This window comes from Paludibacterium flexuosum (assembly GCF_037076605.1).
Classification (GTDB): domain Bacteria; phylum Pseudomonadota; class Gammaproteobacteria; order Burkholderiales; family Chromobacteriaceae; genus Paludibacterium.
Genome location: NZ_AP029060.1, coordinates 1,138,755 through 1,594,150, shown reverse-complemented (window position 1 = coordinate 1,594,150; position 455,396 = coordinate 1,138,755). Strand labels below are relative to the sequence as shown.

The 455,396-nt window shown below is 61.7% G+C and carries 421 protein-coding genes, 7 tRNA genes, 1 pseudogene and 4 riboswitches (2 of these 433 cut by a window edge); of the genes and pseudogenes, 246 read left to right on the top strand and 183 right to left on the bottom strand.

The window, feature by feature from the left end:
* From glyS to mpl, 7 genes are all read left to right on the top strand, one after another.
* A protein-coding gene (glyS, locus tag AACH39_RS07525) for a glycine--tRNA ligase subunit beta (protein WP_338621215.1) crosses the window boundary here: on the top strand, positions 1-735 show its end. The gene continues 1,326 nt to the left of window position 1, outside the view; 735 of the gene's 2,061 nt are visible here — the last part of the coding sequence; its start codon lies off the left edge, out of view; it ends in the stop codon at positions 733-735.
* A 62-nt stretch (positions 736-797) separates the two neighbouring features.
* Entirely contained in the window at positions 798-1,346 is a 549-nt protein-coding gene (gene gmhB / locus AACH39_RS07520; RefSeq protein WP_338621214.1) for a D-glycero-beta-D-manno-heptose 1,7-bisphosphate 7-phosphatase, read from the top strand.
* Positions 1,347-1,361: 15 nt separating this feature from the next.
* The gene (locus tag AACH39_RS07515; RefSeq protein WP_215781377.1) at positions 1,362-2,126 is read left to right on the top strand and encodes a lysophospholipid acyltransferase family protein; all 765 of its coding nucleotides are present in this window, start codon (positions 1,362-1,364) and stop codon (positions 2,124-2,126) included.
* The gene (locus AACH39_RS07510) at positions 2,104-2,790 is read left to right on the top strand and encodes a SprT family zinc-dependent metalloprotease (protein WP_338621213.1); all 687 of its coding nucleotides are present in this window, start codon (positions 2,104-2,106) and stop codon (positions 2,788-2,790) included. The genes AACH39_RS07515 and AACH39_RS07510 overlap by 23 nt, the downstream gene beginning before the upstream one ends.
* Positions 2,791-2,849: 59 nt before the next feature.
* Positions 2,850-3,239 (top strand): lactoylglutathione lyase, encoded by a 390-nt coding sequence (gloA, locus tag AACH39_RS07505; RefSeq protein WP_215781381.1) that lies wholly within the window; start codon positions 2,850-2,852, stop codon positions 3,237-3,239.
* 71 nt (positions 3,240-3,310) lie between these two features.
* Positions 3,311-4,702 (top strand): sodium:proton antiporter, encoded by a 1,392-nt coding sequence (locus tag AACH39_RS07500; protein ID WP_338621212.1) that lies wholly within the window; start codon positions 3,311-3,313, stop codon positions 4,700-4,702.
* Between the two features lie 115 nt (positions 4,703-4,817).
* A complete protein-coding gene (gene mpl, locus AACH39_RS07495; RefSeq protein WP_215781386.1) occupies positions 4,818-6,203 on the top strand; it encodes a UDP-N-acetylmuramate:L-alanyl-gamma-D-glutamyl-meso-diaminopimelate ligase in 1,386 nt (461 codons plus the stop codon).
* Between the two features lie 66 nt (positions 6,204-6,269).
* Here mpl and AACH39_RS07490 read toward each other — a convergent pair whose 3' ends face one another.
* The 7 genes from AACH39_RS07490 to queC all read right to left on the bottom strand — a co-directional run bounded on the left by AACH39_RS07490 (position 6,270) and on the right by queC (position 13,756).
* Positions 6,270-7,526 carry an amino acid permease gene (locus AACH39_RS07490; protein ID WP_215781388.1) on the bottom strand — a complete coding sequence of 419 codons (1,257 nt, stop codon included), beginning with the start codon at positions 7,524-7,526 and terminating at the stop codon, positions 6,270-6,272.
* Positions 7,527-7,585: 59 nt separating this feature from the next.
* Positions 7,586-9,841, bottom strand: coding sequence for a formate C-acetyltransferase (gene pflB / locus AACH39_RS07485; protein ID WP_215781390.1), 2,256 nt, complete (start codon positions 9,839-9,841; stop codon positions 7,586-7,588).
* A gap of 46 nt (positions 9,842-9,887) precedes the next feature.
* Positions 9,888-10,400 carry a hypothetical protein gene (locus AACH39_RS07480; RefSeq protein WP_252346172.1) on the bottom strand — a complete coding sequence of 171 codons (513 nt, stop codon included), beginning with the start codon at positions 10,398-10,400 and terminating at the stop codon, positions 9,888-9,890.
* 69 nt (positions 10,401-10,469) lie between these two features.
* Positions 10,470-11,324 carry a phosphoserine phosphatase SerB gene (gene serB, locus AACH39_RS07475; RefSeq protein WP_215781392.1) on the bottom strand — a complete coding sequence of 285 codons (855 nt, stop codon included), beginning with the start codon at positions 11,322-11,324 and terminating at the stop codon, positions 10,470-10,472.
* 74 nt (positions 11,325-11,398) lie between these two features.
* Positions 11,399-12,028, bottom strand: a complete 630-nt coding sequence (gene queE, locus AACH39_RS07470) for a 7-carboxy-7-deazaguanine synthase (RefSeq protein WP_252346173.1) — start codon at positions 12,026-12,028, stop codon at positions 11,399-11,401.
* An 11-nt stretch (positions 12,029-12,039) separates the two neighbouring features.
* The gene (locus AACH39_RS07465; RefSeq protein WP_215781397.1) at positions 12,040-13,062 is read right to left on the bottom strand and encodes a 6-carboxytetrahydropterin synthase; all 1,023 of its coding nucleotides are present in this window, start codon (positions 13,060-13,062) and stop codon (positions 12,040-12,042) included.
* 1 nt (position 13,063) lies between these two features.
* A complete protein-coding gene (gene queC, locus AACH39_RS07460; RefSeq protein ID WP_215781399.1) occupies positions 13,064-13,756 on the bottom strand; it encodes a 7-cyano-7-deazaguanine synthase QueC in 693 nt (230 codons plus the stop codon).
* 237 nt (positions 13,757-13,993) lie between these two features.
* Here queC and AACH39_RS07455 point away from each other — a divergent pair, with 237 nt between their 5' ends.
* A complete protein-coding gene (locus tag AACH39_RS07455; RefSeq protein WP_338621211.1) occupies positions 13,994-14,920 on the top strand; it encodes a diacylglycerol kinase family protein in 927 nt (308 codons plus the stop codon).
* Here AACH39_RS07455 and AACH39_RS07450 read toward each other — a convergent pair whose 3' ends face one another.
* The 4 genes from AACH39_RS07450 to AACH39_RS07435 form a co-directional block, all read right to left on the bottom strand.
* A complete protein-coding gene (locus AACH39_RS07450) occupies positions 14,921-15,688 on the bottom strand; it encodes an ABC transporter substrate-binding protein (protein ID WP_215781404.1) in 768 nt (255 codons plus the stop codon).
* 78 nt (positions 15,689-15,766) lie between these two features.
* Positions 15,767-16,774, bottom strand: coding sequence for an alkene reductase (locus tag AACH39_RS07445; protein WP_215781406.1), 1,008 nt, complete (start codon positions 16,772-16,774; stop codon positions 15,767-15,769).
* A 161-nt stretch (positions 16,775-16,935) separates the two neighbouring features.
* Positions 16,936-18,030, bottom strand: a complete 1,095-nt coding sequence (gene nemA, locus AACH39_RS07440) for an N-ethylmaleimide reductase (protein WP_215781408.1) — start codon at positions 18,028-18,030, stop codon at positions 16,936-16,938.
* Positions 18,031-18,046: 16 nt separating this feature from the next.
* Positions 18,047-18,787, bottom strand: coding sequence for an NADPH-dependent oxidoreductase (locus AACH39_RS07435; protein ID WP_215781410.1), 741 nt, complete (start codon positions 18,785-18,787; stop codon positions 18,047-18,049).
* A 253-nt stretch (positions 18,788-19,040) separates the two neighbouring features.
* Between AACH39_RS07435 and AACH39_RS07430 the strand changes: the two genes are divergently transcribed.
* The 4 genes from AACH39_RS07430 to AACH39_RS07415 all read left to right on the top strand — a co-directional run bounded on the left by AACH39_RS07430 (position 19,041) and on the right by AACH39_RS07415 (position 22,816).
* Complete coding sequence (locus AACH39_RS07430; RefSeq protein ID WP_338621210.1) at positions 19,041-20,675, top strand: methyl-accepting chemotaxis protein; 1,635 nt, start codon at positions 19,041-19,043, stop codon at positions 20,673-20,675.
* 49 nt (positions 20,676-20,724) lie between these two features.
* Positions 20,725-21,120: a DUF4440 domain-containing protein gene (locus AACH39_RS07425; RefSeq protein ID WP_338621209.1), complete on the top strand. Its 396-nt coding sequence runs from the start codon at positions 20,725-20,727 to the stop codon at positions 21,118-21,120.
* 7 nt (positions 21,121-21,127) lie between these two features.
* Positions 21,128-21,652 carry a GNAT family protein gene (locus tag AACH39_RS07420; RefSeq protein ID WP_338621208.1) on the top strand — a complete coding sequence of 175 codons (525 nt, stop codon included), beginning with the start codon at positions 21,128-21,130 and terminating at the stop codon, positions 21,650-21,652.
* Positions 21,653-21,883: 231 nt separating this feature from the next.
* Positions 21,884-22,816, top strand: a complete 933-nt coding sequence (locus tag AACH39_RS07415; protein ID WP_338621207.1) for an NAD-dependent epimerase/dehydratase family protein — start codon at positions 21,884-21,886, stop codon at positions 22,814-22,816.
* Between the two features lie 18 nt (positions 22,817-22,834).
* Here AACH39_RS07415 and AACH39_RS07410 read toward each other — a convergent pair whose 3' ends face one another.
* From AACH39_RS07410 to hutU, 5 genes are read right to left on the bottom strand one after another with little or no spacing between them, the layout of a single operon-like run.
* Positions 22,835-23,425 carry a HutD family protein gene (locus AACH39_RS07410; RefSeq protein WP_338621206.1) on the bottom strand — a complete coding sequence of 197 codons (591 nt, stop codon included), beginning with the start codon at positions 23,423-23,425 and terminating at the stop codon, positions 22,835-22,837.
* Complete coding sequence (gene hutI / locus AACH39_RS07405) at positions 23,422-24,636, bottom strand: imidazolonepropionase (protein WP_215781424.1); 1,215 nt, start codon at positions 24,634-24,636, stop codon at positions 23,422-23,424. The genes AACH39_RS07410 and hutI overlap by 4 nt, the downstream gene beginning before the upstream one ends.
* Positions 24,626-25,606: a formimidoylglutamase gene (gene hutG / locus AACH39_RS07400; RefSeq protein ID WP_215781426.1), complete on the bottom strand. Its 981-nt coding sequence runs from the start codon at positions 25,604-25,606 to the stop codon at positions 24,626-24,628. The genes hutI and hutG overlap by 11 nt, the downstream gene beginning before the upstream one ends.
* A 9-nt stretch (positions 25,607-25,615) precedes the next feature.
* Positions 25,616-27,154 carry a histidine ammonia-lyase gene (gene hutH, locus AACH39_RS07395; protein ID WP_215781428.1) on the bottom strand — a complete coding sequence of 513 codons (1,539 nt, stop codon included), beginning with the start codon at positions 27,152-27,154 and terminating at the stop codon, positions 25,616-25,618.
* Positions 27,154-28,863 carry a urocanate hydratase gene (hutU, locus tag AACH39_RS07390; protein ID WP_338621205.1) on the bottom strand — a complete coding sequence of 570 codons (1,710 nt, stop codon included), beginning with the start codon at positions 28,861-28,863 and terminating at the stop codon, positions 27,154-27,156. Before hutU ends, hutH begins: the two co-directional genes overlap by 1 nt.
* 90 nt (positions 28,864-28,953) lie before the next feature.
* Here hutU and hutC point away from each other — a divergent pair, with 90 nt between their 5' ends.
* Positions 28,954-29,667, top strand: coding sequence for a histidine utilization repressor (hutC, locus tag AACH39_RS07385; RefSeq protein ID WP_215781433.1), 714 nt, complete (start codon positions 28,954-28,956; stop codon positions 29,665-29,667).
* Here hutC and AACH39_RS07380 read toward each other — a convergent pair.
* The 4 genes from AACH39_RS07380 to AACH39_RS07365 all read right to left on the bottom strand — a co-directional run bounded on the left by AACH39_RS07380 (position 29,646) and on the right by AACH39_RS07365 (position 35,596).
* Positions 29,646-31,766 (bottom strand): peptidase domain-containing ABC transporter, encoded by a 2,121-nt coding sequence (locus AACH39_RS07380; RefSeq protein WP_215781435.1) that lies wholly within the window; start codon positions 31,764-31,766, stop codon positions 29,646-29,648. The genes hutC and AACH39_RS07380 overlap by 22 nt on opposite strands.
* Positions 31,760-33,013: an HlyD family efflux transporter periplasmic adaptor subunit gene (locus AACH39_RS07375; protein WP_215781446.1), complete on the bottom strand. Its 1,254-nt coding sequence runs from the start codon at positions 33,011-33,013 to the stop codon at positions 31,760-31,762. The genes AACH39_RS07380 and AACH39_RS07375 overlap by 7 nt, the downstream gene beginning before the upstream one ends.
* 169 nt (positions 33,014-33,182) lie before the next feature.
* On the bottom strand, positions 33,183-33,791 hold the full coding sequence (locus AACH39_RS07370; RefSeq protein ID WP_215781448.1) for a 3'-5' exonuclease: 609 nt from the start codon (positions 33,789-33,791) through the stop codon (positions 33,183-33,185).
* Positions 33,791-35,596, bottom strand: a complete 1,806-nt coding sequence (locus AACH39_RS07365; protein ID WP_338621204.1) for a putative nucleotidyltransferase substrate binding domain-containing protein — start codon at positions 35,594-35,596, stop codon at positions 33,791-33,793. Before AACH39_RS07365 ends, AACH39_RS07370 begins: the two co-directional genes overlap by 1 nt.
* A gap of 235 nt (positions 35,597-35,831) precedes the next feature.
* Here AACH39_RS07365 and AACH39_RS07360 point away from each other — a divergent pair, with 235 nt between their 5' ends.
* Together AACH39_RS07360 and AACH39_RS07355 are read left to right on the top strand one after the other, a co-directional pair.
* Positions 35,832-37,358: a fumarate hydratase gene (locus AACH39_RS07360; RefSeq protein ID WP_338621203.1), complete on the top strand. Its 1,527-nt coding sequence runs from the start codon at positions 35,832-35,834 to the stop codon at positions 37,356-37,358.
* 65 nt (positions 37,359-37,423) lie between these two features.
* Positions 37,424-37,954 (top strand): cytochrome b, encoded by a 531-nt coding sequence (locus tag AACH39_RS07355; protein WP_215781463.1) that lies wholly within the window; start codon positions 37,424-37,426, stop codon positions 37,952-37,954.
* Positions 37,955-37,982: 28 nt separating this feature from the next.
* Here AACH39_RS07355 and AACH39_RS07350 read toward each other — a convergent pair whose 3' ends face one another.
* Together AACH39_RS07350 and tadA are read right to left on the bottom strand one after the other, a co-directional pair.
* The gene (locus tag AACH39_RS07350) at positions 37,983-38,603 is read right to left on the bottom strand and encodes a L,D-transpeptidase (RefSeq protein ID WP_338621202.1); all 621 of its coding nucleotides are present in this window, start codon (positions 38,601-38,603) and stop codon (positions 37,983-37,985) included.
* A complete protein-coding gene (gene tadA, locus AACH39_RS07345; RefSeq protein ID WP_338621201.1) occupies positions 38,600-39,328 on the bottom strand; it encodes a tRNA adenosine(34) deaminase TadA in 729 nt (242 codons plus the stop codon). The genes AACH39_RS07350 and tadA overlap by 4 nt, the downstream gene beginning before the upstream one ends.
* Before the next feature lie 344 nt (positions 39,329-39,672).
* Here tadA and AACH39_RS07340 point away from each other — a divergent pair, with 344 nt between their 5' ends.
* The 11 genes from AACH39_RS07340 to AACH39_RS07290 all read left to right on the top strand — a co-directional run bounded on the left by AACH39_RS07340 (position 39,673) and on the right by AACH39_RS07290 (position 55,346).
* Entirely contained in the window at positions 39,673-42,567 is a 2,895-nt protein-coding gene (locus AACH39_RS07340) for a bifunctional glycoside hydrolase 114/ polysaccharide deacetylase family protein (protein WP_215781469.1), read from the top strand.
* Positions 42,542-46,252 carry a tetratricopeptide repeat protein gene (locus tag AACH39_RS07335; protein WP_338621200.1) on the top strand — a complete coding sequence of 1,237 codons (3,711 nt, stop codon included), beginning with the start codon at positions 42,542-42,544 and terminating at the stop codon, positions 46,250-46,252. The genes AACH39_RS07340 and AACH39_RS07335 overlap by 26 nt, the downstream gene beginning before the upstream one ends.
* A gap of 23 nt (positions 46,253-46,275) precedes the next feature.
* Positions 46,276-46,815 carry a hypothetical protein gene (locus AACH39_RS07330; protein WP_215781474.1) on the top strand — a complete coding sequence of 180 codons (540 nt, stop codon included), beginning with the start codon at positions 46,276-46,278 and terminating at the stop codon, positions 46,813-46,815.
* Between the two features lie 16 nt (positions 46,816-46,831).
* Positions 46,832-48,256 carry a PelD GGDEF domain-containing protein gene (locus tag AACH39_RS07325; RefSeq protein WP_215781476.1) on the top strand — a complete coding sequence of 475 codons (1,425 nt, stop codon included), beginning with the start codon at positions 46,832-46,834 and terminating at the stop codon, positions 48,254-48,256.
* Entirely contained in the window at positions 48,249-49,283 is a 1,035-nt protein-coding gene (locus tag AACH39_RS07320; RefSeq protein WP_215781478.1) for a hypothetical protein, read from the top strand. Before AACH39_RS07325 ends, AACH39_RS07320 begins: the two co-directional genes overlap by 8 nt.
* Complete coding sequence (gene pelF, locus AACH39_RS07315; protein WP_215781481.1) at positions 49,280-50,836, top strand: GT4 family glycosyltransferase PelF; 1,557 nt, start codon at positions 49,280-49,282, stop codon at positions 50,834-50,836. The genes AACH39_RS07320 and pelF overlap by 4 nt, the downstream gene beginning before the upstream one ends.
* Positions 50,836-52,206 carry an exopolysaccharide Pel transporter PelG gene (pelG, locus tag AACH39_RS07310; RefSeq protein ID WP_215781484.1) on the top strand — a complete coding sequence of 457 codons (1,371 nt, stop codon included), beginning with the start codon at positions 50,836-50,838 and terminating at the stop codon, positions 52,204-52,206. The genes pelF and pelG overlap by 1 nt, the downstream gene beginning before the upstream one ends.
* Positions 52,207-52,312: 106 nt before the next feature.
* Positions 52,313-52,526, top strand: a riboswitch (cobalamin riboswitch).
* A gap of 131 nt (positions 52,527-52,657) precedes the next feature.
* On the top strand, positions 52,658-53,323 hold the full coding sequence (locus AACH39_RS07305) for an energy-coupling factor ABC transporter permease (protein WP_215781486.1): 666 nt from the start codon (positions 52,658-52,660) through the stop codon (positions 53,321-53,323).
* Position 53,324: 1 nt separating this feature from the next.
* Positions 53,325-53,663 carry a hypothetical protein gene (locus tag AACH39_RS07300; RefSeq protein ID WP_215781488.1) on the top strand — a complete coding sequence of 113 codons (339 nt, stop codon included), beginning with the start codon at positions 53,325-53,327 and terminating at the stop codon, positions 53,661-53,663.
* Complete coding sequence (gene cbiQ, locus AACH39_RS07295; protein WP_215781490.1) at positions 53,664-54,443, top strand: cobalt ECF transporter T component CbiQ; 780 nt, start codon at positions 53,664-53,666, stop codon at positions 54,441-54,443.
* Between the two features lie 6 nt (positions 54,444-54,449).
* A complete protein-coding gene (locus AACH39_RS07290; protein WP_338621199.1) occupies positions 54,450-55,346 on the top strand; it encodes an ATP-binding cassette domain-containing protein in 897 nt (298 codons plus the stop codon).
* 42 nt (positions 55,347-55,388) lie between these two features.
* Here the strand turns inward: AACH39_RS07290 and AACH39_RS07285 are convergent, their stop codons facing one another.
* Genes AACH39_RS07285 through AACH39_RS07265 form a run of 5 tightly spaced genes read right to left on the bottom strand, consistent with a single transcriptional unit; the run spans position 55,389 to position 61,323 of the window.
* Positions 55,389-56,153, bottom strand: a complete 765-nt coding sequence (locus AACH39_RS07285; protein ID WP_215781495.1) for an ATP-binding cassette domain-containing protein — start codon at positions 56,151-56,153, stop codon at positions 55,389-55,391.
* A 1-nt stretch (position 56,154) separates the two neighbouring features.
* Positions 56,155-57,159 (bottom strand): iron ABC transporter permease, encoded by a 1,005-nt coding sequence (locus AACH39_RS07280; protein ID WP_215781498.1) that lies wholly within the window; start codon positions 57,157-57,159, stop codon positions 56,155-56,157.
* Positions 57,156-58,043: an ABC transporter substrate-binding protein gene (locus AACH39_RS07275; protein WP_215781500.1), complete on the bottom strand. Its 888-nt coding sequence runs from the start codon at positions 58,041-58,043 to the stop codon at positions 57,156-57,158. Before AACH39_RS07275 ends, AACH39_RS07280 begins: the two co-directional genes overlap by 4 nt.
* Positions 58,031-59,095: a ChuX/HutX family heme-like substrate-binding protein gene (locus AACH39_RS07270; RefSeq protein ID WP_338621198.1), complete on the bottom strand. Its 1,065-nt coding sequence runs from the start codon at positions 59,093-59,095 to the stop codon at positions 58,031-58,033. Before AACH39_RS07270 ends, AACH39_RS07275 begins: the two co-directional genes overlap by 13 nt.
* Before the next feature lie 8 nt (positions 59,096-59,103).
* Complete coding sequence (locus AACH39_RS07265) at positions 59,104-61,323, bottom strand: TonB-dependent hemoglobin/transferrin/lactoferrin family receptor (protein ID WP_215781504.1); 2,220 nt, start codon at positions 61,321-61,323, stop codon at positions 59,104-59,106.
* Between the two features lie 143 nt (positions 61,324-61,466).
* On the opposite strand from AACH39_RS07265, the gene AACH39_RS07260 reads away from it, so the two are divergent.
* A complete protein-coding gene (locus AACH39_RS07260) occupies positions 61,467-61,733 on the top strand; it encodes a VF530 family protein (protein ID WP_215781507.1) in 267 nt (88 codons plus the stop codon).
* Between the two features lie 34 nt (positions 61,734-61,767).
* Here the strand turns inward: AACH39_RS07260 and AACH39_RS07255 are convergent, their stop codons facing one another.
* Positions 61,768-62,442, bottom strand: coding sequence for an RNA pseudouridine synthase (locus AACH39_RS07255; protein ID WP_338621197.1), 675 nt, complete (start codon positions 62,440-62,442; stop codon positions 61,768-61,770).
* A gap of 165 nt (positions 62,443-62,607) precedes the next feature.
* Here AACH39_RS07255 and AACH39_RS07250 point away from each other — a divergent pair, with 165 nt between their 5' ends.
* The 3 genes from AACH39_RS07250 to AACH39_RS07240 all read left to right on the top strand — a co-directional run bounded on the left by AACH39_RS07250 (position 62,608) and on the right by AACH39_RS07240 (position 65,167).
* The gene (locus tag AACH39_RS07250; protein WP_215781514.1) at positions 62,608-62,952 is read left to right on the top strand and encodes a PadR family transcriptional regulator; all 345 of its coding nucleotides are present in this window, start codon (positions 62,608-62,610) and stop codon (positions 62,950-62,952) included.
* On the top strand, positions 62,942-63,733 hold the full coding sequence (locus AACH39_RS07245; protein ID WP_215781516.1) for a DUF1700 domain-containing protein: 792 nt from the start codon (positions 62,942-62,944) through the stop codon (positions 63,731-63,733). Before AACH39_RS07250 ends, AACH39_RS07245 begins: the two co-directional genes overlap by 11 nt.
* 153 nt (positions 63,734-63,886) lie before the next feature.
* Positions 63,887-65,167 (top strand): cytosine permease, encoded by a 1,281-nt coding sequence (locus tag AACH39_RS07240; RefSeq protein ID WP_338621196.1) that lies wholly within the window; start codon positions 63,887-63,889, stop codon positions 65,165-65,167.
* A 60-nt stretch (positions 65,168-65,227) separates the two neighbouring features.
* Here AACH39_RS07240 and AACH39_RS07235 read toward each other — a convergent pair whose 3' ends face one another.
* On the bottom strand, positions 65,228-66,103 hold the full coding sequence (locus AACH39_RS07235; RefSeq protein WP_338621195.1) for a LysR family transcriptional regulator: 876 nt from the start codon (positions 66,101-66,103) through the stop codon (positions 65,228-65,230).
* A 92-nt stretch (positions 66,104-66,195) separates the two neighbouring features.
* Here AACH39_RS07235 and AACH39_RS07230 point away from each other — a divergent pair, with 92 nt between their 5' ends.
* On the top strand, positions 66,196-66,621 hold the full coding sequence (locus tag AACH39_RS07230) for a PACE efflux transporter (RefSeq protein WP_215781524.1): 426 nt from the start codon (positions 66,196-66,198) through the stop codon (positions 66,619-66,621).
* Between the two features lie 47 nt (positions 66,622-66,668).
* On the opposite strand, the gene adh is transcribed toward AACH39_RS07230, so the two are convergent.
* Positions 66,669-68,174, bottom strand: coding sequence for an aldehyde dehydrogenase (gene adh, locus AACH39_RS07225; protein WP_215781526.1), 1,506 nt, complete (start codon positions 68,172-68,174; stop codon positions 66,669-66,671).
* Between the two features lie 277 nt (positions 68,175-68,451).
* Here adh and AACH39_RS07220 point away from each other — a divergent pair, with 277 nt between their 5' ends.
* Complete coding sequence (locus tag AACH39_RS07220; protein WP_338621194.1) at positions 68,452-70,323, top strand: sigma-54-dependent Fis family transcriptional regulator; 1,872 nt, start codon at positions 68,452-68,454, stop codon at positions 70,321-70,323.
* A gap of 21 nt (positions 70,324-70,344) precedes the next feature.
* On the opposite strand, the gene AACH39_RS07215 is transcribed toward AACH39_RS07220, so the two are convergent.
* Positions 70,345-70,983 (bottom strand): YitT family protein, encoded by a 639-nt coding sequence (locus AACH39_RS07215; RefSeq protein WP_252346175.1) that lies wholly within the window; start codon positions 70,981-70,983, stop codon positions 70,345-70,347.
* Between the two features lie 276 nt (positions 70,984-71,259).
* The gene (locus tag AACH39_RS07210) at positions 71,260-71,856 is read right to left on the bottom strand and encodes a cyclase family protein (RefSeq protein ID WP_338621193.1); all 597 of its coding nucleotides are present in this window, start codon (positions 71,854-71,856) and stop codon (positions 71,260-71,262) included.
* A gap of 107 nt (positions 71,857-71,963) precedes the next feature.
* Between AACH39_RS07210 and AACH39_RS07205 the strand changes: the two genes are divergently transcribed.
* On the top strand, positions 71,964-72,740 hold the full coding sequence (locus AACH39_RS07205; protein ID WP_338621192.1) for a helix-turn-helix transcriptional regulator: 777 nt from the start codon (positions 71,964-71,966) through the stop codon (positions 72,738-72,740).
* A gap of 97 nt (positions 72,741-72,837) precedes the next feature.
* On the opposite strand, the gene guaA is transcribed toward AACH39_RS07205, so the two are convergent.
* Positions 72,838-74,409, bottom strand: coding sequence for a glutamine-hydrolyzing GMP synthase (guaA, locus tag AACH39_RS07200; RefSeq protein WP_215781533.1), 1,572 nt, complete (start codon positions 74,407-74,409; stop codon positions 72,838-72,840).
* Positions 74,410-74,475: 66 nt separating this feature from the next.
* Positions 74,476-74,922, bottom strand: coding sequence for an SsrA-binding protein SmpB (gene smpB / locus AACH39_RS07195; protein WP_215781535.1), 447 nt, complete (start codon positions 74,920-74,922; stop codon positions 74,476-74,478).
* 161 nt (positions 74,923-75,083) lie between these two features.
* On the opposite strand from smpB, the gene AACH39_RS07190 reads away from it, so the two are divergent.
* A complete protein-coding gene (locus AACH39_RS07190) occupies positions 75,084-75,521 on the top strand; it encodes a type II toxin-antitoxin system RatA family toxin (RefSeq protein WP_215781538.1) in 438 nt (145 codons plus the stop codon).
* A complete protein-coding gene (locus AACH39_RS07185) occupies positions 75,514-75,798 on the top strand; it encodes an RnfH family protein (protein ID WP_215781541.1) in 285 nt (94 codons plus the stop codon). The genes AACH39_RS07190 and AACH39_RS07185 overlap by 8 nt, the downstream gene beginning before the upstream one ends.
* A gap of 65 nt (positions 75,799-75,863) precedes the next feature.
* Here AACH39_RS07185 and AACH39_RS07180 read toward each other — a convergent pair whose 3' ends face one another.
* The 4 genes from AACH39_RS07180 to AACH39_RS07165 form a co-directional block, all read right to left on the bottom strand.
* Complete coding sequence (locus tag AACH39_RS07180) at positions 75,864-77,696, bottom strand: GGDEF domain-containing protein (protein ID WP_252346176.1); 1,833 nt, start codon at positions 77,694-77,696, stop codon at positions 75,864-75,866.
* Between the two features lie 42 nt (positions 77,697-77,738).
* On the bottom strand, positions 77,739-78,029 hold the full coding sequence (gene ftsB, locus AACH39_RS07175) for a cell division protein FtsB (protein ID WP_215781543.1): 291 nt from the start codon (positions 78,027-78,029) through the stop codon (positions 77,739-77,741).
* A gap of 12 nt (positions 78,030-78,041) precedes the next feature.
* Positions 78,042-79,325 (bottom strand): phosphopyruvate hydratase, encoded by a 1,284-nt coding sequence (eno, locus tag AACH39_RS07170; RefSeq protein ID WP_338621191.1) that lies wholly within the window; start codon positions 79,323-79,325, stop codon positions 78,042-78,044.
* Between the two features lie 170 nt (positions 79,326-79,495).
* The gene (locus AACH39_RS07165) at positions 79,496-81,142 is read right to left on the bottom strand and encodes a CTP synthase (RefSeq protein WP_215781549.1); all 1,647 of its coding nucleotides are present in this window, start codon (positions 81,140-81,142) and stop codon (positions 79,496-79,498) included.
* 296 nt (positions 81,143-81,438) lie between these two features.
* Here AACH39_RS07165 and rpmB point away from each other — a divergent pair, with 296 nt between their 5' ends.
* Positions 81,439-81,672 (top strand): 50S ribosomal protein L28, encoded by a 234-nt coding sequence (rpmB, locus tag AACH39_RS07160; protein ID WP_215781551.1) that lies wholly within the window; start codon positions 81,439-81,441, stop codon positions 81,670-81,672.
* A gap of 35 nt (positions 81,673-81,707) precedes the next feature.
* Entirely contained in the window at positions 81,708-81,863 is a 156-nt protein-coding gene (gene rpmG / locus AACH39_RS07155; protein ID WP_133684015.1) for a 50S ribosomal protein L33, read from the top strand.
* Positions 81,864-82,000: 137 nt separating this feature from the next.
* Here rpmG and AACH39_RS07150 read toward each other — a convergent pair whose 3' ends face one another.
* Genes AACH39_RS07150 through AACH39_RS07110 form a run of 9 tightly spaced genes read right to left on the bottom strand, consistent with a single transcriptional unit; the run spans position 82,001 to position 90,287 of the window.
* Positions 82,001-82,819: a uracil-DNA glycosylase gene (locus AACH39_RS07150; RefSeq protein ID WP_215781553.1), complete on the bottom strand. Its 819-nt coding sequence runs from the start codon at positions 82,817-82,819 to the stop codon at positions 82,001-82,003.
* The gene (gene rimI, locus AACH39_RS07145) at positions 82,816-83,256 is read right to left on the bottom strand and encodes a ribosomal protein S18-alanine N-acetyltransferase (RefSeq protein WP_338621190.1); all 441 of its coding nucleotides are present in this window, start codon (positions 83,254-83,256) and stop codon (positions 82,816-82,818) included. The genes AACH39_RS07150 and rimI overlap by 4 nt, the downstream gene beginning before the upstream one ends.
* Entirely contained in the window at positions 83,253-83,927 is a 675-nt protein-coding gene (tsaB, locus tag AACH39_RS07140) for a tRNA (adenosine(37)-N6)-threonylcarbamoyltransferase complex dimerization subunit type 1 TsaB (RefSeq protein WP_215781557.1), read from the bottom strand. Before tsaB ends, rimI begins: the two co-directional genes overlap by 4 nt.
* 31 nt (positions 83,928-83,958) lie before the next feature.
* Positions 83,959-85,143: an EAL domain-containing protein gene (locus AACH39_RS07135; RefSeq protein WP_252346177.1), complete on the bottom strand. Its 1,185-nt coding sequence runs from the start codon at positions 85,141-85,143 to the stop codon at positions 83,959-83,961.
* A gap of 45 nt (positions 85,144-85,188) precedes the next feature.
* Positions 85,189-87,084 carry a chemotaxis protein CheA gene (locus tag AACH39_RS07130; protein WP_338621189.1) on the bottom strand — a complete coding sequence of 632 codons (1,896 nt, stop codon included), beginning with the start codon at positions 87,082-87,084 and terminating at the stop codon, positions 85,189-85,191.
* A 37-nt stretch (positions 87,085-87,121) separates the two neighbouring features.
* Positions 87,122-87,889, bottom strand: a complete 768-nt coding sequence (gene cheZ / locus AACH39_RS07125) for a protein phosphatase CheZ (RefSeq protein WP_338621188.1) — start codon at positions 87,887-87,889, stop codon at positions 87,122-87,124.
* A gap of 33 nt (positions 87,890-87,922) precedes the next feature.
* Positions 87,923-88,312, bottom strand: a complete 390-nt coding sequence (cheY, locus tag AACH39_RS07120) for a chemotaxis response regulator CheY (RefSeq protein WP_215781566.1) — start codon at positions 88,310-88,312, stop codon at positions 87,923-87,925.
* A gap of 52 nt (positions 88,313-88,364) precedes the next feature.
* Entirely contained in the window at positions 88,365-89,309 is a 945-nt protein-coding gene (locus AACH39_RS07115; protein ID WP_215781568.1) for a chemotaxis protein, read from the bottom strand.
* A gap of 30 nt (positions 89,310-89,339) precedes the next feature.
* A complete protein-coding gene (locus tag AACH39_RS07110; protein ID WP_215781570.1) occupies positions 89,340-90,287 on the bottom strand; it encodes a chemotaxis protein in 948 nt (315 codons plus the stop codon).
* Positions 90,288-90,459: 172 nt separating this feature from the next.
* Between AACH39_RS07110 and AACH39_RS07105 the strand changes: the two genes are divergently transcribed.
* From AACH39_RS07105 to cheD, 10 genes are all read left to right on the top strand, one after another.
* On the top strand, positions 90,460-91,617 hold the full coding sequence (locus AACH39_RS07105; RefSeq protein WP_215781572.1) for a HAMP domain-containing sensor histidine kinase: 1,158 nt from the start codon (positions 90,460-90,462) through the stop codon (positions 91,615-91,617).
* Positions 91,618-91,641: 24 nt separating this feature from the next.
* Complete coding sequence (locus tag AACH39_RS07100) at positions 91,642-91,947, top strand: STAS domain-containing protein (RefSeq protein ID WP_215781574.1); 306 nt, start codon at positions 91,642-91,644, stop codon at positions 91,945-91,947.
* Between the two features lie 519 nt (positions 91,948-92,466).
* Entirely contained in the window at positions 92,467-93,618 is a 1,152-nt protein-coding gene (locus tag AACH39_RS07095; protein WP_338621187.1) for a methyl-accepting chemotaxis protein, read from the top strand.
* 11 nt (positions 93,619-93,629) lie between these two features.
* A complete protein-coding gene (locus AACH39_RS07090) occupies positions 93,630-93,995 on the top strand; it encodes a response regulator (protein WP_215781579.1) in 366 nt (121 codons plus the stop codon).
* An 82-nt stretch (positions 93,996-94,077) separates the two neighbouring features.
* A complete protein-coding gene (locus AACH39_RS07085; protein WP_252346179.1) occupies positions 94,078-96,204 on the top strand; it encodes a chemotaxis protein CheW in 2,127 nt (708 codons plus the stop codon).
* A 24-nt stretch (positions 96,205-96,228) separates the two neighbouring features.
* Positions 96,229-96,756, top strand: a complete 528-nt coding sequence (locus AACH39_RS07080; protein ID WP_252346180.1) for a chemotaxis protein CheW — start codon at positions 96,229-96,231, stop codon at positions 96,754-96,756.
* Position 96,757: 1 nt separating this feature from the next.
* Positions 96,758-99,556 carry a methyl-accepting chemotaxis protein gene (locus AACH39_RS07075; protein ID WP_338621186.1) on the top strand — a complete coding sequence of 933 codons (2,799 nt, stop codon included), beginning with the start codon at positions 96,758-96,760 and terminating at the stop codon, positions 99,554-99,556.
* A gap of 78 nt (positions 99,557-99,634) precedes the next feature.
* Positions 99,635-100,462, top strand: a complete 828-nt coding sequence (locus AACH39_RS07070; RefSeq protein WP_215781586.1) for a CheR family methyltransferase — start codon at positions 99,635-99,637, stop codon at positions 100,460-100,462.
* A gap of 6 nt (positions 100,463-100,468) precedes the next feature.
* A complete protein-coding gene (locus AACH39_RS07065) occupies positions 100,469-101,524 on the top strand; it encodes a chemotaxis response regulator protein-glutamate methylesterase (RefSeq protein ID WP_252346181.1) in 1,056 nt (351 codons plus the stop codon).
* Between the two features lie 5 nt (positions 101,525-101,529).
* Complete coding sequence (gene cheD / locus AACH39_RS07060; protein WP_215781590.1) at positions 101,530-102,129, top strand: chemoreceptor glutamine deamidase CheD; 600 nt, start codon at positions 101,530-101,532, stop codon at positions 102,127-102,129.
* 74 nt (positions 102,130-102,203) lie between these two features.
* Here the strand turns inward: cheD and fdxA are convergent, their stop codons facing one another.
* Positions 102,204-102,527 carry a ferredoxin FdxA gene (gene fdxA, locus AACH39_RS07055; RefSeq protein ID WP_215781592.1) on the bottom strand — a complete coding sequence of 108 codons (324 nt, stop codon included), beginning with the start codon at positions 102,525-102,527 and terminating at the stop codon, positions 102,204-102,206.
* 46 nt (positions 102,528-102,573) lie between these two features.
* Between fdxA and gluQRS the strand changes: the two genes are divergently transcribed.
* From gluQRS to arcC, 4 genes are all read left to right on the top strand, one after another.
* A complete protein-coding gene (gene gluQRS, locus AACH39_RS07050; protein ID WP_338621185.1) occupies positions 102,574-103,494 on the top strand; it encodes a tRNA glutamyl-Q(34) synthetase GluQRS in 921 nt (306 codons plus the stop codon).
* Positions 103,495-103,925: 431 nt separating this feature from the next.
* A complete protein-coding gene (locus AACH39_RS07045; RefSeq protein WP_215781597.1) occupies positions 103,926-105,158 on the top strand; it encodes an arginine deiminase in 1,233 nt (410 codons plus the stop codon).
* A 98-nt stretch (positions 105,159-105,256) separates the two neighbouring features.
* Positions 105,257-106,261, top strand: coding sequence for an ornithine carbamoyltransferase (locus AACH39_RS07040; protein ID WP_215778195.1), 1,005 nt, complete (start codon positions 105,257-105,259; stop codon positions 106,259-106,261).
* Between the two features lie 85 nt (positions 106,262-106,346).
* Positions 106,347-107,294 (top strand): carbamate kinase, encoded by a 948-nt coding sequence (arcC, locus tag AACH39_RS07035; protein ID WP_215781599.1) that lies wholly within the window; start codon positions 106,347-106,349, stop codon positions 107,292-107,294.
* A gap of 86 nt (positions 107,295-107,380) precedes the next feature.
* On the opposite strand, the gene AACH39_RS07030 is transcribed toward arcC, so the two are convergent.
* Both AACH39_RS07030 and AACH39_RS07025 read right to left on the bottom strand, forming a co-directional pair.
* Positions 107,381-110,251: an HD domain-containing phosphohydrolase gene (locus tag AACH39_RS07030; protein ID WP_338621184.1), complete on the bottom strand. Its 2,871-nt coding sequence runs from the start codon at positions 110,249-110,251 to the stop codon at positions 107,381-107,383.
* Between the two features lie 143 nt (positions 110,252-110,394).
* A complete protein-coding gene (locus tag AACH39_RS07025; protein WP_215781604.1) occupies positions 110,395-111,843 on the bottom strand; it encodes a glycoside hydrolase family 1 protein in 1,449 nt (482 codons plus the stop codon).
* A gap of 127 nt (positions 111,844-111,970) precedes the next feature.
* Here AACH39_RS07025 and AACH39_RS07020 point away from each other — a divergent pair, with 127 nt between their 5' ends.
* The 4 genes from AACH39_RS07020 (at position 111,971) to gcvP (ending at position 117,782) form a co-directional block, all read left to right on the top strand.
* Positions 111,971-112,984: a LacI family DNA-binding transcriptional regulator gene (locus tag AACH39_RS07020; RefSeq protein WP_338621183.1), complete on the top strand. Its 1,014-nt coding sequence runs from the start codon at positions 111,971-111,973 to the stop codon at positions 112,982-112,984.
* 105 nt (positions 112,985-113,089) lie between these two features.
* Positions 113,090-113,179, top strand: a riboswitch (glycine riboswitch).
* Between the two features lie 9 nt (positions 113,180-113,188).
* Positions 113,189-113,283: riboswitch (glycine riboswitch) on the top strand.
* Positions 113,284-113,323: 40 nt separating this feature from the next.
* Complete coding sequence (gene gcvT / locus AACH39_RS07015; RefSeq protein WP_215781608.1) at positions 113,324-114,412, top strand: glycine cleavage system aminomethyltransferase GcvT; 1,089 nt, start codon at positions 113,324-113,326, stop codon at positions 114,410-114,412.
* Between the two features lie 31 nt (positions 114,413-114,443).
* The gene (gcvH, locus tag AACH39_RS07010; RefSeq protein WP_215781616.1) at positions 114,444-114,830 is read left to right on the top strand and encodes a glycine cleavage system protein GcvH; all 387 of its coding nucleotides are present in this window, start codon (positions 114,444-114,446) and stop codon (positions 114,828-114,830) included.
* Between the two features lie 93 nt (positions 114,831-114,923).
* On the top strand, positions 114,924-117,782 hold the full coding sequence (gene gcvP / locus AACH39_RS07005; RefSeq protein WP_338621182.1) for an aminomethyl-transferring glycine dehydrogenase: 2,859 nt from the start codon (positions 114,924-114,926) through the stop codon (positions 117,780-117,782).
* 349 nt (positions 117,783-118,131) lie between these two features.
* On the opposite strand, the gene AACH39_RS07000 is transcribed toward gcvP, so the two are convergent.
* On the bottom strand, positions 118,132-119,226 hold the full coding sequence (locus tag AACH39_RS07000; protein WP_215781619.1) for a succinylglutamate desuccinylase/aspartoacylase family protein: 1,095 nt from the start codon (positions 119,224-119,226) through the stop codon (positions 118,132-118,134).
* 409 nt (positions 119,227-119,635) lie between these two features.
* On the opposite strand from AACH39_RS07000, the gene AACH39_RS06995 reads away from it, so the two are divergent.
* Complete coding sequence (locus tag AACH39_RS06995; protein ID WP_215781620.1) at positions 119,636-120,517, top strand: MurR/RpiR family transcriptional regulator; 882 nt, start codon at positions 119,636-119,638, stop codon at positions 120,515-120,517.
* 483 nt (positions 120,518-121,000) lie between these two features.
* Here AACH39_RS06995 and AACH39_RS06990 read toward each other — a convergent pair whose 3' ends face one another.
* Both AACH39_RS06990 and AACH39_RS06985 read right to left on the bottom strand, forming a co-directional pair.
* Positions 121,001-121,438, bottom strand: coding sequence for a CesT family type III secretion system chaperone (locus tag AACH39_RS06990; protein WP_338621181.1), 438 nt, complete (start codon positions 121,436-121,438; stop codon positions 121,001-121,003).
* Positions 121,435-122,412, bottom strand: coding sequence for a hypothetical protein (locus AACH39_RS06985; RefSeq protein WP_338621180.1), 978 nt, complete (start codon positions 122,410-122,412; stop codon positions 121,435-121,437). The genes AACH39_RS06990 and AACH39_RS06985 overlap by 4 nt, the downstream gene beginning before the upstream one ends.
* Positions 122,413-122,593: 181 nt before the next feature.
* Here AACH39_RS06985 and AACH39_RS06980 point away from each other — a divergent pair, with 181 nt between their 5' ends.
* Positions 122,594-123,868, top strand: coding sequence for an aminotransferase class I/II-fold pyridoxal phosphate-dependent enzyme (locus AACH39_RS06980; RefSeq protein ID WP_215781627.1), 1,275 nt, complete (start codon positions 122,594-122,596; stop codon positions 123,866-123,868).
* Between the two features lie 66 nt (positions 123,869-123,934).
* On the opposite strand, the gene AACH39_RS06975 is transcribed toward AACH39_RS06980, so the two are convergent.
* A complete protein-coding gene (locus AACH39_RS06975; protein WP_215781630.1) occupies positions 123,935-125,524 on the bottom strand; it encodes an ABC transporter substrate-binding protein in 1,590 nt (529 codons plus the stop codon).
* A gap of 172 nt (positions 125,525-125,696) precedes the next feature.
* On the opposite strand from AACH39_RS06975, the gene AACH39_RS06970 reads away from it, so the two are divergent.
* Together AACH39_RS06970 and AACH39_RS06965 are read left to right on the top strand one after the other, a co-directional pair.
* The gene (locus AACH39_RS06970; protein WP_215781632.1) at positions 125,697-126,077 is read left to right on the top strand and encodes a sulfite exporter TauE/SafE family protein; all 381 of its coding nucleotides are present in this window, start codon (positions 125,697-125,699) and stop codon (positions 126,075-126,077) included.
* 161 nt (positions 126,078-126,238) lie between these two features.
* Positions 126,239-126,739 carry a transposase gene (locus tag AACH39_RS06965; protein WP_215781634.1) on the top strand — a complete coding sequence of 167 codons (501 nt, stop codon included), beginning with the start codon at positions 126,239-126,241 and terminating at the stop codon, positions 126,737-126,739.
* Positions 126,740-127,078: 339 nt separating this feature from the next.
* Here the strand turns inward: AACH39_RS06965 and AACH39_RS06960 are convergent, their stop codons facing one another.
* From AACH39_RS06960 to AACH39_RS06940, 5 genes are all read right to left on the bottom strand, one after another.
* The gene (locus tag AACH39_RS06960) at positions 127,079-128,362 is read right to left on the bottom strand and encodes an HD-GYP domain-containing protein (RefSeq protein WP_338621179.1); all 1,284 of its coding nucleotides are present in this window, start codon (positions 128,360-128,362) and stop codon (positions 127,079-127,081) included.
* A 149-nt stretch (positions 128,363-128,511) separates the two neighbouring features.
* Positions 128,512-128,976 (bottom strand): plastocyanin/azurin family copper-binding protein, encoded by a 465-nt coding sequence (locus tag AACH39_RS06955; RefSeq protein WP_215781638.1) that lies wholly within the window; start codon positions 128,974-128,976, stop codon positions 128,512-128,514.
* A gap of 76 nt (positions 128,977-129,052) precedes the next feature.
* Complete coding sequence (locus AACH39_RS06950) at positions 129,053-129,526, bottom strand: BLUF domain-containing protein (protein ID WP_215781641.1); 474 nt, start codon at positions 129,524-129,526, stop codon at positions 129,053-129,055.
* 113 nt (positions 129,527-129,639) lie between these two features.
* Positions 129,640-129,840: a hypothetical protein gene (locus AACH39_RS06945; RefSeq protein WP_338621178.1), complete on the bottom strand. Its 201-nt coding sequence runs from the start codon at positions 129,838-129,840 to the stop codon at positions 129,640-129,642.
* 77 nt (positions 129,841-129,917) lie between these two features.
* The gene (locus tag AACH39_RS06940) at positions 129,918-130,397 is read right to left on the bottom strand and encodes a BLUF domain-containing protein (RefSeq protein WP_215781646.1); all 480 of its coding nucleotides are present in this window, start codon (positions 130,395-130,397) and stop codon (positions 129,918-129,920) included.
* A gap of 122 nt (positions 130,398-130,519) precedes the next feature.
* Here AACH39_RS06940 and AACH39_RS06935 point away from each other — a divergent pair, with 122 nt between their 5' ends.
* The 10 genes from AACH39_RS06935 to AACH39_RS06890 all read left to right on the top strand — a co-directional run bounded on the left by AACH39_RS06935 (position 130,520) and on the right by AACH39_RS06890 (position 141,612).
* Complete coding sequence (locus AACH39_RS06935; RefSeq protein WP_338621177.1) at positions 130,520-131,371, top strand: DUF2520 domain-containing protein; 852 nt, start codon at positions 130,520-130,522, stop codon at positions 131,369-131,371.
* A gap of 1,661 nt (positions 131,372-133,032) precedes the next feature.
* On the top strand, positions 133,033-133,284 hold the full coding sequence (locus tag AACH39_RS06930; RefSeq protein ID WP_215781650.1) for a hypothetical protein: 252 nt from the start codon (positions 133,033-133,035) through the stop codon (positions 133,282-133,284).
* A 503-nt stretch (positions 133,285-133,787) separates the two neighbouring features.
* Complete coding sequence (locus AACH39_RS06925) at positions 133,788-134,501, top strand: response regulator transcription factor (RefSeq protein WP_338621176.1); 714 nt, start codon at positions 133,788-133,790, stop codon at positions 134,499-134,501.
* Positions 134,502-134,614: 113 nt separating this feature from the next.
* On the top strand, positions 134,615-135,271 hold the full coding sequence (locus tag AACH39_RS06920; RefSeq protein WP_215781655.1) for a hypothetical protein: 657 nt from the start codon (positions 134,615-134,617) through the stop codon (positions 135,269-135,271).
* A gap of 22 nt (positions 135,272-135,293) precedes the next feature.
* Entirely contained in the window at positions 135,294-135,956 is a 663-nt protein-coding gene (locus tag AACH39_RS06915) for a DUF1120 domain-containing protein (protein WP_215781657.1), read from the top strand.
* Positions 135,957-135,977: 21 nt separating this feature from the next.
* The gene (locus AACH39_RS06910) at positions 135,978-136,634 is read left to right on the top strand and encodes a DUF1120 domain-containing protein (RefSeq protein WP_215781659.1); all 657 of its coding nucleotides are present in this window, start codon (positions 135,978-135,980) and stop codon (positions 136,632-136,634) included.
* Positions 136,635-136,691: 57 nt separating this feature from the next.
* Entirely contained in the window at positions 136,692-137,348 is a 657-nt protein-coding gene (locus tag AACH39_RS06905; protein ID WP_215781671.1) for a DUF1120 domain-containing protein, read from the top strand.
* Between the two features lie 362 nt (positions 137,349-137,710).
* Complete coding sequence (locus tag AACH39_RS06900; protein WP_338621175.1) at positions 137,711-138,463, top strand: fimbria/pilus chaperone family protein; 753 nt, start codon at positions 137,711-137,713, stop codon at positions 138,461-138,463.
* A gap of 41 nt (positions 138,464-138,504) precedes the next feature.
* On the top strand, positions 138,505-139,092 hold the full coding sequence (locus AACH39_RS06895) for a hypothetical protein (RefSeq protein ID WP_215781675.1): 588 nt from the start codon (positions 138,505-138,507) through the stop codon (positions 139,090-139,092).
* Positions 139,093-139,146: 54 nt separating this feature from the next.
* Entirely contained in the window at positions 139,147-141,612 is a 2,466-nt protein-coding gene (locus AACH39_RS06890) for a fimbria/pilus outer membrane usher protein (RefSeq protein ID WP_338621174.1), read from the top strand.
* Between the two features lie 75 nt (positions 141,613-141,687).
* Here AACH39_RS06890 and AACH39_RS06885 read toward each other — a convergent pair whose 3' ends face one another.
* Both AACH39_RS06885 and AACH39_RS06880 read right to left on the bottom strand, forming a co-directional pair.
* Positions 141,688-142,392 (bottom strand): SAM-dependent methyltransferase, encoded by a 705-nt coding sequence (locus AACH39_RS06885; protein ID WP_338621173.1) that lies wholly within the window; start codon positions 142,390-142,392, stop codon positions 141,688-141,690.
* A gap of 33 nt (positions 142,393-142,425) precedes the next feature.
* Positions 142,426-143,007 (bottom strand): nucleoside triphosphate pyrophosphatase, encoded by a 582-nt coding sequence (locus tag AACH39_RS06880; protein ID WP_215781682.1) that lies wholly within the window; start codon positions 143,005-143,007, stop codon positions 142,426-142,428.
* A gap of 218 nt (positions 143,008-143,225) precedes the next feature.
* Between AACH39_RS06880 and AACH39_RS06875 the strand changes: the two genes are divergently transcribed.
* The 8 genes from AACH39_RS06875 (at position 143,226) to fabF (ending at position 149,533) form a co-directional block, all read left to right on the top strand.
* Positions 143,226-143,729 carry a YceD family protein gene (locus AACH39_RS06875; protein WP_215781684.1) on the top strand — a complete coding sequence of 168 codons (504 nt, stop codon included), beginning with the start codon at positions 143,226-143,228 and terminating at the stop codon, positions 143,727-143,729.
* A gap of 30 nt (positions 143,730-143,759) precedes the next feature.
* Entirely contained in the window at positions 143,760-143,939 is a 180-nt protein-coding gene (gene rpmF, locus AACH39_RS06870) for a 50S ribosomal protein L32 (RefSeq protein ID WP_215781686.1), read from the top strand.
* Positions 143,940-144,016: 77 nt separating this feature from the next.
* Positions 144,017-145,057, top strand: coding sequence for a phosphate acyltransferase PlsX (plsX, locus tag AACH39_RS06865; protein ID WP_215781689.1), 1,041 nt, complete (start codon positions 144,017-144,019; stop codon positions 145,055-145,057).
* Positions 145,058-145,064: 7 nt separating this feature from the next.
* A complete protein-coding gene (locus AACH39_RS06860; RefSeq protein ID WP_215781690.1) occupies positions 145,065-146,024 on the top strand; it encodes a beta-ketoacyl-ACP synthase III in 960 nt (319 codons plus the stop codon).
* A gap of 47 nt (positions 146,025-146,071) precedes the next feature.
* Positions 146,072-147,001, top strand: a complete 930-nt coding sequence (fabD, locus tag AACH39_RS06855; protein ID WP_215781691.1) for an ACP S-malonyltransferase — start codon at positions 146,072-146,074, stop codon at positions 146,999-147,001.
* Positions 147,002-147,013: 12 nt separating this feature from the next.
* Positions 147,014-147,751 (top strand): 3-oxoacyl-ACP reductase FabG, encoded by a 738-nt coding sequence (gene fabG, locus AACH39_RS06850; RefSeq protein WP_215781692.1) that lies wholly within the window; start codon positions 147,014-147,016, stop codon positions 147,749-147,751.
* 105 nt (positions 147,752-147,856) lie between these two features.
* Entirely contained in the window at positions 147,857-148,096 is a 240-nt protein-coding gene (gene acpP / locus AACH39_RS06845; RefSeq protein WP_215781697.1) for an acyl carrier protein, read from the top strand.
* Between the two features lie 195 nt (positions 148,097-148,291).
* Entirely contained in the window at positions 148,292-149,533 is a 1,242-nt protein-coding gene (gene fabF / locus AACH39_RS06840; protein ID WP_215781700.1) for a beta-ketoacyl-ACP synthase II, read from the top strand.
* 86 nt (positions 149,534-149,619) lie between these two features.
* Here fabF and AACH39_RS06835 read toward each other — a convergent pair whose 3' ends face one another.
* Positions 149,620-151,656: a phospholipase C, phosphocholine-specific gene (locus AACH39_RS06835; protein WP_338621171.1), complete on the bottom strand. Its 2,037-nt coding sequence runs from the start codon at positions 151,654-151,656 to the stop codon at positions 149,620-149,622.
* Positions 151,657-151,733: 77 nt separating this feature from the next.
* Positions 151,734-152,396 carry a hypothetical protein gene (locus AACH39_RS06830; RefSeq protein ID WP_338621170.1) on the bottom strand — a complete coding sequence of 221 codons (663 nt, stop codon included), beginning with the start codon at positions 152,394-152,396 and terminating at the stop codon, positions 151,734-151,736.
* Between the two features lie 134 nt (positions 152,397-152,530).
* Between AACH39_RS06830 and AACH39_RS06825 the strand changes: the two genes are divergently transcribed.
* From AACH39_RS06825 to AACH39_RS06810, 4 genes are all read left to right on the top strand, one after another.
* The gene (locus AACH39_RS06825; protein ID WP_215781704.1) at positions 152,531-153,145 is read left to right on the top strand and encodes a CBS domain-containing protein; all 615 of its coding nucleotides are present in this window, start codon (positions 152,531-152,533) and stop codon (positions 153,143-153,145) included.
* Positions 153,146-153,273: 128 nt separating this feature from the next.
* Positions 153,274-154,575: an aminodeoxychorismate synthase component I gene (locus AACH39_RS06820; protein WP_215781706.1), complete on the top strand. Its 1,302-nt coding sequence runs from the start codon at positions 153,274-153,276 to the stop codon at positions 154,573-154,575.
* The gene (gene pabC / locus AACH39_RS06815) at positions 154,572-155,378 is read left to right on the top strand and encodes an aminodeoxychorismate lyase (protein WP_215781708.1); all 807 of its coding nucleotides are present in this window, start codon (positions 154,572-154,574) and stop codon (positions 155,376-155,378) included. The genes AACH39_RS06820 and pabC overlap by 4 nt, the downstream gene beginning before the upstream one ends.
* Positions 155,379-155,458: 80 nt before the next feature.
* On the top strand, positions 155,459-156,340 hold the full coding sequence (locus AACH39_RS06810) for a prephenate dehydrogenase/arogenate dehydrogenase family protein (RefSeq protein ID WP_338621169.1): 882 nt from the start codon (positions 155,459-155,461) through the stop codon (positions 156,338-156,340).
* A 15-nt stretch (positions 156,341-156,355) separates the two neighbouring features.
* Here AACH39_RS06810 and AACH39_RS06805 read toward each other — a convergent pair whose 3' ends face one another.
* From AACH39_RS06805 to AACH39_RS06790, 4 genes are all read right to left on the bottom strand, one after another.
* A complete protein-coding gene (locus AACH39_RS06805; protein WP_215781712.1) occupies positions 156,356-156,745 on the bottom strand; it encodes a carboxymuconolactone decarboxylase family protein in 390 nt (129 codons plus the stop codon).
* A complete protein-coding gene (gene hisC, locus AACH39_RS06800; RefSeq protein WP_252346183.1) occupies positions 156,742-158,259 on the bottom strand; it encodes a histidinol-phosphate transaminase in 1,518 nt (505 codons plus the stop codon). Before hisC ends, AACH39_RS06805 begins: the two co-directional genes overlap by 4 nt.
* Positions 158,256-159,551 (bottom strand): 3-phosphoshikimate 1-carboxyvinyltransferase, encoded by a 1,296-nt coding sequence (aroA, locus tag AACH39_RS06795; protein ID WP_215781714.1) that lies wholly within the window; start codon positions 159,549-159,551, stop codon positions 158,256-158,258. The genes hisC and aroA overlap by 4 nt, the downstream gene beginning before the upstream one ends.
* 74 nt (positions 159,552-159,625) lie before the next feature.
* Complete coding sequence (locus AACH39_RS06790; protein ID WP_215781717.1) at positions 159,626-160,399, bottom strand: hypothetical protein; 774 nt, start codon at positions 160,397-160,399, stop codon at positions 159,626-159,628.
* Between the two features lie 172 nt (positions 160,400-160,571).
* Here AACH39_RS06790 and cmk point away from each other — a divergent pair, with 172 nt between their 5' ends.
* The 12 genes from cmk to zapE all read left to right on the top strand — a co-directional run bounded on the left by cmk (position 160,572) and on the right by zapE (position 171,710).
* Entirely contained in the window at positions 160,572-161,237 is a 666-nt protein-coding gene (gene cmk, locus AACH39_RS06785; protein WP_215781719.1) for a (d)CMP kinase, read from the top strand.
* A gap of 107 nt (positions 161,238-161,344) precedes the next feature.
* The gene (rpsA, locus tag AACH39_RS06780) at positions 161,345-163,027 is read left to right on the top strand and encodes a 30S ribosomal protein S1 (protein ID WP_215782656.1); all 1,683 of its coding nucleotides are present in this window, start codon (positions 161,345-161,347) and stop codon (positions 163,025-163,027) included.
* An 8-nt stretch (positions 163,028-163,035) separates the two neighbouring features.
* Positions 163,036-163,362, top strand: coding sequence for an integration host factor subunit beta (locus AACH39_RS06775; RefSeq protein WP_215781722.1), 327 nt, complete (start codon positions 163,036-163,038; stop codon positions 163,360-163,362).
* A 197-nt stretch (positions 163,363-163,559) separates the two neighbouring features.
* Complete coding sequence (locus AACH39_RS06770) at positions 163,560-163,886, top strand: hypothetical protein (protein ID WP_338621168.1); 327 nt, start codon at positions 163,560-163,562, stop codon at positions 163,884-163,886.
* Between the two features lie 158 nt (positions 163,887-164,044).
* Positions 164,045-164,335: a LapA family protein gene (locus tag AACH39_RS06765; RefSeq protein ID WP_215781726.1), complete on the top strand. Its 291-nt coding sequence runs from the start codon at positions 164,045-164,047 to the stop codon at positions 164,333-164,335.
* 46 nt (positions 164,336-164,381) lie between these two features.
* Entirely contained in the window at positions 164,382-165,545 is a 1,164-nt protein-coding gene (gene lapB / locus AACH39_RS06760) for a lipopolysaccharide assembly protein LapB (protein ID WP_215781729.1), read from the top strand.
* Between the two features lie 16 nt (positions 165,546-165,561).
* Entirely contained in the window at positions 165,562-166,308 is a 747-nt protein-coding gene (gene pyrF, locus AACH39_RS06755) for an orotidine-5'-phosphate decarboxylase (protein WP_338621167.1), read from the top strand.
* A complete protein-coding gene (locus tag AACH39_RS06750; RefSeq protein ID WP_338621166.1) occupies positions 166,305-167,624 on the top strand; it encodes a UDP-glucose/GDP-mannose dehydrogenase family protein in 1,320 nt (439 codons plus the stop codon). Before pyrF ends, AACH39_RS06750 begins: the two co-directional genes overlap by 4 nt.
* A gap of 8 nt (positions 167,625-167,632) precedes the next feature.
* Positions 167,633-168,601: a D-glycero-beta-D-manno-heptose-7-phosphate kinase gene (gene rfaE1 / locus AACH39_RS06745; protein WP_215781736.1), complete on the top strand. Its 969-nt coding sequence runs from the start codon at positions 167,633-167,635 to the stop codon at positions 168,599-168,601.
* 9 nt (positions 168,602-168,610) lie between these two features.
* Positions 168,611-169,609, top strand: coding sequence for an ADP-glyceromanno-heptose 6-epimerase (rfaD, locus tag AACH39_RS06740; RefSeq protein ID WP_215781738.1), 999 nt, complete (start codon positions 168,611-168,613; stop codon positions 169,607-169,609).
* A gap of 12 nt (positions 169,610-169,621) precedes the next feature.
* The gene (gene cysM, locus AACH39_RS06735; RefSeq protein WP_338621165.1) at positions 169,622-170,542 is read left to right on the top strand and encodes a cysteine synthase CysM; all 921 of its coding nucleotides are present in this window, start codon (positions 169,622-169,624) and stop codon (positions 170,540-170,542) included.
* A gap of 10 nt (positions 170,543-170,552) precedes the next feature.
* Complete coding sequence (gene zapE / locus AACH39_RS06730; protein ID WP_215781740.1) at positions 170,553-171,710, top strand: cell division protein ZapE; 1,158 nt, start codon at positions 170,553-170,555, stop codon at positions 171,708-171,710.
* 74 nt (positions 171,711-171,784) lie between these two features.
* Here the strand turns inward: zapE and AACH39_RS06725 are convergent, their stop codons facing one another.
* From AACH39_RS06725 to AACH39_RS06705, 5 genes are read right to left on the bottom strand one after another with little or no spacing between them, the layout of a single operon-like run.
* Positions 171,785-172,504 carry a transporter substrate-binding domain-containing protein gene (locus AACH39_RS06725; protein WP_215781742.1) on the bottom strand — a complete coding sequence of 240 codons (720 nt, stop codon included), beginning with the start codon at positions 172,502-172,504 and terminating at the stop codon, positions 171,785-171,787.
* Between the two features lie 50 nt (positions 172,505-172,554).
* Positions 172,555-172,992, bottom strand: coding sequence for a biopolymer transporter ExbD (locus tag AACH39_RS06720; RefSeq protein WP_338621164.1), 438 nt, complete (start codon positions 172,990-172,992; stop codon positions 172,555-172,557).
* Between the two features lie 3 nt (positions 172,993-172,995).
* Entirely contained in the window at positions 172,996-173,700 is a 705-nt protein-coding gene (locus tag AACH39_RS06715) for a MotA/TolQ/ExbB proton channel family protein (protein ID WP_252346184.1), read from the bottom strand.
* 12 nt (positions 173,701-173,712) lie between these two features.
* Positions 173,713-174,405: an energy transducer TonB gene (locus AACH39_RS06710; protein ID WP_338621163.1), complete on the bottom strand. Its 693-nt coding sequence runs from the start codon at positions 174,403-174,405 to the stop codon at positions 173,713-173,715.
* Positions 174,406-174,408: 3 nt separating this feature from the next.
* The gene (locus tag AACH39_RS06705) at positions 174,409-176,553 is read right to left on the bottom strand and encodes a TonB-dependent siderophore receptor (protein ID WP_215781749.1); all 2,145 of its coding nucleotides are present in this window, start codon (positions 176,551-176,553) and stop codon (positions 174,409-174,411) included.
* Positions 176,554-176,790: 237 nt separating this feature from the next.
* Between AACH39_RS06705 and AACH39_RS06700 the strand changes: the two genes are divergently transcribed.
* The 7 genes from AACH39_RS06700 to AACH39_RS06670 are packed head-to-tail and all read left to right on the top strand — an operon-like array spanning position 176,791 to position 184,792.
* The gene (locus AACH39_RS06700; protein ID WP_338621162.1) at positions 176,791-178,104 is read left to right on the top strand and encodes a SidA/IucD/PvdA family monooxygenase; all 1,314 of its coding nucleotides are present in this window, start codon (positions 176,791-176,793) and stop codon (positions 178,102-178,104) included.
* A 9-nt stretch (positions 178,105-178,113) separates the two neighbouring features.
* The gene (locus AACH39_RS06695) at positions 178,114-178,704 is read left to right on the top strand and encodes a GNAT family N-acetyltransferase (RefSeq protein ID WP_338621161.1); all 591 of its coding nucleotides are present in this window, start codon (positions 178,114-178,116) and stop codon (positions 178,702-178,704) included.
* Positions 178,704-180,500, top strand: a complete 1,797-nt coding sequence (locus AACH39_RS06690; protein ID WP_338621160.1) for an IucA/IucC family siderophore biosynthesis protein — start codon at positions 178,704-178,706, stop codon at positions 180,498-180,500. Before AACH39_RS06695 ends, AACH39_RS06690 begins: the two co-directional genes overlap by 1 nt.
* Complete coding sequence (locus tag AACH39_RS06685; protein WP_215781758.1) at positions 180,497-181,234, top strand: siderophore ferric iron reductase; 738 nt, start codon at positions 180,497-180,499, stop codon at positions 181,232-181,234. The genes AACH39_RS06690 and AACH39_RS06685 overlap by 4 nt, the downstream gene beginning before the upstream one ends.
* A complete protein-coding gene (locus AACH39_RS06680) occupies positions 181,228-182,001 on the top strand; it encodes an ABC transporter ATP-binding protein (protein WP_215781760.1) in 774 nt (257 codons plus the stop codon). The genes AACH39_RS06685 and AACH39_RS06680 overlap by 7 nt, the downstream gene beginning before the upstream one ends.
* On the top strand, positions 181,998-183,941 hold the full coding sequence (fhuB, locus tag AACH39_RS06675; RefSeq protein WP_215781762.1) for a Fe(3+)-hydroxamate ABC transporter permease FhuB: 1,944 nt from the start codon (positions 181,998-182,000) through the stop codon (positions 183,939-183,941). The genes AACH39_RS06680 and fhuB overlap by 4 nt, the downstream gene beginning before the upstream one ends.
* Complete coding sequence (locus tag AACH39_RS06670) at positions 183,938-184,792, top strand: ABC transporter substrate-binding protein (RefSeq protein WP_338621159.1); 855 nt, start codon at positions 183,938-183,940, stop codon at positions 184,790-184,792. The genes fhuB and AACH39_RS06670 overlap by 4 nt, the downstream gene beginning before the upstream one ends.
* 43 nt (positions 184,793-184,835) lie before the next feature.
* Here AACH39_RS06670 and AACH39_RS06665 read toward each other — a convergent pair whose 3' ends face one another.
* The 4 genes from AACH39_RS06665 to efp all read right to left on the bottom strand — a co-directional run bounded on the left by AACH39_RS06665 (position 184,836) and on the right by efp (position 189,562).
* On the bottom strand, positions 184,836-186,323 hold the full coding sequence (locus AACH39_RS06665; RefSeq protein ID WP_215781767.1) for a carboxypeptidase M32: 1,488 nt from the start codon (positions 186,321-186,323) through the stop codon (positions 184,836-184,838).
* An 85-nt stretch (positions 186,324-186,408) separates the two neighbouring features.
* On the bottom strand, positions 186,409-186,873 hold the full coding sequence (locus tag AACH39_RS06660; RefSeq protein ID WP_215781769.1) for a GNAT family N-acetyltransferase: 465 nt from the start codon (positions 186,871-186,873) through the stop codon (positions 186,409-186,411).
* Between the two features lie 130 nt (positions 186,874-187,003).
* Positions 187,004-188,815, bottom strand: a complete 1,812-nt coding sequence (locus tag AACH39_RS06655; protein WP_338621158.1) for a DUF885 domain-containing protein — start codon at positions 188,813-188,815, stop codon at positions 187,004-187,006.
* A gap of 180 nt (positions 188,816-188,995) precedes the next feature.
* Positions 188,996-189,562, bottom strand: coding sequence for an elongation factor P (gene efp / locus AACH39_RS06650; protein ID WP_215781773.1), 567 nt, complete (start codon positions 189,560-189,562; stop codon positions 188,996-188,998).
* A gap of 370 nt (positions 189,563-189,932) precedes the next feature.
* On the opposite strand from efp, the gene AACH39_RS06645 reads away from it, so the two are divergent.
* The 6 genes from AACH39_RS06645 to AACH39_RS06620 all read left to right on the top strand — a co-directional run bounded on the left by AACH39_RS06645 (position 189,933) and on the right by AACH39_RS06620 (position 196,534).
* Positions 189,933-190,742, top strand: coding sequence for an outer membrane protein OmpK (locus AACH39_RS06645; protein WP_215781775.1), 810 nt, complete (start codon positions 189,933-189,935; stop codon positions 190,740-190,742).
* A gap of 720 nt (positions 190,743-191,462) precedes the next feature.
* Positions 191,463-193,469: a TonB-dependent siderophore receptor gene (locus AACH39_RS06640; protein ID WP_338621157.1), complete on the top strand. Its 2,007-nt coding sequence runs from the start codon at positions 191,463-191,465 to the stop codon at positions 193,467-193,469.
* Between the two features lie 3 nt (positions 193,470-193,472).
* Positions 193,473-194,375: an alpha/beta hydrolase-fold protein gene (locus tag AACH39_RS06635; RefSeq protein ID WP_338621156.1), complete on the top strand. Its 903-nt coding sequence runs from the start codon at positions 193,473-193,475 to the stop codon at positions 194,373-194,375.
* 28 nt (positions 194,376-194,403) lie between these two features.
* Entirely contained in the window at positions 194,404-194,676 is a 273-nt protein-coding gene (locus AACH39_RS06630; RefSeq protein ID WP_338621155.1) for a hypothetical protein, read from the top strand.
* Positions 194,673-194,963 carry a hypothetical protein gene (locus AACH39_RS06625; protein ID WP_338621154.1) on the top strand — a complete coding sequence of 97 codons (291 nt, stop codon included), beginning with the start codon at positions 194,673-194,675 and terminating at the stop codon, positions 194,961-194,963. Before AACH39_RS06630 ends, AACH39_RS06625 begins: the two co-directional genes overlap by 4 nt.
* Positions 194,960-196,534, top strand: a complete 1,575-nt coding sequence (locus AACH39_RS06620) for a PepSY-associated TM helix domain-containing protein (RefSeq protein WP_215781781.1) — start codon at positions 194,960-194,962, stop codon at positions 196,532-196,534. The genes AACH39_RS06625 and AACH39_RS06620 overlap by 4 nt, the downstream gene beginning before the upstream one ends.
* An 83-nt stretch (positions 196,535-196,617) precedes the next feature.
* Here AACH39_RS06620 and earP read toward each other — a convergent pair whose 3' ends face one another.
* Positions 196,618-197,808, bottom strand: a complete 1,191-nt coding sequence (gene earP, locus AACH39_RS06615; protein WP_215781782.1) for an elongation factor P maturation arginine rhamnosyltransferase EarP — start codon at positions 197,806-197,808, stop codon at positions 196,618-196,620.
* Between the two features lie 98 nt (positions 197,809-197,906).
* Entirely contained in the window at positions 197,907-199,247 is a 1,341-nt protein-coding gene (locus tag AACH39_RS06610; RefSeq protein WP_215781783.1) for a glutamine synthetase family protein, read from the bottom strand.
* A gap of 225 nt (positions 199,248-199,472) precedes the next feature.
* Between AACH39_RS06610 and AACH39_RS06605 the strand changes: the two genes are divergently transcribed.
* The 4 genes from AACH39_RS06605 (at position 199,473) to AACH39_RS06590 (ending at position 206,726) form a co-directional block, all read left to right on the top strand.
* Entirely contained in the window at positions 199,473-202,733 is a 3,261-nt protein-coding gene (locus tag AACH39_RS06605; RefSeq protein ID WP_338621153.1) for a DUF748 domain-containing protein, read from the top strand.
* Positions 202,734-202,888: 155 nt separating this feature from the next.
* Complete coding sequence (locus AACH39_RS06600; RefSeq protein WP_338621152.1) at positions 202,889-205,738, top strand: adenosylcobalamin-dependent ribonucleoside-diphosphate reductase; 2,850 nt, start codon at positions 202,889-202,891, stop codon at positions 205,736-205,738.
* A 73-nt stretch (positions 205,739-205,811) separates the two neighbouring features.
* Positions 205,812-205,988, top strand: a complete 177-nt coding sequence (locus AACH39_RS06595) for a hypothetical protein (RefSeq protein WP_215781788.1) — start codon at positions 205,812-205,814, stop codon at positions 205,986-205,988.
* A 153-nt stretch (positions 205,989-206,141) separates the two neighbouring features.
* Entirely contained in the window at positions 206,142-206,726 is a 585-nt protein-coding gene (locus AACH39_RS06590) for a hypothetical protein (RefSeq protein WP_215781791.1), read from the top strand.
* A gap of 60 nt (positions 206,727-206,786) precedes the next feature.
* On the opposite strand, the gene AACH39_RS06585 is transcribed toward AACH39_RS06590, so the two are convergent.
* The 4 genes from AACH39_RS06585 to AACH39_RS06570 all read right to left on the bottom strand — a co-directional run bounded on the left by AACH39_RS06585 (position 206,787) and on the right by AACH39_RS06570 (position 210,384).
* On the bottom strand, positions 206,787-206,990 hold the full coding sequence (locus AACH39_RS06585; protein ID WP_215781793.1) for a FeoB-associated Cys-rich membrane protein: 204 nt from the start codon (positions 206,988-206,990) through the stop codon (positions 206,787-206,789).
* On the bottom strand, positions 206,987-208,822 hold the full coding sequence (locus tag AACH39_RS06580; RefSeq protein WP_215781796.1) for a ferrous iron transporter B: 1,836 nt from the start codon (positions 208,820-208,822) through the stop codon (positions 206,987-206,989). Before AACH39_RS06580 ends, AACH39_RS06585 begins: the two co-directional genes overlap by 4 nt.
* The gene (locus AACH39_RS06575) at positions 208,815-209,063 is read right to left on the bottom strand and encodes a FeoA family protein (protein WP_215781798.1); all 249 of its coding nucleotides are present in this window, start codon (positions 209,061-209,063) and stop codon (positions 208,815-208,817) included. Before AACH39_RS06575 ends, AACH39_RS06580 begins: the two co-directional genes overlap by 8 nt.
* 190 nt (positions 209,064-209,253) lie before the next feature.
* Positions 209,254-210,384, bottom strand: a complete 1,131-nt coding sequence (locus AACH39_RS06570) for an alpha/beta hydrolase (protein ID WP_338621151.1) — start codon at positions 210,382-210,384, stop codon at positions 209,254-209,256.
* A 385-nt stretch (positions 210,385-210,769) separates the two neighbouring features.
* Between AACH39_RS06570 and AACH39_RS06565 the strand changes: the two genes are divergently transcribed.
* Positions 210,770-212,707 carry a methyl-accepting chemotaxis protein gene (locus AACH39_RS06565; protein ID WP_338621150.1) on the top strand — a complete coding sequence of 646 codons (1,938 nt, stop codon included), beginning with the start codon at positions 210,770-210,772 and terminating at the stop codon, positions 212,705-212,707.
* Between the two features lie 26 nt (positions 212,708-212,733).
* On the opposite strand, the gene AACH39_RS06560 is transcribed toward AACH39_RS06565, so the two are convergent.
* Positions 212,734-213,666, bottom strand: a complete 933-nt coding sequence (locus tag AACH39_RS06560) for a hypothetical protein (protein ID WP_215781805.1) — start codon at positions 213,664-213,666, stop codon at positions 212,734-212,736.
* Between the two features lie 93 nt (positions 213,667-213,759).
* Complete coding sequence (locus AACH39_RS06555) at positions 213,760-215,283, bottom strand: PLP-dependent aminotransferase family protein (RefSeq protein ID WP_215781807.1); 1,524 nt, start codon at positions 215,281-215,283, stop codon at positions 213,760-213,762.
* 110 nt (positions 215,284-215,393) lie between these two features.
* On the opposite strand from AACH39_RS06555, the gene AACH39_RS06550 reads away from it, so the two are divergent.
* Both AACH39_RS06550 and AACH39_RS06545 read left to right on the top strand, forming a co-directional pair.
* Positions 215,394-215,591, top strand: coding sequence for a hypothetical protein (locus AACH39_RS06550; RefSeq protein WP_215781808.1), 198 nt, complete (start codon positions 215,394-215,396; stop codon positions 215,589-215,591).
* Positions 215,592-215,732: 141 nt separating this feature from the next.
* The gene (locus tag AACH39_RS06545) at positions 215,733-215,936 is read left to right on the top strand and encodes a hypothetical protein (RefSeq protein ID WP_215781809.1); all 204 of its coding nucleotides are present in this window, start codon (positions 215,733-215,735) and stop codon (positions 215,934-215,936) included.
* On the opposite strand, the gene AACH39_RS06540 is transcribed toward AACH39_RS06545, so the two are convergent.
* Positions 215,903-216,769, bottom strand: coding sequence for a LysR family transcriptional regulator (locus AACH39_RS06540; RefSeq protein ID WP_215781810.1), 867 nt, complete (start codon positions 216,767-216,769; stop codon positions 215,903-215,905). The two genes, AACH39_RS06545 and AACH39_RS06540, sit on opposite strands and share 34 nt — an antisense overlap.
* A 109-nt stretch (positions 216,770-216,878) precedes the next feature.
* Between AACH39_RS06540 and AACH39_RS06535 the strand changes: the two genes are divergently transcribed.
* Complete coding sequence (locus tag AACH39_RS06535) at positions 216,879-217,601, top strand: SDR family oxidoreductase (protein ID WP_338621149.1); 723 nt, start codon at positions 216,879-216,881, stop codon at positions 217,599-217,601.
* Positions 217,602-217,612: 11 nt separating this feature from the next.
* On the opposite strand, the gene AACH39_RS06530 is transcribed toward AACH39_RS06535, so the two are convergent.
* Positions 217,613-217,810 (bottom strand): hypothetical protein, encoded by a 198-nt coding sequence (locus tag AACH39_RS06530; RefSeq protein WP_215781812.1) that lies wholly within the window; start codon positions 217,808-217,810, stop codon positions 217,613-217,615.
* Positions 217,811-218,151: 341 nt separating this feature from the next.
* Here AACH39_RS06530 and AACH39_RS06525 point away from each other — a divergent pair, with 341 nt between their 5' ends.
* Positions 218,152-218,934, top strand: a complete 783-nt coding sequence (locus tag AACH39_RS06525) for an SDR family oxidoreductase (RefSeq protein ID WP_215781813.1) — start codon at positions 218,152-218,154, stop codon at positions 218,932-218,934.
* A 5-nt stretch (positions 218,935-218,939) separates the two neighbouring features.
* Here AACH39_RS06525 and AACH39_RS06520 read toward each other — a convergent pair whose 3' ends face one another.
* Both AACH39_RS06520 and AACH39_RS06515 read right to left on the bottom strand, forming a co-directional pair.
* Positions 218,940-219,335, bottom strand: coding sequence for a hypothetical protein (locus AACH39_RS06520; protein WP_215781814.1), 396 nt, complete (start codon positions 219,333-219,335; stop codon positions 218,940-218,942).
* 138 nt (positions 219,336-219,473) lie between these two features.
* The gene (locus AACH39_RS06515; protein ID WP_338621148.1) at positions 219,474-220,367 is read right to left on the bottom strand and encodes a LysR family transcriptional regulator ArgP; all 894 of its coding nucleotides are present in this window, start codon (positions 220,365-220,367) and stop codon (positions 219,474-219,476) included.
* Positions 220,368-220,491: 124 nt separating this feature from the next.
* On the opposite strand from AACH39_RS06515, the gene arcD reads away from it, so the two are divergent.
* Positions 220,492-221,940, top strand: a complete 1,449-nt coding sequence (gene arcD, locus AACH39_RS06510; RefSeq protein ID WP_215781816.1) for an arginine-ornithine antiporter — start codon at positions 220,492-220,494, stop codon at positions 221,938-221,940.
* Positions 221,941-222,032: 92 nt separating this feature from the next.
* Here the strand turns inward: arcD and AACH39_RS06505 are convergent, their stop codons facing one another.
* Positions 222,033-222,821 carry a helix-turn-helix transcriptional regulator gene (locus tag AACH39_RS06505; protein WP_338621147.1) on the bottom strand — a complete coding sequence of 263 codons (789 nt, stop codon included), beginning with the start codon at positions 222,819-222,821 and terminating at the stop codon, positions 222,033-222,035.
* Positions 222,822-222,913: 92 nt separating this feature from the next.
* Between AACH39_RS06505 and AACH39_RS06500 the strand changes: the two genes are divergently transcribed.
* Complete coding sequence (locus tag AACH39_RS06500; RefSeq protein ID WP_338621146.1) at positions 222,914-223,825, top strand: DMT family transporter; 912 nt, start codon at positions 222,914-222,916, stop codon at positions 223,823-223,825.
* A 12-nt stretch (positions 223,826-223,837) separates the two neighbouring features.
* Here the strand turns inward: AACH39_RS06500 and AACH39_RS06495 are convergent, their stop codons facing one another.
* Positions 223,838-224,695, bottom strand: coding sequence for a hypothetical protein (locus tag AACH39_RS06495; protein WP_215781819.1), 858 nt, complete (start codon positions 224,693-224,695; stop codon positions 223,838-223,840).
* Between the two features lie 172 nt (positions 224,696-224,867).
* Positions 224,868-224,975: riboswitch (TPP riboswitch) on the top strand.
* Between the two features lie 39 nt (positions 224,976-225,014).
* On the opposite strand from AACH39_RS06495, the gene AACH39_RS06490 reads away from it, so the two are divergent.
* Genes AACH39_RS06490 through AACH39_RS06475 form a run of 4 tightly spaced genes read left to right on the top strand, consistent with a single transcriptional unit; the run spans position 225,015 to position 229,145 of the window.
* Positions 225,015-226,028 carry a thiamine ABC transporter substrate-binding protein gene (locus tag AACH39_RS06490; protein WP_338621145.1) on the top strand — a complete coding sequence of 338 codons (1,014 nt, stop codon included), beginning with the start codon at positions 225,015-225,017 and terminating at the stop codon, positions 226,026-226,028.
* 1 nt (position 226,029) lies between these two features.
* Positions 226,030-227,562 (top strand): iron ABC transporter permease, encoded by a 1,533-nt coding sequence (locus tag AACH39_RS06485; protein ID WP_215781820.1) that lies wholly within the window; start codon positions 226,030-226,032, stop codon positions 227,560-227,562.
* The gene (locus tag AACH39_RS06480) at positions 227,546-228,523 is read left to right on the top strand and encodes an ABC transporter ATP-binding protein (protein ID WP_338621144.1); all 978 of its coding nucleotides are present in this window, start codon (positions 227,546-227,548) and stop codon (positions 228,521-228,523) included. The genes AACH39_RS06485 and AACH39_RS06480 overlap by 17 nt, the downstream gene beginning before the upstream one ends.
* A gap of 46 nt (positions 228,524-228,569) precedes the next feature.
* Entirely contained in the window at positions 228,570-229,145 is a 576-nt protein-coding gene (locus tag AACH39_RS06475; protein ID WP_215781822.1) for a GNAT family N-acetyltransferase, read from the top strand.
* Here the strand turns inward: AACH39_RS06475 and AACH39_RS06470 are convergent.
* The 7 genes from AACH39_RS06470 to AACH39_RS06440 all read right to left on the bottom strand — a co-directional run bounded on the left by AACH39_RS06470 (position 229,108) and on the right by AACH39_RS06440 (position 231,523).
* Positions 229,108-229,587, bottom strand: a complete 480-nt coding sequence (locus tag AACH39_RS06470) for a YbaK/EbsC family protein (protein WP_215781823.1) — start codon at positions 229,585-229,587, stop codon at positions 229,108-229,110. The genes AACH39_RS06475 and AACH39_RS06470 overlap by 38 nt on opposite strands.
* Positions 229,588-229,594: 7 nt before the next feature.
* A complete protein-coding gene (locus AACH39_RS06465; RefSeq protein WP_215781824.1) occupies positions 229,595-230,083 on the bottom strand; it encodes a winged helix-turn-helix transcriptional regulator in 489 nt (162 codons plus the stop codon).
* Positions 230,084-230,221: 138 nt separating this feature from the next.
* Positions 230,222-230,884, bottom strand: coding sequence for a GntR family transcriptional regulator (locus AACH39_RS06460; RefSeq protein ID WP_252346187.1), 663 nt, complete (start codon positions 230,882-230,884; stop codon positions 230,222-230,224).
* A gap of 242 nt (positions 230,885-231,126) precedes the next feature.
* Positions 231,127-231,202: transfer RNA gene (locus tag AACH39_RS06455), tRNA-His, on the bottom strand.
* A 46-nt stretch (positions 231,203-231,248) separates the two neighbouring features.
* Positions 231,249-231,324, bottom strand: a tRNA-His gene (locus tag AACH39_RS06450).
* Positions 231,325-231,351: 27 nt separating this feature from the next.
* Positions 231,352-231,428 (bottom strand) — tRNA-Arg (locus AACH39_RS06445).
* 18 nt (positions 231,429-231,446) lie between these two features.
* Positions 231,447-231,523 (bottom strand) — tRNA-Pro (locus tag AACH39_RS06440).
* Positions 231,524-231,638: 115 nt separating this feature from the next.
* On the opposite strand from AACH39_RS06440, the gene folD reads away from it, so the two are divergent.
* Genes folD through AACH39_RS06425 form a run of 3 tightly spaced genes read left to right on the top strand, consistent with a single transcriptional unit; the run spans position 231,639 to position 234,073 of the window.
* Complete coding sequence (folD, locus tag AACH39_RS06435; RefSeq protein ID WP_215781826.1) at positions 231,639-232,496, top strand: bifunctional methylenetetrahydrofolate dehydrogenase/methenyltetrahydrofolate cyclohydrolase FolD; 858 nt, start codon at positions 231,639-231,641, stop codon at positions 232,494-232,496.
* A 57-nt stretch (positions 232,497-232,553) separates the two neighbouring features.
* Positions 232,554-233,417 carry a formyltetrahydrofolate deformylase gene (gene purU / locus AACH39_RS06430; protein WP_338621143.1) on the top strand — a complete coding sequence of 288 codons (864 nt, stop codon included), beginning with the start codon at positions 232,554-232,556 and terminating at the stop codon, positions 233,415-233,417.
* Positions 233,418-233,425: 8 nt separating this feature from the next.
* Positions 233,426-234,073, top strand: a complete 648-nt coding sequence (locus AACH39_RS06425; RefSeq protein WP_338621142.1) for a hypothetical protein — start codon at positions 233,426-233,428, stop codon at positions 234,071-234,073.
* 12 nt (positions 234,074-234,085) lie between these two features.
* Here the strand turns inward: AACH39_RS06425 and AACH39_RS06420 are convergent, their stop codons facing one another.
* Positions 234,086-235,303 carry an MFS transporter gene (locus AACH39_RS06420; RefSeq protein ID WP_338621141.1) on the bottom strand — a complete coding sequence of 406 codons (1,218 nt, stop codon included), beginning with the start codon at positions 235,301-235,303 and terminating at the stop codon, positions 234,086-234,088.
* Between the two features lie 781 nt (positions 235,304-236,084).
* Here AACH39_RS06420 and speF point away from each other — a divergent pair.
* Positions 236,085-238,247 carry an ornithine decarboxylase SpeF gene (speF, locus tag AACH39_RS06415; protein WP_215781830.1) on the top strand — a complete coding sequence of 721 codons (2,163 nt, stop codon included), beginning with the start codon at positions 236,085-236,087 and terminating at the stop codon, positions 238,245-238,247.
* Between the two features lie 133 nt (positions 238,248-238,380).
* Positions 238,381-238,803, top strand: coding sequence for a cytochrome c (locus tag AACH39_RS06410; protein WP_215781831.1), 423 nt, complete (start codon positions 238,381-238,383; stop codon positions 238,801-238,803).
* A gap of 3 nt (positions 238,804-238,806) precedes the next feature.
* On the opposite strand, the gene AACH39_RS06405 is transcribed toward AACH39_RS06410, so the two are convergent.
* Positions 238,807-239,382, bottom strand: a complete 576-nt coding sequence (locus AACH39_RS06405; RefSeq protein ID WP_215781832.1) for a DedA family protein — start codon at positions 239,380-239,382, stop codon at positions 238,807-238,809.
* A 198-nt stretch (positions 239,383-239,580) separates the two neighbouring features.
* On the opposite strand from AACH39_RS06405, the gene AACH39_RS06400 reads away from it, so the two are divergent.
* Together AACH39_RS06400 and AACH39_RS06395 are read left to right on the top strand one after the other, a co-directional pair.
* Positions 239,581-240,360: a transporter substrate-binding domain-containing protein gene (locus AACH39_RS06400; protein ID WP_215781833.1), complete on the top strand. Its 780-nt coding sequence runs from the start codon at positions 239,581-239,583 to the stop codon at positions 240,358-240,360.
* A gap of 19 nt (positions 240,361-240,379) precedes the next feature.
* Positions 240,380-241,168: a transporter substrate-binding domain-containing protein gene (locus AACH39_RS06395; protein ID WP_338621140.1), complete on the top strand. Its 789-nt coding sequence runs from the start codon at positions 240,380-240,382 to the stop codon at positions 241,166-241,168.
* 66 nt (positions 241,169-241,234) lie between these two features.
* Here AACH39_RS06395 and AACH39_RS06390 read toward each other — a convergent pair whose 3' ends face one another.
* Complete coding sequence (locus tag AACH39_RS06390) at positions 241,235-241,840, bottom strand: UPF0149 family protein (RefSeq protein WP_215781835.1); 606 nt, start codon at positions 241,838-241,840, stop codon at positions 241,235-241,237.
* 164 nt (positions 241,841-242,004) lie between these two features.
* Between AACH39_RS06390 and AACH39_RS06385 the strand changes: the two genes are divergently transcribed.
* Positions 242,005-242,655 (top strand): pyridoxamine 5'-phosphate oxidase family protein, encoded by a 651-nt coding sequence (locus AACH39_RS06385; protein WP_215781836.1) that lies wholly within the window; start codon positions 242,005-242,007, stop codon positions 242,653-242,655.
* Between the two features lie 42 nt (positions 242,656-242,697).
* Here AACH39_RS06385 and AACH39_RS06380 read toward each other — a convergent pair whose 3' ends face one another.
* On the bottom strand, positions 242,698-242,916 hold the full coding sequence (locus AACH39_RS06380; protein ID WP_215781837.1) for a DUF465 domain-containing protein: 219 nt from the start codon (positions 242,914-242,916) through the stop codon (positions 242,698-242,700).
* A 377-nt stretch (positions 242,917-243,293) separates the two neighbouring features.
* Here AACH39_RS06380 and AACH39_RS06375 point away from each other — a divergent pair, with 377 nt between their 5' ends.
* Entirely contained in the window at positions 243,294-243,905 is a 612-nt protein-coding gene (locus AACH39_RS06375; protein ID WP_215781838.1) for a TetR/AcrR family transcriptional regulator C-terminal domain-containing protein, read from the top strand.
* Positions 243,906-243,967: 62 nt separating this feature from the next.
* Positions 243,968-245,587, top strand: a complete 1,620-nt coding sequence (locus AACH39_RS06370; protein ID WP_338621139.1) for a mechanosensitive ion channel family protein — start codon at positions 243,968-243,970, stop codon at positions 245,585-245,587.
* A gap of 6 nt (positions 245,588-245,593) precedes the next feature.
* Here AACH39_RS06370 and AACH39_RS06365 read toward each other — a convergent pair whose 3' ends face one another.
* The 5 genes from AACH39_RS06365 to AACH39_RS06345 all read right to left on the bottom strand — a co-directional run bounded on the left by AACH39_RS06365 (position 245,594) and on the right by AACH39_RS06345 (position 250,410).
* Entirely contained in the window at positions 245,594-246,577 is a 984-nt protein-coding gene (locus tag AACH39_RS06365; protein ID WP_338621138.1) for a GNAT family N-acetyltransferase, read from the bottom strand.
* Entirely contained in the window at positions 246,564-247,106 is a 543-nt protein-coding gene (locus AACH39_RS06360) for a GNAT family N-acetyltransferase (RefSeq protein WP_215781841.1), read from the bottom strand. Before AACH39_RS06360 ends, AACH39_RS06365 begins: the two co-directional genes overlap by 14 nt.
* A gap of 6 nt (positions 247,107-247,112) precedes the next feature.
* Entirely contained in the window at positions 247,113-247,814 is a 702-nt protein-coding gene (locus tag AACH39_RS06355; RefSeq protein ID WP_338621137.1) for a glutathione S-transferase N-terminal domain-containing protein, read from the bottom strand.
* A 69-nt stretch (positions 247,815-247,883) separates the two neighbouring features.
* Positions 247,884-248,744: an HDOD domain-containing protein gene (locus AACH39_RS06350; protein WP_215781843.1), complete on the bottom strand. Its 861-nt coding sequence runs from the start codon at positions 248,742-248,744 to the stop codon at positions 247,884-247,886.
* Positions 248,745-248,925: 181 nt separating this feature from the next.
* Positions 248,926-250,410, bottom strand: a complete 1,485-nt coding sequence (locus tag AACH39_RS06345; RefSeq protein WP_215781844.1) for an amino acid permease — start codon at positions 250,408-250,410, stop codon at positions 248,926-248,928.
* Positions 250,411-250,889: 479 nt separating this feature from the next.
* Here AACH39_RS06345 and AACH39_RS06340 point away from each other — a divergent pair, with 479 nt between their 5' ends.
* The gene (locus AACH39_RS06340; protein WP_215781845.1) at positions 250,890-251,111 is read left to right on the top strand and encodes a hypothetical protein; all 222 of its coding nucleotides are present in this window, start codon (positions 250,890-250,892) and stop codon (positions 251,109-251,111) included.
* Between the two features lie 296 nt (positions 251,112-251,407).
* Positions 251,408-252,493: a nitronate monooxygenase gene (locus AACH39_RS06335; RefSeq protein ID WP_338621136.1), complete on the top strand. Its 1,086-nt coding sequence runs from the start codon at positions 251,408-251,410 to the stop codon at positions 252,491-252,493.
* On the opposite strand, the gene AACH39_RS06330 is transcribed toward AACH39_RS06335, so the two are convergent.
* Together AACH39_RS06330 and AACH39_RS06325 are read right to left on the bottom strand one after the other, a co-directional pair.
* Positions 252,475-252,804 (bottom strand): hypothetical protein, encoded by a 330-nt coding sequence (locus tag AACH39_RS06330; RefSeq protein ID WP_215781847.1) that lies wholly within the window; start codon positions 252,802-252,804, stop codon positions 252,475-252,477. The two genes, AACH39_RS06335 and AACH39_RS06330, sit on opposite strands and share 19 nt — an antisense overlap.
* A gap of 3 nt (positions 252,805-252,807) precedes the next feature.
* Positions 252,808-253,695, bottom strand: coding sequence for a hypothetical protein (locus tag AACH39_RS06325; protein ID WP_215781848.1), 888 nt, complete (start codon positions 253,693-253,695; stop codon positions 252,808-252,810).
* Between the two features lie 238 nt (positions 253,696-253,933).
* Here AACH39_RS06325 and AACH39_RS06320 point away from each other — a divergent pair, with 238 nt between their 5' ends.
* Complete coding sequence (locus tag AACH39_RS06320; RefSeq protein ID WP_338621135.1) at positions 253,934-255,313, top strand: L-serine ammonia-lyase; 1,380 nt, start codon at positions 253,934-253,936, stop codon at positions 255,311-255,313.
* 115 nt (positions 255,314-255,428) lie between these two features.
* Here the strand turns inward: AACH39_RS06320 and AACH39_RS06315 are convergent, their stop codons facing one another.
* Both AACH39_RS06315 and AACH39_RS06310 read right to left on the bottom strand, forming a co-directional pair.
* Complete coding sequence (locus AACH39_RS06315; RefSeq protein ID WP_215781850.1) at positions 255,429-256,322, bottom strand: EamA family transporter; 894 nt, start codon at positions 256,320-256,322, stop codon at positions 255,429-255,431.
* 162 nt (positions 256,323-256,484) lie between these two features.
* Positions 256,485-258,266, bottom strand: a complete 1,782-nt coding sequence (locus AACH39_RS06310; protein WP_338621134.1) for an ABC transporter ATP-binding protein/permease — start codon at positions 258,264-258,266, stop codon at positions 256,485-256,487.
* Between the two features lie 348 nt (positions 258,267-258,614).
* On the opposite strand from AACH39_RS06310, the gene AACH39_RS06305 reads away from it, so the two are divergent.
* Complete coding sequence (locus tag AACH39_RS06305; RefSeq protein WP_215781852.1) at positions 258,615-259,838, top strand: HD-GYP domain-containing protein; 1,224 nt, start codon at positions 258,615-258,617, stop codon at positions 259,836-259,838.
* 21 nt (positions 259,839-259,859) lie between these two features.
* Here AACH39_RS06305 and AACH39_RS06300 read toward each other — a convergent pair whose 3' ends face one another.
* Complete coding sequence (locus AACH39_RS06300) at positions 259,860-261,458, bottom strand: glycosyltransferase family 39 protein (protein ID WP_338621133.1); 1,599 nt, start codon at positions 261,456-261,458, stop codon at positions 259,860-259,862.
* 218 nt (positions 261,459-261,676) lie between these two features.
* On the opposite strand from AACH39_RS06300, the gene AACH39_RS06295 reads away from it, so the two are divergent.
* Both AACH39_RS06295 and AACH39_RS06290 read left to right on the top strand, forming a co-directional pair.
* Positions 261,677-261,764 (top strand) — tRNA-Leu (locus AACH39_RS06295).
* A 504-nt stretch (positions 261,765-262,268) separates the two neighbouring features.
* Positions 262,269-262,676, top strand: a complete 408-nt coding sequence (locus AACH39_RS06290) for a hypothetical protein (protein WP_338621132.1) — start codon at positions 262,269-262,271, stop codon at positions 262,674-262,676.
* 203 nt (positions 262,677-262,879) lie between these two features.
* Here the strand turns inward: AACH39_RS06290 and AACH39_RS06285 are convergent, their stop codons facing one another.
* Both AACH39_RS06285 and AACH39_RS06280 read right to left on the bottom strand, forming a co-directional pair.
* Positions 262,880-263,203: a hypothetical protein gene (locus AACH39_RS06285; protein ID WP_215781855.1), complete on the bottom strand. Its 324-nt coding sequence runs from the start codon at positions 263,201-263,203 to the stop codon at positions 262,880-262,882.
* Between the two features lie 111 nt (positions 263,204-263,314).
* Positions 263,315-264,655, bottom strand: coding sequence for a glycosyltransferase (locus AACH39_RS06280; RefSeq protein WP_338621131.1), 1,341 nt, complete (start codon positions 264,653-264,655; stop codon positions 263,315-263,317).
* A gap of 170 nt (positions 264,656-264,825) precedes the next feature.
* Here AACH39_RS06280 and AACH39_RS06275 point away from each other — a divergent pair, with 170 nt between their 5' ends.
* The 4 genes from AACH39_RS06275 to AACH39_RS06260 all read left to right on the top strand — a co-directional run bounded on the left by AACH39_RS06275 (position 264,826) and on the right by AACH39_RS06260 (position 269,335).
* On the top strand, positions 264,826-265,371 hold the full coding sequence (locus AACH39_RS06275) for a hypothetical protein (RefSeq protein WP_338621130.1): 546 nt from the start codon (positions 264,826-264,828) through the stop codon (positions 265,369-265,371).
* A 64-nt stretch (positions 265,372-265,435) separates the two neighbouring features.
* Complete coding sequence (locus AACH39_RS06270) at positions 265,436-266,101, top strand: response regulator transcription factor (RefSeq protein WP_215781858.1); 666 nt, start codon at positions 265,436-265,438, stop codon at positions 266,099-266,101.
* Entirely contained in the window at positions 266,077-267,420 is a 1,344-nt protein-coding gene (locus tag AACH39_RS06265) for an ATP-binding protein (RefSeq protein WP_338621129.1), read from the top strand. The genes AACH39_RS06270 and AACH39_RS06265 overlap by 25 nt, the downstream gene beginning before the upstream one ends.
* A gap of 13 nt (positions 267,421-267,433) precedes the next feature.
* Positions 267,434-269,335 (top strand): NAD(P)-binding protein, encoded by a 1,902-nt coding sequence (locus AACH39_RS06260; RefSeq protein ID WP_338621128.1) that lies wholly within the window; start codon positions 267,434-267,436, stop codon positions 269,333-269,335.
* Positions 269,336-269,366: 31 nt separating this feature from the next.
* Here AACH39_RS06260 and AACH39_RS06255 read toward each other — a convergent pair whose 3' ends face one another.
* Genes AACH39_RS06255 through AACH39_RS06245 form a run of 3 tightly spaced genes read right to left on the bottom strand, consistent with a single transcriptional unit; the run spans position 269,367 to position 273,471 of the window.
* A complete protein-coding gene (locus AACH39_RS06255; RefSeq protein ID WP_215781861.1) occupies positions 269,367-270,908 on the bottom strand; it encodes a DHA2 family efflux MFS transporter permease subunit in 1,542 nt (513 codons plus the stop codon).
* Positions 270,909-270,917: 9 nt separating this feature from the next.
* Positions 270,918-272,024 carry an HlyD family secretion protein gene (locus AACH39_RS06250; protein WP_215781862.1) on the bottom strand — a complete coding sequence of 369 codons (1,107 nt, stop codon included), beginning with the start codon at positions 272,022-272,024 and terminating at the stop codon, positions 270,918-270,920.
* Positions 272,025-272,043: 19 nt separating this feature from the next.
* Entirely contained in the window at positions 272,044-273,471 is a 1,428-nt protein-coding gene (locus tag AACH39_RS06245) for an efflux transporter outer membrane subunit (RefSeq protein WP_338621127.1), read from the bottom strand.
* A 119-nt stretch (positions 273,472-273,590) separates the two neighbouring features.
* Here AACH39_RS06245 and AACH39_RS06240 point away from each other — a divergent pair, with 119 nt between their 5' ends.
* The 8 genes from AACH39_RS06240 to AACH39_RS06205 all read left to right on the top strand — a co-directional run bounded on the left by AACH39_RS06240 (position 273,591) and on the right by AACH39_RS06205 (position 279,553).
* A complete protein-coding gene (locus AACH39_RS06240) occupies positions 273,591-274,190 on the top strand; it encodes a TetR/AcrR family transcriptional regulator (protein WP_215781864.1) in 600 nt (199 codons plus the stop codon).
* Positions 274,191-274,281: 91 nt separating this feature from the next.
* A complete protein-coding gene (locus AACH39_RS06235) occupies positions 274,282-274,485 on the top strand; it encodes a hypothetical protein (RefSeq protein WP_215781865.1) in 204 nt (67 codons plus the stop codon).
* A gap of 319 nt (positions 274,486-274,804) precedes the next feature.
* Entirely contained in the window at positions 274,805-276,340 is a 1,536-nt protein-coding gene (locus AACH39_RS06230) for a DHA2 family efflux MFS transporter permease subunit (protein ID WP_338621126.1), read from the top strand.
* Between the two features lie 392 nt (positions 276,341-276,732).
* Positions 276,733-277,584, top strand: a complete 852-nt coding sequence (locus tag AACH39_RS06225) for a meta-pathway of phenol degradation family protein (protein WP_338621125.1) — start codon at positions 276,733-276,735, stop codon at positions 277,582-277,584.
* Between the two features lie 75 nt (positions 277,585-277,659).
* Positions 277,660-278,103 carry a hypothetical protein gene (locus tag AACH39_RS06220; protein WP_338621124.1) on the top strand — a complete coding sequence of 148 codons (444 nt, stop codon included), beginning with the start codon at positions 277,660-277,662 and terminating at the stop codon, positions 278,101-278,103.
* A gap of 57 nt (positions 278,104-278,160) precedes the next feature.
* Positions 278,161-278,544, top strand: coding sequence for a hypothetical protein (locus AACH39_RS06215; protein WP_338621123.1), 384 nt, complete (start codon positions 278,161-278,163; stop codon positions 278,542-278,544).
* A complete protein-coding gene (locus AACH39_RS06210; protein WP_338621122.1) occupies positions 278,541-278,906 on the top strand; it encodes a hypothetical protein in 366 nt (121 codons plus the stop codon). The genes AACH39_RS06215 and AACH39_RS06210 overlap by 4 nt, the downstream gene beginning before the upstream one ends.
* Before the next feature lie 14 nt (positions 278,907-278,920).
* Complete coding sequence (locus tag AACH39_RS06205; RefSeq protein WP_338621272.1) at positions 278,921-279,553, top strand: C39 family peptidase; 633 nt, start codon at positions 278,921-278,923, stop codon at positions 279,551-279,553.
* Between the two features lie 87 nt (positions 279,554-279,640).
* On the opposite strand, the gene AACH39_RS06200 is transcribed toward AACH39_RS06205, so the two are convergent.
* The gene (locus AACH39_RS06200) at positions 279,641-282,481 is read right to left on the bottom strand and encodes a sulfide/dihydroorotate dehydrogenase-like FAD/NAD-binding protein (protein WP_338621121.1); all 2,841 of its coding nucleotides are present in this window, start codon (positions 282,479-282,481) and stop codon (positions 279,641-279,643) included.
* Positions 282,478-287,460 carry a 2-oxoacid:acceptor oxidoreductase family protein gene (locus tag AACH39_RS06195; protein WP_338621120.1) on the bottom strand — a complete coding sequence of 1,661 codons (4,983 nt, stop codon included), beginning with the start codon at positions 287,458-287,460 and terminating at the stop codon, positions 282,478-282,480. The genes AACH39_RS06200 and AACH39_RS06195 overlap by 4 nt, the downstream gene beginning before the upstream one ends.
* A gap of 289 nt (positions 287,461-287,749) precedes the next feature.
* Here AACH39_RS06195 and AACH39_RS06190 point away from each other — a divergent pair, with 289 nt between their 5' ends.
* Entirely contained in the window at positions 287,750-288,010 is a 261-nt protein-coding gene (locus AACH39_RS06190) for a KTSC domain-containing protein (RefSeq protein WP_215781869.1), read from the top strand.
* Between the two features lie 26 nt (positions 288,011-288,036).
* Here AACH39_RS06190 and AACH39_RS06185 read toward each other — a convergent pair whose 3' ends face one another.
* The 6 genes from AACH39_RS06185 to AACH39_RS06160 form a co-directional block, all read right to left on the bottom strand.
* Positions 288,037-288,765 (bottom strand): response regulator, encoded by a 729-nt coding sequence (locus AACH39_RS06185; protein WP_215781870.1) that lies wholly within the window; start codon positions 288,763-288,765, stop codon positions 288,037-288,039.
* Positions 288,762-289,829, bottom strand: a complete 1,068-nt coding sequence (locus AACH39_RS06180) for a histidine kinase (RefSeq protein ID WP_338621119.1) — start codon at positions 289,827-289,829, stop codon at positions 288,762-288,764. The genes AACH39_RS06185 and AACH39_RS06180 overlap by 4 nt, the downstream gene beginning before the upstream one ends.
* Before the next feature lie 9 nt (positions 289,830-289,838).
* Positions 289,839-290,582: a DUF5668 domain-containing protein gene (locus AACH39_RS06175; protein WP_215781872.1), complete on the bottom strand. Its 744-nt coding sequence runs from the start codon at positions 290,580-290,582 to the stop codon at positions 289,839-289,841.
* Complete coding sequence (locus AACH39_RS06170; RefSeq protein WP_215781873.1) at positions 290,579-290,971, bottom strand: hypothetical protein; 393 nt, start codon at positions 290,969-290,971, stop codon at positions 290,579-290,581. Before AACH39_RS06170 ends, AACH39_RS06175 begins: the two co-directional genes overlap by 4 nt.
* Positions 290,972-291,207: 236 nt before the next feature.
* Positions 291,208-292,758 carry a 23S rRNA (uracil(1939)-C(5))-methyltransferase RlmD gene (gene rlmD, locus AACH39_RS06165; protein ID WP_215781874.1) on the bottom strand — a complete coding sequence of 517 codons (1,551 nt, stop codon included), beginning with the start codon at positions 292,756-292,758 and terminating at the stop codon, positions 291,208-291,210.
* Positions 292,727-292,930, bottom strand: a complete 204-nt coding sequence (locus AACH39_RS06160; RefSeq protein ID WP_215782779.1) for a hypothetical protein — start codon at positions 292,928-292,930, stop codon at positions 292,727-292,729. The genes rlmD and AACH39_RS06160 overlap by 32 nt, the downstream gene beginning before the upstream one ends.
* On the opposite strand from AACH39_RS06160, the gene AACH39_RS06155 reads away from it, so the two are divergent.
* The 7 genes from AACH39_RS06155 to AACH39_RS06125 all read left to right on the top strand — a co-directional run bounded on the left by AACH39_RS06155 (position 292,929) and on the right by AACH39_RS06125 (position 300,287).
* On the top strand, positions 292,929-293,741 hold the full coding sequence (locus AACH39_RS06155) for a L,D-transpeptidase (RefSeq protein ID WP_252346190.1): 813 nt from the start codon (positions 292,929-292,931) through the stop codon (positions 293,739-293,741). The two genes, AACH39_RS06160 and AACH39_RS06155, sit on opposite strands and share 2 nt — an antisense overlap.
* Positions 293,741-294,547 (top strand): AraC family transcriptional regulator, encoded by an 807-nt coding sequence (locus AACH39_RS06150; RefSeq protein ID WP_338621118.1) that lies wholly within the window; start codon positions 293,741-293,743, stop codon positions 294,545-294,547. The genes AACH39_RS06155 and AACH39_RS06150 overlap by 1 nt, the downstream gene beginning before the upstream one ends.
* Before the next feature lie 95 nt (positions 294,548-294,642).
* A complete protein-coding gene (locus tag AACH39_RS06145) occupies positions 294,643-295,839 on the top strand; it encodes an MFS transporter (RefSeq protein ID WP_215781877.1) in 1,197 nt (398 codons plus the stop codon).
* Between the two features lie 65 nt (positions 295,840-295,904).
* Positions 295,905-297,290, top strand: coding sequence for a glutamate--tRNA ligase (gene gltX / locus AACH39_RS06140; protein WP_338621117.1), 1,386 nt, complete (start codon positions 295,905-295,907; stop codon positions 297,288-297,290).
* A 50-nt stretch (positions 297,291-297,340) separates the two neighbouring features.
* Positions 297,341-298,237: an EamA family transporter gene (locus tag AACH39_RS06135; RefSeq protein ID WP_338621116.1), complete on the top strand. Its 897-nt coding sequence runs from the start codon at positions 297,341-297,343 to the stop codon at positions 298,235-298,237.
* A gap of 99 nt (positions 298,238-298,336) precedes the next feature.
* Positions 298,337-299,017: an LPP20 family lipoprotein gene (locus tag AACH39_RS06130; protein WP_338621115.1), complete on the top strand. Its 681-nt coding sequence runs from the start codon at positions 298,337-298,339 to the stop codon at positions 299,015-299,017.
* Positions 299,018-299,024: 7 nt separating this feature from the next.
* The gene (locus AACH39_RS06125; RefSeq protein ID WP_338621114.1) at positions 299,025-300,287 is read left to right on the top strand and encodes a flagellar assembly protein T N-terminal domain-containing protein; all 1,263 of its coding nucleotides are present in this window, start codon (positions 299,025-299,027) and stop codon (positions 300,285-300,287) included.
* A 40-nt stretch (positions 300,288-300,327) separates the two neighbouring features.
* On the opposite strand, the gene AACH39_RS06120 is transcribed toward AACH39_RS06125, so the two are convergent.
* Together AACH39_RS06120 and AACH39_RS06115 are read right to left on the bottom strand one after the other, a co-directional pair.
* Positions 300,328-300,909 carry a hypothetical protein gene (locus tag AACH39_RS06120; protein ID WP_215781881.1) on the bottom strand — a complete coding sequence of 194 codons (582 nt, stop codon included), beginning with the start codon at positions 300,907-300,909 and terminating at the stop codon, positions 300,328-300,330.
* A gap of 300 nt (positions 300,910-301,209) precedes the next feature.
* On the bottom strand, positions 301,210-302,103 hold the full coding sequence (locus AACH39_RS06115; RefSeq protein WP_215781882.1) for a serine hydrolase: 894 nt from the start codon (positions 302,101-302,103) through the stop codon (positions 301,210-301,212).
* 232 nt (positions 302,104-302,335) lie between these two features.
* On the opposite strand from AACH39_RS06115, the gene uvrB reads away from it, so the two are divergent.
* From uvrB to AACH39_RS06015, 20 genes are all read left to right on the top strand, one after another.
* Positions 302,336-304,354 carry an excinuclease ABC subunit UvrB gene (gene uvrB / locus AACH39_RS06110; RefSeq protein ID WP_215781883.1) on the top strand — a complete coding sequence of 673 codons (2,019 nt, stop codon included), beginning with the start codon at positions 302,336-302,338 and terminating at the stop codon, positions 304,352-304,354.
* Positions 304,355-304,375: 21 nt separating this feature from the next.
* Entirely contained in the window at positions 304,376-304,861 is a 486-nt protein-coding gene (locus AACH39_RS06105; protein WP_215781884.1) for a low molecular weight protein-tyrosine-phosphatase, read from the top strand.
* 85 nt (positions 304,862-304,946) lie between these two features.
* Positions 304,947-305,630, top strand: coding sequence for a chemotaxis protein CheB (locus AACH39_RS06100; RefSeq protein ID WP_338621113.1), 684 nt, complete (start codon positions 304,947-304,949; stop codon positions 305,628-305,630).
* A gap of 12 nt (positions 305,631-305,642) precedes the next feature.
* Positions 305,643-306,995: a sigma-54 dependent transcriptional regulator gene (locus tag AACH39_RS06095; protein WP_338621112.1), complete on the top strand. Its 1,353-nt coding sequence runs from the start codon at positions 305,643-305,645 to the stop codon at positions 306,993-306,995.
* Positions 306,996-307,013: 18 nt separating this feature from the next.
* Positions 307,014-307,337: a flagellar hook-basal body complex protein FliE gene (fliE, locus tag AACH39_RS06090; RefSeq protein WP_215781887.1), complete on the top strand. Its 324-nt coding sequence runs from the start codon at positions 307,014-307,016 to the stop codon at positions 307,335-307,337.
* 54 nt (positions 307,338-307,391) lie between these two features.
* Complete coding sequence (gene fliF, locus AACH39_RS06085; RefSeq protein ID WP_215781888.1) at positions 307,392-309,146, top strand: flagellar basal-body MS-ring/collar protein FliF; 1,755 nt, start codon at positions 307,392-307,394, stop codon at positions 309,144-309,146.
* On the top strand, positions 309,139-310,137 hold the full coding sequence (gene fliG / locus AACH39_RS06080) for a flagellar motor switch protein FliG (RefSeq protein WP_215781889.1): 999 nt from the start codon (positions 309,139-309,141) through the stop codon (positions 310,135-310,137). The genes fliF and fliG overlap by 8 nt, the downstream gene beginning before the upstream one ends.
* Positions 310,118-310,942, top strand: a complete 825-nt coding sequence (locus AACH39_RS06075) for a flagellar assembly protein FliH (RefSeq protein ID WP_215781890.1) — start codon at positions 310,118-310,120, stop codon at positions 310,940-310,942. The genes fliG and AACH39_RS06075 overlap by 20 nt, the downstream gene beginning before the upstream one ends.
* The gene (gene fliI / locus AACH39_RS06070; RefSeq protein WP_215781891.1) at positions 310,926-312,329 is read left to right on the top strand and encodes a flagellar protein export ATPase FliI; all 1,404 of its coding nucleotides are present in this window, start codon (positions 310,926-310,928) and stop codon (positions 312,327-312,329) included. Before AACH39_RS06075 ends, fliI begins: the two co-directional genes overlap by 17 nt.
* 16 nt (positions 312,330-312,345) lie before the next feature.
* Entirely contained in the window at positions 312,346-312,795 is a 450-nt protein-coding gene (gene fliJ, locus AACH39_RS06065; RefSeq protein WP_338621111.1) for a flagellar export protein FliJ, read from the top strand.
* Between the two features lie 47 nt (positions 312,796-312,842).
* Positions 312,843-313,991, top strand: a complete 1,149-nt coding sequence (locus AACH39_RS06060; protein ID WP_338621110.1) for a flagellar hook-length control protein FliK — start codon at positions 312,843-312,845, stop codon at positions 313,989-313,991.
* Positions 313,992-314,085: 94 nt separating this feature from the next.
* On the top strand, positions 314,086-314,604 hold the full coding sequence (locus AACH39_RS06055) for a flagellar basal body-associated FliL family protein (protein WP_215781894.1): 519 nt from the start codon (positions 314,086-314,088) through the stop codon (positions 314,602-314,604).
* Positions 314,605-314,607: 3 nt separating this feature from the next.
* The gene (gene fliM / locus AACH39_RS06050; protein WP_215781895.1) at positions 314,608-315,621 is read left to right on the top strand and encodes a flagellar motor switch protein FliM; all 1,014 of its coding nucleotides are present in this window, start codon (positions 314,608-314,610) and stop codon (positions 315,619-315,621) included.
* A complete protein-coding gene (gene fliN, locus AACH39_RS06045) occupies positions 315,614-316,063 on the top strand; it encodes a flagellar motor switch protein FliN (protein WP_215781896.1) in 450 nt (149 codons plus the stop codon). The genes fliM and fliN overlap by 8 nt, the downstream gene beginning before the upstream one ends.
* The gene (gene fliO, locus AACH39_RS06040) at positions 316,060-316,488 is read left to right on the top strand and encodes a flagellar biosynthetic protein FliO (protein ID WP_215781897.1); all 429 of its coding nucleotides are present in this window, start codon (positions 316,060-316,062) and stop codon (positions 316,486-316,488) included. The genes fliN and fliO overlap by 4 nt, the downstream gene beginning before the upstream one ends.
* Positions 316,488-317,228, top strand: coding sequence for a flagellar type III secretion system pore protein FliP (gene fliP / locus AACH39_RS06035; protein ID WP_215781898.1), 741 nt, complete (start codon positions 316,488-316,490; stop codon positions 317,226-317,228). The genes fliO and fliP overlap by 1 nt, the downstream gene beginning before the upstream one ends.
* Before the next feature lie 18 nt (positions 317,229-317,246).
* A complete protein-coding gene (fliQ, locus tag AACH39_RS06030) occupies positions 317,247-317,516 on the top strand; it encodes a flagellar biosynthesis protein FliQ (RefSeq protein WP_215781899.1) in 270 nt (89 codons plus the stop codon).
* 7 nt (positions 317,517-317,523) lie between these two features.
* Positions 317,524-318,303, top strand: a complete 780-nt coding sequence (gene fliR, locus AACH39_RS06025) for a flagellar biosynthetic protein FliR (protein WP_215781900.1) — start codon at positions 317,524-317,526, stop codon at positions 318,301-318,303.
* A gap of 65 nt (positions 318,304-318,368) precedes the next feature.
* The gene (locus AACH39_RS06020) at positions 318,369-319,322 is read left to right on the top strand and encodes a hypothetical protein (RefSeq protein ID WP_338621109.1); all 954 of its coding nucleotides are present in this window, start codon (positions 318,369-318,371) and stop codon (positions 319,320-319,322) included.
* Between the two features lie 172 nt (positions 319,323-319,494).
* On the top strand, positions 319,495-320,226 hold the full coding sequence (locus AACH39_RS06015; protein WP_215781902.1) for a YebC/PmpR family DNA-binding transcriptional regulator: 732 nt from the start codon (positions 319,495-319,497) through the stop codon (positions 320,224-320,226).
* A gap of 72 nt (positions 320,227-320,298) precedes the next feature.
* Here AACH39_RS06015 and AACH39_RS06010 read toward each other — a convergent pair whose 3' ends face one another.
* Entirely contained in the window at positions 320,299-321,477 is a 1,179-nt protein-coding gene (locus tag AACH39_RS06010; protein WP_215781903.1) for a hypothetical protein, read from the bottom strand.
* A gap of 242 nt (positions 321,478-321,719) precedes the next feature.
* Here AACH39_RS06010 and pepP point away from each other — a divergent pair, with 242 nt between their 5' ends.
* The 11 genes from pepP to aspA all read left to right on the top strand — a co-directional run bounded on the left by pepP (position 321,720) and on the right by aspA (position 334,069).
* Positions 321,720-323,009, top strand: a complete 1,290-nt coding sequence (gene pepP, locus AACH39_RS06005) for a Xaa-Pro aminopeptidase (protein ID WP_215781904.1) — start codon at positions 321,720-321,722, stop codon at positions 323,007-323,009.
* A 17-nt stretch (positions 323,010-323,026) separates the two neighbouring features.
* Positions 323,027-324,199, top strand: a complete 1,173-nt coding sequence (locus AACH39_RS06000) for an FAD-dependent monooxygenase (RefSeq protein WP_215781905.1) — start codon at positions 323,027-323,029, stop codon at positions 324,197-324,199.
* Positions 324,196-325,347 (top strand): UbiH/UbiF family hydroxylase, encoded by a 1,152-nt coding sequence (locus AACH39_RS05995; protein WP_215781906.1) that lies wholly within the window; start codon positions 324,196-324,198, stop codon positions 325,345-325,347. Before AACH39_RS06000 ends, AACH39_RS05995 begins: the two co-directional genes overlap by 4 nt.
* Positions 325,348-325,358: 11 nt before the next feature.
* A complete protein-coding gene (locus AACH39_RS05990; protein WP_215781907.1) occupies positions 325,359-326,102 on the top strand; it encodes a DsbC family protein in 744 nt (247 codons plus the stop codon).
* Positions 326,103-326,345: 243 nt separating this feature from the next.
* Positions 326,346-326,951 (top strand): disulfide isomerase DsbC N-terminal domain-containing protein, encoded by a 606-nt coding sequence (locus AACH39_RS05985; RefSeq protein ID WP_338621108.1) that lies wholly within the window; start codon positions 326,346-326,348, stop codon positions 326,949-326,951.
* Positions 326,952-327,019: 68 nt separating this feature from the next.
* Positions 327,020-327,280 (top strand): acyl-CoA-binding protein, encoded by a 261-nt coding sequence (locus AACH39_RS05980; protein ID WP_215781910.1) that lies wholly within the window; start codon positions 327,020-327,022, stop codon positions 327,278-327,280.
* Positions 327,281-327,436: 156 nt separating this feature from the next.
* Positions 327,437-328,837 carry an ATP-binding cassette domain-containing protein gene (locus tag AACH39_RS05975; RefSeq protein ID WP_338621107.1) on the top strand — a complete coding sequence of 467 codons (1,401 nt, stop codon included), beginning with the start codon at positions 327,437-327,439 and terminating at the stop codon, positions 328,835-328,837.
* 94 nt (positions 328,838-328,931) lie between these two features.
* The gene (locus AACH39_RS05970) at positions 328,932-330,365 is read left to right on the top strand and encodes a DHA2 family efflux MFS transporter permease subunit (RefSeq protein WP_215781912.1); all 1,434 of its coding nucleotides are present in this window, start codon (positions 328,932-328,934) and stop codon (positions 330,363-330,365) included.
* Positions 330,366-330,535: 170 nt separating this feature from the next.
* Positions 330,536-331,561: an LD-carboxypeptidase gene (locus AACH39_RS05965; RefSeq protein ID WP_215781913.1), complete on the top strand. Its 1,026-nt coding sequence runs from the start codon at positions 330,536-330,538 to the stop codon at positions 331,559-331,561.
* 18 nt (positions 331,562-331,579) lie between these two features.
* On the top strand, positions 331,580-332,491 hold the full coding sequence (locus tag AACH39_RS05960; protein WP_215781914.1) for a LysR substrate-binding domain-containing protein: 912 nt from the start codon (positions 331,580-331,582) through the stop codon (positions 332,489-332,491).
* A 177-nt stretch (positions 332,492-332,668) separates the two neighbouring features.
* Positions 332,669-334,069, top strand: a complete 1,401-nt coding sequence (gene aspA, locus AACH39_RS05955) for an aspartate ammonia-lyase (RefSeq protein ID WP_215781915.1) — start codon at positions 332,669-332,671, stop codon at positions 334,067-334,069.
* 85 nt (positions 334,070-334,154) lie between these two features.
* Here the strand turns inward: aspA and AACH39_RS05950 are convergent, their stop codons facing one another.
* Positions 334,155-335,102: a LysR family transcriptional regulator gene (locus AACH39_RS05950; protein ID WP_338621106.1), complete on the bottom strand. Its 948-nt coding sequence runs from the start codon at positions 335,100-335,102 to the stop codon at positions 334,155-334,157.
* 87 nt (positions 335,103-335,189) lie between these two features.
* On the opposite strand from AACH39_RS05950, the gene AACH39_RS05945 reads away from it, so the two are divergent.
* Together AACH39_RS05945 and AACH39_RS05940 are read left to right on the top strand one after the other, a co-directional pair.
* Positions 335,190-336,698, top strand: coding sequence for an MFS transporter (locus tag AACH39_RS05945; protein WP_338621105.1), 1,509 nt, complete (start codon positions 335,190-335,192; stop codon positions 336,696-336,698).
* A gap of 101 nt (positions 336,699-336,799) precedes the next feature.
* On the top strand, positions 336,800-337,543 hold the full coding sequence (locus AACH39_RS05940) for a metallophosphoesterase family protein (protein ID WP_338621104.1): 744 nt from the start codon (positions 336,800-336,802) through the stop codon (positions 337,541-337,543).
* 29 nt (positions 337,544-337,572) lie between these two features.
* On the opposite strand, the gene AACH39_RS05935 is transcribed toward AACH39_RS05940, so the two are convergent.
* The gene (locus tag AACH39_RS05935; RefSeq protein ID WP_215781919.1) at positions 337,573-338,145 is read right to left on the bottom strand and encodes a sugar O-acetyltransferase; all 573 of its coding nucleotides are present in this window, start codon (positions 338,143-338,145) and stop codon (positions 337,573-337,575) included.
* Positions 338,146-338,188: 43 nt separating this feature from the next.
* Positions 338,189-338,785, bottom strand: coding sequence for a TetR family transcriptional regulator (locus tag AACH39_RS05930; RefSeq protein ID WP_338621103.1), 597 nt, complete (start codon positions 338,783-338,785; stop codon positions 338,189-338,191).
* Between the two features lie 208 nt (positions 338,786-338,993).
* Here AACH39_RS05930 and AACH39_RS05925 point away from each other — a divergent pair, with 208 nt between their 5' ends.
* Genes AACH39_RS05925 through AACH39_RS05915 form a run of 3 tightly spaced genes read left to right on the top strand, consistent with a single transcriptional unit; the run spans position 338,994 to position 344,665 of the window.
* Positions 338,994-340,112, top strand: coding sequence for an efflux RND transporter periplasmic adaptor subunit (locus AACH39_RS05925; protein WP_215781921.1), 1,119 nt, complete (start codon positions 338,994-338,996; stop codon positions 340,110-340,112).
* Between the two features lie 3 nt (positions 340,113-340,115).
* The gene (locus tag AACH39_RS05920; protein WP_215781922.1) at positions 340,116-343,256 is read left to right on the top strand and encodes an efflux RND transporter permease subunit; all 3,141 of its coding nucleotides are present in this window, start codon (positions 340,116-340,118) and stop codon (positions 343,254-343,256) included.
* Positions 343,253-344,665: an efflux transporter outer membrane subunit gene (locus tag AACH39_RS05915; protein ID WP_215781923.1), complete on the top strand. Its 1,413-nt coding sequence runs from the start codon at positions 343,253-343,255 to the stop codon at positions 344,663-344,665. Before AACH39_RS05920 ends, AACH39_RS05915 begins: the two co-directional genes overlap by 4 nt.
* Before the next feature lie 62 nt (positions 344,666-344,727).
* On the opposite strand, the gene AACH39_RS05910 is transcribed toward AACH39_RS05915, so the two are convergent.
* The 4 genes from AACH39_RS05910 to AACH39_RS05895 all read right to left on the bottom strand — a co-directional run bounded on the left by AACH39_RS05910 (position 344,728) and on the right by AACH39_RS05895 (position 347,849).
* Positions 344,728-346,032, bottom strand: a complete 1,305-nt coding sequence (locus AACH39_RS05910) for an MFS transporter (protein WP_338621102.1) — start codon at positions 346,030-346,032, stop codon at positions 344,728-344,730.
* A gap of 118 nt (positions 346,033-346,150) precedes the next feature.
* Positions 346,151-347,167, bottom strand: coding sequence for a DUF1176 domain-containing protein (locus AACH39_RS05905; protein ID WP_215781925.1), 1,017 nt, complete (start codon positions 347,165-347,167; stop codon positions 346,151-346,153).
* Positions 347,168-347,181: 14 nt separating this feature from the next.
* A complete protein-coding gene (locus tag AACH39_RS05900; protein WP_215781926.1) occupies positions 347,182-347,391 on the bottom strand; it encodes a SlyX family protein in 210 nt (69 codons plus the stop codon).
* Positions 347,388-347,849 carry a YhcH/YjgK/YiaL family protein gene (locus AACH39_RS05895; RefSeq protein ID WP_215781927.1) on the bottom strand — a complete coding sequence of 154 codons (462 nt, stop codon included), beginning with the start codon at positions 347,847-347,849 and terminating at the stop codon, positions 347,388-347,390. Before AACH39_RS05895 ends, AACH39_RS05900 begins: the two co-directional genes overlap by 4 nt.
* Before the next feature lie 101 nt (positions 347,850-347,950).
* Here AACH39_RS05895 and AACH39_RS05890 point away from each other — a divergent pair, with 101 nt between their 5' ends.
* Positions 347,951-348,568 carry a hypothetical protein gene (locus AACH39_RS05890; RefSeq protein ID WP_215781928.1) on the top strand — a complete coding sequence of 206 codons (618 nt, stop codon included), beginning with the start codon at positions 347,951-347,953 and terminating at the stop codon, positions 348,566-348,568.
* Positions 348,569-348,580: 12 nt separating this feature from the next.
* Here the strand turns inward: AACH39_RS05890 and AACH39_RS05885 are convergent, their stop codons facing one another.
* The 9 genes from AACH39_RS05885 to phnG all read right to left on the bottom strand — a co-directional run bounded on the left by AACH39_RS05885 (position 348,581) and on the right by phnG (position 355,724).
* Complete coding sequence (locus tag AACH39_RS05885) at positions 348,581-349,864, bottom strand: ferric reductase-like transmembrane domain-containing protein (RefSeq protein ID WP_338621101.1); 1,284 nt, start codon at positions 349,862-349,864, stop codon at positions 348,581-348,583.
* A gap of 132 nt (positions 349,865-349,996) precedes the next feature.
* Entirely contained in the window at positions 349,997-350,158 is a 162-nt protein-coding gene (locus AACH39_RS05880; protein WP_338621100.1) for a hypothetical protein, read from the bottom strand.
* Position 350,159: 1 nt separating this feature from the next.
* Complete coding sequence (locus tag AACH39_RS05875; protein ID WP_338621099.1) at positions 350,160-351,296, bottom strand: alpha-D-ribose 1-methylphosphonate 5-triphosphate diphosphatase; 1,137 nt, start codon at positions 351,294-351,296, stop codon at positions 350,160-350,162.
* The gene (gene phnL, locus AACH39_RS05870; protein ID WP_215781932.1) at positions 351,293-352,000 is read right to left on the bottom strand and encodes a phosphonate C-P lyase system protein PhnL; all 708 of its coding nucleotides are present in this window, start codon (positions 351,998-352,000) and stop codon (positions 351,293-351,295) included. The genes AACH39_RS05875 and phnL overlap by 4 nt, the downstream gene beginning before the upstream one ends.
* Positions 352,001-352,005: 5 nt before the next feature.
* Positions 352,006-352,779 (bottom strand): phosphonate C-P lyase system protein PhnK, encoded by a 774-nt coding sequence (phnK, locus tag AACH39_RS05865; RefSeq protein ID WP_215781933.1) that lies wholly within the window; start codon positions 352,777-352,779, stop codon positions 352,006-352,008.
* Complete coding sequence (locus AACH39_RS05860) at positions 352,776-353,621, bottom strand: alpha-D-ribose 1-methylphosphonate 5-phosphate C-P-lyase PhnJ (protein ID WP_215781934.1); 846 nt, start codon at positions 353,619-353,621, stop codon at positions 352,776-352,778. Before AACH39_RS05860 ends, phnK begins: the two co-directional genes overlap by 4 nt.
* On the bottom strand, positions 353,614-354,711 hold the full coding sequence (locus AACH39_RS05855) for a carbon-phosphorus lyase complex subunit PhnI (RefSeq protein ID WP_215781935.1): 1,098 nt from the start codon (positions 354,709-354,711) through the stop codon (positions 353,614-353,616). Before AACH39_RS05855 ends, AACH39_RS05860 begins: the two co-directional genes overlap by 8 nt.
* A gap of 3 nt (positions 354,712-354,714) precedes the next feature.
* The gene (phnH, locus tag AACH39_RS05850; RefSeq protein WP_338621098.1) at positions 354,715-355,290 is read right to left on the bottom strand and encodes a phosphonate C-P lyase system protein PhnH; all 576 of its coding nucleotides are present in this window, start codon (positions 355,288-355,290) and stop codon (positions 354,715-354,717) included.
* Positions 355,290-355,724, bottom strand: a complete 435-nt coding sequence (gene phnG, locus AACH39_RS05845) for a phosphonate C-P lyase system protein PhnG (protein WP_215781937.1) — start codon at positions 355,722-355,724, stop codon at positions 355,290-355,292. Before phnG ends, phnH begins: the two co-directional genes overlap by 1 nt.
* 159 nt (positions 355,725-355,883) lie before the next feature.
* Here phnG and phnF point away from each other — a divergent pair, with 159 nt between their 5' ends.
* The 7 genes from phnF (at position 355,884) to AACH39_RS05810 (ending at position 362,838) form a co-directional block, all read left to right on the top strand.
* A complete protein-coding gene (gene phnF / locus AACH39_RS05840) occupies positions 355,884-356,609 on the top strand; it encodes a phosphonate metabolism transcriptional regulator PhnF (protein ID WP_215781938.1) in 726 nt (241 codons plus the stop codon).
* Entirely contained in the window at positions 356,609-357,289 is a 681-nt protein-coding gene (locus AACH39_RS05835) for a DUF1045 domain-containing protein (protein ID WP_215781939.1), read from the top strand. Before phnF ends, AACH39_RS05835 begins: the two co-directional genes overlap by 1 nt.
* Complete coding sequence (phnN, locus tag AACH39_RS05830; protein WP_338621096.1) at positions 357,279-357,839, top strand: phosphonate metabolism protein/1,5-bisphosphokinase (PRPP-forming) PhnN; 561 nt, start codon at positions 357,279-357,281, stop codon at positions 357,837-357,839. The genes AACH39_RS05835 and phnN overlap by 11 nt, the downstream gene beginning before the upstream one ends.
* Before the next feature lie 113 nt (positions 357,840-357,952).
* Entirely contained in the window at positions 357,953-358,753 is an 801-nt protein-coding gene (locus tag AACH39_RS05825) for a transporter substrate-binding domain-containing protein (protein WP_338621095.1), read from the top strand.
* A 184-nt stretch (positions 358,754-358,937) separates the two neighbouring features.
* Positions 358,938-359,954, top strand: coding sequence for a putative 2-aminoethylphosphonate ABC transporter substrate-binding protein (locus tag AACH39_RS05820; protein WP_338621094.1), 1,017 nt, complete (start codon positions 358,938-358,940; stop codon positions 359,952-359,954).
* 92 nt (positions 359,955-360,046) lie between these two features.
* A complete protein-coding gene (locus AACH39_RS05815; protein WP_338621093.1) occupies positions 360,047-361,147 on the top strand; it encodes a putative 2-aminoethylphosphonate ABC transporter ATP-binding protein in 1,101 nt (366 codons plus the stop codon).
* A complete protein-coding gene (locus AACH39_RS05810; RefSeq protein ID WP_338621092.1) occupies positions 361,141-362,838 on the top strand; it encodes a putative 2-aminoethylphosphonate ABC transporter permease subunit in 1,698 nt (565 codons plus the stop codon). The genes AACH39_RS05815 and AACH39_RS05810 overlap by 7 nt, the downstream gene beginning before the upstream one ends.
* On the opposite strand, the gene AACH39_RS05805 is transcribed toward AACH39_RS05810, so the two are convergent.
* Positions 362,820-363,554, bottom strand: coding sequence for a glutathione S-transferase (locus tag AACH39_RS05805; protein ID WP_338621091.1), 735 nt, complete (start codon positions 363,552-363,554; stop codon positions 362,820-362,822). The genes AACH39_RS05810 and AACH39_RS05805 overlap by 19 nt on opposite strands.
* 90 nt (positions 363,555-363,644) lie before the next feature.
* Here AACH39_RS05805 and nikR point away from each other — a divergent pair, with 90 nt between their 5' ends.
* The gene (nikR, locus tag AACH39_RS05800; protein ID WP_215781946.1) at positions 363,645-364,082 is read left to right on the top strand and encodes a nickel-responsive transcriptional regulator NikR; all 438 of its coding nucleotides are present in this window, start codon (positions 363,645-363,647) and stop codon (positions 364,080-364,082) included.
* Positions 364,083-364,094: 12 nt separating this feature from the next.
* On the opposite strand, the gene AACH39_RS05795 is transcribed toward nikR, so the two are convergent.
* The 4 genes from AACH39_RS05795 to AACH39_RS05780 form a co-directional block, all read right to left on the bottom strand.
* Positions 364,095-364,844 (bottom strand): ABC transporter ATP-binding protein, encoded by a 750-nt coding sequence (locus AACH39_RS05795; RefSeq protein WP_215781947.1) that lies wholly within the window; start codon positions 364,842-364,844, stop codon positions 364,095-364,097.
* 18 nt (positions 364,845-364,862) lie between these two features.
* A complete protein-coding gene (cbiQ, locus tag AACH39_RS05790; RefSeq protein WP_338621090.1) occupies positions 364,863-365,708 on the bottom strand; it encodes a cobalt ECF transporter T component CbiQ in 846 nt (281 codons plus the stop codon).
* Complete coding sequence (gene cbiM, locus AACH39_RS05785; protein ID WP_338621089.1) at positions 365,705-366,775, bottom strand: cobalt transporter CbiM; 1,071 nt, start codon at positions 366,773-366,775, stop codon at positions 365,705-365,707. The genes cbiQ (AACH39_RS05790) and cbiM overlap by 4 nt, the downstream gene beginning before the upstream one ends.
* Positions 366,776-366,873: 98 nt before the next feature.
* On the bottom strand, positions 366,874-368,388 hold the full coding sequence (locus AACH39_RS05780; RefSeq protein WP_215781950.1) for a mechanosensitive ion channel family protein: 1,515 nt from the start codon (positions 368,386-368,388) through the stop codon (positions 366,874-366,876).
* A 245-nt stretch (positions 368,389-368,633) separates the two neighbouring features.
* Here AACH39_RS05780 and AACH39_RS05775 point away from each other — a divergent pair, with 245 nt between their 5' ends.
* The 4 genes from AACH39_RS05775 (at position 368,634) to AACH39_RS05760 (ending at position 373,042) form a co-directional block, all read left to right on the top strand.
* Positions 368,634-371,078 carry a tetratricopeptide repeat protein gene (locus AACH39_RS05775; RefSeq protein WP_338621088.1) on the top strand — a complete coding sequence of 815 codons (2,445 nt, stop codon included), beginning with the start codon at positions 368,634-368,636 and terminating at the stop codon, positions 371,076-371,078.
* The gene (cysC, locus tag AACH39_RS05770) at positions 371,075-371,605 is read left to right on the top strand and encodes an adenylyl-sulfate kinase (protein WP_215781952.1); all 531 of its coding nucleotides are present in this window, start codon (positions 371,075-371,077) and stop codon (positions 371,603-371,605) included. The genes AACH39_RS05775 and cysC overlap by 4 nt, the downstream gene beginning before the upstream one ends.
* A 109-nt stretch (positions 371,606-371,714) precedes the next feature.
* A complete protein-coding gene (locus AACH39_RS05765; RefSeq protein WP_215781953.1) occupies positions 371,715-372,311 on the top strand; it encodes a hypothetical protein in 597 nt (198 codons plus the stop codon).
* The gene (locus AACH39_RS05760) at positions 372,308-373,042 is read left to right on the top strand and encodes an MBL fold metallo-hydrolase (protein ID WP_215781954.1); all 735 of its coding nucleotides are present in this window, start codon (positions 372,308-372,310) and stop codon (positions 373,040-373,042) included. The genes AACH39_RS05765 and AACH39_RS05760 overlap by 4 nt, the downstream gene beginning before the upstream one ends.
* Before the next feature lie 10 nt (positions 373,043-373,052).
* Here the strand turns inward: AACH39_RS05760 and AACH39_RS05755 are convergent, their stop codons facing one another.
* The 3 genes from AACH39_RS05755 to AACH39_RS05745 all read right to left on the bottom strand — a co-directional run bounded on the left by AACH39_RS05755 (position 373,053) and on the right by AACH39_RS05745 (position 377,827).
* Complete coding sequence (locus tag AACH39_RS05755) at positions 373,053-374,063, bottom strand: hypothetical protein (protein ID WP_215781955.1); 1,011 nt, start codon at positions 374,061-374,063, stop codon at positions 373,053-373,055.
* 174 nt (positions 374,064-374,237) lie between these two features.
* Positions 374,238-375,794 (bottom strand): TerC family protein, encoded by a 1,557-nt coding sequence (locus tag AACH39_RS05750; protein WP_338621271.1) that lies wholly within the window; start codon positions 375,792-375,794, stop codon positions 374,238-374,240.
* Positions 375,795-375,937: 143 nt separating this feature from the next.
* Positions 375,938-377,827 carry a M3 family metallopeptidase gene (locus AACH39_RS05745; RefSeq protein WP_252346192.1) on the bottom strand — a complete coding sequence of 630 codons (1,890 nt, stop codon included), beginning with the start codon at positions 377,825-377,827 and terminating at the stop codon, positions 375,938-375,940.
* A gap of 281 nt (positions 377,828-378,108) precedes the next feature.
* On the opposite strand from AACH39_RS05745, the gene AACH39_RS05740 reads away from it, so the two are divergent.
* The 3 genes from AACH39_RS05740 (at position 378,109) to AACH39_RS05730 (ending at position 382,004) form a co-directional block, all read left to right on the top strand.
* On the top strand, positions 378,109-380,190 hold the full coding sequence (locus AACH39_RS05740; RefSeq protein ID WP_215781956.1) for an EAL domain-containing protein: 2,082 nt from the start codon (positions 378,109-378,111) through the stop codon (positions 380,188-380,190).
* Entirely contained in the window at positions 380,190-381,065 is an 876-nt protein-coding gene (gene kdsA, locus AACH39_RS05735; RefSeq protein ID WP_215781957.1) for a 3-deoxy-8-phosphooctulonate synthase, read from the top strand. Before AACH39_RS05740 ends, kdsA begins: the two co-directional genes overlap by 1 nt.
* A gap of 96 nt (positions 381,066-381,161) precedes the next feature.
* Positions 381,162-382,004 carry a methylated-DNA--[protein]-cysteine S-methyltransferase gene (locus AACH39_RS05730; RefSeq protein WP_338621087.1) on the top strand — a complete coding sequence of 281 codons (843 nt, stop codon included), beginning with the start codon at positions 381,162-381,164 and terminating at the stop codon, positions 382,002-382,004.
* Between the two features lie 79 nt (positions 382,005-382,083).
* On the opposite strand, the gene AACH39_RS05725 is transcribed toward AACH39_RS05730, so the two are convergent.
* The 3 genes from AACH39_RS05725 to AACH39_RS05715 are packed head-to-tail and all read right to left on the bottom strand — an operon-like array spanning position 382,084 to position 387,697.
* Positions 382,084-385,137, bottom strand: a complete 3,054-nt coding sequence (locus AACH39_RS05725) for an efflux RND transporter permease subunit (RefSeq protein WP_338621086.1) — start codon at positions 385,135-385,137, stop codon at positions 382,084-382,086.
* The gene (locus tag AACH39_RS05720; protein ID WP_215781960.1) at positions 385,134-386,246 is read right to left on the bottom strand and encodes an efflux RND transporter periplasmic adaptor subunit; all 1,113 of its coding nucleotides are present in this window, start codon (positions 386,244-386,246) and stop codon (positions 385,134-385,136) included. Before AACH39_RS05720 ends, AACH39_RS05725 begins: the two co-directional genes overlap by 4 nt.
* On the bottom strand, positions 386,243-387,697 hold the full coding sequence (locus tag AACH39_RS05715; protein WP_338621085.1) for a TolC family protein: 1,455 nt from the start codon (positions 387,695-387,697) through the stop codon (positions 386,243-386,245). Before AACH39_RS05715 ends, AACH39_RS05720 begins: the two co-directional genes overlap by 4 nt.
* Positions 387,698-387,765: 68 nt before the next feature.
* Between AACH39_RS05715 and AACH39_RS05710 the strand changes: the two genes are divergently transcribed.
* Complete coding sequence (locus AACH39_RS05710) at positions 387,766-388,410, top strand: TetR/AcrR family transcriptional regulator (RefSeq protein ID WP_215781963.1); 645 nt, start codon at positions 387,766-387,768, stop codon at positions 388,408-388,410.
* Positions 388,407-389,183, top strand: coding sequence for an HAD-IIA family hydrolase (locus tag AACH39_RS05705; protein ID WP_215781964.1), 777 nt, complete (start codon positions 388,407-388,409; stop codon positions 389,181-389,183). Before AACH39_RS05710 ends, AACH39_RS05705 begins: the two co-directional genes overlap by 4 nt.
* A gap of 68 nt (positions 389,184-389,251) precedes the next feature.
* Here the strand turns inward: AACH39_RS05705 and AACH39_RS05700 are convergent, their stop codons facing one another.
* Entirely contained in the window at positions 389,252-389,806 is a 555-nt protein-coding gene (locus AACH39_RS05700) for a flavodoxin family protein (protein WP_215781965.1), read from the bottom strand.
* A 119-nt stretch (positions 389,807-389,925) separates the two neighbouring features.
* On the opposite strand from AACH39_RS05700, the gene AACH39_RS05695 reads away from it, so the two are divergent.
* Positions 389,926-390,318: a helix-turn-helix domain-containing protein gene (locus tag AACH39_RS05695; RefSeq protein WP_215781966.1), complete on the top strand. Its 393-nt coding sequence runs from the start codon at positions 389,926-389,928 to the stop codon at positions 390,316-390,318.
* On the opposite strand, the gene AACH39_RS05690 is transcribed toward AACH39_RS05695, so the two are convergent.
* The 3 genes from AACH39_RS05690 to AACH39_RS05680 all read right to left on the bottom strand — a co-directional run bounded on the left by AACH39_RS05690 (position 390,299) and on the right by AACH39_RS05680 (position 392,425).
* A complete protein-coding gene (locus tag AACH39_RS05690; RefSeq protein WP_338621084.1) occupies positions 390,299-391,513 on the bottom strand; it encodes an MFS transporter in 1,215 nt (404 codons plus the stop codon). The two genes, AACH39_RS05695 and AACH39_RS05690, sit on opposite strands and share 20 nt — an antisense overlap.
* Positions 391,510-392,031 carry a chalcone isomerase family protein gene (locus AACH39_RS05685; protein ID WP_215781968.1) on the bottom strand — a complete coding sequence of 174 codons (522 nt, stop codon included), beginning with the start codon at positions 392,029-392,031 and terminating at the stop codon, positions 391,510-391,512. The genes AACH39_RS05690 and AACH39_RS05685 overlap by 4 nt, the downstream gene beginning before the upstream one ends.
* A 70-nt stretch (positions 392,032-392,101) precedes the next feature.
* Complete coding sequence (locus AACH39_RS05680; protein ID WP_338621083.1) at positions 392,102-392,425, bottom strand: hypothetical protein; 324 nt, start codon at positions 392,423-392,425, stop codon at positions 392,102-392,104.
* Positions 392,426-392,551: 126 nt separating this feature from the next.
* Here AACH39_RS05680 and AACH39_RS05675 point away from each other — a divergent pair, with 126 nt between their 5' ends.
* Complete coding sequence (locus AACH39_RS05675) at positions 392,552-393,574, top strand: AraC family transcriptional regulator (protein ID WP_338621082.1); 1,023 nt, start codon at positions 392,552-392,554, stop codon at positions 393,572-393,574.
* Here AACH39_RS05675 and AACH39_RS05670 read toward each other — a convergent pair.
* A complete protein-coding gene (locus tag AACH39_RS05670) occupies positions 393,543-394,574 on the bottom strand; it encodes an alpha/beta fold hydrolase (RefSeq protein ID WP_338621081.1) in 1,032 nt (343 codons plus the stop codon). The genes AACH39_RS05675 and AACH39_RS05670 overlap by 32 nt on opposite strands.
* 123 nt (positions 394,575-394,697) lie before the next feature.
* Positions 394,698-395,585, bottom strand: a complete 888-nt coding sequence (locus AACH39_RS05665; RefSeq protein WP_338621080.1) for a LysR family transcriptional regulator — start codon at positions 395,583-395,585, stop codon at positions 394,698-394,700.
* Between the two features lie 95 nt (positions 395,586-395,680).
* Between AACH39_RS05665 and mdtH the strand changes: the two genes are divergently transcribed.
* The 3 genes from mdtH (at position 395,681) to AACH39_RS05650 (ending at position 398,444) form a co-directional block, all read left to right on the top strand.
* Positions 395,681-396,907 (top strand): multidrug efflux MFS transporter MdtH, encoded by a 1,227-nt coding sequence (gene mdtH, locus AACH39_RS05660; protein WP_338621079.1) that lies wholly within the window; start codon positions 395,681-395,683, stop codon positions 396,905-396,907.
* Between the two features lie 130 nt (positions 396,908-397,037).
* Entirely contained in the window at positions 397,038-397,844 is an 807-nt protein-coding gene (locus AACH39_RS05655; protein WP_338621078.1) for an ABC transporter substrate-binding protein, read from the top strand.
* Between the two features lie 78 nt (positions 397,845-397,922).
* Complete coding sequence (locus AACH39_RS05650; RefSeq protein WP_338621077.1) at positions 397,923-398,444, top strand: TIGR00645 family protein; 522 nt, start codon at positions 397,923-397,925, stop codon at positions 398,442-398,444.
* Between the two features lie 87 nt (positions 398,445-398,531).
* On the opposite strand, the gene AACH39_RS05645 is transcribed toward AACH39_RS05650, so the two are convergent.
* From AACH39_RS05645 to AACH39_RS05635, 3 genes are all read right to left on the bottom strand, one after another.
* Positions 398,532-399,296: a hypothetical protein gene (locus tag AACH39_RS05645; RefSeq protein WP_338621076.1), complete on the bottom strand. Its 765-nt coding sequence runs from the start codon at positions 399,294-399,296 to the stop codon at positions 398,532-398,534.
* Positions 399,297-399,660: 364 nt separating this feature from the next.
* Positions 399,661-400,161, bottom strand: coding sequence for a single-stranded DNA-binding protein (ssb, locus tag AACH39_RS05640; protein ID WP_215781976.1), 501 nt, complete (start codon positions 400,159-400,161; stop codon positions 399,661-399,663).
* A complete protein-coding gene (locus tag AACH39_RS05635) occupies positions 400,162-401,523 on the bottom strand; it encodes an MFS transporter (RefSeq protein ID WP_215781977.1) in 1,362 nt (453 codons plus the stop codon). It abuts the gene before it with no gap.
* A 121-nt stretch (positions 401,524-401,644) separates the two neighbouring features.
* Between AACH39_RS05635 and uvrA the strand changes: the two genes are divergently transcribed.
* Both uvrA and AACH39_RS05625 read left to right on the top strand, forming a co-directional pair.
* A complete protein-coding gene (gene uvrA / locus AACH39_RS05630; RefSeq protein ID WP_338621075.1) occupies positions 401,645-404,461 on the top strand; it encodes an excinuclease ABC subunit UvrA in 2,817 nt (938 codons plus the stop codon).
* Positions 404,462-404,519: 58 nt separating this feature from the next.
* On the top strand, positions 404,520-404,963 hold the full coding sequence (locus AACH39_RS05625; RefSeq protein WP_215781979.1) for a VOC family protein: 444 nt from the start codon (positions 404,520-404,522) through the stop codon (positions 404,961-404,963).
* 91 nt (positions 404,964-405,054) lie between these two features.
* Here the strand turns inward: AACH39_RS05625 and AACH39_RS05620 are convergent, their stop codons facing one another.
* From AACH39_RS05620 to AACH39_RS05600, 5 genes and pseudogenes are all read right to left on the bottom strand, one after another.
* Positions 405,055-406,578, bottom strand: a complete 1,524-nt coding sequence (locus tag AACH39_RS05620) for a KTSC domain-containing protein (protein WP_338621074.1) — start codon at positions 406,576-406,578, stop codon at positions 405,055-405,057.
* Between the two features lie 21 nt (positions 406,579-406,599).
* On the bottom strand, positions 406,600-407,310 hold the full coding sequence (locus AACH39_RS05615) for a hypothetical protein (protein ID WP_338621073.1): 711 nt from the start codon (positions 407,308-407,310) through the stop codon (positions 406,600-406,602).
* A gap of 73 nt (positions 407,311-407,383) precedes the next feature.
* Positions 407,384-408,460, bottom strand: a pseudogene (gene mnmA / locus AACH39_RS05610) (tRNA 2-thiouridine(34) synthase MnmA); the annotation flags it as partial.
* A gap of 49 nt (positions 408,461-408,509) precedes the next feature.
* Positions 408,510-408,974: an NUDIX hydrolase gene (locus tag AACH39_RS05605; RefSeq protein ID WP_338621072.1), complete on the bottom strand. Its 465-nt coding sequence runs from the start codon at positions 408,972-408,974 to the stop codon at positions 408,510-408,512.
* A 50-nt stretch (positions 408,975-409,024) separates the two neighbouring features.
* On the bottom strand, positions 409,025-410,599 hold the full coding sequence (locus AACH39_RS05600; RefSeq protein WP_215781984.1) for a YdgA family protein: 1,575 nt from the start codon (positions 410,597-410,599) through the stop codon (positions 409,025-409,027).
* A 196-nt stretch (positions 410,600-410,795) separates the two neighbouring features.
* On the opposite strand from AACH39_RS05600, the gene AACH39_RS05595 reads away from it, so the two are divergent.
* From AACH39_RS05595 to AACH39_RS05575, 5 genes are all read left to right on the top strand, one after another.
* The gene (locus AACH39_RS05595) at positions 410,796-411,986 is read left to right on the top strand and encodes a fatty acid desaturase (protein ID WP_338621071.1); all 1,191 of its coding nucleotides are present in this window, start codon (positions 410,796-410,798) and stop codon (positions 411,984-411,986) included.
* 157 nt (positions 411,987-412,143) lie between these two features.
* Positions 412,144-413,316 (top strand): PLP-dependent aspartate aminotransferase family protein, encoded by a 1,173-nt coding sequence (locus AACH39_RS05590; RefSeq protein ID WP_338621070.1) that lies wholly within the window; start codon positions 412,144-412,146, stop codon positions 413,314-413,316.
* Positions 413,317-413,362: 46 nt separating this feature from the next.
* Positions 413,363-413,710, top strand: a complete 348-nt coding sequence (locus tag AACH39_RS05585) for a RidA family protein (protein WP_215781987.1) — start codon at positions 413,363-413,365, stop codon at positions 413,708-413,710.
* A gap of 200 nt (positions 413,711-413,910) precedes the next feature.
* Positions 413,911-415,137 (top strand): IS256 family transposase, encoded by a 1,227-nt coding sequence (locus tag AACH39_RS05580; protein WP_338621069.1) that lies wholly within the window; start codon positions 413,911-413,913, stop codon positions 415,135-415,137.
* A gap of 279 nt (positions 415,138-415,416) precedes the next feature.
* Positions 415,417-416,919 carry a hypothetical protein gene (locus tag AACH39_RS05575; RefSeq protein ID WP_338621068.1) on the top strand — a complete coding sequence of 501 codons (1,503 nt, stop codon included), beginning with the start codon at positions 415,417-415,419 and terminating at the stop codon, positions 416,917-416,919.
* Here AACH39_RS05575 and miaA read toward each other — a convergent pair.
* The 7 genes from miaA to tgt all read right to left on the bottom strand — a co-directional run bounded on the left by miaA (position 416,916) and on the right by tgt (position 424,841).
* The gene (gene miaA, locus AACH39_RS05570) at positions 416,916-417,890 is read right to left on the bottom strand and encodes a tRNA (adenosine(37)-N6)-dimethylallyltransferase MiaA (protein ID WP_338621067.1); all 975 of its coding nucleotides are present in this window, start codon (positions 417,888-417,890) and stop codon (positions 416,916-416,918) included. The two genes, AACH39_RS05575 and miaA, sit on opposite strands and share 4 nt — an antisense overlap.
* Before the next feature lie 2 nt (positions 417,891-417,892).
* Positions 417,893-419,734 (bottom strand): DNA mismatch repair endonuclease MutL, encoded by a 1,842-nt coding sequence (gene mutL / locus AACH39_RS05565; protein WP_338621066.1) that lies wholly within the window; start codon positions 419,732-419,734, stop codon positions 417,893-417,895.
* 2 nt (positions 419,735-419,736) lie between these two features.
* Positions 419,737-420,375, bottom strand: coding sequence for a DedA family protein (locus AACH39_RS05560; RefSeq protein ID WP_215781991.1), 639 nt, complete (start codon positions 420,373-420,375; stop codon positions 419,737-419,739).
* A gap of 74 nt (positions 420,376-420,449) precedes the next feature.
* Positions 420,450-421,385, bottom strand: coding sequence for a protein translocase subunit SecF (gene secF / locus AACH39_RS05555; RefSeq protein ID WP_215781992.1), 936 nt, complete (start codon positions 421,383-421,385; stop codon positions 420,450-420,452).
* A gap of 11 nt (positions 421,386-421,396) precedes the next feature.
* Positions 421,397-423,214 (bottom strand): protein translocase subunit SecD, encoded by a 1,818-nt coding sequence (gene secD / locus AACH39_RS05550; RefSeq protein ID WP_215781993.1) that lies wholly within the window; start codon positions 423,212-423,214, stop codon positions 421,397-421,399.
* Positions 423,215-423,286: 72 nt separating this feature from the next.
* Positions 423,287-423,613: a preprotein translocase subunit YajC gene (gene yajC, locus AACH39_RS05545; protein WP_215781994.1), complete on the bottom strand. Its 327-nt coding sequence runs from the start codon at positions 423,611-423,613 to the stop codon at positions 423,287-423,289.
* Positions 423,614-423,725: 112 nt separating this feature from the next.
* Positions 423,726-424,841, bottom strand: coding sequence for a tRNA guanosine(34) transglycosylase Tgt (gene tgt / locus AACH39_RS05540; protein WP_215781995.1), 1,116 nt, complete (start codon positions 424,839-424,841; stop codon positions 423,726-423,728).
* 126 nt (positions 424,842-424,967) lie between these two features.
* On the opposite strand from tgt, the gene AACH39_RS05535 reads away from it, so the two are divergent.
* The 11 genes from AACH39_RS05535 to AACH39_RS05485 all read left to right on the top strand — a co-directional run bounded on the left by AACH39_RS05535 (position 424,968) and on the right by AACH39_RS05485 (position 433,853).
* Positions 424,968-425,044, top strand: a tRNA-Val gene (locus tag AACH39_RS05535).
* A gap of 188 nt (positions 425,045-425,232) precedes the next feature.
* Positions 425,233-427,134: a threonine--tRNA ligase gene (thrS, locus tag AACH39_RS05530; protein WP_215781996.1), complete on the top strand. Its 1,902-nt coding sequence runs from the start codon at positions 425,233-425,235 to the stop codon at positions 427,132-427,134.
* Positions 427,135-427,177: 43 nt separating this feature from the next.
* Positions 427,178-427,696 carry a translation initiation factor IF-3 gene (infC, locus tag AACH39_RS05525; RefSeq protein WP_215782665.1) on the top strand — a complete coding sequence of 173 codons (519 nt, stop codon included), beginning with the start codon at positions 427,178-427,180 and terminating at the stop codon, positions 427,694-427,696.
* A 157-nt stretch (positions 427,697-427,853) separates the two neighbouring features.
* On the top strand, positions 427,854-428,051 hold the full coding sequence (gene rpmI / locus AACH39_RS05520) for a 50S ribosomal protein L35 (protein WP_215781997.1): 198 nt from the start codon (positions 427,854-427,856) through the stop codon (positions 428,049-428,051).
* 11 nt (positions 428,052-428,062) lie between these two features.
* Positions 428,063-428,422 carry a 50S ribosomal protein L20 gene (gene rplT / locus AACH39_RS05515; protein ID WP_133680318.1) on the top strand — a complete coding sequence of 120 codons (360 nt, stop codon included), beginning with the start codon at positions 428,063-428,065 and terminating at the stop codon, positions 428,420-428,422.
* 127 nt (positions 428,423-428,549) lie between these two features.
* Positions 428,550-429,533 (top strand): phenylalanine--tRNA ligase subunit alpha, encoded by a 984-nt coding sequence (gene pheS, locus AACH39_RS05510; RefSeq protein ID WP_215781998.1) that lies wholly within the window; start codon positions 428,550-428,552, stop codon positions 429,531-429,533.
* Between the two features lie 19 nt (positions 429,534-429,552).
* Positions 429,553-431,913, top strand: a complete 2,361-nt coding sequence (pheT, locus tag AACH39_RS05505; RefSeq protein ID WP_215781999.1) for a phenylalanine--tRNA ligase subunit beta — start codon at positions 429,553-429,555, stop codon at positions 431,911-431,913.
* Positions 431,914-431,979: 66 nt separating this feature from the next.
* On the top strand, positions 431,980-432,282 hold the full coding sequence (locus AACH39_RS05500; protein WP_215782000.1) for an integration host factor subunit alpha: 303 nt from the start codon (positions 431,980-431,982) through the stop codon (positions 432,280-432,282).
* Complete coding sequence (locus AACH39_RS05495) at positions 432,263-432,616, top strand: MerR family transcriptional regulator (RefSeq protein ID WP_215782001.1); 354 nt, start codon at positions 432,263-432,265, stop codon at positions 432,614-432,616. Before AACH39_RS05500 ends, AACH39_RS05495 begins: the two co-directional genes overlap by 20 nt.
* Before the next feature lie 30 nt (positions 432,617-432,646).
* Positions 432,647-432,723 (top strand) — tRNA-Pro (locus AACH39_RS05490).
* Between the two features lie 473 nt (positions 432,724-433,196).
* Positions 433,197-433,853 (top strand): HAD-IA family hydrolase, encoded by a 657-nt coding sequence (locus tag AACH39_RS05485; protein ID WP_215782051.1) that lies wholly within the window; start codon positions 433,197-433,199, stop codon positions 433,851-433,853.
* Here the strand turns inward: AACH39_RS05485 and AACH39_RS05480 are convergent.
* Positions 433,841-434,089, bottom strand: a complete 249-nt coding sequence (locus AACH39_RS05480; RefSeq protein WP_215782052.1) for a hypothetical protein — start codon at positions 434,087-434,089, stop codon at positions 433,841-433,843. The two genes, AACH39_RS05485 and AACH39_RS05480, sit on opposite strands and share 13 nt — an antisense overlap.
* A 310-nt stretch (positions 434,090-434,399) precedes the next feature.
* Here AACH39_RS05480 and AACH39_RS05475 point away from each other — a divergent pair, with 310 nt between their 5' ends.
* Complete coding sequence (locus AACH39_RS05475) at positions 434,400-436,205, top strand: methyl-accepting chemotaxis protein (RefSeq protein ID WP_215782053.1); 1,806 nt, start codon at positions 434,400-434,402, stop codon at positions 436,203-436,205.
* A 281-nt stretch (positions 436,206-436,486) separates the two neighbouring features.
* On the opposite strand, the gene AACH39_RS05470 is transcribed toward AACH39_RS05475, so the two are convergent.
* Positions 436,487-437,197 carry an outer membrane beta-barrel protein gene (locus AACH39_RS05470; protein ID WP_338621065.1) on the bottom strand — a complete coding sequence of 237 codons (711 nt, stop codon included), beginning with the start codon at positions 437,195-437,197 and terminating at the stop codon, positions 436,487-436,489.
* Between the two features lie 128 nt (positions 437,198-437,325).
* The gene (locus AACH39_RS05465; protein WP_215782055.1) at positions 437,326-438,699 is read right to left on the bottom strand and encodes a tyrosine phenol-lyase; all 1,374 of its coding nucleotides are present in this window, start codon (positions 438,697-438,699) and stop codon (positions 437,326-437,328) included.
* A gap of 531 nt (positions 438,700-439,230) precedes the next feature.
* Here AACH39_RS05465 and AACH39_RS05460 point away from each other — a divergent pair.
* The 6 genes from AACH39_RS05460 to AACH39_RS05435 all read left to right on the top strand — a co-directional run bounded on the left by AACH39_RS05460 (position 439,231) and on the right by AACH39_RS05435 (position 444,477).
* Complete coding sequence (locus AACH39_RS05460; protein ID WP_338621064.1) at positions 439,231-441,570, top strand: HAMP domain-containing protein; 2,340 nt, start codon at positions 439,231-439,233, stop codon at positions 441,568-441,570.
* A 52-nt stretch (positions 441,571-441,622) separates the two neighbouring features.
* Positions 441,623-441,991: a response regulator gene (locus AACH39_RS05455; RefSeq protein ID WP_215782057.1), complete on the top strand. Its 369-nt coding sequence runs from the start codon at positions 441,623-441,625 to the stop codon at positions 441,989-441,991.
* A gap of 17 nt (positions 441,992-442,008) precedes the next feature.
* Entirely contained in the window at positions 442,009-442,845 is an 837-nt protein-coding gene (locus AACH39_RS05450; RefSeq protein WP_252346197.1) for a methyl-accepting chemotaxis protein, read from the top strand.
* Positions 442,842-443,411, top strand: a complete 570-nt coding sequence (locus AACH39_RS05445) for a hypothetical protein (protein ID WP_215782058.1) — start codon at positions 442,842-442,844, stop codon at positions 443,409-443,411. Before AACH39_RS05450 ends, AACH39_RS05445 begins: the two co-directional genes overlap by 4 nt.
* A gap of 242 nt (positions 443,412-443,653) precedes the next feature.
* Complete coding sequence (locus tag AACH39_RS05440; protein ID WP_215782059.1) at positions 443,654-444,187, top strand: phospholipase D family protein; 534 nt, start codon at positions 443,654-443,656, stop codon at positions 444,185-444,187.
* Positions 444,188-444,282: 95 nt separating this feature from the next.
* A complete protein-coding gene (locus AACH39_RS05435) occupies positions 444,283-444,477 on the top strand; it encodes a hypothetical protein (protein WP_215782060.1) in 195 nt (64 codons plus the stop codon).
* A 26-nt stretch (positions 444,478-444,503) separates the two neighbouring features.
* On the opposite strand, the gene AACH39_RS05430 is transcribed toward AACH39_RS05435, so the two are convergent.
* Both AACH39_RS05430 and AACH39_RS05425 read right to left on the bottom strand, forming a co-directional pair.
* Positions 444,504-444,932: a hypothetical protein gene (locus tag AACH39_RS05430; protein ID WP_215782061.1), complete on the bottom strand. Its 429-nt coding sequence runs from the start codon at positions 444,930-444,932 to the stop codon at positions 444,504-444,506.
* A gap of 34 nt (positions 444,933-444,966) precedes the next feature.
* Positions 444,967-445,338 (bottom strand): transcriptional regulator, encoded by a 372-nt coding sequence (locus tag AACH39_RS05425; RefSeq protein WP_215782781.1) that lies wholly within the window; start codon positions 445,336-445,338, stop codon positions 444,967-444,969.
* 1,031 nt (positions 445,339-446,369) lie between these two features.
* Here AACH39_RS05425 and AACH39_RS05420 point away from each other — a divergent pair.
* Positions 446,370-446,810: a thioesterase family protein gene (locus AACH39_RS05420; RefSeq protein WP_215782062.1), complete on the top strand. Its 441-nt coding sequence runs from the start codon at positions 446,370-446,372 to the stop codon at positions 446,808-446,810.
* A 123-nt stretch (positions 446,811-446,933) separates the two neighbouring features.
* The gene (locus tag AACH39_RS05415; protein ID WP_215782063.1) at positions 446,934-448,793 is read left to right on the top strand and encodes an ABC transporter ATP-binding protein; all 1,860 of its coding nucleotides are present in this window, start codon (positions 446,934-446,936) and stop codon (positions 448,791-448,793) included.
* 85 nt (positions 448,794-448,878) lie between these two features.
* On the opposite strand, the gene mnmC is transcribed toward AACH39_RS05415, so the two are convergent.
* Together mnmC and mnmH are read right to left on the bottom strand one after the other, a co-directional pair.
* Complete coding sequence (mnmC, locus tag AACH39_RS05410) at positions 448,879-450,876, bottom strand: bifunctional tRNA (5-methylaminomethyl-2-thiouridine)(34)-methyltransferase MnmD/FAD-dependent 5-carboxymethylaminomethyl-2-thiouridine(34) oxidoreductase MnmC (protein ID WP_338621063.1); 1,998 nt, start codon at positions 450,874-450,876, stop codon at positions 448,879-448,881.
* 45 nt (positions 450,877-450,921) lie between these two features.
* Positions 450,922-451,950 (bottom strand): tRNA 2-selenouridine(34) synthase MnmH, encoded by a 1,029-nt coding sequence (mnmH, locus tag AACH39_RS05405; RefSeq protein ID WP_215782065.1) that lies wholly within the window; start codon positions 451,948-451,950, stop codon positions 450,922-450,924.
* 20 nt (positions 451,951-451,970) lie between these two features.
* Here mnmH and selD point away from each other — a divergent pair, with 20 nt between their 5' ends.
* The 3 genes from selD to AACH39_RS05390 all read left to right on the top strand — a co-directional run bounded on the left by selD (position 451,971) and on the right by AACH39_RS05390 (position 455,299).
* The gene (gene selD, locus AACH39_RS05400; protein WP_338621062.1) at positions 451,971-453,011 is read left to right on the top strand and encodes a selenide, water dikinase SelD; all 1,041 of its coding nucleotides are present in this window, start codon (positions 451,971-451,973) and stop codon (positions 453,009-453,011) included.
* 116 nt (positions 453,012-453,127) lie between these two features.
* Positions 453,128-454,780, top strand: a complete 1,653-nt coding sequence (locus tag AACH39_RS05395; RefSeq protein WP_215782067.1) for a methyl-accepting chemotaxis protein — start codon at positions 453,128-453,130, stop codon at positions 454,778-454,780.
* A gap of 327 nt (positions 454,781-455,107) precedes the next feature.
* A complete protein-coding gene (locus AACH39_RS05390; protein ID WP_338621061.1) occupies positions 455,108-455,299 on the top strand; it encodes a hypothetical protein in 192 nt (63 codons plus the stop codon).
* Here AACH39_RS05390 and AACH39_RS05385 read toward each other — a convergent pair.
* Positions 455,296-455,396, bottom strand: the 3' end of a protein-coding gene (locus AACH39_RS05385; protein ID WP_215782069.1) for a nucleotidyltransferase family protein. Its footprint extends 493 nt past the window's final position; the window shows 101 of its 594 coding nt (coding positions 494-594); the start codon falls outside the window, past its right edge; the stop codon is at positions 455,296-455,298. The two genes, AACH39_RS05390 and AACH39_RS05385, sit on opposite strands and share 4 nt — an antisense overlap.

Sequence of the window (455,396 nt, the reverse complement as noted above, 5' to 3'; positions counted from 1 at the left end):
CTGCCGCAAAGCCCGGTGGCCACTGCCGTGGCGCTGGCCGACAAGCTGGAAACCCTGGTCGGTATCTGGGGGATCGGCCTGATCCCGTCCGGCGACAAGGATCCGTTCGCCCTGCGCCGTGCCGCCCTGGGCGTGCTGCGCATGTTGCTGGCCAACCCGCTCGACCTGCGCGACCTGCTGCAGCTGACCGCCGGTGCCTTCGCCCCCGGTCTGCTGTCGCCGTCCGTGGTTGAAGAGGTGTTCGGCTTCTGCCAGGACCGCCTGAAGAACTATCTGGTGGCCGAGTATCAGGGCGATGAAGTCGAGGCCGTGCTGGCACTGGCGCCGTCGGCCATCCACGAGGTGCCGGCTGTCCTGGCGGCCGTGGCCCAGTTCAAGCGTCTGCCTGCCGCCGCCACCCTGGCCGCGGCCAACAAGCGCGTGAAGAACCTGCTGAAGAAAACCAGCGGCGAAGAGGGCCGGATCGATGTCGCGCTGTTCCAGCACGATGCGGAGAAGTCCCTGTTTGCCGCCCTGGAGGCGCTGTCGCCGACGGTCGAGGCCCAGTTTGCCGCACATGACTTTGCCGCCGCGCTGGCCGCCCTGTCGAGCCTGAAGGAGCCGGTGGACGCCTTCTTCGATGGCGTCATGGTCATGGCGGAAGACCTGGCTGTGCGTGCCAACCGCCTGGCGCTGCTGGCCCGTCTGTCTGCGCTGTTCAACCGCGTGGCCGACATCTCGCTGCTGGCCGAGTAAGTCTTCGCCAGTCACTCTGCCGGGGCGCCCAGCGCCCCGGTTTTTGCCATCTGGAGGTAAGCATGAAACTGGTGATTCTCGACCGTGATGGCGTCATCAACGAAGATCGTGACGACTTCGTCAAGACGCCGGCCGAATGGGTACCGATTACCGACAGCCTGGAGGCGATTGCCAATCTGACCCAGGCAGGATGGCGTGTCGTCGTCGCCACCAACCAGTCGGGTCTCGGTCGCGGCCTGTTCGACATGCATGCCCTCAATGCCATGCACGAGAAAATGCACCGTCTGGTCAATCAGGCGGGCGGGCGCATCGATGCCGTGGTGTTCTGCCCGCATACCAACAACGACCAGTGCAAGTGCCGCAAGCCCGAGCCGGGCATGGTGCTGGAAATTACCGAGCGTTTCCATGTCCGTCCGGAAGAGACGCCGATGATCGGCGACAGCCTGCGTGACCTGCAGGCCATCGACGCCGCCGGCGGTCAGCCCATCCTGGTCAAGACCGGAAAGGGGCACAAGACCCTGGCCAATGGTGGCCTGCCGGAACACACCAAGGTCTTCGACAACCTCTATGATGCGGCCGAATACCTGATTCATTCCCCCGATTACCAATAAGCACAAAGGGCCCCGATGCAGCTCTGGATCCGCAACCTTCTCTATTGGGTGGTGCTGGCGATCACCACCACCCTGTTTTTCCTGTTCCTGCTCTTGCTGGCACCGCTGCCGCGCCGTCGGCGTCATTTCCTTGGTGTGGCCTGGACCAAGGTATTGATGTGGATGCTGGAAAACGTGATCGGCCTGAAGTATCAGGTCATCGGTCGCGAGCATATTCCGGACACGCCCTCGATTATTTGCGCCAAGCACCAGTCCGGCTGGGAGACGCTGTCGCTGCAGACCATCTTTCCGTACCAGATCTACGTCGCCAAGCGCGAACTGCTGTGGATTCCGATCTTCGGCTGGGGACTGGCTCTGATGAACGCCATCATGATCAACCGCTCCGATCGTGCCCGCGCCAATCAGCAGATCCTCGAGCAGGGCCGTGAACGACTCTCGCATGGCTTCTGGATCACCGTGTTTCCGGAAGGGACGCGGGTCAAGCCGGGGGTACGCGGCAAGTACAAGCTGGGAGCCGCACGCATGGCGATCGATCTGCAGATTCCGCTGGTGCCGGTGGCGCATAATGCCGGCGAATTCTGGCCGCGCAATTCCTTCCTGAAATATCCGGGGATGATTACCCTGGTCATCGGGCCGGCGATTGTCCCGGCGCCCGGCAAGCATGCCGAAGACCTGATGGCCGAGGCCGCCGACTGGATCGAAGCCCGTCAGCAGGAAATCGGGGGCGTGGGCCCCTGCGCCGGCCGTGCCAAGCAACATGCCGACACTCGCGCTGCCTGAGGGGATTGACGCCGAGGTTGTGGTGACGCGCCGGGTGCGCAAAACCATCGGGATACGCATTGCGGACGGTCGCATCGAATTGGCGGCCCATCCGCGCGTCCCCCTGGCGACACTGCAACGGGTTTTGGATGACAAACGCGACTGGATTCGCGCCCACTGGCAGCGGCAGCAAGCTGTTCACGTGCGGCGCAGTGCGCCGCCCGGGCAACTGCTGCTGCAGGGGAGGGTGCTCTCGTTGCAGCACGATCCCCGTGGCCCCGCCACGGTCAGGCAGGAGGGCGACACGCTGTGGGTCGGTGGCCAGCCGTCGGCGGTGCGCGAGCAGGTAGCGCATTTCCTGTTTTGCCAGGCGGCCGAGCAGTTTCCGCGCCAGTGGCGCCGACTGGCACCTCTGGCGGCACGCGAGCCAGGTCCCTTGCTGCTGAGCTCTGCACGTACCCGCTGGGGCTCCTGCCATCAGGATGGGCGGATACGGCTCAACTGGCGCCTGATCCAGGCCCCCGCTGACATTCTGGACTATGTGATTGCCCATGAATTGGCCCATCTGCGCCACATGAATCATTCACCGGCCTTCTGGCAGGAAACCGGGCGGCTGTTTCCGGCATGGCGCGAAGCACGCAGCTGGCTGCGCCAGCATGGTGAGCAGTTGTTTGATTTCGGATAAATATGCTGCCCGTGCCGGGTGAAACCGGTGGAAAATTGTCATTGAAAGGAGAATTTCAGATGAGAATGTTGCATACCATGCTGCGCGTGGGGAACCTTGAGCGCTCTTTGGCTTTCTATCAAGAGGTGCTCGGAATGCGCCTTCTGCGTCGTCAGGATTTTCCGGAGGGAAAATTCACCCTGGCCTTCGTCGGTTACGGTGACGAAGCCGCGCATACGGTGCTGGAGCTGACCCATAACTGGGATACCAGCAGCTACGAGCTGGGCAATGCCTACGGGCACATTGCCATCGAAGTCGATGATGCCGCTGCCGCCTGTGAGGCAGTGCGCGCCAAGGGTGGACGGGTCGTTCGCGAGGCCGGGCCGATGAAGCATGGCACCACGGTGATTGCCTTCGTCGAAGACCCGGATGGCTACAAGATCGAATTCATCCAGAAGGGCAGCCGTTAAGCCTCCGCACCCGGCCAGGTGCCGGAGACTTCCTGCCTGCCGGACAAACCAGAAAGTGTAGGGAGTCTACCATGCAACAAAAACTGCTGGCCGGTCTGCTGTTCCTTGTGCCGGTGGCCGCGCAGGCCGCCGGCCTGGATGGGGCAGGACTGAGCCTGCTGTGGGGTGTGCCGTTCGCCGCCATCCTGCTGTCCATCGCGCTGTTTCCCATCGTGGCAGAGGCGTTCTGGCATCACCATTTCGGCAAGATCGTCGCCTTCTTCACGGCGGTCTTCCTCTTGCCTTTCCTGTCCTGGTTCGGCATGCCGGCCACGCTGGAACTGGTGGCCCATGCGCTGCTGACCGAGTATTTCCCCTTCCTGATCTTGCTGCTGACGCTTTATACCCTGTCGGGCGGCATTCTGCTGACCGGCCGCCTGCACGCCACACCGGGGCTCAATACCCGCATTCTCGGCCTCGGTGCGCTGCTTGCCCCGGTGATGGGGACCACCGGGGCCGCCATGCTGCTGATCCGTCCGCTGCTGCGCGCCAACAAGGGGCGCCAGCACAAGGTGCATGTGGTGGTGTTCTTCATTTTCCTGGTGGCCAATATCGGCGGTGGCCTGACGCCGCTGGGCGATCCGCCGCTGTTTCTGGGTTTCCTCAACGGCGTGACCTTCCGCTGGACTTTCTGGCACATGCTGGCACCGGTGCTGCTGGCCGTTGCCGTCCTGTTGCTGGTGTTCTACTGCCTCGACCGCTACTACTTCAGCAAGGAAAAGCCACAGGCTCCCCATGCGCCGGATGCGCCACTGCGGCTCTCCGGCCGCCTGAATCTGCTGCTGCTGATGCTGGCGATCGCCGCGGTGCTGATGTCCGGGGTGTGGAAGCCTCATGTCGAGCTGACGCTGTCGGGGGTGCATCTGCAACTGCAGGATCTGGTGCGTGACGGCTTGCTGCTGGTACTGACGGCGCTGTCGCTCTGGCTGACGCCGCGCTCGGTGCGTGCCGGCAACGAGTTCAACTGGCATCCGATCGCCGAGGTCGCCAAGCTGTTCATCGGCATTTTCATCACCATCGCCCCGGTGATTGCCATGCTGCGTGCCGGCGAGGCCGGTCCGCTGGCCAGTCTGGCGCGTCTGGTGACCGACCCGTCCGGACAACCGCTTGATCCGGCCTACTTCTGGGTGACCGGCCTGCTGTCCAGCTTCCTGGATAATGCCCCGACCTATCTGGTGTTCTTCAACATGGCTTCCGGTGATGCGCACACCATGATGGGCAGTCTGTCCTCGACTTTGCAGGCCATTTCCATGGGGGCCGTGTTCATGGGGGCCATGACCTACATCGGTAACGCGCCCAACTTCATGGTCAAGAGCATCGCCACGCATCACCACGTCAAGATGCCGAGTTTCTTCGGCTATCTCGGCTGGTCATGCGTTTTCCTGCTGCCCCTGTTTGTGTTGCTGTCGCTGGTCTTTTTCTGATTCCGGGCGGAGCGTGTTCGCCGTTGTTCATGACGGCAGACACGCCCCGCAACCCTTGAGAGCCCCGCCATTCGCGCGTAAGCTACCGGCTTTGATTTCTTTAGTAGTTCATCTTATGCATATTCACATTCTCGGTATCTGTGGCACCTTCATGGGGGGGGTGGCTGCCCTGGCGCGCGAGGCCGGTCACAAGGTCACTGGTTGCGATGCCAACGTCTATCCGCCGATGAGCACGCAGCTGGAAGCCATGGGCATCGATCTGATCCAGGGCTTTGGTGCCGAGCAGGCGGATATCGGGGCCGACATATTCGTGGTGGGCAATGTGGTCACCCGTGGCAAGCCGCTGATGGAGGAGATCCTCAACCGCGGTCTGCCGTATTGCTCCGGGCCGCAGTGGCTGGCCGAGAATGTATTGCACGAGCGCTGGGTCCTGGCGGTAGCCGGCACCCATGGCAAGACCACCACCAGCTCGATGCTGGCCTGGATTCTGGAAGAGGCGGGCCTGGCCCCGGGCTTCCTGATTGGCGGCATTCCGCAGAACTTCGGCGTGTCGGCGCGCCTGCCCGGTCATCCTGTGCAGGATCCGGACAGTCTGAGTCCCTTCTTCGTCATCGAGGCCGATGAGTACGATACCGCCTTCTTCGACAAGCGCTCCAAGTTCGTCCACTACCGTCCGCGCACCGCCATCCTCAACAACCTCGAGTACGACCACGCCGACATCTTTGCCGATCTGGCGGCCATCGAGACCCAGTTCCATCATCTGGTGCGTACCATTCCGGGACAGGGGCGCATTGTGGTCAATGGTCGGGAGGACAGCCTGCAGCGCGTGCTGGATCGTGGCTGCTGGACGCCGGTCGAGTGGTTCGGCAAGGCGGCATCGGGCTGGCAGATCGACGCCGCCGATGACAACGGTCATTTCGATGTCTTGCTGGACGGTGAGAAGCAGGGGCGGGTCTGCTGGACGCTGCTGGGCGAGCATAACCAGCTCAATGCCCTGGCGGCCATGGCCGCAGCACGCCATGTCGGTGTTGCCGTACCGGTGGCCATCGAGGCGCTGACGCGCTTCCAGAACGTCAAGCGTCGTATGGAGATCCGCGGTGTGGCCCGGGAGGTGACGGTTTACGATGACTTCGCGCATCATCCGACCGCCATTGCCACCACGCTGGAAGGGCTGCGGCGCAAGGTCGGCAAGGCGCGCATCCTGGCCGTACTCGAACCGCGCTCCAATACCATGAAACTGGGCACGATGAAGGCCCAGCTGCCGGGGGCGCTGACTGATGCCGATCTGGTGTTCTGCTCTGCGGTGAATCTGGGCTGGGATCCGGCCGAGGCCCTGGCTCCGCTGGGGGCGCGTGCCTGCACCTATGATGATTTCCAGCAATTGCTGGCCGCGGTGCTGAACGAAGCCCGTCCGGGTGATCACGTGCTGGTGATGAGCAACGGTGGCTTCAATGGCATTCATCAGAAGTTGCTGGATGGACTGAACGCCCGCGCCGACTGATGTTTGTCAGCAAAACGCCCGTTGCTGCCTGTGCAGCAACGGGCGTTTTGCATTTCCTCCCGGCGTTTACAGTCGCGTGCCCAGCCAGTAGCTCACCATCACCAGCAGTCCCGCCAGCAGTACCAGCACGCTGGCGCGTTCGCGGTAGATCGCCAGTCTCGGTACCCGGCGGAACACGTACACCGGCATCACATAGCACACCAGGGCAATGATCGGTGCCGCGATCATGCCAATCAGGGTCAGGATCGACGGGTCGCTCAGGGCAAATGCCCACAGCGGCAGCGCCACCAGCAAGGTGGTAATCCACTCCAGCGGGTGGTGCCCTTCCGGATGATGTTGGTGTCGTTTCCATTGCCCCATCAGGCCGATCAGTCCGCTGCGCGCGCCGAGAAAGGCGGCGAAGTACGAGTGCAGGATGGTGGCAAAAGCCAAAAGCGGCAGGGCAAACTGTAACAGGTGCGGTTTGACATGCAGCGACATCAGGGTCAGCGCGTCGATATTGTGTTGCAGGGCATAGCTCAGGTCTTGCGGCTGGATCGCCATGACGCAGGAGAAGGCGAAGAACAGGACGAAGACCAGCAGCATCAGGCTGCTCCAGTAGACGGCGCGATCGCTGCGCCGCATGGCAACGCGGGCGTCCGGGTAGTGCCGGCGATAGGAAGCGGCCAGCATGGCGCAGACGGCGGAAAAGTCCATGCTGAAAAACAGGACGGGCACGATCAGCAACAAATGCTTGCCCAGCGACCAGGCATCCGGCATGGCGGTCAGCATACTGCTGTGCCAGCCGGGGATCAGATAGATCGACAGGAACAGCAGGGCGGCAATCAGCGGGAAAGCGATGGTCGAGGTGATGCGCAGGATGGCCTGTTCGCCCGCCGTGAGCATCACCGCCGACAGGCCAAGGGCGATCAGCAGGCAGAGAATCGGGCGTGGAATGGCCTCCAGCCCCAGCTGGAATTCGATATAGGTGGCGGCGATATTGATCATGCCGGTGGCAAAGGCCACCACCAGTGCCAGATAGAAGGCCAGGTACAGCAGGCTGACCGCCAGGCCGGCCGCCGGGCCGAGGTCCTCCTCCACGACCTGTGGCAGCTCGCAGGGCTGCTTGTGGGTGACCACCAGATGGGTCAGGGTGCGGTGCGACAGCCAGACCACCGGAAAACTCACGCAGGCCAGGATCAGGATCGGCCAAATGCCGCCCAGTCCGGCCTGGACGGGCAAATAAAGAATGCCGGCACCGACGGCGGTACCAAACAGGGTCAGCACCCACTCGACATCGTGTTGGGTCGTGCCGGCGTGTATTCCTGGTTGTTGATTCATCATGCTTTCTGTTTGTCAGGATCGAGGCTTCCCACCCCGGCCGGGGCAGGAAGCCTGACATTTTACATGGCCGAATGGAATGTCCGGTTGATTACATCCAACTGCTGCTCGCGCGACAGCTTGACGAAATTCACCGCATAGCCAGAAACGCGGATGGTCAATTGCGGATACTTTTCCGGATGCGCCATGGCATCTTCCAGCTGGGCACGGTCCAGGACGTTCACATTGACGTGGAAGCCCCCGGCGCAGCAGTAGCCATCCAGGCAGGCGGAGAGGTTGGCGATCCGTTCTCCCAGTGTATGCCCCAGGGCATCCGGCGTCGCCGACGCGGTCCAGCTGATGCCGTCCTGGGCATCGTCATAAGGCAGCTTGGCCACCGAAGCGCCGGCGGCGACAAAGCCAAGATGGTCTCGTCCGTTCATCGGGTTGGCACCGGGCGCAAACGGCTCGCCGGCGCGACGGCCATCCGGCGTATTGCCGGTTTTCTTGCCGTAGACCACATTCGAGGTGATGGTCAGCACCGACTGGGTGGGCATGGCATTGCGGTACGTCTTCTGGCGCCGCACTTTGTCCATGAAGCGCTTGACCAAATCCACAGCGAGCTGGTCAACCCGGTCATCGTTGTTGCCGAAGGCCGGGTAGCTGCCCTCGACACGGAAATCGACCGCCAGTCCCTGCTCATTGCGGATGACATGGACTTTGGCGTGCTTGATGGCCGACAGAGAGTCGGCGGCCACCGATAACCCGGCGATGCCGCAGGCCATGGTACGCAGGATGTCGCGGTCGTGCAGCGCCATCTCGATACGCTCGTAAGCGTACTTGTCATGCATGTAGTGAATGCAGTTGAGTGCCTTGACATAGGTGCGGGCCAGCCAGTCCAGCAGCAGGTCGTACTTGATCATGACCTCGTTGAAATCCAGGACGTCACCCTCAATGGCCTGGAAGCCGCGGGCAACGCGGGCACCGGATTTTTCGTCCACGCCGCCGTTGATGGCATACAACAGCGCCTTGGCCAGATTGGCACGGGCACCGAAGAACTGCATTTGCTTGCCGATGCGCATGGCCGACACGCAGCAGGCAATGCCGTAATCGTCGCCCCAGTTCGGGCGCATGACATCATCGCTCTCGTACTGGATCGAGCTGGTCTCGATGGAGACTTTGGCGCAAAACGACTTGAAGCCCTGCGGCAACTGTTCCGACCACAGGACGGTGAGGTTGGGCTCCGGTGCCGGGCCGAGGTTGTTCAGCGTGTGCAGGAAGCGGAAGCTGGACTTGGTGACCAGCGTGCGGCCATCCAGCGCCATGCCGCCGATACTTTCGGTGACCCAGGTCGGATCACCGGAAAACAGTTCGTTGTACTCCGGGGTGCGCAGGAAGCGCACGATGCGCAGCTTGATCACCAGGTCATCGATGAGTTCCTGGGCGCGCTCTTCGCTGATCAGGCCGGCCTTCAGGTCGCGCTCGAGATAAATGTCGAGGAAGGTGGAGACCCGTCCCAGTGACATTGCCGCACCATTTTGCTCCTTGATTGCCGCCAGATAGCCGAAATACACCCATTGCACGGCCTCCTGCGCGGTGGCGGCGGGACGTCCGATGTCAAAGCCGTAAGTCGCGGCCATCTGCTTGAGCTCCTGCAGGGCACGGAACTGCTCTGACAGCTCTTCCCGCAGCCGGATCACGTCTTCGGTAAAGTCCTGATCGTCCAGCTCGTCATACAGCGTCTGGCGTTCGGCCGCCAGACGGTCGACGCCGTACAGCGCCACCCGGCGGTAGTCGCCGATGATGCGCCCGCGTCCGTAGGCATCCGGCAGCCCGGTGATGATGCCCGATTTGCGCGCGGCACGGATTTCCGCGCTGTAGGCATCGAAAGTGCCCTGATTGTGGTCTTTGCGGTAGCGGCTGAAGACCTCCTTGAGTACCGGGTCGAGCTGGTAGCCATAGGCCTCCAGGCCGGTTTCCACCATGCGGATGCCGGAGAAGGGCATGATGGCGCGCTTGAGCGGCTTGTCGGTCTGCAGGCCGACAATCAGCTCCTGATCCTTGAGAATGTAACCCGGACCGTGTGCGGTGATGCTGGCACCGATATCGGTACTGACGTCGAGAATGCCTTTTTCGCGCTCCTCGCGCAGCAGGGGCGTCAGGGCATCCCAGATGGCGCGGGTTCGCGGTGTGGCCGTGGTCAGGAATTGATCGTCGCCCAGATAGGGCGTGACATTTTGCAGGATGAAGTCGCGCACATCGACGGCTTGCTGCCAGTGACCTTGTTGAAAGCCGACCCACGGGTCAGGGGAGGGCGCTGCTCGTTCCGGTGCATTCATGGTGAACCTCCAAGCTAGTCGGACAATGGGCTGCGGGCCAGCCTTCTCAGCGGTCAAGGATGGCGCGGCGATGACGCCGGAACACCCACTTCTCCCACAGTTGCAACGTGTATTCGTTAAAAGCCGGCTGAATGTCGACGGTAATCTGGTGACCGCCTGCCACCGGCACACTGGCCGTCACCGATGCGGCCAGATACAGCACCAGGGCCGAATCGGCATGCGGGAACATTTCGATGCGCAGCGCCTCGCCCAGCGTATAGGGATGCAGCGACAGCCAGCCGATGGCATCCAGTCCGACCCGACAGGGGGTCAGGGGCGGACGCTCCGGGTAGCGCGACAGCAGGCTGACCTCGAGCGCCAGATCCAGCTTGGCCTCCAGCCGTTGCAGCAAGGGGTCGATGTTCTCATTGCTGTCGACCGGGGCGGCCAGCACTTTCAGCGCCAGCCGGGTTTCACGGACCTGCTGCGGCGAGCAGGCACCATGCTGCAGCGGGGCGACGGCAAAGGGCAACTCGTCGTCAAAGCTGGCAGTGGCCAGCATGGGCAATGGTGACATCATGGACCTCAAACCCGTTCAACCTCTATTGAAGCACAAGCGTGCCGACTTGGCGGCACAAAGACCCCGAACCTATTCGAACAGGCCGACAATGCCTTCCAGTCCGCAGGCGTTCAAGGCGACATCGGCCTGAGCCCGTACCACCGGTTTGGCATGAAAGGCAACGCCGATGCCGGCCTCGGCCAGCATCATCAGATCATTGGCGCCATCGCCGACGGCCAGTACCTGATGGGCCTGCAAGCCAAGGCGCTCGCGCATGGCAACCAGCAGGTCCCGTTTGGCACGGGCATCGACAATCGTGCCGGTCAGCCTGCCGCTGAGCTTGCCATCGACGATTTCCAGCTGATTGGCAAAGGTATAGTCCAGCCCCAAACGCTGCTGCAGACGGTCGGTAAAGTAGGTAAAACCACCGGAAACCAGCATGAAACGCACGCCGTCGCGCTTGCAGGCGGCAATCAGGGTTTCTGCGCCGGGTGTCAACTTCAGGCGCGTCTGATAAACCTGCTCCAGAGCGGAGGCATCCAGCCCGGCCAGCAAGGCCACCCGTTCGTTCAGTGAGGCGGAGAAATCCAGTTCGCCACGCATGGAGCGCTCGGTGATGGCCGCCACTTGTGCCTTGAGGCCACACATGTCGGCAATTTCATCAATGCACTCGATGGTGATGAGCGTCGAATCCATGTCGGACACGATCAGCCCCAGATCCGCAAAGCGCATGCCGGACGGCAGCCAGGCGGCATCCCAGCCCTGCGTTTCGCACCAGGCCAGCACCGCCTGGCGCCGGGCTGGATCGGCCTGCAACAACCGCGCCCGCCCGGGCGCCGTGCGCTGTACGGAAGCGGTGCCGCTCAGCGTGGCCAGGTGCGTCAGCCCCGGCTCGTCCAGCGCCGCCGGAGATTGAATCACCAGTGTCAAAGTGTCAGCAGTCATCGCGAGGCTTATCGGAATTGTTCTTTGTTAACCGATGATTATTGCATAGCCTGTTGGGGTGGCGGCGAGAAAAATCACCGAATCCGGGTCAGTTTGTGGGTCTGCAGTGACAGCCGCCAGCGCGGATGCGCCAGGCAATAGTCGATGGCGGCCTGCAGGTTGGCGGCAGCCTCCGGCCCATCCATCGGTTGCAGGTACCAGAACTGGAAGTCGAGCTGCTCGAATTCAGTCGGCATGGCCGCGGGCTGCGGGAAGACCAGTTTCAGCTCGCTGCCGCTCGTCTGCTTCAACGGGGCTCCCGCCTTGGGGCTGACACAGATCCAGTCGATGCCGGCGGGGGCAGCAACCGTGCCATTGGTTTCAACGGCGATTTCGAAACCCTGTGCATGCAGGGCGTCGATCAGTGCGGTATCGAGCTGCAGCAGCGGTTCGCCGCCGGTACAGACCACATAGGGACGACCCTGTCCGTGGTCGGGCCAGGTGGCTGCAATGCGTTCGGCCAGCGCCCCGGCCGTGGCAAACTTGCCGCCATCCGGCCCGGTGCCGACAAAGTCAGTATCACAGAACTGGCAGATGGCCTGGCTGCGATGCCGTTCCTTGCCACTCCAGAGGTTGCAGCCGGAGAAGCGGCAGAACACGGCCGGACGACCTGCCTGTCCTCCTTCGCCCTGCAGGGTGTAGAAGATTTCCTTCACGGTATACATGCCAGTCATCCTTACAGCAGCGGCCAGCGCATGTCGTGATGGAAGGTGAGCGAGACCCCGCGTTCGGCCGTATCGTACAGATCGATACGCGCCAGCTCCGGCACCAGCGGGGCCAGGTGGACATGCACCCACTCGGCGACCGAGGCGCTCTTGCCGTTGCGGATGCCCGACAGGCGGTCCAGCGGGTTGTGGTCGAGCTGGCGGTAAACCGGCTTGAAGCGGTCCTTGACGTCACCGAAGTCCAGCACCCATCCCATGGTACGGTCCAGGTCGCCGGTCAGCATCAGCCGGATCAGGTAGCTGTGGCCGGTATAGCTGCCGTCGCCGTTGAAGGGCACGGCACTTTCGAAGCGCTGCTCCTTCCAGATATTGAAGCGGTGACCATCATACTGACTGCCGGCGCTGTGGGTTTCGCGCACTTCGACCCAGGCCAGGCCCGGCAGCGTGTCACGCAGGCGCTCGAACAGCCATTTGGCCAGGACTTCGCTGGTCGGGTTGTCCAGTCCCTCGATCTCGTTCAGGTAGTGATGCTGCAGGCGGGCGTACAAAGGTTGCCAGGCGGCTTCCATGCCGGCGTGGTCGCAGGTTCGGGCATCGGCAAACAGGCGGACGCCGAATTGATGGCCGTGCAGGCGGCCACATTTGTGGCCAGCCGGGACCTGGGGCAACTGGTGTGCCGCTTCGAAGGCGACGTTCAGACTGAGCAGGGCCTGGCCATTATCGACCAGGGCACCGCAGCGGGCCGAGCTCTGCAGCGCCAGCGTAACCGGGCTGGAAATGCTGTCGGCCAGATACTGGGCGATACCCAGATCGTCCGGTGCCGCAAGGGTCTCGTTGATCTGGGCGTAGTTGAGCGGGGCGACGGCATTGGCCAGTGCCGCTTCCAGCGTGGCCTGATCGGTATGGGTGGCATCGGCGCGCGCCAGGGCGCGGAAGCTGTGGCCATGCGGATTGGTCAGGCGCGGGTCGCTGGCACCGGGGATGCGGCGTGCGGCCTCGAAGCCGGTGGCTGCAAGCAGGAATGTGGTATGCATATCAGTGCTGTCCCGTGCGTTCGACCAGCGGGTCGGCGATGCCGGCTTCGGCAAAGCCGCGGGCACGCAGGCGGCAGGCGTCGCAGACGCCGCAGGGCGGTACGCTGCCGTTGTAGCAGGTATGGCTCCAGGCCATGGCTTCCATGGCACCGACTTCCTGCGCCAGATGCACGGTTTCAGCCTTGGTCAGGTACATCAGCGGGGCATGCAGGCTCAACGGGGCATCCATGCCGAGGCGAATCGCCAGTTCCAGCGCCTTGAGCGTGTTCTCGCGACAGTCCGGATAGCCGGAGTAGTCGGTCTGAGCCACGCCGGTCACGATGTGCTGCATGCCGCGGGTATAGGCCAGGGCGGCGGCAAAGGTCAGGAAGATCAGATTGCGACCCGGCACGAAGGTGTTGGGCAGCGCAGCCTGCTGCGGCGCGTCGTCCGTTTGCGGCACGATGCTGTCATCGGTCAGGGCATTGCCGCCGATGGCGCCGAAGGTGTCGATCGGCAGGACGAACTGCTCGACGCCGGCCATGCCCGCAATCTTGCGGGCACAGTCCAGTTCGATGCGATGACGCTGGCCATAGTCGAAGGTGACGGCAGCGACGTTGTCCTGGCCGAAACGGCGAATGGCCCAAAACAGGCAGGTGGTGGAGTCCTGGCCGCCGGAAAGGACGACCAGTGCTTTTTCATTGTTTGGTTTCATGCTGGTTCCATCGATAAACAGTCGAGGTCGCGGCACACGGGATCGGTCTCACCCGGCGCGGCATTCGGACGCGCCGTTGCGCGCCCACAGGGCCCCGCAGGGGCCTCAGGCAACCGCGTATTGTAGCTGTTTTCGCATGAAGCGACCAGAAACGGGCGGCAGGAAGCGTCTGATGCCCGCACTGGAGGGCAAACATGCTACTTGCATCATGCCGACGGCTGCCCGTACCCTCTATTTATGGATCAACCTCACATTTGTTTCATCCTGCACGGACGCCGCAGTCCGGCACATCTGCCGGATCGCTTGCTGCGCCAGTTCTCGCGCCACTTCGTGGTGCACATCCACATCACGACCTCCGGCCTGCGCGCCGAAGAAGTGGCTTGCCTGGCGGTGACGCAAGGGTGCCATTATGTGGTGGCGGTGGGGGGCGACGGGACGGTGCACGAGATGGTCAATGGTGTCATGCGTGCACCGGAGGCGCTGCGGCAGCAGGTGACACTGGCCATTCTGCCTTTCGGTACCGGCAACGATTTTGCCCGTTCGCTGGGCATGAATGCCTCCGTCTCGCGTCTGTATCGGCTGATCCGCCGTGACAGCACGCGCCGCCTGGATCTCGGGCGCATCGTGATGCCGACCGGCGAGGCGGGCAGTCGCTACTTTGCCAATATTGCCTCGCTGGGCATCAGTTCTGCCGTGGTAGATCGCGTCGCCCGTTTTCCGCGCTGGCTGCCGGCCGGGCTCGCCTATGGACTGGGCACCATGCTGGCGCTGCTGACCTGGCGCCCGGCACGCATGCGGCTGGTACTGGCGGATGGTTCGGTGCATGAAGAGGCCATGATCAACCTGTGTCTGGCCAATGGCCGCTATTTCGGTGGCGGGCTGGGCGTGGCGCCGACCGCACAACTGGATGATGGCGTGCTGGAGGTCGTCATGATCCGCAATGCCTCGGTGGCGGCCTTCCTGCGCTTCATGCCGGTGCTGCACAAGGCTCAGCGGATCGATGATCCCCGGGTGTGTTATCTGCAAAGCAGCCGGGTCGAGGTGCGTACCGATCCGCCTGGTTGTCCGCTGGAGGCCGATGGGGAAAAAATCGGTCGCGAGCCGGTGACCATTGACCTGCTGCCCGGCGCCTTGTGCTGGGTGGTGCACGACCGTCCGCGCTGATCAGTCGGCTTTTTGTGCACTGGACAGGGTCAATTGCAACAGCCGCTGCTGTTGCGCCAGAAAACCCTGCTGACGCAGTTTTTCCAGTGTCAGGGCATAGCGGCTGACCAGCTTGCGATCGCTGCCGGGCGAAAAGGCGATACCCAGTGGCGAGGCCAGCTCGGGCAGCGGCAGTGCCTGCCTCAGCATCTGGGGGTTGAGTCCATTGCTGCGTGCCAGATGAATCAGCACATCACTATTGTTGGCGGGTAGCAGGTCCAGCCGGCCGGCCAGCAGTTTGCGCAGATTCAGCAAATCATCGCTGCCATATTGCAGTTCGCTGCCCTCCTGAAATCCCCTGAGCAGCAGATAACGGGTCTTGAAGTCATCCCGCAACACGCCGATCTGCCGATGGCGTGCATCGTCCAGCGTTTTCAGTTGCAGATCGCGACGGCTTTTCAATTGCCACAGGGCCACGTTATTGCTGGCGATCGCGCCGACCCAGGCAAAATTGCCGGCATGGGCATCGATCTCGCTGAGCGAAAACAACAAGACCCCCGGTGTTTGTCTGGCCAATTGATAGCTGCGAGCCCACGGCAGGAAATGGAACACCAGTTTGTCGCCGTTCTGGCGAGCCAGCTCTTTCGCCACATCGACGGCATAGCCGCCAGGCAGCCCCAGGCGCGCGGACTGGAACGGCGGCGATTCCGTAGTGTAGGCGTCGATGGTTTGACCGTAACAGGCCGTGAACCAGCTCGCCAGCAGTAAACCGTGCCAGAAAGAGCGCATCAGCAGGGAGACCTTCCGAATAGGAGGTGGCTGGTGTTTCCAGTCTAGCGCGAGTTATCGTCGATGCCGAAAAAGTCTTCAGGCGACCTGCAGGACCTGCGTGGTCAGTGTTTGTGGCATCTGCGAGCAGTGAAACGCGGCCATATCGAGCAGTTCGCGCGCCAGCAAATCGCCAGCCTTGTCCTGATCGTAGCTGCCAGAGGCCAGTAGTGCGCCACCAAACACCTTGCGCAAGCCGGTGCGCAGCGCATCGGGCACCTGGTGGCCATAGCGCCACTCCGGTTCGACCAGACGCAGATAGGCCAGGCCACGTGCCTGGGCGGCCGCTGCCAGCTGCAGAATCGCATCACTCATGTCGATGCTTTCCAGTCCCCTGAATACGCCGACAGGAGACAGTGCCAGACCCAGCCGGGCTGCCGGGCACACCTGCAGTACCGCATCCATGACCTCCAGCACCAGGCGCACACGGTTTTCCACGCTGCCGCCATACATATCCTGACGTTGATTGCTCTCGGCAGACAGGAATTGATGCAGCAGATAGCCCTGCGCAGCATCGATTTCGACCAGATCGGCACCGGCTTCGAGCGCCATGGCGGCGGCGCGGCGGAAGTCATTCGGCAAGTCGGCGATTTCGGCCAGCAGCATGGTGCGTGCCTCGCTGCACAGGGTTCTCAGGATGTGGCCCTGGCTGTTCTCGATCGAGGTGAAGCTGGCAGCCTGTCCTGCAGTCGGCGCGATCGGCGCGACGCCATTCGGCTGCAGGCTTCGGTGTGATACCCGTCCGGCATGGGTCAGTGGTAAAGCCAGCAGGCAACCCTGCTGATGTACACGCTGAATGAGGGCTTGCCAGGCTTTTTGTTGTGTCGGGTCATACAGACCTGGCATGCCACTGCGGGCATAGCCGGTCAGATTGACGGTGGCACTGCTGGCCAGCACCAGGCTGGCCGGGGCAAAGGCGGGGCCTTCGCCGTTTGGTACGCCACGCGCATCGGCGCGGAAGGCTGGGTGCCCCGAGTTGAGGGCAATGCGATTGGCTGCACGGACGGCACCAATGTGCAGGGGGGTATTCAGACTGATCGACTGCATGACTGACTCCTTCGGACGGGATGCGTGACGCATCATTCAAGATGGATGTCAGTCTAGGAATTCAGGCAGTGTTGCAGGATCAGACAAATCCCAATTGATTGAAAATGATCAACAATTGACGAGGCGGGGTAGCAGGGGCGGCGGTGCCGCCCCCTTGAGGATTACAGGGTCGGGTAGTCGGTGTAGCCTGCGGCACCGCCACCGTAGAAGGTGGAAGCGTCCGGGGCATTCAGCGCCGCGCCTTGCTGCAGGCGTTCGGCCAGATCCGGATTGGCGATGTAGCTGCGGCCGAAGGCCACGGCATCCACATAACCCTTGCCGATCATGGTTTCAGCCTTGCTGCCATCATAGCCGCCGGCAGCGATGATGACCCCCGGGTATTCGGCACGGACGGCCGCGCGGAAGGCTTCGGTCAGTGCCGGACCACCGGCCCAGTCGGGCTCGGACAGATGCAGGAAGGCCAGCTTGCGCTTGGCCAGTTCCTTGACCAGGTAATGCGCCATTTCTTCCTGGCCGACATCGGACAGACCATTGAAGATACCCAGCGGGGAGATGCGGATGCCAACCCGGTCTGCCGACCATTCGTCCACCACCGCATCGACGACTTGCAGTACCAGGCGGGCACGGTTTTCGATGCTGCCGCCATAGTCATCCGTGCGCTGGTTGGCTTGCGGCGACAGGAACTGTTGCAGCAGATAGCCGTGGGCGGCATGAATTTCCACCAGATCGAAGCCTGCGCGGCGCGCGTTGTCGGTGGCGCGGCGATAATCTTCCAGCAGATCTTCGATTTCCGAACGTTCCATGGCGCGCGGTTCGTCGCAAGGGACGCGTGCCAGTCCGCCATCTGCCGTGCGGATATTGGTGTTACTGTCGGCACGCAGTGCCGAGGGCGCCAGCGGCGCTTCGTTGTCCGGCTGCAGCGAGCGATGCGAGATTCGCCCCGTATGCCACAGTTGCAGTGCGATCAGCCCGCCTGACTGGTGGACGGCCGCGGTGACCGGCTGCCAGGCCTGTACCTGGGCTTCGCTGTAGATCCCCGGCGCACCGGCATAGCCTTTGGCGGTCGGGGAAATATGGGTCCCCTCGGCGATCAGCAGGCCGCCGCTGGCACGCTGGCGGTAATAGTCGACCGCCAGCGCGGTCGGCGTGTCACCCGGCTCGGTGTTGCGCAGGCGGGTCAGCGGCGCCATGACGACACGATTTTTCAGGGTGACGGCACCGACTTGCAGCGGTGTGAACAGCTTGTCAAAACTCATGCCATTTCCTTTCGGATTATTGATCGAAACCGAAACCCTGCTGGCGCGCCACCACGGCGGTCAGCGGGAAGTAAACCGTTTTGTAGGTCTGGGCGGTGTTGACCGACCAAGGTTGTCCATCCAGACGGCCCTGCGATTGCCAATACTGTTGCAATGTCTCGTCATAGGCGCGGATCGACGGGGCAATCACGCTGCTGTCGTAACGTTCGTGGTGGACGAAGCTGACACGCGGCAGGCGCGGCTTGACGCTGCCATCCTGCTCGACATGGCCGATCACCACCCCCGCAATGGCCAGGGTGCGCGGCGGCAGATCCAGCAATTCGATCATGGCCTGCGGATCGCGGCGAATACCGCCAATCGGCACCACGCCCAGGCCGGCCGAACGGGCCGCGGTCATCAGGTTGCCCAGCGCAATGCCGGCATCGACGGCGCCGACGGCAAAACCTTCCACGCTGTTGTGGATGGCCTGGGATTCACCCGCCAGCTCGGCGCCAACGGCGGTCTTGTGGAAGTCCATCACGACGGCGACAAAGACCGGGGCCCGGGCAATCCAAGGCTGGCCACCGGCAATGTCGGCAATTCTGGCGCGCCGTGCGGCATCCTGTACGACCACCAGCGAGACTTGCTGGCCATTGATTGATGTCGGCCCATGCCAGGCCGCGTCGAGAATGGCATCCAGCAACGCCGGATCGATGGGTTTGTCCTGATAGCTGCGCACGCTGTGGTGCTGGTGCATTTGTGCAAGTGTCGGGTTCATGCAGGCTCCGGAAGTATTTGATTAGACTGGTCGTCTAGAGATGGAGGCTAATGTACTAGACCGGTCGTCTAGTTGCAAGTGATTTGTTGGTCTGTGCTTAGAACGGCCCGTTTCTTGTGTTGGCGCAAGTCTCAATCTATCTAAACCGATCATATTCAAAGGGTGCAAGCAGCAGTGCGGCACAGAACAACCTATATAGAAAACAGCCCCTGTCTGTATCCGTCTCTACCATTCCACCCCTGGAGGGGAGTTCATGAGCCGACTCGATCACATGAATGTCCGGACACGTCTTGGTCTGGCGTTGATGACTGCCTTTGTCTGTTTGCTGGCTTTCGCCGCCTTCGCCCTGATGAATATGCGTGAATCGCAGCTGAATGCTCATCACGTGCGTATCCGCAATATTGTCGATGGTGCCGCCGGGATCACCAATTTCTATGTCAAGCAGGCTCAAGCCGGCAAGATGACTCAGGCCGAGGCTCAGCGCCAGGCACGCGAAGCCCTGCGTGACCTGCACTACGATGGCAACAACTACGTGTTTATTTACGACTTTGACGGGCGTGCCGTCATGGTGTCCGGCAATCCCAAGCTGGAAGGCAAGGTCATGCTCGGCAAGACCGACGTCAAGGGGTTCAAGCTCTGGGATGCCATTGTCTCCACGGCGACCGGGCCGGGCTCCGGTTATCTGTCCTACTGGTTCCCTCGTGCCGGCAGCGATGTGCCGCTGGAAAAACTGGGGTATATCCAGGCCGTGCCGGAGTGGCACTGGGCCATTGGCACCGGGGTGTATGTTGATGATGTCAACGCGATGCTGTATGCCGAAGCCACGCGCTACGGTATCGGTATCCTGATCAGTCTGTTGCTGGCCGGTACCGCCGGGGTGGTGGCGTCGCGCAGCATCGTTCGCCAGCTGGGGGGCGAGCCCCTGGCACTGATGGGCATCATGCGCCGTGCCGCAGCGGGAGATTTGTCGACCGACTTCGAGGTGAAGGGCGGAGACCAAAGTGTGCTGGGAAATCTCAAGTTGATGCTGCAGGGGCTGGCATCGCTGGTGCGTGAACTGGGGCAGGTTTCGGCTGGCCTGGAACAGAGTGCGTCCACGGTGGCCGCCGAAACCAACCGGGTCCTGGCCATGGCCGGGCATCAGGCCGATAGCGTCAGTTCGATGGCTGCCGCGATGGAGCAGATGACGGTTGCCGTCAATCATATTGCCGACAATGCCCGGGACAGCGAAGGGGACTCCCAGGCAGCCGCCGAGCAGGCGAAAAGTGGTGAGGAACGCGCCCTGTCGGTGGTCAGCAAGATTCAGGAAGTGCTGACGACCTCGCGGGGCGCCACCGAGAGCGTCAGTGGTCTGGTCTCCCGGGCCGATCAGATTGGCACCATTACCGCCGTGATCAAGGAGATTGCTGCCCAGACTAATCTGCTGGCGCTCAATGCCTCCATTGAGGCGGCACGGGCCGGCGAGCAGGGGCGTGGCTTTGCGGTTGTGGCCGACGAGGTGCGCGGTCTGGCTGAACGCACCGCACGCGCCACGGTGGAAATCGAGCAAATGATTCACGGCATCCAGCAGGAAACCCAGACGGCAGTGGTCATGCTGCAAGGTTCGGTACCGCAGGCGGATGAGGGGGTTGAGCTGTCGAACGGCACGGCCCAGCTGCTGCAGCAGATCCGCAGTGGCATGCAGCTGGCCCTGGCCCGAGTGCAGGATGTGGCGGCTTCTACCCGGGAGCAAAGTCTGGCCAGCTCCAGCATCGCCCAGCAGGTCGAGATGATTGCTTCGGGGGTCGAAGAGACCCGGGCATCCATGGCGCGCACCGCCGACCAGGTCGCCAGTCTGGAGCAACTGTCTCATACCCTGCAGGAGAGCGTATCGCGTTTCCGCTTGTAGTCGGGTAGGGTGGGTTTGCAATGTTGTTGTCATGTGATAGCTTGCCTGCATGACTGATCAAACGTTGCTGAGCCTGCTCTCCTCTCTGGAGTGTGCCTTGCATCGGCCAGAGGATCCGGCGCAGCCGGGAGTGCTGGCCGCCTTGCTGCATGGCGATTTTCTCGAGTTTGGCCGCTCCGGCGGCCTGGTGCGGCGAGTTGAGGCCTTGCCCTGGCTGTCGGGGGCCTCTGGCCGCCGAGAGATCGTGGCCTGTGATTTTGCCCTGCAGTGGGCGACCGAAACCGCTGCGCTGCTGACCTACCGTTCCAGTGAGCGGGATGAGCAGGGGCATGTGGGGCGTCATACCCTGCGCAGCTCTTTGTGGCTCAAGGGGCCGCAAGGCTGGCAAATGCGTTTTCATCAGGGCACGCCGACCAGCGCCGGGGGGGGAAATGCTGATTCATGAGCCTCCCGTGCCAGTCTGTGATGCGCTGTGTCTGCGGCAGCTGGCCCCCCGCGACATCGATGCCTGGTTCCGTCTGCTGTCGGACGAGCGAGTGACCAGGCACACCAGTTGGGCCCTGGCCTCGAGTCGCGATCTCGATCCTCTGGTGCAGGATTGCCTGGCCACCACGCCGGATTCTCCGATCCGTTTTGCCGTGCTGCGGCAAGCCGACCAGGCGCTGGTCGGCACCATCGGCTTTCACACGATTTCCTCGCACCATGGCACGGCGGAAATTGCCTATGAGTTCGCAGCAGAGGCCTGGGGGAAAGGCTGGGCGAGCGCCTGCTGCCAGGCCGTGACTGAGTGGGGGTTCCGGCTGCGCGGCTATGGGCGCATCCAGGGTACAGTGCTGGAGAGCAATCCGGCATCCGCCCGTGTTCTGCAAAAATGCGGTTTTGTCCTGGAAGGCCGGTTGCGCCATTTCCGCCGTGTGCGCGGTGTCCCCCGCGACTATCTGCTTTACGCCCGTCTTGCTGATTCTCCGATCATTTGAGTACCGTCTTGGTCGCCGCATCTGGCCTGCACGGGTCATGATGAATGTTTTATTTCGACGGTATTCAATATTTAATTAGAGTTTTTGCTTTTTTTCCGATTTCTTGTCTTTACTGAACTGTCTTCCAGCTAAGTATTCTCGCGGAGGCGAAATTTACATGCAAATGGTATGGTCTATGCCCGGCCATGCCTCTGCCTGGCCGGTTTCTCAGAATCTGGAGCAGGATGTTGCATGAAGGTCGCTATCCTTGGCGGCAGCGTGTTTCTCGGCAAACGCATTGCCCGATATTTTTCGCAAAGAGGGCATGAGGTCACGCTGGTCAACCGTGGCCGACGCACGCAGGACAAATGTCGTCAACTGGTGGCGGATCGCCATGATCCGCACGCACTCCAGGCCGTGGCCCCCCAGCTGGCGGATACCGATCTGCTCATTGATACCTGCTGCTATACCCTGACGCAGGCGCGTCTGGCCTGGGAAATCCTGGCGCCCCATGTCGGGCACTGGGTGCATATCAGTTCCGCCTCGGTCTATGCCGATGAAGCCCGGGCCCCGTACCGGGAGGTCATGCTGCGCAATGGTGGCAGCGCCTGGGGCAGCTACGGCAGGGAAAAGGCAGAGATTGATGCCTATTATCAGGTACAGGCCCATCGCAGCAGCCGTCGGGTCAGCGTGCTGATCCCGCCCTATCTCTATGGTCAGGGCAATCCGCTGGAGCGGGAAACCCTGTTATGGGGCCGCATGCATGCCGGCAAGCCGATCTACATGCCCAACGAAGGCAATACCTGGCTGCATTTCATTGAGGTAGGCGAGGTTGCGCGCATCATTGATCAGCTGCACAAGTTGCCGACCGGGTTCCTGGTGCTCAATTGCGGTTCGCAGCAGGGAATGATGCGCATCATCGACTATGTGGCGCTGCTGGCTGGTGTGGCGGATCTGCAGCCCGAGGTGATCATGGTCGATACCGCGCGGCGCAAGCTGCAGGCGCGCGAATTCTTTCCCTTTCGCGATCTGGACTTGCGGCTGGATCTGTCGCGCATGCAGCAGTTTCTGCCCGACTTTGTCGGCGCCTCGCTGGCCCTGACGCTGCCGGCCATTCACGATGCGCTCAGCCCGCGGCTATTGATGCAGATGTGGCAGGGGCACCCGCTGTTCGAGTTCAAGTAGCACGGCAGCCCATGGCGTTCAGGGATGGCCGGCAGACAGCGCGATCAGACGCACCAGCCAGCCTTCCGCCCTGCCTTGCAGGATGGCCGGGCCCTGTCCCCACAGCAGCTCACCCTGCCCAATGGTCTGTGGCGGCGCTCCGGCACACAGGCAGCCATCAGTCAGATACACCATCCAGGAGGTCTCGCTCAGCGACAGGCTGCCATCCAGTTGCAGTTTCTGCAGCTGGTGCCGGTAGCGATCGCGTCGGGTCATGACGTTGAAGTCGGTCAGCAGGCGGCCTTGCCGGCGCTGGCTGACAATCGGTACTTCGCCGGCAAACTGGTCAAGTTGCTCGCCGGGGTGCAGCAGGACACGCTGCGGCAGACGCCCTGCCGGGTCGGTGATGTTCAGCAGCAAGTCTCCGCCGGCCAGTACCGCCAGCGAGCGGTCGATGCCGACGAAAGTCGAAAACGGACCGTCGCTGCTGACACTGGCACTGGTGATGCGCCAGTCGAAGTCCTCCAGATCGGCTTCTGGCGGCCAGATCGCGAGTTGCAGGGTTTCGCCGCCGCCGTTCTTCCAGGGCATGCGGCGAAAATCGGCTGGCCCGAACCGGCGCAGTGTCATGAGGCTGGCCGCAAGGTGCCATCGGCCCAGCAGGCGCGCAATGGTCGCTGGCCGAGGTGGTAGACCAGGTCCACCGGCGACTGGATATCCCAGAGTGCCAGATCGGCCCGCATGCCGACGGCCAGTCGCCCTCGGTCTGTCAGTCCCAGCGCGTGCGCGGCATGGCGGGTAATGCCGGCCAGCGCCTGCTGGGGTGTCAGCCGGAACAGCACGGCCCCCATGTTGGCGGTGGTGAGCAGGGAGGTCAGTGGCGAGGTACCAGGATTGCAGTCGGTCGACAGCGCAATCGGCACGCCGGCTGCCAGCAGCGCCTCGACAGGCGGCAGGCGGGTTTCGCGCAGGAAGTAGAAGGCCCCGGGCAGCAGTACGGCCACAGTCCCTGCCTCGCGCATGGCGGCGATTCCGTCTGCATCGAGCCATTCCAGATGGTCGGCTGACAACCCCTGGTGCCGGGCGACCAGGGCCGCGCCGCCCTGATTGGTCAGTTGTTCGGCATGCAGCTTGACCGGCAGGCCAAGCTGGCGTGCCGTGCTGAACAGGCGCTCGACCTGAGCTGGCGAGAAGGCGATGTTTTCACAGAAGGCGTCGACCGCGTCGATCAGCTTTTCGGCCGCGAGGGCCGGCAGCATGGTCTGACACAGATGATCGATGTAGTCGTCGGCGCGACCGGCGAATTCCGGTGGCAGGGCATGTGCGCCGAGAAAGGTGGTCCGGATGCTGACCGGCCGTTCTTCGCCGATCCGTCGTGCCACCCGCAGCATGCGCCGCTCACTGGCCAGATCCAGCCCGTAACCCGATTTGATTTCCAGTGTACAGACGCCCTCGGACAGCAGGGCATCGACGCGGGGCAGGCTCTGTGCCAGCAATTGTTCCTCACTGGCGGCCCGGGTGGCACGCACACTGGCAGCAATTCCGCCGCCGCGCAGCGCAATTTCTTGATAGCTGGCGCCATGCAGCCGTGCTTCGAACTCGCCGGCGCGGTTGCCAGCGTAGACGATATGGGTGTGGCAATCGATCAGCCCGGGCGTCAGCCAGCCCGACTGGCCGTGGTAATGCGGCAGGTCCATGAATTCGCCCGGCAGTTCGACCTGTGGCCCGAGCCAGGCAATGCGGCCATCCCGCCAGGCGATGGCCGCTTCCTTCATTTCTCCGTAACCTGCCGCATCGAAGGTGGCCAGATTGACATTGTCGATGACTCCGTCACGCGTCATGGTGGCTCCAGCCCTCCATGACCCTGGCCGCCAGGCGGGCGGCAATCCGCGCGGTACGCATGTCCTGATCCAGCTCCGGATTCAGCTCGGCCAGATCGAACAGCTTGAGCTTGCCGCTGGCCACCGCCGTGTCCAGCAGCGGCTCCAGCACCGCCAGTTCGACGCCGCGAGCGGCCGGTGCCGAGACGCCGGGCGCCAGCGCCGGCGGCAGCACGTCCAGACAAATGGTCAGGTAGAGATGGTCGACCGAGGCGGCGAACGCCTGCAATTCTGCCTGTGCCGCCGGCAGGTCCAGCAGGGTCAGCTGTTCGTCCTCGCGCCACTGCACCCCCAGTTCGCGCGCCCGTGCAAACAGCGCCGCGGTATTGGCAAAGCGGGAAATGCCGAAGCAGTGGTAGTTGAAGTCGACGCCATCCCGGGCGCAGCGCTCGCTGATCTGCCGGAAGGGCGTGCCGGAACTGCCCCGTGCTCCGGCGCGCAGGTCGAAGTGGGCGTCGAAATTGACGATGCCGATTTTCGGTCTGGCTTCGCCGCCTTGCTGGCAGGCATTGAGCAGGCCGGAGAAGCTGGCCAGGGCAATTTCATGCCCGCCGCCCAGCCCGATGACACGGTGGCCGTTGACCAGCAGGTGGCTGACACTATGGGCAAAGGCTTCCTGCGCGGCTTCCAGCTGGTCGCCGTGACAAAAGACGTCGCCGGCATCGTACAGTGCGCAGGGGCCGCTGAGCGGTACATTGGACAGTGCCCGGCGCAGGGCGCGCGGGCCGGCCTCGGCCCCGGCGCGTCCGTGGTTGCGAACGACGCCGGCATGGCAGGCAAAGCCGACCAGCGCGACACCCGGACGGGTGTCGTTCACTTCGCTGATTTCTTCATGCCAGCGGCGGGCAAAGCCGGACTCTTCCTGATCACAGCGTCCGTGCCAGTGGTCCCGGTTGAAGCCGCTGCAGGCAAGTTTCGGTTTGGGGTTCATGGCGCTCCACTATTCGATTGAGGGCAGCAGGTGGTGGGCGGCGAAATCGAACTTGCCCGACAGCACCATCTGTTGCGCCGCGTTGAGATCGGGGGCCAGATAGCGGTCCTCACTGTAGAACGGTACTTCGGCACGCAACTGCGCATGCACTGCTTCCAGTTTATCCGAGCTCTTGAGCGGGCGCTGGAAATCAATGCCCTGGGCTGCTGCCAGCAGCTCGATGCCGACGATGTGGGCGGTGTTCTGCGCCATGTCGGTCAGCCGGCGTCCGGCAAAGGTGGCCATGCTGACATGGTCTTCCTGGTTGGCTGAGGTCGGCAGGCTGTCGACGCTGGCCGGGTGCGCCAGTGACTTGTTTTCCGAGGCCAGTGCCGCGGCAGTGACGTGGGCGATCATGAAGCCGGAGTTGAGGCCCGGGTTCGGCACCAGGAAGGCCGGCAGCTTGGACAGGCTGGCATCGATCAGCAGCGCAATGCGACGCTCCGACAGCGCACCGATTTCGGCGATGGCCAGGGCCAGGGTATCGGCGGCGAAGGCGACCGGTTCGGCATGGAAGTTACCGCCGGACACCACGATGTGGCCGTTCTGCTCTTCGAAGATCAGCGGGTTGTCCGAGACGGCATTGGCTTCGATTTCCAGCGTGCGGGCAGCCTGGCGCATCAGGTCGAGGCAAGCACCCATCACCTGGGGCTGGCAACGCAGGGAATACGGATCCTGCACCCGGTCATCACCGACCAGATGCGACTGGCGGATGGCCGAGCCGGCGAGTAACTCGCGATAGTGCTCCGCCACGGCCATCTGGCCCGGCTGGCCACGCACGGCGTGGATACGGGCGTCAAACGGCGCATCCGATCCTTTGGCCGCGTCGACGGTCAGGGCGCCGGCGGCAATGGCCGAGGCAAAGACTCGTTCAGCCAGGAACAGCCCCTGCAGCGCCAGCGCCGTCGAAGCCTGAGTGCCATTGATCAGCGCCAGACCTTCCTTGGCCGCCAGCGCAATCGGGGTGATGCCGGCGGCCTTGAGCGCGGCGTCGGCGGGCATTTCTTCGCCGTTGACCCGCACCCGGCCTTCGCCCATCAGCGCCAGGGTCATGTGAGACAGCGGTGCCAGGTCGCCGGAGGCGCCGACCGATCCCTTGGACGGAATCAGCGGCACAATGCCGGCGTTATAGGCGGCCAGCATGCTCTCCAGCACCGAACGACGGATGCCGGAGACGCCGCGGGCCAGGCTGGCAATCTTGGTGGCCAGAATCAGCCGTACCACCCGGTCTTCCATCGGTGCACCGACCCCCACCGAATGCGAGCGGATCAGGTTGGTCTGCAGTTGGGCCAGCTGGGCATTTTCGATCTGGGTACTGGCCAGCTTGCCGAAGCCGGTATTGATGCCATATGCCGGCGCGCCGCGCGCCACGATGGCCGCCACGGCGGCATGCGAGGCCTCCACGGCCGGCCAGGCGGCCGGGTCCAGCGCCAGTTGTACTTCTCCCTGCCAGATGGCACGAAGGTCTTTGAGGGTCAGTTGTTGCGGTTTCAGAGTCAGGGTACGCATTACTTGTCTCCCTGCATCGGCAGATCGAGATGCATCTTGCGCGCGCAGTCTTGGGCGATGTCATAGCCGGCATCCGCGTGACGCATCACGCCGGTGCCGGGGTCGTTCCACAATACACGTTCCAGGCGTTGGGCGGCGCCCTGACTGCCATCCGCGACAATCACCACCCCCGAATGTTGCGAGAAGCCCATGCCGACGCCGCCGCCATGGTGCAACGAGACCCAGGTGGCGCCACCGGCGGTGTTGAGCAGGGCATTGAGCAGCGGCCAGTCGGAGACGGCGTCCGAGCCATCGCGCATGGATTCGGTCTCGCGGTTCGGGCTGGCTACCGAGCCGGTGTCCAGATGGTCGCGGCCGATCACGATCGGTGCTTTGAGCTCGCCTCGTGCCACCATCTCGTTGAAGGCCAGACCGGCTTTGTGGCGCTCACCCAGTCCGAGCCAGCAGATACGGGAAGGCAAGCCCTGGAAGGCAATGCGTTCTTCTGCCATATCCAGCCAGCGATGCAGGGCCTTGTTCTCCGGGAACAGTTCGCGCAGCTTGTCGTCGGTTTTCTTGATGTCTTCCGGATCGCCGGACAGGGCCACCCAGCGGAACGGGCCCTTGCCCTCGCAGAACAAGGGGCGGATATATGCGGGGACAAAACCCGGGAAATCAAAGGCGTTCTTTACCCCCTGGTCGAAGGCGACCTGGCGGATGTTGTTGCCATAGTCGGTGACCGGAATGCCCATGGTCTGGAAGTCCAGCATGGCCTGAACATGGGCGGCGCAGGACTGGGCTGCAGCCTGGCGCAGGCTGTCGTGACGCGCCGGATCCTTTTGTGCTTCCAGCCACTGCTCGACCGTCCAGCCGGCCGGCAGATAGCCGTGAATCAGGTCATGGGCCGAGGTCTGGTCGGTCACCAGGTCCGGCTTCAGGCCGCCTTCTCTGGCGCGGCGAACCAGCTCAGGCAGTATTTCGGCGGCATTGCCCAGCAGGCCGATGGAAATGGCCTCGCCACGGCTGGTGTGGTGCGCGATCAGTTCCAGCGCGTGCTCAAGATCGCGTGCCTGTTTGTCCAGATAGCGGGTGCGCAGGCGGAAATCGATGCGCGACTGCTGGCACTCGATCATCAGCGACGTGGCGCCGGCGAAGCTGGCGGCCAGTGGCTGGGCGCCCCCCATGCCACCCAGGCCGGCGGACAGGATCCAGCGGCCCTGCCACGGGTTGCCATCGCCGCCATAGTGTTGCCGGCCGGCTTCGGCGAAGGTTTCGTAAGTACCCTGCACAATGCCCTGGGTGCCGATATAGATCCAGCTGCCGGCCGTCATCTGGCCATACATCATCAGCCCCTTGCGATCCAGCTCGTTGAAATGCTCCCAGTTGGCCCAGTGCGGCACCAGATTGGAGTTGGCGATCAGCACCCGCGGTGCATCGGCATGGGTGCGGAAGACCCCGACCGGTTTGCCGGACTGCACCAGCAGGGTTTCGTCATCATTCAGACGGCGCAGTGTGGCCAGAATCTGGTCATAGCACTCCCAGTTGCGTGCAGCACGGCCAATGCCGCCATACACCACCAGCGCTTGCGAGTTTTCCGCCACCTCGGGGTCCAGATTGTTCTGTATCATTCGATAGGCGGCTTCGGTCAGCCAGCTTTTGCAGGACAGTTCGCTGCCACGCGGGGCGCGGATCTGGCGCGACGGGTCGAAACGGGAATCGGTGCGGGACATTGGTTCTCCTCCATGTCGTGATTTGTATAGACTAATATAGGTGAGTCGATCCGACTTGAGAAGCTGTATAGACAAATTTGGTTCAAGACAATGACATCCGCTGACAAAAATGCTACGCCCCGCTATCAGCAGATCAAACAGGATCTGCTGGAGCGCATTGCCGCCGGCGAGTGGGGAGTGGGGGAGGCGATTCCGCCCGAGCAGACCCTGGCCCGTGATTTTGGTGTGGCGCGCATGACGGTCAATCGCGCCCTGCAGGACCTGACCCAGGCCGGCGTGCTGGTCCGCCGGCGCGGCTCCGGCACCTATGTGGCGCCCCCCCGCGTCCATACCTCGCTGCTCGAAATCCGCAATATTGCCGACGAAATCGCCGAGCGCGGTCACCACCACGACAGTGAGCTGCTGTTGCTCGAGGCGGTGACGGCGACGGCTGAACAGGCGGCCCTGTTCGGCATCGAACCCGGCGAACCCTTGTTCCGCTCCCTGATTGTCCATCGCGAGAACGCGGTGCCGATTCAGGTCGAAGACCGTCTGGTCAATCCCTCCGTCGCGCCACATTATCTTGAGCAAAGTTTCAGGCAGCAGACCCCGAGCGCCTATCTGTCGATGGTGGCGCCGCTGATCGGGGCGCAATATGCGGTTGAGGCACGTCTGCCCGGCAAGGACATCGCCTCTCGGCTGTCCATCAGTACCAGAGAGCCCTGTCTGGTGGTGTTTCGTACCACGCGTACCGAACGGCAGGTGGCATCGCTGGCCGTGCTGTGGCATCCGGGACAGATGTATCAGCTTACCGGCGGGATCTGAGCGTCGGTCGTGTCGGCCGGCATGTCCACCCCGAGCATCACGTGCCGATCGGCCGAAGCGATGGTTTCCGGTCGGTGTGCCACGATCAGCCGGGTCAACTTCAGGGTGGCCACCGCCTGGTTGACCTGCTGTTCCAGTGGGGTGTCCAGACTGCTGGTTGCTTCGTCCAGCAACAGGATGCGCGGTTGCTTGTAGAGGGCCCGCGCCAGCAACAGGCGCTGTTTCTGTCCGCCTGACAGCACCGACCCCATGTCGCCGCACAGCGTGTGATAGCCCATCGGCATCGCCGCCAGGGTATCGTGGATGGCCGCCAGCCGGGCGCAGTGTTCCGCCCGCGCGATATCCGGACTCGGGTCGAAGAAGGTGATGTTGTCGAGCAACGAGCCGGCAAACAGCTGATCATCCTGCATTACCGTGCCACACAGCGTGCGTACGCCGTGAGTGCCGATCTGCGTCCAGGGCACCCCGCCGATCAGCATTTCGCCACGTGTTGGTGTCAGCATGCCGAGCAGCAATTTCAGCAGGGTACTTTTCCCGCAGCCGCTCGGGCCGGTCAGTGCGACGGACTCGCCATCGGCAATCCTCAGATTCACCCCCTGCAAAATCCACGGTGACTGCTCATCATGTCGGAACCAGACATCGCGCAACTCGATGCTGGTACTGGCGGGCAGGGAAGATCCCGGCAGTGTTTCAGCTTCGGGCGTGCAAAGGATGATATCGGCCAGTCTTTCGCCTTGCAGGCGCAGCATGGCCAGCGCCGCCCCCTTGTCGATCAATCCCTTGGTACGCTGCGAAAACTGGGCGGCATAGGCGGCAAAGGCCATGAACATGCCGACGGAAAACTGCTGGGTGAGCACCAGTCCGGCGCCAAACCACAGCAGGGCGGCGTACTCCAGCCCGCTGAGCAGGCGCTGCAGGCTGCGGTAGAGAATGTCTGCGCGATCGGTCTGCATCGCGGCATGGATTTGCTCGACCAGCAGATTACTCCACACCGATTGCCGTTCTGCCTGGCGCTGAAACAGCTTGATCGCCTGCATGCCGCGCAGACTCTCCAGAAAATGTCCTTCCTGCCGGGCCTGGCGTACGATTTCTCGTTCGTGACGTTCGCGCAGCGGGCGCTGGCCCAGGAAGCGTAGCAGTGCATAGCCGCCCAGGCTGGCCAGCGAAATCAGCGCGAGGGGCGGGCTATAGAGCAGCATCAGGGTGCCGGTGCCGAGGGCCAGCAGTCCGTCCAGTACCGCCTCGATGCACTGGCTGGTCAGGGTTTTCTGGATGGCGGCGATACTGCCGAACCGAGCGCTGATATCACCGATGAAACGCTTCTCGAAGTAGGACAGCGGCAGGCGCAACAGATGGTGGAATACTCTCAGATGCCAGTGCAGACCCAGGGTGTGGCTGATGTGCAGCACGCTCCAGGCGCGCAATGCCGCGATACCGACCTCGCCCAGCAGCACCAGCAGAAAGCCGCTGACCAGCACGTGCAGCATCTCCTGATCGGCACTGAGCAGCACGCCGTCGATCAGCCACTGGGTGAATTGCGGCGCCAGCAGCCCGAGCAACTCCAGCAGCAAGGCCAGCACGAACACCTGCAGCACGGCATGCGCGAGTCCGTCGAAACCCGACAGCCACTGTCGCCAGGGAAAGCGCTGCGCTTGCACCAGGGGGCGGAACGTCTCGGTCGGGGTCAGACTCAGCGCCACACCGCTGAAGCTGCGGTCGACCTCCTGCCAGTTCAGCCGGCGCCGGCCCTGTGCCGGATCGTGCAGCCATACCCCGTGCCGGTCGACCCCGGCCAGCACCACGAAATGATTCATTTCCCAGTGCAGGATGCAGGGTAAGGGCAACTGAGCCATTTCGGCCGGCTCCAGCCGCAAGGCGCGTGCCGCCAGCCCGATCTGGTCGGCCATGCGGATCAGATCGGCCAGGGTCGCGCCCTTGAGCGAAGTGGTGAAACGCTGCCGCCAGGAAGGCAGGTCGGCGCGATGGCCATGATAGGCGGCAATCATGCCCAGACAGGCCAGCCCGCATTCGGCCGCCTCGCTTTGCAGATAGAGTGGCAGACGCGCCTGCCTGAGTAAGTCGCGAGGCAGGCTCACCATTTGCCACTCACGCTGTAGAGGGGTTCCAGCGCCCATTCGTACAGGCGACGGGTATCCAGCAACAGATCGGCCTCCAGACGCATGGCCGGCAACAGCGGCATGGGCTGGCCATAGGCGCGGATGGTATTGCCTTGCAGCCGGACACGGATGCGGTACAGCGCTTCGCGGCTTTGGCCCTGCCCCTCGATTTCCTGTGGTTGCAGCGCCGACTGGGCCACCGTCAGCACCGTGCCGTGGACATGGCCGAATTTCTGGTAGGGAAAGGCATCCAGCCGCAACTTGACCGCGGTGCCGGGCCGAATAAAGCCGATGGCCCGACTGGGGGCATACAGATGGGCCTCCAGGCCGGCATCGGCCGGCACCAGCAGGCCCAGCGGCAGGGAGGGACTGACTGGTGCGCCCTGCGTGGCATTGATGGCGGCCAGTACCCCGGCTCGCGGTGCCAGGACTTGCCATCGATGCCCGGCCTGATGCTGGGCCAGTTCCTGTGCCAGCGCCTCTGCCGCCCGGCCCAGGCTCAGCTGTTGATCCAGCTCGCGCAGGGGGTGGGCATGCAGTTCGGCCAGCAGGGCGGCCCGATCCCGCTGCAGGGTAGTCAACAGTCGCTGTTGCGCCTGCCATTGGCGCTCGGCCTCCAGTCGCTCGCGCTCTTTTTGTTGTTGTTGCACGGTCGAGACAAAGCCGGCGCTGGCCAGTTGTGCAAAGCGTTGCTGAGTCTGGCGCGCCAGCTCGAGCTGCTGCCTGAGCAGGGCGCTCTCCTGTTCGGCGCGGCTGGCTTCCGCGCCCAGCAGTGTCAGACGGCGCTGCAGGTCGGATAGCTGCAGTGCGCCCAGACGCTTGCCGGCGGCCATGCTGGCGTGCAGCGATTGCAGCCGTGCCTGCAGGGCGGCACTGATACGCTGTTGGGTCGGGCTGCCGTCACTGTGGCGCTCTGCACTCAGGGTGAACAGCAACTGACCAGCCTGCACGCGTTCGCCCTGCTGTACGTGACGTTGCAGCACCACCCCCGATTGTGCCGGATAGAGCCGCAAGACCTGATCCCCCGGCTGGATATCGCCGCTGACGGTCACGCGCCGGGTATAACTGCTGGCGTACAGCCAGGCCAGGGTCAGGGTGGCCAATGCCGCCAGCAGGTAGACCAGAAGGGTTGTGCGAACCGGCAACAGGCCACTCGGACGGCCGAGCAACTGTTCCGCCTGTGCCGCCACGGCCTGCGGGCGAAAGAGAGGAGAATCGGGTACTGGCATGGTGTCATGGCCGTGATCCGAACCGGCCGGCATCATGCTGGCCGCGTTCTTTCAACAGGCTCGGGAAATGGCCCGTTCGGGCCGATCAGGGGATGACTGCCCCGAAACGGGAAAAGTTTGGCGATGCAGCCGAGAGTCAGCACAATCTGGCGTGAACAGCAGAATCGACTCAGCCGGCTCCGCGCTGGCGTAGTGCCAGGTAAAGCATGGCGACACTGATGGCATCATTCAGGGCGTCGTGGCGCGGCCATTGCGGCACGCCCAGTTCGGCATGCAGTTGTGCCTGCCGCAGGTCAATATAGCCTTCCGGATGCTGCCGCAGCTTGTAGTCGTAGTACAGGCCGGAGACCTCAATCTGTCGCTGCGGCAGCGTGCAGCCGATCAGGGGCTTCACCACCTTGTTGAGGACGGCCACATCGTATTCGAGGTAATAGCCCAGCAGCGGGCGACCCCCGATGAAGTCCAGCAGCCGCAGCACGGCTTCTTCTGCCGGAAAGCCCTGATCTACATCGCAGGGCCGCAGGCCGTGCACCTGGATGTTTTCCTTGCCCGGCGGTTGTTGTGGCCGTACCAGCAGCGACAGCGACTCGCTGCACAGAATGCGGTTGCCGCGTACCCTGACGGCACCGATCGACAGCAACTCCGCCTCTGCCACATTGAGACTGGTGGTCTCGCAGTCAAGGCTGACACATTCGCTGTCATGTTCCTCGAACAGGCGCAGCCAGGCCGGATCATTCACTTGCCGCCTGCGCCATGCCTGTTGCAGGGCGCGCAGCATCACAGACTCCCCAGCCGGTAGTGGTGACGCAGATGGGTCTTGAAGCGCTTGACCACCGCCAGCGCATCCTTGAGCAAGTCGCGCTCCAGGGTCGACAGGGCGGCGGGCTCGATCAGGTTGTCGACCGGCATTTGACGCTCCAGCTGTTGCAGACCATGTTGCAGTCGCAGTTGCAGCAGGAAAGACAGGGCCTCCTGAATGTCGCTGGACAGTGTCGGGTCCAGATGTCCGGCGGCTGCCAGACGGGTGGCACGCGCCTGACTCGAAGGCTCCTCGATGCCGTGCTCCAGCGCCAGGGCCCGCAGGCCGTGTACCAGGGGGAAAATCCCGCCCTTTTTCAAATCCAGCCATTCCCGCCCATCGCGCTCACGGGTCTGCAGTTTGGCAAACAGACCGAGCGGAGTATCGAACTGCTCGATTGCCAGGGCAAAACGGGCATGGAAGCCGGCGTCATCCTTCAGCAGGCGCTGCAGATAGTGACGTCCTTCCTGCAGCAGGTGGCTGTCGCCGCAGATCGCCTCGGCGTCGACAAAGATCGCCAGCTGCAACATGCCCTCGCCACTGGGCTGATTGATCCACTGACGGATGCGCTCGCGCAGCGCCTGGCGCGTCAGGCGCCAGTCCGGGTTGTTGACCATGATCTTGCCGGGGCAGGGCGGGTAGCCAAAGCGGGCCAGCGCTGCCGAGAAGGCCTCGCAGACCGCTTCCAGCATGGGAAAATCGGTCTCATCCGGCAGCAGCAGCGCATTGTCCTGGTCGGTCTTGAGAATCTGCTCGCCACGGCCCTCCGACCCCATCACCAGCAGGCAGCTGGCCTGAAACAGCTCGGCCGGCGCCAGCAGTTGCCAGGTCCGGCTGAACAGGCGGCTGTTAAGCGTTTGTACCAACCGCCCCAGTTGCGGCGGGCGGACCCCGTGACCGGAGAGGATCTGCACCAGGCGCGTGATCTGGCCGGCGGCCTGGGCCAGCTCTTCCAGATTGCCGGCACGCTCCAGCCTCTGGGCGATCAGGTGCGAGTGGTTGGAAAAATAGGACAACACGTCGACCTGGGACAGCAGGCCGACCGGTTCGCCCTGCTCCCGGACGACCAGGCGCCGCAGATTGCGGCGCGTCATCAGCAGCAGCGCGTCAAACAGGAAATCATCAATGTCGATACACAGCAGCTCGAACTGGCAATGCTCGGCCACCGCAGCTTCGACCGGCACGCCCTCCAGAATGATGTCGCGAAAATCGGTGGTCGTGAAAATCCCCAGCCGGCTGCCTTCCCGCACCAGGACCGATTTGCTGCGTTGCTGCTTCATGGTGGCGGCGACATCGCGAATGCTCTGGCTGCCCTCGACAAACACCGGCGACCGGCAGCCGACATCGCGCACGGTGGCGGTCAGCAGGGTCTGCAACTCGCGCGTTCCGGTACGCTGGGCCAGTGCGCCCATTTTTTTCGACACGCTGGAGTAAAAATAGGCACCAAAAGCCGGATTGCGCTCGGTCAGCGAGAGCACCTGTTCACGGGGCAGGGCAAACAGCAGGCACTCCTCTTCGGCGACAAAGCGATGCGGTCCCTGACCCGCCACCATGGCTCGGGCATCAAAGCTGTCCTGCTGCCGATAACGCGACAACACCTCTTCGTCGGCCAGCTCGCAGACCACGCCCTTGATCACCACATACAGGGCATCAATAGACTGTCCGGGACCCATGATCAGGCTGTCCGCGGCGAAATAGACGATATCCGCGCTCTGTTCGAGCTCCTGACGCTCGGCCGGCGTGAGGCTGTCAAAGGGCGGGGCGGTGAAATCAAAGCGGTTCATACCACATCCATCAGAGGAGGATGCTTCCAGCATAGCGGGCTTTTGCCCTCACCGTGAACGGCATGCCATTCTCTTGGCATGAATGCGCGTATCCCTGAATGCAAAAAACGCATGACGAACGCAAGACGAAGCGGCGCCGTGCCTGGCGCATGGTGCTACAATCCGGGATTGACCGGCCACGCGCCAGCTGCCGTGCGGCCTCATTTCAAGTCTATCTGAACTGCGAGAAAGCCCCATGACCCTTATCCGCCAGGATGACTTTATCCAGAGCATCGCCGATGCCTTCCAGTACATCAGCTACTACCACCCCGTTGACTACATCAAGGCCCTGACCGAAGCCTACGAGCGCGAAGAAAGCCCCGCCGCGCGCGATGCCATGGCACAGATCCTGATCAACAGCCGTATGTGTGCCGAAGGTCACCGGCCGCTGTGCCAGGATACCGGCATTGCCCTGGTCTTCCTCAAGGTCGGCATGAATGTCCAGTGGGATGCCACCCTGAGCGTGCAGGAGATGGTCAACGAAGGGGTGCGTCGTGCCTATACCGACGCGGACAACAAGCTGCGGGCCTCGGTGCTGTCCGATCCGGCCGGCGCGCGCAAGAACACCCGTGATAACACCCCGGCGGTGGTTCACATGGAAATCGTCGCCGGTGACGGCATCGAAGTGACCTGTGCGGCCAAGGGCGGTGGCTCGGAGAACAAGGCCAAGTTCGTCATGCTCAATCCGTCGGACTCGCTGGTCGACTGGATCATCAAGACCGTGCCGACCATGGGTGCCGGCTGGTGTCCGCCCGGCATTCTGGGCATCGGTATCGGCGGCACGCCGGAAAAGGCCATGCTGATGGCCAAGGAGTCGCTGATGGCACCGGTGAACATCGCCGAGCTGCGCGACAAGGCCGCCAGCGGCGCGACCCTGACCCGCGTCGAAGAGCTGCGGCTGGAGCTGATGGAGAAGGTCAATGCGCTGGGCATCGGCGCCCAGGGGCTGGGTGGTCTGACCACGGTGCTGGACGTCAAGATCATGGATTACCCGACCCATGCCGCCTCGCTGCCGGTCGCCATGATCCCCAACTGCGCCGCCACCCGCCACGTGCACTTCCATCTGGATGGCAGCGGCCCGGCAAAACTGGCGGCGCCGTCACTGGAAGACTGGCCTTCGCTGACCTTCGATGCCTCCAAAGGCCGTCGCGTCAATCTGGATACCATCACCCGCGAAGAAGTGGCCTCCTGGCAGCCGGGCGAAACCCTGTTGCTCAACGGCAAGCTGCTGACCGGTCGCGATGCCGCCCACAAGCGCATGACCGATATGCTCAACCGCGGCGAAAAACTGCCGGTGGACTTCACCAATCGCTTCATCTATTACGTCGGCCCGGTCGACCCGGTTCGTGATGAAGTCGTTGGTCCGGCCGGCCCGACCACCGCCACCCGCATGGACAAGTTCACGCGCCAGATGCTGGAGCAAACCGGCCTGCTGGGCATGGTAGGCAAGTCCGAGCGCGGCCCGGCAGCCATCGAGGCCATCCGCGACAACAAGGCGGTCTATCTGATGGCGGTCGGCGGTGCCGCCTACCTGGTTTCCAAGGCTATCAAGGCCTCGACGGTGCTGGCCTTCCCGGAACTGGGCATGGAGGCAGTGTACGAGTTCGAGGTCAAGGACATGCCGGTCACGGTGGCCGTCGACTCCTGTGGCCAGGCCGTGCACCAGACCGGTCCGGCCGAATGGCGTGCCCGCATCGGCAAGATCCCGGTCGTTGAAGCCTGATCAAATAATATAAGCTTAAGACGGTCGGGCTATGCTCGGCCGTCTTGACATGCAAAGGGGAGATTATGGTCCGTCAAAACTATCATCCGGCATCCATCGTGCTGCACTGGCTGATGTTCCTGCTGTTCGCCGCTGCACTGCTGTTCATCGAAATGCGCGACTGGTGGCCGAAGGGTACGCCGATGCGTGATCTGCTGCGCAGCAGTCACATTGATGCCGGTCTGCTGGTGTTGCTGTTTGCCGTGGTGCGCGTCGCTTCGCGCATCAGCCTTGGTGGCCCGGCGCCGATTGGTCCTCGTCTCCAGACGGCCGCCGCCAGTGCCCTGCACGGCCTGCTTTATCTGGTGATGTTCCTGTTGCCCATCACGGGCGTGGTGTTTTCTCAGGCGGGTGGACGCGAAGTCGCGTTGTTTGGCTGGGCACTGCCCCATCTGGTCAATCCTGATCCGGCCCTGCGCGGCACGGTGAAGGAGGTGCACGAGTTTCTCGGCAATGCGGTTTATTTCCTGGTGGGCGTGCATGCGCTCGCGGCACTCTGGCACCATGTGGTGCTCAAGGATGAAACCCTGCTGCGCATGACCTTCCGTCGTCGTTAATGCATACCGGGAGGCCTCTACCTCCCGGTCATTGCTCAATCACCACATCCATCCCCAGCGGTACCTGGTCGTACAGCTGCACCACATCTCCGACCGCCATGCGCACGCAACCGCGTGAAGTGGGGGTACCTAAGGCGACATGCGAGCCGGCGCCATGGATATAGATGGCGCGATCATGACTGTCGACATCGCCCCCCTGATTCTTGCCGGGCTCCATGCCACACAGCCACAGAATGCGCGCCAGGATCCAGTCCTTGTCCGGGTAGGCGGCATGCAGCTCGGCGCTGTAACGCCAGGGCGTCACTTCCCGGTGGTAAATGATGGCATCTGCCGGTGCCCCGTCCCCGATCTTGCTGCAGACCTGATGCCAGCCCAGTGGGGTCTGATAGCTGCCCACTTTTGCCCCCGTGCCGAGGGTGGCGGTGGAAACACGATAGACCTGCCGGGTGAAACCCATGGCGTCATAGGCGGTCAGCGTCTGCTCTGCCACGCTGACGCGCAGCCACGGCTCACCATGCCGGTGAGGATTCGGGTGCAGCACGGTAAACGGTGTGGCCTGCTGCTGGTGAAGGATGTAGCCCGGGTCCGGGGTGGCGGCCTGCGCCGTGACCAGCGTCAGCCCGCACAGGAGCAGCCAGCCGCTCTTCATTGACCCGCCTCCCTGCGAGCGCGAAAGAAACCGGACAGCATGCTGGCGGCCGCCTCGGCGAGGAGTCCGCCCCGACAGTCGGTATGGGCGTTGAGGCGCCGTTCGGCAAACAGGTTGACCACACTGCCGGCGGCACCGGTACGCGGATCGGGTGTGGCAAACATGACCCGGTCGACCCGGGCATGCAGTAGTGCGCCGCTGCACATGGGGCAGGGCTCCAGCGTGACATACAGATCGCAGCCGGCCATGCGGTAGTTGCCCAGCCGGGCAGCGGCCTGGCGCAGGGCCAGCATTTCTGCATGTGCCGAGGGATCGGAACGGCCGATCGGCTGATTGAATCCCTCTCCGATCACCTCGCCCTGATACACCACCACGGCCCCCACCGGCACTTCTCCCTCGTCGGCTGCTCGCGCCGCCAGCGCCAGCGCCTGGCGCATGAAACCTTCCGCCTCGTGCGCCTCCGGTGGCAGTCGTACCGGCGGGTGCGTGGCCAGACTGTCCAGCAGTTGCCGGCGGTCCTGATCGCTGAGCTGATCCCAGTGCACGCCGCGGGCGGCGGCCTCCAGCGCGAACAGCAGGCGCTTGCCGGCTGGCAGGCCGGCCGCCTTGAACAGCAGGAACGTACGCACCACGCCCTGCTGCAACAGGTCAGCACGGGTCGCAATGCCATGGCTGGCCAGCCAGAAGACCGCCTTGGGGGGGAGGGGGGGGGAAGTCAGCTGCACATCAAGCCCTATTTGTCTGTTCCGCGCAAATTATAGTCGAGCCAATGCATCGCCTGCGCCTTGTAATTACGCCCATATGGAGTACACAGAAATCATGATGTACCCCGGGATGTCTCTGTCCTTTTACTGGAGTGTGACATCCTTACCACGCCTCTTGCGTAAAGCGGCAGATTGTTTGAATGAAGTGCCTGCTACCTTTAGGATTTTGTCATTAATGCTTTTGTCATTGGCAACATTTGTATTTAAATTGTTTGTTGCTTTCTTTTGAAATACTTTATTACTATATCGTAAATTAATATTCATTTTAAACAAAAAATAATAAGAATTGGCGCTGAGAGAGAGCCGTGAGTAAAAAAACGAAGGGGTGGTTAAGCCGCTATGTGCGGCCATTGGTGTTGGCTTTGTCGGGGGCGCTGCTGCTGCTGCGCCCCGCATCCGCGACCGCGACGGCGCCCGGGCCGTCTGCCCAGCCTTCCTATGCTTTCTATTACGGGCCGGCTCCCTTGCCGCTCGAGGCCCTGACGGCTTTTGACCATGTCGTCGTCGAGCCGGACAGCGGTTTCAATCCCCGTCAGGTCCGTACCCCGCACACCGACTGGCTGGCCTATACCAGCGTCGGCGAAGTCACGCGCCAGCGTGACTACTTCGCACGCATGCCCAAGAGCTGGCTCAAAGGCGGCAATCACGCCTGGGACTCGCTGGTCATCGATCAGTCTGCCGCCGGCTGGCCGGCTTTCTTTGTCGAGCAGGTGATTACCCCGCTGTGGCAACGCGGCTATCGCGGCTTCTTCCTCGATACCCTGGATGCCTTCCAGCTCATCGCCAAAAACGACCGCGAGCGCCAGTTGCAGATTGATGGGCTGGTACGGGTCATTCGTGCCGTCAAGCAGCGCTATCCCGAGGCACGGCTGGTCTTCAATCGCGGATTCGAAATTCTGCCGCAGGTTCATCAACTGGCCGACGCCGTGGCCTTTGAGTCCTTGTACAAGGGCTGGGATCAGGGCGCCAAACGATTCACCGATGTTCCCCAGGCGGATCGCGACTGGCTCATGGCGCAGGTGAAACCGCTGCGCGAGCAATATCACCTGCCGGTGATCGCGATTGACTATTGTCCGGATCAGGATGCTGCCTGCGCGCGCGATACGGTTGCCCGCATCCAGTCCCAGGGGCTGATTCCCTATGTCACCGACCCCGGATTGCAGCGTGTCGGCATCGGCGCCCGACAGGCCATGCCGCGCCGTGTCCTGGTGCTGCAAGACCCGCCGCCCGGGGTCAGCCTGAATGTCTCGGACGGTGTGCTTTATTTGTCGACCCCCCTCAATTACATGGGCTATCGCCTTGATTATCTCGATATCAACCGCGATACCCTGCCCGAGGGCCCGCTGCAGGATCGCTATGCCGGGGTGGTGCTGTGGCTGAATAATCCGGTCGAACATCCCGAAAAGCTGCGAGCCTGGGTCACGCAGCAGATCGATCGTGGTGTGCGCGTGGTGTTCATCGGCACCTTTGGCATGCCGATCGCCGGCCAGTTTGCCCGCACGCTCGGCCTGACGCCTGCCGGCGCCGCCATGGATGGCCCGCTGCAGGTGACCCATGCCGATCCGTCGCTGATCGGCTATGAAATGCCGCCCTTGCCCAATCCGCGAGACTTCACGCCGGTACGTGTCGGTGCCGGCGGGCGCTCGCTGTTGCATCTGCAATCCGGCGAACTGTCGATGGATGCCGCCGCCCTGATGCCTTGGGGCGGTTATGTCATGCGGCCCTTCGCCGTCTACGCCATGGATGCGGTCGGCCAAACCCGCTGGGTGCTGCAGCCATTCGCATTTCTGCGCCAGGCGCTGAAGCTGCCGGACATGCCGGTCCCCGATCCGACGACCGAAAATGGTTTGCGCCTGTTCATGTCGCACATCGATGGTGACGGGTTTGCCTCCCGGGTGGAGTTTCACGCCGCTAACGGCGATACCTATTCGGGTGAAGCGCTCTACCGGGTGCTGAAACAATACGGGCTGCCGGTGACGGTCTCGGTCATCGAGGGGGAGGTGAGTGATGAAGGGCCCAATGCGGCCATTGCCCCGCAGCTGCGCGACATTGCCCGGCGCATCTTTGACTTGCCCAATGTCGAGATGGCCAGCCATACCTATACCCACCCCTTGCCCTGGATGCAGGTGACCGGCCAGGGGGTGTCGACGACAGACTATGACAAGGCGGAAGGGGCGGGCGTGCCCTCGGTGAACGGTCTGTCCATCAATGTACCCGGCTACCGCTTTAATCTGACGCGAGAAATCGATGGCTCGGTGGCCGGCATCAACCGTCTGATGGCGCCACCCGGTAAACAGGTCAAGGTGGTGCTGTGGAGCGGGGATTGTCAGGTGCCGGCCGTGGCGCTCAAGCAGGCCGAGCAGGCGGGGGTGTTCAATATGAACGGTGGTGACACCCTGATGACCCACAGCAATCCCAGCCTGACTGCCGTGGCGCCGCACGGGGTCTGGAAAGACGGCTATTTTCAGCTGTTTGCCCCGAATCAGAATGAAGAGGTCTATACCAACCTCTGGCAGGGGCCGTATTACGGATACCGCCGGGTGCTGGAAACCTTCGAACTGACCGAGCGCCCGCGCCGGCTCAAGCCCATCGATATTTACTACCACATGTTTACCGGCACCAAGCAGGCCTCGCTGGTGGCACTCAACAGCGTCCTGCAAGGCGTGGCCCGCCAGCCGATCCACCCGGTTTTCGTCTCCGAGTATGCACAGACCATGCTCGATACGCAGCAGACCAGTGTGGCGCAAGAAGGGGAAGACTGGCTGATCCGCTCTGCCGGCGAACTGCGTACCGTGCGGCTGTCCCCAGACCAGGCCCCCGACCTGCAGACTGCCCAGGGGGTGGCCGGATTTCTTCCCGGTCCGGATGGCGTGTATGTCCATCTGACCGGCAGTGAAGCCCGGTTCCGTCTTTTGCCTCTGGCGCAGGCCCAGGCCGCCAGGATGGTCTGGCTGGCCAGTGCCAACGGGCGTATCAAGGATTTCCGTCGTACCCCCACCGGAGTGTCATTCGAGCTGGTCTCGCATGTGGCGCCACAATTCACCCTGGCCGGCCTGAGCACTTGCCAGGTCAGGGTCAACGATCGGCCTGTCAGTGGCCAGGCCACGGCTGACGGTCGTTTGTTCCGTCTGGGGGAGGTCGGTGTCGAGGTGACCCAGACCCTGCAGAGCGTGCATGTCGATGTCTCCTGTCAAGCCTGAGCGACTGCGGCTGCTGCCGCCCTATCAGTTGGCCGGACTGGCCTTGTTGCTGGTATTGCTGCTGGCACTGGTCTTCCCGCGTACCTCGCTGCAGGGGCGCTTGCTCGGGCAACCGCAATCCGACCAGCTGGCCATTGCCTATCTGGAGGCCTGGCAGCGCGTTGAGCCGGATAATCCCGACGTCCTGGGCACCTTGACCCGTGAATACCTGAAAGGGCAGCGGGCCGGCGATGCCCATCGCCTGATCGCCCGCCTCAAGGCCTCGCGTGACCCGGCGACGCGTCAGGATGCGCTGCTGATCGAGATCGGCCTGGCGCAAACCGCCGTTTTCTCCGCGCGCGATGCCGAGTTGCGCGCCTTGCGCAGCGATGAACTGGCGCTGTTGTTACAGCAAGCCCTGCCGCTGCCATGGCAGAACAGTCAGCTGGAGGCGCTGGCCGAGACGGCCCGTCAGGGGGGTGTTCAGCATCTGACGCCACGCTTCTATGCACAACTGGCGCAACGTGAACCTGCACGGGCCGCCCACTGGTGGCGCAAGACCGGCGAGGTGCTGCTTGCTCAGCGGCAATACCTTGCTGCAGCCCGTGCCTGCTTTGCTGCCCAGCAACATGAAACCGACAGCGCCCGGCAGCGGCAGGATTTCCTGGCCGGCTTGCGCGCCCTGCAGATGGGCAACCTGCTGCCCGAGGCCATGCAGGCCGCCGAACAGCATGCCGGCAAGTTGCTGGATGATGCCGAGACGCTGCGTTTTCTGACCCGACTGGCTCTGGCCAGCGGCCGGCCGGATTTGGCCGAGGATTATGTTCGTCGCTTGCTGAAAGCGGCGCCGCCCGCCCTGCCAGATCCCCAGCCTCAGCCGCGAGCCGGCTTTGTTTCCCGTTTGCCGGGAGAGCCGGTGCCGCAGCGCGCCCAGGCGGCGCGCGTCGAGCCGGCGCGAGCCGAGGCGCCCAGCGTGCGCCGCCTGGATCAAAGCGGGGTGCACAGCGCCCAGGATCTGGATCTGGCCTATCAGGTCTTCATGGCCAATGGCAATGTCGGCGATGCACAGAAAATTGCCCGCCTGGCCATGGACAGTCACCTGGATCCGGCGCTGTGGCAGCCGCGTCTGGCCCAGGCCGCGCTGTGGAACCGCGATCCGGCCACGGCACTGGCGCAGTTCCTGCAGCTGGCGCAACAGCATGGCGATGAAGCGATGTGGCGCCAGGTGGAAACCCTGGCCAAGGGCCTGAATGACACCGAGGCGCAGTTGCAGCTCTACCGGCACCAACTGGGGCAGCGTCCGGGTGATCTGAGCCTGGTCGACAAGATTGTGCGGGCTGAGGAAATGGCGGGTCGGCCGGAACAGGCCCTGAGCTTCCTGCAGGCCAGAAGCAATGGCCCGCAACGCATCGAGATCCTGCGCCGTGTGGCCGACCTGGCCTGGCGCAGCGGCCACGATGCCCTGGCGCTGCAAACCTGGCAGCTGCTGATGCAGATTGATGCGCCCCGGCCAGCCTATGCCTTGCCCCTGGCCAAGGGGCAATTCCGCCAGCAACAGTATGCCGCCAGTCTGGCTACACTCGATGCTGCCCGGCCCCTGGCCACCGGGGCCGATGTGGAGTATTGGCAAGCCTATAGCGTGATGGCCAGTCAGTTGCAGGACCGCGAGGCGGCACTGCGGGCAGACCGGCAACTGCTGAACGATGCGGACTCACGGATCGGCAGTGGTGAGCACCTGCTGGAGGCGATGGCGGCCAGCCCGCGCGAGAGTGCGCCGCTGGCGCTGCGGCTGTATCGGCAAACCGGCCATATCCCGTTTCTGGCCCGGTCCATTTCTGCCTATGTCAGCCTGGGGGATCTGGCTGCCGTCGATACGCTGTTGAACAGTCTGAGTCCCGAGGCACTGCATCAGGCAGAGCGCAGTGCCGATTTTCTGCTGGCGCGCTCCGATTACGCTTTGCAAAGCGGACAGCCGGTCGCCGGACTGGCTGACCTGTCGCATGCCGCCCGGCTGGCCCCGCGCAGCAGTGACGTGCAGGCGGCCTGGATCTGGGGCCTGATTGCTCAGGGACAGGACACCATGTTGCGGCAACTGCTGCCCCGGTTTGCGGCGCGGGCCGAGAGTGATGCCAGTCTGATCGGGGCTTATGCGGCCGCCTGGCTCTCCCTCGGCGAACCGCACAAGGCGCTGCATTACTTTGCCCTGGCCCGGCGTGGTCGCGAGCGAGATCCGCTCTGGTTGCTGGCCTATGCCGAGGCCATGGATCTGGCACAGCGCCCCGGTGCGGCCTGGCAGTTGCGTCAGCATGTCTGGCGCGATCTGCTGCCTGCCCGGTTGACCCGGTCCAGAACCGCCGCCGCACGCCAGACCCTGTTGCCGGCCCTGGTCGCGCTGTCCGGCCAGTTTACCGACGCCGACCATGGCCTGGCGCTGCTGCGTCAGGGCATGCAGCAGGCGGGCGAACCTCTGCCACCTGCGGTGAACGATGCGGCGCTGGCCTGGGCGCAATCGCACGAAGCGCATGCCCTGGTGAAGTCCTGGCTGACCCGGCGCTATCTCAACTGGCTGGCACAACCGGCACAGGCGCAGGTGGCACTGGCCCTGCAGGCCCGGGACACCGTGGCATTGAACCGCCTGCTCACAGAAAAACGGGGGCAGTTACCTCAGGAAAACCGCATCGAAGCCATGGTGCAGACCGGACGTCTGGCCGAGGCCCAGTCATCTGCCTTCGCAGCCATGCAGCACCAGCCTGACAATGACAGCCTGCAAACCACGCTGCGCGAGCAGTTGCAGGCCAATGCCCAGTCAGTCACGCCGTTCTGGCGCAGTGTGCGCCAGAACGCACTGCGTTATGACCAGTTCGGGCTGAGTGCCGGACTGCGACTGGACGAGCGTCAGTCCCTGCAGCTGGGATTTCTCCAGCGCAACCAGCGAAGCGATGCGGCGGTGCTGCCCGGTGCCCCTGGACAGGATCATACGGTCTCGCTCGGCTACCGCTGGCAGGGGATCGATACTGACCAGACCGTGACGGTGGCCTCGCGCCAGGGGTGGCGTGGCATCACCCAGGTGCGCCTGGAGGGCAGTATCCGCGGCGGTGCTCTGAACTATGCGCTGGGAAGTGCGCAAAACGCCGAAGAGACCAGTGTCTTGCTGCTGGGCGGGATGAAGAACCTCGCCGCCCTGGGGGGCAGCTGGCAGCAGGGGCGCTGGTTTGCCAGCGGTCGTGTTGAATACGACCGTTTTTACCTGCAGGATCGCAGCTTCCTGGGGGAGGGGTATCAGGCCAGCCTGGATGCCGGCTACAAATTCCGCTTTGGCTATCCGGACTTTACCGCCCACCTGGTCGCCAATCATGGTCAGTACAGTCCGTATGGCAGCGTGACGCCGTCGGGACTCACGCTGTTGCCGAATCCCGGCACCAGCGCCGCTGCCGAGATCATGCCGCAGACCTTTACCCAGAGCGGGCTGCTGCTGAGTTTCGGGACCGATCTGCCGGGGGGCTACAGCCATGCGTTCCGCCCTTACCTGGAGGCCGGACCGGTCTACGACAGTCATGCCGGCTGGGGGGCTAGCATCAATCTGGGGGTGGTGGGCTCGGTGTTTGGCCGTGATCGCTTGTCGCTCTTTTACCAGCACCAGGACATGGCGGCCCAGGGGTCTTCCCCGGTGACCGAAGTCGGGGTGCGCTATAGCTGGTTTTATTAGGAATCGGTTTTGAGGAGTCAAAAATGAGAAGCATCAAACAGTTGCTGTTGCTGGCTGTGGTGGCACTCGGGCTGAGTGCCTGTGCCGGCATCGAGGTTGCGCCGCCGCCTGCGGCGCTGTCCGGCGCACAACCCTGGGCCGTCCTGCCGCTGGAAAATCTGACCGATACGCCGATGGCAGGACAGCGGGCTGCCGAACTGGCGGCCACGGTCCTGAGTACGCGCGGGGTATCCGATGTACAGCGCTATGTGGCGGACAACGGCGAAGAAACCTTGTTCGAACCGGCTGCGGCCGATCAGCGTGCGCGCGGCCTGGCCTGGGCCCGCAGCATTCATGCCCGTTATGCCCTGACCGGTTCGGTCATCGAGTGGCGCTACAAGGTGGGCGTGGATGGTGAACCCGTGGTGGGTTTGACCTTGCAGCTGATCGACCTGGAGAGTGGCAAAGTCATCTGGCGCGGCGCCGGTCATCAGGAAGGGTGGGGCAACAATTCGCTGGCCGGCGTGGCCGCGGCGCTGTCGCGCAAATTGCTGTCACCACTGACCAGTGCCATCGTGGACTAAGCCGGGAGTCGCTGACTTGTCTGAAGCCAAAACCAAGGGTCGCAAAACCGAGCAAGCCTTCAAGTTGCGCCGTGGCCATGCCGCACAGGGGGGCTCGCGCTGGGTATCGCTGATTGCCTCCGAGCGCCTGCGTCAGCGGGCGCCGGCACTGATTGCCATGGAGACTGTGCTGGTGTCCCTGGCTATCTTGTTATTGCTGCACCTGGCCAACCCGGCCGATCCGCTGCTGATTGATGCCGGCTTCGGCTGGATCTGGCTGGTGCCGCTGATCTGTGCCTTGCGCTATGGCTTGATGCAGGGGGTGTTGTCCAGCCTGCTGCTGTTGCTGGCTTACAGCCTGCAACGTTCGGCAGAGCAGCCCTTCCCGCTGCCGTTTTTCCTGGGCGGGTTCACCCTGGTGCTGATCGGCGGCCAGTTCGGCGATACCTGGGGCAGCAAACTGCGTCACATGCGTACCGTCACCGACTACCTGAACGAGCGCCTGGGGGTGCTGACCAAGACCCACTTCCTGCTGCGGCTGTCACACGAACGGCTCGAACATGACTTGTTGTCGCGGCCGGCGACCCTGCGTGACTCCCTGTCGCAGTTGCGCGCCCTGTCACTGCAACTGGAAGGGCTGAATCCGGATCAGGAGCCGGATCTGCAGCAGCGACATGCGCGTCGCTTTGTCGAGATTGCCGCCCATGCCTGCCAGCTGGAGCGGGCACAGCTGCATGTCTGTCACCGGGGCGTGCCGGATGAGGAGCCTGCTGCCACCGTGGGGGCACCCTTCCATCTCGATCGTCAGGATATTCTGGTGCGCTATGCGCTGGCACATCGCACGCTGGCCCATGTCCAGAGCAAGCAGCTGGCCCCCGGCATCAAGACCGACTACATTGCCGTGGTGCCGCTGGTCGATGCCGTGGATGAGATTTTGGGCGTGCTGGTGGTACGGCACATGCCTTTCATGGCGCTGAGCGAAGAGAACCTGCAATTCCTGCTGGTGTTGAGTGGCTATTACGCCGACGGCGTGCGGCAAGGTGCCGTGGCCGGCCTGCTGCTCTCGGTCTATCCGAGCTGTCCGGCAGACTTTGCCCTGGATTTCTCGCGCCTGGTCCGGCTGGCGCACCAGTCCGGCATCGACTCCTCTCTGGTCGCCCTGAGCTTTGCCAAGACCGATATGGGCAAAACCCTGTTCGACCATCTGCAGATGAGCCGTCGTGCCCTGGATGTGCAGTGGGTGATCCCCGGGCCGGAACGTGATGCCATCGTGGTGCTGATGCCTTTGTCTGGCGAGAGCGCCGTCGAGGGATTCCTGCTGCGTATCGAGGAGAGCATGCGCGCCCAGTTCGGTGTGGATTTCGAGACTGGCCGCGTGTCGGTCAATACCATGCCCCTGCCCACCGAGGCGCCGGCACGCGAGCTGGCTGCCTTCTTCCGCCGGTGCCAGATCGATGTCTGAGCTGCTGATCGCCGCGCGTCTGCGCCGCGCCATTCCGCTGCTGATGCCCGGCATCCTGCTGCAAAGCTATGTCCTGTACCGTCTGCTGACGGCACCCATGCAGACCGCCAGCAGCAGCTGGGTGGTGTGCATGTTGCTGTTGCAGGCACTGGCGGCCTTGCTGGCCACCCCGGCCACGCTGACCTTGCTGCCGCGGCGGTTCAAGCATCGCCAGGCACTCACCGGGCTGTTTCTCTGGTGCTATCTGTTTGCCGTACCGATCGGCGGCCTGTTGCTGACCTGTGGCGCCATCGCCCTCGCTTCGCGCCTGCCGGCCGAACCCGAGGATTTGCCGATCGAGCTGACCTGGGCGCCCACCTTCCTGGCACCGCAGGCATCGACCTCTTTCGGCCGGGGGGCGCACCTCAAATCGGTGCTGCAAAGCCAGGGGGCGGCCTCGTCGTTTCGCATGACCGCCCTGATGGCCATGCAGGCCATGCCGATGCGCACCGTGTCCCCCTTGCTGCGCACCATGCTGGACGATCAGTTTGAAGATATCCGGCTGCTGGCTTTCTGGATGCTGGATCGCCAGGAGAAAGAGCTGACCCAGAAAATTCTCGACCAATTACCCCGACTCAAGCTGACGCTCAGCAAGAGCGAGCGCTATCGCGTCAACAAGGAGCTGGCCCTGCTGTACAACGAACTGGTGTATTCCTATCTGGTGCAGGGTGATGTGTATCGCCATGCCGCACGCGAGGCCGATCGTTATGCGGCCGAAGCGCTGGCGCTGATGCCGGGCGATGCCTCTTTGTGGCGCCTGCGCGGCCGGCTGGCCCTGGACCGGGGCGATACCGCCTCGGCGACGACCATGCTGGATCTGGCCATGGTGCATGGCTTTGAGCGTTTGCGCCTCCTGCCCTACCTGGCGGAGGTCGCCTATCTGGATAAAGACTATGCCCAGGTCAAGGCGCTGCTGGCTGCTCAGCCGCTTTCCAGTGCCTTGCCGGTCATGCAGCCGGTGATCCGTTACTGGAGTGATCAGCCATGAGTCCCCTTCTGCCCAAGGCCGAACAGGCCGATATCGCCCTGCTGCTGGAGGGAACATTCCCCTATGTGCGCGGCGGGGTCTCCAGCTGGATCAACCAGATGATCCGTGCCTTTCCCGATCTGCGCTTTGCCATCGTATTCATCGGCAGCAGCCCCGACAGCTATGGCGAGATGGCCTATGCCTTGCCGGACAACGTGGTGCACATGGAGTGTCACTATCTGTTCGATTTCGCCGTTGACCCGCAGCGCCAGCCTGTCAAACCCAGTCTGCGGGGTGACCCCGAGGTGTTCCGCCAGGTGGCGTCGCTGCACGGCAAACTGCGCAGCCCGCAGGGCAAACATCAGGCCAGCAGCATGTTGCGCCAGCTGATGCCCCTGATGCAGCCCGGGGGTAAGTTGTCCGCCGAGGTGTTCGCCCATTCCGAACAAGCCTGGCAGTTTCTGACCGACAACTATCGCGAGTACTGCACCGATCCGTCGTTTACCGACTACTTCTGGACGGTACGCATCATGCACCAGTCGATCTGGAAGCTGGCCGCCGTGGCGGAGCAACTGATCCCGGTGCGGGTATTCCATACCGTCTCGACCGGTTATGCCGGCCTGCTCGGTACCATGCTGCAGCAGCGGCGCGGCCAGCCTTTGCTGGTGTCGGAGCACGGCATCTATACCAAGGAACGCAAGATCGACCTGTTTCAGAGTCAGTGGATTCGCGATAATCGCAGCGTGTTCGAGCGCGATGCTGCACAGATCGGCTATTTCCGCGATCTCTGGATGCGTTTTTTCATGGCGCTGGGACAGATGTGTTACGACTCGGCCAGCGATATCGTCGCCCTGTACGAGGGCAACCGCCAGCGCCAGATCGGCGACGGTGCGCCCGAGGAAAAGACCTGCACCATTCCCAATGGCATTCAGCTCGAACGGTTTGCCCGGTTGCGCGATCTGCGACCGGCCGCCATTCCCCCCGTGCTGTGCCTGATCGGCCGGGTGGTGCCGATCAAAGACGTGAAAACCTTCATCCGTTCGATGCTGACGATTCTGGACACCATGCCCGAGGCCGAGGCCTGGGTGGCGGGTCCGGATGATGAAGACGAAGACTATGCCAATGAGTGCCACCGTCTGGTCGCCAGTCTCGGCCTGAGCGAGAAAGTGCGCTTTCTCGGCATGCAGCAGGTAGAGGATTTGTTGCCGCGGGTGGGACTGGTGGTGCTCAGCTCGATTTCGGAGGCCCTGCCGCTGGTGGTGCTGGAAGGCTTTGCCGCCGGCGTACCGGCCGTCACCACCGAGGTCGGTGCCTGTCGCGAGCTGATTGACGGCCGCCCCGGTGAGGATGCCGCACTGGGCCGCGCCGGCGAAGTGGTGCCGATTGCCAACCCCGGAGCCCTGGCCGGTGCCGTGTTGTCCCTGCTGCAGCACCCGGCGCGCTGGCAGGCAGCGCAACGTGCGGGCATCGCCCGGGTGGAGCGCTATTACACGCAGGCGCAGATGATTGGCAGCTATCGTGAACGCTATGAACGCTTGCTGGCGATGCCGCCGGATGGCGGGGAGGGGCGCTGATGGCCGGTATCGGATTTGAATTGCGCAAGATGCTGCGGCGTAATTCGCTGGCAGGCCTGTTGCAGGCGTATACCTATGCCGGCCTGATCAGTGCCGGTCCGTGGATGCTGTCCATCGTGGGCATCCTGCTGATCGGTGTGCTCAGCCTGCCGTTTGTGGTCCCGACCTTTCTGATTGCCCAGTTCCAGGTGTCCGTCACCTATCTGATCGCCGGCAGTCTGGTGCTGACCGGTCCGTTCCAGCTGGCCTATACCCGCTTTACCGCCGACCGCCTGTTCGAGAAGCGGCAAGATCTGGTGCTGTCGAATTTTCACGGCGTCGTGCTGCTGATCAATCTGGGCGCGTTGCTGTTTGGCGTGCCGACCATTCTGTGGCTGTTCCACGGTACATCCGGGGTGTATCGCCTGTTCATGCTCAGCGGCTTCGTGATCCTGGCCAATATCTGGATCGCCGCCATTTTCCTTTCCGGTCAGAAACGGTACATGCATATCCTGCTGGTATTCCTGATCGGTTACGGCGCCACCGTCGTGGGCTCGCTGCTGCTGAATACCCATGGTCTGGAGGGGCTGCTGGCCGGCTTCGTGCTCGGTCAGTGCGTGCTGCTGTTCGGTCTGCTGTTGCTGATCTACCGTGAGTTTCCCGGCCGTCTGTTCATTTCGTTTGAAATGTTCCACAAGGCCCATCGCCATACCGCGCTGATGTGGATCGGTCTGCTGTACAACCTGGGTATCTGGGTGGACAAGCTGATGTTCTGGTATGCCCCGGCCACCGGTCAGGCGGTGATCGGCCCGCTGCATGCCTCGATCATTTACGATATGCCGGTCTTTCTGGCCTATCTGGCGATCATTCCCGGCATGGCGGTGTTCCTGATGCGCATCGAAACCGATTTCGTCGAGTATTACGATGCCTTCTATAGCGCGGTCCGGGAAGGCGCTTCGCTGCAGCATATCGAGAATGTCCGCAACGGCATGGTCGATGCCCTGCGTACCGGGCTGTACGAGATCGTCAAGGTGCAGTCGATTGCGGCCATCCTGTTGTTTGCCAGCGGCGCCGAGCTGTTGCGCTGGCTGGGGATCTCGGTCCTGTACCTGCCGCTGTTGCAGGTCGATGTGATTGCCGCCAGCCTGCAGGTGGTGTTCCTCGGCATCATCAACATTTTTTTCTACCTCGACAAACGTCGCGTGGTGCTGGCGGCGACCAGCGGTTTTTTGTTGCTCAACATGCTGCTGACGGGAATCACCTTGCAACTCAACCCCGCCTGGTATGGCTATGGGTTTGCCGGAGCCATGCTGATTGCGGTGGTGATCGGGCTGGCGGCGCTGGATCGCAAGCTGGAGCGGCTTGAGTACGAAACCTACATGCTGCAGTAAGCGCAACTGGCTACATTTGTGCGTTGGACTTGACCTGACTCCGCGCGGCTTGTTTGACAAAGGGGTATACTGCGAAGCTATTTTATGTCGGACGACACGTCGTCCTGACATGACAATTGATCCAGGTGCTCTGACCCATGTCCATGGGAGGAGTGAAACGGGAAGCCGGTGACGCTGCCATGCAGCCAGTCCGGCGCAGCCCCCGCTGCTGTAGGCCTGACGAATCTGCCACATGCCACTGTGCCGCTTTGCGGTGCGGGAAGGCCGGCCGAGGAGGATGAAGGCGAGCCAGAAGACCGGCCTGGGTCATCGGTAGTGCCAATCTCTGGGGTGGGGAACGGTTCTGCGGTTGTGCGCCTGCGACTTCGGTGTGTGGCTCCGGATCGGATTTCCCTTGGTGATTGGCCGGCTTGGATCCGCCGGATCCGTTCTTCGCAAGGGAGAGCAGTTCATGCACATTGAAGATGGCATCCTGTCACCACAGGCATGCGCAGTCTGGTACGCGGCGACCGCCGTGTTCGTCGTTCCCGGGATTTATCAGATCAAACGCAAGGTACAGGAAAACCTGTCCTATAAGCCGTTCCTGGCCATGATCGGCGTGGCAGTCTTCGTCATTTCCGCCATGCACTTGCCGGTGCCGGTGACCGGATCATGCTCGCATCCTTGCGCCACGGCGCTGGCGGCGATTCTGGTCGGCCCCTGGGCGTCCGCGGTCATCTCCACCATCGTGCTGTTCTTCCAGGCAATTTTCCTTGGTCATGGCGGTATCACCACGATTGGCGCAAATACTTTCTCGATGGGGATCGCCGGCGCCCTGTCCGGCTATGTGCTGTGGAAAAGCCTGCGCGCGCTGAATTGCCCGCTGTGGCTGGCTGCCGGCCTGGCCGGGGTGGTCGGTGACCTGATGACTTATCTGGTCAGTGCCTTCGAGCTGGCCTGGAGTCTGCACGGCAATATGCCGCTGCTGACCCAGTGGATGATTTTCTTCATGGGTTATGCCCCGACCCAGTTGCCCCTGGCCCTGGCCGAGGGGGTGTTTACCGCCGTCGTGCTGCAGGCGATGGCCAGCCGCCGGCCCGATCTGTTGCCCGGCATCCTCGTCAGCAAAGGAGCCTGAGATGTCACATCCCGCACGCGATCTGTCGCAGAACCGTTTCTTCGATGGCTTTACCCGCTGCATGCTGGCCGTGATGTGTGCCTTGCTGCTGTTCATCTTTGTCTCGGCACGCTATATGAGTGCACACCAGATGGAAGCCGCCGGCACGGATGATCATGTGAATAACCTGGCGACCCAGGTCACGCAGCGCGATCATCATCCCTTCCTTGAGCTGCCGGGCGATGCCCAGGTCGGCGCTTTCTCGGTTGCCAACTTCTTTGCCGGTCTGATTGTCGGCTATCACTGGCTGCGGCTTTTCGGGCGGCGTGAAGGTCAGTGCCGTTGTCAGCAGGAAGACTGAGTGGTCAGCCTGGCACGCCATGATGCCGTCGCTGCCTCGGCCGCGGCCGGGGCAGATGGCCGCATCAAGACCCTGTTGTTGCTGGCGGCGGTCGTCGTGGCCTCGACTTTGCGGCATGGTGTGCTGGCGCTCGCGCTGTGGCTGGGGGCGCTGGCGCTGTTCGCGCTGCTGGGGCTCAACGGGCGCGATTTGTGTCGTCGTCTGCTGATGCCGCTGGGTATTGCCTGGGTGGTGCTGCTCAGTGTCATGCTGACGCGCGGCAGTCAGGTGCTGTGGCAAGTCCCGCTCTGGGGCTGGACGCTCAGGGTGTATGCCGAGGGGCTACAATACGGCGGCTTGCTGTTCCTGCGCATCATGGCTGCCGTGACCCTGGCGGCGCTGCTGGCGATGACGACCCCGATGGTGGAGATTCTGGCGACCCTGCGGCTTTGTCGAGTGCCGCTCATCATGATCGAGCTGGCTGAGATGATGTACCGCTACCTGTTCATTCTGCAGGACACCGCACAGACCATGCGGCGGGCGCAATTGAGCCGCCTGGGGGCCGAGGCCGGCTGGCTTGGGCGTGTGGCCGATGTCGGCCGGCTGGCGGCCAGCATTCTCATCAAGTCGCTGGATCGCAGCACGCGCATCTATCAGGCCATGCTGGCGCGCGGCTATGACGAGAACAGTCCGGTCATGACGCACTTCCGTTCGGCCATCTCCCGGCGGGATTACTATGTCGGCCTGCTTGGCCTGTGCGCACTGAGCTTGCTGGCTTTTTTCAATTACTGGCTGGGTTGACCACCGATGACACACCCCATGATCGAGCTGAATCAGGTCAGCTACACCTATCCCGATGGCTGTCAGGCCCTGCATCAGCTGGATCTGTCGATTGCTGCCGGTGAACGGGTGGCGGTGCTTGGCCCCAACGGCGCCGGCAAGTCGACCCTGTTCCAGTTGTTCAACGGTCTGTTGCTGCCGAGCTCGGGACAGGTGACCGTGGCAGGCCTGCCCGTCTGTCGTGCCAATCTGCCGGCCTTGCGCCGTCAGGTCGGCATGGTGTTTCAGGATGCCGACGACCAGTTGTTCAATGCCACGGTGTACCGTGAAGTGGCCTATGGGCCGATGAATATGGGACAGCGCGGCGAGACGCTGGACGCGACGGTGAAATGGGCGCTGGAGGTTGTCGGGATGAGCGATTACCTCAGTCGCAACCCCTTCAATCTCAGCGGGGGGGAAAAGAAGCGCCTGTCTCTGGCCTGCGTGCTGGCCATGCGTCCCAAGGTGCTGGTGCTCGACGAGCCGACCAATGCGCTGGACCCGAAGGCCGCCGGGATGCTGGTGTCGCTGCTGAATCAGATCAACCGTGAGCTGGGTGTGACCCTGCTGTTTGCCACCCATGATGTGGATATCGTGCCCTTGCTGGCCGATCGGGTGTTTCTGCTGGATCGCGGCAGAATGCTGCTGGGCGGCAGTCCGACTGAAGTGTTCAACCAGCGCGAGGTGGTCCGGGCGATCGATCTGCGGTTGCCGCGGGTCGCTCATCTGGCCGAAATCCTGATGCGCGACGGCCTGATCCCGGAAGGTCCGCTGCCGCTGAGCATCGGTCAGGCCCGTACCCTGCTGCGACAGGTGCTGGCGGCCGAGGAGGCGGATAGGCCGCTGACTTTCTCCTCCCCGGCGCCGCGTACCTGCCAGGGGTAATCTCTCTGTTCCCGGGGCGGGCGTTGCCTGGCCCTCGCATCATCAAGCCGCCGGCAGCCACACTGCCTGACCACTGTCGGTGTGCGCCCGGCTGAATGGCAATCCGTACAGGGCCTGCAGCAGGGTCTGGTCCAGCGCTCGGGTCGGCACATCGCCCACCAGTTGCCCGGCACGCAACAACAGCAAACGGTCGAAATGACGAACGGCATGATTCAGGTCATGCAGTACCGCCAGCAGGGCATGGCCGCGTTCGCGGGCAAAGCGGTCGAGCTGGCGTGACAGCAGGTGTTGCAGGCCGGGGTCCAGGGCACTGAGCGGCTCGTCCACCAGAATCAGCCCCTGGCGAATATCCCATAGCTGGGCAAACAGCCGGGCCAGATGCACCCGCGCCGCTTCGCCGCCGGACAGGCTGTCGATGCTGCGTCCGAGCAGATGGCCGCAGGCGGCGAGGGCCGCGGCCGCGGCCACGAACTGGCCGGTCAGGCCATCCTCTCGGCCCAGGCGTCCCAGGGCGATGACTTGCTCGACGGTCAACGCGAAAGCGACCCGGGTGGATTGCGGCAGGACGGCCCGGCGGCGGCTCAGGGCGGGGAGCGACCAGGATGCCAGCGGCCGACCGGCCAGCAGGATGCTGCCCGACTGAGGGGGAAGATCACCGGCCATGGCATGCAGCAAGGTGGATTTGCCCGCGCCGCTGGGGCCGAGGATGGCGACCCGTTCACCCGGGCCAATGGCCAGGCTGAAGGGGCCGAAAGATTGCTGGCCCTGGGCCAGCCGGCAGTGTTGTAGTTGCAGCAAGGTATCCATGCTAGCTCCGGGACAGGGAATGGCTGCGCAGCAGCGAGAGGAAAAAAGGCACGCCGAGCAGGGCCGTGAAGATACCGACCGGCATTTCCGCCGGCACGGCCAGCGAGCGAGCCAGGGTATCGGCCAATAACAGCAGCAGGGCGCCGATCAGCATGGAGAGCGGGGCACTGCTGACTTGATCTGCCTGCCCCAGACGGCGGGCAATGTGCGGGGCGATCAGCCCGATGAAGCCGATCATGCCGCACCAGGCGACGGTGATGCCGGCCAGCAGCGCCACGCGCCAGGTCACCGCACTGCGCAGGCGCAGGACCGAGATACCCAGGTGACCTGCCGTGGCCTCTCCCAGCGCCAGCGCATTGAGCTGGCGACACAGCGCCGGCAGGCGCCAGAGTGTCAGCACCATCAGAACCAACAGCAGGCCGGCCAGCAACCAGTTGGCGGCTGCGAGCGAGCCCAGCGTCCAGAATGACAGGCTGCGCAGCTGTTCATCATTGGCCAGATAGGTACACAGTCCGATCAGGGCACCGGCCAGGGCGTTGAGGGCAATCCCGCACAGCAGCAGACCGCTGATCGAGCCGGGCGCCAGCCAGCGGGCCAGACGATCCAGTCCGATGCAGACCGCGAAGGCGCCGGCAAAGGCCGCCAGCGGCAGCAGCCACTGACGCAGTGGCTCGGCCAGGTTCAGACTGTGTCCCAGCACGATGCACAGTGCAGCGGCGCAGGCCGCTCCGCTGCTGACGCCCAACAGACCCGGGTCGGCCAGCGGGTTGCGGAACAGCCCCTGCGTCAGCGAGCCGGCCAGCCCCAGCGCCGCCCCCACCAGCAAGGCCAGCAGCAGGCGCGGCAGCCGCAATTGCCACAGCACCCAGCCACTGCCGTTCAGCGGCCCCTGCCACGGCGCCAGCCAGTCATGCCAGCCAATGGCCACGGCGCCAAACTGGGCGCACAGGGCGAGCAGTCCCAGACCGACCAGCGCCAGCCACAAGGCAGATTGGCGCGCACTCATGAGTTTTGTCCTGCAGGCAGGGTCTGCACCAGCCAGTCGACCGCCTGCGGCAGGCGCGGGCCGAAGCCGAGCAGCAGCAGGGCATCCTGCGACAAGATACGCCGCTGCTGGCCGGCGGGTGTCTGTGCCACGCCAGGCAGCCGCAACACGCCTTCCACGCCACCAGCTGCCGCCAGTCCGTCACCGGAGAGCAACAGGGCATCCGGTCGGGCGGCGACCACCGCTTCGGCGGTCATGGGGCGATAGCCATTGAAACCTTGCAGGGCATTGCGCGCGCCGGCATAGCGCAGCATGGCATCGGCCGCCGTGCCGTTGCCGGCCACCAGCAGTTGGCCCGGGGCGGCGTTGAGCATGAACAGCACTCGTGCCGGTGGCGAATGTCGTGCCGCCACCTTGCCCTGCACCTTCTGCCAATCGCGCTGCAGCCGGGTTTGCAGCTGGGCTGCCTGCGTGGTGCGTCCGGTCAGCTCGCCGACGCGGGTGATGCGGCTCAGCACGCCTTCGAAGCGGTGGTTGCCAGGCAGGATGTGCACCGGCACACCGGCTGCGCTGATCTGGCGCAGTACGGCAGGCGGACCGGCATCCTCGCTGGCCAGCACCGCTCCGGGGGCCAGCGACAAGATGCCTTCGGCCGACAGGGTGCGGGCATAGCCGACGCCGGGCAGGCTCTGTGCAGCGGCCGGGAAGCGCGAGGTGCTGTCGACGCCGACCAGCTGCCGTTCGGCCCCGAGGGCATAGATGATCTCGGTCAGCGCCCCGCCGACGCAGACCAGCCTGGCGTTGTCAGGACGGGAGGCGGCCCGCAGCAGGGGCGACAGCATGCCCAGTCCGAGCGCTGCCGCCCCTTGCAGCAGCGCCCGGCGCGGCAGGATCAGACCGTGCATGCCGTGGCCTCGTCTTGCAGCCAGTCCAGCAGGGCGCGCCAGTCGCTGCGTTCCGGCAACCCCGGCTTGCGCGCGCCAAACAGCATGGCAATGGTTTCGCCCGCTGCGTCAAACAGCTCCAGCGAGCACACCAGGCCGTCACGGGTTGGCTTTTTCACCAGCCAGGCTTCGGCGACCCGATCCTGGCGCAGATGCAGGTTGAACCCCTCATCCATGACGTTGATCCACGGACCTTGCTCGACGATATGCTGTACCGGGCCGGTATGGATCTGAATCATGCCGGGATTGCCGGTGAAGACCATGATCGGTACGGCACGCAGGGCGGCCTCGCGCAGCAGCAGGCTGATGGCCGTGGGCTCCAGCGGTCGGGCGAAGCGCGCTTCGGCCAGTCGCAGTCCCTGGCGGCGCGAGACGCCGTACTGCTTCAGCAGGGCAAAGAAGTCATGGGTATCGCGCAGGTCCGCCCATCCCCGGTGCAGTCCCTGGACATCAATGGCACTGTCCGGCGATTCCGCCTCGGGTGGCGGGGCGGGCGGCAGGGTGCCCAGCGGCGCCGGTGCAGCCACCTCGAATCGCTGGCACAGCGCCTGCCAGGCCGCCTGATCGCTGTCTGGGCGCAGATAGATTTTGTGGATGGCCCGGCCATGGTGGTCGTAGAACTGCAGGCTGTGCTGCGCACTGCTGCCGTGAAGGTCCGATACCCGGTAGCCATAGGCCCAGTGCTCGAAGAAGATGCGCAGGTCGATGGCCTCATCCAGCACCAGACCGATGCGCTCGCCATGGCTGAATGGGCGGTACACGCCGGTCTTCTCATGGACGCAATCTTCATTGCGGGTCAGCGCCATGACCTGGCCCAGCGTGGCCAGCTGGCTGAATATGGCCGGCCAGTCGCTGTCAAGGCGTCGGGCCTGCAGCAGCGCGTCTTGCGGTGCGCCGGTATGGGCATCGATCAGATGGGCCTCCGTGACGCCCAGTGTGGCGGCGATATCGCGCTGACGGCGTCCCTGTTGGCGTTGTTCGGCAACCTGTTGCCGCAAAGTGTTCAGATCCATGATGTTCCTCAGAAGTTATAGCGGGCGTTGAGATAGGCATTGCGGCCCGGCGCGCTCCAGGCATCGGCGGTGCCGGTGTTGTTGGCCAGTCCACGGACATCGGACCAGTTCCAGTATTTCTGGTTGAACACGTTGTTGATGCCGGCGTTGAGGGTCAGCGCCTTGAGCGGCTTCCAGAACATGCCGAGATCCAGCGTGTTCCAGGCCGCCGGGGCGAACTGGCTGCTGTTCTGTGGCTGTGCAATGTCGCTGGCCGCCTTGCCGTTGGCATGCTGCAGGGTGGCGTTGGCGCCCCATCTTTCCTGTTCATAGGCCAGGGTCAGTACAGCCTTGAGTGGCTGGATGGTATTGATCGGCTGGCTGACGCCGTTCGCCTGGCTGTCGCCCTGTGCGGCCGCGACGCCGCCTTTCAGCCGCCAGCGCTCATCCAGCCACCATTCGGCACGGACTTCCCAGCCATGGATCCGGGCATCATGCAGGTTGATGTACTGGTAAACCGCCGGATTGGACGGTGTGCCGGCACCACTGACGACTTGTTGCGAGATCAGGTTGTCGTAGCGGCTGTCGTAATAGGCCAGCGAGTAACGCAGGCGGTCGTGTTTGCCGCGCAGGCCGACTTCGACGCTGTTCGCACGCTCCGCCTGCAGGTTGGCATTGCCGATGCTGGTATAGCCGAAGGCCGGGTTGCTGAAGTTGCTGTTGACCTGATCCGGTGTCGGGGCGCGGAAACCCCGTGCCCACTGGGCATAGGGCGCCAGTTCCGGCATCAGTCGCCAGACCAGGCCCAGGCGCGGTGACCAGGCCTGGTCGGACAGCGTCACGATGCTGCCGCTGTAGCCGGCACTCGACGGACTGAGGCGGTACTGGTCATAGCGCAGACCGGGAATCAGGCTGACGCTACCCAGCTCGATTTCATCCTGCAGATACAGACCGGTCTGGGTATAGCGGGTGTCCGGAAAGCTCTTGCTCGGGAAGGTTGTGCCGGCCGGAGGCACCGTGCCGTTCTGCGGACTTTGTACCTGGCTGCGACTCCAGTCGAAGCCGTAACTCAGACGCTGGATCAGCGCGCCCGGCAACTGGCTCTCGAATTGACTGGAGAGGCCGACCGTATTGCTGATGTAGCTGTTGTCACGTGTGCGGTCGGCGGCGGTATAGCGGTCTTCGACCGTGCCTTGCACGACTTTGGCATTCTGCAGGTAGATCTGGCTTTCCACCTTCTGCCACAGCGGATTGGTCGGGTCGGCATAGCTGTACTTCAGTGATACCCGGTCGCGCTCGATGCGGTCGTCGGTCTGAAAATCCATCGTACTGCTGGCGCTGTAGGGGGGAAGGGCCCGTGCCGAGTACACCTCGGTTTGCTCGCGGCGACGCAGTGATTCGACGGTCAGTCCGAGCTGGCTGGCGGCATCCAGGCGGCGGATCAGTTTGCCCAGCACATAGCTGTTATGGGTATCGGCAGGGTTGGGGGTCGTCCGGTTGCTGTCCAGTGAGCCGTTGCTGCCCATATTCTTCTGTTCATGTCCCTGCTGATAGCTGACTTGCAGCAGCGATTGCCAGTCCTCCTGACGGCTGGCAAACGCCAGGCTGTTGGACCAACTGTTGTTGACACTGTTGTACCCGGCGCGGGCGAAGCCGCCGAGGGTCTGGCCGGCTTGCAGCACATCCTGCGGATCCAGGGTCTGGAAGCTCACCGCCCCGGCCAGACCATCACTGCCGTACTGGGTGGAGGCCGGACCGCGCAATACGTCCACGCGCTTGAAACCGTCCAGCGCCAGATAGTCGTCACGTCCGGTGGCGAAGGTCCCGAAGGAGAAGCTGGCCGGCACGCGGATGCCATCGACCATCATCAGCACCTGATTGCCTTCCAGACCACGGATATTGATGCTTTCGTTGCCGGCGCGCGCGGTGCTCGAACCACCGATGCTGTAACGGTTGGGGCCTTGCGGGACGGAGACGTCCAGCTCGTCGCTGAACAGCTCCTTGATGTTGCGTGCCCCGGATTGTTCGATCTGCTGCCAGGTCTTGACGGTCACGCTGGCCGGTACATTGTCCACACGGCGTTCGGTGCGGGTGGCGCTGACGGTCACCTCTTGCAGTGACGGCGCCTGCTCGGGCGCCTGTCCGGCATGGGCCAGCGGGATGAGGCCGGCCATCAGGCTCATCGTCAGGGCGGTGTGTCGGGTTCGCGGCGCCGTGGCACGGCACAGGGCAAGCTGCTTGGGTGGCATGGTTCTCTCTGTTTTTTTGTTGGAAAACCAAATAGTAAATGAGAATCATTCGCATTAAAAGAGGGAGGAACAGAATTGCCCCTTGTCGGCGCGCAAGCCGCCTATAATGACGCCCGGTTCAATCTGACAAGAAATGGCCTGACATGAATGCTGGGGCAGAAAAAGACCCGCTGCATGGACGCACGCTGGCGGCCATCCTGGAAGAGCTGGTGAAGTTTTATGGTTGGGAACGGTTGGGGCAGATGATCGACATCCGCTGCTTTACCCATGACCCCAGTATTGCTTCCAGCCTGAAATTTTTACGGCGAACACCCTGGGCGCGGGCCAGGGTCGAGGACGTGTATCGGGTGATGTTGCGCGAAAAGCCGGTCGTGCTGACGTTCGGCAAGCGCCCGGGCAGCGCTGAATAAGAGAGGTTGCCGGCGGCCAGCGGCCGCCGGAGTGTCAGAAACGTTCCCAGCCGAGCTGGTAGCGCCACTGGTTTTCCGGCAGCTTGCCCAGCGCCAGCCGGCCGACACGGATGCAGCGGATACTCAGTGCCGGGCAGTCCAGCTGCTGACACAGTTCGCCAATCTGTCCGCTGGCGGGTTGTGGCATGACGATGCGCAACTGCCGGTCGCTCTGCCGATTGATCTTGCCACTGAAGCCTTCGATTTTCAGTGCCGCCAGCGCCGGTGCCTGTGCTACCGCAACCAGAAACTCCATTTCGCATTCGGCCAGTTTTTTCAGCAGGCGCCGATCCTGCGTCAGCACGATCAGTCCGCTGCTGGCCGGGTCGGTGGCGCCAAAGGCGCTCAGTTGCCGGGTATGGCGCGGCAAGAAGACTTGCTCGGCCTGGTCGGCTTCCCAGCGATTGTCCTGGCCGAGCCGCTTGCTCCAGGGGGCATCGATCCAGGCCCCCTGATGAAACAGCAGGGTGACGGGGGCGTCCGATAGCGGGGTGGCCGGACGCGTCAGTTCAATCTGTTGCTCCGGACGTACCCGGCTGCCGAGTACCCGCACGACCTGGCCATCGACCTTTACCAGACCCTGCTCGATATATTCATCCGCTTCGCGACGCGAGCACATGCCGAGTTCGACCATACGCTTGGCCAGGCGGATGCCTTGAGGTTCGTCCATGGCGCGGTTTCCTTGTCTCTGAAGGGGGGCGATTATCCGCCCCTTGGTCTGTCTGCACAACTGTCGTCCCATTCATGGTGTTCATACAATGGATATAAAAAGATACCTTGTAATACAAGGTAGTGTGGATTAGGATAAAACGGTCTGATGAACCGGTAGGGACGCATGAAGACACAATTACGCAAGGGCACACTGGAAATGTGCGTGCTGGCTGTTCTGGCTCGTCAGGACAGCTATGTCTACGAGATTGTCAGTCGCCTGGCGCAGAGCATGGATATCAGTGAGGGCACCATCTACCCCTTGATGCGTCGCCTGCAGGCGGATGCCTGGGTGACCACTTATCTGAGCGAGTCCAGCAATGGCCCGGCACGCAAGTACTACACCCTGACACGCTCCGGCCGCGAGGCGCTGGCCGCCATGCGGCGCGAATGGGCGGGCTTTGTGGCAGAAATCAACGATGTGCTGGATGACACGGCACATGGCAATCAGGAGAAAGAACATGAAGCGTGATGATTTTCTCGAGCGCCTGGCACGTGCGCTCCATGGCCTCCCCCCTGCCGAGCGGGAGGAGATTCTCGCGGACTATCGCAGCTACTTTGCCGATGCCCTGGCGGATGGCCGCCAGGAAGAGGAGGTCGCCCGGGCATTGGGTGAACCGGAGCGGCTGGCCCGCGAGCTGACGGCTGAACGCCATCTCAAGCAATGGGAAGCCCACAAGACACCCGCCAATCTGGGGCGGGTGCTGTCGGCGCTGGCGGGGCTCAGCGTGCTGAACCTGCTGCTGGCCATGCCCTATCTGGTGGTGATGACGGTGCTGGGCAGCCTGTGGCTTGGTGCCCTGATGATGTTGCTGGGTGGCTTCCTGATGGCAGGCAGCTGGGCCACGCACGCGCTGATTGGCTGGCCGCAGCTGGGGTATGGGCACGCCATGCGGCAGTTCACGCTGTACGGCCATCAGGAAGGGCGCGAGTCCAGTGTCCAGATCCATACCGATGCATCGAGCGGTGCGATGCAGATTCTGGTGCAGGATGACCATAGCAGCGTCAGCATTCGCAATGCCTCGGACGGCAGCCTGAAGCAGCTGGCGATTCAGGATCCGGATGGGCAGGTCGTGATCAACGGCATGATGGGCATGCCGCGTGCCGGCATGCTGGTCACCGGGCTGGTGATGATGCTGATCGGCGGGTTGGGCAGCGTGCTGGGCTGGAAGGTGATCAGTGCCCTGTGGCGGGGAACCGGGCTGTGGTTGCGCTGGCAATGGCGCTTGTTGCATGAGGAAAGCCGACCATAATCAAAGAGATGTGTCGGTGTTGCCCTTGAGTAACTGTTAAAGTCAATATATTTTGAAGTAAAGATATTATTGGTTTATGATGGTCGGCAGAAATATCACCATTATCTGATTTTGACAGTGGCCGCCTCCGGCAGCCAACCGGGTAATACGCACATGACTCAAGCTTCTCATTCCGCCACCGTGCCGGGATATCGCATCGCGCTGATCATTCTCGGCATTGCCGTGTCGCCAGTGCTGCTCGCCGCCTCGGCGCTGGGCAGTCATCTGGTGTTGGGCGACGCCCTGCGCGCCATTGTTACCGGTTCGCTGGTGCTGTGTACCATCGCCTGCCTGACGGGCTGGATCGGCGTCACGGCACGGATGAATACCTATCAGATTGTGCGATACGCATTCGGCACCCAGGGCAGCCGTGCCATCAATGTGTTGTTTGCCATCGCCCTGTTTGGCTGGACCTGCGTGACCGCCAACAGTTGCGGGCATGCGCTGCAGGATCTGCTCGCCATGTTTGGCTGGCAGGTGCCCATGCTGCCGCTGGTCTGCCTGGGCGGGGTGCTGTTCATCGGCGCCACGGCCTTTGGTTTCGAGGTTCTGGACAAAATTGCCCTGGTTGCCATTCCGATCCTGCTGGGGCTGCTGGCCTGGAATCTGTCGCGTTTCTTTGGTGTGGCGCCGTTCTCGGCGCATAGCCAGGTCAATACCATGAGTATGGGCGTGGCCACGTCATCGGTCGCCGGCACCTTCATGATTCTGGTGACCACCATGCCCGATTTTTCCAGCATGGTGCACAACCGGCGTCATGCGCTGATCGGCGCCGTGCTGTCGATGGGCATTGCCTATCCGGCCCTGTTCGTCGCCGGCGCCGTGCCCTGCGCCCTGAGCGGCAAGGTCACGCTGGTCGCGGCCATGGCACTGGCGGGGGCCGCCCTGCCGACAGTGGTCATGCTGCTGATTGCCACCGTGACCGGCAATGCCGGCAACCTGTTCCAGGCGACGCTGGCGACTTCGACCTTCGTGCGGGTGATGCCGCGGCCGCGCATTACCCTGCTGCTTGGCGTGCTGGCTTGCCTGATTGGCAGCCAGGACATCCTGGATCTGTTCATTCCCTTCCTGGTGTTTTTGGGGATTTCGGTACCGCCGATTGCCGGCATTTACATCACCGACTTCTTCCTGCATCGCCGCAAGGGCTATCACCCGGCGGATCTGGCGCTGCAACCTGCTGTTCCACTGCCGACGTTTGTCATCTGGGGGCTGGCGACGGTGGTCGGTCTGCTGGCTTCGCGCCAGATGATTACCCTGACGGACATTCCGGCACTGGATGCCCTGCTGGTGGCGGCGGGTCTGTATGCCTTCACCAGCAAGGTACTGTCGCGCGGCAAGGGGCGTCAGTTGCGCCATGCTTCGGGCGATGCCTGTGAGGGTAGTCGCGCTTCCTGATCTTGCTGAATCCACGAGCGGCCCGGCCGGCAGGGGAAACCCGCCGGCCGGGCCGCTTTGTCATTCGGGGCTGGCTGGTGTGGCAGCCTGCAGGATGGCGCTCAGCAGCCAGGTCCCGGCGGGGCCGAGCGGACGTTCCCGGCTCCAGATGGCCTCGACCGTCACTTGCCGTGGCCAGCCGGGCAGCGGCAGGGGGACCAGGCCTGCGCCATAGCGGCGCACCAGCCAGCACGGCAATTCAGCCCAGCCCAGCCCGGCCTGGGTCATTTCCAGCAACATCAGATAGCTCGGGGCCGACCAGCAGTGTCCGCCGGATGGCCCCGGACGATCGCCGTGGATGGTGCTGAGGCGCAGGGCGCGGATCGTCGCCAGTTGAGCGCTGCTCTGTATGCCGGATTGGGCCAGAGGATGGCTCTGCGCCAGATACAGCGCCATCTCGTTGGGCGTTGGCAAGGGCTGCGACACCATGCCGACCGGATAGGCGGCTTGTCGCTCGACAAAGCCAAGATGGGCCCGCCCGCTATCGACCAGCCGGATCAGGTCCTCGCACTCGGCAATCAGACATTCCAGCTCAATCTCCGGGTATTGCCGGGCAAAATGCTGTTCGACGGCTTCCAGCCGGTCTGGCTGCCAGGTATCGGACATGGCAACGCTCAGCCTGGGTTCGTGGCCAGCCTGCAGACCGGCGGCGGTGCGCAACAGCCGGTCGTTGGCCATCAGTACCTGTTCGGCCTGGGCCAGCAGCTGCCGACCCGCCCGGGTCAGGGTCGGAAACTTGCTCTGACGATCAAACAGTGTGACCCCCAGATCGATTTCCAGATTGGCAATGCAGGCACTGATGGTGGACTGACTTTTGCCCAGGCGGCGTGCCGTGGCGGAAAAGGAGCCGCAGGACGCCGCTGTGGCAAACACTTGCAGCGCTTCCAGATTGGGCATGACCTATCGCCTTTGTCGATGGATATCAACTTTGGAGCATCGACTATTTTGCGCATCATGCCAAGTATCCGAAGATGAAAAGGAGGTTTGCCATGCTGGCTGACAAATCCCCGCTGGAACGCGCTTTGCAGGCCATCGGCTTTGAGGTGCTGGCCATTGTGCTGGTGACGCCGCTGTTTGCCTGGTGGATGCAGACACCTCTGCTGGCCATGGGCGGGCTGGCCGTGGCCAACTGCCTGATCGCCTTGTTGTGGAATGTTCTGTTCAATCGGCATTTTGATCGCTGGTTGCGTGCACGCGGTTTGGCCAAGGCCTGGAGAGTCCGCGCCATGCATGCCCTGCTGTTCGAGGGCGGGCTGATGCTGGTGTGTCTGCCGCTGGCCATGTGGTGGCTGGATCTGGCGTTGTGGCCGGCATTGAAGCTGGATATCGGGCTGAATCTGTTTTTCCTGCCGTATACCTATCTCTATCACTGGGGTTATGACCAGTTGCGCCTGCGTCTGGTCGGGGCGATCTGACAAACAAAGCGCCGGGGTTTCCCCCGGCGCTTGTCTGTGCCTGGCGCTCAGAAGAAGCCCAGCTTGTCCTCGGAGTAGCTGACCAGCAGGTTCTTGGTCTGCTGGTAGTGCTCCAGCATCATCTTGTGGGTCTCGCGCCCGATGCCCGACTGCTTGTAGCCGCCAAAGGCCGCATGAGCCGGGTAGGCGTGGTAGCAGTTGGTCCAGACACGGCCGGCTTCAATGTGACGACCCATGAAGAAGGCAGTGTTGATGTTGCGGGTCCACACACCTGAACCCAGTCCGAAGAGGGTGTCATTGGCGATGTGCAGTGCTTCTTCGGTGTCTTTGAACGTGGTCACCGAGACCACCGGGCCGAAGATTTCTTCCTGGAAGATGCGCATCTTGTTGTTGCCATGGAACACCGTCGGCTGGATGTAATAGCCGTCTTCCAGCCCGCCGCCCAGATGGGCGCGGCTGCCACCGGCCAGCACCTGTGCGCCTTCGTCGCGCCCGATCTGCAGATAGCTCTGGATCTTGTCCATCTGCTCCAGCGAGGCCTGGGCGCCGATCATGGTCTGCGGATCGAGCGGATTGCCCTGCTTGATGGCGGCAACGCGCTTGAGTGCGCGCTCCATGAAGCGGTCGTAGATCGACTCGGCAATCAGCGCTCGACTCGGGCAGGTGCAGACTTCGCCCTGGTTGAGCGCAAACATCACGAAGCCTTCGATGGCCTTGTCGAAGAAGGCATCATCCTTTTCCGCTACATCGGCAAAGAAGATGTTGGGCGACTTGCCGCCCAGCTCCAGCGTGACCGGGATCAGGTTCTGGCTGGCGTACTGCATGATCAGCCGGCCAGTACCGGTTTCGCCGGTAAAGGCGATTTTGGCGATGCGCTTGGAGCTGGCCAGCGGCTTGCCGGCTTCCAGACCGAAGCCGTTGACGATGTTCAGCACCCCGGGTGGCAACAGGTCGCCCACCAGTTCGGCGAACACCAGAATCGACATCGGGGTCTGCTCGGCCGGTTTCAGGACCACGCAGTTACCCGCCGCCAGTGCGGGCGCCAGTTTCCAGGCGGCCATCAGGATCGGGAAGTTCCACGGAATGATTTGCCCCACCACGCCCAGCGGTTCGTGGAAGTGATAGGACATGGTGTTCTGGTCGATTTCACCCAGCGTGCCTTCCTGGGCGCGGATGCAGGAGGCGAAGTAGCGGAAGTGATCGATGGCCAGCGGGATGTCGGCCGCGCGGGTTTCACGGATTGGCTTGCCGTTGTCCCAGGTCTCCACTTCGGCCAGCAGGGCCAGATTGGCCTCCATGCGGTCGGCAATCTGGTTGAGCAGGATGGCCCGCTCGGTCACCGGCGTATGACCCCACTTGAAGCGGGCGGCGTGGGCCGCATCCAGTGCCAGCTCCACATCCTGCTCATCGGAACGCGCCACTTCGCACAGCACCTTGCCGGTCACCGGGGTCAGATTCTCGAAGTAGCGGCCATTGACCGGAGGTACCCACTTGCCGCCGATATAGTTGTCGTAGCGTGGCTTGATGGCGATACCTGGCTTCAGTTGTGTCATCTCTTTCTCCTTGTGTCGCTTGTTGTGGTCGTTCCCGTCGGGACGTACAGCCAGTACAGCACACGCCGTGCCAGGAAATTTCGATCGTGCGCTGCAGCAAGCGGCATGTGCCGTTTTGCAAGCATTTACTCTAATTTCTTTTGCGCAGCAGCATGACTGACCCTTGGGATGGGCCTTGCAGCCGAGTTCGCAACAACCATAATCAGTGCATTGAAGCAACGATGGCTGTGTCAGGCTGCGACACCTGTCGCAGTGTCATGACACAGTGGAGGACGGCATGACCGATACCCATTCCCTGACCTTGCACGAGGCGCGCAAGCGCTTCTTCGATGGCTCGCCGTTGCCGGACGGCAGCGTACCGCCCTCCATCCTGTCGTCCTGGCGGCGTTGTCTCGGCCTGGGCCTGCCGGTGGATGCGCGAGGCAGCGAGCGGCTTGAGCAAACCGTGTTGCGCGAGCGACTGGACGCCAACGCCGACTGGTTGCAGTGGGCCAGACCGCAGATCGATACCTTGTTTGAAAGTGTGGTTGATGATGGCCATGTGGTGATTGTGGCCGATCGTCACGGCGTGATCCTGGAGGAGATGGGCCATCCTGCCTTTCTCGATAAGGCCGAGCGGGTGGCGCTGACCCCGGGCATGGACTGGAGCGAGCAGCACCGAGGGACCAATGCCATCGGCACGGCGCTGCTGGCCGGGCAGGTGACCCGGGTGCGTGGCAGCGAACATTATCTGGAGCGCAACCGGCTGCTGTCCTGTCAGGCCTCGCCGCTGTTTGATCCCTTCGGCCAACTGCTGGGGGTGCTGGATGTTTCCGGCCTGCCGCGCAAGCTGGGTCCGATGCATGGTCAAAGGGTCGAGTCGGCCGCCCGCCTGATCGAGCAGCGCCTGTTTGCCCAGGCAACCCGTCAGGCGCGCACCTTGCTGTTCCATGTCGATCCGGCGCAACTGGCCACGCCGCGGGCGGCGCGGCTGGCCTTCGATGGCGAGGAGCGCCTGCTGGCGGCTGATCGTAGTGCCTTGCAGGCACTGCAGCTCGACTGGTCGGCACTGGGGCGGCTGCAGTTTGCCGATCTGTTTGGCGAGACGCTGGCGCACTGGCAGTCACGTGCCGGCGAGCATCGCGCTTTGCTGGCGCATGGCGAGCGTCTGTTCAGTGGTCGTTTACTATTGCCGCATCCGGTGGCCCAGGCCACGCCAGTATTGCGTACGGCCCGGCCAGACCGGCGTGCGGAGGTGAGCAGCCCGGCGGAGGCGGCGGCGTCCGGCCTGCCGCCCGCCCTGATGCAGACAGCCCTCAAGCTGCTGCAGGCCGATATTCCGGTGCTGATCCTCGGTGAAACGGGTACCGGCAAAGATAAGTTTGCCCGTGCGCTGCACGAGCAAAGTCATCGGCGTGCCGCCCCCTTCGTGGCGGTCAATTGTGCCGCGATTCCGGAAGGGCTGATCGAGGCCGAGTTGTTTGGCTATGAGGAGGGCGCGTTTACCGGTGCCCGGCGTCAGGGCAGCAAGGGGCGTTTGCGCGAGGCGCAGGGCGGTGTGCTGTTTCTGGATGAAATTGGCGACATGCCGCTGTCGATGCAGGCGCGGCTGTTGCGGGTGCTGCAGGATCGTACCGTGACGCCTTTGGGCGGCGGCGGCAGCCATGCGGTCGATTTCCGCCTGGTGTGCGCCACACACCGCGACTTGCGTGCCATGGTGCAGGCCGGCACGTTCCGCGCCGATCTGTACTATCGGCTGTGTCACTATCCGCTGTGTCTGCCTCCGCTGCGTGAGCGTGGCGATGTGGCCCGGGTGGCGCAGCAGCTGCTGGATCAGGGCGGCGCCGCGCGGCGTGGCATCGTGCTGTCTCCGCAACTGGCTACCGCGCTGCGACGCTATCGCTGGCCGGGCAATTTGCGCGAGCTGGCCAATCTGCTGCAAACCCTGCTGGCGCTGGTCGATGATGGGACGGTGCTGACGCTGGCGCATCTGCCGCTCACACTGCAGGAAGAGATGCAGCAGGCCGGTGCCGAGCCGGCCACCCCGGGCATGGTCGCCGGCATGCTGGCCCAGTTCGGTGGCAATGCCAGTGCGGCGGCGCGCGCGCTGGGTATCAGTCGCAGCACGCTATATCGCAAGCTGCGGCAGGAGGGCGGGAACGGCCGTTGAGCGTTGCGGTGCGTCCGGGCTTCAGGCGGCTTGATAACGTCCGGGGCGGTGATTCATGGTGATTACCAGGTTGAGTGCTACTGCGCCAATCAGCGAGGCCAGCAGTGCCAGCGGACTGACCACCAGCAGGGAGGCCGCGACGATCAGCACATCGACCGCCATCTGTAGCTTGCCGGCGCGTATTCCGCTTTTCTCCTGCAGGTACAGCGCCAGAATGTTCACCCCGCCCAGACTGGCCTGGTGGCGGAACAGTACGATCAGCCCCACCCCCATCAGCAGTCCCCCGGTCAGTGCCGTGTAGAAGCCGTTGAGGGCCCCGAAGTGAACGAAGTGGCCGTGCAGTCCGGAGAACAGCGATACCAGGGCCACGGCGCAGAAGGTCTTGAGGGTGAATTCGCTGCCCTTGCCCTTGAGCGCCAGATAGTAGAACGGCAGATTGATGACGAAGAACACCAGCCCGAATGACCAGCCGGTCAGGTAGTGAATCAGGAAGGCCATCCCCGCCGTCCCGCCGATCAGCAGGCCGGCCTGCTTGAACATGGCAATGCCGAAAGAGACCAGCAGGGTACCGATCAGGATGGAAAGAATGTCTTCCGTCAGGCTGTGGGCGGGGGTGGGGGCGGCGATGGCGTGCATGATCTTGGTGCGCGAAGTAGGCAATGTCTACTTATATGCAAAATGTATGCCATTGCCGCGCCGGCCCAGCGTCACCTGGCGACAATTGGCACATCTGTGCCGTCCTAGGGTGCGCCATGATTCTTCGATTTGAGCCGTGATTTTGGCGTGTTCTGCCGAGATGTGGCGGTGAGCTTTGTGCCAGCGTTGGCGGCCTTTGTGGCACAAAGCGCCGAGAGAGCGTGAATTTGCACTGTTTTGGTGCGCATTGGCCGGTGAGGTCTTGCAGGCAGGCAGCCCCTGCTGCCCGCCGTGATGGCCTCAGAGCTCTGCCAGCAGATGAACCGGCACACCATAAAAGCCCTGCAGGCTGTCGCTGCGCTGATGGGCGATCCAGCCCAGCCGCAGGCCGAAGCGTTGCCGCCCGGCCAAGGCTTCGGCCAGCTGTGGCAGCTGGTTCAGGTTCTCGATCACGTAGCAGCCATGGTCCTCACAATAGCTGTCCACTTCGTGATGAGGCTGCTCACCGCGCCGCAAGCCCAATGCATCGATGCCAATGAACGCGGGTTGGCGGGCGATCAGGTATTCCACGGCCTCCCAGCTCAACTGGGGATGGTCAGCAAAATATTCCCGGCTGGTATAGGGAAAACGCCGCATGTGTCCGGTGTAGAGAATGATGGCATCGTTCTGGCGGATGTCGGCCTGGCGCAATGCCTCGACCCCGATGTCGCGGCCCGCCTGGCTGACATCAATCAGCACGGCGGCACAATGGCTGCGGTTCAGCGGAATCGGTTGCAACAGCCGGCTGTCCAGGTGGGTGCCGACATGGCCGGCATCGATGGGGCCGGGGCGCGTGATGCGCATTTCGGCAAACAGCGGGTGGTCGAAAGACAGCGACAGGGACAGATCAATCAGCATGGCGGGCTCCTTGTGTGATGGGATGTCCGGGTGGACCAGCATGATTGTGCTAATCTGTGCATTGGCTTGCTAACGATGTAACGCCAATCAATTTGGAAATCTGGCCAATGATGATCCCTGTCGAAACCCGGCTGAGCGATGGCCGACCGATGCTGATCCGCAATCAAGCGCATCCGGTTGGCGCTGACATGTATTTGCACTGCCACCCTGAAGGGCAGCTTTGGGCGCTGTGGCAAGGCGGCGTGACCATCGAGCTGCAGGGGTGCCAGTGGGTGCTGCCGCAAGGTCAGATTGGCTGGCTGCCGCCCGGCACGCCCCATGCCTCCTCGGTGTTTCGTCAGGCCGTTGGCTGGCATGCCTATCTGCAGCCTGCCTTGTGCGCGGTGTTTCCGCCGACTCCAACGGTGTTTCGTGCCAGCCCGCTGATTCGTGCCATGCTGGCGCAGATCGCTGACTGGCAGATTGCCGCCGCCGGCTTGAGCGAGCGCCAGCAGCGCTTTTTTGCCGTGTTGCTGGACGAGTTGCTGCAGGCCGGAACTCAGCCGCTGATGTTGCCGATGCCCAGTCATCCCGGGCTGCTGCACCTTGCCCGGGGATTGCTGGAGGATCCGGCACAGGCGCACCCGCTCGATACCCTGGCGCGTGAGGCCGGCTTGTCACCGCGCAGTCTGACCCGCCACTTCAGGCAGCAGACCGGGATGACGCTGGTGCAATGGCGCACGGCGGCGCGCATGAAAAAAGCCCTGGAAGGGTTGGCCGCTGGCGGCAGCGTGACACGTGTGGCCTTCGAGACCGGTTACGACAGTGTCAGCAGCTTCATTACCGCATTCCGGCAGCGCTTTGGGGTGACACCGGCGCGCTATGTGCAGGGGATGGGCAAGTAGGCGATCTTGATTTCCCGGGCGCGCAAAAAAGCCGACGTGAGCCGTCGGCTTTTTTGCGTAACCAGCCGGGCTGGCGTGCCGCCCGGTCGGTGGTCGCTTATTCCCACTCAATCGTCGCCGGCGGCTTGCCCGACACATCGTAGACCACGCGGTTGATGCCGCGCACTTCGTTGATGATGCGGTTGGAGGCACGGCCGAGCAGGGAGTAGGGCAGTTCGGCCCAGTGTGCAGTCATGAAGTCGGAGGTGACCACGGCACGCAGTGCCACGACGTAGTCGTAGGTGCGGCCATCGCCCATCACGCCGACCGACTTGACCGGCAGGAAGACGGCAAAGGCCTGGCTGGTCTTGTCGTACCAGGACAGACCGTCTTCGTCGACGGTGTTGCGCAGTTCTTCAATGAAGATGGCGTCGGCACGACGCAGCAGGTCGGCGTATTCGGTCTTGACCTCACCCAGGATGCGCACGCCCAGGCCCGGACCCGGGAAGGGGTGGCGATAGACCATGTCGTGCGGCAGGCCGAGTGCCACGCCCAGTTCGCGCACTTCGTCCTTGAACAGTTCGCGCAGCGGCTCCAGCAGCTTGAGATTGAGGGTTTCCGGCAGACCACCGACGTTGTGGTGGCTCTTGATGGTGTGGGCCTTCTTGGTCTTGGCGCCGGCCGATTCGATCACGTCCGGGTAGATGGTGCCCTGTGCCAGCCAGCGGGCATTGCTGAGCTTCTTGGCTTCCCGCTGGAAGACTTCAACGAATTCGGCGCCGATGATCTTGCGCTTCTTCTCCGGATCGGTTTCGCCAGCCAGCTTGCCCATGAAGTCGGCGGCGGCATCGACGTGCACGACCTTGACGCCCAGGTTGCGGGCGAACATGTCCATGACCATCTGGCCTTCGTTCAGGCGCAGCAGGCCGTGGTCGACAAAGACGCAGGTCAGCTGGTCACCGATGGCGCGATGGATCAGCGCAGCGGCCACGGAGGAGTCGACCCCGCCGGACAGGCCGAGGATGACTTCTTCCTGGCCGACCTGGGCACGGATTCTGGCGACGGCTTCGTCGATGTAGTTGGGCATGGTCCAGGACGGGGTGGCCGCGCAGATGCCGAGCACGAAGCGGTGCAGCATGTCCTTGCCGTGCTTGGTGTGGGTGACTTCCGGATGGAACTGGACGGCGTAGAAGCCGCGGTGTTCATCGGCCATGGCGGCGATCGGGCAGGAACGGTTGCTGCCGATGACGTTGAAGCCGGCCGGCAGGGCGGTGACCTTGTCGCCATGGCTCATCCACACTTCCTGCACGCGTTCGCCGTTGGGCAGGACCTTGCCCGGCAGGTTGTCGAACAGCTTGCTGGCCACGGTGGTGACTTCGGCATAGCCGAACTCGCGCACATGACCCGACTCGACCTTGCCGCCCAGGGTCTGGGCCATCCATTGCATGCCGTAGCAGATGCCCAAAACCGGGACGCCGAGCTGGAACAGCTCGGCGTCGGCCTGGTAGTCGCTTTCGTAGACCGAGTTCGGTCCGCCGGACAGGATGATGCCCTTGGGGCCGAAGGCGCGGATCTCGTCGATCGGCATGTCGAACGGATGCAGTTCACAGTAGACATGCGCTTCGCGCACGCGGCGCGCGATCAGTTGGGAGACCTGGGAGCCGAAGTCGAGAATGAGGATTTTGTCCATGCTGTTCCTTGAAATGTGGCCCGCCGCCATATACGTGTGGGTGCGGCGGGTGTGTCTGAATGCTGTTTAGCCCTTGTCGCGCATCAGTCGCTGCTTTTCCCGGGCCCATTCGCGGTCTTTTTCGGTGGCACGCTTGTCGTGCTGCTTCTTGCCCTTGGCCAGGCCGATTTCCGCCTTGATGCGACCGCGGGTGTAGTGCAGGTCGAGGGCGACCAGGGTGTAGCCTGCGCGTTCGACCTTGCCGATCAGTTTGTTGATTTCGCTCTGGTTCAACAGCAGCTTGCGGCTGCGCACCGGATCGGGGTGAATGTGGGTCGAGGCGGATTGCAGCGGCGAAATGTGCGCGCCGATCAGCCAGAAGGCGCCACGCTGCCAGACGACATAGCTTTCTTTCAGCTGGGCGCGGCCGGCGCGGATGGCCTTGACTTCCCAGCCCTCGAGCACGAGGCCGGCCTCGTGTTTCTCTTCGATGAAGTACTCGTGAAAGGCTTTGCGGTTGTCGATGATGCTCATTTTGATGGCATGGCTGCAATGGTGAATCCGCTATTTTAGCAGACTCCGGGCTTTCGCTGAATCCCTCGAAAATTCAGCAGCTTCTGGCCTACCTCATGGCGTGATTCTTGTCGGTTGCCGGTTAAACGGGTAACGTTCTGTTTTTTTGCTGTGCGTGCGCGATGAAGGTGGTTGAAAAGAATGTGCTGGTCGGGCATACCCCGGACCAGATGTATGCGCTGGTGAATGACTTCGAGCGCTACCCGGCTTTCCTGCCGTGGTGTGGTCGCGCCGAGGTCTTGTCGCGCGAGGGCGAGCAGGTCCATGCCCGGCTGCATATCGATTATTTCAAGGTGCGGCAGCATTTCTCGACCCGCAATGTCTGCGTGGCGGGCCAGTCGATCACCATGACGCTGGACGAGGGGCCTTTCGAATCGCTGTCCGGCAGCTGGCAGTTCCGCCCGCTGGGTGACCTGGGCTGCAAGATCGAGTTTCGTCTGAGTTACCAGTTCTCCAGCAAGATTCTGGAAAAGCTGATCGGCCCGGTGTTCGATCATATTTCAGCCTCGCTGGTCGATGCGTTCATCAAGGAAGCCGACAGGGTTTATGGTCATGACTGAGCCGATTGCCATCGAGGTGGCTTACGCCGCGCCAGCGGCACAGAAGATCGTGGCTTTGCAGGTTGCCGCCGGCACCACCGCGCTGCAGGCGGCCGAGCAATCCGGTTTGCTGACGGCGTTTGCCGTGGATGTCGCGACGCTGAAGCTGGGCGTGTTCGGCAAAGCCGTGCCGCCGGGGCAGGTGCTGCGTGCCGGCGACCGGGTCGAGATTTACCGCCCCTTGCTGGCGGATCCGAAGGAGGTGCGCCGCCGCCGTGCCAAAGCCGGCAAGGCGTGAGGGGATGGCGATAAAAAAAGCCAGTGCGCATTGCACTGGCTTTTTTCATGGGCTGTACGCGGATTTCAGCCGAGGTGAACCGGACCTTCTTCTGCGCTGCAGACACGGTTCTTGCCCGCCAGCTTGGCCTGGTACATGGCCTGGTCGGCGCGCTCGATGACGTCGATATCGCGTTCGCCCAGATGCCATTGGGCAACGCCGGCGCTGAAGGTGATGACCAGGCGGTCGTTGTTGGCCAGGAAGAAGGTCTTGGTCAGCTCGCGCTGCAGGCGGCGGATGGTTTCCAGTGCCTCTTCCAGCGAGGTGTCCGGCATCAGCAGCACGAACTCTTCGCCACCGAAGCGTGCGACCACATCGGCAGGGCGGATATTGTTGCGGATGACGTCCACCAGGTAGATCAGTGCGTCGTCACCGGTCAGGTGGCCGTAGTGGTCGTTCAGTTGCTTGAAGTTGTCGACGTCGATCAGGGCGACGCACAGCGGGCTGTGGGTGCGCTCGGTACGTCCGATCTCCCGCTGGAAGTGCTCGGCCAGACCCCGGCGGTTGTAGGCGCCGGTGAGCTGGTCTTCCTTGACCTTGGCACTGGCGGTTTCCAGTGCCTGTTCCAGCTCCTTGATGCGCTGTTCCGCGGCCTCGACCTCGTTGCGTGCGGTGATCAGTTCGTCGTGGGAGTGGCTCAGCCCCTGCTGCATTTCGACCGTGTCTTCCACCAGGTCGGCAATGATGCTGTTCAGCTCACCGACATCCGTGGTCTCCTTGATGCGCTGGCTATGAACGGTGATCTTCTGCTGGAAGTCATCGGTGCTGTCGGTGATGGCCGACAGGCGGGTGATGAAGCTGTCGAGCAGGGTGCGCAGTGAGTTGGCGGCTTCGTCCAGCGACTGTTTCAGGCTGCCCTGTTTGCGGATGACCTCGCGCAGGCTGGTTTCCAGCTGGTAGAGCTGCTGCATGGACAGGGGCTGTTGCGACAGCACTTCCTGCAGGCTGGCGACCTGGCCGACCAGAAAACCATCGGACTGGTTGAGCTGGGCAATGTTGTCCAGCATCAGTTTCAGCATGTTGGCCAGGCCGTTGACCAGACGTCCTTCCTGTTGCGACTGCAGCTCGAGCTTGATCATGAAGGCTCGCAGGCGCGGCAGGTACATGTCGAGGGCGGCGGCGTCCTGCAGGTTTTCCAGTTCGGTGATCAGGACCTCGAGGTCCAGTTGCAGGTCCGGGTTGTCCAGCAGTCGTGGTTCCAGCCCATGCTTCAGGGCATAGGCCAGAGTACGCTGCCAGGTGCCCCAGCTGTCATCGGCACTGTGCGGCGCCTGGGCGATGACCACTGCCTCCTCTTCCGGCACAACGGGTTCTTCGCCCCAGCTGGCAGGGTCCCGCTGGCTCGGCGGCAGGCCCCAGTTGTTGATGAGGGCGTTGAGTTTCTGGTTGAGTTCTTCCGGCTGGTTGCCGTAGTTGATCAGTACGCGCTCGAGAGCGGTCTGCTTGAAGTGTTGCGGCAGATCGGGGATGCGCATTTCCCAGCCGCGGATCAGGTCGTTGATCAGCGAGCCCCATGACTGGGTGAGCTCACAGTCCTTGAGGGCTTCGCGCATGCAGTCGACGGCCAGCTGCGGGATCTGTTCCCAGCGCTCGTCGTCGGCAGCCTGTTGCAGTTTGGACAGCAGCAGGCGTGATTGTACGGAGTTGGTGGCTTGTGATTCGATGGCGCGGACCAGCTGGCCGGCCAGCCGCCCTTCGCGGGTCAGCGGATTCTGGCAAAGTTCGTTGAAAACGCGTTCGAAGTTTTCCGGAGTGGGTAACAGTTTGCGTGCAGACAGCTGCTTGAGTGTTTCTCGCGCGACTTCAATCGGATTATTGGTCGTCATGGCCCATACCCTGGAGGACTTGTTGCCACGCATGCTCTCGGATCTTTCGCAGTGAAAGTCAGCCGGGCAAGGTGATTATTGTCTGTTTGCGCTTGCCGGGGCCAGCAATTGGAAAAATACTTCGCCGTTGCGAATCAGCCCAAGCTCATTGCGGGCGCGTTCTTCAATGGCATCGGTCCCTTGTTTCAAATCCCGTACTTCGGCATCCAGTGCAGCATTGCGGGCGATCAGTTGTTGGTTGACCACCCGCTGCTGCTGGAGCTGCTTGTCCAGCTGCCAGACCCTGAACCAGCTGCCCTTGCCAAGCCAAAGCGGCCATTGCAGGGCAACGAGTAGAGCGATCAGGGTCACGGTCAGCCAGCGCATGTTCTAGTTATATTATTTAAGTTGATAAAAAGCAGCACGGCCCGGGTAGGTCGCGGCATCGCCCAGCTCTTCTTCGATACGCAGAAGCTGGTTGTACTTGGCCATGCGGTCGGAACGCGACAGCGAACCGGTCTTGATCTGCATGCAGTTGGTGGCAACGGCCAGGTCGGCGATGGTGCTGTCTTCGGTTTCGCCAGAGCGGTGGCTCATTACGCTGGTATAGCCCGAGCGCTTGGCCAGATCAACAGCCTTCAGGGTTTCCGACAGGGTACCGATCTGGTTGACCTTGACCAGCAGCGAGTTGGCGATGCCCTGACGGATGCCTTCTGCCAGGATGGCCGGGTTGGTGACATAGATGTCGTCACCCACCAGCTGCACGCGCTTGCCCAGACGGTCGGTCAGCGCCTTCCAGCCTGCCCAGTCGTGCTCGCTCATGCCGTCTTCGATCGAGATGATCGGGTATTGGTCGACCAGCTTTTCCAGGTAGTCGACGAATTGTTCCGACGACAGGGCCAGACCTTCGGCGGTCAGGTGGTAGCGGCCGTCCTTGTAGAACTCGCTGGAAGCGCAGTCCAGGGCCAGCATCACGTCCTGGCCGGCAACGTAACCGGCTGCGTCCACTGCTTCGAGGATCAGCTGGATGGCTTCTTCGTGCGAGGCCAGGTTCGGTGCGAAGCCGCCTTCGTCACCCACGGTGGTGGCGAAACCCTTGTCGTTGCAGATCTTCTTCAGGTGATGGAAGATCTCGGCACCGCAGCGCAGGGCTTCACGGAAGCTTTGCGCGCCCACCGGCATGATCATGAATTCCTGGATGTCCAGGGTGTTGTTGGCATGTGCGCCACCGTTGATGACGTTCATCATCGGCACCGGCAGCGACATCGGGCCGGCACCACCCAGGTAGCGGTACAGCGGCAGACCGGCATCTTCTGCGGCGGCACGAGCCACGGCCATCGACACGGCCAGGGTGGCGTTGGCGCCCAGGCGGCCCTTGTTGTCGGTGCCGTCGAGCTCGATCATGGTCTTGTCGATGAAGGCCTGATCATTGGCGTCCAGGCCAATGATGGCTTCGCAGATCTCGGTGTTGATGTGCTCAACGGCCTTGAGCACGCCCTTGCCCAGGTAACGGCTCTTGTCGCCGTCACGCAGCTCCAGGGCTTCTTTCTCGCCGGTCGAGGCGCCGGACGGCACGGCCGCACGACCCATCACGCCCGATTCGAGCAATACATCGGCTTCTACTGTCGGATTGCCGCGGGAGTCGAGAATTTCCCGGGCTACCACATCAATGATCGAACTCATAGCTATACACCTATCCTGGTTTGGTTGATTTTATTGCCCCCGAAGAGGCGCTTCATGCAAGACAGCAGAGACAAAATCAGTGGTCGTACACAGGGAAGGGCCGGCCGGAGCCGGCGAACCGAGGTCGGTCTGCGTGGCGGGCCCGCAGGACGGGCAGGCCCGCTTTCGCCTTATCCCTTTTGCCCGATCTTTTCCGCCTTGTAGTTCAGGGCGGCCTGGATATAGGCAGTAAACAGCGGGTGGCCATCACGCGGCGTGGAAGTGAATTCCGGATGGAACTGACAGCCGAAGAACCAGCGATGATTGCTCAGTTCAACGGTTTCAACCAGCTTTTCATGGCCGGCAGACAACCCGCTGATCTTCAGACCGGCCGCTTCGAGGCGCGGTACATAGTAATTGTTGACTTCATAGCGGTGGCGGTGGCGCTCGACGATCTGCTCCGAGCCATAGACCCGTGCCGCCAGCGAACCGGCTGCCAGGTCGCATTGCTGGCCGCCGAGGCGCATGGTGCCGCCCAGGTTGGAGTTCTCGTCGCGGGTTTCCACCTTGCCATCGTGGTTGACCCATTCGTCGATCAGGGCCACGACCGGGTACTCGGTATCGGGGTTGAATTCGGTCGAGTTGGCGTCGGTCATGCCGGCCACGTCGCGGGCATATTCGATCAGCGCGATCTGCATCCCCAGGCAGATGCCGAGATAGGGGATGTTGTTCTCGCGGGCAAAGCGTACAGCCTTGATCTTGCCTTCGACGCCGCGCTTGCCGAAGCCGCCCGGAACCAGGATGGCATCCATGTCGCGCAGCGATTCGGCGCCATCACGCTCGATTTCTTCCGAATCGACGTAGTGAATGTTGACCTGGCTGCGGGTATGGATGCCGGCATGCTTCAGGGCTTCGGACAGGGACTTGTAGGACTCTGTCAGGTCGACGTACTTGCCGACCATGGCGATGTTGACGCTCTCGGCCGGATGCTCGATGGCATCGATGATGCGATCCCAGGCGGAAAGATCTGCCTTGGGCAGGTCGAGCTGCAGCTGTTCGCTGATGATGTTGTCGATGCCCTGTGCATGCAGCATGGCAGGCACTTTGTAGATCGAATCGGCATCGTAGCAGCCGATCACGGCCTGTTCTTCCACATTGCAGAACAGGGCGATCTTGCGCTTCTCGTCATCCGGCAGCTCGCGGTCCATGCGGCACAGCAGGATGTCGGGCTGAATGCCGATCTCGCGCAGTTCCTTGACCGAGTGCTGGGTCGGCTTGGTCTTGATCTCGCCGGCCGCGGCAATGTACGGCACATAGGAGAGATGGACGTACAGGGTGTTCTTGCGGCCCAGTTGGGTGCGCATCTGGCGGATGGCTTCCAGGAAGGGCAGGGACTCGATGTCGCCGACGGTACCGCCGATTTCGACGATGGCCACTTCGGCTTCGCCGGCACCTTCATTCACCTTGAGCTTGATTTCGTCGGTGATGTGCGGGATGACCTGAACGGTGCCACCCAGGTAGTCGCCGCGGCGCTCCTTGGTGATGACCGATTCGTAGATCTGGCCGGTGGTGAAGTTGTTGCTCTTCTTCATCCGTGCGTGGATGAAGCGCTCGTAGTGCCCCAGGTCGAGGTCGGTCTCGGCGCCGTCCTCGGTGACGAATACTTCGCCATGCTGGAACGGGCTCATGGTGCCCGGGTCGACGTTGATATAGGGGTCGAGCTTCAGCATGGTGACTTTCAGCCCGCGCGACTCAAGAATGGCGGCGATGGACGCAGCAGCGATACCCTTGCCAAGGGAAGAGACCACGCCGCCGGTAACGAAGATGAACTTGGTCATGGATCTGCGACTCTGTTGGAATCCGGGATTCTACCCTGAAAACGGGGAAAATTTGAACCGTTTCCCCCCCTGCTGTCGCATGACCGACAGAAAATCCAGCCATACATGCGACACTTGCGGTCTGATGGCGTGGGAAAATTCGACTTGTCTGCGGGTTTGGGGTTATACTGCGCAATTCATTCACTAACTTACGCGACGCTGCATTGCCCCGAATACGGGCACAAGGCGTGCACTGGCTTGAATATAACGCAATTTTTGTGGTATAAAGCCAGTTTTACCGGTTTTGGGAGTCCAACATGGCGCGTGTTTGCAAAGTCACCGGCAAGCGTCCGATGACCGGGAACAACGTTTCCCACGCCAACAACAAAACGAAACGACGTTTCCTGCCGAACCTGCAATATCGCAAGTTCTGGGTAGAGAGCGAAAACCGCTGGATTCGCCTGCGCATCTCCAATGCTGCGCTGCGCACCATCGACAAGCTGGGCATCGACGTTGTCCTGGCCGATCTGCGCGCTCGCGGCGAGATCTGATTCAGCGACAACACGGATAGCGACTGAGGTATACCATGCGCGACAAGATTAAGCTGGAATCGACTGCCGGCACTGGCCATTTCTACACCACCTCCAAGAACAAGCGCACCATGCCGGAAAAGATGGAGATCAAGAAGTTTGATCCCGTTGCCCGCAAGCATGTTCTGTACAAGGAAACCAAGCTGAAGTAAGCCTGGTTCCGGTGACATGGCATTCATAAAAACCCTTCGGTACGCCGAAGGGTTTTTTGTTTTGTCCGGCTGAGGCGTGTCGTGTGCTGACAGCCCAAAGAAAAAGGATCGCTGTGCGATCCTTTTTCTTTGCCGGCTCAGGGCTGCCCGTCCAGGGTACGCTTTGCCAGAACCCAATCCTGCCATGCCTTGGCTTTGTCGGGCGGATTGCGCAGCAAATAGGCGGGATGATAGCTGACAATCAGGCGGCGCCCGCGGAAATCATGCACCTGACCGCGCAGGCGGCTGATGCTTTGTTCGGTCTGCAGCAGCGTTTGTGCGGCAAACCGGCCCAGCGCCAGGATGATGTCGGGTTGGATGTGATCGATCTGTTGCCACAGGAAATGCTGGCAGGCGGCAATTTCATCGCCGGCCGGATTGCGGTTGCCCGGGGGGCGGCACTTGAGAACGTTGGCGATGAACACATCGTCCTGGGCCGAGAGGCCGGCTGCCGCCAGCATATTGTCCAGCAACTGGCCGGCACGGCCGACAAAAGGTTCGCCCTGCCGGTCCTCATGCTCGCCCGGCGCTTCGCCGACCAGCAGCCAGCGTGCCTGCGGATTGCCGCGACCAAACACGGCCTGCGTGCGGGTGTCGCACAGACGGCATTGCTGGCAGTGCTGTACCGCCTGCTGCAGGGCGGGCCAGCTCAGCCGTTCGCTGCTGACCGCCGGCCGCTCGATCTCTGTCGGTGCCACCGGGCTCGGCGCCGTCGCGGGCGGGGGTGTCTCGTTGACGATGCGGAGCGGTTCGGTCTGCGCCGCCAGGGGCAGATCGATGGCTTCGGGTGCGGGCAGGGGCGCTGCCACGGGCTGCTGCAGCCAGCTCAGTCCGGCATGTTCCGGGTGGGCGCCGGGGCGCGCCTGCCAGATCGGCCCCAGTCCCATGGCCTCGACAAGCTGTGCTTTGCGGCTCACAGTGCGGCCTCCATCAGAATGGCGTGTTCACGACCCTCTGCACAGGGGTAGTAATGCTTGCGCAGGCCGCATTCGACAAAACCGCAACGGGTGTAAAGCTGTTGCGCGATGTGGTTGCTGGCGCGGACTTCAAGAAAGACGCGACGAATCTGCTGTGCACGCAGGCGGCTCAGCATGGCCTCCAGCAGGTGGCGCCCCAGTCCCTGACCCTGACAGTCCGGGGCGATGGCAATGTTCAGCAGCTCGGCTTCATCAGGCACCAGCATGGCAATGGCCTGACCGCAGTGCAGACCCTCGCGGCACAGCAACAGGCTGAGGTGACCGGCCTGCATCGATTCGAGGTACTGGTTGGCACGCCATGGATGACTGGCGGCTCGCGCCTCCAGGCTGGCCATGGCCTCGGCATCCTCCGGCAAGGCGTCACGCAGGGAGATCATTTGCGCAGCGCCTGCTGTTCGCTACTGGTCAGTGCCACCTTGTCGCGCACATACAGCAGGCCGGCCTCACGGGCGGGGGCCGGCGGATAGCGACCGCTGTCTGCCAGCCTGATCAGACTGGTGGCATTGGGGGTGATGTCGGCTTCCACCCGTCTCAGGCGGCCGGCCAGGCGCTCGGTCAACAGGGCGGGGTAGTGACGAAAGCCGGAACCGGCGGCCAGCCAGCCGTCCGCGGTGTCCGGCAGCGTGACGTCCTGCGGGTCGCGCAGGCTGATCGGTGTCAGGCGCTGCCAGTGCTGCGTATCGTAGCAGGCGGTATACACCTGGTTCATGCGGGCATCCAGGCAAACCAGCACCGGGCCGTCGAGCTGAACGGCCATACTATCCAGTGTCGGGATGGCAATGACCGGCAGATCGGCGGAAAACGCCAGGCCCTGAGCCAGCCCGCAGGCAATGCGCAGACCGGTAAAGGAGCCGGGGCCCTGGCCGAAGAGGATGCTATCGAGCTGGCGCAATTCGATGCCGGCCTGATCCAGCAAGGCGCGGATGCCCGGCAGTGCGCGTTCGGCATGTGCCTGACCGGCCGGTTCGTGCTGTACCAGTACCTGTCCCTGCCAGCGCAGCGCCAGAGACAGGTAGTCGGTGGAAGTATCGATGGCCAGGCAGTTCATGGGCGAGCTCGAGTCAGGTCAAAACCCGGCATTATAGGCCCAGGCCTTCTATCCAGGCCAGCGCCGAGGTGTGAGCCAGATTGAAGCGGTCACTGTCCAGACCCAGCTGGCGACAAAGTTCCGGAACCTGTTCCAGCGACAGATCCTCGCAGGCGCGAGCCAGTTGCAGATAAGGGGTGAAATCACCGCTCTGACCCAGCAGGGCAGTCTTGATCGATTCCGGCAGCTGCATATGGGCAAGGATGCTGTTCATCGGCATGTCGAACAGCACATCCAGCAGACTGAACATACCGGTGATGAACAGGTTGTCGCATTGCTCCTGGGGCAGCTTTTTGTCCTGACCGATCAGCTCCATCAGCCTGCCTCGGGTGATCACGGTTTTCTGCAGCGCCGGCGGCACGGTACCGCCATCATCCGCGGTAATCAGCAGCAGGGTCAGCCAGCGGTACAGTTTCTTGTACCCCAGCACGGTCACGGCATGGCTGAAAGAGGTGATGGTGGTATTGAGCCCCGCTGCGGCCGAGTTGACGTAGCGCAGCAGCTTGAAGGACAGCGCCACGTCGCGCTTGAGCACATCTTCCAGCTGACGAATGTCGGCATCCTGGCGCAGCAGGTTGAGCAGCGTCAGCGTGTTGGAGAAGGTGGCGTTGATCACCTTGGCCGACAGGGTCTCCGGCCGGGCGAAATAATAGCCCTGAAAGCCATCCAGGCCGAGGTCGTGACATTGCTTGAACTGCTCGCGGGTCTCGACGCGTTCGGCGATGCGGCTGACCGGGAAGCTGCGCAGGCGGGCGGCATTGGCCTGGAAGTGGCCCAGATCGCTGCCCTGGATATCCAGCTTGACGTAGCTGGCCTGATCCAGAAACACCGAGGAGGGGGCCTCGAAATGGAACTTGTCGAGCGCAATGCTGAAGCCCATCGAGCGCAGATGGCGTACCCGTGACTGCAGTTCGGCGCTCAGCGTGATCTCCGGCGGGATTTCCAGAATGATGCGGCGCGGCGGCAGCAATTCCAGGAAGTCGCTGGTCAGCATTTCTTCCCCGACATTGATGAACGCCAGTTTGTTGCCGACCAGCCAGCTGGTCCCCATATGGTTCAGGGTGTTGACCAGGACCTGGGTGTCCGCCTCAAGAACGGCGGTAAGACCGGCGGCATCTGCCTGGGCTGAAGGACGAAAAAGCAGCTCATAACCTATGAGCTGCTGATTTCGATTCAAGACAGGTTGTCTACCGATAAAAGCGTTTTTTGTTGTCATGCCTGCTTAGAAGGTTATCAATTCGGACATTCGGGTACCGCCGCCGGCCTCATTGGCGGACAGGAGGTCTTCCATGTCCAGCACCAGCACGACCGAGCCGTCGCCAGACAGCGTGGCACCGGCAACACCCTTCGGACGGATGTTCTGCAGCGGCTTGATCACCACGTCATCACGGCCGATGAAGGAGTCGATCGCCAGGATAAAGGCCTTTTCCGCCGACTGCATCAGCACACCAAAGCAGGGCTTCTGTGTCGGTTCCCAGCCCAGCAGGCCGGCCAGCGTCTTGAGCGGCAGGATTTCATCGCGCACCACGATGGTCGGCTTGCCGGAAACTTCCTGGATGGCATCCGGATCGATGGTGATGATTTCGCGCACCATGGCCAGCGGCACGGCAAACGCCTGGTTGCAGACGCGCACCACCAGCACCGGCAGAATCGCCAGCGTCAGCGGCAGCGAAATGCTCATGCGCGTACCTTCGCCCGGCACCGAGCTGATGTCGATGCGGCCATTCAGCTTCTGAATGTTGGTACGAACCACATCCATGCCGACGCCACGGCCCGACACGCTGGAGATCTGATCCTTGGTCGAGAAGCCAGGCAGGAAGATCAGCTGCAGACACTGCTTCTCGTCCAGCGAGTTGGCCGTTTCGACATCGATCAGGCCCTTCTCGATCGCCTTGCGACGCAGTGCATCGGCATTCATGCCGCGCCCGTCGTCGGTAATCTCGATCAGGATGTGGTCACCCACCTGCTCGGCGGTCAGCTGTACAGTGGCCTGCGGCTTCTTGCCGGCGGCAATCCGCTCGTTCGGCAGTTCGGCGCCATGATCGACCGAATTGCGCACCAAGTGCACCAGCGGGTCGTTCAGGTCTTCGATCATGGTCTTGTCGAGTTCGGTCTCTTCACCGCTCAACACCAGTTCGACTTCCTTGCCCAGCTGGCGGGCCAGGTCACGCGCCAAGCGCGGGTATTTCTGGAACAGACGCCCGATCGGCTGCATGCGGGTCTTCATGACCGCGTTTTGCAGGTCGCCGACCAGCAGGTCGAGCTGGCTGATCGACTCATCGAGCGAGCGCAGGGTATTGGTATCGTGGTTGCCCTGCAGGATTTCGGTACGCAGCGTGGTCAGACGGTTCTTGGTCAGACCGATTTCGCCCGACAGGTTCAGCACCATATCCAGGCGAACGGTATCGATACGGATGGTGTTTTCCTGCGGGCCGCTGACACTGCCCCCGGCCTTGGCCTGGGCCACGGTCGGCTGGGTCTTGGCGGGCGAGGGCGGCGGTACCACCGCCGGTGCCGCGGCTACCGGGGCTGGCGCGGCGGCTACCGGGGCAGCCGGTGCCGCTGCCGGCGCAGGGGCCGGTTCGGCTGCAGCCGGGGTTGCTCCGGTCACGGATTGATGCAGGGCGTTCCAGTCAGGGCCACCATCGGCCGCTGCCGGTGCGGCTGCCGGCGCTTCGGCGGCCGGCGCAGCAGCGGGGGCTGGTGCGGCAGCCGCACCAATGCTCTCGCCGGCCAGCACGGCGTCCAGTGTAGCCAGCAAGCCCGGATCCGCCGGCTGAGGCATCAGACCCTGACCCAGGGTGCCGAACATTTCCTGTACCACGCTGGTGGCGCTCAGGATCACGTCCATGACTTCCGGGTTGAGGGTCAGCTCGCCGTTGCGCAGCTTGTCGAACAGGTTTTCCGTCCGGTGGCACAAGGTGACCATCGGTGTCACGTTGAGGAAGCCGGCGCCCCCCTTGATGGTGTGGAAACCCCGAAAGATATCGTTCAGCAGGGCCTTGTCATCCGGACGCTTTTCCAGCTCGACCAGCTTGTTGTCGACATCCGACAGCAAGTCGTTCGATTCCATCAGAAAGTCCTGCAACAGCTCTTCCATTCCGCCGAATTCACTCATGGTGACATCCTCGTACTCAATGACTTACGACTCTTGTTCAGAAGCCCAGACTTTCCAGCAGGTCGTCGACCTGTTGCTGGTTGGTCACCACGTCGCTGCGACCTTCCGGATTGACCACCGGGCCATTCAGCAGGCTGGCGTCCACATCCACCTTCTTCAGTGTAGGCGAATAGGCAATCAGGAAGGAGACCAGTTCGTGCTCGATACCCTTGAACATATCCATCATCTTCTTGATGACCTGGCCGGTCAGATCCTGAAAATCCTGGGCCATGACGATTTCCAGCAGCTGGGTGCTGGTCGCCTGGGTCTGTTCGGGTACCGAAGCCAGATAGCTGCGGGTTTCTTCTGCCAGTTGCCTGAATTCGGCGACGGACAGCTGGTTGTTGAAGACCATATCCCAGCGCTTGGACAGCGAGTCCGCGCCCTTTTCGATGCCATCCTGAATCGGCTTGGCGATATCGGTGGCATTGAGCACGCGCTCGGCGGCGCTCTGGGTCAGATTGGCGATATAGGTCAGGCGATCCTTGGCATCAGGAATCACTTCGGCCATGCTTTCCAGCGACTTGTCATAGCCCATCGACTGCATGGCATCGTGCAGCTTGCGCGTCAGCTGACCGATCTGCTCGTACATCACGCTCGGGTCGACCAGGCTCGGGTCGGTGATCAGTTCCGGCGAGACAATGGCGGCCTCCTGTGCCTGTTCGGCCGCGGGTGCTTCTTCCGTAACCTGATGCGCGATGGAGTCAAAAAGCTCCTCGAGCTCTGGCGAATCGCCGTTTTCCAAGATGTGATCCGGCACGATCATTCCTCCTGATACAGGCCCCTGTCGGGTCCGTTTTTATTTGTTCATGGTCTGGAAGATCTTGTTCATCTTCTCTTCCAGCGTCGCAGCGGTAAAAGGTTTGACAATGTAACCGCTGGCGCCTGCCATGGCCGCTTCAATGATGTTTTCCCGCTTGGCTTCCGCAGTAATCATCATGAACGGCAGGCCCTTGAGGGTGGGCTCGGACCGAACCGCTTTGAGAAGCTCAATCCCGGTCATGTTGGGCATATTCCAGTCCGACACGACGAAATCGTAGTGCTGGGTCTTGAGCTTGTGCAGCGCGACCTGACCATCCTCGGCTTCATCCACATTGGTGAAGCCGAGTTCTTTCAGCAGGTTGCGCACAATTCGGCGCATCGTGGAAAAGTCATCCACCACGAGAAAGCGCATATTCTTGTCTGGCATCGAGGTACATCCCGAAATTATTCAGTCAATCCAAAAGGGCTAATTCTAACCATTACCTTTGCAAGAAAGGAATCAAAGTTTCAGCCAGTGCCACCGGATCGAACTTGGCCACATAGGCATCCACCCCGACGCTCGAACCCATCGCGCGGTTGGCGTTGGAGGAGAGCGACGAGTGCATGATGACCGGAATGCCATTGAAGCGGTGGTCCGATTTGATCAGGCGGGTCAAGACATAGCCATCCATTTCCGGCATTTCGGCATCGACCAGGATCACCTTCAGATAATCGTGCAGGGCTTCGCCTTCAGGCCAGTTGCGCGAGGCGAACATCTGCAGGCGCTCCCAGGCTTCGCGACCATTGGTCGCCTGCTGGAACTTGACGCCCATCTTCTCCAGTACACCGGTGATTTCCTTGCGGGCCACTGCCGAATCGTCGACGAAGAACATGTACTGGTCGGTGCCCAGCTGTGCCTGCGGCACATCCGGTACACGCGCCTCGCCGACCACGCTGGCGAGAATCTGTTCCACGTCCAGAATCGACACCAGCTTGCCGTCTTCCAGCTCGGTGATGGCGGTAATCAGGTTGTTCTGGATGGCAGAACTGGTGATCACCATATTGTCCGGTGCCCGGACCTTGTCCCAGTCGACACGGATGATGCGATCCACCGAGTCCACCAGGAAGGCCTGGGTACTCTTGTTGAATTCGGTCACGATCATGGTGTCGAAACGGCGCGCCGCATTGTCCGGACAAATGAATTTGGCCAGCGAAATGACCGGAATGATATTGCCGCGCAGCGAGAGCACGCCCACCACACCGATCGGCATGTTGGGCGACTTGGTAATGGCCGGGGTTTGCGATACTTCGCGAACCTTGAATACGTTGATGCCGAATGTTTCCCGCGTACCCAGCGAGAACAGCAGGATTTCCATCTTGTTGGAGCCTGCCAGCTTGGTACGAGCATCGACCGTCGCCAGCAAGGAAGCGTCATTGGCTGCCATCTTCTGTCCCTTCCCGAGTCTGTACGATTTTTATTCTTCAATATGCAGCATTTCGCGCAGTTTCATCGACAGCTTCTGCGGCTCGAACTTTGACACATAAGCATCGACGCCTACCGATTCGCCGAGCTTCTGGTTGGATGCGCCGGACAGGGACGAGTGCATCAGCACCGGGATGCCCTGGAAGCGCGGGTCGCTCTTGATCATCTTGGTCAACATATAGCCGTCCATTTCCGGCATTTCCACATCGGTCAGCACCAGATGCAGGATGTCGGACAATTTCCGGCTGGCCAAGTCGGCCTGCATCGCCATGCGTTGCAGTTCTTCCCATGCCTTGGCGCCATTGATCGCCTGGGCATATTTGATGTTCATCGCGTCCAGCGTGCGCTCAATCTGCTTGCGCGCCACCACCGAGTCGTCAGCGAAGAAAATCATGCGCTCTTCATGAATCGGCTTGACGTTGATGTACAGGTGGGCGTCATCACTGAGGGTGGTTTCGGCCAGCACCTTTTCCACGTCCATCATCATCACCAGCGTATTGTTTTCCAGCTCGGTGACCGCGGTCACCAGGCCTGCCATACGGTTGGTGATCATGTCCGGCGGCATGCGCATCGCCGACCAGTCCAGGCGCAGAATGGTGTCAACCGACTCGACCAGGAACCCCTGGGTATGACCGTTGTACTCGGTGACAATCATGATTTCGGGCTTGCTGCTGGTCACGATGCCGGAATACTTCGCCAGATCGATCACAGGGACCAGCGCACCGCGCAGACTGACCATGCCTTCCACGGAGGAGGGCATTTCAGGTGCGGTGGTAATTTCCGGCGTACGCATGACTTCGCGTACCTTGAAGACGTTGATACCAAAGACTTCCTTGCGGTTGGTTCGCTGATCATGGCCCAGCGAGAACAGCAAGATCTCCAGTTTGTTGGTACCAGCCAGCTTGGTTCGGGCATCGATTTTTTTTAGAAGCTCTGACACAGCAACCTCCGCAGCATCTTGTTGTGTGGCGTATACACTCCCTTTATACGCCAGTTATGGGGAGTTCCCGATATTTTTTAACGAATGCACTATGGCATGCGTCTAGTATACCCAGATTACGTGGTCTCATTATCATACTGATTAACTGCTTTTTACAAATACCGCAAAGCAAATGCCAAAAAATGTTTCAAAGTTACCTGACCAACAACAACTCGAAGCGGCTTTCGAGCAGTTCAACGCCGTCTCCGATCAGCTGATTGGTGCCTATAGCCAGCTGGAAAGCCAGGTCAACGTCCTCAATCAGCAGCTGGACGAAGCCAACAACGCCCTGCGCCGGCAGGTCGAGGCCAATGCCGAGCTGGCCGAGCGCCTTGGCATGTTGCTGGAAGCCTTGCCAGCCGGGGTGATCGAACTGTCCGAGGACGGACGGGTCATTTCCGAAAACCCGACCGCCATCCAGATGCTTGGCAGACACATCCTGGGCGAGAACTGGCAGGACATCCTGCCGTTATTGCAGCCGACCGAACTGGACCAATCCTACCGCCTGGCCAGTGGCTGCCACCTGACCCTGCAATACAAAGACCTGCCTGCTTCAGGCGGACGCATCGCCCTGTTACACGATGTCACGCGGCTGAACCAGCTGTCCGGTGAACTGGCACGCCAGGAAAAACTGGCCGCCATGGGCAGCATGGCCGCGTCGCTGGCCCATCAGTTGCGAACGCCATTGTCTACGGCATTGCTTTACGCCGCTAATCTTAAAAAAACCGATTTGAAAGAGGAAGACCGTAACCGGTTTATTGACAAGATATTGACGCGGCTCAAGGCTCTGGAGGGGTTGATCCAGAATATGCTGGGCTTTGTCCGGGGGCAGGTCACCGAACGCGAGCCGCTTGACATGGCGCTGGTCCTGGATGATCTAAATGCGGTATTTTTGCCGCAATGCCAGTCACGTGGCATTAATTTCGTTTGCGCTTCAGTGCCTGCGTCTGCCATAACGGTGATGGGGGACCGGAAAGCATTGGTCGGTGCCATGACCAATCTGCTGGAAAATGCCGTATTTTTTTCCCCGCAAGGCAGTACCATCGAACTGAACCTGACACAGACGGCCGACAGTCTGTGCCTGCAGGTGTGTGACGCCGGTCCGGGCATCCCGCAGGCGGAACAGGAGCGGCTCTTCGAACCGTTCTACACCACCCGCTCCGGCGGAACGGGGCTGGGGCTGGCGATCGTCAAGAAGGTGGCGGAAGAACTCGGCGGGCGCGTCAGTTGCAGCAATCGCCCTCAAGGGGGGGCAGCGTTCGAATTTTGTCTGCCAGTCGCGCGACAGTAAACAGCAACACCAACGGAGAATGCGATGAAGCCGGTAGTGAAAGTCGAAGGGAATATCGGCAGACTGGTTTTGCTTGGCCAGTTTGACTTCAACATGCACAAGGATTTTCGTCAGGCAAGCCAGGAGCTGCTCGACGCCAACCAGGTGACCGAAATCCAGGTCGATTTCGATCAGGTGCCGTTTCTCGACAGCTCGGCGCTGGGCATGTTGCTGCTGCTGAAAGAGCGTGCCGCCCTGCAAAAGAAATCCCTGGCCCTGGTCAACTGCCACGATACCGTGCAGCAAGTCCTGGAAATCGCCTGCTTCAACAAGATGTTCAACATCCAGTAATGCCGCACAGGCGCGCGCTGCCGGCATGCGCAGACGAGTGATGACCTCACTCGTCTGCGCATGCCGGCGGTCGTCCCGCCTGCCTCCCTCCGCCGGGCTGAGCCCCGACAACCCTTTTCCCTGTTCTTAAGCCACCGGCATGTCCTGCCCGCTGAATGCCTGATCCAGGCTTCAGCCGCGGATTTCCTGCGTTTCCCCTGTCTGTTACCCAATCCGTCATGGCGTGTTGTGCTTGATGTTGATCAGCTACTGATCAAGAGAACAGGGATACCCCCATTCGGGTGAATTCGCTGGACAAATCCAGTGGACAGTCGCCGATGACGAGAGAAAATAGAAATAAAACACATTAATTTGGTGGAAATCACTGCCATGGCCGCTTGGACAGCGGATTGTTGTTGGAATGCTATTAAGCATAAAAAAAGCAATTTGATTAAACATCTTGCATTAGACCGCTTTATGTATGATCAAGAGAGAGTGCTGAAAACAAACTCTCAACTCATCAACAAATAGGACATGCAAATGTCTTCAGGCAGCGTATTTGTGCAGATCCGCTCGGTTTTGCCGCTGCTGGCGGGCTGTGTGCTGGTATTGCTGGCACCCTTGTGGATAGCCTCAACCTGGCTGGTGGCCAGTCTGGCCTGCCTGCTGCTCCTTGTCGTCTGGCTCTGGGGACGGCGGCAGTCAGGCTCCGGCGAGGCCGGCCCGGCTCCGGAGGCGGGACAAACGGTCATGCCCGCTGAGGGCGTGCTGGCACCGCGACAGTTCGCCAGCGAGCAGGCCCGCGAGGCACTCTCCGAACTGGAACGCACCCGCACCCTGATCAGCGAAGCGGTTGCCACCCTGGTTCAGAGTTTTGCCGGGCTGGCCGATGAGGCGCAGGCACAGCTGGTGCTGGCCCAGTCACTGGCCAAGGGCGAAACCGATACCCATCACACCGGTGTCTATGGCATTTCCTTCAAACAATTTGTCGATGAAATCTCGCAGACCATGGAGACCTTCGTCGAGAAGACAGTCGAGAACAGCAAATCCGCCATTCTGCTGGTCGAGCAGATGGAACGCATCGTGACAGAGGTCAATTCGGTCAATGCGCTGCTGGATGAAATCGGTGGCATCAACAACCAGACCAATATGCTGGCCCTGAATGCCGCGATCGAGGCCGCACGCGCCGGCGAGCTCGGCCGTGGCTTCGCGGTGGTGGCGGACGAAGTGCGCAACCTGTCCGGCCGGACCGAGTCCTTCAGCGGGCAGATTCGCGAGCTGATCGCCAAAGTCGGGCACTCGGTGCAGGATGCCGAAACCCTGATTCACCAGGTGGCCTCGCAGGACATGATGTTCACCTTGCAGGCCAAGCAGCGCCTGTCCGAAACCTCTTCACGCATCGCCCTGCTGGATGAGCGCATGGCCGATTCCCTGCAGGAGCTGCAAACCGGCGTGGCCCAGCTATCCAATGACGTTGGCGATGCCGTGCGCTGCCTGCAGTTCCAGGACATGACCTCGCAGTTGCTGGACCACATCCGCCGTCGGCTCGGCGGCATCGAAGAAGCATTGACACTGCTGGGAGAGGTACCGCCGGCAGATGTCCAGGCGCAGTTGCGTGCCATCGGGGAGAAACTGTCGCACTCCCCGGTATTACAGACCGCGATGGGCAGCGGCAGCATTGATCTTTTCTGACGGGGAACATCATGGCAAAGAAGATTCTGACGGTCGATGACTCGGCCTCCATTCGCCAAATGGTCAGCTTCACCCTGAAAAGCGCCGGTTACGACGTGAGTGAAGCGGTGGATGGCCAGGCCGGCCTGACGACTGCACAGAGCGCACATTTCGACCTGGTGCTGACCGACCAGAACATGCCGGGCATGGATGGCCTGTCCCTGGTGCGGGCACTGCGCAAACTGCCCGCCTATGGCAGCACGCCGATCCTGATGCTGACCACCGAGTCCAGCGAACAAATGAAAACCATGGGACGGGCGGCCGGCGCAACCGGCTGGCTGGTCAAGCCGTTTGATCCGCAAAAACTGCTGGACGTCGTCAAGCGCCTGGTCGGCTAGCCGACCCCGGCCGGCGGCGTCTGCACCGGCGGGCAAGTCTTGATGTCGCGCCTTACTGGAGGGGGATCAAGTGTCGATTGATATGACGCAGTTTCATCAAGTGTTTTTCGATGAGACCGACGAACACCTGGCGTCGATGGAGTCCCTGTTGCTGGAACTGGACATTCATGCCCCGGACCAGGAGGCCCTGAACGCCATTTTCCGTGCCGCACACTCCATCAAGGGCGGCAGCGCCACCTTTGGCTTCAGCGACCTGGCCGAACTGACCCATGTACTGGAAAACCTGCTGGACCGCATCCGCAAAGGGACCCTGGACCTGACCGCGCCGATGGTCGATGCCTTCCTGCATGCCAAGGATGTACTGGCCGCTCTGCTGGCCAGCCACCGCGGCGGCGAGCCGGTCGAAGAAGCGGAGGTCGAGCAGGTCAAGCAAACCCTGGACGCCCTCGGTCAGGGGCAGCAGGAAGTCGTCAGCGCGCCGCAGGCAGCACCCGCGCCGCCTGCATGGCACGATCTGTTCATCGAAATCGATCCGCTGGAATCCGTGGATGTCGCTGCGCTGATCGATGACCTGTCCCGCCACGGCGAGTTGCAGACCGTGCAGCAGGGCAGTGCCGAACCGGCCCTGCCCTGGGTACTCAAGCTGCATTCCGCCATGGACCTGCCCGAAGTCTGTGAAACCCTGGCTTTTGCACTGGACCCGTCGGTGTTCAGAGTCACGCGCGATCTCGGTGCCGAAGAAACCGAAGGCTTCGGCCTGTTTCTGGGCGCCCCGGCCGCGCCCAGCCCGGATGTGATGCTGGAAGAGGACGGCTTCGGTCTGTTCACGCCGGTCGATGCGCCGCACGAAGCCATCGAGGACGAGGGCTTCGGCCTGTTCCACCCCGTCCCGCCGCCCCCGGCTGCCGAGCCGGCACAGGCTTCACCACACGCCGCGCCGCCCCACCCTCCGACACCGGGCGAACGCAGCGAGCGAGCGGCACCAGCTGCCAGCAGCGCGGCCTCGGCGGAAAACTCCATCCGCGTCAATATCGAAAAAGTGGATCTGTTGCTCAACCTGGTCGGCGAACTGGTCATCACCCAGTCCATGCTGATGCAGTCCGGCAATGCGCTGGACTCGGTCGAGCATGAAAGACTGATCAACGGCATCAACCTGCTGCAGCGCAACTCGCGCGAATTGCAGGAAGCCGTGATGTCGATCCGCATGACGCCGGTCGCCTTTGTTTTCAACCGCTTCCCGCGCGTGGTGCGCGACATGGCGCAAAAACTCGACAAGCAAGTCGAGCTGAAGATGGTGGGCGAAAACACCGAACTGGACAAAAGCTTCATCGAGAAGCTGGCCGACCCGCTGACCCACCTGGTGCGCAACAGCCTCGATCACGGCATCGAGTCACCGGAAGAACGCATCCGCAAGGGCAAGTCGCCTCAGGGGCAGTTGACCCTGCGCGCCTTCCATCAGGGGGGCAGCATCGTCATCGAAGTCACCGATGACGGCGCCGGCCTCGATCGCGAACGCATCCTGGCCAAGGCCCGTGAACGCGGCATGGCCGTGTCCGACAGCATGAGCGATGTGGAAGTCTGGAACCTGATCTTCGAGCCGGGCTTTTCCACGGCGGCGCAGATCACCGATGTCTCCGGTCGCGGTGTCGGCATGGACGTGGTCAAGCGCAACATCCAGACCCTCGGCGGCCGGGTGGAGATTGAATCCCTGCGCGACTACGGCACCACCATCGGCATCCATCTGCCGCTGACCCTGGCCATCATGGACGGCATGTCGGTGCGCATCGGTCAGGAGACCTACATCCTGCCGCTGTCCTTCATTCTCGAATCCCTGCAGCCGCAGCCCCAGGACGTGCGCACCGTGTCCGGCCGCGGCAGGGTGGTCAATGTGCGCGGCGAATACCTGCCGATCGTGGCGCTGGGCAAGATGTTCCATGTGCCCGATGCCCGCCATGAACCGACCGAGGCCATCCTGATCATCGTCGAGAGCGACGACACCCGGGTGGCACTGCTGGTCGATGACCTGATCGGCCAGCAGCAGTTCGTGGTGAAGAACCTGGAAACCAATTACCACAAAGTCGAAGGCCTGTCCGGGGCCACCATCATGGGCGACGGGCATGTGGCGCTGATTCTGGACGTCACCACCATCGTGCGCCGCAATCAGAAAGCCGCCCAGGCGCTGAGCATGAATCTGGCGAGTACCGAATAAGGCCTTATCAGGGGGAACGGGAACATGACACAAACCGATATGGAAGATCCGGCGCTGGCGGCAGCCAGAGAACTGCTGGTATTCACACTCGGCGCCGAACAATACGCCATCGACATCCTCAAGGTGCAGGAAATCCGTGGCTATGAGTCCGTGACGCGCATCGCCGGTGCGCCGAACTTTATCAAGGGGGTAGTCAATCTGCGCGGCAGCATCGTGCCGATTGTCGACATGCGGCTCAAATTCGACCTGGGCGACGCCAGTTACACCCCCTTCACCGTGGTGATCATTCTCAACGTGCTGTCACGCACGGTCGGCATCGTGGTCGACGGCGTGTCGGACGTGATCCAGCTCAAGCCGGAGGCCATCCGACCGGCGCCGGAATTCGGTGCCGCTGTCGACACCGCCTATATCGAAGGCCTGACGCCGGTCGGCGACAGCATGGTGATTGTGATGGATATCGAACGATTGATGAGTAGCGCGGAAATGAGCTTGATGGAAGTCGAGCGTCATGCCCAAAGCGGCCAACAACTGGGAGGTGTGTCAAATGGCTAGCATGAAAGTAAAGCACCGGCTGACGCTCGGCTTCGGTCTGGTGATTGTGGTGATCGCAGCCAGTATGGGGATCGCCGTTTCTCAGATCAGCAGCTTGCGGGCCAGCGTCGAAGAAACGTCGTCGGTTCACGTGCCCCGGGCCAAGGCCGCCAACGATATTATCGATGCGGTCAATGCGCATGCCCGCTCTGTCCGGACCATGTTGCTGGCCGACAGTCAGGACATGATCGACGGGCAGATCAAGCAGGCCGAAGCATCCAGCCGGGAGGTGACGGCTGCCTTTGAGGTCCTGACCAACACGCCCGGCAGCGCGGAAAGCATGCAGCTACAGCAGGAGGCGCAGACATCGCGCACCGGCTATCGCAACGACTATGCGACTTTTATCCAGCTGTTCAAGGAAGGCAAAAAAGAGGAAGCACGCAAGTTCCTGCTCAGCCAGATGCGGAATACTCAGTTGGTCTACATGGATCAGGTCAACAAGCTGATCAAGCTGGAGCAGGATCAGTCCCAGCAACTGGCCAACCAGTCTTCCAATCAGGCGAGCCGTACGGAATGGGTGCTGATGATATCGGCGGGCGTGACGCTGCTGCTGGCCATCATTGCCGGCTGGCTGATCTCCCGTTCGCTGATGAGCGAGCTGGGCGGCGAGCCGGCAGAAGCCCGCAAGCTGATGGAGGAACTGGCCGAAGGTGAGGTCACCACCACGCTGAACCTGAAAAAGGGCGATGACAGCAGCCTGTTTGCCTATATGAGCAAGGCGGCGCAGCAAGCCATCGAGAACATCCGCGTACGCAAGGCGCTGGATGCGGCCGGCACCAATGTGATGATCGCCGATGCCAGCAACCGCATCATCTATATGAATGAAGCGGTACTCAACCTGTTCCGCGCTGCCGAGGCCGATATCCGCAAGGAAATCCCCAGCTTCAGTGCCAACAACATTCTTGGCAGCAGCATGGATACCTTCCACCGCAATCCGTCACACCAGCAACGTCTGATCAAGGACCTGCGCCAGACCCACAACGGCACCATCAAGATCGGCGGACGGACCCTGACCATCAGTGCCACGCCGGTATTTGGCAAGAGCGGTGCCGTACTCGGCACCACGGTCGAGTGGCAGGACAAGACCGCCGAACTGGCAATGCAGGAGCGCGAACAGGAGCGTCTGGCCGAAGAGCGCAAGCTGTCGGAAGAAAATGCCCGTATCCGCAGCGCCCTGGACAATGTCAGCACCAGCGTGATGATTGCCGACCCCAACGGCAACATCATCTATATGAACCGCAGTGTGCAGGAACTGATGCAGAACGCCGAGTCGGACATCCGCAAGGACCTGCCGAATTTCGAAGCACGCGGCCTGCTCGGGCGCTCGTTTGACGGCTTCCACAAGACGCCTTCGCATCAGCGCGACATGCTGGCCAACCTGCGCGGTACCCACCGTACCCAGATCAAGGTTGGTGGCCGGACCTTCTCGCTGGCCGCCAGCCCGGTCTTCACCGCCGGTGGCGATCGCCTCGGGACCGCGGTGGAATGGCGCGACCGCACCCTGGAAGTGCAGGTGGAGGAAGAGGTCTCGGCGATTGTCAGCGCCGCCTCGCGGGGTGACTTTGAACACCGCGTGCGCATGGAGGGCAAGGAAGGCTTCTTCAAGATGCTGGGTGAAGCGCTCAACTCGCTGCTGGATGTCACCAGTAATGGCCTGCAGGATATTGCCAACGTGCTGAGTGCCGTCGCCAAGGGCGATCTGACCCATACCATCCACAGCGACTATCAGGGCCTGTTTGGTACCCTCAAGCAAGATACCAACACCACGGTCGAGCGCCTGCGCGAAATCGTCACCAACATCAAGGAGTCGACCGACTCGATCAATACCGCCTCGCGCGAAATTGCCGCCGGTAACGCCAACCTGTCCAGCCGTACCGAACAGCAGGCAGCCAGCCTGGAAGAAACCGCTTCCAGCATGGAAGAGATCACCAGTACCGTGCGTCAGAACGCCGACAATGCCAAGAAAGCCAATCAACTGGCCATCGGCTCGTCCGACATCGCATCGCGCGGAGGCCAGGTCGTCGGCCAGGTGGTGTCGACCATGAGCGAGATCAACGAAAGCGCCCGCAAGATCGTCGACATCATCAGCGTCATCGACGGCATTGCCTTCCAGACCAATATCCTGGCCCTCAACGCGGCGGTGGAAGCTGCGCGCGCCGGCGAGCAGGGCCGAGGCTTTGCCGTGGTGGCCAGCGAGGTGCGCAACCTGGCCCAGCGTTCTGCCGGTGCCGCCAAGGAAATCAAGGGCCTGATCGGCGACTCGGTGGAAAAAGTCGAGTCCGGTTCGCGGCTGGTGGATGAGGCCGGTCGTACCATGCAGGAAATCGTCTCGGCGATTACCCGTGTCACCGACATCATGAGCGAAATCTCGGCCGCCTCGGTCGAGCAGAGCTCCGGCATCGAACAGGTGAATCTGGCCGTCACGCAGATGGACGAAAACACCCAGAAAAACGCGGCATTGGTGGAAGAGGCCGCGGCAGCCGCCGAATCGCTGGAAGAGCAGGCGCGCAACCTGGCCGAGGCCGTCGCCTTGTTCAAGTTGAAAGAGGGTGACAAGAGCGTCCGCCGCGATGCCCCGGCACAGGTCGTCAAGCCGGTGGCGACCCCGGTCAAGCCGGCCTCGGTGGCCCAGATCGGCCGGGCGCCGGCCGGAGAGAGGGTACTGCCCAAGCCGGAAAGCCATGCGGCCGCTACCCCGGCGCCACGCATTGCCCAGGTGTCGGCGACACGTGAGGGCGAAGGGGAGTGGGAAGAATTCTGATGGGGGCGGAGATCCGGGGGGCGTGGCCAGCAAGAGCCTTCACCCCCGGTCTTCTTTGCAGCGTGCAGCGGGAATGCCATGTCGATTGATGATCGTGACCTGACCTTTACCGCGGCGGACTTCCGCCGCGTGCGTGACATGGTCTATCGCCATGCCGGTATCTCCTTGTCCGATGCCAAAAGCGATATGGCCTATGCCCGCCTGGCCCGCCGGGTTCGTGCCATGGGGGAAAAGCGCTTCAGCGTCTATCTCGATGTCCTGTCCGCCGATCCGGCACACCCCGAATGGCAGTCATTCATCAATGCCCTGACCACCAATCTGACCGCTTTCTTTCGCGAGCCGCATCACTTCGAGATGCTGGCCAAACATTACAGCCACCACGCCGAACGAGAGGTCTACCGTGTGTGGAGCTCGGCCTCGTCAACGGGCGAAGAGGCTTATTCGGCCGCCATGACCCTGGCCGAAACCCGGCCCAAAGTGCCGTGCCGCTTTGAATTGCTGGCCACCGACATCGATACCAACGTGCTCAAGACGGCAGCCAACGGGGTGTATCCGGAGGAGCGCATCGCCCTGTTGAAAGAGCGACAGCTCAAGACACACTTCCTGCGCGGCAAGGGCAGCAACGAAGGCAAGGTGCGCATCAAACCGGCGTTGCGCGCAGTGATCGAATTTGCCCAGCTCAATCTGATTGCCGAACGCTGGCCGGACATCGGGCTGTTTGATGCCGTGTTTTGTCGCAATGTGCTGATCTATTTCGACAGCGAGACACAGCGCAACATCCTGCATCATCTGGCCGAACACATGCAGCCGCATGCCCTGCTGTTCCTCGGGCATTCGGAGAATATTCAACTGATTACCGATATTTTTACGCCCTGCGGCAGAACGACGTACCGCAAGGCCGGGTAGACGCCTATGTCGCCTTCTGTGAACAAGATCCGGGTAGTGGTGGTCGATGACTCGGCCCTGATCCGCAGCCTGCTGACCAGCATCATCGATGGTGCGCCCGACATGGAGGTGGTGGCGACGGCCGCCGATCCGCTGGTGGCGCGCGAACGCATCCGTGAAACCGACCCCGATGTGATTACCCTCGATGTCGAAATGCCGCGCATGGACGGCATCGAATTCCTGCGGCGCCTGATGCGCCTGCGCCCCACACCGGTACTGATGATCTCCACGCTGACACAGCAGGGTTCGGAAACCGCACTGACCGCCCTCGAACTGGGCGCGGTGGATTTCATCCCCAAACCGAGCACCAATGTCAATGCCGGCATGCAGGCCTACGCCGAAGAGATCCGCGAGAAAATCCGTATGGCCGCCGCGGCACGCAAGCGCCTGCCGACCCGGCCCCCCGTTGCGCCGGCGCCCCCCGTGGCAGGCAGACCCATGCGGCTGAATCCGAACAAGCTGGTATTCGTTGGGGCCTCGACCGGCGGGACCGAAGCCATCCGCACTTTTCTCGGAGGTATGCCCGGCGAGTGTCCGCCGATCCTGATCGTGCAGCACATGCCCGAGAACTTTACGTTTTCATTCGCCAATCGACTCGACACGCTTTGCGCCATGCACGTCAAGGAAGCCGAAGACGGCGAGGCCGTATGCCGCAACACCGCCTATATCGCCCCGGGCCATTCGCACATGCGTATCTGCCGGCGGCAGTCCGGCTGGTATATCGGCCTTGACCAGAGCGAACCGGTCAACCGTCATCGCCCGGCGGTGGATGTCCTGTTTGATTCGGCCGCCGAGCGGGTAGGGCGCGACGCCGTGGCCGTGATCATGACCGGCATGGGCAAGGATGGTGCCCGCGGCATGCTGGCCATGCACCAGGCCGGGGCCTATACCCTGGCGCAGGACGAGGCCAGCAGCATTGTTTACGGCATGCCGAAAGAGGCGGTGGCAGTCGGCGGGGTGGACGAGATCTGCCCTCTGGACCGTCTGGCGCCCAGGGTGCTGGAACAATTGCGGATCGGGTGAGCGTCATGTCCCATAACGGGCACGGCCTAGACTACTTCGACCAGCAGTTCCGGCTGCCGGCGATCAAGCTGTTGCCCGGCGATTATGTCGCCACCCAGGATGACCGCCTGCTGGTGACCGTGCTCGGATCCTGTGTCGCTGCCTGTCTGCGAGACCCGGCGTCCGGTGTCTGCGGCATGAATCACTTCATGCTGCCGGAAAGCCGCAGCGTGTCCGCCGCCGACAGCCTGTCCTCGCGCTTCGGCATTCAGGCCATGGAGCTGCTGATTACCGACATGCAAAAACGCGGCGCCCGGCGCGACCGGCTGCAAGCCAAGGTCTTTGGTGCCGGCAAAGTGCTGGACGGCATGAATGTCGTCAACGTCGGCGAACTCAATGCCGCCTTCGTGCGCAGCTACCTCGACCTGGAGCGCATCCCCATCGTCGCCAGCGACCTGCTGGGCGAAACCGCGCGCAAAGTCTACTTCTTCACCGATAGCGGCAAAGTGATGATCCGCCGCCTGAACACCGAGAAAGTGGCCAAACTGGCCGTACGCGAAAAGCAATACCGCGACAGCATCGTGCAGGAAGAAAGCCAGAGCGGCAGCATCGACCTGTTCGATTAAGACGGCGATTAAGACGGGGTCAGGTCTTGCATTTTGCGTCCGGACGCAAAATGCAAGACCTGACCCCCGGGTGATTATTTTTCCAGCTGGTCGAGTTTGCCTTTGACGGCTGCCCATTGCTCATGATCCGGCAACGGATCTTTTTTCTGTATAATCAGCGGCCATTTTTTTGCCAGTTCCGCATTCAGCGAAACAAAGACCTGCTGGCCGGCCGGAATATCATCTTCGGCATAAATGGCTTCCACCGGGCATTCGGCGACGCACAGCGTGCAGTCGATGCATTCATCCGGATCGATGGCGAGAAAATTCGGCCCTTCGTGGAAGCAGTCGACCGGGCAGACATCCACGCAGTCGGTGTATTTGCATTTGATACAGGCATCCGTTACAACGTAGGCCATTGGAAAATCCCTTTTTATTGACTGATTCAGAGTGTCATTTTAATCGATGTCGTCCATTTGCGATTCCCACACTTATTGTGGGCGTTTTGCGCCCAGTCCGACCGGCTTGCTGCATGCCGGTTCCCTGATGACCGCGGTCGGCAGTTATCTGGAGGCCAGGACCCGGGGCGGGCGCTGGCTGGTGCGCATCGAAGATCTCGATACTCCGCGCATGGTGCCCGGTGCCGCTGACGAAATCCTGCGCACGCTGGCGCGTCTGGGGTTCGCCTGGGATGGCGAGGTGGTCTATCAAAGCCGGCGCCATGAGCGGTATCGTGCCGCACTCGACGCCCTGATCAATCAGGATCTGGCCTATGCCTGCCGCTGTTCGCGACGCGAGATCCAGGCGGTGGCCGCCAGAGGGCTCGACGGGGCCGTGTATCCCGGTACCTGCCGTGCGCTGCAGCTGAAACCGCAGCCAGGCCTGGCCTGGCGTCTGCGGGTTGACCTCGCCGGCGAGCAGGCCTTTGGCGATCGTCTGCAAGGTCGCTATGCCCAGAACCTGCCGCGTGACATCGGTGACTTCGTTCTGCTGCGGGCCGATGGTTACTGGGCCTATCAACTGGCCGTGGTCGTGGATGATGCCGATCAGGGCGTCACCGACGTGGTGCGCGGAGCGGATCTGCTGGTGTCGACCCCGCGCCAGATCTGGCTGCAACAGCGGCTGGGCCTGACGACGCCGGGATATTGCCATCTGCCGCTGCTGGTCAATGCGGCGGGCGAGAAGTTATCGAAACAGACGCTGGCACCCTCAATCAGTGCCGATGCCGCACTGGATGAGCTGGCCCTGGCACTGACCCGGCTGGGTCATCGCCCGCCGGCCGGACTGATTTCGCTCTCCGAGCTGTGGTCATGGGCCCACAATCACTGGCGTCTGGAGAATGTGCCAAAAGGTCCGGTTTTTGATGTGAATATGTCGTGGATATAAACCCACTTGCGTTAATGCGACGTGAATTTTCGCCTAATACCGCTTGCAAGAAACTTTGTCAATAAAACGCAATATAGATAAGTTGACCTTTATCAATTATTACATCAATCTTCTTTGCCCGAATGCCATGTCCTTACTATGATTGCAGCTCAGCAAATCGGAATGTTAATATTCAAGAGTTTTAGAATATTCTAATTCTTGTTATTGATGGCAGGATCGAGGCTGAGAATCAGGGCTCCTGAATCAGTTTCCACTCGTGTGCCGTGTCTGCGGCACATGCGGCAAATCGGGTTTCGCCTTTCCGCGTATCAAACGGGTTCAATCTGGTCTGGATGACCGGCTTGAGCCGTTGCCGATGAGCCATGCGCAGTCGTTGCGACCGTAGCGGTTGCGAACAATTTCACAATGATGGCGATATTGAAGGAAGCAAGATGACCAAGTTTGGTGTCCACTCTGAATGCGGCAAGCTCCATAGCGTGATGGTTGCCCGTCCTGGCCTGGCTCACAAGCGTTTGACCCCGGGCAACTGTGACAGCATGTTGTTTGATGATGTGATCTGGGTAGAACGCGCGCAGAAAGACCACGACTACATGGTGGAACAAATGCGCGCTCGCGGCGTGCATGTCATCGAGCTGACCGAAGCGCTGGCCAAGGTGCTGGAAGACAAGGCCGGTCGTGCCTGGGTACTGGATCGCAAGATCAAGGCCGACAACGTCGGCATCGGCATGCTGGGTGACCTGCGTGCCTGGCTGGATGAAATGCCGGCCTTCCAGCTGGCCGAACACATGATTGGCGGTATCGCCAAGTTCGAACTGCCGTTCGACGCCAAGGGCCTGTTCGGTGGCTATCTGGAACACTCCGATTTCGTGCTGCCGGCTGTGCCGAACATTCTGTTCCAGCGCGACCCGAGCTGCTGGATGTACGAAGGCGTCACCCTGAACCCGATGTACTGGCCGGCTCGCCGCCAGGAAACCCTGCTGCAGCAGGCGGTTTACCAGTTCCACCCGTACTTCGCCGGCAAGGTGAAGGTATGGTGGGGTGACAGCGACAAGGATTATGGCCTGGCCACCCTGGAAGGCGGCGACGTGATGCCGATCGGCAACGGCGTGGTCCTGATCGGCATGGGCGAACGCACCAGCCCGCAGGCTGTGGTACAAGTGGCCCGCAACATTCTGGGCAAGGAAGGCGGCGCGACCCGCGTCATCGCCTGTGAAATGCCGAAGACCCGTGCCGCCATGCACCTGGATACCGTGTTCAGCTTCCTCGACATCGACCTGCTGTCGGTCTTCCCGGACGTGGTCGACGAGATCACCTGCACCAGCATGTACCAGGGCGACAAGGAAGGCGAAGTCCGCTTCGAACGTCACGAAGGCAAGCACCTGACCGAAGTGGTGCGCGAAGCCCTGGGTCTGAAGGAAATCAACATGATTCAGACCGGTGGTGATGCCTACCAGCGCGAACGCGAACAGTGGGATGACGGCAATAACGTCGTGGCCCTGGACCGCCGCGTGGTGGTGGCTTACGACCGCAATACCTATACCAACCGCCTGATGCGCGAGCATGGTGTGGAAGTGATCGAGATCCCGGCCGCCGAACTGGGCCGTGGCCGTGGTGGTGGTCACTGCATGACCTGCCCGCTGATCCGCGACGCTGTATCGATCTGATCTGACGGCGCCCGGCCTGTTGCGGACGGGCGCCAGTAATACCCGTTTAACGGTAATTCATTTTCTGGCAGTAACCCCTTATTCATCAGGAGTTAGACATGGCTTTCAATCTGCGCAACCGTCATTTTCTGAAGATGCTGGACTTCACCCCGCGTGAAATCCGCTACATGCTGGACCTGGCCCGTGATCTGAAGCGTGCCAAGTACAACGGCACCGAGCAGCAGCACCTGAAGGGCAAAAATGTCGCTCTGATCTTCGAAAAGACCTCGACCCGTACCCGCTGTGCGTTCGAAGTGGCCTGCTATGACCAGGGCGCGCACGTGACCTACCTCGGCCCGTCCGGTTCGCAGATCGGTCACAAGGAATCGATGAAGGATACCGCCCGCGTTCTGGGCCGCATGTACGATGCCATCGAATACCGTGGTTTCAGCCAGGAAATGGTTGAGAAGGAACTGGCTGCCTACGCTGGTGTGCCGGTGTACAACGGTCTGACCGACGAATTCCACCCGACCCAGATGCTGGCCGACGTGCTGACCATGTGGGAAAACAGCGACAAGCCGCTGTCCCAGATCAGCTACACCTACATGGGTGACGCCCGCAACAACATGGGTAACTCGCTGCTGGTGATCGGTTGCAAACTGGGTATGCACGTACGCATCGGTGCGCCGAAGCACCTGTGGCCGACCGACGAACTGGTTGCCGAGTGCAAGAAGATCGCCGCTGAAACCGGCGCCCGCATCACGCTGACCGAAGATCCGGTCGAAGCCGTGAAGGGTACCGACTTCGTTCACACCGACGTCTGGGTGTCGATGGGCGAGCCGGAATCGGCCTGGAAGGAACGTATCGACCTGCTGAAGCCGTATCAGGTCAACATGGCGCTGATGAAGGCCAGCGGCAACCCGAACGTGAAGTTCATGCACTGCCTGCCGGCGTACCACAACAAGGAAACCAAGATCGGTCAGTGGGTCTTCGAGACCTTCGGTCTGGACGGCGTGGAAGTGACCGAAGACGTCTTCGAGTCGCCGATGGCCCTGCAGTTCGAACAAGCTGAAAACCGCATGCACACCATCAAGGCGATCCTGGTCGCCACCCTGGGTGACTGATCTGCCGTAATGGTCGGACCGGGCGTCGTGCCCATCGTGACGACGCCCTCTATTGACGAATGAAACAAGTTTTGAGGTAAGCAACATGCGAGTAGTCGTAGCTCTGGGTGGTAACGCCCTGCAACGCCGCGGTGAAGTGATGACCGCCGAAAACCAGCGCAACAACGTCAAGATCGCCGCCAAGCAACTGGCGACCGTCGCCAACAAGCACCAACTGGTCGTGGCTCACGGTAACGGCCCGCAAGTTGGCCTGCTGGGTCTGCAGAATGATGCCTATGCCCGTCACGTTGACGGCAAGGTGACCCCGTACCCGCTGGACGTGCTGGGCGCCCAGACCGAAGGCATGATCGGCTACATGATCGAACAAGAGCTGGGTAACGAGCTGCCGTTCGAAGTGCCGCTGGCCACCATCCTGTGTCAGACCGAAGTCGATGCCAATGATCCGGCATTCAAGAACCCGACCAAGTTCGTCGGCCCGGTCTACACCAAGGAAGACGCTGAAAAGATGGCCGCCGAAAAGGGCTGGACCGTCAAGGCCGATGGCGAGTACTACCGTCGTGTGGTACCGAGCCCGAAGCCGAAGCGCATTTTCGAAATGCGTCCGATCAAGTGGATGATGGAAAAGGGCACCGTGGTGATCGCTGCCGGCGGTGGCGGCATCCCGACCATGTACGATGCCAGCGGCAAGCGCCTGGGTGGTGTCGAAGCCGTCATCGACAAGGACCTGTCCTCCTCCCTGCTGGCGCGTGAAGTCGAAGCCGATTACTTCGTGATCGCCACCGACGTGAAGAGCGTGTTCGTTGGCTGGGGTACCCCGGAAGCCAAGGCCATCCGCATGGCTCACCCGGACGAAATGGACAAGCTGGGCTTTGCGGCCGGCTCCATGGGCCCGAAGGTCGAAGCGGCTTGCGAATTTGCCCGTCTGACCGGCAAGCGTGCCGTGATCGGCGCGCTGGAAGACATCGAAATGATCGTCGAAGGCAAGGCCGGCACCATCATCTCGACCGAAAAGGCCGGGATCGAATGGTACTGATCGCCTGATTGTCACGCCGCGCGCGTGACACGGTGACAAGAAAACGGGGCCGATGGCCCCGTTTCTGTTTGATTGCCCCCGAGACGTCAGTTGTCCGGCAGCATCGCCAGATAGGGCGCGGCTGACACCACGTCCTGCAGCCCGGCCGCCATGAATTGTTCGGCGTAGCTGCGCCAGATATCGTCTTGCAGGAAGACCCGCAGCAGCGCGACGTCCAGATGCCCGCCGCAGGCCATTTGCACCATGATTTTCAACACCTCGCTCATCGGCTTGGCTTCTTTATAGGGCCGGTCCGAGGCGGTGAGCGCCTCAAACACATCCGCAATCGCCATGACCCGTGCCAGTACGCTCATCTGCGCACCCTTCAACCCGCGCGGATAGCCCTTGCCGTCGATCCGCTCATGATGACCGCCGGCAATTTCCGGCACCTGCTGCAGGTGCGCCGGCAACGGCAGCGTGCCGAGCATCTTGATGGTCTCCATGATGTGCTCGTTGATCTTGTAACGCTCCTCTTCGTTGAGCGTGCCGCGCCGGATGGACAGGTTGTAGTACTCGCCGAGATTGGCGCGCCAGGCCGGTCGCTGCAGGGTAAAGCCCCAGCGCAGATCCTCCTGCCGGCTGTCCGCCGGCCAGGGATAGCGGTGAATCGCCTTGTCGTCGAGCAGCTTCTCCTCGACCGGCAAGGATGCAGCCGCTGTTTGTGCCACATGTTGCGATTCGAGGTGCCCCAGCCCCAGACGGTCGCTGAGTGTGCGCTGCCAGCGCCGCTCGGCGATCTGCTGCAGGCGCGCCAGATCCGCATCGGACATGGCTTCACTGCCGATATTGCAGTGCGCGACAAAGGCAAAATCCGCATCCAGCTGTGAGTGCGCCTCGGTCCGTTGCTGCTGCAGTAAATGAGGGTCGCCGCCCGCACACAGGCCCTGCCAGTAACGAATGTCGGCATCGCGTTTGAGGACCTCGAAGCGCATGCGGATTTCGTGGATGCGGTTGTAGAGGGTTTCCAGTTTGGTGGCCTTGTCGACGATGTATTCCGGCGTGGTGACCTTGCCGCAATCATGCAGCCAGCTGGCGAAAAAGAGGGCCTGGCGATCCTCTTCACGCATGCTGAAATCCGCCAGGCTGCCGTGGCGGCATTGCTCCGCCGCCTCTGCCAGCGCCTGGGCAATGTGCGGCACACGCTTGCAGTGTCCGCCGGTATAAGGCGATTTGGTATCAATCGCACTGGCAATCAGCTCGACCAGCGCATTCATCAGCGTCTGCAGCGAGTTGGCCAGTTGCCGGTTGTGCAGGGCGATGGCAGCAAAGCTGACCAGCGCTTTCAGGTAGTTCAGGCGGCCCCAGTTCGGTGCAATGGGTCCCTGTGCCGGATCCGCCAGCACCAGCAGTCCGTTCATCGCCTGATTCTCCAGCCGCAAGACAAACACCGTCAGGCGGGCTGTCTGTCCGGGACACAGCGCCTGCATACCCTGCGGGAGCCATGCCGTGCGGACACTCAGCATGGCCGCCTCGCCACCCGTGCCGCTCAGTGCCGCCAGCAGGGCATCGTCCACCGGCAGAGTGCCGATGGCCAGGGTCTCCGCCTGCTGTGTCTGTCCGCAACTGGGCACGAGCTGATCGTCCTGCCGCAACCAGATGGCAGCCCGCTCGGCGTCCATCGCCTGCCGGGTGGTTTGCAGCAACATTTGCATCAATTGCCCGGTCTCGGTTTCGGCGACGATTTGCCGGCTCAGACCAATGAAGTCGCGGATGGTGATCTTCATCGATTCGGTCGCCGTCATGAGGGCATTCATCTCCCGTACCGGCGTGCGTTGCAGTGGCGGGGTATCGAAATCCATGGCCTGGATGCGCAGCGTGGTTTCCACCAGATGCTGAATCGGCCGGCTGATCCAGTTGGCCAGCAGCCAGCCCAGCGGCAACAGTACCAGCAGAAGCAGAAGGGGAATGCGCACTGCATCGCGGCTGATGGCCACCCCTTCGGCAAATACCTCGTGCTCCGGTACCAGCATCAGCAATTGCAAGGGGGCGGCGCCCTGACTGGCCACCTGACTCAGGGCCACCCGCCAGCTTTCATTCTCTGCCTGCCAGGTCGCCGACAGCGACTGAGGGGACTGCTGCTGCCAGGCCTGCAGCGCGGCGTCTGCCAGGCGGGCATCCTGTGTCGTGCCGACCAGCAGATTGCGCTGGGCATCCAGCAAGATCAGCCGGGCATGCGGGCTGGGCCGCTGTTGCAGCAGCAGGCTGTGCAGCCGCGAGAGCTGGGTGTCGACACCGTAGATCACCTTGCCGTCATGGCTGCGGCGCGCATGGGTGATGCCCAGTTCCTCGGTGGTGGCAAAGCGATACAGGCCGGTGTGCACCACGCCGGTCGCTGTCTGAGCCATTTGAAACCAGGGCCGCTGCGCCGGGTGGTAGGACCGGATGACATAGAAAGGGGCGGCGAGCGCCCGTCCCTCGTGATTCATGAACTGGAACTGCTGCCGGGCCGGACCGGCGGCGTGAGGCGGAATCTGCTGCAGCAGCCAGCGGGTACCGGGCGGGGCATGGGCAAAGCGCTGGCGGATGGCGCCGTCCAGGCGGCGCACCAGCAAGAAAGCGCCATCCTCCTGACCACAGAATACGGCCTGCAAGTCAGGATTGTTCTGCAGACTGGCAATGAACAGTCCGATCTGCTGGGCGGCTTGTGCCGGTGCCGGTGTCGGCAGGCTGGCGAGCAGCGCGACTGCCGTTTCCGCCCGGCTTCCGGCCTGACTGACCTCCTGGCTGACCGCATGCACGCTTTGCCGGAACAGGCGGTTTTGTGCAATGAGCTGCTGCTGTTGCAATTGCTGGTAATAAAACAGCATCAGCGGTATGGCGGTGAGCAGTACCAGGCCGGCAATCAGCAGACACAGCAGGACCCTGACCGAGCTGCCGTCGATGAAGGGATGATCCGCGGGAGGATGGGATTCGGCCATGGCTCGCGCTCCCTGCACAGGCGTTTGGCGATTATGGATTGTTATTCATACCTGATAGTCAGCATCGGCAGGAATGGCAAGAAATAATACCGCCCCCGGGCCAGATGGCCGGGGGGCGGCAAACCACCGGGGGGCAGGCTGGATCAGTCGGCCAGCAACCCCTGGCTGCCGTTGGCGCGGATCACGCGCTGATACCAGAAGAAGCTGTCCTTGCGGATGCGCGCCAGATCGCGCGGGTCGGTCTCGTCACGGTTGATGTACACGAAGCCGTAACGCTTCTGATAACCGTTGAGCCAGCTGAGCAGATCGGTAAACGACCAGGCGCAGTAGCCGAGCAGCTCGGTGCCGTCGCTGATGGCCTGCTGGCAGGCCAGCAGATGACGGCGCAGGAAATCAATGCGGTAGTCGTCATGCACCTTGCCGTCATCGGTCAGGGTATCGAACTCGCCCAGGCCGTTTTCGGTAATCAGGATCGGCAGCCGGTAGCGGCTGGTGACCCGGCGCAGGGTAATGCGCAGACCATCCGGATCAATCGCCCAGTCCCAGTTGGACGTCGGCAGATGCGGGTTGGCCACGGTCTTGAACAAGCCGGGAACGCCGCTGTCCGGCGTACTGCCTTTCTGGCCACTGGTATTGAAGTCGGCGGCACCGACACCGTCCAGTCCGTTGTCTTCGAAGGTTTGCGAGAAATAGTAATTGATGCCGAGGAAATCCGGCCGGGCACTGGCCAGCAGCTCGGCATCGCCGGCCTCTGTCTGCGGCGCCTCGCCCTGGGCCTCCAGCCAGCGCCAGGCTGAACGCGGATATTGCCCGGTGACATACACATCCAGCCACCAGTGATTATTGAACTCTTCGGCACTCTCTGCCGCGATGATGTCGGCAGGCTGGCTGCTGGCGGCATACGCCGGGCAATAGCTGAACGTCGGCCCGATGCGACCCTGCGGCACCAGCTCGCGGAAAGAACGGATGGCGCGCGCATTGGCCAGGAAGGCGTGATGATTGGCCTGATAGAAGCGACGACGGTCCTGCACGGCGGGCGGGTGCTTGGCCAGCAGGTAGCTGCGGATGGTGTCGATGTTCTGCTCGTTGAGCGTGATCCAGGTGCGCACCTTGTGGCCGAAACGCTGGAACAGGGTGCGGCAGTAATGATCAAAGTCGTCGACAATGCGCCGCGACTCCCAGGCCCCATACTCATCCATCAGACATTGCGGGGCATCCCAGTGATACAGCGTCACCACCGGCTCGATCCCGTGTGCCAGCAAGGCATCGATCAGCCGCTCATAGAAAGCCAGACCGCCTTCGTTCGGCTCGCCCCGGCCCTGCGGGAAAATGCGTGGCCAGCTGATCGAGAAGCGATACGCCTTCAGCCCCATCTCGGCCATCAGGGCGACATCTTCGGCATAGCGATGGTAATGATCGACCGCCACATCACCGTTACTGCCCTTGAAGGTCCGCCCCGGCTGCTTGCTGAACACATCCCATACCGACGGCCCCTTGCCGTCTGCCTGCCACCCGCCCTCGATTTGATAGGCTGCCGAGGCGGCACCCCAGAGGAAATCGCTCGGGAAGGGCTGCCATTGACGATGATGCATGTGCTGACTCCTGGTTACGCTGTTTTGATCAGTATTTTTGCTTTTGCAAACGTTGTCAATAAAAATGACAACGTTTGCATGATTGAAATGCGCTAAGATGTCGGCAAAGCAATCAATCAGGATGCTCATGTCTGTTTCTGCGCCTCATTCCCCGGCGACGCTGATGGCGGTCGCCCAACGCGCCGGCGTTTCCGCCAGCACCGTCTCGCGTTTCCTCAGCGGCAAAGCCCGCCTGTCCGCCTCGGCCCGCCAGGCCGTGGAAGAGGCCATCGCCGCACTGGACTATCGCCCCAATGCGCTGGCGCAAAGCCTGAAGCGCGGCGCCTCCATGACCATCGGCGTGCTGACGCCGGCCGTGGACAGCCCGCTGCTGAGTGCCGCCTTGCTCGGCATTGACCAGACGCTGAGCGCCCAGGGCTATGTCCCGCTGATGGCCTGTGGTCACTGGCTGGCGCAAGAAGAACAGAAGCGCATCGATCTGCTGCTGTCGCAGCGGGTCGACGGCCTGATCATCCTGTCGAGCGCCCTGCCGGACGAGGCCCTGGCGCGGCTGGCCGCCCGGCTGCCACTGATGGTCATCGGCGCCGGCGCGCCGGCCGCATGGCGTCTCGGCGTCGACAATCAGCAGGGGGCCTGGCAGGCCACGCAACATCTGTTATCGCTGGGACATCGGCGCATCGCCCATATTGCCGGACCCGCAGACCGCGCCAGTGCCCGGGCCCGGCTGGCAGGTTACCGGCAGGCCATGCAGGAGGCCGGTCTGGCGCCGGAGCCGGCGCTGATCCGCGAGGGCGACTGGCTGCCGGCCAGCGGCGAGCAGGCGGTCGAGCACTGGTTGTCACAGGGGCAGTCCTTCACCGCCATTTTTGCCGCCAACGACCAGATGGCCGCCGGTGCCCGTCTGGCCTTGTACCGTCACGGTCTGGCCGTACCCGGGCAAGTCTCGCTGATTGGCTTCGATGCCGTGCCGGCCTCTGCCTGCATGACCCCGCCGCTGACGACGGTTGACACCCACATGCCCGCGCTCGGCGCCCGGGCGGCCGAACTGCTGGTGCGCCGACTGCGTGGGGAAAGCGTGTCGGACACCCTCCTGCCGCCTCGTTTGTTAGTGCGAGAATCCTGTGCGCCACAGGCGCAATGACAGGGCAGGCAGGGTGGGACGGATGAGCGAGACTTGCTTTAGATAAAACTATTGTCATATTCGTTGGCCAGTGTCTTGCCAACCGTCTATTCACCCTTGATAATCGCCATTCATGCAGGAGAGAGCCGGTCCGACCGGCCGCCGAAGGCGCAAGCGCACCCGCAATCGCTCAGGCAAAAGGACTGCATCGTCAGAACCGTCAGGTTCGAAAACTCTGGAGAGCGGTGCCGCAGCATCCACCGAAGGGGCTAACGGTCGAATGACCGGAAAATCTCAGGTGTCAGGACAGAGGGGTGTGAGTTGCATTAGTGCTTTCACACACTTCTTTGAGGATGCGCCATGACGGCCCCGAAACGCACACCCCTGTTTGCAGAACATGTTGCCGCCCAAGGCAAGATGGTTGATTTTGCCGGTTGGGAAATGCCCATCCACTATGGTTCGCAGCTCAAGGAGCACGAACTGGTGCGTGCCGATGCCGGCATGTTCGATGTGTCCCACATGACGGTGGTGGATATCACCGGTTCGCAAGCCAGGGCCTGGCTGCAAAAACTCATCGCCAACGATGTCGCCAAGCTCGGCTTCGAAGGCAAGGCGCTGTATTCCGGCATGCTCAACCAGGACGGCGGCGTGGTCGACGACCTGATCGTCTACCTGACCAGCTACGGCTACCGCATGGTGATCAATGCCGGCACCACCGAAAAGGACCTGGCCTGGATGGAAAGCCAGCGCGCCGGCTTCGACGTGCAACTCAAGGTGCGCCGCGACCTGGCCATGCTGGCCGTGCAGGGCCCGAATGCCATCGCCAAGTTCTGCGACGTCAAGCCGGAAGCGGCCGACCGCGTCAAGGCGCTCAAGGTCTTCCAGGGCGTCTTCTGTGGTGAGTGGTTCATCGCCCGCACCGGCTATACCGGTGAGGATGGTCTGGAGCTGATGCTGCCGGCCGAAGAGATTGCCGGGCTGTTCCGTGCGCTGATCGCCGGTGGCGTGGCGCCGTGTGGTCTGGGCGCGCGCGACACCCTGCGGCTGGAAGCCGGCATGAACCTGTACGGTCATGACATGGATGAAAGCGTGTTGCCGCTGGAAGCCGGCATGGGCTGGACCATCGCCTGGGAACCGGCCGAGCGCGACTTCAATGGTCGCAAGGCGCTGGAAGCCGCCAAGGCGGCCGGTCTGAAGATGAAACAGGTGGGCCTGGTGCTGGAAGGCCGCGGCGTGCTGCGCGATGGTCTGCGCGTAGTGGTGCCCGGCGTCGGCGAAGGCGTGATTACCAGCGGCAGCTTCTCGCCCACCCTCAAGCATTCCATTGCCATTGCCCGTGTGCCGGTCGGTACCGGTGCAGAGGCGCAAGTGGATCTGCGTGGCACCCTGACCCCGGTGCGCGTGGTCAAAATGCCGTTCGTGCGCAATGGCAAGAAGGTTTTCGAATAATCGCAACCCATACGAACACAGGGAGTTTGTAATGAGCAATATTCCGTCCGACCTGAAATATGTTGCCAGCCACGAGTGGCTGCGCCTTGGCGCCGATGGCGTGATCACCGTGGGCATCACCCACCATGCGCAGGAACTGCTGGGCGACATCGTGTTCGTCGAGCTGCCGCAAGTCGAAGCCGCCCTGGCGGCCGACGAGCAGGCCGGGGTCGTGGAGTCGGTCAAGGCTGCCTCCGATGTGTACTGTCCGATCGCCGGCACCGTGGTGGAAGTCAATGCCACGCTGGAAGCCGAGCCGCAGCTGGCCAATACCGACCCGTATGGCGAAGGCTGGTTCTTCAAGATGCGTCCGGCCAACCCGGCCGACTTTGACGCCCTGATGGACGCTGCCGCCTACGCTGCCGAAATCGGCGAGTAAGCCTGTCTTTTCGGCGCATTGCGAGGGTGCATTGCCGATGGCGAATGCACCCTACTTCAATGTGTCTCCGGAATTGATGCAAGGATTGAAGCCATGACCACGCTTTCCCAGCTGTTCAACCGCGATGAATTCATCGCCCGTCATATCGGACCGTCCGATGCCGACCGTCAGGCCATGCTGGCCACCGTCGGCGCTTCCTCGCTGGAAGACCTGATCGATCAGACCGTACCGTCCGCCATCCGCCTGCGCGGCAAACTGCCACTGCCGGAGGCCCGTCCGGAAGCCGAGGCACTGGAAGTGCTCAAACAGCTGGCCCGGCAGAACGTGATCAAACAATCGTATATCGGCATGGGCTACCACCCGACGCTGACCCCGGCGGTCATCCTGCGCAATGTGCTGGAAAACCCGGGCTGGTATACCGCCTATACCCCGTACCAGGCCGAAATCGCCCAGGGCCGTCTGGAAGCCCTGCTCAACTACCAGCAGATGGTGATCGACCTGACCGGCCTCGAGCTGGCCAACGCCTCGCTGCTGGACGAAGCCACCGCCGCCGCCGAAGCCATGGCCATGGCGCGTCGCGTCTCCAAGAGCAAGTCGAACCGTTTCTTCGTCGACAGCCGCGTGCTGCCGCAAACCCTGGACGTGCTGAAAACCCGTGCCAAGTACTTCGGCTTCGAGCTGAGTCAGGGGCATCCGGAGCAGGCCGGTCAGGAAGAATACTTTGGTGCGCTGTTCCAGTACCCCGGTGAAGCCGGCGATGTGCTGGACCTGTCGGCACCGATTGCCGCCGCCAAGGCCCGCGGTGCGGTGGCCATCGTGGCCGCCGACATCATGGCCCTGGTGCTGCTCAAGTCACCGGCCGAACTGGGCGCGGACATCGCCCTGGGATCGACCCAGCGCTTCGGCGTGCCGATGGGCTTCGGTGGCCCACACGCTGCCTACTTCGCCTTCAGGGACGACATGAAGCGCTCGGCCCCGGGCCGCATCATCGGGGTGTCGGTCGACGCCAAGGGCAAACAGGCCCTGCGCATGGCCCTGCAGACTCGCGAACAACACATCCGCCGCGAAAAGGCCAACTCCAACATCTGCACCTCGCAGGTCCTGCTGGCCAATATCGCCGGCATGTACGCCGTCTACCACGGCCCGCAAGGCATCCAGCGCATCGCCCATCGCATCCACCGCCTGGCGGCCCTGTTTGCGGCCGCCGTGAAGCAGGCCGGCGGCAAGCTGGTATTCGACCGCTTCTATGACACCGTGCAAGTCGATCTCGGCAGCCGTGCCGCCGACGTGCTGCGCGCCGCCTGCGACGCCGGCTACAACCTGCGCGATGCCGGCCATGGCATCGTCGGCCTGAGCTTCCATGAAGCCACCACCGCCGACGACCTGCAGGCCCTGATCCGCCTGTTCACCGGCAAGGACACCGACCTGGCAGCACTGGACGCCGCTACCGCCGATGCCTTCCCGGCCTCGCTCAAGCGCGAATCCGCCATCCTCAGCCACCCGGTGTTCAATCGTTATCACACCGAACACGAAATGCTGCGTTACCTGAAGCGGCTGGAAAACCGCGATCTGGCGATGAACCATTCGATGATCTCGCTGGGCTCCTGCACCATGAAGCTCAACGCCGTCAGCGAAATGCTGCCGATCACCTGGCCCGAATTCGCCAACATCCATCCGTTCGCGCCGCGCGATCAGGTGGGTGGCTATCTGCAGATGATCGACGGCCTGGCCGAGCAGCTCAAGGCCATCACCGGCTTCGACGCCATCTGCATGCAGCCGAACTCGGGTGCCCAGGGCGAGTACGCCGGCCTGCTGGCGATCAGCCGCTACCATGAAGCACGTGGCGAAGGCCATCGCCATGTCTGCCTGATCCCGCGTTCGGCACACGGTACCAACCCGGCCTCGGCACAAATGATGAACATGCAGGTCGTGGTGGTGGATTGCGACGACTCCGGCAACGTCGATGTGGCCGATCTCAAGGCCAAGGCCGAGCAGCACAGCGCCAACCTGGCCTGCCTGATGATCACCTACCCGTCGACCCACGGCGTGTTCGAAGCCTCGATCAAAGAGATCTGCGAGATCGTGCATGCCCATGGCGGTCAGGTGTACATGGACGGTGCCAACCTGAATGCCCAGGTCGGCCTGATGCGTCCGGCCGATATCGGTGCCGACGTCAGCCACATGAACCTGCACAAGACCTTCTGCATTCCGCACGGCGGTGGCGGCCCGGGCATGGGGCCGATCGGCCTGAAGGCCCACCTGGCCCCGCATATGGCCAACCATGCGGTGACCCCGATTGCCAATGGCTCGGAAGGGCAGAGTGCCGTGTCCGCCGCACCGTTCGGCTCGGCCTCGATCCTGCCGATCTCGTGGATGTACATCACCATGATGGGCGCCGAAGGCCTGAAACAGGCCACCAGCAACGCCCTGCTCAACGGCAACTACATTGCCAGCGCCCTGGCCGGACATTACCCGGTGCTGTATACCGGCGCCAATGGCCGGGTGGCCCACGAGTGCATCATCGACCTGCGTCCGCTCAAGGCCGCCAGCGGCGTCACCGAAGTGGATGTGGCCAAGCGCCTGATGGACTACGGCTTCCATGCGCCGACCATGAGCTTCCCGGTACCGGGCACGCTGATGATCGAGCCGACCGAATCGGAGTCCAAGGCCGAACTCGACCGCTTCATCGCCGCCATGCTGGCGATCCGCGCCGAGATCGACAAGGTACAGAACGGCATCTGGCCGAAGGATGACAACCCGCTGTGCAATGCACCGCACAGCAAGGCCGACATCGCCGGCGACTGGTCGCACCCCTACAGCCGCGAAGAAGCCCTGTTCCCGCTGCCGTATGTGTTCGACAACAAGTTCTGGCCGAGCGTGAACCGCATCGATGACGTCTACGGCGACCGCAACCTGGTCTGCAGCTGCCCGTCGACCGACAGCTACCGCTAAGACCTCAGGCTGAAACAAAACCCCCGGCATCGTCAGATGCCGGGGGTTTTTCATGGGGCGCATTCACCGCGGACAATGCGCCACCGCATGTGGACGGCGCAATGAAAGATTGCGCCCTACGGACCACGTAGGGTGCATTCGCGTAGAGTGCATTCGCGTAGAGTGCATTCGCGTAGGGTGCATTCGCGTAGGGTGCATTCGCCGGAGGCAATGCACCGATGCAATGCACCGATGCAATGCGCCAACGCAATGCACCGATGCAATGCGCCAACGCAATGCGCCAATGCAATGCACCGATGCAATGCGCCAATGCAATGCACCGATGCAATGCGCCGATGCCATGCACCGATCAACAGCCCAATTTGCATTCGGCGGCGGGATTCTGCAGCAGCAGGCGCACCAGCAGCCCACCCGGCTCACGCAGCGGGTCGGTCCCTATTGAAAGCACGCGGCCATTCTCCGGCGCGAAGTAGGTCTTGAGCACCTTGCCGAAGGCATCACGTTGCACCGCGATTTTCTGCCCCTTCACCACATCCTGATTGAGCGCGACCAACACCTCGGCAAAACCGCCGACCTCTGCCCGCACCGACGTCATATCATTGCCGAAATAGGTCTTGGCTTCGCGAGAGGTCTTGCCCAGCTTGCCCGGCAGCATGTGATTGGCGACCAGCACATTCATCACGCCGATATAGCTTTTCTCGATCAGCGCCGTTTCATACAGCTTGGCCTGGCCGATTTCCATGGTAATGGCAGGAACCTTGTTCTCGTCGAAGGTGGTTTCCGCCGAGCCGGGCTCACCCGGATCCAGCTTGATCTGATCAGCAGGAATCAACTTGGCCATGTCGAACGATTGGGTGATCCGCGCATCGGTATACACAAACAAGGGATAGGCCGTGCCACGACTTTGCGTGTGCAAGTCGATGAACAAGTCGACGTTGCCGCCCCAGAGCTGATTCCACAGCAGCCAGATATGGCGTTTACCGGCGTCCTTGTGCTCCTTGCCCGGCCAGAGCCGATTGGGGTCGGTCATGTCGCCCCCATCGTTTTGCAACTGGAAGTTGCGATTATTGGCCAGCATGCCAGTCGGGTTGGCCCCGACGACCCCGATCACCACCCCCTTCAGCCTGGCCGGATCAATGGCATCAAACACCTTCTGCACCGTTCGCGTGCCATTCAGTTCATCACCATGCAAACCGGATTGCAGGCCCAGCCTGGGGCCGGGCTCGACACCCTTGGCGACCATGACCGGAACATACTGATGCTGTCCGATGGCATTTTCGACACCCTGAAACCAGAAATGCTGAACCGTGCCTGCAGGCAGGTCACTGACATCCAGCTTGCTGATGACGGGCACACCGTCAATCTTGTCCCCCGTGTACTGCGTGGCCGCGAAAACCCCGGCACTGGCCAAGGCCAGACATGTTGCCAAAATCGTGTGTCGCATATTCTTCTCCCTGATGGCGGGCACTGCAGATCAGTGCCCTGATTGCCGCCCTCAGTGTGCGGAGCCGGTCAGGCCGACAAGTTGATCTTTCGCAAACCGGACATGCCGGACATCGCGCCATTTTGGCTAGTTTTCTACTGATATGGCCGATTGATTGGCGAATTTTTATCGAAAGCCCGTCCTGCTCGTCAGAGAGAATCTTATATTGAATTGAAATTAAAATTTTCATTCAAATTAAGATGTGAAAATGAATTTTCATCAAAAAGCACAAAAGTGCAACATTTGTGCATCACCGCCGCCAATCGCCGGTATCAGATCCAGATCAAGACCACAGCAAGCGGCAGTGGCGGCAGACTTGTCCCGTATCCATGGCTGCTATATAAGGAACGAATCTCTCAGGAAAGTCGTCATGCCTACCCCAAGACCCGCTACCGCGATCTATCAGACCCCGGTCATCCAGCGGCTGGCCACCATTGCGCCGACGCTGCCCCCGGCGCTGAGCCGCGTAGCCGATTTCATTCTGCGCAACCCGCTCAAAGCCGCCACCATGACCATCGATGAGGTGGCCCGGGAGACCGCCACCTCGGCCGCAGCCGTCAACCGGCTGGCCAACGCGGCCGATCTCGGCGGCTTCAGTGGGCTGAAAGCGGCACTGCTGGAAACGCTGCAGGCTTTTGTCTCGCCGGTGGAAAAACTGCGCCAGCAAATCGGGGCCGATCAGCAAAGCCCCCTTGGCCTGACGGCGCTGCTGCAAACCGCGCGCGACGGCCTCCGACAAACCGCCGGACTGAATGACCAGCAAGCATTCGATGCGGCGGTCGATTGCTTGCTGCAGGCACGCAAAGTCTATGTGCTCGGATTTGGCAACAGTGTTTACCTGGCCGGCTATGCGGCCGCCAACCTGGTGCCCTACTGTGCCGATGCCCAGGTGATCAGCATGGAAGGCGGCAATGAAAATGCCGCCTATCGGCTGGCGACCATTGCCGAACAGGATGTCCTGCTGGCCATCTCGCTGCCGCGCTACTCGCTGGACACCGATCGCCTGGCCCGATTCGCCGCGAAACGCGGCGCACGCATTGTGGCCATCACCGACTCCCCCGCGGCCCCGCTACAAAGCGTGGCACACCACGTGCTGTATGCCGCTACCGAACACCCGGTGCTGATCAATGCCAACCTGGCAGCCTTTGGCCTGATCGAGGCATTGATCTCCGGCGTGATGCTGCGCAATCAGGATGCCGCGGCCTTGTCGGCGGAAATGGCCAACAGCGTGTTGCCTTATCTTTATGTTTGATGGGCGTCGTGGCGTGTCGATGTTGATGGCGTGTCGATAATGATGGCGTGTCGATAATGATGGCGCAATTGAAGATTGCGCCTTACGGACCACGTAGGGTGCATTCGCCGGAGGCAATGCACCGATGCAATGCGCCGATGCCATGCACCGATGCAATGCGCCGGTGCCATGCCGGATGATGGCGCAATTGAAGATTGCGCCTTACGGACCACGTACGGTGCATTCGCCGGGGGCAATGCACCGATGCCATGCGCCGGTGCCATACCGGATGGCGGCGCAATTGAAGATTGCGCCTTACGGACCACGTAGGGTGCATTCGCCGGAGGCAATGCACCGATGCAATGCGCCAATGCCATACCGGATGGCGGCGCAATTGCAGATTGCGCCCTACGGACCACGTAGGGTGCATTCGCGACGGCAATGCACCGATGCCATACCGGATGGCGGCGCAATTGAAGATTGCGCCTTACGGTTTGGTGCAAGTCACAGCATGCCGCCACGGATGGCACTGGTGCGTGGTGCGGTCGCTTTGCTGACCGGTGCGGGATAGGTGCGGGCCTGTTCGAGCACCTGCTGGAGGCTGGTTTCCAGCAGTTCGAACTGGGTAATCACATCGGTCATGCCGCTGCCGCCACCCAGCGGCTGGCGGCTCCACAACAGCCAGTTGCCGCTGCGGCGATCAAAGGCCACCGTCGGCCGCAGGGGCTCATGACTGAAATGGTTCAGCGCCAGCAACTGTCGCCCTTCCGGCAATGGTTGCTCGTCCAGCAAGACAAACATCAGCAGATAGTTGGCCGGCAGGGCACTGAGGAACACCTCGCCCTGCTCACGCGGTACGCTGACCATATCACCGTGCCGCGCGAGCCGGTTCAGTCCGAGATGCCGGGCCAGGTGCTGCAGGGCGTCATCGAAGGGCGTCATACCGCCGTGACCTTTGTTGGGAGCGGCTCGGCACGCGTTTCGGTCTGCGTTGCCTGCTGCCTGGTGGCTGGTTGCGAGTCCTTGCCGAGCAAGGGTTCCAGATTGCTTTTCAGGGCGATGTTGATGTTCATGTGTGCTTCAGGACTGTTGCTCAGATAGCCCCGCTCATCATGGTAGACCGGCCCATGTTGCCTGAGGTAAGTGGCAGAGCGCAGGTCATCATAGGCTTCCTTCAGGTGTCGTTTGTCTGTTTCGCTCAATGTCTCATAGTTCTTTTTCTGCTGTTCCCACAGATCGGCTCCCTTTTTGACAGTGAAGCGTCCCTCGCCATCATCGGTGACCAGCTGGTCGGAAGATAATTGCATCTTCTTCATGGCCTGTTTGCCATTCAGAATCTGATTGCAACGCTTGACATGCTCCCGCTGGTAAGGATCCATGGCGGGTCCGGCGGGCGATGCGGGCATGGTGGACGAAGCGGGCGCACTGCGCGTTGCAGGCTGGGGAGGCGGCGCTGCCGTCGTAGCCATGGCGCTCGATTGGGCGGCCAGCCACTGCGACAACTGTTCTATCAGCGCTTGCTGCGTCTTCACTTGCTGGTTGAGTTCATCAATCTTGCTATTCAGCTCACGGCGCAGTGACTCGTCTCCGCTGCCGGTTTCACCGGTGAGCAGGTACCAGCCGATCTTTTTCAGATCAGCGAGCAACCCGCTGTTTTTCCGGCTGGTGGCATCGTCTTCCTGCTTGTCCATGCCGGGCAGGGCCTGCAGGGCGACGCTCGGGTCTTTAAACAGGGAAGGGGTGCTGGCAGAACGGACCTGGCTGCCGGGCGCTGTCTGCTGGCGGGCCTGTTCCAGCATGTTTTGTGCCTTTTGACCCTGCGGGGTCATGGCCAGATCCAGCCCTTCGATGGTCGATGAATGGCTGGGCACAATGGGCATGACACCGTGAGCTCGGTGGGTAATTGAGTTGGGCATTTTGGCATCCTTTGCAGATGGGATGCGCGCAGCTTGCCGGGTCTGTCTGCCGGCTGCTTTGGCGTTTTGACGCCGTCTTATTGCCATTGGTTATGAAAGAAAAAGAAATTCATATTTTCTTTTCTATTTCTTTGGGTTAGCGTAAGGCAATACAACAACGTCATTGACAAGGGACTGAGCGATGAAACTGGAAACATTGGCAGTGCATGCCGGCTATTCACCCGACCCGACCACCCGCGCGGTGGCGGTCCCGCTGTACCAGACCACCTCGTATGCCTTCGACAGCACCCAGCACGGGGCCGATCTGTTCGATCTCAAGGTACAGGGCAATATCTACACCCGCATCATGAACCCGACCACCGACGTGCTGGAAAAACGACTGGCGGCGCTGGAGGGCGGGATCGGCGCACTGGCACTGGCCTCGGGCATGTCGGCCATTACCTATGCCATTCAGACCATCGCCGAAGCCGGTGACAACATCATCGCCACCAGCACCCTGTATGGCGGCACCTATAACCTGTTTGCCCACACCTTCCCGCAGTTCGGCATCGAGGTGCGTTTCGTCGACTACCGCGACCCGGCCGCCATCGAGCAACTCATCGACAGCCGCACCAAGGCGGTGTATGTCGAGTCGATCGGCAACCCGCTGGGCAATGTGGTCGACTTCGCCGCCTTCGCCAAGCATGCCCACGCGCACGGCGTGCCGCTGATTGTCGACAACACCGTGCCCAGCCCCTATCTGTGCCGGCCGTTCGAGCATGGCGCCGACATCGTGGTGCACTCGCTGACCAAATACATCGGCGGTCACGGCAACAGCATCGGCGGGGCGATCATCGACTCCGGCAAATTCCCCTGGGCCGAACACAAAGACCGCTTCCCGCGCCTGAACCAGCCGGACCCGTCCTACCACGGCGTGGTCTATACCGAAGCACTCGGGCCGGCGGCCTTCATCGGCCGTGCCCGCGTGGTGCCGCTGCGCAATACCGGCGCAGCGCTGTCGCCGTTCAATGCCTTCCTGATCCTGCAGGGCCTGGAAACCTTGCCGCTGCGCATGGACCGCATCAGCGAGAACACCCTGAAAGTGGCCGAGTTCCTGCAGGCACACCACCAGGTCGAGTGGGTGGAGTACGCCGGCCTGGCGGGCCATGCCTCGCGTCCGCTGGTGGACAAGTACCTCGGCGGACGCGCTTCGGGCATTCTGTCGTTCGGCATCAAGGGCGGCGTCGAGGCCGGTGGCCGTTTCATCGATGCCCTGCAACTGATCACCCGCCTGGTGAACATCGGTGACGCCAAGTCGCTGGCCTGCCACCCGGCCACCACCACCCACCGCCAGCTGTCGCCGGAAGAACAGATCAAGGCCGGTGTGCGCCCCGAGCTGGTGCGCCTGTCGATCGGTATCGAACACATCGACGACATCCTGGACGACATCAAGCAGGCCTTGTCCAAGGCGGGCTGACCCCTTCCGGCCAGCCAAAACAAAAACCCCGCGCGATGGCGGGGTTTTTGTTTGCCCGAAGGCGGCTTACTTCAGCGCAACATGCGAGAAATCCTGCCGTCCGAAGGGGCTGACACGGTAGCCACTGACATTGCGCGCCGCCATGGCATACAGCGTCGGGTGCGCCAGCGGCAGCCAGACCGCCTGGTCGTGGATGAGCTTCTGGGCGGCCAGGTACAGCTGGGTACGTTGCTTGAGATCCGCCGTGCGCTTGCCGTCGCTGATCAGCTTGTCCAGTTTGGCATCGCAGAAACGGGCGAAGTTGGTGCCCGACTTGACGGCGGCACAACCGAATTGCGGCGTCAGGAAGTTGTCCGGGTCGCCGTTGTCGCCCGCCCAGCCCATGAACAGGATCTCATGCTCACCGGCCTTGCCGCGGCGGATCAGCTCGCCCCAGTCAATCACCTGCACCTTGGCGCGGATGCCAACCCGGGCCAGGTCGGCTTGCAGCAATTCCGCGCCGGCACGTGGATTAGGGTTGAGCATGCTGCCGGTCGGACGCACCCAGACCGTGGTGTCAAAGCCATTCGGATAGCCCGCCTGAGCCAGCAGCTTTTTGGCCGCGGCCACATCATGCGGCCAGGCCTTGATGTTGCGGGCATAGCCCCAGGTGCTGGGCGGGTAGGGCAGCACGGCCTCGGTAGCCGTACCGTCAAACACGGCACTCAGATAACTGGCATGATCGAAGGCCAGGTTGACGGCGCGCCGCACCAGCACATTGTCGAACGGTTTCTTCTGGCTGTTCATGGCCACAAAGGCGGTCATGAAGGCCGGGGAGGACAGCACTTGCAGACTGGTATTGCCGCGCGCGCTCAACACGTCCTGCGGTGTCGGCGACAGCGCGATCTGGCATTCCCCAGCCTTGAGCTTTTGCAGCCGCACCGAAGGACTCGGCGTGATGGAAAAAATCAGCTGACCCACCTTGGGCTTGCTGCCGAAGTAGCCCGGATTGGCGCTGTAGCGCACCACACTGTCCTTCAGATAGCTGCGGAACACAAAGGGGCCGGTACCGATCGGCTTGCTGTTGAGCTCCTGCGGCTTGCCGGCGGCCATCAGCTGATTGGCGTACTCGGCGGAATAGATCGAGGCAAAGCCCATGGTCAGGGTCGACAGGAAAGTCGACTCCGGACGACTGAGAATGAACTCCACCGTATGGTTGTCAATGGCGTGCACCGCCTGAATCAGCGACGGCAGCTGCAGCGAGGTGGCATGCGGGAAGGTGCCGGGGGAGATCTTGTACCAGGGATTGCCCGGGTTGAGCATGCGCTCGAAGGTAAACACCACGTCATCGGCACTCAGCTTGCGGCTGGGCTTGAAATAGTCGGTGCTGTGGAAATTGACATCCTGGCGCAGGGTAAAGGTATAAGCACGGCCATCCGGACTGACGCGCCAGCTGCTGGCCAGCGAGGGGACAACCTTGCCGCTGTCCGGGTCATACTCAACCAGCCGGTTCATCAGCGGGTCGGCCGAGGCATTGGTGGTGACCAGCGCGTTGTACTGCACGACGTCGAATCCGTCCGGATTGGACTCGGTGCAGACCGTCAGGGTATTCGCCGCCCAACTGCTGGTGGCAGCGCAGGTAGCAAGCAATAACAAACCTTGATGCAGTGGACGCATGTCTTGTTCTCCGACAGCTAGATGCCCGATGGGCTAACCGGCAGAGTATAAGTTCTTTGATCCGCAGGCGCCAAAACAACATTCTATATGCATAGATATTGGCTGGAATAACAGTCCTTTTGCATGGAGTAAATGGAATATACTTATTCTGTAAGGTTATTTGGGTGCGTGTATGACTTCGACTGTCGAGTGGGGCGTGTTGCTGGCCATTGGCCTGGCCGCCGGTGTGTCATCCGGTGTGTTCGGCATTGGCGGCGGCATTCTGATCGTGCCGGCGCTGGTGTTCTTGCTGAAATTTCCCATGCCGCGAGCCATCGGCACCAGCCTGGCCGTGCTGCTGCCACCCGTCGGGGCGGCGGCCGTCTGGTCATACTACCGGGCCTCGATGGTCGATCTGCGGGCGGCTGCCGTACTGGCCCTGATGCTGTTCATCGGCGCCTGGTTCGGCGCACAGCTGGTACAACGCATGGATGGCACCCTGTTAAAAGCCGTATTCGGCCTGTTCCTCATCGCCATCGGGCTCTACACCATTTACACCGCACGCGGCGCGTAGCCCGCATTCCCGTAGGGCGCATTCCCGTAGGGTGCATTCCCGTAGGGTGCATTCGCCGGAGGCAATGCACCGATGCAATGCACCGATGCAACGTACCGATGCAATGCACCAATCTGCCGCGCCGAGGTGCATTGTCGTGTTCCGCACGGCAAGCTGGCCGCATGAACTATCGACGAAACTGGCTGCCTGGCGGGACGTATTTCTTCACCGTCAATCTGTGGAAAAGACGATCGGCCCCCTTGCTGACCGACCATATCGCTGACCTGCGCCTGGCAGTCAGGACAGTGCGCCAGGCGCACCCATTTCATATTCATGGCTGGGTGGTGTTGCCTGACCACTTGCACTGTGTCCTTGAGCTACCGCCAGGGGACCATGATTACGCCTTGCGCTGGCGCCTGATCAAACTGATTTTTTCCCGTGGTATCGCCAAAGGCGAGCTGCGCTCTCTATCCCGGCAAAGGCGTGGAGAACGGGGGATCTGGCAACGGCGATACTGGGAACACACCATCCGCGATCAGGCGGACATGGACGCGCATCTGGATTACCTGCACTTCAACCCGGTCAAACATGGTCTGGTCAATCGGGTGAGGGATTGGCCTTACTCCACTTTCCATCGCGAAGTCAGCCTGGGGCGCTATCCCGCCGATTGGGGGAGGGAATGAGGATGGCGCAGCGATGATGATGGCGCAGCGATGATGATGGCGCAGCGATGATGGTGGCGCAATTAAAGATTGCGCCCTACGGACCACGTAGGGTGCATTCGCCGACGGCAATGCGCCGATGCAATGCGCCAATGCAACGCACCAATGCCATATCGGATGATGGCGCAATTAAAGATTGCGCCCTACGGACCACGTGGGGTGCATTTGCCGATGCAATGCGCCGATGCCATACCGGATGGTGGCGCAATTAAAGATTGCGCCCTACGGACCACGTAGGGTGCATTCGCCGGAGGCAATGCACCGATGCAACGCACCGATGCAACGCACCAATACAACCCCCTACCGGTGAGGGCGGAAGTACTGCTGAATCACGTTGCTGATGTGTCGCTTGAGCGTGGCGGTATCGGCCTGGTGGTAGCGGGCATGCAGGGCCGGTGCCAGGGCGAGAAACACGTCGAGCAGCTGAGGGTCGAAATGGCTGCCGCGTTCTGCCTGCATCATCGCCAATACTTGTGGCAGGGGGAACGCCGCCTTATAGGGGCGGTGCACGCTCAGCGCATCGAAGACATCCACGATGGCGAACAGGCGCGCGGTCAGCGGGATGGCCTCGCCGCGCAAGCCCTGCGGATAGCCACTGCCGTCATAACGTTCGTGGTGACCGGCCACCACATCTCTGGCCTGCGCCAGCCAATCCACCTCACTGATAATTTGCAGGCCGATGGCAACATGTTGCTGCATCTGGCTGAACTCCTCCGCATCCAGCTTGCCCGGCTTGAGCAGGATGTGATCCGGAATGCCAATCTTGCCGACATCATGCAGAAAAGCGCCGGTCATCAGCGTGATGATCTCGCGCGGCGGAAGTGGCAGGGCTTCTGCCAGCGCCACGGCATACAGGGTGACCCGATAGTTGTGACTGTCGGTATCGGCATCGCGCTGGGCAATGGCGCTGCCGAGTACACGCAACAGCTCCCCATTGCTGGACAGCAGATGCTGACTGAGCCGCAGCGCATCACGGTTGAGCGACAGGATGACCGGGTAGATGGCCAGGGTGCTGATGGCAATGACCAGCAGGACACCGATGAGGGTATCGCGCAGGCGGTGAGCGATGGCCTGTGCCGTCTGAGGCGGCACACGGTAGATGCCCTGCAACCAGCCTTGCCGCTGACCACGCGCATCGTGCAGCGGCACCAGAGACTGGACATAGATGCGGTCGCCCTGGCGCAGCGCTTGCTGACGGGACTGGCCATCGTCGGGAAATGCCGCCGGCAGGGACGCATGGCCGATGGGTTCGCGCCAGCACTCCGCCAGCGCCTGCCCGCGGACATCGAACAGGCGCATGCCGACAAAGGCCGTGCGCGGCAACAGTTGATCCAGTCGGGCCTGCTGCTGCGCCGCAGGCAGGCGCCAGAAATCACTGCCATTGGACTGGCGGAATTGCTGAACGGCATCGGCAGACAGATTCAGCACCAGATGGTCAATCTGGGCAGACTCCAGTTGCCAGACCACCAGCCCGGCCACCAGAGACAGCAACAACCAGACTGGCAGCAGCCGTCGCAGCAGGGCACGATGCAGGGCCAGTTGCCGGGGGTAGAGCAGGTCATCCAGGTAGCGGAAGGTTGGCACGAACGCTCCTCTGGCAAGTCATGACAACAGTTTAACCTTTTGTCATGGATGCCAGAAGCGCAGTGAAAAGGACGGGGTCAGGTCTTGTATTTTGCATGCAGCATGCAAAATACAAGACCTGACCCCGTCCTTGCTCGTCCTTTGGTGTTTCAGGGGATGTGGATGGTTTGTTTCATGCCGGCTTCGGCATGGCCGGGGAGGTTGCAGGCGAACACGATGTCATGGCTTTTCAGTTTGCTGAACGACCAGGTCAGGGATTTGGTTTCGCCCGGATTCAGGCTGATGACGTTTGGCTCGTCATGCATCATGTCCGGCATGGCGCGCATTTCGGCAGCATGTTGTTTTTGTGCGGCGGGGTCGGCGATGCCGAATTCATGCCTGGCCTTGCCATGGTTGGTGACGATGAAACGCACCACATCGCCCTGACGAATATCCCGCTGGCTGAAGCGCAGCTGCATTTGATCATTGGCCTCGACGCGGATGGTGCGGGTGGCCTGGGCCGCTTTGGCCGGGTGGCCGAAGTCGGTCTGGCCGGCGGGGTGCGCCAGGGCCAGCGGGGCGGTACACAGCAGCGTGCTCAGCAGCAGGACGCGCGGGGAGGTCAGCAGGGGCATGGCAATCTCCTGGGGGTATGATGTGGAGCCATTCTAGATGTGCCATGTATGGCGGACAACCCCCGGGGGGTATATTTCAGAATCCGCGTGTGCGCTGCATGATGGTGGGTTTCTGGCTGGAGGGAAAACGCACGCGCCATTTGCCATCGATGAATTCCCGAATGACGCGCAGGGTGCGCAGGGCACAGGGGTCGGCCGGGTCGATCTGCTCAATTTCCATCATGGACACATCCCCGGGCAGCGGGTCGTTCGGCGTTTCATCACACTTGACCAGACCGAGGCTCCAGCCGGTGAAGATCGGAGTCTCGATTTCCTGACGTGCCAGCAACAGCAGTTTATAGCGGCTGGTGTCCTGAAAGACCTGGCGGTAGTAGCGGTCGACGTCCTCCTCCGGCCCCTCGATGACCTGCAGGAACTCCTGCCCCATCAGGACCAGGACACCCGTGATGCCATCACGCTGGTTACGGCGGCGGCTGTCGGCCAGGAAGGCCGCCAGGCGCTGGGGATCGGGTTCGGTGGCGACCGAGCCACTGTAAATCAGACGAATCACTGCATGAGTCTTCTTTATGTCAGGTGGGTCAATACATCTTTTTACATCGTTGTCACATGAAATGCAAAATGCATTTTATATGCGCGTATCTGACAAATTTCATGACTTCTGATTCAAGACTTGTTTGTAGATTCTCCGGGTGGCAGCCACGGCTTGCACAGCAAGGCCAGCGCGATTTGCAACAGGCTGGCAATGAGGCAGCTCATCACTCTCAGGGCCATATCCTGACCGTTGCGTTCATCGGCCCAGGCGAACAACACACAGATCAGAAAGGTGGCCAGGGAGAAAACCGGCAGGCGGGTATGGCGCAGCATGAGCAAAGAGGACCGTCAGGGTGATGCTGCGATGTTGGCGCAAAGGGGGCGCCTGGCCTCTCGGACAAAGCTGAAACTCAGAACACCTTGCGCTGGCGCCGCAGCACGATGGGCTGGTCGTTGTCGATCTGGTTGCGGTGCCATTGGCCGCGAATGAATTCGCGCATGGTCTTCAGTGTGTCGCGCTGATCGGCATCGGCGCCCTCGGCTTTTTGCAGCATCAGATAGGCCGCGTGCTCGCGCGGGTCGGGTTCGGTGCCGAACGGCGGGGGCTGGATCAGACCGAGATGCCAGTCGGGAAACAGCGGCCGCACATTCTCCTGGCGCGAGACCAGCACCAGACCATAGCGATGGCTGCTCTGGCTGAGCTGGTCATACATCTGATCCACCGTCTCCTGCGGCCCCTCGATCACCTGCATAAAGTCGCGCTGCATCAGGATCATGGCGCCGTGAATGCCATGGCGCCGGTTGCGCGACTGACTGTCGCTGACAAAGGCGCGCAGTTGCGGTGCGCTGGGCAGAATGGGCAGGGAGCCACTGAAGATGAGACGAATCACGGCATAGTCTTTTCGGCAAAGGGGTGAGTTCCCCTTGGTTTATACATAATCCAATAACTATTGAAAAGTCCTATTAAATCCACCTTGGTTATAATGACTGCCTGAATCAACAAGGGGGCAGCATGCAAACCACTCTGGCGATATTTGGCGCCGGTCGGCTGGGGCAAAGTTGGGGACGTCTGGCGCAGCTCAGCGGACAATACCGCATCGGCAGCGTGTGCTGTCGCAGCCTGGCCGCCGCGCAGCGTGCGGTGGATTTCATCGGCGCCGGCACCCCCTGCACCCTGGCGCAGCTGCCGCCGCTGGCCCAGCTCAACTTGCTGGCCTGCGCGGATGACACCCTGCCCGCGCTGGCGACCCAGATGGCAACGTTGCCCAGGCCGGACATGGCCGTGGCCTTTCATGCCAGCGGCGTGCTGGAACCGACGGTGTTGACCGCACTGGCCGACAGCGGGCTGGCCGTCGGCAGTCTGCACCCGGCGTTTTCCTTTGCCGATCCAAGCCGGGCCGTCACGTCCTTTGCCGGTACCCTGTGCGCGCTGCAGGGCGAGGCGGGCGCCGACGCCGCCTTGCGTGCCTTTGCCGCCGCCATCGGCGGCCAGGCGTTTGACCTGCCGCCGGGCGCCAAGGCGGCCTACCATGCCAGCCTGTCGATCGCCTCCAATTATCTGGTCACGCTGACCGGGCTGGCACGCTCGGTGGCCGAACAGGCCGGGCTGCCCCCGGCGCTGGCCGGACAGTTGCTGGCACCGCTGATGCACCAGTCGCTGGACAATGCCTTGCAACTGGGGGCGCAGCAGGCCCTGACCGGCCCCATCATGCGCGGCGATGTGGCGACAGTCGCCGCCCATCTGCAGGCCCTGGCAGAGAGCCCGGATTCGCTCACCCTGTATAAAGCACTGGGCCATGCCACCTTGCCCCTGACACGCCTGCCCGCCGACCGGCTGGCGGCATTGCACACGCTGCTGGCTTAGACCGATCCCCCATTCATCCCGCGAGACCAACGCCCAACCGTGTGGTGCATTCGCCGAAGGCAATGCACCAATTGGACGGCGCACGCGAGACCTACGCCCAACCGCGTGGTGCATTCGCCGAAGGCAATGCACCAATTGGACGGCTCCCGCGAGACCAACGCCAACCGTAGGGTGCATTCGCCGAAGGCAATGCACCAATTGGACGGCGCACGCGAGACCTACGCCCAACCGCGTGGTGCATTCGCCGAAGGCAATGCACCAATTGGACGGTCACCCATGGCTGTGCGGGCGGGGTTTTGAGGGAGGACGTCACCCGTCAATAAACCATGCCGTCCGTATATCACCTATCCCGACGGCATTTTGGTTACATGGGTTACAGATGTAACCAGAAAATATCTTTATATTTCAACGATGTAACCAATGTAACCAATGTAACCACGATTTTGAGAGATATTGATAAGTAGTAGTTGGTGCATAAGGTGCTTATATATATGTTTTTCTTACAGATAAATATATATATACCCCTTACTATTTACTTACCTATCCCCCTATCTCTATTTCTCTCTCAAAAACGTGGTTACATTGGTTACATGGGTTACATCGCTGTTTTTAAAGCATAAGTTCGGGTTACATTCGGGTTACATTTCCCCTGTGCTGGTTACATCACGTTTCTCCGACCGGATTTGCCATGCGTTGTGGTGATGGACGGCGCGCGAAGGACGGCGCACGAAGGACGGCGCACGAAGGACGGCGCGCGAAGGACGGCGCACGAAGGACGGCGCACTTGAAGAGTGCGCCCTACGTAGGGTGCATTCGCCAACGGCAATGCGCCCATTGACGGCCCCGCGAGACCAACGCCCAACGTAGGGTGCATTCGCCGAAGGCAATGCACCAATTGGACGGCACACGAAGGACCAACGCCACAACCGTGTGGTGCATTCGCCGAAGGCAATGCACCAATTGGACGGCACACGAAGAACCAACGCCACAACCGTGTGGTGCATTCGCCGAAGGCAATGCACCAATTGGACGGCACACGAAGGACCAACGCCACAACCGTGTGGTGCATTCGCCGAAGGCAATGCACCAATTGGACGGCACACGAAGGACCAACGCCCAACCGTGTGGTGCATTCGCCGAAGGCAATGCACCAATTGGACGGCACACGAAGGAGCAACGCCCAACCGTGTGGTGCATTCGCCGAAGGCAATGCACCAATTGGACGGCACACGAAGAACCAACGCCCAACCGTGTGGTGCTTTCGCCGAAGGCAATGCACCAATTGGACGGCACACGAAGGACCAACGCCACAACCGTGTGGTGCATTCGCCGAAGGCAATGCACCAATTGGACGGCACACGGTGCCCATTGACCGCCCCCGCGAGACCAACGCCCAACCGTGTGGTGCATTCGCGTAGGGTGCATTCGCGTAGGGTGCATTCGCCGAAGGCAATGCGCCAATGCAATGCGCCGATGCAATGCGCCGATGCAATGCGCCGATGCAATGCGCCACAAAAGGATGACCGCGCTGACTTGCATGGCTGTCATCGCTTTCGCTAGGGTATGTGGCGCGGCATGGTGCCGCTGAAACGGGCGCGGGCCCGAGGGTGTGCGACCACCCCCGAGCCCGCTGACCAAACCAACTCGTCCAAGGAGTCAGTATGGCTGCCAAGTATGGTAATTCACCCCTGTCCCACTTCACAAATCACCGTCCTCATCCGTCCTTGCTGGCGCTGGTGGCACAGCTGTGCCCGCCGCGCACCGCGCTGCCTGAGCCCGGGCTGTGCCGGCTGATCGTTGACAGCCGGCTCGACTGGTCGCTGGCCCAGGCCGATGGCCGAAGCTGGCTGTATTTGCCGCGCGCGGTGCCGATGCGGCAGCTGGCGGGTTGTACGGTGTTGCTGGCGGAGTAGGCATTCACTTTGGAGGCCGGGGGGCGCAAGCCCTCCGGGGGGTGTGGGCTCACCAGAAAGGCGCAATGGGTCGATGACAATGCGCCGATTATCTTTTCACGGGCCGCATGCCAGCCCCCCTTTCCTGCCTCCCGGCGCGAACGCGCCGCGCACGCCGCCACCGCTTCGCCGTCCCTATCTTCGCGCGACGGTCATCCCCGCGGCGTTGCGGATTGATCTGACTGTGGCGTGACGTTCGGTTGCCAGACCATTGCCATCAGATTTTGGGTTGTCGCCGTGCAAGCGTATGACAGGGGGCCCCTGACCCGCCTGAGCGACGAGCGGCTGGCGGGCGGTGCCATGTTGATGGCCCCCCTGAATAGCTTGCCGCATGGCGACGCGGTCCAAAGTCGTCCAGCGTAACTTTTTTCTGTCAGAGAAGTTCTGTTTAGGACTCGTCTGACAGTTCGCCTGATCGCCCCCCCTTACCATTCATTCCATCTGAAACGGAATGAGTTTTCCTGATGTGCTCTCCTTCGCCTTCCAGTGCTGTGGTACCGGCTCGTTTGTTGAATGGTCGCAAGTTGCGCGTGGCGCTGCTGGACGATCACCCGGTGGTGCTGGAGGGGCTGCGCTTCATGCTGTCGGCCCGACAGGACATGCAGCTGGTGGCCGCCTGTCAGACCCCGGCCGAGTTGTCGGCGGTACTGAAGGCTGAGGCTTGTGATGTGCTGGTGTGTGATTTTCATTTGCCGCAGGCCGAGACAGATGGGGCTCGGTTGTTGTCGCGTTTGCGGCGTGATTATCCCGATTTGCTGCTGGTGGTTTGCAGCGGTGATCGTTCGGCGGCGGCCGTGAATGCCTCTTGCCAGGCGGGCGCCAATGGATTTTGGGGCAAGCAGCAGTCGCTGGATGGGATGCCGGCTTTCTTTCATGCCTTGCAGCAGAATCGTCGCCAGTTCTTGTTGGCCCAGGACGGGCACTGGCAATGCCTGCCGGCCCCGCTTGCGGGCGGTGAGTTGTCGCCGGCCGAGCAAGAAGTGCTGCGCCTGCTGGCCCATGGCCTGTCAGTCGTGCAGGTGGCCGAGCGGCTGCATCGCAGCAAGCAGACCGTCAGCACGCACAAGCATAACGCGATGCGCAAGTTGCAGCTGGGTGACGAATTGAGCCTGGCGCTGTATTTGCGCGAACAGTATTCCCGCAGTTGGTCTCGTACCAGTACGAATCCACCGCGGTAATCGTGGTGTCTGGCCGGGGGCGCTTACGCTAAGACGCCTTGCCGTCCTATACCACGGCAATTCAGGTCACCCGCTGCGGGTGATGAGTTTGATCTAACGAAAAGGAAGAAACCATGAAGTTGGCCTCGAAAATGAGTGTCCTGCTGGCAGGTGTTCTGGCCAGCGGCGCCGTGTTCGCAGCGCAAACTGCGAACGTGACGGTTGGCGCTACGCTGAAGACCGGCACCTGCGGTGTCGCGATTGCCGATGGCGGCACCTTCACCGTGCCGGACATCCAATATAGTGCACTGGCACAGAACGCCGTGACGGCGCAGACGCCGATCACCAAGGCGCTGACCGTGACCTGCGATACCGGCGTGAGCTCCAAAGTGGGTCTGTATGTGACTGACAACAAGGCGGCCAACCTGCCTGCCAGCGCACCGACCGGCTCGCTGGGCCTGGGTCTGAACGGCACCAACAAGATCGGCAGCTACATCCTGCAACTGGCTAACCCCAAGGTGGAAGGTGCCGCCGGTGCCATCACCGCCAGTACCACTGGCGGAGCCAACTTTATCAATGCTGGTGCGGGCACCGTGGCTCTGCTGCCGTCGGTGGCGCAGGAAAATGTGCTGGCGTTTACCACCGGGACGGACGACGATCCGGTGGCCGCTAACTCGTTCAGTGCCGATCTGATCATGACCGCCACCATCCTCAGCAAGACCGATCTGGGCACGGCGACCAGCGATCTGAACCTGGATGGTTCGTCGACGCTGACGCTGATGTTCCCGTAACGCGAGCAGGAGAAATTATTTCATGAAACTGAATCTGATCTGCGCCCTGCTGGCGCTGGGTGTCGGGGTTGCAGCCCATGCCGATGAATTCAAGATTAACGGAACGGTCAAGACCGGTTCCTGCACGCCGACTTTTGAAAATGGTGGCAATTTTTCGATTGGCCGGGTCTCGACTGCCGCGCTGACTGGCACCGATGTGTCGAACGGCTATACCTATACCACTCTGTCTGAGGTTTCTCATACGTTGAGTCTCCATTGTGGCTCCGCAGCCAAGGTCGGGCTGAATTTTGCGGACACCAAGGCTTCAAGTCAGATCTTTACCAGCAAGGCTGAGTTTGGTCTGGGTATGGATGGCACCACCAAGATTGGCGCCTATGAAATTATTCCTATTAACTCCGCCAATGTGAAAGTGACGATCGGCGGTGTCCCCAAATCTGCTGTATGGACCGCGAGTACCGACAGTGGTGTTACCTGGGGACGGCCGCGTTCCGGCATGATGGTCTTTGGGGAGGCCTCCGAGTACTGGGGCATTGTCGATTCGGTTGCTCCGGATTGGAACCCGTCGTCGACGACAGACATGGTGTTTGATCTGAAGGTGAAACCCTATATCAACAATGCGGTTGCCACGCTGGGGCACGATATCAATCTGAATGGTCAGGCAACGATCAGCCTGCATTATTTCTGATCGGACTCTCAGGATAGGAAGATGAACATGAATTTGAGCAAAAGGTTAGTTCTGCTGGCGCTGGGACTCAGTGCCAGTGGTCTGGTGATGGCTGCCGCTTCTTCGCCGATCGCCGTGGATGGTGTTATCCGCGTCGGTGCGTGTACGCCGACCCTGCAAAACGGTGGCACCTTTAATTTTGGCAATATTTATCTCAATAACGGCACAGGCAATCTTGCGCCCTCTCCGATTACCCAGTCGGTAGATGTGACATGCCCGGCGCCGCAGAAAGTGATGTTTAAGCTCGTTGATAACAAGGCAGCTTCGCGTACCGATACCAGCACCTACTCCTGGGGGCTGGGGAAGGACTCGGCCAACAATAATATCGGTTACTACGAAATTAAACTGATTGAAGCGAACTCGAAAATTGATGATCCGGGTGTTGCTGCCAAGTATATCTATACCACCAATGCTGGTACCAGCTGGGCTGACGATGGTAGTTCGGATCGTATCGGTAACTTCACGACAACCAACGAGCAGTTCAGCATGAAAAAGGCGAGCACGACCTCGGCAACGCAGGATGCTTCGACCAAATTCCACATGCAGTTCCGTGTTGAGCCGCATATCCCTTCCAGCTATGCGCCGACCGGCGACGAGAGTCTGGACGGCAGTGCGACGATTACCCTGACTTATTCCTGATGGCGGCAAGCTGCCTGGAAGACTCGCATGATCTTCATGCATGAGAAAGGATAAATAATGAATGTAGCAAACAAAGCGGTGCTGTGCCTGCTGAGCCTGGCGTGTGCTTCGGCCTGGGCTAGTTCGGCGCCGACGACCACTACTCTGAACGTGGTTGGCGCGGTGATTCCGAATACTTGTGATATCAGCATTGCTGATGGCGGTGCCTATACCTTCGGTGACATTACCCCGGGGATGCTGGACCAGACCAATGCCACCACCCTGACCGCGCAGAGCAAGACCATGACGATTCAGTGTGGCACGGGGCAGAATGCCTCCGTGGCGGTGAGTGTGGCCGATAACTCGACTGCCCTGTTGCCGGCAGGGTCCGATGCGACGCAGTTCGGTCTGGGTAATGGTTCCTCCAGCTATGGCAGCTATACGCTGACACTGAAAACCCCGAAGATCGACAATGTGGACCAGTCGTTTCTGACGACGACCAATGGGGGTACTGCCTGGACAAATGCGGGTTCCACTCCGGTGGCTATGACGCGATCTACCGGCGCCAACCGTGTTGGTTTCGTCTCCGGGACCGGCACCACCCTGACTGCGGGCAATGTGTTTACTGCCCAGCTGGAAGTGGCGCCGACCATCCTGAGCCTGACGGATCTTGGCGGTATCACCTCGGATGTCACGTTGTCGGGCTCGGCCACGGTCACCCTGTACTTCATGTAAGTGTTTGTGATGTCTGTACGCCCTGCGCGGTTTGCCCGCGCCGGGCGTTTTTTATGGCTGGGGGATGGCGCAGTTGCGCTGGTGCCCTTGTTGATTGCGCCCTGCCTGATACCCGGGCTCGTACTGGTACGAATCTGGCCCTTCTGTGCCTTCGTCTGTGTACCGCGGGTTACAGTCGGTCTGGATGTGTTTTGCCTGTCTGCCTCGCCGAATGGCCAGTTCCGGCCTGATTCATGATCAATTCTGACGGATTTTCCTTAGGAATAGGAATGCTCTGATGTCTGCTGAGCGGGCCGACTTCTAATATGACGATATCTCCTGCGCCGCAGGAATTTTCACAACAGTTTATGACGAGGTTGACAATGAAAAAAGTATCTCTGCTGAGCGCGCTGGTCTGGCTGGCCAGTGCTTCGATGGCCCAGGCAACCGGCATGGTGCCGGACAGTTCGGTGGTGCTGGTGAATGTGGCCGATGGCGAAGGCACCATCACGGTGAAGAACACCGATGACCGCCCGCGCCTGCTGTATACCTCGATGTATGACCTGCCGGAAGACAACGCTCATCTGCTGGTGGTGACCCCGCCGGTGGCCCGGGTGGAAGCCGGCCAGTCGCAGCTGGTGCGCTTCATTGTTGACAGCAAGGAACCGATTACCACCGAGCGCATGAAGCGCGTGGTGTTTGAAGGGATTCCGGAAGCGGAAAAGGGCAAGAACCAGGTGAGCATTACGCTGCGTCAGGATTTGCCGGTGGTGATTCACCCGGCCAACCTGCCGCGCAAGAACGACCCGTGGACCTTGCTGCAGTGGACGCGCGATGGCGACAAGCTGGTGGTGACCAACCCGAGCCCGTATGTGGTACGCATGACCCAGCTGCTGCAGTTGCTGCCGGGCAAGCAGACGCTGGATTTGCCCAAGCCCTATGTGCTGCCGGGGGCGACGCTGACCATTGATGCCAGCAAGGTCAAGGACGCGCTGGGCAGTACCACCCAGCTGCGTATTTCGCCGGCCAGCCTGTATGGCTATGCGGTGGACTCCTATGATGCGCCGCTGTTGAGCAAGCCCGCCGCCGTTGCCCCGGCTGCCTCTGCTCCTGCCGCTGTACAAAAAGCCGGCTGAGTTTGTCGGGTTCGGATCGGTGGTTGTGAGGGAGGTTTGCCATGCGCTTGTTGCAACCGAGGGTGGTGCTGTGCGGGCTGGTCTTGCTGACGGGGGTGGCCCAGGCCGCGGTGATGTCCGGCGATTGTACTTTGCGTTTGTCCGGCGGGGTGCAGGATTTCGGCGCGTTGTCAGCCAGCCAGCTGGAAAACACCCGGCTGAAGGGCTTTCGCTCGCCGGGTCGGCGGCAGAGTACGGTGTGGTTGCAGTGCCCGACGGCGGATGAGGTGGAGCTGCGGCTGAGCGGGCCCAATAACGGGCGCTTCTTTGCCTATGGGCCAAATGGTCGCTTGCTGGTGCTGCTGCAGTCGGCAGAGAGCGAGGGGCGCCCGCTGGGCGTGACGCGTCTCGGCAGTGTCGATGACGACCGGCCAAGACCGGTACGCCAGGCGATGGCGCTGTTGCCCGGGCAGGGCATTCGCCTGGCCACCGGCGGCAAGCCGGTTGAGTTGCAGCTCTTGCTGCAGCCGATGCTGCCGGAGGCGGATGCTCACCCCAAACAGCGTATGGCGTTTTCGACCGATCTGCAGTTCTTGCTGCAGCCAGTAACGACCTTGCCGGATGCCGGCAGTGTTGCCCCTGTCCATTAACGGATGATGTGAAGGAGTCTGGTGTTGTTGCGATCTAAACGGCCTGAGTCTGCATTGACTGCCCAAGCCTGTCTGCTGGTGACGTTGCTGGGGTATGGGCCCCATGCCAGCGCTGACAGTGCGGTGGTGCAGCCTGTTGCATCAGCGCCGGTGGGCCAACCCCAGGCGGCGGCAGGTTCGGCGAAACCGGCCGAGCCCGCTGCCCCGGCTGCGACCAATTTTGATGTGGACATGCTCAAGCAGCGCGGGCTGGACCCGGCGCTGGCCAAGTATTTTCAGCAGGCGCCGCGTTTCCCGGCTGGCGTGACTCAGGTGTCGCTGAAGCTGAATGATGTGCTGCGCGGCTCGATTTCGGCGCGCTTCGATGACCAGGGCAATTTGTGTGTGGACCGTTCGTTTTTGCAGCGAGCCGGTCTGGTGGTGCCAAAGGCACTGGATTCGGACAAGCCGGTGGCCGGGTGCCATGATTATCGTCAGGATTACCCGCAGACGGTGATTCGTCTGCTGCCGGGCAGTGCCTCGGTGGAGATGTATGTGCCGGATGAGGCCGTGGTGCATGGCGATACCTCCGGGGTGAATGTCACTTCAGGCGGTACAGCAGCTTTGCTGAATTACTCGCTGTTTTCCATGCATAGTTCTTCCGGAACGCAGACCCAGGGCAATACGCAAATGGGCTTCAATCTGGCTGACTGGATTTTTCGCAGTAACCAGACGTTTACCTCGGGTGACAAGGGGACGCACTGGAACAGCCTGGTTGGCTATGCGCAGAAAACCCTGACCGCCGAGAAGTCGGTGATGCAGATCGGCTCGATTGCGCCTCAGGGCACGATTCCGCTGTCTACGCTGTATGGGGTGCAGTTTTATCCGGAAGCGGCGCTGAGCAAGCGCAATGGCAGTGGTGCCTTTGTGCAGGGGATTGCCCATTCACAGGCCAAGGTGGAGGTGAGCCAGAACGGTTCGCTGATCTATTCAACCCTGGTCTCACCGGGGCCGTTTACGCTCGATAATTTGCCGATTCTCAATGGCAATAGCGATTTGAGTGTCAAGGTGACGGAGAGTGGTGGCGAGGTGACCAGCTTTACCGTGCCGCCAGCGCTGTATCTGCCGGCGCAGCTGGCGCCCACGGTCGGGTTTTCTGCCGCGCTGGGCAAGGTGCAGGGCAATGATGGCGGCCGTGATGCCCCCTGGGTCTTGTCGGCCAGCAATGGCTGGGCGCTGGGGCGCAAGGCGGTGCTGGAGGCAGGGTCGCTGCTGTCGTCGTCTTACCAGGCGGCGTCGTCTACGCTGCATCTGGCCCCCAGTGAGCAGGTGTCGAGTACGTTTTCTCTGATTGGTTCGCATGCCAAACAGGGCGGCAATGGGGCCAGCCTGCAGAGTAGCGTCAGTGTGCGGGCATCGGACAAATTTTCTTTGTCGATGTCGGCGGCGCGTCAGACTGCCAATTATCAGGAGTTGAGCGATACCCTGGGGAATTTGCAGGAGGATGATCCGAGCACGCGGACCAAGGCGAGCTATACCGCCTCGCTGGGTTTCAATGACGAGCGCTGGGGGGCGTATAACTTTGGCTATAGCACCAGTCAGAGCTTTGCAGGAAAGCGAAATTCACATTTGTTTGGCTCATGGGGTGTCTCTTTCAAGACCTGGTCGGCATCGCTCAGTTATGATCATTTGATTGGCAGTAATGATGGCCAGACGCCGCGTGATCAGTTGTATTTGAATGTGATCGTGCCGACCGATCTCGGGACGGTGAGCGCTTATGGCAATAATAATCGCGGTGGTGATGTGGCGGGGCTGCGCTTTAATGGCAAGGGCAGTGACCGTTTCGGCTATGGGGTGAGTGCCGAGCAGGATCTGCAGGGGCATACCACCAGCTGGTCGGCCGACAGCTATCTGACCACGACCTATACCCATCTGGGGGCGCATTATTCGCAATCAGGCTCGGGCCAGGCGACGTCGTCCTGGGATATGTCGGGCGCGGCGGTGGCCAGTGCGGATGGCGTGACACTTTCACCCTATCAGGTGCGTGATACCTTTGGCATTGTGCAGGTAGGCGATGTCAGCGGCGTGAAGGTGGATACCCCTTCCGGTCCGGTGTGGACGGATTATCGCGGGCGGGCGGTGATTGCTGATATGCCGGCCTATAGTGAGTCGCGCATTGAGCTGGAGACCAAGACCCTGCCGCGCAATGTGGATATCAATAATGGTGTCGAGCGTCTGAAAGCCGGGCATGGTTCGGTCAATCAGGTGAAGTTTGATGTGGCGCGCACCCGGCGCATTCTGTTTCATATCACCATGCCGGATGGTTCGCCGGCGCAGAAGGGCGCGGCGGTGATGAATGCCAAGGGCGATTATGTCGCTACCGTGGCCAGCATGGGGATTGCCATGGTGAGTGATCCGCCGGCGGACGGGGGGCTGGCGATTGCGGTCAATGATGTGAAGCAGTGTTCGCTGAAGTATGAGTTACCGGCGGCCAGTACGGAAAAGTTCTATGAATCGATTGATGCCACTTGCGTGAAGTGAGCGGGGTATCGGCATGATGCAGGCCGCCTGGTCAGGAGACCGGGCGGCCTGTTTGTTGTATGCGGCTCAGGCGGCTTATCGCTGGGCATGCAGCAGGAAGATGGCCGGTCGCTTGTGCAGCGCCGGCTTTTCTTTTGGCCAGTCGCGTACTCGCCGGCTGACGATGGTCTGGCCCGGCAGGGTCAGGTCGCAGGCGACGGCGACGCGGGTGGTCGGCGAGAGGGTGCTCAGCAGGTGTTCCAGCATGGCGTCGTTGCGGTAGGGGGTTTCGATGAAGAGCTGGGTTTCGTCGTTGTCGCGCGAGCGTTGTTCCAGCTTTTTCAGGGTTTGGGCGCGTTCGCCGGCGTCGACCGGCAGGTAGCCGTGGAAGGCGAAGCGCTGGCCGTTGGCGCCGCTGGCCATCAGGGCCAGCAGGATGGACGAGGGGCCGATCAGCGGCATGACGCTGAGGCCTTTTTCGTGCGCCAGTGCGACCAGCTGGGCGCCGGGGTCGGCGACCGCCGGGCAGCCGGCTTCGGAGATCAGGCCGACGTCGTGGCCGGCCAGCAGGGGGTCGAGCAGGGCGGCGATGTCTTGTGCCGGGGTGTGCTCGTTGAGGGTGTGCATGGTCAGTTCGCGGATCGGGGTGCTGATGCCCAGTGCCTTGAGGTGTTTGCGGGCGGTTTTTTCTGCTTCGACCACGAAGTGGCGCAGGTGGGTGAGGCGGGCGCGTTCCGGCTCGGGCAGCCAGGGGGTGTCGGCTTCGCCCAGCGGGGCGGGAATGAGAAACAGGGTGGCCATGTATCGGGTTCCGGTAAGAGGTGGGTGGCGGTCTCAGGCCAGGATGGGCAAGCCAGCCTGTTCCAGCATGCTGACCAGGGCGAACAGCGGCAGGCCGATCAGGGCGTTGGGGTCGGTGGATTCGATGCGCTCGATCAGCGCTCCGCCCAGGCCTTCGCTCTTGGCCGCGCCGGCGCAGTACAGGGCGTCGGGCTCCTGCGCCAGGTAGTGGCGGATCTGTGCCTCGTTCAGCGGGCGCAGGGTGACGCGGGTCAGGTCGACGTGTTCCTGCAGCTTGCCGCTGGCGCTGTCATAGAGAGCCAGTGCAGTATGAAACACGGTGGTGCGCCCCTGCTGGTTGAGCAGCATGCGCACGGCGTGTTCCTGGTCTTGTGGTTTGCCGATTTGCTGGCCGTCGAGCAGGGCGACCTGGTCGGAGCCGATGATCAGTGCGTCGGGGTAGGCGCCGGCCAGTGATTGGGCCTTGATGCGCGCCAGGCGGCAGGCAGTGTCGGGGGCGCTTTCGCCCGGCAGCGGGGTTTCGTCGCAGTGGGGGGCTGCCGCGATGAAGGGCAGGCCCAGACGCGACAGAATCTCGCGGCGGAAGACGGAGGTGGAGGCGAGGACGAGTTGCATGTTCGATCTGTGGTGTCAGCTACGGTTTTGTTCTGCCAGGTGGGCGATTTGTCTGGCCAGACCTGGCAGGTCTTGTTGTCATGGCGAGTACGATGACGTGTCCAATTATAATAAAGGGCACGGTCTGTGCCGATCGACACACCCTGTGCCAGGCAGGATATTCGGTACTTTGTATTTTTTTGACAAATCAGTGGCCTGGATTATATCATGCACAGTTTATGTCTAACCCGATTTTGATCGATCCGCTGAAGCATGCCTATGACGGGCGGCGCATTGCCGGCAAGTTGCCGGTAAATCAGCTTGATGAACGCGTGCTGTCGGAGCTTGCCTCGACTGCCGGCGAAGTGTCCTGGACGCTGACCGGCTTTGTCGACGATAATCGCCGTCCCTCGCTGCGCATCGAGCTGGCCGTGGCTCTGTCGGTGCCCTGCGGTCGTTGCTTGCAGCCCTTTGCGGTGAACCTGGTGGCCGATTCGGTCATCACGCTGTTTACCTCGGAGGAAAAGCTGGAAGAAGCCGTCGAAGCCGACGAGGAACTCGATGCCATCATGGCCGAGCCCGAGCTGGATGTGAAGGCGCTGATCGAAGACGAAATCATCATGGGCTTGCCGTTGTCGCCACTTCATGACGACTGCGGGACGGAACATCTGGAACGTGCCAAGGCTGACAAGCCCAACCCGTTCGCGGTGTTGGCGGCTTTGAAGGGCCGCAAGTCCGAATGAACATGTAATTGAATTTTTCAGGAGTCGAACATGGCTGTTCAACAGAACAAGAAGTCCCCGTCCAAGCGCAACATGCACCGCGCGCATGATTTTCTGACCGCGCCGAGCCTGGCCAAGGACACCGCTACCGGTGAAGTTCACCTGCGCCACCACATCAGCCCGAACGGCATGTACCGTGGTCGCAAGGTCCTGAAGGCCAAGGGCGAGTAATTTTCTCTACCCTTACCTGCCTCACAAGGCCTGATCCAGGCTCCAAGAACAGGTAGGACCAACTACCGTATCCGTTGATGACAATCACCGTAGCGGTCGATGCCATGGGCGGCGACGTTGGCCTCAAGGTCACCGTCCCGGCATCGCTCCGATTTCTCGAAGAACACCCCGAAGCACGTCTGATCCTTGTTGGTGACAGTGAAGCCATTGCGGCAGAACTGTCGGCGCAGGCATCGGCTGTGCGCGATCGTCTGGACATTCGTCACGCCACGCAGGTGGTGGACATGGACGAAGCGCCGCAGCTGGCCCTGAAGAACAAGAAGGATTCGTCGATGCGGGTGGCCATTGCCCTGGTCAAGGACGGCGAGGCCCAGGCGGCCGTGTCGGCCGGCAATACCGGGGCGCTGATGGCGACCGCGCGTTTCGTGCTGAAGACCATCCCGGGGATCGATCGTCCGGCGATCGCCAAGTTGTTGCCGACTGTCGAGGGCAGGGATACCTGCATGCTCGATCTGGGGGCCAACGTCGATTGCACGCCGGAGCAACTGCTGCAGTTCGGCATCATGGGTGCCGAGCTGGTGTCGTGCATTGCCGGGCGCGACAACCCCCTGGTTGGTCTGTTGAATATTGGCTCGGAAGATATCAAGGGTAACGAGAGCGTCAAGCGCGCCTCGGTGCTGCTGAAGGAATCCGGCCTGAATTTTTACGGCAACGTCGAAGGCGACGATGTCTACCGCGGCAAGGTGGATGTGGTGGTCTGCGATGGTTTTACCGGCAATGTGGCGCTCAAGACCTCCGAGGGGGTGGCGCACATGGTCGTGATGTTTATGCGCCGGGAGTTTACGCGCACCTGGTGGACGCGTCTGTGCGCGCTGATGGCGATGTCGGTACTCAAGCGGTTCCGCAACAGCCTGGATCCGCGTCGCTATAATGGCGCCAGCTTTCTCGGTCTCAGGGGCACCGTGGTGAAGAGCCATGGCGGCACCGATGCGCTGGGCTTCAGTTATGCCCTGCATCAGGCCTGGGAAGAAGCGCGTTCCAATGTGATTGGTCACATCACCGATCGGGTGGTGCATCAGATGTCGAATCTGAAGCCCTCCGAGACTGAGGCGAACTGACAACAACATGGTCTATTCACGCATTCTGGGTACCGGCAGTTATCTGCCGGCCAACGTGGTGACGAATGCGATGTTGGCTGAGCGCGTGGAAACCAGTGACGAGTGGATTGTCTCTCGCACTGGTATCCGCGCACGCCACATCGCCGCCGAAGACGAAAAGACCAGCGACCTGGCGCTGCAGGCAGCCCGCGCTGCGATTGCCGACGCCGGGCTCGTGCCCGAAGACATTGATCTGATCATTGTCGCCACCACCACCCCCGACATGGTTTTCCCCAGCACCGCCTGCCTGTTGCAGGAGAAGCTGGGCGTACACGGCTGTCCGGCGTTTGACGTGCAGGCGGTGTGTGCCGGTTTCATGTATGCGCTGGTGACGGCCAATAACTACATCAAGGCCGGCATGGCCAAGAAGGCCCTGGTGGTCGGCGCGGAAATCATTTCGCGCATTCTCGACTGGGAAGACCGCCGTACGTGCGTGCTGTTCGGCGATGGCGCCGGCGCCGTGGTGCTGGGCGCTTCCGACCAGCCGGGCATCGAGCATGCCTGCATGGCGGCCGATGGTCGTTACAACAAGATTCTCAATACCCCGGCCCAGATTTCCGGCGGCAAGATCCAGGGTCTGCCGTTCCTGAACATGGATGGTCCGGCGGTATTCAAGTTTGCCGTCAAGGCCTTGTCCGAAATTGCCACCACCACCCTGAGTCAGGCTGGCGTCAGCCAGGATCAGGTCGACTGGCTGGTGCCGCACCAGGCCAACCTGCGCATCATCGAATCGACGGCCAAGCATCTTGGCCTGTCGATGGAGCGTGTGGTGGTGACCCTGCCGACGCATGGCAATACCTCGGCCGCTTCCATTCCGCTGGCGCTGGATCAGGCGGTGCGCGACGGGCGTATTCGTCGCGGCCAGCGTGTCCTGCTGGAGGGTATCGGCGGCGGTTTCGCCTGGGGTGCGGTGCTGCTGACCTTCTGAGTGTCAGCCGTGCTCACCATTCCACTCTTTTTGCTGGAGACAGACTTATGGCGTTTGCCTTCCTTTTTCCCGGTCAGGGCTCGCAAAGCCTGAAAATGATGGATGGGTTTGCCGCGCTGCCGGTGGTTCGCGATACGTTCGCTGAAGCTTCCGATGCGCTGGCTCAGGATCTGTGGGCGATGCTGCAGGCGGATTCTGCCGATGCCATCAATGCCACGGTCAATACCCAGCCGCTGATGCTGGCTGCCGGTGTCGCCACCTGGCGTGCCTGGCTGAGCAGCGGCGGTGCGCGTCCGGCGCGTCTGGCCGGCCACAGCCTGGGCGAGTATTCCGCGCTGGTGGCGGCGGAAGCGCTGCCGTTTGCTGATGCGGTCCGTCTGGTACGGCTGCGTGCCGAAGCCATGCAGGCGGCTGTGCCGGAAGGCACCGGCGCCATGGCCGCGATTCTCGGCCTGAGCGACGAGGTGATCCGCGAGGCTTGCGCCGCTTCGGCTGCCGGTGAGGTGGTCGAGCCGGTGAACTTCAACTCGCCGGGGCAGGTGGTGATCGCCGGTCATCGTGCCGCGGTCGAGCGCGCCATGGAGGCCTGCAAGGCCGCCGGTGCCAAGCGTGCCCTGCCGCTGCCGGTGTCGGTGCCGTCGCACTGTGCGCTGATGAAGCCGGCTGCCGAGCGTCTGGCGGCGGCGCTGGCCGATGTCGAGATTCAAACGCCGGTCATCGAAGTGCTGCATAATGCCGACGTCGCTGCTTATCAGGACCCGGCGCAGATTCGTGATGCCCTGGTGCGCCAGCTGTACAGCCCGGTGCGCTGGACCGAAACCGTGGCCCTGATGGCTGCCGGCGGGATGACCCTGATGGCCGAGTGTGGCCCGGGCAAGGTGCTGGCTGGCCTGGCCAAGCGGATCGACGGCAACGTCAAGTGTTTTGCCCTGACCGATGCGGCTTCGCTGGAAGCGGCACGGGCAGAGCTGGTTTAAAGGAGCCGGAACATGCTGTTGCAAGGTAAAGTGGCGCTGGTCACCGGCGCGTCGCGCGGGATTGGCGCAGCCATTGCCGAGGCACTGGTTGCCGAAGGTGCCATCGTGATCGGTACCGCCACCTCCGAAGCGGGGGCCGAGGCTATCCATGGTCGCCTGCAGGCCAGCGGGGGGGCGGGCCGTGTGCTGGATGTGTCGGTTCCGGGGGCGATTGAGGCGCTGATCGGCGAAATTGGCAAAACATTCGGCGATGTGTCGATTTTGGTCAATAATGCCGGCATTACCCGCGATACACTGCTGTTGCGCATGAACGAAGAAGACTGGGATGCCATCATGAACACCAATCTGAAGTCGGTGTTCCTGGCCTCCAAGGCAGTGCTGCGCGGCATGATGAAGGCCCGTACCGGCCGCATCATCAATATCGCTTCGGTCGTCGGTGCCATGGGCAACGCCGGCCAGGCCAACTATGCGGCGGCCAAGGCCGGCATTATGGGCTTTACCAAGTCGATGGCGCGTGAAGTCGGCAGTCGCAACATTACGGTCAATTGTGTGGCCCCCGGTTTCATTGATACCGACATGACCAAGGCTTTGCCGGAAGCGCAGCGTGAAGCGCTGGTCGGCCAGATTGCCCTGGGCCGTCTGGGGGATGCGAAGGATATCGCCGATGCCGTTGTTTTTCTGGCCTCGGATCGGGCTGCCTATATCACCGGGCAGACCCTGCATGTGAACGGCGGCATGTTGATGCCGTAAGGCAACAACACCGCAAAGCAGAATTAGGTAGGCTACTCTAATTTTTTTTTGTAGAATAGTCGGGTTTTGTAATCCCGACATCGAATGGGAAAGGATTTTTACCAAATGGAAAACATCGAACAGCGTGTCAAGAAGATCGTTGCCGAACAGCTGGGCGTGAACGAAGCCGAAGTGAAGACCGAGTCTTCTTTCGTCGACGACCTGGGCGCTGACTCCCTGGATACCGTTGAACTGGTGATGGCACTGGAAGAAGAATTCGAGTGCGAAATCCCGGATGAAGAAGCTGAAAAGATCACCACCGTTCAGCAAGCCATCGACTACGTGAGCGCTCACCTGAGCAAGTAAGCAGTCGTATTTCCAGGACCTCTGCACGAAGCGCTTCGCGCTGGCGCAGAGGTCTTTTTGCTCGCGCTTCTGTTACAGATTTTTGAATCCTGTCACCGACAGGATCGAGAACGAACCTTCGGGAGAAGGGTGCCTGCCGCCGCTAGCCGGTAGCCGCGCCCGGGAAGTGTTCCCGTATTAACGCGGAGAAGTCCCGTGTCCAAGAGAAGAGTTGTCATCACCGGTCTGGGGCATGTGTCCCCGGTAGGGAACGACGTCGCCACCGGCTGGGCCAACCTGCTGGCAGGCAAATCCGGCATTGGCCGAATCACCCGCTTTGATGCCAGTGACCTGGCCTGCCAGATCGCCGGCGAGGTGAAGGATTTCGATATCGGCGCCTATATTTCGCCGAAAGATGCACGTCGCATGGACGTGTTCATCCATTACGGCATTGCCGCTGCGCTGCAGGCGATTGGCGATGCCGGTCTGGATGAGGTGGCCTCGCTCGACAAGACCCGGGTCGGGGTCAATATCGGCTCCGGCATCGGCGGCCTGCCGCTGATCGAAGAGACCGGCGTGGCCCTGATGGAAGGCGGTCCGCGCAAGATCGGCCCGTTCTTTATCCCCGGCTCGCTGATCAATCTGATCGCCGGCCATGTGTCGATCATCAAGGGCTATCAGGGTCCGAGCTACGGCATTGTGTCGGCTTGCACCACCGGTGCCCATTGCATTGGCGATGCGGCCCGCATCATCCAGTACGGCGATGCCGACGTGATGGTGGCTGGTGGCGCCGAAGGCGCGATCACCCGTCTGGGCGTGGGTGGCTTTGCCGCCATGAAGGCATTGTCGACCCGCAACGATGACCCGGCCACCGCCTCCCGTCCCTGGGATACCGGTCGCGATGGTTTCGTGATGGGCGAAGGTGCCGGCGTGCTGGTGCTGGAAGAGTATGAGCATGCCGTCAAGCGCGGCGCCCGTATCTATGCCGAGCTGATTGGCTTTGGCATGAGCTCCGATGCTCACCACATCACGGCCCCGAGCGCCGAAGGCCCGGCACGTGGCGTGGCCAATGCGCTGCGCGATGCCGGCGTCAATGCGGATCAGGTGGACTATGTCAACGCGCACGGCACTTCCACGCCGCTGGGCGATGCCAATGAAACCAACGCGCTCAAGATGGCCTTTGGCGATCATGCCAGGAAGCTGGCGGTCAACTCGACCAAGTCGATGACCGGTCACCTGCTGGGTGGCGCCGGTGGTGTCGAAGCGATCTACACCATCCTGGCGGTCCACAACCAGGTGTCGCCGCCGACCATCAATCTGGTTGAGCAGGATCTGGAGCATGGCTGCGATCTGGACTATGTCGCCAATACCGCGCGCGACATGAAGATCGACGTGGCGATCTCCAACTCCTTTGGTTTTGGCGGCACCAACGGCACGCTGGTGTTCAAGCGCGTCTGAGCGTCTGTCATTCAGTCAGAAACCCCGAGGCGTCCGCCTCGGGGTTTTTTGTTTTTCAGGCCGGGCGCGGGCTCACCACGGTTCGCTCAAGCCATCCCGGCCTGTTTCCATGCGCCCGCAGTACTGCGCAGCCACCCCTTGCCATCTGCTGAGTCGGTGACGATCACGTCATACCAGTCGGCTCGCGGCGAAACGTCCTGCGACCAGTGCATTTCTGACCCCGCGGCGATGTTCAGCTGTTGCGACGGGGTGGTGCTGCCGGCGCTGCGCAGCCAGAGCGTACAGGGGCGGGTGTCTTCGTTGCGTAGCCAGAGGTGGATCTGATGTCGCGCCGGGTCTTCCTGCCAGCGGGATGACAGCCCCGGGTCATGGCGCGAGCCGGCAAAGCGGCGCAGCCAGCCGTTCGGGCCATGTACGCTCAGACCATAGCGTCCGCCCTGCAGGGTGGTGTGCCAGGTCTCCTGCAGCCGGCTCTGGCCCGCGAGGGTGTAGTGCCAGGGGCCATCGGGTCGATAGGGGTCATCGCCATAGACAATCAGGCAGGCGGCGGTCTCGCCCTGGTTGTCGAAGCTCAGGGTCAGGGCATCGCCCTTGACGCTGGCCTGGCATGCCAGGCGGTAGGGCAGGGCGCGTGAGGGACGCTGGCCGGGTTCTTGCGCCGGTCGTCCGCTCGCCTGTCCGGGCTGCGGGCGCGGCAGGGTGCAGGCTGCGCGGGCGGCGGCCAGATAGCTGGCCGGATCGGGCAGGGACGGCCAGCCGGGGTCGCGCTGGCTCAGATCCAGTGTGCGGGTCAGGTCGCCGCAGACTGCCCGCCGCCATGGCGAGATATTGTCGTCATGGATGCCGAAACGGGCTTCCAGCAGGCGGATGACCGAGGTATGGTCAAACTGCTCTGAACATACCCAGCCGCCTTTGCTCCATGGGGAGATCACCAGCATCGGCACGCGCGGGCCGAGGCCGATCGGCTCGCCCAGATAGCTTTCGCCTGTGACCGGCACATTGCTGCGCCCCTGCTTGTCCTGCAGGGGCGGAATCGGCATGGGCAGATGGTCGAACAGCCCGTCATTTTCGTCGTACATCTGCAGGAATACGGTGCGGGACCACACGGCCGGATTGGCGACCAGGGCGGCCAGCAGGCGGGCGCTCAACCACTCGCCCAGGGCCGGTGAGCGCGAGGGGTGCTCGCTGAATGACTCGGGGGCGACAATCCAGCTCACCTGGGGCAGCGTGCCCTGTTGCACATCGCGGGCAAAGGCGTCGACCAGGTAGCGGGCATCGCTGCTCGCGGCGTTGTCGGCACTGGATCCCGGTACGATGGCCCGGCCGCGCTGGTAGTGCCGGCTTTGCCGGTCCAGGTTGCGGAAGTTGGCAAAGTAGGCCAGTGCGTTGTCGCCGTAGTTGTCGTATTCCTGATAGACCTGCCAGCTGACGCCGGCCTCTTCCAGACGTTCTGCCACGGTTTTCCAGCGATAGCCGCGATAGCTCTGGCGATCACGCGCCATGTCGGCGGTGTGGTTGCCGTCGTCGAGATTGGCGACGGTCTGGCCGCTGGTGCCGGACATCAGGAACAGCCGGTTGGGGTCGGTCGGGCCCTGGATGGAAGCATGGTAGGCATCGCAGAGGGTGAAGGCATCGGCCAGGGCGTAATAGAACGGGATGTCTTCGCGCCGGAAGTAGCCCATGGTGGCGGCGCCCTTGCTCCAGGCCCAGGCATCGTGATGGCGCCAGACATGCTGCGAGACTTTCCAGCCGTGCGGCAGGCTGGGCATGCACAGGGCGCCGGTCCGTCGGCTGTCGAGATGAAAGGGCTCGATGACCCCGCCGCCGCCTCCCGGCAGGCGGGGTTGCTGGAAGACGCTGCGTCCGCCCGGCAGCAGGATGGCGCGCGGGTCGCTGAAGCCGCGCACCCCGCGCAGGCAGCCGAAGTAATGGTCGAAGGAGCGGTTTTCCTGCATGAAGATCACGATGTGTTCGATGTCTTGCAGCGAGCCATGGCGTCTGGCCGGGGCGGTCTGCAAGGCCCGGAACAGGGTTTGTGCCTGCAGGGCAGGCAGGGACAGCGAGCCGATGGCGGCTGCCAGCGACTGGAGAAAGGCACGGCGCTGCATCTGGGGTGACCTCACGGATAGGGCGACTCTCTCAGCAAAGACGAGTTTCGGCGCCATGCCACGTGGCAGGTCGGTCAGCTTGACAGTGTGGCTCAGTTCAGTGGAAAGGCCAGGACATCTCGCTGGTAGGTTTCCTGGACGAAGCTGAATGGTTTGCCATCTTCGCGGTACAGCACGGCCTGATGTTGCAGCAGTTGCTGCGGCACCGGCAGGGGCTGGCTGCTGCTGGCCGTCTGCCAGGGCTGGTTTTCCCAGCCTGGCGGCAGCGGCTGCCACAGCAGGGTGGCGCTCAGGGTGCGGCGGCTGAAGTGCAGGGGGGCCACCACGGTGCCGAACGGGAGGTCGCTGGTTTCCAGGGTGTGGTTCATGGCGCTGGTGAGTCGTGCCGGGACATACCAGTTGTCGGCCTCGGACAACAGTTTGCTGCCGCAGTGCAGTTGTACGCGACGGTAGTTGAGGGGGGTCTGCCCGTCCACTTTCAGTGCCTGGCGGACCTGCGGGCCGGCCGCTTTGGCGCTGGTGCGATCGCGCACCGCGACGATACGGGCCCCGGGCGCCAGTTGATGGTCGGCGCACCACTGTTGCAGGGTGCGGGTGGCGCTGGGCTGGGTCAGCAGGGTGACATTGAAGCTTTGCAGCAGGGCCAGCGCCTTGACCCGGGTCGGCATGTCATCCTGCCAGCCGGCAGGCAGGGGGGCCGCGGCGAGTTGCAGGCAGGGTGCCAGCAGCAGGGCCGGGATCAGGCGTCGTTTCATGTGATTCTCCAGGTGAGGGTCAATGACAATCTCATGCCGGTTTCACCTCGCTGCCAATCAGACTGTACTGATCCGGATTATCCGCTAAGTTGAAATCATAGCCGGAGCCATTTCCCCCGGCGCGAGGAGCCGCCATGTTTGCCGAATTTCGCCCGCTGTCGACCCATTCCCTGCCTCGTACCACGGATCTGCTGCAGCCGGATCTGCGGCCGCCAACTCCGGTGACGCTGGAGAGTCCGGCGCTGACGGTGATGACCGATCTGCGTCAGGTGCGCCCGGTGAGCATCGATCAGGATGCGACCCTGCGCCAGGCGCATCAGTTGATGGTCTGTAGTGGCATTCGTCTGTTGTTTGTCGAAGATGCCCAGCATAGCCTGGTCGGTCTGGTGACGGCGGTGGATTTGTTGGGGGAGCGGCCGATACAGCGCATGCAGGAGCAGGGCAAGCCGCATGCCGAGTTGCTGGTGCGCGATGTGATGACGCCGCGCGCCCGGCTGGACGCCCTGCGTATGGAGGAGGTGGCGCATGCCCGGGTGGGCGAGCTGGTGGCCACCATGAAGCAGCTGGGCCGCCAGCATGCGCTGGTGGTGCAGGTGAATGCCGAGAATGGGCATCATGAGTTGTGCGGTCTGTTCTCGACGACTCAGATGGCGCGCAAGCTGGGCATGCCGCTGAGTTTCATCCGCCTGCCGCAGACCCTGTCGGAGATTCAGTACACCTTGCTGCATGCCGAACAGGCGATGAGCTGAGGCGCGTGCGCGGCCGTCGTGCCGTGCGGTCACCGGCATCGTGTGCACGGAGAAAAATATCTTGTTCAGAGGGGCCCGTTCGTCCGGTAGAATCTGCGGTTTGTGATTGTCCGGGTCCTCGTTTCCCCATGCGTGCCGAACTCCTTGCCGTCCCGCCGGATCTGCTGGCGATTCATGCCGCTGACCGCCAACGCTTTCCTTATCTGCTGCAGTCCGATGCCCTGCACGGCTGGGACATTCTGTTTGCCTTGCCGCGTTCGGTGCGGGTGTATGGCGACGGGGAGGTGCAGTCCTGTCTGGCGGATCTGCAGGGTTTGCCTTGTGATCAGACGCTGGATAATCCGCATGGTCTGCCGTTTTGTGGCGGCTGGTTCGTGTTTCTCGGCTATGAGATGTTGCAGGCTTTCGAAGACAAGGTGCCGGCTGGTTTGCCTGATCCGTTTCCGCTGGCCGCCCTGGCCCGTATCCCTGCGGCCCTGCTGGTCGATCGCGGCCGTGGTCAGGCCTGGGCCATGGCCGAGGATGAGGAGAGCTGGCAGACCTTGCAGGCCGCCTTGCGCGATGCGCCTGCTGCGCTCGCCCCGGTGGTGCCGCCCTTGCGCCGGCTCGAGGAGGACGACCCGCAGCGTTATCTCGATGCCATCACCCGGCTGAAGCGCTACATCCATGACGGCGATGTGTTTCAGGTGAATATTTCCCGGGGCTGGCGTGCCGAACTGGCCGAAGACTGTTCGGCGGCGGATCTGTTCGCAGCCTTGCGGCGTGCCAATCCGGCGCCGTTCTCGGCGCTGGCCGATTTTGGCCATGCCCAGATTGTCAGTTCGTCGCCGGAGCGGCTGGTCGAGGTGCGTGATGGCTGGGTGCAGACGCGGCCGATTGCCGGGACGCACCCGCGTTCGCCCGATCCGGCCGAGGATGCGGCGCTGAAGCAGCGCCTGATCAGCAGCATCAAGGAGCGTGCCGAGCATGTGATGCTGATTGATCTGGAGCGCAATGATCTGGGCCGGATCTGCCTGCCGGGGACGGTGGAGGTCAATGAGCTGATGGCGGTGGCCAGCTATGCCTATGTGCATCATATCGAGTCCAATGTGCGCGGCCGTCTGCGTGCCGGGGTGGCGCCGGTGGCGGTGCTGCGCGCGCTGTTCCCCGGCGGCACCATTACCGGTTGTCCCAAGGTGCGTACCATGCAGATCATCCGCGAGCTGGAGGACCGGGCACGCCGTGCCTATACCGGCAGCCTGGGGTATATCAATCACGATGGCAGCATGGATTTCAATATTCTGATTCGTACCTTCATGCGCCAGGGCTCGACGCTGCGTTTTCGGGCCGGGGGCGGCATCGTCGCCGACTCCGATCCGCAGCGTGAGCTCATGGAGACGCGACACAAGGCGCGCGGTCTGTTGCGTGCACTGGGGGTGCTTGACCAATGATGCTGATCAATGGGGTGGCTACCTCGCAGCTGGCGGCTGATGACCGTGGCCTGGCTTTTGGTGATGGCGTGTTTCGCACGCTGGAGTGTCGTCATGCGCGTCCCTGTCTGTGGGACTGGCATTGGGCCTGTCTGCAGCGTGATGCGGCACAGTTGGGCTTGCCGCTGCCGGACGCGTCCGTGCTGCTGGCCGAGTTGGCGCTGGTGGCTGCCGGGTTGCCGCGCGCCGTGGCCAAGATCACGCTGACGCGCGGTTCTGCCCCGCGGGGCTATGCCATTCCGGCCGATCCGGTGCCGACCCGCATCGTGGCGGCCCGTGGCTGGGGTGGCTATCCCGAGCATTGGGGCCGGGACGGGGTGGCGCTGGGCTGGAGTGAAGTCCGGCTCGGTTTGCAGCCTTTGCTGGCCGGGGTCAAGCACCTGAACCGGCTGGAGAATGTCCTGGCACGCAGCCGGATGGCGGCGGAGGTGCAGGAAGCGCTGCTGTGTGACAGCGAGGGGACGGTGGTCGAGGGAACGCAGACCAATCTGTTTGTGCGGCTGGACGGGCACTGGCTGACGCCGGCGCTGGATCGCTGCGGGGTGGCCGGGGCCGTGCGCAGCTGGATGATGGCGCAACAGCCGGTGCAGGAGGTGCGCCTGATGCCCGCGCAGCTGGCGCGTGCCGAGCTGCTGGTGTTGGGCAACAGCCTGGCGGGTCTGTGGCCGGTGGCCAGTCTGGACGGGCGGCAGTGGTCGGACTTTGCGCTGCTGCGACCGTTGCAGCAGGCGCTGGCACGGGATTCGGCGCCGCAGACGCCATGAAATCGCTTATGATGGGTGCGTGACAGGGCCTTTGTGCCCGTGTCCCGGTCGCCAGGCCGGGGAGATAAGGGGAGAGCACGTTGCGGCAAGGCATAGAGACCTTGGTGGTGGTGGGGGTGGGCCTGATCGGCGGTTCGTTCGCGCTGGCGCTGAAGCGTGCCGGTCTGGTCGGGCGGGTGATCGGTGTCGATCGTTCCGCCGATAATCTGCGGCGCGCGCTGGAGCTGGGGGTGGTGGACGAGATCAGCGATGATGTCTGTGCCGCCGCGGCCCGGGCCGATGTGCTGCTGCTGGCGACCCCGGTCGGGCAGATGGCTGCGATTCTGGCTGCAGTGGCCGGGCATTTGCGCCCCGGTACGCTGGTGACGGATGTCGGCAGTACCAAGGGCAATGTCGCCGCCATCATGCGCCAGGGGTTGCCGGATCATCTGGCCTGCTGCCTGCCGGCGCATCCGATTGCCGGTTCCGAGTTGTCGGGGGCCTCTGCCGCCCAGTACGGGCTGTATGAAAACCGTGATGTGGTGCTGACGCCGCTGGCCGAGACGGATCCGGCCACCCTTGAACGGTTGTCTTCGCTCTGGCAGGCCTGCGGCGCGCGCGTCGCGGTGCTGGATGCCGAGGAGCATGACCGCATTTTTGCCGCGGTCAGTCATTTGCCGCATTTGCTGGCCTTCAGTTACGTCAATCTGGTGGCCGGGCAGGATAATGCTGCGCGTTGTCTCGATTTCGCCGCCACCGGTTTTCGCGACTTTACCCGCATTGCCGGCAGTTCACCGGAAATGTGGCGTGACGTGGCCCTGGCCAACCGGCAGGCTTTGCTGGCCGAGCTGCTGGGTTTTCGCGGCGAGCTGGATCAGTTGATCGCGCTATTGGCGAGTGAGGACGGGCCCGGGCTGGCCGAACGTTTCAGTGCGGCGCGTCAGGTACGCACCGACTGGCATCAGAAGTTTCTGCGCAAGTAGCCGGATGCCGGGGGCCTAGTCCGGCAGGCTCAGGCCCAGTTCATTGAGGATTTCGCGCGCGGCGCGGAAGGCCTCGACCGCCGCCGGTGCGCCGGCATAGACCGCGCTGTGCAGCAAGACCTCGCGAATTTCCACCAGACTGGCGCCGTTGTTCAGCGCGCCACGCACATGACCTTTCAGTTCGGTGCTGCGTCCCAGGGCGGCCAGCATGCCGCAGGTGACCAGACTCCGGGTTTTCAGGTCGATGCCTTCTCTTTGCCAGGTACTGCCCCAGGCATGTTCGTTGAGCCAGTCCTGCAGCGGGCGGGAAAATCCGTCCTGCTGACTCATGGCGCGCTCGACAAATGCCTCGCCCATGACGGCGCTGCGACGGGCTTGTCCGGCCTGACGATCCTGTTCGCTCATGAGGTGCTTGCCTCGCGTGAAGTGAGTTGTTGTTGCCAGACGTCGAGTAGTCGTGCGCATTGCGCCTCGGTGCCGATACTGATGCGCAGGTATTGCTCGATGCGGGGCTGCCTGAAGTGTCGCACCAGGATGCCTTCGCGGCGCAGGTCGGCGGCCAGGGCGGCGGCATCATGCCGGGGGTGGCGGACGAACAGGAAGTTGGCGGCCGAGGGCAGGACCTCGAAGCCGAGTGCCTGCAGGCCCTGGCGCAACTGTTCCCGATTGTGCATCACCTGGCGGCAGGTACGGCGGAAATAGTCTTCGTCTTCGAAGGAGGCGATGGCGCCGGCGATGGCCAGACGGTCCAGCGGATAGGCATTGAAGCTGTTCTTGATCCGTTCCAGGGCTTCGATCAGGGCCGGGTGGCCCATGGCATAGCCGACGCGCAGGCCGGCCAGTGCCCGTGATTTCGACAGGGTGCGCACGACCAGCAGGTTGGGGTGCTCTGGCAGCAGGGCGATGGCGCTCTCGCCACCAAAGTCGATATAGGCTTCATCGATGACCACGACCTGATCCGGGTGCTCGTCGAGCAACTGGCGGATGTCGTCCAGGGTCAGCAACTGGCCGGTCGGGGCATTGGGGTTGGCGAGGATGATGGCACCGGCCGGCTGGCGGTAGTCTGCCACGCGGATCGCCAGTTGCGCATCCAGCGGCACCTGGCGATAGGGGATGCCGTACAGCGCGCAATAGACCGGGTAGAAGCCATAGCTGATGTCCGGCATCAGCAGGGGCTGCGGTTTTTTCAGCAGGGCCTGGAAGACGGTGGCCAGGACTTCGTCCGAGCTGTTGCCGACGAAGATCTGGGGGGTGTCCAGCTGGTGATGGCGTGCGATCTGTTGCTTGAGTGCGCGTGCATCCGGGTCGGGGTACAGGCGCAGGCTGTCATCGCTGGCCGCCTGGATGGCGGTCAGGACGCCCGGTGCCGGCCCATAGGGGCTCTCATTGGTGTTGATCTTGATCTGGATGGGCTGTTGCGGTTGCTCGCCGGGCTGATAGGGGGTGAGCTGATGGACCAGTTCGCTCCAGAAGCGGCGCGGGTCGCTGTCTGCCGCCGGCTGCTGCCGGGCCTGGCGAATCACCCCTTCCTTGTCCGCCGGTTGCCAGCCTTCCGGCTTCAATACCTTGCCGTCGGCCCGGCGTACCACCTGGCCATTGACGGCCTTGCGCAGGTTGGCCTGGTGGATGGCCCGGGTCATGGCCTCAACCGGCATGCCCTGTGACAGCAGCAGGCCGACCAGCACGTTCAGGACATCGACGCCTTCGGCGGTCAGTTCGGCCATCAGGCGCGTGCTGGTGGCTTCGTCGCGGTGATCATCGGCCTGGTAGTCGGCCAGTGCCTGCTGAAATTCGGCCCATTCCTCGGCCAGCATGGTCTGCCACATGGCGAGGTTGTCCGGGGCAAAGCGCGGTGCGGGCGGAATCGGCAGATCAAAGCGGCTGATGAATTCGCGCCGCAGGGCAAACAGGTCGCTCATGCCGCGCTCCCCGCCAGGGCGGCCAGGCGCTCGAAGTAATCCGGGAAGGTCTTGGCGACACACTTCGGGTCGTTGATGGTCACCGGCGCCCCCATCAGCGCCACCAGCGAGAAGCACATGGCCATACGGTGGTCGTCGTAGGTGTCGATTTCGGCGTGCGGCGTCAGGACGGCCGGCGGGGTGATGCGGATGTAGTCCGCGCCTTCTTCGATCTGGGCGCCGACCTTGCGCAGCTCGGTGGCCATGGCGGCCAGACGGTCGGTTTCCTTGACGCGCCAGCTGGCGATGTTGCGCAGCGTGCTGGTGCCGTCGGCGGCCAGGGCCAGCATGGCGACGGTCATGGCGGCGTCCGGGATGTGATTCAGGTCGATGTCGATGGCGCGCAGGGTGTCACCGGCACGGGCTTCAATCCAGTTGTCGCCGTAGCGGATGTCGGCCCCCATCAGGTTGAGCACCTCGGCAAAGCGCACGTCCCCCTGAATGCTGTTGGCTCCCACGCCCTCGACCCGTACCGGGCCGCCGGCCAGGACGCCTGCCGCCAGGAAGTAGGAGGCGCTGGAGGCGTCGCCTTCCACCACGATCTCGCCCGGCGAGACATAGTGCTGCCCGGCCGGCACGGTAAAGGTTTCCCAGCCCTGTTGCTGGACATCGACGCCGAAGCGGCGCATCAGATTGAGCGTGATGCTGATGTAGGGCTTGGAAATCAGTTCGCCTTCGACGCGCAGGGTAGCGGCATGGCCGGTCAGCGGCAGTGCCATCAGCAGGGCGGTCAGGAACTGGCTGGAGACCGAGCCTTTGACGCTGATGTCGCGCTCGGTGTTGATGCTGGCCGGCGCGATTTCCAGCGGCGGGAAGCCCGGCTGACCCTGGTAGCGGATGTCGGCACCCGCCTGGCGCAGGGCATCGACCAGATCGCCGATCGGCCGTTCGTGCATGCGCGGCACGCCGGAAAGATGATAGTGGCCCTGCATCAGGGCCAGGGCGGCCGTCAGCGGGCGGAAGGCGGTGCCGGCATTGCCGAGGAACAGGTCGGCGGAACGGACCGGAAAGACGCCGCCGCTGCCGCTGACGCTGAAATCGCGCGAGTCGCCGTGTCGGGTCACGCTGACGCCGAGCAGTTGCAGGGCGTTGAGCATGTGCCGGATGTCATCCGAGTCGAGCAGGTCTCGCACCAGGGTGTCGCCGCCGGCCAGCGCCGCCAGCAGCAGCGTGCGGTTGGAAATGCTTTTGGAGCCGGGGAGTTTCAGGGTGCCGGACAGGCGGGGAATGGCGGCGAGAGACAACTGTTCCATGGTGGATCGACTCGGAAAAATATGAAAATTGACTGTTCACTCTACCCGTCAACCCGGTCAGGTGCAAATCAGACCTATTCCCGTTTGGCGTGAGGCAGGCCGAGGCGGCGACGCAGGCGATCCCTGGCCAGCCGGCTGGTGGCGGTCAGTAAATTGAGCAGAGAAACCGGTGCCAGGGTGACCAGGCCCTGCCCGTCCAGATAGGCCGGGTTGTGCTGCAGGAAGAAGCGTACCGCCGGGCGCGGGGAGCTGCGCCAGTGGTGATGATCGGCCTCGTTGTCCAGTGTGCGCCAGCCGACCGGTACGACCCGAGGCAGGGGGGCTTCTGCCGCGTGGTATCCGAAATGGCTCAGGCAGTCTTGCAGGACGCGGCGGACGTCGGCGGGGAGGCCCTGTTCCGGCCTTGGCCAGAGCTGGCGGGCATAGCGGTGGCACTGCAGATAGCTGGAGGGGTGGATCAGGGTGGCAAAGAAGTGGATCGGCGTGGCGGGATGGCGCAGGCGATAGCCCAGCAGCCGGGCCAGGATGAAGGGGGCCAGACTGTTGCCGCCGCGGTAGGCCGGCAGCAGTCCGGCCTGCGAGCGCATGATACAGACCCGGCGGCCCGGCTGTTCGATGTGGAAGAAATGTACCGCGCAGTAGCCGATGACCTGACCGAGCCGGTTGATGCGCACTTGCAGATAACTGTGTTCCGCCTGGTTCTGCAGGACCTGGCTGCGGAACAGTGAGGGCGTGCCGCCACCGAAAATGCGCTGGTGTACCGGAAACAGCAGGTCGAGAAGGCCGTCGATCTCCCCGTTGTCGAGCGTGCGCAGATCGAGATTGCTATAGAGCGATGGGCGCGCCATGGCGTCTGTCCTGTCGGTGATGGAAAGTGCCATGCATTCTGACTTGAGAAATTATTTTGTCGATGACAAATGGTTTGGTTGACAAGCCGGTGCAGAGGGGGGTGGGTCTGTGTGAACCTGTCAAGCCAGTACTAACAATGTATAATGTCGCGCTTTATCCGGAGCTGCTTGCATGAATATCCCTGTGATTGCCATTGATGGCCCTTCCGCATCGGGCAAGGGAACTGTCGCAGCCCGGGTGGCTGAACAGCTGGGCTTTCAGTATCTCGACTCCGGTAGTCTGTACCGGCTGGTGGCATTGCATGCCCTGCGCACGGGAATTGACTGGTGCGATGAGGCGGCGCTGGCTGCGGCGGCCCTGAGCCTGCCGGCCGAGTTTCGCCATGGCGCAGTGTTGCTGGCCGGCAACGATGCCGGCGAGGCGATTCGCGCCGAAGAAATCGGCATCGGGGCCTCGCGGGTCGGGGCACTGCCGGCCGTGCGCGCCGCACTGCTGCAGCGTCAGCGCGATTTTCGCCAGGCACCCGGCCTGGTGACAGATGGCCGTGACATGGGGTCGGTGGTGTTCCCGGATGCCGATCTGAAGGTTTTTCTGACCGCCAGTGCGGAAGAACGGGCCGAACGACGTTATAAGCAGTTGATCGACAAGGGAGAATCTGCTAATCTCCCGCAGATTCGGCAGGACATTATCGATCGCGACCGGCGTGACGCCGCGCGGGCGGTAGCCCCTCTCCGACAAGAGCCGGATGCCTTCTTGCTCGATACCACCCAGCTCAGCATCGACCAGGCGGTCGAGCAGGTGCTGCAGTGGTACGCCGACAAGGCTTCCGGCGACTGATTTTTTGCAGGTTGCCCCGATGCATGGTGCGTCGGGGTGTATGACAAACCCTAACCCGCATGCCGTGAGGCATGCAAATGTGAGTACTCTTAATGACCTCCCTCACCATGGAAAACTTTGCCCAGCTGTTCGAAGAAAGCCTCTCTCTTCACGACATGCGCGTAGGCGAAGTGATCACCGCTGAAGTGGTTGCCGTTGATGGCAATTTCGTGACCGTCAACGCCGGCCTGAAGTCCGAATCCCTGATCCCGGTTGAAGAATTCAAGAACGACAAGGGCGAAGTTGAAGTCGCCGTCGGCGATTTCGTCACCGTGGCGATCGATGCACTGGAAAACGGCTTCGGCGAAACCAAGCTGTCGCGTGAAAAGGCCAAGCGTCTTGCTGCCTGGGTTGAACTGGAAGAAGCGCTGGAAGCCGGCACCATCCTGGGCGGCCTGATCAGCGGCAAGGTCAAGGGTGGCCTGACCGTCATGGTCAACGGCATCCGTGCCTTCCTGCCGGGTTCCCTGGTAGACGTTCGTCCGGTGAAAGACACCACCCCGTACGAAAACAAGCAGATCGAATTCAAGGTCATCAAGCTGGATCGCAAGCGCAACAACGTGGTTGTTTCGCGCCGCGCCGTGCTGGAAGCGACCCTGGGCGAAGAGCGCAAGGCGCTGCTGGAAACCCTGAAGGAAGGTGCTGTCGTCAAGGGTATCGTCAAGAACATCACCGATTACGGTGCCTTCGTCGACCTGGGCGGCATCGATGGTCTGCTGCACATCACCGACCTGGCATGGCGTCGTGTGAAGCACCCGTCCGAAGTGCTGGCTGTTGGCGATGAAGTCGAAGCCAAGGTCCTGAAGTTCGACCAGGAGAAGAACCGCGTTTCGCTGGGTCTGAAGCAACTGGGCGAAGATCCGTGGGTCGGCCTGAGCCGTCGTTACCCGGCCAGCACCCGCCTGTTCGGCAAGGTGACCAACCTGACCGACTACGGTGCCTTCGTTGAAATCGAACAAGGTATCGAAGGCCTGGTACACGTGTCCGAAATGGACTGGACCAACAAGAACGTACACCCGTCCAAGGTGGTTCAAGTTGGCGACGAAGTCGAAGTCATGATCCTCGAGATCGACGAAGACCGCCGTCGTATCAGCCTGGGCATGAAGCAGTGCATGGCCAACCCGTGGGACGAATTCGCCCAGAACTTCAAGAAGGGCGACAAGCTGAAGGGCGCGATCAAGTCGATCACCGACTTCGGTGTGTTCGTCGGCCTGCCGGGCGGCATCGATGGTCTGGTACACCTGTCCGACCTGTCCTGGACCGAAACCGGCGAAGAAGCCGTCCGTCGCTTCAAGAAGGGTGACGACGTGGAAGCCGTGGTGCTGTCCATCGACGTGGAAAAGGAACGCATCTCCCTGGGCATCAAGCAACTGGAAGGTGATCCGTTCAACAACTACGTTGCCATGAACGACAAGGGCGCTCTGGTCAAGGGTACCGTCAAGGCGATCGATCCGAAGGGTGCCGTTGTGGCCCTGGAAGAAGACGTTGAAGGCTACCTGCGTGCTTCCGAAGTGGCTCGCGACCGCGTTGAAGACATCCGCACCCATCTGAAGGAAGGTGATGAGGTTGAGGCTGTGATCATCGCTGTGGATCGCAAGAACCGCTCGATCAGCCTGTCGATCAAGGCCAAGGATGCTCAGGAAGAAACCGCTGCCCTGAAGGGCCTGCAGTCCGAGAACGTGACTGCCGGTACCACCAACCTGGGCGCGCTCCTGAAGGCCAAGCTGTCCTCCGGCAATAGCGCAGAGTAAGCGGCAAAATGACCAAGTCTGAGCTGATTGCGAGACTGGCTGAACGCCTGGCTGAGCGCAATTCTCAGTTGGTCTACAAAGACGCTGAGCTGGCCGTCAAAACCATCCTGGATGCGATGGCCAGCAACTTGTCCCAGGGCGAGCGCATCGAGATTCGCGGTTTCGGTAGCTTCGATCTGAACTATCGTCCGCCGCGAGTCGGGCGCAATCCCAAATCGGGAAGTAGCGTCTCGGTTCCTGAGAAGTATGTTCCGCATTTCAAGGCGGGCAAGGAACTGCGTGAACGCGTCGACCTGTCGCTGGAATTGCAAACGCCGGTTCGGGAACCCTCCTGAGGGTTGCCAAACCGATCCGCCTGCCGGATCGAAAACAAACCCCGCCTTTGTGCGGGGTTTGTCATTTTTTGCCCGCTCACCGCGAGCGCGGCCAGAACTTTCCCTGCGTGGTCAGGACTATTGACGTGCTTTTGCCTTGGTTACAGGCAAACCCACAGAAACCCATGTCCGAGAGAAGAATCATGCAGAGAAACAGGATGAGCAAACTGATTTGGTTGGTGTTGTTGCTGGCCGGTTGCGCCAGCCCCAAGGCGACGGTCATGCGCTACGAGACGGCCATCGTCTCGCAGTACTATGCCGATTCGCCGCAGGAGGCGGAGAAGGTGGCCCTCAAGTCGGCGCAGGAATATTGCCATCAGCGCGCGGGCGAGGTGGTGCTGGTCAGCAACGAGACCAGTTACAAGGGGGAGATGAATCAAACCATTAATACCGCGCTGAGCAAGGCCGGTAGTGTCATTCCCCTGGTCGGACTGCTGACGGAAGACAAGCCTTATCAGGCCAAGCTGACCTTCCGTTGCCACTAGCGGTGCCATATCAGCCCTCTGTGTCGCGGCGCAGAGGGTTTCGGGCGTTTTGTGCGCCAGTCAGGGCATGAATTGCATGTTCTTTGATTAGACGGACTTGGGTTGCTTACCATGATCGTTTAAACTTGCGAATTAGTCTCTTTCAGCAGAGGAAATCCATGCGTTACCTACTGAGGATCGTCGAGCTGGCGTTGCTGGTGTTGTTGATTGCCATCACCGTGCAGAACAGCCACATCGTCGAGTTCAAGTTGTTCTTCGGGCAAAGCTGGAGCGCACCGCTGATCGTTTTTCTGCTGGGCTTTTTCATTGCCGGGGCTGCAGTCGGTCTTCTGGCAACCTTCACTTATTACCTGCGGATGCGACGCGAGCTGTCGCAGCTGAAAAAAGAACTGCGTCAACGGCCGCAAGGCCAGGTTGAATCCGACCCGAGCGACGCCCTGGCGGATTGATATCACGACACGCTGAGCGATCCCGCACCCGAAAAGGAAGCTGTTTTTGGAACTCGATCTCTGGTGGCTGTTGCTGCTACCTGTGTTTTTCTCATTGGGCTGGCTGGCTGCCCGCGTCGACATGCGCACGGTGCTCAAGCAGGCCCGGCAGGTGCCTGCCGGTTTCTTTCGTGGTCTGGATGCCCTGGTTGAAGACAAGACCGATGTGGCCGCGCGTGCCCTGGCCGAAGTGGCGCGTGAACAGCAGCAATCCGGGCTGGAGCTGCAACTGACCCTGGGCAAGTTGTACCGCAAACGGGGCGAAAATGACCGTGCCATCCGGCTGCATCAGCGCCTGCTCGACAGCAGCGACTTGCCGGTCGAGCAGCGCGACAAGGTGCGTTTCGAGCTGGCTCAGGATTTTCGCAAGGCCGGACTGGTGGATCGCGCCGAAGAGATTCTGCTGAAGCTGCTCGGCGGCAATATGGGGCTGGCCGCCCGTCGTCAGCTGCTGGATATCTATCAGCAGGACCGTGACTGGCAGAAGGCCATCGAAACGGCGCGCGAGCTGCAGAGCGATGTGCATTCCTTCCAGCACGAAGTGGCGCAATTCCATTGCGAGCTGGCGCAGGGCGAGCTGTACAAGTCGCATTACGGCACCGCACGCGAGCATGCCCTGGAGGCACTCAAGATCAATCGCAAATGCGTCCGCGCCAGCCTGTTGCTGGGCGACATCGAATTTGCCGAGGGCCAGACCGAGGCGGCCATTGCCGCCTGGCAGGGGATCGAGAAGCAGAACTACGAATACCTGTCGATGGCTGCCGAGCGGCTGTTCGATGCCTATGAAAAACTCGGGCGACCGCAAGAGGGGATTGCCCTGCTGCGTGGCTATCAGAAAACCTTCCCCCAGCTGGACATGACCGACATGCTGTACCAGAAGCTGTGCAGCTTCGGTAATGAGGCCCAGGCGCTGGAGTCGGTGCGCGAAGCGGTACAGGCACGCCCCTCGCTGTCGGGCGTCTATCGTCTCATCGAGGCCCAGATGGATGCCCTGTCGCCGGAAGGGCGCATGGATGCCGAAGTGGCCCGTGCCCTGATCGCCAAGCATGCCCAGAGACTGTCGGTGCATACCTGCCGCTGCTGCAATTTCCGTTCGCGTGCCTTCTTCTGGCATTGCCCGGCCTGCGGCGAGTGGGAAAGCTTCACCGCCAATCGTTCGGAAACCCACTAAACCTGGACGCACACACATGAACCCATTGCTGTCGGCCGAACTGGCGCTGGAAACCCGCTCCCCGGTCATCGTGGCGCTGGACTTCCGCGATGCCCATGCTGCGCTTGATTTTGCCGCCCGTCTTGATCCGGCTGACTGTCGGGTCAAGGTCGGCAAGGAGCTGTTTACCGCCTCCGGGCGTGAGCTGGTGGAAAGCCTGGTGCTGCGTGGCTTCCAGGTGTTTCTCGACCTCAAGTTTCACGATATTCCCAATACCGTGGCCCAGGCCTGCGCCATGGCGGCCGATGCCGGGGTCTGGATGGTCAACGTCCATGCCGGTGGCGGCCGGCGCATGATGACGGCGGCGCGCGAAGCACTGGCCAATCTGAGCCAGCGACCGCTGCTGATCGGCGTGACGGTGCTGACCAGCATGGAGGCCGCAGATCTGGCCGAGGTCGGCATCAGCGTCAGCCCGGAAGAGCATGTCATGCGTCTGGCGACCCTGACACACGATTGCGGCCTGGATGGCGTGGTGTGCTCGGCACAGGAAGCGCAGCTGCTCAAGGCCCGCCTTGGTCCCCAGTTCAAGCTGGTGACCCCGGGTATCCGTCTTTCCGACAGTGCGGCAGATGACCAGCGCCGCGTCATGACCCCGACGGCCGCGCTGGCCGCCGGCGCCGACTATCTGGTGATCGGCCGTCCGATCACCCGCGCCGACCAGCCTCTGCAGGTTCTGCGCAAAATCAATTCCGACATCGAACTCTTCAGAAAGAAACAATCATGAAAATTACGGTTATTGGTTCGGGCTATGTAGGCCTGGTAACCGGCACCTGCCTGGCCGAAGTCGGCAACCATGTTTGCTGCCTCGACCTGGACGCCAAAAAAATCGCCACGCTGAAGCAGGGTGGCATTCCGATCTTCGAACCGGGCCTGGATGATCTGGTCCGCCGCAATGTCGAAGCCGGCCGTTTGACCTTTACCACCGACGTTGCCGAATCCGTGGCCTTTGGCGAAGTACAGTTCATTGCCGTTGGCACGCCGCCGGATGAAGACGGCTCTGCCGACTTGCAATATGTCATTTCCGCCGCGCGCAACATCGGCCGCCACATGACCGATTACAAGGTCGTGGTCGACAAGTCGACGGTGCCGGTCGGTACGGCGGACAAGGTCAAGGCGGCACTGGCCGAAGAGCTGAGCGCCCGCGGCATGGCCATTCCGTTCTCGGTGGTGTCCAATCCGGAATTCCTCAAGGAAGGTGCCGCGATCGAAGACTTCATGAAACCGGACCGCATCGTGGTCGGCGCCGAAGATGAGCGCGCCATCGACACCATGCGTCGTCTCTACTCGCCGTTCCAGCGCAACCATGAGCGTATTTTCTTCATGGACGTTCGTTCGGCCGAGCTGACCAAGTACGCCGCCAACGCGATGCTGGCTACCCGCATTTCCTTCATGAACGAACTGGCCAACCTGGCAGAAACCCTGGGCGCCGACATCGAACTGGTGCGCAAGGGCATCGGCTCCGACCCGCGTATCGGCTATCACTTCCTGTACCCGGGCACTGGTTATGGTGGCTCCTGCTTCCCCAAGGACGTCAAGGCCCTGATCAGCACCGGCAAGGAAAACGGCCACACCCTGCGCGTACTGGAGGCCGTTGAAGAAGCCAACGAGCTGCAGAAGCACCGTCTGGTCGAGAAAATCGAAAAGCGCTTCGGCACGGATCTGAGCGGCCACCGTTTCGGCATCTGGGGGCTGGCTTTCAAACCGAATACCGACGACATGCGCGAGGCCGCCTCGCGGGTCATCGTGCATGAACTGACCGCCCGTGGTGCCGAAGTCGTGGCCTATGACCCGGTCGCCATGGAAGAAGCCCACCGCGTGATCGGCGACAATCCGCGCGTACGCTTTGCTCACGACATGATGGAAGCCGCCGAAGGCGCCGATGCCCTGCTGATCGTCACCGAATGGAAGATGTTCCGCAGCCCGGACTTTGATCTGCTCAAGAAAGTGCTCAAGACGCCGACCATCTTTGATGGCCGCAATATGTACGATCCGCAGTGGGTGCGTCAGCAGGGTTTTGATTACCAGGCCATCGGTCGCTGAGGACACGCATGAGTCTGCTGCAACAACTTTCCCTTGAGCCGGCCAGTCTGTCGGCTCGTCTGGCCGGTGCCCGTGTGCTGGTGGTGGGCGACGTGATGCTGGACCGCTACTGGTTCGGTGATGTCTCGCGCATTTCGCCGGAAGCGCCGGTGCCGGTGGCCCGCATTGCCCGCATGGAAGAGCGTGCCGGCGGGGCGGCCAACGTAGCCCGCAATATCGTCAGCCTCGGCGGTCAGGCCACCATCCTCTCGGTGGTGGGCGACGACGAGGCCGCCACGGCGCTGGAGCGCCTGCTGGTCGAGAAGGGGGTCAACACCTCCCTGCAGCGCGACGCCAGCATCTCCACCACCATCAAGCTGCGTGTGGTGGCCCGGCAGCAACAGCTGATCCGGCTGGACTTCGAAGATGCGCCCAGCCACGAGATCCTGGCGGCCAAGCTCGACGAGTATGAAAAAATCCTCGCCGACCACGATGTGGTGATTCTGTCCGACTATGGCAAGGGCGGGCTGACCCATGTGGCCAAGATGATCGAACTGGCGCGGGCGCACGGCAAAGCCGTACTGATCGACCCCAAGGGTGACGACTACAGCAAATACGCCGGCGCTACGCTACTGACCCCGAACCGCAGCGAATTCCGCCAGGTGGCCGGCAGTTGGCGCGATGATGCCGAACTGGCCCGCAAGGCCGAAACCCTGCGCGCCGAATTGAATCTCGATGCCCTGCTGGTGACCCTGAGCGAAGCCGGCATGACCCTGTTCAGCGCCAGTGGCGCCCTGCACCAGCCGACCCTGGCGCGTGAGGTGTATGACGTTTCCGGTGCCGGCGATACCGTTATCGGCACGCTGGGCCTGATGCTGGCTGCCGGTCTGCCGCTGCCGCAGGCCATGTCGCTGGCCAATGCCGCCGCCGGCATCGTGGTCGGCAAGCTGGGCACCGCCGTCTGTCGTCAGGAAGAACTTTTTGCGCTGCAAGCCTAAGGAGCAGACATGACTATCGTTGTTACCGGCGCGGCCGGTTTTATCGGTTCGAACATCGTCAAGGCGCTGAACCAGCGTGGCGAGACCGACATCATCGCCGTCGATGATCTGACCCGTGGCGATCAGTTCCGCAATATGGTCGATTGCGACATCAGCCACTATCTCGACAAGCATGACTTCATGATGATGCTGGCCGAAGGCGAGCTGGATGGCGAACTGCGTGCCGTGATCCATCAGGGTGCCTGCTCCGACACCATGAATCACGACGGCAAGTACATGATGGAAAACAACTATCAGTACACCCTGTCGCTGTTCAATCACTGCCAGGGCGAGGCCATTCCCTTCCTGTATGCCTCCAGTGCCGCGGTCTATGGCGCCGGGACCACCTTCGTCGAGCAGCGCGAACACGAGTCGCCCCTCAACGTCTACGGCTACTCCAAATTCCTGTTCGACCAGGTGCTGCGCCGGCGCATGGCGGATGGCCTGACTGCCCAGGTGGCCGGCTTCCGCTACTTCAACGTCTACGGCCCGCGCGAACAGCACAAGGAGCGCATGGCCTCGGTGGCCTTCCACAACTTCAACCAGTATCGCAAGGAGGGCAAGGTCAAGCTCTTTGGGGGCTGGGATGGCTGGGGCGACGGCATGCAGAGCCGTGACTTTGTCTCGGTGGAGGACGTGGTCAAGGTCAACCTGTTCTTCCTGGACCACCCCGAGTTGTCGGGCATCTTCAACCTCGGTAGTGGCCGGGCGCAGCCGTTCAACGACGTCGCCGTGGCGACCGTCAATGCCTGCCGCCGTCATGAAGGCCTGCCGGCGCTGAGCCTGGATGAGATGGTGGCGCAGGGGCTGCTGGAGTACATCCCGTTCCCCGACGCGCTCAAGGGCAAGTATCAGAGCTTCACCCAGGGCGACATCAGCAAGTTGCGCGACGCCGGTTACACGGCACCGATGCTCAACGTCGAGCAGGGTGTGTCGCGCTATGTCGACTGGTTGATCAGCAAGGAATAAGCCCCGGGCCGGATGCCTCATCCGGCTTTTTTTATTCTGGAGCCACCGGTGTTCAAAACCCTCGAAGATTACGTCGGCCAGACCCCTCTGGTCCGGCTCAAGCGCCTGCCTGCCGGGCGCGGCAATACGCTGCTGGTCAAGCTGGAAGGTAATAATCCGGCCGGTTCGGTCAAGGACCGTCCTGCACTCTCCATGATCCGTCGTGCCGAGGCGCGTGGCGACATTCGGCCTGGCGACACCCTGATTGAACCGACCAGTGGCAATACCGGGATTGCCCTGGCCATGGCGGCTGCGATGATGGGCTATCGCATGATCCTCATCATGCCGGAGAACTCGAGTGCCGAGCGGGTGCAGACCATGCGCGCCTATGGCGCCGAGGTCCTGCTGACCCCGGCGGCGCAATCGATGCCCGGTGCCATTGACCTGGCACGGCAGATGCAGTCGGAAGGTCGCGGGCTGATTCTCGATCAGTTCAGCAACCGGGATAACCCCGAGGCCCACTACGAAGGAACAGGTCCGGAAATCTGGCAGCAAACCGATGGCCGGATTACCCACTTCGTCTCCAGCATGGGCACTACCGGCACCATCATGGGGGTCAGTCGCTACCTCAAGCAGCAAAATCGCGACATCCAGATCATTGGCGTCCAGCCCGAGCCGGGCAGCCAGATTCCCGGCATCCGCCGCTGGGAAGATGATTATCTGCCGAAGATCTGTGAGTTTCAGCGCATCGATCGCCTGATCCTGATCGACCAGCAAAGGGCAGAAGACACCGCCCGCCGCCTGGCGCGTGAAGAGGGCATCCTGGCCGGCCCTTCCTCCGGCGGCGCGCTGGCGGTGGCCTTGCAGCTGGATGCCGAACTGGAAAATGCCGTCATCGTCAGCATCGTCTGTGACCGCGGCGACCGCTATCTGTCGACCGGCCTGTTCGCCTGAAAGGAAATCCATGGCGCAACATGCCTATTCCCCTGCCGAGAGCGGCCAAAGCCCCCGGGCCTGGTACCAGGCTGCCCTGGCGCGCGACGGTTTCATCCATGATCCGGCACAAGCCGCTGCCATCGAGCGGCTGACCGACCTGTGGCAGCGCCTGCTGGAGTTCAAGGCCCGGCGCGACCGCTTTCTCGGGCGCAGCCTGCGCAATCCGCCGGTGCCCAAAGGGCTGTATCTGTGGGGAGGGGTAGGGCGCGGCAAGAGCTTCCTGATGGATGCTTTTTTCCAGTGCGTTCCCTACCGGCGCAAACGCCGCGTGCATTTTCACCACTTCATGGCGGAAGTGCATCGCCAGCTGCAAACCCTGACGCAGGAGACCGATCCGCTGCTGATCGTGGCGGATCGCATCGCCAAGACCACCCGGCTATTGTGCTTTGACGAGTTCCACGTCAGCGACATCGCCGATGCCATGATCCTTTACCGCCTGCTCAGTGCCATGTTCGAGCGGGGTGTGGTGCTGGTGGCGACCTCCAACTACCCGCCCTCGGGGCTTTACCCCAATGGCCTGCAGCGTGACCGCTTCCTGCCGGCCATCGCCCTGATGGAGTCGCAGCTGGAAGTGATTACCGTGGATGGCGGCAATGACTATCGCCTGCGCGAACTGGCGCGGGCGGACTTGTTTCAGGTGCCGGCCGATGCCGCCGCTGAAGCCAGCATGGATGCCATGTTCAGCCGACTGACGCTCGAAGCCACCCCGCTGGCCAACGACATCGAGCTGTTCGGTCGGCACATCCCGCTGCGGCGTCATGCTCCCGGAGTCATCTGGTTCGACTTTGCCGCCCTGTGCGGCGGTCCGCGCTCACAGACCGACTACCTGGAAATTGCCCGCGACTATCACACCGTCTTCCTGTCCGGCATCCCGGCGCTGAGCGCCGCCCAGGCGGCCGAAGCGCGCCGTTTTACCTGGCTGATCGATGTGCTGTACGACCACCGGGTCAAGCTGGTGGCGTCTTCGGCCGTGCCGGCCGAGCAGATCTATGTGGATGGTGTGCAGGCCAGCGAATTCTTCCGCACCGCCAGTCGCCTGACCGAGATGCAGACCGACAGCTACCTGGCCTTGCCCCACCTGGTCGACGAATTTCAGCTCGACCCGTCCCGCAGTGTCGCCCTGTAAGCCGCCACCCCCATCACCCGGGGTCAGGTCTTGTTTTTTGCATCGAGATGCAAAAAACAAGACCTGACCCCGGCTTATGGCAGGACGTAGCGGTAGTCGTGCTCTAGTCGGGCGATGGTGCCGTCCTTGCGCATGTTGTCGAGAATGCTGCGCCAGCGCTGTACTTCACTGGCGCTCATGTCCAGTGATGCCGCCAGATAGAGCGTGCTGCGCATCAGTACTTCCCCCTTGAGCAGATCTTCAACCGGCAGACCAGCCTCGCGCTGGGCCTGCAGGGCGGTGTTCCAGGCGACCGCCCAGGCACCGATATGGCCGTTGGCCAGCATGGCTGCATTGGTGGTTTCGTAGGTGACCACACTCAGTCTGGACTGTGGGATGTGGCTGGCCAGCTCCTGGCCGACCGAGTTGCGCATGACCCCGATCAATTGTCCGGTCATGGCGCTTCGGCTCGGCGGGTTGGGGTTGACCTTGCGATTGCCGACCAGCACAAAGGCTTCGTCCATCAGGGGCGCCACCCACTGGTAACGCGATTCGCGTGCGGGGGTACGGCCGGGAGGGACCAGCAGATAAGGGCCTCCGGGCTGGGTGGCCAGGACCATGGCACGGATGAAGGGGTAGACCGTGACGTGGTCATCGGTCCCGGCGCGACGTGCGGCCTCGCGCAGAATGGCCACCGCCAGCCCGCCCTGCTGGGTGACGAAGGGGGGGACTTCGGCGCCGATCAGCGTCACCGCCGACGCACACGGGCCGAGCAGAGACCACAGCAACAGCCAGCAACCGGCGCATCGCCTCATGACACCCCTCCGTCGGACATGCTTTCGTTATAAGCGCTCGCCAGCCGGGGTCAATGGGTATCGTGTGACGGTGCCTCGGCCTGAGTCATGAAATTCAGCTGCGCCAGCCCGCTCTGTTGCGCCAGGGCCATCAGGGTCATGACATGGCGATACTCGGTGCGCTGATCGGCGCGGATGCGTACCTCGGTGCGCGGCGACTGTGCGGCCAGGGTCCTGAGCCTGTCGGCCATGGCCGCACTGTCCACGGCGGTGCTGTTCCAGAAAAAGCGGCCATCCTGTGTCACCGACAGGGTGACGGTCTGCGGCGTGGCCGGCGCCAGCGGCGTCGCGTTGGCCTGCGGCAAGTCCAGTTTCACCGCCTGGCTCATCACCGGCAGCACCAGCATGAAGATCACCAGCAGCACCAGCATGACGTCTACCAGCGGCGTCATGTTGATTTCACTCAGAACCTCCTCCTCGGAGGAGGACAAACCCTGTTTGAATGCCATGGCTCAGCGCTCCCGCAATGTGACCGGCTGGGTGGTACTGCCGGTGAGTGAGTAAGCGTGCAGCTGGCGGGCGAATCGCTGCAGCCGGCCGATCACTGTGCGATTGACCCGGGTGAAGGCGTTGTAACCCAGTACGGCCGGAATCGCCACCGCCAGACCGAATGCGGTCATGACCAGGGCTTCGCCGACCGGGCCGGCGACCTTGTCCAGCGAACTCTGCCCGGCTGCACCAATATTCACCAGGGCGTGATAGATGCCCCAGACCGTGCCGAACAGTCCGATGAAGGGGGCCGTGGAGCCGACCGAGGCCAGGATGGACAGACCACTTTGCAGGCTCTGGCCGCACTCGTCGATGGCGCCACTCAGGCTTTCGGTCAGCCAGTCGGTCAACGCCAGCTGCCCGTGCAGGTCCTGCTGATTGTCGCGGTGGTGTTGTACGGCCTGGCGGCATTCCAGTGCCAGCAGACGATACGGATTGGCGACACCATCACCCGCCTGGCCCAGGGTGGTCAGCCCCTGTTCGAAACTGCTGGCATGCCAGAAGCCGGCCATGGCCCGTGCTGCGCGCCGCAGCTGCCACCAGCGAGTGGCATGCAGCAGGATCAGAGACCAGCTGGCGAGTGACATGCTCAGCAGGACGAGCGCCACCAGTCGGATGGTCAGATCACTCTGAGCCCAGAGTTGGTCGAGATGCAGTGCAGAAGACATGTAAACCTTTCACTAATTGGATTCATCGATCGAAAAACGGATCGGCTGGCTATAGCGGTAATCGATGGCGACGCCCGCTCGCCGTGCCGGACGGTAATGCCAGCGGCGTACCGCAGCCAGGGCCGCCTCATCCAGCCGCGGGTAGCCGCTGCTGCGCTGCACCGCCACCTCCGCCACATTGCCATTGGCCAGAATCAGCACCGACAGCACCACCACGCCTTCCTCTCCCAAACGTTGAGACAAGGCCGGGTAGGTCGGGTCCGGGTTATTCAGCCCGGCGGCCTGGCTCATTGGGGGGGACACCGGGGCCTCCGTCGCCGGGGCCCTGGATTCCGCGACCGCCGGCGCCGGGGGGGCGGCCTGCGGGGCGGGGGCCGGGTGGGGGGCTGCCGCTGCCGTGTGGCTGACCGTTCGGACCGGAGGAAGCGCCCGGCTGTGCGGTGTCGTGGTGGCCGGTGACGGCCGCACCGGTCGGCTTGCTGCGGTCACCGGCGGGGCGGCCGGAGCCAGCGTGGCCACCAGCCGCCCGGTCACGGTGGGGGGGGTGACCGGGGCAGGCGCCTGCCGCGGCCCCGAGGACAGCCACCACAGCGCCAGGGCATGCAGCAAGGCGGTGAGCAGCAGGCAGCCCAGGGGCTGCGGTCGCCAGCCGGGCCGGCGTCGCAGGGCAAGGATCATGGGAATGGTCTGACCTTGAGACGCCATGGCTTACCACTGATAGCCAAGGGTGGCACTCAGCGTGCGTTTGCTGCCGTAGTAGCAGTAAGTCAGGCTGTCGTAGCAGCTGGCCACATAAGTACGGTTGAACAGGTTGTTGGCGGACAGGCGCAGCGTGGCCCCCTGCCAGGCCGGGCTCATGCGCCCCAGGTCGTAGCGCAGGGCCAGATCCACCAGGGTGTAGGACGGCAGGCGAGTGGTGTTGGCGCTGTCCGCCCAGCTCGGACCGGTGTAGCGAATCCCGCTGCCCAGGCCCAGACCGCTGGCGAAGGCATAGTCTACCCAGAGCGAAGCCATGCGAGACGGCGAACCAAACGGGGTGTTGCCTTGTTGCGGACCCTGATCGATGCGCAGGCGGTTGAAGGTCATGCTGGCCATCAGTGACCATTGATTCCCGATACGGGTCTTGCCCTCCAGTTCAATGCCGCGCGAGGTCACCACGCCGACCGGCTGGTAGGTCAGCGTGATCGGGTTGTAATAGGCCAGGTTCTGCTGGCGCAGGTCATAGCTGGCGATACTCAGTTGGGTCTGCCCGCCGGCCGGCTGATACTTCAGGCCCACTTCCTTTTGCCGGCTTTGTTGCGGTGCCAGCAGTTGACCGTCGCTGCCGGTGGCATACGAGGCGTTCGGGTCAAAGCCCTCGCTGTAATTGAAGTAGGGCGTCAAGCCGTTGGCCGCCTCATACAGCACGCCGGCGCGGGTTGTCACCTTGCTGCCGTTCCACTCGCTGCGGCTGCCACTTTGCGGGTCGTCGGTATGCACCCGCGCCTGATCCTGGCGTACACCCAGCGTCAGACGCCAACGATTCCAGGCCATCTGATCCTGGGCATAGATCCCGGTCTGCAGGTTGTCGTGGTTGAAGTATGACGGGGCGCCAAAGGTGATGTTGCCGCTGTCGTATTGCGGTGCCGACGTATCCAGCGAGTCGGCGCTGCCATAGCGGTTATAGCCCCCGTTGCGCATGCGGCTGCTGTCCACCCCGACCAGCAGGGTGTGCTGCACCGCGCCGGTGGTCAGCTTGCCCTGCAACTGGTTGTCGATCAGGAAGGTCTCGCCATGCTCTTCGCCTTGCGAGGCTGCCCGGTTCAGTACCGAGCTGCCGGCACCGGCCCAGCCGGTCTGATAGACCTGCAACTGACTGACCTTGCTCTTCTGGTAGCGCAGGTTCTGGCGGAATTGCCAGTCGCTGTTGAAGTCATGCTCAAACTGATAGCCGAACATTTGTTGCTGGCGGTGCATGCCATCCCCGCTGGCGCCGTCATCGAAGCTGGCTGGCAGCCTGCTCCCCTGATGATTCACCCCCGAGCCTTCCCAGGGCACCGAGCCGTGATAACCGGTGGAGGGTTCGTGCTGCAGGTAGGCCTGCAACAGCAGCCGGTTCTGGCCGTCGATGCGCCAGCTCAGCGATGGCGCCACGGTATAGCGTTCACTCTGCGCCAGCGTCTGCTGCTCATTGCGGCGCTGCCCCTTGACCACCAGGCGGTAGTCCAGATCCGGCCGGTCATTCAGCGGACCGGTGATATCGAGTCCCAGCCACTGCTGCTGGTTGTTGCCGATGCCGACTTCGAGCTGGTGCAGCGGCGAGGACAATGGTCGTTTGCTGGTCAGTGCCACCAGACCGCCGGGCGAGGATTGGCCATACAGCACCGAATCCGGTCCGCGGACCACATCCATGCGCTCAACAAAGAATGGATCGACTTGCGGTGAATTGCTGCCCTCCGGATCGCCCGCCAGGCGCAGCCCGTCCAGCCACTGATTGTTGTTCATGTGTCCGTTGAAGCCGCGCAGCACGATGTAGTCGTAGCGGCTGCTGGAACCGATGGCATTGCTGAACACCCCTGGCGTATAGCTCAGCGCCTCGGACAAGGTATGCGGTGCCTGATCTTCGATCTGTTGCCGGGTGATGACTGAAACCGAGTGATCGATCAGTACCCAGGGGGTGTCGGTCTTGCTGGCTGCCGCACTGCTGCCGGCGCTGTAGCCGCTGGTGGGCGACTGGGCGGTTGCCGGGCTGGCTTTGACCGTGACGGTCGGCAGGGTGGCTGCTTCATCGGCCAGGACCAGGCTGCTCATGCTGGCCAGGTTCAGGGCGAGGACCAGTTTGGTAAGACGGGAAGGGAAGGGTGACGGAGACATACGGATCTTTCGCTTCTTTCTGTGCTGTTGGTCTGAAAACAATTTCGAGAAATTGTATTGATAATCATTCGCATTTACAATAGTATGCTCTTGGAAATTTCAACCTGCTTGGGAAATGACAAGTGCACGAGAGTGAATGGCCGGGTCCGGCCTGTCTGATGCCGCTGTGCCGGATGTGCAGCGGCGTTCACCAGCCAACCGCCGCCACGCGGCAATCTCTGCAAAGGACCTCGCGACATGCATGCGACCGTCTATGACTTCATTGGTATCGGGCTTGGGCCGTTCAATCTGAGCCTGGCTTGTCTGGCCGAGCCGGTGAGCGAATTGAAAGGGGCGTTTCTCGAACAAAGTGCCGGCTTTGACTGGCATCCCGGCATGCTGCTGCCAGGCAGCAGCATGCAAACGCCTTTCCTGGCCGATATGGTCTCGCTGGCCGATCCGACCAGCCGCTTCAGTTTTCTGAATTACCTCAAGCAGCAGGGACGTCTCTATCCCTTCTACATCCGCGAGAATTTCTTCCCGCTGCGCGCCGAGTTCAACCACTATTGCCAATGGGTGGCCGCGCAACTCGATTCACTGTATTTCGGCCGGCGGGTGGACAGCATTGTCTGGCAGGACGGTCTCTACCATCTGAGCGTGCGCAACGGTGCACAGCAGGAAACCTGGCGCACACGGCGACTGGTTCTGGGGACGGGGACCTCGCCCGAACTGCCGGCCTGCTGCGCCGGTCTGGGAGAGCGCGTGGTGCATAGCGCCGACTATCTGAGCAACAAGCTGCGGTTGCAGATGCTGCCTTCGATCACCGTACTGGGCAGCGGCCAGAGTGCCGCCGAAATCTTTGCCGATCTGCTGGCGGAGAGTGACCGCTATGGCTATCAGCTGAGCTGGATTACCCGCTCGCCGCGTTTCTACCCGCTGGAGTACACCAAGCTGACGCTGGAAATGACCTCGCCGGAGTACATCGATTATTTCCATGCCCTGCCTCCCGGCCAGCGCGATCAACTGATCAATGAGCAGAAAGGGCTGTACAAGGGGATCAATCGCACGCTGATCGACCAGATTTTCGAGCAGCTCTATCAGTTGCGTCTGCGGGGTGGTGCCCAGCCTCTGCTGCTGACCAATTGTGCCCTGACTGCCTGCCATACCCAGAGCGGACGCGAGGGGCTGGCGCTGGATTTGCTGCAATGTGAGCAGCAGAAAGCCTTCCGCCTCGATACGGCAGCGCTGGTGGCGGCAACCGGCTATGCCTACCGGCAACCGGCTTTCCTTGCCGGGATCAGCGATCGGCTGCGGCGCGATGCCCACGGACGGCTGGATGTGACGCGGGATTATGCGGTGGATGTGCAGGGCGAGGAGATTTTTGTCCAGAACGTGGGGTTGTATACCCATGGTCTGGCGACGCCGGATCTGGGCATGGCCTGCTACCGCAATGCCTGCCTGCTGCGTGCCATGACCGGTCGCGAAGTCTATCCGGTGGAAACCCGCATCGCCAGCCAGACCTTCGGCATGCCGGGTGAGGCGCTGCCGCTTTCCCAACCTTGCCTGGCCTGAGGCGTTGCCATGACATCTGACACCCTGTTGTTTCCTGAAGCGCTGTTTTGCCACGAGATCCCCGCCCTGGGGCGCTTCAGCCTGCGCGCCATCGATCTGGCGCAGGACCTCGAGCGGCTGCATGGCTGGCTGAGCAGCCCGCATGCCGCTTTCTGGGGCATGCAACACGATAGCCTTACACAGGTGCAGGACTACTTCCTGCGGCAGGCGGCCAGCCCGCATCACAGCGTGTTGCTGGGCGAGTACCAGGGAAGCCCGGCTTTCCTGCTGGAAACCTACGATCCGCGCCATGATCCCGTCGGCCATCATTATCAGGTCATGCCGGGTGACCGCGGGATGCATTTCCTGTGCGCGCCGCCCGGTCCGGCCCGCCTGCACGGCTTCACCCGCGGGGTGATGCGCACCATTCAGGCCTGGCTGTTCAGCGATCCTGCGGTGCAACGCATCGTGGTTGAACCGGCCATCGCCAATACCCGAATCCATCCCATCAATCTTGGTGCCGGTTTTGTCTACCAGCGTCAGATCGACCTGCCCGGCAAGCGTGCCTGGCTGGCGTTCTGCCATCGCACCGACTATGACGCCCTGCAGGAGCTCCGTTGATGAATGCCCCGATTGCTTCCTCTGCCACGGCTGTGGCCCATCTTCGTCCTGAACGGTGGCAGCGCGCCAACCGCCATCTGCTGGCCAAGGCCATCGGTGAATTCAGCCATGAATTGCTGCTGACACCGCAGCGCCAGCCCGACGGACGCTATGTCATTGAGACCACGGGGCCGCGTTATCTGTTTGCTGCCGAGCGCAGCGCGCTCGATCACTGGCAGGTGGATCCGGACAGTCTGGTTTGTCTGGCGGACGGGCAGGAAGTGGCCCCCGACATGCTGGCCTTCATCGTGGCCGCGCACGAGCAACTCGGCTTGTCGCAGAGCGTCCTGCCCGATTACCTGGATGAAATCAGCAGCACCCTGTTTGGCTGCGCCTGGAAACTGCACCAGCCTTACCTGTCTGCCGAAGCGCTGGCGCTGGCGGACTATCAGGCGCTGGAAAGTGGCATGACCGAAGGGCATCCGGCTTTTGTGGCCAACAATGGCCGTATCGGCTTCAGCCTGAGCGACTATCGCCGTTATGCCCCCGAGTGTGGCCAGCCTTTTGCGCTGGTGTGGCTGGCGGTCAACAAGCAGGTGGCCGAGTTGTCCCTGGTCGAGAACCTGAGCGCCACACAGCTGTATGCCGAAGAGCTGGGGGGCGAAACCCTGGCCCGGTTTGCGGCCTTGCTGCGTGATCGCGGACTGTCGCCCGATGATTTTTGGTATCTGCCGGCGCATCCCTGGCAGTGGCAGCAGCGACTGGCGGTCTGCTTTGCTGCCGAGATCGCGGCACAGCGGCTGGTCTATCTCGGTGAGAGTGAGGATCGCTATGCGGCGCAACAATCCATCCGCACGATGTTCAATGTCAGCCAGCCGGAAAAGCGTTACGTCAAGACGGCGCTGTCGATTTTGAACATGGGTTTCATGCGCGGCCTGTCGCCGTATTACATGGCCGGCACGCCAGCCATCAATCAGTGGGTCGCCGCGCTGGTCCGGGCTGACGAGACCCTGCGCGACTGCGGTTTTGATGTGCTGTGCGAAGTGGCGGCCATCGGTTACCGGCAGCCGTATTACGAAGCTGCCCTGCAGGGCAACGGGCCGCACAAGAAGCAGCTGGCGGCGCTGTGGCGTGAGAGTCCGATGAGCCGGCTGCGGCCGGGGGAGCGTCTGATGACCATGGCCGCCCTGCTGCATGTCGATGGTGACGGCCATGCCCTGTTGCCGGCATTGATCCGGGCCTCCGGGCTGACGGCCGGGCAGTGGCTGCAGCACTATCTGCGTGCTTATCTGCGCCCCTTGCTGCATTGCTTCTATTGCTATGACCTGGTGTTCATGCCTCATGGCGAAAACCTGATCCTGATTCTGGATGGTCATGTGCCGGTACGCGTGCTGATGAAGGATATCGGCGAGGAGGTCGGGGTGCTCAATCCGGCGCAACCGTTGCCCGGCTTCCTGGAGCGGATTTGTGCTCCTTGCCCCGATGAACTGCGCACCCTGTCCATTCTGACCGATGTGTTCGATGGTTTCCTGCGGTTTCTGGGGCCGATCCTGCAGCGTGCCGGACTGGCCGAGGCAGAGTTCTGGCGCAGCGTCGCCCAGTGTGTGACCGACTATCAGCAAGACCACCCGGAGAGGGCCGACAAGTACGTCCGTTTTGATCTGTTTGCCCCGGATTTCATCCGCTCTTGCCTCAACCGTCTGCAGCTGGCGAATAACCGCCAGATGGTCAATCTGGCCGATCCGGTGCAGGGACTGCAGTTTCATGGCCGGCTGAACAATCCGATCGCCGCCTACCGCCCGGGTGCCGCCTCATGAGTCGTTTGCAGCATCTGTTGCATGAGGTCGCCACGGCCCAGCCGGGTCTGGCGGGGGAGGTGGGCAGTGCGGATGACAGCCTGATCGTCCCCGGCGGACCGGCGGCACCGCTGGATGCCTTGCTGGCCTACTGGCAGCGCGCACAACCCGAGGCCGGGCCGTTGTACTGGGCCAGTCGTTGCTGGACCATGCTGGTCTGGCAGCCTGTCTATCTGATGATCTGGGCCTGGTACCGCAGCCGCGCCGTACCCCGGCTGGCCGGCATGGCTCAGCGCCATCATCAGGGGGTGGTGGCCGGCTTTGCCTTGCCACCCCATGAGCCCCTGCCGTGTGATGCCGGTGCTGACATGGCCCAGGCTGGCCAGGAGGTGGCGCAGCTCAGCCGTCTGTTGCTGGCGGATCTGGGGAGCCGCATCCGGTTGCACCCCAAGATGGCCGGCAGATTGCAGGCGGATTGCGTGCTCAGTGTGCTGATCGATGTGGCGCGAGCCTCGCCGGACTGGGATTTTGCCGTGTTGCGCACAGGCGGGCGGGCCTGGCTGGCCGCCATGGGACTGGCGGATCAAAGTGATCTGCAGTCCTTTCCCCTGCCGGACGGCGGGCAGGGCGTCGGCTTGCTGCGACGGGTGTGCTGCCAGCACTTCCGTTGTGCGCAAGGTGAGTACTGCGCCAGTTGTCCGAAGCTGGGACCCGAGACGCGACTGGCAAGACTGCAGGAGGCCTGGCTGTGCTGAGTGTGCATGATCTGCAGGTGCGGGCCGGTTCGCGGCTGATTCTTGATATTCCGGCTCTGGAGATTGATCCGGGGCAGGTGACGGTGATTCTGGGGCATAACGGCTCGGGCAAATCCACCCTGCTGCGGGTGCTGGCCCGACAACTGACGCCGACGCGCGGTACGGTGCGGCTGGATGGCCAGCCGCTGGCCCGGCTGGGCGCCCGTGCGCTGGCACGGCGTCTGGCCTATCTGCCGCAGCAATTGGCACCGACGCCGGGACTGACGGTGCGTGAGCTGGTGGCGCTGGGGCGTTATCCCTGGCATGGCCCGCTGGCCCGACTCGGATCGGCGGATCACGCCGCGATTGAGGCGGCGTTGCGGGCGACCGATGTCGCTCATCTGGCCGATAGCGACAGCGACAGTCTGTCCGGCGGCGAACGCCAGCGTTGCTGGCTGGCCATGATGCTGGCGCAGCAGGCACCGCTGCTGCTGCTGGACGAGCCGACTTCGGCGCTGGACCTGGGCCATCAGCACGCACTGATGCGCCTGCTGGGGCAAATCCATCGCCAGGCCGGACGCGGGGTCCTGGCGGTCTTGCATGATCTGAATCTGGCTTGCGCCCATGCCGGGCACATCATTGCCCTGCAAGCCGGAAGGGTGGTGTTTGCCGGTCCTCCTGCCGAGCTGCTGCAGCCGGACAGGCTCTCCGCTTTGTACGGGGTCTCTTTCGAGCTGATGGCACGCGAGGCGCGTTTGCCGCTGGCGGTGGTGCGGGAGGAGGCATGAACGCATTACCTCACCGAGCCCTCGTCGGCGGTTTGCTGCTGCTCGCCGGGTTTTGGCCCCTGTGGGGGGGGCACGGCTGGCAGGGCAGTCTGGCCGGGCACAGCGAAGTCGACGCCATTCTGTTCTGGCAGGGTACGGTGCCGCGCTTGTGCATGGCCTTGCTGTGCGGTGCGGCACTGGGCCTGTCCGGCATGCTGTTGCAGCAACTGTCGGGCAATGCCCTGGTGTCGCCGATGACGCTGGGCGCAGCGTCCGGTGCCTGGCTGGCGATGTGCAGTGCCGCGGTATGGTTTCCGGGCTGGCTGACGCAGTACCCGGACTGGCTGGCGCTGGGCGGTGCCGCGGCGGCCAGCCTCCTGTTGCTGGCGATCACCGGCCTGCGTCAGCTGGCCTCGCTGCAACTGATTCTGGCCGGGATGGCGCTGAATATTCTGCTGGGGGCGCTGGCCAGTGCCGTGACTCTGCTCAACGATCAATATGCGCTCGGTGTGTTTGTCTGGGGCGCGGGGGATTTGGCGCAGTTTGACTGGCACTGGCCGCGCTGGCTGTGGCCCAGGCTGGTGCCGGCCCTGTTGCTGCTGCCCTGGCTGTGGCGGCCGCTGCAGCTGTTGCGGCTGGGACAGGAGGCGGCGGCCGGACGCGGGCTGGCGCGTGTGCCGGTGATGTTGCTGGTATTGCTGCTGTCGCTGTGGCTGTGTTCGCTGGCCGTGGCGGCCGCCGGCCTGATCGGCTTTGTCAGCCTGCTGGCGCCGTTGTTGGCCTGCCGTCTCGGCGCACGCGGGGTGGCGGCGCAGTGGCTGGCGAGCGCTTTGTACGGGGCGCTGTTGCTGCTGCTGGCCGATGCGCTGGCGCAGGCGGCCAGTCTGTTCCTGGCTGATAGTGTCCCCAGTGGCGCCATGGCGGCACTGGTGGGGGCACCGCTGCTGATCTGGCTGTTGCGCGATACCCGCTCGCTGGCGCTGGGGGTCGGCACCGCCGCGCCGGTACGGCCTCATCGCTGGGTGGCGCGACTGGGCTGGTTCGGCCTCGTGGTGACCGTGCTGCTGGCACTGGGGCTGGATCGTCAGGGGGCGGCCTGGTTACTGGCCTGGCCGGATGCCCTGCAATGGATGTTGCGCTGGCCGCGCATGTTGGCGGCGGCCAGTGCCGGCGCCGGTCTGGCCGTCGCCGGGGTGATTTTGCAGCGACTGCTGCGCAATCCGCTGGCCAGTCCTGATTTGCTTGGCGTGTCGTCCGGCTCGGCCCTGGCGGTGGTGAGCTGGTCGCTGTGGTCTGGCAGCGGGCTGCAGCAGGGCAGCTGGCTGCCGGCGGCACTGGGCAGTGCCCTGAGCCTGCTGGCCCTGCTGTGGCTCGGGCGGCGCTGGCGCTGGGCACCGGGCATGCTGTTATTGCTGGGCCTGGCGCTGTCGGCTCTGCTGGATGGTCTGTTGCAGCTGATGCTGGCCCGGGGCGACCTGAATACCGTGGCGGTGCTGGGGTGGCTGGCCGGCTCGACCTACCGTCTGGATGCCGGTGCGGCGCTCGGTCTCACGCTGGGCGTGCTGTCATGCCTCGCTGCCGCCCTGCTGGGGCAGCGTACCTTGTTGTTGTTATCTCTGGGCGATGCCATGGCCGCCGGTCGCGGGCTGAGGGTGAGCCAGTGGCGGGGGGCCTGGTTTCTGCTGGCGGCCGTGCTGTGTGCGCTGGTGACCAGTTTGCTCGGGCCGGTGGCCTTTGTCGGTCTGCTGGCCCCCAATCTGGCGCAACGCCTGGGCGCACGTGCTGTCGGCGCCCAGCTGCTCGGGGCGGCTCTGGCCGGCGCGAGTCTGATGCTGCTGGCGGATACGCTCGGGCGAACCCTGCGGTATCCGGCGCAGCTGCCGGTCGGGTTGTGTGCCGGCATGCTGGCCGGTGGCCTGATGCTGCTGGCCTTGTTGCTGCGCCGGGGAGGACGGGCATGAGAGTCTGGTGGATGTTGGGTTTGCTGATGGTGAGTCTGGCCGCGCAGGCCGTGCCGCAGCGGATCGTGGCGCTGAGCTGGGATGCCGCCGAGCAGGTGCTGGCGCTCGGTGTCACGCCGCTCGCGGTGGCGGATCGGGCCGATTATCAGCGCTGGGTGGCCCGGCCGGCCTTGCCGCCGTCGGTGCAGGATGCCGGCAGCCGGCTGGAGCCGAATCTGGAGTTGCTCGCGCGTCTCAAGCCGGATCTGATTCTGATCGACGGGGCGCTGGCCGATCTGCAACCGCGGTTGGCGCATCTGGGACCTGTGTTGAGTCTGCAGGCTTTCAGTGTGGACCACGACAATGCCGCCATGGCCAGGCAGATCTATCTGCAGCTGGCGACGGTGCTGGGGCGAACGGCCTATGCACAGCAACAACTGCGCAGGCAGCAGACGCAACTGGCGCAGTGGCGGGCACGTCTGGCGGCGCGCTATCCCGCCGGCGCGCCGGCGGTGTGCGTGATCCGTGTCGGCAGCCCGAGTGCCGTGTGGCTGTATGGCCGCAACTCCATGCCGCAGGCAGCCATCCAGGCGCTGGGCCTGCGTCCGGGCTGCCCGGTCGAGACCGGGGCCTGGGGGGTGGCGCAGCGTCGGGTGAGTGATCTGGCGCGTTTGAGCGGTACGGCGGTGTTGGCCATCGCCCCGCTGGCGCCTGGCGGGGCGTTGTGGCACAGCCCGCTGTGGCAGGCCATGCCTTTTGTGCGCGAGGGACGGTTTGCCGCCATGCGGCCGAGCTGGACCTACGGCGGTGTGTTCTCGTTGTTGTATCTGGCCGAGGGGGTGGTTCAGGGGCTTGAGACCATGGGCGGCTAGGACCCCCGGCGCTGTCTGCGACCAGGCCCGGGGTCGGGGTGGATCAGGCCAGGTAACGTGCTTCCAGATGGGCGCGGTAATGGCGCGGGTTGAGGGTTTCGCCGGTGGCGTGCTGCAGTAGTTGTTCGGTGGACCAGCGGCTGCCTTGTTGCCAGATGTGCTGTTTCAGCCAGTCAAAGACCAGTTGCAGGTTGCCGGCGGCGATTTGCTGGTCCAGATCGGGGTGCTGCCGGCGCAGGCAGGCAAAATACTGCGCAGCACACATGGCCCCCAGGGTGTAGCTGGGGAAATAGCCGAACGAGTCGGTCCAGTGAATGTCCTGCAGGCAGCCATCCTTGTAGTTGCCGCGGGTGTCCAGCCCCAGATAGGCCTGCATTTTCTCGTCCCACAGCGCCGGCACATCTTCCGGTTCGATCTCGCCATTCATCAGGTCGCGCTCAATCTCGAAGCGCAGGATGACATGTGCCGGGTAGCACAGTTCGTCGGCATCGACCCGGATCAGACCTGGGTTCACCCGGGTATAGAGGCGTGCCAGGTTGTCGGCGCTGAAGGCGGGCTGTTCGCCGAACTGCTGCCGGATCAGCGGGGTGATCAGTTGCAGGAAGCCGCGGCTGCGGCCCAGCTGCATTTCGAATGACAGGCTCTGGCTTTCGTGAATGCCCATGGAGCGAGCCCGGCCGACCGGTTGCGCCAGCCATGCCTGCGGCAGGTTCTGTTCGTAACGGGCATGGCCGGTTTCGTGCACGATGCCCATCAGGCTTTGCACGAAGTCATCCTCGCGATAGCGGGTGGTGATGCGCACGTCCTCGGGCACGCCGCCGCAGAAGGGGTGCAGGCTGACATCCAGCCGACCGGCCTCGAAGTCGAAGCCCAGCAGCTGCATCACGGCCACGCCCAGCGCCCGCTGTTTGTCGGTGGCAAACGGGCCCTGTGGCTGGACGACGGTTTCACCGGCCTGTTTGTCACGTACCCGGGCAATCAGCCCCGGCAGCCAGGTTTTCACCTCACCGAAAATCGCTTCGACCCGGGCGCTTTGCATGCCCGGCTCGTATTTGTCCATTTGTGCGTCGTAGACCGACAGTCCGTTCAGCGCACCCAGCAGCCGGCCTTCTTCGCGGGCCAGACGGACGACTTCGCGGAAGTTGACCAGAAAGCCCTGCCAGTCGTTGGCGGCACGCTGGCCGCGCCAGGCGTGTTCGCAACGGGCGGCGGCCAGCGTTTTGGCCTCGACCAGGGACGCGGGCAGGGTGTTGGCCATGCGCCACTCGCGCTGCATCTCCCCCAGGTTGGCACGCTGCATCTCGTCCAGGTCTTCCTGCTCGGCGCTGGCCAGCAGCGTTTTCAGCTGACCATCGGTGATGATCTGGTGCATCAGGACGCCGAGTTCGGCTTGTGCGGCGGCACGGGCTTCATTGCCCTTGGCCGGCATCATGGTGGCCTGGTCCCAGCCGGCGATGGCGCCGAGATGGCTGAAGCGGTGCAGGCGGGCAAAGGTGTGGGCCAATTGCTGGTAGGCAGGGCAGCTGCTCATGGAAAATCCTCTCTGGCGGGTGGGGCAGGTCAGTGGACAGGGGGCCTATTTTGCCAACAACTGCCCACTTGTCATAGCGCGATGTTCAGACGCCGGTCTCGTATTCCAGAAAGCCCGAGCAGCCACCGGTGACCGCATCGTAGAGTTGGCGTGCGGTGTGGTTATCTTCGGCGGTCAGCCAGTACAGACGCGTGGCTCCTGCGGCGCGCGCCTGCTGGCGGGCGGCTTCGATCAGGGCTCGCCCGACCCCCTTGCCGCGAGCCTGTTCACTGGTAAACAGGTCCTGCAGGTAGCAGGTCGGGCCGATATCGGTGGTGCTGCGGTGGTAGAGAATGTGGGCCAGACCCAGCAGTTGACCGTTCTGCTCGGCCACCAGGGCCTGCATCGGTTCGGTCGGGTCGAAAAAGCGTTGCCAGGTGGTCTGGGTGACGCTGTCCGGCAGCGCCGTCGGGCCGCTGCGGCCATAGAAGGCGTTGTAGCCATCCCAGAGGGGCTTCCAGGCCGGATAGTCTTCCTGTTGCAGCAGGCGGGTGAGCAGGGGCGCAGTCATCTGTGGTCCTTTTCGTGATGAGTCATTCAACAGTGTCTCTATGGTACTGCCTTCGTCCATGCCGCGGGCAGTCCATAAAAAAGCATCGCCCCGAGGGGCGATGCGCTGGGTACTGCTTGCCTGAAAGCGATTACTGCTTCTGGCTGGCGATCCAGTCCTGGATCTTGGTCTGCATGACGGACATCGGCAGCGAGCCGGTGCTCAGCACCTGATCGTGGAAGGCACGGATGTCGAACTTGTCGCCCAGTGCGGCCTTGCTGTCGGCACGCAGCTTGGTGAAGGTCAACTGGCCCACCTTGTACGACAGCGCCTGACCCGGGATGGCCAGATAGCGGCGAACTTCGGAGTGAATGTCGCCGGCGCCCAGCGCCGAGTTATTGTGCATGTACTGTTCAGCCTGCTTGATGCTCCAGCCCTTTGAATGCAGGCCGGTGTCCACCACCAGACGCATGGCGCGCAGCATCTCTTCGTTCAGCTTGCCGAAGTACTGCAGCGGGTCTTTTTCCATGCCCATTTCGCGGCCGATACTTTCGCAGTACACCGCCCAGCCTTCTTCAAAGGCGTTGTAGCTGGCGAACTTGCGGTATTCCGGCTCGTTCTGCTGTTCCTGCTTCAGGGAAATCTGGAAGTGGTGTCCCGGTGCTGCTTCGTGGATGGCCAGGGTTTCCATGCTCCACTTCGGCAATTGCTGACCCGGCTTGGTGTTGACATAGAAGATGCCCGGACGGCTGCCATCCGGTGTACCCGGATTGTAATAGGCGACACCGGCGGTATCTTCGGTTTCCTTCGGTACCGGGCGAACTTCGTACGGCGCCTTCGGCATCAGGTTGAAGAACAGCGGCAGACGCGGATAGATCTTGTCGCGGAAGGCCTTGTAATCGGCCAGTTCCTGGTTCGGATCGGTCCAGAAGAATTTCGGGTCAGTCTGCAGGTATTTCCAGAAGGACTTGAGGTCGCCCTTGTAGCCGGACTCCGCCTTCATCTGGTTCATTTCACGCAGGATGCGGGCGACTTCTTTCTTGCCCATTTCATGGATCTGCGCCACCGGCAGGTTGGTGGTGGTGTTCAGGTCAGACTTGTACTGGTACCAGGCCTTGCCGTTCGGCAGGCTGGTGTAGCCCAGCGTCTTGGTGCCCTTGTAGTCGTGTTGCAGGAAGTCGGCCATCTGGGTATAGGCCGGGTTCACGACATGTTCGATCTTGTCGCGATAGGCGGCGGTCAGGCGCTCGCGGTCTGCCGGCGAGATATCCTTCGGCATGTTGGCAATCGGCTTCCAGAAGCTGCTGTCTTCCACTTTGACGGTGACGTAACCGCGCAGCTGCTTTTGCAGGATGTCTGCCAGGGGGATCGGCAGTGCCACGCCCTTGACCATCCCTTCACGCATGCGGGCGACGGCCGCATGGCTCCAGGCGGCAAAGCCGTCCATCTTCTTCAGGAAGTCTTCGTAATCCCTGACCGTGGCAAATTGTACCGAACCTTCGCCAGTACCCTGGTCGGCAAAGGTCGATGCCTTGCTGTCGAAGTGGTTCAGCGGCAGATACCAGAACGGGAAATCAAAGCCGCGCAATGCCATTTCACGGTCATAGCGGAACATGTCATAGGTGATGCGGTCGTCGGCCGACAGACTGGCGCGGTCGATCTGCTGCACCTTGTTCAGATAGCTTTGTTCCAGGTTCTTGGCTCGCGCGATCCAGGCGTCAGACAAGTAGTCACCAAACTGATCGTTATAGGTGTAAACCCCCATGTCCGGGGCGCTCAGCGGGTTGAGCGCCACGCTGGCATGGTAATACTCGTCAACCAGGCTGCGCAGTTGCTGGCCTGTCGGGTTGATGGCCTGGCTCGCCTGGGTGGCTGGCGCCACGTCAGCGGCCTGGGCGGTGGCAGCCATACCGGTGGAGAGGAAAGCGGAGAATACCAACAATGTTGCAATACGGAGCTTCATGATGCGCCTTGTGCGTTGTGTGGGTCTTCAAATATTACTAAGTTAATAATTGCTAACATTTGATGGCGCGCAACACCACTGGCATGACGACCACCGTCAGCCAATGATTTGAGTCAAATGGCATGAACGACAGGCAAAAAAAACGACCCCGCAGGGTCGTTTTTTGCGTGGCCGGTTGGCTTAAACGCGCTTTTTGAACACGCCGCCATCGCGGGTGTCGATTTCGATCTTGTCGCCGATTTCGACGAAGGCCGGAACCGGGATTTCGAAGGTGGTGCCCTTCAGGCGGGCCGGCTTCATGACCTTGCCCGAGGTGTCGCCGCGGACGGCCGGTTCGGTGTATTCCACTTCGCGCACGATGGTGGTCGGCAGTTCAACCGAGATGGCCTTGCCTTCGTAGAAGGTCACGTCGCAGACGTCTTCCATGCCGTCAACCACGAAGTTCAGCACGTCGCCCAGGTTGTCGGCTTCGACTTCGTACTGGTTGAACTCTTCGTCCATGAAGACGTACATCGGGTCAGCGAAGTACGAGTAGGTGCAGGCCTTGCGGTCAAGCACGACCACGTCGAACTTGTCGTCGGCGCGGTAAACGGCTTCCGAAGCGGTGCCGGTCAGCAGGTTCTTCATCTTCATTTTGACAACAGCGGCGTTACGGCCGGACTTGTTGTACTCGGCCTTCTGCACGACCATCGGGTCGTTGCCAAGCTTGAAGACGTTACCTGCGCGGAGTTCCTGAGCGGTTTTCATTGCTAAACAGTCCTGTTGGGGAATCGATTCCGACAAAACCCGGTATTGTATTGATTTCCAATGCAAAGCGCCAGACAGGCCTTGAAAGGCTGTTGGTTTTCCGGTACGCGGGCGTCGTGTGAGGGCTGACGGGATGGCGGGGCTGCAAAGCATGGCCACTTGTATGAGCCACTAGCCTATGCTGCCTGCTTTGGGGAAAAAAGGGAAGATTGCTTTATATAAAGACAAATAGTTTTTGTATGAAGATGTCGTTAAAGCGACAATTTTGTTGCAGTTACTTTGCAAAAAAGTATTTCTCCATTATCTTTCGCCGCGCCGCAGACTCCCTTGTCTGCGAGAGAGTAACAAGCAAGAACACACGGTGAAAACAATGAAAACGCTCAAGATCGCCCTGGCTCTGGCCATGGCAGGTGGCATGGCCGCCGCTCACGCTGACTACACCTTTGGTGATGTCAGCATCAACCAGTTGAACTGGTCCGAATCGACCCTGGACAAAACTCAGGCCGCACCGTTCGGTGCCAAGCGCAACTTCCAGTACCTGGAAGTTGAAGGCGGCGCTGGCCGTTCCTGGGGGGATGTCTATGGCTTCTTCGACCTGGAAAACTGGAACCGTCACGACCCGCAAATGAAGTCTGGCGACCAGCGCTACACCTTCAAGGTGATTGGCCGTTTCAACCTGACGGAAGTAGCCGGTCTGCCGATCAAGCTGTATACCCACGTGTACGATACCCGTGACAGCGATACCGATCCGGCTTCCCGTGGTGGCAACCAGTTCTTCGACCAGAACCGTGTGCTGGGTCTGAGTACCGATCTGAACTTCGGTAAGCTGTGGGTTCATCCGTTTTTCGGTCGTCATCAGGAGCTGAAGGCAGGCGTTGGCGCCCACATGAACGGCTACATGGCCGGTTACGTGGCAGGTTATGACTTCGACCTGTTTGGTCAGTCGTTCGCCCTGACCCAGTGGCATGAAACCGAATTCGCCCGCTCCGACTACTTCACCACGCTGGCTCAGCCGGGTTCGACCCCCTCCAAGCGTACCGGCCAGAACGGTGCCGTCTCGCTGTGGTGGAATGCTACCAAGCACCTGACCGCCGGCCTGCAATACCGCTATGCCGTCAACAAGCTGGGTACCGCTGGCAACGAATACGCCTGGATCTACACCGCCAAGTACAACTTCTGATCCGGAAGTTGCACCGAGCTGTCAAAAAGCCGCCTTCGGGCGGCTTTTTTTTGGTACTTCGCGGATCTGAGGGGGCGACACAAATCGCTCAAACGGGGTCCGGTCTTTCATTTTGCATCCTGACGCAAAATGAAAGACCGGACCCCGTTCTGGCTTGTGTCTCTGTCGGCATTGAGTGACGGTGTGCCTTTTATCTTGATGATCTGTCTTTTTCTGCGATCAACAGGCTTTTGTTGGCAATTGTTCTGCATCTTCTGTTTTTCTGCGTGTTGACATTCTCTGTCACCTTATTCATTTATTGCAAATGAGAATCATTTTCATTAAGATGCGAGTCTTTCCACTTGCCCTTGTTCCTCGTTGACGGGAAAAGCACTGCGATATGGTGTGTCAGCAAGCTGATCGCCATGCTCCCGGCAGGTGGAAAGTACGACGGGCGTGATGGCTGTCCGGTCTGTCCTTTGGGGTGCATAGGGATGCGGCCTGGTGGGCCTCGGCGCCATTTTTTTGTCCATCGCTCATGAATCGTTTTCCAGGCCTGTTCCGGGCTTGTGTGATCTTTTGCAAGGAGAAGTTATGTCGCTGCGGATGACGCCAATTGCCATTGCTCTGGCAGTTGCCACGTTCCCAACTGTGTTGTTGGCGGAAGAAAGTACGCAGGTGGGGGGCGCTTCGGATGCAACCGAACTTCCTGCCGTTGTCGTGAAGGCTAAAAAGCCGTCGGTGGCTGCCGTCTATGCGGCAGGGCAGGTGTCGAAAAACGCCAGCGTAGGGGTGTTGGGCAATCAGGCGATCCTGGATACGCCGTTCAGCATGACCAGTTACACCGCACAGCTGATTGAGGATCAGCAGGCCAGGACCCTGGCGGATGTCATGCAGAATGATGCTTCGGTCCGTTTTACCACCTCCAGCGGTCATGCCTACGAGAACTACCGCATCCGCGGTTTCGATGTCAGTGCCAATGACCTGGCTGTGAATGGCATGTATGGTCTGGCGCCATATGGGCATACGCCGGTTGAGTTTATCGAACAGGTTGAAGTGCTGAAGGGGCCGAGTGCGCTGTTTAGCGGCATGGCGCCCAGCGGCGGAGTCGGCGGGGTCATCAATCTTGTTCCAAAGCGTGCGGCCGACACGCCGCTGACGCGACTCTCTGTGGGTGTTCAGTCAGATTCCCAGCTGGAGGAAACGCTGGATGTCGGTCGTCGCTATGGCGAGAACAATGAATGGGGCGTGCGCGTCAATGCCGCGCTCAGTGACGGCGATACCACGCTCAGTGGTCAGTCCAAGCGGCGCGATTTCCTCTCGGCCGCGCTGGATTACCGTGGACAGCAGCTCAAAGCCAGCCTGGACGTGTATTACAGCAAGGAGTCGTTCAGCGGCGGTACGCCAGCCATGTACTGGTTTGCCACGAGCGACATTCCACCGGCTCTGGATGCCAGTACCAATCTCTTCCCCAATGCCAGAGGAACACTGGAAAGCAAGGCGGCCATCCTGCGTGGCGAATATGCGCTGAATGATGTCGTGTCGCTGTTTGCCGGTCTGGGCAGTATGCGTCACGACTACAGCGGCTTCATCAATGGCACCCATGCCCGCAGCATCCAGGCCAATGGTGATTTTACCGGCCGCATGGTGGCGCAACGTGGCTATGACGAGAATGTCTCGGCAGAGGCCGGTATCCGCAGCCGTTTCAATACCGGCAGCATCGGTCATGCGCTGGTGGTACATGCCAGCGAACTGCAGCAGGAAAGCGGTTCTGCGGTCAATATGAGCAGCTTCTCGTCCAATCTTTATCATCCGGTGACGGCCGCGATGCCAGACATCCCGTCTACCGCGCCGAAAACCGGCGATGTCACGCTGTCCAGTCTCGCTCTGATGGATACCCTTTCCCTGCTCGATGACAGGGTCAAGCTCACCATGGGGCTGCGCAATCAGCGGGTGAAGACCACTTCTTACAATGGCAGCGGCGCAACCACGGCCAGCTATGACAAGTCCGTGGTGTCTCCGGCAGTTGGCTTGGTGGTTAAACCATGGGGGCCGACGGTTTCGCTGTACGCCAATTATGTGGAAGGTCTGTCCAAGGGCGATACCGTGACGGATACCTCCGCGACCAACTACAACCAGGTGTTCTCACCCTACAAGACCGAACAGAAGGAAATGGGGGTGAAGTGGGATGCCGGCCGCTTCAGTCACACTGCCAGCCTGTTTGAAATCACCAAGCCCACGCTGGTGGCCATGGGCAGTATGACCAACCCCACCTATGTCGATGGCGGCGAGAAACGGGTGCGCGGGCTGGAATGGAGTACCAGTGGCGAGCTGACCCGTGCGATGCGTTTGCTGGGGGGGGCGACTTACAGCCAGGGTGTGCAGACCAAGACGGCTTATGGCCAGAACAACGGCAAGCAGGCGGTGGGTGTGCCGCGCTGGCAGGGCAATATGGGGCTGGAATGGGATACTCCCTGGGTGCCGGGGCTGACGCTGAGCAGCCGTGTGATTGCCACCAGCAGCGTGTATCTGGACGCGGCCAATACCCAGCAGATTTCCGGTTGGAGTCAGCTGGATCTGGGGGCGCGCTATACGACTCGCGTTGGCGGCAAGAAAACCGTGTTCCGTTTTGGCGTGGACAATGTGTTCAACCGTCATTACTACTCGGGCAGCTTCAGCGACAGTACGCCGATTGCCACCCTGGGTCAGGCACGCACCTATACCGTGTCGGCCACCACGGACTTCTGACGGATGGAAAAGCTCCGACAGTATTTGGGCCGGAGTCTGGGCGGGCTGATGGCCTTCGGGCTGTCAGCCGCCTGCCTCGCCGCCGGCTGGCAGTCAGTGTCGGCCCAGGCCGGGCAGCAGATCGACCTGCTGTCGCGCAGTAACGGAGAGCGCTATCGCATCATGGTGTTCCGGCCAGAGACGCCGGTGCCGCAGGACGGCTATCCGGTGCTGTATGTGCTGGATGGCAATGCCGCTTTTCCTGTTGCGGCCTTCATCGCCCGAGGCATTGCACGGCGCCGTCATGAAACCGGTCTGGTGGCGCCGCTGGTGGTCGCGGTGGCGTACCCGCAGCAAGAGGATTTCGCTTATGACGCCCGGGCAAGGGATTACACGCCGCTCCTGCCTGGCGGGCCAGTCGTCGCCGGGTATGGTGGCGCAGAGCGTTTCTTCCGCTTTTTGCAAACAGAACTCAAGCCGCTGATTCAGTCGCGTTTCCCGGTTGATCTCCGGCGACAGGGTATTTTCGGCCATTCCTTTGGCGGCTTGTTTGTCAGTTATGTCTGCCTGAAATATCCGCAAAGCTTTTCCACCTGCCTCGCCTCCAGTCCTTCCCTGTGGTGGGAAAACCAAATGGTGCTCAATCTGGTGCCGACGACCATGCCCGCGTCCGGTCTGCCGGCATTTCAGCTGACGGTTGGTGCGCTAGAAGATGACCTCCCTGCAGAGAACCTGTCTGCGCAGCGGCGCACGACCTTGCTGTCTCGGCCGATGATTGCGCCTGCCCGGAAGCTGGCTGAGGCCCTGCAGGCATTGCCCGGACAGGCTGACCGTGTTCGCTTCCAGGTTCTGGAGGGGGAGGATCACGGGTTTTCCTGGATGCCAGCGCTGGTTCGCGGCATGGCATTTTTTGTTCAACAGCCCTGATATGACATGTCTTATGCCGGACGTATCCATGATGAATCTCTTGTGTGGCGTGCTCGCCATCGTACTGGGCAGTGTCAGTCTGTTTCTCGCCTCACCCAATCAGAACTGGCTGCCCCGTCCTTTACCCCGCGGGCGAACACGCTTGGTGGCGCTTGCCCTGCTGCTGGCGGGTCTGCTGCTGCTGTGTCGCGTATTTCTGTTGCTGAGCAGTGTCTTTGTTTTCAGTTGCCTGCTCATGGTGGTCTTGCTGCTCTGCCCTTATCTGGGCGCGCTGCTCATCAGCGGGAGGGCCAGTCGATGAGCCCGTCTCCCATTCGCAGATCCTGGCTGGGCAAGACGCTGACAGGGCAGGTGCTGGGCTTGGCGCTGGGTTTTGCCTGCGGAGGTCTGTTGCTGCAGCGCCTGGGCGAAGTGCCTCTTCCGGTGCGTTCCCAGCTGGCTATGTGGCTGGTGGTGCCGGTCTGGCTTGGCGTCGCCGGCACGGTCTATCTGTTTCGTCATGTTTGGTCGGCCTTGCTCTGTCTGGGAGGGGTGAATGCACTGGCCTGGCTCTGGCTGGGCTGGCTGAGCCGGGGAGGGCTGTCATGAAAGTTCCGTCCGACATCATCCGGATCTACAAATCCCTGCATACCTGGGTTGGTCTCATTGCCGGTCTGGGGCTGTTCATCGCGTTTTATGCCGGTGGCTTTGCCGTATTCAAGGAGCCCATCCGTGCATGGCTGCAGCCGACAGTGCCGCTGCGCATGGTCTCGCTGGCCGATGCGGGCCGACTGGTAGAGGCTGTCCTGGCCAGCAAGCCGTCCGTGGCGGCCGGTTTTACCGTGCATGTCACGGAGCAGGGGGGGATTCCGGCTCGCTTGAGCTGGCAGGCGCAGACTGGCGAAGAAGCGCACGGGGCAGGACGCTTGTTGGTTGCCGGCCTGGCCGAAGAGGGAGGGGTGCAAATCCAGCCATTGCATGGGGCCAGCTTGCCAGATTTTATCGATACGCTGCACCGGGTGATCGGCCTGCCTGTCGATCATGATTACGCACGCTGGGTGATGGGGGTCGTTGCGGTCCTGTATGCACTGGCGCTGATTTCTGGCGTGGTGGTGCTGCTGCCTTCGCTGGTCAAGGATTTCTTCCGACTGCGAACCGGCAAAAACCTCAAGCGCATGTGGCTTGATGCACACAATATTGTCGGCATCATCAGCTTGCCCTTTCACCTGGTCATGGCCATTACCGCCGTGGTGTTTGCTTATCATGACCTGTTCTACCTGGTGCAAGACCAGTTATCCGGCAAGCCGCCGCGCCCGGTGCAAAGTGCTCCGCATCACGCACCGCCAGGGCCTCTGGCCGCAACCCTGCTCACGCCGCAGCAGTTGCTTGAACGGGCCAGGCAACTGGCCCCCGACATGCAGGTGGATGCCTTGCAATATCAGGATATCGGTGGGGCGCGCCCGCTGGTGAGAGTGTGGGGGCATGACAGCCGGGCGGTCATGCCACGCCCACAAGGCGGCTTCCTGGTGCTGCAGCCTTATACCGGCCACCTCGAGAGCAAGGAGATGGTGCCCGGCGCTCAATCGCTATCCAATACCTTGATCAGCAGTTTCTTTGCGTTGCACATGGCCTTGTTTGGCGGAGCGCTCCTGCAGTGGCTGTATTTCCTGCTGGCCATGGCGGGTGCGTGGCTGTTTTTCAGTGGCAATCTGCTATGGATAGAGTCGCGCAGGGTCAAAGTCGCGCACGGCGAGAGCAGTGTCCCTGCGCAGCGGCGAGAGGTGCGCAGCATGGCCGCACTCTCGGTCGGCATCAGCCTGGGATGTATGAGCGGCATTTCCCTGGCGATGGCAGCCAGCAAGTTGCTGAACTATTTTGCTCCCGGGGTGGAGTGGCACCTGCCGCTTTACTATGGGGTGTTTCTGCTGTCGATTGCCTGGGCGCTGCTGCGTGGCGCAGCCAGGGCATCCCGTGATTTGCTGCGTTTTTGTGCACTTGCCACGCTGGCCATCCCCATTTCGTCGCTTTGGGTTGCGGCACAGAGAGGGTATGTCGCAGGTTGGGCCGTCGATGTGACGGCATTGCTGGCCAGCGGGGTGCTGGCATGGCTGGCGGGCTGGGTCGGCCGCCGCCTGTCGGCAAGTGCCGCGGACTCGGTATGGCACATTGCTGGCCGGTGAGGCGGCACGGCTGCCGGGGCAGTGTGAGGGTTCGTGCTGATTACCCCGGTCATTCAAGAAGCCCTTGCCTCCTCGGGCAAGGGTCAATCTGCCTGGTTGTCACCGGGCGGTGTGTCGTCGCGCCGCGCCTGAATGAAATGCATCAGGCGGCTGGCAAGGTCGCCGCCTTCCAGCAGGGTGCGCGGCCACTCGGCGGCATGGATTTCCAGTGCCAGCCGGCGGGCAATGAATTGCTTCCAGGCCGGTACGATGGCCTGGCTGTGGTTCCAGGCATGGTTGAGTGCCAGCATGGCTTGCTGCACTTCCGGGTCTGCGCCTTGCAGGTAGCGGGTACAGAAGGCATCCAGCTTGACCCAGTGCGCGGCATCTTCCTGCGGGTAGATGTGCCAGACCATCGGCTTGCCGGCCAGTTGAGCGCGCACGAATGAGTCTTCGCCCCGCACGAAATTGACATCGCAGCTCCACAGCAGGCGGTCGTAGCTTTCCTGATCGCTGAAGGGCAGAACGTGCAGTGACAGCGCACCCCGTTGCAGGTGATCGCCGGCGACCAGCGGCTGGTGGGCAAATCCGGCGATGACGTCGCCCAGAATTCGTCCCTCGGGTACCAGGCAAACGATCTTTTGCGGTCCGGCGGCCCAGTGCTGCATCAATTCGCCAATCGCGGCGTTTTCATAGGCAAACAGACTGACATACAGCGCCTCCGGGTCGTGCGCTGGCAAGCCCAGGCTTTGCAGTAGCAGGCTTTTCCGCTCGGGCTGCTGTTGCCACTGGCGAGCGGCCTCGACCAGGCCTTGTTCGGCGATGATGCCCCCGCTGCGCGCGGTAAAGCCCGGGAAGAAAAAATGCCGGGTAATGCTGAAGCTGGGATGGGGAGAGAGCATGCCATGGCAGCAGTCGATCCAGTCTTCTGCCGTCAGGTATTCCAGGTTGATCCACAGCGGCGGACGACGGCAACGTGCCATGGCGGCCAGAAAGTCTTCCGGCAGGCTGCAGCCAAAGGCATCCAGCACCACCTCGCCGGGCAGGGCGTCGGCCGGCAGTTGCGGTGTCCAGTGCAGCACCTCGATGCCGCGGTAGTCCTGGCGTGCCAGGTTGGCGCTGATGCCGGGACAGAGACGGGCAAAGCTGTGCAGGTCATCGACCCACAGGCGCACGCGCTGGCCATGCTCGCGCTGGAGCTGGCTGGCAAGGCGCCAGGTGACGCCAATGTCACCATAGTTGTCGATCACATTGCAGAAAATGTCCCAGGACAGGGGCGGCGTGTGTTGCGTCATGCAGAAATATCCGGTGCTCATCAGCCTCTAGCATAACATCATGCGGCCGGGCCGGGCCGGACATCCGGGGTGCCGGAGCAGACCGACACCCCGAACGATCAGACGTGCAGCAGCAGGAAGCGGCGTTCCCAGGGGCTGATGACTTCGAAATACTCGCGGTACTCCAGTTCCTTGATGGCGGCATAGGCGCGGATGAAGCGTTCGCCGAATACTTCGATCAGCGGTTCGCAGCCATTGAGCATGTCGATGGCGTCATCCAGGTGGCGCGGCAACTGGTGTGGTTGCTCATAGGCACTGCCGGCCAGGGGCTCGGTCGGCTTCAGTCCTTCTTTCATGCCCAGATAGCCGCAGGCCAGGCTGGCGGCAATCGCCAGGTAGGGGTTGACGTCGACCCCGGGCAGGCGGTTCTCGACGCGACGGGCGGCCGGGCTGGAGTGCGGAACGCGCAGGCCGCAGGTGCGGTTGTCGTAGCCCCAGGAGAGGTTGATCGGTGCCGAGGTGTAACGCGACAGACGACGATACGAGTTCACATACGGCGCAAAAAAGGGCATGGCCGGCGGCAGATACTTTTGCAGGCCGCCGATAAACTGGAAGAAACGATCTGACGGGCTGCCATCGGCATTGGAGAAGACGTTCTTGCCGGTTTGACGGTCGACCAGGCTCTGGTGGATGTGCATGGCGCTGCCGGGTTGCCCCTGCATCGGCTTGGCCATGAAGGTGGCGTACATATTGTTGCGATAGGCCACTTCGCGCACGGTGCGTTTGAACAGGAACACCTGATCGGCCAGATCCAGCGCATTGCCGTGATCCAGATTGATCTCCATCTGTGCCGGACCCATTTCATGGATCAGCGTGTCGATCTGCAGGTTCTGCTTTTCGCACCAGTCGTACAGCATGTCGAAGATTTCGTCGTATTCGGAAATGGCATCGATGCTGAAACTCTGGCGACCGGCTTCGGTGCGGCGGGTACGGCCGACCGGGGGAGACAGCGGGATGTCTTCGTCCGGCTGGATCTCCACCAGGTAAAACTCCATTTCCGGCGCCACCACCGGCGTCATGCCTTCGGCTTCGTACAGCGCCAGGATCTGCTTGAGCACATTGCGCGGTGACAGCTCGGCCGGCTTGCCGTCGAAGCCGACACAGTCATGGATGATCTGGGCCGTCGGATCCGCCGCCCAGGGAACCAGTCGCAGGGTGTTGGCATCCGGGATCAGGCGCAGGTCCGGGTCGGCCTCCGGGGTCAGGCTGGCGTCAGGATAGTCGCCGGTGACGCTCAGTTCGAACACTGCCTCGGGCAGGCGCAGCCCTTCTCCGGGATCGTATTTGTGGCGCGGTACGACTTTGCCGCGCGCCAATCCGGTCATGTCCGGAATCAGGCATTCGATCTCGGTGATTCGGTGCTGATCAAGCCAGCTGGTAATACTGTCGGCAGGGTTCATAAATCCTCTTGCGGTGGGAAGAAGGAAGGGCGTTAAAAATATTTAACGCTCATTCATCCTAGGTGGCCTTGCCGGGCGGCAGCAATCTTTTTGTCATGAAAGTCTGATGCTGTTGTCGTTAACCAACAAATCCGCCCGCCGCGTCCAGCGCTGAACTGTCCTCGGAAAGGTCGTTTCGCGGTACTATTCTTTAATTGTTATCAGAATCTTCGCTCTGGAATCTGCATGTCTGACCAATCTCACTCCGAGCCGCGTCGTCCCCAGCCGCGGCGTTTCTGGCGTTATGCGCTGGCCGCCGTGCTCTTGCTCTGGGCCCTGTCCTGGGGTTTCCTTGCTTATATTGCCCCCGGGCTGGTACACGATGCGGCGGTACGCTGGGCGCAGGGTATCGGCCGGCAATTGACGCTGGAGGAGGTGGCGATTCACCCATGGCGCATGAGCCTGGAACTCAAGGGGGTCCGGCTGCGTGACCGCGACGGCAGCCCCTTGTTTGCGGCCGAGCGCATCCAGCTGGATGCCATGCCGCGGGCCTTGCTGATCGGCCATTGGCATGCCGAGATGCTGGCGCTGTCCCGCCCGGAAGTGGATCTGGTGCGTGCTGCCGATGGCAGCTGGAACTGGGCCCGGCTGGTGCGCGATGCCAGCGGCCCGGGGCCGTCTTCCGGCAGTGCGCCCAAGGTCTTTATCGACTGGCTGACCTTCAGTCAGGGCCGGCTGGTGCTGCGCGATCTGCAGGGCAGTCCGGATCAGACCTATGACCTGCAGCGCATTAACCTCAATTTGCATGACCTCAGTACCCTGGCCGGTGAGGGGGGCTATACCCTGTCGGCTACCCTGGGCGAGCATACCCGCCTGAAGTGGCGCGGCCTGCTGGGGCTGGAGCCCTTGTCCTCGTCCGGCCGCATCACCATCAGCCAGCTGCCGGTGGCCGATGTCTGGGACTATCTGGCGCCTTATCTGCATCTGGCGCCGCCGCGCGGCAATCTGTCGCTGGATCTGAATTATGTGTTTGACCTGAAGTCGGCCAGGCCGCGCCTGACCCTCAGCACGCTGTTTGCCCGCATTGACGGACTGGGACTGCGCTCGCCGGATGGCCAGAGTCAGCTGGCGCTCGGCCAGTTGGCGCTGGAGGACGGCCTGCTCGACCTGCAGAAACATTCGTTATTTTTTAAACGCATCCATCTGTCGAATGGGCAAGTGACGGCTGTGCGTAATCAGGCCGGTCAGCTCGACTGGCTGGCCGCCATGCCCGCGCAGGCTGCTGCGGCCGACAAGCCGGCTGCTGGTCCGGCGTGGCATATCCAGGTCAATGATCTGCGGCTGGACAACTGGCAATGGCAACTCAGGGATCAGAGCCGCGTCAGTCCGGTCGAGCTGAAGGGTCATTTGCCCTTTCTCTCGCTCGGGGTGCGGCTGGGTGATCCGGCTGGTCTGGCGCTCTCGCGCATCACCGCCAATCTGAAGGACCTGTCGCTGGCTCAGCCGGGGCAGCCCCCGATGTTGACCATGGCGCATCTCGGTCTGGGCGAAGCGTCGATGAGTGGCCGGCAGATCCATGGCGGGGTGCTGACGCTGCAGCAGCCTGTGCTGCAAATCGAACGCGCGGCGGATGGGTCGCTCAATCTGGATGCCTTGCGCGCCGGTTCGGGCGGTCGCCCGGTGGTGGCGGCCGTGCAGAAGGCTGAAGACCGTGGCTGGCAATTTACCCTGCCTCGTCTGGCCATGGCCGATGGCCGTCTGGTCTGGCGTGATCGCACGCTGGCCCAGCCTGCCGAAGTGACCCTGGCGCCCCTGGCCGGCAGCCTGAGTCCCCATCCTTCGGACGGGGCATTCGACGTGAGCCTCAATGCCCATGCCGGCCGCGGTCAGCTCGATTTTGCCGGTCAGTTCGATCCGGCGGCCGCGCAGCTGCAGGGGCAACTGACCGCGCAAGCCCTGCCGCTGACGCCGCTGTCGCCGTATTTGCTGGCCAAAACCCCGCTGGCCATGCCGCAGGGAAACCTGTCGGCCAAGCTGGATCTGCGCTATGGCGCCACGGGCTGGCAGCTGGCCGGCAGTGCGGGTCTGAACAGCCTGCTGATTCGTGAGGCCGGCGAGCAGAACCCCTTGCTGGCCTGGCGGGCTCTGAATCTGTCGGGGCTGAAGTTGTCCGGCAGTCCGCTGGCGGTGTCGGTGCGTGATGTGCAGCTGGATCGGCCGGTGGTACGGCTGGTGCTGGATCAGAACCGGGTCAGCAATCTGCGCCGGCTGTTTGCCGCAACGTCTCCGACACCGGCGAAACCGGCCACGGGCAAGGCCGCGCCGCTGATCTTTGACGTGCGCATGATCCGGGTGCGCAACGGCAATGTCGATTTTGCCGATCAGGGCATGAAGCCGGCCTTTGCCACCCGCGTCAATCAGCTGGGGGGCACCATCAGCGGCCTGTCTTCCCGCCCCGGCAAGCGTGGTGCCATCGCGCTGAATGGTCTGGTCGACCAAAACGGTGACGTGCGCGTACGGGGTGCCCTGGCACCGCTGTCGTTTACCGACAGCGCGGATATCCAGCTGATGTTCCGCAATATTCCGCTCACCAGCCTGAACACCTATTCGGAGAATATCGCCGGCTGGCAGATCGATGATGGTCGCCTGTCGGTGGAGCTGCAGTATTTGCTGTCGCAGCGCAAGCTCAAGGGCGATAACCGCATTGTGGTGGATTCGATCAAGCTCGGACCGCAGGTCGAGCGTCCCGGCATCAGCCGTTTGCCGCTCAGTCTGGCGGTGTTGCTGCTGCAGGACAGTCATGGCCGGATCGATTTGCATCTGCCGGTCAGCGGCGATCTGGACGATCCGCAGTTCAGCTATGGCGGTCTGGTATGGCAAGCCTTCGTCAATGTGGTGCAGAAAGTGGCCACCGCTCCCTTCCGTGCCCTGGGGGCGATGCTGGGCATGGATGGCTTTGACGATGTGCGTTTTGTCGCGGGCGAAGCGGCCGTGACCTCACCCGAACGGCAGAAACTGGGCGAGCTGGCCAAGATGATGTCGCAGCGCCCGCAGATGCGTCTGAGTATCGCCGGGACCTGGGATCCGCAGGCAGACCGTCGCCAGTTGGCCCGTGCCCGGGTGGACCGGGCCATCCTGCAGGCGGCCGGTGTGGTGCTGCTGCCGGATGAGCCGCTGCCGGCCGTCGATGTGCAGGATGTGGAAATACAACAGGCGATCAAGACCATGTTCGCCGATCGCGTCGGCCGCCTGAAACTGGTGGCACGCATGGTTTCCGGCGGCAGCGGGCCTGCCTTCTACACGGCCTTGCGGCAGGAGGCCATCCAGAACGAGGCGGTGGCCGATGCGGACTTGCTGGCACTGGCCAATGCCCGTGCCAGGGGCGCACAGCAATACCTGGCGCAGACCTGGCCAGAGTTGAAGGCGCGCATCTCGCTGGCCGCGGCCAAAACCGCCCAGGCCAGTGCCGACGGGGTGCCGCTGGCGATTGATCTGACAAGACCATGAGAAAACTTTCGTGTTCGCCATCAATGCGCTAGAATGCGGCATGTAGTGCAGACAGATATCAGCAAACACAAGATATAGTGCAAGGGCCGGTGCAAACGTTTTCCTCCCGGAAACGCTTTGCCCGGCCCTTGCGGATGTGATGAGAGGACCAAGCCGTGAAACAGGAAAACGTAGCTGCCATGACCGAGCAGGATATTTCCCGCGAAGTGTTGCTGGAGAAATATGCCAAAAACGGTGAGAGCGATGTGTCCGAAGTGCGTCGTCGTGTGGCACGCGCACTGGCGGCGCTGGAGCAGGATCCGGCGCGCTTCGAGGAAGAGTTTTACATCGCGCTGGAAGGCGGCTTCATTCCCGGCGGTCGCATCAACTCCGCAGCCGGCACCGATTTGCGTGCCACCCTGATCAACTGCTTCGTCCAGCCGGTCGGCGACTCGGTCAGCGAGGCCATCGACGGCAAGGTCGGCATCTATTCCGCGCTGCTGCAGGCCGCGGAAACCATGCGCCGCGGTGGTGGCGTCGGTTACAACTTCAGCCGCATCCGTCCCAAGGGCGCGCGCGTCAAGGGTACCAACAGTCGCGCCTCCGGCCCGGTCTCCTACATGCGTGTGTTCGACCGCAGCTGCGAGACCGTCGAGTCCGCCGGCGCGCGTCGTGGTGCCCAGATGGGCGTGCTGGATTGCAGCCATCCGGATATCGAGGAGTTCATTCACGCCAAGGACCACGGCGATCTGAAGAACTTCAACATCTCGGTCGGCGTTTCCGATGATTTCATGCAGGCAGTGGATCAGGATCTCACCTGGCAGCTGGTGCATGCCGTCGAACCTTCCTCCAAGGCTTTCCCGGACAGCTTCCGCCGTGACGACGGTCTGTGGGTCTATCGTGAAGTGCGTGCACGTGATCTGTGGCAGCAGATCATGGTCTCGACCTATGACCATGCCGAACCCGGCGTGCTGTTCATGTCGAAGATCAATCGCGACAACAACCTGAGCTACTGCGAAGTCATCGAGTCGACCAACCCCTGCGGCGAGCAGCCGCTGCCGGATTATGGCTGCTGCGATCTGGGCTCGATCAACCTGACCCGCTTCGTGCGCGATCCGTTCGGCGAGGCACCCTCGTTTGACGAGGCCACCTTTGAAAGCGTGGTGCGCAGCTCGATCCGCATGCTGGACAATGTGCTGGATCTGACCGTCTGGCCGTTGCCGGAGCAGGAGCGCGAAGCACAGAACAAGCGCCGAGTCGGCCTTGGCTTCACCGGCCTGGGCGATACGCTGATCATGCTGAAGATTGCCTATAACAGCGAAGCCGGCCGTCGCTTTGCGGCCCGTGTCTCCGAAGTGATGCGCAATGCCGCCTACGATGCCTCGGTCGATCTGGCCATCCAGAAGGGGGCTTTCCCGCTGTTCGATGCCGACCAATACCTGGCCGAACCGCATTGCGCCAGCCGCCTGCCGGACGCCATCAAGGATCGCATCCGTCAGCACGGCATCCGCAACTCGCACCTGCTGTCGATCGCGCCGACCGGCACCATCTCGCTGGCCTTTGCCGACAATGCCTCCAATGGTATCGAGCCGCCGTTCTCCTGGTTCTATACCCGCAAGAAGCGCATGGCCGACGGCACCACGCAGGAATATCTGGTGGAAGACCACGCCTATCGTGTCTATCGCATGCTGGGCGGCGACGTGAAGAGCCTGCCGGACTACTTTGTCTCGGCGCTGGACATGAGCGCTCTGGACCACATGCAGATGGTCGCTGCCGTGGCACCGTTCATCGATACCGCCATCTCCAAGACCGTCAACGTCCCGGCCGATTACCCGTTTGGCGATTTCGAGTCGCTGTACATGCAGGCCTGGCGTGCCGGCCTGAAGGGGATTACCACTTACCGGCCGAACAATGTGCTCGGGTCCGTGCTGTCGGTTGAGCCGGCCAAGGAAACCCCGCAGGATCTGTCTGCCAGCCAGGAGGGGGATCCGGATCGTCGTATCACCCTGAACAGTGCGCCGAGTCCGGCTCTGGCCAGCCTGAAGTGGCCGCATCGTCCCAAGCTCAAGCAGGGCAATCCGTCCTGGACCTATATGGTCGAGCATGACAGCGGTGACTTTGCCGTCTTCATCGGACACGTCGAAAACGGTCACAAGCAGCCGTTCGAGTGCTGGGTGAACGGCAACGAGCAGCCGCGCGGTCTGGGCGCTGTCGCCAAGACCCTGTCGATGGACATGCGCTGCCGTGACGTCGAGTGGCTGAGCATGAAGCTGGAGTCGCTGGCGCAGACCTTCGGCGACAAGCGCTATACCGTCGAGCTGGGCGACAAGCTGCTGCATGCCAGCAGTGCGGCTGCCGCGCTGGGGCATATCGTGCGTTTCCGCGTCGAGGAGCTGGGCGCGCTGGCGGCGCAGGAAGGGGAACCGACGCCGGTGATCGACGCCATGTTCGCCCGCAAGGAGCCGAAGTCCGGCACCGATGGCACCATGAGCTGGTCGGTGGACATTGCCAATCCGCAGACCGGTGATGACTTCGTGCTGTTCCTCAAGGAACTGGTGCTGCCGACGGGCCAGCGTCGTCCGTTCTCCATGTGGATGGCCGGCAGCTATCCGCGTGAGCTGGATGGCCTGTGCAAGATGCTGTCCATGGACATGCGTGTCATCGATCCGGCCTGGATCGGCATGAAGCTGCGCAAGCTGCTGAGCTATGCCGAGCCGCAGGGCGATTTCTTCGCCCGTACGCCGGACAGCGAGAAGTCGCAGAGCTGGCCGTCGACCGTCGCCTATATGGCGCGTCTGGTGATCCATCGTTACGCCATGCTCGGCATCCTGACCGAAGAGGGCTTCCCGGTGGAGAACATGGGCGTGATGGTGCCGGAGCAGGGCGATCTGTTCGAAGACGGCAATGTTGAGCAGATGAAGCCGGTAGCGGGCAAGCCGTGCCCTGAGTGCGGCAATCACGCGCTGATCAAGCGCGACGGCTGCGAGTTCTGCACGGCCTGCGGCCACGTGGGCGCCTGCGGCTGATCCTGCCTCGCGCTTCCCGGCCCGTCGTCCTTGCGGACGGCGGGCTTTTTATCGTCAACAAGGAGAAAACAAGATGATGCGTGTGAAGGACAATCCGGCTGATATCGGCCGCTGCGGCTGTGGCCGGCGTGAATACTGTGATGGCAGTCATGCCCTGACCGAAGAAGCCTGGCAGGCCTTGCAGGCCAGGGAGCGTGCCGCACAGCAGGGGGGCGAGCCCGCCGTGGATGAGGCAGATCTGTTCGACTGATCCGCTTTCTCTGGGGTCGGTCGCCAAACCCTGTCGCTAGACGGTAATGATTCTGACGTGATGAAGCGCTGTTGGCCGCTCTGCAAGTTTCCCCGGCTTGTTTAGATTGGCCGGGCTGATGGCAGCATTCAACGACTGGACAGGAGACGTATCATGTCAGAACGCAGCAAACGCAGTAACGTGCATGACGAAACGTATGCACCGGGCAATGTCGACGCGAGCCGTGTCGATCAGGTTCTGGTCAACCGGCCCCATCTGCAGATTGATCTGGGCGAGGCCGGACGGGCCCAGACGGTGGAAATCCCCGCCAGTCTGACCGAACATGCGCAGGGCTATTATGGCGAAGGTTCAGGGCGCTTCTTCTCCATTCTGGAAAATCGCGTGCCGCCCACGGTGGTGACGCATTTTCAGCAGGGGGAAGACAAGCTGGTGATTCATGGTCTGCAGCGGGCGCCGATTTATGCCGAGGATGAGGAAACCGGCGCCGTTCTGGTGACCGGTTACCACAGCGGTTATTTTCTCTCGCGCGATGCACAGCGGATTTTTGAAGGTGTGCAGCGCGATGGTGACTACGTCATCCAGATGCGTTCCAATCCCTCGATGATCGATACCGCAGATTGCGCCGACGACGACAGTCGCCGCTGCGATGTCGTGGATTTTGCCATCCTGCGCGGGGTGTCGCCTTCGGTCACGCTGGAGCAGATCGTTCAGGTGGATCAGGGGTATCTCTACGGCTGATGCGCTCGCATCAAAAAAGCAGGCAACCGAACGGTTGCCTGTTTTTTTATGTGGCAGAACTCATTGTTTGCCAGGGGGGCGGTGCAGGGTGACCGGCGCCGTGGTGGCGTCCTCCTGCGGGCTGCCGCAACTGTTGCAGCTGCTGCAGCCGCCGGCGCAGTCACCGGTTCTGGCGCTCTTGTGCAGCTTGCGCACGGTATACACCACGCTGGCGACCACCAGCAGGCCGATGATGACGTATTGCATCCACAGTCCGTGACTCATAGCAGGGCCCTCGCTATCTGGTAAGTGGCCAGCGCCAGCACATAGGCCACGACAAACATATAGCTGAACGACAGGATGACCTTGCGCCAGGAGCCGGTCTCGCGGCGGATGACCGCCAGGGTGGACATGCATTGCGGGGCAAAGGCGAACCACACCATCAGCGCCAGCGCGCTGGCCAGCGAGAAGTGGCTGGCCAGGACGTGACCGAGCGAGCTGACATCCGCATCACTGCCGACGGCATAGACGGTGGCCAGGGTGGCCACGGCGGTTTCCCGGGCGGCAAAGGCCGGAATCAGCGACAGGGTGATCTGCCAGTTGAAGCCCAGCGGCTCGAACACATGCTGCAGTGCGCGGCCCAGATAGCCGGCGAAGCTGTAGTCGATGGCCGGACCGACGGCGCCGGCAGGCGGCGAAGGGAAGGTGGAAATGAACCACATCACCACGGTCAGCGCCAGAATCACCCCGGTCAGACGACGCAGGAAAATGCTGCCACGCTCCCAGAGTCCGATGGCCACGTCGCGCGCCTGCGGCAGGCGATAGGCCGGCAGCTCCATCAGCAGTGCGTGTTCGCTCTGGTCGCGGCCCAGCTTCTTGCAGATCCAGCCCACGACCATGGCACCCACGATGCCCAGCATGTAGAGCGCAAACAGGACCAGCCCCTGCAGATTGAACAGCCCCCAGACCTTGATGGTCGGGATGAAGGCACCAATCAGCAGCGCGTAGACCGGCAGGCGCGCCGAGCAGGTCATCAGCGGGGCGACCAGAATGGTGGTCCAGCGGTCGCGCGCATCGGTAATGCTGCGCGTGCCGATGATGCCGGGAATCGCGCAGGCAAAGCTCGACAGCAGGGGGATGAACGAGCGGCCGGTCAGACCGACGGAAACCATCAGGCGGTCCAGCAGGAAGGCTGCCCGCGGCAGGTAGCCCGACTCTTCCAGTACCAGGATGAAGAAGAACAGCACCAGGATTTCCGGCAGGAAGCCGAGTACCGTGCCCAGACCCGCCAGGACGCCATCGCAGATCAGGCCCCGCAGCGGACCATCCGGCAGGCTGGCGCCGACCAGTTGGCTCAATCCGTCAAAGCCATCGCCAATGGCATCGGTCAGCGGCTTGCCCAGCGAATACACCGCCTGGAAAACCAGGAACATTACTGCCGCCAGGATGATCGGTCCGATGACCGGGTGCAGGGTCCAGCGGTCAATGGTATCGACCATTCTGTCCGAGGCATGCGGCATGGTGACGGTGGTGCGCAGCAGGTCGCGTACGGCTTCGTGCACATCCTGCCCGTCGCCGGCACGGGCTTCGGCGTCATGGGCCGGGATGCCCTGATCGACCAGCGCGATCAGGTCACGAGCCCCGCCACGGCGCACAGCAACGGTCTGCACCACCGGCATGCCCAGGCGGTGCGACAGCGCTTCAACATCAATGTGGATGCCACGACGGCGCGCGGCATCCATCATGTTCAGCGCCAGCACCATCGGCCGGCCCAGGCGCTGGACCTCCAGCACGAAACGCAGGTGCAGGCGCAGGTTGGTGGCATCGGCGACACAGACGATCATGTCCGGAATGGCTTCTCCCGGGTATTGCCCCATCAGCACGTCGCGCGTGATGCGCTCATCCGGACTGGCGGATTCGAAACTGTAGGCGCCGGGCAAATCTAGCAGGCGGATCTTGCGACCGGAGGGCGCGGTAAAGCGGCCTTCCTTGCGCTCGACCGTGACACCGGCGTAGTTGGCCACCTTCTGACGGGCACCGGTCAGTTGATTGAACAAGGCGGTCTTGCCGCAGTTGGGGTTGCCCACCAGGGCAATACGCAGTGCTGCCTCAGTCATGAGCGGTCTCCCGGTTGATGACCACGCGGCGAGCCTCGGCCTGGCGCAGGGCAAAGCGCGTCGAGCCGATCTGGATTAGCAGCGGATCGCCGCCCCAGGGGGCTCGGGCCACCACGCGCACCGGTTCACCCGGTACGAAACCGAGGTCGCGCAGGCGCTGGGAAATGGTGTCGGGTGAATGAACATCGTCGACATGGTCGACGATGGCCTGGGCGTGGGTGGGGAGGTCGGTAAGCGTCATGGCGCGGTCTTAAATAATAATCGTTCTCATTATCTTCCAGCCAAGACCCGATTGGCAATACTTGCTGTGGGGGAATTGCCGCTTGCTTGATGTCGGTCAAGCCGCAGGGTACCGGGTGTTGCGGGTTCGCACCCGTGCGGGAATGGTCAGCAAAGATCGCGCCCGCCGCAGCGGGCGCGATGCGCGGCGCTCAGGCCAGAACCTTGCGTCTTGGCATCAGCACCTTGCCCAGCAGGCTGACCGGCGAGCCCAGCCCGGCAGGGACATTCAGACGTTGTCGCAGCCAGAGCATGACGCCCGGCACCAGCCGGACGAACTGCTCGGCGGCACAATGACCGGCTCGGTCGATCAGCCAGATCTCGGCATTGTCCTTGCCGGCAAAGCCCAGCGTGTCCTGACGGCTGACATAGGGATCATTGCTGCCGTTGATGACCAGCAGCGGCACCCTGGGGGCCCCCGCGAGCAGTCCCTGGTGTGCCAGGGAAAACTCCTGTACCAGTTGCCGCGCCTGCGAGTCATCCGGCATCTCCGCCAGTTGCATGGCATTGGCGATGGTCCCGGTCAGGGCATTGTTCAGTGCCAGCGGGCTGGCGCCGGGCTGGGTGTCGAAGCCGACCGGACCGCCGATGTCGACCGCCGCATCGACACTGCCGAGCATCGCCAGCTTGGCCGCCCAGTGTCCGCCAATGCTGATGCCGAGCATGCCGCAACGGGCTTCGGGGTCGCGCAACTGCTGGATGACCTGCTCGTAGACCAGGTGGCTCTCCGGTTGCAGCGGCAGGGTGGTCTCTCCGGTGCCGGGCATGTCCAGCACACAGACACGCATGCCACCGAAACGCGCCAGTGTCAGTGCCAGTTTGTGCAGCTCGAATTTGCCGATGTACACGCCGCCACTGAGGCAGAGGAGGGGGCGCGGGCGACGGGTGGTTTTCGCCGGTTCGAACAGGTGCACCATGATCTGCGCAGCGCCGGTCGGCAACTGCACCGTCAGTGCCTTGCGGCTGAAATGACAGGGAAATTCGGGGGCCGCGCGCAGATAGCAGCGGATCTGGTCGGCGAGCGCCTGCTGCCGTTCCGGTGTGTTGATGACCGGGAAGCGCGCCGCACCGTGGCAGGCCGAGGCCTCCAGCCAGCGCCCGGCGCGTTCGGCCTGCATGGCATGCAAGGTCCACTCATGTGTCCAGGCCCCCGGACCGGTGCCCCAGAAGTTGGTGACATGGCTGCGCACCTGGCGCAGCGATTTGCCGGAAATCCCCTGGGCTTTCAGTTGCCAGGCACGTTCGTCAAACAGCGCCCGGTAGTCCAGATCAAAGGTAAACATGCAGTTTCAAGTCCCTTGCTGATGGCCTGCATATGGCGTCAAACGACGCGGACAGGCAACGGCATTGCGCGAATGCGGTTAAAGGCGGCTTATTATGATAATAAATTCACTATCATGACAACTTGATAATGGTCAGTACGCGGCGGCGACGCGCTTGAGGTGCGTGACGTCGTGGCGAGTGCGGCGAGTCTTGGTGCCGCCATGCTAATGGCATTGCCTGTTGACGACAACCGCTTTGCCGACATGGCAAGGCGCCTCCCTCCTGGCCTGCGAGGGTTTTTCTCTGCAGGACGCCCGTTTTGCACACATCATGCGATAATATCTTCACATAAAGAAAAATGGTGGCGCCAATCTGGCCTGCCGGGTTTGTGAGGGGAGTTTCCGGATGTTCAAGAATTGGTCGATCAGACAAAAAATCCTGATCAGTGTGGCGGTGATCCTGACGGCATCGCTGCTGGTGCTGGCGCTGGTCTCGGCGCATCTGTTCCGCAGTGTGCTGACCGAGCGGCTGGAGCAGCACGAGCTGGTCAAAACGGTGGAAGCCATCCGCAATGATATCGATGCGGCTGTGGCCTTGCCGCTGCACCAGACCCGCCAGATGGCGCGCAACAGCTATGTGCTGGACTGGTTGAGTGCCGGAGAGCCGGCCAGCGGTGTGCCGGCTTTCCAGCACTATGCCGCCGAGGTGAAGAAGGCGACCGGTGCCAGCATCATTTCCTGGTCGTCCGAAGCCACGCTGAACAATTATGGCGATACCTTCCTGGTCAAGGTGCATCCGGACGGTGCCGACAAATGGTTCAAGGATTTTCTGGCCAGTGGGCGAGACAGCGAGTTCAACCTCGGGGTTGAAGACGGCAAGAGTCAGGTGATGATGTTTGTTGATGTCCTGGCGCATGACGCGCATGGCCATCGTTCGATTGCCGCACTGGGCTTTGACGTGACCGCCATGGCCGAGCGCATCCGCAAGATGGCGGTTGGCGACAAGGGACAGGTGTTCGTGGTGGATGATCAGGGCAAGATCCAGATTCATCGCGACCCGTCACTGGTCAAGGTGGGGGACAAAGTCGCCATGGCCAGCCTGCCGGGCATGGCGGACGTTGCTGCCGGGCTGCTGAACAAGACCGCCTTCAATCTGGCGCATTTCACCGGGCCGGATGGTCCGATGGTGGTGGCTTCCAGTTACCTGCCGAGTGCCAACTGGTTTGTGGTGGTGCAGATTCCGGAAGACGAAGTCTATGGGGCCCTGAGCCACACCATGCTGTGGCTGGCCCTGCTGGATGTTCTGGTGCTGGCGGTCGCGCTGCTGCTGATTTTTACCGTATCGGGCAGCATTACCCGGCCGATTGCCCAGCTGCGCGACGCCATGCGCTCCCTGACTTCCGGGCACGGCGATCTGACCATGCGCCTGCCGGTGGAGAGTGGCGACGAGTCTGGCCAGGTGGCCGAGGCCTTCAATGCCTTCATGGCGCAACTGCACGCGATGTTCCTGCGGGTCCGCGATCAGTCCCGGCTGCTGGGCGCCGGTGTCGAGCAGTTGTCCCAGATGAATGTGCGGCTGGAGCAGGGGTCGCGCGCCAATGCCGACATGGCGGAAGCCACGGCGGCCACCATCGAACAGATGACGGTCAGCATTTCTCATATTGCCCAGAGCAGCCATGCGACCGCCGGGATCATTGCCGATGCCGGGGCGTTGACCGATCAGAGTACCGACTCGGTGCGCAAGGTATCCGGCGAGATTGGTACGGTCGCCCAGTCCATGGACGGGGTGACGCAGCTGGTGGGCGACCTGGAGTCCCGCTCCGGGCAGGTCGGCAGCATTGCCGGGGTCATCAAGGATATTGCCGATCAGACCAATCTGCTGGCACTCAATGCCGCCATTGAGGCGGCGCGTGCCGGGGAGCAGGGTCGCGGCTTTGCTGTGGTGGCCGATGAGGTACGCAAGCTGGCCGAACGCACCAGCCAGGCCACGGTGGAAATTGACCAGATTGTGTCTTCGATGCGCGACGCCTCGTCCCAGGCGCTGCAAGGTGTGGCACAGACCAATGAGTCGGTGCAGAGCGGGGTGTTGCTGGTCGATGCCGCGCTGAGCCACATTGCCGCCATTCAGCAGAGCATGCAGGCCGTCATTCGTCAGGCGGGCGAGATCCGTGATGCCACCAGCGAACAGTCGCGTGCGACCGAAGACATGGCACGCCATGCCGAACAGATGTCGGTGCAGGTGCAGCAGGGCGATGTCGAAATCCGCCAGGCCAGCCAGGTGATCGTGCATCTGGCTGATCTGTCGCGCACGCTGGAGCAGGTGGTGGGCGGATTCAGGCTGTAAACGGCTGCCGGCGGGCCGGCCCGACGTCAGGCACTGACGTCGATCTGCCCGCCACTGCCGCCACTATCGCCGGTCAGTTCGGCCTGGCTGGTATTGTCGTTGATATCGGCCATCGCCTTGTCGATATCGTTGAAATCACGGTCAATGTCGTCCATCAGCTTCTTGCCGCCCGGCTGCTCGCGTACCAGTGCCTTAAGCATATTGCGCATGCCCTTGAGCTTGGCGGCCAGCTCCTGCAGGGCGTTGGCCAGACTGGCATCCGCCATCTTTTCCTGGGCATCTGCCGCCGCCTCACTGTTGCTGCCCGCCTGATGGCTCACCGTCGCATCCGTCTTGTCCTGCCCGCTGCTGTCGACCGCTTCGCTGCTGTCCGTTCCGGCCTCTGTGGTCGTCCCGGCATCGGCCGATACATTGCTGGTCACCTCGGGCAGACTGGTGTCGATGCTGGCACTGCTGATGTCCGCCGTGCTGTCGCCACTGTCTGTTGTCTCCGAACTGCCTTCGTCTGTCTGGCCGGCCACACTGAAGTTGATCGGCTGGCTGCCCCCGCCGCTACTGCCGCCACTGAGTGACTTCAGCTCGGAAGCCAGGGACTTGAGTTCCTTGGCCAGCCTGGAGAGCTCTTGCGCCAGTCCTTTGGCGGTATGGGATGAGGCCATGCTCATCATCTGCTGCAAGGCTTTGACCCGCTGTTTCAGATTCTCGGCACGTTGTGCCAGCGCCGCGCGCCGGCTGCTGCGATTGCTGCGCTGCAAAGTGGCCAGGTTTTTCTTGGCCACCTGCTGATACTGGGCCATGGCCGTTTCCCATTGCGAGATGGTCTGACCCAACACGCTCTTCAGGGTGACCTGATCCTGGCTGGCCGAGTTGACGGTCTTGGCTGGTTCCGCGGATGTCGTGGTACGGCTGCTTTGGCTGGTCGACACGACAATCGGTTGGGAGAGAATACGAATAAGCATATTTTTTACAAATTCTGATGACAATCGTTTATCGGCCGAATGGCGATGATCTTGAGTGAATCTCTGGCCATGCTGCCGTCCCCTGCCTTGCTGTCAGGCCAGTTGTGAGGCCTGCAGGCACGGGCGAGGCTGAGGTTTCTGCTGCCAATGTCGCTGCAAATGCGCGCCCAGTCGGTTGCTGGCATCGCGCAGGACGTCATCGGAGATCGAGGCGAAGGCCAGCTGCAGCCCCGGCGGATAGCGGTCAAGCAGTGCCAGGGCGGAGAGGGCACGAACCGGCAGGCCCTGTGCCGCCAATTCGGCGGCGATCTGCTGATCGTTGAGCGAGGCCGGCAGCCAGAGCACGAAATGAAAGCCGCAGTGCTCGCCGGACAGATGCGGGCGTTCGATCCAGCGGGACAATGTCTGGATCACGATGTCGCGCCGACGCTGATAGGTGCGCCGCGCCTGGCGGATATGGGCGTACAGGTCGCCGGATTCGATCATGGAGGCCAGGGCCTGCTGCTCGATCAGACCGGGGTGGGCGCCGGTGGCATACAGACGCTGAATCAACGCGGCCCGCCAGCTTTGCGGCACGATCATGAAGCCGATACGCAAAGAGGTGTAGAGCAGCTTGTTGAAGCTGCCACAGAACAGCACATGGTCAGCGCTGTCGCTGGATTTCAATGCCGGTGGCGGCGATTTCAGATAGTTGTATTCGCTGTCATAGTCATCCTCGATGATCAGGCTGCCATGATGCCGGGCCCAGTCCAGCAAGGCTGCCCGGCGGGATGCACTCAGGGTATACCCCAGCGGAGACTGGTGTGCCGGCGTGACATAGACCGCGGCACAGGGGGTGTTGCCCAGCGCCTCGACGCGAATCCCCTCCTGATCGACGGGGGTCGGCTGCAGGGCCAGACCGCGGGATTCAAAAATTTCCCGCGCCTGACGATAGGTCGGGTCTTCGATCGCCACGCGCGCGCCTGCCGGCAGCAGTCCTGCCACCAGGCTCAGGGCCTGGCGAATGCCGGTAGTAATCACGACATCTTCTGCCCGGCACTCAATGCCGCGCACGCCCTTCACATAGACGGCTACCGCCTGGCGCAGGCGGGCCAGCCCGCCAAATTGCATCAGATGCATGTCGTCCACCTCAATACTGCGCGTCGCCCGGGACAGATGCTGGCGCCACCTGGCCATATCCAGCAGCAAGGGGTCTGCCGAGCGGGCGATGAATGCCTGGCGTGCCGGGCCGGGCCCGCAGGGCGCCATGCCGTGCGTGTCGGGCAGCGGGGCCGGCTTGCTGTCCGGTACGGGAGACGTCGGGCTATTGCGCACCTTGCACGGCGTGTCGGGCAGCAGGAAGTGTTCGGGCAACTGTGCCGCCACAAAGGTGCCGGCACCCTGGCGCCGCTCCAGATAGCCCTCGATCGCCAGACGCTCGTAGGCCTGCTCGATGGTGCCGCGAGACAGGGACCAGCGGCTGGCCAGCTCGCGGCTGGAGGGGACTTGTACGCCGCGGCGCAAGCGTCCCTCGAGAATCGCCTGCCGCAGGCTGCGATACACCTGGTCCTGACGGGTCAGTCCGGTCAGGGAGGGATTGTCGAGTAGCGGGATGTCGAGGGTTTTCACGGTACGCATAGCGGTCTGCGAAGTGGTCTATTGTAAAAACATATAAGTGGTGCTTCTTGGTGATCCACTATGCGTTTAGGCTTACTGAGCGTCAAGTAATATTCATGGGGAGCGCGAAAATGAAAAAATTCTTGGCATTCCGTGGCCTGGCTAACTTATTGTTAAATCAGTGGTACATCGGCATGGTCAGCCATGTCGGTCGGTCTTTTCGCCCCGATGTCGAAGCTTTGGGCGAGGGCCTGCAGGATCGGCAGGGAGGATGGCGCATGTGCCAGTGTCTGTCTTCCCGCCGGGCTGCCAAACTGCCGCCTGTTTGAGGGCAGGGCAGCGTTGTGACGGGCAGATCGGCCTCCGCCGGGTCAGGACAGGATCAGGTGGAACGGAAGGTCTAAAAAAACAGAGGAGAGAACCTTCCGGCTGTATCTGCTTTCCGGGATAAAGAAAAAGGAGAAAGCAGAATGATTGGAGAAAAATTTCGCCGTCAGCGTCAGGCGGTGGGCCAGGGATGGTATTGGGGCATGGGCCTGCAGATCAATGAGGCCTTGCATGACAAGCGTGTCGTGGCCGTGATGCAACGTACCAAAGCCTTGCCGGTCGCTTGCTCTTGCCCGCAAGGGGTGCAGTGCAGTCAGTGCATGCCGATCTCGTTCGACGACGATTGAGGCAGTGCGTTGAGTTGATCGATCAGTGCGGCCAGAGCCGGGTTGGCTCTGGCCGTTTCGTTGTAGCAAAGTCCGACACGGCGATGAGGGGCATTTCCGGTCAGGGGACGCAGCGCCAGATCCGGTCTCCCGGCCGCCAGAGATTGCGGCAGCAGCGCCACGCCAATGCCGGTGGCCACCAGTGACAGGGCCAGGGTGAAGTTATCCGCCTGAGCGGCAAAGCAGGGCACCTGATGCTCTGGCTGGTTGTACCAGGCCATGAGCACCGGATGGGAGTCATGGCCGGGACAGGCGATCCAGTCCACCCCGGTCAGATCGGCATGGGCAATTGCCGCGCGGCTGGCCAGCGGGTGGTCATGGGGCAGCACCAGTACGAAGGGCTCTTCCCACAAAGGCAGAAACAACTCCTCCTCGCAGCGCAGGCTCTCGGGGGCCAGCCGTGCTTCTCCCTGACAGCCTTGCCGCAACGTCAGTTGCAGCAAAGGGTCGCTGCGGTGTGCCAGTCGCAGGATGGATTCGATCTGTGCCGGACCCGGTTCGCCCTCCATGCCCAGGGTCAGCAGCTTGCAGGGCTCGCTGTCCGCGCAAAACAGTCCATCCAGCGCCTCGGCATCGGCGACCAGTTTGCGCGCGCGCGGGTAAAGCTGGCGTGCGGCATCGCTGATCGCCACGCCACGGGTCTGGCGCAGGAACAGGGTGGTGCCCAGCCGTGCTTCCAGTTGCCGGATGGTCACGGACAAGGTTGGCTGGCTCAGGTGCAGGCGCAGTGCCGCGCTGCTGATATTGCGCTCTTCGTAGACGGCGATGAAGGCTTTGAGCTGGCGGATATCCATAGATATTTTCGATGTCTGTTCTAGAAAAACAGTATTTCTCAGCTTGTTTTGGCTAAATTATACTGCATTCCATTCTTTGTTATCGTCTTTATCTATTTCAGGAGTCATCATGCAAAAGCCTCTCGTCATCATTACCGGTGCCAGCTCGGGTATCGGCGAAGCCACGGCCCGCCTGCTGTCCGAGCGCGGCTACCCGCTGCTGCTGCTGGCGCGCCGACTGGAGCGTCTGCAGCAACTGGCCTTGCCCCAAACCCTTTGCCGTGCCGTGGATGTGACCGATGCCGCTGCCCTGGCCGGTGCCGTTCAGGAAGCCGAGGCGCTGTATGGTCCGGCAGACTTGCTGATCAATAATGCCGGCGTGATGCTGCTGGGCAGTATGGCCGGTCAGGATCCGCAAGAGTGGCAGACCATGCTGGATGTGAATGTGAAGGGTTTGCTGAACGGGATTCATGCAGTGCTCGCCGGCATGGTGTCGCGACGCCATGGCACGATCATCAATATCAGTTCGATTGCCGGGCGCAAGACCTTCCCCAGTCATGTGGCTTATTGCGGCACCAAGTTTGCCGTGCATGCCATCAGCGAGAATCTGCGTGAAGAAGTGTCGGCGCAGGCTGTTCGGGTGATCACCATCGCGCCGGGAGCCGTCGAGACCGAATTGCTCGGGCATACGACCGATGCGGCGATCAAGCAGGGTTACAACGAGTGGAAGCAGCAGATGGGCGGGGTGCTGAATGCCCAGACGGTGGCGGAAACCATTCGCTTTGCCTACGAGCAACCCCAGCAGGTCTGCATTCGGGAAATCGTCCTGGCGGCGACACGCCAGCCAGCCTGATCTCCCCCGGATCAGTGGCTGTGCGGCAAGTCGTCCTGACTGCGAGCCTTGATATCCCGGTACTCTTCGCAGAAGCTGCAGTGGCAGTTCCCGTGCGGCATGCCGTAGTCGTCGCCGGTTGCGCTGTGTGCATGACGCGCGGCGCGCACGGCCTGAAAGTGGTGGATCCAGCGCAGGATCTGCGCGCCGAGCTGATGTTTTCCAGTCATTGAAATCTCCAGAATCAATTGCCCGCACGCTACCCCTGAGGTGGCGTGCGGTTTTTGTGAATAACCAGGCAATGATCCGGGAGCTGTCCGTCGTGTCCCATCGGCGGATTCCTATATTTCTGACATATCTATTGTTTTTTTCTGTCAGATTTTGAGTGCCCAGTGCCCCATCCTCGCGGGCGGTTCCCCCAGGTTTGAGCAGCTTAATGTGCTGTATTTCAAACAGGTTTGTGGCAAGAGCGAGACAAACCGGCCTGGTCGCGTTTCGGTTCTCTGGCGCCATCGGCTGCTTCATGTTTGAATAATGACCAGCGGTCAATTAATTATCGGGGAGAGTTACCATGTCACAACCACGTCGCGCCTTGATTACCGGCGCATCCAGCGGTCTGGGGGCCGACTTCGCACGCCAACTGGCGGCCAGGGGGAATGCGCTGGTTCTGGTGGCACGCAGCGAAGCGCCGATGCAGGCCCTGGCAGATGAGCTGCGCCAGCGCTATCAGGTCGATGTGCAGGTACTGGTGCAGGATCTGGGACAACCGGGCGCGGCGATTGCGCTCAAGCAGCAGACAGACCGGCTGGGCTGGCAGATTGATGTCCTGGTCAACAATGCCGGGTTTGGTGTGCATGGCGAGTTTCACCGCCAGCCTTTGCCGCGGCTGCAGGACATGCTGCAACTGAATATTTCCACGTTGACCGAGCTGACGCATTGCTACGCGGCCGATATGGTGGCACGCGGGCAGGGTGAGATCTTGCTGGTGTCGTCCATCGGGGCTTACCAGGCGACGCCGACTTATGCCGCCTACAGTGCCAGCAAGGCCTATGTCCTGCTGCTGGGCGAGGCGCTGCACGAGGAGTTGCGTCCCTACGGCGTGACGGTGAGTGTGGTGGCGCCCGGCATCACGGCGACGCAGTTTCTGGCCGTCTCCGGTCAGCGAGCCACGCCGTACCAGAAGCTGGTGATGATGCAGAGCCCTGAGGTGGTGCGTCAGGCGCTGGCGCTGTTGCGTCGCCGGGGGGCGGCCCGGGTGCCGGGGTGGGTCAACCGCCTGACGGTGTTCTTCAACCGTTTCATGCCGCGCAGCTGGCAGCGCAAGGTGGCTTTTCAGCTGATGCGCAATGACTAGGGACCCTAGTCTTCCGAGAAAAAGCGGCTGCTTTTCCTGGGTTCAGCGGTCGCGGGCAGGCTCTGGCTGATGATCTTGCCGCTGCCCGGTTCGGTGATGGTCAGGTTGTCGTTCAGTCGGTAATTGAACTTGGTGAGGTTGCGGCAGCTGATGCAGATGCCGATGGCCCGGATGGCGTACAGATTGCCTGCGGTACGGGTCACCTGGCCACGCAGGGCATGGCGGCGCAGCGGGGTTTTGCAGAACAGGCATTCGCCCATTAACTGGCCGAACCGGGCGCCATTGTCGAATACCACCGGCAGTTGGCTGTCCACCGAGGGACCGGCCAGCAGGGTAAATTCCTCATCGGTCAATTGCATGAGCAAGGCACGCGCCGGCGTGCTTTTTTTCTTTCTGAGCATGGATGCTTGAATCGGGAAAGGTTCTGGCGAAAGGCTTCGCGCTCCCTGTGGCGGGAACCGGTATCCGGCGGGGCCACAAAAAGCGAGGGGGCAGGGTAAACATCTCGCCGCCCGATGTCAATGCGATGCTTGCCTGCCTCAGTCGAGCAAGCGGCGCGCTTCGGCCATCAGCGAATCGGTCAGCCGGCTGATCAGCGTGCTCTGCATGGCCCAGCGGTGCCAGAACAAGGGCAGGTGAAAGGGGGCTGCCGGGCAAAGGTCGACCAGCTCGCCCTGATTCAGCCGCTCGCCGATCAGCAGGCTGGAAACCAGCCCAAAACCGGCACCGGCCGTGATGACATCGACGAACTCATTGATTGACGGGATCAGGTGAAAGGGAAACACGCCGTCAAAGTCCGGATGCTGTTGTGCCAGGAAGTCGAAATGCAGCGGATCATCATGGCTGACCAGTACTGCCGGCGCGCGCGCCAGCGCGCTATCGGTCATGCCGTGGGGGAAGTGTTGCCGGGCAAACGCGGGCGTCGCCACGCAGTAAAAGCGCATGGCTCCCAGTTCGGTGACCTCCCCGCCGGGCAGGGCGGTGGGGTGCTGGCTGATGCAGCCCAGTACCGTTCCGTTGCGCATCATCTGCTGGGTGCGTGACTCATCATCGACATAGACTTGCAGCAGGGTGCGTGGTGTTGACGGCATCCATTGCATGCAGGTGCGGACAAACCAGGCCAGGGTGTCATTACTCACCGCGACCGCCAGCACCTGATAGCTGTCGGCATCGGCATTCATGCGATGTTCCAGTTCTCTTTCCAGCAAGGCGACCTGGCGCACATGGCGCAGCAAGTGTTCTCCCTGGGCCGTCGGTGCCATCGGTTGTGCCCGTGTCAGCAGGCGCTGCCCCACACTGTGTTCCAGCTGGGACAGGCGCTGCGAGACCGCGGACTGGGTGATGTGCAGGCTGCGGGCCGCCTTGTCGAAGCTTTGTTCGCGGATCACGGCATCCAGGGCGGCCAACTGTTTGTAGTCAATGCGCAGGCTCATGATTAGCGCCTCTAATCCATATCCAGAATTATGAATTGTACAACAAGTATATTAGTCGTTTAGATTATTAGAGGACGCTGTTTTACTGCGGCGAGACCAGAAAATCAAAATAAGGGGTCAGACAATGACAGATGCCGTAGCGCAAGATCGTGGCGCCAAGAAGCTGGGCTTGGTGGCACTGACCGCCCTGGTGATGGGCTCAATGTTGGGGGCCGGGATTCTTTCCCTGCCACAGAATATGGCGGCGACTTCCGGTGCTGGTGCCGTGATGATTGCCTGGGGCATTACGCTGTTTGGCATGCTCATGCTGGCGCTGGTCTTCCAGAACCTGTCGAATCGTCAGCCGGATGTCGAGGGCGGGGTGTATGGCTATGCCCGTGCCGGTTTTGGCGATTTCATGGGCTTCAACTCGGCCTGGGGCTACTGGATGTCCGGCTGGGTCGGCAATGTGTCGCTGTTTGTGGTGATGTTCTCGGCACTGGCGGGCTTCAAACCGTTCGCCCTGTTTGCCGATGGCAATAACTGGCAGTCGATCCTGGCATCGTCCATTCTGCTGTGGCTGTTGACCTGGACCGTGATGCGCGGCGTGCACGAGGCGGCCTTCGTTAATATCCTGACCACCATTGCACGCATTCTGCCGCTGATTCTGTTTGTCATCGTGGTGATCCTGGCCTTTCAGGTCAAAACGTTTTCCATGGACTTCTGGGGCAGCGTCAAGCTGGGCTCGGTGCTGGACCAGGTCAAGGGCTCAATGCTGGTGACGGTCTGGGTGTATATCGGTATTGAAGGTGCCACGGTGTATTCGACCCGGGCACTGAAGAAGAGCGATGTCGGTCGTGCCACCGTGGTGGGCTTCCTGCTGACTTCGGCGTTGCTGGTGGCGGTGTCGGTGCTGTCGCTGGGCATCATGAGCCAGCCGCAGCTGGCCGGCCTGAAGAATCCGTCTGCCGCCGGTGTGCTGCAGCACGTCGTCGGGCCATGGGGGGCCGATCTGATCAACGCCTGCCTGATCATTGCGGTGGGGGGGGAGCTGCTGGCCTGGACCATGCTGCCGGCTGAAATTCCTTACCTGGGCGCGCGTGACGGGGTCTTCCCGAAAATGTTCGGTAAGGTCAACCGCCATCAGTCTCCGGTCAATGCCCTGTGGCTGACCAATGGTCTGATTCAGGTGATGTTGCTGGTGACGCTGTATAGCTCGGCCGGTTACCTGGCCCTGCTGTCGCTGGCCACCTCGATGGTGCTGATCCCTTATCTGCTGTGTGGTGGCTATGCCTGGATGGTGGCACTGCGCGGCCAGGGGTATCCCGCCGGTAGCCGGGCGCGCAATCGCGACATGCTGATCGGCGTGCTGGCAACGGGGTACTGTGTCTGGCTGATTTATGCAGCAGGACTGAAATACCTGTTCCTGTCGATGATTCTGTATACCCCGGGGATTGCCTTTTACTGGTGGGCCAAGTGGGAACGTGGCGAAAAGCCCTTCAAGGGCTTCGAGGCAGCGCTGGCCCTGTTCATGGCCGTGCTGGGTGTGATCGCCTGCTTCATGCTGGCCCAGGGCAAGATCAGCCTGAGCTGAGTGGGTCGGTTTCAGTTCGTCATAAGAAGGTTGTTTTGCTCCCTCGCCGCGGCACAGTCCGCGGCTTTTTTTGTGTCGTGAGCATGGTCTGCCTACTGCGCCGGATGCTGGCGGCGGTATTGGTCCGGTGACACGCCGGCCAGTCGCTGGAACATGGCGATGAAGGCCGAGGCGGTGCTGTAGCCGAGATCCAGGGCAATGTGCTGCACGCTCAGGTTCTGCTCCAGCATCGATAAGGCGGTCAGATATTTCAGGCGTTGTCGCCATTCGCTGAAGCTCAATCCCAGTTCGCGCTGGAAGCGTCTGGCCAGGGTGCGTTCGGTGCTGTGCAGCCGGTCGGCCCATTGCGCCAGGGTGTCGTTATTGCCCGGCGCTTGTTGCAGTGCGCTCAGCAGGCGTGACAGCAGGGGGTCGTTGCTGGCCGGCAGGTAGCTGTCTGAGCACCGTGCCAGTTGCATCTGGTCCAGCAGTACATCGGTCAGACGCCGGTCGGCCCCGGTTTGCGGCACGTTGAGTCCGCGTGCGGCAAAGTCTTCCAGAATCGCCTTGAGGATCGGCCCCAGTTGCAGGGCACAGGGTTGTGTCGGCAGATCCCGGCAGTAGTCGGCATCGATATAGACCGAATGATGGCGGCCGCCTTGCAGGGTGTGGGCATCGTGTTCATGATCCGGCGGCGTCCACAGGCCATATTGTGGTGGCGCCAGAAATGGTCGGCCATCGATGGTCAGTGCCATCACGCCGCTGGCGGAATAGCTGAGCTGGCCCCAGGGGTGGCGATGGCTGAGAAAGCGGTCATTGGTGGCAAATTCATTGAGTCGCAGATAGACCGGATAGGGCAGGGTCGTCAGGTCAGGCGGAAACAGCACGCTGCTGGCCGGCATGGCAGGCTTTCGGTATGGATTGTCTGGTTTGCATTATATCCCTTGAATCAGTCTGGCCGACAATACTGTCATTGTGATGACGGATATTTCTTATGCGCGTTTCTTCCCGACACTATGTGCTGCCCTTGCTGGCGGTGCTGATCTGGGGTGGCAATACCATCGTGTCGAAGTTGTCGGCCGGCAGCATTGATGCCGCGGCGATTTCGTTTTATCGCTGGCTGATCGCTGCGCTGTGCATGACCCCCTTTGTCTGGCGCGACTGGCTGGCGCAGCGGGTGCTGATCCGCCGTCATGCCGGGCAATTGGTCTTGCTGGGGTTCCTGGGCATGGTGGCTTACCAGTGTCTGGCCTACCTGGCGGCCAAAACCACCACGGCGACCAATATGGGCTTGCTGCAGGCCACGTTGCCGCTGCTGACGGTGGCGCTGTCGGTCCTCTGGCTGGGCGAGCGGGTGACGCGTGGCGATCTGGTCGGCGGTGTCCTGTCGCTGGTGGGACTGGTCTATCTGCTCAGCCATGGCCATCCGGCGGGCTTGCTGCGGCTGGGGGTGGCGCCGGGCGATGGCATCATGCTGCTGGCCTGCCTGGCCTATGCCGCCTACAGCGTTTTGCTCAAGCGCTGGCCGATCGCACTGAATCGCTGGGCCTCGCTGTGCCTGCAAATCTGGTGCGCGGTGGGGTTCCTGCTGGTGTATTACCTGGCGGCCGGTGCTCCCGGTGTCCGTCTGGTCGCCCTGCCGCTGGTGTTGTATGCCGGCTTGCCGGCATCGTTGCTGGCGCCGATGTTGTGGCTGGCCGGGGTGCAGGCGCTGGGGCCGCAACGTACGGCCGCGCTGATGAATCTGATGCCGGTGATCACGGTGGCGATTGCCAGCCTGCTGCTGGGCGAATCATTGCACGCGTATCACCTGGTGGGTGGGGCGCTGGTGCTGGGCGGGGTGTTGCTGGTGCAGACCTGGCGCCAGCCCCTGGGCATGGCCCCGGTCAGGCTGCGAACGCTCTGAGCGGCGCGCGGTTTACAACAGCGCCCACAGGCCGATGATCATCACCACGACCAGCACCACGGCCAGCACCTGGGTGGTATGGCGCTCCTTGTCGAGCGCCTGGTGCACGGCGTTGTTCAGCGATTCGATTTTTTCCATGCGTTGCTGCAGTTCGTGCCGATCCTGGTCCTGCTTGATCAGGGTCTGCAAAATGGCCTCGCCGCCGAATTCGGCAATCATGGTGCTTTCGCAGACACCAATCAGCCGGTTGACCTTGTCTTTGTAATACAGACCGGAGCGCTGTTGCTCGTCGCTCCATTCGAAATCGAAGCCCTGCTTGGCGAAGAAGGCCTGTTTGTGCAGTCTTTCCGACTCGCTGGTACCGGCCTGAATCATCAGCATGCCGGGGCTGGCACTGTATTCCGGATAGGTCCCCTTGACCCAGGCGATGACGGCCGCGAACAAGAAGTCATCCAGCCCGGCCCCCTGCAGGGTGTCGGTGATCAGGATGCCCGCCTTGGGGCCAAAGGTGATCGAGCGGCTCGGGTGGTCGACGCGGACCCAGGCACAGTTGCGGCTGGCGTGAAAGCGCGCCTCGTCTTCCGGAAATGCGCCCCAGCTGCCGTTTTGGTTGATGGCATAACCGCGGCATTGCACGCGGAAAAAGTCCGATTGCTGGGTGACGGCACGATTGCGCTGCAGGATGCCGTACAGCAGGACGCTGCTGTCTCGCTGCAACTTGATAATCGACTCCCCCAGCGGCATGGCGATGTTGGCCAGTGCGGTATCGCTTTCCGGTGCCTTTATTTCCGTTGCGCTGGCGGCTTGTGCCGCGACATGTTCGGATGCGGGTTGGGTCATCGCCGAAGGTCTGCCAAGGGTAGTGGTCATGCCAGTGCTGCGTCGCTCGTGTGCTTCAAGGGCTCTATCCTGCATTAAAAATGAACTGTTACAAAGCAATTTGCAAACAAAATGCCTATGACGTTGGATTTGGCGCAAAACAAGCTGGCGGATGGCCGTGGTCAAGGATGCCAGCTTCTTCGTCACAACATGTATAATGACGTACTGTCACCGGGGGTGCCGACGTCCATTCAGGGGCTTGTCGGCTGAGAAATACCCTGATTACCTGATCTGGTTCGTACCAGCGTAGGGAGCGTGATCGGCACAGTTCGCTGCGGCCACGCTCCCGCGCCTTTTGGAGAGTGTCCGAATGAAGTTGCGCCAAGTTTGCCTCGCCGTTTCCCTCTGTGCCGCCGCGCTGTGTGCCCAGGCTGCCGATCTTCGTGTCATCACCCACAGTTCCTTCGATGTGTCCAAACCGCTGCTGGCGGACTTTGAAAAGCAGACGGGTATCAAGGTTCAGCTGATCAAGGGCGGTGATGCCGGCGAAATGCTCAACAAGCTGATTCTCACCCGCGCCAATCCGATCGCCGATGTGGTGTTCGGTCTGGACAATTCGCTGGTGGGCAAGGCGGCCAAGGCCGGGGTGATCGAGCCGCTGACGCTGAAATCCGATGGTCGCAAGGCACGTTACAGCTTGCCGGATGGTCTGGTGAGCACCGATTACGGTTATGTCACCCTGGTGTATGACAAGGCCTGGTTTGCCAAGAGCAAGCTGGCGTTGCCAAAGTCGCTGGACGATCTGACCCTGCCGGCCTATCGCGATCTGCTGGTCGTGGAAAACCCGGCAACGTCCAGTACCGGTCAAGGTTTCCTGTATGCCACCATCGGTGCCCTCGGCGAGGACAAGGCTTTTGCCTTCTGGGGCAAGCTGCGCCAGAACGGTCTCAAAGTGGTGAATGACTGGAGCGCCGCCTATAACACCGAGTTTTCCCACAACGGCGGCAGCCGGCCGATCGTGCTGAGCTATGCGACCGATCCGGCGGCAGAAGTGGCTTTCAGTAAAGTCAAATTGACCGAGTCGCCGGTGGCGACCCTGCCGTTGTCTGGTGCCGTGTATCAGCAAGTGGAAGGTGCCGGCCTGATCAAGGGCGGTCAGGCGCGTGCGGCGGCGGAGAAGTTCATCGCCTTCCTGCGTTCGGCACCCGTGCAGCAGGATCTGCAGACGACCATGTGGATGTATCCGGTGATGAGCGGTACGCCGCAGGCCCCGGTGTTCTCCTATGCCAACGAGCCTGCCGCACACCAGACGCCGTCGGCTGAAACGCTCCGCAATAAGGGGCAAGGCTGGATCAAGCGCTGGACTCAGGTGGTACTCAAATAAGATGCGTTCCATGCGTTGGCTGGCGTGGTTGCCGCTGGCCCTGTTGGCCGCGCTGGTGGTCCTGCCACTGGGGCGGCTGATCGCCGAAGGGGCCGGCGCGTTGTCGCTGGCCTTTTTGTCCGATCCTTATTATCGCTGGCGTTTGCTCTGGTCTGCCGGGCAGGCGCTGCTGACCTGTCTGCTGGCCCTGCTGTTCGGCGTACCGGTGGCCTGGACGCTGGCACGTCTGGAGTTTGCCGGCCGTCGCTGGCTGATCCGGCTGGGCATGTTGCCCTTTGTCATGCCGACCCTGGTGGCCGCCATGGGGGTGCTGGCCCTGTTCGGGCCGCAGGGGCTGACCGGCCTGCATGGCCAGGACACGCCCTGGCTGTTGCTGTATGGCAATCTGTTTTACAACTTGCCGCTGATGGTGCGTGCAGCCCAGGAAGGGTTTGCCCGTCTGCCGGCGCATCGTTTGCAGGCGGCGCGCTCGCTCGGCGCCAGCCCCTGGCGGGTGTTCTGGCGCATTGAGCTGCCCGGTGCCATGCCCTGGATTTGTTCTGCGCTGTGTCTGGTTTTTCTCTATTGCTTTTCCGGCTTTGGGCTGGCCTTGCTGCTCGGTGGGCAGCATTACGCCACCGTGGAGGTGGAGATTTATACCCTGGTGGCCTATGAGCTGAATCTGACCGATGCCAGTTCGCTGGCGCTGACGGTGTTGCTGGCCACCGGGCTGGCAGCACTGGCCTATGCCTGGCTGGAGCGGGTGCTGGCGCGTCCGCTGCGGGGTGAGCCGCAGGCGCGCGTGGCGGCGGGGGATGCCTGGCAATATGGCCTGCTGTGCCTGTCCTTTGTGTTGCTGGGCTTGCTGGCCCTGGCGCCGCTGGCGGCGATTGCCTGGCGGGCGCTGACGGCGGGAGCCGCCTGGCAGGTGCTGACCGAGCCGGAGGTCTGGCGGGCTTTGTACAATACGGCGCGCTTCACCCTGCTGGCTCTGCTGGGTGCCTGCCTGTTCGGTCTGGCACACGCCTTTGCCGCCCGTCGCAGTGTTTTGCTGGGGGCGCTGGCCTTCCTGCCCTATGCGGTGTCGCCTGTCTGTGTCGCCTTTGGTCTCTTGCTGCTGTATCCCGGATTGAGTGCCAGTCTGGTGATGTTGCTGGGGGCGTATACGCTGCTGGCCTATCCCTTCATCGCCCGCGGTTTGTCGGCGACACTGGATGCCGTTCCGGCACATTTGCCCCAGGCTGCCCGTTCGCTGGGGGCTTCGCCGTGGCGCGTGGTCTGGCGTGTGTTGCTGCCGCTGGCGGCGCCGGCATTGCGTCGCGGCATGGCTTTTGCCGCCGCGACGGCGCTGGGCGAATTTGCCGTCACGCTGTTTCTGTCCCGCCCGGAGTGGATGACCCTGACGACGCTGATCTATCAACGTCTGGGGCGCCCGGGGGACTTGAATCAGGAGAGTGCTCTGGTGCTGTCCTGCCTGTTGATGGGGCTGGCCATGCTGGCGTTTGTATTGATTGAATGGCAGCGCGAGGAGGCTGGGCATGCTGATCATCGATAAGGTTTCGAAGCGTTTTGGCTCGCAGTGGCCGGCCCGCGACTTGTCTCTGACCGTCGGGCAGGGAGAGATTGTGGCCTTGCTGGGGCCTTCCGGCTGTGGCAAGAGCACCTTGCTCAAGCTGATTGCCGGTCTGGTGCAGCCGGATGCCGGATCGATCCGTTTTGCCGGGGAGGATCTGGGCGGCGTGGCGCCCGAGGCGCGGCATTTTGCGCTGATGTTTCAGGATTTTGCCTTGTTCCCGCATTTGAATGTGCTGGAGAACGTCTGTTTCGGGCTGGTCGAGCGGCGAGTGCCGCGCGCCGAGGCGCGACAGCGTGCCGCCGGTCTGCTGGCGACGGTGGGGCTGGCCGGCTATGAGCGGCGACCGGTCGGGCAGTTGTCCGGCGGCGAGGCGCAGCGGGTGGCGCTGGCGCGCGCTCTGGTGACCGAGCCACGGCTGTTGTTGCTGGATGAGCCGTTTTCCAGCCTGGATGCCCACTTGCGGCTGGCCTTGCAGGCCGAGTTCCGTCAGCGTATCCGCGATCTGGGCATGAGTGCCGTGCTGGTGACGCATGATCGTCAGGAGGCCTTTGCCATGGCGGATCGTATTGCGCTGCTGCATGAGGGACAGATCCTGCAGTGTGCCGCCCCGGCCAGCTTGTTGTCCTCGCCGGTCGACAGCTGGGTGGCCCGCTTTATTGGTTTTGAGAATGTCGGGCCGGACTGGGCGCTGCCGGCGGCAGCCTTGCAGCTGGATGCCCAGGGTCGGGATGCTTGCATCGTCAGTGTGATGCCACAGGCGGAGGGGGTGCGTCTGACCCTGAATCAGGCCGGGCAGCATTACATCATGAGTCTGTCTGGTCGCGAGCTGGCGGCGCTCGGCGCTTCACTTCAGCCCGGCAGCGAGATTGGTTTGCAGATTGATGAGTCTCGGCGCCTGCGTTTCAGCAGGGTGAGCACGGCAGCCGATTACAATTATTAATGCTTTGTCATGCGGTTTTACCGAGGCTGATGCTAGCCTGAGCGGCATGACAACGTCCGCCATCCCCTCTTTTGATACGCCTCGCCTGCAGTTGCTGCCATTGGACGGCAGCGAACAGCAGGCGATTTTTCATCTGTATTCGCATCCGGATGTCAGTCGGCTGTTTGGTCAGGATTGCATGACGGAACCGGCGCAGGCGCGCTATTGGCTGGATGTGCAGGCGCAGATGCGCCAGCTCAATCTGGGGGTGACCTGGCTGCTGCGGCACAAGGCGAGCGGCGAGTGCATCGGCACGTTCAGTTTTGATGGCATCAACCTGCAATGGCACAACGTCGGGATCAGTTATGCCCTGCACCCCGACTTCTGGCATCAGGGGCTGATGAGCGAGGCCATGGCGCCGCTGCTGGCCTGGGCCTGGACCGGAGGGCTGGGGGTGAAGATGCATCGGGTGCAGGCGCTGGTTTTTCCGCAGAATGCCGCGTCGGTGGCCACTTTGTCACGGGCGGGCTTTGTGCGGGAAGGGCAGCGTCTGGGCCTGGTGTTCTGGCAAGGGCAATACTGGGATCTGGACAGCTACTGTCTGCTCAGTCCGCTGGCTGCGGCGCCAACTGACACACCGTAACCCAGGTGCCGTCTACAATCTGCTGCAGTCGGGCCGGCGAGACCCGTACCGCGGTATGGGTGCCACCGGCGGCCGGCATGACTTCTTCGAAATCCTGCAACGAGGTATCCAGATAGACCGGCAGGGGCTGGGCCAGCCCGAAGGGGCAGACGCCGCCGACCGGATGGCCGGTCAGTGTTTCGACCTCATGGGCGCCGAGCATCTTGCCTTTGCCGAATGCTGCCTTGAACAGGCGGTTGTCGATGCGGGCATCGCCCCGGGCGACCAGCAGTACCACGCGACCGTCGCCCAGCCGGAAGGCCAGGGTTTTGGCAATACGGCCCGGTTCCACGCCGTGCGCTTCTGCCGCCAGTGCGACGGTGGCGGTGCTGGTCGTCAGTTCGATGATCGGCAATTCGATCTGACGGCGTGCAAATTCGGCGCGGACGCTTTCCAGGCTCATTGATCGTCTACTCCTGCAGCGCCAGCGCCAGGGTTTCCTTGATTTCTTCCATGACCACGTAGCTGCGCGACTCATTGGCTGCGGGCAGCTTGAGCAGGATGTTGCCCAGCAGTTCGCGGTACATCGACATGTCGGGAATGCGGGCCTTGATCAGGTAGTCGAACTCGCCCGAGACCAGGTGGCATTCGAGAATTTCCGGAATGTTTTGCACTTCGTGGCGGAAGGCATCGAAGATGTCACCGGATTTGGCGGACAGTTTGATTTCCACGAAAACCAGCAGGCTGGCGTTGAGCATGTGCGGGTTGAGCCGGGCATGGTAGCCCTCGATCACGCCCTCGCGTTCCAGCCGGCGTACCCGTTCGGTACAGGGGGTGGTGGAGAGACCAACCTTCTCGGCCAGGTCGGTGAGCGAAATGCGGCCATTGCTTTGCAGCAGCTGCAGGATTTTCAGGTCGACCTTGTCAAAGATCCGCTCGGCAGTGGTCTTCTTTCTCATGTGTACGCTGCACCCCCTGATGTGGATGAATATATTGATAATTTGCCAAAATTAGGGCAAAAGCACTGCTCTATAATCAATATACTACTTGAAATGACTTTGTTTTGGCCATTTCCCTGCCAAAAAAGCCTGGTCGTTTCATGCGTTGTGCTGAGCTTGCAGGACCGATTCCAGTGCGTTTTCCGCCGACAGGATGTGGAAGCGGATGAACTCTGCCGCTTCGTCAGCCTTGCCGGCCCGGCACAGTTCCAGCAGCCGGGTGTGCTCGGTGTGGGCCTGCTCCATGGTCTGGGTGAACAGGATCTGCATGCGGGTGTAGCGATCTGTCTTGTTGTGCAGCTGCTCGATCAGCGCCTGGGTGTTCGGACGTCGTGCGCTGCGATACAGCGCCATGTGGAAGCGGGCATTGAGCTCACCCCAGTGACGGATGTCATTGTTCTTGAGGGCCAGTTCGAATTCCTGCAGTGTTTGCTCGGCCAGCTGCAGGTCACTCTGGCTTTGTTGCGGCACAGAGTTGCGCAGCAGTTCGCTTTCCAGCAGGGCGCGGATGTCGAGCAGTTCCCGGATGTCATCGAAGGACAGCTTGGTCACCAGGGCACCCTTGTGGTCGATGATCTGGATCAGGCCTTCGGCCTCGAGCTGGCGCAGTGCCTCGCGCACCGGTACCCGACTGACGCCGTACTCGTTGGAGAGTGCTTCCTGACGTAATTGCTGTCCATCGGCAAATTCGCCGGAGAGGATGCGCTGGCGCAGTGATTCCGTGACGGCACTGGTCAGGGTTTGGCGCTTGATCGGCTGCATGGTGTTCATTTAAAGGGCGCTGTCGGTCAATCGAAAAGAATATGTTTTATGGCAACAGAATATACGGCGTTTCAGCTGTCCGACAAGAGAGCCACTGGGAAAAGTGGCAAAAAGATGAAAAAAACCGGGGAAAGGGCGGTTTGACGCTGGAAAGTGTCGTTATTTGCCTGCTTATGCCTGTCCATGGCCGAGGCGGGGCGGAAAATGAAAAACCCCGCTAAGGAGCGGGGTCTTCGGTATTCTGGGGTGGATGATGGGACTCGAACCCACGACAACCGGAATCACAATCCGGGACTCTACCAACTGAGCTACATCCACCACTGATCGGTTGTACAGGCTTTGGGCCTGCTTGCTGCGGTAATGCTGGGGTGGATGATGGGACTCGAACCCACGACAACCGGAATCACAATCCGGGACTCTACCAACTGAGCTACATCCACCACTGTTTGCTGCTTGTTGCCATCTTCTGGCGCGCCCGACAGGACTCGAACCTGTAACCCCCGGCTTAGAAGGCCGGTGCTCTATCCGGTTGAGCTACGGGCACGTACCGTCAGGCTCGTTCTGGTCGGGGCGGTGGGATTCGAACTCACGACCACCTGGTCCCAAACCAGGTGCGCTACCGGGCTGCGCTACGCCCCGACTACAGAGCCAGCAACTATACGGATCGAGTCATCTTGTGTCAATACCCGTTGAGCACGGGGGGATAAAAATGCGAAAATGGATATCTTTCCCCGGTGAGTTTTCAGGATCAGATATGGCGGCACAGCGTATAGACGGCAAGGCCGTCGCAGAGCAGTTGATTGATCAGGTCCGCCAGGGGGTGGAAGCACGGCGGTCGGCCGGCAAACGGGTGCCGGGCATTGCCTTCGTGCTGGTGGGGGATGACCCTGCCTCTGCCTCCTACGTTCGGGGCAAGAAGCGGGCTTGCGAGCGCACCGGCATCCAGTCGTTTGGCCATGATTTGCCGGCGACGGTTTCCCAGTCCGAGCTGCTGGCCCTGATGGATCAGCTCAATGCGGATGAGCAGGTCGATGGCATCCTGGTGCAATTGCCGCTGCCCGGCCATCTCGATGCCGAAACCGTGCTGGAGCGGATTGATCCGGCCAAGGATGTGGACGGTTTTCATCCCTACAATATCGGTCGTCTGGCGATGAAGATGCCGGTATTGCGTCCCTGTACCCCGCGCGGGGTCATGACCCTGCTGGCCCACTACCGGATTGAACCGGCGGGCAAGCATGCCGTGGTGGTGGGGGCTTCCAATATTGTCGGCCGGCCGATGGCGCTGGAGTTGCTGCTGGCGCGGGCCACCGTGACGGTCTGCCACAGCGCGACAACCGATCTGGCCGCCGAAGTGGCGCGGGCCGACATTCTGGTGGTTGCCGCCGGCCAGCCGGGTCTGATTCGCGGCGAGTGGGTCAAGCCTGGTGCGGTCGTGATGGATGTTGGTATTAATTATCGTGAAGATGGCAGTCTGTGCGGCGATGTCGATTTTGTCGCCGCCAGCGAGCGGGCGGCCTTCATTACCCCGGTACCGGGCGGGGTGGGGCCGATGACCATTGCCAGCCTGATGCAAAATACCCTGGATGCGGCCAGCCGGCGCGACCCGGTCTAGTCGTCCGTCCGGGTTCACCTATCTATAAATTGATAAAAGACAAAGAGATCCGAATACATGAGTCATGCCAAACCTTCCGCCATCCTGCTGATCAGCTGCCCCGACAAAAAGGGCCTGGTGGCGGCGATTGCCAATTTCCTGATGACCTACAACGCCAGCATCATGCATGCCGACCAGCACCAGGATGACAGCGAACAGTTGTTCCTGATGCGGGTTGAATGGTCGCTGGATGGTTTTACCTTGCCGATGGATGATTTTGCCGCCGCCTTCCAGCCGATTGCCTCCGAGCACAATATGTCCTGGAGTGTCTCGCTGTCGGCACGCAAGCCGCGCATGGCCATCATGGTGTCTCATTACGAGCACTGTCTGGCGGATCTGCTGCATCGCTGGCGTATCGGCGAGCTGAACTGCGACATCCCGCTGATCATTGCCAACCATGAAGATTGCCGAAAACTGGCCGAATTCAACGGTATTCCCTTCCATGTGATTCCGGTGAACAAGGACAACAAGGCCGAGGCCGAGGCCGCGCAGTGGCAGTTGCTGGATGAGGCCGGTGTCGACCTGATCGTGCTGGCCCGCTACATGCAGGTGTTGTCGCCGGCCTTTGTCGCACGCTACCGCAACCGGGTGATCAACATTCATCACAGCTTCCTGCCGGCTTTCGATGGCGCCAAGCCTTACCATCGGGCCTTTGCCCGTGGTGTCAAGCTGATTGGTGCCACCAGCCACTATGTGACCGAGGTGCTGGATGACGGGCCGATCATCGAGCAGGAGGTCACGCGCATTTCCCATCGCGATGATGTCGACGATCTGATCCAGAAGGGACGCGATCTGGAGAAGGTGGTGCTGTCCCGTGCCGTACGCTGGCATCTGGACTATCGCATCCTGTCCTATGGCAACAAGACGGTCATTTTTGATTGAGTGATGCAATGAACCGTTTGCTGAATGATGCACTGGACCTGTTCCGTTTCCGGGTCAAACCGCTGCCGGCATACCACCATCCCTGGTGGCAGCTGGCGCTGCTGATCAGCCTGCTCGGTCTGGTGACCAGTGGCGGCTCGCCCGAGTTGGGGCACTACCTGCCGGGGCGGATCGGCTTCTGCATCGGTTACAACTGGCTGGAGACGCTGTTGTTCGTGCCCTTCATCGGTCTGTGGCTGCGCGTCAATCCCTGGCGTTTTACGCGCCCGCTGCTGGCGCTGATCGTGCTGGCCAGCAGCGTTCAGTTGCTGCAGCCGCTCACCAGCTGGTTGCCTGCCGATGTGGCAGACGGCCTGCTGCTGGTACTGATGGCTTATTCCCTGCTGGTGTTGAGCAATGCCCTGGCGCTGGCCTCCGGACAGGGGCGTCTGCGTGCCCTGCTGGGGATACTGCTGTTTTCGTTCTGTTCGGCTTTCCTGATGCAGGGGGCCTGGTATCTGAGCAGCCGGCAGGGCTGGGTCGATGCGCCGCAGAGTGCCTGGAATCCCTTCGCCCAGGCGGCATCGCTCCAGGATGCCGAGCCGCTGCCCCCCGCGGCCGACAGCAATGGCCAGCAGGGTGCGGCCACCAGTCCGCAGCCTGCCGTCATGCCCTGAGGCAAGGCCCCGTTACTTCGCTGGACCGGCAAAGGTATCCCGCTCAAACAGGGCGGGAAACCAGCGCCGCCACAGTGCCACCACGATCAGGGTGCCCACGCCGCCCAGTACCACCGCCGGAACGGTGCCGAACCAGGCGGCCGTGATCCCGGATTCAAATTCCCCCAGTTGGTTGGATGTGCCGATAAAGATGAAGTTGACGGCGCTGACGCGTCCGCGCATGGCATCGGGTGTTTCCAGTTGAACCAGGGAGGAGCGGATCACCACGCTGACCATATCGCTGGCGCCCAGCACCACCAGGGCCGCGAGCGATAGCGGGAAGACGTGAGACAGGCCGAACACGATGGTACTCAGACCGAACAGGATGACGGCCCAGGCCATGTTGCGTCCGATGTGCCGGCGCAGCGGGTGGCGGGCCAGATAGAGCGAGGTGGCCAGCGCACCGATGGCCGGCGCGGTGCGCAGCAGTCCGAGTCCCCAGGGGCCGGTATGCAGGATATCGCGCGCATAGACCGGCAGCAGCGCCGTGGCGCCGCCCAGCAGCACCGAGAACAGGTCGAGCGAGATGGCGCCAAAGATCACCGGACGGGCGCGGATGAACTGCACGCCCGCCAGTGCCGAACGCAGCGACATGGGTTCTTTGGCGCGGCTTTGCCTGCCGGGTGGGAGGGCCTGCAGCCAGGACATGGCCAGCAGCCAGATCAGCAGGCAGCTGCCGTAGACCGCGGCGGCACCAAGGGCAAAGATCATGCCGCCCAGTGCCGGCCCGATGATGACGGCGCTCTGTCGTGCCGAAGCGGCCATGGCCAGGCTGCGGGGCAGTTGTGTCTCGCTGGCCAGCGTGGGCAGCAAGGACTGCATGCTGGGGGATTCGAAAGCGCGTGCGCTGCCGGTAAGGACGGCGCAAGCGAAGATCAGTGTCAGGCTTTGCTGCTGGCTCAGGCAGGCCAGGGCCAGCAGGGTGGCGCCGAGTGCCTGCAGGCCCTGGGCATACTGAGCGATACGCCGGCGTTCAAACTGATCGGCGGTGTGGCCGACAATCAGGGTCAGCAGCAGTTGCGGCGCAAACTGCGCCAGTCCGATCAGGCCGAGAAAGAGCACGCTGTGTGACAGCTCATAGACCTGCCAGCCAAATGCCACGACCAGCATCTGATAGGCGAGGGTGGAGCAACTTTGGCTCAACATGAAGTGGCGGACAGGGCGGGCAGCGGGTTCGGCGTGGTCTGGCATGGGCTTGTATCACTGGATGGCGGGAAATTGTGTCTTCTGCGGCTTAACCACGATTTAGCGATCTGACAAAGCCGCTGTCAATCGTTTTCCTCCGAGTGTTTTTTGCAGGCGCTGGCTTTGGCTCACCGGTTAAAGCACGCGGTTTTGTCGTCTACATATATATTATCCTTTCAGTGGATTCTGATATGGTGTCTTGTTAGAACTTTTGTCAATAAAAGGCTGGTTAATGGCTTTTTTGTCCATTTATTTGCCAATGTCATAGCTTGTCGCAATTGCGAACAAATGCTTCCCGATCTGGAAATTCCGCAGTTGTCCCGCTTGTCGAAAATCAAATAAAAACAAATTCTTCTATAGAATAATGAGCAGCGTCGTATAGGCTTGATTTAGAAATTTCCCGGTGTATTGCCATGTGCTGTCGTACCGGGGAAGGAAATCGCTTGCCGCGAGCCAGAACTCGTGGTGACAGGCCGTTGCTGACGTATTTCGAAGAGATTGAATTTTGAGTGGGGCCGTGTCGCACAGATATATTTCCGGTTCTCGCCAAAGAAATCAGTGAAGCGAACGCTGATATAAAATCTACCCCATAGATGCCTCACTTCGATGCGCAATGAGTCAGAGCGTGCAGGGAAGTGGGGTGCTCCAAAACAGAACGTTGCGAATCCTTAAAACCGGCCGGCTCTGTCGCGCTCAGAGGGCGATGGTGTCGAGTTTATTTTGAAGGAGCGAATATCCGGCCCATCCGTGCCGGCATGTCGCTCTCCCAACCCAAGGTAGGATAAACATGACTTATTTGAAAGTAGCGGTAGGTTCGGCGCCTTCGACTTGTTTCGAAACCACGCGCTCGCTGGTTAACCTGGCGGAAACCGATTTCACCGACGTAGGTGCCGTTGTCCTGGGCATGGAAGACGTCGCTGCCGGCCGCATCAAGGAACTGGCTGCCAAGGGTCTGGAGATTCCGGTTTTTGTTGTGACCGGCTGCCACGAAAAAATGCCGGTTGATGTGCTGAAGAGCGTCAATGGCGTGATCGAGCTGGGCAAGCAGTCTGCCGTTTACTATGGCCGTCAGATCGAAACCGCGCTGACCAAGTACGAAGCCAGCCTGTACCCGCCGTTCTTCGGCATGCTGAAGCAGTATGTTGAAATGGGTAACTCGGCGTTTGACTGCCCGGGGCATCAGGGTGGTCAATTCTTCCGCAAGCATCCGGCCGGCCGTCAGTTCTTCGAATTCTTCGGCGAAACCGTCTTCCGCGCTGACCTGTGCAACGCCGACGTCAAGCTGGGCGACCTGCTGATTCACGAAGGTGCGCCGCACGATGCTCAGGCTTATGCTGCCAAGGTATTCAATGCCGACAAGACCTACTTCGTTCTGAACGGTACTTCCGCTTCCAACAAGGTCGTGACCAACGCCCTGCTGGCTCGTGGCGATCTGGTGCTGTTCGACCGCAACAACCACAAGTCCAACCACCACGGTGCCCTGATTCAGGCTGGTGCGACCCCGGTCTACCTGGAAACCGCGCGTAACCCGTTCGGCTTCATCGGTGGTATCGACGCACATTGCTTCGAAGAAAAATACCTGCGCGAACAAATCGCTGCCGTGGCACCGGAACGTGCCAAGGAAGCCCGTCCGTTCCGCCTGGCCATCATTCAGCTCGGCACCTATGACGGTACCATCTACAATGCCCGTCAAGTTGTCGACAAGATCGGCCACCTGTGCGATTACATCCTGTTCGACTCGGCCTGGGTTGGCTACGAACAATTCATCCCGATGATGAAGGACTGCTCGCCGCTGCTGCTGGATCTGCATGAAAACGATCCTGGCATCATCGTGACCCAGTCGGTTCACAAGCAACAAGCCGGTTTCTCGCAAACCTCGCAGATCCACAAGAAGGACAAGCACATCAAGGGTCAGAAGCGCTACTGCAACCACAAGCGTTTCAACAATGCCTTCATGCTGCACGCTTCGACCAGCCCGTTCTACGCGCTGTTCGCTGCCCTGGACGTGAACGCCAAGATGCACGACGGCGAACTGGGCCGCAAGCTGTGGGCTGACTGCGTCAAGGTCGGTATCGAAACCCGCAAGATGATCCTGAATGCCTGCAAGCACATCCGTCCGTTCGTTCCGGCGACCGTTGATGGCAAGAAGTGGCAGGATCACGACACCGAAACCATGGCCAACGATCTGCGCTTCTTCGAGTTCCAGCCGGGTGAAAAGTGGCACGCCTTCGAAGGTTACGAGAAGGGCCAGTACTTCGTTGACCCGTGCAAGCTGCTGCTGACCACCCCGGGTATCGATGCGGCGACCGGCAAGTACACCGAATTCGGCGTACCGGCGACCATCCTGGCCAACTTCCTGCGCGAAAACAACATCGTGCCGGAGAAGTGTGACCTGAACTCGATCCTGTTCCTGATGACCCCGGCCGAAGACATGGGCAAGATGCAGCACCTGGTTGCCCAGATCGCCCGCTTCGAACGCTATCTGGACGAAGATGCACCGCTGTCCGAAGTGCTGCCGACCGTGTATGCCAATAACGAAGAACGTTATCGCGGCTACACCATCCGTCAGCTGTGCCAGGAAATGCACAACCTGTATGTCAGCCGCGACGTGAAGCAGCTGCAGAAGGAAATGTTCCGCAAGGCCAAGCTGCCGAAGGTCGAAATGAACCCGCAGGAAGCCAACATCGAGTTCGTCCGTGGTAACGTCGAGCTGGTGGCGCTGGACAAGGCCGAAGGCCGCATCGCTGCCGAAGGCGCGCTGCCGTACCCGCCGGGCGTACTGTGCATGGTACCGGGCGAAGTTTGGGGCGGTGCTGCGCTGAAGTACTTCCTGGCGCTGGAAGAAGGCATCAACCTGCTGCCGGGCTTCTCGCCGGAACTGCAAGGCGTTTACATCCAGCAGGATGAAGATGGCCGCAAGCGTGCATATGGCTACATGCTGACCAAGTAATTCGCTGTTTGTCAGTGATCAAAACGGCCGGGCTTTCCCGGCCGTTTTGTTATTCAGAGTCCGCATTAATGCGGCATTAAGATTCACCCGCTATGATCAGGCACTACCCATTATTCTGAAAGGGGAATTGCTGATGAAGAAATCCACTCTCATTGGATCTTTGCTGCTGGCGACCATCGCTGCCAGCGCCTTCGCCGCCAGTCCGGCCAGCGAGCGCCGTACGGTCTTCAAACATTACAAGCAGTCGCTGGGCAGCATGAACAAAATGCTCAATGCCGGCAGTTTTGATCAGGCACAGTTTGCCGCTGCCGCCAAGTCGCTGGAAGCCGAGGCGCACACTCCCTGGCAGTATTTCCCGGCCGGTAGCAGCACCCGTGATACCAAGCCGGAAATCTGGAGCAATCCGCAAGGCTTCAAACAAGCCAGCGATGACTTCGAACGCAAGGTCAGCAAGCTGAACCAGGTCGCCGCCGCCGGCGATGTGAATCAGGTCCGGGCGAGCTTCCGTGAAGTCCAGCAGTCCTGCAAGGCCTGTCACGACAAGTTCCGCAACTGATCCTCAGTCGGTTTCGACCCGCTCCCTGCGCTGGCGCATCCATTTGCGCCAGCCTCGTCCTCCCAAGATCACCCCGGCCAGCCCCAGCATGACCAGCCACTGATAATGGCCCAGGTCGGCAAACAACAGATGGACGGTCTCGCCGAACACATAGCCTGCTCCGGCCACCAGTGGCGCCCAGATCGCGGCACCAATCATGTTGTACAAAACAAAATGCCGCGTGGCGATACCACTGTTACCGATGATGATCGGGCCAGCAATGCGCAGACCGTACATGAAGCGGATCAGGACGATGATTCGGCGCTGATAGCGCAGCAACAGGGCATTGACCTGGGCGACATGTCCGGCAAGGCGGGGATAGCGGGCAATCAGGGGGCGCCCGAGATACTTGCCCAGCAAAAAGAAGAACAGATCGCCGAGGCTGCCGGCAAAGAAGGCGGTCAGCACGACCAGCGGGAAGGAAAGATAACCCTGGTGGGCGGCAAAACCGGCCAGAATCAGGATGGTCTCGCCTTCCAGCAGGCAACCGATCAGGACAGCCCAGTAGCCATAGTTGGCAAGAAGTGCAGCAAAGCTCATGATGGCCCGGTGTGACTACAAATGATAAGCCGCAATGTAACAGATACGACTTTGGTGTAGAACATGACATTGCTCTGACTGGTATATCGAGTCAAACCTGCTTAAATCCAGAGTAATCCCATGAGACAGCAGGTTGGCGTCGAGAAGATCGTGCAGCAGGGTCTGGATCACAAACCAGCAATGATCGGGGGACGGTAAATGCGCTGGAAGACATGGGTAATGGGGGTGCTGTTGACGGCCAGTAGCGTCGCCATGGCAGCCAGGCCGATGTCCATCGTTCTGTCCAATCAGGAGTATCCGCCTTATGAGGGACAGTCGCTGGCCGGTCACGGTTTGTTGAGCAGGGTGGTGAGCGAGGCTTTTCGCCTTCAGAACGTCAAAGTGCACTATGTGTTCTACCCCAACAACCGTAACCTGCAGTCGGCCCGGACCGGGGCCGTCGATGGCAGCCTGGGTTGGGCCATCACCCCTGAGCGACAGAAGGATCTGTTGTATACCGATCCGGTCATGAGTCTGCGCATGGTGTTTTTTCAGCGCAAGGATCATCCCTTGTCGTGGAAGAGTCTGCAGGATCTGAGTGACAGCCGTATTGGCATCACCACGGGCAACACCTATTCGCAGGAATTTGGCCGCCTGCAGTCGGCCGGCATTCTGCACACCGAGACATCGCCGGATGATTTGTCCAACCTGCGAAAGCTGTTGGCAGGTCATATCGATCTGTTCCCGATCGATTCGGAGGTGGGGGCACTGATGTTGATGCAGCATTTCCCGCGTGCCCAGCGCGTTCAGGTGGAGGCGCAGGACAAGCCGTTCTGGATTGCCAAAGTCCATGTGGTGATCTGGCGCCACCATCCTCAGGCAGCGGAGCTGGTGCGCCGCTTTAACCGTGGCCTGTCTCAGTTGCGCGCCTCGGGGGAATTCAACCGACTGATCGAGAACACCCGCAACCAGATTTATCAGGGCCTCGATCCTCATTAGCTACAGGGAGGACCGCATCATGCGCCTGTTGACCCGTCTGATCATGTGGTTGTCTCTGCTCACGCTGGCCATGAGCTGCCGGGCAGAGCAACCGGAAATCAGCATCGTCCTTTCCAATCAGGAATATCCGCCCTACATGGGGCAAAGCATGGCCGGCGATGGTTTGATGTCGCGGGTGGTGAGTGAGGCTTTTCGCCTGCAGAACGTCAGGGTGCGCTATGTGTTCTATCCCAATAACCGTACCTTGCAGTCGGCGCGCACCGGTGCGGTGGATGGCAGCCTGGGCTGGGCCATTACCCCGGAGCGACAGAAGGATTTGTTGTATACCGATCCGGTCATGAGCCTGCGCATGGTGTTCTTCCAGCGCGCCGATCATCCCGTCGCCTGGAAGCACATGCGGGACCTGGCCTCCCGGCGTATTGGCATTACCAGCGGCAATACCTATTCGGAAGAATTCAGCCGGTTGCAGGCCGCCGGGGTGCTGCATCCCGAAGCCTCGCCGGATGATGTCTCCAATTTGCGCAAACTGCAGGCAGGCCATCTGGACCTGTTTCCAATCGATTCGGAGGTCGGCGCCTTGCTGATGGTGCAGAATTTCCGTCCGGATCAGCGAGCGCAGGTGGTGGCACAGCCAGAGCCGTTCTGGACTGCACCGATGCATGTGGTGATCTGGCGCCGGCATCCGCTTGGCGCCGAACTGGTTCGGCGTTTCAATCTCGGCCTGAAGCAACTGCATGCCTCCGGCAAGTTCAATCAGCTGGTGGAAGAAACCCGCAACGAGATTTACCTGAGTCTGGATCACAACTGATCGTGAGTGCGGCCCGGCTTGGTCCGGGCCGGAGACAGCCGCGCAGGCCGCCTGCGCGCCAGAGACTCATTCCTGCTCTTCGTCGGCCTCCAGTTCGGCCCGCAAGCGGGTGAAGAACTGATGAATCGCGGCCACATTGGGCGAAATCGCCCCCAGCCAGTCGGCCCGGTCCTCGGGGCTGATTTCCTGCAGGTAGCCCTTCATCTCTTCGTCAGGCTGCCCTTCGAAGGCCAGTGCCATGATCGGGGCCAGCAGCTCGGCCTGCTGCGGATCATCCAGCAGCAGCGTCCAGTCGTCATAGACCAGCTGCATGCCTTCGACAAAACCCTGAGCCCAGTCGTTGCCGCGGAACACGCCGTGCTCATCCGCATCCAGCCAGGGATGGAAGGGCTGTCCGGATTGCAGGGTATGCGAAATATCCAGCCAGTGGCGCATCAGCAGGTGTGCAAACCGTTCCAGCCCCTGTGCGCCGGGAAAGGCGTCCTCGTCGTCGAAGGCATCGCCGAGAATGATCGGCAGGCATTCCGTCGGACGGATGGGCATCGGGCCGCACAGCAGGGCGGTAAAGAACCCGTCGAGCTGTTCGAGGTTCATGCAATCCTGATCGCTGAACCGGGCCAGCGTCTCGGCCAGGCGCTGATAGTCCCGGTCGGTCAAGGCTTCGTAATTCATGATGTGGCTCGCGAGTTGATGTTGCCGGCATTATCGGCGCTTTACGTCCTCAACGGGGAAAAATCTGTCTGTGGATGGACCCCTTCTGTCAGCGCAGAGTGGCTCTGTGATGCCGTATGCCACGCTGCCAGAATGGCACGGTTCTTTTGACGGAGAGCTGTACCATGACTGAGTTTGTCAAGACTGCGCGGACGCGGATGCGTCATTGCGCCCATAAAGCCAGCTATGACCGGGAAACGATCTATCAGGTGATCGACGATATCCCGGAATGCACCATTGCCATCTGCGACGCGGACAGCGGACTGCCCCGCCAGATGGTCTCGACCCACTGGCGGGTCGAGGATGCCCTGTACATTCATGGCAGCAACGGCAGCCGTTTTGGCCAGCAGCTTGCCGCCGGCTGTCCCGCCGCGGTTTCCCTGGCGGTTACCGACGGGCTGGTGCTGGCCCGCTCGGCATTCGATACCTCGATCAATTTCCGCTCGGTCATGGCCTATGGCGCTTTTGAGGTTGTTCGGGAAGAAACGGAACGGTTGCAGTTGCTGCAGGCTTTCTATGAAAAGCTGCTGCCTGGTCGCTGGCAGGAGGTGCGTCAGCCAACCGTACAGGAAATGGCGGCCACCCTGGTGTTGCGCTTTGCGCTGACCGAAGTGGTGGCCAAACTGTCGACCGGCGAGCCGGATGATGGCGCCGAGGCCCCCGGTCAGTGGGGCGGAGTGTGGACGTATCACCATGGCTGGGGCGAGATCGTGCCGGACAGCCGGAGCCAGACCTTGCCGCTGCCTGCCAGCGTTGCCCGGCAGCGGGCGAAATGAAAACAGCCGGTCTGGACTGACCGGCTGTTGACCTGGCGCGCTTCAGGCTCGGGACTTTTCTTGCAGGATCGCGTAGATCTGATCCTTCAGCAGCAATTTCTGCTTCTTGAGGGTCTCGATTTCCAGCTGTCCCAGGTGCTCCTGCCCATTCTCGACATTCTGAATACGTTGATCCAGTTCATTATGCTCATCGAACAGACGCTCAAAATGCCGATCATGTTGTTTCAGATGGGTAATCAGTTCTCGGTGCTCTCTAAACATCGAACCTCCTTTGCCTGGTTGCCATGTCCCCAGACTACGCCGATGTGCGGTAAATAACAGCTGAAATCCGGTGTGGTGTGAAAGCTTGTTGCGATGACGCAAACAATCCTGTTTCGAGGAGGAAAATCGGTTCTGTCGCCGCCGCCAAGGTGCGAAACTCGATGTTTGGGCGCCTGACTGTCGTCAGGTCGGTGCGGTTGGCTGACGTAAAAGAGCCCGGCACAAGGCCGGGCCAAAACGAAACACGGTGAAAACGGCTAGGTCGCAGCCTGGTCGCTCAACCTGGCTGCGATAACAAAACCGTCGGGTATAGTTATAGGCTTGACGGTGGGTGGCTGTCAAGTAAACTGTACTCATTGGTTTAATTAAGGGTGGTCATGCGAGTCAAAAGTGAAGCCAAGCGCAACAGTATCCTGCAGGCAGCGCTGACCGTCTTCCAGCGTCACGGTTTCGAAGGCAGCGCGATGGATGAGATTGCCCGGCAGGCTGGTTGCTCCAAGGCCACGCTGTATAGTTACTATCCCTCCAAAGAAGCCCTGTTCATGGCCGCCATGGATGCGCACTGTGCCTCGCGCTTCACCGATGCTTTTGCCAATCTGCGTTATGACGGCAACCTGGAGGCCTCCCTGCAGGATTTCGGTCTGGCACTGTTGCCGACGCTGCTGGCTGACGATCTGCTGGCCATGCGTCGCAGCGTGATGGCAGAGGCCGGCAGCTCGCCGGTCGGGAAGCTGTTCTACGAACGGGGGCCGAAGCAGGGGCAGGGGCGGCTGGCGGACTTTCTGCAGACCCAGATGCAGGCCGGACGCTTGCGCCAGGCCGATGCATGGCGTTGCGCCCGCCATCTCTTGTCTTTGCTGGAGGGTGATTTCCTGATGCTGGCCATGCTGGATGTGTCGCCACGTCCGACGCGCGAGGTGCTGGCCGAACATGTTGCCGAGGTCGTCGCGGTCTTTCTCTGTGCTTATCTTCCCACCGCGAACGCCTGATGCCCGCTTGATCCGCATGTGCTACTTTTCCGCTATACACGGTCGGAATTGTCGGAGAGCCCATGCGTCGATGTCTTCTTGTCCTGCTGTCGTGTCTGTGGTGTACCCTGGCTGCGGCATCGCCATCCCCGGCCCCGGGGACCGAGGCCAGTGCCGCTGTCATGGCCTCGGCCGACAGCGCTGAGCTGCTGGTTGCCCATCGCCCCATTTTTACCTTCCGGACCGCATTGTTCGGGGCCTCGCCCAAAGAGCGCGCCGAGCGGGCCCGTGAGCTGGTCGAGCAAATGCTGGCTCAGGACGGACCGCTGACTGTTCAGCTGCAGCCCAATCCGCTCGGACAGCTGGTGTTGCTGGGAAACCGGCTGGTGTTTGTGATCAGCCCGGGCGACGTGGATCCTTTGCGGCAGGAAACCCTCAACGGGGTGGCCACGGCCGCTGCGGCGCAGCTGGAACGGGTGGTGGCGGAAACCCGGGAGGCCAGCAATCTGCATGCGGTTTTGCTGGCCTTGTTGTGGAGCGGGCTGGCCACGCTGTGGCTGCTGCTGATGCTCTGGGGACTGGCCAGACTGCGCCGCTGGCTGGCGGCCTTGCTGCTCCGTCTCGCCGAGCGCAAGGTCAGTGCCCTGCGTGTCGGCAATGTCGAGCTGATCGAGCGCCGTTACCTCTACCCTCTGCTCGGGCGTTTGCTGGCACTGCTCAACGGCCTGTTGGTCTTGCTGCTGTGCTATCGCTGGCTGAGCTTTGTGCTGCTGCGCTTTCCCTATACCCGCCCCTGGGGCGAGACGCTGAACCAGTCGTCCCTGGCGCTGGCGCAGCGCCTGTTCGATGCGGTGATCAGTGCCTTGCCCGGTCTGGGGGTGGCACTGGTGATTTTCTTCCTGGCCAGGCTGGTGGTCGGACTGGTGGGGCATGTCTGCCAGCGACTGGCGGAAGGCGGTGCCAGTGGCAACTGGCTGAACAGCGATACCCTGCCCACGACGCGGCGCCTGCTGGCGATTGCCATCTGGCTGTTTGCCCTGGCCATGGCCTATCCCTATCTGCCCGGCGCCCAGACCGAGGCCTTCAAGGGCTTGTCGGTCTTGCTGGGGTTGATGGTGACACTCGGTGCCTCCAGTATTGTGGGCCAGGGTGCCGCCGGCCTGATCCTCACTTATACACGGACCTTTCGCCCGGGGGATTATGTCCAGGTCGGTGAGCATGAGGGCACCGTGCAGCAGGCCGGGATGTTTACCACCCGTATTCGCACCGGTACCGGCATCGAACTGACCTTGCCCAATGCCCTGATTGCCGGCAGCGTGACACGCAACTACTCCCGGCGGGCATCCGGTGGCGGGGTCTTGCTGGAGACGAGCGTCAGTATCGGCTATGACACGCCCTGGCGTCAGGTCGAGGCCATGCTTCTGGAGGCCGCCGGACAGACGCCCGGCATCTTGTCCGAGCCGCCTGCCAGGGTTTATCAGACGGCGTTGCAGGACTTCTATCCGGTCTACCGTCTGGTGGTGGTGCTGTCGCACGAGGGCCCGCCCAGGGTGGATGTGTTGTCCGCCCTGCATGCCAGGATCCAGGATGTGTTCAATCACTACGGGGTGCAGATCATGTCGCCGCACTACATGGCCGACAGTGCCACGCCCAAGGTGGTGGCGCCACAGGACTGGCATCTGCCGCCCGCGTCACCGCCATAGCCGGACTTACTTCAGTTCGTCTGCGGACGGCTCCAGCACGCGGCGCAGTTTCGCCAGCAGCCAGTTAACCCATGGCGACTGATGGAAGAAGTAGTTCCAGGTCGGATGGTCGGTCGCGCCGAGCGTGCGCTTGAAGCCATAGCTGGTGGCTCCCAGTTCGATTTCCCGGCAGCCGCGTGCCTGAGCGACTTCGACCGATCGGATGAACATGGCAAAGTACAAACCATGCTCATGGCTGTGTGCGTAATCCATGCCGATGAACATATTCATCATCTGATCACCCTTGCCCAGCAGTTGGGTGAACCCGATCAGCCGGTCATCCTGATAGAACAACAGATAGGTACTGCTGGCGCTGGTGCGCCGGAAATACGCCGGTTCGAGCCGGCCAAATTTGACTGGTGCCTTCTGCCAGGTCTGCAGATAGAGCGCATAGAGGCGTTCCAGCTCGGCCTCCGGCAGTCCGTCATGAAGCACATAGCGCAATGCCGAGGCTTTGTTCAGTTTGCGTTTCAGCAGATTGCGCTTGTCGCTCCTGAGCGAGCCGTAATAGTTGCCATTCAGCTTCAGTACCGGCACAGGCAGGCCGACGACCCGGGTAAATTCCGGCAAGGCCAGATCGGCGCCATATCCCTTCCAGGCAATCAATTGGCCCTTTTGCTTGAGTCGGTCACTGACCAGCCGGGTGATCTCGGGGGTCAATTCGCCCTCGACTCGCCCAAAATCGGCCACCGGATGGCCGACACAAGCCATCGGGACGGTTAGCCATGCCAGCGCTGGTTTCAGCCAGCCGTCGGACAGCATGGTATTGAGCTGAAAATCGGTCACGAAGTAGGGCAGCGTACACAGCCGCCGACCATCCTGTTCGATACTGAAAAAACCATGCTCAAAGCCGGGCAGACAGCCTTCGGCAAAGGCGCGGTAAAAGATTTCGTCATCGGCGAAACCTGACAGAAAGCCGTCGGGAGGCAGGGCGTGTTCAGTCAGGGTCATGGGCATGATGGTGAGGGAAAGCTGACAAGGTGTCTGCCAGCAGCAGATTCGGGTGATCGATATCGCCTAAGCGAAAGGTGGTTTCGCCTACTTGTTGCATGCCTTGAGCCAGATAAAAGTGCAGGGCGGCCGTGTTATATGCCCAGATGCTCAGCCACAAGGGGGCAGGTGCCGCTGTGCGACAGGCGGCCAGCAGGCGCTGGCCAAGACCCCGGCGGGCGAAGCCGGGGTGAACATACAGGGTTTCCAGTTCGCAGCCCCCCACTTCTGGGATGGGGCCGGCCGGGGCGCGATTCAGCCGGGCATAGGCGAGCAGACGCGGGCCGTCCGCGGCCAGCAGGATCCGTTGCTGCGGGTCGGCCAGCCAGCGCCGGAACTGTGCCGGACTCAATGAATGCAGCACATGGCGTGCCATGTCTGGCTCAATGCCGTCTACTGCATAGGTATGCAGCCAGACCAGCATGGCCAGTGCGGACAAGCCGTCGGCATCGGTTTCCCGGGCTGAGCGGATCTCGGCATTGAGGGCCATGTGCTTTTAACGCGGCGGGATGTCCAGCGCACGCTGGACTGCGGGGCGTGCCAGGAAGGTCTGCAGGACGCGCTCGACTTCGGCAAAGTCACCATAGCCGACCAGATCGCCCGCCTGATAATAGTCGCGCAGGGTTCGTACCCAGGGAAGGATGGCCATGTCGGCAATGGTGTAGGCCTGGTCCATCATCCAGTCCTTGCCGCAAAGATGACGATCCAGCACCCCCAGCAGCCGACGGGCCTCGGCGGCGTAACGGTCACGCGGACGCTTGTCTTCAAACGCGGCACCGGCAAATTTGTGGAAGAACCCCAGCTGGCCAAACATCGGCCCGACGCCGCCCATCTGGAACATCAGCCACTGAATGGTTTCATGGCGGCCTGCCGCGTCGGCGGGCAGGAAGCGCCCCGTCTTTTCTGCCAGGTACAGCAGGATGGCACCAGACTCAAACAGGCCGAACGGCTTGCCGTCCGGTCCATTCGGATCAAGGATGGCCGGAATCTTGTTGTTGGGGTTGAGCGACAGAAATTCGGGTGACAACTGCTCATTGCTGTCGAAGTGAACAGTATGCGCCTCGTAGGGCAGGCCGGTTTCCTCCAGCAATACAGAAACCTTGATGCCATTCGGCGTGGGCAGTGAATACAGTTGCAGGCGGTCGGGATGTTGTGCCGGCCATTTGCGGGTAATCGGGAAAGCGGACAGATCGGTCATGCTGGCTCCTCAAGAGGACGGACTGAGCCATCTAGCATAAAGGAATCTGTCCGCGAGGTGTGGCCGTTGTCAGACGGCCAGTTTGTGGTGCATGTGATCGGCCCAGTCGTCGAACTCGGTTTCGTCCAGCGCCACCAGCCGCAGCACGCCTTCCTTGATTTCATCCCAGCCGGCGTCGACATTGCCGGGCGTGAGTGTGCGCCAGACATGCAGCGCGGCACGGGTGATGGCAATCGACAGGCGCATGGGCTGGTCAATCGGCAGATCGGATTGCGGATCGTAAACGGTCGCATCATGCTGCAGCAGGATGGCCTGACAAAATGTCTCGGGCATGTTCCAGGCGCGGGCCACGAGATAGCCGACAATCTCGTGGCAGGTGCCATGCAGTTCGTTTTCGATTTTGGCGCTGCGGCCATCCGAAGCCATCTCGATCAGTTGCAGGGTGCGCTCATAATTTTTGTAGCGCATCAGCATCAGGGCGATGCCGCAGCCATGGAACAGCGCATAGGTCTGGCAATCTTCCGGGGTATGCACGATATGGTTGCACAGCGCCTTGCTGATCTGTGCCGTCAGCATGGCACGCTCCCAGAATTGTTCGATACTGGCCGGGGCATCGCCGGTCAGGCGGCTGCGCAGCACCAGGCCGCTGATCAGGCTGACCACGTTTTTACTGCCGAGGATGTTGATGGCTTGCGATACCGAGCTGATCGTGCGGGTATGGGCAATCAGCGGGCTGTTGGCGGCTTTGAGGACCGCGGCGGACAGTGCGACGTCCGACTCGATGACTTGTCCGATTTTCTGCAGATTGACGTTCGGGTCGTCCCGCAGTTTGAGCAGGCTGTCCAGTACCGACGGCCGTGGCGGAATCACCAGGTTTTTCAGTAGTTTGTCGCGTTCTGCTGCGCTGATTTGTCCGTGATCGACACTCATTATTCACCCCGTTGCCTGCCAATGATCGTCTGGCGTCCGGCTTGGCCCACTACTCCGGCCGAACGGGACGCACAGAATCCCTAATCGAGTTATAGGCAGATCCTTGCACGATCGCAGCCAGAATGCGAAACGGGCGCCTGCGGGCACCCGTTCTGGTCAACCGGCAATCAGCCAGTCCGGATCAATCCTGGGCATCCGCCATGCGGGCACCCTGGAAATCGATCTCCTGCAGCGGCACGACACGCGTCCGGTGCTTGTACTTGTAGCCCAGCCAGAACAGTACGAACAAGGGGATGCCGATGTAGGTGGCGACCACCCCGTTCCAGTCGATCTTGGTGCTGGTGAAGGCGGCATAGTCCTGACCCAGCATGATCAGCATGCACAGGCTGAAGGCAAAGATCGGACCCAGCGGGAACAGCAGGGCACGATAGGGCAGGCTCTCCAGCTCGATGCCTTGCGCAACCAGGCCCTTGCGGAAGCGGTAGTGGCAGACGGCAATACCCAGCCAGGCAATGAAGCCGGTCATCCCCGCCGAGTTCAGCAGCCAGAGATAGACATCGTTGTTGTTGAACAGCGAGCTGAGGAAGCACAGACCGGCAATGGCCGTGGTCACATACAGCGCGTTGCGCGGCACGCCGCTCTTGGACAGCTTGCCGAATGCCTTGGGGGCCATGCCGTTATGCGCCATGGTATAGAGCATGCGGGTCGAGGCATACATGCCCGAGTTGCCGGTCGACAGCACCGCCGACAGGATGGCGGCATTGATCAGGCTGGCGGCAAAAGCCAGGCCGGCACGCTGGAACACCAGGGTAAACGGGCTGGCGCCCACGTCTTCCATGCCATTCTTCAGCAGCGACGGGTCGTTGTAAGGCAGGATCATGCCGACGACCAGAATCGACAGCATGTAGAACATCAGGATACGCCAGAAGATCTGACGGACGGCGCGCGGGATGGTGGCCTTGGGATTATCCGCCTCACCGGCGGCGACACCGATCAGCTCGGTGCCCTGGAAGGCAAAGCCGACGATCATCGACACACTGATGAAGGCAGGTATGCCGCCGACAAAGGAAGATCCGCTCAGGGTGAAAATGCCGAGGCCGGGGTGCATGCCATGCACCACGGGGGCACCCATGATCCCGACGATCATCAGCAGGCCCAGGACGATGAAGATGAGGATGGTGATCACTTTCAGCAGTGAACACCAGTATTCGGCCTCACCGAATCCTTTGACCGAGAAGTAATTCAGGGCAACGATAATGCCGAGGAACAAGGCGCTCCAGATCCATCCCGGTGTTGCCGGAAACCAGTAATGCATGATGATGGACGCGGCTGACAATTCGACGGCGATGGTCACCGCCCAGCTGTACCAGTAGTTCCAGCCGAGCGCAAAACCGAAAGCCGGATCGACAAAGTTCGATCCGTACACTTGAAAAGAACCGGATACCGGCATGTAGGCGGCCATTTCGCCCAGACTGGTCATCAGGAAGTACACCATCAGGCCGACAACACCGTAGGCCAGCAGGGCTCCGCCCGGGCCGGCTGTAGCCACGGTCGCTCCAGAGGCAAGGAACAGACCCGTGCCGATTGAACCCCCGATTGCAATCATGGACAGGTGGCGTGACTGGAGCTCACGCCGCAGTCCAGGCGTTTCCCGGTTTTTTTCCATAATGTTTGATTCCTAGTTGTTATCGATGCGGTTTCTTCGGTTTTTCCGCACCGGTTGGGCTTGCCTCGTGACAAACCATCAATGACCCGGGTACCAGCGAGACCCGAGGGCGTTTTACAACCAAGAAGTCTCCACCCACTCCCGTGTGGACACCTCTTTCTCCCAACAACAACGGACCATCCCTGCGGATGGATGAAGACAGACCCCCTGTCTTCATTCAACACCGGAAAACGCAATCTGTAAGCCTGGATTAATGCTTTTTGACTGTTTCGGTCTCTTTTTTTATGCGTAATCATCCCGGGGGGGAGTGCTCACGATAAAAGCCGAACATTGCAAAGCAAAACGCCAGAGGGCTTACTGCTGCGCAGCAGTCGATTCTGACAAATGGGCGGGAAAAAAGGTCGGACGGGAGAGAGACAGCAAACCCCGGGACAACGATTCCATCACGCTCATCTGATGGAATCGGCTGTTCCGGTCAGATGAGCTTCGGCTTACTTAACCTGTTCACCAGGCGCACGGCGACCACCCCGCAGGCGGCGGGGTTATGCGTGGTGGCGGTCAAGTCGAAAGTCATCATGGGGCGCGATGCTAGACCACAAACTTGCACGGCGCAAGACGAAATGCGCAACAAAAAAGCAGGTTTTTCCAGCGTGAACGGCAAAGCACGCTATATGGTGATTTGCACGGATAATTCTGATTGAAAAGCGTGGTTTTTTTACCGCACTTTGATGGTTTGCCGGGGTGGTTTGGGCGCCGGTGGCAACCCATACAACATAGGTGTTTGTTGGGTTTTGCCTACATATCATTATTTGCCGATGATTCCCGCCTTCGTTACGCCTGTCGCAGGGTTGAGCGATGGGTCGCTGACGGCTCTGTCCAGGCGAGCGATGGGCTCTCTTTTCGGTTGCCCTAGTTGAATGTCATTTTTTGTCCGGAGAGTCATGTAGTATGGGCGGTGTGTTTGATTGGCCGTGTCTATGCGATGGAGTCTGCCCGGATGAGCCCGCTTCCAAACAGCCTGAACTTACCCATTCCCCTGATTCAGGCGCCGATGGCCGGCAGCCCGACGACACCTGCCCTGGTTGCCGCCGTCAGCCAGGCCGGCGCCCTCGGCTCACTGGCGGCCGGTATGCTCGGTCCGACAGCGATGACGCAGGCCATGCAGGCCGTCCGCGCACTGACGGACCAGCCGTTTGCCGTCAATCTCTTTGTGTTGCCCCCCCCTGCGCCGGAACCCACCGAGGTAGAGAGGGCGAGAGCCCGTCTGGCACCGTTTTATCAGCGCCATGGTTTGAGCGTGCCGCAGCCAGATCGCTGGTGTGAAGACTTTTCAGCCCAGCTGGAGGCCGTGCTGGCCGACCCGCCTGCCTGGCTCAGTTTCACCTTCGGGATATTGAGTGCCGAACAGGTTCAGCGCTGCCATCGGGCCGGAAGCCGGGTTATCGGCACGGCGACGACCGTGGCAGAGGGGCTGGCCTGGCAGTCCGTAGGGGCCGATGCCGTCTGTGCCCAGGGTGCCGAGGCAGGTGGACATCGTGGCAGCTTTCTGGTGACGGGGCAGGCCGGCCTGATCGGCAGTATGGCCCTGGTGCCGCAGATGGTCGACAGGCTGTCGATCCCGGTGATCGCGGCGGGCGGGGTGATGGACGGACGGGGGATCGCCGCCTGTCTGCTGCTCGGTGCGCAGGCCGTGCAAATGGGAACGGCCTTTCTGCTGTGTGAGGAAAGCGGCATTGATGCTGCCTGGCGTGCCGCGCTGATGACGGCGCAAGACGATCAGACCAGGGTCACACGGGTATTTTCCGGGCGGGCGGCGCGTGGCCTGAATAATGCTTTTATCGAACAGATGTCAGCCTGCGAGGACGAGGTACCGGCCTATCCGCTGCAGAACGCCTTGACGGCGCCATTGCGTCAGGCCGCCGCCCGCCAGGGGCGGGCTGACGAACAGTCGCTATGGGCCGGCCAGGGGGTGGCCATGGCTCGCGCCATGCCGGCCGGTGCACTGGTGCGCCGGCTGGATGCCGAATGGCGTGCCTTGTTGCCCGGATGGTCTGCCCGCCGGGCTCAGAACGGCTCGGTGTAATACGACTGATGCTTGGCCAGTACGATGCGGAAATGGTCAAAGTGCCGCCGCAGAATCAGGCGCAGGATGGCAACGCCGATCAAGGCTGCCAGGATCGCGCCCTGTACCAGACAGAATGTCGACCACCAGTGACTGATGGTCGGCAGTTCGCCCGGCAGCAGCAGTCTTGCGGCTGAGCTTTCCAGGTGATCGAGGGCAAGGCTGCTCAGCGCACTGAGCAGAGCGGTACGCCAGAGGATGGCCCACCAGATGCGCAGGGCATGACGGTAGGTCACCTCGATTTCCTCAAGTTTGGCAGGGGATGGAATCATTTTTCACTTCTTCTCGTTCAGCCATTGTCGGGTAAGTGCCTGCCAGTCCGCCTGTTGTGACGCCAGGTCGCTGGCGGCCTGATGCAGCGAGGCCTCTACATTGCTGCTTTGCAAATTGCTCCAGCGCCACAATGCCCGGCTCAGCGCCTGGCCCTCTTCCGATTGCTGGAAGGCTGCAAAGGCCGGCAGTGACTTCCCGTATTGTCTGGCCAGCTGGTCCAGTGCTGCTCCGCGCTGAACGGCCAGCAGGTCGCAGATCACCCCCAGGGCAGCTGGGCTGCCACTCGGGTGTGCATGGCGCAACTGACGCACATTGGTTGACATGGCCAGTAACTGTTGTCGCTGCTTCATGAGCTCCGGCGCCGGCATCTGATCTCGCTGGATCGAAATGGGGGTGGAGGTCATCTGACTCAGCCCTTCGCCGACCAGTTGATCCAGCGCCCGGTTGAAGGCGAGGTACTGCTGCCCGGCCGGGCTGCGCAAATAGACCAGCAGGCGGTCGACGCCTTGCTGATTCAGGTTTTCCTGCAGCGCCTGCGCCAGTGTGTGGCGCCACTGGGAGGCCGGCAGGCTGGCAAACACCTGATGGACCACCGGGCGAATATCTCGGGTCAGCCGCGCCGTGACCGCCTTGGTGCCTTCGGCGCCGAGGCGGTTGTCCGGGTCGAGACTGTGCAGGTTCTGTCGGGTCAGCAGCATGACGGCGGCCTGCTCGGCAGCCGCCTGGCGACTTGACTGCGGCTGATTGCCGGCCAGCAGCATGGTCAGCGTCTGAATCGATGGCTGGCTGGCTTGCGCCTGCGAGCTGTCCGCGGCAATGGCAGATTGTGCGAGGCAGATGATCAGGGCGAGCTGGCTGCCGAGTCGCAGCCAGGGAGAGCGGGTTGTCATCAGTGATCTCCTGACGTCGAAGCGCAAGTGTGCATGGCGAAACCTTGTTGATTTTTTAATGTGTTTATTAGATTAACATAAATTACTATATGGTCGTTGCGTGAGGCATTTGGATACCGTTGATTGTTTGACAGCGTGATTTGAAGTGAATAGATTCCGTGGGTCCCTTGTCCGGACTAAATGGCGCCGGACTCATACAGATCTATCATTCAATAAGCAAAATAACAGGGTAGCAACCATGGCCATCAGCGTTTTTGATTTGTTCAAAGTAGGGATTGGTCCCTCGAGTTCTCACACAGTCGGCCCGATGCGGGCCGCTTGTCGTTTCGCCAACTGTCTGCGTAATCGTGATCTTCTGAAGGATGTCACTGCCGTAAAGAGCGAACTGTTCGGTTCGCTGGGGGCCACCGGTCGTGGTCACGGCTCGGATGTCGCCGTCCTGCTGGGGCTGGAGGGCGAGGAGCCGGATCAGGTGGATACTGACAGTGTCGAACCCCGCGTGGCCGGGATCCGCGCCAGCGGTCAGCTCAAGCTGCTGGGGGTGCATCCGGTCGCTTTCGTGGAAAAAGAACACCTGATCCTCTACCGTCGCGAGACTTTGCCCTATCACCCGAATGGCATGCGCTTCACGGCGTATGATGCCGCTGGCGCCGTCCTCTTTACCCGAATTTACTATTCTGTCGGCGGAGGCTTTGTCGTCAACGAGGAGGCGGCCGGGGCGGATCGCATCGCACTGGACAGCACCGAGTTGCCGTATCGCTTTCACAGTGCCAAGGAAATGCTCGCCATGTGTCGCGAGCAGGGCATGAGTATCAGCCAGTTGATGATGGAGAACGAAAAGGTCTGGCGCAGTGAGGAAGAGGTCAGGCGGGGTCTGCTGAACATCTGGGAAGTCATGCAGGCCTGTGTGCGTCGAGGTGCCGAACGCGAGGGCATCATGCCCGGCGGCCTGAAGGTCAAACGCCGCGCCGCCGAGTTGTATCGCAAGCTGATCAGCCGACCGGAAGCCGGGCTGAAGGATCCGCTGACCGTGCTGGACTGGGTCTCGTTTTACGCCCTGGCCGTCAATGAAGAAAATGCCAGCGGCGGCCGGGTGGTCACCGCACCGACCAATGGCGCTGCCGGCATCATCCCGGCGGTCTTGCACTATTACACCCGCTTCTACCCGGGAGCCGACGATGACGGCGTGATCCGTTTCCTGCTGACCGCCGGCGCCATCGGCATCCTGTATAAAGAAAACGCCTCGATCTCCGGTGCCGAGGTCGGCTGCCAGGGCGAGGTCGGGGTGGCGTGTTCGATGGCGGCCGGTGCATTGGCGGAGGTGATGGGCGGCAGTATCGAACAAGTCGAAAATGCGGCCGAGATCGGGATGGAACACAATCTCGGGCTGACCTGCGATCCGATCGGTGGCCTGGTGCAAGTGCCCTGCATCGAACGTAATGCCATGGCCTCGGTCAAGGCGGTCAATGCAGCCCGCATGGCACTGTTTGGCGATGGCCACCACTTCGTCTCGCTCGACAAAGTGATCCGTACGATGCGTGAAACCGGTGCGGACATGAAGGACAAGTACAAGGAAACCTCTCGCGGCGGTCTCGCGGTGAATGTGATCGAGTGCTGAGGCAGTCGTCTTGAACGTCGGGGGTCAGGTCTTGTATTTTGCATCCGGATGCAAAATACAAGACCTGACCCCCGATTTTTATGGCAAGCGCCAGGAAGCGCTTGTGCTGGCGGGTCTAGGTCGGACAGCTCGGTACGAAGCGGGCTCGTGCCAGAGCCAGCCCGCTGGCGGCGCCGAGTACCAGCAGGCTGCCCAGCAGTGCGCTCGGGCTGAGTGATTCGCCCAGGAAGGCGATGCCGAGGCTGACAGTCACCACCGGCTCCAGGGTGGACAATACCGAGGCCATGGTCGGACCGACATGACGCAGGCCGATCAGAAAAGCCGAGTTGGCCAGGGCCGAACTGAAACAGGCCAGGGCCAGCAGTGCGCCCCAGCCGGTCGGACTGGCCGGCAGGGTCAGATGCATGGCCAGTGCAATGGCGCTGTCGATGACGGCAGCACTGCAGATGACGACCCAGGCGGCACCCAGTGGATGAGCCCCCTGTCCGAATCGGCTGTTGCACAGGATGTACACCGCGTACAGCAAACCGGACAACAGCGGCAGCGCGATGCCCAGCGGGTTGCCGGCGTGCAGGGCGTGACCGAGCAGCATGTAGAGACCGGCGCTGCAGGCCAGCAGGGCGAGTGTTTCCGCCCGGCCAAAACGATCCAGACCCAGCAGCCCTCCCAGAACCGCCACCATCACCGGATAGACATAGACCAGCAGGGCCACCAGGCCGCTGCTGGCGTAATGCAGTGCCGAGAAGTAGGTCCAGGCCATGGAGGCAAACAACGCACCCAGCCCGGCGAAGGCCCAGCGATCCCGGCCTTGAGGTACGGGAATATGCTGCTTCTTGACCCAAAGGCCGAGAAACAGCGCGGCCAGCAGGAAGCGCAAGGCGAGCAGCGAGGTGGTGTCGACTCCATCGGCATAGGCCAGTCGGGCGAACAAGGCCATGCTGCCGTAACCACAGGCAGCCAGCACAATCCACAGCATCCCTTTGTAGCGTTGTTTTTTATCGTTTTTCATTTTCTAGCCCTAATCAATATTCATTTCGAGTCTATCGACCCGAACCATGGCTGGCAAATCGACCTTGTCACCTGATGCTGAAGGGGCAGAGATGAATGGGGAAAGGGGGCGTGCGGGGTGTGTCAGGCAGGGGCGGCCCCGAGCCGGGGGCCGCCCGCAAGCTCAGGCGGTGACGACGTGCCAGCGGCCATCACCCTCCAATTGCAGTTGCAGGGGGTGATGCTGCAGCAGGGTGCTGCGGTGTCCGACGCTGACCAGGACGGCATCCGGCAGGCGCTGGCGCAGCATGGCATACAGCGCCAGCTCCAGCGCTTCGTCCATGGCGGACGTGGCCTCGTCGAGGAAGGCCGCCTGGGGGAGACCGACCAGAATGCGGCCAAAGGCCAGGCGCTGTTGCTCGCCCAGTGACAGGATATGACTCCAGTCAGCCGGCTCGTCCAGGCGATCGGCCAGATAGCCCAGCTGGACATCCTGCAGCGCCTGCCGGGCCGCCTGATCATTGCCGTCGCTGGCATGGGGGTAGTACAGCGCCTCGCGCAGTGTTCCCAGGGGCAAATAGGGCTTCTGCGACAGGAACATCACGCGCTCGGCTGGCCGGATGATCTGGCCCTCGCAGTAGGGCCACAAGCCTGCCATGGCCCGCAGCAGCGTGGTTTTACCGACACCTGAGCAGCCACGAATCAGCAGGGGCTGTCCGGCCGGGATTTCCAGGCTGGCCGAGGTCACCAGTGCCCGTCCATCCGGACGTCGAACCGTCAGGTTTTCCAGCGCGACCCGGCGGCCTTCGGCTCGCAGGTCCGGCACCGGCAGGGCATTGGCCTGCTCGACGGCCAGATCGAAACCGGACAGACGGTTCAGTACGGCGCGGTAGGAAGCAAAGTTGTCGTAGGCATTGCGGAAGAAAGACAGATTGTCATGCAGCGTGCCGAATGCCTGGCCGGTCTGCACCATGTCGCCCAGTGTGATTTGTTTGGCGAAGAAACGCTGCGCCTGGATGATGAAAGGAAACACCACCGCCGTCTGGCTGATCACAAAGTTGAAACCCTGGAATTTCAGCGAACGGAATACGATGCGCCAGGCGTTGCCGATGACATCGGCGAAGCGACTGCGCAGCAGCGCACCCTCGATTTTTTCACCACTGTAGAAGGCCACGTTCTCGGCATACTCGCGTACCCGCACCAGGGCGTAACGGTAGTTGGCGTTCAGTTGCTCGTTGAGGAAGCTCAGCCGGATCAGCGGACGGCCAATGCGGAAGGCAAAGGCCGTGGCGATCAGAACATAGGCGAAAATGACGAACACCATGCCGCGCGGTACTTCATGGCCAAACAGCGGCAGGGCGCCGGACAGCCCCCAGAGAATCAGGGTATAGGCCACGATGGAGACCAGGGCATTGACCACCCCCATTGACAGGTCCAGCGAAGCGCTGACCAGGCTGGAGATGTCCTGTTGCAGACGCTGATCGGGGTTATCCGCCGGATGGTCCAGATACTGGGTGCGGTAGTAGGCCTGCCGGTCAAGCCAGTGGCTCAGCAGCCGTTCATTCAGCCACTCGCGCCAGTGAATGCTGAAGCTCTGGTTGATGAAGAAATCGAGCAGGCTGCGTACGACATGCAGTGTGGCCAGTACGCAGAACACCCCCATTTCGCGCCAGAATGCCGATTGGTTCAGCTGTTGCATGGCGGTGTAAAAGCTGTTGTACCAGCTGGAAAACAGCACATTGACCCGTACTGCCATCAGGGTGATCAGCAAGATCAGCGCCAGGCGCATCAGGGTTTTGGGGTGATGTCTGGGCGAGAAATAGTGGCCGGTCAGTTTCCAGAACTGTCTTCCCCATTCTGTAAAGCGGGCCAGCAGCGCAACGCTGCCGACGAACAGCACGGCGGCGATGGCATACGCCTTGAGCAGCCACCAGCCACTGGCCAGCAATTCCTGATGCCAATCCATCCCGGTCCTTTCTTGTTATGTTTGAACATGAATCATGGCTTGTGATACTAGCATAGCGAGGCGCCGGCAAGGGCAGGGCAGGTTGGCAAAGTGTGTGTATTCGTCAATTTCTGCTGGATGGCTAGTGCTTATTAATCATTCATGCCATTTGTAAGTAAATGGCTGTGTTTTTTGCCGCGCCAACAAGGACTGGTTATATGCTGGGACGTTTGATCGGGCGCAAAATTCTCGGCAGAATAGTATTTAACTTTGTGAATTGATTGGGGTAGGATCATCGCTTCGCCTATGTTCTCCCCCAAGGGTGCTCCGGCGCTTCCTTTGTCCAACCTCTAACCGGCATCGGTCAACATGATCAAGAAAATCCCCGTCGAGCGTCTGCGCCCGGGCATGTTTCTGCATAACCTGAATGCGGGCTGGATGTCGCATCCTTTCCTGCGCAATCGCTTTCTGGTGACCGATGAGGAGGTCATCGAGAAGATCATTGCGGCGGGGATTCACGAGCTCTATATCGATACTTCCCGGGGCCTGGACGATGCCGATGCGCCGACCGAGGCGGAGGTCAGCCAGCAACTGATGGAGGAAATGCAGGAGGCGGTCAGTCATGAGGCGCCATACCGTTGCACGACGGTCGCCGAGGAGCTGCCCAATGCCCGCCGCCTGCGTGCCCGTGCCACACGCATCATTCGTACCGTGATGCAGGATGCCAAGATGGGCAAGGCGATCAATATGGCCGAAGTGGATGAGCTGGTGGGGGCCATCATTGAAAGTACCTTGCGCAATGACAGCGCCTTGCTGCTGCTGTTAAGGGTCCGTGCGCAAAACGACTACACCCTGGTCCATTCCGTCGCTGTCAGCGCCTTGCTGGTGACGCTGTGTTATGCCCTGAACTGCGATCGCACGACCTTGCATCAGGCCGGGGTGGGCGGCTTGCTGCATGATGTCGGCAAGGTCAGGATTCCGGTTGAAATTCTCAACAAACCGGGGCGCTATACCGAGCATGAATATGGCGTGATGAAACGACACCCCGCTTATGGGCTGGAGATCCTGCAGTCACTTGAGGGCGTGCCGCACGAGGCGCTGGATGTGGTGTTGAATCATCATGAACGCCTGGATGGCAGTGGCTATCCGAATGCCCAGGGGCATGAAACGATCAGTCGCATGGCCCGCATGGCCGCCATCGCCGATGTCTATGACGCCATTACTTCCGACCGGTGCTATCACACCGCCATGCCCCCGACGGCCGCCTTGAAGAAAATGTGGGAATGGAGCCGGCATCATTTCGATGCGACGCTGATGCGCGCCTTCATGACCGCCGTGGGGATTTATCCGGTGGGGACGCTGGTCAAGCTGGAGAGCGGGCGCATCGCGGTGGTGGTCGAGCCCCATGACAGTGAAGTGCTCAAGCCCAAGGTGCGAGCCTTTTTCTCTACCCGCAACAATGTTCATATTCCCGCTCAGTTGATCGACCTGTCGCGGCCCTTCGGTGCCGGCGGTGGTGATCGCATCATCGGGTATGAGGATCCGCGCAAGTGGAACCTGGATCCTACCCGCTATCTTTCCGACTCCCTGTAAACACAGACCTGCCTGCTCTCCTCAGTACCAGTACACCAGATATTGCGTCGGTACCTTCAGCGGGAAAAGCCAGCCCTCGCGCTCGCTGCTGATCAGCAGCGGGTGCTTGCTGCGTCCGTGTCCCTGCAGCCAGTCCGAGGCTTTTTGCTGGCAGGCGGCATCATCGATCCGGCACAGCAGGGCGCCGGGGCGCGATTGCCAGTTGTCGACCGGCGTCACGCCAGGCGGCAGCTGATCCGGCACACCGGGGATGACGCGCACGGAGGCGTCGGCGAAGAAGGGTACGATCGCCGCTTCTGGCCAGTTGCCGCCGATCCAGCTCAGGCGGTGTTGCGGACGCGCTTCGACGATGGCCCGGGCGGCACCGGCATCGTCGCGGTAATGACATGCCTTGCCACTCAATGCCTGGCCGACATTGAACGCTGCGGCCAGCAGCATCAGCCCGGCCCAGACCGACGGCAGGGCCCGCAACAGTGCGCGAGCGCGCTCCGGCTGCCAGTCCGATGCCCGGCTCAGCCAGAACAGCGGCATGATGTAGGCCAGGGGGATCGACCAGTGCAAGGCCAGCTTGACGTAGCCCGACAAGGCAAACAGGGCCGTGATCAGCATCGGGGACAGTGTCAGCCAGAACAGCACGTCATTGCGGCGATCCTTGAGGCGCAGCGAAGCGATGAGGCGTTGGCGCAGCGAACCACGGTAGGCCGCGACCAGCATCAGGCCCCAGGCGACACCGCAATAGGTCAGCGGCGAGAGCAGGAAGCTGAACAGATGCTTCCAGTCGACATGGTGGTCGGCCTTGCGCCCTACGTAGGCCAGGGTCGAGTCACCATGGTGCAGTACCCACAGGACATGCGGCAGCAGACAGAAGGCGAAGGTCAGCAAGGCCAGCCAGGGGGCCGGCGTGCACAGCCAGCGACGACCGCTGCGGGTCGCCAGTGCCGTCGCCAGCATGCTGACCAGCAGCACCCCGGTGTAGTATTTGCCCAGCATGCCGAGCGCTGCCAGGACGCCCAGGGCGATGGCATGCCGCCAATGAGCCCCTTTGAGCGAGCGTACGAACATCAGCGTCAGCCAGGGCCAGATCGGCAGCAGGATACTGTTGGCATTGAATTTGAACGCCAGGGTCGAGAAAGGCAGCGTCAGGCTGAGCGCCATCAGGACCAGTGCCTGACGTTCGCGGGAGACAAATTCGTCGGCCAGACGCCAGACGCCCAGCATGCCGATCAGCATGCCCAGGCTGGACAACAGGTAGAACGCCCAGACACTGTGCGGCATGACGGCGAACCAGGCCTTGGCCACCCAGCCGGTCAGCGGCGGATGCTTGAAGGTGCCCAGCTCCCAGAAAGGCGTGAACACATAGGCCTCGATCATGTCGCCATAGCTGTCCAGGTTGGTGAAGGCGATCTGGCTGATCAGATACCACACCATGACACTGAGCAGGCACAGGCGGGCCGGATGCCGGATCATCGCCGCGGCGAAACGGTCGCACAGTTGCCACTGTTGCAGGCGCAGCCGTGCAAGACGACAGGCCAGGGATTGGCGCTCGTGATGCTCGGTTTCGGTCTGGCAATGCCGGCAGCGTGGCCGATCGAGCGCAGGGGTAAGGGTGGGTGGTGTCATGGCATCAAAATGGTTTATGGGAATATTTCCCACGAGCGAATGGTAAATTAATACTTCTTTACAATCAAGATGCTTGTCCCCTGCGCGTGATCGGGCGGGTCAAATCGCGCAGAAATGCAACAGGGCAAATCCTCTGGCTTGCTTGCCAGACCTGGGCCGGACACATACAATCGCCAGTCTCTTCATGCGTTGGTGACTTGCACACCGACCGCACCCAGGCCCGGGTGGTGAAATGGTAGACACAGCGGACTTAAAATCCGCCGGGGGGTGACCCCTGTACCGGTTCGAGTCCGGTTCCGGGCACCAGGACGCCTTCCGCAGGCGTCCAGGCAAAATAAAAACCCGCACAGCGCCAGGCTATGCGGGTTTTATATTTCCAGCATTGTCCATGCCCATCCATAGGGCTCCGGGGAGGGAATTGGGGGTCGATATGTGAGCGACGCCTCCCCCCGACTACTCGCGCCCAAAGCTAAGGCATGAGCGCCTGCCTGCGTTGCAATGCGCAGACTCATCTCCAGAAAAAACCGAGCAAGATTCCTGCTTTTCAATACCACGACTACATCACGTACCAGCGGCGCGATAACAGACGCGACTAAATCCTATAACCAATCTTCTGCCTTGTATTGGGGATGGCCTCGCAGACAAAAGGTTTGGATGAGGCTCCCGACCTGTGTAGATCGTTCTGGGGTCTTGGACAGGACCAAGTCGTGACGAAAGGGTTACATACAATAACGAATTCAAATGGAAGTATGTAATTGCTTTTTGAAAAGCACGATCAATCAAATGGTAAACATCAAGGAGTAAAAAATTATGCCTCAAAAAAGAACTGATAACTTCACCGGTAATCTCATGGGTGATTTCTGGGTTTATGCGGCCTCCAAGCGTGTGACGGCAAATGGGGTGAAAAATGCTTTAGAGGCCATCAAGGATTCAATGGAGCCTGGTGAGTTAATTATTGTGGTGACTGGTACACATGGCAGCCAACAGGGTGGGACTGGTGCTGCCAATCCTGATTTGATTGAAAATGATTTTTATCAAGAAGATAAAAAAACGATTCGAGAACTTGGGATTGTGCGGTGTACCACCCTGCTGGATGCCGCGGATGTTGACGAAAGTACTATTGATTATTTGCGAAGTAATGGTATTTATAATGGGACAAAATACCAGTATGTTGTGCTTGCATACTGTCACGGCAAGCGTGGTATTTTCCGTGAATAACGCGTTTGAGATTTAGTGGTATGGCAGGCCCGGGAGTTGGTTTTTCCTCCCGGGTTTTTTCTTTTTGTTACAGCATGGGGGCGTGTGACCGATTCAGCGACAAAAATACCGCAACACACCTTCCCGACAGAGGGGCAGATCATCCTCTGTCGGGAAGGCGATTTTCATACGGCGGTCCTGGCCGCACGATTCCAGACGCTGCATTACGGCATCAGTACCAGCTTTTCGGGGGTAGAGTGTGAATTGAACGGGATGGCTGGCGGTGTACCGTTAATGGTCAGACGTGCGTACTCTATCGCCGCGAGCGTGATACCGGCCGGTCCGGACAGATTGTCGCTGATAATGATTTCATGTTTGAACACGTTGCCGGTAAGTACGATATACATGCTATTGAGCCAGGCCAGCGCATCGGTATCGTTCGTGGCGTTGTTGTAGTGATTGAGTCGAGTCAGCAGATCAAAATGACGATTCAACTTAATGAAGTCCGGATCATGGATGACATGTGAAATATCGATGAAAGGTCTCATGGTTTTCTCCAGGTGATGGTATTGCCTGAGAAGCATAAGACGATCCGCACCACGTTCTGATGAGACAAACGTTATGGTCGAAGTGACAGGCCGTTTGGCAGGGATGAAAGATCAACCGGCCGCGGTTGGCTCAACCACCTCCTGACAGGATGTCAGACTCATCCAGTCACTCAAAATCTCGCGGGCACGATGACGCCATGTGTGGCGCAGGCGTACCTCCTCTGCCGCACGCAAACCGATGTCGCGCAATTGTGATCGACGCTCACGCCAGTAACGCAGGGTTTCCGCACCCTGCTCGATGGAGAGCGGCAGGTAGTGCTCCCCGGGAGAAAAATGCCGCTTGATATCGAACTCGGTATCGTCGAAACATCCCGTGTGGACGAACATGGCGCTGCCGCACCCCATGCCCTCCAGGACGCGCGCATGCATGCCAAAACTACCGTTATGCAGGTTAAATTGTGTTTGCCGGTAGACTTGGGCCAGGTCTTGGGCAGCGTGCAGGTTTTGCCGGTAAAAGGGTGAGAAAGTCGGCCAGTACTGCCATTCCTTTGAACCATAGATCGACAAGGTCATGCCCGCTTTCAAGGCGAGATGACCAAGCGCCATCCGGTCAGTGATGCGAGGGATTTCAGTGTCGAGCAACTGCAGGGTTGCCGATTGCCCCAGGGCTGCGAGCAGGACGTCAACCCCGATATGGGTGCCCAGGCATTCGTTGATGCGGGCGGTAATGAGGGCATGAACTTGCGGGAAGGTGTGGCGGCAGATAGAGACTTTGGCCTCATGCAGCAGGTACTCGGCGACTTGGTCAACACGCAAGGTCAGGCCGTTGCTCTGGCATAATGCCGTGCGAACGAAAGCGCTCTCCATCGCGTGCAGCGGTGGCGGAATGTAGCCACAGATTGCAGCGGTATCCGCAACGGTTTCATCCCGATCTCCCGGCCGGTGGATCAGGGGGTCAATGCCGGTGTGCAAGCGTCCCCAAACCCCTTGCTGCAAGTGATGGCTGAAACCGAAGTAGTCAGGCTGGATCAGGGTGTAGGTGAGGTCGCTGCCGCCAAACAAGGGATCACAGTAGTGCAGCTGTTTGCTTTCCGTCGGGCGGCGTTCGCGCCAGGCATCCTGAATCCAGGCGATATGCGGGATGTCCACAGGGATCGCCTTGAGGCTCTGGTTCCTGGTCCGGTTGATCTCAAAAATGAAGTCTGGTTTGCATGATTCCAGCGATTGCCTGACGGTCGCATCGTCCTGGTCTGCGTCGACCATGATGGCTTCGATGCCCTCCTGTTGAAAGGCGGCCGCCAGTGATCGATACATGCTCAAGGTGTGCGGAAGCGAGCTGGAGCCAGACAGAAAGACGACTTTGCTGAGGGCCATCGATTCATCCGTATTGGTTGCGATGCAATAGCTTATGACGATGGCCTTAACGTTATGTGTATGACGATGAAAGGTCAATCATCCTTTTTTCCTGCGCAGCGCGGTGCGGCTTTCCTGACCCTCCCCAGCGCCGGGCTCGCTAAGTTTCGGCTAATTTTCCCGCGTCAGACTACGCGGGTTTCCTGGCTGCCGTGCAGCGTGCCGACTGGCCGGGGTGGTTTTCATCCAGTCTTGTGGTGAGGGTAGGGATGCCAAGCGATCCGTTTCTGATGGCGATTGTCACGGTGCTGATTCAGCAGTTGTCCTGGGGGGTACATGCGATTCTGATCATCGGCTGGGTCTACTGCAGTGAGTTCACCCGCCGAGTCTGCATCCTGTTGGCGGCTGCGTCGATCCTGCTGGTGTCGGTCAATCACCTGATCGGCGTTCTGAGCCCGCCTGGCACCTTGTTGCTCAACACTCGTGTGCCCCATTTGCAGCACAGTAGCCCACCTCTGCCGTTCATCAATCAGATCGCCATCATCTCGGCGTTTGCGCTGATTTTCTGGCGCTGCCGCGGATTCCGTGGCTTTGCCATTGCCCACCTGCTGTTGCTGGCGCTGATTGCCGGTTTGCGCATTGGGCTGGGCATGAACGACTGGCCGGTGGTGCTGGCCTCCATGATTTATGGCGCGCTGATGGCGGGATTGCTGGGTGAGGTGGCGGGCTGGTTTGTGCCGGCTGTCGCGCACATTTCGGCGCGCTGGCATGAGAAATTTTTTGCCTGGTGGCAGAAAAGCGCGCTAACTAAATGAAGACCGATACGCAAGCTGTCTTTGCCCTGTCGGCGGGCGCAACACAAAGTCGGAGAAGGTTGTCATGCGTGTGTTGTTGATTGAAGACGATCCGATGATCGGCGAGGAAGTGCAGGCCGCCTTGCGCGAAGCCGCCTATGCGGTTGACTGGGTGCGCGATGGGGTGACGGCCTCGAATTATATCGGCAGCGATTTATATGATGTGGCCCTGCTGGACCTGGGGCTGCCAGGGTGCGATGGCATGACGGTGTTACGCCAGTTGCGTAGCCGGGCCAATCCCTTGCCGGTGCTGATCCTCAGCGCCCGTGACCAGTTGCAGGACCGGCTGCATGGTCTGGATGAGGGCGCCGACGATTATCTGGTCAAGCCCTTTGCCATGGCGGAACTGTTGGCGCGCATGAGGGTGGTGATCCGGCGCCGTGGCGGGCAGGGGGATAGCGTGCTGAGCAATGGTCTGCTGTCGCTGAATGTACTCAGCAAAGAAGCTCAGGTCGCGCAGGGGGAGCCGGTGAGGCTGACTCAGCGCGAGTTTTCCCTGCTTCACACTTTGTTGCAGCGGCCGGGGGCGATCTTTTCCCGCGCAGAGCTGGAAGACAAGATTTACGGCTGGGGGGAGGAGGTCGAGAGCAATGCCGTGGCGTTTCTGATCCATGCCTTGCGCAAGAAACTCGGCCATGAGGCGATCAAGAATGTCAGGGGGTTGGGATGGATGGTCTCAAAGCGCGACTAGCCGCGTCGGTGCAGTTTCGCCTGTCGCTGGGGCTAGCCATGTCGATCTTGCTGGTGGCCATGGTGGCCACGGTCTCCTCATTCCGTTCGGCGTATGACGAAGCCTACGAGCTGCAGGATGAAACCCTGCGCCAGATTGCCTCCCTGCTCGGTAAATCCAATCTGCGCCTGATTACCGAACCACTGACTGGCGAGGTGAATGAAGATGACCCCTCTTCGCAGGTCATCGTGCAGTCGCTCAACCGGCATCCCTCGGCGGCTGTGCGCCCTGGACAGCCGCATTTGATCCTGCCCGGCACGCTGCGGGACGGGATCTACACACTGGATAGTGCCGGCACACCCTATCGGGTGCTGATTCGATCCCTGGGCAACGGGGAGCGGGTGGCCGTGGCGCAGGCGACCTGGCTGCGAGATGAAAATGCCCGGGAAAGTGCCGAAAGTACCATCATGCCGTTTCTGGTGCTGATCCCGCTGATGCTGCTGATCACGGCCATCCTGATCAGACGTACCTTCGTGCCGATCACCAGGGCCGCCGATGAGCTGGACCGTCGTGATGATGTGCTCTCTCCACTGGACGAGCAGCATATCCCTGCGGAGATCAAACCCTTTGTGCGCTCAATCAACCGGCTGCTGGCGCGCATTGCCGCCCTGCTCGGGCAGCAGCGGCGTTTCATCGCGGATGCAGCGCATGAATTGCGCTCGCCCCTGACGGCGCTGACGCTGCAAGTGGACCGGCTGGCGGGCACCGAACTGCCCGAAGCGGCACGGGAGCGTCTGGATCAGGTGAAGACCGGCATCGAGCGAGAGCGGCAGTTGCTGGAAAAGCTGCTGGATCTGGCCCGGTCACAAACCGAGGCCGAGCCGGTCGCCGAGCCGGTCAGTATCCATCAGCTGTTCCGAACCGTGCTGGCAGAGCTGCTGCCCCTGGCAGAGAAGAAGCAGCAGGATATCGGACTGCAAGACGGAGAGGATGTGGTGCTGACGACCTCCGCCTTCGACCTGGCGCTGATGGTACGCAATCTGATCGAGAATGCCATCCGCTACACCCCGCAGGGCGGGCGGATCGATCTGGCGGTGTCGCAACAGGCGCAATCAGTCGTGATTCAGATCCGTGATAACGGGCCGGGTATTGCCCCCGACGATCGTGAGCGGGTGTTCGATGCGTTCTATCGGATTCCCGGCAGCAGCGAGATCGGGTCCGGCCTTGGCCTGTCCATTGTGCAGTCGCTGGCCCGGCGGCTGGGCGCGACGATCCGGCTCGCCTGGACTGATGAAGTGGCCCGACGAGGGTTGGCTGTCTGGATTGTTTTTGACCTGTGATAGGAGGGGTGCGATGCACGATATTACCCGACGCGATTTTCTGAATGGTCTGGCCTGGGCCGGCATCTGCGGTGCGCTGGCCCCGCTGGGTGCCTTGGCCGCCAGCGGGCCGGCTGCGGATTATCCTCCCGCGCTGACCGGCATGCGTGGTGCACACCCCGGCGCCTTTGAAACCGCCCACGCCCTGGCCTGGGGGGGCAAGCCCGACTTCGGGCCGGTCAGCGGCCCGGTGGAGCAGTACGACCTGATCGTCATTGGCGCCGGCATCAGCGGTCTCAGTGCGGCGCTGTATTACCGTGATCTGGTCAAGGCCGATGCCCGCATCCTGATTCTGGATAACCATGATGATTTTGGTGGGCATGCCAAGCGCAACGAGTTCAGCATCGATGGCCGTACCTGCCTCAGCTACGGTGGTACCCAGTCGTTTGATGATCCGGCCAGTTACAGCAAACAGGCCGCAGATCTGTTGCGTCGCGTCGGGATCAACCTGACCCGTCTGGAAGACGCCTACGACCTGGATTTTTTTTCGCGCCACCAACTCAGCAGCGGCATCTACTATGACCCCGCCGATTTTGGCCGGGCCGCGCTGCTGCGCAGTGGCCTGCCGACCAGCAGCCCGGTGGCTGCGGATATTCGCGGCTGGGTACCGGGCCTGCAACTGCCGCCGTCTTTTGCCAGTACCCTGTCGCAGGCACCACTGAGCAGCGCACAACGCAGCAAGCTGCAGCAGGTGCTGTCGCCGGGCAGGGCTGCCATGCAGTACTTCCAGGGTGATCAGGGGGAGCAGCGCCTCTATGGCCAAAGCTATCTGTCTTTCCTGCGTAGGGTGTATGGCATCGAGGACAAGGCGCTGCTCAAGCTGCTATCGATGACGCTGGCGGAAGAGGCGGCGCTTGGCGGCAACGGCGTGTCGCTGGCGCTGGCGCAGGAGGGGGGCTTGCTGGGTTTGCCGGATGGCAACTGGCTGGCCAAGCAACTGGAGGATGACAGCCTGGCGCCGGATGATGAGCGTGAGGACGACGAAGGCTATGTCTATCATTTTCCGGATGGCAATGCCTCGCTGGCGCGTCTGCTGGTACAAAAGCTGGTGCCGGGCGTCGCCCGCTTCGATACGCCGGAACAGTGTCTGACTGCCCGTTTTGATTACGCCCGTCTGGATCGCCCTGATCAGCCCGTGCGTATCCGTCTGAGCAGTATGGCCGTACAAGCCGACAACCAGTCCGGCGGCACGTATGTGCGTTACCTGCAAAACGGCAGGCTGCATGAAGCGCGTGCCCGGCACACCGTCATGGCCGGCTGGCACATGATGGCCGCCCACATCATTCCCAGCCTGAGTCCGAACCAGAAAGCCGCGATGCGTGCCAACATCAAGATGCCGCTGGTGTATGCCCAGGTGGCGCTGCGCAACTGGCAGCCGATTGCCCGCAGCGGCGTGGCGGCGGCCTATTGCCCCGGCTCGTATTTTCAGTATGTGCAAATGGACTTTCCGGTCAGCATGGGGGCGTACCAGCCGCGTCGCGCACCGGATCAGCCGCATGTACTGCTGATGGCCCGCATGCCCTGTCCACCCTTTGGCGAGGGCAGTGTGGCCGATTTGTTGCGGCAAGGCCGCGCCGATTTGCTGGCGACCGACTTTGCCCAGTTTGAACAGCAGATTCGTCAGCAACTCACCGGGATGTACGGACCGCATGGTTTTGATGCCAACAAGCAGATTGCCGCGATCACGGTCAATCGCTGGCCGCACGGCTATGTCTATGAAGATGCGCGCTACCAGGGCAAGCCTGCCCATCTGCTGGCCAGCAAGCGCCATGGCAACATCGTGATGGCCAATGCCGATGCGGCCGGCCGGGCCTACACCGATGCGGCCATCGATATGGCCTGGCGCGCGGTGCAGGCGTTGAAGGCCGGCACTTGAGCGTGGGAGCGCTCCGGCACCGGCCCGGCGTTCAATGCCCGGTGGCTCCCTCGACGATGCGTCGTGCTCGCGGCGCCAGCCAGATCGAACTGGCGGCAAAGATCAGGATCCCCGCCATGGCCAGGAACACCTGATTGGTGGCCAGCATGACGGCCTGACCGTTGAGTATCTGGTCCATGCTGCCGCGAATGCTGTCCAGCGACAGGCCGGCTGACTGCATGCTGCGCAGGGCTTCCCCCGAGTTGTCCAGCTGCGCCACCAGGTCAGCATGGTTGTACTTGATGCGGTCTTCCCACACGGTACTGACCATGGAGGTGGCAAAGGCGCCGGCCAGGGTACGCAGGAAGTTCATCAGGCCGGCGGCAGAGGCTGTTTCGGCCTCGTCTACAGCCGCCAGCGCCAGTCCGGTCAGCGGCACGAAGAACAGCGGCATGCCGAGCCCCATCAGCAACAAGGGGGTGGCAATCTGCCAATAGGTCATGTCTGTGGTGCCCATCGAGCGCCATGCCGTCACCAGTCCCATCCAGCAGACGCCGATGAAGACCAGCCGTCTTCCGTCCACCCGCATCGACAGCGCGGCGACACCCGGCGCGATCAGGACGGCCAGTACGCCGCTCCAGGCGGTGGTCATGCCGGCCCAGGTGGCGGTGTAGCCCATGAAGTTTTGCAGCCACAGCGGGGTCAGTACATTGATGCCGAAAAAGGCGCCGAAGGCCAGGACCAGCGTGACCAGACTCATCGAGTAGCCCCGGTGGCGAAATACCCTGAGATCCACGACCGGATGTTCTGCCGTCAGCTCCCAGATCAGGAAGGCAAGAAAGCCGACGACGGCGACGATGGCCAGCAGGCAGATCTCTACCGAGGAGAACCAGTCCAGGTCTTTGCCTTCATCCAGCATGATCTGCAGCGACCCGACCCAGAGAATCAGCAGGCACAGACCGGTCAGATCGATCGGCGCGCGCGCCAGCGACTGTTCATAGCGCTTGAGCAGGCGCCAGGCCCCCAGGGCGCAGATCAGGGCGACCGGGACATTGATCATGAAGATCCATGGCCAGGAAGCGCTGTCGCACAGCACCCCGCCCAGAATCGGGCCCAGAATCGGTGCCACCAGCGTGGTCATGGCCCAGATGCCGGTGGCGGCCGCGGCCTTGTCCTTGGGGAAAATCCGCAGCAGCAGGGTCTGCGACAGGGGCATCAGCGGCCCACCGGACAAACCTTGCAGCACCCGTGCGGCGACCAGTATCCCGAGCGAATTGGACAGGCCGCACAGCGCTGAACACAGGCCGAACAGGGCCATCGAGGTGGCAAACACCCTGACGGCGCCAAAGCGGGCCGCCAGCCAGCCGGTCAGTGGCACGGTAATGGCTTCGGCAACGGCATACGAAGTAATCACCCAGGTGCCCTGGCTCGAGGTCACCCCCAGGGCGCCGGCGATGTTGGAGACCGAGACGTTGGCAATCGTCGTATCCAGCACGGCGATGAAATTGGCGGCTGCCAGCGCCAGGGCGGCCAGCAGCAACCAGACACCATGCAGGGGTTCTTCCCCGGAGGGCAATTCAGTCGTTGTCGACATACCGGCTCCTTACTTGCCGTCGCGGGTGTCGATTCGCACCTGCATCGACAGCCCGACCTGCAGGGGGTGACGTGCCAGTTCAGCCGGGTCCAGCTGGATGCGGATCGGCAGACGCTGAACCACCTTGATCCAGTTGCCTGTGGCGTTTTGTGCCGGAATCATGGCGAAGGCCGAACCGGTACCCCCGGCAAACCCGGCCACCACCCCGTGATAGCGTACGCTGCTGCCATAGAGGTCCGCCGTCACCTCGGCCTTTTGTCCGGGGCGCACATCGGTCAGCTGGACTTCCTTGAAGTTGGCATCCACATGCATCTGTGCCAGCGGCACCACCGACAGCAGCACCGAACCGGCCTGGACACGCTGGCCGATCTGAACCTGGCGTCGTGCCACCACCCCGTCGACCGGCGCACGCACGATGGTGCGCTCAAGATCCACCCGCGCCTGATCGCGCTTGGCGCGCGCCAGGGCTACCTCGGGGTTGGCCTCGACACTGCTGTTATCAATCAGCACGTGGTTGGCATCACGCTGGCCGACCGCGGCCGCGCGGTTGGCATGGGCCTGCAGCGTCGCCGCACGCGCTGCGCTCAGATTGGCCTGCGCCGAGGCAAAGGCATTTTGGGCCTGAGTCAGCTCCTCACCCGAGACCGAGCCGGTGCCGGCCAGCGCCTGGCGCCGCTTGAGGTCGATACTGGCACGCTCAAAATCGGCCTGTGCAGCCTGCAGTTGCGCCGTGGCGCGCGTCTGGGCGGCCAGTTGCGCGTCAATCTGTGCCTCCAGCCCGGCATCCGTGGCGACCATGCCGCGCACCTTGCGCACGGCGCGGCCGTACTCGGCCTCTGCCTGCTGCAAGGCCAGGGTGGCATCGGTATTGTCGATCACGACCAGGACATCGCCGCGGCGCACCTTCTGGGTGTCGACAACATTGACGCGCGCCACGGTGCCGCCGACGGCCGGCGTGACCAGCGCCACTTCCGCTGCCGTATAGGCGTTGTCGGTGGAAACAAAGTTCGAGGCATACAGCAACCAGTAAGCGCCAAAGCCAGCGGCAGCGGCGACGCAGGCGCCGGCCAGCAGGATAAACAGACGGCGGCGCTGATTCGGATTTGCGAGATTCATAGTGGTCTTTCTTTAATCATTATTCGGAGCGGAAGCCGCCACCCAGGGCGCGCACCAGCGCGACATCCTGGGTCAGGGCACGGGATTGCAGATCGGTCAGTGCCCGCTGGTTGGCGAGGAAGTTGTCTTCAGCACTCAGGACTTCGATGTAAGTCGATAGGCCGCCCTGGTAGCGCTGCTGGGCGATACGCCAGGCATCTTTGGCGGCTTGTACCGCGTCGGCGGTATCGCTGAGCTGAGGCCCCAGTGCCCGCTGGCTCATGGCGGCATCTGCCACGCCATGCAGGGCTTCGGTCACGGTTTGCTGGTAGTTGGCCACCGCTTCTTCGTATTCGGCGCGGGCGCCGCGATACTGGGCACGCAGGCGGCCGCCGTTGAAGATCGGCAGCGAGATCGCCGGGCCGACGCTGCCGATTTCGGAGCCGGCCTTGGTCAGTTGACCCAGGCCCAGCGACTGCAATCCGATGAAGGCATTCAAATTGACGTTCGGGTAGAAGGCTGCCTGGGCGACATCTATACGACGGCTGGCCGCCTCGGCGCGCAGACGGGCTGCCACCACATCCGGACGACGTCCCAGCAGATTGAGGGCCAGCGTGTCCGGCAGACCCAGCGGTCGGGCCAGATTCATCTGCGGACGACTGATGGTGCGGCCCCGATCCGGGCTCTTGCCCATCAGCGCCGCCAGTTGATTGCGCTGCAATTCGATTTTTTCGGCCAGACTTTTGACCTCTGCCCGTGAGGAGGCGGTACGCGCTTCGGCCTGACGCACGCTGCCGAGGGTTTCCAGACCATTGTCGTAGCGCTGGCGGAACAGGGTCGCGGTCTGGCTGCGCACGGCCGTGGCGGCGATGGCGGTATCCTGCGCCGCGAACAGACGGGCCAGTTCGGCATAGGCACTGGTGATGGCCGTGGTCAGCACCAGTCTTGCCTGAGCGGCTTCCGCCGCGGCGGCATCGCGCTCAGAAGTCGCGGCGGCCAGGGCAGCACGATTTCTTCCCCAGAAGTCCAGCTCCCAGCTGAAGTCCAGGGTGCTGCGTGCATAACCGTGCATGCCACTGGGCAACATCGCTCTCGGCGTCAGGTAGTTATAGCTTTGCTTGGCCGAGCTGATGTCGGCGTTGGCCGAGACTTGCGGCAAGGTGTCGGCGTCACTGCTGTCCAGGTTGGCTGCCGCCTGCTTCAGGCGGGCATCGGCCACGGCCAGACTCGGGGCGCTGACCAGGGCCTCGCGGATCAGACTGTCCAGTTGCGGATCGCCATAGGCAGTCCACCAGTCGTCAGCCGGCCAGGCGCTGGCGTTCTGTGGCAGGTTGTCTGCCCAGCCGGCTGCGGGCGCCTGTATCTCGGGGAGTGCCGGATGGGCCGGTAACTGGGCGCAGCCTGCCAGTGCCAGCGTGCAAGCCAGCACCAGCAAGCCGGAACCTTGGGCAATTCGGGGTAAATGCATGCGGTTCGATCTCACGATCACCTCTTTTAACTAAACTGTACGGTACAGTCTGAATTGACAAAATGCCGCTGTCAAGAGAAACTGTACCAACAGGTTCAGTTAATGAAAGTGAGTGTGTCATGCGAGCCAAGTCTGAGATCCGTCGCCAGGCCATCCTGGATGTGGCGGAGGAGGTGTTCCGCGAGAAGGGGTTCGAGCTGGCCTCGATGTCGGAGATCACTGCCCGTGTCGGCGGTTCCAAGGCCACGCTCTACAATTATTTCGCCTCCAAGGAGGATCTGTTCCTCGAGGTGATGCACCGCTTTGCCGAGACCGCCATCCATCCCCTGTTTGAAGGGCTGGATGCGCAGCAGCCCCTGCGGCAGACCCTGCAGACCTTCGGCGAGTCATTCATCGGCTTCATCAGCCAGCAGCGCCTGATCACCTTGATCCGGGTGTTGTATGCCGAGTCAGGGCGTACCGATGTTGGCCGGCGCTTCTATCTGCAGGGGCCTCATGATGGAGAGATCAAGCTGGCGCAGTATCTGCAGTCGTGCATGGAGCGCGGTGCATTACGTCAGACTGATCCGCGGGTCGCCAGCTGTCACATGATGGCCCTGTTGCGCGCGGAAATTCTGGACCCCTTGCTATTCGGCGCCAGCGAGCTGGCGCAACTCCCCCCGATCCCGCAGACGGTCGAGCGGGCGGTCGAGACATTTTTGCTTGCCTATCGTCCCTGATGCCGACACCGGGGGGCGGGTAAAGGGTCACTAAACTCCTGGTGAAAATAGTCGATATTAGAACTACCAGACTGTCGCCACGGAGGTTGCCATGTATCGTGCCTTGCTGAAAAAGTACATTGCCCATCTGATGGATCTGCATGGTACGGCCTACTTTGCCGATGCCTTGTCGCTGTGTGATCTGTTCCCCGGCGGTATCGATCAGGAAGAATATGTGGCGTTCAATGGCCTGGTCGCCGAGGTGTTGCGCGAGCGCGGCGAGGTGGTGGTGAGTGTACGCGAAGGCTTGTGTTGATGGGGGTGTGGTGGCGTAGTCTCACCCGTCCTGAGCCACCCCGACATGTCGTTCAAGGTGCCATTCCGGCACAGGAAGTCTTCCCGATTCTGTACCCAGTCGCTTGCCCTGTGGCATCCAGTCGTTGATGGCACAGGCCGGCACGGACACGCCGTCACGCGATGGACTGTCCAACTCGGTCTGACGGAGACGGTCTGTCGGCTTGTCGTGATGGTGGCAAATTGAATCATCTTTTTTGTGACGAATGATCGAAGATCAGCGGGATGCTATATATCGATGATCAGCGGTCATTTGAGCCTCAGGGCCGGAAAGGGCGGTCATGAGTCAGGCAGGGCAGGGCATGAGCCCGTCAGTGCTGGTGTTGTTTACCATCGCCGTGGCGTTTTCGACCTTTATGGAGGTGCTGGATACCTCGATCGCCAATGTGGCGGTACCGACCATTGCCGGCAACCTCGGCGCCAGTGCCAATGACGGCACCTGGGTGATTTCCTCCTATGGCCTGGCCGCTGCCATTGTGGTGCCGATGACCGGCTGGATCGCCCGCCGCTTTGGCGAGGTGCGGACTTTTGTGGCATCGGTGCTGCTGTTCACCCTGGCTTCAGCCCTGTGTGGGCTGGCCACCAGCCTGCCGATGCTGGTGGCTTTCCGTTTTCTGCAGGGACTGGTGTCCGGGCCAATGGTGCCTTTGTCGCAGACCCTGCTGCTGTCGAATTTTCCGCCACAAAAGCGTGGTATGGCCATGGCCCTGTGGGCGATGACGGTGGTGGTGGCGCCGATCTTCGGCCCGCTGATGGGCGGCTATATCACCGACAACCTGACCTGGCCGTGGATCTTCTACATCAACGCGCCGATCGGGCTGTTTTCCGCCATGGTCACCTGGACGCTGTTGCACAAGCATGAAACCCCGACCATCCGGGGGCCATTCGATGTGCCGGGGCTGATGCTGCTGGTACTGGGGGTGGGCTGCCTGCAACTGATGCTGGATAACGGCAATGACCTGGACTGGTTCAATTCGCCGGTGATCGTGGTGCTGGCCATCATTGCCGTGGTGGGGTTGACCCTCTTGGTGATCTGGGAGCGGGGCGATGAACACCCACTGGTGGATCTGAGCCTGTTTCAGCATCGCAATTTCCGCTATGGCGTGCTGGCACTGGGGCTGGGGTTCATGTCGTTTTTCAGCATGACGGTGCTGATTCCGCTGTGGTTGCAGACGGTGATGGGCTATACCCCGACCTGGGCCGGGATTGCCACCGCGCCCATCGGCATTCTGGCGCTGATCTGTTCGCCGCTGGTGGGGCGCAATATGCAGAAGGTCGATCTGCGCTGGCTGTCGACCCTGGCCTTCGTGATTTTCGGTCTGACCTCCTACTGGTTCTCGACCTTCTCGCTGGAGACCTCGCTGGGGCAGATCATGTTGCCGCGGGTGGTACAGGGGGTGGCGACCGCCTGCTTTTTTGTGCCGATCAATCAGATCATCCTGTCCGGCATCGAACCCAGCCGGCTGGCTGCGGCTTCCGGGCTGTCGAATTTCTTTCGCACCCTGTCCGGCAGCATGGGCACGGCCATCGTGGTGACGGTCTGGGATCACCGTACCCAGATGCATGAGGCCCGGCTGGCGGAGAACCTGTCCATTTACAGCGATTCAACTCAACGCTATCTGGATGGTCTGGGGCAGTTGGGGCTGCAGGGCGAAGCTGCCTGGCGCCAGTTGTCCGGCATGGTGCATCAGCAAAGCGCCATGGTGGCGACCACCGAGGTGTTCTGGCTGATTGCGCTGGTGTTTTTCGGCCTGATCGTGGCGATCTGGCAGACACGACCGCCGTTCGGCTCGGCCGGGGGTGGGGGCGGGCACTAATCAATCACTGATGTATTGAGGAGGTCTGATGCACTTCTTGATGCATGCAGGTGATTGGGAAAACAACTGACTAGATGGCATCTTTTTCCGGGTTTTGTCATAGACACTCTGCCGATCCATGTCAGCATTGACGCTTTTTTGAGAAGGGCTTCGCACAATCACGTGACAGAAAGCTAGTCCCATCCTGTAGTTTATTTCCCAGATTTGTTCGTATTTTTATAAATATCAGTTGTTTAGATTTCTTTGTGTCGTTTCCCTGATTTTCATTCCTTCAATCTGACTGCTCCTTCTGCGATCAACCTATAGCGGATCGCGTCACTCTAAATCCGTATGAGTTTTTTGGAGTTGATCTCATGCGGAAAAACGATTCAATGCGCTGGATAGTCGTCGTAATGACCAGCTTCCTGGGAGGCGCTGTCCGAGCTGAGCTCCCTTTAGCAGTCGAAGATCTGGTCACAGACAAGGGCAAGGTCAAACTGGAGCTGGCTTTGACCTACGCCAATGCCCAGCGCCATGGCCTCTCGACTGGTGAACCGGTCATCATTCAAACCGGCCCCTCTTCCTTTCTCTTGCTGCCATCCGACGTCGGAGAACGTGAAGGCATTAGCGACAGTTTGGTTTCTACCGTGGGGCTGCGCTATGGCTGGCTGGCAAATACCGAGCTCCATGTTCGCGCCAGCCATCTGCAAAGTACTCTGCGTGAACGCAATGATATCGGTCAGACGCGGAGTAAACATCAAGACTACTTTGCCGAGGCCTGGGGCGGCTTGACCCATCAATTCATACCGGATGATGACACTCCTGCCTTGCTTGGCTTTGCCGAGGTCGCTTTGCAAGAACGTCACGCGTCCAGTTCCGCTGCCTTCAAATCATGGATGGTGGGCTTGACCACCTACAAAGCCATTGATCCCGTGGTGTTGGCCTTTTCCGCCAGTTATCGGCTTGACTTGACTCGGCGCGACAACATGAAAAGCCACAAGCCAGGAAACCTTTTGCTACTTCATCCGAGTCTGGCCTTCGCTATCAATGATCGGGTCAGCGTCAGCGGCGGGGTGCAATGGACTAATTTGCAACCCGACACCCTCGATGGACAGGCGCAAGGTCTGCGCCAGACCAAAAGTTCACTGCTGTTTGGCGTGGGGTATGGCGCCAGCAAGCAGGACACACTGAATGTTTCGGTCAAACACAACATCTCAGGACGCGGTGGTGCCGAAATGCGCTTCCATTGGCTGTATGCACTCTGACGGGATTCAGGTCGAAGCGGGACAGGCCTGAACGATAGGACAGACAGTCCCGCGCTTTGAATGTAGGAGAATGTGATGAAAATGACTTTGAAGGTTTTGATGACCACATTGGGTCTGACTCTCAGCCTGAATGCACTGGCCGAGGATCGCCCACCTGCTTTTAATCTCTCGGACCTTGGGCAGTTATTCCGCAGTGATGACTCGCGACCGATGCAACTGGCCACATTATCTCCGCAGGAAATGCAGGATACCCAAGGGGCATTTAATCCGGCTGTAGCTGGTGCCGTGATCGGTGCGGCAGGAGGCGGAGCCAGGTACATAGCCCACACTATTAGCAACAATCAACCATGGAGTGGTCGAATGCTTGCAGGCAGTGTCGCATCAGGCGCCGCAGTCGGGGCATATATCGGTACCGGGGCGGCTTTGGCCGGAGGGGGGAGGACGGTTGGGGCCATGATTTGGCGAGCAAAAGGTGAGGCAATGAATATTCCGATCGGCAAGATCTGGCAGCGCAATTAGCATGTGCCAATCGGGGGTGCGCTGAGCGCGCCCCTTCACTCATTAACGATGGACGCCATGGTGTTGAGCTTCTTGCTGGAGTGGATGTCTTTTTGGATCGATGTCATTTGTGGGCATATCGGCGGTCAGTTCGCCCGGGGTAAAGTCAGTGCGCGCAGGGGAGCCTCAATCTGTGCTCTCGCAATATTCGCTTATGGCATTGCTCTGGATTTCATCTACTCCGGCCAGGGCATGCATCTATTTATATTATCTGGCATTGGGCTTTCGGCAGGCGTTGCTGTCGGTATGTGGTTCGTGTTCTATGGTCTGTTACGTTTCATGGGGTGGCTGGATCAACGCTGCCCGGGCAGCCAAAGAACAGATCGCTGTTCGCCAAGCGAAGTCGGCAAAAAATCAGATGGATCAATGAACGGGCGAGAATATGGAGAAACGCAGCGATGATGGCTGCCTTGCTTGAGTGGCTTGCTACTTGGGTTGAGGCGAGTTGTGGGCAGGTGGGCGTTGAGTTATCTCAAGGAAAGGTCAGTGCGCGCAAAGGCGCCAGCCTATGTGCCCTGACCATCCTGGCTTACTGCATTGCAACAGATCTGATTTACGCCTATGTGGGGACAAAGCATTTTGGACTGATCAATGTTGGTCTTTCTGCGGCATTAGCAGGGGGGAGCTGGTTCGTGTTTTATGTTCCATTACGGTTCATCGAATGGCGGTGTCACCGCTCTCCGGACCAACAGGCCAAAGACAACATCGCCGCTCGTGAGCCTCAAGACGCATCCAAGAAGGTGGGACAATGTGTCGACGAATAGCAGGTTACCATTTGGTGTTCTTGGCGGCGATGGGGTGGCTACTCGTCTCCCCTGCCTTGGCCGACATTTATATTGATTGGCATGTGGCGCGTGGGCGTTTGTCGCTGACATCCTGGAAGGAAAAACGCGATGCCGGTATCGTCAAGCAGGACCACGACTATTCATGTGGCGCTGCCTCACTGGCGACATTGCTTAACCGTTACTACGGACAAACACTCACCGAGGACGCGATACTTAAAGAACTATATAACGGTGAAGCCCGCGCTTCATTCGAAGAGATGCAACGTGCTCTGTCAAAGTTTGGATTTCGCGCCTTGGGACTGGCGTCGTCTTATGCGCAACTTATACAACTCAAGATGCCAGTCATCGTCTATTTGAAACATCGCAAAGACGATCATTTCTCTGTCCTGTACGGTATCGATGCAGAGACGGTTTGGCTGGCTGATCCCTCACAAGGCCATCGCAGCCATAGCCGAGCGGAATTTCTCGACATGTGGCATACCCGTGCTGACAATCTGTTGCCAGGCAAATTTTTGGCCGTTTTTCCCAGCTCGCCCACTATAAAACCCGTAGATGGTTTCTTTACTTCCGTGCCGACTCGTCACAGCCTTCCCGCCCTCAGACAGTTACAATCCCGGCAGTTCTAAGCGTTCTATAAACCTATTATTCATTCTGCGTACCGATGCAAAAACGCCACCCCAAGGGGTGGCGTTTGGCTTTGAGACCAAGAGGGATCAGGCGCCGTAGCGGTGTTCGTTCAGGCTGTCGGCTTCCTGTTTCCTGAACTGGCCAAAGCGGGGCAGGAACTTGTCCCAGTCGATGACATGGCCGTCGATTTCCGGTCCGTCGATGCAGGCGTGCTTGCGGACCAGCTTGCCGTCGACATTGACCGGCACCATGCAGGCACCGCACATGCCGGTGGCGTCGACCATGATCGAGTTGAGGCTGGCGACGGTTTTGGCCTGGTAGGGGCGGGTCTGGTCGCAGACGGCACGCATCATCATCGGCGGGCCGATGGTGATGACTTCGGCGATCGGGCGGCCCTTGCCGGCCTGGTTGTCGTCCAGCATCTGCTGCAGCGGCGTGGTGACAAAGCCCTGCATGCCAAGCGAACCGTCGTTACTGGTGTAGATCACCTCGAGCTGATCGCCGAACTCGGCCTTGAGCATGGCCACACGGTCGGTCGGGCCGTCCCAGAAGGCCAGGTCCGCGCTGCGTACCCCGGAAATCAGGGTGCAGTGGTTGCCCATGCGCAGATGCTCACGCAGGATCGGGTATACCGGCGGCAGACCGACACCACCGGCGGTGAATACCACCGTGGCGTTGTCATCGTAGCGGTGCAGCTGGCTCGGCAGGCCCAGCGGTCCGGCGATGCCGGCAAAGGCTTCGCCCACCTGCATGCGATTGATGGCGATACTGCTGGCGCCGACGCCCTGGATCACCAGGGTGATGGTGCCTTTCTCGACGTTCCAGTCAGCCAGGGTCAGCGGAATCAGCTCGCCCTTGGGCCAGGCCAGCACCCGCACGAACTGACCGGCGCGCGCCGTGCGTGCCACCAGCGGTGCCCGGACCTCAATCTCGACGATGCCGGTGGCCAGTTCCTTGCGGTCGACGATGGTATGCGGTTCGGCCCCCAGTTCGGTGTAGTGACGCGCGCGGCTGACCCGGTCGCGGATTTCATCTGTGGTGCAATCGATGGTGCCGAGAATTTCGCGGGCGGCCGACTGACCGTCACCTGCCGCACGGATGGCGGTGGAGCCGCCGCGGGTGGCGTCGCCACCGGAGAACACGCCTTCCAGCGAGGTCTGCTGCGAGCCGCCGCTGACTTCCAGCGTGGCCCAGCGAGTGGTTTTCAGACGGGGTTCCGAGTCCTTGATGATCGGGTTGGCATCGTTGCCGAGTGCCATGATCACCAGGTCGACGGCCATCAGCTCGCTCTCGCCGGTCGGTTTCGGACTGCGGCGGCCGGAGGCATCCGGCTCGCCCAGGGCCATGACTTCCAGGCGGGCGTGGCGGACAAAATGGGTCTTGTCATCGCCGAGGAATTCACTCGGTGCACGCAGCACCTTGAGGTGAATGCCTTCTTCCAGCGCGTGGTGCAGCTCTTCCACCCGGGCCGGCATTTCGTCACGGGTACGACGGTAGAGAATGGTGACGTTGGCGCCGAGGCGACGGGCGGTACGGGCCGAGTCCATGGCGGTGTTGCCACCGCCGATGACCACCACTTCCTTGCCACGGGTTTCCGGCAGCGGGGTGGCGAACTCGTTCTTCAGACCCTGCATCAGGTTGACGCGGGTGAGGAACTCGTTGGCCGACATCACGTTGAGCAGATGCTCGCCGGGCACGTTCATGAAGCGCGGCAGGCCGGCGCCGGTGCCGACAAACACACGGTAGAAGCCGGCGTCTTTCAGCGACTGGATGCTGGCGGTCTTGCCGACCACGAAGTTGGTGACAAAGCGGCCGCCCAGGCGCTTGATCTTGCCGACCACGTCATCAATCAGCTCGTTGGGCAGGCGGAACTCCGGAATGCCGTAGCGCAGCACGCCACCCAGTTCGTGGAAGGCTTCGAAGATGGTGACCGGGAAGCCTTCGGCGGCCAGCAGGTAGGCATTGATCAGACCGGACGGACCGGAGCCGACCACCGCAATCGGTGGCTTGCTGGCCGTCAGCCACGGGTCGTTGAGCAGGTCGGTCGGGATGGCCTGGCCTGCCTGGCGCACCTTCTCGCGCTGCGGCAGGAACCACTCGATCTGGCCGATCTCGATCGGCTGCTTCTGGTGTGCACAGACGCCCTGGCACTGCAGTTCCTGCGGGCAGACACGACCGGTGACGTTGGGCAGCGGGTTGCAGCTCTCGATCAGCTTCATGGCCTCGTGGAAGCGACCAGTGCCCAGCAGGGCGATCATTTCCGGGATATGGATCTTGACCGGGCAACCGCCTTTGTTCTCCGCCTTGCCTTCGACGTGCTCGCCCAGTTCGCACGGGCGTTCATGACACTGCTTGTCACGCAGTGCCTCCAGCCAGACGAACAGGTCAACTTCACGGGCAGAGAAGCCGACGTTCATGTAGCCGAGATAGCCCTGGTTGACCAGGCCGAAGTCGTCCGAGCGTTCTTCCGCCGAGCGGACATAGGGCGGAATGTAGCTCTGCGCCGGCCAGTTTTCCGACAGGCCCTTGAACATCGGGTAGCGCCCGGACAGGTGCTGGTCGATGCCCTGGATGAACTTGCGCTTGAGTTTCAGCGGCAGGTTCCAGACAAAGCGCATCAGCAGCAGGGCGGTGTCGTCTTCGCGCAGCAGGGCTTGCCAGAAGGCTTGTACGAAGTCGCCCCCCAGCTCGTCCTGCTGGAATTCCCATACCACCGCCTGCATGCCGTCGCCGATGAACAGCTCGCGGAATGACTCGGGTTGGTTGATCAGACGGCGCTGCAGCAGCGCCATCTGCCGTTTGTAAGCCTCGACAGCCTCGGTTTCCTCGAGGCGGGCGACTTCCTCGCGTGAACGCGCCAGGTCGTCGCCGACCGCAACGAAACGCTGCAGGTCTGCCGGGTTGAAAGCGCTTGTGTTCGGGTTCATCGAATCACCTCGGCATCACAATTGGCGATCACGCGGGCCACGCGGCTCTTCAGTTCGTCGGTGACAGTCACCTTGTCCAGGGCGCCCGGGATCAGCTGGGCCACGTCGCGGCTTTCGCCCTCGACGACCACCCGGGTCTTTTCGAACAGCTCCGGCAGTTCCTGATAGCAGGTGTTGCAGCTGGTGCACTTGGTGTGATCGTTATCGTCGAAGACCAGCAGGGCATCGCCTGCTGCCGCCGGAGCGGCGGCACTGGCGGCGGCCGCCGGCTGACCGCCGACAGCGACGATCGGGATCTGACCAATGCTGGCCGGGGCCTTGCTGGCGGTGGCCAGGTCGGCCATGGTGCGGGCCATGGCGTCGATCGACGATTCGCGCTGTTCGACCGCTTGCAGGTATTGCTGCTTGAGGGCTTCCAGTTCGGCACGATGGTTTTCATTCATCACGGCGACCTGACGACCGCTCAGGGTCTGCAGCAGTTGCCAGTTGCGACGACGGTCTTCGGTCAGGGCCACGATTTCGTCCGAAACGGCCAGGCGCGTCAGGCGACGCTTGCCATCCACGGCATAGATGAACGGCGTCTTGCCATCGCGGGCTTCCGGATTGAGTTCGACGTAGGCATCGACCGGGACGGCATCGGCGCTGTCATCGAGCTTGCTGAACTGTTTCTTGAAGCGGTTTTCTCCCAGGGCGAACTGGGCCGGGGTCAGGGCCACTTCCATCAGTTGCAGCTTGCCTTCCGCATCCAGATATTCCAGCGTGGTCTTGCTCCAGGTCTTGTCCAGATCCGGGTTGCCTTCCAGCGACAGGCGCTCGAACAGCGTCTTGCCGCGGCGTGGATCATGGACGAAGACCGGGCACATGCGGCTTTCCACCGCCAGGCGCGAATGCTCGGCCGAGGCGCGGTCGGCAATGCCGTGTTCGCCCTGGCAAGGCGTGTAGACGTCGAGCATGGCCGGGCCGTCGGTGTACTCCAGATAGGCCAGGGTGTTTTTCAGGAAGTGACCGTGCAGGGCCGTACTGCTGACACAGGCGAACACATTGCCGTGGAAGGCGGCGATCAGCGCCAGTTCCTTGCGCTGTTCGTGCTTGCCGTGGTGGGCCTTGCCGAAGCGGGCCAGGTCGGAGTCCTGAGCGACATAGCTGGAGGTCGAGGCCTGACCGCCGGTGTTGGAGTAGGCGCCGGTATTGAGCACCATGATCTTGATCGGCGTACCGCTGACCAGGATGCGCGACAGGGCACCGAAGCCGATGTCGTAGTTGGCCCCGTCACCGCCGATGGTCATCACGGTCGGCAGCAGCTTGAGCTCTTCCGGCGTGAAGGTGCTCCAGTTGAGGTAGCGCAGCACGCTGTCGTGCTCTTCTGCACGGTATTCGCCGGCCAGTTCGAGTTGTGCCTGACGCAGGGCACGCACCAGCTCGGTTTTCTGGGCGGCAATCCCTTCGAACATCCCCTTGGCCAGCGGCTGGGCATCCTGGAACAGGCTGTTGACCCACGGGTCGTTATAGGGGTTGAACGGGAAGGTCGAGGCATAGACGCTGCTGCAGCCGGTGGCGTTGGCAATCACCGTGCCACTCTGGCCGTTGCCGGTCGGACCGCTTTCCATCTGGTAGAGCTGGTTTTCCAGCTTGGCACTCAGCTGGCTCAGCCGTTCGCGGGTCTGGTCGCCGGCCGGCAGGGCGTCGCGCTTGTCTTCCAGCGCAGCGATGATCTGCTCCAGCTGGCGGGTGTGCAGGCGGCGACGCTTCTCGGTGATGGCCTGGCTGGTGGACATCACCAGCCGGATAGCGGTGACTTCACCGCAACCGCGACAGCCGCCGTGGCCGCCGGTGGTGGCGTAGTAGTTGTCACGTACCAGCATCAGGCGCTTGATGTCGCCGCCTTGTTCCAGTGCTTCGTTGACAAAGCGTTCCGGGGTGCTCGGCAGTTTGGCCAGGAAGGCGAAGCGGCGTTGCAGGGTGTCGAACAGGGCGTTGTCCTGATCGCGCGCCTTGAGGGCACCCGGACCACAGACATCCACGCACTCCAGACAGCCGGAGCACTTCCACGGGTCGATGCTGACATTGAACAGACCGCCGGTACCCGGCTGGGCCTTTTCCATGGCATCGAAGAACGGCTTGGTACGCGCCACCGGGTAGTCGGCCAGTTTGGCGACCATTTGCTGGTAGTGGCTGCGCAGGGCCGGTGACAGCTCGCCCAGGGTGGCGACGGCGGCTTCGACATGCTCATGGAAGGGCCGCTCGGCCTGGTGGTCGCGGTAGGCGGCGCGGATGGCTTCGACCAGCGCGAACACCTGATTGTGCATGGTTTCGCGCTGGGCGCCGGTCAGCTCGAGCTGACCGATGGCGCCACGCAGCAGTTCGTGAATGTCATGCACGGCGGACGGCATGGCGGCATCCGGACAGACCATGGTGCATTCCATACAGCCGGTGCACTGTGCCGGATCGAAATCCGGTACGGTGCGGCGGAACAGTCCCTTGTCCTTGGCGCCGGCGGTCCCGGTCGGCATGAACATGCCGATACCCGGCAGTACCGGTGCTTCACCGATGGTGCCGCTGCGGAACGGCTTGGCCACCATTTCCTCGAAGTATTCCTTGTCGAACAGACCACCGGTGGCGGCGCTGCCGGCACGGCGGCACATGGCGGCCGACAGCTCCGGACCGGCAAACGAGACCTTGGCCGGTTCGCCGTCGATGGCGCGCAGTGCCGCGGAGTCGTAGTCGAGCGGCAGGGTGGCGGCAATCCCGTCACGGATGACGTTCATATTACCTTCGACAATGGCCTCGCCCTTGCTGCCGAACTTCTTGGCAATCTGCTTGGCAATCTTGTCGAGCAGGACCTCGCGCTCGGTGCCGGCCAACACTTGCGGAACATGACCGGCTACCGCGCCGATGAAGGCAATGCCCATCATGCGGGTGGCCAGGGCCGGAGACGGCGAGTGTTTGCTGGCCACGCTGAAGGCATCGATCACCAGGAAGCGGATCTGCTTGTCACGGATGGTCTGGCGTGCGGCCTGCGGCAGCTCGCGCCAGATTTCTTCCGGCGAGGCATTGGACTGCAGGATGAAGGTGCCGCCCCTGGCCAGGCCGCGCAGCGGGTTGGTGTGGCTGAATACCTTGTGGTCGGGCGAGATGACGATTTCGACATCTTCCAGCTCGGCGTTGGTGATCTTGATCGGTTCCGGGCTGAGGGTGATGTAGTAGTTGGTCGGGGCGCCGCTCTTTTCCGAGCCGTATTTCGGTGCGGCCTTGGAGTGCAGGTCGAGTGCACCGGCCAGGATGTCGGTCAGCAGTTTGCCGGAGGCGATGGTGCCGTAGCCGCCTACCGAGTGGAAGCGGATGCGGAAGGCGCTGTCCGGCAGCAGCCGCGGATTGTCGCCGGTTTCCAGCGCCATGCGCTCGGTTTCCGGATAGGCCGCTTTCAGGCGGGCCTGCAGCTCGGCCATGCGCGGCGACGGATCCTTGGAGAAGAACTGGCTGCCAAGGTAGACCAGCGGAGCCGGGTTGCCACTGGCCAGATGGTGGAAGGCGGCAATCAGGTGACGCGGCTGCAGGTCGTGACCACCCAGGCCGAAGATGGCGGTAGTCAGCATCGGCAGCTGCTCGATGGCGTCGATGCCTTCATAGCGCAGCTGGTCGGCGTTTTCGCGCGCCTTGAACAGCGCCTGGGTGACCAGGCTGCTCAGGGCGGTCTGTTCCGAGCGTTCCAGCACCATGACCGCCTTCTTGCCCTTCAGGGCAGCAACGATTTCGGCTTCCGGGAACGGTTGCAGCAGTTTGACGGCGACCAGGCCGACCTTCTCGCCCTTGGCGCGCAGGTGGCTGACCACGGCTTCCACGTCTTCGGTGACCGAGCCCAGGCCGACCATGACGGTTTCGGCATCGTCACAATGGAAGGTGTGGATCGGCGCATAGTGGCGACCGGTCAGTGCCGAGTATTCGGCCATGGCCTGACGCACCATGGCGGGAACGGCGCTGACAAAGTGAGTGCGGTGGTCGATGGCACCAGCCTGGAAGTCCGGCTGGTTTTGTACCGGGCCGGTCAGCCCCGGGTTGTTGATGTCGACCAGGGCCGGGACGCGCTGGCGCGTGCCCTTGGCATGGGCATTGCGCCACTGGCGGCGCCACGGGCGCTGCAGTTCGGCCGGCAGCCAGGCCAGCGTGTCGTCCAGCAGCTTGCCTTCGGCATCCTGTTCGATGGCCTCGGCATGCTGGTTCAGGTAGGTGTCCAGTGCCGCATATTGTGCATCGGTCAGGTCGGCGCGCTGGTTGTCCAGGTATTGGCGCAGCTGGGCCACGCGTCCCTTGGCACCGAACAGCATTTCCTGCGCCAGGGTCGGGGCCTTGATATAGGCCTGCGGGTCGCCGATAAACTCTGCCAGCAGTTCCGGCTCGGGCAGACAGGCTTCGCTCAGCATGTGGCTGGTAGAGAAGCCATCCATGGCGTTGGCTACCGGGATCAGCGAGTCGGCAGACAGTCGGTAGGAGATGGCGGCCAGGTCTGCCGCTTCCTGCGGGTTAGCGCCGAACAGGATGGTATAGCCGGCGGACAGCAGGGCGTAGACGTCGTCATGGCCGGCCATCACGTTGAGCGAATGGCGCGAGACCACACGCGCGGCCACTTGCAGCACGAAACCGCCGACTTTCTTGCCGACCGTGACGTAGTGCGATTCCATGGCATACAGGATGCCCTGGCTGGAGGACGCATTGGAGATGTATTGCCCGCCGGTCAGTGCCGCGCCCAGCGCGCCACTTTGCGCCGAGTGTTCGCCTTCCGGGCTGAAGAAGAACGGATGTTTGCCCCAGACATTGACACTGCCGTCGGCACGGGCTGCCTCGAACAGCTCGGCAATTTCGGTCGACGGGGTGATCGGGTAACCGATGACACCACCGCAGACATGATTCATCACATGCGCGACAGCACCATTACCGTGAATGACACAGGGAATGCCAGGGTATTTCGCTTGATCGACTTTCATGGAGAGGTATCCAAGAGCTGGGTAAATTGTTATCTCCCGGGGCGTCGCGGACGCAGCGGGCACCTGATTCATATGGAATACTCAGCCCAAAAATCGACAAACTCTTTTACCTGAATCAACAATTGTCTTGATTCGGAAGCAAACCTTGCTTGCTTGATCTTTGTCAGCGAATCGGAGGCTTGATGTGTCGCAATTTTGTCATTTCACGAACTTATATGGCGTATACGTGAAAATGATTGACACATTTTTGTCTTGACGTGCTGTGCGTATTATCCAACAGGAGACTTGCATGGAAATGAAACACCTGAATGCCGGCAAGCTGCGAACCGCGGGCTATGACCGTGCCAGCCGCACGCTGCGTGTCGAGCTGGAGGATGGCCGGTGTCTGGATTACAGCGGGGTGAGCGAAGCGCTCTGGCAACGGCTGGCCGGCTCGGCTTCGGCCTGGAGTGTCTATCGGGACCATATTGAGGAGCAGTTCACTTGCCGGCCGGCCCCGCGTCAGGGAAAAGGGCCAAAGGCCAATCCGCTGGATGATTTGTTTGTCTGAGGGGGCGGTCAGGGAACCAGGGGGGCCTAGATCACGCCACGTATCCGTTCGTAGCCGGCGCGGCTGATCGGCACCAGCTTGCCGCCCTGCAGGCGCGCGGCATGGCCGTCGCGCCCATGACGCTCGATGGCCTGCAGGCGTGTCAGGTTGATCAGATAGGAGCGGTGCACGCGCACAAAAACCTGTGGGTCGAGCTGGGTTTCGATGTCACTCAGGCGCTGGGTTTTCAGCCAGCTTTTTCCCTGACTGCAAATGGCAATGTAGTCGTCCTGCGCCTCGATGTAATCGATCTCCTCCACGGCCAGCACATGGACCTGTTCGCGCTCGCGGATCAGGATGCGGCGCAGTGGCTGCTGGCTCTGGAGCAAGGCGTTCAGGGCCGGTCTGCTTTGCCCCTGCAGGGCACGGGCCTTGTCCAGGGCCTCGTCGAAGCGACGTTGCGAGAATGGCTTGAGCAGATAGTCCACGGCATGCAGGTCGAAAGCCTGCAGGGCGTGGGCCTCATAGGCGGTGGTGAAGATGACGCCATGGCGTCTTCCGCTCAGTGCCAGTACTTCCAGCCCGGTCAGTTTGGGCATCTGGATGTCGAGCAGGACCAGATCCGGGGCCAGCGTGCTGATCGCTTGCACGGTCTGCAGGCCGTCTTCGCATTCGGCGATGATGGTCAGGTCAGTGTGTGCCTGCAGATAGTCGCGGATCAGGTGGCGTGCCAGTGGTTCATCATCGGCAATCAGCACGCTCAGGGTGGTGCTCATGCGCGGGGCTCCTCGGATGGCAGGGTGATCTCGACCCGGAACTGACCATCATGGCGTTGCCAGGTCAGCCGGGCTCGTTGTTCGTATTGGCGCCCAAGTCGTGCCTGACAATGATTCAGCCCATGTCCGCTGTCACTGGCGACCACCGGGGCGGCGGGCAAGGGGTTGCTGACGGCCAGGTGCAGCCAGGTGTCACGCAACGAGGCTTCGATATGGACGGTGCCGCCCTGGTCGAGCTGGCGGATGCCATGCTTGAGGGCGTTTTCCAGCAAGGGTTGCAAGGTCAGGGGCGGCAGCTGGCAGGGGCGGGCCGCCGGATCGATTTGCCACGACAGTTGCAACTTGCTGCCAAAGCGACGTTGCTCAATGGCCAGATAGTGTTCGCACAGCGCCAGTTCTTCACTCAGGCTGATGGTGTCGCGGCCCGATAGTGCCACGGTGCGGCGGAAAAACTGTGCCAGATCAATGGTCATGTCGCGAGCTGCCGCCGGATCGAGGCTGGTGAGGGCGCTGATCGAGTTAAGGCTGTTGAACAGGAAGTGCGGATCAATCTGGCTGCGCAGCAGGCGCATTTCGGCATCGCGTGCCATCAGGCGTGATTCTGCCTCGGCGGTCAGTGCCTGCTGCAGGTTGCCGAATGCGATCAGGACTTCGTGGGTCAGCAGCGAGAGCAGATACAGTGCCACCCCGGCCAGAAACAGGATCAGCCGCAGATTGGCATCCAGCGGCATCAATGCGCCTGACAGGCCCAGCAGGACGCCGGCGGCGACATTCCAGGCCAGTGCCATGGCCAGCCAGATGCCGGCCCAGACCACGGCCGTGCTGGTGAACAGCCAGAAGGTGGCGGCCAGTGTGCGGCGTGCTGCCGGACGGGCCCGGCACAAGGGGTAGGCGGACAGCAGGGCGAAGCCGCACAGCAGGCTCAATGGCAGGGCAAACAGCAGGGCCTGTCCTGTGTCAGCCTGATCGCTGAAGATCAGCAGCGAGGCAAAGACCAGGCCGCCCAGCAGGCAGGCCAGGCCATACAACAGCAGTTTGCGCACATCGGCCAGGATCGGATGCATGCGGCGGGCTCAGTGGCCGATCTCGATGCCGCCCAGCACGACCTCGCCTTGCAGCAGCAGGATTTTGTCACTGTGCATCGGGGGGACGGTCTTGTCCTCGATGCCGCCGAGCACCGGAGAGATGTTCAACTGCAGCTGCCAGTCATGCGGGATGCGGATCTTGATCCCGCCGCCGACGACATTGACCTGCAGGGTGGCCTGGTTGCTGATCGATGCCTGGCGCAGGTCCAGCTCGATGCCACCCATGACCACATTGAGCGTGCCGCCCTGAAAGTCTTGTGAATCGCACCGATGGTTGAGGCCGCTCATGGTGGCGGAGAGTTGCAGACTGGCATCGTGTGCCAGTACGGGTTCTCCCAGCGGGCTGTGTCCTCTGCCGCCGCGGTCGCGGCGGGGGACGCGGCGCGGTGCCAGTCCGCGTGTCATCACCGCCAGCCCGGCAAGGATCAGGAAGGCCGGCAGCAGGATGGCCATGACATGCTGAACCAGGCCGAGATTCTGCAGGGTCAGCCCGACGCCAAGGGCGATGAATCCCAGGCCGAACAGCATGCCGGGCAGGTGGTGGCGGTGCAGCAGTCTGGACAGGCCGAAGGCACAGAACACCAGGGGCCAGTAGTGACGAAGCTCACCAATCTGAATGATGTGCAGATTGCCCAGCAAGGCCAGAACGCCTGCGACGACAAAGCACAGACCGAGTACCAGCCGGTGGCGTGGGTGGGGGGCGTGGTCGTGTGTGCCGTGATGGTGCCTCATGATGTCATTTCCTGTGCGAGAGGACGGCGCTGGAACAAGCCGCGCAGCGTGACGCGGCAGCCGAAGAGAATCAGCAGTACCGGCCAGCTGTTGTGAAAGGTCAGCCCCCAGTAGTGGCCGATGCAGGCATACAGCCAGATGGCGAGGGCGATGCGCAGCAGTCCCTTTGCCCCGGGGAAGAATCGACGCGCAGTGACCACGCGTACCAGGCCGGACAGGCCGATCAGGATCGGCAGGATTTGCCAGACCGACTGCGGGGCCACCGTGCCGAGATTGGCCAGCGCCAGCAGGACGCCCAGCAGAATCAGCGACAGCCCGCTCAGCAGGAAGTGGAACCGGCGCATGGGGTGCCGGTGTTGGGGCTGTTCGAGCCGCATCGGGTTCATCATCTTGGTCCTCGGATTGACAGGGTACGCTGCCAAGATTATCCGCAGTGGCTGCCGGCGTCGTGCGGCTTTCGGCCAATGCACGCCGTGACTCGGTGAATGACGGAGATTGCCGGTCGGTTGCTGGTGGTTCTGGTGCCAAGTAGGTCAGCTTATTCTTCGGCAACCGTCCTTGTCAGGTAAAAAAACATCCGGTTCCTGGTGAGGAAGACCGGATGTCTTGGGGCCTGCGACCTGGGTCAGGACGACTTGCCGTTCTTCTCGGCACTACGCTTGTCGTAGTAGTCCTTGTTGGCCAAGTAGTGCTGGTAGCGCTTTTCCTTCTTGGCGGCGCTTTCGGCCAGCATGCGGGCCTTTTCTTCCGCTTCGGCCTTTTTGCGGGCTTCCTTGGCGGCCTTGTTGGCGGCGATGCGCTCGGCTTCGGCGGCATCCATGGCGGCAATTTCCTCGCGGCTCTTGCCCGGGCCGGTTTTTTCGAACCAGGCGACGGACTCGACGTGGGCGGTGTGCGGGAACATGTTGATGATGCCGGCTGCCTTGAGGGTGTAGCCCTTGAGGTGCACCAGGATGCCGGCGTCGCGCGCCAGGGTGGCCGGATTACAGGAAACGTAGACCAGGCGTTGCGGCGCATTGTCGTCGCTCAAGGCCTTGACCAGCTGTACGGCGCCATCGCGCGGCGGGTCGATCAGCATCTTGTCGAACTTGCCCAGGGCCGTGAAGCTCTCCTCCGTCACCTCGAACAGGTTGGCCATTTCGTAGCTGACGCGATCTTGCAGGCCGTTGTGGGTGGCATTTTCCACGGCACGCTTGACCAGGGCCTCGCTGCCCTCCATGCCGTGGACTTCGGCGCCGGAGCGGGCGATCGGCAGGGTGAAGTTGCCGATGCCGCAGAACATGTCGGCAATGCGCTCACCCGGCTGCGGGTCGAGCAGGCCGAGGGCACGCTTGACCATGATGGCGTTGATCTGCGGGTTGACCTGGGTGAACTCGGTCGGGTTGTACGGCATCTCGACGTTGTATTCCGGCATGCGGTAGGTCAGACGCGGCGCAGTCAGCGGATAGAAGGGATAGCAACTGTCCGGTCCCTTCGGCTGCAGCCAGATCTGCAGCGGGCGTTCGCCGGTATGTCGGTCGGCAAAGGCGCGCAGCAGGCCTTCGTCGGCCACATTGATCGGATCCATATTGCGCAGCACCAGGATGTCGACGCTTTCGCCGACGGCCACTTCGACCTGCGGCATGCGCTCGCGGATCGACAGTTGGGCGATCAGCTCGCGCAGCGGCATCAGCAGGGCCGAGATGTGCGGCGGCAGGATGTGGCATTGCTGCATGTCGGCGATGTAGCTGGAGCGCTTTTCGTGAAACCCGACCAGAACGGTACCCTTGCGCTCCACCCAGCGGGCCGACAGACGGGCGCGATGGCGGTAGCCCCAGGCCGGTCCGGCGATCGGGGTCAGCATGCGTTCTGCCTTGACTTTGCCGATGTGGCGCAGGTTGTCTTCCAGTACACGTTGCTTGATGGCCACCTGGGCGGAGAACTCGACGTGCTGCATGGAGCAGCCGCCACAGGTGTCGAAATGCGCGCAGCGCGGGGTGGTGCGGATGAAGCTCTCTTTCCGCACTTCCACGGTCTCGGCATTTTCGAATGTGGGTTTTTTACGGTAGGAGCGGTATATTACCCGCTCATAGGGTAGTGCCCCATCGATAAAAATGGTTTTGCCATCGACGCGGGCGACACCGTGCCCTTCATGGTCGAGTGACTCAACCAGGGCAATCGTTTCGGACGGATTCATTGTTCGTTGCCAGATCAACCACTAAAGAAGCGATTTTCTCAAAAAGCGGCGCCTTGCGCTGGCTTTTTTGTGAAGGGGCTCTTTCAGACAAGCGCCAGCGGCGCGGATGCATCAGGATGAAGGTCGGGATGTTGAAGTTTTTTGCGATGGCAGTACTGGTGTTGGCAAGCATGGCGGCGCGAGCCGGCTTGCCGGAGCCGGACGTGCTGATTACCAGCCAGGGACGCCAGGTGGTGATCAATGTGCCGCAGACGCGGCTGTTTCTCTATCAGGATGGTGTCCTGGTGAAGTCTTATCCGGTGGCCGTCGGCAAGATGCTGACCGGCACCCCGACCGGCAGTTTCGATATCACCGGGATCTATCACGATCCGACCTGGCATGTGCCCAAGTCGATCCAGGAAGAAATGCGGGCGCAGGGCAAGCCGGTCAAGACCGCTATTCCGCCCGGCGAGGACAATCCGCTTGGCAAGGTGTTCATCCGTTTTGGCGAACCCGGTCTGGGGCTGGGGATGCACGGGACCAACGCGCCCGGTAGTGTGCCGGGGTTTCGCAGTCACGGCTGCGTGCGACTGAAGAATCCGGATGCGCTGGATCTGGCCGGCCTGGTGCGCGTGGGGGATGCCGTGACGGTGGCGTATCAGGCGATTTTGCTCAATCAGGATCCTGCCGGGCATTTATGGCTGACGGCGTATCGCAATCCCTATGGCCATGATGATGTGTCGATGCCCTGGCTGGGGCAGGTGTTGCTCAAGTGGCAGCGTGATCACCGGATTCCGCTGTATGGCAATCGTGTCAACGACGCTTTGCGTTTGCGTAATGGCAAACCGGTGTGCCTGAGCTGCAAGGGCGCCGCGCCGGATTATCGTGAGGTCTCGCTGACGGTATTCCGTTGGCTATCCAATCCACCAGACAGCGGCCTGACGGTGGAGAGTTCGGCACCCGCCCGGGCGCCGGCCAGCGAATCGTCACAGCCGGCATTCTGATGTCGCGGCAGGCCGAAGTCTTGCCGCCGGTTTTGCCGAGAGGTCTGTCTGCCACGCTGCAGTGGCACGATTGCCGCCCTGGTGAGCCGATCCCGGTGCCTGTTCGTGCCGAAGGCGTGCTCTATGTGGTGATCGGCGGCGCCATGGCGCTGCAATGTGCCGGACGCTGGTGGTCGCTGCCTCCGCAGCATGGTGTCTGGATCCCGCCGGGGAGCGAACATGTGCTGTGTGCTCGTATGCCCCTGTCGCTGTGTTCTCTGAGCGTCATGGAGGACTCTCGCTATCTGGCGCGTCTGCCTGCCGATTTCCGCGCCCTGACGGTTTCTCCTTTGTTGCGCGAATTGATCCTGCGTCTGGTGAGCAAGCAGCAGGTACGTTGTGCCGATGAGCACGAGCAGCGGCTGATGCAGGTGCTGGTGGAGGAGCTGGCCTGGTCGGAGGATGTCGGTTTGCCGCTGCCACAGGGCGGCGATGTGCGACTGGCGCGTGTCTGTACCGCATTGCTGGCAGATCCTGCCGACCCACGGGGACTGGAGGCGCTGGCCCGGGAGCAGGGGGCGTCAGGGCGTACGCTGTCGCGTTTGTTTGTCGCCGAGTTAGGGATGTCCTATCAATTGTGGCGCCAGCATCTGTCGGTCATGACGGCTTTGCCGCACCTCGCCGCCGGCGAGTCGGTGACGCAGGTGGCGACGGCGCTTGGCTATGACAATCCGGGGGCGTTTGCTGCCATGTTCCGCCGCCTGATGTCTTGTGCGCCGTCTGATTACGCTCGTAAGGGGCGTGGCCAGGATCCTGCTGGCGCTTGAGTTGTCTGGTTTGCCGCCATGCGTGTCGGTTTGCAGGCGGCATGGTCTGTTCTCTCTGGATAGCATCAGGCTTTGTCCCTGCCTGGATGGCCCCCATGTCTGAATCTATCTCTGTTCTTTGTCCCGATCGGCCGCCTGTTTCCCGCGTCGTGCTGCCACTGGCCTGCCTGGTGGTGTTGATGGCGCAGATGGCGACCACCTTGTATCTGCCGTCTCTGCCTGAGGTGATGCATGCCTTGTCGATGACTCAGGCTCAGGCCGAGCTGTCGATTTCCCTGTTTGTGATCAGTGCTGCGCTGCCCTTGTTGTGGTGGGGGCGTGCGGCGGAGCGCTGGGGGCGGCGGCGGTCCTTGCAAGGGGCCTTGTTGTTGTTCATGGCCAGCAGTCTCGCGCTGGCGTTCTGCCACGAAGCCTGGCAATTGTTGTTCCTGCGTGGGGTTCAGGGCATGTCGGCAGGCGGTGCCGCGATCATCGCCCGTATTCTGGTGCGTGATTTTTGGCAGGGGGATGCTCTGGCCCGCCGTCTGTCCTGTCTGTCGATGGCGTTTATCTGCGCCCTGGGCGGCGGGCAGTTTGTCGGCGGGTTGATCGCCCGTTTCGGTCGCTGGCCTCAGGGCTTTGTTCTGATGGCGCTGCTCGCTTTGCTGGCTTTCTGCTTCGGGCACTGGCTGCCGGCGACTCACTCCCGGGGCCACCCAGCGCCGATGTGGCACGGTCTGTGGTGTCTGTTGCGGCGTGCAGGTTATTGGCAGTCTGCAGCAGTAGGTGGCGTCGGTTATGCAGTGATCGTAACCCTGCAGCAGTGCAGCCCGTTTGTGTTTCGGCAGGATTTTGGTCTGGGTGCCACCGGATTTGGCGCGCTGGGAGTGTTATTTGCCCTGTGTTATCTGGCGGGATCTGTGCTGGTGCACCGGATGGTTCCGCACTATGGCAGCCTGCATTTGTTGCGGCGTGGCTGCGATGGCCTCTTGCTGGCCGGTCTGGCGATTTTTGTCTGGATGGCGGTGATGTCGCATGAAGGGCGTCTGGGGCTGGTGGTGTTTGTGCTGCTTTACGGTCTGGCCGTGTTCGGTCAGGCGGTGGTGTTTCCCAATAGCATGGCCCTGGCGGTGGAGCAGGGGCGCGATCAGGGGGGGATGGCCATGGCATTGTGCGGTTTTGTGCAGCAAGTGCTGGCCGGCGTGTTTGCTCTGTCGGCGGTGTGGCTGAACCATATCGGTGGCTGGGCCGCAGCCGTGTGTCTGTTGGCCGTGCTGGCCTGGTGGCTGGCGCGATCTGGCCGGGGGCGCTAAGCCATTTGCCGCGTCTTTTGCCGTCGGCGTACAATAAACGTTTATTTTTCTTGCTGGACCTGAAGATGATCCGTACCCGTTTCGCGCCGAGCCCGACCGGTTTCCTGCATATCGGTGGTGTGCGCACCGCACTGTTTTCCTGGGCCTTCGCCCGCAAGCACCAGGGCGTGTTTGTGCTGCGTATCGAAGATACCGATCTGGAGCGCTCAACCCCTGAGTCGGTGAAGGCCATCATGGACGGCATGCACTGGGTCGGACTGGATTATGACGAAGGTCCGTTCTATCAGACGCATCGTTTTGATCGTTACAAAGAAGTGATCCGGCAGTTGCTGGCCTCTGGTCATGCCTATCTGTGCTATTGCAGCAAGGAAGAGCTGGAAGCCATGCGTGCCGAGCAGGAGGCCCGTGGCGAGAAGCCGCGCTATGACCGCCGCTGGCGGCCGGAGCCGGGCAAGACCTTGCCGCCGGTGCCGGAAGGGATCGAGCCGGTGGTGCGTTTCAAGACGCCGCTGGATGGGGTGGTGGCCTGGGACGATGCCGTCAAGGGAAGGATCGAAATCAGCAATCAGGAGCTGGATGACCTGATCATCGCCCGTCCTGACGGCAGTCCGACCTACAACTTCTGCGTGGTGGTGGATGACTGGGACATGCAGATCACCCATGTGATCCGCGGTGACGACCATGTCAACAATACCCCGCGCCAGATCAATATTCTGCAGGCACTCGGCGCGCCGCTGCCGGTGTATGCGCATCTGCCGATGATCCTCAACGAAGATGGCCAGAAAATGTCCAAGCGCCGCGATGCGGTCAGCGTGGTCGATTATGCCGACAAGGGGATCTTGCCGCAGGCGCTGCTCAACTATCTGGCGCGCCTGGGCTGGGGGCACGGCGATGACGAATTCTTCGACATGCCGCAGTTCATCGAGTGGTTCGATCTGGCCGATGTCAGTGCCTCGGCCTCGCGCTTTGATGGTGACAAGCTGCTGTGGCTGAACGCCCAGCATATCAAGCAGGCGGATCTGGCCGCCCTGGCCGGGCTGGTTGCGCCGCGTCTGGCGGCTGCCGGTATCGACGTGGCTCAGGGGCCTGCCCTGACCGAGGTGCTGGCCCTGGTGCGCGAGCGTGTGCAGGATCTGAATGCGCTGGCGGCGGAGGCCGACTACTTCTATCGCAAGCGTGAAGCCTCGGCAGAGGATCTGGCCAAGCATCTGTCAGATGAGTCGCGTGCCCGCATGGCGCGGTTTGCCGAGCGACTGGCGGCACTGCCGCAATGGACGGCCGAGGCCATCCATGAGCTGTTCAAGCCGTTCTGTGCCGATGAAGGCATCAAGATGGGCCAGCTCGGCATGCCGCTGCGTGTACTGGTGTGCGGCACGGCGCAGACGCCTTCGGTGGATGCGGTGCTGGCCCTGATCGGCAAGGATGAAGTGCTCAAGCGCATGAAGGGCTGAGGCAGTTGGTTTCCGGGGTGAGGCATGCCCCGGTCTGATAAGGACGGTGCATGCAAACCCGGGACATCCTTCAGGCCCTGCTGGTGGTATTGCTGTGGGGCTTCAATTTTGTGGTGATCAAGTGGGGGGTGGCGGATGTGCCGCCTCTGCTGCTGGGTTGCCTGCGGTTTTCCCTGCTCGCGCTGGCGGGCTGTCTGTGGGTGGCGCGTCCGCGCCTTCCCTGGCGCTGGCTGGTGGCTTACGGCCTGACAGTCGGCTTTGGCCAGTTTGCCTGTCTGTTTTGTGCCATCAAGTTTGGCATGCCGGCCGGTCTGGCCTCGGTGGTGCTGCAATCCCAGGCGTTTTTTACCATGTTGTTTGCTGCCCTGATGCTGCGCGAGCACTGGCAGCCGGCGCAATTGGCCGGCTTGCTGCTGGCGGCTTCCGGGCTGGCGCTGATCGGACTGGCGCGTGGCGGCAACATGACGCTGCTCGGGTTTGTCCTGACGCTGATGGCGGCCAGCAGCTGGGCGCTGTCGAATGTGGTGGTGCGACGCATGGTGCGCCAGGGCCTGCAGGTTGAGCCGCTGGGGCTGGTGGTCTGGTCCGGTCTGATTCCGCCCCTGCCGTTTCTGGCGCTGTCGCTGTGGCTGGAGGGCGGGGCGCGCGATTGGGCCGCGCTCAGTCATTTTTCCTGGGGCTCGCTGGCCTCGGTGGCCTATCTGGCCTTTGCTGCCTCCATGCTGGGCTATGGCATCTGGAGCCGTTTGCTGGCGCGCTATCCCGCCAATGCCGTGGCGCCTTTCTCTCTGCTGGTGCCGCTGGTGGCCTTGCTGTGTTCGACCTGGCTGCTGGGGGAGCACCTGAGCGCCAGCCAGTTACTGGGCAGCGTGTTGCTGCTGGCCGGGCTGCTGGTGAATGTTTTTGGCGCCAGAGTGTTGAAATCCCTGTTAAAACAAGCAAGTTAATCAGACTATTCTCAAGTTTTGCTTTAATTGGTCGATGAAGCGGTTGACGTCGACTGGCAATGGTTCATACCATGCCAAATATTACAAATGGGGTCTGAAATGAGAAAAGCCTATAAGATTGTCCCGCTGCTGGTGCTGTTGACGGCGTGTGCCCACGCCGACAACCCTCAGGTCGTGACCCCGGCAATGCCGGCCTCCGCGGCGATGGCCGAGCCGGCGCCGGCGCCGGTATCGGCTGCGCCGGCCGCGCTGGATGCCCGTACCGGGGTAGGGTTTGTCGGTGCCGGTATTGAGCCGGAAGCCCCCAAGGTGGTGGTCAAGGAGGTCGATCCCTATCAGCCGATCAAGATTCGTGTTACCGGCCAGGGGACGGTGCCGGTTTCCAAGTCGCTGACCGCAGCTCAGCGCAAGTTGCTGGGCATTCGTGCCGCCAAGCTGGATGCGTTCCGTGCGATTGCCGAACAGGTGCAGGGGATGAAGCTGGTCGGTAACAGCTCGGTGGCGAACATGGTGTCGGTCAGCGATAGCTTCCGCACCTATGTGGATGCCTATCTGCGCGGTGTGAACGTGATTTCCACCAGCATTCAGGCCGATGGGACCAGCGAGGTCATCGCCGAAATCGTGCTGGACAAGGATTTCTATCTGCAGTTCAAGAGTGCCCTGCAGCAAACTGGCAGTGTCATGAAGGCTGCGCAGCAGAGCGGCGCGCAAGGGGTGCAGTGTGGTGCAGACAACTGTGCTTCGGCCCGCTATGGCAGCAATTTCTATAACGCCCAATAGGATGGCCATGCGCCTGCGTCAATCCGTTCATGCCGCCCTCGTGGCGGCTTTGTTTTTGTCTGCTGCCGTGGCCGATCCGATCATTGCCAACGGCAGTGCCCCGATGGATGCCGGCCTGACGGCGGCGCGGGAAATGGCTATTCAGGATGCCTTGCATCAGGCGGCCCTGTCTCAGGGGGCGCAGGTGAATTCGGCGCAGTATATGAATTCCGGCGTCGTGAGCGAGTCGTCGAGTCTGTCGGCGGCGCCGATTTCCGGCAAGGTGACGGTATTGCAGGAGCATCAGGCCGATGGCCTCTATCAGGTGCAGGTGCAGGTTGAGCCGGATCAGCCCGCCGCACGCGGCCGTGCCACAGGGTGTAGCGCACCGGATAGCCGTGCGCTGCGGCGCAGAGTGGTTGCGGCCTATTTTTATCTTGATCATCCGGCAGATGCCAGTGATCTGGATGCGCTCGGCGTGCGTCTGCCTCATGACCTGGCGCGCCGTCTTGGCCAGCTGGAGCGGCAGTTTGCCGTGCGCGATGCCGGCAATATCGGGCTGCTGCCCAATCGTTATCTGATGGATCCCGCGCTGGCCGCTTCTGCCGTCCGACGTCTGGCTGACAGCGAGAATGCCCAGTTTGTGGTGGCCGGCAGAGTGCTCTCTACGGCGGTCACCAAGCGCAGCCCGCGTCTATCCCTGTATGGCTCGACCAATAGCAGCCAACAGGGGATGTACTACAACGGCCCCGGGTCGGCGTTGTTCGGTCCCGGGGTGGTTTATCGTTCAGTCGCCCGTGAATTCAAGCTGGAGTTATGGGTTTATGACGGACTCACCGGCAGTCTGCTGCGGACGCAGCAGTTTGCGACGACGGCCAGTGGTTATGTCGAACCCAAGAACATGCCGATATTCGGCTCGGATGCCTTCTGGGAGACCGACTACGGTGGCGAGGTCAATGACCTGATGGATGCCGTGACGAAGGATGTGGCCGCAACACTGAGTTGTTTGCCTTTCACGGCCCGGGTGTTGCGGGTGGACAAGGGGCAGATCTATGTGGACGCCGGCGGTTTGTCGGGTTTGCAGGTCGGCGATCGTATGCTGGTGTATCGCCAGCGGCTGGCCAATGCCGTGATTGACCCTGCCAGCGGACAGGAGCTGGGTATTCCGGAGTCGTTGCTGGGCGATGTGTCGCTGATCCAGGTTCAACCCAATCTCTCGGTCGCCGTGGCGCATGGCGGCAAGGCGCCGGTACAGGCGGGGGATCTGCTGCGCTTTATTCCCAAGCGTTAGACCAGCCCGGCCTTGACCGGGCAGGGTTGATGGTCACGTTTTACCAGGGGTAGATGTTGGCCTGCACATTGAAACGGTTGACGTCGCTGCCATCCGAGAAATAGACAACGGCATGACGCCCTGAGGCGGTCTGGCAGAGTACTCTGCCGACGTGAGCACCATTTTGGATCATGCCGTGGGCACTGATCCACCAGATGTTATGCACGATACCGCTATGGCGTTCGCTGCCTTGTCCAAGGAGCATGCCTTCACAGGTGATGTCTTCTCCGTCGGCTTTCAGATACATATTGCCTTCTATCATGAAATTCAGCATTTGCGGGGCGATGGCGTTGCTGCCGCTGCCAAACTCGTAAGAACCCATTGCTGCGGCCTTGAAATCATCAGCCACTTGCTGGCTGTTGGTTCTGTCCGCCTTGATGGTGAGCATTCCCCAGTGATCGACCTTGATCTTGATGTTGCTGATCCCCCCCCAGGTCTCTCCGCGCGTAATGGCGTGGAAGGTTTCTTCAAAGCCGAAATCCTGAATGTTGCCCATATCGAAGTAGACATCATTGCTGGATGTCGCGTAGGCGCTCAGCGAGGTCAGGGAGGCGAGGGCCAGGATGGCTGCCTGTTTTTTCATGGCTTGCTCCGTAGTTTGAAGTTTTGTCAGTGATCTCTTGTTTTGCTGTCAGTGCAGCTGTGGGTCATGTTCGCGTTGCAGTGGTATTGGCTGACATCGGTGAGATCCGAAAGAGGGGCGGCAGAATCGGGCTGACTTGATGCAGCGCAAAAGGACAGGGCTGGCCGCCTCATCCGGGCTTGGGCCAGACTGGCGGGGAGTATGAATATCAGCAGGGAAAGACGGGGAGCGGGCTCGCAGGGCCCGGAAGGCGTTGGCGCTTGGTCAGGAGGGCGCCCCCCGGGGAGGGGGGCTGCGCGATTAGCCGGCAGCCAGCCAGCTTTGCGGGTGGCTTTCCAGCCAGTTTTTGATGGCGCGGGCGTCGTTGACCCGTGACTGTCCGCCACCGGCAGACAGGATGACAATGATCAGCGGCTGTGAGCCGACCGTCGCTTCCATCACCATGCAATGACCGGCTTCGTTGATGTAGCCGGTTTTTTGCAGGGCGATGTCCCAGTTGCCTTCGCGTACCAGGGCGTTGCTGTTTCTGTATTGCAGCAATCGGTTGGAAACCGAATAGATTTCGTGTTCCGGGGTGGTGGTGAATTCACGAATCAGCGGGTAGTTCTGTGCCGCCTTGACCATGCGGGCCAGGTCACGTGCGGTGGAGGTATTGCGCATGTCCAGCCCGGTCGGATCATAGAACACCGTGTCGCTCATACCCAGCTGGCGGGCTTTTTCGTTCATGCGGGCCACGAAGGCGCGAGTCCCGCCGGGCAGGGCGGTGCGGGCCAGCGCGGCGGCGGCACGATTTTCCGACGACATCAGGGCCAGCAGCAGCATTTCCTTGCGCGGCAGGGTGGTCCCCACCGCCAGGCGGGAGCGGGTGTGCTTGACGCGGTCGATTTCGGCATCACTGACCGAGATGCGCTCGTCGAGCGAGACGCCGGAATCCAGCAAGACCATGGCGGTCATCAGCTTGCTGATCGAGGCAATGGGCTGGCGCTGATCCACACGCTTTTCGTACAGCGGCTCGCCACTATTGCCATTGAGAACCAGCACCGACTGCGCCGACAGGCGTGGTGCGCTGTAATAAGCCATTTGTTCGGCAACACGGACCGTGCCACCTTGATTCAGAGACTGGGCGTTCACGCCCGCGGGCACGACGGCAGCGGCCAGGGCCATTGCCAGCCAGCCAGCGACATTCTTCAACATCAGCAACCTTTCCGATTCATGGCGGAACCCTTCGGAAATCCCCGCGTTTACTGGTTTGCAGGGGTTTCCGAGGAGTGCCGCCGTCAGAGATAAACATTCTGTTTTGTATTTTAATCAACCAAGGTTTTATTGGGGATATTAATTCACAAAAAATCGGTAAAAATCCCATTTGAAACCGTCGTCAGTCAGTTGCGCTAGAATGCAGGTTCGATCTGTAGCCGAGTCTGTTGCCATGCAAGTCAGTTTCCCGGGTAGTCCGTTCCTGTTGAATCAGCCGTTTCCGCCCGCCGGAGACCAGCCGGTGGCCATCGAGCAATTGGTAGAAGGTCTCTCTGACGGCCTGGCCTATCAGACTTTGCTCGGGGTGACCGGCTCGGGTAAAACCTTCACCATGGCCAATGTTATTGCGCGAACCGGGCGGCCGGCGATCATCATGGCGCACAACAAGACGCTCGCCGCGCAACTTTATGCCGAGATGCGCGAGTTCTTTCCGAATAATGCGGTGGAGTATTTCGTCTCCTACTACGACTACTACCAGCCGGAAGCCTATGTGCCGAGCCGTGATCTCTTCATTGAAAAAGACTCGAGCATCAACGAACACATCGAGCAGATGCGCCTTTCGGCGACCAAGTCGATTCTGGAGCGGCAGGACTGCGTCATTGTTGCAACAGTTTCCGCAATATATGGTATCGGCGATCCCTCCGACTACCATCAGATGATTTTGCATCTCAAGGAAGGCGAGCAACTTGAGCAGCGCGCCATGATTGCCCGGCTGGTTGGCATGCAGTACGAGCGTGCCGAGGTGGATTTCCGGCGCGGCACCTTCCGGGTGCGCGGTGATGTGATCGATATCTTTCCGGCGGAAAGTGCGGAACTGGCGCTGCGCGTGACCATGTTTGATGACGAGATCGAGACGCTGACGCTGTTTGACCCGCTGACCGGGGTGACACGTCAGCGGCTGGGGCGCTTTACCGTGTTCCCGGGCAGTCATTATGTGACGCCGCGCGACACCGTGCTCAAGGCTTGCGAGAAGATCAAGCTGGAGTTGAATCAGCGGGTCCAGTTTTATCAGAAAGAGGGCAAGCTGGTGGAGGCGCAGCGCATCGAGCAGCGCACGCGTTTCGATCTGGAAATGCTGTATGAGATGGGTTTCTGCAAGGGCATCGAAAACTACTCGCGCCATTTCTCCGGTCGCAATGCCGGGGACCCGCCGCCGACGCTGATCGACTATCTGCCGAAGAATGCGCTGATGTTCATCGACGAGTCGCATGTGACCATTCCGCAGATTGGCGGGATGTATCGTGGAGACCGGGCACGCAAGGTCAATCTGGTGGATTACGGTTTCCGTCTGCCTTCCGCGGTGGATAACCGCCCGCTGACCTTTGAAGAGTTCGAGCGCATGATGCCGCAGACGGTGTTTGTTTCCGCCACGCCGTCCAGTTATGAGGCCGAGCATGCCGGCCAGGTGGTGGAGCAGGTGGTGCGGCCGACCGGCCTGATTGATCCGGAGGTCATTGTGCGTCCGGTCGCCACCCAGGTAGACGATCTGCTGTCGGAGATCCGTGCGCGCATCGAGGTCAACCAGCGCGTGCTGGTCACCACGCTGACCAAGCGCATGGCAGAGCAGCTGGCCGACTATTACACCGAGCATGGCATCAAGGTGCGCTATCTTCATTCGGATATCGATACGGTCGAGCGGGTCGAGATTATCCGCGATTTGCGGCTGGGCATGTTCGATGTGCTGATCGGCATCAATCTGCTGCGCGAGGGGCTGGATATCCCCGAGGTGTCGCTGGTGGCGATTCTGGATGCCGACAAGGAGGGCTTCCTGCGTTCCGAGCGCTCGCTGATTCAGACGATCGGCCGGGCGGCGCGCCATCTGAACGGTCAGGCGATCCTGTACGCGGATCGCATTACCGATTCCATGAAGCGGGCGATGGACGAAACGGCACGCCGGCGCCAGAAGCAGCTGGACTTCAATCAGCAGCACGGCATCGTGCCTGCCGGGGTGAAGAAGGAAATCAAGGACCTGATCGACGGGGTTTACCACCCTGCAAGCGAGGCCGAGAACCGCAAGCGTGCCCTGGAGCGGCGCGTCGGCCATATGGACGAGAAGGCGCTGGCACGCGAGATCAAGCAGTTGGAAAAGGACATGATGGCGGCGGCACGCGATCTGGATTTCGAACGTGCCGCACAGCTGCGTGATGCGTTGAAGGCGCTCAAGGAAGCGGCCTTCCTGAATGGTGATTAACGGGATCGGAGTGAGTTGCAGATGATCGACATCAGTCGGGGTTATTCGGTGCTGTTTGTTTGTCACGGCAATATCTGTCGTTCGCCGACCGCCGAGGCGGTGATGCGCCAGCGCGCGGTGCGTGCCGGTCTGGGGTCGGTTTTGCAGGTCGATTCGGCCGGTACCAGTGCCTATCATGTCGGCGAGGCGCCAGACCGTCGCTCGCAGCGGGTGGCGGGGCAGCGCGGCTATGACATGTCGGCGCTGCGGGCTCGCCAGGTGACGGATGAGGACTTTGAGCGATTTGACCTGATTCTTGCCGCGGACCGGCACAATCTGGCCGATCTGCGCGCCCGCTGTCCGGCGGCCTTGCAACACAAGCTGGCACTGATGTTGTCGGTGCTGCCGCAGGGGAGTGAGCAGGAAGTGCCGGATCCTTACTATGGCGGGCCCTCAGGGTTTGATCATGTGCTGGATCTGCTCGAGGCAGCCTGTGATGGCTGGCTGGAAAAAATACGTAATATGTAAAGTGCATGAATTGCTTTTCGCGAGTAGTAGCGCATGGCGACAACTGCTAAGCTAAACCAAACAATCATTCACAGGATGGCGACTCATGGAGCGCGCACGTTCAGATCAGCCGCTGCAAGTTGTGCCCAGCCTCAGCGCAGACGTTATTCTGCCGCTCACTCCGGGACGCATGCCGCTGGCCCGGCAGACGGTCATCGTCATCGGCTCGTCGACCGGGGGGACCGAGGCCCTGCGCGTGCTGCTGACGGCGCTGCCCAAGGAAATGCCGCCCATTCTGATCACGCAGCACATGCCGGAAATGTTTACCCATTCGTTCGCCGAAAGGCTCAACAGCCTGTGCAAGCTGGAAGTCAAGGAGGCGCGCGATGCCGAACGCCTGCAGGAAGGGACGGTGTATATCGCGCCCGGGCATTCGCATCTGATGGTCAAGGCGGCGCCGACCATCGGTTACGCCACGTCGCTGTCGAAGGGGGATCCGGTCAACCGTCATCGTCCTTCGGTGGATGTGCTGTTCCGCTCTGCCGCCAATGTGGTCGGCAAGAACTGTATTGCGGTGATCCTGACCGGCATGGGGCGTGATGGCGCCAATGGCATGCTGGAGCTGCGTCAGTCCGGCTCATACAATATCGCCCAGGATGAGGCCAGCTGTGTGGTGTTCGGCATGCCCAAAGAGGCCATTGCCAACGGTTCGACGCATGAAGTCCTGCCGCTCAACGCCATTGCCAACCGGCTGGTGGTGCTCGCCAAACAAAGACAACCGACTACTTAACTGCGATTTCCGATGAATTTTCTCCCTGTTCTGGTCGTTGAGGATGATGCCGACCTGCGCGAAGCCATTGTCGATACGCTGACCCTGGCCGGGTATCAGACGCTGGAAGCTCATGATGGCAGTAGTGCGCTCGCCAGGCTGCAGCAGGCCCCGGTCGGTCTGGTGATTTCCGATGCCCAGATGGCGCCGATGGATGGCTATGCCCTGTTTGAAGAGGTCAAGCGCCTGTATCCCGGACTGCCTTTCATTCTGATGACGGCCTATGGCGTCATCGAGCGTGCCATCGACCTGTTGCGGGCGGGGGCGACGCACTATCTGCTGAAGCCCTTCGAGCCGCAGGATCTGATTGCCGAGGTCGAGAAACATCTGCTGAGGATGCCGGAAGAGGGGCGCAGTGACGTGGTGGCCGAGTCGGCGGTCATGCGTCAGTTGTTCTCGCTGGCCAGCCGGGTGGCGCAGAGCGATGCCACCGTCTTGCTGTCAGGCCCGAGCGGCAGTGGCAAGGAAGTGCTGGCGCGTTATATCCATCAGCATTCCAGACGTCATGACGGACCGTTTGTCGCCGTCAATTGTGCGGCGATCCCCGACACCCTGCTGGAATCGACCCTGTTCGGTCACGAGAAGGGCGCCTTTACCGGCGCCAGTCATGCCATGCCCGGCAAGTTCGAGCAGGCGCAGGGCGGCACCCTGCTGCTGGATGAAGTGACCGAGATGCCGCTGGCGCTGCAGGCCAAGCTGTTGCGGGTGTTGCAGGAGCGTGAGCTGGAACGGGTTGGCGGCAGCAAGACCATCCGGCTGGACATCCGTGTGGTGGCGACGACCAACCGTGATATCCAGGCCTTTGTCGAGGATGGCCGCTTCCGCGAAGACTTGTATTTCCGTCTGAATGTCTTCCCGCTGAAAATCCCCGCGCTGGCGGATCGGCGCGAAGATATTCTGCCCCTGGCACGCCGTATGCTTAACAAGTATGCGCAGTCAGCCGGAAGAGCCACTCTGACGCTGTCTGCCGAGGCGGAACGTCATTTGACGACCTATAGTTGGGAGGGTAACATCCGCGAACTGGAAAACGTGATGCAGCGGGCGGTGATTCTTGCCGCCGGACCGGCAATTATTGCCGCCGATCTGATGCTGGATCCGCAGACCGGTCTTGCGGAACAGGTTGCCCCGGACGCATTGCAGGCGGGTGATGAGGCGGATGCCGACATGCGCTCGCTGGAAAAGCGACATATCCTGGAAACCCTGACGGCCGTGGGTGGGGTGAAGAAGCTGGCCGCCGAGAAGCTCGGCATCAGCGAACGAACCCTGCGCTACAAGCTGCAGCGCTATCGAGAAGAAGATGGCGATACGACGGCACCGTCACCGTAACAAGTTTGGGAGTTGACCATGTCAACGCAAGGAATCGATCAACTGCTTGGCGAGCTCAGGGCGGCCTCTGCGCTTGCGGCCGGCAAGCCGGCCAGCAGTACGCAGCAACAGACGCCGCAGGTGGATTTTGCCGATGTGCTGAAATCCACGATCGATCAGGTGAATTCTGCACAACAGACTTCACAGGAAATGCAAAAGCAGTTCGAGTTGGGGGATGAGGGCGTCAATCTGCAGGATGTTATGGTATCTTTGCAGAAAGCCAGCCTGTCGTTCCAGACCATGGTCCAGGCGCGCAACAAGCTGGTGACCGCCTATCAGGATATTATGAATACCCAGGTCTAGCGCTGTCCTGTCAGCATGCCGGCAGCGGTTAGAACCGAAAGCTAAAACCACTGTATGGCAGATCTGGCTGAAAACGAAAACATTCCCGCTTGGCGTGTGCGTCTGAATGAAGTGCTTGAGCGCTTCAAGGCGCTGCCACCCAACAAGAAATTTATCTTCTACGGCGCCATCGCGGCGCTGTTCGCCGTTGTCGTCGGCGTGGCGCTGCTCAATCGCGAGCCTTCCTACAAGATTTTGTTTGCCAATCTGGCCGACCGTGACGGCGGTCAGGTCACGGCCTCGCTGCAACAGATGAACGTGCCCTACCAGCTGGGTGCGGGCGGAGTCATTTCCGTGCCGGCCGAGCAGGTCTACGACATTCGTCTGAAGCTGGCCGCCCAGGGCTTGCCCAAGGCCAGCGGCGTCGGCTTTGAACTGATGGACAACCAGAAGTTCGGTATCAGCCAGTTTGCCGAACAGGTCAACTATCAGCGCTCCATCGAGGGCGAGCTGGCCCGGACCATCGAATCCATCGATGCAGTGCAATCCGCCCGGGTTCATATCGCGACGCCCAAGCAGAGCGTGTTCGTGCGCGAGCAAGAGCCGACCACCGCGTCGGTCATGCTGAACCTCTACCCGGGGCGCATCCTCGATCCGGGTCAGATTGCCGGTGTCCTGCATCTGGTGTCCAGCGCCATTCCGGGGCTGGCGGTCAAGAACGTTACCATCGTTGATCAGGACGGCAACCTGCTGTCACAGTCGCCAGAGCTCGATGCCTCGGGCAATGGCCTGGACTCCCGTCAGCTGAAATACGTGCGCTCGGTCGAGGACGACTATGCCAAGCGTATCGAGGCCATCCTCGAACCGATTTTCGGCAAGGGCAATGCCCATGCCCAGGTCAGTGCATCGCTGGATTTCTCCGAGGTAGAACAGACCTCCGAGACTTATCGTCCCAACTCCAGTCCGAATCCTTCGTCGACCCGCAGCCAGCAGATCGTCGAAAAGCTGAACAACAGCACCACGCAGCCGACCGGGGTGCCGGGCGCACTGTCCAACCAGCCGCCATCGGCCGCCTCGGCGCCGATCACCCTGCCGCCGGGTGCGCTGCCGGGTACGCAGACACTGTCTGGTCAGGCGCTGGGGCAGAACGGGGCGGTCGAGCGTGATATCACCACCAATTACGAAGTCGACAAGACCATCTCGCATACCCTGCAGCCCAAAGGCATTCTCAAGCGCCTGACGGCTGCCGTGGTGGTCAATTTCCGCAATATGCCGGATCGCAATGGCGATCTGAAGCCGACGCCGCTGACGGCGCAGGAAATGGTGCAGGTCAACAATCTGGTGCGTGAGGCCATCGGCTACAACCAGTCGCGCGGCGACAGCATCAATGTCGTCAATGCTGCCTTTGCCGATGCCCTGGCACCGGTGACCTTCAAGGACAAGGCGATCACCTTTGTCAGCGACAATGCCACCAATATCCTCAAGTACGCCCTGGTAGCGATTGCGGCGCTCTACCTGTTGTTCGGTGTCGTTCGTCCGGTGGTGCGCGAGGTGCTGCGTCCGCCGCGGCCGCCGGCGCCCGAGCCGGGTTCTCCCGAGGCCGCGGCGCTGGCTGCGGCCGAAGGCGGTCGTCTGCTGGCGGTCGCCGGGGACGAGGAGCTGGTGGACGAAAACGGCAATCCTTTGTCCGAGGAAGAACGCAACAAGGATCCGCGTTATCTGCAGCGCAAGCACTATGCTGACAATATCGAAGAAGTGCGTGAAATCGTGAAGTCCGATCCGCGCATGGCGGCGCAGATCATCAAGGAATGGATCAGCTCAGATGAGTGACGCAGGAATTCACCGCAGCGCCGTACTGTTGTTCAGCCTGGGGCAGGCGCATGCCGTCGAGGTATTCAAATACCTCGGGCCGAAGGAAGTGCAGAAGATCTCGCTGGCCATGGCGGCCATCAACAATCTCAGTCACGAAGAGATCGACAAGGTGCTCAGCCAGTTCAAGGAAGAGTGCCAGGCGCGTGCCAGCATCGGTGCTTCCGACGAATACCTGCGCAACGTGCTGGTCGAGGCGCTGGGCCCGGACAAGGCGGCCAACCTGCTCGACCGCATCATGCAGGGCAACGACCACAGCGGTATCGAAAGTCTGAAGTGGATGGACCCGGGCTCTGCGGCCGACCTGATCCGCAACGAGCACCCGCAGATCATTGCCACCATCCTGGTCCACCTGGATCCGGATCTGGCCAGCTCCATCCTGTCCTACTTCCCCGAGCGCCTGCGCAACGAGGTGCTGATCCGTACCGCCACGCTGGAAGGGGTGCAGCCGCAGGCGCTGCGCGAGCTGAACGACGTGCTGACGCAGTTGCTGTCCGGCTCCGACCGCCTCAAGAAGAGTGCGGCCGGCGGGGTGGGCATGACCGCCGAAATCCTCAACTTCATGGGCAATACCGTCGAAGCCTCGGCGCTCAATTACATCCGCGAATACGACCCGGAACTGGCGCAGCGCATCCAGGACAAGATGTTCGTGTTCGAAAACCTGCTCGAAGTCGACGACCGCTCGATCCAGACCATTCTGCGGGAAGTGCAGACCGACTCCCTGGTGGTGGCGCTCAAAGGCACCAGCAACGAACTCAAGGAAAAGATCTTCCGCAACATGTCGCAGCGTGCGGCAGAAATGCTGCGCGACGATCTGGAAGCCAAGGGGCCGGTCAAGCTGTCCGAGGTCGAGGCCGAGCAGAAGGAAATCCTCAAGGTGGTACGCAAACTCGCCGACGATGGTCAGATCGTGCTAGGCAGCAAGGGTGGTGATGAAGGACTTGTCGAGTAAGGGCATCATCCCGGCCGACAAGCTGGGTGGTTGGCAAAGCTGGTCGCCTGCCGAGCTGCTGACCCCGCCTGCCCCCCCGGAGCCCGTGTTCGACGGCTTGACGGTCGCGCAGGTCGAGGCCCTGACCGCCAGTTTGGCGCCTCAGGACCGCCCGCCGGTCGAGCCCCTGCCCGAGCCGGAAGATACCGAAGAAACGCCCCCCGCCCCGCAGCTTGGCTATCCCACCGCCGCAGAACTGGAGTCCATCCATCAGGAGGCCTGGCAGGCCGGGCATGATGCCGGGCTGGCGGCCGGTACCGCCCAGGGCCATGAAGCCGGGCTGGCGGAAGGGCGTGCCCAGGGACTGGCCGAGGTGCAGCAGCGCTTTGCCGAGGCCTGGACGCCGCTGCAGCAGCTGGCCTCTGGCTTTTCGGATGCCCTGGCAGGCCTGGAAGAACAACTCTCTGCCGATGTGCTGGCCCTGGCGGTGCGCCTGGCCGAGCGTCTGGTTGCTGCCCATCTGGCAGCGGATCCGCGTGCCATCGAGCCGCTGTTGCGTGAAGCCCTGGCGGCCCTGCCGCCGACCCTGGCGCAAGGGCGTCTGCGGGTCAATCCGCAGGATCTGGAGGTGGCCAGAGCCTTCCTGCAGCAGGAGCGGCCGGAAACGATCTGGCAGTGGGTGGAAGATGCCGAGGTGCCCCGTGGCGGCTGCCTGCTGGAGACGCCTTCGCTGCGCCAGGTGCTGACGCATCCGGCGCGTCTGGCTGCCATGACCCGTGCGCTTGGTCTGACCGAGGAGCCGCAAGACGATGGCGATCTCGGCTGAGTTGCTGCTCGAGCGTCAGCGCCAGTTCCTGGCCGAGTGTGGCCGTACGGCTGACGAGGCGGTTCTGTCTCCCGCCAGTGGGTGTCTGGTGCGCGTGACCGGCATGGTCATGGAGGCGGTCGGGCTCAAACTGCCTGTCGGCAGTGCCTGTCAGGTCGAGCTGAGTGAAGGTCATCGGGTCGAGGCCGAAGTGGTCGGCTTCTCCGGCGACAAAACCTTTTTGATGCCGCTGACCAATGTGCATGGCCTGTTGCCCGGTACGCCCGTCACCCCGCTGGCGCCACATCATCCGCCGCATTACGGCAAATCCGGCGCCGCCGGACGGGTCAACGGTCCTGCCGGCCGGATGGTGCCGGTGGGGGAGAGTCTGCTCGGGCGAGTGCTCGATTCCCTGGGGCGGCCGCTCGATGGCCAGGGCCCCATTCATCCCGAAGCTTTTTATCCCCTGCACAGTCAGCCAATCAATCCGCTTGGCCGTTCCCTGGTGAAGAACGTGCTGGACGTCGGCGTGCGTGCCATCAATGGCTTGCTGACGGTTGGCCGCGGGCAGCGTCTGGGGCTGTTTGCCGGCTCCGGGGTCGGCAAGAGTGTGTTGCTGGGCATGATGGCCCGCTTTACCCGCGCCGATATTGTGGTGGTTGGCCTGATCGGTGAGCGTGGCCGTGAGGTCAAGGACTTCATCGAGAATATTCTGGGAGACGAGGGCCGTCGTCGTGCCGTGGTGGTGGCGGCGCCGGCCGACATGCCGCCGCTGATGCGTTTGCATGGGGCGGCCTATGCCACCGCCCTGGCCGAGTACTTTCGCGACCAGGGCAAGGATGTGCTGCTGATGATGGATTCGGTCACCCGTTATGCCATGGCGCAGCGCGAAATCGCCCTGGCCATCGGTGAGCCGCCGGTGACCAAGGGTTATCCGCCATCGGTTTTTGCCCGGCTGCCGCAACTGATCGAACGGGCCGGTAATGCTGCCGAGGGTGGTGGCTCGATTACCGCGTTCTATACCGTACTCTCCGAGGGGGATGATCAGCAGGACCCGGTGGCCGATTCGGCCCGTGCCATTCTGGATGGTCACTTTGTATTGTCGCGCGAGCTGGCCGAGTCCGGGCATTACCCGGCCATCGATATCGAACAGTCCATCAGCCGGGTCATGGTCGATGTAGTCGACCTCGAGCATGTCAGTCTGGCGCGTCGCTTCAAACAACTCTATTCCCGCTACCAGCGCAACAAGGATCTGATCAGCGTCGGCGCCTATGTGCCCGGCTCCGATCCGCTGCTGGATGAGGCGATCCGTCGCGAAGCGCAGATGGCCGGCTTTCTGATGCAGCCCATGCACGAGCAGCACGATTTCCCTTCCACCGTCGAACAACTGCGCCACGTGCTGCGCTGAGCCGGGGTAGCCTATCGTGGCGCACAGCAAGTATGCCCTGTTGCTTAACCTGGCCCAGGAAAAGGTCGATGCCGCGGCGGATCGCATGCGCAAGGCCCAGGCGGCCCAGGTGGCGGCGCAGGGCAAGCTGGAGCAGCTGCAGGCCTTCCTGCAGGAGTACCAGCACCGGCTGACTCATGGCGGCATGCAAGGCATGGGGATCGGGCAGTGGCAGGACTTTCAGCGATTCCTGCGCCGGCTGGAGGAGGCGGTGGAGATTCAGCAAGGCGAGGTGGATCGCTGCGTACAGCGATTTCTGATGGAGCGGCAGGCCTGGTTTCTGGAGCGCAAAAAGCTCAAGGCCTACGAAAAGCTCAAGGCACGTGAAGCCGAGCGGGCCTTGCGGGCAGAAAACCGTCGGGCACAAAAGATCACGGACGAATTCGCCTCGCGCCGTTTCTGGGACCAGACCCACTCCGAAGACTGACTGGCATGTTAATTGCTTAGTATGGGCATCCTGTGGAGAGATGCATCATGCCCATTGCCTTGCCCGTTAACGCTGCAACCGCTTCGCCGACCGCGGCCTTCAGTGCCTCGCCGAGCCCTGCCAACAATGCCCCCTTCGGTGGCGGCAATGATCAGGCAGTCAGTCAGGCCGGGCAGGGGAGCAATAATCAGGCTCAGGGCGCCGCTCAGGCCGCTCAGGTCAACCAGAACAGCCCGAACGCACAAAGCCCCCAGACCGATCCACAGTCCCCGCAAAACATCTTTGCCCGCATGCTGGATGCCCATATGGCGGTGCTGGAAGGTGGCTTGTCCGGCCCGGGGGCAGTGAGCAGTGACGAGGATGGCGGCAAGTCTGACAAAGCCAGGGATGGCGATGCCGCCAGCCTTTCCGCCAATGTCGATCCCTTGCCGAATCCTGCCCTGCTGTTGCTGCAGCAAGTGGTTCCGGCCACGCCGGTCAACAATGCGCCGGTGCAGAACGACGTACAGAGCAATCAGAACACCCAGAACAACTCGCTGGGCGCCGCTGCCGCGGCGACGCTGCCGCAAGATGCCGCGGCGATCAAGGACAGCAAGCAAACGCCGTTGGGGGGCGAGGTCAAGGGCGCCGATCTGTTCCAGGCGATGAGTGCCGATGCCGAGAAGGGGCTGCAAAAATTGCCGCCTTCGGAAGGCGCGCAATCGACAAATTTGCCGCAGCAGCTCGGTCTGCAGGTCAATTCGACCGTGTCGCGAGAGCAGCAGGTCAAGCCGACGTTCACCATTCCGCAATCCGTGGGCACCCCGGCCTGGAGTCAGTCCCTCAGCGACAAAGTGCTGAGCATGGTGAGCATCAAGGCCGAAACCGCCCATATTCAGCTCAATCCGCCTGAGCTTGGCCCGATTGACGTGACCCTGAAAATGGATGGCCACAATACCGCGCAGGTCACATTCAATGCCGATTCCGCCACGACGCGCGCTGCCTTGCAGGACAGTCTGCCGCGCCTGCAGTCGATGATGGCCTCCAGCGGCATTCAGCTGGGGGATGCCCAGGTGTCGGGCGGGCAGTCGCAGCAACAACAGCAAAACGCCCGAAACCAGCGCGGGAATGCCCAGCCGCAGGCGCAGGAAGGGGAAGAATTCGATACGCTGGCCACCATCAAGGCCGCGCGCGGGGTGCTCAGTATCTTCGCCTGATCTTGACCTTTGTTCAGCACATGTTGGATTCTGGAAGATATAATAAAAAATTGGTTTAGAATCCCGGAATACCAACAATCAAGGCTGACAGGCAATGGCAGAAGATAAAAAAGCGGAAAAGGGCGCACAAGACGAAAAACCCCGCGGCGGCGGCAACAAGCTGATGTTGATTGTCGTCCTGCTGTTGGTGGTGCTGATCGGGGGGGTCGGTGCTGTGGGTTATCTCATGCTGTCGGGGCATGCTCCGGCAGCGGCAGCGGCAGAGACGCATGCCGCCGCAGCGAAGAAGTCCGATGCACCGCCGGTTTTCTCCAAACTCGATACCTTTGTCGTGAATCTGTCCGGTCAGGGTGGCTCCCTGCTGCAGGTCGACATGCAGGCTGAACTGGCCGATGCCGATGCGCAGAAGCGTCTGACCGACTACATGCCGAAAGTGCGCAGTGCCGTGATTCTGTTGCTGTCAGCCAAGACCGCGGAAGAGCTGTCAACACCGGAAGGCAAGATGAAACTCAAGAACCAGGTCAAGTTGGTGATCAACGGTGCAATGGACAGTGGCCCGGATGAACCGGTCAAAGCCATTCTGTTCACTTCTTTCATCATCCAGAACTCGTAGGCTATGGGCGACGAAATCCTGTCCCAGGAAGAGGTCGATGCCCTGCTGAGGGGCGTCACCGGTGAGAACGACGAGGACAATGGCGGTGCGGATGCGGAAGGTGTCCATAATTACGACATCGGCCGACAGGAGCGCATTGTCCGCGGCCGGATGCCGACGCTCGAAATCATCAACGAGCGTTTTGCCCGTAATCTGCGCATCGGCCTGTTCAATTTCATCCGGCGGAATGCCGAAATTTCCGTCGGACCGGTGCGGGTGCAGAAATACAGCGAATTCATTCGCAACCTGGTCGTGCCGACCAACCTCAATCTGGTGCACGTCAAACCGCTGCGCGGGACCGGCCTGCTGATTTTTGACCCCGATCTGGTGTTCCTGGTGGTCGACAATCTGTTCGGCAGTGACGGGCGCTACCATGTTCGTGTGGAAGGCCGGGATTTCACCCCGACCGAGCAGCGCATTATTCGTCGGCTGCTCGAGGTGGTGTTCAACGAGTGTCAGAAGGCCTGGGAACCGGTCTATCCGATCGAGTTTGCCTATCTGCGCTCAGAAATGAATACCCAGTTCGCCAACATCGCCACGCCGACCGAAGTGGTGGTGGCGATGACCTTCCATATCGAACTGGGTGCCGGCGGTGGCGACTTCCACATCTGTCTGCCTTACTCGATGGTGGAACCGATTCGCGACATCCTGTCGAGTACCATGCAGGCAGACCGCACCGAAGTGGATAATCGCTGGGTCACCCTGATGTCGCGCCAGGTGCAGGCAGCAGAAGTCGACCTGGTGGCCACACTGGGCTCTACCACGGTGATGCTGGGCGATATCCTCAGCCTGAAGCAGGGCGATGTGATCATGATGGATATCCAGGACAAGGTTGTGGCCGACGTCTCCGGCATTCCGGTCTTCGAATGTAAGTACGGCACGTTGCAAGGCAAGTACGCGCTGCGTGTCGAAACCGTGCTGGCCGGTACCAATGAATTTGCCGAGCCGCCAACGGGAGGAAACGAACAGAATGACTGATCAGCAAAATACCGGCGCAGCCGCCGAAGAAGAAATCTCCATGGACGACTGGGCGGCCGCCATGGCCGAGCAGGAAGTGGCCGATGCCAGCATGACCGCCGAGGCCGAACCGGAAGCCGTCCCGGCCAGCAATCTGTTCCAGGAGCTGGGTACCGGCCCCGATACCAGTGGCAATGTGCCGTCCAACCTCGACATGATTCTGGACATCCCGGTCCAGCTGACCGTGGAGCTCGGCCGTACCAAGATCGCCATCCGCAACCTGCTGCAACTGGCGCAGGGTTCGGTGGTCGAGCTGGATGGTCAGGCCGGTGAGCCCATGGACGTGCTGGTCAACGGCTGTCTGATTGCCCAGGGCGAAGTGGTGGTAGTGAACGACAAGTTTGGTATCCGCCTGACCGACATCATTACGCCGGCCGAGCGTATTCGCCGCCTGCAGAAATGAAGCGCGCCCTGATCCTGCTGGCCGTGCCGGGCGTCGTCCTGGCCGCGGACGGCCTGAGTGCGGCGCCCAGTGGCCTGGGAGGCCTGGTGCAGGTGATTTTCGGTCTGGCCGTGGTCATGGCCGCCATCTTCGGTACCGCCTGGCTGTTCCGGCGACTGTCCAGTGGCGTCACCGGTCTGCCGCGCCATATGCGGGTGGTGAGTGCCGTGATGGTCGGGCAACGCGAACGGGTGGTGATCGTGGAGCTGGGCGAGCAGTGGCTGGTGCTGGGGGTGACCCCGCAGTCGATCAATCTGCTCGAGAGCCGGCCGCGCCCGGCCGATGCCGCCGAGCTGCGCCCCGAATTGCCCGGGGTGGATCCCTTTGCCCGCTGGTTCAAGGCCGCGCTGCAACGCAGCCGGCCAGACAAAGACGATAAGAATTGATGAAACGCTTTCTTCCGCTGTTCGGGCTGATGCTGGCCCTGATGCCGCTGGCGGCCTTGCCGGCCGGCCTGCCGATGATGACCAGTACCCCTGCCGCCGGCGGGGGGCAGAACTACTCCCTCAGTATCCAGATGCTGCTGTTCATGACCGGGCTGACCTTCATCCCGGCCATGCTGCTGATGATGACCTCGTTCACGCGCATCATCATCGTGCTGTCCTTGCTGCGTCAGGCCCTCGGCACCGCGACCTCGCCGCCTAATCAGGTGGTGATCGGTCTGTCGCTGTTTCTGACGCTGTTCATCATGGGCCCTACGCTGGATCAGGTGTATGCCAATGCCTGGCAGCCATTTGCTGCCGACAAGATCACCCTGGATCAGGCGCTGGATGCGGCCAGCAAGCCGATGAAGACCTTCATGCTGCGCCAGACGCGCGAGAAGGATCTGCAATTCTTCATCGAAGTATCGCAATCGCCGCGTCCGGCGACCCGCAACGACGTGTCCATGAAGACCCTGATTCCGGCCTATGTGATCAGCGAACTGAAAACGGCCTTCCAGATCGGCTTCCTGGTGTATATCCCGTTCATGATCATCGATCTGGTGGTGGCCAGCATCCTGATGGCCATGGGGATGATGATGGTGTCGCCGGCGATGATTTCATTGCCGTTCAAGCTGATGCTGTTCGTGCTGGTCGACGGCTGGACCCTGCTGATGGGCTCGCTGGTGCAGAGCTTCTACACGTGATGAGGAAGGGAGTCTGACATGAGTCCGGAAATGGTCGTCAACATTGTCCAGAATGCCCTCTACACGCTGATCCTGATCAGTGCGCCGGTATTGCTGGTTTCGCTGGTTGTCGGTTTGTTCATCAGCATCATGCAGGCCGCGACCCAGCTCAACGAAATGACGCTGACCTTCATTCCCAAGCTGCTGGCGCTGTTTGTCACGCTGGTGCTGGCTGGTCCGTGGATGATCAGTACCCTGGTCGACTACACCATTCGCCTGTACAAAAGCATCCCCAACGTGATCGGATAAGGGCGGCATGGTCACGTTCAACGATCAGGAAATCAATGCCCTGCTGGGTCTGTTCATCTGGCCGTTTGCCCGCATTACCGGCATTTTCATGACCGATCCCGTCTATGCCTCGCGCAATGTGCCGCGCACCTACAAGGCCGGGTTTGCCATTTTTCTCACCATTCTGGTGACGCCGATCCTGCCCAAATTCCCGGTCATTCCGCTGGTGTCTGCCGAAGGGATCGCCACCCTGATCCAGCAGGTGCTCATCGGTCTGGGCATCGGCTTTGTCATGCGTCTGGTGATGACCTCGGTGGAGCTGGGCGGCCTGCTGATTGCCAACCAGATGGGCCTGGGCTTTGCCACCATGTTCGACCCGCAGAACGGTGCCCAGGTACCGACCATCGCCACCTTGCTGTCCCTGTTCGTCACCCTGCTGTTCTTGACCTTCAATGGCCATCAGGTCGTGCTGGCCACGCTGGTGGACAGCTTTCAGGTCATGCCGATCGGCAAGTCCGTGCCCTGGGTCACCTGGCGTCTGCTGGCAGAATGGGGCGGTCATCTCTTTCTCTGGGGCCTGTGGCTTTCCCTGCCGGTCATGGCCGCCCTGCTGATGACCAACCTGGCCATCGGTGTCATGACCCGCGCCGCGCCACAGTTCAGCATCATGTCGTTCGGTTTTCCGCTGACCCTCTCGATCGGCTTTATCGCGCTCTATCTGTCCCTGCCGAATATGGTGCCGCTGATCGAGCAGTTTTACCGTCAGAGCTTTGCTTTTGCGCTGGAAATGTTCCGCGTGGTGCATTGAGCGGCCGAACTCCCTCTGCTTTTTGATGGTCTACTAAGCTCACTTATTATTCTTGGATGAACTATATGCGTCTGACGTCCCTGGCCGCCGCCCTGTGTCTGTCCCTGTCCGCCTTTGCCGCACAGGCTGAGCCGGTCAACTTCCTCTTCGCCAGTTCGGGCGAGCTGGCCACTCTGCATGACAAGCTGGCGCGCAGCGACATTGCCGGCGTGCAGGTGGTGTACAACTGGAAAAACCTGGAAAAGGGCAAGGGAGAGTACGACTTTTCGGCGATTGAGGCCGATCTGGCCTATGTGCAGAAGATGGACAAAAAGCTGTTCATCCAGATTCAGGATCGCTTCTTCGAACCGACGGCGAAAAATGTTCCCGCCTATCTGATGACCGCGCCCGAGTACAAGGGGGGCATCGTGCCGCAGGTGGACAACCCGGGGCAGGGCAAGGCGCCGGCCATGGGCTGGGTGGCGCAGCAGTGGAACCCGGCAGTGCAGAAGCGCTACCAGGCGCTGCTCAAGGCACTGGCGGCTCGCTTCGACGGCAAGGTCTACGGTGTCAACCTGCCGGAAACCGCCATCGACATTGACCAGAAACATGACAAGACCGGCTTCAGCTGCGACCGCTACTTCAATGCCGAAGTCCAGAACATGCAGGTCGCCCGCAGTGCCTTCCAGAAGTCGCTGGTGGTGCAATACGTCAACTTCTGGCCCTGCGAGTGGGACAACGACCACCAGTACATGTCGCGGCTGTTTGCCTTCGCTGCCAATAACCATATCGGGCTGGGCGGTCCGGACGTCGTGCCCTACAAGAAAGGGCAGATGAAGAATGCCTATCCGTTCTTCAATCGCTACAAAGGCAAACTGCCGGTGGTGGCCATGGCCATTCAGGAGCCGACGCTGACCTACACCAATCCGAAAACCCACAAGCCGTTCAGCAAGCAGGAAATCACCGATTTCGCCACCAGCTACCTGGGGGCCGATCTGCTGTTCTGGACGCCGGAAACGCCCTGGCTCAAGCAGCATTGATCCCGAGTTGTTTCGGCCTCGTCTGAAGACGGGGCCGGATAATGCGCAAACGGCAAGGGACTGCTAGAATGCCTGCACTTATCGGGCGGCACCCCGGGTGCGCCCGAACTGTTCCGGATTCAAACCGGGCCGCGGTCCCCTGACCGGCGGCCCTTCATGCATTGAGGCGACTATGGCAGGACATAGCAAGTGGGCGAATATCAAGCACAAGAAAGAACGCGCTGACGCCAAGCGTGGCAAGATCTTCACGCGCCTGATCAAGGAAATCACCGTTGCTGCCCGCATGGGCGGTGGCGATGCCGATATCAATCCGCGTCTGCGCCTGGCAGTGGACAAGGCGCTGGATGCCAACATGCCGAAAGACAACATCCAGCGTGCCATCGATCGCGGTACCGGCAGCCTGGAAGGCGTCGATTACGCCGAAATCCGCTACGAGGGTTATGGCATCGGCGGGGCTGCGGTCATGGTCGACTGTCTGACCGACAACAAGACCCGGACCGTCGCCGATGTCCGTCATGCCTTCTCCAAGTACGGCGGCAACATGGGTACCGATGGCTGCGTGGCCTTCCAGTTCAAGCATTGCGGTTATCTGGTGTTTGCGCCCGGCGTGGATGAAGACGCCATCATGGAGGCCGCGCTCGAGGCGGGGGCCGAAGACGTGGTGACCAATGATGACGGTTCGATCGAAGTCATCACCGGCCCCTACGAGTTCACCGACGTCAAGGGCAAACTGGAAGCCGCCGGCTTCAAGGCCGAGATGGGCGAAGTGACCATGCGTCCGCAAAACGTTACCGAGCTGTCGGGCGACGATGCGGTTCGCATGCAGAAGCTGCTCGACGCGCTGGAAGACCTGGACGACGTGCAGGAGGTCTACACCTCGGCAGAAATCGCTGACGAAGCGTAAGGCGGTCCAATGGCAGGAAAAACAGCCCGAACCGGTGTCGACCGGTTCGGGCTGTTTGCTGTCTGTGGCGGGTTACTGCCTGGCTGTCTGCCGCCAGACGAAGACCCCGTGTCCCTGGTCGCGGGTGTCCGAGCTGCCGACGATCGTCGAGCCATCTGCGGACACTGCCAGCGCCGCGGACATGTCCCCGCCCAGTGTGCCGAGATCCTCCATGACACCATCCTTGACCGAGTAGCGGAAGGCATGCTCAACATACGAGCGGGTTGAGGAAACCCCGACTACCGTCGAGCCATCAGCCGAAACGGCCGTCGCCATCGAGAAATGTCCGCCCAGCGTGCCGATATCGACCAGCTTGCCACCCGGTTGATAGATGAAGGCATGCTGATCGCCGTTCTTCAGCGCCGCCCAGCCAACGACCAGTTGACCATTGGCCGATACCCCGGTTGCTTCCGAGTTATTACCGCCAAAGGTGCCCAGGTCTGTGGCCGACTGATTTGGTCCGACATAGAAGGCGTGACTTTGCCACGAAGGGGTATCCGCTTTGCCGACAATGGTCTGGCCATTGCGCGAGACGGCATTCGGCGTCACGGTGGCGCCACCCAGCGAACCTGCGTATTGCAGGCCATCGGTGCGGCTGTAACGGAATACTTGCTGGCCAAAACCGATTCGGTCGGCCACCCCGGTCACCACGCGACCATTGGCAGAGACGGCCGTGGCACTGGAACTGCCGGGAATGTCCAGCTGTTCCATACGGTTATGTTTCCAGAGCGCGGCATGGTTGATGCCATCCCGCTGAACACTACCCACCAGAACCGAGCCATCGCGCGAGGCAGCATGAACTTCAGACTCATCATGGCTCAGAGCGCGGTAATCGCTGTCCCCGCCCTTCACGTCGACCATCGCTGCAATGTGATCACAATTGCCAGAGCGGTTCCAGCCAAACAGCGTAGACCCATCGCCGGAAAGCCCTGAAAATTCGGAATAACCACTGGCGGTTAGTGTCAGTTCGCGTGGTGCGCCAGCGCGAATGATGTACTGATGCAGCTCATGGTCTGTATTCTCCGGGAAGGCATCATTGGCTGTGCTTTGCACATAGGTGGTTTTGCCATCCTGAGACAGAGACAGACCCTGGTAGATGACAAAGTGTCCATTGGGAGAAAGATCTGTCATCTGGCCAGCCTGAGCGGCCTGCGCGCCGGATACGGATGCGGCCATCAGCAGAACGAGTTGTGGAATACGCTTCAAAGTCATAGTGAATCCCCATTGGTAAACGAAGGTAGAAGAGTAGGGCGCGGTTCAGCGAATGACCGATCAGACGAGTCGGAAATGCCTTGCACCAGATTTCTGGCGTGAGCCGATTCCGGCAGCGTCATGACAGCGATGAGACTGGTCTTCGGACGGGGGGCGGCCAGATAAAATGCCAGGCGATTAGCCCACGTATTCTTCATACAGGTGTAAACTGGCTGCCGTCTCAAGCTCGAAAGAATCTGACCATGAAACAGATGCATGCAGACCGTCGCTCCCGCCTGATGGCACAAATCGGTTCCGGTGTCGTGGTGTTGGCCACCGCGCCCGAAGCCATTCGCAATGCCGATACGCATTATCCCTACCGTCCTGACAGCCACTTCTGGTACCTGACCGGCTTTGGCGAGCCGGGGGCCGTGCTGGTGCTGGATGCCAGCAACAAGCGCAGCATCCTGTTTTGTCGTGAAAAGGATCCTGACCGCGAAGTATGGGATGGCTTCCGTTACGGGCCGGAAGGCGCGAAACAGGAATTCGGTTTTGACGAAGCCTATGTGATCGGTGAGCTCGACAGTCGCATGCCGGATATCCTGGCCGGCCAACCGGAAGTGCACTGGCCGGTGGGGCGCAATCCTTCCTTCGATGTACGCGTCAATGGCTGGCTCGATGAGCTGCGTGCCCGTTTCCGTACCGGCGTCGAAGTCCCGTCGCGTTTTGGCGATGTGCTCGCTCTGCTGGACGAAATGCGGCTGATCAAGGACGAATACGAAATCGGCATTCTGCGTCGTGCCGGCAAGATTTCTGCCGAAGCCCATGTGCGCGCCATGCAGGCTACCCGCCCGGGCATGAATGAATACCAGATCGAAGCCGAGCTGCTGCATACCTTCATTCGCCACGGGGCGCGCTTCCCCTCCTATGAAAGCATTGTGGCCGGCGGCGCCAATGCCTGCACGCTGCACTATGTCGGCAATAACCACCGGCTCAACGATGGCGAGCTGCTGCTGATCGATGCCGGTTGCGAGCTCAATGGCTACGCCGGCGACATCACGCGGACCTTCCCGATCAATGGCAAGTTCACCGCGGCACAACGGGATGTCTACGAGATCGTGCTGGCGGCCGAGCTGGCAGCCATCGACACGCTGCGCCCCGGTGCACGCCTCAACGAGCCGGGCGATGCCGCCTTGCGCGTGCTGGCTCAGGGCATGATCGACCTGAAGCTGCTCGGCGGCACCGTCGACGGCATTATCGAGTCGGAGGCCTACCGTCAGTTTTACATGCATGGTGTCGGCCACATGATCGGCCTGGACGTGCACGATGTCGGCAAGCGCAAGGTCAACGGCGAGTGGCGCGAATTCAAACCGGGCATGTGCACGACCATCGAGCCGGGGCTTTACATCCGCCCGGCCGACAATGTCCCGGCGGCACTGCACAATATCGGCATCCGGATCGAGGACGATGTGCTGATTACCCGTGATGGCCGTGAAATCTACACGTCGGAAGTGCCCAAGCGCATTGATGACATTGAAGCATTGATGGCCTGATGGGGGCACGGCAAGCCATGTCTTCCGCTCTGCTGCATGCGGATGTCGCCGTTGTCGGCGGCGGGCCGGCCGGCGCCCTGGCCGCCCTGCTGCTGACCCGTCAGGGCCGGCGCGTCATCCTGCTGGAGGCTCGCCAGGCCGGTGAGCCGCTGCGCGATGCCCGCGCGCTCGCCCTGTCCAGTGCCAGTCAGCAGCAGCTGCAGGCGGCAGGAGCCTGGCCGGACGATTTGCCTGCCACGGCGATCGATACCGTGCATGTGTCCCAGCAGGGCTGCTGGGGCCGTACGCTGATCCGGGCGGCAGACGTTGGTCTGCCGCATCTGGGACAGGTGGTCGATTATCCGGCACTGACCCTGGCGCTGGATGCCCGGCTGGCTGCCGCGGGGGTGACCGTGCTGTGGGGCTGTCGGGTCGATGACCTGCAGTCGCTGGCCGGCTACGTCTGCGTGCGTTATCGCGAAGCCGGCCATGAAGGTGCCGTGACCGCCAGACTGGCCATTCTGGCCGAGGGCGGGGCGCTGATCGAACGCCTTCCCGGTGTACGTCGTCGCGAGCACGACTACCAGCAGTCCGCCGTGCTGGCGCAGGTCCATTTCGAACAGCCGCACCAGGGCGTGGCCTACGAACGTTTCAGCCAGGACGGACCCCTGGCGCTGCTGCCTCACGGTGATGGCTGCATGCTGGTCTGGACCCGCTCCCCGGCACAGGCCGAAGCGATGAAAGCGGCGGCTCCCGAGGTGTTGGCCTCTGCGCTGCAGCAGGCTTTTGGGGACCGGATGGGGGCCGTGCGTGCCGTCGGGGAGGTGGCCACCTTCCCCTTGCGCCTGAAGCAGGCCAGCCGGGTCGTCGGCCAGCGAGTGGTGCTGATCGGCAATGCGGCGCAAACCGTCCATCCGGTTGCGGCGCAGGGACTCAATCTCGGCATCCGCGATGCCATGGCCCTGACCCGCATTCTTGACGGAGCGGAAGATCCGGGTGCCGCCCATTTGCTGGCGCGACATGCCGCAGCACGCCAGCGCGACACCCGTGCTGTCATCGGCTTTACCCATGGCCTGATGCATTTGTTCGAGTCGCGTGACCCGCTGCTCGGGCTGGCACGGGCGGCCGGCATGAATCTGCTGGATGCGCTGCCCCCGCTGCGCAAGCGCTTTGCCGGTCATCTGGTCTTTGGTGTAGGAGCCGGACAATGAGTCAGACAGATTTCGACGTCCTGGTCAGCGGAGGCGGGCTGGTCGGGGCCAGCCTGGCGCTGGCGCTGGCACGTCAGGGGCGCTCGGTCGCCCTGCTCGAACCGCATCCGCAGGGACAGGACGGGCTGATGCAAGGCTGGGATGCCCGCATTTACGCCGTCAGTCCGCAAAACCGCGATTTTCTCGCCCGTCTTGGTGCCTGGCCCGATGCCAGCCGGATCGGCCGCATCGCCAGCATGGATGTGCGTGGCGACCGGGATGGCCGCCTGACCTTCAGTGCTGCCGAGATCGGTGAAAGCGAACTGGCGGCGATCGCCGAGAATCGCTGGATGCTGGCGGCGCTCTGGCGAGCCATCGCCGACAGCGAGATCACCGTGATCCATGGCCGTGCCGCGGCCTGCGACTGCCAGGCCGGTCAGGCCAGGCTGACGCTGGAGGATGGCCGGGTGCTGACGGCGGCACTGCTGGCCGGCGCCGATGGCGCCCAGTCCTGGCTGCGGCAGGCAGCCGGCATCGAAGTGGCCGTCCGGGCCTATGGCCAGTCAGGGGTGGTGGCGAACTTTGCCTGCGAAGTGCCGCACGGCGATTGTGCCAGGCAATGGTTCCTCGGTGATGCGGTACTGGCCTGGTTGCCGCTGCCCGGGAACCGAATTTCTATTGTATGGTCTACATCCGATTCCGAGCGATTGGTCAGAATGCCGGCAGACGAGCTGGCGGAGACCGTCTCGGCGGCGGGCGGTCATGCCCTGGGCGCCCTGCAGAGTCTGACGCCGGCGGCCGCATTCCCTTTGCGCCTGCTGCGTCCGCAGACCGTGATTCATCCCCGGCTGGCCTTGCTGGGCGATGCCGCGCATACCGTGCATCCGCTGGCAGGGCAGGGGGTCAATCTCGGTTTTCAGGATGCCGCGACCCTGGCCGCGCTCATCGGTCGTCAGGGCGATCCCGGCGACTGGGCATTGCTGCGCCGCTACGAGCGCAGCCGCAAGGAGGCGGTGCTGACCATGCAGTTGACCTGCGATGGTCTGTTCCGGCTGTTTCACCAGTCGTCTTTGCCCGGGCTGGCGCAGCTGCGCAACCGAGGCCTGTCGCTGGTCAATCATCTCGCCCCGCTCAAGCGGCAACTGGCCCGCCATGCGGTGGGCTTTTAACAAGGATAGACATGAACAAAACCCTGATTCGCCTGGCGCTGGCCGGGATCATGCCGGCTCTGCTGTCCTGCAGTGCCAATGCCGACAACAATGCGGGCAATGCCAGCCTGACGGCGGTGAAAAAGGCCTTCGAGCAACGTTTCAGCGACCGCAAGGTGCTGGATGTGCGCCCCACGCCGCTCAAGGGTATTTATGAGGTGGATGTCCAGGGTAATCAGGTGGTGTATGTCGACCAGAAGGTCAGCTATCTGTTTGTCGGCGATCTGATCGATGTCAAGAGTGGTCAAAGCCTGACCGAGGCACGTCAGGCCGATCTGAGCCAGGTGTCCTGGAATAGCCTGCCGCTGAATGATGCCATCAAGGAAGTGCGCGGCAACGGCGCCCGCAAGCTGGCGGTCTTTACCGATCCGGACTGTCCGTTCTGCCACCAGCTGGAAAAGCAGAGTCTCGCCGGTGTGGACAATGTCACCATCTACACCTTCCTGTTTCCGCTGACCCAGCTGCATCCGGATGCGTTGCACAAATCGCAGCAAATCTGGTGTGCTGAAGATTCTCTCAAGGCCTGGAAGTCCTGGATGGATGATGGCGTGAAGCCGGTTGGCGAAGGCAAGTGCGCGACGCCGATCGAGCGAAACCTGGCTTTGGGTGAAAAGCTGGGGGTAAATGGCACGCCGGCCCTGATCTTCGGAAATGGGCGCCTGGTGGCCGGCGCGATTCCCAAGGCTCAGCTGGAGCAACTGCTCGACGCGCGCTGAGTCGGTCAATTCGGACGGTTATTGTCGGGTTATTGATCAGGATTTGGCTGTCATCCCTCCCTAAAATCTTCCGCCTCGATGGTCGATGCGGAAGATTTTTTCATGTTCAGAGTCCTGCTGCTTTGTCTGTTGCTGTGTGCCTGCCATCCTGCACCGCGCAGGGCTTTTCTGACGGATGGCCGTGGGGATGTGTTGCAACAGGCAAGGCAACAGGCAAGCCGAGAGTCGGGTTCGGGACAAGGCATGCAGCCCATGATTTTTAGCAATGGACAAGTCGGCTATCTGGCAGGAGGGGGACGTTATCTGATCCTGTGTGCAAACAGCTGTACCCTGCCGGGAGGGCGTGAGGAAGAACTGGGTGGATGGCGTGTCTTGCATCAAAGCACCAGCCCGCTTCCCGGGCTGGATGAGCTGGAGTTGGACGCCGGACAGATTGTCTATGCCGATCCAGACCGGAAGACTGTGCTCTGGGGACATCTGATCGATCTGCGTGATGGCCTCGATCTGACCCGGGCACATGCCGCCTGGTTGGAGCAGGGGCGCTGGCGAAATTTGCCGCTGTCCTCTGCCGGTGTCGTCACGCAGGGAAACGGCAATCTGCAACTTGCCTTGCTCAGCGGTGGCCACCCTGTGGGCGCATTACAGCAGGCGCTGACGCACTTGCCGGATCTCACCGTCTATCTGTTGCCGGGCAGCCCTGACGTCGATCCGGCCCTGCTGCCGGCTCTGGTCCGGCCGGACGGGCAGCTGCTCAGTCTGGCCGGGTTGCAGAATGCGCAGCAACCTTTTCTTTCCGGTTTGATTCGCAGCTGGCTGGAGCAAGGCGCTACCAGCGCCTGGCAGGGATGATGAAACCGGGTGTTTTTCGTGTATATTAATGCCGTTGGGCTAACACAATACAACATCAAGGAAGAAACATGTCTGATCTGCAAACCCTGTTCACCCAGGCTCAGGCCGATGTCAAAACCCTGTCCGAGCGCCCGGACAATCAGACCCTGCTGCAGCTCTACGCCCTGTTCAAGCAGGCGACCGAAGGCGATGCCCATGGCGAACGTCCCGGCATGATGGATTTCATCAACCGCGCCAAGTTCGATGCCTGGGAAAAGCTCAAGGGCACCTCTGCCGATGAGGCCATGCAAGGCTACATCGACGTGGTCAAGGGCCTGCTCGAAGCCTGATCACGCGTGACAAAGGGGGGCTGGTCCCCCCTCTTTTGTTTTGAAATACCTCCATTCAATCATTACCCTTCAAGGATTCGTCGAAATGAGCCTGCGCACCTGACCGCCCGATAACGGGCAACCTACGTTTTACTGCCCATCCTGCGCGAGGTGTTCATGTCGATGATTCAATGGCAAGGCCTGAGCCTTGTCTTCCCCCATAAAACCTGCTTCAGCGAATTTTCCGGCCAACTGGACTGGGGCTGCCGCATTGCCATTGTCGGTGATAACGGCAGCGGCAAATCGTCGTTGCTGCGAATGTTGGCCGGCCTGCAGTCACCCTCCGAGGGCCGGCTGCAGATGGAGCCCTTGCTGCGTCTGGGCCATGTGCCACAGGTACTGGATGGTGACCTGAAGCTCAGTGGCGGCCAGCGGGTGAACCAGGCGCTCAGCCAGGCCCTGGCAGAACAGCCCGATCTGTTGTTGCTCGACGAGCCCAGCAATCATCTGGATACCGCCAACCGCCGTGCCATGCTGCGCATGCTGCAGCATTTTCACGGCGGATTGCTGCTGGTCACGCACGATGAAACCTGGATGAACACATTGTGTGACACCCTGTGGATCGTCGCCGATGGCCAGATCCGGGTGTTTCACGGCCGCTATCAGGACTACCTGGCTGAACGTGCCGGCCAGCATGCCGCCCTGCAACGGCAGCGCGACCTGCTGCGGCGCGAACAGCAGGGTGCCCACCAGCGGTTGATGCAGGAGCAACAGCGAGCCAGCCATGCCCGTCAGCGCGGTGAAAAGGCCATCCGCGAACGGCGCTGGGCGACCGTCAAGTCGGCGACCAAGCTGGGGCGAGGCAACACCACGGCGGTCGACAACCGGGCTGACCTACTGACTCGGCAACAGACGCTGGGGGACGAACTGGCGCGCCTCAGTCCTGGCGAGGTGATCAGTCCGGCGTTTTTCCTGCCCCCGCAAGCTCGACATGCCCGGGGACCGGTGGTGCAGGTGAGTGATGGCCTGATTGGCCATGAGCGAGTGATCGCCGGACCACTGCATCTGGTGATCCGGTCGGGCGAGCGCTGGCTGCTCGGTGGTGCCAACGGCAGCGGCAAATCCACGCTGGCGCGCGCACTGCTCGGCGAGACGGCCTTGCGTCTGGGTGGACAGTGGCAGACACCGCCAAGGCAGGAGATCGGCTATCTCGATCAACACTATGCCAACCTGCCCGCCGACCAGACTGTCCTGGCGGTATTGCAGCAGACGGTTCCCGACTGGGCGCCCAGTGCGCTGCGCCACCACCTGAGCCGGTTCCTGTTTCGTGGCGATGGCGCGGTGCAGACCCTGGTCCGTGCCCTGTCTGGTGGCGAGCGCGCACGGCTGTCGCTGGCCTGTCTGGCTGCTCGTCCACCACAGTTGTTGATTCTGGACGAGATAAGCAACAACCTGGATGGCCGGGCGCGCCAGCATGTGGCCTCGATCCTGCATGACTATCCGGGCACCCTGCTGCTGATCAGCCACGATGAGGCACTGGTGCAACAACTGGGGGAAATGCGGCGCCTGAATTTGTAAACCCTGTGCCACTGCTGGTTAGCAAATGTGAAGAGGGCCGGCAAGTTGATATCCATAATGTTATTATTATTAGGTAACTATTGGATAGAGACTCATGGCTTCAACCGATACCCTCACGGCAGGGGTGGGGCCACGCCCGCATGATGCCTTGCCCTGGCTGGCCGCCACGGCTTTTTTCATGCAGATGCTGGACACCACCATTCTCAATACCGCCCTGCCTGCGATTGCCACCGATCTGCAGCGTTCGCCGCTGGAGATGGAGTCGACCGTCATCAGCTATGCGCTGACCGTGGCGCTGCTGATCCCGCTCAGCGGCTGGCTGGCCGATCGTTTCGGCTGCCGGCGCGTGTTCATGGCGGCGGTCGGCCTGTTCTCCCTGGGATCCCTGCTGTGCGCCCTGTCGGGCTCGCTGCCGATGCTGGTGGCCATGCGCGTGCTGCAGGGGGTCGGCGGCGCCATGATGATGCCGGTCGCCCGTCTGGCCCTGCTGCGCAGTTATCCGCGCAGCCAGTTTCTGGCCGTCATGAGTACCGTGACCATGCCGGGCCTGCTCGGCCCCGTGCTGGGCCCCTTGCTGGGCGGCTGGCTGGTGACCCATGCCAGCTGGCACTGGATTTTCCTGATCAACCTGCCGATCGGCCTGGTCGGTTTGCTGATGGCGCCACGCGTCATGTCCGATCACAAGGCGCCGCACCATCCCTTCGACTGGCCCGGTTTCCTGCTGTTTGCCTTTGCCCTGGTCGGACTCTCCTTTGGCCTGGACCTGATCGGCGCCGCCCATGCCCTGGTGCTGGCCCTGCCGGCCTTGCTGGCCGGCTCCCTGCTGCTGCTGGCCTATGTGCGTCATGCACGCCGGCATGCCGAGCCGCTTTTTGATCTGGCGATGTTCCAGACCCGTGGCTTCCGCATCGGCATCTTCGGCAATATCCTGTGTCGTCTCGGCACCGGTGGCATCACGCTGCTGATCCCGCTACTGCTGCAGGTCTGCTTCGGCTACGGTGCCGATACTGCCGGCTGGATGCTGGCGCCGGTGGCCCTGGCCGCGATTCTCGCCAAGCCGCTGATCACCCGGGGCCTGCCGCGTATTGGCTATCGCCGCACCCTGATCGTGACCAGTCTGCTGACCGTGCTGAGCATTGCGTCTTTTGCGCTGTTTGCTGCCGACATGCCGCTGCCCTGGATGCTGCCATCGCTGGTATTGTTCGGCGGGGTCAGCTCAATGCAGATGACTGCCATGAATACCCTGGCAGTGGCCGACCTGAGTTCGCGTCATACCAGCATGGGTAATACGGTGCTGAGTGTGGCACAACAACTGTCGGTCAGCTTTGGTCTGGCGATTTCGGCCAGTGCGCTGCAGTTGTTTCACCCGGCGCATGTCAGCCAGGGCGCGGCACTGACGCCAGCGTTTCGCGCCACCTTTGTGCTGCTGTCCGGGCTGACCTTGCTTTCGACGCTGATCTTCCTGCGTCTCAAACCACAGGATGGCGCAGCGCATGCGGTGCGCCCTGTGGCAGCCGGCGGTCACTGACGCATGTCAAATGACGATGCCTGAGGTGGTAAAAATGCTGACAGACTTGCCAAGGGCGGGGCGTTCCATGATGTAATGTCGGGCATTCACCAACGGACAGGTCCTGCATGTCGCTGAGTCCCTTTCACGACGATCGCCGGCGGGTCCTGAAACTGGGAACCGTCCTTGTCATGAGTCATCTGTTGTCTGCCTGCTCCACCCCCGCTCAGCCGGGTCGTGCCCCGGCAACGGCACCGGTCGTGCGCCTGATGGCGCTCGGCGGGCCGATGACCGACCGTGCCCGCGTCGAGCGCGGGGTTGCTGCCCTGCAGTCCCTGGGCTTCCAGCTGGATAACCTGCCCGCACTGACACGGCGCGAATCGCGTTTTGCCGGCACGGTCGATGAGCGTGCTGCCGACCTCAATGCCCTGGCCGATCCGTCCCTGCCCATGCCCGATCTGATCATGGCGACGCGCGGCGGTTTTGGCGCCATCCAGTTGCTGGACCGGCTCGACTACGCCCGCCTCGGCCCGCGCCTGCGCGCCGCCGGTACCCTGGTCATGGGTTACAGCGACAATACGGCCGTGCAACTGGCCTTGCTGGCTCGTGCCGGGGTGATCTCGCTGTCCGGACCGGTGTTGTATGCCGATTTCGGCGCCAGCCCGCTGTCGGCCTTCACCCAGCAGTGGCTGCGCGAGGTGTTGACGCATGATCACTACACCCTGCGCATCGATGTTCCTCAGTCCATGGCCAGCGGCCAGCTGGACGGCACCCTGTGGGGCGGCAATCTCTCGACCCTGGTCAGCCTGGTTGGCACGCCCTATCTGCCGCAGCCGCAGGATGGCCTGTTGTTCCTCGAGGATGTCGGCGAAGATGTTTACAAGGTCGACCGCATGCTCGAACAGTTGCGCCTGGCGGGTGTGCTCGGCCGTCAGCGGGCGATTTTGCTGGGGCATTTCAGTGCCCAGCGCAGCGATGGTTTCGATCCGCAGGGCTACAGCATGGCGACGCTGGCCAACCGACTGGCCCGCCAGTTGGGCATCCCGGTGCTCAGCGGCCTGCCGATTGGTCATGTTGCCGACATCGTGCCGATCCCCATCGGTGCCCGGGGCGAACTGCGCATCGATGCCACCGGCTACACCCTCAACGTCAGCGGCTATCCGGCGCTCAAGCGCCTGCCCGCAGCCTGGACCGCCAACGCGGCCACTACTCAGTAAGGAAAGAACCCACACGCCATGGAAACTCGCTGGCTGGAAGATTTCATCGTGCTGGCCGAAAGCGGCAGCTTCACCCGTTCGGCGCAGGCGCGCCATCTGACCCAGCCGGCCTTCTCGCGCCGCATCAAGGCGCTGGAAAGCTGGGTCGGTTGCGATCTGATCGATCGCAGCAGCTATCCGACACGGCTCACGCCGGCCGGCGAAGTGTTCAAGGAACAGGCGGTGGCGATGCTCAATCAGATTCACGCCACCCGTGCGCTGATGCAGGGCATGCGCCCCTTGCCGGAAGACACCATGGAGTTTGCCGTACCGCATACCCTGTCGTTTTCCTTCTTCCCCAAATGGCTGTCGCAGGTACAAGGCGGCTTCGGCGATTTGTCCTGCCGCCTGCAGGCGAGCAATGTGCATGATGCGCTGCTGGCCTTTGTCGAAGGCGGCTGCGACCTGCTGATGTGCTATCACCACCCCAAGCAGCCGGTTGAGCTGTCCGGCGATCGCTATGCCGGGCTGAATCTGGGGATCGAGCATCTGATGCCTTACGCACGACGTGAAGAAGACGGGCAGCCGGCCTTCCGTTTGCCCGGCCAGGCACGGGCACCGCTGCCGTTTCTCGGCTATGCCGCCAATGCCTATTTCCGGTTGATGACGGAACTCATCATGGAAAATGCCCCGGAACCCTGCCATCTGCATCAGCGCTACGAAACGGACATGGCCGAGGGGCTGAAGAACATGGTGCTGGAAGGGCACGGTGTGGCATTTTTGCCGGACAGTACGGTCGAGCGTGAGCTGCAGGCCGGCCAGCTGGCGCTGGCCGCCGATGCCCGCTGGGGCGTCGCGATGGAGATCCGTCTCTATCGAGATCTCAAGCGCAGCCGGCCGGCGCTGGATGCTTTCTGGCAGTACCTGCAGACACAATATCCAGCCGTATAGTACGTTCTCGTATACGAAAAGGGCGCATGGCATAAATGCCATGCGCCTTTGTCATGGCGACAGTCGGATGATCTATGCATTTAATGCATGGACAAATCGATAATCGGGATTGGCCAGTTGCCGGTGACGCGGCTTAGAGTGTTTCCATCAACCCTCGTTGTGGACAAGGAAACAAAAATGAGTACCCGCGTCGAACATGACCTGATTGGCGAACGTGAAGTCCCGGCCGAAGCATACTGGGGTGTGCATACCCTGCGTGCGCTGGAAAACTTCAACATCACCGGCAAGCCGATCTCTGCCTACAGCGACCTGATCATCGCGCTGGCCTCCATCAAGCAGGCGGCCGCCATGGCCAACCGCGATCTCGGTTTGCTGGACGACAAGATCGCCAATGCCATCATCGAAGCCTGCGAACAGATTCGCGCCGGTCGCTGGCATGATCAGTTTGTCGTGGACGTCATCCAGGGTGGGGCCGGTACCTCCACCAACATGAACGCCAACGAAGTGATTGCCAACGTGGCGCTGGAAATTCTTGGCCACAAGAAGGGTGATTACGATTTCCTGCACCCCAACGAGCACGTCAACCTGAGTCAGAGCACCAACGACGTCTATCCGACCTCGCTGCGTCTGGCCAGCTGCTTCGGTGTGGCCCGCCTGATCGCCTCGATGCAGAACCTGCAGAATGCCTTCTCCGACAAGGCCATGGAGTTCAAGGACATCCTGAAGATGGGCCGTACCCAGCTGCAGGACGCCGTGCCGATGACGCTCGGCCAGGAGTTCCAGACCTATGCCGTGATGCTGGGCGAAGACCGCCAGCGTCTGGAAGAAGCCTGCACCCTGATGCATGAAATCAATATGGGCGCGACCGCCATCGGGACCGGCATCAACAGCCACCCGGACTATGCCCGCCTGATCTGCCAGCATCTGGCACGTCTGACCGGCCTGGCGCTGATCACGGCACCGAACCTGATCGAAGCCACTCAGGACTGTGGCGCCTTTGTGCAACTGTCCGGCGTACTCAAGCGCGTGGCAGTCAAGCTGTCCAAGACCTGTAATGACCTGCGTCTGCTGTCCTCCGGCCCGCGTGCCGGCATGGGCGAAATCAACCTGCCGGCCCGTCAGGCGGGTTCGTCGATCATGCCGGGCAAGGTCAATCCGGTGATCCCGGAAGTGGTCAACCAGGTGGCCTTCGAAGTGATCGGCAACGACGTGACCGTCAGCTTTGCCGCAGAAGGTGGCCAGCTGCAGCTCAACGCCTTCGAGCCGGTGATTGCCTACAGCGTGTTCCGCAGCGTCAACCACCTGCGCGCCGCTTGCGACACCCTGACCGAAAACTGCGTGCGCGGCATTACCGCCAATGGCGAATACCTGCGTCGTCTGGTGGAAAACTCCGTGGGTCTGGTGACGGCGCTGAGCCCGTTCATCGGCTACTCGGCAGCCAACGAAGTGGCCGCCGAAGCGCATGCCAAGGGCGGCAGCGTGGCACAAATCGTGCTGGCGCGTGGCCTGATGACCCGCAAGGAACTGGATGCGGTGTTGCAGCCGGAGGCCCTGACCCAGCCGCGTTGGGTCAAGTAATCGGATTCACCCTTGTCCGGCGGTCCTGTCCTGGCGCCGGACACTTCTTCACGGCAGACTCTTGCGGGTCTGCCGTTTTTTTATGTCAGTCTGCCAGCGGCCCGGCAAAGCGGCGATCCACTTCTTGCGACACGATCCCGCGCACAAAGCCCAGCAAGGGGTCGCTGGCCAGCCGGGTATGCCAGACCATTTCGATTTCGATTTGCATCTCAGGGTCCAGAACCGGCACCTGGCAGAGCATCGGGTGGTGTTGTCTGAGCCACGCCGCCATGGTTTGTGGCAGAACGGCGACGGCTGCCAGTGTCTCGAGCAAGACCGGCAGCGCCAGCAGACCCGCGCCATGCACCACCACCCGTCTCGGCAGACCTCGCCTGGTCATGACCTGCTCAATCAGTCCGCTTCCCTCGTCGACATAGGAGGTGTGTACATGGGGCATGGCCACCAGATCGGCAAGACCCACTGTGGGAGGGAGGCTGATGAGTGCCGGGTGATACAGCGCGATAAAGCTGGTTTTGAACAGCGGCAAATGCTGCCACTGACGCCCCGGGCGGGGGAAGTAGCCAAAAGCCGCACTGATGCGGCCTTCCTCCAGCGCTCCCTCTACCTGCGCCGCCGGCATGGCTTCGATCGCCAGATTCAGCTGCGGGGCCTGATGTTGCATGGCTTGCAGCATGCCCGGCAGCAGGATGGCCTCCAGCAGGTCGGGCATGGCCAGCCGTACGGTGCCCTGCGCCTCGCTCGGGTCAAATGCCTGCTGGCTGGCGAACAGCCGTTGTCCCTCGCCCAGCCATGCCGCCAGCGGCTGGCTCAAGGATTGCGCCAATGGTGTCAGGGCCATGCCGCGACCGTGACGATACAAGAGCTCGTCGGCAAACTGTTTGCGCAGGTGCTTGAGGACATGACTGATCGCGGGTTGACCCAGGCAAAGCTGTCGGGCGCTCAGGCTGACGCTGCGCGTTTGCAGCAGGGTATGCAGCACCACCAGCGAGTTCAGATCCAGGCGTCTCAGACGCAGTCCGTTAATATTATCCATTTCGATTTTCAGGATTAAATCTATCGATTTTTAGAATATATATGACGTCACTATACTTGCGCCATTCAATGACGCAAGGATAGGGCAATGCAGGATCAATCAGGCCAGCACAAGCTGCCGCTGTACATGCTGTGCATCATGGCCGTCACGATGGTGGAGTTTTTACAGAACGGCATGCTCAATTTTGCCGCCAGCGATGTCATGGGCGGCATCGGTGCCGGACCGGAGGAGTTCAGCTATGCCGCCATGGCCTATGCCAGTTGTGCCGTGCTGGCGATCAGTCAGCAGCGTCGCCTGCGTCTGGCTTTCGGTCCGCGCCGGCTGATTCGTGGTTCGATGCTGCTGTTTGCGGCCGGGGCGGTGGTATGCGGCATGGCGCATGGTCCGGCTGGTTTTATTCTGGGCCGTGCGGTGCAGGGCATCGCGGCAGCGGCGTTTTTCACCGGTGCACGTGTCGAGGTCAGCCGCCTGGCTGCCGAACAGCGCACGCCGGCGCTGCTGGGTTTTGGTTATGCCTTGTTGGGCGGGTCGGCACTGGGCCCCTTGCTGGGCAGCCTGGCGCTCGGCGCCGGCAGCTGGCGCTGGCTGTGTTTCGGCATCCTGCCCTGGACAGCGGCCGGCTGGCTGGCCAGTGGCCTGTTTGCCGAAACGGAGGCCGGGGATGAGCATGATCGCGAGATGACTTCTCCGCGCCTGTTGTGGCTGGCGGTTGCCATCTTGTTGTTGCAATACCTGATTCAGCAGTTGCCCTATGACTTTTTCAGTCGTCCAGGCTGGTTGCTGGCGCTGCTGGCCGGCGTGCTGCTGGCCAGTCTGATGTGGCTGCGCCGGGTCAGTACGGCCGGTCATGGTGCGCGCTGGCGGCAACTGGGCCAGAAGCGCTATCTGCTCGGGCTGGCGTACTACTTCTTCTGCTACACCATGGTGGCGGCCAACAGTTACATCATGCCCCTGCTGATCCAGCAGGGGCTGGGCTTCAGCGTGCCGACCACCGGACTGTTGCTGTCGGTCAGCTTTCTGGCCGGCATGCTGTTTGCCACTGTGTATGCCTTCCTGCTCCAACGCGGTCTGGTCAAGACGCTGCGTCCGCCCATGGTGCTGGGCATGCTGCTGCTCGGCGCCTATGGCCTGCTGATGAGCGAGCTGAACCAGGACACGGGTCTGGGCCGTCTTGCCGCCATTCTGCTGCTGAACGGGGGCTTCATGTCGGTATTCATTATTGCGGTGGCACAGGGGACCTTCAGTGCGGTGGAAGAGGGCGCATTTGCCCATGCCTACCAGACCAAGAACATGCTGCGCCAGGTGGCGCTCTCCAGTGCCGTCTCGCTCAGTACGGTGTTCATTCAGGGACGCAATGCCCTGCATTTCAGTCGCCTGTCGGAGCGTTTTGCCGATGGCAGCCCCTGGCTGGGCGAGGCCATGGCGCAGATGCGCGTCACGCTGCCACAAGTCGATGCGAGTACGGCCTTCGGTTTGCTGACCAGCGAGTGGTCGCGTCAGACGCTGATGCTCTCCTGTCTTGAGTTCTTCCGCCTGCAGATGTGGCTCGGTCTGGCCATGGCGCTGTTGCTCCTGTGGCAGAGAACCTTCCGCTGATCATGACGATTGCTCGACGTCTGCAAACTGTTTTATTCAGTTTGACTGTTAAACCTTATTGGCCATACTTAAAAACTAATGTCATGGTTTGAGGTTGAACGATGAAAGTCGCTGTCGTCTCGGATATTCATGGCAATCTCTGGGCGCTGGAAGCCGTGATCGCCGACATTGATCGCCAGCAAGTCGATCTGGTGATCAATGCCGGCGATATCCTCTCCGGCCCGCTGGAACCGGCTGCGACCGCCGAGCGCCTGATGGCGCTGGACTGGCGCACTATCCGCGGGAATCACGAACGTCAACTGCTGGCCTGTGCCCGCCAGAAGGGCGGTCAGTCTGATCAGTATGCCTATGAGCAGACCACGGCCCGTCAGCGTGACTGGCTGCACAGCCTGCCGGCGGACCTGACCCTGAGCGAGCCGGGTATCCATGTTTGCCACGGTGCGCCGGGCGATGATCTGGCCTATTTCCTGGAAGAGGTCGATCCGCACGGGATGCATGCCGCCTGCCACGAGTCCATCGAGCTGCGGGCTGCCGGCATCCCGGCCGGACTGATTCTGTGCGGCCACACCCATCATCCCCGGGTACACGCGCTCTATGATGGCCGGCTGGTGGTTAATCCGGGCAGTGTCGGCTTGCCGGCTTACACCGATGATCACCCTTATCCCCACCGCATGGAAAACGGTAGTCCGCATGCGCGCTATGCCATCTGCGAATGGCATGGACAGGGCTGGGACGTCAGTCTGCGCGCCATTGGCTATGACCATCGGGCCGCGGCACGCGCCGCCCGTGCGCATGGCAATGAAGCCTGGGCGCATTGGCTGGAGACCGGCAGTACTCGCCACTGAGTGGATCGCCGTGTCCGGCGGGGCAGGACTCAGCGATTGCCTTGCTGATTGAGACGGCGGATGACCCGGGCCGGGTTGCCTACGGCCAGCGAGTCGGCGGGGATGTCCCGGGTGACGACCGCTCCGGCGCCGATGACGCTGCGCGGTCCGATGCTCACCCCCGGCAGGATGATGGCGCCGCCACCAATCCAGCAGTCATCGCCTATGACCACTTTTTCTGCGGTGGTCAGCCATTCGCGCCTGGACAGGTAATCCAGCGAATGGGTCGCGGTATAGATCTGCACGTTGGGGGCAATCATCACATGGCTGCCGATATGGATTTCACCCAGATCGACCATGGTGACATTCACATTGACGAAGCTGTGTTCGCCGAAACGGATATTGCGGCCGAACTCGCAGGTGAAGGGGGAGAACAGCACACAGGAGGGCGGGAAGGCGGCGAACAGCTCGGCGGCCATGGCCTGGCGTGCCGCCCTGTCGCTGAGCGGAATGGCGTTGAGCCGGGCAAGCTGCGCCTGTCCGCGCTCCCGGTCGCGGTCGATTTCCGGCATGAAGTCGTCCAGGACGCCGCCATTCAGAACATGATCCCATTGACTGGACACGGTGCAATCTCCTTGTGAAATGAGCCGTGCCCGTGGACAAGGCTCAGTGGTCGAGAATAAAGCGGATGGTCGGCCGCATGATGGCCATCAGACCATCGAGATCCATTTTTTCGGCACGGATGGCACGCACCATCAGACCGTCAAACAGGGCGCTGAGCAGTTCGAACTTGCTGTCGATCTCGGTCTCGCTCAGCGGGCGCCGACTTCCCTTGATCAGCATGGCGGCGACGGTATCGCGTACCTGCCGATGTACGGTGTGCACCATGTGAGCCACCTTGGGGTTGCGGGCGGCTTCGGCGATGATTTCGATCTGCAGTGCCGCATAGTCTGGCTGCTGGGTCTCCCGCACCGGTTCTTCCAGGGTGTCGAGAATCTCCTGGAAGACATCCGGACTGTCCAGCAGCCGGGACATGCTGATCAGCCATTCTTCCAGATCTTGCTGGACGATGGCTTCGATAATGGCTTCTTTGTTCTCGAAATAATGATAAATGTGGCCAACGCTCATGCCGGCCTCTTTGGCCAGCTGTGCCATGCTGCAGCCATGAAAACCATGCAGGCGGAAACAGCGCGTGGCGGCTTGCAGCACCTGGCTGCGTCGCATTTGTGCACGTTGTGGCTCTTGAGAGGGCGTGGTCACCATGAGATTCCTTTGGATGCGGCACCGCTACAAAATCATTCATACTTTGCTGATTGCCGGATTGCTGCATCCTAGCATAGAATGAACGCTCAAACTAGATTGAGTGTTCATTCTACTTCGTTATAAAGTAGTGTGGATTACCCGACGCGCCCGCGCGCTGACTCATCCTCACGCCAGATTGCGCAGACAACATGATCAAGACAGGTGTCGCATGCAAAAAAAGTCTTCCCTATATTCTGCTGTCGCGCTGGCATGCCTGATGACCGCCGGGTTGTCGGCCTGCGGGGACGGCAATCATGCCTCCCAGGCCGCGGCCGCATTGCCGACAGTCGGCTTTGTCACGCTGGCGCCCGAGCGGGTGGCGCTGGATAGCGAGCTGCCCGGCCGTACGGCGGCATTCACGCTGGCCGAAGTCCGGCCGCAAGTCAGTGGCGTGGTGCTGAAGCGCCTCTTCACCGAAGGCAGTGATGTCAAGGCCGGCCAGGCCTTGTATCAGATCGATCCGGCGACCTATCGCGCCAGCTACGACAGTGCCGTGGCCAATCTGGCCACCCTCAAGAGCAAGGCCGAGCGTTATCGCCAGCTGATCGGTATTAATGCCGTCAGTCAGCAGGACTATGACGACGCTGAAGCGGCCTACAAGCAGGCCCAGGCTGCCGTCGATACGGCGCGCATCAATCTGGGCTACACCCATGTGCTGGCGCCAGTGTCCGGTCGCATCGGCAAATCGAATGTGACGCAGGGGGCGCTGGTCACGGCGGATCAGGCGACCGCCCTCACCACCATTCAGGCCCTCGATCCGATCTATGTTGACGTCACCCGCTCCAGTGGCGAGCTGCTGCAGCTCAAGCAACAGCTGGCCAGCGGCTCGATCAAGAGCGCCGGTGCCGACGCGGCTCGCGTACGCCTGACGCTGGAAGACGGCAGCACGTATCCGCTGGAAGGCAAGCTGCAGTTCACCGATGTCACTGTCGATCCGAGTACCGGTTCCGTCACGCTGCGTGCCCAGTTCCCCAATCCGAAGCATGCCCTGCTGCCGGGGATGTTCGTCCGTGCCCGCCTGGTAGAGGGGGTCAACGAAAAAGCCATTCTCGTTGCTCAGGACCTGATTAGCCATAACGAGAAAGGTCAGGCCGTTGCCATGGTCGTCGGCGCCGGGGACAAGGTGGAAGCCCGCGTGGTGGAAACGCCGCGCGCCGTCGGCAATCGCTGGCTGGTCAGCCAGGGCCTGAAGCCGGGTGATCGACTGATTGTCGATGGCCTGCAGTACATCCGTCCGGGCATGCCCGTGAAGCCGTCGCCGGCACAGGGCGCCGGAACGGGAGAATAAGCCATGGCAAGGTTCTTTATTGATCGCCCGATTTTTGCCTGGGTGATCGCCATTATCATCATGCTGGCCGGCATGCTGGCGATTACCGGGCTGCCGGTGTCGCAGTATCCGAACATCGCGCCGCCTCAGGTCTCGATTCAGGCTTCCTACCCGGGTGCCTCGGCCAGTACCATCGAAAACACGGTCACTCAGGTGATCGAGCAGAACATGAAGGGGCTGGATGGTCTGCTGTACATGTCTTCCACCAGTGACTCCTCCGGTGGCGTCAGCATCAACCTGACCTTCAGCGCCGGCACCAACCCGGATATCGCCCAGGTGCAGGTGCAGAACAAGTTGTCGCTGGCCACGCCGCGCCTGCCTCAGGTCGTGCAGCAGCAGGGCATCACCGTCAACAAGGCCAACGCCAGCTTCCTGATGGTGCTGGGCTTTGTGTCGGAAGATGGTTCGATGAACGCCACCGACCTGTCCGACTACGTCTCGACCAATCTGCTGGATCCGATCAGTCGTGTGCCGGGGGTAGGGAGTGTGCAGTTGTTTGGTGCGCCCTATGCCATGCGCGTCTGGCTGGACCCCAACAAGCTCTATACCTACAAGCTGAATCCGGCGGATGTCACGGCGGCCATTCAGGCGCAGAACGCCGAGGTCTCTGCCGGCCAACTGGGCGGCACGCCTTCTGTCAAGGGGCAGAAGCTCAATGTGACCGTGACCTCGCAGACCCTGCTGCATACGCCGCAGCAGTTCGGCAACATTCTGCTGCGTACCAGCTCGGATGGCGCCGCGGTCCGGCTGCGTGACGTGGCGCGCATTGAACTCGGCGCGGAAAGCTACGACTACGCCACGCGCTTCAACGGCAAGCCGGCGACCGGTATCGCCATTACCCTGGCGACGGGGGCCAATGCCCTGGCAACGGCCAAGGGCGTGGAAGCCCGTGTGGCCGAACTGGCCAAGTTTTATCCGAATGGTATGAAGACGGTTTATCCGTTCGATACCACGCCGTTCGTCAAGATCTCCATCCGCGAGGTGATCAAGACCCTGGCCGAGGCCATCGTGCTGGTGTTCCTGGTGATGTATCTGTTCCTGCAGAACTTCCGCGCGACCCTGATTCCGACCATTGCCGTGCCGGTGGTGCTGCTGGGGACCTTCGGCGTGCTGGCGGTGGCGGGTTTCTCGATCAACACCCTGACCATGTTCGGTATGGTGCTGGCCATCGGTCTGCTGGTCGATGACGCCATCGTGGTGGTGGAGAACGTCGAGCGGGTGATGAGCGAGGAAGGCCTGTCTCCGAAAGAGGCCACCAAGAAGTCCATGGGGCAAATTACCAGCGCCCTGGTCGGCATCGGTCTGGTGCTGTCCGCCGTGTTCGTGCCGATGGCCTTCTTCGGCGGTTCGACGGGCGTGATTTACCGGCAGTTCTCCATCACCATCGTCTCGGCCATGGCGCTGTCGGTGCTGGTGGCCCTGATCCTGACGCCGGCCTTGTGCGCGACGCTGCTCAAGCCGGTGGAAAAGGATCACGAGAAGCATCACACCGGCTTCTTTGGCTGGTTCAACCGCATGTTCGACCGCAATACCGCCCGCTATCAGAGTCTGGTGGGGCGCGTGCTGGCGCGCTCCACGCGCTACTCGCTGATCTATCTGGCCATTGTCGGCGTGATGGCCTTGCTGTTTGTCCGTTTGCCGACCTCCTTCCTGCCGGAAGAGGATCAGGGTGTGTTGTTCTCCATGGTCACGCTGCCACCGGGGTCGACGCAGGAAAGCACCATCAATGTCCTGAAGAAGGTGGAAAAGCATTTCCTGGTGGATGAGAAAGATAACGTCAACTCGATCTTCACCGTCGCCGGTTTCAGTTTTGGCGGTAATGGCCAAAACACCGGTATTGCCTTCATCAGTCTCAAGGACTGGGATCAGCGCAAGGCGGCCAGCCAGAAAGTGGACGCGATTGCCGGTCGTGCCATGGGCGCCTTCTCGCAGATCCGCGAAGCCATGGTGTTTGCCTTTGCTCCGCCGGCGGTGATGGATCTGGGCAATGCCACCGGCTTTGACTTCCAGCTGCAGGATCAGGGCGGGCTGGGGCATGCCAAGCTGATGGCGGCGCGCAATCAGTTGCTGATGATGGCCGCCAAGGAGCCTGGCCTGGTCGCCGTACGTCCCAACGGTATGGACGACACGCCGCAGTACAAGCTGGATGTCGACAAGACGCTGGCGGGTGCCCAGGGCCTGTCGATGGATAGCGTCAACAGCGTGCTGGCAACCGCCTGGGGTAGTGCCTATGTCAATGACTTCCTCGACAAGGGCCGGACCAAGAAGGTGTATGTGCAGGCTGATGCGCCTTTCCGCATGCAGCCGGATGATCTGAAACGCTGGTATGTCAAGAACAGCAGTGGCGACATGGTGCCGTTCTCTGCCTTCTCGCGTGCTTACTGGACCTACGCCTCGCCACGTCTGGAGCGCTACAACGGGGTGCCTTCGGTCGAGATCATGGGGCAGCCTGCACCGGGGCTGAGCTCTGGTGTGGCGATGCAGACCATGGAGAAACTGGCGGCCAAGCTGCCAGCCGGTATCGGCTACTCCTGGACCGGACTGTCGTATCAGGAGCGTCTGGCCGGATCGCAGGCCATGTCACTGTATGCCCTGTCGATGCTGGTGGTGTTCCTGTGTCTGGCCGCCCTCTACGAGAGCTGGTCGGTACCGTTCTCGGTGATGCTGGTGGTGCCGCTCGGGGTCGTCGGCGCGCTGCTGGCGACCTGGCTGCGCGGATTGTCCAATGACGTTTACTTCCAGGTAGGGCTGCTGACCACCATCGGTCTGGCCACCAAGAACGCGATTCTGATTGTCGAATTCGCCAAGTCCTTGCAGGAGCAGGGCCGTGATCTGATCGAGGCGACGCTGGAGGCGGCTCGCCTGCGTCTGCGGCCGATTCTGATGACCTCGCTGGCCTTCGGTCTGGGGGTGCTGCCGCTGGCCATCTCCAATGGCGCCGGTTCCGGCAGTCAGCACGCCATCGGTACCGGGGTGCTGGGCGGCATGCTGGCCTCGACGATCCTGGGGATTTTCCTGATCCCACTGTTCTTTGTGCAGATTCGCCGTTATTTCAGCCGCCACAGCCAGGCGACGGTCACCACCGTCAAGGAGGAAAACCCATGAAGTTGCGATCCCTGAGTGTGGCGCTGAGCCTGGCGCTGCTGACCGGGTGCAGCTCGCTGCTGGCGCCCGATTACCAGCGCCCTGAAGCACCGGTACCGGCCAGTCTGCCGGATTATGGCCAGACCACGACTGCCCAGCGCGTCGACCTCGACTGGCAGACGTTCATCCAGGATGAGCGCTTGCGCAAGGTGGTGGCCCAGGCGCTGGCCAATAACCGCGACCTGCGCATTGCCGCGCTGAATATCGACAAGGCGCGTGCCCAGTACGGCATCACCCGCGCCAACCTGCTGCCCGCCGTCAGTGCCACGGCCGCCGGCTCGCACAGCCAGACTGCCCAGGATCTGACCGGTAGCGGCAGTCCGCGCATTACGCACAGCTACAATGCCGGCGTAGGCTTTAGTGCCTGGGAAATCGACCTGTTCGGCAAGTTGCAGAACCAGACCGATGCTGCCCGGGAAACCGTGCTGCAAAGCGTGGAAACCCGCAACGCCACTCAGCTGAGCCTGATTGCCGAGGTGGTCAATGGCTGGCTGAGCATGGCGGCAGACCAGGACCGGCTCAAGCTGGCCGAAGAGACGCTGCGCAGCCGCCGGCAATCGCTGGATCTGATCCAGCGACGTTTTGCGCTGGGGATTGGCTCGCAGCTGGATGTCAGTCAGGCGCAGGGGCTGATGGAGAGTGCCCGTGTCGATGCGGCCAGTTATCGCAGCCAGCTGGAGCAGGACCGCAATGCCCTGACCCTGCTGGTTGGCGCCCCGCTGGATGAGGCGACCCTGCCGCCCGCCGGACGCTTTGACGGTCCGCCCCTGCTGGCCGAGCTGCCTTCCGGTCTGTCTTCCGGCGTGCTGCTGTCGCGTCCCGATTTGCGGGCCGACGAGCATGCCCTGAAGGCGGCCAATGCCAATATTGGCGCGGCCCGGGCGGCATTCTTCCCCAGCATCACGCTGACGGCCAGTGCCGGTAGTGCCAGCAATGACATGAGCCGGCTGTTCGAAGGGGGCAATGGCACCTGGAGTTTCCTGCCGCAGCTCAACCTGCCGATCTTCAATGCCGGTGCGCTCAGCGCTTCGCTGGATGTCGCCAAGGTCTCGCGCGACATCAATGTGGCGCAGTACCAGAAAGACATCCAGACCGCCTTCCGCGAGGCGGCGGATGCGCTGGCGGTGAGAGCCAGCATGGCGGAGCAGCTGGCGGCGCAACAGCGCTATACCGACAGCGCGGTCCAGACTGCCCGTCTGACCGATGCCCGCTATCGGGCAGGGATCGACGGTTCGCTCAACCAGCTGGATGCCCAGCGCTCCCTGTATGCCGCACAGCAGCAACTGATCGGGGTCAAGCTGGCGCGCGAAAGCAATCGCATCACCTTGTACAAGGTCCTTGGTGGCGGGGCCAACCCCTCACCAAATTGAGGACGGAGCAATGAAAAAAGCCGGACTGGTCTTTCTCCAGTCCGGCTTTTTGCTGCCTGTCTTCAGCTGTTGGCCTTGAGTCCCTGCGGCTCAATCCGGCGGGCCGAGCTGCTCAGTCCCAGGCCGATCAGCATGCCCATGACCGCCAGCGCTTCGACATAGTGGGCCGGTGCCAGCGGATCGCTCTTGAGCATGACGGCCACTGCCATCGGTGTCAGACCGCCGAAAATCGCATACGCCAGGTTATAGGACAGCGACAGACCGCTGAACCGGACCGATGCCGGAAAGGCCTTGACCATGATGCAGGGGACGGTGGCGATGACGCCGACCGTCAAACCCAGGACCGCATAGCCCGGAAACAGCAACGCGGGATGAGCGGCAATCTGGCTGTAGAAGCCGTAGCAGGCGACCAGCAGCAGCGCTGAGCCGGCCAGCAGCGTCGGGCCATTGCCGAAGCGGTCGGTCAGGCTGCCGGCCAGCACGCAGCCGATCGACAGGCAGACGACGGCCAGGCTATTGGCCAGCAGGGCCTTCTCGGCGCCAATTTCCGGGATTTTGCCCAGCAGGGAAGGCGTCATCAGAATCACCACCACGATGCCGCCGGTCAGCAGCCAGGTGGCCAGCATCGACAGCAGCATGGCACCGCGATGCGAGGCCAGCACCCGCTTCATCGGCCATTCGGCCAACAGGGCGCGCTGTTCTGCCAGTTCCTTGAAGATCGGGGTTTCGTGCAGGTAGCCGCGCAGCCACACTGCACACAGACCGAAGACCCCGCCCAGCAGGAAGGGAATGCGCCAGGCGTGGTCGACCAGCTCGGCCGGCGTGAAGCGCGCATGCATGACCGTGGCGACCAGGGAGCCGAGCAGGATGCCCAGCGTCAGACCGGCCGTCAGCGTGCCGCAGGCAAAGCCGACCCGACGACCCGGCACATGCTCAGAGACAAACACCCAGGCGCCCGGGATTTCGCCGCCGATGGCCGCGCCTTGCAGAACGCGCAGCAACAGCAGCAGCAAGGGGGCCCAGATGCCGATGCTGGCATAGCTGGGCAACAGACCCATCAGGAAGGTCGGCAGGGCCATCAGCAGGATGCTCAGCGTGAACATGCGCTTGCGCCCCTGCAGGTCGCCGAAGTGGGCCATCACGATGCCGCCGAGCGGACGTGCCAGGTAGCCGGCAGCAAAAATGCCGTATGTCTGCAGTTGTACCAGCCAGTCCGGGCTGTGCGGCGGGAAGAACACTTGCCCCATGATGGCGGCGAAAAACACATAGATGACGAAATCGTAGAACTCCAGCGTGCCGCCGAGGGCAGCCAGTGCCAGGGTGCGATAGTCGCTGCGATTAAGTGGTCGGGTATGGTCGAAAGGCATTGTTGTTTGTCCCATGATCATTATTGTTCGGCGTCCTGCGCCGTATCAGATCAGGATAACCGAATGCCATATGAGTAGGAAATGCCTTTTTTCTGAAAGAAAAAACGGGCAGCGCCATTTATTGCTGCCTTGATGTCCATATTCGCAAAGGAATGCCGCCACCAATGCCGCTGCATGGATCGGCATCACTGGCGTGCTGCAACGCAAATTGCTGGCCGGTCCAGGCCCATACCCTGAGGCTGCCACAGTCCCCGATCCCCCGGCCCTTGGCATACGAGCGCAGCAAACCAGTCTGCCACGCCGGGTCGGTCAGCTGCCCCGCTGAACCATCCACATCCGGCAGTCGCACGGGTTCCGGGCGATAAGGAGGGCGGTCATTGGCCAGCCAGGCCTGGAAGGTGGACTGGTAAGCCCCCGCGTCACAGGCGGCCAGCAGCAACACGCGCGAGGCGGAGAGTCGATGGATGGTGGCGGCCAGCAACGCCGGGTCGTTCAGCGGGACCGAACAGTCGGTACGCGCCGTGGCGCGCAGAATCGGCATGATCAGCTTGGGGTCGTCCGGTCGAGACGCAGGGAGGGGAGACGCCTTCACCAGGGGCGCCAGGGGAGGCCTGGGAACGCTGTTTTCGGCCTTGCTGCCTTTGCGTACCAGCGCCCCGGGGGTGTCGAGTCGTGATTGCATGGCATCCATCTTCAGCAAGGCGGCTTTCAGACCGCGCAGCGAGATTTGCCAGTGCAGACGGCCTGCGCTCAGCTCAATCACCTGGGCATCGAGCAAGTGCGGCAGCATTTGCGCCATCTGCTCCGCCGTAAAGAATTGATCGGCGGCCACGCCGCTGCGCAGCCAGGTTCCGGCCTTTAGCGTCAGGCCTTGTCCCGGCAGACTTGCCCCCTCCGGCACATCAAGATACAGCCTGCCGGTCAGGCCGCTGCCTGGCCCGCCATCGCGCGCCAGCCAGAGTCCGGCGGCATGCCCCGGTGCGGTTTGTTCCTCGGGCTGAAAGCCACTGGCTTCACAGTGCAGGATGTTGTCGCAGGACAGTGTCCAGTCCCTGAACCCCGTGACGGCAGCGTGGTTCACGCTGCCGTACAGCAGACAACATGCGGCGAGGCAAAGGGTCGGCAGACGGTGCATGACGGGGGCCTGGCTCAGTAGTGGGGCGGGATCTCGTGTTGCGGCCCGGCCGGGTCCTGACCCGGGTCATTGCTGCGCATCTGCTGGTAGAGCAGACGCAGTTGCTGCTGCAGCAGATCGATCTGTTGCTGCTGGCGGGTGACCGTCAGATTCAGCGTGTCCAGCAAGTCATCCTGAAAGGCCAGTTTGACCTCCAGCTCAGTCAGGCGTGCTTCGGTATTCATGCCACTTCTCCCTGGCGCAGTTTGAGGACCACCTTGCGGATCGGTGCCGGGCTGGCGACAGCACAGCAGGGGCGATGCAATTCACCGGCCTCGAACACGGCATACATGCCCGGCGTCAGCAGCAGCTCGCTGGCAGCCTGGGGGCTGTCGTACAGCGCAATATCGCTCTCTTCCAGGCGGTCTTCATGCAGTCTCACCTCGCTGCCGCGCGGCAGATAGCCAATGCGTTCGACGCCACTGACCAGATATTGCACGTCCAGATAGCGTGCATGCGCTTCAAACAGCCGTTCTTCGGCGTAGCCGGTTTCCATTTCCTGCACCAGGGCGAACAGCCGAGTGCCGTCAATCGGGTAATGCCCCGGTGGCAGCAGGGCGAAGTCAGTCAGCAATCCCAGCGCATTGCGCAAGGCATCAGGCAGCGGGCAGACGGCCAGATGGTCGATATGGTCGCAGTACATGGCAGGTTCTCGAATCCGTGAGCTGGCATTTTAGCCGAATGCCCGTCCGCCGTGCGACGGGCACAATGGCTTCTTTTATAGCCCAGACAGGGAGCCTGCTCATGTCAGCCTTTCGGCGCGTATTGTTTTGGACCGCCCTGGCGGTTTCCCTGCCGGCGCTGGCCGCGGATTGGGTGCTGGCCCTGAGCTGGGCGCCGGGCTTTTGTGCCACGCACGCCGGCAAGCAGCAATGCCGGGTGGTGGACGACTTCGCCAGCCATCACCTCACCCTGCATGGTCTGTGGCCCCGGCAGCAGAACTGCCACGCACCGCCGCTGCATCAGGGAGATCTGCCTGCGGATCTGGCGCACTGGATGCCGGGGGTGCAGGACGGCCTGGCGCAGCATGAGTGGCAGAAGCACGGCAGTTGCAGCGGCATGCTGCCGCATGCCTATTTTTCCCAGATGGTGCAGATGGCCGAACAGGTCAGTCGCAGCAGTCTGGGGCGTTATCTGGCGCAGCATGCCGGCCAGCGGGTTACCCTGACCGACCTGCGGGCGGCGCTGCGGCCGGACTATGCCGCCGCCAGCACCAGCGTCCGTTTCCTGTGCAGTGGAGAGCGCCTGCAGGAAGTGCGTTTCCATTTCAGCGACTGGTCCGGTCTGCTGGGGCATGGTGCCAGCCCCGGCTGGCGGCCGGCGATGGAAAACGATCACTGTGACGATTCCGTCCTGCTGTGAGGCAGGCTGTCATCAGCGCATGGAGAAGGCCTCGGCATGGAAGCTTGGCTTCTTGCCCCGGCGCCGGGCCAGTCCCTCGGCCAGTGCCGAGCCGAATGCCGTCGGACCGCAGAACCAGACACTGTCGACCACCGGCAGCATGTCGGCCTGCAGACGATCACCGCGTTCGCTGGCCAGCAGATGCAGCCGTACTCCGGTCGCCTGGCATTGCGCACGCAGCTGTGCCAGTTGGACCGCGTGCGGCTCGGCCTGCACACAGTAATAGAAATCGACCTGATCCAGCTTGCGTCCCTGGCGGGCAAAGTTGTCCAGCCAGGCCAGGAAGGGGGTCACACCGATCCCGCCGGCGACCCAGGCCTGGCGCTGCGGCTTGCTGGCCGGCAGGAAGCGGCCATACGGCCCTTCGATCTGCACCGGGTGACCGCTTTGCAGGATGTTCGCCAGCTTGCCGGTGTAGTCCCCCAGGCGCTTGATGATGAAGCGCAGTTGTCGCGCGGCATTGTCACCGTTGGCAATGGTGAACGGATGGGCGCCCTCGGCTGCGTCAAAGGTGACGCGGGCAAACTGGCCGGCACGGTGGCCCGGCCAGCCGGCATCCATCTGGCAAACCACTTCCAGCAGCTCGCCGGGCAGCGGGGTGACCGACACGACCTGGCCACGGTGCAGGCGCGACTTACCAATACGACCGGCCAGAACCAGGCCGGCAGCGACACTGCCGGCCAGCATCATCAGGGCAAACAGGATGCCGATCGGCGTCGGCCAGAAACTGCGCGGCAACAAGATGGCGCCATGAAATGCGCCGAGCAGGAACAGGGGGGCGAACAGGGTATGCAGCTTGCGGAACACGCCGTACGGTACCAGTCGCAACAAGGCCAGCGCGACCAGTGCCAGCATGGCGTAGGCACTCCAGCTGCCGACTTCCCGGGCCAGACCGATCAGCGAAAAACCGGCGTGGTGACCATGACGCATCAGGGGTTCGGCGCCGAGCGCCAGCAACAGGGGCGGTGAGAGCTTGATCAGCCAGTGGGCGGCCAGCAGGACACCGCTGCTGATCCCGAGGCGCTTGTGCAGGCGATACATCTGATCCAGCCCGCCCAGCCGGCTTTCCAGCCAGCCGGCGCGGGTGGCCAGCAGCATGGCGGCGCTCATGACGGCCATCAACTGGATGCCGCTGAGCAGGACCAGTTGGTTACGCCAGGCCCAGACTGTGGCCGGGATGCCGGATTGTGCCAGACTGGCCCAGCCAAACAGCAGGGTGGTCAGTGCCAGCAACAGGGTAAGCGGGTATTTCTTCATGATGAATGCCTTGGTACGAATCAATCTTGAGCGCATTCAAACAAGCGAAACTTAAGCGAAACTGAGGAAGATGGTGCCGATGTTGCGAGATGTTGCGACAGGCGCCAATGGCAATATTTGTTGGCAAGCGGTTTACATTTCGGGCGGCATGACGGGCTCGTGCCGGGGCTCGCCGGCTTCGCGGGCCAGCATGGCGCCCTGAATGGCGTGATCGGCCTGGCTGACGGCCTCGCCGTCATATTGCCCGCCATGTTGCTGATACAGTCGCTGAATCGTTTCGGTCACCGGGTGCATCTCAGAACACCTTTCTGCCCTGACGCCAGACCTGCTGCACCAGCGGCACATCGCCATGCGGTCGAACCTGGACCAGATCGGCACGCTGGCCGAGGGCAATCTCCCCCCGATCCTGCAGCGCCACCGCGCGTGCCGGGTTGCGGCTGACCGTCGCCACAGCCCGGTCCAGCGTCCAGCCGGCCTGTGCCACCAGCAGGTAGGCACCATGCAGCAAACTGGCAGGGACATAGTCGGAAGACAGGATGTCGAGCAGATCCGCACGTGCCAGTTCGCTGGCGGCAATATTGCCGGAGTGGGAACCGCCGCGTACCACATTCGGCGCGCCCATGACGGTTACCAGACCATGCCGGCGGGCCGCCGCCGCGGCCGCCAGCGTGGTGGGAAACTCTGCGATGTGCACACCGTCGGCCAGTGCCTCTTCGATATGCGTTTCATCCGTGTCGTCATGGCTGGCCAGGCAGATGTGCCGCTCCCGCGCCATGGCCACTACTGCCTGCTTGTGGCGTGCCGCGTAGCGCTGCTGCCGTTCGCGGCGCTCTGCCACCGCCTGCAGGAAAGTGGCTTCATTCCAGCTGACATTCTTTTTGGCGTAGTACTTCTGGTATTGCGCCAGATCGCGGTACTGACGCTGGCCGGGGGTGTGGTCCATCACCGAGATCAGGCGCACAGCCGGATGGTCGATCAGCAGCTTCAGTTCGCCGAGCAGATCATGCCAGGACAGTTCGCAGCGCAGATGAAACAGATGGTCGGCACGCAATACCCCTTCGCGCATGCCCTGATCAATGGCGGCGAAGGCGGTGTGCAGGGTATCCAGCCGGACACTTTCATCTTCCATGTCGCCGACCGACAGCGCATCGAAGACCGTGGTGATGCCGGCCGCCACACATTGCGCATCGTGGGTGACGACGGCGGGCAAGACCGGCCACAGCACGCCATTGCGCGGCATCAGGTGCTTTTCCAGATTGTCGGTATGCAGCTCGACCAGACCGGGCAGCAGATCATCGCCCCCCAGATCTTCGCCTTCTGCCAGCGGGTGGGAATGGACGGCGCTGATCAGGCCGTTGTCGATCTCCACGGCACCGCGCTCGATGATGCCGTCAGCCAGTACCAGTCGGGCGTGATTCAGAATGCGCTTCATGCGGCTTGCTCCTCCTGACGTGCCAGCGGCACGTTGAAAATGCGGTTGGCGATGGCATCTCGGGTGGCTTCGTCGTGGAAAATGCCGACCAGTGCCGCGCCGCGCTGGCGTGCCTCGTGCATCAGCTCGATGACCACGGCACGATTGGCCGCATCCAGCGAAGCGGTGGGTTCGTCCAGCAACAGAATCGGTCGCGGCGCGATCATGCCGCGGGCAATGTTGACGCGTTGTTGCTCGCCTCCGGAGAAGGTGGCCGGCGGCAGGTGCCACAGACGTTCGGCAATATGCAGCCGAGCCAGCCAGCGCGCTGCTTCGGCCAGGGCGGCCTCGCGCTGCCAGCCCCAGGCTTCGAGCGGCTCGGCGACGATGTCCAGCGCACTGACCCGCGGGATCACGCGCAGGAACTGGCTGACGTAACCCAGGGTTCGACGGCGGACGGCACTGATCTGATCCGGGCGGGCTTGCGCCATGTCGACCCACTGCCCTTCATGCTGAATGCCGATCTTGCCGGACTGTACCAGATAGTTGGCATAGAGGGCCTTGAGCAAAGTGCTCTTGCCCGCGCCGGAGGGGCCGGTGAGTGCGACACATTCGCCGGCGGCAACCGACAGGGACACATCAGACAAGACGGGCAGGCGCAGCCCGCCCTGCTGGTGCAGGACAAAGGTCTTGCTCAGGTGTTGGGCATCAATCAATAAGCTCATGGGTATCAGGCCTGAAGAATCGAGGAAACCAGCAGCTGGCTGTAGGGGTGTTGCGGGTCATCGAGGATCTGGTCGGTCAGCCCGGCCTCGACCACCCGGCCGCGCTGCATCACCAGCGTGCGCTGCGCCAGCAGGCGCGCTACGCCGAGGTCATGGGTGACCATGATCACCGCGATGCCGGTGTCGTGGACCAGCCGGCGCGTCAGGTCGAGAAAGCGCGCCTGCACCGAGACGTCCAGTCCGCCGGTCGGCTCGTCCATGAACACCAGACGTGGCTGTGTCACCAGATTGCGGGCGATTTGCAGACGTTGCTGCATGCCGCCGGAAAAGGCCGATGGTTTGTCATCCAGACGCTCGCGGCCGATCTCCACCTGCTCCAGCCAGTCACCGGCAGTGGTCCGCAACTGACCGTAATGACGCTGACCCAGCGCCATCAGACGCTCGCTGACATTGGCGCCGGCAGACACATTCATGCGCAGACCGTCGCGGGCGTGCTGGGTGACATAGCCCCATTCGCTGCGTGCCAGCCGGCGCCTGTCGGCTTCTGCCAGCGTGGTCAGCTCATGCTCGCCGCCATCCCGGTCATGAAAGCGCACAGTCCCGCCATCCGCCGGCAGCTTGCCTGCCAGCGTGGCCAGCAGGGTGGACTTGCCCGAGCCCGACTCCCCCACGATGCACAGTACCTCGCCCTGATACAGGTCGAAGTCGATATCGAAACAACCCTGACCATTGCCATAGTCCTTGTTCAGGCCGCGGACCTGCAGTATCGGCATGTTCATGGCGTGACCTCCTGACGTTGCTGGCAATAGTCACTGTCCGAGCAGACAAACAGACGGGTACCGGCATCATCCGTGACGATCTCGTCCAGATAGCTGTCCTCGGCGCCACACAAGGCACAGGCATGGGGCCAGCGCTGCACCTCGAAGGGATGGTCGTCGAAGGCCAGGCTCTCCACCGGCGTCCAGGGCGGAATGGCGTACAGCCGCTTCTCGCGTCCGGCGCCAAACAACATCAGTGCCGGGCTGCGATCCAGCTTGGGATTGTCGAATTTGGGAATCGGCGACGGCGAGGCCAGATAACGGCCATTGACCCGGACCGGATAGTCATAGCTGGTGGCGATATGGCCGAAGCGGGCGATGTCTTCGTACAGCTTGACGTGCATCAGGCCATACTCCTGATGGGCATGCAGCTTGCGCGTTTCGACCTCGGAGGCTTCCAGCGTCCGCAGCGGTTCGGGTTCCGGCACCTGGAACACCATGATCTGCCCGGGCTGCAGCGGGGTTTCCGGGATGCGGTGCCGGGTCTGGATCAGGCTGGCTTCGGTCGTGCGGCTGGTGGTGGCGACACCGGTCACGCGGGCGAAGAAGCGGCGGATATTGACCGCATTGGTGGTGTCGTCGGCCCCCTGATCGATCACCTTGAGCACATCGTCGCGGCCGATGATGCTGGCCGTGACCTGAATGCCTCCCGTCCCCCAGCCATAGGGCAGGGGCATTTCGCGACTGCCGAACGGCACCTGATACCCCGGAATGGCCACCGCCTTGAGCAGGCCGCGGCGCAGCATGCGTTTGGTGTTCTCATCCAGAAAGCCGAAGTTGTACTGCCATTGGCCGTCATTCATGGCCATCCTCCTGCGGTTGCTGGGCCGCCGCCTGCTGGCGCAGGGTGCGGATCAGGGCCAGTTCGGCCTGGAAATCGACGTAGTGCGGCAACTTGAGGTGCTGTACGAAACCGGAGGCCTCGACGTTGTCGCTGTGATACAGCACGAACTCTTGCTGCTGGGCCGGGGCATGGCCGTCCTCCCCCAGCTCGCCGGCTCGCAGACTGCGATCCACCAGCGCCATGGCCATGGCCTTGCGTTCGGATTCGCCGAAAGACAGACCATAGCCACGGGTGAATTGCGGTGGCGCCGTCTTGCTGCCGGCAAACTGGTTGATCATCTGGCACTCTGTCAGGGTGATTTCGCCTATCTCGATGTCGAAACCGAGCTCGGGCGGGCAGACGCGGATACTGATCTCCCCCATGCGGATTTCCCCGGCGAAGGGATGGCTTTCGGCGTAGCCGCGCTGGGTCGAGTAGGCCAGACCCAGCAACCAGCCTTCGTCGGCGCGCGCCAGGTTTTGCAGCCTGGTTGCCCGGTCGGTCGGGAACATCAGCGGTGAACGTGTCAGGTCGACTGGTTCCGGATCACCTTCCGGTACCGGCTCTGCTTCGATCAGCCCTTCGCTGGACAGCGTGTCCAGCACGCTGGGCAGCGGGTGGGCGACCGGTGCATCGGCCTGCGGGCAGGGAGCAGGCTGCGTGGCATCGGCCAGGGTAAAGTCCAGCAGTCGCTGGGTGTAATCAGCGGTCGGGCCGAGAATCTGACCGCCTGGCACATCCTTGAAGGTGCCGGAGATGCGCCGCCGGACGCGCATATCGGCGGTATCGAGCGGCAGGCTGGTGGCCAGCCGCGGCAAGGTGGTGCGAAAGGCGCGCAGCAGAAACACCGCCTCCACCACATCGCCGGCCGCCTGTTTCAGCGCCAGTGCGGCCAGGTGCTCGTCATACAGCGAGCCTTCCTGCATGACCCGGGCGACGGCCAGGCGCATCTGCTGGCGGATTTGCGCCAGACTGAGTTCTGTTTCGGCCGGATCTCCGCGCCGGCTGGCCGCCAGCAGATCCCACGAGCGGGCAATGGCCGTTTCCCCGCCTTTGACGGCGACATACATGGTTCAGCCCTCCTGAATGCGGGTGCTGCGCGGCAGACCGGCAATGTGTTCGCCAGCCAGCAAGATCACGTCCACCCCGCGCGGGAAGCGGGCATGGTTCTGCTGCCACTGGATCCAGAAATCCGCCGCCAGACCGACGGCGCCAAAGCGGCGGCAAGCCGGAATACCCGGGCCGCAGCCCTCGATCTGCCGCGTGTTGAACTGCTCGACCTCGATCAGCAGGGTGGCCGATCGGTCGGGATATTCCGCCGTGCCGGACTTGAGCCCGGTCAGCGCGGGCAGCGGGCAGCCACGAGTCAGCAGAATGAAATCCGCCTGGGCTACATCGCGACAGATCTGCAAGCCGGTATGAAAGCGCAGGCTTTCCAGCGTGTCCGCAGGCAGGGGGGGCAACCAGACGGCGACCTCCTGATCCACCAGGCTGTACAGCAAGGCGGCACTGGCCTCGCTCAATCCGGGCAGGGGCGGAGGCAGGCAGGGCAGGCGACGGGGCAACAGGGGTTCGGCCAACGCGCTGAGCACGGCGCGGAAGACCTGCTGACACTGATCGACCGGTTGTTCGAAAGCGGTATGCAGCATCACTCCCCCCTGACCATGGTAAAGAATTCGACCTTGCTGGCAGCCGCCTGGCGCGAGGCCTGCTCACGCCGCTGCTGTAGCGCCTGAGCCAGTGGCGTGATCAGGGTATCGAGTATGGCCGCCTGATGTTGCGGGTCCTGGAGTAATGCATCGGCAATGGCGATCAGTTCGGCATGATGGGCATCCGAGCCACGCACCCAGCCGTGTCCGGTCTGTGTGCCGATGCGGCAACTGGCGCGGGTGACGCTGATCTCGCCCAGGTTGAAACGTGCTCCGCTGCCGCCGATCCGGCCCTGCAACATCACCAGGCCGGTTTCGCCTCGTCGCAACCAGATGGGGGCGGCAGCCAGCTGCCGCCAGGGTGTCAGCCGGGTCTGCAAATCGTCAGGCGGGCTGTTGGCCAGCACGCCCAACCAATGTTGTCGTGTCTGCATGATGGAAGGGCTCGTCACCATTTCAAGAAAAATTCATATAAACGTATAGACGACTGCATGATAATAGCCGGCAGGCCGTTTTGAACATCATGGGTCGATGAAGCTTTTGTGACGTTTTCGTGGCCAGGCTGGATGTCTGGTGACTGAGGGGGTGAAGCAATGATAGAGCGTGGCAGTGGGGTCGCTGTCTGGCGGCAAATCGAAGATCGTCTGGCCGAGGAGATTGCCAGTGGTGCGCTGCGGGCCGGCGCGCAATTGCCGACCGAGTTGCAGCTGGCCGAGCGTTTCAGTGTCAACCGCCATACCGTGCGCCGTGCAGTGGCGACGCTGGTGGAGCGGGGCTTGTTGCGGGTCGAGCAGGGGCGCGGGACTTTTGTTCAGGACAATGCCATCGACTACGCCATCAGCAAGCGCACGCGTTTTTCGCGCAATATGGCCAGCCAGAACCTGAGTGCCGAGGTGGAGATCATGGCGGCCGACACCCTGCCGGCGACGGCCGAACTGGCCGAACTGCTCGGAGTGTCGCCTGGTGCCGTGCTGTATCGCATCAAGACGCTGAGTACGGTTGAGCAACGTGTTATTGATTTCGGGATGGCTTTTTTCCCGGCCGAGCGTTTTCCCGGCTTGCCCGAGGTGTTCCGCCGTCTGCGGTCGGTGACGCTGACCCTGGCCGAGTTCGGCGTGGCCGACTATACCCGGCGCTTTACCCGGGTCACCGCCCGTTTGCCGGAGCCGGAGGTGGTGGACTATCTCGGCATCCCGAAAAACCGACCGGTACTGCACGTCAAATCCCTCAACGTCGATCCGGCCGGTCAGCCGGTTCAGTATGGCATCACTTGCTTCAACGGTGATCTGGTGCAGCTGGTCATGGAGGACGAGCACTGATGCGCTGCGCCATTTTCTATGCACCGCCGCCAGACAGTGCATTCTGGCAGGCAGGCAGCCAATGGCTTGGCTATGACGCGGCCAGTGGGCGCGTGGTGACGCAGCCTGCCTTGCCTGGCTTGTCTCACGCGCTGACGGCCACGGCCGCACGCTATGGCTGGCATGGCACGCTCAAGGCCCCCTTTGCACCGGCCCCGGGTGTGGATGAGGCGACACTTGTGGCAGCGGTGAGCGAACTGGCCACGCGTTTTTCGCCTTTCGCTCTGCCGCTGCAGGTGGGCTGGCTGCACGGTTTTCTCTCCCTGCGTCCTGCACAGCCGCTTCCGCGTCTGGGCGAGTTGGCCACGGCCTGTGTGCTGCAACTTCAGTCTCTGGGAGACCCTCAGGCCAGACTGGCCGAACGCCAGGGGCTCAGCGCCCGGCAGCTCGAATTGTATGCACGCTGGGGCTATCCCTATGTCTTCGAGCAATTTCGCTTTCATATGACCCTGAGCGAGCGCATGGCGCAGGATGCCCCCGATGCCTCTGCGTTGCAGGCCTCTGCCGGGCAGTATTTCGCGCCTCACCTGCAGCAGGTGGTGGCAGGGCTGGCGCTGTTTGTTGAGCCTGGTGCCGGCCAGGCGCTGCGCTACCGGGCTTATTGCGGTTTCGATGGCGAGGTATGGCGCGATGTCGACTGAGTCTCCCGGCCGTCTGTGGTATGTCATCGGGCCGTCCGGTGCCGGCAAAGACAGTCTGCTGGCCTATGCCCGCCAGCAACTGGCGGGCTCATCCCGGCTGGTGTTTGCTCATCGCTACATCACCCGCCCGGCCGATGCCGGGGGGGAGAACCACATTGCCCTGTCGGCCGCCGAGTTTGACAGTCGCGAGCGCCATGGTTGTTTTGCCCTGAGCTGGCGTCGGCACGGCCTGGCCTATGCACTGGGAGTGGAGGTCGAAACCTGGCTGGCACAGGGGCTGGACGTGGTGGTGAATGGTTCGCGTGCCACCTTGCCATTGGCGGCCGCGCATTTCCCGACGCTGGCCCCGCTGTGGGTACTGGCCAGTCCGGCGGTGCTGGCAGAACGATTGCGGGCACGCGGTCGGGAGGATGAGGCGGCGGTGCAGCGCCGCCTGCAGGAAGCGGCCGGGTTTGTCCCGCCAGAAGGCAGCCTGATTTTGCGCAATGATGGCACCCTGTCTCAGGGGGGCGAGCAGTTGTTAAGTCTGCTCTGCGCGCCCTGGCATTGACGCTGGGGCGGACCTGCTGACCCTGCCGCGGTGCAGACCGCTGATCCGATGGTCATTGCCTGTTGCCGGGTGAATTATCTATACCAAGCTCAGGGTCCGGCGGGAGGTCGAGCATGAGGTTGCTGACATGGAGTGCTTTGCTGGCAGGGTGGATGACGTTGGCCGTCTGGGGGCAAACGCTCACGGTCGCGATGGAAGAAGCCGATAACCGCCCGTTTGAATATCTGGACGAGCAGGGCAATCTGACCGGCTTTCATACCGAACTGGTGCGGATGGTGGCTGCTGATCTGGGATGGTCGGTACAGTTTGTGCGGGTGCCCTGGAGCCGGGCGCAGCTCCTGCTGTCGACCGGCAGGGTGGATGCCGTTACCTATATGGGCAAGACCGCGGAGCGGCAGAAGTTTGCCGTGTTTCTGGAGGGGAATCAGCTGCATGTTGAGCATGTGACCCTGTTTGTCCGGCGTGATGACCGCCGGCGAATCCGTTATCTGCCGCCAGTTGCCAGCATGATGCAGCAGTTCCGTTTTGGTGCCCCGCGTGGCTATTTTCTCGGCCAGGAGATCAGTGATGCGATCAGCGCGGGCGGCAAGGTCGATCTGAGCCCCCAGACCCAGGCGCAATTATTCAATATGCTGCTGGCCCGGCGCATTGATGTGGCCGTGGCCGAGACGCTGGCTCTGCAACTGGTGCAGCCGCAGATACCGGATGTCGCGTCGCGGGTGGTGCAGGTGCCGGGCGCGGTATTCAGCGGCAATCCGATGTATATCGCGTTCAAGAATGCTGCTGATGGACCGGATCTGGCACGCCAGTTTGCGGCGGCCTACGCCAAATGGCGGCGCACCGGTGCCTACCCCTGGCTGGTGGCGCGCTTTCATGTGTTCGACCGGGTGCCGGATAGCTTTGTCCAGCGATGAGCGGCAGCGCTCCCGGGGGACTGGGCAATGGATTTTCCAGACGTCTAGTCGCGCAAAACAAGCTTCATTCAAGGTTTATGACTCTGTAATCGTTGCTCCTTAAGGTAGCGGCAAATGATCTGACCCATGGATGTCAGTGTGTCGGTTTATTTGTCTATACGTCTAAACACAAGGAGCCGGTTTGATGAAAAAGCAGATGGCCGTTTGGCTGGGCATGGCACTGGGTGCCGCCTCCATGGCACAAGCCAATAGCACCCTGACGGTGTACACCGCCCTGGAGGTGGATCAGGTCGATGCCTACAAGGCCGCTTTCCAGAAGGTCAATCCCGACGTCGATCTCAATTTCGTGCGCGACTCGACGGGCGTCATTACCGCCAGGCTGTTGTCGGAGAAGAATCATCCGCAGGCCGATGCGGTCTGGGGGCTGGCCGCGACCAGCCTGATGATCCTCAAGCAGCAGGGCATGCTGCAAGGCTATACCCCGAAGGGGGCCGACAAACTGAGTCGTCAGTTCATCGACAGCAGCAAGCCGGCGCAATGGGCCGGCATGGATGTCTGGGCGGCGACCATTTGTTTCAACACCGTTGAAGCGGCCAAAAAACATCTGCCGGCACCGACCAGCTGGGCCGATTTGCTCAAGCCGGTGTACAAGGGGCAGATCGTGATGCCGCATCCGGCCTCCAGCGGGACCGGCTATCTGGATGTGTCTGCCTGGCTGCAGCTGATGGGAGAAAAGAAGGGCTGGGCTTACATGGATCAGCTGCACAACAACATTGCCCAGTATGTGCATTCCGGCTCCAAGCCCTGCAAGATGGCGGCCGCCGGTGAGTATCCGGTCGGCATTTCGTTTGAATATCGTGGTGCCGAGCTGAAGAGCCAGGGGGCGCCGATTGATCTGATCTTCCCCAAGGAAGGTCTGGGCTGGGATCTGGAAGCCACTGCCATCATCAAGGGCACCAAAAACCTTGAAGCCGCCAAGAAGCTGGCGGATTTCTCGGCCAGCCTGCCGGCCATGCAGCTGTATCAGAAGAGCTATGCCGTACTGGCCATGCCGGGTGTGGCGCAGCAAAACCCCAATCTGCCGGGCGATTATGCCAAGCGTCTGATCAAGAATGACTTCGGCTGGGCAGCCCAGCACCGTGACGCCATCCTGCAGGAGTGGTCGCGTCGTTATGAAAGCAAGGCGGCGCCGAAGTCCTGAGCTGTGTGGCCTGTGTCAGCCAGAGGGCGGGATCTCCCGCTCTCTTTTTCCACTTGTGGCGCGGCCTGTCAGGCCGGGCGAGGGAGGTCGGCATGCAAGTTGCCGATGGTTTGAGCCGTTTGACGGCCCATTTGACCGTGCGGAATCTGACGCGCCGGTTTGGTGCCTTTACCGCACTGGATGCGGTGTCCCTGTCAATCGACAAGGGCGAGTTTGTCTGTCTGCTGGGGCCCTCCGGCTGTGGCAAGACCACCTTGCTGCGCCTGATTGCCGGTCTGGACCAGCCCGACGACGGGCAGGTGGCACTGGCGGGGCGTGACATTACCCATGCACCGCCGGCTGCGCGGGATTACGGCATCGTGTTTCAGAGTTATGCCCTGTTTCCCAATCTGACGGTGGCAGAAAACATTGCCTATGGCCTCAGGCCGCGGCGTGACAGGGCGCGCATTGCCGCGCGGGTGCGCGAGCTGCTGGATCTGGTCGGCCTGCCCGGTGCCGAGCCGCGCCTGCCGGCCGCACTGTCCGGTGGCCAGCAGCAGCGGGTGGCCCTGGCCCGGGCGCTGGCGACTTCCCCGGGCATGTTGTTGCTGGATGAGCCCTTGTCGGCACTGGATGCACGAGTACGTGAGCGCTTGCGCGAGGAACTCAAGGGGCTGCAAAAGCGCCTGGGGGTCACGACGCTGATGGTGACGCATGATCAGGAGGAGGCCCTGGCGCTGGCCGACCGGGTGGTGGTCATGCAGGCGGGCAAGATCGAACAAGTAGGCACGCCGGCCGAGATTTACCAGCGTCCGGCCAGCCGCTTTGTCGCCGAGTTCGTCGGCGATGCCAATTGGCTGCCGGTCGCGGCGCGGCAGGACGGGGCGGTCAGCGTGGGCAGCCATACCCTGCACCTGCAGGCGGACCTGCCGCCAGAACGGAATCTGACGCTGTTCCTGCGGCCAGAGGATGTGATCATCAAGCCGCAGTGGGATGGTGCGGCGAACACCCTGCTTGCCCGGGTGGAAGATGTCAGTTTTGCCGGCGCCCTGACCCGGGTGCGTCTGCAACCTGAAGGCATGCCGGGGCAGGTGCTGCATGCCGAGCTGTGTCCATCAATGATGCAGCGTCAGCCGCTGGTGCCGGGAGAGATCGTGCCGGTCGAGTTGCCGATGGCACGTTTGCTGGTGTTTGCCGGGGAGGCCGCATGTTGAGTGCCGTCTGGAAATCGCGGCCATCCCTGGCGCGTGCCATGCCGGCCGAAACCCGGCTGGCGCAGCTCTTGCTCGCCGTGCTGCTGTTACTGCTCAGCCTGGCGATCTGTCTGCCGCTGCTCTGTCTGTTGTCTCGCGCCGTCCAGGATCGTGACGGCGGCTTTGTCGGTCTGGCCAATGTGTGGCAGGTCCTGCATACCCCTGGTCTTTGGCGTGCGGCCACCCATAGCGTGTCGCTGGCCATGACGGTCTGCCTGATCGTCACGCCGCTGGCCTTTGCTTTTGCCTGGTCGCTGACCCGCACCCGGGTCCCGGGACGGGGGTGGTGGCGACTGATCGGTCTGTCGCCGCTGCTGGCGCCCTCCCTGATGCCTGGTATTTCGCTTGTTTATCTGTTTGGTAATCAGGGCTTGATCAAGGACTGGATGCCTGGCGGCACGGTGTACGGATTCTGGGGCATGGTGATGGGCGAAAGCTTTTATACCTTTCCCTACGCCTTGCTGATTCTTTCCACCGCGCTGGCCTCGGCTGACGGTCGCCTGTACGAGGCGGGCAGGGTGCTGGGGGCCGGCGCCCTGCGCCGCTTTCTGACCATTACCCTGCCCGGTGCACGCTATGGCCTGGTTTCAGCGGCGCTGGTGGTGGCGACCCTGGTCATGACCGACTTCGGGGTCCCTACCGTCCTGGGGGGCGATGTCAACGTGCTGGCCACCGAGGCCTACAAGCAGGTGATCGGTCAGCAGAACTTCCCGCGCGGGGCGGTGATCGGTCTGATGCTGCTGTTGCCGGCAGTGCTGTCCTTCGGTATCGAGCGCCAGCTGGCACGCCGGCAGCAAGCAAGCATGACGGCACGTTCGACTCCCTATCAGCCGGCCAGACACCGCTGGCGCGACGCGCTGGCCGCCTTGCTGCTGTGGCTGGTCAGCGGTGCCTTGCTGGGACTGCTGGCCGTCGGTGTCGGCGCCTCGCTGATCCGCTATTGGCCTTACAACCTGTCCCTGACCTGGCAGCATTATCAATTCGCCAGTTCGGATGGCAGTGGCTGGCATGCCTACTTCAACAGTCTGCAAATGGCGGCAGCGACTGCCGTACTGGGAACGATGCTGGTGTTTCTCGGGGCATACGTCTGCGAAAAAATGACCCTGGCGCCGATGCTGCGCGCCTTGTTGCGTTTGCTGGCGATGTTGCCGATGGCGGTGCCGGGGCTGGTGCTGGGCCTGGGTTATGTGTTCTTTTTCAACCACCCGGCCAATCCGTTGAATGTGCTTTATGGTGGCATGACGCTGATGGTGATGTGCACCATTGCCCATTTTTACACCACGGCCCATCTGACGGTGACCACAGCCCTGCGGCAGCTGGATGGCGAGTTCGAGTCGGTGGCCGCCTCGCTCAAGGTCCCTTTCTGGGTCACCCTTTGGCGTGTGACCCTGCCGGTCTGCCTGCCTGCCCTGGTGGACGTGGCCAGGTTCTACTTCGTTTCTGCCATGACCACTTTGTCAGCGCTGATCTTCCTCATGAGTCCGGCCCACAGCGTGGCGGCTGTGTCGATCATTACCCTGGATGACAGCGGCGACACGGCAGCGGCAGCCGCCATGTCGACGCTGGTGGTGCTGACCTCGCTGCTGGCGACCGTGTTGCTGGGCGCGCTGGCGCAGCGTGTGCGCTCAGGCACTCAGCGGTCGTCGCGATGAATGCGACGCAGCCAGTCGAAGCAGGGGCGATGACTTTGTGTCTGACGCCAGGCGTGGAAGGTCGCCGGCAGTCGGGCCGCCAGGCTGGCTTCATCCTGCTCCGGCGCGACCAGCGGGCCAAGCAGGGCACAGACGGACAAATCGGCGCGGCTGAATTGCCCGCCGACCAGATAGCCCTCTGTGGATGGCAGGGCCTGATCCAGCCGATCAAGGGCGGCTTCCAGTCGCTGACGCGAGGCTGCGCTGCTGGCCGGGGTGATGTGCAGGCCCTTGCGCAGCAACTGACGCAATAGGGGAAAGCCCAGTGTCAACAGTTTCGCCTGACGCGGGGTGGCGCCGGTCAGCAGAAAGGGCAGGGCATGGCGCCGTTCGTGCAGCAGATGGGAATAAAACCAGCGGCGCAGATGGATGCCGATCTCCTTTTCGGCAAACTGCTCCCAGACGGCTGCCTGGCGGGCCGCCTCGGCATCCTGTGGCGTGAGTGGCCGCTCGGGCCAATGCGCGTCGAGATAGTCAATGATGGCCGCAGAGCCCTGAACCACCGTCTGGTCATGCTGCAGGATCGGCACACTGCTCTTGGGGCAGAGTCTGCGGGTGCGTAGCAGATGCAGGCCCGGAATCAGGTTCTCCACGGTATAGGACTGCCCCTTGTAGTCGAGCGCCCAGCGGGCTTTGCCGCAAAAGTGCGAATAGGGAAACTGGATCAGGTTCATCATGGTGTTTGCCGCTTATTGAGATGTGATGATAGGCAAAGCTTGTTATACCGCATGCTGTTATGATTTGGGCAACCATTATGGAGCCATGGCATGCAGCGTTTGACCATTTCCCTGAGTGACGAGCTGGCTGAGTCGTTTGACCAATGGATGCAGCAGCGAGGCTATAGCAGCCGCTCCGAAGCCATGCGTGACCTGTTGCGGCGCGAGCTGGGCGAGCGGGATCTGCAGCAGAACGGTTCACAAGCCTGTGTGGCGGTGTTGAGCTATGTGTTTGATCACCACGAGCGCCAGCTGTCTTCGCGTCTGACCAGCCTGCAGCATGACCATCATGATCTGGCGGTGGCCACCATGCATGCCCACATCAGTCATGAGGATTGTGTCGAAACCGTGCTGCTGCGCGGCCAGGTCGGGGAGGTCACCGCCTTTGCCCACTCGGTGATTGCCGAAACCGGGGTACGCCATGGCCATGTCCAGTTGATTCCGGTGGCTGAGGCGCCGGCGGCGCCCATGTGGCGCCGCAAGCGCTGAGGGGCGCAGACCCTAGCGCCGGCTGAGGCGACAGCGCTGCAGCAGGTCCTGGTCGGCCAGGATGGCTTGCGGGCTGCCTTGGGCTTCCAGTCTCCCCTGGTGCAGCACCAGACAGTGATCGGCAATCTCCGCCACGCTTTCCAGCTCATGCGTGGCCATCACCAGGGTTCTTCCCTGTCCCTTGCTCTCGCGCAGAAAGTGCAACATATCGTCTTGGCTGGCGGGGTCGAGTCCGGCATTGGGCTCGTCCAGCAACAGCACTTCCGGTTCGGTCATCAGTACCGATGCCAGGGCGACGCGCTTCTTTTCCCCGCCTGACAGGCGATGTGGTGCTCTGTGGCGCAAATGCGTGATGGCAAAGCGCGTCAGCATCTCGTCGATGCGCGCATGGATTTGCGCCGGCGCCCAGCCCAGTTGCAGCGGACCGAAGGCCAGCTCGTCCATGACCGTCGGATTGAATAACTGTACATCCGGATTCTGGAACACCAGGCCGACCCGGCGGCGAAAGGCATGTGAAACCGCCTCGTCACGCAGGACGGCCTCCGTCAGTGGTTCGCCAAAGGCGCTGATCCGCCCCTGATCGGGAAAATACAGTCCGTCCAGCAGGCGCAGCAGGGTGGATTTGCCCGATCCGTTGGCGCCGAGCAGGGCGACACGCTGGCCGGCAGGGATGCTCAGGCTCAGGCCATGCAGCGCCCCGATGTCGTGATAGGCATAGTGGACATCTTCAAGCAGGAAGGCCGGAGGCAGTGACTGGGTCATGACAGGGAGTACCGGAAACTAGACAAAGGGAAACGTCAGGGCCAGCAGGCCGACACTGACGAACAGCAGCAGGGCGGCCAGATCGCGCCAGCCGGGGCGTGCCGCCTGCAGCAGATGAATCTCGCCGCGATAGCCGCGCGCCAGCATGGCCAGATGGATCTCCTGGCTCAGTGCGAGCGAGCGCTCCAGCAGGGTTCCGGCACAGGCCGCCAGCTGACGGCGCTTCTCGCGCGCGCTCAGCGGCCCGATCTGTCGGCTGCTGCGGGCCTCCAGCAATTGCTGGGTGCTGGTCAGCAAGGTGAACAGATAGCGATGCGTCATGCCGAGAATCGCGACCAGCACCACGGGCACGCGCAGGGCGCGCAGCCCCTTGAGCAACTGGGGCCAGGGGGTGGAGAGCATGATCAGCAAAGCCAGTGTGGCCGAAGTTTCGGCGCGGCCGAGCAGGAACAGTGCCGAGCGCAGGCCGGTCTGGCTGATCACAGGCAGGACGGCGAGTGGCGGGCCGGGCACCAGGAACAGGGCCGGCAGAGCGATCAGTCCGGTGAACAGCAGGACACTGAGCCAGGCCTGGCGCCAGAGCCGGCGCAGCGTCACGCCGGCACCAAATGACAACAGCACCGCCACGACGAACAGCCAGGCCAGCGCCAGCAAGTGATGCACCGTGACGGTACAGACGATCAGGAAGCCCAGACCGAGCAACTTGCTGCGTGCGTCCAGGCCCTGAAGCCAGCCGGGACGCGCGGCGACCCGTTCGGCATCGAGCGCATGCGTGACGGTATCCAGCAGGCCGGCCAGGGTCCTGCTCCAGAAGCTGCCACCGGCCGCATGCCGGTAGCCGGCGATGAAGGATTGCTCGCTCACGCGGAGACGGTTTGGCGACGACCGCGCCACCAGGACATCAGGCTGATCAGCAGCAGGATCAGGCCGCTGCCCATGACGGCAGAGAGCAGGTAGCCGAAGACCGGGTTGGCCAGAAAGCGCGGGGCATAGTCGGGGATCGGTGCCTCCCAGACCCCGGCCAGACGCAGCATGCCACTGGGCGCGGCCGCAGGTGGTGCTGTCTGGATCGACGCCTGGGTCATTTCTGCGCGTACTTGCGGGTTGCTGAAATCTTCCGGCGCCCATTCCCCCCAGGCCGTGCCTGCGGCCAGCAGCCCCAGCGGACTGAGGATCATGCACAGCGACAGACCGATCCACAACCCTCGCACCGGACGCCAGCCGGTGGCGGCGCGAGACAGGTCGGGACGGCTGCCGGCGCTGGTTTCCAGCAGGCGGGGATTGGCCTTCTGCAGGTAGGCGACGATGCCGGCGCTGATGGCTCCCTCGGCCAGTCCGGCAAAGCCGAGATGGCCAATCAGCATCGCCGGAACGGCAACCGACAGCGGGTAGGGAGCGTACAGCGGCGTGCCGGCGGCATCATGAAACAACAGAGGCTGCAGTCCGAATTCGATGGCGGCGAGCAAGGCGGACAGATTCATGGCGACATAACCGGCCACGGCCGCGGCCCAGATGCGGCGTGGTGCGGTCAGGGCGGCGCCGGCCGACAGCAGGCGATAGAGGGCATAAGCGGCCATCGGGCCGACAATGGCCATGTTCAGACAATTGGCACCGAAGGCGGTGATACCGCCATCACCAAAGAAAACAGCCTGAATGAACAGGGCGATCGACACGGCCAGAATGGCTGCCCAGGGGCCAAGCACGATGGCGGCAATGGTCATGCCCACGGCGTGTCCGGTGGTACCGCCCGGCAAGGGCAGGTTGAACATCATCACCACAAAGCTGAACGCGGCCACGACGGACAGCAGGGGGACCAGACGGGTGTGCAGCACCGCATGAACCCGACGCATGGCCAGCCACCAGAAGGGCAGGGCCAGCGCGGTGGTGGCGAGGCAGGTGGCAGGGCTCAGGTAGCCGTCAGGGATGTGCATGGCAAGACTCCGGGGCATTCAAACGCCGGTCATCTTGCCTGATTTCATATTTATTTTCAAAACTTCATACCGCCGGGTTTGTTCTCGATCAAGCCCGGCTATTCCTGGCCGAAAAAGCGTCGCAGGCTGGCCATCATGGCGCCTGCCTCGCGGGGCGGTGTCTGAAGGTGCAGGTTTTCCAGCAGGCGCTGCTGTTCTTTCAGCCGGGTCTGCAAGACTTCGGACAGCGCACTGACCAGCTCGTCGCGCTCAAGGAAAATACTGTGGAAAGTCTCGCGTCCTACCCGGTAGCACTCCACGGCGCCGATGGCACGCACCGAGTAGGCGCTTGGTTCGCCGGTCAACAATCCCATCTCACCAAAGAAGCTGCCGCTGCTCAGTTTGCCCAGCAGGACCGGATCATGCTCGGCCTGACTCACCAGCATGTCGGCCTCGCCGGCCACCAGGATGAACAGCCAGTCGGAAATCTCGCCCTGTTCCAGCATGGTGTCGCCTGCCACGAAGGGGGTGAACTTGAGTTCGTCGGCCAGTTCGCAAAGCTCGTCTTCCGTCAGCATCTGGAACAGACTCAGTCGGCGCAGATGGGTCAGCCGTTCCTGTTGATGGCGTTTGTGGCGGACATCGACGGCATATTTTTCCTTGGTCATCAGCACATTGAAGATCGGTGGTGACATACGACGGTCATTGCGGCGCAGGGCGGCATCGATCTGGGTGCGGATCGCCGAGTCGGTCGGGTCGTCCATCTGCAGGTCGGTCAGCCAGTAGCGCACCGCATAGCGGGCAATGCCGTTTTCCACTTTCATCAGCACACAGTTGGGCGGCGGCGTTCTGGCGACATGAGGAATGCGCGTCTCCTGCAAGGATTTCTCGATCAGACTGATGATCTGGGTTGGCAGGGTCTCCAGCGAGAGATCGAACCAGACCCAGCGACGCCATTGCACGGGCTGGTGATAGCGCTTGCCCAGCACCATGAAGCGATTTTTCAGCAGCAGACTGTTGGGAATCACCACCGTTTCCCAGTTGCGTGTCTCGATGCTGGTGGCGCGCCAGTTGATTTCCGAGACCTTGCCCGTCACGCCTTCGTGCTCGATCCAGTCGCCGACATGGATGGAATCATCCAGCTGGATGGCGATGCCTGCCAGCAGATTGCCCAGGGTGTCTTGCAGGGCAAAGGCGATGATCGCGGTGAGTACCGCCGAGGTGGTGATGATTTCACCCAGGGCCATCCCGGCGACATGCAGGCGGATGGCGCACCAGATCAGATAGCAAAATGAGACGGTGATATCGGCAATGATCAGCGGCGGGTGCAATCGCAGCACGGGTAGCAGCAGTTTGAAAGCGATGCCGCCCCAGACTCGAATGATCAGCAGGCCTGCTGCCAGGTCGATCAGGCTTGCCTGGATGGCCGGCGGGATGCTGTTGCCCAGCCAGGCGGTCTGGTTGCGCACGGTCAAGGCGGCCAGTGCCAGCAACACCATCAGCACCAGGGAAGTGCGGATATGCTGGCGACTGCTGGCCGAACGCACATAGGTCATGGCCATCATGACCAGCGTCAGCAGTAACCAGGCCTGGTGTTGCTGTATCCAGGACAGAGAGTCTGGCAAGGGCATCATGCGTATCCCCTTACTTGATCAATACTTCATCATAGATAAAAACGGTTTATACCGTTATGGCATCGGAGAGGCGGGGCTGCCGCCGGCCGACTGTCCGATTTGTCATGTTTGTTAATACATTTGCTAACAAAGTAGCAAAGTCATTCATATTGGGCGCCAGCGCAGGCAATTATCCTTGCGTGATCAAATACTAATAATGATTGGCCATTGTGCATTGTGATCATTCTTCGGAGACACGTCTTGCCATGAGTAGTGACAGCGAATGGTGGGATGCCATCGTCGTGGCACACCGGCAGGGAGATTTGCCCCGGGCGCAACACTTGCTGGACCAGGGGGGGCGCGATGGACGGCACCATCCGCTGGCCTTGCCTTTGGCGCGTTGCCTGGCGGCGCAAACGCGTTGTGATGATGACCTGTTGTTGCTGCTGCGTGGCGGCCAGGCCGTGCTGGCCTTGCCGCATGCCCTGGCCCAGACCCGTCGCACGCCACAGGATGCCGCGGTCTGGAAACTGGCGGCGCTGGTGCAGCGTGCCTGCGGCCTGTTGCTGCAGGCTCAGGACAGCTTGCAGCAGGCACTGCAGCTGGCTGCGCAGGATGCCGAACTCCATTTCAATCTGGCCAATCTGCTGCGCGAACGGGGCGAGCACGCGGGGGCCGAACAGGCCTTCCGCCAGGCGCTGGCCCTTGATGGCGGGCATGTTCCCTGTCTGAACAATCTGGCCTTGCTGCTGGATGATCTCGGGCGAGGGGACGAGGCAGAGCATTGTCTGCGTCTGGCTTTGCAGCGCCAGCCGGCCTGGCCGGCGCTGCACAATAATCTTGGCGAACACCTGGCAAGGCACGGCAAGTTCCAGGCGGCGTTGCGCTGCCATCTGCAGGCGATCAGCCTGCAGCCCGACCTGGCCTGGTCGCATGAGTGTGCGGCACGTGTCTGCCGGCAAACCGGCCAGTCGGACCAGGCGCTGCAGTTTGCCCGGCAGGCTTGCCGGCTGGCCCCGCAGGCGCCCGACCCGGCGCTGCTGCTGGTCGAACTGCTTTGCGACGGCGGCAAGCTGGCTGAAGCCCTGTCGCATTGCGAGTCGGCCCTGCAGCATCACCCGGCACATGCCGATCTGCTGGCGCGTCAGGGCGACATTCTGTTGCGCCAGTCGCTCCCGGACGAGGCCGAACGGGCCTGGCGCCAGGCCCTGGCGCAATGCCCCGAACATCCACAGGCCTGCCACGGCATCGGTAGAGTGCTGGCCGCGCGTGGAGAGTCGGCCGCCGCGCTGGCCTGGATGGCACTGGCCTTGCAGCACGGCCCTGCGAGCCCCGGGCTCTATCGTGATCTGGGCAATCTCTGCTTTGTGCTCGGGCGTTTGCAGGATGCCGAACATTATTTGCGCCAGGGGATGCAACTGGCCCCCCGGCATGCCGACCTGCCGGCCAGCCTGGGCTATGTCCTGCGCGAGCAGGCGAAATATGCGGCGGCGGCCACCAGTTTTCGCCATGCCCTGCAGCTGGATCCCGGCCATGTCGAGGCCTGCTGCAATCTGGCCTGTCTGCTGCTGGATACCGGCCAGGAGGATGAAGGTCGAGGGTGGATGGACCGGGCATTGCGCATGGCGCCGGCCCATCCGGGGGTGCTGATCAATGCTTTGCAATATCTGCCTTATCGTGCCGATGATGTGCGCTTTGCCGCGCTGGACGAGGTGTATCTGCAGCGTGAAAGCCTGCCGCTGCCTTTGCGCATGGGCCTGAGCTTTGCCATGGGACGGGTGCTGGCGCAGCGCGGAGACGATGCCGCGGCCTTTGCTGCCTTTGCCGAGGGGAATGCGTTACGACGTCGTCTGCAGCCCTGGGATGAGGCCGAAGCGGAGGCGCGGGTGGCGCGGATTCTCTCCCTGACGCCGGCAGAGACCTTGCAGGCCTATGCCCGGCTGGCCCGTGCGCTGCCTGCGGCGTCCGGCGATGAGCGAGTGCCGATCTTCATCGTCGGCATGCCACGCTCCGGAACCTCGTTGATAGAACAGATTCTGGTCAGCCAGGGTGAGGTGTTTGGTGCGGGGGAGCAGAGTCTGCTGGCGCCGCTGGCCGAGCAGGCGCTGACCATTCTGGCCAGTCAGCCGGTCAGTGCCGGGAGCCTCGCCGCCTTGCGCGCGCTGGGGCGGCAATACCTGGACCAACTCTGGCAACTGGCGCCCGACGCGCGTTACATCAGCGACAAGATGCCGGGCAATGTCTATTGGCTGGGCCTGATGCAACTGATGCTGCCCCAGGCGCGCTTCATCCATGCGGTGCGCGATTTGCGCGATGTCTGTCTGTCTTGCTATTGCATTCCCTTTCATACGGGTCACGGGTACAGCGACGATCTGCTCTCGCTGGGGCACGAAGCCTTGCGCTACCGCCGTGTTGTGCGCCACTGGCAGCAGCTGTTGCCACCCGGTTGTGTTCATGAAGTGGTCTATGAATCACTGGTGGCGGATCTGTCCGGGACGGTGAGCGCCTTGCTGCAATACCTTGGTCTGGCGTGGAACGATCAGTGCCTGGCCTTTCATCGCACGGTGCATACGGTTCGCACGGCGAGTAGCGCGCAGGTTCGTCAGCCGCTGTATGCGGCTTCGGTCGGACGCTGGCAGCGCTACCGGCGGGAACTGGCCCCCTTGCTGGCGCTGTTGGCGCAGGACGATACCCGGGAGGCAACCCCATGAAGCCGCCTGTTTTGACGCTGTGGCTCACCGGCTTGAGCGCTGCCGGCAAAACCACGCTGGCGCAGGCCCTGTACCGGCAGTGGCAGGAGGCGGGTATCCGCTGTCAGATACTGGACGGCGATGAGGTACGGCGCGATCTGTGCGCGGATCTGGGCTTTTCCCGTGAGGACCGGCGCGAGAATATCCGCCGTGTGGCCTTGCGTTGCCGTGAGCTGAATCAACAGGGTATCTGTGTGGTCGTGGCACTGATCTCCCCCTATCGCGCTGACCGACAGATGGCGCGCGAGCTGATCGGTGCGCCGGGCTTTGTCGAAATCTATCTGGCCACCGAGCTGGTCGTCTGTGAGGCGCGTGACCCGAAAGGGTTGTATCGCAAAGCGCGTGCCGGCGACATTCCGGCCTTTACCGGGGTCAGTGATCCCTATGAGCCACCGCTCACTCCAGATCTGCAGCTGGATACCGCCTGCCTCAGTGTCGAGACCTGCTGCCTTCAGGTGCAGTCTCTGCTGGCGCTGCGCCACGCCTGAGTACCCGCCGGGCGCGAGAAATTTGATCTGCTGCCTTTGGTTGCCGTGCGGCTTGTGCTATGCCTGATGAAAACCATGATGACAACCAGGCGGCAATGGGCGGGGGCATATGACAACTGATGCACAGGCTTCGACCGAACTCAAGCGGGTGGCCGCGCTGAGACAGGGCATCCGCACGGTGGCGGCCTATGCCTTCAAGATCAATCTGCTCGGCCTGAATGCCTTGTTGCTGGCCAAACGCTACGGGGCCAATGCGCGGGGCTTCGGGGTCATTTCCAGCGAGCTGCGCGATTTCAGCAAGGTGTTGCATGGCGAGATGGCTACGCTGGGAGAGTCCGGTGGTCATTTGATTGATCTGGAGTCGCAGCGTCTGAAAATGGCGCGCCAGGTGGCGCTGATCTCTCAAACCTGTGCGGCTCTGGCGCACTGCGGCCTGGAGGGGGCGCTGGCGCAGAAGCGCCAGATCGGCGAGCAGGTCGGGAAACGGGTCGAGCAGGAGCATGAGCAGATGCGCGAAAACATGGCCCGGGCCTATCAGGCCTGCCTTTATGGTTCGGTGCTGGCGCGTTCGGCCCAGATTGAGGCCGCTTATGCCGGCGCTCATGGCAATGCCCTTACCCTGGCTTCTCAGGAGTTCACCCACTACATCGACGATATTCTGGACAGCCTGGAGAGCCTGAAAAAGGCCATTGGAGAGCGGGGATGAAAAAAAGCACCAAGATCGCCGAAGTCGGCAATGTCTGCTGGTATGCCTTGTCGCGCGATCCGGACAAGCCTGATTGCCTGATTGATACCAATGAATACGTGGTGGCCACGCCCGGCGAAGCCTTGCTGACGGATCCGGGCGGCATGGAGATCTTTCCGGCGGTCTTTCGTGCGGTGAGCGAGGTGATTGATCCGGGCACCATCCGGCAGATCTTTGCCTCGCATCAGGATCCTGACGTGATTTCCTCTCTGGCCCTGTGGCTGGCCTTCAATCCGGAGATCCGCTGTCATGTCAGCGGCTTGTGGAAGAGTTTCATCCCGCATTTCGGTGGCACGGACAGCCACATTGCAGGCATCCCCGATGACGGGGGTGAGCTGCAGGTCGGTCAGCACACCCTGAATGCCATTCCAGCGCATTACCTGCATTCCTCCGGCAATTTTCATCTCTACGATGCCAATGCCCGCCTGCTGTTTTCCGGTGATATTGGCGCGGCCTTGCTGCCCAATCCCGGTGAAGATCTGTTTGTACGCGATTTTGACCGTCACATCCGCTTTGCCGAGGGGTTCCACAAGCGCTGGCTGGGATCCAATACCGCCAAACGTGTCTGGTGCGAGCGCGTGTCTGGCTTGCAGATCGATTTGCTCTGCCCGCAGCATGGCTCGATTTATCAGGGGGCGGATGTCATGCGCTTCATCAACTGGCTGGATGAGCTGAAAGTGGGGATCTGCTAGGGCGCTTTATTCAGCCGATATGAAAGCGCTGACTGTTCTGGCAGCGCATCTCGTAGGCCACACAAGGGTCGATCAGCGCGACCTGGCGGCGCCATTCCGCTTCGCTGGCCTGGCGACGGGCATTGAGGGTGTTGGCGATCAGTCCCTGCGGGTGGGTGTGCCAGGCGGTTGGTGGCTGAATGCGGTACTGGGCCACCCGGCCGGCGTCGTCCAGCACGACATGATGCAACAACAGGCCGCGGGCGGTATCCACCAGCGCCACGGCGCCGCCATGACAGGGGGCCCAGTCGACCGCCAGCCTGGCGCCATCCAGCCAGCGAGCCAGCTGGATCAGGCGGGCCAGCAAGCGGGCCCGGGTCAATTGTCCGGCATGCATCAGCGGTGCCAGCAGTTCGGCCTCGCGAGCCAGTGCGCCGACTTCGCAAGGCATGCCTTGCCACTCGGGGCTGCCGCTGTCGAACCAGGCCAGCGGCAGGGTGCTGAGCATGCGGGCATTGAGAATCGGCAGCAGCAGGCAACCCGCATCGGCTTCTTTCAGGCTGTTCAGCCAGCGCGCAACGGGTACCCGCGCCGAGGCCATCCATTGCTGCCAGCCATTCAGCCCCAGACCTAGCCAGGTTGCGGGCGCCATGCCGTATACCTGCTCCTCGGCCAGGGCCGCCATGGCAGGCAGGTTCTGTGCCAGACGCCATTGCTCCAGCAGCGCCGGGTCGGCCGGTGCGCCCTCGAAGGCCAGCGACCAGTCCAGCAAGACCTTGCGCAGGGTATCGCGTACCGCCTCCAGCGTCAGAGTGTCGAGCTCTTCCGGATCTGCCTCGCGCAAGTGACCGGCCGCGGCTGACAGCGCCAGTCGTGCGGCCAGGCCATGGGCCTGACTGCACAGGGAGAACAGAGAGGGGATCAGGGGGTAGATGCGGGCGGGTGGCAGCCCGATGAATAACTGTTCTGCCGCCATGCGTTGCCATTGCACACGAAAACCCTGTGTGGCGGTCAATTCGATGGTGATCACGTCCGGTTTCATGCAGCATCCTCTGATCGGGCAAACAGATTTGCTGCTGGTCTGCCTGTCAGCAGGGACCCAGCGCGTCGCTTCTAGACAATGACATTAAATCAATGGCTTGAATTATATCGACTCGCTGGCGTCGCTGCAGAACCGATCCGTCCTGTATTGCGCTGGATCAGAAAATCATTTCTGTCATGAGGCGGAGGGGATCAGGGGCGTCAGCAGTACTCTTTCGGTACGATTACCGTTCTGTACCATGACCGTCAGGCGCCAGCCGGCCAGTTCGATTGTGTCACCCTGGCGCGGAATCCGTGCCAGCCGGTCCATCAGCAGGCCGGCAACGGTATGAAAGTCGGCGTCATCGAAGTCGCCCAGCGTGAGATAGGGCTCCAGCATGACCAGCTCCAGATTGCCCTCGACGTCCAGGCTGCCATCCTCATTGACCACCAGGGCGGGGCGTTCATGCTGCTCGTACTCTTCGGGAAATTCGCCGGCAATGGCTTCCATCAGATCCTTGTGAGTGACGATGCCCTCCAGACTGCCGAATTCATTCACCACGAAGGCCAGCTCGGCGGCATGTTGCCGGAAGCTTTCCAGCGCCTTGAGCACCGGAACACTCTCCGGCAGTACCAGAGGCTGGCGCAGGACCGCTTCGATGTCCGGTTGCTGACCGTCCAGCAAGGGGGCCAACAGATCCTTGCGCGCCACGATCCCCAGCGGTTCATCGATGGCGCCGTCACGGATGACGACCAGTCGCGAGTGCGGACTGCTGCGCAATACACGGTGCTGTTGCTCGATCGTCTGGGAGAGGTCGATACGCTCGATGTCATTGCGTGGGGTGCAGATGGCGCGAATCGGCCGTTCTGCCAGCGTCAGCACGCTGCGGATCATGGCGCGTTCGTTCGGGGCAAAGGCCTCTTCTTCCGGCGGTTCGACACCATCACGGGTGGTGGAGACCAGGCGGTTGCCCATCAGCGACAGCACGGCTCTGGCCGTGCGCTCACGCAGTGACTGGCTGCGGTTGAGGTACTGAATACGGTTTTTCTGCGCAATCTGGTTAAAGGCTTCGATCAGGACCGAGAAGCCGATGGCGGCGTACAGATAGCCCTTCGGAATGTGGAAGCCGAAGCCGTCAGCCACCAGACTGAAACCGATCATCAGCAGGAAGCCCAGGCACAGCATGACCACCGTCGGGTGGGCATTGACGAAGGTGGTCAGTGGTTTGCTGGCCATCATCATCAGGATCATGGCAATGACGACGGCCATCATCATGACTGCCAGGTGGTCCGACATGCCGATGGCGGTCACCACCGAGTCGATGGAAAACACGGCGTCCAGGACCAGGATCTGCGCCACCACCGTGGCGAAGGCCGCATAGGCCCGCTGTCCCTGCGTGTGGACTTCAAACTCGCCCTCCAGCCGCTCATGCAGTTCGCTGGTGGCCTTGAAAAGCAGGAAGACCCCGCCGCACAGCATGATCAGGTCCCGGCCGGCAAACGGTTGGCCAAACAGGCTGAACAAGGGGGCGGTCAGGGAGGCCAGCCAGGAGACGCTGGCCAGCAGCACCAGTCGCATCACCAGGGCCAGCGACAGGCCGGTGAGACGGGCGCGGTCGCGTTGCTCGGGGGGCAGCTTGTCGGCCAGGATGGCCACGAAAATCAGATTGTCGATGCCCAGAACCACTTCGAGCACGATCAGGGTCAGCAAACCCAGCCAGGCGGCGGGGTCGGACAGCCAGGCGACGTCCATCATACGGGTAGGTCATCCTCACAGCATTAAAAGTGAAGACTAGCATAGTTCGCCCCGTTCACGAGTAGTTCGTGCTCATGGCCGGGCGGAAAAAACTGGGGGGATGCGGCCCGCAGACCAGGCTGGTCTGCGGGCCGGTTGGCTTAGTGCACGCTGGCCGGGTAGTTTTTGGCGACCCAGGCTTCGAAGCGGTGGCACATGGCTTCATCGCCATCGCGATTGTCGGCAATGAGCTCCGCGCCGTGCACCAGACGGATGCTGGCCTTCAGGTCATCCGGGTAAGCCGTCGGGTAGTCGCGGCTGGCGGCTTCGGCAATCAGTTTCTCGGCATTGGCCCAGGCTTCCTCGACGCTGCGGGTGCAGGCATCGGCCAGGTAGCGCGGGTTGAACGGTTCACCGGTCAGGCGGACCAGGGTGGCATTGTGGTTGATGCTGTTGCCCGGACCCCAGTAATGCTCGGCCAGTTTCGGCCCGATGGCCGGATTGTCGGCCAGGAAACCATACTCGCGCTTGAACCAGGCGCGGGTCTGGTAGACCGCCATATTGGCCAGCAGATAACCGTGATAGGCCGCAGCCGACTCCTGATTGAGCAGGTGAGGAATGGCCAGCAGCGGACGCGGGCTGACGCCGATGCCGAGAATGCGCTGTTCGGTCTGGCGTGCCAGTTCCAGGATGCTTCCGGCGCTCAGTTCGGTCTCCGGCATGGCATACAGGGCACGCTCGAAATAACCGACCACCGCCAGCATGCGTTCGTTGAAGGCGGCAAACGGTTGGGTGGCTTCGATCTTGGCTCGGATCAGCTGATCCGGAATCACCTCGCCGGCGCTGTTTTTGGCATAACGTTTCAGCCAGTCGGCATCGGACAGCATGCTGTCGCAGAACATGCTCTGGGTTTCGGCATAGGCCATCGAGGTCGGCGAGAACTCCTGCGAGAAGCAAGGCGAGTTCTGGGTGACATTGGCGAAATGCGCGGCATGTCCGCCCTCGTGGAACAGGGTATTGATGGCGCGGATACCGCTGCCCACCTGGTCGGGCTTGGCGTCGGCGGTGAAGTTGATCTGGCCGGCGACCCAGCGCTCACGGTCGAAATAGCTCGGAATCGGACCATGGCAGAAGCCATTCTGGTACTTGCCTTCCCGTTCGATCAGATCCAGTTGCATGGTGGCGCCACGGTACTGGATGCCCAGTCGGCGGAAGCTGATGATCCAGCGTTCCACGGCCTTGGAGAAGGGCAGATAGGGGTCCAGCTGGCGGGTCACGTCTCCGCTCATGTGGAAACGGATATTGTGGCCTTGCAGGGCTTCCTGCCCCTGACGACTGGCCAGTTGCGCCAGTGCCTTGTGATTGGCTTCGCGCGTGCGGGCCTCGAACTCGTCCAGGATGGCGAACAGGTCTTCCGGCGACATCTGTTCGTTCTTGTGCACCTTGTAGTCGAAATAGTCGCGATAGCCCAGAGCACGGGCCATCTGGTTGCGCTTCTTGACGATATCGATGAAGCCGTTGTCCAGCACCCAGCGTTCCAGGCCGAGCAAAGCGTCGTGCGAGCTCTTGCGGGCCCCTTCGTCGCGGTTGGTGCCGAGGTTGGTCATCAGCATGCTCAGGGTGGCATCTTCGCGCTGACCGTTGTCATTGATGTGCTGCATCTTGTAGTCACGGCGCTTGGCGAACAGGACCGACTCCAGTTCGATCAGTTCTGCCATCAGGGCACGCGCTTCGGCCGTTTCAATGATGTTGCTGCGAAACAGTGCCTGCCATCCCTTGAAGCCATGCAGCAGGGCATCCCGTTCAGCATCCTGCGGCATGGTCTGCAATTGCTGCAGCGCCTGCTCGACGGCAGCCAGTCGCTCGGGACTGGAGATGAAGTCCTTGAATGCCGCTTCGGCGCGGGCGAAACCGGCATGGTCGTCCGAGACGGCCATATAGGTGTCCCAGAAAAGATCTTCTTTGGTCTTGTGAACAGTCAGGTAATCCTGGTTCAGGGTATCAAAGGCGCTTCGCAGCGCCGCCAGCGTGGTCATGAGCGATATCTCCATGTGGGTTCGGGCTATTTTTCAAACATGCCCTATGAGCTTGGAATAGCGTGATATTACGTTTTTGCGTTTGCCCGCGAAAGATGCTCGTTTGATTTGAGACATAAAAAATCACTAAATCATGATATTGCAACATAAATGGCTGATTCATGATCAGGGTGGTTTATGCAGCATGCCTGCCTGTTCTGGTCGGTCAGGGCTGTCGTGGCCATCAATATTGCATAAGATGAAGAGATCGTCATCGTCCAGTCCTGATGAGGGAGGCACCCAGGGATGCCCGTTTCATGTTGAGTTCGCTGCGTATCGGTGTACGCCTGTCTCTGGCCTTTGCCTTGTTGCTGGCCCTGCTCGGCATGGTGGCCGCTGTCTCACTGTCCCGGCTCACTCGCCTGGCAGAGTCCACTCAGTCGCTGGTCGATGTGCAGGTACAAAAGCAATACCTGGCACAGGTGGCGGATCAGCACGCCCTGGTGGCCGCCAATCAATTGCTGCAATTGCTGCAGACCACCGACCGGGAGCGGCGCATTGGCCTGTATCAGCAGATGGATAGCGAGCTGGAAGCCGCCGATCTGGCGATTTCGCGGCTCGACAAGATCGTCAACGATGCGGCGAGTCATGCGCCAGAAGCCGAGCAGGCGCAACTGACCCGTATCAAGGTGCTGCGGCGCCAGTACAACGACCGCTTCTACCAGACCGTCAATCTGATTGAGCTTGAAGGGCCCGATCAGGCCAGACAGCAGTTTGACAGCGCCACCAGGCAGTCACTGAACGCACTGCTGGGTGAGACCGCGGCCCTGGCGGCGCGTCAGCAACAAAGGATGCGTCAAGAGCTGTGGCAGTTGCATCAGGCAGAGTCACTGGCGCGCAAACTGGTGGTTTCGCTGTCCCTCGGGGCCTTGCTGCTGGGCATGTGGCTGGCCTGGCGCATGGCACGCAGCCTGACCCGGCCGATCAACGAGGCGGTCGGGGTGGCCGAAGCCATTGCCCTGGGTGACCTGCACCGCGCCGTACCGGCGGGGGGGCGTGACGAAATTGGCAAGCTGTTGCGCGCCTTGCTGTCGATGCGTGACGCACTTTCCAGTCGTGAGGCCCGCATCTTGCGACTGGCCTATGAGGATGACCTGACCGGTTTGCCCAACCGGACGCGCTTTATCGAGCGTTTCCAGCGCTTGCCGGCAGACAGCCGGGGGGCCGTCCTGGTGTTCGACCTCAATCGTTTTGCCCTCATCAATCATGCCTTGGGGCAGCAGATCGGCGACCGACTGCTGCGCGAGATCGGCCTGCGACTATCTGCCTTGCTGGAGGAGGAGCAACTGCTGGTTCGGCTGTGGGCCGATCAGTTTGCGTTGTTGCTGCCCGATGGCGATCTGGCTGCGGCGCGCGCCATGGGTGAACAGATGGCGCTGCTGCTGCGTACCCCGCTGGTGCTGGAGGGGCAGCGGCTGGATGTCGAGGGGGCACTGGGCATTGCCCTGTACCCCGAGGATGGCCAGGATGCCTCGACGCTGTTGCGCCGCGCCGAACTGGCGGCACGGCGCGCCAAGGTGCGGCGGCAAAGCTGCCTGAGCTACAGCGAAGTGGGCGAGGAACCGGTGCATGCGCAGTTGTCCCTGATCGGCGAGATGCGCGATGCCTTGCACCGGGGAGAATTCGTGGTGTTTTATCAGCCCAAGTTCGATCTGCGTACCGGTCGCATGACGGCGGCCGAAGCCCTGTTGCGCTGGCAGCACCCACAACGCGGCATGGTCCCGCCCGGCCTGTTCATTCCTTTTGCCGAGCAAACCGGCTTCATTCGCGAGATCACGCCATGGCTGCTGGATCAGGTGCTGGCACAGGCCGCCGACTGGCATCGTGCCGGGCGGCAGATCGTGCCGGCGGTCAATCTGTCAACCCATGACCTGCTCAATCCGGCGCTGGCCGGGCTGGTGGCGTCGCTGTTGCAGCGGCATGGCCTGCCGCCGTCGGCCCTGTGTCTGGAGATCACCGAGAGTGCCTTGATGGAAGACCCGGCACAGGCGCTGGCGCTGCTTGATCAGCTCGCCAGCCTCGGTGTCAAGCTGTCAATCGATGATTACGGTTCCGGCCAGGCCTCGCTGGCCTATCTCAAGACTCTGCCGGTGCATGAGCTGAAAATCGACCGTGTGTTTGTCGATGCCATCGACGCGACACCGAAGAATGCCGCCATCGTGCGCTCGACCATTCTGCTCTGTCACGAACTGGGGCTGAGCGTGGTGGCCGAGGGCGCGGAAACCCCGCAAGAGCTGGCCTGGCTGCGCGAGAACGATTGTGATCTGGTGCAGGGTTATGTCCTGGCGCGTCCCATGCCATTGGAACAATTTCTCCTCTGGCAGCCTCCGGTTGTATGATGGCGCTGTTTTCAAGCAAAGGAATCATCGTGTCCAAGGTTTCGATCACCCCGCAAATCACTGTCAGCAACCAGGGTCCGTTCGTGCTGTTCGGCGGCGTCAACGTGCTGGAGTCGCGCGATCTGGCGCTCAAGTCTGCCGAAGCGTACGTGCGTGTGACGCAGAAGCTCGGCATTCCTTATGTCTTCAAGGGCAGCTTCGACAAGGCCAATCGCTCGTCGATCCACTCCTACCGTGGTCCGGGCATGGAAGAAGGGCTGAAGATCCTGCAGGCGGTGAAGGAGACCTTTGGCGTGCCGGTGATCACCGATGTGCATGAGCCGTGGCAATGTGAGCCGGTGGCGGAAGTGGCCGACGTGATCCAGTTGCCGGCATTCCTGGCCCGCCAGACCGATCTGGTGGTTGCCATGGCCAAGACCGGCCGGGTGATCAACATCAAGAAGCCGCAGTTCCTCAGCCCGTCGCAAATCGGCAATATCGTGGAGAAATTCATCGAGGCCGGTAATCCCCGGTTGATTCTGTGTGACCGTGGTACCTGCTTTGGCTACGACAATCTGGTGGTCGACATGCTGGGCTTCAGCGTGATGAAGCAGGTCAGCCAGAATCTGCCGGTGATTTTCGACGTCACCCATGCCCTGCAAAAGCGCGAATCGGGCGCCGCCGCCTCCGGTGGTCGTCGCGAACAGGTGGCCGAGCTGGCGCGTGCCGGTATGGCCGTGGGGCTGGCCGGTCTGTTCCTTGAGGCGCATCCGGATCCGGACCAGGCCAAGTGCGATGGCCCGAGTGCCTTGCCGCTCGATCAGCTCGAACCCTTCCTGGCGCAGATCAAGGCCATCGACGATCTGGTCAAGTCCTTCGCCCCGCTGAAGATCTGATTCGGCAGACGGTGCACTCCGCAATAAGCGGAATGCACCGTTCTGTCCCGCCGTGCATACTGACTGCGTCACCTTCCGGGTTCCAGGGATTGCACCATGTCAGTCGATACAGATGCCCGCCACTATGCGCTGATTGAGCGCGCCATCCGCTATTTGCACCAGCACCGGCTGGCGCAGCCCTCACTGTCCGATCTGGCTCAGGCGGTGCATATGAGTCCATACCACCTGCAGCGTTTGTTTGCCGAGTGGGCCGGGGTCTCGCCCAAGCGTTTTCTGCAGTCACTGACCAAGCAACACGCCCTGGCGCAGTTGGCCCGGGGCGCTGACGTGCTGCAGACCGCGCAGGCGGTTGGCCTGAGCAGCCCGAGCCGCTTGCACGAACTGGTGTTGCATTGTGAGGCGCTGACCCCGGGGGATATCCAGCGTGGCGGGCAGGGGCTGACCCTGGGCTGGGGCTGGGGGGCATCTCCCTTTGGGGCTGCCTTGCTGGCCTGGAGTGCGCACGGCCTGTGCCATCTGGCCTTTGCCGAAGCGCCCGCCGCGGTGTCCGAGGCGGTGCTGCAGGCGCGATGGCCGGCAGCCCGTCTGCAGCGCGACGACGCGCAGGCAGCCGACTGGCTGGGGCGCGTGTTTGCGCAAATCCCGCAGCGTGGCACGCTGCACCTGGTGCTGCGCGGGACCAACTTCCAGATCAAAGTATGGGAAGCGCTGCTGGCGCTCCCCCCCGGACAGGTGTTGTCCTATGGCCAACTGGCCGGGTGCATCGGGACACCGTCGGCCAGCCGGGCCGTAGGGAGTGCGCTGGCAGCCAACCAGATCGGTTATCTGATCCCTTGTCACCGCGTCATCCGTGCCAGCGGTGATGTCGGCCACTACCGCTGGGGCAGTGAGCGCAAGCAGGCCATACTGGCCTGGGAGGCGGCACAGTTTGCAGACTGAATGCAGCAACGGGGTCAGGTCTTTCATGCTGCATCAAGATGCAGCATGAAAGACCTGACCCCGTGGGGTATGTGGGGGATTACGGACGCTGGATGCGGAACCAGCTGGCGTAGAGTGCCGGGACGAATACCAGGGTCAGCGCGGTGGCGGCGATCAGCCCGCCCATGATGGCCATGGCCATCGGTCCCCAGAAGACGCTGCCGGCCAGCGGAATCATCGCCAGAATGGCCGCTGCCGCCGTGAGGATCACCGGGCGCGAGCGGCGGATGGTGGCGCCGACAATCGCTTGCCAGGCCGGGGTGCCGTGCTCGATGTCCTGGTCGATCTGATCCACCAGAATCACCGAGTTGCGCATGATCATGCCGCCCAGGGCAATCACCCCCAGCAGCGCCACAAAACCGAATGGTGCGTTGAAGATCAGCAGCGCCGGCACCACGCCGATCAGGCCGAGCGGGGCGGTCAGGAAGACCATCATCATGCGGGCAAAGCTCTGCAGCTGCACCATCAGGATCAGCAGCATGGCGAGGAACATCAGCGGGAAAATGGCAAACAGTGCCTTGTTGGCCTTGTTGCTTTCCTCGATCGCGCCGCCGGCCTCGATTCGATAGCCGGGCGGCAGTTTGCTGATCAGCGGTTGCAGCTGTGGCCAGATTTTCTCCGAGGCGTAAGGCGCTTGTACCCCGTCCGCCGCTTCGCTGCGCACCGTCAGGGCCATCTCGCGATTGCGGCGCCACAGCACCGGTTCCTCGAAGGCCGGCACCACCTGCGCCACCTGGGAAAGCGGGATGACCTGACCACTGCGTGTGGTCAGCCGAATGTCCTGCAGGTGTTCCAGTGCCCGGCGGTCATGGGCATCCCCGCGCAGCACGACATCGATCAAGTCCTCGCCGCGGCGGATCTGGCTGACGGGCGCCCCTTCCAGTGAGACTTGCAGCAAATTGGCGATATCCGCCTGGCTCAGGCCGAGCTGGCTGGCGCGCTGGCGGTCGATCTTCAGACGCTGAGTGCGCACCAGCTCGTTCCATTCCAGCTGCGTGTCGTACACCAGTGGGCTTTGCCGCACGATGTCCCGCACCTGGTAGGCAATGGCACGCACCTGGGCGGTATCCGGGCCGATGACGCGGAATTGCACCGGGAAGCCGACCGGCGGGCCGAACTCCAGCCGCAATACCCGGCTGCGCGCGTCAGCAAAGGCCGGGTCCTGGTTCAGTCGCTGCTGCAATCTGCGGCGCAGGGCCTCTCGCGCATGGATGTCTCGCGTCTGGATGACGAACTGGGCGTAACCCGGATCGGGCAGCTCGGGCGACAGGGACAGAAAGAATCGCGGCGAGCCGGCGCCGGTGTAGGCGGTGTAGTGCTCGACATCCTTGTCCTGTCTGAGGATCTGTTCCAGTTGCATCACGTCCCGCTGGGTGGCGGCGAAGGAGGCGCCCTCGCGCAGACGAAACTCCACCAGTAGCTCGGTACGGGAGGCGGTGGGGAAGAACTGCTGCTGCACCAGCCCCATGCCTGCCAGTGCAGTCACGAACAGCAGGCCGGTGCCGATCAGGACCGTACGGCGATGCGTCACGGCCCAGTCGACGATGCGCCTGGCCCGGCGATACAGCGGGGTATCGTAGGCATCGTGGTGGCCGCCGGCATGGGGTTTGGCGTTGGGCAGCAGCATCACGCCCAGATAGGGCGTGAAGATGACCGCCACCAGCCAGGAGGTGATCAGCGCCAGCCCGACAATCCAGAAGATACCGCCGGCGTATTCGCCGGCAATCGATCGGGCAAAGCCGACCGGCATGAAGCCGGCCACGGTGACCAGGGTACCGGTCAGCATGGGAAAGGCGGTCGAGGTGTAGGCGAAGGTGGCGGCTTTGAAGCGGTTCCAGCCTTGTTCCATTTTCACCACCATCATTTCCACAGCGATGATGGCGTCGTCCACCAGCAGGCCGAGCGCGATGATCAGGGCGCCGAGCGAGATGCGATCCAGCGGCCAGCCACACGCGGCCATCACCACGGCTACCAGGCTCAGCACCAGGGGCACCGAGGCGGCCACCACGATGCCGGTGCGCCAGCCGAGGAAGAAGAACGACACCGCCAGCACGATGGCCAGGGCCTCCAGGAAGGAACGCTCGAACTCCCAGACGGATTCTTCCACCACCTTGGGCTGGTCAGCGTATTGCTCGATGCTGACCCCTGCCGGCAGACCGGCACGGATCTGTTGCAACTGGGCATCCAGCGCCTTGCCGAGCTGCAGGATATTGCCGTTGCGGCTCATGGTGACCCCGATGGCGAGTACGGGCTGGCCATTGTGGCGGATGGTGAATGATGGCGGGTCGGCATAGCCACTGTGTACGCGGGCAACATCGCCCAGGCGCAACTGGCGAGCGCCGGCCTGAACCGGCAGTGCCGCCACCTCTGTCGCGCTGTGCAAGGGGGCATCGGGGCGCAGATAAATTCGGTCACTGCGGTTTTCCGCCAGGCCGGCCGGGGCGAGGCGCAAATGGCCATCCAGCGTGTCCATCAACTGCTGCGGCGACAGTCCGAGACCGGCCAGACGGCGGCTGGAGAAGTCGACATACACCTTTTCATCCTGACTGCCGAGAATGTCGACCTTGTTGACGCCGTCGACACGCTGCAGGGCGCGTTGAATGTCGGCTGCCTGCTCGTGCAGCTCGGCCGGGCTCAGGTCCGGGGCGCTCACGGCATACAGCACGCTGTAGACATCGGTGAATTCATCGTTGAAGAACGGGCCGCGCACGCCGGCCGGCAAGCTGTCGCGGATATCGCCGACCTTCTTGCGCGCCTGGTACCAGGCACGATCCAGGTCCTGGCTCGACGTGCCGCCTTTCATGTTGAGCGTGATGCCGCCAAAGCCCTGGCGGGCATAGCTGCGGATATAGTCGACGCCATCGATGCCCTGCAGTTGCCGTTCGATGCGGTTGAGCACCTCATCCTGCACCTCGCGGGCACTGGCGCCCGGCCAGGCTACCACCACGGTCATGACCGGTACATTGAAGATCGGGTCTTCCAGCCGCCCCAGGCGGGAAAAGGAGAACACCCCGGCCAGCAAGGTGATGATGAGCAGGAACAGCACCATCGGACGGTGGGTGACCGCCCAGGCAGACAGGTTGAACGATCTCATGACCCGCTCCCGGCCTGATCCAGTTGCAAGCCACTGCCACTGCGCTCGACGGGCCGGATGCGGCTGCGGGCGTCCAGTTTCTGTACCCCGGCGCTGACCACACGTTGTCCTGGCTGGAGCCCCTGTACGCGCACGGCTTCGCTGCCCCAGTTCAGCACCACCACCGGCTGACGCCGGATGGTCTGGCCATCCTCATTGACCAGCCAGACTGCCGGGCCATCATGGTTGTTCAGCAGCGCACCGGCCGGCAGCAGGACCGAGGTGCCGGGTTGTGGCCAGTGCAAGGTCAGTTCGGCGCTTTGCCCCAGCGTCCAGCCGGCACGACGCGCGGCATCGACACGGCTCAGGCGATAACTGGCCTCGAAGGTGCGCGCAGGCTGGCTGGCCTGAGGTGCCAGCGTCCGCAGTACCAGCTGAACCGGCCCGCCCTGGTCGCCCCACAGCGTGGCACTGGCTTGCGCCCGGGCGGCTTGTGCCGCCACGGTTTCCGGCAGATCGGCCACGATTTCCAGTTCCTCCGGCCGGGCGATGCTCAGCACCGGCTGGCCGGCGGCAATGACCTGGCCGGCTTCGACATGCTGAGCGGTGATGACGCCATCGTAGGGCGCGCGCAGCTGGGTGTAGTCCAGGTTGCGTTGCGCCAGGGCCAGCTGGCTTTCGGCCTGTTGGCGCTGAGCTTGCGTGGCGCTGGCGCGACTGCGCTGGCGCTCGGCATCGGCTGCTGCCACGGCGCCGGTGCCCTGCAGACGGGTAAAGCGTGCCTGGTCGGCCGCCGCCTGGCTGGCTTCCGCGCCAATGCTCTGCCATTGCGCGCGGGCAGCCGCCAGGCCCAGTCGGTAGTCCGCCGGGTCCAGTTCGGCCAGCACCTGACCTGCGTGTACACGCTGACCGGTCTCCACCAGCCGTCGCAGCACCGTACCACCGACCCGGAAGGCCAGATCACTGCGGGTGCGGGCCTGCAGGCTGGCTGCAAACACCTGGCTTTGCGTGCTGTTTGCGTCGCCGATGCGGCTGACCAGCACCGTTTGCGCTGGCGGCGCGGTGGTTTCATGGCGCCCGCAGGCACTCAGCAGGGTCAGCAGACCCAGAGCAAAATAACGGGACGTCATGATTGCGGGCTTCCTTTGCTTGGGGCGGTGGCCGGCCAGCCGCCACCCATGGCTTTGTAGAGCTGGATCAGGTCGAGTTTGGCCTGTACCAGACTGTCGGTTCGGGCCAGCTCGGCGGCCAGCCGGGCGCGTTCGGTATCCAGCCAGCCAGACTGATCGATCTGACCTTCGGCCAGCAAGGCATCGGCGCGATGGCGTGCGCTGTTCTGCGCTTCGCTGGCCTGGGTCAGGGCGTGCAGCCGGCGTGCCTCGTCCTGGCGCAGCGTCAGGCTGTTTTCCACGTCTTCCAGTGCGGCAAGGATCTGCCGCCGGTAGTCCAGCCAGGCAGTCTGTTCGCGTGCGGTCTGGGCATCGATGGCCGCCTGGATACGCCCGCCGCTGAAAATCGGCAGGGTAAAGGTCAGGCCGATCTGGCTGAAGCGCACTGGCACCTGGCTCACATTGTTGAGGGTCAGTGCTTCACGACCGAACAGGGCGTCAAGATAGAGTTTCGGCCACTGGTTGGCATAGGCCTGATCCAGCCGGGCGCCTTCAGCACGCAGCTTGTGCTCGGCGGCCATCAGATCGGGACGGCGGCGCAGCAGCTCTGCCGGCAGTCCCGGGGAGAGCGCGGGCAGGGTAGCGGTCAGGCCGGGGCCGGGCAGGGTGAGTTCGGGCAGGGGCTGACTGGGCGACTGACCCAGCAGGACGGCAAGATGGTTTTCGCAGGCCATTTGCAGACTGTGCAGCGCCGGCAGCTCGGCACGCTGGCTGTTCAGCGCCGCCGCCAGCTGGTCGCGCTGCAGGGGGCTTGCCAGCCCGGCATCCAGCCGCAATTGCAGCAGCGCCAGTTGTTGTTCCTGCCGCTGAATGATTTGTTGCAGCAGGCTTTGCCGCGCCAGGGCGCCTTGCCAGAGGAAGTACTGGCGCGCGACCTCTCCCTTGACCATCAACTGGGCCCCGCGCACACCCCAGTCGGCGGCCAGGGCATCATGCTGCGCCGCACTATACTGCTCGCGCAAGGCGCCGGACAGGTCGATTTCCCAGCGGGTGTCCAGGCCGGCAGTGCGATTGCGGGTGTCGGGCACCCCCTGTTTGACGGGGTCGGGCAGGCCGCTGCTGCTGTCGCTGGCACTGGCGGCCAGCGACAGAGAGGGCACGGTGGCGCCCAGGGCGGCACGCATGCCGGCGCGTGCTTCCTGTACCCGCTGCAGGGCGATGAGGATATCCGGGTTGGCCTGCTGGGCGTGCTCGATCAGCTGCAGCAGGCGTGGATCATCGAACTGTGCCCACCAGGCGGCTTCGCTTGCCGGGATGTGCTCGTCCGGGGGCGTCGCCTGACGGTAAGTCCCTTGCGGCGTGAGGTTGTGCAGATCACGTGCTGGCGGGGGCAGGGCACAGCTAGTGAGCAGCACGGGCAGCAAAACGGCCGACAAGCTGCCACAATAGGCGGAGTATTTGAGCTTGAACATCCTGCGATTCCGGTTTTACATGTAGAGTGGATAGTAGAAATTATTTACTGAACGGTCAAGTAAAGAAAATGGAAGCAAGTCAATCTGCCGGCAAGCGCGGTCGCCCGCGTGATCCGGAACGCATGCGCAAAGTGCTGGAGGCGGCGCAGGAACAGTTCAGACTGCACGGTTACGAGCGCACCAGCATGGAGGGGGTGGCGCATGCCTCCGGCGTGTCGAAAGTCACGATATATCGCTATTTTCCCAGCAAGGAGGCGCTCTTCGAGGCTGCAGTCAGCCTGCGGACCGACGCCGCCTTCGGTGTCGAGCGGCTGGACAGCGCCGACCCGCTGGCGCCGCGCCGGGTATTGATGCAGGTGGCGGAGGGTTTTTTGCAACTGATCCGCGCGGAAGACGTGGTTTGCCATCAGCGCATGATGATTGCCGCCGCAACCACCAATCCGGAAGCCTGCCAGGCGTTTTATCGCCAGGGCCCGGAGAAAGTGGTCTCTCATCTGGCCACTTATCTGCAGGCGTGCGCACGCGCGGGCAGCCTGCTGATCGAGGATCCGCTGCAGGCGGCCGATCAGTTTCTCAGTCTGTATCTTGGCAGCGGGCACTGCCGGCTGATGCTGGGCTTGCCGGGGCCGAGTGCCGGGGACGATGCCCGTCTGCTGCAGGCCAATGTGGATTTTTTTCTGCGTGCTTATGGCGCGCCAAAGGGTGAACAATGACAAAAAGCATCATTTCCGACATGGATGGCGTGATTTATCGCGGCAAGCAACTGATTCCCGGTGCACGCGAGTTTGTCACCCGGCTGGTGGAGGGCAAGACGCCCTTTCTGTTTCTCACCAACAATGCCGAGCAAACGCCGCTGGATCTGAAACTCAAGCTGGAAGGGCTGGGGATCAGCGGACTGACCGAAGACAACTTCATTACCAGCGCCATGGCCACCGCGATGTTTCTCAAGAGCCAGACGCGCAAGGCGCAGCCCACTGCCTATGTGGTCGGTGGCGGCGGTTTGATCAACGAGCTGTACAACGTCGGTTTTTCGATCTCCGAATCCCATCCGGATTATGTGGTGGTGGCCAAGTCGCAAACCTTCAGCTTCGAGCAGATCAAGAAGGCGGTGCGTTTTATCGATCAGGGGGCCAAGTTCATCGGTACCAATCCGGACATGATCGATCCGGTCGAAGGCGGTTACGAGCCGGCTGCCGGTACTTTGCTGGCAGCGATTTCCGCCGCGACCGGCAAGAAGCCCTATATTGTCGGCAAGCCGAATTCGCTGATGATGATGCTGGCGACGCGCAAGCTGGGTGTGCATCCGGAAGAGGCGGTGATGATCGGTGACCGCATGGATACCGATATCGTCGGCGGGCTGGAGGCCGGGATGTGGACGGCGCTGGTGCTGTCGGGGGTGTCGACCCGCGAGTCGGTCGAGCACTTCCCCTATCAGCCGGACTATATCTTCAATAGTGTGGCCGAGATTGATCCCTTGACACTCTGACCATGGCCGACAGGACAACGGGGCCGGCGCGGGAGATGCCCGCGCCGGCCCCGTTGCGTTCAGCCGTTTCAGCCGCGCAGGCGCTGGGTCACGGCGGCGACGCGGGCGCCATACTGACGGGCGGTCTCCAGGTCGCCTTGCGGCACTTCCTCGACGCTGGCGTCTGCCGGGCTTTGCACCAGCAGGCCGACCGAGCCGCCCAGATTGTTGACGTCATTGCGGGTTGCGGCCTTGGTATTGGACGGCGACAGGCCCAGGCTGACCCAGATGCCGCCATGCTGCGAGGCCAGGGTTTGCAGGGTGATCAGGGTGACTTGCTTGTCACCGTTCAGGCTGGCGCTGTTGGTGAAGCCGCCAAAAACCTTGTCCTGCCAGCCACGGGTGAACCAGACCTTGGAGGTGGCATCGGCGAACTTCTTGAACTGCCACGGCACGGTGCCCATGTAGGTCGGCGCACCGAAGATGATGGCATCGGCGGCAGCCAGTTGTTCCCAGGCGGCTTCCGGCACATTGCCTTCGCCATCGATGGCGATCAGGCTGGCTTGTGCGCCTTCGGCAACCGCTTCGGCAACACGGCGGGTATGGCCGTAGCCGGAAAAGTACACGACAACTTGCTTGCTCATGTTTGCTCCTTTTGGTTGGCCGCCGGGTATTCAGCGGTTTGTCAGCATGGTATCTTTTGAATACCAGGTAGCCAAGAAGGCACTTGTGTGTGATTTAGTTACTTTGAGGAAACCACCCCATGAGCGAAAGTGCCTCGTCCTGTCTGTCCTATAACGTGTTCAGCCAGCATTGTCCGGCCCGCATGGTGCTGGACCGCCTGGCGGACAAATGGTCGGTACTGATCATGGAACGCCTGCGTCCGGGCAGCGTGCGCTTTAACCAACTGCGCCGCGATGTCGAGGGGATCTCGCAGAAGGTGCTGTCGCAGACGCTGAAAAAACTTGAGCGGGACGGTCTGATCACCCGCAAGGTGTTCGCCACGGTGCCAGTGACGGTTGAGTACGCACTCACGCCGCTGGGCCGCACGCTGTCCGATACCTTTGCCTCGCTGTCGCACTGGGCCGAACACAATATTCAGGCGGTGCTGGCCGCACAGCGCGAATATGACCGCCTCAATCTGCAGAATGCCTGAGAGGCTTGCCGGGCAGGGACAGCAAGGCCATGGCCTTGAGCAGGCAGGGTAGTCCGGCATAGGCGATGCTCAGTGCCTGCGGCCCCGGCTGCCCGGGCTGATAGCCGGCCTGTGCCAGCAGCGGCAGACTGAGTGCGCTGCCTGCCAGGGCCAGCTTGCCGAGCAGGCTCCAGAGGCCAAAGTAGCCGGCGTGGTGTTCGGTGGCGGGGACCTGCTGACCGATGAGCAATGGCGGCAGCATCAGATCGGCACCCAGGGTCAGCCCGGTCAGCAGGCAGATCAGCCAGTAGATCCAGACCTGTCCTGCCTGCAGCCCCATGGCACCGAGGAAGCCGGCAATGGCCAGCCACATGCTCAGCCGCCATGCCTGCAGTGCGCCCCAGCGCTGACTCAGGCGTATCCACAGCGGCATGCCGAGTGCCCCGGCCAGAAAGTAGCTGCCCAGCAGCCAGCCCGCCGAACCGGCGAGCGCCAGACGGTCTTCAATGAAGAACAGCGCCAGAGTCCCGGCGATCGCGCCGGCCAGGGCATTGCAGCCACAGGGCAGTAGCAGGCGGCGAAATGCCGGGTTGCGCCAGGGTAGGCGCCAGTCGGTGCGCGTCGGCGCGGAAAGCGCCGCATCGGCGGCCGGCCAGTAAAGCGAGGCGAGCAGGCTGAGTGCGCAGAGCAGGACTGCCGCGAGTCGCACCCAGGGGGAGAGGGCGGTGGTCGCCGTCAGCCAGGGAGAAGCCAGACTCATCAGGATGACGCCGAGCAGTCCGCAGCCCTCGCGCCAGGCGGCCGCCTGCAGCTGTCGTGCCGCGGGCAGGGCACTGCCCTGTGCCAGCAGGCAAATGTTCAGCACACTATGGCTGCTGTAGCACATGGCCAGCATCAAACCGAACCACGGCAGCAAGGCCTCGCCGCGCAGCGGCGGAAACCACAGGCCGACGAAACTGCCCATCATCAGGCCGGCCGCCAGATGGCGCAGCCGGTTCAGACGGCCTTTGCCGGCCATGGTGGCCAGCCAGGCACCCAGCCACAGATCCTGCAGCGTGTCCCAGCTGCGCGCCATCATCAGCCAGATGCCCAGCGCCGCGACCGGCAGACCCAGTGCCGTACTGTAGTAGCGCGGCAATTGCAGATAGACCGGCAGCGCCACCATGGCCAGAGGCAGACCCATCAGCCCGTAGCGCAGTCCCGCCCAGCGGTTCATGGCGTGCGACTGCCGAGTAGTTGCTGGCGCAATGGCGGATCACGCGTGGCAGGGGAAAGCCAGATGTCAAAGAAGGCGCGTGCCAGTTCCGGATCATCGATGCGCGAAATCAACTGCTGTTGATTGAAAAAACGACAGCCCTTTTCCGGCTCGTACACGCCGGTCAACTGATCGCCAGGGCGGACGTCGGGCAGGGCTTGCAGCAGACGCTCGCGCCAGGTGGCCAGGCGTTCGCGGTGGTATTTCTGCGGATAGAGCCGGGTGATTTCCTCGATGCTGCTGTCAGCCAGTTGCTGACGACTGATCTGGCGGTGATAGCGCAGCGTCAGCGCAAAGGGCTGACCCGGCCGGTATTGTCCCTGTGGGGCATACAAGGTCGCGTCATAAATCAGCCAGCCGAAATAACGGAATTCGCCGCGCCCGGTCATCCGGGCGTCAGGCAGCAGCGCGCTGACGTCCATGGCTGCCGAGGACGTCAGCGCCCAGAAGCAGCAGATCGCCAGCAAGATTTTTTTCATCCGCGAGATCCTCCGTTTTGTTTCAGCATACAAAGCGGACAGGGAGAAGTCTACTGACCGGTAGTAAAAGTTACTGATCGGTAATGGCGGGCCAGACCTCGTCTTGCCAGCCGGAGGGTAGGGCAGCGGGCAAGATGCAGTTCAGCCCGGGAGCTTGCCAGCGTGCCTGCTGCGCATCAAACCAGAGTTCGCCTTCGGCAAAGTGTCGATATTGTCCGGGCTCAGTTTGCATGGCGAGAAAGGTCAGGACTTGCCATTGTCCGCCAGCCGGACGCCACAGCCAGAAGAAACGTGCCGAGGGCGCCGCCGTGGACGGCACGTCGAGTCGTTTGACTTCCAGCAGGCTGCCGGCCTGTCCGGAGAAACCGTAGAGGGGGGTAAGGGGATAGGGCATGCGGGGCTCTGTGTGAACGGGACGGCAGCATACCAGTCGTCCATCTGGACGGGAAGTTGGATGGAAGCGGGTCCGCGGCGGTGGTAGCATGATTATGTCATTGACCATGGTGTGGAATCTGCAACGATGGCATCGCTTCCTTTGCCCTTTGTGTTGGCGCTTTTGCAAATCCTGGTGTTGCTGCGTTTGTGGCTGGGGCGCCGGCATGAGGCGGTCAACCCGGCCGTGCTGTGGTTTATCGCCGCCTGTGCGCTGTCCTCCGTCATGGTGGGGTGGCGCTGGAGCACGGCCTCGGTGCTAGTCTGGCATTGGCGCTCCATGGTGGCGGCGACTCTGCCGCCCCTGGCCTGGGTGGCTTTTGCCGCGCCGGAACGCCCGCGCTGGCTGCATGGCATACCGGTGCTGCTGATTGCCTTTCAGGCCTGGTTCTGGCGTCCCCTGCTGGATGCCTCGCTGGCGCTGCAGTTTTCTGCCTATGGGCTGGCCTTGTTGTGGCTGGCAACCAAGGGTGAGTTTGCCGGCGTGCGGCTGGAAAGTACGCGTCAGGCGCAGGGTCTGGCCAGTCTGGCCGGTGGTATGTTGCTGATCTCGGGGCTGACCGATCTGGTGCTGGCGCTGGATTTTGGTTTCGCCCATGGCGAGCATGCCCTGCGTGTGGTCAGTGCCGCCAATCTGCTGATGTTGTTGCTCAGCAGTGGCCTGATGCTGATGCTGGATCGTTTGCGTCCGAGCGAGGTGCTGAGCGAGGATGCTGGCCGTTTGCCTGTGGAGGCATCGCCGGCGCCGGATGATCAGGCGCTGATGGCCGCGCTGGCGCAACTGATGCAGCAGCAGCGGCTGTATTGCGACGGCGAGCTGACCCTGCAGCGACTGGCGCGCAAACTGGGGCGTTCGCCGCGCCAGGTGTCGCAGGCGGTCAATCGGGTAAGTGGTTGTCATGTCTCGCAATACATCAACCGTCTGCGCATTGCGGAAGCCTGTCGGTTGTTGTCCGAAACAACCATGCCGGTCACCGAGGTCCAACTGGCGAGCGGTTTTCTCACCAAGTCCAATTTCAATCATGAATTTGCCCGGCAGACCGGAATGTCGCCCAGCGCCTGGCGGCGTCAGGCATCCCTCAGCGCAGGGCCTGCTGCAGAAATGCGCTGATCAGGGCGGCGACCTGGCGGTGAATTGCCTCGCGCGGGCGGTCCCCGGCATCGTGGCAGATGATGCTGTCGTCCGGCTGCTCGCGTGCCAGCAGCTCACTTCCCCCCGGGCGGCACACCTGCATGAAACTGTAATGCAGCGCATCCTCGATGACCTGATAGTGTCGATTGTCACTTGGCAGACTAGCCGCGACATAGCCTGACTCCAGGGCGGCCGGCAAGGCCGGATTCTCGCCACCTGCCGCCAGAATCAGCACAGGCCGGTGCAGGCCCTGCAGACTTTGCGGGGTAAAGCCGCGGGTCACGCCTGGATCCAGTGCCACGGCGGCACGGATGCGGGGGTCGTCCATGGGGGCCGCCAGCGCCTGGCGATCGACCGGCGTTTGGCCGATGGCCAGCGACTGATACAGCTGGCAGGCGATCAGCGCCTTGTGCTGCTGACAATCCTGCTCCATGCGTTCCGGACTGAAGCGTGCCCCGGCCAGTGCCAGGCTGGTCCATCCGCCCAGCGAGTGGCCAATGACCGCGATACGCTGCGGATCAATCCGCGGCGCCCATTGCGGATTCGCCAGCAAGGTATCGAGCAGATGGCGGATGTCCTGTGGCCGGCGCCACAACGTGCGCGCTAGCGCGGGATCCATATGGCGAGTGGTGGTTCCCGGATGGTTGACGGCCGCAACGATATAGCCCTGGCGGACCAGATCGGCGGCCAGCCAGCTTTCATTGGCCCAGTTGCCACCATAACCATGTGACAGCAGGACCAGTGGGTGGGGACCCGGCAGGGGCGAGGCCGATTCGACCACGTCAATGCCGATGAACACGGCATTGTCCGCCACGCGTGTCGTTGGGGCGTCGCTGCTGGCCGGATACCACAGCACGGCCTCGGCGCTGCGTGCCTGTGCCTGGGCGGGCAGGGTGAGTCTTTGCATGCCGGTGACCGGCGCGGCGGAAAGTGCGCTGACCCAGAGCAGGGTCAGCAGGGCGAGCAGGGATTTGTGCATAAGGGCTCTCCTGATGACGGAGTGCTCAGCTTGCCCCGGTCCGGTCCTGCGGGCGACCTGAAACCGGATTGAGGACATGCGGTTGCCGGTTTCAGGACCGCCGGACAGCTTTCAGGTGAGGACTCAGGCATCTGCCGCCAGGGCGCGGGCCGCTTCCAGCACGGTCTGCTTGGCAGTCGACGGTCGTTTGCCGCTGCGGTAGGCCATCATGACCTCCCACAGCCATTCCGGCAGCTCCGGAATCTGCAGGCGGATCAGCCGGCCGGCTTTCAGGTCCTCTCGCACCGACAGCTCGGGCAGGAAAGACAGGAAGCCATGGCTGAACGCCATCTCGCGCGCCGCCGAGGCGGGCTGGATGGCATGAATGGCGCTGCTGTGCAGCCGTACCAGCCAGAGGCGGCGGATCAGCTCTTCGCAAGCCTGTCCCCAGTACTGCGGCGCGATGCGATAGTTGGCAACATCAGCCAGTTTGAGCGGTGCCGCTTGTCGTGCCAGCGGATGATCGGGGGAGACCACCGGAACGATGGGGGAGCGCCACAGCGGTTCTACCTGGACACCGGCGATGGCCGGACATTTCAGTACAAAGCCGACATCGATCTCGCCGGTCAGCACGGTTTGCATGATTTGCGGCGAGTGATCGGTATGGCAGCGAATCTCGAACGGGGCATCGACCAGTCGGAGCAGCAGCGGTCCGAACACCGGCGTGGTCAGCGAGGGCAGGCAGGAGAGATGAATGCGCGGCAGGGGAGGCGCCGCCAGCAGCGCCTCCTGGCCCTGACGGAATGCCGCCAGCGCCTGGCGGGCGGGACCGAGAAACTGTTCGCAGGCGGCGGTGGGGATGGCGCCGCGGCGATGTCGCTGAAACAGGGCGTGACCGAGCTCTGCCTCCAGCACGGCGATGCGCTGGCTGACCTGGGGCTGTGACCAGCCTCGCAGTGCTGCCGCCTGGCTGAAGCTGCCGCGTTCGGCGACATCAATCAGCAAGGCCAGATCGCTTAACGATACTGACATAACGATTCCAGATATTAACTATTCCAAGAAATAGGATTCCATGATATCAGAGCCGCTCCCTATACTGTTCGCATGACAGAATAAGGAGATTGATCATGGCTCATGCCAACCAGGCGCGCCGACGCGGCAAGTGGTTCATCCTGTTTGATAACCTGCTGGTGCTGCTGGGTTTTTACATGGTGGTGCCGATGGTCAGTCTGCATTTTGTTGATCAGTTGGGCTGGGCGGCCGCCAGTGTCGGTCTGGCCCTCGGGGCGCGCCAGCTTACCCAGCAGGGACTGGGACTGTTCGGTGGAATGCTGGCCGACCGCTTCGGCGCCAAGCCGCTGATCATCGGCGGGATGTTGCTGCGGGCGCTGGGCTTTGCCTTGATGGCCGTCGCGCAGGCACCTTGGGTGCTGGTGTTGTCCTGTCTGCTGGCCGGTCTGGGCGGCGTCCTGTTTGACCCGCCACGCATTGCGCTGGTGGCCAAGCTGGTCCGGCCGCGCGAACGCGCCCATTTTTATTCGATCATGATGATGCAGGAGAGCGCCGGCGCGGTCAGCGGTGCTTTACTGGGTTCCTGGCTGCTGCGTTTCGATTTTTTCTGGGTCGGCCTGGTTGGTACCGCCGTGTTCCTGATGGTGGCGCTGGCCAACTGGCTGATCCTCCCTGCCTGGCGCGTCAGTCGTTCACGCACGGCCGCCCCGCTGGCCTCGATGCGTCTGGTACTGGGTGACCGGCATTTCATGCGCTTTGTCCTGACGCTGAGCGGTTATTACATGCTGTATGTGCAGGTGCTGCTGCTGATGCCGATCGTGATGAAGAAGCTGACCGGCAGCATGGCCGCGGTGGGCTGGATGTACACCCTGGAAACCTGTCTGTCGCTGACGCTGCTCTACCCGCTGGCCCGGCTGGGCGAGCGCTGGTTGCGGCGCGAGACCCGTATGTTGATTGGTCTGGCGATGATGTCGCTGTGCTGGGCCAGCATGGTCTGGGTAACCCAGGCACTGCCGGCCTTTCTGGCGCTGGGACTGCTCTATCTCGGCTCGATCATTGTCGAGCCGGCACGGGAGGCCTATGTGGCCGGACTGGCCGACCCGCAGGCGCGTGCCAGCTACATGGGGGCCAGCCGCCTGGGGCTGGCGCTCGGTGGCTCGCTGGGCTATTTCGGCGGTGGCTGGTTGTATGACCTGGGGCAACGTTTGTACAGACCGGGTTTGCCCTGGATGACGCTGGCGCTGGTCGGCGGGCTGACCTGGCTGGCACTTTGGCGCCAGTTCAGGCTGCCGCGCCGGCAACAAGCCGGCACCGCGGCCGTTTCCGGGTGTCCGGTGGCCTGAGCTGGCTGGTCATCATGACTGACATGCCATGATCATTACTGGTGTCCGGCGTCTGCACTGTCTAACATGAGTTACGGACAGTGCGGAGCCATACCGGGCTTGCGCGGTCGTTTTTCGGGGCGCCTTGTCGATGGGCCGTTTGATCTGGCTTTGTCTGATCTGGCTGTGTCTGGCCGTGCCGGCGCGGGCTGCCGGGCATCTGGTCATCCTGACCGAGGATTGGCCGCCGGTAACCTTTGCCAGTGCCGGCAAGGCGGACGGCATGGCCGTGGCCGTGGTGCGCGCGATTCAGCAGCGCATCGGCTCGACCGATCCGATTCTGGTGCAGCCCTTTGCCCGGGGCTATTCGCAGCTGCTCAGCAACCCGAACGTCCTGTTGTTTACCGTCGGCCGCAGCCCGGAGCGTGAACGGCTGATGACTCTGGTCGGTCCGATCGTGGTTTCCAACATCGAGGCCTACTGCCGTCAGGGTAATGCCGCCCGTTACCGCGCCATGGGCGCTGACATGTTCAAGCTGCATACCGGCGCCTACCGCTCGAGCATTTTCCTCTCCACCGCCCGTCAGGCGGGATTCAACGTCACCGACGATGTGGCGACCCCGGAAGCCGTGGCCAATATGCTGCTCAATGGCCGGGTGGATATCTGGGTCGATGGCAGTGTGATCGTGCCTCAGGTCATGAAAACCATCGGCCACGATTACAGCGAGATTGAACCGCTGACCATCCTGCAGCGGCTGGAACTGTTTCTGGCTTTTTCCGCAGGCACCCCAGCCGAGACCATTGCTGCCTGGCAGGAGGGCTTTCGCCAGGTCAAGCAGGATGGCACCTTCGCCCGCATCTACAAGAAATGGTTGCCGCACGAGACCGTACCGATGGAACTGAAGACCATCGGCTTGCCGCCCGGCTCCCTGCCGGTGACGGTGCGGCCGGGGGGCTGAAGGAGCAAAGGAACTGTCGGCATCTTGCCGGGTCTTTCATGGTCGTTTGTCATTGATCATGAAAGAGCCGTGACCCCCATGAAAATGTCCTATCTCGGAAAAGTGATGTTTGCCAGCCGCTGGCTGCAATTGCCGATCTACCTTGGTCTGATTGTGGTGCAGGGGATCTATGCCTATAAGTTTCTCAGTGCGCTGTGGAGCATGCTGATCAATCTGACCAGCCTGAGCGAAACCCAGATCATGCTGACCGTGCTGGGGCTGATCGATGTGGTGATGATCGCCAACCTGCTGCTGATGGTGACGGTGGGCGGTTATGAAACCTTTGTTTCGCGCCTGCGCATCGACGATCACCCCGATCAGCCTGAGTGGCTGGATCATGTCAATGCTTCAGTGCTGAAGGTCAAGCTGTCGCTGGCGATCATCAGCATTTCTTCGATCCACCTGTTGCAGACCTTCATCAATGCCGCACAACTGCCTGACCACACCATCATGTGGCAGTTGCTGCTGCATCTGGCCTTCCTGCTTTCGGCCATCGCCATTGCCTTTACTGATCGCCTGCTGACGCAATCGCATCAGCAGGCAACCCAGGCCGGACATTGATTGGCCTGAAATAAAACGAACGGGGTCAGGTCTTGTTTTTTGCATTTCTGCAAAAAACAAGACCTGACCCCGTTCGTTTTGAGGGGCTTACGGCGCTGGCCTAGCCAGTCGGTTGTAGCAGCGGATTTGCAGGATGACCTTGATCATTTCCAGCCAGGCCAGCAGCACACAGAGTGCCAGGACCAGCAGGTAGTAGCAGGAGCCATTGGCAGGTACCCAGCGGGTCAGGACCGGGTGGCTCAGGGTGGGTAGTTTGTCCAGCAAGCTGAAGCCAAGGCCAAACAGCGTCAGCGGCAGCAGTTGACCCCGACTCAGGCGCCAGGCCACGCCAAAGGGCTGGCTGCGCTGGTCAAGGCGCGCGGGCAAGGCCAGCAGCAACCTGGCGTTGAGCATGCTGGGCAACAAGCCCAACAGGACGGTCAGCACGATCTCTTCTGCCGGGGCCGGCACACCCATTTTCTTGGCCAACTGGCCGAGTGCCACTAGCGGGATGATCAGGAGCATGCTCGCCAGCATGATGGCCACGACCTGTTTGCACATCACCCAGAATGCACCGCGGGTCGTTTGATCGAGGCGATGCAGGCGCCAGGCCTGTGCCGGTTCATCGTGGTACAGACGCATGACGGCGATGTTGATCAGCATGTTGATCAGGGTCAGCAGCAGTAATACCGTCAGCCACGGGAGATTACGGCCACTGCCTTGTGATGCCTGGGCCTGATACAGAAACAGGGGGAGCTCGGTCAACAGTAGTATTCCCCCCGGCAGCCACAGTCGCTGACGTGCTTGCCAGACAAATCGGATGGCGGGAAGGATTTCGGCGAAAAGGGCGAAGCGGCTGGGCTGGGATGGCATAGGGGGCTGATTTTGAAGGGTGGATGAGTGTGATGGGTCAACAGGTGGTCATCGGTTGTCGGTCTTTGCTGCACTCAAGTCAGCTAAGTGTTGATCTTTCTGACAGTCTGTCCAGAGCGCCATGCGTCACCTCAGCCAGTCTTCGTGTGGCAAGTGCAGAACGGGCTCAATCATGGCGGGATCCTCGCTGAAGGAACCTAAGACCTGAGGCGATTGGACGCAGCACGCTGCAAAACGTTCGTGCTTGTCAGTGAGGGGGCCAGTTGGACTATCCGGAAAAATGACTTGCCTGGTTTTCTGTTGAGATTAAAAAAAGCCAAGCTACATGAATAGCTTGGCTTTTGTTCAGACGAAAGACTGGAGGTCAGAACGGAATATCGTCGTCGATATCATCCAGCTTCGGTGCCGGGCGCGATTCCTGGCGGCGCGGTGCGGCCGGGGCGGCAGCCGGTGCCGGCGGGGCGTCGTTGCGGCCACCCTGATAGCCGTAATCGTCACCGCCGTCCATCGGGGCGCTGCCGCCGCCGCTCTTGCCACCCAGCATTTGCATGCGGTCACCGCGGATTTCGGTGCTGTAGCGGTCCTGGCCGGTTTCCTTGTCCTGCCACTTGCGGGTGCGGATGGAACCTTCAACGTAGACCTGCGAGCCCTTTTTCAGGTACTGCGAGGCCACTTCGGCGGTTTTGCCGAAGAACACCACGCGGTGCCATTCGGTTTGTTCCTGACGCTGGCCGGACGATTTGTCCATCCAGCTGTCGGTGGTGGCGATCGACAGGGTGGCGATCGCGTCGCCGGACGGCATGTAGCGCACTTCCGGGTCGCGGCCGAGATTGCCGACGAGAATCACTTTGTTGACGGACGCCATTTACTTGGTCTCCTGAATCAATTGTTGTACCGAGGCTTCGTCCCAGTCCTGCTGGGACACCTTGAGGTAGGCCACGCGTTCTTCCAGCATGACGACCGCTTCCTTGACGCCGCGCTGCAGTGCCAGCATGCGCGACAGCTCGCGCGGGTTGCCGCGCCAGTGTTCGCCGATATGGAACATCATCGACTTGACCGGCTCCGGCGGCACCATGGTCAGCGCCATGATCAGCCAGGCCAGCATCATCAGACCGGTGAAACTGAATACCCCGGTGCTGCCGAAATGCGTGTACAGCAGACCGCCGGCGGCGGCGCCGAGGAACAGGCCGAAAGATTGGGCGGTATTATACACGCCAATTGCCGTGCCTTTGGCATCCGCCGGAGCAATCTTGGAAATGATCGACGGCAGGGTGGCTTCGAGAATGTTGAAGGCCACGAAGTAAGCGCCGAGCCAGGCCACGATCCACCAGAACGAGGTCAGGGCAAAGGCCATGCCCAGCTGGGCCAGGGTCATCAGCGCAATGGCGCCGACAAACACCTGCTTCAGCTTGTGGCGGGTTTCGCCATAGATGATGGCCGGCACCATCAGCATGAAACCGCCAAGGGTGACGGGCAGGTAGACCTGCCAGTGGTGCTGCTTGTCGAGGTGGCCGGTGCTGATCAGGGCGAAGGGGATGACCACGAACATGGCCATCTGTGCGCCGTGCAGGGCAAAGATGCCGAAGTTGAGCCGCAACAGCTGCGGGTCTTTCAATACCTCCATCAGCCGGCTGGTATTGGTTTCGGTGTCAGAGTGAAAGCGCGAGATGACCGGGTCCGGAATGATGTACTTGACCCCGATCATGGCCATCAGGGTCAGCAGGCCGGTCAGGGCAAAGATGCCATTGACGCCGATCCAGTGCGCCAGCAGCGGGCCGAGCACCAGACTGACGGCGAAGGTGGTGCCGATGCTCATGCCGATCATGGCCATGGCCTTGGTGCGGTTTTCTTCGCGGGTCAGGTCGGCCAGCAGGGCGGTGACCGCCGCAGAGACGGCGCCCGAGCCCTGGATGACCCGGCCGACGATCAGCCAGCCGATGGTGTGGGCCTCGGCGGCGACAAAGCTGCCCAGGGCAAACAGCACCAGGCCGAAATAGATCACCCGCTTGCGACCGATGCGGTCGGACAGCATGCCGAAAGGCAACTGCAACAGGGCCTGGGTCAGGCCGTAGCTGCCGAGCGCAATGCCGATCCAGGTCGGGCTGTCGGCACCGGGCAGGGTCTTGGCATACAACGCGAATACCGGAAGGATCAGGAACATGCCCAGCATGCGCAGGGCATAAATGCCAGCCAGACCGAGGCTGGCGCGTAGTTCAAGCGGATTCATGTGTATTGGGGTAGTTCTGCGGTTATTCACATTACAAAAATGATGCTCATCCAAGATGCAGGTGGAGTTAGGGTCCACAAGTCGGGTATATTATCAGGTTCTCCGATCCTGTGAGTGAGGCATGGAAACCATTCGCATACGTGGCGCCCGAACCCACAATCTCAAGAACATCAATCTCGACCTGCCACGGCACCAGTTAATCGTCATTACTGGTTTGTCCGGCTCAGGCAAGTCGTCGCTGGCGTTCGATACCCTGTATGCCGAGGGGCAGCGCCGCTATGTCGAGTCGCTGTCGGCTTACGCCCGTCAGTTCCTGCAGCTGATGGAAAAACCCGATGTCGACCTGATCGAGGGCCTGTCGCCGGCGATCTCGATCGAGCAGAAAGCCACCAGCCACAATCCGCGCTCCACCGTCGGCACGGTGACGGAAATTCATGACTACCTGCGTCTGCTGTTTGCCCGTGTCGGCGACCCGCACTGTCCGGAACATGGCGTGCCGCTGTCGTCGCAGACTGTGTCGCAGATGGTGGATCATGTGCTGGCCATGCCGGCCGAGTCGCGGGTGATGATCCTGGCGCCGGTGGTGATGGGGCGCAAGGGCGAGAACCTTGACCTGTTCGAGGAGCTGCGCGCCCAGGGTTTCGTGCGCGTGCGCGTCGATGGCGAGGTGCTGGAGCTGGACAATGTACCCAAGCTCGACAAGAACAAGAAGCACACCATTGAAGTGGTGATCGACCGCATCAAGGTGCGGCCGGACATGCAGCAGCGACTGGCGGAAAGTTTCGAGACGGCGCTGCGTCATGCCGAAGGCCGGGCGATTGCCGTGGAGATGGATAGCGGGGCCGAACACTGGTTCTCGGCCAAGTTTGCCTGCCCGGTGTGCTCCTACAGTCTGCCGGAGCTGGAACCGCGACTGTTCTCGTTCAATAACCCGATGGGCGCCTGTCCCAAGTGCGACGGCCTGGGCGAGCTGACCTTCTTCGACCCGCGCCGGGTGGTGGCGCATCCGGAGCTGAGTCTGGCCTCCGGTGCCATCAAGGGCTGGGACAAGCGCAATCAGTTTTATTTCCAGATGCTGCAGTCGCTGGCCAGCCATTATGGTTTCGACCTCGACCTGCCGTTTGAAGTGCTGCCGGAAAAGGTGCGCCATGTGGTGCTGCATGGTTCGGGGCGCGACAGTATCGAATTCATGTATATGTCGGAGCGCGGCACGCGTTTCGCCCGCAGCCATCCGTTCGAGGGCATCTTGCCGAATCTGGAGCGCCGCTATCGCGAGACCGACTCCAGTGCCGTGCGCGAGGAGCTGTCGAAGTATCAGAACAATCAGACCTGCCCGCACTGCCAGGGCACGCGCCTGCGTACCGAAGCGCGCCATGTGCTGGTGGCTGGCCGCACCTTGCATGACATCAACCAGATGTCGCTGCGCGAGGCAGAGGACTTTTTCCTTGGTCTGGCCTTCAGCGGTCAGAAACAGGCGGTGGCGGAGAAGATCGTCAAGGAAGTGCGCGAGCGTGTTTCCTTCCTGAACAACGTCGGTCTGGATTATCTGTGCCTGGCGCGTTCCGCCGATACCCTGTCCGGTGGCGAGGCGCAGCGTATCCGGCTGGCCAGCCAGATCGGCTCCGGCCTGACCGGGGTGATGTATGTGCTGGACGAACCGTCCATCGGGCTGCACCAGCGGGATAATGACCGCCTGCTGGCGACACTGGTGCGTCTGCGCGACCTGGGCAACAGCGTGATCGTGGTGGAGCACGACGAGGATGCCATCCGCAGTGCCGACTATGTGGTCGACATGGGGCCGGGGGCCGGCGAACATGGTGGCGAGGTGCTGGTGGCCGGTACGCCGGCCGAGGTGGCCGCCTGCGATCAGTCAGTGACCGGGGCCTTCCTGTCCGGTCGACGTCGCATCGCCCAGCCGTCCGAGCGTCGTCCGGTCAATCCGGATCGCGTGCTGCGTCTGATCGGCGCCAGTGGCAACAATCTGCAGGATGTGACGCTGGATCTGCCGCTGGGCATGCTGGTGTGTATTACCGGCGTCTCCGGCTCCGGCAAATCGACGCTGATCAACGACACCCTGTACAAGATTGCCGCGCGCGAACTGAATGGCGCCAGCGAGGAGCCGGCACCGTATCGCGAGATCGAGGGGCTGCAGCACCTGGACAAGGTGATCAATGTGGACCAGAGCCCGATCGGCCGCACGCCGCGCTCGAATCCGGCCACCTATACCGGCCTGTTTACGCCGATCCGCGAGCTGTTTGCCGGGGTGCCGATTGCGCGCGAGCGAGGTTATGGCCCGGGCCGTTTCTCGTTCAACGTCAAGGGCGGGCGCTGCGAGGCCTGCCAGGGCGATGGCGTGATCAAGGTCGAGATGCACTTCCTGCCGGATATTTACGTGCCGTGCGATGTCTGCCATGGCAAGCGTTACAACCGCGAAACGCTGGAAGTGCGCTACAAGGGCAAGAACATCACCGAAGTGCTGGAAATGACCGTCGAACAGGCGCTGGAATTCTTCAGTGCGGTGCCGACCGTGGCGCGCAAGCTGCAGACGCTGATGGACGTCGGTCTGGGCTATATCCGCCTGGGCCAGTCGGCCACCACGCTGTCCGGCGGCGAAGCGCAGCGGGTCAAGCTGGGGCTGGAGCTTTCCAAGCGCGATACCGGCCGCACCCTGTATATCCTGGATGAGCCGACCACCGGTCTGCATTTCCACGATATCGATCTGTTGCTGCAGGTGCTGCACCGTCTGCGCGAAAACGGCAACACGGTGGTGGTGATCGAACACAATCTGGATGTGATCAAGACCGCTGACTGGCTGATCGATCTCGGTCCGGAGGGCGGAGGTGGCGGTGGCCGCATTCTGGCCGCCGGTACGCCGGAGCAACTGGCGGCGCATCCGCAAAGTCACACCGGGCGCTATCTGGCGCCTATGCTGAAGTAAGCGCGACGGGGCGGGGGCCCCGTTGTGGCTGCGGCACAGAAAAGCAAAAAGGAACAGCATGTTGTCGTTAGGAAAGATTGACCATATCCATATCGGCGTCACCGATGCCGCCAAGGCCATCGGCTGGTATCAGCGCGTTCTCGGGCTGAACCCGGATCCGCGCTATCGCCAGCTGCAGGATGAACCGCATGCGACCACCATGCTGGCCAATCCGAGCGGTACGGTACGCTTTGCCGTCAGCCAGTCCGAGACGCCGACCAGCCTGCCGGGCTCGGTGGCCTTCGTGGTCAGCGGTCAGGATTTTCTGGAGTGGATCGACCGTCTGGCCAGCGAGCGGGTGACCAGCCGCGAGGGGCTGACCATCGCGCGCGATTCGGTGCGCGACCATCATTTCTTCTGCTCGATTTCTTTCGTGGATCCGTTCGGCAATCCGTTCGAGATCGTCAGCTACGACCACACCTGGCTGGTCGGCAAACTCAAGCTGGTCAACGCTTCGGCTTAAGCTTCCGTCGAGGATCAGAACGGGGTCAGGTCTTTCATTTTGCATTTCACGCAAAATGAAAGACCTGACCCCGTGTTTTCACTTGTTCTGTTTAGGGTGTCTCAGACAGGGTGTGCTGTGAAATCCGTACCTCGCGAGTCCTGGCGTAGGGGTATCGGCTGCGAATGTTGCGGTTGAAGAACTGCCCTTTGGAGGGGCTCGCCAGGAAGTCCTGATAGATCTGTCGCGCAACAAGATAGTATTCGTACTGACTGCCATTCACGAAGCGGACGAAGAGGATCTGGCTGTCGGCATCGTGGCAGATCCGGCTGATGCTGCTGGAAGTCAGACTGGTGCATGAACCAGAATCCGGGCGCCAGCTTGTCCTGTTTCTTTTGTAATACCCCATGTCGACATCCTCGGTGCTGCTGAAGACCTCGGTGGACCCATGCCATTCGGCGTAGTGGTCCCTGTGGCATTGCCGTATGGCGTCGTAGGAGCGGATCAGGGAAGTAAAGCGCCCGGCCTGCTCGTGGGTGATATTGACTCGCCCATCTCGGCGATCCCAGCGGACAGTGAGGCCCTCTGCCGTCGTTTCCAGCGTGCCGTCCGCCTGTCGCTGCGGGACCCACAGGCGCATGCCGGCGGGCAATCTGCGCTCCTGGCCCGGATTCAGGCCATTGGCCGCACGCAAATCGTCCAGCGTGATCAGGTTGCCGCGTGACCGCTCAACCACCATTATGTCGGACAGGGTGCCACCGCTGAGCAGTTCGACCTCGTGCTCGGCATGGCGCCGGATCAGGGTGGAGGACGGCGGGCGGGGGGTGGGCTCGGTGGGGGTGAATGCCTCCGCTGCGGGGGGCTGCGCTGGTGCGGGGGACGAAGCAGGCGATGCGGTGACTTCCCCGTAGCGGTGGTTGTTAAAGCGCTCGCCGATGCGCGCGGCGTTGCCGATGTGGTCATCCCCGGCTGCGCTTTTTGCGCCTGGCTTAGGGCGATACCTGCCATGTTTTTGTATTTGTTGTTGTCTTCTTTCCTCGATGACTTTGGGTCCCATGTTGTAGTAGGTCAGATAAATACCGTCTTTTATATGCTGAGGGTGTTGTCCCCATTCCTCAGGGTCAGCATGTTGCGTCATGTATTGCTGGGCTTCTTGCAACATCAGGCCGGCGATTGCCGGGGCTGCGGAGCCGTCGAACAGCGCATCGGCCAGTACCTTGTAGTCCTCAAGATAGTGACGCACTTGCAGCGGATCCTGTCCGGGTGGTGTGGCGCGTGCGTAATCCTCCAGCAGGCGGATCGCCGTCCCCAGCTTGATATTGAAGGGGCCGATATCGTTGAGCACCGGGTTGAACTTGTCCCAGGTGCTGTGACGGTCCAGCTTGTCCTGTTGTTTTGCCAAGGCATAGCTCTGTTTCAACAGCCAGTGGTTGCGTCCGCTGAATCGGGTCCACTGGTCGCCGAGGTAGTTCTTCAGGCTGTCCTGCCGATAAGCGTGGTTCTCCTCTACCAGGGCGCCGAAGAGGGCTTCGGGGGTGATGCCCAGAATCGTGGCAGCACGGCGGATCGGAGCGTTGAACGTATCGACAAAATCCATGGCGGCTTGATCGTACAGGGTGACTTTGGTTTCTGACATGATGCTCTCCTTTTAGTGGGTTCAGGGCAGGGTGTAATGAGGTTCCAGCAACAGGTACCAGCCATCGCCAAGTGGCCGAAATGCACACACTTCCTGGGGGTAGGTCGCTGCAAGTTGTTCGGGGAGAGGGCGGTCGAGTGCGGTGCTTTGATACTGGCATTCAAGACGCATGGCTTGATCGCGCTCTGCGGGATAGAAATCATCGACTCCGACTGATGCAGGGGGGAGTAATGGTGGGATGTACACCAGACGCTTGCGCCAGGATGCAATCTGACTATTGGTATTGCGCCACCAGTCTGATTCGTAATAAGGCAGGGTGAATAGCCACATATAGCAACCACGAGGGCAGTTGTGGGATTGGGCGTAGATCGAATTGGGTAGCCAATACATACGAATGAAGTGGACACCAATCTGACGACCAATCAGCTCACAGGCATCGTAAGGCTCAAGCGGAATACCCTGGGTACAATGCCCTGCAAGATCAAGCGCCACCATCTGCGCCAACTGCTGCCGATGACGTGTCCAGAAAGCGATCACCTCGGCATCGGTGGGCGGGCCGGTGTAAAAGCGCCTGAATTTGGCGAAGTCACTTTGAACGGCTAGCCAGCCAGTCGGGCTGAAGCCGTGTTTGTACAGGCTATGGCCGATATCGGTGGCGAAGTCGTATAGCCGCAGCCAGCTGCAGAGCAAGACGGCGGCCAGGAAGAACAGACAGTGGCGAAGTCGGCGCATGGTCACCTCGAAAAGAGGTGACTATGCGGTCAGATAGGGCGGCGGGGAAGGGCGCGCGGTTTGGGGCCGGGAATCAGACGATGATGCCGCCGCCAAGGCAGATGTCGCCCTGGTAGAGTACGGCCGACTGGCCGGGGGTGACGGCCCACTGGGCGTCGCGGAAGGTCAGGCTGGCCTGGCCGTCGGCGACGGCAGACAGACTGCACGGTGCGTCGGGCATGCGGTAGCGGTTTTTGGCGCTGTAGTCGCCGGCGGCCGGGGCACCGTCAAGAGTCCAGCTCAGATCGGCCATCTGCAGGGTGTGCTTGAGCAGCAGTGGATGGTCGTGCCCCTGCACCACGATCAGCCGGTTGCCCGGAATGTCCTTGCCGGCCACGAACCACGGTTCGCCCAGCCCGCCGATGCCCAGTCCTTTGCGCTGTCCGAGCGTGTAGTACATCAGCCCCATGTGTTCGCCCATCACCTTGCCTTCCGGGGTGATCATCTCGCCCGGGCTGGTGGGCAGGTAGCGCTGGAGGAATTCGCGGAAGGGGCGTTCGCCGATGAAGCAGATGCCGGTGCTGTCCTTCTTGGCGGCGGTCGGCAGGCCCGCCTCATGGGCCAGACGGCGCACTTCGCTCTTGCGGATCTCGCCCAGCGGGAACATGGCCCTGGACAACTGCGACTGGTTCAGGCGGTAAAGGAAGTAGCTTTGGTCCTTGGTCTCGTCCACGGCCTTTTGCAGGTAGTGCAGACCGTCGATTTCCGCCTTGCGGGCGTAGTGGCCGGTGGCAATGCAGTCGGCGCCCAGCTGCATGGCGTAGTCGAGGAAGGCCTTGAACTTGATCTCGGCATTGCACAGCACGTCCGGGTTGGGTGTGCGGCCGGCAGAGTACTCGGCCAGGAAGTAGGAGAAGACGCGATCCTTGTATTCCTTGGCAAAGTTGACGATCTCCATGTCGATGCCGACGATGTCGGCCACCGACAGCGCATCCAGCGAGTCCTGCTTGATCGAGCAGTATTCGCCATCGTTGTCGTCTTCCCAGTTCTGCATGAAGACGCCGATGACCTCATGGCCCTGCTGCTTGAGCAGCCAGGCGGTCACAGAGGAATCCACGCCGCCCGACATGCCGACGACAATGCGCTTTTTACCCGTCACGGGAACTTCCTTCCTGCAAGAATGCTTTTAAAAACCGTACATTATACCCTGAAAGGGATAATTACGGGAATCGGGTCAGGCCCAGTGTCTGGATCAGGCTCAGCGGGTAGCGTTGCCCGCTCAGGTAGTCTTCGATGCAACGGATCACGGTCGGGCTGCGCCACGCGTTCTGCCGTGCGCGGACTTCTTCCGGGCTCAGCCACAGGGCTTCGAGGATGCCATGATCGAGTACCGGGTCCGGGTTCTGCTGGTTTGCCCGGCAGATGAAGGCAAAGCGCAGGTAAGTGATACGACCGTCGGCTGACGGGGCCTGGTAGATGCCAAGCAAGGCTTCCGGCGTGACCTGCCAGCCGGTTTCTTCCAGTGCCTCTCGTACCACGGCCTGCTCCAGGCTCTCGCCCTGCTCGAGGTGGCCGGCCGGCTGGTTATAACGAATGCCGTCCACGGTTTGTTCCCTGACCAGCAGGAAGCGGCCATCGCGTTCAATCACGGCGGCCACGGTGACATGCGGCTTCCAGCGTTCCATGCGTTCTCCGGTATGGACCATGAAGAAAGGGGGCTGACGCCCCCTTGGTGTTATTTGGCGGAGCCGCCTGGCCCGGCGGGGTCGTCTTTTTCTTCCCAGGGCAGCGCGACGCGCTTGTGGCTGACGCTCAGCGCACCGTCATGGTAGTCGATGCTGGTGTTGATCTGGCCCTTGTTGACCTGGATGAAGCCCTGGTCTGCCCACTGTGCCAACTGGCTGTCGAGCAGGTTTTTCGCCAGATCGTCAATCTCGTTGAGGTTGGGCTGATCTTCGGCGCTCTGGTCGACGGTGAAGAGGTTACGTGCCTGGGTGACCACCAGGTTTTCCAGGGTCTGACGCGGCAGTGAGACGCTGGCCGCCACCTGGAAGCGCCTGAGCACCTGCAGGGGATCCTTCAGGTCGGCTTCGCGGAAGCCCTTGAGCGCCAGCTGTCCCTTGAGGGTGGCTTCGCCGCTCGGCATCTTCAGATAGAAGTCGTTGACCACCAGGCGCGGGTCGTTTTCCAGCAGCGGAATGCCGTACTTCTTGATCGTGCTGATGTAGCTCTTGCGCAGGGTGGCGGCATCCATGCCTTCGATCGGCAACTGCGAGATGGCCTGATCCAGCTTGACCAGTGTCGGGCCGTGCAGGTGGTTGGCGGACACATCCAGACGCATCGGACCATAGACCTGGTCGTTGTAGCTGAAGGTGTCAAAGCCCAGCTTGCCGCGCGAGTTGATGTACGGATCTTCTTCCGAGGTGACGATCTGGTAGTGCAGACCCTTGAGGGTGACGCTCGACGGTTTGAACTCGCCCGACGGATTGATGAATTCGCCGACATGCATGCGCGTCAGCAGATAGACCAGATCGTTGAGCTTGATGCTGTAGGGGATGCTGTCCTTCCAGTTGAGCTGCACATTGCTGACGGTCAGTTCGCTGGTGCCGAGCTTGACGCCGGTGCTGCCCGGGCGGATGTCGGACACATAGCGCACGCCGTCGAAGTGGATGGTGCCCTTGCTGGCTGCCTCGAGCGAGAACGAGGGTGAATTGGCCTCGGTCTGGTATTGCTTGAAGCCTTGCTGGTAGTCAACGGCCAGGCTGAAGCCCTTCCATTTGACCTTGACGCCCGACAGGGCCTCTTCGTAATCGAAGGCCGGGATGTCGACCTTGAGTTCACCGCCACCGCCAAAGCCCAGGCGGTTGACCACCGTGATCGGCTCCTTGTCACCGAAGAACAGCGCCAGGGTCTTGCGGGTGCTGTCGCTCATGTCGAAGCGGGTGGTGACCAGGGCGCGCGCCGGACGCAGGTCGAAGCTGCCCAGTCCGGGGAAGGGGCCGTGCTTGACCGTGTTGGTGAAGCGGATGGTGGCGCCGAGCATCGGACGGATGTTGTCCGGCAGCATGCCTTCATACGGACCGGTCAGGCGACGGTTGAACACCAGTTCGGTGGTTTCCTGCGAGGAGAACCAGCCGCGTTCGTAGGTGTGCGACTTCACCTTGAACAGCGGCAGGCTGGCCAGCATGCGGTGCTGTTGTTCGAGGGTGTCTTCGGCCTTGATGCCGGCCCAGTAGGCAGCGCCACCATAGAGAACGAACAGACCGCCCAGTGCGGCTGCGGCGAAAGTCAGGCGTTGTTTTTGCAACACAGGATCTTTTCTGAAGTAAGTGGTAATCAGGGGCTAATGGTACACCAGTGCGCCGATGCAATGAACCCGCACTTTCAAGGTTCTGACAAATCAGGCGCTTTTCGCTATCATGGAGTAAAAATACTAAACAAGAATCATTCGCTGCAAACCTTTTTGTCCTGATTTTTACTCCCAAGTCTCGAGGAACCTGATAAGCATGACCGCAATTTTTTCTGGTCTGATCGACCTGCCCTGGTGGGGCTATGTGATTGCCGCACTGGCGCTGACCCACGTCACCATCGCCTCGGTGACGATCTTCCTGCACCGCCACCAGGCGCACCGCGCGCTGGACCTGCATCCGCTGGTCAGCCATTTCTTCCGCTTCTGGCTGTGGCTGACCACCGGCATGGTCACCAAGGAGTGGGCGGCGGTGCACCGCAAGCACCACGCCCGCTGCGAAAGCGCCGATGATCCGCACAGCCCGGTGGTGTATGGCATCAAGCGCGTGCTGTTTACGGGGGCCGGCCTGTATCGCATTGCCTGCCGCAACCGTGACGACATCGAAAAGTACGGTCACGCCACGCCGGATGACTGGATCGAGCGCAAGCTGTACACCGCGCACAATGGCAAGGGTATTTTCCTGATGCTGGGCATCGATCTGCTGCTGTTCGGTCTGCCGGGCCTGCTGATCTGGGGTGTCCAGATGATCTGGATTCCGCTGTTTGCCGCCGGGGTGATCAACGGCATCGGTCATTACTGGGGGTACCGCAATTTCGAGTGTGAAGATGCCTCGACCAATATTTTCCCCTGGGGCATCCTGATCGGTGGCGAAGAACTGCACAACAACCACCACACATTCGGCACCTCGGCCAAGCTGTCGCATAAATGGTTCGAGTTCGATATCGGCTGGATGTATATCCGCATGATGTCGGCGGTTGGTCTGGCCAAGGTGCGCAAGGTTGCGCCGAAGCTGCAATGCAAAGGCTCGCTGTTGCCGATGGATGCCGAGCGCCTGCAGGCGATTGTGGCCAATCGCTATGCGCTGGCGGCTCGTTTCGCCCGCGAGCTGGCGTCGGCCTGCCAGGATGAACTGCTGCGGGTGCGCGATGCCCTGCCGGAGTTGCAGGCCGCCGATCTGCCGGCCAAGTTCAAGCGCTGGCTGAAGCAGGAAGCCCAGCAGACTCCCGAGGAAGAGCGTCAAGAGCTGCAGCAGCTTCTGGCCAACAGCCCGCTGGCAGCCAAGGTCTACGCCATGCGCCAGGAGCTGAGTCGCGTCTGGCTGCGCTCCAACCTGACGCGCGAGCAACTGCTGCTGGAACTGCATGACTGGTGCGCTCGTGCCGAAGCCAGCGGCATTGCCGCGCTGGAGCGCTTTGCCTTCGATCTGCGCCGCGTCGCGCTGGCCTGATTGGGGCATGGACATAAAAAACCGCCTCGGTGCTGCCGAGGCGGTTTTTTTCTTGTCCGGGGATTTGGTTATATGGATATTTCCGATAGTTGCTTTTCAATAAAATAACCAAAGGTTATATTAAATCCCATTCTAATGCTGTTGCCCGGGATGCCCCATGACTGACTTCCACACCCTCTCCATCACTGCCGGACTGTTGTCCGATCCGTTTGCCGATCCCTATGGTGCGGTGGTGCCCCCCATTTATGCCACCTCAACCTATCGCCAGTACGGCCCGGGTGAACATACCGGTTACGAATACTCGCGGTCGCAGAATCCCACGCGCCAGGCGCTGGAGCGTGCCGTGGCCGAGCTGGAAGGCGGGGCGCAGGGCTATGCCTTTGCCTCCGGGCTGGCGGCGATTGCCACGGTGCTGGATCTGTTGCCCGCCGGCAGTCATGTTGTGGCGGTGAATGATCTGTATGGCGGTACTTTCCGCCTGTTCGAAAAAGTACGCGGCATCAGCGCCAATCTGACGGTCAGCTATGCGCCAGCCGACGATGTGGCTGCGCTGGCCGCGGCGATTCGTCCGGAAACGCGCCTGTTGTGGATTGAAACGCCGTCCAACCCGCTCAATCAGTTGGTGGATCTGGCAGCCGTCGGCAAGCTGGCGCGTGAGCGCGGCCTGCTGTCGGTGGTGGATAACACCTTTGCCTCACCGGTGGTGCAGCGTCCGCTGGATTATGGTTTTGACATCGTGCTGCATTCGGCGACCAAATATCTGAATGGTCATTCTGATGTGGTTGCCGGTGTGGCCGTGGTGGGCAAGGACCGTCCGGAACTGGCAGAAAAGCTGGCCTATCTGCATAACGCCACCGGCGCGGTCCTGGATCCGTTCCCCAGTTTTCTGGTGACGCGTGGCTTGCGTACGCTGGCCTTGCGCATGGAGCGGCATAACGCCAATGCCCTGGCACTGGCGCGCTGGCTGGAGACGCACCCTGCGGTGGAAAAGGTGCTGTATGCCGGCCTGGAAAGTCATCCGCAGCATGAGCTGGCACGACAGCAGATGAAGGGTTATGGCGGTGTGGTGTCGTTCTATCTGAAGGGGGATGAGCAGGCGGTGCGTCGCTTCCTGGCCGGCCTCAAGCTGTTTACCCTGGCGGAAAGCCTGGGCGGGGTGGAGAGCCTGGTGTGCCACCCGGTCACCATGACCCATGCCGCGGTGGATCCGGCTCACCGGCAGAAAATCGGCCTGACCGACAATCTGCTGCGTTTGTCGGTCGGCATCGAGGGGTTGGAAGATCTGCGCAGTGATCTGGCGTCCGCGCTGGATCGTGCCTTGGCCGCTTAATGACGCTAGAATCGGGCTGTCCCATTCACTTTTTCAGGAGCATCGCGTGACGATTTACCGCCATCAACCGGGTCCCCGTCTGTCCGAAGCCGTTGTGGTCAACGGTCTGATCTTCCTTGCCGGTCAGGTGCCGGGCAATACCGATGCCGATGCCACGGCGCAAACCGCCGATGTGCTGGCCCAGATCGACGCGCTGCTGGCCGAGTTGGGCAGTGACAAGAGCAAGATTGTCGATACGACGATCTTTCTGGCCGATCTGGCCGACTATGACGCCATGAATGTGGCCTGGGATGCCTGGGTGCCGGCCGGCCATACGCCGGCACGCGCCACCGTGCAGGCCAAACTGGCCAAGCCGGAGTGGAAGGTGGAGATCAAGCTGGTCGCGGTTCGATAAGAGGCCGCCGACTGTATTGGTTAAAACCCCGGTTAGCCGGTAATGCCGTTCACTTAGGGAAGGTCTGAACAAGCCGACATTTTGCTGATCAGACCACCCTGATTTGTCCGACGATTGGGAAACAAACCGGATTTGGGCGTGTACTGAATTTTGTGTAAACGGACATTTGGCAGGAAACTGCCACCTAGTCTGGAGACACAATGAGCTCGAAGAAACACGACGTCCCTGACGCACGACTGGACAGCTTGCTGGCCGATTACCAGAAGCCCGAAGACCTCATCGGCGAGAACGGCTTGCTCAAACAGCTCACCAAACTGCTGGTCGAGAAAGCGCTGGATGCCGAAATGGCAGCACCCCTCGGCCACAGCAAACACGAGCCAGTGCTCAATCCATCCGGCAACACCCGCAACGGCAAGAGCCGCAAGACCCTCAAGGGCGAGTTCGGCGAATTACCTATCGAGGTGCCACGTGATCGCCAGGGCACCTTCGAGCCACTCCTCATCCCCAAGCACCAGACCCGCTGGACCGGCTTCGACGACAAAGTCATCTCGCTTTACGCCCGGGGTATGACTGTTCGGGAAATTCAGGCCCATCTGGAAGAAATGTATGGCACAGAGGTCTCTCCCAGCCTGATTTCCTCCATCACAGATGCCGTCAGCGAAGAGGTCAAAGCCTGGCAGGCTCGCCCTCTCGATTCGGTTTATCCAATCATCTATCTCGACTGCATTCACGTGAAAGTACGTGAGGGGGCTGTACGTGTGAAAGCCGTCTATCTCGCCGTTGGCATTACCCTGGCTGGAGAGAAGGAGGTACTGGGGATGTGGCTGGCTCAGACGGAAGGAGCCAAGTTCTGGCTTCAGGTCGTGACCGAACTGCGCAACCGGGGCGTACAGGACATCTTTATCGCTTGCGTCGATGGCCTGAAGGGTTTCCCGGAGGCTATCGAGGCAGTCTTCCCAAAGGCAGCGGTGCAGTTGTGCATCGTGCACATGGTTAGGCACAGCCTGAACTACGTGTCGTGGAAGCGGCGTGCTGAAGTGGCCGCCGACCTGAAGCAAATCTATCAATCGGCCCCCCTCGACGAAGCTGAACAGCGGCTCGGTGAGTTTGAGGACAAGTGGGATGACGAGTATTTGCCGATTGGTCAGTCCTGGCGGCGCAACTGGGCTCGGCTGACGCCATTCTTCGACTACCCGCCGGAGATCAGGAAAGTGATCTACACCACCAATGCCATCGAGTCGGTGAATATGAGCCTGCGAAAGCTGACCAAGAATCGGGGCTCGTTCCCGAGTGATGAGGCGTTGCTAAAACTGTTCTACCTGGCGCTGAGGAACATCAGTCAGAAGTGGACCATGCCGATTCGGGACTGGAAGGCAGCACTGACTCGCTTTACCATTCAGTTCGAGGAACGCATTCCACAGGCGTAACCCAAACCCCGTTTACACAAAAATTCGGACAGGCCCTGGTCCGGGACTAGACATCTATGACTGGTTGGAATGTTAAAAATGCCGTTCACTGTGTTAAGTGAACGGCATTACCGGTTAGCCGGGGTTTTGCTTTTTTGTGGTGTGTACAAATTGGATCTCTCTGATTCGGCAATGTCGATGAGCGGTGGATAGTGGTTTTTTCTGTCTAAACCGGGAACTACTGCTGTGACGTCAATATTCGTAGCAAGACAGGCTGGGGCATTGCATTCAATACGGGCCATGAGTGCGGAGGGGACCCCCGCTGAAGTGCTGAGTGAGCAACAGGGCGTCAGCCTGAGTAGTGCTCAACAGCAGGTGATCGCCAATAGCAAGTTCTTTGAGGCCGGGGCCAGTATGGCCATCCTTGATCACGCGGGCCAGGTGGGCCAGGTTTATAACAGCTATGCAGCAAAGCTGTCCAAGGTATTGACCATTGGTCTGGATGCCTCTGGTTCGGCCGGGCAGCAGCAGGTGTTTTTCCAGGGGAAAACGCAGTCCTTGTCAGCAGTTCTTACTCAGGTTTTTTCTGCGCTGTCGGCAAAAACTGATCAGATTGGTCGGCAAATGTCGCAGATGCAGCCTTTTCAGTCTTGGCTGCTCCATTCTCTCCGACAGCCTTTGGTGCCGGACATGCCGGACAACTACCTTCCCTTGATGACCAAGATCCGCGCCCTGAGTGCATTTGGCACCACGCTGTGGCAACTGATGAATCCAGTTGATATCCCTTCGGCCTCTCAGGAGTATGCTGTTCATATGGCAGAAAACCGGAAAGCTTGCCAGATGCTGTTGAGCGAGAGCGGCATGGCCTGCACTGACTTTTCGGACCGTTTCAGGCAGTTTGCTGCCATGACCCGTACCCCGTTGTTTGATCTTCAGATCAGTCGGGCACGCAGTGAGCGTATGCCGCTGATTCAGGATGGAGAAAGTTTGTACCCGGTGAAGGGTGTGTACGAAGATGCCGCGCGCTATGGTCTCGGTTTTGGCTTGGTGGTGCAGAAGGTCGACCCGGCTTACCCCGCCCAACAAGCGGCGCTGACGGCTGCTTTGGGTGAAAATAACCGCCATATCAATGCGATTCCCCGTCAGGGCGCACCAATTGAAGATTTGACACGACCTTTCACGATGTCGGAGGAGGAGTGGTTGCAGATTCCTTTGCCTTATCAGCAGCTGGGCATGGAGGGTTTGCTGGATCGGCACAGGCTGTTTCATGGTACCGGAGTCAATCGCTGGCAGCTGTTCGGCACCAGTGCTCTGGAATCCAGCCAGAAAGGACTACCTGCGGCAGGAGCCCAATCGGGAGGGACTTGCGACATCTTGTTGGCGCTGCATTCCTTGAGTGACAAATCCCTGTATGGTCAGGCTCATGTGGTGATGCCCGCAACACTGGGGATCGCTGCATTCATGAATTTTGGTGCTTATCACACCTTTGCAGAAACCTTTCCCATTGGCGAGGCCATGGCGGAGAAGCATCCGTTTGTTCCCTCGCAACATTCGCCCAGCGCCCGACGGAGTGAATTATATGATCGTGTTCAACAAGCGGCAGCAGCGTCACTGACCAAGCCCGGCATTGAGCAGTTGGGTGCATTCCGGGATGCCCATGTCGAGATTCAGTCCAGGTTGCTAGCTAGGCATCCCGATCTCAATTTGCATGCGGATGGTGATGATCTGGTGTTCTTCGCTCATCCAGAGCAGATTGTGGCCTGGCAATCGGATTTTGCCTCTTCAAAAAAGGGTGGCGGCTAGTAGGCCCCCTGCCAGCGTAGATCCGGGCAGATCGTCCGTCCGGCGAGGAAATCGTTACAGGCACGGATCACCTGTTCGCTGGTTTGGTCGGACTGGGCGTTGACCGGGATGGTCTCCAGCGAGCGGATCCAGGTGAGTTGTCGTTTGCATAGCTGGCGGGTGGCGGCGATGCCGCGCGCTACCATCTCTTCATGGCTGCAGTGTCCATCCTGATATTCCCAGGCCTGGCGATAGCCGACACAGCGCATCGACGGCAGTCCGGGGTGCAGGTCGGGGTAGGTCTGGCGCAAGCGGCTGACTTCGTCGAGGAAGCCATCGGCCAGCATTTGCTGGAAGCGCCGGGCGATCCGCTCGTGCAGCCAGCTGCGCTCGGCGGGAACCAGCGCCAGGTTGAGCGATTGCCAGCGGTGTTGCGGGCGCTGTGCTTCGGCATCCAGCAGGGATGACATCGGCTGCCCGCTCAACAGGCAGACTTCCAGTGCGCGCTGGATGCGCTGGGCATCGCCTGGCTGCAGCCGTGCCGCGGTGACCGGGTCCAGTGTGGCCAGTCGGGCATGCAGGGCCGGCCAGCCGTGCTCGGCGGCTTCGGCATCCAGCCTGGCGCGCAGGTCCGGGTCGGCCTGGGGCAGTTCGGACAGGCCCTGCAGCAGAGCCTTGTAATAGAGCATGGTGCCGCCGGCCAGCAGGGGGATGTGGCCACGGGCGTGGATCTCGTCGATCAGCCGCTCGGTATCGCTGCAGAACTGGGCGGCGGAATAGCTTTCCAGCGGGCTGATGATGTCGATCAGATGGTGCGGGCAGCTGGCCTGTTCGGCGCGGCTGGGCTTGGCGGTACCAATGTCCATGTCGCGATAGACCAGCGCCGAATCGACGCTGATGATCTCGATGGGCAGGTGCTGTGCCAGTGCCAGCGCCAGGGCGGTTTTGCCGCTGGCGGTCGGCCCCATCAGCATCAATACCTTGTCTTGCATGCTTATTGTCCCCGCATGAACAGCTCGTCGAGCTGCTTCATGCTCAGTCGGCTCCAGGTCGGCCGGCCGTGGTTGCACTGGCCGGAGCGCTCGGTGGCCTCCATGTCGCGCAGCAGGGCGTTCATTTCAGTCAGGGTCAACTGGCGGTTGGCGCGGACGGCCCCGTGGCAGGCCATGGTAGCCAGCAGCTCGTTGCGGCGTTCGGTCATGACACGCGTCAGGCCGAATTCGCGTACATCGGCCAGTACAGCCCGTGCCAGATCGACCGGGTTGCCGTCGTTGAGCCATTGCGGTACGGCACGGATGGCGATCTGGGTCGGTGACAGGGCGGCCAGTTCCAGGCCAAGTCGCATCAGGCCTTCTTTGTGCTCTTCGACGCTGGCGACTTCTTGTGCACTGGCGCCGAATGAGACCGGCAGCAGCAGGGGCTGGGTCGGGATGCCTTCATGGTCGAGTGCCTGTTTCAGCCGCTCGTAAACAATGCGCTCGTGGGCCGCGTGCATGTCGACCACGATCAGGCCGTCCTGGCTCTGTGCCAGGATGTAGACGCCATGCAGCTGGGCCAGGGCAAAACCGAGTGGCGGGATGCCTTCATCGCTGTCGGGCAGATCCGGCGTACGATAGGCGGGGGACGGTTGCGCCAGCGCCGGCGCCAGGGCGCGCTCTTCTTCGCGGACACCGGCAAACAGCTTCTGGTAAACCGCGCCGGCATCGCCGCCAACATGCAGGGCCATGGGTTGTTGCACGAAAACCTGACCACGGGGGGCAGGCTGTGGCGGGCGCGGGGTCTCCGGGCCTGTGGCGGTCACCGGGGGGCTGCCTGCTGGCAGCGTGGCGGCGGCTTCGACCCGGCTGCCGGCGCTGCCGGACAGGGTCTTGTTCAGGCTGTGGAACAGGAACTGGTGAATGGCCTGCGACTCGCGAAAGCGTACCTCGATCTTGGTCGGGTGGACGTTGACGTCGACGGCGGCCGGATCCATGGTCAGGAACAGCGCATAGGCCGGGTGGCGTTCGTGGTGCAAAACGTCGCGGTAGGCCTGGCGCAGGGCATGCTGGGCGGTTTTTTCGCGCACGAAGCGGCCATTGACATAAAAGAACTGGGCGTCGCGGCTCGACTTGGAGTAGGTCGGATCGGCGATGAAGCCGGTCAGTTGCAGGGGGCCGGCGACATGCTCGACCGGCAGGGCGGCCTGCAGGAAATCCTGGCCGAGCAGGGCGCCGACGCGCTCGGCGCGGCTTTGCTGCGGCAGACGCCAGACCACCTTGCCGTTATGGCGCAGCAGGAATTCGACATCCGGCCGCGCCAGGGCAATGCGTTCGAACACACTGGCGCAGTGCGCGTATTCGGTATTGTCCGACTTGAGGAATTTGCGCCGTGCCGGGGTGTTGAAGTACAGATCGACACACTCGACGCTGGTACCGGGCGCATGAGCGGCGGGTTCGACCGGATGCAGCCGGCCGTCGATGGCGATGATCTGGTGCGCGTGTGCGGCATCCTGCGGGCGGCTGATCAGGGTCAGGCGTGATACCGAAGCAATACTGGCCAGACCTTCGCCGCGGAACCCCAGGGTGCCTACCTGTTCCAGCTCATCCAGCGAGGCGATCTTGCTGGTGGCGTGGCGGTCGAGTGCCAGCGGCAGGTCGTCGGCGGCAATACCGCTGCCGTTATCCACCACGCGGATCAGTTTGATACCGCCCTGGGCCAGATCGACGCTGATCTTGTCGGCCCCGGCGTCCAGGCTGTTTTCCAGCATTTCTTTCAGTGCGGAGGCCGGTCGTTCGACGACCTCGCCGGCGGCGATCTGGTTGACCAGGTGGTCGGGCAGGCGACGGATCGGGCGCATGCTTACTGCCCCTTGCGGTGACGCAGATAGCCGATGATGGCCGGCAGGAAGGACAGCACGATGATGCCGAGGATCAGCAGTTCGAGGTTCTTGCGGATCAGCGGGATGTTGCCGAACAGGTAGCCGGCGCCGCAGAACAGGCCGACCCACAGCAGGCTACCTGCCAGGTTGAACAGACTGAAACGCAGGAGCGGCATTTCGCCAATGCCGGCCACAAAGGGGGCGAAGGTGCGGATGATCGGCATGAAGCGGGCGAAGATCAGGGTTTTGCCGCCATGTTTGTCATAGAAAGCATGGGTGCGATCGAGATATTCGCGGCGGAAGATTTTCGAATTCGGATTGGCAAACAGTTTATGGCCGAAGAAGCGGCCGATCAGGTAGTTCACCTGGTTGCCGAGGATGGCGGCGATGGCGAGGACGACCATCAGGGTGGCCAGGCTCATGTCGCCGGTGGCGGCCAGGGTGCCGGCCACGAACAGCAGGGAGTCGCCCGGCAGGAAGGGTGTGACCACCAGGCCGGTTTCGCTGAAGACGATGGCAAACAGGATCAGGTAGATCAGTTGGCCATAGGCGGCAATCAGCGGCGGCAGGTGCTGGTCGATGTGCAGGATGAAGTCGATCAGAAAGGTCACATATTGCATCGCGTGGACGGCTCCGAAGTATCAGAAAAAATGGCCGGCATCAGGGATGCCGGCCAGTCGGGGAGGGGTGGGCGTTAAACCACCGCCTCCTGCTTTTGCTTGGGCGGCTTGACCAGGTTCTCGCGCGAGACGCCGAGCCACAGCACGATCGGGCTGGCGACCAGCACCGACGAGTAAATGCCGAACAGGATGCCGATGGTCAGGGCCGTGGCAAAACCATGCAGGGCCGGGCCACCGAACAGCAGCATCGCCAGCACCATGGTTTCGGTCGAACCGTGGGTGATGATGGTTCGGCTCATGGTGGAGGTGATGGCGTTGTCGATGATTTCTGCCACGGTGTGGTTGCGCATGCCGGCCTTGCGGAAGTTTTCGCGGATCCGGTCAAACACCACCACCGACTCGTTCACCGAGTAGCCCAGCACCGCCAGTACGCCGGCCAGGACCGTCAGGGAGAACTCCCAGCGGAACAGGGCGAAGCAGCCGAGGATGATTACCACGTCGTGCATGTTGGCAATGATGGCCGACACGGCGAAGCGCCATTCGAAGCGCAGCGCCAGGTAGAGCATGATGCCCAGACACACGATGCTGACGGCGATCAGGCCGTGCTGTACCAGCTCTTCACCGACCTGCGGGCCGACGAAGTCGACGCGGCGCAGTTCGACTTGCTGGCCGCCCTGCTTGAGTGCCTGCAGTACTTCGTTGGAGAGCTGGGCGGACGACTTGGCGCCGAGGTTCGGCAGACGGATCATCACGTCGCGCGAGGTGCCCAGTGTCTGGATGGTGGACTCACCCAGCTTGAGGGCATCGACGCGGTTGCGAACGTCCGGCAGGTCGGCCGCCTTGTCGTATTGCACTTCCATCACCGTGCCGCCAGTGAACTCAACGCTGTAGTTGAGGCCGCGGGTGGCGAGGAAGAAGACAGCCAGCACGAAGGTCAGCAGCGAGATCGCCGTGGTGATCTTGCCGTAGCTCATGAAGGGAATGTCTTTTTTGATGCGGAAGAATTCCATGTCTGGGTCCCTTACACCGAAATCGAGGTGAGACGGCGACGACGGCCGTACCACAGGTTGACGAGACCGCGCGATACCAGAACTGCCGAGAACATCGAGGTCATGATGCCGAGGCAGTGTACGACGGCGAAGCCGCGTACCGGGCCGGAGCCGAAGATCAGCAGCGCCAGGCCGGCGATCAGCGTGGTGATGTTGGAGTCGAGAATGGTCGCCCAGGCATGGTCGTAACCGGCCTGGATCGCCGAGTGCGGCGGCATGCCGTTGCGCAGTTCTTCACGTACCCGCTCGTTGATCAGCACGTTGGAGTCGATGGCCATGCCGAGCGCCAGCGCGATGGCAGCAATACCCGGCAGGGTCAGCGTGGCCTGGATCATCGACAGCAGCGCCACCAGCATGAACAGGTTGACGGCCAGCGAGATGGCCGAGATCACGCCGAACACGCGGTAGTAGATCAGCATGAAGACGGCGATGGCGGCAAAGCCCCACAGGGTGGAGTGGAAGCCCTTTTCGATGTTCTCCTTGCCGAGGCTCGGGCCGATGGTGCGCTCTTCGACGATGTTCATCGGCGCAGCCAGCGAGCCGGCGCGCAGCAGCAGGGACACGTCACGTGCTTCAGCCGGGCTCATGCTGCCGGAGATCTGCACGCGGCCACCCCCGATTTCGGTGCGGATGACCGGGGCGGTCACGACTTCGGAGCGACCCTTTTCCACCAGGATCATCGCCATGCGCTTGCCGACGTTTTCTGCCGTGACCTGGCGGAAGATGTCGGCGCCGGTGGCGTCGAGATTGATGTTGACCGACGGGGCGCCGTTTTCATCGAAGCCCGGCTGGGCGTCGTTGATATTGTCACCGGTCAGTTCGACTTCCTTCTTGACCAGTATCTTGTCGCTGCCGTTGGCCGTGGCTTCGTCCATCAGGTCGTAACCGCTCGGCACATTGCCGGCCATGGCGGCGCTGACCTTGGCCTGGTCGTCTTCGACCATGCGCACTTCCAGCGTGTCGGTACGACCCAGGATGTCCTTGGCCTTGGCGGTGTCCTGCACGCCCGGCAGTTCGACCACGATGCGGTTCGGGCCGGATTGCTGGATGATCGGCTCGGCGACGCCCAGTTCGTTGACACGGTTGTGCAGGGTGGTGATGTTCTGCTTGACGGCATCGTTCTGGATGCGGGTCATTTCGTCCGGCGACAGGCTCAGCGTCAGCTTGAAGTTGCTGTTGTCGCGGGTCTGGGTCAGCGAGGACAGGTTGCGCGACACCACGTCAGAGGTGGCCGCGAGGGTGTCCGCGTCACGCAGCTGGATTTCGATGGTGTTGCCGATGTGCTTGACGCTGCCGTAGCGGACGTCTTTCTTCTTCAGCGCACGGCGGATGTCGCCGGCATAGCGTTCCATGGTCTTGTCGATGGCGGCCTTCATGTCGACTTCAAGCATGAAGTGCACGCCGCCGCGCAGGTCGAGGCCGAGGAACATCGGGTAGGCCTTGAGGCGGGACAGCCAGTCGGGCGAGGCCGTCAGCAGGTTGAGCGCGATGATGTAGCTGTCGCCCAGGTCGTGCTGGATGGCGTCGCGCGCCTTGATCTGGGTATCCGGATCGTGGAAACGCACCTTCAGGCTGTTGTTGTCGAGCAGCATGCCGTCCGGGGTGATGCCCTGGGCGCGCAGGGCGCCTTCGACACGGCCCATCAGCGCGGCATCGACCGGGATGGATTCGCGCGAGCTGGAGATCTGGACAGCAGGCGTTTCACCGTAGAAATTGGGCAGGGTGTAGATCGTCGCAATGACGAGTGCCACCGCGATGATGATGTACTTCCAGAGTGGGTAGCGATTCATGTGCGTGGTTCGGCGGAAAAGTGAACAGGCCCTGCCCGTCATCCGGGCAGGGGCCGCAGGCCCTGTATGGGATTACAGGGACTTGATCGTGCCTTTTTCCAGCTTGCCGGTGATCGCAGCACGTGCCAGCTGGATTTCAACGCCCTTGGCGATTTCCACGGTGGCAAACTGTTCGTCCAGCTTGCTGATGCGGCCGGCAAAGCCACCCTGGGTCATGACTTCGTCGCCCTTGGCCAGGGCTGCCAGCATTTGCTTGGTCTCTTTGGCCTTCTTTTGCTGCGGACGGATCAGCAGCAGGTAGAACAGCGCGAAAATGACGATCATCGGCAGGAACTGCATGATCGGGTTTTCTGCGCCGGCGGCCGGGCCGGCTGCAAATGCGGAAGAAATCAGAAACATTGTTGAAACTCCTGGTTAGGGGTGTATCGCAAACCGGTCATTGTAGCCAGCACAGACGGCTTTTCCAACCGCTCCGGTTCTGAAAGGCAAGCGATGTTTGACTGTCGTCGCCTTATTTAGTGCCCCGCGCGCGCTTGACGGCGAATTCGGCACGGAAGTCCTCGAAGCGGTCCTGCTCGATCGAGGCGCGGATTTCACGCATCAGCTGCTGGTAATAATGCAGGTTGTGGATGGTGTTCAGGCGTGCGCCGAGAATTTCGCCCACGCGATGCAGATGGTGCAGGTAGCCGCGGCTGAAGTTGCGGCAGGTATAGCACTCGCAGGCTTCGTCCAGCGGGCGGGTATCCTGCTTGTGGCAGGCATTCTTGATCTTGATGTCGCCCCACTGGGTAAACAGCCAGCCATTGCGGGCATTGCGGGTCGGCATCACGCAGTCGAACATGTCCACGCCGTGGGCCACGCCGTATACCAGATCTTCCGGCGTGCCGACGCCCATCAGATAGTGCGGCTTGTCGGCCGGCAGCATCGGCTGCATGACCTTGAGCATACGCTCCATCTCTTCTTTGGGCTCACCCACCGACAGGCCGCCGATGGCGATACCGTCAAAGCCGATGTTCATCAGTTCGCGCAGCGACTCTTCGCGCAGATCGTTGTACATCGAGCCCTGAATGATGCCGAACAGGGCGTTGGGATTCTTGAGGTCGTCGAAGGCGCGGCGCGAGCGTTCCGCCCAGCGCAGGCTCATGCGCATCGAGGCGGCGGCGGTGTCGTAGTCGGCCGGGTAGGGGGTGCACTCGTCGAAGATCATCACGATGTCGGAGTTGAGGACCCGCTGGATCTTCATTGACACTTCCGGCGACAGGAAGCAGCGGTCGCCGTTGACCGGGCTCTGGAAGGTGCAACCCTCTTCGGTCAGTTTGCGCAGGTCGCCGAGGCTGAAGACCTGGAAGCCGCCGGAGTCGGTCAGGATCGGCTTGTCCCAGCCGATGAACTGGTGCAGTCCGCCGAATTGCTCGATGACTTCCAGCCCCGGGCGCAGCCACAGGTGGAAGGTGTTGCCCAGAATGATCTGGGCGCCGATCTCGTTGAGCTCCAGCGGGCTCATGGCCTTGACGGAGCCGTAGGTGCCGACGGGCTGGAACACCGGGGTCTCCACGGTGCCGTGATTCAGTTCCAGCGTGCCGCGACGGGCGCCACCGGAGGTTTTGTGAACGGTAAACTTGAGCATTGGCAGACGGTAAGCAATTCAAAAATAGGCCGTCAGTATAGCTGAAGAGGATGATTTTCGCGTTTTATTCACGTAGAGAGGCTTGCGTATTGGCTGAAGTGTCGCTAATATGGCTGCCTCAGCGTTAGGCACGTAGCTCAGTTGGTTAGAGCACCACCTTGACATGGTGGGGGTCGTTGGTTCGAATCCAATCGTGCCTACCAAACGAATTTTGATGGGATGACCAATCATGTTGGCAGTACGAACTACCACAACCGGTTTCTCGAGCTAGTCGAGCCACTGGTCGTTCCATCCCAAAGACAAGAAGTGCGGCTCGAATGCCGCACTTTTTTTTTATCCGCGGCATCCGGGGCGATGCTGAAGCAATCTAACCAGATCTATTGGAGAAATCATGCCTGACATTCGCCTGCCTGACGGTTCCATTCGCTCATTCGAACAGCCGGTGACGGTGCACGAAGTCGCTGCGTCGATCGGCGCCGGTCTGGCGCGTGCCGCGCTCGCCGGTCGTGTTGACGGCCAGCTGGTGGACACCTCGTTCCGAATCGAGAAGGATGCCGAACTGGCGATCGTTACCGATCGCGATGCCGACGGTCTGGATATCATTCGTCACTCCACGGCCCACCTGCTGGCTTATGCCGTCAAGGAGCTGTTCCCCGAGGCGCAGGTGACCATCGGGCCGGCGATCGACAACGGCTTCTACTACGATTTCAGCTACAAGCGTCCGTTTACGCCGGAAGATCTGCAGGCCATCGAAAAGAAGATGGGCGAACTGGCCAAGAAGGACATCCCGGTCGAGCGCTATGTGCTGCCGCGCGATGAGGCGGTCGCCTACTTCAAGTCGATTGGCGAACATTACAAGGCCGAAATCATCGAGTCGATTCCGCAGGGTGAGGTGGTGTCGCTGTACCGCGAGGGCGAGTTCACTGACCTCTGCCGTGGCCCGCACGTGCCGTCGACCGGCAAGCTGAAGGTGTTCAAGCTGATGAAGGTCGCGGGTGCCTACTGGCGTGGCGACAGCAAGAACGAAATGCTGCAGCGTGTTTACGGTACGGCCTGGGCGAAAAAGGAAGATCTGGACGCTTATCTGTTCATGCTGGAGGAGGCGGAAAAGCGCGATCATCGCAAGCTGGGTACCCAGCTGGATCTGTTCCATTTGCAGGACGAAGCGCCGGGCATGGTGTTCTGGCACCCCAAGGGCTGGCAATTGTGGCAGAACGTCGAGCAGTACATGCGTGCCAAACTGACGCGTGAGGGCTATCGCGAAGTACGTACGCCGATGATGATGGACGTCAATTTGTGGGAGCGTTCCGGTCACGCCGCCAACTATCGCGAAAACATGTTTGTGACCGAGTCGGAAAAGCGCGACTACGCGGTCAAGCCGATGAATTGTCCGGGGCATATCCAGATTTTCAACAGCGCACTGCGTTCTTATCGCGATTTGCCGTTGCGCTATGCCGAGTTCGGTTCCTGCCACCGCAACGAACCGTCGGGGGCCCTGCACGGCATCATGCGTGTGCGCGGTTTTGTGCAGGATGATGGTCATATTTTCTGTACCGAAGAACAGATCAATCAGGAGGCCAAGGATTTCCACCGTCTGGTGATGGAGGTCTATGACCGCTTCGGCTTCGACAAGGTGGCCATCAAACTGGCGCTGCGACCGGAAAAGCGCATTGGCGCGGAAGAAACCTGGGACAAGGCGGAAGACGGCATGCGCGAAGCGCTGCGTGCCTGCGGTGTTGAGTGGGAAGAGCTGCCGGGTGAGGGCGCTTTCTATGGTCCGAAGATCGAGTACCACATCAAGGATGCGCTGGGACGTTCCTGGCAGTGCGGTACGCTGCAGCTGGACTTCATGCTGCCGGAGCGTCTGGATGCCGAATATGTCGCCGATGACAACAGTCGCAAGCGCCCGGTGATGCTGCATCGCGCCGCGCTCGGCTCGCTTGAGCGCTTCCTCGGCATTCTGATCGAAAACCATGCCGGTGCCTTCCCCTTGTGGCTGGCGCCGGTGCAGATTGCGGTGATGAATATCACCGAAGCACAGGCTGATTACGCCTCTCAGGTTGCGGAAACGCTGAAAAAACAAGGCTTCCGTGTGGAACTTGACTTGAGAAACGAGAAGATCAGCTATAAAATCCGCGAGCACAGCCTACAGAAGTTGCCGTATCAAGTGATTGTCGGCGACAAGGAAAAGGCTGGCGGATTGGTTGCCGTGCGGGCACGTGGTGAGGATCTCGGTCAGCTGACCGTGGATGATTTTGTCGCCCGTCTGCTGGCGGATATGCCGGCGGATTGATGTTGCGCGGCAAGCGTGATGAATTTTTTGAAGGAGAGCGGACATAGCTCAGGAACGTGAAGCACGGATCAATGGCGAAATTACCGCCCGCGAGATCCGTCTGGTAGGTGTTGAAGGCGAAGCACTTGGCATCGTGAGTCTGCGTGAAGCCATGGCCATGGCGGAAGAGAATGACATCGATCTGGTGGAAATCTCCCCGACGGCGCAGCCCCCGGTCTGCAAGCTGATGGACTACGGCAAGTTCAAGTATGAACAGTCGAAGAAGCGTCACGAAGCCAAGCAGAAGCAGAAGCAGATTCAGGTCAAGGAAATCAAGTTCCGTCCCGGAACCGATGACGGCGACTACCAGGTCAAGCTGCGCAACCTGATCCGCTTCCTGACCGACGGCGACAAGGCCAAGGTGACCTTGCGTTTCCGCGGTCGCGAAATGGCGCACCAGGATATCGGTCTGGCGTTGCTCAAGCGCGTCGAGGCTGATCTGGCCGAAGTCGGGGTCGTCGAGCAGTTTCCGCGCCTCGAAGGCCGACAAATGGTTATGATGATCTCCCCGAAAAAGAAATAATCGGGTATAATCATCGGTTTGACGCGGCGGAGTCTCTCCGCCGGGTTCTTTTGTGGCATGCAAATGCCGCATAAAAAAAGCGTGGCGTAGCGGTTTCAAGTGCCTTCACGGGCCACCCTGCGCCGGATTTATACAATATTCGCAGGAGTTTTTTTCCATGCCGAAAATGAAGACCAAGTCGAGCGCCAAAAAGCGTCTCAACGTTTTGGGCGGCGGCGGTGTAAAGCGTTCCATGGCTTTCAAGCGTCACATCCTGACTAAGAAAACCACCAAGAACAAGCGTCAATTGCGCGGTACGACCATGGTCGATGCCACCAATATGGCTTCTGTTCGCGCAATGCTGCCCTACGCTTAAGGAGTTGAACTATGCCTCGTGTTAAACGCGGTGTCACCGCTCGCGCTCGTCACAAAAAGATTCTCGCCCTTGCCAAGGGTTATCGCGGCCGTCGCAAGAACGTCTATCGCATCGCCAAACAGGCGGTGATGAAGGCCGGCCAGTACGCTTATCGTGACCGTCGTCAGAAAAAGCGTCAGTTCCGTCAACTGTGGATCACCCGTATCAACGCCGCTGCGCGTCTGTCGGGCCTGAGCTACAGCAAGTTCATGAACGGTCTGAAGAAGGCTTCCATCGAAATCGACCGCAAGGTCCTGGCCGATCTGGCTGTTTTCGACAAGCCGGCTTTTGCCCAGATCGTTGAAAAGGCCAAGGCAAGCCTCGCTGCCTAAGCCGATGATGGTCAAGAGGGAGGCAAACTGCCTCCCTTTTTTTATCCTGCCGACACAGAAGCCTGACCCGACCTTTCCCTGACGGGAAGTGTGAGGCCAGTCCTCTTACGCATGCGGTGTGAGATCCATGAAAAACGTGAACGACATTCTCGAGTCCGGCCTGGCGGCAGTTGCTGCCGTCAGTGACCTGATCGAACTGGAACAGGTCAAGGCGCGCTATCTCGGCAAGAGTGGCGAGCTGACCGAACTGCTCAAGCAGCTGGGCCAGTTGCCCGCCGAAGAGCGCAAGGCTGCCGGTGCCACCATCAATGCTGCCAAGCAGGCTTTTGAGGCGCGCCACAACGAGCGGCGCGATGCCCTCAATGCCGAGAAGCTGGCGCGCCAGCTGCAGGCCGATGCCCTGGACGTCACGTTGCCGGGGCGGGGCAGTGCCAGTGGTGGTCTGCATCCGGTCACCCTGACCCTGCAACGCATCACCGAACTGTTTGCCAGCATTGGCTTTGAAGTGGCCGACGGTCCGGAAATCGAAAACGATTTCCATAACTTCCAGGCGCTGAACATCCCGGAAAACCATCCGGCGCGTGCCATGCAGGACACCTTCTATGTCGAGGGCGGTGACGTGCTGCGCACCCACACCTCGCCGATTCAGGTGCGCTACATGCTGAACAACCAGCCGCCGATCAAGATCGTGGCGCCTGGCCGCGTGTTCCGTGTGGATTCCGATGCCACCCATTCGCCGATGTTCCATCAGATGGAAGGTCTGTGGGTCGATGAGGGCGTGAGCTTTGCCGACCTCAAGGCCGTGATGATCGACTTCCTGCGCCGCTTCTTCGAGCGCGATGACCTGCAGGTGCGCTTCCGCCCCTCGTTCTTCCCCTTTACCGAGCCGTCGGCCGAAATCGACGTCCTGGGCGAACGCGGCTGGCTGGAAGTCGGTGGCTGCGGCATGGTGCACCCGAACGTCCTCAAGAATGTCGGCATTGATTCGGAGAAGTACACCGGCTTCGCCTTTGGCATCGGTATCGACCGTTTTGCCATGCTGCGCTACGGGGTGAACGACCTGCGGCTGTTCTTCGAGAACGATCTCAACTTCCTCAAACAATTCAACTGAGCGCGGACGGAGAATCACCATGCAATTTTCCGAACAATGGCTGCGTAGCTGGGTCGATCCGTCCCTCTCCAGCGACGAACTGTCTTACTTGCTGACCATGGCTGGCCTGGAGGTGGAAGAAACCACCCCGGCGGCCCCGGCTTTTTCCGGCGTCGTGGTGGCTGAAGTCAGGGAAGTGGTGCCGCATCCCAATGCCGATCGTCTGCGGGTAACCAAGGTCGATGCCGGTACCGGCGAGCTGATCCAGATCGTCTGCGGTGCACCGAATGTGGCGGTCGGACTGAAGGTGCCCTGCGCCTTGCCGGGCGCCATCCTGCCGGGCGACTTCAAGATCAAGCCGACCAAAATGCGTGGCGAAGTGTCCAACGGCATGCTGTGCTCCGGACGTGAACTCGGCGTGCCGGATGACGTCGACGGCCTGCTGGTGCTGCCGGCCGAGGCTCCCGTCGGGCAGAGCATCCGCGAATACCTGTCGCTGGACGACACCCTGTTTACCCTCAAGATCACGCCGAACCGTGCCGACTGCCTGTCGATTCGCGGTATCGCGCGTGAAGTGGCCGCACTGACCGGTGCCGAGCTGAAACCGGTGGCCATTGCCCCGGTCAAGCCCGCGCATGATGATGCGCTCGCGGTACGCATCGATGCGCCGGCCGCCTGTGGTCGCTACGTCGGCCGCAAGATCAGCGGCATCAATGCCGCTGCCGCGACCCCTGACTGGATGAAGCGTCGTCTGGAGCGCGCCGGCCTGCGTCCGATTTCTGCCGTGGTGGATATCACCAACTACATCCTGCTCGAGCAGGGTCAGCCGATGCATGCCTTCAATGCGGCGGCCATCCGCGGTGGCATTCAGGTGCGCATGGCGCGTCCGGGCGAGCAGCTGCTGTGCCTCAACGACAAAACCGTCGAGCTGGACGACAGCTTCCTGGTGATTGCCGATGAGGCGCGTGCCCTGGCTATCGCCGGCATCATGGGCGGCAAGGAAAGCAGCGTCGATCTCGCGACCCGCGACATCTTCCTGGAAAGCGCCTTCTTTGCACCGGATGCCATTGCCGGTCGTGCGCGCAAGCTGGGCTTCGGCTCCGACTCGTCTTATCGCTACGAGCGCGGTGTCGATTACCAGTTGCAGCATGCTGCCATCGAGCGTGCCACCCAGCTGGTACTGGAAATCTGTGGCGGTACGCCGGGACCGGTTCGTGAAACGGTGGGCGACCTGCCGCACGAGCACGGTGTGCGTGTACGCACCGAGCGGGTCAATCGTCTGCTGGGTGTCCAACTCTCCGCCGAAACCATCGCCGGCATCCTGCGCCGCCTTGGGCTGGACTTTACCACCCTGCCGGATGGCTTTGCCGTCAGCGCGCCCTCGTTCCGTTTCGACATCGCCATCGAAGAAGATCTGATCGAAGAAATCGCACGGGTGCATGGTTATGACGCCATCGGCGCCGACGTGCCGATGGCAGGGCAGCGCATGCTGCCGCTGCCGGAAGAGCGTCGCCCGCGTGATGTCCTGCGCCAGCGGGTTGCCGATCGCGATTATCAGGAAATCATCTCCTACGCCTTCGTCGACGAAGCCTGGGAGCGTGATCTGGCCGGCAATGCCGACCCGGTGCGCCTGATCAACCCGATCGCGGCCCAGATGAGCGTGATGCGCTCCAACTTGTTCGGCGGGCTGATCAATGTGCTGGCCGGCAACCTCAACCGCAAGCAGCCGCGTGTGCGTCTGTTTGAGATCGCCCGCGTGTTCCACAAGCAGGGCGAGCAGGTCGATCAGCCGGAAAAACTGGCGCTGCTGGCCTGGGGTTCGCGTCTGCCGGAGCAGTGGGGTGCCAAGACCGAACGCGTGGACTTCTTCGATCTGAAGGGCGATGTCGAGGCACTGCTGCATCCGCGTCAGGCCAGCTTCCGCAAGGCCAGTCACCCGGCCCTGCACCCCGGTCGTTGCGCCGAGGTGCTGCTGGATGGGCAGGTGATCGGTGTGATCGGCGAGCTGCATCCGCAGTGGGTTCAGGCCTTCGATCTGCCCAGTGCCCCCTTGCTGGCTGAGCTGGATCTGGCCGTGCTGACCCGCGCCGAGCGCATCAGCGCACGTCCGGTGAGCAAGTTCCAGGCAGTGCGCCGTGACCTGGCCCTGCTGGTCGACGATGCCGTCGAAGTCGGTGCGATGCTGCAGAGCTTTGCCGCGGCCTCCGGCGACCTGGTGCAACAGGTGTCGCTGTTCGATGTCTACCGCGGTGCTGGCGTGGAAACGGGCAAGAAGAGCCTGGCGTTCAGTGTGGTGCTGCAGGATCCGGCCAGGACACTGACCGACGAGGAAATCGAAGCGGCCGTGGCCCCGCTGCTGCAGGCCGTGGCAGATCAGCATGGCGCCCAGCTGCGTCTTTGATCTGAGTGCTTGCCGCCGACGTTTCGGTATGTAATATTTTCATGTTGTTGCTTATGAGGGGTAGTCATGACTTTGACCAAAGCCGAGTTGGCTGACCTGTTGTTCGACAAGGTGGGCCTGAACAAGCGTGAGGCTAAGGACATGGTCGAAGCGTTTTTCGAAGAAATTCGCATCGCGCTCGAGTCCGGGGACAGCGTCAAGCTGTCTGGTTTCGGTAATTTCCAGCTGCGCGACAAGCCGCAGCGTCCTGGACGCAACCCCAAGACCGGTGAGGAAATTCCCATCACCGCCCGTCGTGTGGTAACGTTCCATGCTAGCCAGAAACTCAAGGGAATGGTTGAAAAGCACCATGCCGACAAGCAAGGCTGAATTGCCGCCGATCCCGGCCAAGCGTTACTTCACCATCGGTGAGGTCAGCGAACTGGCCGGCGTCAAGACCCACGTGCTGCGTTACTGGGAGCAGGAGTTTTCACAACTGCGCCAGGTCACCCGCCGTGGCAACCGCCGCTACTACCAGCACCATGAGGTGCTGCTGGTGCGGCGCATTCGCGAACTGCTCTACGACGATGGCTTCACCATCCAGGGTGCGCGCCAGCGCCTTGGACAGGATGGCCAGGCACGGACGCCGATTACGGCGCAGGACGTGCGCGCCGAGCTGCAGTCCATCCTCGATTTTTTGGATGCAGGGATTGGCAAAAGCTGATCCGGCCTCTATAATGCGTCCTTCTTGAGTCGGAGTGTGGCGCAGTCCGGTAGCGCACTTGCATGGGGTGCAAGGGGTCGAAGGTTCGAATCCTTTCACTCCGACCAGTTCAAAGCCTTACGTAGCAAACATTTAAGCCCTGTTGCCGCAGGGCTTTTTTGTTGTCTGAAAATCGACTGTGCGAGTTTTGTGCGACTACGGTTTTCTCGCTCATGCCGTTTTTCTCCGCAGGATGGTCGGCGATACCGTTGCCGGTTGTCCGTCTCAAGCACGCGATTCGCCATTTCGACCAGATGCCCGATCTCCGGCGTTGAGTCATGCGTCGTTATGGGACCCTGCAATACCTGCCGATCCTCGAATGGCACGCCAACCGCTGCCGGAAGGTATGTTTCAAGTCGTGCACCCGAATCTCAGCAAAGCCAGGGTTCGCCTTCCGGCCTGTTTCCTCTCCGTACCGCTTGGCCGTCCCTTGGTTGGCTTGGTGCGCCGGGTTGTTGGTTGTCAGGCCTGTCCCTACTGTCATGGCGATAAATATTCAATATGCTAATATCTTATTCGGTGCATATGACAATGTCCGAATATGACTTCCCTGCTGATTCTCGACTGCGATGGTGTGCTGGTAGATAGCGAGCGCATTACTCATCAAGTGTTTGCCGACATGCTGAATGAGCTGGGGCTGGCGGTGACGCTGGAGTACCTGCTGGAACATTTCATCGGCTTGTCGATGCCTCAGTGTCTGGCCAGGGTCGCGGAGATGCTGGGGCATCCGCCGCCGCCGGATTTTGTTGAGCATTATCGTCTGCGCAGCCAGTTGGCCTTGCAGGCCGGGGTCCGCCCGGTTGAGGGGGTGGTCGAGGCGCTGGATCAGATCGAGGTGACGCAGTGCGTTGCTTCGAACGGCTCCTATGGCCGGATGCGAACCACGCTTGGGCTGGCCGGCTTGCTGTTGCGGTTTGAGCGCAGCCTGTTCAGTGGCTGTGACATCGCGCAGCCCAAGCCCGCCCCCGATCTCTATCTTCAGGTTGCGCGCCAGTTTGGCGTGGCACCGCAGGATTGTATCGTTGTCGAAGGGACACCGAGCGGTGTGATGGCGGGACAGGCGGCCGGCATGACCGTGCTGGGCTATGCGGGGTTGATCCCGGCACACCGCCTGCAGGCTGCCGGAGCGCACCAGGTCCTGCATCACATGCAGGCATTGCCATCACTGGTGGCGGCACTCAAGGCTCAGGCAGCCTGAGCGGTATTGGCCTGCATGCAGCAGCGGCAGCGGCCGAAAATGCTCTGACCCTGTTCAATGCGTCGCCAGGTATGGCGATGGTTCCTGATCGTGCGGGCGAGGGCGGCGCGGCGTTCGTTTTCCTGGCCGCGCGTCGGCACACAGTACTCAAAGTCGACACTGATGCCATGTGGACAGCGCACGGTCACCCGCAACAGCTGGCGGGCATGACCCAGTGCAAGACGCTTTTGTTTCATCGATCCGACTCTCCGCCCATAAGCTCGATGGCCTGATTATCCCATGCGCGTAGGTCGCATGGGATGTCCCCCCTCTGATCCGGATCAAATCGGCACGCAATCTTCCGCCGATCTCTGCATTTGCCTCAAGGTTGATAATGGTCAATATTAGTAATTGCTGCTGTTTGCAAGAGGCACTTGAAAAACAGCTGCTTAAAGACCTGTGATCCGTTTTTAATGCACTGGTCATTTTATGAAATATAAGTGACAATCTCAGGCTAGATAAAAATCCCCACAGACAAGACAGTGGGGAGAGATGGGAGAGACTCGCATGGCCTGGTTCTGGCGCCTGTATCAGTGCATCGAAAAGACTTTCTGGAACAGCTTGGGCAAGAAGCTGGCCAGTTTTTTGTTCATCAGTCTGTTTCAGCTCATGTTGACGGTCTATCTCTACTGGCGGCTGGATGATGTCCGCAGCCAGTTGCGTGCGGGTCCGGTCAGCGAAGGTGCCCGCCAGGTGCTGGCCGGCAATGTGGATTCGGTGCTGTTGTGGACCTGGGTCTTCTGGCTGTTCTGCGCCGTCTTCATCGTGCTGCAAATCTGCTACCTGCGTTTTCTGATTGTGCGGCCTTTGCGCATGATCATTACCATCTTCAATGAGATTGGCGACGGCGAGGGTGATCTGTCGCGCAATATCCCGACCGTGACCTTTGATGAAATCCGTGAACTGTCGCTGTCGTATAACCGCTTCGTCACCAAGATGCGCGAAATCATCAGTCACGTTCGCCTGATGTCGGTGCGTATTGCGCTTGATTCGGCCCGCACCGGCAAGAACGTCAGCGAATCGCTGGAGATGGCGCGCGAACAGGCACTGTCTGCCACCCGGGTGCATGAAACCAGCGACGAATCGACCCGTGGCGTCGAGCAACTGACGGTGCAGGCACACGGCATTGCCGAAACCACCGAGACCAATCTGGGCGTGGCCCGCTCGTCCTATGAAGAACTCAATCTGGTCGCTGAACGCATCGGCGTGATCAGCGAGCAGGTCACGCATTTCAATACCACGGTCGAGGATCTCAGCCAGCGTTCCGCCAGCATCAAATCGATTGTCTCCCTGATTCAGGACATTTCCGACCAGACCAATCTTCTGGCGCTGAATGCCGCCATCGAAGCAGCCCGGGCCGGCGAGCAGGGACGGGGTTTTGCTGTTGTGGCCGATGAGGTACGCAAGCTGGCCGAACGGGTGAAGGTGGCGACCAACGAAATTTCCGGCAACATCGAAGGCATGCTGACCCTGGTGGGCAATACCGAAGTGGAAACCGGAGAAATCCGTGCCGGCACCACCGAGGCCAGTCAGGTCGTGTCGCGTGCCTCGGCCAATTTCAGCAGCATGATCGGCGACTTTGAACGTACCGCCGGCAGTCTGGGTGATATGGTCGGGACGCTGGATCGTCTGGCCGACTCCAACCGCCAGATCAACGGACACGTTTCAGAAATCCACTCGCTGGGCGAGCATGTCAAGCAACGCCTGGATCTGACCCAGCAGGCAGCCAACGAACTGGCCGGAGATACCGAGCAGGTGCAGGAACTGGTATCGCGTTTTGTGGTGGGCGAGGGGCCCTTTGACCAGATGGTCAACCGGGTGCGCAGTGCGCGGGATGAGCTGCAGAACCTGCTGACCCGCAGCCAGGCAAACGGTCTGGATATCTTCGACCAGCGTTATCAGCCGATTCCCGGCACCCAGCCACAGAAATACAGCACCAGCTATGACCGTCAGCTGGAGCGTGCCTTGCAGGCGGTGTACGACGCCTGCGCGGCGGAAATCCCTGCCAGCCGCTTCTGTGTCATGACCGACAATCAGGGGTATGCGCCGACCCATATGAGCCGCGCCTCGCAGCCCCAGACCGGTGATCCGGCGCATGATGTCGTGCACAGCCGCGACAAGCGCATTTTCAATGACCCGGCCGGCCTCAAGTCGGCGCGCAATACCAAGCCGTTCCTGCTGCACACCTATTGTCGGGATACGGGTGAAGTGCTGTCGGAGGTCTCCTTGCCTGTGATGGTCAATGGCCGCCACTGGGGGGCGTTGCGTCTCGGATTCGACCCCCTGGCACTGCTGCAGCAAAGCGGACACTGATTGCGCCGCTTGCCATCACGCCCTCGATGGCCGTCGCTTTTTGTCTGACAATCCCCTTCATTTTTGGCCGCGCAGGTCGAAAAGAGGGGGGCGGGGACAGTGCCCGCCCGTCAGCAGACAAGGAGCGAATCATGAAAAGGATCAAGCAAGGTCTGGCCCATGCCGGCCAAACCGGATTTTTCTGGCAATGCAGCGTGGCACTGGTGTGGATGATGTTTTTCTACGGTTGTGCCCATGCCATGGGCTGAGTCAGGTACCGATGGGCCGGATCATCTCCCTGTTCAGAAAGACAGCCCGAGGCCCAGGCTGATGCTGGCCGCTCCCGGGCTGCTCTCCTGACTCTGGGGCGGCATGGTGGAAAAGCCGGGCATCCCCAGGCGCGAGTAACGGTAGTCAATCCCCAGACTGCCATGCAGCCTGTCATTCAGTTGGTAATCGACCCCCACGCCCAGCCGGTAGAGCGGCACACTGCCATTGAGCGCGTCGTTGCCCGGTGCCGCATTTCCCTGATTGCGTCCAAGCAGTGCGCTGCCGGTCAGCTGCCAGTGCGGGGCCAGCTGGTATTGCACCAGCGTCCCCACGCCGTAGTAGTCCACCCCTTGTGACGGCCCGTTGGTGCTGCCGGACTTCTGCCAGGACGCATGGCCCATTTCGGTAAACGGCACCAGCAATAATCCCGGGGTAATCAGCCAGCCCATGCCCAGCCGGCCATGGAAGTGCCTGCTCTGGCTTTCCGTTTGCCAGGGGACGGCCCAGGCCTGCGGGGTGCTGCGTATCCCGGCGGAAAAATAAGTCGGATGTCTGCTGCTGCCGCTCAGTGATGTCAGCTCAACGCCGTGCGCATCGCCGTCCGGTCCGTACGCGTCGGTGCCGCTGATCTGCAGCCACGTCGCCGGAAGCCGCAGGCCGCTGCCCTCGCTGGCTTGCGCCAGGGCGGGGCCGGTCGCACTCAAACAGACTGACAGGCAGACAAGCAGACAGGTGCGCATCATGCATTGCTCCCGCGAAGAGGTTCTGCTTTCAATCTAGGCGGTGCTGGCGGCACAGACAATGTCTCCCCCATGAAAAAAAATGCCCTCCGGCCTGAGCGGGAGGGCACAACGCATGCCAGAGAAAGGAATTACTTCAGCGGTTCAAAACGCGCGGTAAAGAAGCGCAGCAGCTTGGGTTCGTACACCATCTTCAGACCCTTGATCTGGCTGCGGCGCTGATACAGGCTGATGACCGCATCGGCGACATCGTCCAGATGGGCATAGGTGTAGACCCGGCGCGGAATGGTCAGGCGCACCAGCTCCAGCTTGGGCTTGTGATGCTCGCCGGTCAGCTTGTTGCGGCCTGCCGATACGATGCCGCGCTCCATGCTGCGTACCCCGGATTCCAGGTACAGCTCGGCGGCCAGCGCCTGAGCCGGGAATTTTTCCTGATCCAGATGCGACAGGAAGGCACGGGCGTCGAGGAAGACGGCGTGACCGCCTACCGGCCGCACGATCGGCACACCGGCTGCCGTCAGCTTGTCGCCCAGATAGCGGCACTGGGCGATGCGGTGCTCGATATAGTGGAAGTCCACCGACTCTTCAATCCCGCGTGCCATGGCTTCCATGTCACGGCCGGCCATGCCGCCGTAGGAGGGCATGCCTTCGAACAGCACCACGATTTCCGTTGCACGTTGATACAGCTCGTCGTCATTCATGCACAGGAAACCACCAATATTGACCAGGCAGTCTTTCTTGCCGCTCATGGTGCAGCCGTCGGCATAGCTCATCATTTCCTTGAGGATGCTGGCGATGCTGGCGTTCTTGTAGGCTTCTTCGCGTTCCTTGATGAAGTAGGCATTTTCCACGCAGCGGGTGGCATCGAACATTACCGGGATGTTGTGCTGGCTGCACAGCGCTTTCACTTCACGCAGATTCTGCATGCTGACCGGCTGACCACCGGCCAGGTTGACCGTCACGGCCACGCAGACATAAGGAATCTTGTCGGCGCCGACTTTTTCGATCAGTGCCTGCAGCTTCATCACGTCCACATTGCCCTTGAACGGATGTTCGTACTGCGAGTTGTGCGCCTCTTCGATGATGATGTCGACGAAGGAGGCGCCATTGCGCTCCTGGTGAGCCCGGGTTGTCGTGAAGTACATATTGCCCGGCACAAAGTCTCCGTCCTTGATCATCAGGGTCGACAGAATGTTTTCTGCCCCGCGGCCCTGGTGTGTCGGCACGATATGTTTGAAACCGTAGTACTCGCGTACGACTTCCTGCAGGTGAATGAAGTTGCGGCTGCCGGAGTACGCCTCGTCACCCATCATCATGCCGGCCCACTGATTGTCGCTCATGGCCGTGGTGCCGCTGTCGGTCAGCAGGTCGATGCCGACTTGCTCGGACTTGAGCAGGAAGGTGTTGTAGCCCGCTTCCTCGATATGGGCCTGACGCTGTTCGCGCGTGGTGACGGCAAACGGTTCCACAACCTTGATCTTGTACGGTTCGGACGGGTAACGCATGTTGCACTCCTGAGTGAGTTGGTGTTCGGGATGCTTAAATTGTTGCCAACAGTCGGCTTATTCCGTTTGGGTTATGCCAAGGAATCGACGGAAGTGAGCATATCCTGTCCTGCTAACGGATAACAATGGGTTGATAGTTGCCTTGTTGACATTAATCAATGAAACGATGTGCCAATAATCATGAAAAATGGGGCTGAATAAGGAAGTCGAGTCGGCGGGCTTCAGTATTGGTGGGTCTTTGATGGGGATTCAGCGTGTTACGCCGACGCGGCATGTGGTTGTCGCCTTTTTGCTGCAGAGGGGACTGACATGACGGGGTCTGGTTCAGTGAATGACGATGGAGATAAGGAAAACGAGGGATGCGGTGATTCATATCCCTCCGGCAGAAAAAGCGTCACTTTTCTGTCACCAGCCTGCAACGATCAGCGCATAAAGTGCCTTCCAAATTTGGGGCCGATTCGCATGGAATCGCTTTAAAAATCCGAATGTCATAGGTGCCGCGTGAGCATACGAAATCGTATTGCATGGTTGGTGTTGGTCAGCTTTCTGGCCATCCTGTCGATCGGGGGCTATGCCATCTGGCAGGCCGGCGCCAATGCCCGTGCGGTGAAGTCAGTCACGGAAGGGGCCGTGCCCAGTGCGCTGGCCTCGGCCGATCTGGTCTCCGCACTGAAGGATGTTCAGCTAGCCACCATGAATGTGTTGCAGGCGACAGATGCACGGCTGTTGGGGCAGGCTCAGACCACCCTCGGTGACAGCGAGCAATTGCTACGGACACAGCTGGCATTGCAGGGGCGTCTGGCCAGCAATGCCATCCAGCATGGTCTGGTACAACAAGCTGCTGAAGTGCTCGACAGTTACTTCGATTCCATTGCCGATGCGGTCAGGCTCAAGCTCGCCGGTCAGAATGACATGGCCAATGCCACCTTTGCCGCCAGTGTGCTGCAATATCAGGACAATCTGCAGCAAATCGTCAGCACCCTGCGAGTAGAAAAGAACCGCAGCAAGGACGAAGCGATCCAGGCCCTCAATCAGAGTCTGGCAGGCACTGCGGCGACCTTGTCCCTGGTGACGCTGGTGACGCTGCTGGGACTGGGCTTGCTCGGCTGGCTGTTGTACCGGCAGATCGTGCGGCCGATCAGCAGCATGCAGCGCACCATGAGCGAGATTGCCCAAAGTCAGGATTTTTCCCGCCGCGTGCCGGTGGAACAGCAGGACGAAATCGGCAAATCCGTGCAGGCCTTCAATGCCATGGTGGCGCAGATCGAGTCCAGCACCGCACTGGTGCGTCAGAAGACCCATGACATTCAGGCCATGTTGCAGAACATCCCGCAGGGGATTCTGACCCTGGTGGAGGGGCATCGGGTGCACCCGGAATATTCTGCCCATCTGGAAACCATCCTCGCCACGCGCCACATCGCCGGGCGCGACATTCTGGACCTGCTGTTCCGCGGCAGCCATCTCGGCGCCGACATCCTGTCCCAGCTGGAGGCCGCCATGGCTTCCTGCATCGGCGAAGACAGCATGAATTTCGATTTCAACCGTCATCTTCTGGTCGGGGAGCTGGAAAGGGCGTTGCCGGATGGTCGCAAGCAGGTGCTGGATTTGAGCTGGTCGGCGATTTGCGATGACGACGACAGGGTCCAGAGACTGATGCTGTGCGTGCGGGATGTGACCGAGTTGCGCGCGCTGGCAGCGGAGGCGCATCAGCAAAAGCGCGAGCTGGCCATCATTGGTGAAATTCTGGCCGTCAGCCAGGAGAAATTCCATGAGTTCATTACCAGCGCCATCCGTTTTATCGGCGAGAACGAACAACTGATTCGCCAGAGTCCGCACGGAGAGGCCGAGGTCATTGCCCAGTTGTTCCGCAATATGCACACCATCAAGGGGAATGCCCGTACCTATGGGCTGACTCATCTGACACAGACCGTGCATCAGGCCGAGCAGCGCTATGAGCAACTGCGTCAGCCGCAGCCGGCGATTGCCTGGGATACGCCGCAATTGCTGGACGAACTGGCCCAGGTCCGTTCTCTGGTCGAACACTACGCCCATATCAACGAGGTGTCGCTGGGGCGCAAGGGGCCGGGTCGGCGGGGGAGTGCCGAGCGTTATCTGCTGGTGGAGCGCGAACAGATCCAGGAAACGCTGGCACGGCTGGAGTCGGTCAACACGGGCAATCTGCATGAGCTGATTGCCGTGCACCAGGCCGTGCATCAACTGCTCAATCGCATGGGGACCGAGTCCCTGCAGGATATATTGTCCGGGGTGCTGTCCTCCCTGCCTTCGCTGGCGGAAGAGTTGGGCAAGCTGCCGCCGCAGGTGCTGCTGCAGGATAACGGCTATGTGCTGCGCAGCCAGATCGCCGGCACCCTGAAAAACGTCTTCATGCATCTGCTGCGCAACGCGGTCGATCATGGCCTGGAAACCGCGCAGGAGCGGCAGGCGCTGCATAAGCCGGCACAAGGAACCATTCGAATTCAAGTGAACAAGACGGGTGACCATCTGGTGCTGCGTCTGAGTGATGATGGCCGGGGTCTGGCGCTGGGGCGGATCCGCGAGCGCGCCATCGAGCAGGGGCTGATCGCCCGGGATGCCGCGCTCGATGATGAGGCTGTCGCCAGCTTGGTTTTCCGTCCTGGTTTTTCTACCGCCAGTCAGCTCAGCGAAGTGTCCGGACGCGGGGTGGGCATGGATGCGGTTCAGTCGTTTATCAAACGTGAGAATGGCCAGATCTGCCTGCGCTTCCTGGATCAGGAAGCCGGCGCGGATTTTCGCCGCTTCGAGACGGTGGTCACCTTGCCTGCGGCACTGGCGGTGCAGGTGGAGATCCGTGAAAACAAACTCGTCGAGCATCCGCAGGCCATCGCCTGATCTCGGCGCAGACAGACACACTTTTGCACCGAGATGGTGAGAGGAAACGAAAATGGCACAAGTATTGATGGTGGATGATTCCAGTGCGGTACGTAACGAAGTCTGTGATTTTCTCAAGGCCAATGGCCTGACGGTGATTCCGGCCGTGGACGGCAGGGACGGGCTGGAGAAGTTGCGTGCCAATCCGGGCATCAGGCTGGTGGTCAGTGATGTCAACATGCCGAATATGGATGGCCTGACCATGGCGGAAAAGATCCGTCAGGAGCTGAAAAACATGGCGGTCAACGTGATCATGCTGACGACGGAAAACAGTCCGGCGATGAAGGAGCGTGGCAAGGCTGCCGGGGTTCGGGGCTGGATCGTGAAGCCATTCAATGGCGCGGCGGTACTGGCTACCTTCAAGAAGCTGGTCGCCGAGTAATCGGCAGCAACGCATGTGTGTCGCCCCGCCAGGTCTGGCCGGGGCGTTTGTCTGAAAGCGCGGGCGGAATGGATGGCGTGATGGCGGGGATCGTGGTGTTGGTTGTACTGGTGACGGGTTTGATCATGTTGTGCCTATGGCTGCGGCAGCGGGTGCGCCGGCTGACACTGGATCTGTTGCAGCAGGGGCAGGAAGTGGCGATGCTGCACAGTCAGGCGTCAGGGCAGGCGCTGGATGCACACAGGTTGGCGGACTTGCAGGCACAGATCGATCAATTGCAGACCGAGAACTCGCGTCTGTCTCTGGCCCTGCAGCAAAGCGAAGCCGCCTTGCCTGCGCATTGCGAGTCGGCGCGCAGCGAGGCCATGCTGGCGGCAGACAAGGCCTGGGCAGCGCGCTACGCGCAATGGCAGCAATCTTTGCAGGACGAGCAGCGGGCCCTGGCCGAGGAGATGTCGCGCTTGCTCGGCCTGGTGCAGACCATTGAGCGCTGGCATGAAGAGATGCAGGCCATCCTGGTGAACAATCAGCGATTACGTGAGCAAAATGAGCGTTTTGCCTCCATCGTCAAGAGTGTTGTCATGCTGGCGCTGAATGCGGCGATCGAGGCGGCGCGTGCGGGTGAGCAGGGGCGGGGCTTTGCCGTGGTGGCGGATGGTGTGCGTGATCTGGCACTCAATGCCGGCGTCCTGTCCGGCGAGTACAAGAAGAACCTGGAGCGCAATGATCTGGTGACCACCACGACCTTTCAGGATCTGCAGGCCAGCGGGAAGATGATCCGTACCGCGGTGTTCAGTCTGCAAAGTGCCAGCGACAGCCTGTTTGGCAAGCTGCATGCCGAGGTTGCGGCATGATCACGGCGGCCACCAGAACATCACTTGATCAGCTTTATCAGCAGGCCTTGCAGGATGGCTGCCGGGTCGATCTGTCTGATTCCTGCGTGGTGACTTCCTGCGACCCCGCGCAACAGATCGCGACGGCGCCCGGCCAGGCGCTGATCCTGCTGAATATCTCCAGCTATCAGTTCCGCCTGCTGCATCTGTTCCACTTTGAAGACAGCGAGGAAATGGCGTGCTGTCTCGGTCGTCTGCTTCGCAGCGCCGAGCCCCCGCGCGGCCAGGACCTGCTGGATGCGTATGGCGAAGTGGCCAACATGATTTGCGGCGCGGTCAATCGCGCGCTGTGCGTGCCTTTTCATCATGTTGGCATGTCGACGCCGCTGATATTGGGTAGCGCCTGTCTGCGGCATCTGGACATGTTGTCGCTGTCCCTGCAGCGCCACTACCAGGCACAGATCGGTCCTGGCTGTCACCTGTCGCTGACGGTTGGTCTGATGCTGACACCTGGTAGCCAGTTTGATTATCAATTTGAGAGACAGCACGCCCTGGAAGAGCAGGCCGGCGAACTGGCGTTGTTCTGAGTGATTTCAGGTGCATGCTGTGCTTTGGGATGGTCAATTTTTTATGCAATTTTGATGAGGCGCTACCTAACATGCAGCATGTCCCGCACGAGGAGAATGCAGCATGAAACAACGTATCGGTGGTTTCTGGATTTTGCTGACCGTTGGCCTGGCGGCCCATGTGATGATCATTTCGATTGCGGTGGAGCACTGGTAAGCAGGGCCGTCGTGCCGCTATCATGGCGCTTTTCTCTGGGGATGCCATGAAGCGGTTCTTGTTGCTGTTTGTTTTTATTGCCCATTCTGCCCTGGCGGCAACACCGATCCCGGCCGGCGCTGCCTATGACCTGGGGTTTTCACCTGGCGGCAGTTCGCTGAAAGTGGTGCAAAAGGGCGTTGACAGTGCGCAACAGGAGATTCTGGTGGCTGCCTATGGCTTTACCAGCAAACCGATTGCCCAGTCTCTGCTGGCAGCGGCGAAGCGCGGGGTCAAAGTCTGGGTGGTCGCGGATCGCAAGGCTAATCAGCCGGCCCGGGACGGGAAATTCACCGCCCTTTCCATGCTGGTGCAGCGCGGCATTCCGGTTCGCCTGAATGGCAACTATGCCATTCATCATCACAAATTCATGGTGATCGATGGCAAGACCGTTGAAACCGGCTCGTTTAACTACAGTCAGGCGGCGGTCAAGGCCAATGCGGAAAATGTCCTGCTGCTCTGGAACGTGCCGTCTCTGGCTGCGGATTACCGGCGTGAATGGCAGCGCCTGTGGGCCGAGAGTCAGCCAATGCAGCCTTGATGCGACGCTGGATGTTTTGCAATCGATTTGACCGTGCTCAGAACAGGGCATATTGCATGGGCATAATCTGATCCTCTGTGTTTCAGGAGCCCATCATGCAATTGTCGCAAATCAATCCCGAAACCGCCCGAGAGCTGCTCAGGTTATCTGTCGAGGCGGGCTCTGATCCGGACACCTGCATTCCGGATCGTTACCGTTGCTTCTTTGTCGCCAGCCGCCATGGCTGGCGGCTGAGTGATGATGCCTTTGACGCCATCATGCAGGTGCAGGGCATCCACTTTCACCATTGACCGGGTGCAGGGCCGACGGCTCCGCGTCACCGGCCCGTTCCCCATCCCCCGAATTCGCCCCGCTCGCGGATCTCCGCCTCTGCCTGGCGAATGGCCGGCACCAAGAGCGGAACGTCATGGAGCAGCGTCCCCGGCGCGACGCCCAGGTCGATGTATTGCTTCAGCAAGGGGTGGATGGTCGCCAGCAGTTGCCAGCGGGCCAGCGCGCGCCCCTGTACCTGCGGGTCTGTTGTCTGGCTGTAGCGGCGCGTGGCTTCGATGGCGCGTTGCAGCGAGGCAAAGCCGGAAATCAGCGAGCGCAGCGTCGACAGCACTTCAGCGTCCAGCCGCTCTGCAGCGACCGAAGATGAGGATGGAATCGGGTCAAACATGCTATGGAAAAATGAATTGGCGGGCTGCAGAACAGCCTCTGCCTCGTTTTCAACATTCAGTCGGATCGGATGGCTGGCAGACATCGGGTGAGATCCCCGATGCAAGGGCAGGGCATGATCAGTTCGGCTGATTCAACAGTTCTTCTGCGGCGGCGGACAGCAAGGCCGCTTCACGCGCCAGATTCTCACTGGCACGCAGCAGTTTCTGGATACGCTCCACATTGGCACGCATGGCGGTGCTGTCCAGCTCGCCGCTGGCAATCGCTTTGACGACCGGGGCATTTTCTTCCGTGATGCCGTCGAGCTTGATGCCCAGCTGATAGCGCAGGCGCAGCAATTCCATCACCGGCTTGGGGATGCGTCGGTCATTTTCATAACGAGAGCCGCCTGACTGGGTGACGCCGATGGCGCTCCAGAATTCCTGTTGATTCAGATCCAGCTGGACGCGCAAGGCACGGGGATCGAAAGAGACGTTGTTTTCCGAACTCATGGGGGTAGACCTCATTCTGGATTAACTGCTTTTTTTTTAATGATTATTCACCCACCAGGTGGTGCTTTTTTTGTGCACGCATCCATGGGAGGTTGTTTCGCTCGGTGCATATCCTATATCGACTTAATACGATGTGTAATTATGTTTCAAGGATAATGAGGGCAGGTTGTTGCAAATGCGCTATATCTAGTTGTAATGATGCTTTTGGCATCGATCTTTAGTGGCTTTATATGACTATGGTATGGAGGCGGGAGGAGGTGACCCTGCAGGTCACCTCTTGGTCTGGAATCAATCAGAAAACATCTTCACAACGTTCTGCGAGAAATCGGGCATCGTCTCGATCATGGGCACGCTGCCTGACTTTTTGCTGCCTGGACCTTTCCGTTTCGTTGAGCTGCGGCTTGGCCACAGCGTACAGAAAACTTTCATGCTGGTCGCGCGCCTGTTTGCGACGCACACTGAGGGGGATACGCGAAATCATCCTGGTACCTCACTGTCGGTTGATTGCCTACTACAGCCCCAAACGCCGGTACAAAGGGTACCGGAGACCATCCGGACAGGCAGCACCTTGCGCTGCAACATGACACGGTCGGTCAGTCAATAGATAAAGTGACTCGTTTTTTCTCATTTGTAAAGCGGGAATTTCTGTCCGAACGGCAAATGTTGTGTTTACTGTGCAGTTCACTCCAATATCATGATTGATATACTTGATCATAGTTGGTTTGTAAGACAAAACCATGACAATCGGGAGGTGCTGCGGGGGGGCCGGACAGACGACCTGCTGCTTTGAAATTAGCAGGATTTTCCGTGGGTGACAAAGGCGGTCAGGCAAAAAAAAGGAGCCCCTTGTAGGGGGCTCTGAATTGCACCTTCGCTCAGGAGACCGGGAGTGTCGACTCCCGGTCATATCAAGGCAGCGCAGAGCGCTGCCTGACCTGGCGTCAGTATGCGCTGAGGGCTCTGAAAGAACCATACGGTTTATTGAGCGTTTGTTTGACGAAGTGTGACTAAATGTTTCTTGGACGGAAGGTATGGAAAAACATTATCCGGAAATCGGCCGCAAACTCATCCCCATGCGCTGGGGAGACATGGATGCCATTGGTCATCTCAACAATACCTACTACTTCCGCTATCTCGAGCAAGTACGGGTCGAGTGGCTGGACAATATCGGGCAGGGCATCCGGCCGGGAGAGAGCGGACCGGTCATCGCCGCCACCTCCTGCACCTTCCGTCGCCAGATGAGCTATCCGGCTACGGTCGAGATCACCCTCGAACTGGAGCGCCTGGGGCGCAGCAGTATCACCCTGCGGCATCATTTTTACGTGCAGGGCGATCCGGAAACGGTCTATGCCTATGGGGATGTCACCCTGGTGTGGGTGAATTATCAGACCGGACAGCCGGTGGCTCTGCCCGAGGTGATCCGCCAGGTGCTGGCGCCGCAAGTGGCGGAGTTGGAGAAAATGTCAGTCTGATCAATGGTTTAGTGCTTGTCAGATTCCGCCTGCTTGCGCGCTTGGTCTGAATAGGCTAATGTCATCACCCCTATTAACCCCTCGGTCTGGCGCCTTGCGGCGCCTGCGACAGGAGCGATCTTTATGTTTTCCTGGTTTGAACGCCGGGTGAATCCCTATCCGGATTCTCCGCCTCCCCAGCCGCCCGCCGGCTTCTTCAGTTTTATCTGGTTCTGCACGCGCAGCATGCGTGGCCTGATCGTCTGCATGACCTTGCTGACTGCCACCATCGGTGCCTTCGAGGCACTGCTGTTTGCCATGCTCGGTTCGGTCGTCGACTGGCTGTCCCGCGTGCCGGCTGCCCAGCTCTGGCAGCACGAGCGCAGCAATCTGCTGCTGCTGGCTGCCATCCTGCTCGGCAGTCCCCTGCTGGTGGCCCTGCAGGCCATGTGCAAATACCAGGGCTTGTTCAGCAATTTTCCCATGCGCCTGCGCTGGCAGTTCCATCGCCATCTGCTCGGGCAGAGTATGAGTTTTTATCAGGATGAGTTTGCCGGACGGGTGTCGGCCAAGGTGATGCAAACCGCCCTCGCCGTGCGCGATACGGTGATGATCATTACCGATATTCTGGTCTTCGTGCTGATCTATTTCGTCACCATGATCGCGGTGGTCGGGCACTTCGATACCATGCTGCTCTGGCCCTTCCTCGGCTGGCTGCTGCTGTATGTGCTGACGCTGGCCTATTTCGTGCCGCGACTGGGCCAGGCGGCCACCCTGCAGGCCGATGCCCGCAGCCTGATGACCGGGCGCATCACCGATGCCTACACCAATATCGCGACGGTGAAGCTGTTTTCCCATGGTCAGCGCGAAGCGCGTTTTGCCCGCAGTGCCATGCAGGAGTTCATGCGTACCGCCTACCGTCAGATGCGTCTGGTGAGCGGGTTTGAAATCGTCAATCAGATGACCAGCATGCTGCTGATTGCCGTTACCTCGGGCGTGGCGCTGTGGTTGTGGATGCAGGGTCAGGTCGGCATTGGCGCAGTGGCCGCTGCCACGGCCATGGCGCTGCGGCTCAACGGGATTTCTCACTGGATCATGTGGGAGATGTCCAGCCTGTTCGAGAACATCGGTACGGTGCAGGACGGCATTGTCACTCTGTCGCGCAAGGTTGCCATCAGCGACCAGCCTGATGCCCCGGCCCTGCAGGTCAAACGTGGTGAAATTCGTTTCGAGCAGGTGGATTTCGGCTATGGCAGCGACAAGATGGTGATTGCCGGGCTGAACCTGACCATCCGCCCCGGCGAGAAAATCGGCCTGGTCGGCCGCTCCGGCGCCGGCAAGTCGACCATCGTCAATCTGTTGCTGCGCTTTTATGATGCCGACGGCGGTCGCATCCTGATCGACGGTCAGGACATCCGCAGCGTGCGCCAGGACAGCTTGCGCGCCCAGGTGGGCATGGTGACCCAGGATACCTCGCTGCTGCATCGCTCGGTGCGGGAAAACCTGTTGTATGGCCGGCCAGATGCCGGTGATGAGGACATGATCGCTGCGGCACGTCGTGCCGAGGCACATGACTTCATCCTGACACTGACCGACCCCAAGGGGCGCTGCGGTTACGATGCGCACGTCGGCGAACGCGGCGTCAAGCTGTCCGGTGGCCAGCGTCAGCGTATCGCCATTGCGCGCGTCATGCTGAAAGATGCCCCGATCCTGCTGCTGGACGAAGCCACCAGTGCGCTGGATTCCGAGGTCGAAGCCGCCATCCAGAGCAGTCTGTATCGGCTGATGGAGGGCAAGACCGTGGTGGCCATTGCACACCGCCTGTCGACCATTGCTGCCATGGATCGTTTGATCGTGCTCGATCGCGGTCAGGTGGTGGAGGAGGGCAGCCATCAGCAGTTGCTGGCTCGGGGTGGTTTGTATGCCCGTCTGTGGGCGCATCAGAGTGGCGGCTTCCTGGGCGAGGACGAGGAAGAGGAAAGTCCGGCCGGCCAGATGGGCTGAACGGCGAAGTCATCGCCGTTCATGACAAAACGCCCCCCACCTTCAGCGGTGGGGGGCGTTTTCATTGGTCGGGCGGCGAGGGCGTTTACTCGTATTCGTTCGGGTTCAGCTTGCCGCGCATCAGGTTGCGCAACAGGAAGCGATTGGGGTGCACGGCCTGCATCAGCGATTGCGGCAGCGGGGCCGGTTCGCCGCAAATCTGCGCGGCCAGGATTTCGCCCGACAGCGGCGCGGTGATCATGCCGCGTGAACCATGCGCCGTGTTGACATACAGCCCGGTTGCCCAGGGCGTCGGGTGCTCCAGCTTGAGCGATGCATCCAGGGCCAGACTGGCATAGGTGCGGACAAATTCGCGCAGCGGTGCGACCGGGCCGATCAGCGGCAGGTAGTCCGGGCTGGTGCAGCGCCAGGCGGCGCGACCGGCGAGCCGGGTGAGGTCCAGCGTGTCGGCCTGGCAGGCCTGATGCAAGGCTGGCGCCATGTCGCGCAGCATCGCCAGATTCTCCTGATGCTCCTCGGCGGTCAGCTGCAAGTGCTCGACGTTGAACTTGAAGCTGGCGCCGAGCGTGTGCTGTCCCCGGTGTGCCGGCGCCACATAACCTTCGTGGCACAGCACCGTCCGCAATGACTGGCTTTCTGCCGTGGCAGGCAAGTGTGTGACCTGGCCGCGAATCCGCTTGAGTGGCAGATGGCTGGTGCTGTCAAAGGCGGCACTTTCCGCCGCACCGGCCAGAATGACCACTGAGCCCAGGGCAACGGCACCGTTCTCGCCGCTCACCACCCAGAGATCATTGTCTGCATTGCGAGACAGCTCCAGCACCGAGGTATCGGTGGTGACGCGGATATTCGGATGAGCGCTCAGCGTGTTGGCCAGTGCTGCCGGATGCAGCCAGCCGGCATGCGGGAAAAACAATCCGCCCTGAGGGAGTGCCACACCGGCCCGTTCGCTGGCCGCCGCGCGATCCAGCCATTCCACCCAGCCGTCGGCCAGTCCGCTGTTGATCAGGGCGTGCTGTTTTTTCCGCTCGTCTTCGTCGACCGGCAGTTGCAGCACGCCGCAGGGCTGCCAGGCATCCGGCTGCCCGGCAAACAACTGCTGCAAGAGCGTCAGCGAATAGCGATAGCCGGCCAGTACCAGCTGGGTCAGCGGGGTGGCATGCGGCGACAGGCGCGCATACAGGATGCCCTGCTCATTGCCGGATCCTTCTCTGGCCAGCGCCGGGTGACGCTCGATCAGCGTGACCTGCCAGCCGCGGCGCGCCAGACTCCAGGCACTGGCCGCGCCGGCTACCCCGCCACCGACCACCACGGCATGGCGTTCTTGTGCTTCGGGGCGGGGCGGATGGCTGTACCAGGGGGCTTTCCACGGTCTGGCGGATGATCCTGCCTGATAGACGCCACGACTCATCTCGCGCTTGCTGCCATGGCCGGGAACCTTCTCGACAGCGAAACCGGCTGCCTGCAAGCCGCGCCGGACAAAGCCCGCACTGGTGAAGGTAGCGAAACTGGCCCGGTCTGCCGACAAGTTCGCCATGGTCAGGAACAGTTCGTCCGACCACATCTGCGGGTTCTTGGCCGGCGAGAAGCCGTCGAGAAACCAGGCATCGATACTGCCGTCAACCTGCTGCAGGCTTTCCGTGGCATCGCCGATGATCAGTGTCAGACTGATCCGGCCCTCATCGAACAGGAAACGGTGCCAGCCCGGCGGCAGAATGCCGTACTGCGCACACAAGGCACCGGCCTCATCGGCCAGCTCGGGCCACAGCGCCAGTGCCCGGCGCAAATCAGACGCCGACAGCGGGAATTTCTCCACCGATACATAGGCCAGGCGTGCCCCAGCGGGGGCATGCCGGCGGAAGCACTGCCAGGCACAGAGGAAATTCAGTCCGGTACCGAAACCGGTTTCGCCAATGCTGAACAGCTGGTTGTCTTCGAGTGCGGCAAAGCGTTGCGGCAGGTCGTTGCCGTCGATGAATACGTGCCGGGTCTCATCCAGTCCGCTGTCGCGCGAGAAATACACATCGCCGAAAGCTGTGGAGAAGGGCAGCCCTTCAGGCCAGTCGAGTTGGGCAGTAGTGGTCATGACAATGAGGTGAAAAAGGGTGGCAAATTCATCGGAATAACTGGTCTATAGCATAGAAGCGGCGCGTTCGAGGGCACTTTCGCTGACATCGGCCAGAGGCAGGCTGCGAGTGTCGGCCACAAAGTGACGGCTGGTAGAACGCTGATACAGCGGGTCGTAGTGTTGCTGCAGCAACTGCTCGACCAGCCGGGCAAACTGGCCGGCCTCGATCATGGCCTGCCAGGCCTGCCACTGCTCGCGCGGATACAGGGCCCGCAGCCGCTCCAGCTGACAGCGCAAATGCAGCGGGTCGCGGGTGAGAAAGTCGTAATCCTGCAGCAGAAACTGCACCCGTTCTGCCAGCGGCACGTCGAGCCGGATGGCCGGCGCACGGTGCATGGCGGCCAGCAGGGCATTGGGCAGCGTGAGGCGACCGATATGGCGGCTTTCGGCTTCGATAAACACCGGCAACGACGGGTCGAAGCGGCACAGCGCCTGGCGCAGAGCACCCTCGAAGGCTTTCTGACCCGGCTGCGGTTCGCCGGGCACCTGGCCCAGTACCGAGCCGCGGTGGCAGGCCAGCCCCTCCAGATCCAGTACCTGACGCTGCTGGCGCGCCAGGGTGGCCAGCAGGCGGCTTTTGCCCGAACCGGTCGGGCCGGTCAGCACGCGGAAGTCCAGGCTGGCCGGTAACTGTTCGAGATCCAGCAAGACCTGCTGGCGATAGGCCTTGTAGCCCTTTTCCAGCTGATGGGCACTCCAGCCGATCTGCCCCATGATCAGTGCCATCGAGGCGGAGCGCTGCCCGCCACGCCAGCAATAGATCAGCGGGCGCCAGGACTTGGGACGGTCGTGGAAATGCTGCTCGATATGCTCGGCAATATGACGCGCCACCAGCGCCGCGCCGACGCGCCGGGCCGCAAAGGGGGATTGCTGACAATACAGTGTCCCGACGCGTGCACGCTCCTCGTCATCGAGTACGGGGCAGTTCATTGCGCCAGGAATATGATCTTCGGCATATTCACTCGGTGAGCGTACGTCGATAATCTCGTCAAATGCGGCGAGCTGTGCTACGGTCGCGACCTTGAAGAACATGGTTTATAAGGGGGCTCAAAATGGCTGAAATCAAGTTGACACAATTGTCTCACGGCGGTGGATGCGGGTGCAAAATTGCGCCCGCGGTCTTGCAGTCCATTCTAGCTGATGCCCGCGACAAAACACCCTTTCCGGATTTGCTGGTCGGCGCAGAAACCAGTGACGATGCGGCGGTCTACCGCCTCAATGACCGGCAGGCGATTGTCGCTACCACCGATTTCTTCATGCCGATTGTCGACGATGCCCGCGATTTTGGCCGTATCGCCGCCACCAATGCGCTGTCCGATATCTATGCCATGGGCGCCACGCCGATCATGGCGCTGGCCATTGTCGGCATGCCGGTCAATGTGCTGCCGCTGGAAACCATCCGTGCCATTCTGGCCGGTGGTGAAGAAGTCTGTTCGGCCGCCGGCATTCCGATTGCCGGCGGCCACTCCATCGATGCCCCTGAGCCGATCTATGGCCTGGTGGCACTGGGTGTGGTCGATCCTGCCCAACTCAAGCGCAACAGTGGTGCACGGGCCGGGGATGTGCTGATTCTCGGCAAGCCGCTCGGCATTGGCATGCTGGCTCAGGCGATGAAGAAAGGCCTGCTGGATGCCGATGGCTATCAGGCGCTGATCAATGTGACCACGCGGCTGAACAAGGTCGGCAGCGAGCTGGCGGCCCTGGATGAGGTGCATGCGCTGACCGACGTCACCGGTTTCGGCCTGTTGGGGCATTTGCTGGAGTTGTGCCGCGGCGCCGGATTGGGGGCGGCGCTGGATCTGTCCGCGCTGCCGGTCATTCCTGCCGTGCGCGCGTTTGCCGAGCAGGGCATCGGCCCGGGCGCCATCGAACGCAATCTGCAAAGCTTTGCCGCCGAGCTCGACATGCCGGACAGCGCGCCAGCGTGGCAGCGCCGTCTGCTGGCCGATCCGCAGACCAGTGGCGGCTTGCTGGTCAGTGTGGCACCCTCTGCCGCGGCGCAGGTGCTGCAACGTTTCCATGCCGCCGGATTTGCCGAGGCAGCGGTCATCGGGCAATTGACGACCGGCGCAGTGCGCGTGGTGGCGCGCTGAGTGCCGGATCCAGTGGCAATGCCATCCAGTCAGGAGGAAATACGACTAAATTGAAGCTTGAATGCAATAAAAAGCTGCTATGAACAATAAAGATGCGGGCCAATGAGGAACTTACAATGAAAAATCTTAAAGTCAGACAGGTCCTGTTGCTGATTGCCGCGGTGGGGATCGTGGGCATGCTGCTGGTAGCCGCCATTGGCGTATACCAGCTTAATGCACAGCAAAATCGTGCAGTCGCCGGGTTTGGGCGTGCCGGCGAGGACATGCATATCTTGCTGGAGGTTGAGTCCGCCAGCCTGGAGTTCAAGAAGCAGGTGCAGGAGTGGAAGGATATCCTGCTGCGCGGTAATGATCCGGCTAAATTCGACAAGTACTACGGCAATTTCCAGACCCGTGAAACGGCGATGGATGAGCATCTGCGCAAGGCGCAGGCAGGACTCAAGGGCCAGGGCCATGACGATCTGGCAGCCGAAATCGACGGACTGCTGCAAACCCACAAGGATTTCGGCCAGAAATATCGTGATGCGCTCAGTCACTATGACAAGGCGGATCCCAATGCCTCGCATGTGGTCGACAAGCTGGTCGCTGGCATGGACCGGCCGATGACCGAGGCGCTGAGCAGCTTTGGCCAGAAAATCGAGAAAGCCTCGCTGCAGTCCGCCGATGATGAAATCGCCTCCCTGGCCACGGCGTTCAATGCTTCGCTGGTGATGTTCGGGGTGATTCTGGCCGTGGTCATGGCCGGTGTGATGGTGATTGTGGTCTCTGCCACCCGGGCGATTCTGTCGCAACTGGGGGGCGAGCCGAGTGATGGCGCCCGTGTGGCCCAGGCCATGGCCTCCGGCAATCTGGCCGTGAGCATCAAGGCCTCCGGCGGGGTGGATAGTCTGATGGCCTCGATGGAGACCATGCGCGTCGGGCTGCGCAACATCGTCAGCAATGTCCGTACGGTGTCGCAGGGCTTGTCCAGTGCTGCCCTGCAGCAGTCGAAGGTGTCCGAGCAGGTGGCCACCAGCTCGCATCATCAATCCAGTGCATCATCCAGTGTCGCCGCCGCCATCGAAGAGATGTCGGTCAGTATCCAGCATGTTTCGGACAGTGCGCGCGAGGCCAAGGAAATCTCCGAACAGATGAAGTCGCTGTCGGGCGAGAGTGGCGCGATGCGCGCCATGGTGGCCGACATGCAGTCGTTGTCGCAGTCCGTGCTGTCGGCGCAGGAGATGATCCGCGAACTGGGCACCCAGTCGCAGCAGATCCAGAGCATCGTGCTGGTGGTTCGCGATATTGCCGACCAGACCAACCTGCTGGCCCTGAATGCGGCCATCGAGGCGGCACGGGCCGGTGAGCAGGGGCGGGGCTTTGCTGTCGTGGCCGACGAGGTGCGCAAGTTGGCCGAACGCACGGCACAATCCACGGTGGAAATCTCGCAGATGGCGGAGAAGATCCAGAGTGGGGCGACTGCGGCCATCTCCGGCATGGAGGGCGCAGCTCAACTGGTCAAGACCGGTTCCGAGCGCGCAGGTCAGGCGGTGGAGTCGGTTCAGGAGATTAATCAGGGCGCAGAACGCATGATCCGTGGCGTGACTGAAATCCACCATGCGCTGTCCGAGCAGAGTATTGCCAGTCATGACGTCGCCACCAGTGTCGAGCGCATTGCCCAGTCCGCACAGGAAAATACCGCCGTCGTCGATCTGGCGACAGAGGCGGCCAAGCAACTGGAGCAGTTGGCGCGGGATCTGGAGAAAGAAGTCAGCCGCTTCGCGCTGTAAATGCCGAGGCAGAAAAAAGCAACCCGGCCCAGGCCGGGTTGCTTTTTTTGCGGGTGACTCAGGAGGGCGTTGGGGACGTGTGTGCTGCTCTGCCGGGTGGGGGAGATAGACCGATGAATATAAAAATGTTTGACACGAAGGAATTTTTGTGAGAATGTATCCGACAGAGTTAAGCTGTGCATAAGTTGTTAAAGTCTCGACGTTCCCCTTCCAAGCGGTACTTCCGGTTTTAATCCCATAAGCGCCTCCTGTCTCTCGACAGTGTTTTTGCGCCCTGCCTGTTAACTCCATTCAAAATTCTAAATACACAAAGAAATGGATATTCCTATGATGATGCAAATCAGTCAGTTGCAACCCGGTTTTCGTATTGACGAACATCGTGATAATGGCGAAGTCGCCTCGTTTGAAGTGACGCAGGTGCGTTCGCTCGGCCGTCGTGTCGAAGTGACCTTCCGCTCGATGTTTGGTCTGGAAAGCGCCGTGTACATGGCCGACGCCTACCTCAACGCCAGCCGTTAAGCCTCATTCGACCTTCTGCCCGCCAGATGTGCGGGCAAATCGATATCACACACCACCGCCGCATCGTTGATGGCCAGCTGGCAGACTTCGTTGTCTT

Bases quoted from the DNA above. Each gene is read 5' to 3' on its own strand.
- AACH39_RS07320 (WP_215781478.1), top strand. From the start codon at position 48,249: ATGTCTGAGCTGCTGATCGCCGCGCGTCTGCGCCGCGCCATTCCGCTG.
- AACH39_RS06285 (WP_215781855.1), bottom strand. From the start codon at position 263,203: ATGAGACCTTTCATCGATATTTCACATGTCATCCATGATCCGGACTTC.
- AACH39_RS06360 (WP_215781841.1), bottom strand. From the start codon at position 247,106: ATGGCCCTCAATGCCGAGATCCGCTCAGCCCGGGAAACCGATGCCGAC.
- AACH39_RS06660 (WP_215781769.1), bottom strand. From the start codon at position 186,873: ATGACTGCGCCCCTGCTCACCCGCCTGCTGCAACAGGAAGACTATCCG.
- AACH39_RS07260 (WP_215781507.1), top strand. From the start codon at position 61,467: ATGAATGCTGGGGCAGAAAAAGACCCGCTGCATGGACGCACGCTGGCG.
- AACH39_RS06655 (WP_338621158.1), bottom strand. From the start codon at position 188,815: ATGAAGCTCCGTATTGCAACATTGTTGGTATTCTCCGCTTTCCTCTCC.
- AACH39_RS06560 (WP_215781805.1), bottom strand. From the start codon at position 213,666: ATGCTTATTCGTATTCTCTCCCAACCGATTGTCGTGTCGACCAGCCAA.
- cheD (WP_215781590.1), top strand. From the start codon at position 101,530: ATGTCCCATAACGGGCACGGCCTAGACTACTTCGACCAGCAGTTCCGG.
- AACH39_RS06345 (WP_215781844.1), bottom strand. From the start codon at position 250,410: ATGGAAAAAAACCGGGAAACGCCTGGACTGCGGCGTGAGCTCCAGTCA.
- AACH39_RS05965 (WP_215781913.1), top strand. From the start codon at position 330,536: ATGAGTCATCTGTTGTCTGCCTGCTCCACCCCCGCTCAGCCGGGTCGT.
- pabC (WP_215781708.1), top strand. From the start codon at position 154,572: ATGATGCTGATCAATGGGGTGGCTACCTCGCAGCTGGCGGCTGATGAC.
- AACH39_RS06290 (WP_338621132.1), top strand. From the start codon at position 262,269: ATGCCTCAAAAAAGAACTGATAACTTCACCGGTAATCTCATGGGTGAT.
- AACH39_RS06625 (WP_338621154.1), top strand. From the start codon at position 194,673: ATGAGCCCGTCTCCCATTCGCAGATCCTGGCTGGGCAAGACGCTGACA.
- AACH39_RS06995 (WP_215781620.1), top strand. From the start codon at position 119,636: ATGCCTACCCCAAGACCCGCTACCGCGATCTATCAGACCCCGGTCATC.
- aroA (WP_215781714.1), bottom strand. From the start codon at position 159,551: ATGGAACAGTTGTCTCTCGCCGCCATTCCCCGCCTGTCCGGCACCCTG.
- AACH39_RS07455 (WP_338621211.1), top strand. From the start codon at position 13,994: ATGGATCAACCTCACATTTGTTTCATCCTGCACGGACGCCGCAGTCCG.
- AACH39_RS05690 (WP_338621084.1), bottom strand. From the start codon at position 391,513: ATGAACCGCTGGGCGGGACTGCGCTACGGGCTGATGGGTCTGCCTCTG.
- AACH39_RS06220 (WP_338621124.1), top strand. From the start codon at position 277,660: ATGAAAATGACTTTGAAGGTTTTGATGACCACATTGGGTCTGACTCTC.
- AACH39_RS06585 (WP_215781793.1), bottom strand. From the start codon at position 206,990: ATGAGTCACGGACTGTGGATGCAATACGTCATCATCGGCCTGCTGGTG.
- efp (WP_215781773.1), bottom strand. From the start codon at position 189,562: ATGAAAACCGCTCAGGAACTCCGCGCAGGTAACGTCTTCAAGCTTGGC.
- AACH39_RS06120 (WP_215781881.1), bottom strand. From the start codon at position 300,909: ATGAAAAAACAGGCAGCCATCCTGGCCCTCGCCTCCCTGACCTCGCTG.
- AACH39_RS07070 (WP_215781586.1), top strand. From the start codon at position 99,635: ATGTCGATTGATGATCGTGACCTGACCTTTACCGCGGCGGACTTCCGC.
- AACH39_RS06910 (WP_215781659.1), top strand. From the start codon at position 135,978: ATGAACATGAATTTGAGCAAAAGGTTAGTTCTGCTGGCGCTGGGACTC.
- AACH39_RS07275 (WP_215781500.1), bottom strand. From the start codon at position 58,043: ATGCACGGTCTGATCCTGCCGCGCCGGGCGCTGCTGCAAGGGGCGGCA.
- AACH39_RS06875 (WP_215781684.1), top strand. From the start codon at position 143,226: ATGTCTAACCCGATTTTGATCGATCCGCTGAAGCATGCCTATGACGGG.
- AACH39_RS05885 (WP_338621101.1), bottom strand. From the start codon at position 349,864: ATGAAGAAATACCCGCTTACCCTGTTGCTGGCACTGACCACCCTGCTG.
- hutU (WP_338621205.1), bottom strand. From the start codon at position 28,863: ATGTCCCGCACCGATTCCCGTTTCGACCCGTCGCGCCAGATCCGCGCC.
- mdtH (WP_338621079.1), top strand. From the start codon at position 395,681: ATGGCTCATGCCAACCAGGCGCGCCGACGCGGCAAGTGGTTCATCCTG.
- hutG (WP_215781426.1), bottom strand. From the start codon at position 25,606: ATGAACCCCAAACCGAAACTTGCCTGCAGCGGCTTCAACCGGGACCAC.
- AACH39_RS05925 (WP_215781921.1), top strand. From the start codon at position 338,994: ATGCAAAAAAAGTCTTCCCTATATTCTGCTGTCGCGCTGGCATGCCTG.
- AACH39_RS06260 (WP_338621128.1), top strand. From the start codon at position 267,434: ATGCACGATATTACCCGACGCGATTTTCTGAATGGTCTGGCCTGGGCC.
- AACH39_RS05675 (WP_338621082.1), top strand. From the start codon at position 392,552: ATGGCATCGCTTCCTTTGCCCTTTGTGTTGGCGCTTTTGCAAATCCTG.
- AACH39_RS06425 (WP_338621142.1), top strand. From the start codon at position 233,426: ATGAACCGTTTGCTGAATGATGCACTGGACCTGTTCCGTTTCCGGGTC.
- AACH39_RS06945 (WP_338621178.1), bottom strand. From the start codon at position 129,840: ATGCTGCGCCATACCCGCCTGCCGGTTTTCTCCCTGGCCACCTTTCTG.
- AACH39_RS06830 (WP_338621170.1), bottom strand. From the start codon at position 152,396: ATGAAACGACGCCTGATCCCGGCCCTGCTGCTGGCACCCTGCCTGCAA.
- fliF (WP_215781888.1), top strand. From the start codon at position 307,392: ATGGCAGATCTGGCTGAAAACGAAAACATTCCCGCTTGGCGTGTGCGT.
- AACH39_RS06480 (WP_338621144.1), top strand. From the start codon at position 227,546: ATGCTGATCATCGATAAGGTTTCGAAGCGTTTTGGCTCGCAGTGGCCG.
- AACH39_RS06055 (WP_215781894.1), top strand. From the start codon at position 314,086: ATGGCAGAAGATAAAAAAGCGGAAAAGGGCGCACAAGACGAAAAACCC.
- AACH39_RS05625 (WP_215781979.1), top strand. From the start codon at position 404,520: ATGTTGTCGTTAGGAAAGATTGACCATATCCATATCGGCGTCACCGAT.
- AACH39_RS07245 (WP_215781516.1), top strand. From the start codon at position 62,942: ATGAAGCGTGATGATTTTCTCGAGCGCCTGGCACGTGCGCTCCATGGC.
- AACH39_RS05715 (WP_338621085.1), bottom strand. From the start codon at position 387,697: ATGTTCAAGCTCAAATACTCCGCCTATTGTGGCAGCTTGTCGGCCGTT.
- hutH (WP_215781428.1), bottom strand. From the start codon at position 27,154: ATGCGTACCCTGACTCTGAAACCGCAACAACTGACCCTCAAAGACCTT.
- rfaE1 (WP_215781736.1), top strand. From the start codon at position 167,633: ATGAGTCTGCTGCAACAACTTTCCCTTGAGCCGGCCAGTCTGTCGGCT.
- AACH39_RS07165 (WP_215781549.1), bottom strand. From the start codon at position 81,142: ATGACCAAGTTCATCTTCGTTACCGGCGGCGTGGTCTCTTCCCTTGGC.
- cbiM (WP_338621089.1), bottom strand. From the start codon at position 366,775: ATGCACATCCCTGACGGCTACCTGAGCCCTGCCACCTGCCTCGCCACC.
- AACH39_RS06130 (WP_338621115.1), top strand. From the start codon at position 298,337: ATGAGAAAAGCCTATAAGATTGTCCCGCTGCTGGTGCTGTTGACGGCG.
- AACH39_RS06520 (WP_215781814.1), bottom strand. From the start codon at position 219,335: ATGCTCAGAAAGAAAAAAAGCACGCCGGCGCGTGCCTTGCTCATGCAA.
- AACH39_RS06500 (WP_338621146.1), top strand. From the start codon at position 222,914: ATGCGCGTTTCTTCCCGACACTATGTGCTGCCCTTGCTGGCGGTGCTG.
- AACH39_RS07490 (WP_215781388.1), bottom strand. From the start codon at position 7,526: ATGATGAATCAACAACCAGGAATACACGCCGGCACGACCCAACACGAT.
- fhuB (WP_215781762.1), top strand. From the start codon at position 181,998: ATGAACGCATTACCTCACCGAGCCCTCGTCGGCGGTTTGCTGCTGCTC.
- AACH39_RS06580 (WP_215781796.1), bottom strand. From the start codon at position 208,822: ATGACTGAGGCAGCACTGCGTATTGCCCTGGTGGGCAACCCCAACTGC.
- gcvP (WP_338621182.1), top strand. From the start codon at position 114,924: ATGACCACGCTTTCCCAGCTGTTCAACCGCGATGAATTCATCGCCCGT.
- AACH39_RS07235 (WP_338621195.1), bottom strand. From the start codon at position 66,103: ATGCCCAATCTGGAAGCGCTGCAAGTGTTTGCCACAGCGGCGTCCTGC.
- AACH39_RS05815 (WP_338621093.1), top strand. From the start codon at position 360,047: ATGCAAGTTGCCGATGGTTTGAGCCGTTTGACGGCCCATTTGACCGTG.
- AACH39_RS05670 (WP_338621081.1), bottom strand. From the start codon at position 394,574: ATGCACAAATCCCTGCTCGCCCTGCTGACCCTGCTCTGGGTCAGCGCA.
- AACH39_RS07280 (WP_215781498.1), bottom strand. From the start codon at position 57,159: ATGAGTGCGCGCCAATCTGCCTTGTGGCTGGCGCTGGTCGGTCTGGGA.
- AACH39_RS07450 (WP_215781404.1), bottom strand. From the start codon at position 15,688: ATGCGCTCTTTCTGGCACGGTTTACTGCTGGCGAGCTGGTTCACGGCC.
- thrS (WP_215781996.1), top strand. From the start codon at position 425,233: ATGCCTGACATTCGCCTGCCTGACGGTTCCATTCGCTCATTCGAACAG.
- ftsB (WP_215781543.1), bottom strand. From the start codon at position 78,029: ATGCGCTGGCTGACCGTGACCCTGATCGCTCTACTCGTTGCCCTGCAA.
- AACH39_RS05485 (WP_215782051.1), top strand. From the start codon at position 433,197: ATGACTTCCCTGCTGATTCTCGACTGCGATGGTGTGCTGGTAGATAGC.
- AACH39_RS06970 (WP_215781632.1), top strand. From the start codon at position 125,697: ATGACTTCGACTGTCGAGTGGGGCGTGTTGCTGGCCATTGGCCTGGCC.
- AACH39_RS06965 (WP_215781634.1), top strand. From the start codon at position 126,239: ATGAACTATCGACGAAACTGGCTGCCTGGCGGGACGTATTTCTTCACC.
- AACH39_RS05945 (WP_338621105.1), top strand. From the start codon at position 335,190: ATGCAGGATCAATCAGGCCAGCACAAGCTGCCGCTGTACATGCTGTGC.
- AACH39_RS06985 (WP_338621180.1), bottom strand. From the start codon at position 122,412: ATGCCCAACTCAATTACCCACCGAGCTCACGGTGTCATGCCCATTGTG.
- AACH39_RS07075 (WP_338621186.1), top strand. From the start codon at position 96,758: ATGAAAGTAAAGCACCGGCTGACGCTCGGCTTCGGTCTGGTGATTGTG.
- serB (WP_215781392.1), bottom strand. From the start codon at position 11,324: ATGACTGCTGACACTTTGACACTGGTGATTCAATCTCCGGCGGCGCTG.
- AACH39_RS06805 (WP_215781712.1), bottom strand. From the start codon at position 156,745: ATGAGCGAACAGGATCGTCAGGCCGGACAAGCCCGTCGCAGCGCCGTC.
- AACH39_RS06925 (WP_338621176.1), top strand. From the start codon at position 133,788: ATGTGCTCTCCTTCGCCTTCCAGTGCTGTGGTACCGGCTCGTTTGTTG.
- mutL (WP_338621066.1), bottom strand. From the start codon at position 419,734: ATGCGCCCGATCCGTCGCCTGCCCGACCACCTGGTCAACCAGATCGCC.
- AACH39_RS07230 (WP_215781524.1), top strand. From the start codon at position 66,196: ATGCTGGCTGACAAATCCCCGCTGGAACGCGCTTTGCAGGCCATCGGC.
- AACH39_RS06495 (WP_215781819.1), bottom strand. From the start codon at position 224,695: ATGACCACTACCCTTGGCAGACCTTCGGCGATGACCCAACCCGCATCC.
- tsaB (WP_215781557.1), bottom strand. From the start codon at position 83,927: ATGAACTGCCTGGCCATCGATACTTCCACCGACTACCTGTCTCTGGCG.
- fliN (WP_215781896.1), top strand. From the start codon at position 315,614: ATGACTGATCAGCAAAATACCGGCGCAGCCGCCGAAGAAGAAATCTCC.
- AACH39_RS06715 (WP_252346184.1), bottom strand. From the start codon at position 173,700: ATGTCTTCTGCACTGCATCTCGACCAACTCTGGGCTCAGAGTGATCTG.
- AACH39_RS05875 (WP_338621099.1), bottom strand. From the start codon at position 351,296: ATGAAGCGCATTCTGAATCACGCCCGACTGGTACTGGCTGACGGCATC.
- AACH39_RS07305 (WP_215781486.1), top strand. From the start codon at position 52,658: ATGCACATTGAAGATGGCATCCTGTCACCACAGGCATGCGCAGTCTGG.
- AACH39_RS06250 (WP_215781862.1), bottom strand. From the start codon at position 272,024: ATGAATCTCGCAAATCCGAATCAGCGCCGCCGTCTGTTTATCCTGCTG.
- AACH39_RS06535 (WP_338621149.1), top strand. From the start codon at position 216,879: ATGCAAAAGCCTCTCGTCATCATTACCGGTGCCAGCTCGGGTATCGGC.
- AACH39_RS06265 (WP_338621129.1), top strand. From the start codon at position 266,077: ATGGATGGTCTCAAAGCGCGACTAGCCGCGTCGGTGCAGTTTCGCCTG.
- AACH39_RS06420 (WP_338621141.1), bottom strand. From the start codon at position 235,303: ATGCCAGACCACGCCGAACCCGCTGCCCGCCCTGTCCGCCACTTCATG.
- AACH39_RS05780 (WP_215781950.1), bottom strand. From the start codon at position 368,388: ATGATGCCCTTGCCAGACTCTCTGTCCTGGATACAGCAACACCAGGCC.
- queC (WP_215781399.1), bottom strand. From the start codon at position 13,756: ATGAAACCAAACAATGAAAAAGCACTGGTCGTCCTTTCCGGCGGCCAG.
- AACH39_RS06990 (WP_338621181.1), bottom strand. From the start codon at position 121,438: ATGACGCCCTTCGATGACGCCCTGCAGCACCTGGCCCGGCATCTCGGA.
- AACH39_RS07040 (WP_215778195.1), top strand. From the start codon at position 105,257: ATGGCTTTCAATCTGCGCAACCGTCATTTTCTGAAGATGCTGGACTTC.
- AACH39_RS05890 (WP_215781928.1), top strand. From the start codon at position 347,951: ATGTCAGCCTTTCGGCGCGTATTGTTTTGGACCGCCCTGGCGGTTTCC.
- AACH39_RS05720 (WP_215781960.1), bottom strand. From the start codon at position 386,246: ATGACGTCCCGTTATTTTGCTCTGGGTCTGCTGACCCTGCTGAGTGCC.
- AACH39_RS05880 (WP_338621100.1), bottom strand. From the start codon at position 350,158: ATGCACCCGGTGACCGAAACGATTCAGCGACTGTATCAGCAACATGGC.
- AACH39_RS06405 (WP_215781832.1), bottom strand. From the start codon at position 239,382: ATGAGCTTTGCTGCACTTCTTGCCAACTATGGCTACTGGGCTGTCCTG.
- cheZ (WP_338621188.1), bottom strand. From the start codon at position 87,889: ATGATCGTGCCGGATCACATCTTGGAAAACGGCGATTCGCCAGAGCTC.
- AACH39_RS07130 (WP_338621189.1), bottom strand. From the start codon at position 87,084: ATGAGTGAATTCGGCGGAATGGAAGAGCTGTTGCAGGACTTTCTGATG.
- AACH39_RS07030 (WP_338621184.1), bottom strand. From the start codon at position 110,251: ATGGCCGAATCCCATCCTCCCGCGGATCATCCCTTCATCGACGGCAGC.
- AACH39_RS07445 (WP_215781406.1), bottom strand. From the start codon at position 16,774: ATGCAGTCGATCAGTCTGAATACCCCCCTGCACATTGGTGCCGTCCGT.
- hutC (WP_215781433.1), top strand. From the start codon at position 28,954: ATGACATCCGCTGACAAAAATGCTACGCCCCGCTATCAGCAGATCAAA.
- fliM (WP_215781895.1), top strand. From the start codon at position 314,608: ATGGGCGACGAAATCCTGTCCCAGGAAGAGGTCGATGCCCTGCTGAGG.
- uvrA (WP_338621075.1), top strand. From the start codon at position 401,645: ATGGAAACCATTCGCATACGTGGCGCCCGAACCCACAATCTCAAGAAC.
- pelF (WP_215781481.1), top strand. From the start codon at position 49,280: ATGAGTCCCCTTCTGCCCAAGGCCGAACAGGCCGATATCGCCCTGCTG.
- AACH39_RS07335 (WP_338621200.1), top strand. From the start codon at position 42,542: ATGTCGATGTCTCCTGTCAAGCCTGAGCGACTGCGGCTGCTGCCGCCC.
- AACH39_RS07375 (WP_215781446.1), bottom strand. From the start codon at position 33,013: ATGCCAGTACCCGATTCTCCTCTCTTTCGCCCGCAGGCCGTGGCGGCA.
- rpmG (WP_133684015.1), top strand. From the start codon at position 81,708: ATGCGCGACAAGATTAAGCTGGAATCGACTGCCGGCACTGGCCATTTC.
- AACH39_RS06605 (WP_338621153.1), top strand. From the start codon at position 199,473: ATGTCTGACCAATCTCACTCCGAGCCGCGTCGTCCCCAGCCGCGGCGT.
- AACH39_RS05950 (WP_338621106.1), bottom strand. From the start codon at position 335,102: ATGGATAATATTAACGGACTGCGTCTGAGACGCCTGGATCTGAACTCG.
- mnmC (WP_338621063.1), bottom strand. From the start codon at position 450,876: ATGACCACTACTGCCCAACTCGACTGGCCTGAAGGGCTGCCCTTCTCC.
- AACH39_RS05420 (WP_215782062.1), top strand. From the start codon at position 446,370: ATGGAAAAACATTATCCGGAAATCGGCCGCAAACTCATCCCCATGCGC.
- AACH39_RS06545 (WP_215781809.1), top strand. From the start codon at position 215,733: ATGATTGGAGAAAAATTTCGCCGTCAGCGTCAGGCGGTGGGCCAGGGA.
- AACH39_RS06900 (WP_338621175.1), top strand. From the start codon at position 137,711: ATGAAAAAAGTATCTCTGCTGAGCGCGCTGGTCTGGCTGGCCAGTGCT.
- AACH39_RS05655 (WP_338621078.1), top strand. From the start codon at position 397,038: ATGGGCCGTTTGATCTGGCTTTGTCTGATCTGGCTGTGTCTGGCCGTG.
- AACH39_RS05500 (WP_215782000.1), top strand. From the start codon at position 431,980: ATGACTTTGACCAAAGCCGAGTTGGCTGACCTGTTGTTCGACAAGGTG.
- AACH39_RS06690 (WP_338621160.1), top strand. From the start codon at position 178,704: ATGAATGCCCCGATTGCTTCCTCTGCCACGGCTGTGGCCCATCTTCGT.
- AACH39_RS05970 (WP_215781912.1), top strand. From the start codon at position 328,932: ATGGCTTCAACCGATACCCTCACGGCAGGGGTGGGGCCACGCCCGCAT.
- AACH39_RS06010 (WP_215781903.1), bottom strand. From the start codon at position 321,477: ATGACTTTGAAGCGTATTCCACAACTCGTTCTGCTGATGGCCGCATCC.
- AACH39_RS05725 (WP_338621086.1), bottom strand. From the start codon at position 385,137: ATGAGATCGTTCAACCTGTCTGCCTGGGCGGTCACCCACCGTCCGATG.
- AACH39_RS05915 (WP_215781923.1), top strand. From the start codon at position 343,253: ATGAAGTTGCGATCCCTGAGTGTGGCGCTGAGCCTGGCGCTGCTGACC.
- AACH39_RS06895 (WP_215781675.1), top strand. From the start codon at position 138,505: ATGCGCTTGTTGCAACCGAGGGTGGTGCTGTGCGGGCTGGTCTTGCTG.
- AACH39_RS06695 (WP_338621161.1), top strand. From the start codon at position 178,114: ATGACATCTGACACCCTGTTGTTTCCTGAAGCGCTGTTTTGCCACGAG.
- AACH39_RS06710 (WP_338621163.1), bottom strand. From the start codon at position 174,405: ATGGCGTCTCAAGGTCAGACCATTCCCATGATCCTTGCCCTGCGACGC.
- AACH39_RS06525 (WP_215781813.1), top strand. From the start codon at position 218,152: ATGTCACAACCACGTCGCGCCTTGATTACCGGCGCATCCAGCGGTCTG.
- fliO (WP_215781897.1), top strand. From the start codon at position 316,060: ATGAAGCGCGCCCTGATCCTGCTGGCCGTGCCGGGCGTCGTCCTGGCC.
- AACH39_RS06215 (WP_338621123.1), top strand. From the start codon at position 278,161: ATGGTGTTGAGCTTCTTGCTGGAGTGGATGTCTTTTTGGATCGATGTC.
- AACH39_RS07025 (WP_215781604.1), bottom strand. From the start codon at position 111,843: ATGCATCATCGTCAATGGCAGCCCTTCCCGAGCGATTTCCTCTGGGGT.
- AACH39_RS05470 (WP_338621065.1), bottom strand. From the start codon at position 437,197: ATGATGCGCACCTGTCTGCTTGTCTGCCTGTCAGTCTGTTTGAGTGCG.
- AACH39_RS06400 (WP_215781833.1), top strand. From the start codon at position 239,581: ATGCGCTGGAAGACATGGGTAATGGGGGTGCTGTTGACGGCCAGTAGC.
- pyrF (WP_338621167.1), top strand. From the start codon at position 165,562: ATGAACCCATTGCTGTCGGCCGAACTGGCGCTGGAAACCCGCTCCCCG.
- AACH39_RS05685 (WP_215781968.1), bottom strand. From the start codon at position 392,031: ATGAAAAAAATCTTGCTGGCGATCTGCTGCTTCTGGGCGCTGACGTCC.
- AACH39_RS05860 (WP_215781934.1), bottom strand. From the start codon at position 353,621: ATGAATGACGGCCAATGGCAGTACAACTTCGGCTTTCTGGATGAGAAC.
- AACH39_RS06550 (WP_215781808.1), top strand. From the start codon at position 215,394: ATGAAAAAATTCTTGGCATTCCGTGGCCTGGCTAACTTATTGTTAAAT.
- AACH39_RS06225 (WP_338621125.1), top strand. From the start codon at position 276,733: ATGACCAGCTTCCTGGGAGGCGCTGTCCGAGCTGAGCTCCCTTTAGCA.
- phnH (WP_338621098.1), bottom strand. From the start codon at position 355,290: ATGCTGCATACCGCTTTCGAACAACCGGTCGATCAGTGTCAGCAGGTC.
- AACH39_RS07480 (WP_252346172.1), bottom strand. From the start codon at position 10,400: ATGATGTCACCATTGCCCATGCTGGCCACTGCCAGCTTTGACGACGAG.
- AACH39_RS06105 (WP_215781884.1), top strand. From the start codon at position 304,376: ATGATCGACATCAGTCGGGGTTATTCGGTGCTGTTTGTTTGTCACGGC.
- AACH39_RS06720 (WP_338621164.1), bottom strand. From the start codon at position 172,992: ATGGCATTCAAACAGGGTTTGTCCTCCTCCGAGGAGGAGGTTCTGAGT.
- AACH39_RS06590 (WP_215781791.1), top strand. From the start codon at position 206,142: ATGTCAGAACGCAGCAAACGCAGTAACGTGCATGACGAAACGTATGCA.
- AACH39_RS06150 (WP_338621118.1), top strand. From the start codon at position 293,741: ATGTCGCGGCAGGCCGAAGTCTTGCCGCCGGTTTTGCCGAGAGGTCTG.
- AACH39_RS05595 (WP_338621071.1), top strand. From the start codon at position 410,796: ATGACCGCAATTTTTTCTGGTCTGATCGACCTGCCCTGGTGGGGCTAT.
- AACH39_RS06515 (WP_338621148.1), bottom strand. From the start codon at position 220,367: ATGAGCCTGCGCATTGACTACAAACAGTTGGCCGCCCTGGATGCCGTG.
- AACH39_RS07115 (WP_215781568.1), bottom strand. From the start codon at position 89,309: ATGGCAGCCAATGACGCTTCCTTGCTGGCGACGGTCGATGCTCGTACC.
- cysC (WP_215781952.1), top strand. From the start codon at position 371,075: ATGAAGCCGCCTGTTTTGACGCTGTGGCTCACCGGCTTGAGCGCTGCC.
- AACH39_RS06175 (WP_215781872.1), bottom strand. From the start codon at position 290,582: ATGAGGCACCATCACGGCACACACGACCACGCCCCCCACCCACGCCAC.
- AACH39_RS06370 (WP_338621139.1), top strand. From the start codon at position 243,968: ATGCGTCGATGTCTTCTTGTCCTGCTGTCGTGTCTGTGGTGTACCCTG.
- phnK (WP_215781933.1), bottom strand. From the start codon at position 352,779: ATGAACATGCCGATACTGCAGGTCCGCGGCCTGAACAAGGACTATGGC.
- AACH39_RS07255 (WP_338621197.1), bottom strand. From the start codon at position 62,442: ATGGACGAACCTCAAGGCATCCGCCTGGCCAAGCGTATGGTCGAACTC.
- gmhB (WP_338621214.1), top strand. From the start codon at position 798: ATGAAACTGGTGATTCTCGACCGTGATGGCGTCATCAACGAAGATCGT.
- AACH39_RS07300 (WP_215781488.1), top strand. From the start codon at position 53,325: ATGTCACATCCCGCACGCGATCTGTCGCAGAACCGTTTCTTCGATGGC.
- AACH39_RS06885 (WP_338621173.1), bottom strand. From the start codon at position 142,392: ATGGCCACCCTGTTTCTCATTCCCGCCCCGCTGGGCGAAGCCGACACC.
- AACH39_RS06145 (WP_215781877.1), top strand. From the start codon at position 294,643: ATGTCTGAATCTATCTCTGTTCTTTGTCCCGATCGGCCGCCTGTTTCC.
- pheT (WP_215781999.1), top strand. From the start codon at position 429,553: ATGCAATTTTCCGAACAATGGCTGCGTAGCTGGGTCGATCCGTCCCTC.
- AACH39_RS05710 (WP_215781963.1), top strand. From the start codon at position 387,766: ATGGAAGCAAGTCAATCTGCCGGCAAGCGCGGTCGCCCGCGTGATCCG.
- AACH39_RS06180 (WP_338621119.1), bottom strand. From the start codon at position 289,829: ATGCATCCGATCCTGGCCGATGTGCGCAAACTGCTGTTGTATGGCCTG.
- AACH39_RS06905 (WP_215781671.1), top strand. From the start codon at position 136,692: ATGAATGTAGCAAACAAAGCGGTGCTGTGCCTGCTGAGCCTGGCGTGT.
- AACH39_RS05960 (WP_215781914.1), top strand. From the start codon at position 331,580: ATGGAAACTCGCTGGCTGGAAGATTTCATCGTGCTGGCCGAAAGCGGC.
- AACH39_RS05665 (WP_338621080.1), bottom strand. From the start codon at position 395,585: ATGTCAGTATCGTTAAGCGATCTGGCCTTGCTGATTGATGTCGCCGAA.
- AACH39_RS05805 (WP_338621091.1), bottom strand. From the start codon at position 363,554: ATGATGAACCTGATCCAGTTTCCCTATTCGCACTTTTGCGGCAAAGCC.
- AACH39_RS05820 (WP_338621094.1), top strand. From the start codon at position 358,938: ATGAAAAAGCAGATGGCCGTTTGGCTGGGCATGGCACTGGGTGCCGCC.
- AACH39_RS06620 (WP_215781781.1), top strand. From the start codon at position 194,960: ATGAAAGTTCCGTCCGACATCATCCGGATCTACAAATCCCTGCATACC.
- AACH39_RS05975 (WP_338621107.1), top strand. From the start codon at position 327,437: ATGTCGATGATTCAATGGCAAGGCCTGAGCCTTGTCTTCCCCCATAAA.
- selD (WP_338621062.1), top strand. From the start codon at position 451,971: ATGGCTGAAATCAAGTTGACACAATTGTCTCACGGCGGTGGATGCGGG.
- AACH39_RS05905 (WP_215781925.1), bottom strand. From the start codon at position 347,167: ATGCACCGTCTGCCGACCCTTTGCCTCGCCGCATGTTGTCTGCTGTAC.
- AACH39_RS07085 (WP_252346179.1), top strand. From the start codon at position 94,078: ATGACGCAGTTTCATCAAGTGTTTTTCGATGAGACCGACGAACACCTG.
- rpsA (WP_215782656.1), top strand. From the start codon at position 161,345: ATGGAAAACTTTGCCCAGCTGTTCGAAGAAAGCCTCTCTCTTCACGAC.
- miaA (WP_338621067.1), bottom strand. From the start codon at position 417,890: ATGCAAGACAAGGTATTGATGCTGATGGGGCCGACCGCCAGCGGCAAA.
- AACH39_RS06125 (WP_338621114.1), top strand. From the start codon at position 299,025: ATGCGCCTGCGTCAATCCGTTCATGCCGCCCTCGTGGCGGCTTTGTTT.
- AACH39_RS06485 (WP_215781820.1), top strand. From the start codon at position 226,030: ATGCGTTCCATGCGTTGGCTGGCGTGGTTGCCGCTGGCCCTGTTGGCC.
- AACH39_RS06530 (WP_215781812.1), bottom strand. From the start codon at position 217,810: ATGACTGGAAAACATCAGCTCGGCGCGCAGATCCTGCGCTGGATCCAC.
- AACH39_RS06315 (WP_215781850.1), bottom strand. From the start codon at position 256,322: ATGAAAAACGATAAAAAACAACGCTACAAAGGGATGCTGTGGATTGTG.
- AACH39_RS06395 (WP_338621140.1), top strand. From the start codon at position 240,380: ATGCGCCTGTTGACCCGTCTGATCATGTGGTTGTCTCTGCTCACGCTG.
- fabG (WP_215781692.1), top strand. From the start codon at position 147,014: ATGCTGTTGCAAGGTAAAGTGGCGCTGGTCACCGGCGCGTCGCGCGGG.
- AACH39_RS06095 (WP_338621112.1), top strand. From the start codon at position 305,643: ATGAATTTTCTCCCTGTTCTGGTCGTTGAGGATGATGCCGACCTGCGC.
- AACH39_RS06980 (WP_215781627.1), top strand. From the start codon at position 122,594: ATGAAACTGGAAACATTGGCAGTGCATGCCGGCTATTCACCCGACCCG.
- phnL (WP_215781932.1), bottom strand. From the start codon at position 352,000: ATGAGCTTATTGATTGATGCCCAACACCTGAGCAAGACCTTTGTCCTG.
- AACH39_RS05765 (WP_215781953.1), top strand. From the start codon at position 371,715: ATGACAACTGATGCACAGGCTTCGACCGAACTCAAGCGGGTGGCCGCG.
- AACH39_RS07360 (WP_338621203.1), top strand. From the start codon at position 35,832: ATGACCCTTATCCGCCAGGATGACTTTATCCAGAGCATCGCCGATGCC.
- AACH39_RS06190 (WP_215781869.1), top strand. From the start codon at position 287,750: ATGGAAATGAAACACCTGAATGCCGGCAAGCTGCGAACCGCGGGCTAT.
- AACH39_RS06505 (WP_338621147.1), bottom strand. From the start codon at position 222,821: ATGCCGGCCAGCAGCGTGCTGTTTCCGCCTGACCTGACGACCCTGCCC.
- pflB (WP_215781390.1), bottom strand. From the start codon at position 9,841: ATGAATGCACCGGAACGAGCAGCGCCCTCCCCTGACCCGTGGGTCGGC.
- AACH39_RS07465 (WP_215781397.1), bottom strand. From the start codon at position 13,062: ATGCATACCACATTCCTGCTTGCAGCCACCGGCTTCGAGGCCGCACGC.
- AACH39_RS05740 (WP_215781956.1), top strand. From the start codon at position 378,109: ATGTTGAGTTCGCTGCGTATCGGTGTACGCCTGTCTCTGGCCTTTGCC.
- pheS (WP_215781998.1), top strand. From the start codon at position 428,550: ATGAAAAACGTGAACGACATTCTCGAGTCCGGCCTGGCGGCAGTTGCT.
- AACH39_RS07095 (WP_338621187.1), top strand. From the start codon at position 92,467: ATGTCTTCAGGCAGCGTATTTGTGCAGATCCGCTCGGTTTTGCCGCTG.
- secD (WP_215781993.1), bottom strand. From the start codon at position 423,214: ATGAATCGCTACCCACTCTGGAAGTACATCATCATCGCGGTGGCACTC.
- gcvH (WP_215781616.1), top strand. From the start codon at position 114,444: ATGAGCAATATTCCGTCCGACCTGAAATATGTTGCCAGCCACGAGTGG.
- gluQRS (WP_338621185.1), top strand. From the start codon at position 102,574: ATGTCGTCCATTTGCGATTCCCACACTTATTGTGGGCGTTTTGCGCCC.
- AACH39_RS07180 (WP_252346176.1), bottom strand. From the start codon at position 77,696: ATGCGTGGCAACAAGTCCTCCAGGGTATGGGCCATGACGACCAATAAT.
- AACH39_RS06100 (WP_338621113.1), top strand. From the start codon at position 304,947: ATGGAGCGCGCACGTTCAGATCAGCCGCTGCAAGTTGTGCCCAGCCTC.
- aspA (WP_215781915.1), top strand. From the start codon at position 332,669: ATGAGTACCCGCGTCGAACATGACCTGATTGGCGAACGTGAAGTCCCG.
- cheY (WP_215781566.1), bottom strand. From the start codon at position 88,312: ATGCCAGACAAGAATATGCGCTTTCTCGTGGTGGATGACTTTTCCACG.
- AACH39_RS07510 (WP_338621213.1), top strand. From the start codon at position 2,104: ATGCCGACACTCGCGCTGCCTGAGGGGATTGACGCCGAGGTTGTGGTG.
- AACH39_RS05745 (WP_252346192.1), bottom strand. From the start codon at position 377,827: ATGGAGATATCGCTCATGACCACGCTGGCGGCGCTGCGAAGCGCCTTT.
- AACH39_RS07365 (WP_338621204.1), bottom strand. From the start codon at position 35,596: ATGAACCGCTTTGATTTCACCGCCCCGCCCTTTGACAGCCTCACGCCG.
- AACH39_RS05590 (WP_338621070.1), top strand. From the start codon at position 412,144: ATGACTGACTTCCACACCCTCTCCATCACTGCCGGACTGTTGTCCGAT.
- fliQ (WP_215781899.1), top strand. From the start codon at position 317,247: ATGAGTCCGGAAATGGTCGTCAACATTGTCCAGAATGCCCTCTACACG.
- AACH39_RS05680 (WP_338621083.1), bottom strand. From the start codon at position 392,425: ATGCCCTATCCCCTTACCCCCCTCTACGGTTTCTCCGGACAGGCCGGC.
- AACH39_RS06255 (WP_215781861.1), bottom strand. From the start codon at position 270,908: ATGTCGACAACGACTGAATTGCCCTCCGGGGAAGAACCCCTGCATGGT.
- AACH39_RS06770 (WP_338621168.1), top strand. From the start codon at position 163,560: ATGAGCAAACTGATTTGGTTGGTGTTGTTGCTGGCCGGTTGCGCCAGC.
- AACH39_RS07185 (WP_215781541.1), top strand. From the start codon at position 75,514: ATGACTGAGCCGATTGCCATCGAGGTGGCTTACGCCGCGCCAGCGGCA.
- pelG (WP_215781484.1), top strand. From the start codon at position 50,836: ATGGCCGGTATCGGATTTGAATTGCGCAAGATGCTGCGGCGTAATTCG.
- AACH39_RS07290 (WP_338621199.1), top strand. From the start codon at position 54,450: ATGACACACCCCATGATCGAGCTGAATCAGGTCAGCTACACCTATCCC.
- queE (WP_252346173.1), bottom strand. From the start codon at position 12,028: ATGTATACCGTGAAGGAAATCTTCTACACCCTGCAGGGCGAAGGAGGA.
- AACH39_RS06725 (WP_215781742.1), bottom strand. From the start codon at position 172,504: ATGAGGCGATGCGCCGGTTGCTGGCTGTTGCTGTGGTCTCTGCTCGGC.
- AACH39_RS05425 (WP_215782781.1), bottom strand. From the start codon at position 445,338: ATGAGTTCGGAAAACAACGTCTCTTTCGATCCCCGTGCCTTGCGCGTC.
- ssb (WP_215781976.1), bottom strand. From the start codon at position 400,161: ATGGCGTCCGTCAACAAAGTGATTCTCGTCGGCAATCTCGGCCGCGAC.
- cmk (WP_215781719.1), top strand. From the start codon at position 160,572: ATGAATATCCCTGTGATTGCCATTGATGGCCCTTCCGCATCGGGCAAG.
- AACH39_RS05645 (WP_338621076.1), bottom strand. From the start codon at position 399,296: ATGCCATCCCAGCCCAGCCGCTTCGCCCTTTTCGCCGAAATCCTTCCC.
- AACH39_RS06375 (WP_215781838.1), top strand. From the start codon at position 243,294: ATGCGAGTCAAAAGTGAAGCCAAGCGCAACAGTATCCTGCAGGCAGCG.
- AACH39_RS06670 (WP_338621159.1), top strand. From the start codon at position 183,938: ATGAGAGTCTGGTGGATGTTGGGTTTGCTGATGGTGAGTCTGGCCGCG.
- AACH39_RS06330 (WP_215781847.1), bottom strand. From the start codon at position 252,804: ATGATTCCATCCCCTGCCAAACTTGAGGAAATCGAGGTGACCTACCGT.
- AACH39_RS07410 (WP_338621206.1), bottom strand. From the start codon at position 23,425: ATGACACTGCGCCGGTTCGGGCCAGCCGATTTTCGCCGCATGCCCTGG.
- AACH39_RS05825 (WP_338621095.1), top strand. From the start codon at position 357,953: ATGAGGTTGCTGACATGGAGTGCTTTGCTGGCAGGGTGGATGACGTTG.
- AACH39_RS05755 (WP_215781955.1), bottom strand. From the start codon at position 374,063: ATGAAACCGGACGTGATCACCATCGAATTGACCGCCACACAGGGTTTT.
- AACH39_RS06170 (WP_215781873.1), bottom strand. From the start codon at position 290,971: ATGATGAACCCGATGCGGCTCGAACAGCCCCAACACCGGCACCCCATG.
- AACH39_RS06160 (WP_215782779.1), bottom strand. From the start codon at position 292,930: ATGCTTGCCAACACCAGTACTGCCATCGCAAAAAACTTCAACATCCCG.
- AACH39_RS06305 (WP_215781852.1), top strand. From the start codon at position 258,615: ATGATCAAGAAAATCCCCGTCGAGCGTCTGCGCCCGGGCATGTTTCTG.
- AACH39_RS05900 (WP_215781926.1), bottom strand. From the start codon at position 347,391: ATGAATACCGAAGCACGCCTGACTGAGCTGGAGGTCAAACTGGCCTTT.
- AACH39_RS06015 (WP_215781902.1), top strand. From the start codon at position 319,495: ATGGCAGGACATAGCAAGTGGGCGAATATCAAGCACAAGAAAGAACGC.
- AACH39_RS06765 (WP_215781726.1), top strand. From the start codon at position 164,045: ATGCGTTACCTACTGAGGATCGTCGAGCTGGCGTTGCTGGTGTTGTTG.
- AACH39_RS06310 (WP_338621134.1), bottom strand. From the start codon at position 258,266: ATGGATTGGCATCAGGAATTGCTGGCCAGTGGCTGGTGGCTGCTCAAG.
- mnmH (WP_215782065.1), bottom strand. From the start codon at position 451,950: ATGTTCTTCAAGGTCGCGACCGTAGCACAGCTCGCCGCATTTGACGAG.
- AACH39_RS05730 (WP_338621087.1), top strand. From the start codon at position 381,162: ATGTCAGTCGATACAGATGCCCGCCACTATGCGCTGATTGAGCGCGCC.
- fabD (WP_215781691.1), top strand. From the start codon at position 146,072: ATGGCGTTTGCCTTCCTTTTTCCCGGTCAGGGCTCGCAAAGCCTGAAA.
- AACH39_RS05910 (WP_338621102.1), bottom strand. From the start codon at position 346,032: ATGCCTTTCGACCATACCCGACCACTTAATCGCAGCGACTATCGCACC.
- AACH39_RS05760 (WP_215781954.1), top strand. From the start codon at position 372,308: ATGAAAAAAAGCACCAAGATCGCCGAAGTCGGCAATGTCTGCTGGTAT.
- AACH39_RS06210 (WP_338621122.1), top strand. From the start codon at position 278,541: ATGATGGCTGCCTTGCTTGAGTGGCTTGCTACTTGGGTTGAGGCGAGT.
- fliR (WP_215781900.1), top strand. From the start codon at position 317,524: ATGGTCACGTTCAACGATCAGGAAATCAATGCCCTGCTGGGTCTGTTC.
- cysM (WP_338621165.1), top strand. From the start codon at position 169,622: ATGCCTCATCCGGCTTTTTTTATTCTGGAGCCACCGGTGTTCAAAACC.
- rfaD (WP_215781738.1), top strand. From the start codon at position 168,611: ATGACTATCGTTGTTACCGGCGCGGCCGGTTTTATCGGTTCGAACATC.
- AACH39_RS06235 (WP_215781865.1), top strand. From the start codon at position 274,282: ATGTATCGTGCCTTGCTGAAAAAGTACATTGCCCATCTGATGGATCTG.
- phnG (WP_215781937.1), bottom strand. From the start codon at position 355,724: ATGCAGACACGACAACATTGGTTGGGCGTGCTGGCCAACAGCCCGCCT.
- AACH39_RS06880 (WP_215781682.1), bottom strand. From the start codon at position 143,007: ATGCAACTCGTCCTCGCCTCCACCTCCGTCTTCCGCCGCGAGATTCTG.
- AACH39_RS05415 (WP_215782063.1), top strand. From the start codon at position 446,934: ATGTTTTCCTGGTTTGAACGCCGGGTGAATCCCTATCCGGATTCTCCG.
- AACH39_RS05395 (WP_215782067.1), top strand. From the start codon at position 453,128: ATGAAAAATCTTAAAGTCAGACAGGTCCTGTTGCTGATTGCCGCGGTG.
- fliE (WP_215781887.1), top strand. From the start codon at position 307,014: ATGTCAACGCAAGGAATCGATCAACTGCTTGGCGAGCTCAGGGCGGCC.
- AACH39_RS07370 (WP_215781448.1), bottom strand. From the start codon at position 33,791: ATGCTGCGCGCCCTGCAACAGGCATGGCGCAGGCGGCAAGTGAATGAT.
- AACH39_RS06475 (WP_215781822.1), top strand. From the start codon at position 228,570: ATGACAACGTCCGCCATCCCCTCTTTTGATACGCCTCGCCTGCAGTTG.
- AACH39_RS06565 (WP_338621150.1), top strand. From the start codon at position 210,770: ATGTTCAAGAATTGGTCGATCAGACAAAAAATCCTGATCAGTGTGGCG.
- AACH39_RS06230 (WP_338621126.1), top strand. From the start codon at position 274,805: ATGAGTCAGGCAGGGCAGGGCATGAGCCCGTCAGTGCTGGTGTTGTTT.
- AACH39_RS07515 (WP_215781377.1), top strand. From the start codon at position 1,362: ATGCAGCTCTGGATCCGCAACCTTCTCTATTGGGTGGTGCTGGCGATC.
- AACH39_RS06820 (WP_215781706.1), top strand. From the start codon at position 153,274: ATGCGTGCCGAACTCCTTGCCGTCCCGCCGGATCTGCTGGCGATTCAT.
- AACH39_RS07250 (WP_215781514.1), top strand. From the start codon at position 62,608: ATGAAGACACAATTACGCAAGGGCACACTGGAAATGTGCGTGCTGGCT.
- AACH39_RS06115 (WP_215781882.1), bottom strand. From the start codon at position 302,103: ATGTTGAAGAATGTCGCTGGCTGGCTGGCAATGGCCCTGGCCGCTGCC.
- AACH39_RS05980 (WP_215781910.1), top strand. From the start codon at position 327,020: ATGTCTGATCTGCAAACCCTGTTCACCCAGGCTCAGGCCGATGTCAAA.
- AACH39_RS05475 (WP_215782053.1), top strand. From the start codon at position 434,400: ATGGCCTGGTTCTGGCGCCTGTATCAGTGCATCGAAAAGACTTTCTGG.
- AACH39_RS06060 (WP_338621110.1), top strand. From the start codon at position 312,843: ATGCCCATTGCCTTGCCCGTTAACGCTGCAACCGCTTCGCCGACCGCG.
- AACH39_RS06540 (WP_215781810.1), bottom strand. From the start codon at position 216,769: ATGGATATCCGCCAGCTCAAAGCCTTCATCGCCGTCTACGAAGAGCGC.
- AACH39_RS05835 (WP_215781939.1), top strand. From the start codon at position 356,609: ATGCGCTGCGCCATTTTCTATGCACCGCCGCCAGACAGTGCATTCTGG.
- AACH39_RS07000 (WP_215781619.1), bottom strand. From the start codon at position 119,226: ATGCGACACACGATTTTGGCAACATGTCTGGCCTTGGCCAGTGCCGGG.
- rpmI (WP_215781997.1), top strand. From the start codon at position 427,854: ATGCCGAAAATGAAGACCAAGTCGAGCGCCAAAAAGCGTCTCAACGTT.
- AACH39_RS06195 (WP_338621120.1), bottom strand. From the start codon at position 287,460: ATGAAAGTCGATCAAGCGAAATACCCTGGCATTCCCTGTGTCATTCAC.
- AACH39_RS06860 (WP_215781690.1), top strand. From the start codon at position 145,065: ATGGTCTATTCACGCATTCTGGGTACCGGCAGTTATCTGCCGGCCAAC.
- AACH39_RS05575 (WP_338621068.1), top strand. From the start codon at position 415,417: ATGAGTGCGGAGGGGACCCCCGCTGAAGTGCTGAGTGAGCAACAGGGC.
- folD (WP_215781826.1), top strand. From the start codon at position 231,639: ATGGCGGCACAGCGTATAGACGGCAAGGCCGTCGCAGAGCAGTTGATT.
- AACH39_RS05940 (WP_338621104.1), top strand. From the start codon at position 336,800: ATGAAAGTCGCTGTCGTCTCGGATATTCATGGCAATCTCTGGGCGCTG.
- AACH39_RS06635 (WP_338621156.1), top strand. From the start codon at position 193,473: ATGGAAAAGCTCCGACAGTATTTGGGCCGGAGTCTGGGCGGGCTGATG.
- kdsA (WP_215781957.1), top strand. From the start codon at position 380,190: ATGGCGCTGTTTTCAAGCAAAGGAATCATCGTGTCCAAGGTTTCGATC.
- AACH39_RS06270 (WP_215781858.1), top strand. From the start codon at position 265,436: ATGCGTGTGTTGTTGATTGAAGACGATCCGATGATCGGCGAGGAAGTG.
- AACH39_RS06245 (WP_338621127.1), bottom strand. From the start codon at position 273,471: ATGCATTTACCCCGAATTGCCCAAGGTTCCGGCTTGCTGGTGCTGGCT.
- AACH39_RS07205 (WP_338621192.1), top strand. From the start codon at position 71,964: ATGATGATCCCTGTCGAAACCCGGCTGAGCGATGGCCGACCGATGCTG.
- AACH39_RS07190 (WP_215781538.1), top strand. From the start codon at position 75,084: ATGAAGGTGGTTGAAAAGAATGTGCTGGTCGGGCATACCCCGGACCAG.
- AACH39_RS06665 (WP_215781767.1), bottom strand. From the start codon at position 186,323: ATGAGCAGCTGCCCTGCCTACCAGCAATTGGCCCACACCTTTGCCCGC.
- AACH39_RS06410 (WP_215781831.1), top strand. From the start codon at position 238,381: ATGAAGAAATCCACTCTCATTGGATCTTTGCTGCTGGCGACCATCGCT.
- AACH39_RS05920 (WP_215781922.1), top strand. From the start codon at position 340,116: ATGGCAAGGTTCTTTATTGATCGCCCGATTTTTGCCTGGGTGATCGCC.
- AACH39_RS05495 (WP_215782001.1), top strand. From the start codon at position 432,263: ATGCCGACAAGCAAGGCTGAATTGCCGCCGATCCCGGCCAAGCGTTAC.
- AACH39_RS06490 (WP_338621145.1), top strand. From the start codon at position 225,015: ATGAAGTTGCGCCAAGTTTGCCTCGCCGTTTCCCTCTGTGCCGCCGCG.
- AACH39_RS06000 (WP_215781905.1), top strand. From the start codon at position 323,027: ATGTCTTCCGCTCTGCTGCATGCGGATGTCGCCGTTGTCGGCGGCGGG.
- guaA (WP_215781533.1), bottom strand. From the start codon at position 74,409: ATGGACAAAATCCTCATTCTCGACTTCGGCTCCCAGGTCTCCCAACTG.
- AACH39_RS06825 (WP_215781704.1), top strand. From the start codon at position 152,531: ATGTTTGCCGAATTTCGCCCGCTGTCGACCCATTCCCTGCCTCGTACC.
- mpl (WP_215781386.1), top strand. From the start codon at position 4,818: ATGCATATTCACATTCTCGGTATCTGTGGCACCTTCATGGGGGGGGTG.
- AACH39_RS05990 (WP_215781907.1), top strand. From the start codon at position 325,359: ATGAACAAAACCCTGATTCGCCTGGCGCTGGCCGGGATCATGCCGGCT.
- gcvT (WP_215781608.1), top strand. From the start codon at position 113,324: ATGACGGCCCCGAAACGCACACCCCTGTTTGCAGAACATGTTGCCGCC.
- AACH39_RS07500 (WP_338621212.1), top strand. From the start codon at position 3,311: ATGCAACAAAAACTGCTGGCCGGTCTGCTGTTCCTTGTGCCGGTGGCC.
- earP (WP_215781782.1), bottom strand. From the start codon at position 197,808: ATGACGCAACACACGCCGCCCCTGTCCTGGGACATTTTCTGCAATGTG.
- AACH39_RS07065 (WP_252346181.1), top strand. From the start codon at position 100,469: ATGTCGCCTTCTGTGAACAAGATCCGGGTAGTGGTGGTCGATGACTCG.
- AACH39_RS06460 (WP_252346187.1), bottom strand. From the start codon at position 230,884: ATGCAGCCGATCAAGCGCCAAACCCTGACCAGTGCCGTCACGGAATCA.
- AACH39_RS05430 (WP_215782061.1), bottom strand. From the start codon at position 444,932: ATGTCTGCCAGCCATCCGATCCGACTGAATGTTGAAAACGAGGCAGAG.
- AACH39_RS05390 (WP_338621061.1), top strand. From the start codon at position 455,108: ATGATGATGCAAATCAGTCAGTTGCAACCCGGTTTTCGTATTGACGAA.
- AACH39_RS05580 (WP_338621069.1), top strand. From the start codon at position 413,911: ATGAGCTCGAAGAAACACGACGTCCCTGACGCACGACTGGACAGCTTG.
- AACH39_RS06135 (WP_338621116.1), top strand. From the start codon at position 297,341: ATGCAAACCCGGGACATCCTTCAGGCCCTGCTGGTGGTATTGCTGTGG.
- AACH39_RS07355 (WP_215781463.1), top strand. From the start codon at position 37,424: ATGGTCCGTCAAAACTATCATCCGGCATCCATCGTGCTGCACTGGCTG.
- AACH39_RS06325 (WP_215781848.1), bottom strand. From the start codon at position 253,695: ATGACAACCCGCTCTCCCTGGCTGCGACTCGGCAGCCAGCTCGCCCTG.
- purU (WP_338621143.1), top strand. From the start codon at position 232,554: ATGAGTCATGCCAAACCTTCCGCCATCCTGCTGATCAGCTGCCCCGAC.
- AACH39_RS06685 (WP_215781758.1), top strand. From the start codon at position 180,497: ATGAGTCGTTTGCAGCATCTGTTGCATGAGGTCGCCACGGCCCAGCCG.
- AACH39_RS06380 (WP_215781837.1), bottom strand. From the start codon at position 242,916: ATGTTTAGAGAGCACCGAGAACTGATTACCCATCTGAAACAACATGAT.
- AACH39_RS07425 (WP_338621209.1), top strand. From the start codon at position 20,725: ATGACTGATCAAACGTTGCTGAGCCTGCTCTCCTCTCTGGAGTGTGCC.
- AACH39_RS05615 (WP_338621073.1), bottom strand. From the start codon at position 407,310: ATGCGCCGACTTCGCCACTGTCTGTTCTTCCTGGCCGCCGTCTTGCTC.
- AACH39_RS07415 (WP_338621207.1), top strand. From the start codon at position 21,884: ATGAAGGTCGCTATCCTTGGCGGCAGCGTGTTTCTCGGCAAACGCATT.
- acpP (WP_215781697.1), top strand. From the start codon at position 147,857: ATGGAAAACATCGAACAGCGTGTCAAGAAGATCGTTGCCGAACAGCTG.
- AACH39_RS06155 (WP_252346190.1), top strand. From the start codon at position 292,929: ATGGCGGCGCGAGCCGGCTTGCCGGAGCCGGACGTGCTGATTACCAGC.
- AACH39_RS07430 (WP_338621210.1), top strand. From the start codon at position 19,041: ATGAGCCGACTCGATCACATGAATGTCCGGACACGTCTTGGTCTGGCG.
- AACH39_RS06630 (WP_338621155.1), top strand. From the start codon at position 194,404: ATGATGAATCTCTTGTGTGGCGTGCTCGCCATCGTACTGGGCAGTGTC.
- AACH39_RS07020 (WP_338621183.1), top strand. From the start codon at position 111,971: ATGTCTGTTTCTGCGCCTCATTCCCCGGCGACGCTGATGGCGGTCGCC.
- AACH39_RS06700 (WP_338621162.1), top strand. From the start codon at position 176,791: ATGCATGCGACCGTCTATGACTTCATTGGTATCGGGCTTGGGCCGTTC.
- AACH39_RS06365 (WP_338621138.1), bottom strand. From the start codon at position 246,577: ATGACCCTGACTGAACACGCCCTGCCTCCCGACGGCTTTCTGTCAGGT.
- AACH39_RS06340 (WP_215781845.1), top strand. From the start codon at position 250,890: ATGAGCTTCGGCTTACTTAACCTGTTCACCAGGCGCACGGCGACCACC.
- AACH39_RS06975 (WP_215781630.1), bottom strand. From the start codon at position 125,524: ATGCGTCCACTGCATCAAGGTTTGTTATTGCTTGCTACCTGCGCTGCC.
- AACH39_RS05435 (WP_215782060.1), top strand. From the start codon at position 444,283: ATGCAATTGTCGCAAATCAATCCCGAAACCGCCCGAGAGCTGCTCAGG.
- AACH39_RS06790 (WP_215781717.1), bottom strand. From the start codon at position 160,399: ATGGCGCGCCCATCGCTCTATAGCAATCTCGATCTGCGCACGCTCGAC.
- AACH39_RS07350 (WP_338621202.1), bottom strand. From the start codon at position 38,603: ATGAAGAGCGGCTGGCTGCTCCTGTGCGGGCTGACGCTGGTCACGGCG.
- AACH39_RS06955 (WP_215781638.1), bottom strand. From the start codon at position 128,976: ATGCCCCTGCTGACCTCCCCGCGCGTCCTGCTGCTGAGCACGCTGCTG.
- hutI (WP_215781424.1), bottom strand. From the start codon at position 24,636: ATGACGCGTGACGGAGTCATCGACAATGTCAATCTGGCCACCTTCGAT.
- AACH39_RS06575 (WP_215781798.1), bottom strand. From the start codon at position 209,063: ATGACGCTTACCGACCTCCCCACCCACGCCCAGGCCATCGTCGACCAT.
- fliP (WP_215781898.1), top strand. From the start codon at position 316,488: ATGAAACGCTTTCTTCCGCTGTTCGGGCTGATGCTGGCCCTGATGCCG.
- AACH39_RS05695 (WP_215781966.1), top strand. From the start codon at position 389,926: ATGAGCGAAAGTGCCTCGTCCTGTCTGTCCTATAACGTGTTCAGCCAG.
- nikR (WP_215781946.1), top strand. From the start codon at position 363,645: ATGCAGCGTTTGACCATTTCCCTGAGTGACGAGCTGGCTGAGTCGTTT.
- AACH39_RS06075 (WP_215781890.1), top strand. From the start codon at position 310,118: ATGAAGGACTTGTCGAGTAAGGGCATCATCCCGGCCGACAAGCTGGGT.
- gltX (WP_338621117.1), top strand. From the start codon at position 295,905: ATGATCCGTACCCGTTTCGCGCCGAGCCCGACCGGTTTCCTGCATATC.
- AACH39_RS07285 (WP_215781495.1), bottom strand. From the start codon at position 56,153: ATGGATACCTTGCTGCAACTACAACACTGCCGGCTGGCCCAGGGCCAG.
- AACH39_RS06200 (WP_338621121.1), bottom strand. From the start codon at position 282,481: ATGAACCCGAACACAAGCGCTTTCAACCCGGCAGACCTGCAGCGTTTC.
- smpB (WP_215781535.1), bottom strand. From the start codon at position 74,922: ATGAGCATCATCGACAACCGCAAAGCCTTTCACGAGTACTTCATCGAA.
- AACH39_RS06350 (WP_215781843.1), bottom strand. From the start codon at position 248,744: ATGAGTGTCGATCACGGACAAATCAGCGCAGCAGAACGCGACAAACTA.
- AACH39_RS05795 (WP_215781947.1), bottom strand. From the start codon at position 364,844: ATGACCCAGTCACTGCCTCCGGCCTTCCTGCTTGAAGATGTCCACTAT.
- AACH39_RS05985 (WP_338621108.1), top strand. From the start codon at position 326,346: ATGCAGCCCATGATTTTTAGCAATGGACAAGTCGGCTATCTGGCAGGA.
- eno (WP_338621191.1), bottom strand. From the start codon at position 79,325: ATGAGTTCGATCATTGATGTGGTAGCCCGGGAAATTCTCGACTCCCGC.
- speF (WP_215781830.1), top strand. From the start codon at position 236,085: ATGACTTATTTGAAAGTAGCGGTAGGTTCGGCGCCTTCGACTTGTTTC.
- AACH39_RS06775 (WP_215781722.1), top strand. From the start codon at position 163,036: ATGACCAAGTCTGAGCTGATTGCGAGACTGGCTGAACGCCTGGCTGAG.
- AACH39_RS05620 (WP_338621074.1), bottom strand. From the start codon at position 406,578: ATGTCAGAAACCAAAGTCACCCTGTACGATCAAGCCGCCATGGATTTT.
- AACH39_RS06570 (WP_338621151.1), bottom strand. From the start codon at position 210,384: ATGTTTACCTTTGATCTGGACTACCGGGCGCTGTTTGACGAACGTGCC.
- nemA (WP_215781408.1), bottom strand. From the start codon at position 18,030: ATGAGTTTTGACAAGCTGTTCACACCGCTGCAAGTCGGTGCCGTCACC.
- AACH39_RS06335 (WP_338621136.1), top strand. From the start codon at position 251,408: ATGAGCCCGCTTCCAAACAGCCTGAACTTACCCATTCCCCTGATTCAG.
- pepP (WP_215781904.1), top strand. From the start codon at position 321,720: ATGAAACAGATGCATGCAGACCGTCGCTCCCGCCTGATGGCACAAATC.
- AACH39_RS05855 (WP_215781935.1), bottom strand. From the start codon at position 354,711: ATGTATGTCGCCGTCAAAGGCGGGGAAACGGCCATTGCCCGCTCGTGG.
- gloA (WP_215781381.1), top strand. From the start codon at position 2,850: ATGAGAATGTTGCATACCATGCTGCGCGTGGGGAACCTTGAGCGCTCT.
- AACH39_RS07330 (WP_215781474.1), top strand. From the start codon at position 46,276: ATGAGAAGCATCAAACAGTTGCTGTTGCTGGCTGTGGTGGCACTCGGG.
- AACH39_RS07220 (WP_338621194.1), top strand. From the start codon at position 68,452: ATGACCGATACCCATTCCCTGACCTTGCACGAGGCGCGCAAGCGCTTC.
- AACH39_RS07265 (WP_215781504.1), bottom strand. From the start codon at position 61,323: ATGCCACCCAAGCAGCTTGCCCTGTGCCGTGCCACGGCGCCGCGAACC.
- AACH39_RS06645 (WP_215781775.1), top strand. From the start codon at position 189,933: ATGAAAACGCTCAAGATCGCCCTGGCTCTGGCCATGGCAGGTGGCATG.
- secF (WP_215781992.1), bottom strand. From the start codon at position 421,385: ATGGAATTCTTCCGCATCAAAAAAGACATTCCCTTCATGAGCTACGGC.
- AACH39_RS06465 (WP_215781824.1), bottom strand. From the start codon at position 230,083: ATGAGAAAGAAGACCACTGCCGAGCGGATCTTTGACAAGGTCGACCTG.
- arcC (WP_215781599.1), top strand. From the start codon at position 106,347: ATGCGAGTAGTCGTAGCTCTGGGTGGTAACGCCCTGCAACGCCGCGGT.
- AACH39_RS07210 (WP_338621193.1), bottom strand. From the start codon at position 71,856: ATGCTGATTGATCTGTCCCTGTCGCTGTCTTTCGACCACCCGCTGTTT.
- rpmF (WP_215781686.1), top strand. From the start codon at position 143,760: ATGGCTGTTCAACAGAACAAGAAGTCCCCGTCCAAGCGCAACATGCAC.
- AACH39_RS05440 (WP_215782059.1), top strand. From the start codon at position 443,654: ATGAAGCGGTTCTTGTTGCTGTTTGTTTTTATTGCCCATTCTGCCCTG.
- AACH39_RS07240 (WP_338621196.1), top strand. From the start codon at position 63,887: ATGACTCAAGCTTCTCATTCCGCCACCGTGCCGGGATATCGCATCGCG.
- AACH39_RS06020 (WP_338621109.1), top strand. From the start codon at position 318,369: ATGCGTCTGACGTCCCTGGCCGCCGCCCTGTGTCTGTCCCTGTCCGCC.
- AACH39_RS07080 (WP_252346180.1), top strand. From the start codon at position 96,229: ATGACACAAACCGATATGGAAGATCCGGCGCTGGCGGCAGCCAGAGAA.
- AACH39_RS05895 (WP_215781927.1), bottom strand. From the start codon at position 347,849: ATGTACTGCGACCATATCGACCATCTGGCCGTCTGCCCGCTGCCTGAT.
- fdxA (WP_215781592.1), bottom strand. From the start codon at position 102,527: ATGGCCTACGTTGTAACGGATGCCTGTATCAAATGCAAATACACCGAC.
- AACH39_RS05480 (WP_215782052.1), bottom strand. From the start codon at position 434,089: ATGAAACAAAAGCGTCTTGCACTGGGTCATGCCCGCCAGCTGTTGCGG.
- AACH39_RS05605 (WP_338621072.1), bottom strand. From the start codon at position 408,974: ATGGAACGCTGGAAGCCGCATGTCACCGTGGCCGCCGTGATTGAACGC.
- AACH39_RS05705 (WP_215781964.1), top strand. From the start codon at position 388,407: ATGACAAAAAGCATCATTTCCGACATGGATGGCGTGATTTATCGCGGC.
- rlmD (WP_215781874.1), bottom strand. From the start codon at position 292,758: ATGAATCCGTCCGAAACGATTGCCCTGGTTGAGTCACTCGACCATGAA.
- AACH39_RS06610 (WP_215781783.1), bottom strand. From the start codon at position 199,247: ATGAACCCTGCCGACAGTATTACCAGCTGGCTTGATCAGCACCGAATC.
- AACH39_RS06930 (WP_215781650.1), top strand. From the start codon at position 133,033: ATGGCTGCCAAGTATGGTAATTCACCCCTGTCCCACTTCACAAATCAC.
- adh (WP_215781526.1), bottom strand. From the start codon at position 68,174: ATGACACAACTGAAGCCAGGTATCGCCATCAAGCCACGCTACGACAAC.
- AACH39_RS05995 (WP_215781906.1), top strand. From the start codon at position 324,196: ATGAGTCAGACAGATTTCGACGTCCTGGTCAGCGGAGGCGGGCTGGTC.
- AACH39_RS05810 (WP_338621092.1), top strand. From the start codon at position 361,141: ATGTTGAGTGCCGTCTGGAAATCGCGGCCATCCCTGGCGCGTGCCATG.
- AACH39_RS06555 (WP_215781807.1), bottom strand. From the start codon at position 215,283: ATGCGTACCGTGAAAACCCTCGACATCCCGCTACTCGACAATCCCTCC.
- rpmB (WP_215781551.1), top strand. From the start codon at position 81,439: ATGGCGCGTGTTTGCAAAGTCACCGGCAAGCGTCCGATGACCGGGAAC.
- AACH39_RS05445 (WP_215782058.1), top strand. From the start codon at position 442,842: ATGATCACGGCGGCCACCAGAACATCACTTGATCAGCTTTATCAGCAG.
- AACH39_RS07100 (WP_215781574.1), top strand. From the start codon at position 91,642: ATGAAGCCGGTAGTGAAAGTCGAAGGGAATATCGGCAGACTGGTTTTG.
- AACH39_RS06385 (WP_215781836.1), top strand. From the start codon at position 242,005: ATGACTGAGTTTGTCAAGACTGCGCGGACGCGGATGCGTCATTGCGCC.
- AACH39_RS06275 (WP_338621130.1), top strand. From the start codon at position 264,826: ATGCCAAGCGATCCGTTTCTGATGGCGATTGTCACGGTGCTGATTCAG.
- AACH39_RS05455 (WP_215782057.1), top strand. From the start codon at position 441,623: ATGGCACAAGTATTGATGGTGGATGATTCCAGTGCGGTACGTAACGAA.
- AACH39_RS06240 (WP_215781864.1), top strand. From the start codon at position 273,591: ATGCGAGCCAAGTCTGAGATCCGTCGCCAGGCCATCCTGGATGTGGCG.
- AACH39_RS07090 (WP_215781579.1), top strand. From the start codon at position 93,630: ATGGCAAAGAAGATTCTGACGGTCGATGACTCGGCCTCCATTCGCCAA.
- AACH39_RS07380 (WP_215781435.1), bottom strand. From the start codon at position 31,766: ATGGTGAGCCTGCCTCGCGACTTACTCAGGCAGGCGCGTCTGCCACTC.
- hisC (WP_252346183.1), bottom strand. From the start codon at position 158,259: ATGAGCGACCTGTTTGCCCTGCGGCGCGAATTCATCAGCCGCTTTGAT.
- AACH39_RS07270 (WP_338621198.1), bottom strand. From the start codon at position 59,095: ATGGATCTGAACACTTTGCGGCAACAGGTTGCCGAACAACGCCAACAG.
- AACH39_RS05700 (WP_215781965.1), bottom strand. From the start codon at position 389,806: ATGAGCAAGCAAGTTGTCGTGTACTTTTCCGGCTACGGCCATACCCGC.
- AACH39_RS06355 (WP_338621137.1), bottom strand. From the start codon at position 247,814: ATGACCGATCTGTCCGCTTTCCCGATTACCCGCAAATGGCCGGCACAA.
- fliG (WP_215781889.1), top strand. From the start codon at position 309,139: ATGAGTGACGCAGGAATTCACCGCAGCGCCGTACTGTTGTTCAGCCTG.
- fliI (WP_215781891.1), top strand. From the start codon at position 310,926: ATGGCGATCTCGGCTGAGTTGCTGCTCGAGCGTCAGCGCCAGTTCCTG.
- AACH39_RS05635 (WP_215781977.1), bottom strand. From the start codon at position 401,523: ATGAATCCGCTTGAACTACGCGCCAGCCTCGGTCTGGCTGGCATTTAT.
- AACH39_RS05930 (WP_338621103.1), bottom strand. From the start codon at position 338,785: ATGGTGACCACGCCCTCTCAAGAGCCACAACGTGCACAAATGCGACGC.
- phnF (WP_215781938.1), top strand. From the start codon at position 355,884: ATGATAGAGCGTGGCAGTGGGGTCGCTGTCTGGCGGCAAATCGAAGAT.
- plsX (WP_215781689.1), top strand. From the start codon at position 144,017: ATGACAATCACCGTAGCGGTCGATGCCATGGGCGGCGACGTTGGCCTC.
- AACH39_RS07045 (WP_215781597.1), top strand. From the start codon at position 103,926: ATGACCAAGTTTGGTGTCCACTCTGAATGCGGCAAGCTCCATAGCGTG.
- tgt (WP_215781995.1), bottom strand. From the start codon at position 424,841: ATGCTCAAGTTTACCGTTCACAAAACCTCCGGTGGCGCCCGTCGCGGC.
- AACH39_RS05750 (WP_338621271.1), bottom strand. From the start codon at position 375,794: ATGGACGTCGCCTGGCTGTCCGACCCCGCCGCCTGGCTGGGTTTGCTG.
- AACH39_RS06185 (WP_215781870.1), bottom strand. From the start codon at position 288,765: ATGAGCACCACCCTGAGCGTGCTGATTGCCGATGATGAACCACTGGCA.
- phnN (WP_338621096.1), top strand. From the start codon at position 357,279: ATGTCGACTGAGTCTCCCGGCCGTCTGTGGTATGTCATCGGGCCGTCC.
- rplT (WP_133680318.1), top strand. From the start codon at position 428,063: ATGCCTCGTGTTAAACGCGGTGTCACCGCTCGCGCTCGTCACAAAAAG.
- AACH39_RS06595 (WP_215781788.1), top strand. From the start codon at position 205,812: ATGATGCGTGTGAAGGACAATCCGGCTGATATCGGCCGCTGCGGCTGT.
- AACH39_RS05650 (WP_338621077.1), top strand. From the start codon at position 397,923: ATGAAAATGTCCTATCTCGGAAAAGTGATGTTTGCCAGCCGCTGGCTG.
- AACH39_RS05560 (WP_215781991.1), bottom strand. From the start codon at position 420,375: ATGCAATATGTGACCTTTCTGATCGACTTCATCCTGCACATCGACCAG.
- AACH39_RS06320 (WP_338621135.1), top strand. From the start codon at position 253,934: ATGGCCATCAGCGTTTTTGATTTGTTCAAAGTAGGGATTGGTCCCTCG.
- AACH39_RS06705 (WP_215781749.1), bottom strand. From the start codon at position 176,553: ATGTCTCCGTCACCCTTCCCTTCCCGTCTTACCAAACTGGTCCTCGCC.
- arcD (WP_215781816.1), top strand. From the start codon at position 220,492: ATGACAGATGCCGTAGCGCAAGATCGTGGCGCCAAGAAGCTGGGCTTG.
- zapE (WP_215781740.1), top strand. From the start codon at position 170,553: ATGGCGCAACATGCCTATTCCCCTGCCGAGAGCGGCCAAAGCCCCCGG.
- AACH39_RS05465 (WP_215782055.1), bottom strand. From the start codon at position 438,699: ATGCGTTACCCGTCCGAACCGTACAAGATCAAGGTTGTGGAACCGTTT.
- rimI (WP_338621190.1), bottom strand. From the start codon at position 83,256: ATGATCTCCCTGCGTGACGCCTTGCCGGAGGATGCCGAGGCCATGGCC.
- AACH39_RS07105 (WP_215781572.1), top strand. From the start codon at position 90,460: ATGCCAAAAAATGTTTCAAAGTTACCTGACCAACAACAACTCGAAGCG.
- AACH39_RS06750 (WP_338621166.1), top strand. From the start codon at position 166,305: ATGAAAATTACGGTTATTGGTTCGGGCTATGTAGGCCTGGTAACCGGC.
- AACH39_RS05775 (WP_338621088.1), top strand. From the start codon at position 368,634: ATGAGTAGTGACAGCGAATGGTGGGATGCCATCGTCGTGGCACACCGG.
- yajC (WP_215781994.1), bottom strand. From the start codon at position 423,613: ATGTTTCTGATTTCTTCCGCATTTGCAGCCGGCCCGGCCGCCGGCGCA.
- AACH39_RS06390 (WP_215781835.1), bottom strand. From the start codon at position 241,840: ATGAATTACGAAGCCTTGACCGACCGGGACTATCAGCGCCTGGCCGAG.
- uvrB (WP_215781883.1), top strand. From the start codon at position 302,336: ATGCAAGTCAGTTTCCCGGGTAGTCCGTTCCTGTTGAATCAGCCGTTT.
- AACH39_RS06300 (WP_338621133.1), bottom strand. From the start codon at position 261,458: ATGACACCACCCACCCTTACCCCTGCGCTCGATCGGCCACGCTGCCGG.
- AACH39_RS07435 (WP_215781410.1), bottom strand. From the start codon at position 18,787: ATGAACCCGACACTTGCACAAATGCACCAGCACCACAGCGTGCGCAGC.
- AACH39_RS06920 (WP_215781655.1), top strand. From the start codon at position 134,615: ATGAAGTTGGCCTCGAAAATGAGTGTCCTGCTGGCAGGTGTTCTGGCC.
- AACH39_RS06470 (WP_215781823.1), bottom strand. From the start codon at position 229,587: ATGAGCCTGGAAAGCGTCCGCGCCGAATTTGCACGCCGTCAGATCGAA.
- AACH39_RS06915 (WP_215781657.1), top strand. From the start codon at position 135,294: ATGAAACTGAATCTGATCTGCGCCCTGCTGGCGCTGGGTGTCGGGGTT.
- AACH39_RS06935 (WP_338621177.1), top strand. From the start codon at position 130,520: ATGCAAACCACTCTGGCGATATTTGGCGCCGGTCGGCTGGGGCAAAGT.